Source organism: Chitinophaga sp. LS1, from assembly GCF_034274695.1.
GTDB lineage: Bacteria > Bacteroidota > Bacteroidia > Chitinophagales > Chitinophagaceae > Chitinophaga.
Map to the genome: position 1 here is coordinate 7,117,502 of NZ_CP128362.1, position 461,373 is coordinate 7,578,874.

At 42.4% G+C, this 461,373-nt stretch carries 373 protein-coding genes, 4 tRNA genes and 7 pseudogenes (2 of these 384 only partly in view); 178 read left to right on the plus strand and 206 right to left on the minus strand.

The genetic code is table 11. The features are described 5' to 3' along the window. The 6 genes and pseudogenes from QQL36_RS29070 to QQL36_RS29090 all read right to left on the minus strand — a co-directional run. Positions 1–274, minus strand: partial view of a type IX secretion system membrane protein PorP/SprF gene (locus QQL36_RS29070; RefSeq protein WP_083730639.1) — the 5' portion only. Its footprint begins 695 nt before the window's first position; the window shows 274 of its 969 coding nt (coding positions 1–274); it begins with the start codon at positions 272–274; its stop codon lies off the left edge, out of view. A gap of 20 nt (positions 275–294) precedes the next feature. Then, positions 295–3,618 (minus strand): tandem-95 repeat protein, encoded by a 3,324-nt coding sequence (locus QQL36_RS29075; protein ID WP_415751083.1) that lies wholly within the window; start codon positions 3,616–3,618, stop codon positions 295–297. Next, positions 3,603–3,785 (minus strand): annotated as a pseudogene (locus QQL36_RS35785) (Ig-like domain-containing protein); the annotation flags it as partial. The pseudogene QQL36_RS35785 and the gene QQL36_RS29075, both read right to left, overlap by 16 nt. Before the next feature lie 5 nt (positions 3,786–3,790). Further along, the gene (locus QQL36_RS35790) at positions 3,791–3,904 is read right to left on the minus strand and encodes a hypothetical protein (RefSeq protein ID WP_415751084.1); all 114 of its coding nucleotides are present in this window, start codon (positions 3,902–3,904) and stop codon (positions 3,791–3,793) included. Further along, positions 3,874–8,679: a tandem-95 repeat protein gene (locus QQL36_RS29085; RefSeq protein ID WP_321567683.1), complete on the minus strand. Its 4,806-nt coding sequence runs from the start codon at positions 8,677–8,679 to the stop codon at positions 3,874–3,876. Before QQL36_RS29085 ends, QQL36_RS35790 begins: the two co-directional genes overlap by 31 nt. A gap of 338 nt (positions 8,680–9,017) precedes the next feature. Then, positions 9,018–9,386: an STAS/SEC14 domain-containing protein gene (locus QQL36_RS29090; protein ID WP_083724226.1), complete on the minus strand. Its 369-nt coding sequence runs from the start codon at positions 9,384–9,386 to the stop codon at positions 9,018–9,020. 309 nt (positions 9,387–9,695) lie between these two features. Between QQL36_RS29090 and QQL36_RS29095 the strand changes: the two genes are divergently transcribed. Continuing rightward, complete coding sequence (locus QQL36_RS29095; protein WP_321567684.1) at positions 9,696–10,712, plus strand: endo alpha-1,4 polygalactosaminidase; 1,017 nt, start codon at positions 9,696–9,698, stop codon at positions 10,710–10,712. 110 nt (positions 10,713–10,822) lie between these two features. Here the strand turns inward: QQL36_RS29095 and QQL36_RS29100 are convergent, their stop codons facing one another. The 9 genes from QQL36_RS29100 to QQL36_RS29140 form a co-directional block, all read right to left on the minus strand. Continuing rightward, entirely contained in the window at positions 10,823–11,161 is a 339-nt protein-coding gene (locus QQL36_RS29100; protein ID WP_083724230.1) for a TfoX/Sxy family protein, read from the minus strand. 13 nt (positions 11,162–11,174) lie between these two features. Beyond that, on the minus strand, positions 11,175–12,107 hold the full coding sequence (locus QQL36_RS29105) for a nitrilase family protein (RefSeq protein ID WP_083724232.1): 933 nt from the start codon (positions 12,105–12,107) through the stop codon (positions 11,175–11,177). Between the two features lie 28 nt (positions 12,108–12,135). Further along, positions 12,136–12,858, minus strand: coding sequence for a helix-turn-helix domain-containing protein (locus tag QQL36_RS29110; protein ID WP_083724234.1), 723 nt, complete (start codon positions 12,856–12,858; stop codon positions 12,136–12,138). Positions 12,859–12,913: 55 nt separating this feature from the next. Further along, positions 12,914–13,459: a cysteine hydrolase family protein gene (locus tag QQL36_RS29115; protein ID WP_083724236.1), complete on the minus strand. Its 546-nt coding sequence runs from the start codon at positions 13,457–13,459 to the stop codon at positions 12,914–12,916. Continuing rightward, positions 13,456–14,673: an MFS transporter gene (locus QQL36_RS29120; RefSeq protein ID WP_321567685.1), complete on the minus strand. Its 1,218-nt coding sequence runs from the start codon at positions 14,671–14,673 to the stop codon at positions 13,456–13,458. The genes QQL36_RS29115 and QQL36_RS29120 overlap by 4 nt, the downstream gene beginning before the upstream one ends. 64 nt (positions 14,674–14,737) lie before the next feature. Next, positions 14,738–15,310 carry a TetR/AcrR family transcriptional regulator gene (locus QQL36_RS29125; RefSeq protein ID WP_321567686.1) on the minus strand — a complete coding sequence of 191 codons (573 nt, stop codon included), beginning with the start codon at positions 15,308–15,310 and terminating at the stop codon, positions 14,738–14,740. A 54-nt stretch (positions 15,311–15,364) separates the two neighbouring features. Continuing rightward, positions 15,365–18,439: an AsmA-like C-terminal region-containing protein gene (locus QQL36_RS29130; RefSeq protein ID WP_083724242.1), complete on the minus strand. Its 3,075-nt coding sequence runs from the start codon at positions 18,437–18,439 to the stop codon at positions 15,365–15,367. 96 nt (positions 18,440–18,535) lie between these two features. Continuing rightward, positions 18,536–19,375 carry a TIGR02452 family protein gene (locus QQL36_RS29135; protein WP_179091169.1) on the minus strand — a complete coding sequence of 280 codons (840 nt, stop codon included), beginning with the start codon at positions 19,373–19,375 and terminating at the stop codon, positions 18,536–18,538. Then, positions 19,375–20,493, minus strand: coding sequence for an acyltransferase family protein (locus QQL36_RS29140; protein ID WP_083724246.1), 1,119 nt, complete (start codon positions 20,491–20,493; stop codon positions 19,375–19,377). Before QQL36_RS29140 ends, QQL36_RS29135 begins: the two co-directional genes overlap by 1 nt. A gap of 94 nt (positions 20,494–20,587) precedes the next feature. Between QQL36_RS29140 and QQL36_RS29145 the strand changes: the two genes are divergently transcribed. Next, entirely contained in the window at positions 20,588–21,655 is a 1,068-nt protein-coding gene (locus tag QQL36_RS29145; RefSeq protein WP_083724248.1) for an acyltransferase family protein, read from the plus strand. Between the two features lie 142 nt (positions 21,656–21,797). Here the strand turns inward: QQL36_RS29145 and QQL36_RS29150 are convergent, their stop codons facing one another. Next, positions 21,798–22,250, minus strand: a complete 453-nt coding sequence (locus tag QQL36_RS29150) for a hypothetical protein (RefSeq protein ID WP_083724250.1) — start codon at positions 22,248–22,250, stop codon at positions 21,798–21,800. A 269-nt stretch (positions 22,251–22,519) separates the two neighbouring features. Between QQL36_RS29150 and QQL36_RS29155 the strand changes: the two genes are divergently transcribed. After that, positions 22,520–23,131 carry a hypothetical protein gene (locus tag QQL36_RS29155; RefSeq protein WP_083724254.1) on the plus strand — a complete coding sequence of 204 codons (612 nt, stop codon included), beginning with the start codon at positions 22,520–22,522 and terminating at the stop codon, positions 23,129–23,131. 71 nt (positions 23,132–23,202) lie between these two features. Here QQL36_RS29155 and QQL36_RS29160 read toward each other — a convergent pair whose 3' ends face one another. The 3 genes from QQL36_RS29160 to QQL36_RS29170 all read right to left on the minus strand — a co-directional run bounded on the left by QQL36_RS29160 (position 23,203) and on the right by QQL36_RS29170 (position 31,466). Further along, positions 23,203–24,738, minus strand: coding sequence for a hypothetical protein (locus QQL36_RS29160; RefSeq protein WP_321567687.1), 1,536 nt, complete (start codon positions 24,736–24,738; stop codon positions 23,203–23,205). Positions 24,739–25,214: 476 nt separating this feature from the next. Continuing rightward, positions 25,215–27,305 (minus strand): hypothetical protein, encoded by a 2,091-nt coding sequence (locus tag QQL36_RS29165; protein WP_083724258.1) that lies wholly within the window; start codon positions 27,303–27,305, stop codon positions 25,215–25,217. 6 nt (positions 27,306–27,311) lie between these two features. Continuing rightward, the gene (locus QQL36_RS29170; protein WP_321567688.1) at positions 27,312–31,466 is read right to left on the minus strand and encodes a hypothetical protein; all 4,155 of its coding nucleotides are present in this window, start codon (positions 31,464–31,466) and stop codon (positions 27,312–27,314) included. A gap of 208 nt (positions 31,467–31,674) precedes the next feature. Between QQL36_RS29170 and QQL36_RS29175 the strand changes: the two genes are divergently transcribed. The 11 genes from QQL36_RS29175 (at position 31,675) to QQL36_RS29225 (ending at position 45,479) form a co-directional block, all read left to right on the plus strand. Beyond that, positions 31,675–32,685, plus strand: coding sequence for an NAD-dependent epimerase/dehydratase family protein (locus QQL36_RS29175; protein WP_321567689.1), 1,011 nt, complete (start codon positions 31,675–31,677; stop codon positions 32,683–32,685). Between the two features lie 8 nt (positions 32,686–32,693). Then, a complete protein-coding gene (locus QQL36_RS29180; RefSeq protein WP_321567690.1) occupies positions 32,694–33,272 on the plus strand; it encodes a Crp/Fnr family transcriptional regulator in 579 nt (192 codons plus the stop codon). Positions 33,273–33,434: 162 nt separating this feature from the next. After that, the gene (locus QQL36_RS29185) at positions 33,435–35,129 is read left to right on the plus strand and encodes an RICIN domain-containing protein (protein ID WP_321567691.1); all 1,695 of its coding nucleotides are present in this window, start codon (positions 33,435–33,437) and stop codon (positions 35,127–35,129) included. A gap of 94 nt (positions 35,130–35,223) precedes the next feature. Beyond that, positions 35,224–36,714: an RICIN domain-containing protein gene (locus QQL36_RS29190; protein WP_083724264.1), complete on the plus strand. Its 1,491-nt coding sequence runs from the start codon at positions 35,224–35,226 to the stop codon at positions 36,712–36,714. 134 nt (positions 36,715–36,848) lie between these two features. Next, positions 36,849–37,847, plus strand: coding sequence for an SDR family NAD(P)-dependent oxidoreductase (locus QQL36_RS29195; RefSeq protein WP_083724266.1), 999 nt, complete (start codon positions 36,849–36,851; stop codon positions 37,845–37,847). A gap of 10 nt (positions 37,848–37,857) precedes the next feature. Next, positions 37,858–38,640 (plus strand): AraC family transcriptional regulator, encoded by a 783-nt coding sequence (locus QQL36_RS29200; protein ID WP_321567692.1) that lies wholly within the window; start codon positions 37,858–37,860, stop codon positions 38,638–38,640. 285 nt (positions 38,641–38,925) lie between these two features. After that, positions 38,926–41,940, plus strand: coding sequence for a TonB-dependent receptor (locus QQL36_RS29205; RefSeq protein ID WP_321567693.1), 3,015 nt, complete (start codon positions 38,926–38,928; stop codon positions 41,938–41,940). Between the two features lie 5 nt (positions 41,941–41,945). Next, positions 41,946–43,709 carry a RagB/SusD family nutrient uptake outer membrane protein gene (locus tag QQL36_RS29210; protein WP_321567694.1) on the plus strand — a complete coding sequence of 588 codons (1,764 nt, stop codon included), beginning with the start codon at positions 41,946–41,948 and terminating at the stop codon, positions 43,707–43,709. Positions 43,710–43,831: 122 nt separating this feature from the next. After that, complete coding sequence (locus tag QQL36_RS29215) at positions 43,832–44,152, plus strand: metalloregulator ArsR/SmtB family transcription factor (RefSeq protein WP_320575424.1); 321 nt, start codon at positions 43,832–43,834, stop codon at positions 44,150–44,152. After that, entirely contained in the window at positions 44,149–45,105 is a 957-nt protein-coding gene (locus QQL36_RS29220; RefSeq protein ID WP_321567695.1) for an SRPBCC domain-containing protein, read from the plus strand. The genes QQL36_RS29215 and QQL36_RS29220 overlap by 4 nt, the downstream gene beginning before the upstream one ends. Then, positions 45,102–45,479 (plus strand): DoxX family protein, encoded by a 378-nt coding sequence (locus QQL36_RS29225; RefSeq protein ID WP_083724276.1) that lies wholly within the window; start codon positions 45,102–45,104, stop codon positions 45,477–45,479. Before QQL36_RS29220 ends, QQL36_RS29225 begins: the two co-directional genes overlap by 4 nt. Before the next feature lie 106 nt (positions 45,480–45,585). On the opposite strand, the gene QQL36_RS29230 is transcribed toward QQL36_RS29225, so the two are convergent. Next, positions 45,586–48,036, minus strand: a complete 2,451-nt coding sequence (locus QQL36_RS29230; RefSeq protein WP_321567696.1) for a hypothetical protein — start codon at positions 48,034–48,036, stop codon at positions 45,586–45,588. A 60-nt stretch (positions 48,037–48,096) separates the two neighbouring features. Between QQL36_RS29230 and QQL36_RS29235 the strand changes: the two genes are divergently transcribed. The 3 genes from QQL36_RS29235 (at position 48,097) to QQL36_RS29245 (ending at position 51,177) form a co-directional block, all read left to right on the plus strand. Then, a complete protein-coding gene (locus QQL36_RS29235; protein WP_321567697.1) occupies positions 48,097–49,374 on the plus strand; it encodes a hypothetical protein in 1,278 nt (425 codons plus the stop codon). 212 nt (positions 49,375–49,586) lie between these two features. After that, positions 49,587–50,597 carry an RNA ligase (ATP) gene (locus QQL36_RS29240; RefSeq protein ID WP_321567698.1) on the plus strand — a complete coding sequence of 337 codons (1,011 nt, stop codon included), beginning with the start codon at positions 49,587–49,589 and terminating at the stop codon, positions 50,595–50,597. A gap of 268 nt (positions 50,598–50,865) precedes the next feature. Continuing rightward, on the plus strand, positions 50,866–51,177 hold the full coding sequence (locus tag QQL36_RS29245) for a hypothetical protein (RefSeq protein WP_321567699.1): 312 nt from the start codon (positions 50,866–50,868) through the stop codon (positions 51,175–51,177). Here QQL36_RS29245 and QQL36_RS29250 read toward each other — a convergent pair. Beyond that, positions 51,134–52,036: an exopolyphosphatase gene (locus QQL36_RS29250; protein WP_321567700.1), complete on the minus strand. Its 903-nt coding sequence runs from the start codon at positions 52,034–52,036 to the stop codon at positions 51,134–51,136. The genes QQL36_RS29245 and QQL36_RS29250 overlap by 44 nt on opposite strands. Before the next feature lie 70 nt (positions 52,037–52,106). On the opposite strand from QQL36_RS29250, the gene QQL36_RS29255 reads away from it, so the two are divergent. After that, positions 52,107–53,564, plus strand: a complete 1,458-nt coding sequence (locus QQL36_RS29255) for an alpha/beta hydrolase-fold protein (RefSeq protein ID WP_321567701.1) — start codon at positions 52,107–52,109, stop codon at positions 53,562–53,564. 142 nt (positions 53,565–53,706) lie between these two features. On the opposite strand, the gene QQL36_RS29260 is transcribed toward QQL36_RS29255, so the two are convergent. After that, on the minus strand, positions 53,707–54,183 hold the full coding sequence (locus QQL36_RS29260) for a zinc-binding dehydrogenase (RefSeq protein ID WP_415751037.1): 477 nt from the start codon (positions 54,181–54,183) through the stop codon (positions 53,707–53,709). A gap of 200 nt (positions 54,184–54,383) precedes the next feature. Here QQL36_RS29260 and QQL36_RS29265 point away from each other — a divergent pair, with 200 nt between their 5' ends. The 6 genes from QQL36_RS29265 to katG all read left to right on the plus strand — a co-directional run bounded on the left by QQL36_RS29265 (position 54,384) and on the right by katG (position 61,282). Further along, the gene (locus QQL36_RS29265; protein ID WP_321567702.1) at positions 54,384–54,797 is read left to right on the plus strand and encodes a DUF1761 domain-containing protein; all 414 of its coding nucleotides are present in this window, start codon (positions 54,384–54,386) and stop codon (positions 54,795–54,797) included. Beyond that, positions 54,797–55,336, plus strand: coding sequence for a YdeI/OmpD-associated family protein (locus QQL36_RS29270; protein WP_083724292.1), 540 nt, complete (start codon positions 54,797–54,799; stop codon positions 55,334–55,336). Before QQL36_RS29265 ends, QQL36_RS29270 begins: the two co-directional genes overlap by 1 nt. A 94-nt stretch (positions 55,337–55,430) precedes the next feature. After that, positions 55,431–56,327, plus strand: coding sequence for a lysophospholipid acyltransferase family protein (locus tag QQL36_RS29275; RefSeq protein ID WP_321567703.1), 897 nt, complete (start codon positions 55,431–55,433; stop codon positions 56,325–56,327). 37 nt (positions 56,328–56,364) lie between these two features. Further along, positions 56,365–57,396, plus strand: coding sequence for a fatty acid desaturase family protein (locus tag QQL36_RS29280; RefSeq protein WP_321567704.1), 1,032 nt, complete (start codon positions 56,365–56,367; stop codon positions 57,394–57,396). Positions 57,397–57,453: 57 nt separating this feature from the next. Beyond that, the gene (locus QQL36_RS29285) at positions 57,454–58,650 is read left to right on the plus strand and encodes a vWA domain-containing protein (RefSeq protein ID WP_321567705.1); all 1,197 of its coding nucleotides are present in this window, start codon (positions 57,454–57,456) and stop codon (positions 58,648–58,650) included. Positions 58,651–59,023: 373 nt separating this feature from the next. Beyond that, complete coding sequence (gene katG, locus QQL36_RS29290) at positions 59,024–61,282, plus strand: catalase/peroxidase HPI (protein WP_321567706.1); 2,259 nt, start codon at positions 59,024–59,026, stop codon at positions 61,280–61,282. Positions 61,283–61,587: 305 nt separating this feature from the next. On the opposite strand, the gene QQL36_RS29295 is transcribed toward katG, so the two are convergent. Next, entirely contained in the window at positions 61,588–64,092 is a 2,505-nt protein-coding gene (locus QQL36_RS29295) for a family 43 glycosylhydrolase (protein WP_083724302.1), read from the minus strand. A gap of 243 nt (positions 64,093–64,335) precedes the next feature. Here QQL36_RS29295 and QQL36_RS29300 point away from each other — a divergent pair, with 243 nt between their 5' ends. Continuing rightward, the gene (locus tag QQL36_RS29300; RefSeq protein WP_321567707.1) at positions 64,336–64,932 is read left to right on the plus strand and encodes a hypothetical protein; all 597 of its coding nucleotides are present in this window, start codon (positions 64,336–64,338) and stop codon (positions 64,930–64,932) included. Between the two features lie 61 nt (positions 64,933–64,993). On the opposite strand, the gene QQL36_RS29305 is transcribed toward QQL36_RS29300, so the two are convergent. Next, on the minus strand, positions 64,994–65,404 hold the full coding sequence (locus QQL36_RS29305) for a cupin domain-containing protein (RefSeq protein ID WP_321567708.1): 411 nt from the start codon (positions 65,402–65,404) through the stop codon (positions 64,994–64,996). A gap of 105 nt (positions 65,405–65,509) precedes the next feature. Between QQL36_RS29305 and QQL36_RS29310 the strand changes: the two genes are divergently transcribed. Both QQL36_RS29310 and QQL36_RS29315 read left to right on the plus strand, forming a co-directional pair. Next, a complete protein-coding gene (locus QQL36_RS29310) occupies positions 65,510–65,977 on the plus strand; it encodes an AraC family ligand binding domain-containing protein (protein WP_083724306.1) in 468 nt (155 codons plus the stop codon). A gap of 30 nt (positions 65,978–66,007) precedes the next feature. After that, positions 66,008–66,766 (plus strand): annotated as a pseudogene (locus tag QQL36_RS29315) (FAD-dependent oxidoreductase); the annotation flags it as partial. 13 nt (positions 66,767–66,779) lie between these two features. Here QQL36_RS29315 and QQL36_RS29320 read toward each other — a convergent pair. Beyond that, positions 66,780–67,253 (minus strand): TlpA disulfide reductase family protein, encoded by a 474-nt coding sequence (locus QQL36_RS29320; protein ID WP_321567709.1) that lies wholly within the window; start codon positions 67,251–67,253, stop codon positions 66,780–66,782. A gap of 46 nt (positions 67,254–67,299) precedes the next feature. Here QQL36_RS29320 and QQL36_RS29325 point away from each other — a divergent pair, with 46 nt between their 5' ends. Continuing rightward, positions 67,300–67,449 (plus strand): hypothetical protein, encoded by a 150-nt coding sequence (locus QQL36_RS29325; protein WP_321567710.1) that lies wholly within the window; start codon positions 67,300–67,302, stop codon positions 67,447–67,449. Between the two features lie 343 nt (positions 67,450–67,792). Here the strand turns inward: QQL36_RS29325 and QQL36_RS29330 are convergent, their stop codons facing one another. Then, positions 67,793–68,143 carry an EthD domain-containing protein gene (locus tag QQL36_RS29330; RefSeq protein ID WP_321567711.1) on the minus strand — a complete coding sequence of 117 codons (351 nt, stop codon included), beginning with the start codon at positions 68,141–68,143 and terminating at the stop codon, positions 67,793–67,795. A 79-nt stretch (positions 68,144–68,222) separates the two neighbouring features. On the opposite strand from QQL36_RS29330, the gene QQL36_RS29335 reads away from it, so the two are divergent. Next, complete coding sequence (locus QQL36_RS29335; RefSeq protein WP_083724314.1) at positions 68,223–68,603, plus strand: winged helix-turn-helix transcriptional regulator; 381 nt, start codon at positions 68,223–68,225, stop codon at positions 68,601–68,603. A gap of 267 nt (positions 68,604–68,870) precedes the next feature. Here the strand turns inward: QQL36_RS29335 and QQL36_RS29340 are convergent, their stop codons facing one another. Continuing rightward, the gene (locus QQL36_RS29340) at positions 68,871–69,578 is read right to left on the minus strand and encodes a Crp/Fnr family transcriptional regulator (RefSeq protein ID WP_083724316.1); all 708 of its coding nucleotides are present in this window, start codon (positions 69,576–69,578) and stop codon (positions 68,871–68,873) included. A 115-nt stretch (positions 69,579–69,693) separates the two neighbouring features. Here QQL36_RS29340 and QQL36_RS29345 point away from each other — a divergent pair, with 115 nt between their 5' ends. From QQL36_RS29345 to QQL36_RS29360, 4 genes are all read left to right on the plus strand, one after another. Next, positions 69,694–70,296: a class I SAM-dependent methyltransferase gene (locus QQL36_RS29345; protein ID WP_083724318.1), complete on the plus strand. Its 603-nt coding sequence runs from the start codon at positions 69,694–69,696 to the stop codon at positions 70,294–70,296. 1 nt (position 70,297) lies between these two features. Beyond that, a complete protein-coding gene (locus tag QQL36_RS29350; protein ID WP_321567712.1) occupies positions 70,298–71,026 on the plus strand; it encodes a YoaK family protein in 729 nt (242 codons plus the stop codon). A gap of 163 nt (positions 71,027–71,189) precedes the next feature. Further along, on the plus strand, positions 71,190–71,966 hold the full coding sequence (locus tag QQL36_RS29355) for a phage integrase SAM-like domain-containing protein (RefSeq protein ID WP_321567713.1): 777 nt from the start codon (positions 71,190–71,192) through the stop codon (positions 71,964–71,966). 12 nt (positions 71,967–71,978) lie between these two features. Next, entirely contained in the window at positions 71,979–72,590 is a 612-nt protein-coding gene (locus QQL36_RS29360) for a site-specific integrase (protein ID WP_321567714.1), read from the plus strand. Between the two features lie 348 nt (positions 72,591–72,938). Here QQL36_RS29360 and QQL36_RS29365 read toward each other — a convergent pair whose 3' ends face one another. From QQL36_RS29365 to QQL36_RS29375, 3 genes are all read right to left on the minus strand, one after another. After that, the gene (locus tag QQL36_RS29365; RefSeq protein WP_186452496.1) at positions 72,939–73,112 is read right to left on the minus strand and encodes a hypothetical protein; all 174 of its coding nucleotides are present in this window, start codon (positions 73,110–73,112) and stop codon (positions 72,939–72,941) included. Positions 73,113–73,677: 565 nt separating this feature from the next. Beyond that, complete coding sequence (locus tag QQL36_RS29370; RefSeq protein WP_321567715.1) at positions 73,678–74,079, minus strand: hypothetical protein; 402 nt, start codon at positions 74,077–74,079, stop codon at positions 73,678–73,680. Between the two features lie 26 nt (positions 74,080–74,105). Then, complete coding sequence (locus QQL36_RS29375) at positions 74,106–75,182, minus strand: helix-turn-helix domain-containing protein (RefSeq protein ID WP_145670789.1); 1,077 nt, start codon at positions 75,180–75,182, stop codon at positions 74,106–74,108. Positions 75,183–75,407: 225 nt separating this feature from the next. Here QQL36_RS29375 and QQL36_RS29380 point away from each other — a divergent pair, with 225 nt between their 5' ends. Continuing rightward, positions 75,408–76,190, plus strand: coding sequence for a transposase (locus QQL36_RS29380; RefSeq protein ID WP_255373922.1), 783 nt, complete (start codon positions 75,408–75,410; stop codon positions 76,188–76,190). A gap of 121 nt (positions 76,191–76,311) precedes the next feature. On the opposite strand, the gene QQL36_RS29385 is transcribed toward QQL36_RS29380, so the two are convergent. Genes QQL36_RS29385 through QQL36_RS29410 form a run of 6 tightly spaced genes read right to left on the minus strand, consistent with a single transcriptional unit; the run spans position 76,312 to position 80,066 of the window. Continuing rightward, the gene (locus tag QQL36_RS29385) at positions 76,312–76,599 is read right to left on the minus strand and encodes a hypothetical protein (RefSeq protein WP_321567716.1); all 288 of its coding nucleotides are present in this window, start codon (positions 76,597–76,599) and stop codon (positions 76,312–76,314) included. Between the two features lie 58 nt (positions 76,600–76,657). After that, entirely contained in the window at positions 76,658–78,421 is a 1,764-nt protein-coding gene (gene tnpC / locus QQL36_RS29390) for an IS66 family transposase (RefSeq protein WP_083730637.1), read from the minus strand. A 46-nt stretch (positions 78,422–78,467) separates the two neighbouring features. Next, the gene (gene tnpB, locus QQL36_RS29395; protein ID WP_083730638.1) at positions 78,468–78,836 is read right to left on the minus strand and encodes an IS66 family insertion sequence element accessory protein TnpB; all 369 of its coding nucleotides are present in this window, start codon (positions 78,834–78,836) and stop codon (positions 78,468–78,470) included. A 3-nt stretch (positions 78,837–78,839) separates the two neighbouring features. After that, positions 78,840–79,166: an IS66 family insertion sequence element accessory protein TnpA gene (gene tnpA, locus QQL36_RS29400; protein WP_072362417.1), complete on the minus strand. Its 327-nt coding sequence runs from the start codon at positions 79,164–79,166 to the stop codon at positions 78,840–78,842. Positions 79,167–79,197: 31 nt separating this feature from the next. After that, positions 79,198–79,704, minus strand: coding sequence for a hypothetical protein (locus QQL36_RS29405; protein WP_321567717.1), 507 nt, complete (start codon positions 79,702–79,704; stop codon positions 79,198–79,200). An 11-nt stretch (positions 79,705–79,715) separates the two neighbouring features. Then, positions 79,716–80,066 carry a hypothetical protein gene (locus QQL36_RS29410; protein WP_321567718.1) on the minus strand — a complete coding sequence of 117 codons (351 nt, stop codon included), beginning with the start codon at positions 80,064–80,066 and terminating at the stop codon, positions 79,716–79,718. 298 nt (positions 80,067–80,364) lie between these two features. Between QQL36_RS29410 and QQL36_RS29415 the strand changes: the two genes are divergently transcribed. Both QQL36_RS29415 and QQL36_RS29420 read left to right on the plus strand, forming a co-directional pair. Then, positions 80,365–80,772, plus strand: a complete 408-nt coding sequence (locus QQL36_RS29415; protein WP_321567719.1) for a helix-turn-helix transcriptional regulator — start codon at positions 80,365–80,367, stop codon at positions 80,770–80,772. A gap of 115 nt (positions 80,773–80,887) precedes the next feature. Continuing rightward, positions 80,888–82,858, plus strand: a complete 1,971-nt coding sequence (locus QQL36_RS29420) for an ATP-binding protein (protein WP_321567720.1) — start codon at positions 80,888–80,890, stop codon at positions 82,856–82,858. Positions 82,859–83,287: 429 nt separating this feature from the next. Here the strand turns inward: QQL36_RS29420 and QQL36_RS29425 are convergent, their stop codons facing one another. The 5 genes from QQL36_RS29425 to QQL36_RS29445 all read right to left on the minus strand — a co-directional run bounded on the left by QQL36_RS29425 (position 83,288) and on the right by QQL36_RS29445 (position 86,346). After that, entirely contained in the window at positions 83,288–83,614 is a 327-nt protein-coding gene (locus QQL36_RS29425) for a hypothetical protein (protein WP_321567721.1), read from the minus strand. 37 nt (positions 83,615–83,651) lie between these two features. Further along, a complete protein-coding gene (locus tag QQL36_RS29430) occupies positions 83,652–84,425 on the minus strand; it encodes a relaxase/mobilization nuclease domain-containing protein (protein WP_321567722.1) in 774 nt (257 codons plus the stop codon). Continuing rightward, a complete protein-coding gene (gene mobC, locus QQL36_RS29435; RefSeq protein ID WP_321567723.1) occupies positions 84,415–84,633 on the minus strand; it encodes a plasmid mobilization relaxosome protein MobC in 219 nt (72 codons plus the stop codon). The genes QQL36_RS29430 and mobC overlap by 11 nt, the downstream gene beginning before the upstream one ends. A gap of 644 nt (positions 84,634–85,277) precedes the next feature. Then, a complete protein-coding gene (locus tag QQL36_RS29440; protein ID WP_321567724.1) occupies positions 85,278–85,613 on the minus strand; it encodes a helix-turn-helix domain-containing protein in 336 nt (111 codons plus the stop codon). Positions 85,614–85,809: 196 nt separating this feature from the next. Then, a complete protein-coding gene (locus tag QQL36_RS29445; RefSeq protein ID WP_321567725.1) occupies positions 85,810–86,346 on the minus strand; it encodes a hypothetical protein in 537 nt (178 codons plus the stop codon). 228 nt (positions 86,347–86,574) lie between these two features. Between QQL36_RS29445 and QQL36_RS29450 the strand changes: the two genes are divergently transcribed. Continuing rightward, positions 86,575–86,766, plus strand: coding sequence for a hypothetical protein (locus QQL36_RS29450; RefSeq protein ID WP_321567726.1), 192 nt, complete (start codon positions 86,575–86,577; stop codon positions 86,764–86,766). A gap of 38 nt (positions 86,767–86,804) precedes the next feature. Beyond that, complete coding sequence (locus QQL36_RS29455; RefSeq protein WP_321567727.1) at positions 86,805–87,356, plus strand: hypothetical protein; 552 nt, start codon at positions 86,805–86,807, stop codon at positions 87,354–87,356. A gap of 212 nt (positions 87,357–87,568) precedes the next feature. On the opposite strand, the gene QQL36_RS29460 is transcribed toward QQL36_RS29455, so the two are convergent. The 4 genes from QQL36_RS29460 to QQL36_RS29475 all read right to left on the minus strand — a co-directional run bounded on the left by QQL36_RS29460 (position 87,569) and on the right by QQL36_RS29475 (position 92,835). After that, the gene (locus QQL36_RS29460; RefSeq protein WP_321567728.1) at positions 87,569–90,025 is read right to left on the minus strand and encodes a TonB-dependent receptor; all 2,457 of its coding nucleotides are present in this window, start codon (positions 90,023–90,025) and stop codon (positions 87,569–87,571) included. A 117-nt stretch (positions 90,026–90,142) separates the two neighbouring features. Then, a complete protein-coding gene (locus tag QQL36_RS29465; RefSeq protein WP_321567729.1) occupies positions 90,143–91,405 on the minus strand; it encodes a M56 family metallopeptidase in 1,263 nt (420 codons plus the stop codon). Positions 91,406–91,426: 21 nt separating this feature from the next. Then, the gene (locus QQL36_RS29470; protein WP_321567730.1) at positions 91,427–91,804 is read right to left on the minus strand and encodes a BlaI/MecI/CopY family transcriptional regulator; all 378 of its coding nucleotides are present in this window, start codon (positions 91,802–91,804) and stop codon (positions 91,427–91,429) included. A gap of 365 nt (positions 91,805–92,169) precedes the next feature. Further along, the gene (locus tag QQL36_RS29475) at positions 92,170–92,835 is read right to left on the minus strand and encodes an outer membrane beta-barrel protein (protein ID WP_321570566.1); all 666 of its coding nucleotides are present in this window, start codon (positions 92,833–92,835) and stop codon (positions 92,170–92,172) included. 333 nt (positions 92,836–93,168) lie between these two features. Here QQL36_RS29475 and QQL36_RS29480 point away from each other — a divergent pair, with 333 nt between their 5' ends. Next, a complete protein-coding gene (locus tag QQL36_RS29480) occupies positions 93,169–94,536 on the plus strand; it encodes a site-specific integrase (RefSeq protein WP_321567731.1) in 1,368 nt (455 codons plus the stop codon). Positions 94,537–94,746: 210 nt separating this feature from the next. Here QQL36_RS29480 and QQL36_RS29485 read toward each other — a convergent pair whose 3' ends face one another. From QQL36_RS29485 to QQL36_RS29510, 6 genes are all read right to left on the minus strand, one after another. Continuing rightward, positions 94,747–95,373, minus strand: a complete 627-nt coding sequence (locus tag QQL36_RS29485) for a hypothetical protein (RefSeq protein ID WP_321567732.1) — start codon at positions 95,371–95,373, stop codon at positions 94,747–94,749. Between the two features lie 110 nt (positions 95,374–95,483). Next, positions 95,484–96,320: a hypothetical protein gene (locus tag QQL36_RS29490; RefSeq protein ID WP_321567733.1), complete on the minus strand. Its 837-nt coding sequence runs from the start codon at positions 96,318–96,320 to the stop codon at positions 95,484–95,486. Between the two features lie 935 nt (positions 96,321–97,255). After that, on the minus strand, positions 97,256–97,552 hold the full coding sequence (locus tag QQL36_RS29495; RefSeq protein WP_321567734.1) for a hypothetical protein: 297 nt from the start codon (positions 97,550–97,552) through the stop codon (positions 97,256–97,258). Between the two features lie 234 nt (positions 97,553–97,786). Continuing rightward, complete coding sequence (locus QQL36_RS29500) at positions 97,787–97,975, minus strand: hypothetical protein (RefSeq protein WP_321567735.1); 189 nt, start codon at positions 97,973–97,975, stop codon at positions 97,787–97,789. Between the two features lie 1,109 nt (positions 97,976–99,084). Further along, on the minus strand, positions 99,085–99,486 hold the full coding sequence (locus tag QQL36_RS29505) for a reverse transcriptase domain-containing protein (protein WP_321567736.1): 402 nt from the start codon (positions 99,484–99,486) through the stop codon (positions 99,085–99,087). Between the two features lie 117 nt (positions 99,487–99,603). Continuing rightward, positions 99,604–100,977 carry an IS110 family transposase gene (locus tag QQL36_RS29510; RefSeq protein WP_321567737.1) on the minus strand — a complete coding sequence of 458 codons (1,374 nt, stop codon included), beginning with the start codon at positions 100,975–100,977 and terminating at the stop codon, positions 99,604–99,606. Between the two features lie 1,240 nt (positions 100,978–102,217). On the opposite strand from QQL36_RS29510, the gene QQL36_RS29515 reads away from it, so the two are divergent. The 5 genes from QQL36_RS29515 to QQL36_RS29535 all read left to right on the plus strand — a co-directional run bounded on the left by QQL36_RS29515 (position 102,218) and on the right by QQL36_RS29535 (position 106,365). Continuing rightward, on the plus strand, positions 102,218–102,952 hold the full coding sequence (locus QQL36_RS29515; RefSeq protein ID WP_321567738.1) for a reverse transcriptase N-terminal domain-containing protein: 735 nt from the start codon (positions 102,218–102,220) through the stop codon (positions 102,950–102,952). Positions 102,953–103,402: 450 nt separating this feature from the next. Continuing rightward, positions 103,403–103,528 (plus strand): hypothetical protein, encoded by a 126-nt coding sequence (locus QQL36_RS29520; RefSeq protein WP_321567739.1) that lies wholly within the window; start codon positions 103,403–103,405, stop codon positions 103,526–103,528. A 21-nt stretch (positions 103,529–103,549) separates the two neighbouring features. Further along, complete coding sequence (locus tag QQL36_RS29525) at positions 103,550–103,888, plus strand: hypothetical protein (RefSeq protein ID WP_321567740.1); 339 nt, start codon at positions 103,550–103,552, stop codon at positions 103,886–103,888. Between the two features lie 5 nt (positions 103,889–103,893). Next, the gene (locus QQL36_RS29530) at positions 103,894–105,225 is read left to right on the plus strand and encodes a group II intron reverse transcriptase (RefSeq protein ID WP_321567741.1); all 1,332 of its coding nucleotides are present in this window, start codon (positions 103,894–103,896) and stop codon (positions 105,223–105,225) included. Positions 105,226–105,315: 90 nt separating this feature from the next. Further along, a complete protein-coding gene (locus QQL36_RS29535) occupies positions 105,316–106,365 on the plus strand; it encodes a group II intron reverse transcriptase (RefSeq protein ID WP_321567742.1) in 1,050 nt (349 codons plus the stop codon). 313 nt (positions 106,366–106,678) lie between these two features. Here the strand turns inward: QQL36_RS29535 and QQL36_RS29540 are convergent, their stop codons facing one another. The 12 genes from QQL36_RS29540 to QQL36_RS29595 form a co-directional block, all read right to left on the minus strand. After that, complete coding sequence (locus QQL36_RS29540) at positions 106,679–108,850, minus strand: hypothetical protein (RefSeq protein ID WP_321567743.1); 2,172 nt, start codon at positions 108,848–108,850, stop codon at positions 106,679–106,681. 107 nt (positions 108,851–108,957) lie between these two features. Further along, positions 108,958–110,670, minus strand: coding sequence for a DUF4403 family protein (locus tag QQL36_RS29545; RefSeq protein WP_321567744.1), 1,713 nt, complete (start codon positions 110,668–110,670; stop codon positions 108,958–108,960). A gap of 284 nt (positions 110,671–110,954) precedes the next feature. Further along, a complete protein-coding gene (tnpC, locus tag QQL36_RS29550; protein WP_083730637.1) occupies positions 110,955–112,718 on the minus strand; it encodes an IS66 family transposase in 1,764 nt (587 codons plus the stop codon). A gap of 46 nt (positions 112,719–112,764) precedes the next feature. Then, the gene (gene tnpB / locus QQL36_RS29555) at positions 112,765–113,133 is read right to left on the minus strand and encodes an IS66 family insertion sequence element accessory protein TnpB (protein ID WP_083730638.1); all 369 of its coding nucleotides are present in this window, start codon (positions 113,131–113,133) and stop codon (positions 112,765–112,767) included. A 3-nt stretch (positions 113,134–113,136) separates the two neighbouring features. Further along, positions 113,137–113,463 carry an IS66 family insertion sequence element accessory protein TnpA gene (tnpA, locus tag QQL36_RS29560; protein ID WP_072362417.1) on the minus strand — a complete coding sequence of 109 codons (327 nt, stop codon included), beginning with the start codon at positions 113,461–113,463 and terminating at the stop codon, positions 113,137–113,139. Positions 113,464–113,782: 319 nt separating this feature from the next. Further along, entirely contained in the window at positions 113,783–114,490 is a 708-nt protein-coding gene (locus tag QQL36_RS29565) for a hypothetical protein (RefSeq protein WP_321567745.1), read from the minus strand. An 8-nt stretch (positions 114,491–114,498) separates the two neighbouring features. Further along, complete coding sequence (locus tag QQL36_RS29570; RefSeq protein WP_321567746.1) at positions 114,499–114,861, minus strand: hypothetical protein; 363 nt, start codon at positions 114,859–114,861, stop codon at positions 114,499–114,501. Between the two features lie 11 nt (positions 114,862–114,872). Then, positions 114,873–116,579 (minus strand): hypothetical protein, encoded by a 1,707-nt coding sequence (locus QQL36_RS29575; protein ID WP_321567747.1) that lies wholly within the window; start codon positions 116,577–116,579, stop codon positions 114,873–114,875. 1,049 nt (positions 116,580–117,628) lie between these two features. Beyond that, positions 117,629–118,054, minus strand: coding sequence for a hypothetical protein (locus QQL36_RS29580; RefSeq protein ID WP_321567748.1), 426 nt, complete (start codon positions 118,052–118,054; stop codon positions 117,629–117,631). Between the two features lie 92 nt (positions 118,055–118,146). Then, positions 118,147–118,413 carry a DNA-deoxyinosine glycosylase gene (locus QQL36_RS29585; RefSeq protein WP_321567749.1) on the minus strand — a complete coding sequence of 89 codons (267 nt, stop codon included), beginning with the start codon at positions 118,411–118,413 and terminating at the stop codon, positions 118,147–118,149. Between the two features lie 10 nt (positions 118,414–118,423). Next, positions 118,424–118,996 (minus strand): GIY-YIG nuclease family protein, encoded by a 573-nt coding sequence (locus QQL36_RS29590; protein WP_321567750.1) that lies wholly within the window; start codon positions 118,994–118,996, stop codon positions 118,424–118,426. Between the two features lie 126 nt (positions 118,997–119,122). Continuing rightward, positions 119,123–119,962, minus strand: coding sequence for a hypothetical protein (locus QQL36_RS29595; RefSeq protein ID WP_321567751.1), 840 nt, complete (start codon positions 119,960–119,962; stop codon positions 119,123–119,125). 205 nt (positions 119,963–120,167) lie between these two features. Here QQL36_RS29595 and QQL36_RS29600 point away from each other — a divergent pair, with 205 nt between their 5' ends. Next, positions 120,168–120,764 (plus strand): DUF4468 domain-containing protein, encoded by a 597-nt coding sequence (locus tag QQL36_RS29600; RefSeq protein WP_321567752.1) that lies wholly within the window; start codon positions 120,168–120,170, stop codon positions 120,762–120,764. Positions 120,765–121,159: 395 nt separating this feature from the next. Here QQL36_RS29600 and QQL36_RS29605 read toward each other — a convergent pair whose 3' ends face one another. Genes QQL36_RS29605 through QQL36_RS29615 form a run of 3 tightly spaced genes read right to left on the minus strand, consistent with a single transcriptional unit; the run spans position 121,160 to position 122,113 of the window. After that, a complete protein-coding gene (locus QQL36_RS29605) occupies positions 121,160–121,480 on the minus strand; it encodes a PIN domain-containing protein (RefSeq protein ID WP_321567753.1) in 321 nt (106 codons plus the stop codon). After that, on the minus strand, positions 121,470–121,679 hold the full coding sequence (locus tag QQL36_RS29610) for a hypothetical protein (RefSeq protein WP_321567754.1): 210 nt from the start codon (positions 121,677–121,679) through the stop codon (positions 121,470–121,472). The genes QQL36_RS29605 and QQL36_RS29610 overlap by 11 nt, the downstream gene beginning before the upstream one ends. Positions 121,680–121,705: 26 nt before the next feature. Next, entirely contained in the window at positions 121,706–122,113 is a 408-nt protein-coding gene (locus tag QQL36_RS29615; protein ID WP_321567755.1) for a helix-turn-helix transcriptional regulator, read from the minus strand. Between the two features lie 152 nt (positions 122,114–122,265). On the opposite strand from QQL36_RS29615, the gene QQL36_RS29620 reads away from it, so the two are divergent. The 9 genes from QQL36_RS29620 (at position 122,266) to QQL36_RS29660 (ending at position 128,254) form a co-directional block, all read left to right on the plus strand. After that, a complete protein-coding gene (locus QQL36_RS29620; RefSeq protein WP_321567756.1) occupies positions 122,266–123,534 on the plus strand; it encodes a hypothetical protein in 1,269 nt (422 codons plus the stop codon). A gap of 42 nt (positions 123,535–123,576) precedes the next feature. Then, complete coding sequence (locus QQL36_RS29625; RefSeq protein WP_321567757.1) at positions 123,577–124,479, plus strand: HEPN domain-containing protein; 903 nt, start codon at positions 123,577–123,579, stop codon at positions 124,477–124,479. A 130-nt stretch (positions 124,480–124,609) separates the two neighbouring features. After that, positions 124,610–125,437 carry a hypothetical protein gene (locus QQL36_RS29630; protein ID WP_321567758.1) on the plus strand — a complete coding sequence of 276 codons (828 nt, stop codon included), beginning with the start codon at positions 124,610–124,612 and terminating at the stop codon, positions 125,435–125,437. A gap of 257 nt (positions 125,438–125,694) precedes the next feature. Then, entirely contained in the window at positions 125,695–126,051 is a 357-nt protein-coding gene (locus QQL36_RS29635) for a hypothetical protein (protein ID WP_321567759.1), read from the plus strand. A 39-nt stretch (positions 126,052–126,090) separates the two neighbouring features. Next, entirely contained in the window at positions 126,091–126,363 is a 273-nt protein-coding gene (locus QQL36_RS29640) for a hypothetical protein (RefSeq protein WP_321567760.1), read from the plus strand. Between the two features lie 107 nt (positions 126,364–126,470). Next, on the plus strand, positions 126,471–126,851 hold the full coding sequence (locus tag QQL36_RS29645) for a hypothetical protein (RefSeq protein WP_321567761.1): 381 nt from the start codon (positions 126,471–126,473) through the stop codon (positions 126,849–126,851). After that, positions 126,787–127,203, plus strand: a complete 417-nt coding sequence (locus QQL36_RS29650; protein ID WP_321567762.1) for a hypothetical protein — start codon at positions 126,787–126,789, stop codon at positions 127,201–127,203. Before QQL36_RS29645 ends, QQL36_RS29650 begins: the two co-directional genes overlap by 65 nt. 53 nt (positions 127,204–127,256) lie before the next feature. Next, complete coding sequence (locus QQL36_RS29655; RefSeq protein ID WP_321567763.1) at positions 127,257–127,493, plus strand: hypothetical protein; 237 nt, start codon at positions 127,257–127,259, stop codon at positions 127,491–127,493. A 428-nt stretch (positions 127,494–127,921) separates the two neighbouring features. Beyond that, positions 127,922–128,254, plus strand: a complete 333-nt coding sequence (locus tag QQL36_RS29660; protein WP_321567764.1) for a helix-turn-helix domain-containing protein — start codon at positions 127,922–127,924, stop codon at positions 128,252–128,254. A 190-nt stretch (positions 128,255–128,444) separates the two neighbouring features. Here the strand turns inward: QQL36_RS29660 and QQL36_RS29665 are convergent, their stop codons facing one another. Next, on the minus strand, positions 128,445–128,885 hold the full coding sequence (locus tag QQL36_RS29665) for a hypothetical protein (RefSeq protein ID WP_321567765.1): 441 nt from the start codon (positions 128,883–128,885) through the stop codon (positions 128,445–128,447). Beyond that, complete coding sequence (locus QQL36_RS29670) at positions 128,869–129,366, minus strand: helix-turn-helix transcriptional regulator (protein WP_321567766.1); 498 nt, start codon at positions 129,364–129,366, stop codon at positions 128,869–128,871. The genes QQL36_RS29665 and QQL36_RS29670 overlap by 17 nt, the downstream gene beginning before the upstream one ends. Positions 129,367–129,684: 318 nt before the next feature. Between QQL36_RS29670 and QQL36_RS29675 the strand changes: the two genes are divergently transcribed. The 3 genes from QQL36_RS29675 to QQL36_RS29685 are packed head-to-tail and all read left to right on the plus strand — an operon-like array spanning position 129,685 to position 133,814. Then, positions 129,685–130,875: a hypothetical protein gene (locus tag QQL36_RS29675; protein WP_321567767.1), complete on the plus strand. Its 1,191-nt coding sequence runs from the start codon at positions 129,685–129,687 to the stop codon at positions 130,873–130,875. A 9-nt stretch (positions 130,876–130,884) separates the two neighbouring features. Beyond that, on the plus strand, positions 130,885–133,143 hold the full coding sequence (locus tag QQL36_RS29680) for a ThiF family adenylyltransferase (protein WP_321567768.1): 2,259 nt from the start codon (positions 130,885–130,887) through the stop codon (positions 133,141–133,143). Next, positions 133,140–133,814 (plus strand): hypothetical protein, encoded by a 675-nt coding sequence (locus QQL36_RS29685; RefSeq protein WP_321567769.1) that lies wholly within the window; start codon positions 133,140–133,142, stop codon positions 133,812–133,814. The genes QQL36_RS29680 and QQL36_RS29685 overlap by 4 nt, the downstream gene beginning before the upstream one ends. Positions 133,815–134,330: 516 nt before the next feature. On the opposite strand, the gene QQL36_RS29690 is transcribed toward QQL36_RS29685, so the two are convergent. Next, a tRNA-Lys gene (locus tag QQL36_RS29690) sits at positions 134,331–134,403 on the minus strand. Between the two features lie 95 nt (positions 134,404–134,498). Between QQL36_RS29690 and QQL36_RS35795 the strand changes: the two are divergent. Further along, a pseudogene (locus QQL36_RS35795) lies at positions 134,499–134,738 on the plus strand (alpha/beta fold hydrolase); the annotation flags it as partial. A 35-nt stretch (positions 134,739–134,773) separates the two neighbouring features. Here QQL36_RS35795 and QQL36_RS29695 read toward each other — a convergent pair. Beyond that, entirely contained in the window at positions 134,774–135,970 is a 1,197-nt protein-coding gene (locus tag QQL36_RS29695) for a M20 family metallopeptidase (protein ID WP_321567770.1), read from the minus strand. A 73-nt stretch (positions 135,971–136,043) separates the two neighbouring features. Further along, positions 136,044–136,421 (minus strand): hypothetical protein, encoded by a 378-nt coding sequence (locus QQL36_RS29700; protein ID WP_321567771.1) that lies wholly within the window; start codon positions 136,419–136,421, stop codon positions 136,044–136,046. 233 nt (positions 136,422–136,654) lie between these two features. Between QQL36_RS29700 and QQL36_RS29705 the strand changes: the two genes are divergently transcribed. The 5 genes and pseudogenes from QQL36_RS29705 (at position 136,655) to QQL36_RS29725 (ending at position 141,531) form a co-directional block, all read left to right on the plus strand. Then, positions 136,655–138,964, plus strand: a complete 2,310-nt coding sequence (locus QQL36_RS29705) for a glycoside hydrolase family 3 protein (RefSeq protein WP_321567772.1) — start codon at positions 136,655–136,657, stop codon at positions 138,962–138,964. A 12-nt stretch (positions 138,965–138,976) separates the two neighbouring features. Continuing rightward, complete coding sequence (locus QQL36_RS29710; protein ID WP_321567773.1) at positions 138,977–139,141, plus strand: hypothetical protein; 165 nt, start codon at positions 138,977–138,979, stop codon at positions 139,139–139,141. Between the two features lie 91 nt (positions 139,142–139,232). Next, on the plus strand, positions 139,233–139,601 hold the full coding sequence (locus QQL36_RS29715; RefSeq protein ID WP_321567774.1) for a hypothetical protein: 369 nt from the start codon (positions 139,233–139,235) through the stop codon (positions 139,599–139,601). Between the two features lie 161 nt (positions 139,602–139,762). Continuing rightward, positions 139,763–139,969, plus strand: a pseudogene (locus QQL36_RS29720) (GMC oxidoreductase); the annotation flags it as partial. A gap of 155 nt (positions 139,970–140,124) precedes the next feature. Beyond that, positions 140,125–141,531 (plus strand): hypothetical protein, encoded by a 1,407-nt coding sequence (locus QQL36_RS29725; RefSeq protein WP_321567775.1) that lies wholly within the window; start codon positions 140,125–140,127, stop codon positions 141,529–141,531. 157 nt (positions 141,532–141,688) lie between these two features. Here the strand turns inward: QQL36_RS29725 and QQL36_RS29730 are convergent, their stop codons facing one another. The 5 genes from QQL36_RS29730 to QQL36_RS29750 form a co-directional block, all read right to left on the minus strand. Then, positions 141,689–141,901: a hypothetical protein gene (locus QQL36_RS29730; protein WP_321567776.1), complete on the minus strand. Its 213-nt coding sequence runs from the start codon at positions 141,899–141,901 to the stop codon at positions 141,689–141,691. 124 nt (positions 141,902–142,025) lie between these two features. Continuing rightward, on the minus strand, positions 142,026–142,499 hold the full coding sequence (locus tag QQL36_RS29735; RefSeq protein WP_321567777.1) for a hypothetical protein: 474 nt from the start codon (positions 142,497–142,499) through the stop codon (positions 142,026–142,028). Positions 142,500–142,504: 5 nt separating this feature from the next. Next, entirely contained in the window at positions 142,505–146,917 is a 4,413-nt protein-coding gene (locus QQL36_RS29740; protein ID WP_321567778.1) for a DUF6443 domain-containing protein, read from the minus strand. An 11-nt stretch (positions 146,918–146,928) separates the two neighbouring features. Next, positions 146,929–150,183, minus strand: a complete 3,255-nt coding sequence (locus QQL36_RS29745) for a SpvB/TcaC N-terminal domain-containing protein (RefSeq protein WP_321567779.1) — start codon at positions 150,181–150,183, stop codon at positions 146,929–146,931. A gap of 524 nt (positions 150,184–150,707) precedes the next feature. Then, on the minus strand, positions 150,708–150,986 hold the full coding sequence (locus tag QQL36_RS29750; RefSeq protein WP_321567780.1) for a helix-turn-helix domain-containing protein: 279 nt from the start codon (positions 150,984–150,986) through the stop codon (positions 150,708–150,710). A 79-nt stretch (positions 150,987–151,065) separates the two neighbouring features. On the opposite strand from QQL36_RS29750, the gene QQL36_RS29755 reads away from it, so the two are divergent. Beyond that, positions 151,066–151,566, plus strand: a complete 501-nt coding sequence (locus QQL36_RS29755; RefSeq protein WP_321567781.1) for a VOC family protein — start codon at positions 151,066–151,068, stop codon at positions 151,564–151,566. Between the two features lie 121 nt (positions 151,567–151,687). On the opposite strand, the gene QQL36_RS29760 is transcribed toward QQL36_RS29755, so the two are convergent. Continuing rightward, a complete protein-coding gene (locus QQL36_RS29760) occupies positions 151,688–152,236 on the minus strand; it encodes a hypothetical protein (protein ID WP_321567782.1) in 549 nt (182 codons plus the stop codon). A gap of 333 nt (positions 152,237–152,569) precedes the next feature. On the opposite strand from QQL36_RS29760, the gene QQL36_RS29765 reads away from it, so the two are divergent. Further along, positions 152,570–153,352, plus strand: coding sequence for an ABC transporter ATP-binding protein (locus QQL36_RS29765; protein ID WP_321567783.1), 783 nt, complete (start codon positions 152,570–152,572; stop codon positions 153,350–153,352). Then, complete coding sequence (locus QQL36_RS29770) at positions 153,349–154,098, plus strand: ABC transporter permease (protein WP_321567784.1); 750 nt, start codon at positions 153,349–153,351, stop codon at positions 154,096–154,098. The genes QQL36_RS29765 and QQL36_RS29770 overlap by 4 nt, the downstream gene beginning before the upstream one ends. A gap of 310 nt (positions 154,099–154,408) precedes the next feature. Here the strand turns inward: QQL36_RS29770 and QQL36_RS29775 are convergent. The 16 genes from QQL36_RS29775 to QQL36_RS29850 all read right to left on the minus strand — a co-directional run bounded on the left by QQL36_RS29775 (position 154,409) and on the right by QQL36_RS29850 (position 180,465). Further along, a tRNA-Lys gene (locus QQL36_RS29775) sits at positions 154,409–154,481 on the minus strand. 42 nt (positions 154,482–154,523) lie between these two features. Beyond that, entirely contained in the window at positions 154,524–155,567 is a 1,044-nt protein-coding gene (locus QQL36_RS29780; RefSeq protein WP_321567785.1) for a LacI family DNA-binding transcriptional regulator, read from the minus strand. 27 nt (positions 155,568–155,594) lie between these two features. Continuing rightward, positions 155,595–156,785, minus strand: a complete 1,191-nt coding sequence (locus QQL36_RS29785) for a sugar MFS transporter (RefSeq protein WP_321567786.1) — start codon at positions 156,783–156,785, stop codon at positions 155,595–155,597. A 2-nt stretch (positions 156,786–156,787) separates the two neighbouring features. After that, positions 156,788–160,060, minus strand: a complete 3,273-nt coding sequence (locus QQL36_RS29790) for a GH92 family glycosyl hydrolase (RefSeq protein ID WP_321567787.1) — start codon at positions 160,058–160,060, stop codon at positions 156,788–156,790. Further along, the gene (locus tag QQL36_RS29795; protein ID WP_321567788.1) at positions 160,060–161,187 is read right to left on the minus strand and encodes a DUF4185 domain-containing protein; all 1,128 of its coding nucleotides are present in this window, start codon (positions 161,185–161,187) and stop codon (positions 160,060–160,062) included. The genes QQL36_RS29790 and QQL36_RS29795 overlap by 1 nt, the downstream gene beginning before the upstream one ends. 2 nt (positions 161,188–161,189) lie before the next feature. Then, on the minus strand, positions 161,190–162,293 hold the full coding sequence (locus QQL36_RS29800; RefSeq protein WP_321567789.1) for a prolipoprotein diacylglyceryl transferase: 1,104 nt from the start codon (positions 162,291–162,293) through the stop codon (positions 161,190–161,192). Positions 162,294–162,297: 4 nt separating this feature from the next. Next, positions 162,298–165,435, minus strand: a complete 3,138-nt coding sequence (locus tag QQL36_RS29805; RefSeq protein ID WP_083722326.1) for a SusC/RagA family TonB-linked outer membrane protein — start codon at positions 165,433–165,435, stop codon at positions 162,298–162,300. A gap of 35 nt (positions 165,436–165,470) precedes the next feature. After that, positions 165,471–167,225: a RagB/SusD family nutrient uptake outer membrane protein gene (locus QQL36_RS29810; protein WP_321567790.1), complete on the minus strand. Its 1,755-nt coding sequence runs from the start codon at positions 167,223–167,225 to the stop codon at positions 165,471–165,473. 13 nt (positions 167,226–167,238) lie between these two features. Next, positions 167,239–170,328, minus strand: coding sequence for a SusC/RagA family TonB-linked outer membrane protein (locus tag QQL36_RS29815; RefSeq protein ID WP_415751038.1), 3,090 nt, complete (start codon positions 170,326–170,328; stop codon positions 167,239–167,241). Continuing rightward, positions 170,319–171,335 (minus strand): DUF4961 domain-containing protein, encoded by a 1,017-nt coding sequence (locus tag QQL36_RS29820; protein ID WP_083722329.1) that lies wholly within the window; start codon positions 171,333–171,335, stop codon positions 170,319–170,321. The genes QQL36_RS29815 and QQL36_RS29820 overlap by 10 nt, the downstream gene beginning before the upstream one ends. Positions 171,336–171,342: 7 nt before the next feature. Beyond that, entirely contained in the window at positions 171,343–171,765 is a 423-nt protein-coding gene (locus QQL36_RS29825) for a DUF5004 domain-containing protein (RefSeq protein WP_321567792.1), read from the minus strand. A 19-nt stretch (positions 171,766–171,784) separates the two neighbouring features. Then, positions 171,785–173,566 carry a RagB/SusD family nutrient uptake outer membrane protein gene (locus QQL36_RS29830; RefSeq protein WP_321567793.1) on the minus strand — a complete coding sequence of 594 codons (1,782 nt, stop codon included), beginning with the start codon at positions 173,564–173,566 and terminating at the stop codon, positions 171,785–171,787. A 197-nt stretch (positions 173,567–173,763) separates the two neighbouring features. Beyond that, positions 173,764–174,576, minus strand: a complete 813-nt coding sequence (locus QQL36_RS29835; protein ID WP_321567794.1) for an alpha/beta hydrolase family protein — start codon at positions 174,574–174,576, stop codon at positions 173,764–173,766. Between the two features lie 8 nt (positions 174,577–174,584). After that, positions 174,585–175,973: an SGNH/GDSL hydrolase family protein gene (locus tag QQL36_RS29840; protein WP_220388735.1), complete on the minus strand. Its 1,389-nt coding sequence runs from the start codon at positions 175,971–175,973 to the stop codon at positions 174,585–174,587. Between the two features lie 11 nt (positions 175,974–175,984). Further along, positions 175,985–178,228 carry a GH92 family glycosyl hydrolase gene (locus QQL36_RS29845; RefSeq protein WP_321567795.1) on the minus strand — a complete coding sequence of 748 codons (2,244 nt, stop codon included), beginning with the start codon at positions 178,226–178,228 and terminating at the stop codon, positions 175,985–175,987. Then, positions 178,225–180,465: a glycoside hydrolase family 38 C-terminal domain-containing protein gene (locus QQL36_RS29850; RefSeq protein ID WP_321567796.1), complete on the minus strand. Its 2,241-nt coding sequence runs from the start codon at positions 180,463–180,465 to the stop codon at positions 178,225–178,227. Before QQL36_RS29850 ends, QQL36_RS29845 begins: the two co-directional genes overlap by 4 nt. 198 nt (positions 180,466–180,663) lie before the next feature. On the opposite strand from QQL36_RS29850, the gene QQL36_RS29855 reads away from it, so the two are divergent. After that, the gene (locus tag QQL36_RS29855; protein WP_321567797.1) at positions 180,664–183,159 is read left to right on the plus strand and encodes a glycoside hydrolase family 2 protein; all 2,496 of its coding nucleotides are present in this window, start codon (positions 180,664–180,666) and stop codon (positions 183,157–183,159) included. 452 nt (positions 183,160–183,611) lie between these two features. On the opposite strand, the gene QQL36_RS29860 is transcribed toward QQL36_RS29855, so the two are convergent. Further along, a complete protein-coding gene (locus QQL36_RS29860; RefSeq protein ID WP_321567798.1) occupies positions 183,612–184,694 on the minus strand; it encodes a DUF695 domain-containing protein in 1,083 nt (360 codons plus the stop codon). 169 nt (positions 184,695–184,863) lie between these two features. Here QQL36_RS29860 and QQL36_RS29865 point away from each other — a divergent pair, with 169 nt between their 5' ends. Together QQL36_RS29865 and QQL36_RS29870 are read left to right on the plus strand one after the other, a co-directional pair. Continuing rightward, a complete protein-coding gene (locus tag QQL36_RS29865; RefSeq protein ID WP_321567799.1) occupies positions 184,864–185,736 on the plus strand; it encodes a hypothetical protein in 873 nt (290 codons plus the stop codon). A gap of 155 nt (positions 185,737–185,891) precedes the next feature. Continuing rightward, positions 185,892–187,394: a CotH kinase family protein gene (locus QQL36_RS29870; protein WP_321567800.1), complete on the plus strand. Its 1,503-nt coding sequence runs from the start codon at positions 185,892–185,894 to the stop codon at positions 187,392–187,394. Positions 187,395–187,463: 69 nt separating this feature from the next. Here QQL36_RS29870 and QQL36_RS29875 read toward each other — a convergent pair whose 3' ends face one another. Further along, positions 187,464–188,168 carry a DUF4198 domain-containing protein gene (locus QQL36_RS29875; RefSeq protein ID WP_083722339.1) on the minus strand — a complete coding sequence of 235 codons (705 nt, stop codon included), beginning with the start codon at positions 188,166–188,168 and terminating at the stop codon, positions 187,464–187,466. Between the two features lie 148 nt (positions 188,169–188,316). Between QQL36_RS29875 and QQL36_RS29880 the strand changes: the two genes are divergently transcribed. From QQL36_RS29880 to QQL36_RS29935, 12 genes are all read left to right on the plus strand, one after another. Further along, positions 188,317–189,372, plus strand: coding sequence for a FecR family protein (locus tag QQL36_RS29880; protein WP_083722340.1), 1,056 nt, complete (start codon positions 188,317–188,319; stop codon positions 189,370–189,372). A gap of 194 nt (positions 189,373–189,566) precedes the next feature. Continuing rightward, complete coding sequence (locus tag QQL36_RS29885; protein WP_321567801.1) at positions 189,567–192,914, plus strand: SusC/RagA family TonB-linked outer membrane protein; 3,348 nt, start codon at positions 189,567–189,569, stop codon at positions 192,912–192,914. Positions 192,915–192,919: 5 nt separating this feature from the next. Continuing rightward, positions 192,920–194,368, plus strand: a complete 1,449-nt coding sequence (locus QQL36_RS29890) for a RagB/SusD family nutrient uptake outer membrane protein (protein WP_321567802.1) — start codon at positions 192,920–192,922, stop codon at positions 194,366–194,368. Continuing rightward, positions 194,355–195,194, plus strand: a complete 840-nt coding sequence (locus tag QQL36_RS29895) for a DUF4843 domain-containing protein (protein WP_179091065.1) — start codon at positions 194,355–194,357, stop codon at positions 195,192–195,194. The genes QQL36_RS29890 and QQL36_RS29895 overlap by 14 nt, the downstream gene beginning before the upstream one ends. 1 nt (position 195,195) lies before the next feature. Then, positions 195,196–196,614: a PKD-like family lipoprotein gene (locus tag QQL36_RS29900; protein ID WP_179091066.1), complete on the plus strand. Its 1,419-nt coding sequence runs from the start codon at positions 195,196–195,198 to the stop codon at positions 196,612–196,614. 18 nt (positions 196,615–196,632) lie between these two features. Beyond that, a complete protein-coding gene (locus tag QQL36_RS29905) occupies positions 196,633–197,742 on the plus strand; it encodes a TlpA disulfide reductase family protein (RefSeq protein ID WP_321567803.1) in 1,110 nt (369 codons plus the stop codon). A gap of 118 nt (positions 197,743–197,860) precedes the next feature. After that, the gene (locus tag QQL36_RS29910; RefSeq protein WP_321567804.1) at positions 197,861–198,448 is read left to right on the plus strand and encodes an RNA polymerase sigma-70 factor; all 588 of its coding nucleotides are present in this window, start codon (positions 197,861–197,863) and stop codon (positions 198,446–198,448) included. A 153-nt stretch (positions 198,449–198,601) separates the two neighbouring features. Next, positions 198,602–199,054 (plus strand): hypothetical protein, encoded by a 453-nt coding sequence (locus tag QQL36_RS29915; RefSeq protein WP_321567805.1) that lies wholly within the window; start codon positions 198,602–198,604, stop codon positions 199,052–199,054. Positions 199,055–199,058: 4 nt separating this feature from the next. Further along, positions 199,059–199,235: a hypothetical protein gene (locus QQL36_RS29920; RefSeq protein WP_179091067.1), complete on the plus strand. Its 177-nt coding sequence runs from the start codon at positions 199,059–199,061 to the stop codon at positions 199,233–199,235. A 294-nt stretch (positions 199,236–199,529) separates the two neighbouring features. Continuing rightward, the gene (locus QQL36_RS29925; RefSeq protein WP_083722347.1) at positions 199,530–201,596 is read left to right on the plus strand and encodes a cellulase family glycosylhydrolase; all 2,067 of its coding nucleotides are present in this window, start codon (positions 199,530–199,532) and stop codon (positions 201,594–201,596) included. 293 nt (positions 201,597–201,889) lie between these two features. Beyond that, positions 201,890–204,247, plus strand: coding sequence for an ABC transporter permease (locus QQL36_RS29930; RefSeq protein ID WP_321567806.1), 2,358 nt, complete (start codon positions 201,890–201,892; stop codon positions 204,245–204,247). A gap of 10 nt (positions 204,248–204,257) precedes the next feature. After that, entirely contained in the window at positions 204,258–206,618 is a 2,361-nt protein-coding gene (locus QQL36_RS29935; RefSeq protein ID WP_321567807.1) for an ABC transporter permease, read from the plus strand. Here QQL36_RS29935 and QQL36_RS29940 read toward each other — a convergent pair. Together QQL36_RS29940 and QQL36_RS29945 are read right to left on the minus strand one after the other, a co-directional pair. Then, complete coding sequence (locus QQL36_RS29940; RefSeq protein WP_321567808.1) at positions 206,615–207,082, minus strand: hypothetical protein; 468 nt, start codon at positions 207,080–207,082, stop codon at positions 206,615–206,617. The two genes, QQL36_RS29935 and QQL36_RS29940, sit on opposite strands and share 4 nt — an antisense overlap. Positions 207,083–207,808: 726 nt before the next feature. Next, a complete protein-coding gene (locus QQL36_RS29945; protein WP_083722351.1) occupies positions 207,809–208,192 on the minus strand; it encodes a DUF2750 domain-containing protein in 384 nt (127 codons plus the stop codon). 80 nt (positions 208,193–208,272) lie between these two features. Between QQL36_RS29945 and QQL36_RS29950 the strand changes: the two genes are divergently transcribed. Together QQL36_RS29950 and QQL36_RS29955 are read left to right on the plus strand one after the other, a co-directional pair. Beyond that, positions 208,273–208,599, plus strand: coding sequence for a transposase (locus QQL36_RS29950; RefSeq protein WP_083730076.1), 327 nt, complete (start codon positions 208,273–208,275; stop codon positions 208,597–208,599). Then, positions 208,583–209,518 (plus strand): IS3 family transposase, encoded by a 936-nt coding sequence (locus QQL36_RS29955; protein ID WP_321567809.1) that lies wholly within the window; start codon positions 208,583–208,585, stop codon positions 209,516–209,518. The genes QQL36_RS29950 and QQL36_RS29955 overlap by 17 nt, the downstream gene beginning before the upstream one ends. Here the strand turns inward: QQL36_RS29955 and QQL36_RS29960 are convergent. Beyond that, entirely contained in the window at positions 209,505–209,828 is a 324-nt protein-coding gene (locus QQL36_RS29960) for a hypothetical protein (RefSeq protein ID WP_321567810.1), read from the minus strand. The two genes, QQL36_RS29955 and QQL36_RS29960, sit on opposite strands and share 14 nt — an antisense overlap. Before the next feature lie 536 nt (positions 209,829–210,364). Between QQL36_RS29960 and QQL36_RS35800 the strand changes: the two genes are divergently transcribed. Beyond that, a complete protein-coding gene (locus QQL36_RS35800; RefSeq protein WP_415751085.1) occupies positions 210,365–210,532 on the plus strand; it encodes a transposase in 168 nt (55 codons plus the stop codon). Positions 210,533–211,216: 684 nt separating this feature from the next. On the opposite strand, the gene QQL36_RS29965 is transcribed toward QQL36_RS35800, so the two are convergent. From QQL36_RS29965 to QQL36_RS29980, 4 genes are all read right to left on the minus strand, one after another. Beyond that, entirely contained in the window at positions 211,217–211,618 is a 402-nt protein-coding gene (locus QQL36_RS29965) for a hypothetical protein (RefSeq protein ID WP_143708809.1), read from the minus strand. Between the two features lie 242 nt (positions 211,619–211,860). Further along, a complete protein-coding gene (locus QQL36_RS29970) occupies positions 211,861–212,187 on the minus strand; it encodes a DUF3592 domain-containing protein (protein ID WP_143708810.1) in 327 nt (108 codons plus the stop codon). 191 nt (positions 212,188–212,378) lie between these two features. Beyond that, the gene (locus QQL36_RS29975) at positions 212,379–212,741 is read right to left on the minus strand and encodes a hypothetical protein (protein ID WP_083722356.1); all 363 of its coding nucleotides are present in this window, start codon (positions 212,739–212,741) and stop codon (positions 212,379–212,381) included. Positions 212,742–212,749: 8 nt separating this feature from the next. Then, positions 212,750–213,433, minus strand: coding sequence for an RHS repeat-associated core domain-containing protein (locus QQL36_RS29980; RefSeq protein WP_321567811.1), 684 nt, complete (start codon positions 213,431–213,433; stop codon positions 212,750–212,752). Positions 213,434–213,662: 229 nt separating this feature from the next. On the opposite strand from QQL36_RS29980, the gene QQL36_RS29985 reads away from it, so the two are divergent. Together QQL36_RS29985 and QQL36_RS29990 are read left to right on the plus strand one after the other, a co-directional pair. After that, complete coding sequence (locus QQL36_RS29985; RefSeq protein ID WP_179091068.1) at positions 213,663–213,806, plus strand: hypothetical protein; 144 nt, start codon at positions 213,663–213,665, stop codon at positions 213,804–213,806. Continuing rightward, positions 213,807–214,343, plus strand: a complete 537-nt coding sequence (locus QQL36_RS29990) for a hypothetical protein (RefSeq protein ID WP_321567812.1) — start codon at positions 213,807–213,809, stop codon at positions 214,341–214,343. 192 nt (positions 214,344–214,535) lie between these two features. Here QQL36_RS29990 and QQL36_RS29995 read toward each other — a convergent pair whose 3' ends face one another. The 10 genes from QQL36_RS29995 to QQL36_RS30040 form a co-directional block, all read right to left on the minus strand. Then, positions 214,536–215,732: a TlpA disulfide reductase family protein gene (locus QQL36_RS29995; protein ID WP_083722359.1), complete on the minus strand. Its 1,197-nt coding sequence runs from the start codon at positions 215,730–215,732 to the stop codon at positions 214,536–214,538. A gap of 9 nt (positions 215,733–215,741) precedes the next feature. Continuing rightward, positions 215,742–216,893: a TlpA disulfide reductase family protein gene (locus tag QQL36_RS30000; protein ID WP_321567813.1), complete on the minus strand. Its 1,152-nt coding sequence runs from the start codon at positions 216,891–216,893 to the stop codon at positions 215,742–215,744. A 5-nt stretch (positions 216,894–216,898) separates the two neighbouring features. Next, positions 216,899–217,783 (minus strand): serine protease, encoded by an 885-nt coding sequence (locus tag QQL36_RS30005; RefSeq protein WP_321567814.1) that lies wholly within the window; start codon positions 217,781–217,783, stop codon positions 216,899–216,901. 6 nt (positions 217,784–217,789) lie between these two features. Next, complete coding sequence (locus QQL36_RS30010; protein ID WP_321567815.1) at positions 217,790–218,902, minus strand: TlpA disulfide reductase family protein; 1,113 nt, start codon at positions 218,900–218,902, stop codon at positions 217,790–217,792. Between the two features lie 5 nt (positions 218,903–218,907). After that, positions 218,908–219,405 carry a TlpA family protein disulfide reductase gene (locus QQL36_RS30015; RefSeq protein WP_083722363.1) on the minus strand — a complete coding sequence of 166 codons (498 nt, stop codon included), beginning with the start codon at positions 219,403–219,405 and terminating at the stop codon, positions 218,908–218,910. A 2-nt stretch (positions 219,406–219,407) separates the two neighbouring features. Further along, positions 219,408–220,397, minus strand: coding sequence for a DUF1735 domain-containing protein (locus QQL36_RS30020; RefSeq protein WP_179091069.1), 990 nt, complete (start codon positions 220,395–220,397; stop codon positions 219,408–219,410). Positions 220,398–220,425: 28 nt separating this feature from the next. After that, positions 220,426–221,796: a RagB/SusD family nutrient uptake outer membrane protein gene (locus QQL36_RS30025; RefSeq protein ID WP_179091070.1), complete on the minus strand. Its 1,371-nt coding sequence runs from the start codon at positions 221,794–221,796 to the stop codon at positions 220,426–220,428. 24 nt (positions 221,797–221,820) lie between these two features. Beyond that, positions 221,821–225,918 carry a SusC/RagA family TonB-linked outer membrane protein gene (locus tag QQL36_RS30030; protein WP_321567816.1) on the minus strand — a complete coding sequence of 1,366 codons (4,098 nt, stop codon included), beginning with the start codon at positions 225,916–225,918 and terminating at the stop codon, positions 221,821–221,823. A gap of 74 nt (positions 225,919–225,992) precedes the next feature. Beyond that, the gene (locus QQL36_RS30035; RefSeq protein ID WP_321567817.1) at positions 225,993–227,168 is read right to left on the minus strand and encodes a FecR family protein; all 1,176 of its coding nucleotides are present in this window, start codon (positions 227,166–227,168) and stop codon (positions 225,993–225,995) included. Positions 227,169–227,222: 54 nt separating this feature from the next. After that, positions 227,223–227,756, minus strand: coding sequence for an RNA polymerase sigma-70 factor (locus QQL36_RS30040; RefSeq protein ID WP_321567818.1), 534 nt, complete (start codon positions 227,754–227,756; stop codon positions 227,223–227,225). Between the two features lie 530 nt (positions 227,757–228,286). Here QQL36_RS30040 and QQL36_RS30045 point away from each other — a divergent pair. Next, positions 228,287–229,120, plus strand: coding sequence for a hypothetical protein (locus tag QQL36_RS30045; protein ID WP_321567819.1), 834 nt, complete (start codon positions 228,287–228,289; stop codon positions 229,118–229,120). Between the two features lie 575 nt (positions 229,121–229,695). Here the strand turns inward: QQL36_RS30045 and QQL36_RS30050 are convergent. From QQL36_RS30050 to QQL36_RS30060, 3 genes are all read right to left on the minus strand, one after another. Continuing rightward, positions 229,696–229,768: transfer RNA gene (locus QQL36_RS30050), tRNA-Lys, on the minus strand. A gap of 80 nt (positions 229,769–229,848) precedes the next feature. Next, on the minus strand, positions 229,849–232,272 hold the full coding sequence (locus tag QQL36_RS30055) for a penicillin acylase family protein (protein ID WP_321567820.1): 2,424 nt from the start codon (positions 232,270–232,272) through the stop codon (positions 229,849–229,851). 418 nt (positions 232,273–232,690) lie between these two features. Further along, entirely contained in the window at positions 232,691–233,803 is a 1,113-nt protein-coding gene (locus QQL36_RS30060; protein ID WP_083722371.1) for an aminotransferase class I/II-fold pyridoxal phosphate-dependent enzyme, read from the minus strand. Between the two features lie 56 nt (positions 233,804–233,859). On the opposite strand from QQL36_RS30060, the gene QQL36_RS30065 reads away from it, so the two are divergent. Continuing rightward, positions 233,860–234,456, plus strand: coding sequence for a tRNA-(ms[2]io[6]A)-hydroxylase (locus QQL36_RS30065; RefSeq protein WP_083722372.1), 597 nt, complete (start codon positions 233,860–233,862; stop codon positions 234,454–234,456). Positions 234,457–234,581: 125 nt separating this feature from the next. Here QQL36_RS30065 and QQL36_RS30070 read toward each other — a convergent pair whose 3' ends face one another. After that, entirely contained in the window at positions 234,582–236,765 is a 2,184-nt protein-coding gene (locus tag QQL36_RS30070; protein WP_179091071.1) for a patatin-like phospholipase family protein, read from the minus strand. A gap of 283 nt (positions 236,766–237,048) precedes the next feature. Here QQL36_RS30070 and QQL36_RS30075 point away from each other — a divergent pair, with 283 nt between their 5' ends. Beyond that, positions 237,049–238,533, plus strand: a complete 1,485-nt coding sequence (locus tag QQL36_RS30075) for an MFS transporter (RefSeq protein ID WP_083722374.1) — start codon at positions 237,049–237,051, stop codon at positions 238,531–238,533. A gap of 154 nt (positions 238,534–238,687) precedes the next feature. On the opposite strand, the gene QQL36_RS30080 is transcribed toward QQL36_RS30075, so the two are convergent. The 10 genes from QQL36_RS30080 to QQL36_RS30125 all read right to left on the minus strand — a co-directional run bounded on the left by QQL36_RS30080 (position 238,688) and on the right by QQL36_RS30125 (position 248,133). Next, on the minus strand, positions 238,688–239,665 hold the full coding sequence (locus tag QQL36_RS30080) for a GSCFA domain-containing protein (RefSeq protein ID WP_321567821.1): 978 nt from the start codon (positions 239,663–239,665) through the stop codon (positions 238,688–238,690). A 2-nt stretch (positions 239,666–239,667) separates the two neighbouring features. Continuing rightward, a complete protein-coding gene (locus QQL36_RS30085) occupies positions 239,668–240,513 on the minus strand; it encodes a hydroxymethylglutaryl-CoA lyase (RefSeq protein ID WP_321567822.1) in 846 nt (281 codons plus the stop codon). Between the two features lie 24 nt (positions 240,514–240,537). Next, positions 240,538–241,341, minus strand: coding sequence for a 23S rRNA (guanosine(2251)-2'-O)-methyltransferase RlmB (rlmB, locus tag QQL36_RS30090; RefSeq protein ID WP_083722377.1), 804 nt, complete (start codon positions 241,339–241,341; stop codon positions 240,538–240,540). Between the two features lie 79 nt (positions 241,342–241,420). After that, positions 241,421–241,978 (minus strand): NUDIX domain-containing protein, encoded by a 558-nt coding sequence (locus tag QQL36_RS30095; RefSeq protein ID WP_083722378.1) that lies wholly within the window; start codon positions 241,976–241,978, stop codon positions 241,421–241,423. 161 nt (positions 241,979–242,139) lie between these two features. Beyond that, positions 242,140–243,093, minus strand: coding sequence for a GNAT family N-acetyltransferase (locus QQL36_RS30100; RefSeq protein ID WP_321567823.1), 954 nt, complete (start codon positions 243,091–243,093; stop codon positions 242,140–242,142). A gap of 90 nt (positions 243,094–243,183) precedes the next feature. Next, on the minus strand, positions 243,184–244,098 hold the full coding sequence (locus tag QQL36_RS30105; RefSeq protein WP_321567824.1) for an EamA family transporter: 915 nt from the start codon (positions 244,096–244,098) through the stop codon (positions 243,184–243,186). Between the two features lie 197 nt (positions 244,099–244,295). Continuing rightward, positions 244,296–245,693 carry a pyridoxal phosphate-dependent decarboxylase family protein gene (locus tag QQL36_RS30110; RefSeq protein WP_321567825.1) on the minus strand — a complete coding sequence of 466 codons (1,398 nt, stop codon included), beginning with the start codon at positions 245,691–245,693 and terminating at the stop codon, positions 244,296–244,298. Between the two features lie 403 nt (positions 245,694–246,096). Continuing rightward, complete coding sequence (locus tag QQL36_RS30115) at positions 246,097–246,627, minus strand: methylated-DNA--[protein]-cysteine S-methyltransferase (protein ID WP_321567826.1); 531 nt, start codon at positions 246,625–246,627, stop codon at positions 246,097–246,099. Then, positions 246,606–247,499, minus strand: coding sequence for a DNA-3-methyladenine glycosylase (locus tag QQL36_RS30120; RefSeq protein WP_321567827.1), 894 nt, complete (start codon positions 247,497–247,499; stop codon positions 246,606–246,608). The genes QQL36_RS30115 and QQL36_RS30120 overlap by 22 nt, the downstream gene beginning before the upstream one ends. A gap of 103 nt (positions 247,500–247,602) precedes the next feature. After that, on the minus strand, positions 247,603–248,133 hold the full coding sequence (locus QQL36_RS30125; protein ID WP_320575683.1) for an ArsR/SmtB family transcription factor: 531 nt from the start codon (positions 248,131–248,133) through the stop codon (positions 247,603–247,605). A 117-nt stretch (positions 248,134–248,250) separates the two neighbouring features. On the opposite strand from QQL36_RS30125, the gene QQL36_RS30130 reads away from it, so the two are divergent. Continuing rightward, positions 248,251–249,681, plus strand: a complete 1,431-nt coding sequence (locus QQL36_RS30130; RefSeq protein ID WP_321567828.1) for a PLP-dependent aminotransferase family protein — start codon at positions 248,251–248,253, stop codon at positions 249,679–249,681. A gap of 79 nt (positions 249,682–249,760) precedes the next feature. Here the strand turns inward: QQL36_RS30130 and QQL36_RS30135 are convergent, their stop codons facing one another. Beyond that, a complete protein-coding gene (locus tag QQL36_RS30135) occupies positions 249,761–250,030 on the minus strand; it encodes an ArsR/SmtB family transcription factor (RefSeq protein WP_083722385.1) in 270 nt (89 codons plus the stop codon). 158 nt (positions 250,031–250,188) lie between these two features. On the opposite strand from QQL36_RS30135, the gene QQL36_RS30140 reads away from it, so the two are divergent. Then, on the plus strand, positions 250,189–251,634 hold the full coding sequence (locus tag QQL36_RS30140; RefSeq protein ID WP_321567829.1) for a PLP-dependent aminotransferase family protein: 1,446 nt from the start codon (positions 250,189–250,191) through the stop codon (positions 251,632–251,634). 226 nt (positions 251,635–251,860) lie between these two features. Here QQL36_RS30140 and QQL36_RS30145 read toward each other — a convergent pair whose 3' ends face one another. Next, positions 251,861–252,478: a helix-turn-helix domain-containing protein gene (locus tag QQL36_RS30145; RefSeq protein WP_321567830.1), complete on the minus strand. Its 618-nt coding sequence runs from the start codon at positions 252,476–252,478 to the stop codon at positions 251,861–251,863. A gap of 318 nt (positions 252,479–252,796) precedes the next feature. Here QQL36_RS30145 and QQL36_RS30150 point away from each other — a divergent pair, with 318 nt between their 5' ends. The 7 genes from QQL36_RS30150 to QQL36_RS30180 all read left to right on the plus strand — a co-directional run bounded on the left by QQL36_RS30150 (position 252,797) and on the right by QQL36_RS30180 (position 257,775). Next, the gene (locus tag QQL36_RS30150; RefSeq protein ID WP_083722388.1) at positions 252,797–253,315 is read left to right on the plus strand and encodes a hypothetical protein; all 519 of its coding nucleotides are present in this window, start codon (positions 252,797–252,799) and stop codon (positions 253,313–253,315) included. After that, entirely contained in the window at positions 253,316–253,978 is a 663-nt protein-coding gene (locus tag QQL36_RS30155) for a hypothetical protein (RefSeq protein ID WP_083722389.1), read from the plus strand. Between the two features lie 15 nt (positions 253,979–253,993). After that, complete coding sequence (locus QQL36_RS30160; protein WP_083722390.1) at positions 253,994–254,734, plus strand: sensor histidine kinase; 741 nt, start codon at positions 253,994–253,996, stop codon at positions 254,732–254,734. 51 nt (positions 254,735–254,785) lie between these two features. Then, entirely contained in the window at positions 254,786–255,451 is a 666-nt protein-coding gene (locus tag QQL36_RS30165; RefSeq protein ID WP_083722391.1) for a response regulator transcription factor, read from the plus strand. Between the two features lie 49 nt (positions 255,452–255,500). After that, positions 255,501–256,079 (plus strand): histidine phosphatase family protein, encoded by a 579-nt coding sequence (locus QQL36_RS30170; RefSeq protein ID WP_321567831.1) that lies wholly within the window; start codon positions 255,501–255,503, stop codon positions 256,077–256,079. Between the two features lie 22 nt (positions 256,080–256,101). Further along, positions 256,102–256,878 (plus strand): alpha/beta fold hydrolase, encoded by a 777-nt coding sequence (locus tag QQL36_RS30175; RefSeq protein WP_143708811.1) that lies wholly within the window; start codon positions 256,102–256,104, stop codon positions 256,876–256,878. Positions 256,879–256,944: 66 nt separating this feature from the next. Next, complete coding sequence (locus QQL36_RS30180) at positions 256,945–257,775, plus strand: AraC family transcriptional regulator (RefSeq protein WP_083722394.1); 831 nt, start codon at positions 256,945–256,947, stop codon at positions 257,773–257,775. A gap of 6 nt (positions 257,776–257,781) precedes the next feature. Here the strand turns inward: QQL36_RS30180 and QQL36_RS30185 are convergent, their stop codons facing one another. Beyond that, the gene (locus QQL36_RS30185) at positions 257,782–258,585 is read right to left on the minus strand and encodes a siderophore-interacting protein (RefSeq protein WP_321567832.1); all 804 of its coding nucleotides are present in this window, start codon (positions 258,583–258,585) and stop codon (positions 257,782–257,784) included. Positions 258,586–258,677: 92 nt separating this feature from the next. Between QQL36_RS30185 and QQL36_RS30190 the strand changes: the two genes are divergently transcribed. Continuing rightward, positions 258,678–259,499: a hypothetical protein gene (locus QQL36_RS30190; protein ID WP_083722396.1), complete on the plus strand. Its 822-nt coding sequence runs from the start codon at positions 258,678–258,680 to the stop codon at positions 259,497–259,499. 246 nt (positions 259,500–259,745) lie between these two features. On the opposite strand, the gene QQL36_RS30195 is transcribed toward QQL36_RS30190, so the two are convergent. Continuing rightward, positions 259,746–260,342, minus strand: coding sequence for an NAD(P)H-dependent oxidoreductase (locus QQL36_RS30195; RefSeq protein WP_083722397.1), 597 nt, complete (start codon positions 260,340–260,342; stop codon positions 259,746–259,748). A gap of 89 nt (positions 260,343–260,431) precedes the next feature. On the opposite strand from QQL36_RS30195, the gene QQL36_RS30200 reads away from it, so the two are divergent. The 7 genes from QQL36_RS30200 to QQL36_RS30230 all read left to right on the plus strand — a co-directional run bounded on the left by QQL36_RS30200 (position 260,432) and on the right by QQL36_RS30230 (position 266,017). Further along, complete coding sequence (locus QQL36_RS30200; RefSeq protein WP_321567833.1) at positions 260,432–261,352, plus strand: LysR family transcriptional regulator; 921 nt, start codon at positions 260,432–260,434, stop codon at positions 261,350–261,352. A 63-nt stretch (positions 261,353–261,415) separates the two neighbouring features. Then, positions 261,416–261,943, plus strand: coding sequence for a DinB family protein (locus QQL36_RS30205; RefSeq protein WP_321567834.1), 528 nt, complete (start codon positions 261,416–261,418; stop codon positions 261,941–261,943). Positions 261,944–262,373: 430 nt separating this feature from the next. After that, entirely contained in the window at positions 262,374–263,243 is an 870-nt protein-coding gene (locus tag QQL36_RS30210) for a helix-turn-helix domain-containing protein (RefSeq protein ID WP_321567835.1), read from the plus strand. Between the two features lie 165 nt (positions 263,244–263,408). Beyond that, complete coding sequence (locus tag QQL36_RS30215) at positions 263,409–263,957, plus strand: phage tail protein (protein ID WP_083722402.1); 549 nt, start codon at positions 263,409–263,411, stop codon at positions 263,955–263,957. Positions 263,958–263,992: 35 nt separating this feature from the next. Further along, complete coding sequence (locus QQL36_RS30220; RefSeq protein WP_083722403.1) at positions 263,993–264,538, plus strand: phage tail protein; 546 nt, start codon at positions 263,993–263,995, stop codon at positions 264,536–264,538. A 28-nt stretch (positions 264,539–264,566) separates the two neighbouring features. Next, positions 264,567–265,142 (plus strand): phage tail protein, encoded by a 576-nt coding sequence (locus QQL36_RS30225; protein ID WP_083722404.1) that lies wholly within the window; start codon positions 264,567–264,569, stop codon positions 265,140–265,142. 5 nt (positions 265,143–265,147) lie between these two features. Beyond that, on the plus strand, positions 265,148–266,017 hold the full coding sequence (locus tag QQL36_RS30230) for a formyltransferase family protein (protein ID WP_083722405.1): 870 nt from the start codon (positions 265,148–265,150) through the stop codon (positions 266,015–266,017). A gap of 12 nt (positions 266,018–266,029) precedes the next feature. Here QQL36_RS30230 and QQL36_RS30235 read toward each other — a convergent pair whose 3' ends face one another. From QQL36_RS30235 to QQL36_RS30255, 5 genes are read right to left on the minus strand one after another with little or no spacing between them, the layout of a single operon-like run. Then, positions 266,030–266,158, minus strand: a complete 129-nt coding sequence (locus QQL36_RS30235; protein ID WP_255373864.1) for a hypothetical protein — start codon at positions 266,156–266,158, stop codon at positions 266,030–266,032. Positions 266,159–266,216: 58 nt separating this feature from the next. Next, entirely contained in the window at positions 266,217–266,342 is a 126-nt protein-coding gene (locus QQL36_RS30240) for a hypothetical protein (RefSeq protein ID WP_321567836.1), read from the minus strand. Between the two features lie 18 nt (positions 266,343–266,360). Further along, positions 266,361–268,175 carry an asparagine synthetase B family protein gene (locus QQL36_RS30245; protein WP_321567837.1) on the minus strand — a complete coding sequence of 605 codons (1,815 nt, stop codon included), beginning with the start codon at positions 268,173–268,175 and terminating at the stop codon, positions 266,361–266,363. Between the two features lie 3 nt (positions 268,176–268,178). Next, positions 268,179–268,598: a lasso peptide biosynthesis B2 protein gene (locus tag QQL36_RS30250; protein ID WP_083722407.1), complete on the minus strand. Its 420-nt coding sequence runs from the start codon at positions 268,596–268,598 to the stop codon at positions 268,179–268,181. After that, positions 268,595–269,539, minus strand: coding sequence for a hypothetical protein (locus QQL36_RS30255; protein WP_143708812.1), 945 nt, complete (start codon positions 269,537–269,539; stop codon positions 268,595–268,597). The genes QQL36_RS30250 and QQL36_RS30255 overlap by 4 nt, the downstream gene beginning before the upstream one ends. Before the next feature lie 50 nt (positions 269,540–269,589). Between QQL36_RS30255 and QQL36_RS30260 the strand changes: the two genes are divergently transcribed. From QQL36_RS30260 to QQL36_RS30270, 3 genes are all read left to right on the plus strand, one after another. Further along, positions 269,590–269,865, plus strand: a complete 276-nt coding sequence (locus tag QQL36_RS30260) for a PqqD family protein (RefSeq protein ID WP_083722409.1) — start codon at positions 269,590–269,592, stop codon at positions 269,863–269,865. Further along, positions 269,865–271,001 (plus strand): nucleotidyltransferase family protein, encoded by a 1,137-nt coding sequence (locus tag QQL36_RS30265; RefSeq protein WP_321567838.1) that lies wholly within the window; start codon positions 269,865–269,867, stop codon positions 270,999–271,001. The genes QQL36_RS30260 and QQL36_RS30265 overlap by 1 nt, the downstream gene beginning before the upstream one ends. Positions 271,002–271,094: 93 nt before the next feature. Continuing rightward, positions 271,095–271,820 carry an SDR family oxidoreductase gene (locus QQL36_RS30270; RefSeq protein WP_083722411.1) on the plus strand — a complete coding sequence of 242 codons (726 nt, stop codon included), beginning with the start codon at positions 271,095–271,097 and terminating at the stop codon, positions 271,818–271,820. A gap of 147 nt (positions 271,821–271,967) precedes the next feature. On the opposite strand, the gene QQL36_RS30275 is transcribed toward QQL36_RS30270, so the two are convergent. Beyond that, entirely contained in the window at positions 271,968–272,918 is a 951-nt protein-coding gene (locus QQL36_RS30275) for an AraC family transcriptional regulator (RefSeq protein ID WP_321567839.1), read from the minus strand. Positions 272,919–272,981: 63 nt separating this feature from the next. Here QQL36_RS30275 and QQL36_RS30280 point away from each other — a divergent pair, with 63 nt between their 5' ends. Continuing rightward, positions 272,982–274,511 carry an FAD-dependent oxidoreductase gene (locus QQL36_RS30280; protein ID WP_321567840.1) on the plus strand — a complete coding sequence of 510 codons (1,530 nt, stop codon included), beginning with the start codon at positions 272,982–272,984 and terminating at the stop codon, positions 274,509–274,511. 11 nt (positions 274,512–274,522) lie between these two features. On the opposite strand, the gene QQL36_RS30285 is transcribed toward QQL36_RS30280, so the two are convergent. The 6 genes and pseudogenes from QQL36_RS30285 to QQL36_RS30310 form a co-directional block, all read right to left on the minus strand. Then, positions 274,523–274,765, minus strand: coding sequence for an Atu4866 domain-containing protein (locus QQL36_RS30285; RefSeq protein WP_083722414.1), 243 nt, complete (start codon positions 274,763–274,765; stop codon positions 274,523–274,525). A 64-nt stretch (positions 274,766–274,829) separates the two neighbouring features. After that, positions 274,830–275,318 carry an SRPBCC family protein gene (locus QQL36_RS30290; RefSeq protein ID WP_235643589.1) on the minus strand — a complete coding sequence of 163 codons (489 nt, stop codon included), beginning with the start codon at positions 275,316–275,318 and terminating at the stop codon, positions 274,830–274,832. Between the two features lie 595 nt (positions 275,319–275,913). After that, positions 275,914–276,160, minus strand: a pseudogene (locus QQL36_RS30295) (helix-turn-helix domain-containing protein); the annotation flags it as partial. Positions 276,161–276,300: 140 nt separating this feature from the next. Then, a complete protein-coding gene (locus tag QQL36_RS30300) occupies positions 276,301–277,158 on the minus strand; it encodes a helix-turn-helix transcriptional regulator (protein WP_321567841.1) in 858 nt (285 codons plus the stop codon). Positions 277,159–277,172: 14 nt separating this feature from the next. Then, positions 277,173–278,114 carry an amidohydrolase family protein gene (locus tag QQL36_RS30305; protein ID WP_321567842.1) on the minus strand — a complete coding sequence of 314 codons (942 nt, stop codon included), beginning with the start codon at positions 278,112–278,114 and terminating at the stop codon, positions 277,173–277,175. A 171-nt stretch (positions 278,115–278,285) separates the two neighbouring features. Then, positions 278,286–279,038 (minus strand): glucose 1-dehydrogenase, encoded by a 753-nt coding sequence (locus QQL36_RS30310; RefSeq protein ID WP_321567843.1) that lies wholly within the window; start codon positions 279,036–279,038, stop codon positions 278,286–278,288. A 107-nt stretch (positions 279,039–279,145) separates the two neighbouring features. On the opposite strand from QQL36_RS30310, the gene QQL36_RS30315 reads away from it, so the two are divergent. Then, entirely contained in the window at positions 279,146–279,496 is a 351-nt protein-coding gene (locus tag QQL36_RS30315) for a helix-turn-helix domain-containing protein (protein WP_321567844.1), read from the plus strand. A 182-nt stretch (positions 279,497–279,678) separates the two neighbouring features. Continuing rightward, positions 279,679–280,437: an SDR family NAD(P)-dependent oxidoreductase gene (locus tag QQL36_RS30320; protein WP_321567845.1), complete on the plus strand. Its 759-nt coding sequence runs from the start codon at positions 279,679–279,681 to the stop codon at positions 280,435–280,437. A 92-nt stretch (positions 280,438–280,529) separates the two neighbouring features. Here the strand turns inward: QQL36_RS30320 and QQL36_RS30325 are convergent. The 4 genes and pseudogenes from QQL36_RS30325 to QQL36_RS30340 form a co-directional block, all read right to left on the minus strand. Next, a pseudogene (locus QQL36_RS30325) lies at positions 280,530–281,318 on the minus strand (dioxygenase). 123 nt (positions 281,319–281,441) lie between these two features. Beyond that, complete coding sequence (locus QQL36_RS30330) at positions 281,442–282,341, minus strand: hypothetical protein (RefSeq protein ID WP_321567846.1); 900 nt, start codon at positions 282,339–282,341, stop codon at positions 281,442–281,444. 33 nt (positions 282,342–282,374) lie between these two features. Beyond that, positions 282,375–282,791: a nucleoside deaminase gene (locus QQL36_RS30335; protein WP_321567847.1), complete on the minus strand. Its 417-nt coding sequence runs from the start codon at positions 282,789–282,791 to the stop codon at positions 282,375–282,377. A gap of 19 nt (positions 282,792–282,810) precedes the next feature. Next, positions 282,811–283,350 carry a hypothetical protein gene (locus tag QQL36_RS30340; RefSeq protein ID WP_321567848.1) on the minus strand — a complete coding sequence of 180 codons (540 nt, stop codon included), beginning with the start codon at positions 283,348–283,350 and terminating at the stop codon, positions 282,811–282,813. A gap of 718 nt (positions 283,351–284,068) precedes the next feature. Between QQL36_RS30340 and QQL36_RS30345 the strand changes: the two genes are divergently transcribed. Continuing rightward, a complete protein-coding gene (locus QQL36_RS30345; protein WP_321567849.1) occupies positions 284,069–284,578 on the plus strand; it encodes a hypothetical protein in 510 nt (169 codons plus the stop codon). Positions 284,579–284,591: 13 nt separating this feature from the next. On the opposite strand, the gene QQL36_RS30350 is transcribed toward QQL36_RS30345, so the two are convergent. Continuing rightward, positions 284,592–284,855 carry a hypothetical protein gene (locus tag QQL36_RS30350; RefSeq protein WP_321567850.1) on the minus strand — a complete coding sequence of 88 codons (264 nt, stop codon included), beginning with the start codon at positions 284,853–284,855 and terminating at the stop codon, positions 284,592–284,594. Positions 284,856–284,898: 43 nt separating this feature from the next. After that, the gene (locus QQL36_RS30355) at positions 284,899–285,798 is read right to left on the minus strand and encodes an AraC family transcriptional regulator (RefSeq protein ID WP_321567851.1); all 900 of its coding nucleotides are present in this window, start codon (positions 285,796–285,798) and stop codon (positions 284,899–284,901) included. A 142-nt stretch (positions 285,799–285,940) separates the two neighbouring features. On the opposite strand from QQL36_RS30355, the gene QQL36_RS30360 reads away from it, so the two are divergent. The 13 genes from QQL36_RS30360 (at position 285,941) to QQL36_RS30420 (ending at position 306,271) form a co-directional block, all read left to right on the plus strand. Further along, entirely contained in the window at positions 285,941–289,165 is a 3,225-nt protein-coding gene (locus tag QQL36_RS30360) for a TonB-dependent receptor (RefSeq protein WP_321567852.1), read from the plus strand. Between the two features lie 10 nt (positions 289,166–289,175). Continuing rightward, positions 289,176–291,074 (plus strand): RagB/SusD family nutrient uptake outer membrane protein, encoded by a 1,899-nt coding sequence (locus tag QQL36_RS30365; protein ID WP_321567853.1) that lies wholly within the window; start codon positions 289,176–289,178, stop codon positions 291,072–291,074. A gap of 11 nt (positions 291,075–291,085) precedes the next feature. Beyond that, positions 291,086–292,309 carry a DUF4959 domain-containing protein gene (locus QQL36_RS30370; protein ID WP_321567854.1) on the plus strand — a complete coding sequence of 408 codons (1,224 nt, stop codon included), beginning with the start codon at positions 291,086–291,088 and terminating at the stop codon, positions 292,307–292,309. A gap of 18 nt (positions 292,310–292,327) precedes the next feature. Then, on the plus strand, positions 292,328–293,524 hold the full coding sequence (locus tag QQL36_RS30375; RefSeq protein ID WP_321567855.1) for a DUF4998 domain-containing protein: 1,197 nt from the start codon (positions 292,328–292,330) through the stop codon (positions 293,522–293,524). A 205-nt stretch (positions 293,525–293,729) separates the two neighbouring features. Next, positions 293,730–296,186 carry a glycoside hydrolase family 95 protein gene (locus QQL36_RS30380; protein ID WP_321567856.1) on the plus strand — a complete coding sequence of 819 codons (2,457 nt, stop codon included), beginning with the start codon at positions 293,730–293,732 and terminating at the stop codon, positions 296,184–296,186. Between the two features lie 3 nt (positions 296,187–296,189). Continuing rightward, positions 296,190–297,419 carry an enolase C-terminal domain-like protein gene (locus tag QQL36_RS30385; protein ID WP_321567857.1) on the plus strand — a complete coding sequence of 410 codons (1,230 nt, stop codon included), beginning with the start codon at positions 296,190–296,192 and terminating at the stop codon, positions 297,417–297,419. Between the two features lie 46 nt (positions 297,420–297,465). After that, the gene (locus QQL36_RS30390) at positions 297,466–297,651 is read left to right on the plus strand and encodes a hypothetical protein (protein WP_321567858.1); all 186 of its coding nucleotides are present in this window, start codon (positions 297,466–297,468) and stop codon (positions 297,649–297,651) included. A 149-nt stretch (positions 297,652–297,800) separates the two neighbouring features. Next, positions 297,801–299,363, plus strand: coding sequence for a sodium:solute symporter (locus QQL36_RS30395; RefSeq protein ID WP_083729207.1), 1,563 nt, complete (start codon positions 297,801–297,803; stop codon positions 299,361–299,363). Positions 299,364–299,369: 6 nt separating this feature from the next. Continuing rightward, the gene (locus tag QQL36_RS30400) at positions 299,370–300,149 is read left to right on the plus strand and encodes an SDR family NAD(P)-dependent oxidoreductase (RefSeq protein WP_083729209.1); all 780 of its coding nucleotides are present in this window, start codon (positions 299,370–299,372) and stop codon (positions 300,147–300,149) included. Positions 300,150–300,335: 186 nt separating this feature from the next. Next, entirely contained in the window at positions 300,336–302,186 is a 1,851-nt protein-coding gene (locus QQL36_RS30405; protein ID WP_321567859.1) for a hypothetical protein, read from the plus strand. 59 nt (positions 302,187–302,245) lie between these two features. After that, positions 302,246–304,120 (plus strand): amidohydrolase, encoded by a 1,875-nt coding sequence (locus QQL36_RS30410; RefSeq protein WP_321567860.1) that lies wholly within the window; start codon positions 302,246–302,248, stop codon positions 304,118–304,120. 177 nt (positions 304,121–304,297) lie between these two features. Continuing rightward, positions 304,298–305,011: a 2OG-Fe(II) oxygenase gene (locus QQL36_RS30415; RefSeq protein WP_321567861.1), complete on the plus strand. Its 714-nt coding sequence runs from the start codon at positions 304,298–304,300 to the stop codon at positions 305,009–305,011. Between the two features lie 294 nt (positions 305,012–305,305). Beyond that, positions 305,306–306,271 (plus strand): hypothetical protein, encoded by a 966-nt coding sequence (locus QQL36_RS30420; RefSeq protein ID WP_321567862.1) that lies wholly within the window; start codon positions 305,306–305,308, stop codon positions 306,269–306,271. An 81-nt stretch (positions 306,272–306,352) separates the two neighbouring features. Here the strand turns inward: QQL36_RS30420 and bla are convergent, their stop codons facing one another. Then, positions 306,353–307,219 carry a subclass B3 metallo-beta-lactamase gene (gene bla, locus QQL36_RS30425; protein ID WP_321567863.1) on the minus strand — a complete coding sequence of 289 codons (867 nt, stop codon included), beginning with the start codon at positions 307,217–307,219 and terminating at the stop codon, positions 306,353–306,355. A 295-nt stretch (positions 307,220–307,514) separates the two neighbouring features. Between bla and QQL36_RS30430 the strand changes: the two genes are divergently transcribed. The 4 genes from QQL36_RS30430 to QQL36_RS30445 all read left to right on the plus strand — a co-directional run bounded on the left by QQL36_RS30430 (position 307,515) and on the right by QQL36_RS30445 (position 324,172). Then, positions 307,515–317,279, plus strand: a complete 9,765-nt coding sequence (locus QQL36_RS30430) for a T9SS type A sorting domain-containing protein (RefSeq protein WP_321567864.1) — start codon at positions 307,515–307,517, stop codon at positions 317,277–317,279. Between the two features lie 466 nt (positions 317,280–317,745). Continuing rightward, the gene (locus QQL36_RS30435; RefSeq protein ID WP_321567865.1) at positions 317,746–321,336 is read left to right on the plus strand and encodes a gliding motility-associated C-terminal domain-containing protein; all 3,591 of its coding nucleotides are present in this window, start codon (positions 317,746–317,748) and stop codon (positions 321,334–321,336) included. 2 nt (positions 321,337–321,338) lie between these two features. Further along, complete coding sequence (locus tag QQL36_RS30440; RefSeq protein WP_321567866.1) at positions 321,339–322,328, plus strand: type IX secretion system membrane protein PorP/SprF; 990 nt, start codon at positions 321,339–321,341, stop codon at positions 322,326–322,328. Between the two features lie 11 nt (positions 322,329–322,339). Further along, on the plus strand, positions 322,340–324,172 hold the full coding sequence (locus tag QQL36_RS30445; protein ID WP_321567867.1) for an OmpA family protein: 1,833 nt from the start codon (positions 322,340–322,342) through the stop codon (positions 324,170–324,172). A 151-nt stretch (positions 324,173–324,323) separates the two neighbouring features. On the opposite strand, the gene QQL36_RS30450 is transcribed toward QQL36_RS30445, so the two are convergent. Together QQL36_RS30450 and QQL36_RS30455 are read right to left on the minus strand one after the other, a co-directional pair. After that, positions 324,324–324,734 (minus strand): DUF4267 domain-containing protein, encoded by a 411-nt coding sequence (locus QQL36_RS30450; protein ID WP_321567868.1) that lies wholly within the window; start codon positions 324,732–324,734, stop codon positions 324,324–324,326. Positions 324,735–324,794: 60 nt separating this feature from the next. Further along, the gene (locus QQL36_RS30455; RefSeq protein ID WP_083729231.1) at positions 324,795–325,364 is read right to left on the minus strand and encodes a Crp/Fnr family transcriptional regulator; all 570 of its coding nucleotides are present in this window, start codon (positions 325,362–325,364) and stop codon (positions 324,795–324,797) included. A 79-nt stretch (positions 325,365–325,443) separates the two neighbouring features. Between QQL36_RS30455 and QQL36_RS30460 the strand changes: the two genes are divergently transcribed. The 4 genes from QQL36_RS30460 (at position 325,444) to QQL36_RS30475 (ending at position 332,437) form a co-directional block, all read left to right on the plus strand. After that, positions 325,444–325,932, plus strand: coding sequence for a CPCC family cysteine-rich protein (locus tag QQL36_RS30460; protein WP_321567869.1), 489 nt, complete (start codon positions 325,444–325,446; stop codon positions 325,930–325,932). A 567-nt stretch (positions 325,933–326,499) separates the two neighbouring features. After that, positions 326,500–329,673, plus strand: coding sequence for a SusC/RagA family TonB-linked outer membrane protein (locus QQL36_RS30465; RefSeq protein WP_083729235.1), 3,174 nt, complete (start codon positions 326,500–326,502; stop codon positions 329,671–329,673). A gap of 20 nt (positions 329,674–329,693) precedes the next feature. Beyond that, complete coding sequence (locus tag QQL36_RS30470) at positions 329,694–331,334, plus strand: RagB/SusD family nutrient uptake outer membrane protein (RefSeq protein WP_083729237.1); 1,641 nt, start codon at positions 329,694–329,696, stop codon at positions 331,332–331,334. 11 nt (positions 331,335–331,345) lie between these two features. Then, complete coding sequence (locus tag QQL36_RS30475; RefSeq protein ID WP_083729239.1) at positions 331,346–332,437, plus strand: IPT/TIG domain-containing protein; 1,092 nt, start codon at positions 331,346–331,348, stop codon at positions 332,435–332,437. A gap of 87 nt (positions 332,438–332,524) precedes the next feature. Here the strand turns inward: QQL36_RS30475 and QQL36_RS30480 are convergent, their stop codons facing one another. Then, positions 332,525–333,412 (minus strand): helix-turn-helix domain-containing protein, encoded by an 888-nt coding sequence (locus QQL36_RS30480; protein WP_083729241.1) that lies wholly within the window; start codon positions 333,410–333,412, stop codon positions 332,525–332,527. Positions 333,413–333,630: 218 nt separating this feature from the next. On the opposite strand from QQL36_RS30480, the gene QQL36_RS30485 reads away from it, so the two are divergent. The 3 genes from QQL36_RS30485 to QQL36_RS30495 are packed head-to-tail and all read left to right on the plus strand — an operon-like array spanning position 333,631 to position 337,782. Next, the gene (locus QQL36_RS30485; RefSeq protein WP_321567870.1) at positions 333,631–334,758 is read left to right on the plus strand and encodes a glycoside hydrolase family 26 protein; all 1,128 of its coding nucleotides are present in this window, start codon (positions 333,631–333,633) and stop codon (positions 334,756–334,758) included. 3 nt (positions 334,759–334,761) lie between these two features. Beyond that, on the plus strand, positions 334,762–336,591 hold the full coding sequence (locus QQL36_RS30490) for a sodium:solute symporter family protein (RefSeq protein WP_083729245.1): 1,830 nt from the start codon (positions 334,762–334,764) through the stop codon (positions 336,589–336,591). Positions 336,592–336,615: 24 nt separating this feature from the next. Continuing rightward, the gene (locus QQL36_RS30495; protein ID WP_083729247.1) at positions 336,616–337,782 is read left to right on the plus strand and encodes a glycosidase; all 1,167 of its coding nucleotides are present in this window, start codon (positions 336,616–336,618) and stop codon (positions 337,780–337,782) included. 64 nt (positions 337,783–337,846) lie between these two features. Here the strand turns inward: QQL36_RS30495 and QQL36_RS30500 are convergent, their stop codons facing one another. Then, complete coding sequence (locus QQL36_RS30500; RefSeq protein WP_321567871.1) at positions 337,847–339,229, minus strand: T9SS type A sorting domain-containing protein; 1,383 nt, start codon at positions 339,227–339,229, stop codon at positions 337,847–337,849. A 411-nt stretch (positions 339,230–339,640) separates the two neighbouring features. Between QQL36_RS30500 and QQL36_RS30505 the strand changes: the two genes are divergently transcribed. The 8 genes from QQL36_RS30505 (at position 339,641) to QQL36_RS30540 (ending at position 353,797) form a co-directional block, all read left to right on the plus strand. Continuing rightward, positions 339,641–339,985, plus strand: a complete 345-nt coding sequence (locus QQL36_RS30505; RefSeq protein ID WP_321567872.1) for a glutaminase domain-containing protein — start codon at positions 339,641–339,643, stop codon at positions 339,983–339,985. Between the two features lie 639 nt (positions 339,986–340,624). Further along, positions 340,625–343,798 carry a chemotaxis protein CheB gene (locus QQL36_RS30510; RefSeq protein ID WP_321567873.1) on the plus strand — a complete coding sequence of 1,058 codons (3,174 nt, stop codon included), beginning with the start codon at positions 340,625–340,627 and terminating at the stop codon, positions 343,796–343,798. A gap of 46 nt (positions 343,799–343,844) precedes the next feature. Next, positions 343,845–345,494 (plus strand): Na+/H+ antiporter, encoded by a 1,650-nt coding sequence (locus QQL36_RS30515; RefSeq protein WP_321567874.1) that lies wholly within the window; start codon positions 343,845–343,847, stop codon positions 345,492–345,494. A gap of 235 nt (positions 345,495–345,729) precedes the next feature. Continuing rightward, positions 345,730–350,436 carry an MBG domain-containing protein gene (locus tag QQL36_RS30520; protein WP_321567875.1) on the plus strand — a complete coding sequence of 1,569 codons (4,707 nt, stop codon included), beginning with the start codon at positions 345,730–345,732 and terminating at the stop codon, positions 350,434–350,436. 155 nt (positions 350,437–350,591) lie between these two features. Beyond that, positions 350,592–351,653 (plus strand): hypothetical protein, encoded by a 1,062-nt coding sequence (locus QQL36_RS30525; protein ID WP_321567876.1) that lies wholly within the window; start codon positions 350,592–350,594, stop codon positions 351,651–351,653. A 532-nt stretch (positions 351,654–352,185) separates the two neighbouring features. Beyond that, positions 352,186–352,773: an AidA/PixA family protein gene (locus QQL36_RS30530; RefSeq protein WP_321567877.1), complete on the plus strand. Its 588-nt coding sequence runs from the start codon at positions 352,186–352,188 to the stop codon at positions 352,771–352,773. Positions 352,774–353,063: 290 nt separating this feature from the next. Further along, complete coding sequence (locus QQL36_RS30535) at positions 353,064–353,474, plus strand: fasciclin domain-containing protein (protein ID WP_083729124.1); 411 nt, start codon at positions 353,064–353,066, stop codon at positions 353,472–353,474. Between the two features lie 74 nt (positions 353,475–353,548). Further along, the gene (locus QQL36_RS30540) at positions 353,549–353,797 is read left to right on the plus strand and encodes a DUF1003 domain-containing protein (protein ID WP_083729126.1); all 249 of its coding nucleotides are present in this window, start codon (positions 353,549–353,551) and stop codon (positions 353,795–353,797) included. Between the two features lie 214 nt (positions 353,798–354,011). Here QQL36_RS30540 and QQL36_RS30545 read toward each other — a convergent pair whose 3' ends face one another. The 11 genes from QQL36_RS30545 to QQL36_RS30595 all read right to left on the minus strand — a co-directional run bounded on the left by QQL36_RS30545 (position 354,012) and on the right by QQL36_RS30595 (position 374,258). Continuing rightward, positions 354,012–356,027, minus strand: coding sequence for a M13 family metallopeptidase (locus tag QQL36_RS30545; protein WP_321567878.1), 2,016 nt, complete (start codon positions 356,025–356,027; stop codon positions 354,012–354,014). 333 nt (positions 356,028–356,360) lie between these two features. Further along, positions 356,361–359,507 (minus strand): efflux RND transporter permease subunit, encoded by a 3,147-nt coding sequence (locus QQL36_RS30550; RefSeq protein ID WP_321567879.1) that lies wholly within the window; start codon positions 359,505–359,507, stop codon positions 356,361–356,363. A 10-nt stretch (positions 359,508–359,517) separates the two neighbouring features. Then, a complete protein-coding gene (locus QQL36_RS30555) occupies positions 359,518–360,579 on the minus strand; it encodes an efflux RND transporter periplasmic adaptor subunit (protein WP_083729132.1) in 1,062 nt (353 codons plus the stop codon). 13 nt (positions 360,580–360,592) lie between these two features. Further along, positions 360,593–361,942 carry a TolC family protein gene (locus tag QQL36_RS30560; protein ID WP_083729134.1) on the minus strand — a complete coding sequence of 450 codons (1,350 nt, stop codon included), beginning with the start codon at positions 361,940–361,942 and terminating at the stop codon, positions 360,593–360,595. 119 nt (positions 361,943–362,061) lie between these two features. Next, positions 362,062–362,664: a TetR/AcrR family transcriptional regulator gene (locus QQL36_RS30565; protein WP_083729136.1), complete on the minus strand. Its 603-nt coding sequence runs from the start codon at positions 362,662–362,664 to the stop codon at positions 362,062–362,064. Between the two features lie 222 nt (positions 362,665–362,886). Beyond that, the gene (locus tag QQL36_RS30570; RefSeq protein WP_321567880.1) at positions 362,887–366,450 is read right to left on the minus strand and encodes an RICIN domain-containing protein; all 3,564 of its coding nucleotides are present in this window, start codon (positions 366,448–366,450) and stop codon (positions 362,887–362,889) included. Positions 366,451–366,788: 338 nt separating this feature from the next. Next, the gene (locus QQL36_RS30575) at positions 366,789–367,904 is read right to left on the minus strand and encodes a PepSY-associated TM helix domain-containing protein (RefSeq protein WP_143709070.1); all 1,116 of its coding nucleotides are present in this window, start codon (positions 367,902–367,904) and stop codon (positions 366,789–366,791) included. A gap of 17 nt (positions 367,905–367,921) precedes the next feature. Next, on the minus strand, positions 367,922–370,072 hold the full coding sequence (locus tag QQL36_RS30580) for a TonB-dependent receptor (protein WP_321567881.1): 2,151 nt from the start codon (positions 370,070–370,072) through the stop codon (positions 367,922–367,924). Positions 370,073–370,270: 198 nt separating this feature from the next. Continuing rightward, positions 370,271–371,236 carry a DJ-1/PfpI family protein gene (locus QQL36_RS30585; protein WP_321567882.1) on the minus strand — a complete coding sequence of 322 codons (966 nt, stop codon included), beginning with the start codon at positions 371,234–371,236 and terminating at the stop codon, positions 370,271–370,273. A gap of 27 nt (positions 371,237–371,263) precedes the next feature. Continuing rightward, positions 371,264–373,672 (minus strand): TonB-dependent receptor, encoded by a 2,409-nt coding sequence (locus QQL36_RS30590; protein ID WP_321567883.1) that lies wholly within the window; start codon positions 373,670–373,672, stop codon positions 371,264–371,266. A 154-nt stretch (positions 373,673–373,826) separates the two neighbouring features. Beyond that, positions 373,827–374,258 (minus strand): hypothetical protein, encoded by a 432-nt coding sequence (locus QQL36_RS30595; RefSeq protein ID WP_083729150.1) that lies wholly within the window; start codon positions 374,256–374,258, stop codon positions 373,827–373,829. A 145-nt stretch (positions 374,259–374,403) separates the two neighbouring features. Here QQL36_RS30595 and QQL36_RS30600 point away from each other — a divergent pair, with 145 nt between their 5' ends. The 9 genes from QQL36_RS30600 (at position 374,404) to QQL36_RS30640 (ending at position 380,633) form a co-directional block, all read left to right on the plus strand. Beyond that, entirely contained in the window at positions 374,404–374,733 is a 330-nt protein-coding gene (locus tag QQL36_RS30600; RefSeq protein WP_143709072.1) for a hypothetical protein, read from the plus strand. 76 nt (positions 374,734–374,809) lie between these two features. Then, positions 374,810–375,094, plus strand: a complete 285-nt coding sequence (locus QQL36_RS30605; RefSeq protein WP_143709073.1) for a hypothetical protein — start codon at positions 374,810–374,812, stop codon at positions 375,092–375,094. Positions 375,095–375,129: 35 nt separating this feature from the next. Continuing rightward, positions 375,130–375,381, plus strand: a complete 252-nt coding sequence (locus tag QQL36_RS30610; RefSeq protein WP_083729156.1) for a TonB-dependent receptor — start codon at positions 375,130–375,132, stop codon at positions 375,379–375,381. 52 nt (positions 375,382–375,433) lie between these two features. After that, positions 375,434–376,069, plus strand: a complete 636-nt coding sequence (locus tag QQL36_RS30615) for an SCO family protein (protein WP_083729158.1) — start codon at positions 375,434–375,436, stop codon at positions 376,067–376,069. Between the two features lie 9 nt (positions 376,070–376,078). Beyond that, positions 376,079–376,444 (plus strand): hypothetical protein, encoded by a 366-nt coding sequence (locus QQL36_RS30620; RefSeq protein ID WP_083729161.1) that lies wholly within the window; start codon positions 376,079–376,081, stop codon positions 376,442–376,444. A 48-nt stretch (positions 376,445–376,492) separates the two neighbouring features. Next, positions 376,493–377,362: a helix-turn-helix domain-containing protein gene (locus QQL36_RS30625; protein ID WP_179091295.1), complete on the plus strand. Its 870-nt coding sequence runs from the start codon at positions 376,493–376,495 to the stop codon at positions 377,360–377,362. Positions 377,363–377,609: 247 nt separating this feature from the next. After that, positions 377,610–379,076, plus strand: a complete 1,467-nt coding sequence (locus QQL36_RS30630; protein ID WP_083729167.1) for a c-type cytochrome — start codon at positions 377,610–377,612, stop codon at positions 379,074–379,076. A 42-nt stretch (positions 379,077–379,118) separates the two neighbouring features. Next, complete coding sequence (locus tag QQL36_RS30635) at positions 379,119–380,459, plus strand: c-type cytochrome (protein ID WP_083729169.1); 1,341 nt, start codon at positions 379,119–379,121, stop codon at positions 380,457–380,459. Between the two features lie 6 nt (positions 380,460–380,465). Further along, positions 380,466–380,633 (plus strand): hypothetical protein, encoded by a 168-nt coding sequence (locus tag QQL36_RS30640; protein WP_179091296.1) that lies wholly within the window; start codon positions 380,466–380,468, stop codon positions 380,631–380,633. A 318-nt stretch (positions 380,634–380,951) separates the two neighbouring features. Here QQL36_RS30640 and QQL36_RS30645 read toward each other — a convergent pair whose 3' ends face one another. The 5 genes from QQL36_RS30645 to QQL36_RS30665 all read right to left on the minus strand — a co-directional run bounded on the left by QQL36_RS30645 (position 380,952) and on the right by QQL36_RS30665 (position 388,661). After that, positions 380,952–382,238: a TolC family protein gene (locus QQL36_RS30645; RefSeq protein WP_083729171.1), complete on the minus strand. Its 1,287-nt coding sequence runs from the start codon at positions 382,236–382,238 to the stop codon at positions 380,952–380,954. An 8-nt stretch (positions 382,239–382,246) separates the two neighbouring features. Beyond that, a complete protein-coding gene (locus QQL36_RS30650; protein WP_321567884.1) occupies positions 382,247–385,351 on the minus strand; it encodes a CusA/CzcA family heavy metal efflux RND transporter in 3,105 nt (1,034 codons plus the stop codon). Positions 385,352–385,374: 23 nt separating this feature from the next. Continuing rightward, a complete protein-coding gene (locus QQL36_RS30655) occupies positions 385,375–386,493 on the minus strand; it encodes an efflux RND transporter periplasmic adaptor subunit (protein WP_083729173.1) in 1,119 nt (372 codons plus the stop codon). Between the two features lie 117 nt (positions 386,494–386,610). Next, positions 386,611–387,978, minus strand: coding sequence for a sensor histidine kinase (locus tag QQL36_RS30660; RefSeq protein WP_083729175.1), 1,368 nt, complete (start codon positions 387,976–387,978; stop codon positions 386,611–386,613). 2 nt (positions 387,979–387,980) lie between these two features. Next, positions 387,981–388,661 carry a response regulator transcription factor gene (locus QQL36_RS30665; RefSeq protein WP_083729177.1) on the minus strand — a complete coding sequence of 227 codons (681 nt, stop codon included), beginning with the start codon at positions 388,659–388,661 and terminating at the stop codon, positions 387,981–387,983. A 107-nt stretch (positions 388,662–388,768) separates the two neighbouring features. Between QQL36_RS30665 and QQL36_RS30670 the strand changes: the two genes are divergently transcribed. After that, complete coding sequence (locus QQL36_RS30670; RefSeq protein ID WP_321567885.1) at positions 388,769–390,730, plus strand: KUP/HAK/KT family potassium transporter; 1,962 nt, start codon at positions 388,769–388,771, stop codon at positions 390,728–390,730. Here the strand turns inward: QQL36_RS30670 and QQL36_RS30675 are convergent. The 4 genes from QQL36_RS30675 to QQL36_RS30685 all read right to left on the minus strand — a co-directional run bounded on the left by QQL36_RS30675 (position 390,698) and on the right by QQL36_RS30685 (position 395,783). Continuing rightward, complete coding sequence (locus tag QQL36_RS30675; protein ID WP_321567886.1) at positions 390,698–391,867, minus strand: IS4 family transposase; 1,170 nt, start codon at positions 391,865–391,867, stop codon at positions 390,698–390,700. The two genes, QQL36_RS30670 and QQL36_RS30675, sit on opposite strands and share 33 nt — an antisense overlap. A gap of 211 nt (positions 391,868–392,078) precedes the next feature. After that, positions 392,079–392,261: a hypothetical protein gene (locus tag QQL36_RS35805; protein WP_415751039.1), complete on the minus strand. Its 183-nt coding sequence runs from the start codon at positions 392,259–392,261 to the stop codon at positions 392,079–392,081. A gap of 1,123 nt (positions 392,262–393,384) precedes the next feature. Beyond that, on the minus strand, positions 393,385–394,644 hold the full coding sequence (locus tag QQL36_RS30680) for an SGNH/GDSL hydrolase family protein (RefSeq protein WP_321567887.1): 1,260 nt from the start codon (positions 394,642–394,644) through the stop codon (positions 393,385–393,387). Between the two features lie 521 nt (positions 394,645–395,165). Beyond that, positions 395,166–395,783, minus strand: coding sequence for a MarR family winged helix-turn-helix transcriptional regulator (locus QQL36_RS30685; RefSeq protein ID WP_179091297.1), 618 nt, complete (start codon positions 395,781–395,783; stop codon positions 395,166–395,168). 211 nt (positions 395,784–395,994) lie between these two features. Here QQL36_RS30685 and QQL36_RS30690 point away from each other — a divergent pair, with 211 nt between their 5' ends. The 5 genes from QQL36_RS30690 to QQL36_RS30710 all read left to right on the plus strand — a co-directional run bounded on the left by QQL36_RS30690 (position 395,995) and on the right by QQL36_RS30710 (position 398,685). Then, complete coding sequence (locus QQL36_RS30690; RefSeq protein WP_321567888.1) at positions 395,995–396,453, plus strand: DUF6640 family protein; 459 nt, start codon at positions 395,995–395,997, stop codon at positions 396,451–396,453. 2 nt (positions 396,454–396,455) lie between these two features. After that, positions 396,456–397,346, plus strand: coding sequence for an NmrA family NAD(P)-binding protein (locus tag QQL36_RS30695; RefSeq protein WP_321567889.1), 891 nt, complete (start codon positions 396,456–396,458; stop codon positions 397,344–397,346). Positions 397,347–397,384: 38 nt separating this feature from the next. Continuing rightward, positions 397,385–397,642, plus strand: a complete 258-nt coding sequence (locus QQL36_RS30700; RefSeq protein WP_321567890.1) for a hypothetical protein — start codon at positions 397,385–397,387, stop codon at positions 397,640–397,642. 44 nt (positions 397,643–397,686) lie between these two features. Continuing rightward, positions 397,687–398,025 (plus strand): alpha/beta hydrolase, encoded by a 339-nt coding sequence (locus QQL36_RS30705; RefSeq protein WP_321570567.1) that lies wholly within the window; start codon positions 397,687–397,689, stop codon positions 398,023–398,025. A 96-nt stretch (positions 398,026–398,121) separates the two neighbouring features. Next, on the plus strand, positions 398,122–398,685 hold the full coding sequence (locus tag QQL36_RS30710) for an ABC transporter permease (RefSeq protein WP_083729191.1): 564 nt from the start codon (positions 398,122–398,124) through the stop codon (positions 398,683–398,685). A gap of 1,045 nt (positions 398,686–399,730) precedes the next feature. Here the strand turns inward: QQL36_RS30710 and QQL36_RS30715 are convergent. Both QQL36_RS30715 and QQL36_RS30720 read right to left on the minus strand, forming a co-directional pair. Next, complete coding sequence (locus QQL36_RS30715; protein ID WP_083729193.1) at positions 399,731–400,144, minus strand: hypothetical protein; 414 nt, start codon at positions 400,142–400,144, stop codon at positions 399,731–399,733. A 28-nt stretch (positions 400,145–400,172) separates the two neighbouring features. Next, the gene (locus tag QQL36_RS30720; protein WP_321567891.1) at positions 400,173–401,744 is read right to left on the minus strand and encodes a hypothetical protein; all 1,572 of its coding nucleotides are present in this window, start codon (positions 401,742–401,744) and stop codon (positions 400,173–400,175) included. 552 nt (positions 401,745–402,296) lie between these two features. Here QQL36_RS30720 and QQL36_RS30725 point away from each other — a divergent pair. The 3 genes and pseudogenes from QQL36_RS30725 to QQL36_RS30735 all read left to right on the plus strand — a co-directional run bounded on the left by QQL36_RS30725 (position 402,297) and on the right by QQL36_RS30735 (position 405,456). Next, positions 402,297–402,842 (plus strand): hypothetical protein, encoded by a 546-nt coding sequence (locus tag QQL36_RS30725; protein WP_321567892.1) that lies wholly within the window; start codon positions 402,297–402,299, stop codon positions 402,840–402,842. 84 nt (positions 402,843–402,926) lie between these two features. After that, on the plus strand, positions 402,927–403,652 hold the full coding sequence (locus QQL36_RS30730) for a DUF6794 domain-containing protein (protein WP_321567893.1): 726 nt from the start codon (positions 402,927–402,929) through the stop codon (positions 403,650–403,652). A gap of 878 nt (positions 403,653–404,530) precedes the next feature. Further along, positions 404,531–405,456 (plus strand): annotated as a pseudogene (locus QQL36_RS30735) (virulence RhuM family protein). Between the two features lie 278 nt (positions 405,457–405,734). Here the strand turns inward: QQL36_RS30735 and QQL36_RS30740 are convergent. Further along, a tRNA-Ser gene (locus QQL36_RS30740) sits at positions 405,735–405,819 on the minus strand. A gap of 148 nt (positions 405,820–405,967) precedes the next feature. On the opposite strand from QQL36_RS30740, the gene QQL36_RS30745 reads away from it, so the two are divergent. The 3 genes from QQL36_RS30745 to QQL36_RS30755 are packed head-to-tail and all read left to right on the plus strand — an operon-like array spanning position 405,968 to position 409,913. Further along, the gene (locus QQL36_RS30745; RefSeq protein WP_321567894.1) at positions 405,968–407,998 is read left to right on the plus strand and encodes a gliding motility-associated C-terminal domain-containing protein; all 2,031 of its coding nucleotides are present in this window, start codon (positions 405,968–405,970) and stop codon (positions 407,996–407,998) included. Between the two features lie 22 nt (positions 407,999–408,020). Beyond that, positions 408,021–409,727, plus strand: coding sequence for an amidohydrolase family protein (locus QQL36_RS30750; RefSeq protein WP_321567895.1), 1,707 nt, complete (start codon positions 408,021–408,023; stop codon positions 409,725–409,727). A gap of 57 nt (positions 409,728–409,784) precedes the next feature. Then, complete coding sequence (locus tag QQL36_RS30755) at positions 409,785–409,913, plus strand: hypothetical protein (RefSeq protein WP_320575942.1); 129 nt, start codon at positions 409,785–409,787, stop codon at positions 409,911–409,913. Between the two features lie 498 nt (positions 409,914–410,411). Here the strand turns inward: QQL36_RS30755 and QQL36_RS30760 are convergent, their stop codons facing one another. After that, a complete protein-coding gene (locus QQL36_RS30760; protein WP_083727081.1) occupies positions 410,412–410,651 on the minus strand; it encodes a hypothetical protein in 240 nt (79 codons plus the stop codon). 169 nt (positions 410,652–410,820) lie between these two features. On the opposite strand from QQL36_RS30760, the gene QQL36_RS30765 reads away from it, so the two are divergent. Then, entirely contained in the window at positions 410,821–411,234 is a 414-nt protein-coding gene (locus QQL36_RS30765; protein WP_083727082.1) for a hypothetical protein, read from the plus strand. Between the two features lie 3 nt (positions 411,235–411,237). On the opposite strand, the gene QQL36_RS30770 is transcribed toward QQL36_RS30765, so the two are convergent. Next, positions 411,238–411,648 (minus strand): hypothetical protein, encoded by a 411-nt coding sequence (locus QQL36_RS30770; RefSeq protein WP_083727084.1) that lies wholly within the window; start codon positions 411,646–411,648, stop codon positions 411,238–411,240. A gap of 68 nt (positions 411,649–411,716) precedes the next feature. On the opposite strand from QQL36_RS30770, the gene QQL36_RS30775 reads away from it, so the two are divergent. Then, positions 411,717–412,199: a GNAT family N-acetyltransferase gene (locus QQL36_RS30775; protein WP_321567896.1), complete on the plus strand. Its 483-nt coding sequence runs from the start codon at positions 411,717–411,719 to the stop codon at positions 412,197–412,199. A 34-nt stretch (positions 412,200–412,233) separates the two neighbouring features. Here the strand turns inward: QQL36_RS30775 and QQL36_RS30780 are convergent, their stop codons facing one another. The 3 genes from QQL36_RS30780 to QQL36_RS30790 form a co-directional block, all read right to left on the minus strand. Next, positions 412,234–412,473, minus strand: coding sequence for a hypothetical protein (locus tag QQL36_RS30780; protein ID WP_083727088.1), 240 nt, complete (start codon positions 412,471–412,473; stop codon positions 412,234–412,236). Between the two features lie 9 nt (positions 412,474–412,482). Continuing rightward, positions 412,483–413,979, minus strand: coding sequence for a S8 family serine peptidase (locus QQL36_RS30785; protein WP_083727090.1), 1,497 nt, complete (start codon positions 413,977–413,979; stop codon positions 412,483–412,485). A 76-nt stretch (positions 413,980–414,055) separates the two neighbouring features. Further along, entirely contained in the window at positions 414,056–414,220 is a 165-nt protein-coding gene (locus tag QQL36_RS30790; protein ID WP_321567897.1) for a helix-turn-helix domain-containing protein, read from the minus strand. 223 nt (positions 414,221–414,443) lie between these two features. Here QQL36_RS30790 and QQL36_RS30795 point away from each other — a divergent pair, with 223 nt between their 5' ends. Continuing rightward, positions 414,444–415,343, plus strand: coding sequence for a helix-turn-helix domain-containing protein (locus tag QQL36_RS30795; protein ID WP_321567898.1), 900 nt, complete (start codon positions 414,444–414,446; stop codon positions 415,341–415,343). A 95-nt stretch (positions 415,344–415,438) separates the two neighbouring features. On the opposite strand, the gene QQL36_RS30800 is transcribed toward QQL36_RS30795, so the two are convergent. Continuing rightward, positions 415,439–416,500 carry an alpha/beta hydrolase gene (locus tag QQL36_RS30800; RefSeq protein WP_321567899.1) on the minus strand — a complete coding sequence of 354 codons (1,062 nt, stop codon included), beginning with the start codon at positions 416,498–416,500 and terminating at the stop codon, positions 415,439–415,441. A 287-nt stretch (positions 416,501–416,787) separates the two neighbouring features. Here QQL36_RS30800 and QQL36_RS30805 point away from each other — a divergent pair, with 287 nt between their 5' ends. Beyond that, on the plus strand, positions 416,788–417,249 hold the full coding sequence (locus QQL36_RS30805; protein WP_083727096.1) for a GNAT family N-acetyltransferase: 462 nt from the start codon (positions 416,788–416,790) through the stop codon (positions 417,247–417,249). Between the two features lie 190 nt (positions 417,250–417,439). On the opposite strand, the gene QQL36_RS30810 is transcribed toward QQL36_RS30805, so the two are convergent. From QQL36_RS30810 to QQL36_RS30840, 7 genes are all read right to left on the minus strand, one after another. After that, complete coding sequence (locus QQL36_RS30810; RefSeq protein ID WP_321567900.1) at positions 417,440–417,898, minus strand: RICIN domain-containing protein; 459 nt, start codon at positions 417,896–417,898, stop codon at positions 417,440–417,442. 307 nt (positions 417,899–418,205) lie between these two features. Then, positions 418,206–419,687: an efflux transporter outer membrane subunit gene (locus tag QQL36_RS30815; protein WP_321567901.1), complete on the minus strand. Its 1,482-nt coding sequence runs from the start codon at positions 419,685–419,687 to the stop codon at positions 418,206–418,208. 20 nt (positions 419,688–419,707) lie between these two features. Further along, complete coding sequence (locus QQL36_RS30820) at positions 419,708–422,875, minus strand: efflux RND transporter permease subunit (protein WP_083727102.1); 3,168 nt, start codon at positions 422,873–422,875, stop codon at positions 419,708–419,710. Positions 422,876–423,061: 186 nt separating this feature from the next. Next, a complete protein-coding gene (locus QQL36_RS30825; protein ID WP_083727104.1) occupies positions 423,062–424,258 on the minus strand; it encodes an efflux RND transporter periplasmic adaptor subunit in 1,197 nt (398 codons plus the stop codon). A gap of 404 nt (positions 424,259–424,662) precedes the next feature. After that, positions 424,663–425,544 (minus strand): helix-turn-helix domain-containing protein, encoded by an 882-nt coding sequence (locus QQL36_RS30830; protein WP_083727106.1) that lies wholly within the window; start codon positions 425,542–425,544, stop codon positions 424,663–424,665. A 258-nt stretch (positions 425,545–425,802) separates the two neighbouring features. Then, on the minus strand, positions 425,803–426,237 hold the full coding sequence (locus QQL36_RS30835) for a MarR family transcriptional regulator (protein WP_321567902.1): 435 nt from the start codon (positions 426,235–426,237) through the stop codon (positions 425,803–425,805). Between the two features lie 162 nt (positions 426,238–426,399). Further along, positions 426,400–428,523: an endonuclease MutS2 gene (locus tag QQL36_RS30840; protein WP_321567903.1), complete on the minus strand. Its 2,124-nt coding sequence runs from the start codon at positions 428,521–428,523 to the stop codon at positions 426,400–426,402. 185 nt (positions 428,524–428,708) lie between these two features. Between QQL36_RS30840 and msrA the strand changes: the two genes are divergently transcribed. The 3 genes from msrA to QQL36_RS30855 all read left to right on the plus strand — a co-directional run bounded on the left by msrA (position 428,709) and on the right by QQL36_RS30855 (position 431,268). Continuing rightward, the gene (gene msrA / locus QQL36_RS30845) at positions 428,709–429,365 is read left to right on the plus strand and encodes a peptide-methionine (S)-S-oxide reductase MsrA (protein ID WP_083727166.1); all 657 of its coding nucleotides are present in this window, start codon (positions 428,709–428,711) and stop codon (positions 429,363–429,365) included. Between the two features lie 140 nt (positions 429,366–429,505). Continuing rightward, positions 429,506–430,186 (plus strand): hypothetical protein, encoded by a 681-nt coding sequence (locus QQL36_RS30850; RefSeq protein ID WP_321567904.1) that lies wholly within the window; start codon positions 429,506–429,508, stop codon positions 430,184–430,186. Between the two features lie 29 nt (positions 430,187–430,215). After that, positions 430,216–431,268, plus strand: a complete 1,053-nt coding sequence (locus QQL36_RS30855; protein ID WP_179091256.1) for an SGNH/GDSL hydrolase family protein — start codon at positions 430,216–430,218, stop codon at positions 431,266–431,268. 75 nt (positions 431,269–431,343) lie between these two features. On the opposite strand, the gene QQL36_RS30860 is transcribed toward QQL36_RS30855, so the two are convergent. Further along, entirely contained in the window at positions 431,344–432,516 is a 1,173-nt protein-coding gene (locus QQL36_RS30860; RefSeq protein WP_321567905.1) for an AGE family epimerase/isomerase, read from the minus strand. Between the two features lie 225 nt (positions 432,517–432,741). Next, a complete protein-coding gene (locus QQL36_RS30865) occupies positions 432,742–432,945 on the minus strand; it encodes a hypothetical protein (RefSeq protein ID WP_083727116.1) in 204 nt (67 codons plus the stop codon). Between the two features lie 91 nt (positions 432,946–433,036). Between QQL36_RS30865 and QQL36_RS30870 the strand changes: the two genes are divergently transcribed. Continuing rightward, entirely contained in the window at positions 433,037–433,456 is a 420-nt protein-coding gene (locus QQL36_RS30870) for a hypothetical protein (protein WP_235643940.1), read from the plus strand. Between the two features lie 66 nt (positions 433,457–433,522). On the opposite strand, the gene QQL36_RS30875 is transcribed toward QQL36_RS30870, so the two are convergent. The 11 genes from QQL36_RS30875 to QQL36_RS30925 all read right to left on the minus strand — a co-directional run bounded on the left by QQL36_RS30875 (position 433,523) and on the right by QQL36_RS30925 (position 449,733). Further along, a complete protein-coding gene (locus QQL36_RS30875; protein WP_321567906.1) occupies positions 433,523–434,548 on the minus strand; it encodes a family 43 glycosylhydrolase in 1,026 nt (341 codons plus the stop codon). Positions 434,549–434,604: 56 nt separating this feature from the next. Next, positions 434,605–436,104, minus strand: coding sequence for a SusD/RagB family nutrient-binding outer membrane lipoprotein (locus QQL36_RS30880; RefSeq protein ID WP_321567907.1), 1,500 nt, complete (start codon positions 436,102–436,104; stop codon positions 434,605–434,607). Between the two features lie 3 nt (positions 436,105–436,107). Next, positions 436,108–439,263 (minus strand): SusC/RagA family TonB-linked outer membrane protein, encoded by a 3,156-nt coding sequence (locus QQL36_RS30885; RefSeq protein ID WP_321567908.1) that lies wholly within the window; start codon positions 439,261–439,263, stop codon positions 436,108–436,110. 33 nt (positions 439,264–439,296) lie between these two features. Then, positions 439,297–440,217: a FecR family protein gene (locus QQL36_RS30890; RefSeq protein WP_321567909.1), complete on the minus strand. Its 921-nt coding sequence runs from the start codon at positions 440,215–440,217 to the stop codon at positions 439,297–439,299. A gap of 46 nt (positions 440,218–440,263) precedes the next feature. Beyond that, positions 440,264–440,821 carry a sigma-70 family RNA polymerase sigma factor gene (locus tag QQL36_RS30895; RefSeq protein ID WP_321567910.1) on the minus strand — a complete coding sequence of 186 codons (558 nt, stop codon included), beginning with the start codon at positions 440,819–440,821 and terminating at the stop codon, positions 440,264–440,266. Positions 440,822–440,982: 161 nt separating this feature from the next. Then, positions 440,983–441,756, minus strand: coding sequence for an ethanolamine ammonia-lyase subunit EutC (gene eutC / locus QQL36_RS30900; RefSeq protein ID WP_321567911.1), 774 nt, complete (start codon positions 441,754–441,756; stop codon positions 440,983–440,985). Beyond that, entirely contained in the window at positions 441,753–443,123 is a 1,371-nt protein-coding gene (locus QQL36_RS30905; RefSeq protein ID WP_321567912.1) for an ethanolamine ammonia-lyase subunit EutB, read from the minus strand. The genes eutC and QQL36_RS30905 overlap by 4 nt, the downstream gene beginning before the upstream one ends. Continuing rightward, positions 443,120–444,436, minus strand: a complete 1,317-nt coding sequence (gene eat / locus QQL36_RS30910) for an ethanolamine permease (protein ID WP_321567913.1) — start codon at positions 444,434–444,436, stop codon at positions 443,120–443,122. Before eat ends, QQL36_RS30905 begins: the two co-directional genes overlap by 4 nt. A gap of 124 nt (positions 444,437–444,560) precedes the next feature. Then, entirely contained in the window at positions 444,561–447,758 is a 3,198-nt protein-coding gene (locus tag QQL36_RS30915; protein WP_321567914.1) for an LpqB family beta-propeller domain-containing protein, read from the minus strand. Positions 447,759–447,848: 90 nt separating this feature from the next. After that, positions 447,849–448,301: a GNAT family N-acetyltransferase gene (locus QQL36_RS30920; protein WP_083727136.1), complete on the minus strand. Its 453-nt coding sequence runs from the start codon at positions 448,299–448,301 to the stop codon at positions 447,849–447,851. After that, positions 448,273–449,733 (minus strand): amino acid permease, encoded by a 1,461-nt coding sequence (locus tag QQL36_RS30925; RefSeq protein ID WP_083727138.1) that lies wholly within the window; start codon positions 449,731–449,733, stop codon positions 448,273–448,275. Before QQL36_RS30925 ends, QQL36_RS30920 begins: the two co-directional genes overlap by 29 nt. Before the next feature lie 415 nt (positions 449,734–450,148). Between QQL36_RS30925 and QQL36_RS30930 the strand changes: the two genes are divergently transcribed. Both QQL36_RS30930 and QQL36_RS30935 read left to right on the plus strand, forming a co-directional pair. Then, positions 450,149–451,195, plus strand: coding sequence for an AI-2E family transporter (locus QQL36_RS30930; RefSeq protein WP_321567915.1), 1,047 nt, complete (start codon positions 450,149–450,151; stop codon positions 451,193–451,195). A gap of 68 nt (positions 451,196–451,263) precedes the next feature. After that, positions 451,264–451,758 (plus strand): DinB family protein, encoded by a 495-nt coding sequence (locus QQL36_RS30935; RefSeq protein ID WP_235643941.1) that lies wholly within the window; start codon positions 451,264–451,266, stop codon positions 451,756–451,758. Here the strand turns inward: QQL36_RS30935 and QQL36_RS30940 are convergent. From QQL36_RS30940 to QQL36_RS30955, 4 genes are all read right to left on the minus strand, one after another. Next, on the minus strand, positions 451,717–452,145 hold the full coding sequence (locus QQL36_RS30940; RefSeq protein ID WP_321567916.1) for an AraC family ligand binding domain-containing protein: 429 nt from the start codon (positions 452,143–452,145) through the stop codon (positions 451,717–451,719). The two genes, QQL36_RS30935 and QQL36_RS30940, sit on opposite strands and share 42 nt — an antisense overlap. A 10-nt stretch (positions 452,146–452,155) precedes the next feature. Further along, positions 452,156–452,692, minus strand: a complete 537-nt coding sequence (locus tag QQL36_RS30945) for a DUF1877 family protein (protein ID WP_179091257.1) — start codon at positions 452,690–452,692, stop codon at positions 452,156–452,158. A 207-nt stretch (positions 452,693–452,899) separates the two neighbouring features. Beyond that, a complete protein-coding gene (locus QQL36_RS30950) occupies positions 452,900–454,825 on the minus strand; it encodes an alpha-L-fucosidase (protein WP_083727146.1) in 1,926 nt (641 codons plus the stop codon). A 159-nt stretch (positions 454,826–454,984) separates the two neighbouring features. Then, positions 454,985–458,179 (minus strand): carboxypeptidase regulatory-like domain-containing protein, encoded by a 3,195-nt coding sequence (locus tag QQL36_RS30955; protein WP_235643942.1) that lies wholly within the window; start codon positions 458,177–458,179, stop codon positions 454,985–454,987. Between the two features lie 323 nt (positions 458,180–458,502). On the opposite strand from QQL36_RS30955, the gene QQL36_RS30960 reads away from it, so the two are divergent. Together QQL36_RS30960 and QQL36_RS30965 are read left to right on the plus strand one after the other, a co-directional pair. Next, positions 458,503–460,677: a catalase gene (locus tag QQL36_RS30960; RefSeq protein WP_083727150.1), complete on the plus strand. Its 2,175-nt coding sequence runs from the start codon at positions 458,503–458,505 to the stop codon at positions 460,675–460,677. Between the two features lie 579 nt (positions 460,678–461,256). Next, a protein-coding gene (locus QQL36_RS30965) for an STAS domain-containing protein (RefSeq protein ID WP_083727152.1) crosses the window boundary here: on the plus strand, positions 461,257–461,373 show its 5' end (the start). The gene runs 753 nt beyond the window's last position; the window shows 117 of its 870 coding nt (coding positions 1–117); it begins with the start codon at positions 461,257–461,259; its stop codon lies beyond the right edge, outside the window.

The following is a 461,373-nucleotide window of genomic DNA, read 5'->3' on the forward strand; positions in this document are numbered from 1 at the left end:
CCAGTTTGTCGCTGGTGACCTGGAAGGCCAGACCAACGTTATCACTTGCTACAGCAGCATCTACAGCTACGGAGAATGTACGGGGAGCACCGCGGATACCGGCCCACTGACTGCGATAAAAGCTATGCGCGTTCAGTTGCTCTTTGTAGCCAGCATATGCGGGATTGATATAGATCCCGTTAAACATATACTGGCTGTACTGTGCATCCTGCTGGGCTTTCAGTGTCAGTGACCCTGCGAATAATAAGCCTGCAATTAAAAATATTTTTTTCATGGTTTTCAGCGCTAATCACATTAATTGTTAAAGTTCCTTACCAGTGTAGTGTATCCTTTGATCACTTCCCATCCTGAACTAGCTGTGCGTTTGATTCGCAGCAGATAGAAATAAGTCCCTTCGTTCAAGCCATCTCCTTTCCATGTATTCTGGTAGTTCTTTTGTCTGAATACTTCGTTACCCCAACGGTTTACGATGATCAGTTCAGTTTCAGCATACTGGCTGAGGCCTCTGATTTCGAATACATCGTTCTGCCCATCGCCGTTCGGTGTGAACAGGGTTGGTACGGTGATCTCTGCGAATGAGGTAGAGATCCTGACAGTAGCGGTGTTGGTGGTTTTACCATCAGCGGTTGTCACTGTGTAAGTGAAGGAATCTTCACCGGTGTAACCTGTAGCAGGTGTGTAGGTGATGATACCGTTGCTGTTTACGACTACTGAACCGTGGGTAGGTTGATCTATGATTGTTACAGTACCAGGATCGAAGGTCGAAGTACCTGCGCTATCGTTGGCGAGGACGTCGATGTCGAGTGGTGTGTTGGCGACTACTGTTACACTGTCGTTTACGGCAATTGGGTTGTTGGAGGTATCAGGTGTTACGGTAACGGTTACGGTAACGGTTGTGCTACCGCCTTTGCCATCGCTGATCACAACAGTGAAGGTGTCATCGCCAGTGTAGCCTGGTTCCGGTGTGTAAGTGTATGTACCGTCATCATTTACTACTACGGAGCCGTGAGCTGGATCGTCGCCTTTGGTGAAGGTGAGTGGATCGCCATCAGGATCATTAGCTGTGATGGTGCCAGTAGCAGGGGTGTCCTGCCCGGTGGTGATGGTTTCGCCACCGGTTACTACTGGCGGGTTGTTGGTACTTGTTGTTGGTGGCGTTACAGTTACTGTTACTGTCACCGTGGTAGTACCACCTTTGCCATCGTCTATGATAACAGTGAAGGTGTCATCGCCGGTGTAGCCAGATGTTGGTGTGTAAGTGTATGTACCATCAACATTTACTACTACGGAACCGTGAGCTGGATCGTCGCCTTTGGTGAAGGTGAGTGGATCGCCATCAGGATCATTAGCTGTGATGGTGCCAGTAGCAGGGGTGTCCTGCCCGGTGGTGATGGTTTCGCCACCGGTTACTACTGGATCGTGATTGACTGAATTTACAGTAACTGTCACGGTGATTTCGGTAGAGCCACTATTGCCATCGCTAACGATAACAGTGAAGGTATCATTGCCGGTGAAACCGGTAGATGGTGTGTAAGTGTAAGTACCGTCAGGATTTACGACTACGGAGCCATTTGATGGTTCAACCCCTTTGCTGTAAGTCAGCGGGTCACCATCTACATCAGTAGCGGTTACACTGCTGGTCAGTGGGGTGTCTTCACTAGTTTGTTCAGTCGTGTTTGAGCCAGATGGATCATCGTTTACAGGGTGAACTGTGATATTGACTGTGATTGTTGCAGTCGATGTTCCATCGCTTACTGTTACTGTAAAGCTATCAGCACCATTATAATTAGTAGCTGGAGTGTAAGTATATGTACCATCACTATTTACAACTACAGAACCATGTGCAGGATCAGTAGCCTTGGTATAAGTAAGTACATCACCATCTACATCGGTACCTGTTACCTGGCTGGTCAGCGCTACATCTTCATTCGTTTCTTCTGTAAACGTACCTCCTACAGGGGCATCATTTACTGAATGTACTGTGATATTGACTGTGATTGTTGCAGTCGATGTTCCATCGCTTACTGTTACTGTGAAGCTATCCGCACCATTATAATTAGTAGCAGGAGTGTAAGTATATGTACCATCACTATTTACAACTACAGAACCATGTGCAGGATCAGTAGCCTTGGTATAAGTAAGTACATCACCATCTACATCTGTGCCTGTTACCTGGCTGGTCAGCGCAACATCTTCATTCGTTTCTTCTGTAAACGTACCTCCTACTGGGGCATTATTTACAGCGTGTACTGTAATATTTACAGTGATTATTGCAGTCGATGTTCCATCGCTTACTGTTACTGTGAAGCTATCCGCACCATTATAATTAGTGGCAGGAGTGTAAGTATATGTACCATCACTATTCACCACTACCGTACCATGTGCAGGATCAGTAGCCTTGGTATAAGTCAGTACATCACCATCTACATCTGTACCTGTTACTTGACTGGTCAGTGCTACATCTTCATTCGTTTCCTCTGTGAATGTGCCTCCTACAGGGGCATTATTTACTGGATGTACTGTGATATTGACTGTGATTGTTGCAGTCGATGTTCCATCGCTTACTGTTACGGTGAAGCTATCCGCACCATTATAATTAGTAGCTGGAGTGTAAGTATATGTACCATCACTATTCACCACTACCGTACCATGTGCAGGATCAGTAGCCTTGGTATAAGTCAGCACATCGCCATCTACATCTGTGCCTGTTACCTGACTGGTCAGTGCAACATCTTCATTGGTTTCCTCTGTAAACGTGCCTCCTACTGGGGCATTATTTACTGGATGTACTGTGATATTGACTGTGATTGTTGCAGTCGATGTTCCATCGCTTACTGTTACTGTGAAGCTATCAGGACCATTATAATTAGTAGCTGGAGTATAAGTATATGTACCATCACTATTAACCACTACCGTACCATGTGCAGGATCAGTAGCCTTGGTATAAGTAAGTACATCACCATCTACATCTGTGCCTGTTACCTGGCTGGTCAGCGCTACATCCTCATTCGTTTCCTCTGTGAATGTGCCTCCTACAGGGGCATCATTTACTGAATGTACTGTGATATTGACTGTGATTGTTGCAGTCGATGTTCCATCGCTTACTGTTACTGTAAAGCTATCAGCACCATTATAATTAGTAGCTGGAGTGTAAGTATATGTACCATCACTATTTACAACTACAGAACCATGTGCAGGATCAGTAGCCTTGGTATAAGTCAGTACATCACCATCTACATCTGTGCCTGTTACCTGGCTGGTCAGCGCTACATCCTCATTCGTTTCCTCTGTGAATGTGCCTCCTACAGGGGCATCATTTACTGAATGTACTGTGATATTGACTGTGATTGTTGCAGTCGATGTTCCATCGCTTACTGTTACTGTAAAGCTATCAGCACCATTATAATTAGTAGCTGGAGTGTAAGTATATGTACCATCACTATTTACAACTACAGAACCATGTGCAGGATCAGTAGCCTTGGTATAAGTAAGTACATCACCATCTACATCTGTGCCTGTTACTTGACTGGTCAGTGCTACATCTTCATTCGTTTCCTCTGTGAATGTGCCTCCTACAGGGGCATTATTTACTGGATGAACTGTTATATTGACTGTGATTGTTGCAGTCGATGTTCCATCGCAGTTACTGTTACTGTAAAGCTATCAGCACCATTATAATTAGTGGCAGGAGTGTAAGTATATGTACCATCACTATTTACAACTACAGAACCATGTGCAGGATCAGTAGCCTTGGTATAAGTAAGTACATCACCATCTACATCTGTGCCTGTTACTTGCTGGTCAGTGCTACATCTTCATTCGTTTCCTCTGTGAACGTGCCTCCTACAGGGGCATCATTTACTGGATGTACTGTTATATTGACTGTGATTGTTGCAGTCTCGATGTTCCATCGCTTACTGTTACTGTGAAGCTATCCGCACCATTATAATTAGTAGCTGGTGTATAAGTATATGTACCATCACTATTCACCACTACCGTACCATGTGCAAGATCGGTTGCCTTGGTATAAGTCAGCACATCACCATCTACATCTGTACCTGTTACCTGGCTGGTCAGCGCTACATCTTCATCAGTTTCCTCTGTAAACGTACCTCCTACAGGTGCATCATTTACAGCGTGTACTGTAATATTGACTGTGATTGTTGCAGTCGATGTTCCATCACTTACAGTTACTGTGAAGCTATCCGCACCATTATAATTAGTAGCAGGAGTGTAAGTATATGTACCATCACTATTCACCACTACCGTACCATGTGCAGGATCGGTAGCCTTGGTATAAGTCAGTACATCGCCATCTACATCTGTACCTGTTACATGACTAGCCAGCGCTACATCTTCATCAGTTTCCTCTGTAAACGTGCCTCCTACCGGCGCATCATTTACTGGATGTACCGTAATATTTACAGTAATTGTACCTGTCCCACCATTACCATCACTTAAAGCAATTGTGAAACTATCCGGACCATTATAATTAGTAGCCGGTGTATAAGTATAAGTACCATCACTATTAACCACTACCGTACCATGTGCAGGATCAGCTCCTTTTGAATATATCACCGCATCACCATCCACATCCGTAGCAGTTACATAGCCATTCAATGCCACATCCTCATTCGTATCTTCATTCGTATCCGGACCAGATGGATTATCATTCACCGGATTAATAGTGATATTCACCGTAATCGTTGCTGTGCCACCATTACCATCACTTACCAGTACCGTGAAACCATCCGTTCCATTATAATCAGCAGTCGGAACATATGTATAAGTACCATCTGTATTCACCGTCACCGTACCATGCGCAGGATCTGTGCCTTTGGTATATGTCAGGACATCGCCATCTGCATCTGTCGTACTTACACTGCTGTCCAACGTAACATCTTCATTAATCGTATTATTTACAGTGGCATCTACAGGATTATGATTCACCTTCTTCACCGTAATATTTACTGTAATGATGGAACTACCACCATTACCATCACTCACCGTCACTGTAAACACATCTGTACCGATATAACCTGTAGTCGGTATATATTGATATGTACCATCACTATTCACTGTCACCGTGCCATGAGAAGTATTAGTCAATAAAGTAAATGTAACCGCATCTCCATCCAGATCTGTAGCCGTTACGTTACTATCCAGCTCAGTATCCTGATTTGTTTCTTCATTCGTATCAGGCCCCGTCGGCGCATCATTCACAGCTGTAATACCCAGGGGAATCGTACCCGTAGCCGTCATTGTACCACCACTTCCGGTATTCCCATTATCAGAAATAGTCACCGTAATCACCTCTGAAGCCGGAGGCGTATGTGAAGCAGAATACGTTAGGTTACCTCCTGAAATATAACTATTGATAGCAGACAATGTACCTGACAACGTAATGCTTCCACCAGTTCCCGTCACCGTCACACCCGCTACTGTAGCAGTATTGAACCAACCTGTCGGCACAGTAAAAGTTACTGTTATTGTACCCGTACCCGCATCCACATCTGCAAATGACACATCCTTCAATGAAGCAGGAGTATCTTCTGTCACCGCCAGACCCGTAGGCAGGGAAATAGTCGGTGCATCATTGACAGGTGTAATATTAATCGTCATGGTCGCTGCCGTGGTCGCATAAGATGTACCATCAGAACCATTCCACTGGAAGGATGTCGTACCATTCCAATTCGCTGTCGGCGTAAATACAATCTTAGCCAGATCTGCCGCTGCTATTTCCTGCCCTGCAGTAATAATGACTCCATTCAGCTTGAAGCTACCATTCTGTGGCAAACTTACTATCTTAATCTTTGACAATGCCGTTCCATCAGGATCAGTATATACACTGGTAAAGTTCGCTGCTGTAAAAGTTAATGGATTATCTTCTGCCGCTGATACACTATTATCCGATACAGTCGGTAGGTTGTTCACTACCGCCGATACCGTGAATGTATATGTTGCACGATCCGTATTACTATCATCATTCGTGATACTAATTACGGCTGTGTAAGTACCAATCGCATGTGATGCCGGATCGAAGGTCACTGTAAAACCAAGACCGGAACCACTTGTGATCGATGTACCAGTAGGCTGTGAAGTCACACTAAAACCAGCATCTCCACTGATTGCTACAATAGGAGTACCCGTCAGTGTGATCGTACCTGTACCTATGTTCTGTACAATAAAGGTATTACTCACCAACCCACCTGCTGTCGTCAACACGCCGTAGTAAGTACCATCGGTTGCGGAAGTCGTCGTCTTGTTGTCTGCAATGGAAGAACCATTACCTGTTACATTGACTCTCGGAGAGGTTAATATATATATACTAGTGGTTGACGAAGGCCCCGTTTCTTTACCATCATTCAATGCGATCGTGATGGTACGGGTCGTAGTCGTCGGCGAAGCCTTTGTATTCATGTACTGAATCAGCTTCAACGCCTCTGCATAAGCTGCAGCAGATGCCACACCAGATAAAGTAATCGTTGTTGTATTTGCACCAGAAATGGTAATGCCTGAAGGCAGCGTACCATTCAGTATCAGGTATTCTGATGTACCATCCAGGTCATTCGTCAACGTAATTGTCGCACTGGAAATATTATCACCATCCGGATCTGTCACCGTTACATCATTGTCAGTCACATTGGCTCCAGTCGCGCTGCCCGCTGCAAAGTAATTGATATAATTCTTTGTGGTGGCGCCAGAACTGCTATCTGCATCCAGGTTTACCACCGGACAGTTATTCACCGCAATCTGAGCAGTGATCAGGTTATTGTCGTAATAACATTCTTTATAAGTACTGTTCTGATTCGCCAGACTTGATAATGTGAAAGGCGTACCTACTGCAGTCCCTACTCCACCACTTACATATGAACCATTATCATTCAGGATCATCGTCAGCGGAATATTCACATTGCTGAAACTGCTGAGGTCAAGGTCAAAATCAAAGGTCCGGCACTCCCCCTGTGGTATATCCTCACTGAATGTACCTGTATATATTAAGATCGCAGCAGGATCTGTGGTCGGATCACCAGAGTAAAAAGACACCGGCATGCCACCATTGCTATTACCAGCACCCGGGTTACATACGTTCACAGATGCCTTTACAATATTACAGGAACTCCCTTTTGAGAAAGTAATTCCTGTTGTACTAAACGCCACATCCGGACGTGAACCATAATAATCACACGAAAGCAGGAACTGGTAACTCGGGTTAGCCAGACCTGTTTTATTGATGACGGTCAGTTTACTCTTGTCGGAAGACAAAAAGAAACTGATATCATATACTCCACCTGAGGAGTTCTTGAACCCAACTGTTCCCGAAGCAGTACGTGTACTGGTACTATCCAGCGGCACATCTTTAAAGGCATAGTTGTCATCCCTTCTGATTGTACCACTTAGACCCACCTGCTGGTAAAAGTAACCGGTTACTGTCCCTGCTGTCAGGTCTATATAGCCGTAGGCCGCCAGTGAGTTTTCATTGCTCTCCCTGTCAGTATTTACAGCATTACCAGTTTCATTAAAATATATAAAGTTAGTACCTGAAGGAATGGTAAATGTACGCTTCGCACCCCAGGTATAACTACCATCCAGAATGGCTGAGATGTCAGAATCAATAAACTCTGTACTCATTCCCAATCCCACACGGGAGTAAAATTCTATTACATACGCATCATCAAAGTCTCTGGCATAGTTCGCATCTCTCTTTATAATCAGGTTCCCCCCGGATACATAAATCGTAGGATCATATACACCCACACCGCCTGCCAATACTCTCTTACTGGAATAATCACCAGCAATGACGCCGGATGATAACATGCTGGCGGTAGCAGTAGCCGACTTATTATTGATAACATAGGTAGATCTTCTGTCTACAGAACCTCCATTTGCCAATGTCACAAAACCATCCAATGTACCGGCTGTAAGGTCAATACCAAAACGCATATTAGCATACCCTTCTTCTGTACCGGATGTTGAATTCAGGTCGCTATAACTGGAGTTTGTACCCTTGGCAGAAATAATAACAATTTCAGCACCGGAAGGAATGGGAATACTCAAATCGGTATTCGTCGTCGATGTTCCGTGCAGCAATGCCCTGATCTGGGGTTCCAGCGGACTAAGCGAGTTGTTATAAGGCGACAGGTATTCTACATAATAAGAGGAGTGAGTAGCTGTTGCATTTTCTGTAATAGTCAGCGTAGATCCTGAAATGGAAAACTTCACATTGTTCAGGTAAGGCGTCGCATCCCCGATTTTACTGGACTGCTTAATGGTATCGCCCAGGGCCACATTCTTCCATCCATATACGTTGGTACCAGAACCATCGGTATTGGTATTCTTCGCATAGTTTACGTAACCGGAAGATGTAGCATTGCCCACATCAATGATTGCATTAATGGTGATGAAGTCCTCATCTCCCTGATCATAATCAGAAGCCCCGGTGGTAATACCTGTTTCGGAAGAAACATACACCGCGATGGATTTAGTCCCGGTCGGAATGGTAAAGGTGGGGGCTGCGCCTCCGGGAGCTCTGTATTTGGCTTCTATGCCTAATACGTCGGCTCTTTTACCACCGCTTGGACTGCATGGACTGTAAGGTAACTGGGCCTTTGCCAGAAACGGGAACGCTATTAAGCAGATGCAAATGCTTAACGCTACTTTAATGAAATTTTCTTTCATAGGTATGCGAAAAAGTGCGCGGACGTGAAGCCAGTGATTTCATAGATTTCAGGTGAGTATTGTACCATGGAAGTGGTCAAGACATACCTTGGCCCAAAGAAAATACAGGTGACGAATTAGACCTCACGAACAATGCGAATTTTTACTGAACAATGCGTTTTTGATAAATGCAACCCATAATTTTCGTACGGATTACGGGCTTTACATTTACCTAAGGGGCAAATATATAAATATTTGTCGTATATATTTAAAAAATAATTTCAGATAATGTTTGATTTATAGCAAGTAAGAGGATTTACTACCACGGGAAAAAGATCTGCCTGTAAATGCTCATAGAATTACTTACCTGTTGATACCCAATGCACTGCTTCGGAAAACTGCTCCGCCCCAAATCCCTTGAATGTACCAGGTACGAATATGCTGAACACGTCGGTAAATTTATTCAGGAAATCAGAACCTGATACAATCGCAACCCTGTTCCATTTTGAAATCTCCATGATGCCGAGTAATGCATCTTGTAACCAGGCTCCCATGGTCCAGTTTTTTAACGGGGTTTCTATGATCATCAGATAATTGAGTTCGCCGGTACGACTGACCAACTCCCTCACTACCGGATCTACGATGTTGAGAAAATTGTCCTGCGTAACTTCGCCGGTGGCTTTAAAGCCGACCATATTGTTGGGCATGGATGGAAGGATCTCTATCATTGCTTTCTTTTACTACCTGTGCTACAAAAGTCTTGCCTACATTTGTTGTATGACAAAGACACACACCATACAGGAATAGATATGCAGGACCTGGACCGTGAAATCAACATAATTTAACTGGACCCATCTGAATCATTTAAACAGTTTTACCACATTTAATAACAATGAAACATACGGGAGTAGCCACTGCTATGAAAAATCATGCGCAGACTGGCGACTAATTATTTGTTAAAACACCTACTCACCCACTTGTATGTGGCTAAAGGGTAAAAAAAATTTAATATAATTTTGATCTATAACCATATTTTCATGAGACCTATACTTTTGATTCCATTTGCGCTATTTGCCTTAAGCGCCTGTAGCAAGAACAATGATACTGATACCACTTCAGGATCCAACAATGACAGCGCCGCTGTCGACACCGCCACCAGCGATTACAAACAATCTATGCGTGACTTTGTGATTGGCATCAGCAAGTATGCCAAAGCAGCACATGCCGGGTTTATTGTAGTACCACAGAATGGTATTGAACTGGTAACTAAGAACGGAGAAAGTACCGGTACTCCGGATACCGCCTATCTCAATGCCATCGATGCTAACGGTCAGGAAGATCTGTACTATGGGTATAATGACGATGATGTAGCCACCCCTGCTGCTACTATCAATTACCTGAACCCCCTGCTGAAAATTTCGAAAAATGCAGGGAATACCATCCTCGTTACCGATTATTGCGCTACCCATTCCAAAATGACGGATTCTTATACTAAGAACAACGCACAGGGCTACATTTCCTTTGCAGCTGACTCCCGCGGACTGGAAGATATTCCTACTTTTCCGTCTCCCATTTATGCAGAGAATACCACAGCTGTGACAAGCATTGGTCAGGCAAAGAACTTCCTCTACCTGATTGATCCGGCAAGTGGGTATAATTCTAAAACCGCCTTTATCAATGCAGTAAAAGCAACGAATTATGACTTATTGATTACTGATCTGTACTTTGATGGCAGCACATTTACAGCTGCTGAACTCGCAGAACTGAAAAAGAAAGCGAATGGTGGTTCAAGACTGGTGATTTCTTATATGTCTATTGGAGAAGCTGAAGATTACAGGTATTACTGGCAGACCAGCTGGACAAAGACAAAACCAGGCTGGTTAGATGCTGAAAATCCTGACTGGCCGGGGAATTACAAAGTGAAGTACTGGTATAGCGACTGGCAAAAAATCATTTATGGAAATGATAGCTCTTATACCAAAAAGATACTGAATGCAGGATTTGACGGGGTGTACCTGGATATTATAGATGCATTTGAGTATTACGAAAAATAACCTGCTTAACAGGATATATCAAAAATAAATGAAACTCCTGAGAACCGCATAAATGGAAACCGGGCTCCACATTCAAAAAATAGGAGGGTGTATCTTACTTTTACACCCTCCTATTTTTTCTTCTTCTTAGCCGATTTCGCATTAGGATTGTGTTCCAGCGCCAGTTCAATCCAGTAATCAAACTCCGCCTTTGTTCTCATCCCCGTTTCATCTACCAGCACATATCCTTTCATAGGGCGATTGAACTCCATTTGCCTGCAACCATTTCGCTCCAGCGCTTCATGCTCCTTTGCCGGATCGATCCGCACCATCATATCTCCCTTGTAAACCCCTACCAGGATCTTATCATTATACATGAAGGTTAATCCTCCCATCATACGGATTTCTTTTAAATTGGAGAGGTCTTCAAGCCGTTCGCGAATACGGTTTGCGAGTATATCATTATCCATGTAGGAAAGATAATTATTTTTCCGGGGTCAGCCATACGACCTGTTGGGAAGAAACATGTTCCCCACCAATTATATCCCTGTACAATTCCGGTCTTCTTGCCTGCAAATAACGATGCCCTCCTGCCTGTGTCAGTTTTTCTTTTGTAAGTAGTGCTGTCGCCATATCATTATCAAGTGCACGACATGCTGCAATGATATCGCCGAAAGGATCGAGAATCATGGAACATCCATTTTTAAGCTGGTCATCGTCCATGCCAATGGCATTGGCAAAAATGCAATATACCCCGTTGTCATACGCCCGGGCTGGCAACCATTTCATGAGCCATTTGCGGCCTTTTAAGCCGTCGAATTCTATGCGGAGACTCGTTGGGTCGCTTAACCTGTTCTCCCACAATTCCGGGTCTACAAAGCCCGCTCCCGGACGAGTGGAAGGCGTGCACATGGTAACGTGTGGCATCAGGATGATTTCTGCACCCAGCAATCTCGTGGCCCGCACATTTTCAATTATATTATTATCATAGCAAATCAGCATACCGATCTTCCAGCCATGGAGGTCGAATACACAGTATTCATTCCCCGGTGTGAGGTGAGGGTTAATGAAAGGATGTAATTTTCTAAACTTAGCCAACAGGCCGGTTTTGTCTACACACACGTAGGCTTTGTAAATATGATCTCCTTCTTTTTCAAATAAACCTGCGGCGATGGCAATGTTGTATTTACGGGCTATTTCAATTAAGGCATTGATAGAAGGCCCGTTCGGTATCGGCTCCGCCAGTTCCCATAATTGTTCCCGCGATAAATGACGGGCAAAGGTATACCCGGTAATGGAGCACTCATGGAATACAATGAGATCAGATCCGGCCGTAGCTGCATATTTTTCTATGACGGAAAGGTTGTACCCCTTATCCCCACTGCGATGTTCAAATTGTACGGTAGTGACTTTCATGCCACTAAGGTACCGTCTCGCCCAAAACTTAAATTGTACAATTCCGACTTAGGAAGTTACTCGCCAAAGGGTAGTTATTATGCAGGTAATGGCGGGGCGTTAAGCCTGTGAGCTTTTTAAAATCCTTAATGGCATGTGACTGATCACAGTACCCATTTTCAAAGACCAGTGGGGTTATTCTTTTATTCTTATGAAGGGACTTCAAAAAAGTATGCGTCCTCACGATATTACAATACTTAGCAGGACTAATTCCCACACTTTCTTTAAACCGTCTTTCCAGCTGCCTTTCCTGATAACCCGTAAAGACCTGTAACTGTGGAATAGAAAGCTGCCCCTTTTGCTGATCAATATAATCTATAGTAGCCTGTGTTAGCGAGCAGGTATGGGGCTGCAATGAGCTGAAGAATTCATTGACATCTTCTCTGGCAGGCGGCTTTTTGAAAATCAATGAGAGATCAATAAACTGGTCTTTCAGTGCTGTAGCAGGAATACCCGTCAGGGCGTGCAACCCATAAGGCCGGAATACCACTATTAATAACGATCCTGAGTAATATAGATCTTTGTAATGCGTGACCTGCCCGTATGCAAAAGCAGGAGGTAAATAATTGCCTTCCAGGATGATCTCGCCATCGCAGAATACTATACCCGGGTTGCCATCAGTGAAAAAACGAATAGGTGTCCGGACAGGATTCTCTATGAATAGATAATGCCGGATAAATGGGCGAAGCGATATGGAAGGCAGCACCTGCATACTGTAAATATAAAAAAAAAGAGGCCACTTCAAAAAAGTAGCCTCTCTAAAATCGTTATTTCCACGCTGCCACTGTGATCACTTCTCCCTGTTTCGGGAAGATCTTCGTCAGCAGGAACTCATGCACCTCCTCTTCCCTGTCAGCGCATCCGTCAGACAATACAGTAATTCGGAAATCTCTATCTGCCGCCTCTCTCAATGTAGACAGCACGACACCACTGGTTGCAATACCTGTCAATACGATATGGTCGATCCGGGATGCTCTCAGTACAACTTCAAGGTCACTGCCGGCGAAAGCACTTACACGGCGTTTTACCGTCACCACCTCATTTTCCTGTGGTGCCAGATCCGGATGTATTTGCATAAAATCTTCCGGCTTTACATGGCTCACCATTTGCTTTGCTGCCATAAAACCCATGTTGTTTTCACTGATCTCGGGAGCGCCGGGTCTGAAACCTACGACTACATAAATCACCGGGATACCTTTGTTCCGTGCACTGGCTATAGCACTGGCCACGCTGCTTGTTACCGCAGCGCCATTGGGGATCATGCCCAGCATCGCTGTCTGCATGTCCATTACTAATAAAGCGGTGTTACTCATTGCTTTGTTTTGAGATAGTTTGAAAATATAAATGCTGTGACCAGGGCAATACCACCCTGTATCAACATGGTCGTCGGGGCTGATATTTTTTGTGACGCAGTACCTGCTAATAAGCTACCTAATGGCAGCATGCCAAAGTATGCCATGGCGATATAACTCATCACTCTTCCACGCATATGTGCCGCTGCTTCTACCTGTATAATGGTGATACTGGCCGTCATGGGTACCAGCGATGCCACACCAATAATTACAGCAAAAGGAATGGCGGCGTAAAAAGAGGTACAGCGGGAAAATCCAATTAACCCAATCCCCAGTATTACAATACTCACAAGGAGAATACGCATCAGATGGCCACTCTTTTTCAAAGAAGCTAAAAATAAACTGCCTGTAATGGAACCTAATCCTATCGAACTGGCGATATATCCAAAGGTGCGGGCATTGCCATGGAAGATAGCTTTTGCAAAGACAGGCATCAATGTATCATATGGCAGTACTAAAAATCCCATGCACATAATTAAGACAATGATGATCCCTATGCGTGGCGTTTCCCGCAGGTATACAAAACCCTCTGATAATTCAGTCAGTGCCTTCTTTTTATGTAATGGCGTTACAAATGGCGGTAGTTTCATTAATAATAAAGACCCAATTACCGCCAGAAAACTCACTGCATTCAATGCAAAACAGGTATGTGCGCCATACGCCTGTAATACAATACCTGACAGTGCCGGACCTATTAACCGTGCTAAATTTACCATAGCAGAATTCAGGGCCAGCGCATTCGTGATATCTTCCTTATCCCTGACCAATTCATGCACCATAGGTTGCCGGGCTGGCGTGTCAAATGCATTGACAATACCCAACACCACACTCAGGGATAAGATCTGCCAGATCTGGTAATGGTTGGTCAGGGTAAGGATCGTCAACATTAAAGACTGAGCCAGTGAGGCCGTTTGCGTGATCAGCAGGATCTTTCTACGACTATACCTGTCAGAAGCAATCCCCCCTAACAATGAAAATAAAAACGAAGGGAACTGCTGCATAAACACCGCCAATCCCAGCATGTAAGCGGAATGACTAATGGAATATACCACCCAGCTCACTGCTGTTCTCTGCATCCAGGTTCCGATCTGCGAAATGGACTGTCCACAAAAGAACAAGGCGTAGTTCCTGTTACGAAATGCCCTGAAAGCGTTGCTTTTTACAGCTTGTATCATATACATGTTCTATTGACCTTTCGACACTATTTGATAAAGTGTCGAATTAAAGACAAAAAAAAAGCTAGCCCTGAATGGCCAGCATTGTCATACGTACCAGGGCATCGATCGCTGGTTCCATACGCGCATAACTATTTTCTAAATCCATCTCGCGTTTTAACCCGCGCAGACTACTTGTAAATACAAATATAACAGCCGCTTTATCTGCTGTATTGTACCCCTCCAACACACGATTCAGTAGTGTCAATTCGTCTACTCTGATCTTCTTTTGAATGACCCTTTTTCGCTGTGTATATTGTGAGAGTTCATCAGCATTCATCCCGGTTTCCAGCATATCGAAGAATATTCTTCTCTTGCGGCCGATCTTGGTTTTGGTAATAGCAAAGGCACGTAGTTTGTCGGCTACTGTATCCGCTTTATCTACCACACGCGCGATCTCGGCTACGATTTCATCGATCTCAGCACCCACTACAGCATCAAAGACTTCGTCTTTGTTCTTATAATAGTAATACAAGGAGCTTCTCCCCTTGCCGATCGCCTTCGCAACATCATCCATGGTTACCTTCTGATAACCATGTTTTTGAAATAGCTGCTGAGCGGCCTGCAGAATCTGCTGTTGTATTATATCCTCTGGCATACCATACAAAGATAAAACTATTTTCGACACTTTGACAAATAGTGTCGAAAATAGTTATTCTTCCTTCCCCTCCTGCAAGTCCATATCCTTGTTCCTACCCAGTTTTACATTTGGATTATGCTGGGTACCCGTCACACTAAACGGAATTCCCCAGATACCTAATGGTGGTAATCCTACACGGCCTTTCAGGTTCAGTCGGCCATCAAAGCTCACCTGGCCCTCAAAGCGGGGACGCATACCTGCTATACGAAGTTTGGTCCTTTCTATGGTAATGATATTATTTGCTATGGAAGTACGGATGTTTACTTCTGACAGACTCGGATCTTTAATATCCTCCTTACCCGTTTTGCTACTTACCGTATTTAATAACTTAAACCCTTTCAGTTTGATCCGCTTCAATGTCAATACCCCCTCTCCTTTCAGGGATGGATAAGACACCTTCATATTCTCGTCCAGACGGCCATTGATATGATAATCCAATCCCACGATACCACTTGCTGTAGATGCAGAGGTAGCCATGTCATGGAATAACCTGATCTCTTTATAGGCACGTTTGATGTCAAACTCCTTTGCACTGATATGAAAATCGAATTGTGCTCTTTGTGCACTCAGACTCGTATACTGTGCATCCATCACCACTGGTGCATCAATGATATTAAAACCTGTATTACTCATATTCAGCGTACCATTGTCTATAGCCAGCTGTCCATGAAAACGATGCAGGTCGATACTGTTATAATTTACTCTATCAGCAGCTGCATGAATGGTGAGCGATACATTAGCCGGAATGATCACCACACCCGGTACACCGGCAGCAGCATCCGCAGGGTCACTGTTGCTGGTATAAGCTGCCAGTTCATCCACCTGTATATAATGGCTCTTTAGTTCCAGGGCACCTTGTAAATGCTGATCCTTCTGTGTCATGTATCCGATCAGGTTATTGAGGTAACCATCCAGGTGCAGGTCTGATTTTCCATAGTGCACATCGAATTTATCGAACCACATTTTATCATCTGCAAAGCGGAACACACCATCATTAATATGGAAAGGTAATGGGAAGATATCTGCTTTGACAGTCACTCCTTTTACAGTCAGTGATCCTTTGTTATTCAGTTTTGCAAACTGACCCGACATTGCATCGCTTTGTGTACCATGCAGAGACAGGTCTGCTTTGATCATACCATCTACATCATATCCATCCTTGCCCAGTACCTTGTAAATCTTACCCAGGTCGATTGCACCATTTGCTACGATATCATAATGCGGATCATTGAAATTGTCTACAGATGCTTTTAAATGAAAGGCTTGGCCTTCGAATTCAAAAGCCACTGGTTTGATATCAAATCTCAATGCCTGGAAGTTGCCCGTTGTATCAACCAACATTGCATCTACATTGATCTTTTCGATCGGATGCGGGTAATACTTTGTCTTTACCGCGCCATTACTCATTTTCAGGGAAGCCGTGGTGACGGGGAACAAATGCTGTGCTGGTACCCATGGCCCTTTACTGAGAATGTTTACATTCACATCACCCTGCAGGTCAATACCATCGATGGGATAGAATTTCTTCATTTCCTCCATGTGCAGTAAGCCTGTCAGGTTCGCATCGATCTGTGGTGCGAGGGCATTGTTTATTTGCACATGTCCTTTAATGTAATTGCTCAATGCTTCTGCGTTGATCTTGTTTACATTTAAATGGACATTAGAATAATTGTTATCCTTGCTATAGGCTTCTACTTCAAATCCAATATTTTTGATAGGCTCCTTCACATCTTCAAAGTGCAACGAACCATCGCTGAAAGTAGAATGGAAATCAAAGGCAGGTACACTTACATTCGGCACATATCGGCCATCGGCTGTGAACTTTGCCAGCAGGTGTCCTTTCAGCTTAAATTTATCATAACCAATGGCTTTGGTCCATTGCTCCATATCAATGTCGGCATCCATCTTTGCTTTTACCAGCGGTTTGTTCAGACCGGTGACCTCGATATCCGCATTCAGGTGGCCTTTACCCAGTTGGAATGATAAGGAATCTAAGCTGATATTCAGACGGTCCGGATTCATCTGCGGCATGCGGGTGATGAAATCCAGTCTTAATTTCTCAATCTTGCTGGAAGCGCCTGAACTGGAAATTTCCCCCTCTCTTACTTTTATCTTAAAAGTAAAATCAGGCATCCTGTTCGCATTGGCAAGGTACTTCCCTTTCAGAGAGGCAGAAAGCTCGGCATCCCCCTCAATATCTGTATGTTCCATCCAGGAGAGGTACTTGGCAGGCAGGGCACTGAACAGCGCTTCCAGTGTAGATGCACCGGAGCCTAACTGGAAGTCCATCTCATAACCATTCCGGAGAAAACTGAATTCGCCTTTGAACTGAACGGGTAACTGGTTAATCTTCAGGTCGTTCTTTTCAAATACCAGGTCGAGTGACTTCGTATTGATCCTTGTGATCAGATCACCCTTTAGTTTTTTGGATTGTATATATGGTACGCCTCCATAAGACAGGTCGAATGAATTGATACCAATATGCGAAAAGAGATCAAACTTGTTGGACTTCAGGTTGCCCTTGCCTACATAATTTACATCGTTCGCTTTGATATTCAATGCGAGTGAACGATCGTTGTAGACAATACGACAATGTTCCAGCTGTATCCGATCTATGTGCAGCGATGCACCGCTGGTATCTTCCTTCGTTGCCTTCGCAGGCGCAGTGGATTGATAAATATTGTAGTTAGGCCGTCCATCAGTATCTACCTGCACGTGTACATTTCCTTTTGTGAGGTAGATCTCATTGATCTTTATGGTTTTAGAAAATACGGTAGATAAGTCTACCCCTAATGAAACTTCGGAAGCCACGATGAGCGTATCCGATTCAAAAGGTGCAGACCCTTTCAGACTAAAATCATAGAGGGTGAGTGTTAAAGATGGAAAGTGGTTAAAGAAGGATAATCTGGCCTTCGAGAAATTCAGCTCACTGGTTATGCTATTATTGGCCCAGGTCTTAATTTTGTTTGAAACAGCCTTTGGAAAAAGCAAAGGCAGGATAAATAGCAATAGTAATACTCCTCCGAAAGACAAAGAAATAACTTTCAATGCTTTCCAAGAGGACTTCTTGAATCTGGCACTTAGCATAAAAAGGTATAGGAGCGTTAATTAGGTTTCCGCTTGCGGGCGCAAAGATAGAGATTCTCCAACCTGTTTTTCAAATAATTTTAACACTCCCAGTTTTCAGGTAAAAATTTCCTGGAATGCTTTCATATTCGGCGTCGTAGCACTCTTATCCAAAACTGCAAAAACGACTGATTTAAAGCATTTACTGTACTTTCCTCCGTTTAATAAATAGCTACCGAAATAACGCGCGATATCTTTGGGATCATTTCTAAACACGCCACATCCCCAGGCGCCTAATAAGAGATGTTCGATATTATGATGTGCAAATACGCCCAGTACCCTGTCCATTCTGCGGAGCATGACATCTTCAGTCTGTGCTTTTTCGTGGGGGCGATTATTCAATATTGCACCAACGTTCACAGCAGGACTGTTGATGAACGAGACAGGATAAGGATCCGGCAGCAGTTCGCCGTTATCGTTGCGGAACACGGCTACATCCGGACTCCAGATCATATGATCCGAGTACAGTAGCGTAGGCCTGGCCCTGTTATACTCGTACATCTCAAAATGTTTTGAGAGCGTTGCGTACAATGCAGATGACATGGCGAGACTTTCTTCCTGCGCAACGGCACCTCCCAGAAAACCGCCTCCGGGGTTCTTGGCGGAGGCGAAATTGAGGCAACCGATCTTCTTGTTCTGACGTATCATAGCCGCAGCAGCATCGAGTACCGTGGTGTTAATCACTTCGAATGTGGTTACTTCGTTGGCTGCGGCAGCTTTTTCGGCTACCTCCGGCATGAGGGTGTTGAAGTCATCAGGGGTGTACAATTTGCAATCTTCGAGCATAGTAGCAATGGATGCTTTGATGTTGACAACCTCTTCTTTCACACGATAATAGCCCTGGTCAATGATCTGCAGGGTCTCCTGGGCCTTCTCGGCCCGTGTTGTTTTTTTCATTATGTAATGGATTTCTTTTTCAGCCATGCCCGTACGGGTTCATCATACAGTTTGAGGCTGGCATAACCTACAAAAACGGCTACAGCAAAAGTGAGCAGTGCATAGCCAATGGCTAGTGACGGAGCTACCTGCCTGTTGTCGTAGGCCCATGCGGTGTAAATGTAAATAAATGGGTAATGGGTGATGTAAATTGGGTATGAGATGTCCCCCAGGAATTTGCATACTTTATATTCTTTGGTGCTGTGGGTCTGACCACCTGCACCGAGGTAAACTATCAGGGGAAATACAAATATAATGGCCAGTGCTTCGTACAGGCCATTGGCCCACAAGCGTTCAGCACCACCTATTCTTGGCATGAACAGTACTACTGCCAGCAGGAGACTTGACCACAGGAACGCATTTTTAATACGTTTCGGTTTGGTTACCCTGGCCAGTAATAAACCGCCAAAGAAAGGGAACATCATCCTGATAAATCCAATCTTGATCTGCTCTGGCGTGAGAGACCATCCACCAACAATATCGCCGGCCTGACTGGTAACTGTATAATACATTAATACAGCACCAGAAAGAACGACCAATGCAGTTAATAGTCCTTTGGAAAAACGTCGGATACCTAATCCGTATAAAATATTTGCGATGTACTCGTAAAATAAAGACCAGCCTGGGCCATTCAGCGGATGTAATTCCTGCCAGCCACGGATGTCCATAGAAACGGGTATAGGCAGCAGGGTGAAACCTACGAGCATGGTCAACAATACCTGCCATACAGGCACCGTATGGATCAGGGGAAATACTACAGGGGAATCACTAAAATAAAAGCAGATAGCACCGATGATCATCCCCATGATCACCATAGGCTGCAATCGTTCGAGACGGCGGCGGAAGAAGTTGCCGACAGACATTTTGTGCCAGCGGTCATCGTAAGCATAAGAGATCACGTACCCCGAAAGCAGGAAGAAGAAGTCAACAGCCAGGTATCCATGATTAATGATCTGAGTAAGATGACTAGTAGCATGGGCTTCAAAAATGTGAAAGGCGACAACAATCAAAGCAGCGACGCCTCTTAATCCATCCAGAATCTGGTAATGAGGTTTGGATGGGAGTGGATTTGCATTCATAACGGTATTAGATAAAAGTCGGGGGAAGGTAATAAAAACAGTTTAAAAATTTACAATTTGTAATTCTAAATACGGATGTTTATTTTGGGTAGATATGAAAGGGGACTTACAATCAAAGCAGCATTACGAAATCCTGGATGGCCTGAGAGGCGTTGCGGCTATTGCCGTGGTCACATTTCATTTTATGGAAATCGTCTTTTCGGATTATAGCAAAAACTTTATCGGGCATGGGTTCCTGGCAGTAGATTTTTTCTTTTGCCTGAGTGGGTTTGTGATTGCGTATGCGTATGATAGTCGTATAGGTCGTATGGGATTGAAAGCGTTTTTTACGGCGAGGATCATACGCTTACATCCTCTGGTGGTATTGGGTTCCATATTGGGACTGATTGGTTTTCTCTGGGATCCGTTTGTAGCTCCGCCCGCTGGTTATGGGTTTGGAAAGCTGGCGCTGCTTTTTGTCACATCTATACTAATGATCCCTTATCCGGTGGTGGCAGAGCGGTGGTTTAACCTGTTCAATCTGAATGCCCCATCATGGTCATTGTTTTGGGAGTATGTAGCGAATATAGTGTATGGGGTGGTGTTGTGGAGATTGAATAGGCGGGTGTTGTTAGGCTTGCTGGTCATAGCTGCCGTGGGAATATTGTATGTGAGTCATAGTGCCGGTAACCTGATGGGGGGATGGAGTGGCGGTACTTTCTGGCAGGGTGGTGCGAGGATTGCGTATAGCTTTTTGGCGGGGATGCTGGTATTCAGGTATAAACTGATACTTCGGAATAAATTAGGTTTTTTAGGGTTGTCAGTGATGTTGCTGGCGGCTTTGATGATGCCTTATACAAGTTTTAACTGGCTGGCAGAGGCGTTGGTGGTGATGGTGTATTTTCCGTTATTAATTGCGCTGGGGGCAGGTGCGGGTAAGCATATCGCAACACAGGCGATTTGTAACTTTTCAGGGAAGATCTCTTACCCTTTGTATATGACCCATTATATGGTGATGTTTGCATTTGCGAATTATTTGAACCAGTATAAGCCGGGTACTACGCAGTTGACGTGGATCATTGTGATTGGATTGGTGGTGTTGATAGGGTTTGGGTGGTTAGCAATGGTATTGTATGATATGCCAGTGAGAAAATATTTAACTAACAGGATGAATCAAAAATAAATAAACCTCTTCAGAATTGCATAAAGGACTACTTATCTCCATTAGGTACTCTAATATAAAGAGGCCGTATCAGAAGTAAGATACGGTCTCTTATCTTTTATCAATAGTCCGGTAAGTTTTCCACAGCTTCGCTGTGGAAAACTTACCGGATTATTGATAAAATAAATAAACGATAATCATAGGATTTCCCAGAAAACCGAGATAGCATAGAACCAATTCTCGCAATATCATTTGATGATTGTATCGTTGCAGGAAGTTTTGAATATAAGCTAGCCGAATTCCAATTCATTTTAGATAAACTTAAAATTTCAGTTGCAATTGTTTCAAGTGAAGATGGACCATAATGCTTTTTTATGACAAGTGGGGCCGGTATTCCTCGCCCTCCCATAAAATCCCTACCACCTTGTTGCTTAATAGAAGGAGTAGTGCCATGGGTAAAAAGTAATCCTGTGTAAGAATTAACTTCGATGCAGGTTCCTCTGGCTACAGGATACTTATCTATTTCAAATTTTTCATGCACTTGTAAAGAATTAATAAATCGAAGGCTTTCTTCTATATTAATTTCTATCAAGTCTATTACTGGAAAGTTTTTCAACCCATCTAATATACCTTCTTTCTTCTCTTCTGTAAATAAGGTTCTCTTATGAATAACAACTCTTTTAGGTGGTTCATTAGTAGCTTCGACAAATAATTGAGCAGTAGATGTTCCAAACTGGTAGGCATCATTATAAGAAAGGTGTGGTCTTTTATTTCTAACGATTTTAAATTCATTAAAAATATTATATTTTCGTTACCAATTCCAAAAACAACGTCATGAAATAACACAATATTCTACAGAAATATTCTAATCAAATTCTTTTAATTATGGATTTTAGTAAAATATGGGAATTCTTCATACCTGAAAAAAAGACAACCTCTAATAAACTGTTCGTATTATTTATTTTTATCGCAGGTATTATTTTTGTCAATGACATCTTTAGTTTCACTTTTTTTTATCGGATTGATAAAAAGATTGCTATTATTCGTGAGATGAATGCAATTATAAATGATACGCAAGGAGATAGTTCAACTCACAAATCTTTGCTTGAAATGAGAAATGACGTAATAACGCAATCACCTGCAATCATAGGATTTCCTGAATCTGTTTTCAAAAATAACCAGGGGTTAATTCCTTGGCTCTTTTATCTAACAGCCATTCTTTTAAATGCTTTTATTATTATATTCGGCTTCGCATTGGTATTTATGAAGCAGGATAAGAATGAGAGAATGAGTCTCAAAGATTATTTTTCAGTTTTTCCATATTATATAGGGACTACTTTAATAACATTATTTATTTGCTTGATAATTCCTAAATTTCCATTATGGGGATACCTCTTTACTTATATTCTGAATTTTATTATTCATGTGTTACTCTTGCTAGTTATGTTAGCTTATACAACAGGCTCCAATACATCACAAAAGGAGACTGAATCGTAATAAGAGGTGGCACGGTTAAAATAAATGAGAGTCCGCGGCATGGTTAAAATGAATAACCGTAAGCGACACCATTAAAATGAATAAGAATAATTCATAGTGCCGGTATATTCCCTTACAGCGTCTTTTTGCATATAAAGTAACGAGCTGCTTATAGTATGTTTCTTCCCTTTGGGCGTGTAACCGAGTGTCAATCCGGTATTAAAAAGATCGGATTGTGTACTTGCCACCTTGGTGCTATTGTACGTTGTTAATACTGCGACTTTACATGTTTTATTTAAGAATTGCTTGCTGACATTCAAATTGGGACCGAAGAATTCGGTATTGAATCCTGCGGAGGTATTGTAGTAATAGTTGAAAGCTGTTGTGAGTGACATGTCGTGTTTTTTGAGGAGGTAGGTATAACTCAGGTTACTTGTGAAGAAACTACTCAGGTTATCATTAGCATCGCTTTTGTCGCTGGCATGCTGAAATGAAGTATTGAGAGTAATGGCACTGTTGCCTATTCTGTACATAAGCATGCTGTTGTAGGTAGTATTTACCTGGTAATAGTCAAGTGTATCTAATGGGTTGGTAAAGTAAGGATCGGATAGCGGGCGCACGCGGGTGAAGGTGTTAAAGTTGGAGTAGTTTGCGGACATGGTCCAATGATCATTGGGGGTAATGGAGGTGTTGATATTGGCTACCCAGCGGCGGGTATCACTCATTTTTTGATGGTTGAGGTTATTGACTTGCAGACCGGCGTTGCCGGACAGGGTTATTTTTCCTTTCCAAAACTGTAAGGTGGGTGCGATGGTAACATTACGCATGTCGTTCACCACAGTGTAAGCACCTAAGGTGGTGTAATCAGGTGCCACCCGTTCATAGCGGAGTTGAATGGAATAGCTATTAGCAGTATATCCTAAGCCTGCCTGAATGGCATCATAATACAGGTTATTAAGTTGGGAGATGGAATATTCTGCATCAGCAAAAATGCGTTTGGTGATATGTTGTTTTATGGCGAATGCGGCGGTCTGATTTTTTGTGGTGGCATCTATGGCTGTAGCATCATGAGCTGAATCATCATGGGCTGTAGCATCTTTGGGGATACCATCCTTTGCTGTAAACAACGCTATACTATAACTATTCCCATTGTTTTCATAGCCTATTTTCGTTCCATATCCTTTTCTGTTTAATGCTTTATCCAATGTACCATACATGGCAGCTATACGCCATTTGCCGGGAGTCAGCTCCACTCCTGCTCCATTGAATATGTGGCCAGCCAATGTGTAATTGGAGAATTGCATACTGGTGGTGCCGAGGTACAATTTTACCCATTTGTAGGACGGGGCAAAACGATATTGGTTAAAAGGTTGGGAATATTGGGTGCCCTGGTTGCTATAGCTGAATGAAAAAGGCATGGCATAACCAAATAGGTTCATATTGATATTGCCATTCAGGTACCAGGCGAATGGGTCACGGCGTTGCGCCATACCAAAAGCTTTGTAAGCGGTGGTGCTGGTATTGATACTACCATTCATGGTAATGCCTTTTTTAACGCCTAGCTGGTCGATGGCCTGTGCGGATGCTTGTTGAACAAACAGGATGGGGATGTAGATTAAGTACCTCATAGGTTAATAGATCACTTTGATAATTTTGCTTATAGTAGATTATAGATCACTTCGATCACTCTCCTCATGGCGGATTAATAAACCACTTCGATCACTCTCCTCATAGCGGATTAATAAATCCACTTCGATCACTCTCCTCATAGAGGATTAATAAACCACTTCGATCACTCTCCTCATAGAGGATTAATAAACCACTTCGATCACTCTCCTCATAGCGGATTAATAAACCACTTCGATCACTTTACTCATAGCGGATTAATAAATCCACTTCGATCACTCTCCTCATTGCGGATTAATAAATCCACTTCGATCACTCTCCTCATAGCGGATTAATAAATCCACTTCGATCACTCTCCTCATAGCGGATTAATAAACCACTTCGATCACTCTCCTCATAGCGGATTAATAAATCCACTTCGATCACTCTCCTCATTGCGGATTAATAAATCCACTTCGATCACTCTCCTCATAGCGGATTAATAAACCACTTCGATCACTTTACTCATAGCGGATTTTATATCGCCACGAAGCACAGCAGTAATTTTATATTTGAATACATTTCCAAGAAAGATAGCATTGTCTGTAAATTCAGTTTTAGTGCCATCTTGTGTAGTATACAGGGTAAACAAATCATTATTCTTAGCGCGGTAAATGCGGTATTGCTTTACATTTTCAGCATTGTATTGCCAGTGTAAGACAATTGTCTTGTTTTGTTTACTGGCACTCCATGTTGTGATCGCTGGACGAATACCAGTTTCAACCCAGATATCACCGCTGGTTTCGATAGTTTTATTTCCTGAATCATCATAGACTGATATTTGGTAGAAGTAGGTATTGCCTTGTTGTAAGCCAGTATCTTTTAAAGATGTTTTTAGTTGTACAGTATCCCAGATAGCGAGTGGCTGACGAATGCTATCTTTTGTATCGATCCTGTAAAGGGTATATCGCACTGCATCTTCGCTGGTACTGTTATTCCATTCTAATATAATAGCGGTATCGGTATTGAAGACTTTTGTAAATAAAGGAGGCGATGGGGCGATTGTATCTGGTCGTTTTAATTGTATTGGGATGGAATAAGGAGAAGTATTATAATTTTTATCTACAGCAATGACTTTATAGTAGATACTCTTGCTGAGGGTATATAGGGTAATGGTATCAGTGAATGAGGGAGATAAAGATATCATTTCAGATGGAATTGAAGATGGACCAGGAGATGGAACTAGAGATAGATTTGAGGATAACTTAGGAGATGGATTTGTAATCACCTTACTCGTAACTTCCACAAATTCTTCTTTAGCGCTATTCGCACGAAATACCCTGTAACCCAGTAAATCAGGTTCTGTATTCCCATTCCATTGGAGACACACAATACCTAAGGAATCTACAACTCCTTTTACCCCTGTAGGTGTGGCTGGTGGAATAGTGTCTATTAACTGTGCGAAGTAAGGGAAAGAATAAATAGCCTTTCCTTGTTTGGTAATCCCTTTAATTCGGTAATAGTTTGTTGCAGCAGGTTTTAAATCCGTATAAGAATAGGCTATACCTTTCAGGGTAGCAATAGAATTAAACGGTCCTTTACTATTGTTAGCTCTTGTAATAATGATCTTTGATAACTGATCTGGTAGATGACCAGGCAGGAGCCAGCGTATTTGAATTCGCTGATTATTCTGAATGATGATCGTATCGAGTTGAGGTCTGTCATCTACTGTGGGCATGCCCATGCCAACTACAGTTTCTGAGTAAGGGCCGTACTCACCGAATGGCGTGATACCTTTTACCCTATAGGAATATTTATGCTCATTTTCGGGCAGGGTATCTTTGAAATGAGGTGAGACCACTGGGAGGGCTGAAATCTCATGGAAGTTTTTCCCATCGGCGGCACGCTCTACGATGTAGGCAGAATAGGCGTCTTTCCGCCATGCTAAGGCGGCAATTGTATCAGTACAAATGATAGTCAGTTCACGGGGTCGGGCTAGTAAGGTAGGCACAGCCACTACCACAGCAGTGTCAATGAGAATGTTTTTGGGTTGCTGTGCTAATGATATACGGTATATATAGCGGTTGCCTGCTTTGATGTCAGTATCTTCAAAATACAATCCGGCACTTTGAGCTGCCAGTGGAGATAAGTCACAGGATAATAAAGCCATGGACATGCGCCATTCATTTCTATTATGGGCTTCATAAAATGCGCCAAAGCCGCCTTGTTCAGGGATTGGCTGATCTCCGTAAATGACTTCGGCTACAATGGCGACACGCTCATCAATGGTATCCATTTTGGAAAGTGGATAGGGTTTGATGGGTTGTGGTGTCAATAGCGTGAGTTGGAGTGCACCATTTTTGCCGACTTTGCTTTCACCGGGACTGCTTTCCCCCCGTCCGTTTTCACCAATAGCAAAGCGCTCTATATTATACCCATATTTGATCCCCATTTCCCAACCAATAATACTGCATGGTGCCCACCGCAATCTGATCAGACCGGGTTTTACATCTGCCATGGCGGCGATATGGTGGTCCTGCCCTATTGCCCACTGGCTATAGAACAGCAAAAAAAACAAGATACGGTACATGGAATATTATAGTTTGTAATAAATAGATTTGGTGATAAATGAGGTGATATGGTTTGTGCCTGGTAGCCGGTAGGCGATATCTACAGGATAATAAATATTCTGCTGTAAATCAGGATACAAGCTGGTAAGCAATGGAGATGATGGATTTATTCTTGCGGTTTTATTTAGTAGTTCATGGTAGTCAAGATTTGCTTCGCAGGATACATAATAGATCATACGGGCACGTCCGGCAGTGTAAGTATCATTGGCAAGATAGACGGCATCCAATGGCGGTGTCGAATGAGGTATCATCTGGGATGTTCCTTGAGCTACACCCTGAGACGTTCCTTGAGTTACACCCTGAGACATTCCTTGAGCTACCCCCTGTGACATTCCTTGAGTTCCCCCGTGAGACGTACCTTGAGCTACCCCCTGATCTGTCGCATTGTTATAAATCAATGGTATAATCTGATTTTGCAACCAGCTATTATTTGCATTCGCTTCCAGAAAGACAAGCCCATTTAACTCATACTGATCGAAGGTCTCCTCCATATCCCAACGCTGGCCAATTACACTGATATAACCTGTCCCTACATCAAAGAAATCCCGTGAATTTGTAGCCCCACTCATTTTTTCAATGAATGTGTTGTACATACTGGTACGGAACCCATAACTAATCAGTTCCTTACTGATAGCAGCGGTAGCATTCCCCTTTAAACTATTTTGTGTAATGGTAGTCGTATCTCCATCCGAAGAAGTAATTGAATGATTGCCACTAACCACATTATCTGTGCTGGCTTTACTCTCCCGTACTACACTCAAAGAATACGAAGTTTCTTTGATCATACCCGATGGTATTGCAAAGTCCAATTGGGCCATACCTGAATCATAAGCAAAAGCCGTTTTTATTGACTGCCCACTTTCTGACACCATATTAACTGCCACATCACCTGAAAACAAATACGGCTGCCCGCGCTTTAATTTGATATAACCAGCAGGCGATTCTTTTGGCAGAAAATGATACTGATCTTTTATCGGGTATTCATAAGCTACATTCTCCCATGGAATATAATCAGGTGCTACCCCCGTTGTAAAGCTTGTAGATTTCGTTTCGTTATCATCCAGCGCCATCCAGCCAGCACCATTTTGTCTTTCTATATGCACTTTTGCTGTTGCATTCAGGCTACTCGTCGGCGGTAATATGTCTGTTAGATGTAACAATGCTGTCGTACCGTCTGATGAAATTTCAGTTGTACCTGTAATAGCAGTTTTATCATTCAATAATGTAATCCCATCCAGCTGCACCCGATACGTTTCTACTTCATCATAATTATTCAGCATCGAAAATGGCTTTGTAATAGGAATATTGAATGCCACCTGTGGCGTAGCAAATACACTGACTTCTGTAGATTGGTGATCTGGTTTGATATCATTGATTATAGGAAGATCAAGCTCCTTTCCTCCTACTATCTCACATTGCGATCCCAGTTCGACCCTCACACTGGCAGTACCATGTACCATCCCTCCCAATACGGAATATTTCACACCCACCATTCCTTTCATCCAACTCGGATTCGGCATTTTTGCCTGTAACAATACCGCTGCTGCCAGTTTTGCGATAGGAAAACCTCTTTTCTTACCAAATACTTTTACCCGCATCCCCACTTCCCCATTCAGGTAAGCATATGCCTGTCCGGAAGCATACCAGCCATTGATCCCAATCACCTCATTACTCCCTTTACACCGCGCCTCTCCATAATCACGCAGGCAGATATCCGCACCTGCACCAATCGAAAAGTCTCCATACACACCATAATCAAAACTAAAATTCGTAGAAAAATGCGCGCCAAAAGCTAGTCCGCCGCCGGATTTCAACGGATATTCCATTGTATTGGAATATGCTCCCAATACATCACTGACTTCTTTGGGCAAAGGTGGCATATCTTCCAGCTGTGACCCGGTCATGAAATAAGTTTTTACTGTAGCCAGTCCTGCAACATCCAGGTTAAACATCTGTGAAGGCCGGCCTATATAAAAGTACCAGTCATCCGGACCTATATGCAATGCACTTTCTCCATTCCCTTTTATAAAACAATTGATATAAGTCTTCGCAATGGCATCGAATGTACTGTTTACATTATCATAGCGCATCTTTAAGGTGATACGAAGAGGCGCACTTTCATCGCCATTGGCATCTTTATTATTCAGTGCCTTTACTGGTAAATGCAACACATACCCCGCACCATCAAACTGTGCATAACGGAAACCGCCATCTGTACCAAACTGCACTTCCAGCGAAGCATTGACATTTACGATCATTTCTTTGACAAGTGCCAGCGATACCCCTCCCATAAATCCCAATCCGGCCTCCTTAGAGGGAATATATTGAAAGATCTCATCCACCTCTTTCAATCCACCTTTCTGGTCTACCACATTCCGCGAGGCATAAGGATCAAAATCTCCCGGTCTTTCCATATGATAGGATAAGCCACCCATTAACCCTGTGAGATTAAGCATAGGTGGTATCGGCATATTCGTTCCTACATACGCATCAACATGATAATACCGGTAATCATCTTTTGAACCAAAATAAGCAGTAGCCTTTGCTTCCGGAATAGGTCCCGGCAATCCGAATTTCAGATACCCCCTGAAACCATTGCCATATACTGGATGCTTGTCAAAAAGCGTCAATATCCCCTCCATTTTAAAAGCCATGACCGCTACCATGAGATGAATATCGCTGATACTCACTTTCCCATCTGTCACTACGAAGGAAGTAGATCCGCTAAACCCTTTATCAGAAGCATTCATGAAGTTCAATTTCACCCCTGCACCAATGGCGATCCTGCCTTCATCAATCCCCAATCTGATACTATCAAATGAAACAGGAAAGGCAGCCATCTTACTACTATTACTATTCAAGGAAAATGTACCGCTGTGTACATAAGGTTGTTGCGTAGACAATACCAGATCCTCAAATGCGACGCCCTGTATATTCAATACCCCTTTATTAATATTGACCTTTCCATGCAGGGTGGCCACCGGTACAAAATCCCTGACCTCAATCCGGGAGTTCTTATTTAATATGATTTCACCTGCAAAACATTCGTATTTCCGATCCTCCGCTATTGACAAAGCAAATGAATAATACGGATCACCCCCCCGCATATTCACCGAAGCTTCATAATCAATGGGCGTTTTACCCAGGAAACCTATTTGCAACTGGCCGCCCAGCGTACCTCCATTCAGTTTATTTTTACTAAAACTGATTCCCAGCTTATCTATCGAAATAGGCCATCCGCTCAAATTAGCATCTCCTGATTTTACTATATCTGTAGCTGTTAAAGCACCACTCACTCCCTGATCATCAATAATAAAATCATTCACCTTTATTGATGGCCGGCCTAATTGGGAAGGCAACCCGATCTCCAGTTCCTGTAAGTAAAATCCTCTCCATAATGCATCCGTTTCTTTGAAACCATCAGGGTTCACCAGGTCACTGAGATCCACCACCGCATTCCGCACTTTGAAAGAGAAATCTTTCAATCCTGCTATATGAAAAGAGGGCAAATCTATCCCGGCGATAATATCATTCAAATCGGCAACATGTACCTGTAAAACCGCTTTTAATTTTTCTTCCAATGGATCCTCCGGCGTCAGCCACCCTTTATCAAATTCAAATACAGCGCTTAAATTAGCCCCATTAAAGCCATTGCAATCCCATTCTATATAATTACGCCCATCACCAGGAAAAACGAGATCTACATGCTCATTGACAGCAACCTGCTGATCCTTCAGTAATACCAGTCTGGTAGCACCAGATACGCCTATCCCTCCGGGTGTAAAAGCAATATCTCTCCCGCCGAAAATCAGCTCTTGTTCTGTACCGGGAAAAGGAAATCTGAAATAGGCATTCAGGTAAGCACCTGTAGGCGTGAACCGTGCACTGTCAATCGCAATGACATAGATCCTGCCATTGATTTCGCGGACAAGACCCACCGGCAAGCGACCCATTTCCTGCGTGCCAAGTGCGCTGACATAGCGCCCGCTATCCTGTATTTCTTTGAATATACCTGCTACGTAGTTTGTATCCGACGCCAGGGATATGGCGGGGGAAAACAGACATAGGATCACCAACCACAATTGCTGTAGTACAGGTATAGGGTTATCATTAAATCTCATTATTATCAGGTTTCAAACAACATTCTGAATATATGATTATTTCAGCATAACAAAATATTTAATTATTTCTAAAAAAGTCTTATGATCAAGTTTGCGTAGCCGCTGCTGATATTTTATATGAAGTACAACGTTGAATTGATTAACTAACAAAAGTCAAGTAGATTCCCTCCTCCAGTGCTGACATTTGTGCTATCAAAACAAAACAACAATGGCACAAAAGAATTTAGCACTCGTATCCGGCGCAAACGGTCACTTAGGCAACAACCTCGTAAGACTCCTTATTAAAAAAGGCATCCCTGTCAGGGCAACCGTCAGAAATATCAATAACAAACCCCCTTTCCACGGCCTCGACTGTGAAGTCGTTCAAGCCGACATTACCAACAAAGCCTCTTTTGTTAAAGCCTTACAAGGCGTTGAAACGTTCTACGCCGTAGGCGCCTCCTTTAAACTCTGGGCAAAAGATCCCAAAAAAGAAATCTACGATGTAAATATGAATGGCACCCGCAACACGATCGAAGCCGCTGCTGCCGCAGGTGTAAAGCGAATCATATACGTCAGCTCCATCGCCGCGCTCAATTATAATAACCTCCCCACCAAAGAAAGCAATGGCTACAATCCCGACCGCCGCGACATGTATTACAACTCTAAAAACGACGGCGAAATACTGGCTTTTCAATTGGCAAAAGAACTTGGTGTAGAACTCGTTTCTGTTATGCCATCTGCTATGATCGGCAGCGATGCCTTCCTGCCACTGAACGTATCTTATGGTGTTTTGAAACTCATTCTGAATAAACAGATCCCCATGGATACCCGCATCACCTTGAACTGGGTTGATGTGAAAGACGTTGCCGAAGGCTGTATCCTCGCTGCTCAAAATGGCAGACCAGGTGAACGTTACATACTGGCGAATGAACAATGCATGACCATTACCGATACGACCAGACTGGCACAGGAATTATATCCTGCACTAAATCTTAAAATCCCCGGCTCGGTCCCCAAATTCATGCTCTTCGCCATCGCAGGTATCATGGAGTTCTCCGCCCGTATGAGCAATAAAGCACCTGTACTGACAAGAAAAGATATCGCCATGTTCTCTGGTTTACAACAGAACTTCGACATCTCCAAAGCCAGAAAGGAACTGGGTTTTAATCCCAAATCACCTAATCAGGCAGTAACGGAAGCTTTAGCTTATCTCATGGAACACAAGGAATTATTGTAACTTTGGATATGCATAAAAAATTGCTGGAATACATCGCTTCTAATATAACCTTCCAGAAAAAGGATATAGCACTGATAGAAAAATATTTCGAACCAGTGCTATATCCTAAAAACCGGATATTGGAAGAAGAAGGAAAGATACCCCTGTATCTTTACTACATCGTATCCGGCTATCTACGGCTCTTTCATTACAATGAAAACGGAGATGAGGTGACCTCACATATTAATTGTCCCCCGGGATTTTTCACCTCTTATTTCAATTTTATTAATCAGACAAGATCGGACGAAAATGTGGAGTGCGTAACTGATTGCGAACTACTGAGAATTACCAGGGAAGACCTGGATCTATTGACGGCCGAAAGCGAAATAATGAAGGACTTTAGTATCCGGGTATTCCAACAGTCCATCACCTATAATGAGAACCGGTCTAAGGAACTGGCTACCCTTACCGCAGAACAACGGTATGTAAAACTGATCAACAACTACCCGGATATTCTGCATAATGTTCCGGTTCAATACATTGCATCCTTTCTTGGTATGAAGGCCGAAAGCCTGAGCCGCATCAGGAGAAAACTGAGTAAATCATAACTGCCCATCACAATTTATGATATTTCATAAATGCGTATATCAAATTCACGAAATACCGTAACGTTTATCCCTACCCATTTTCCACAACTTACTCATTGGCAAACCATTGTTAATATGGCATAGTATTCGCCAACCCCGTTGCCAGAAATAACCAATATTCTTATGATGAAAACCTTTCTCACCACTGGGCTACTGCTTGCCCTTTTATCTGGCTGTACAAAAAAAGAATTGAGTGAAAAAGCCCCCACTGTTGCAGCAGCTGACGCTGCCAGCTCTCCTGTCGGAGATGTGGTCGGCAAAGTGACCGTTGGCTACCAGGGATGGTTCAATGCTCCCGGCGATGGCTCTGCCGTAAACAGATGGACCCACCAAAACCTGGATATGTGGCCGGATATGCGTGAATATGAAATCACCTATGCCAGCACTTTTCCCAACCTTGCAAATGGAGATACTGCAAAGATGTTCTCTTCTTATGACCAGGCAACTGTAAACACACACTTCAGATGGATGCAGGAAAACGGTATTGATGCCGCGGCACTCCAGCGTTTCTCCGGCGAACTGGCTGATCCGGCTTTTAAATCCATGCGTGATAACATGGCGCAAAAAGTAAGAACGGCAGCAGAACTCACCGGCCGTAAGTTTTATATCATGTACGATGTTTCGGGCGACGCCAACATGCAGGAACGTTTAAAATCTGACTTTACCAATACCATTCTCGGTACATTAAATTTGCTCTCCTCTCCTGCTTATGCCAAACAAAATGGTAAACCTGTGATCTGCATTTTTGGGATGGGCTACCAGGGTGCACCTGCCCCAGGTCCCGGCGATTCTGCACAATGCCTGGATGTGATCAGCTGGTTCAAAGATCAGGGCTGCTATGTAATTGGTAGTGTGCCGATGGACTGGCGTACACCAAATGTGTTTTCACGGAGCAACTTTACCAGCGTATACAATTCATTCAATATGCTGGCGCCATGGGCTGTCGCTGCACAAGTGGGATCTACTTATCAACCCTGGATCCAGGGAGATTTTGATTACTGCGAAGCACATGGCATGGATTATCAACCTATCGCCTATCCAGGATTTTCTTTCCATAATTCGAATGCTGGCAATCCATTAAATGAAGTGCCAAGAAATCATGGTGACTTCATGTGGGCACAGGTTGCCGTGATGAAACAGGTTGGCGTACATAGCCTGTACATTGCCATGTTCGATGAGGTGAATGAAGGTACTGCCATTTTCAAAGTAGCAGAGAATGCCTCTCAGACACCTGTAAATACCAGCTTTGTGAACCTGGATCAGGATGGTGTAGCGGTGTCTTCTGACTTCTATCTTAGATTGGTGAATGATGCAGGTAAAATGATCAAAGGTGAAACTCCTTACCAGGCCACGCATCCTACACAACATATCATTGGTGGCAGTGGTCCGCTGGTTGATGGTACCTATAAGATCATTAACCGTAACAGTAACCTTTCGCTGGATGCAACAGGTCAGGGTACGGCCAATGAAACGGCGATACAGCAGTATACTTATAGCGGTGGTACCAATCAGCAATGGACGATCACAAGTGTAGGTGGTGATCATTATAAAATAATTGGTGTGCAGAGTGGCAGAGCACTGGATATTAAAGGGCAATCTTTATTGGATGGTGCCGGTCTGCAATTGTATGATTACAATGGTGGCGCGAACCAGCAGTTTATTCTTTCTCCTGCTACAGGTGGGTATTTTACCATTCAGGGTGTGCAGAGTGGGAAGTTACTGGAAGTACCGGCGTTCTCTACTACAGCAGGTACAAAAATAGAGCAGTACCAGGCGAATAATGGCGCGAACCAACAGTGGATCATTACTAAATTATAAAGAGCATACCTCTTCTTTTTCTGCAACACCCTGTAAGGACGATTACAATTTATAAAGACCAATTTTAAAAGGTCATTTCAAATTAACCTAACTCATGCTACGGAATTATATCCTAATATTGCTCACCCTTCTCCTCGGTGCCTGCACCCCGAAGGGCGCAAATGACAACAATATGCTCAGAGCAGATCAATTAGCTTACGCGGCTCCCGCTACAGGTTATGGTAGTCTGAAAGATTCCAATATCCTTTACTTTGGCAGATGGGATTTCAGTGATAGCACGAAATTCAATGCCTACTGGGGAGGTGCTTATATCAAGGTGAACTTTACAGGAACTACGGTAAAACTACAGACCGCCAATACCAGCAATTTCTATGCGAGTATAGATGGTGGTCCGTGGGTATCCTACAAAAACGTAGGTGGTATCATAGACCTTACTGCGACACCTTTGTCTGCAGGCAACCACAGCCTGAGCATTGCACAGGGTAGAGATTATGACTACCTGTTTAGTTTTCAGGGCATGGTATTGGATGCGGGTGCAACCACCAGCAAGCCATCGGCGTCTGATTACCTGATTGAATACATCGGCGATTCTATTACTGCTGGTTACCTCGATGATCAGGCAAATGTATCGGACTATGCATGGATCTGTTCCGAAGCACTAGGTACCGAACATACACAAATCGCCTATCCCGGTATTGCACTGGTAAGCAGTTCAAGACATGGCGTGGCAATGGATAGCCAGTATTTCAAATTACAGCCGCCAAATTATTCACCACGTGTAGCATGGGATTTTACGAAGTATACCCCAAAGGCGGTTGTATTAAACCTGGGTACGAATGATGGTGATTATGAGGATTCGGACAGTACCTTTCAGGCGGTATATGAATACCTGTTAACCGGTATCAGAACTAAATTTCCGCAGGCAGAGATCTTTGTATTGAGAACATTCCTGGGAATCCGGTCACAGCCTACTGCTGCTGCTGTAGCGGCACGTATTGCAGCGGGTGATAAGAAGGTACATTATGTAAATACAGACGGCTGGATCACCCAATCTACTGCTGATTACCTGGCAGATAACCTGCACCCCAGTGAGTCAGGACATATAAAAATAGCAGGGTTATTGCAGGCCGTACTGGCTCCTTATGTAAAAGGCACTTCCGTTATTCCTGACGGCACCTACGCCATCGTCAATAAAAACAGTGGTCTGGTAATGGATGCTGCCGGTCAGGGTACTGCTGCCGGCACGGCTATACAGCAATGGACGGATAATGCTGGTGCGAATCAACGCTGGCAGGTAATTTCTTTAGGAAATAACCGGTATAAGATCATCGGTGTACAGAGTGGAAAGTCACTGGATATAAAAGGACAATCCCTGTCCAATGGCGCTGCATTGCAATTGTATGATTACAGCGGTGGTGACAACCAGCAATGGATGATCACGAAAAACGCGGATGGCTATTATACCATTACAGGCGTACAAAGCGGTAAGGTATTAGAGATCCCGGCGCTCTCTGTCACACCCGGTACTGCGGTGGAACAATATGAGAACAATGGCGGAAGTAATCAGTTATGGTCGTTTCAATAAGTTTAACAGGCTGCATCTGTAACAGATGCAGCCTTCCATTTCATCAGCTACGGCTGACATGGAAAACAAAGTAAATCTGACACGCTCAACAAAGCCCTCTTTCTGTTCCATCCCTAATTTTGTTAAAAAAAAAGATGGAACAACAACACCCGCTCAACAGTAAATATTACGCCACCACCAGTACCACTGAAGTAATCAAAGGCATCAACTTAACAGGCAAAACCGCCATCGTAACCGGGGGCTATGCAGGCATTGGCCTCGAAACCGTCAAAACACTAGTTAATGCCGGCGCAAAGGTATACGTCCCCGCCAGAGATATAGAAAAAGCCACCCGCAATTTAAAGGGCATAGCAGGCGTCATAATCGAGAAAATGGACTTAATGGACATCACTTCCATCGATGCATTTGCAGCCCGGTTTCTGTCCCTGGAAACCGCTTTACACCTCCTTATTAATAACGCTGGCATCATGTGGGTACCTTTACGCCGTGACAACCGGGGGAATGAATCCCAGCTAAGTACCAATCACCTGGGTCATTTCCGCCTGACTGCCCGTCTCTGGCCGGCACTCAAAAATGCCGGCGGGGCCAGGGTCATCAGCGTATCCTCTTTCGGTCACCAGATGGCGCCTTTCAATTTTGAAGATCCTAATTTCTTACACAGGGATTATGAAACCTTGCAGGGATATGGCCAGTCTAAAACTGCCAATAACCTCTTTGCTGTAGCTTTAGATGCCCGCGCCAAAGCCTTTGGCGTACGTGCCTACGCTTTGCACCCAGGATCTGTCAATGACACTGATCTGGGCAGGGAGGCACCTATCTCCATGTTCCAGGAAATGGGTACTTTTGGTGAGGATGGTAAGATCAAACCCGAAGTAGCCGCCAGTCTTAAAACCATTCCTCAAGGCGCCGCCACCACCATATGGTGCGCTACCAGCCCTTTATTAAATAATATAGGTGGCGTATATTGCGAAGACTGCGATGTGGCAGAAACAGACAATGGCCAGATTATCCATGACTATGCGGACCCTGCTTCGCTGACTGGTGTTCAACCATATTCTATCGATGCAGACAATGCCGAAAAATTATGGCTACTCACCGAATCCCTCGCAGATATCCGTTTTAATTTAGCATAAATCAAGCGATATGAAATATATCACCCCCGACATTAAGCTCTCCTCCCAAACAGAAAAGCATTTCTCGACCGAAGTCTCCTTCGATCATCACATGCTTGTCTGGCTGATCTCCGGCGATACGAAAGTGACGCAGGCGGATGCGACTTACCTGTTCAAAGCGGGTGATATATTTCTTATTCCAAGAAATTTACTCATCACCGTCTCCAACCACTCGTATCAATCAGTGGTCATGCACCTGACGGTAGACCGACTCAAAAAATATTACGAAAACCAACCTATAACCATATCACCCGACTACCCCTCCATCCGTCAATTCACCTCCCACCCCCTGTTGCAAAGTTGCCTTTCTTCGTTACTACCCTACTTTGATATGACGGATCCTTTTCCATTAAACATCGCCGATTTAAAACTCACTGAAGCCATCTCCATACTCAGAACCGTCGACCCCTCCATCGATCATACCCTCGCTAATTTCGAAGACCCTTATAAACTGGACCTCATCGATTTCATGGAAAAACATTACATGTTTAACATGCCACTTGAGAAATTCGGACACCTCACAGGCAGAAGCCTCTCTACCTTTCACCGGGATTTTAAAAAGAAATTTAATACCTCCCCTCAGAAATGGCTTACCAGAAAACGACTGGAATTAGCGCACTACCAGCTCAGTGAAAAGAATATGAAACCCGCTGAAGTGTACCTTGAATCAGGGTTTGAAGACCTCTCCCACTTCTCATTTGCCTTCAAAAAGCAGTATGGGTACTCACCAAATAAAGTTGGCCATCTATCCTGAATAATTTAAATTAAAGTAAGCTTAACTTTGAATTAACAACAAATTCCCGAAAGCGCACTATCATTACACCCTGTTTTATAAAGGTAGTCGCCTATATGATCAATTGAATTTTGCGCCCGCGCACCATGCGTTCTGATTGTGGTATTTCAAATCGGTTTTATTTAGCGTGTATCGTCAAGTAGCATACCCACTTTACGCATCATTTCAACCTGATAAAAATTAATCACTGCCCACCGGGCAAGGACTTACTATGTCTTTTAACATCAAGCATAATAGCAGATTGCAATGAACAATCAATTACTTTTAATGCTAGCCGTATGGCTCTCGGCCGCAAGCCCTGCCATGGCAGCTACGGGTACCCACAGTATCTATGAACAGGCCATTCGCCAAACGCCTGTAAAGGGGATCGTAGTCGGAGCTGACGGCACACCACTTCCCGGTGTATCTATCAAATCCGTTACTTCCAACAAAGGAACTACAACCAATGATCGCGGAGAATTCTCTATCGACGCCGCTCCTGGTGACCAACTCGTGTTCACCTTTATCGGCTACACACAACAAATTATTGCCGCTACCAGCACACCCATGAAAATAACCCTCTCCTCCAGCAACAGTCAGCTGGGTGAGGTAGTTGTGGTAGGTTATGGTAGCCAGACCAAAGCTGACGTAACTGGTGCCCTGACCCAGTTGAAAGCTGATAATATTAAACAGGGTGCTCCTATCTCTGTAGACAATATGCTGCAGGGTAAAGTATCCGGTGTGCGTATCGCACAATCCAGCGGGGAACCCGGTGCAGGTGTGGATGTTTTCATCCGCGGTGTGGGTTCTATCCGTAGTGGTAGTACACCGCTCTTCGTTGTTGACGGCGTTCCGCTGAGTAATGATAACGTGAGTGCAGGCGGGCCTGACTTCGGTCTTGGTTCTTCTGAACCCAAGAACCCGCTGAACTTCCTCAACACCAGCGATATCGAAACCATGACGATCCTGAAAGACGCTTCTGCCGCAGCTATCTACGGTGCAAGAGGGTCTAACGGTGTTGTACTGATCACGACCAAACACGGTAGTAAAGGCGCACCTACCCTCACCTACGACATGTATGTAGGTAACTCTAAAGTGATCAAAAAACTGGACGTTCTCAATGCCGCGGAGTACCGCAAAGCACTGGTAGATCCTGCTTACGATCACGGTGGTAACACTGACTGGCAGGATGTAATTTACCGTAACGGTTCCCTTCAGAACCACAACGTATCTTTTGGTAAGACTACCAACACCGGTAGCTACCTCGCTTCCCTGTCACGCATGTCACAGGATGGTATCGTTGAAAAAAGCAGCTTCAAAAGAACCACTGCAAGACTGAATGCAGAAGAATCTTTCCTCGATGACAAACGTCTGACTGTAAAGATGAACCTGACAGCAAGTGATATCAATGAAACCGGTATTCCAAACGGTAACACCGCAGGTTCCGATGGTCAGCTCATCATTCACGCACTGATGGCGAACCCAACCCGCTCCCTGCGCGACTCCACCGGGGCTTACACCAACTTCAACATGAACGCGCATTACAACCCCGCCTACCTGCTGAGCATCTGGGATGATCATACCAATACCTTCCGTGTACTGGGTAACATCGAAGCTGCTTTCAGGATACTGCCCGGTTTGAACTACCGCTTCAACTATGGTGTAGACAAGTCTACTTCTGAGCGTAATACGACTATTTACCCTAACTATACCGATAGACAACCAAGTGGTGCTTACCAGCAGAATAACCTGAAGTCCCTGACTACACTGGTTGAGCACTACCTGACTTACAACAAGTCATTCAACAAACACAACCTGGAATTACTGGGTGGTTTCTCTTACCAGAAATTCTCTTTCTCCGGTACGACTTATGGTCTGCAGGGCATCGCAGCACAGGGTGTAGGTGTGGCACCTGAATACAATCCTGGTTATTCCGGTACCACTACCAGCCCTAGCGGTTATGCGCAGGAGAATGAACTGCAATCAGGGTTTGGTCGTATCAATTACAACTACGACAGCCGTTATATGTTCACCGCCTCTTTACGTGCGGATGGTTCTACCCGTTTTGGTAACAACAACAAATACGGTTACTTCCCGTCCTTCGCATTGGGCTGGACCATTTCGCAGGAAGATTTTATGAAAGACCTGAAAATGGTACAGGATCTGAAACTCCGCGCCAGCTGGGGTCAGACAGGTAACCAGGAAGTAACGAACAAGATCACCCAGGCGAGTTACTCCCTGTCAAGTGCATCTGGTTACTACCTGTACAACGACCAGACTTTGATAAATGGTGTTACTGTAAACCGCACTGCAAACCCTGACCTGAAATGGGAAATGGTTGAACAGCTGAACATCGGTCTGGACTTCACCCTCCTCAAAGGTAAACTGTATGGTTCATTAGAATATTACAACAAGACGACGAAAGATCCTATCCTGAACATCCCTTCAGGGCCACTCAGTCCAACCACAACTGTATGGAAAAACGTAGATGCAAGTATCGTGAACAAAGGTTTTGAATTCACACTGGGTACCCAGCTGGTTCGTACTAAAGACTTCAGCTGGACACTGGATGTAAACGGTTCTACCCTGAGCAACACGATCAAAGACCTGCCTGTATCTGAGCTCTACTCCGGTAGCATCTCCGGTCCAGGTCTGTCTGGTGTAAATGCCAACATCTACAAGAACGGTTATGAGGCAGGTTCATTCTATATGCTGAAACACCTGGGCTATGACAAGGATGGTAAAGACATCTTTGAAGATAAAAATAAAGATGGTGTGATCAACTCTGACGATAGAGAGATCTTCCAAGGTGCGCTGCCTAACTTCAACTTCGGTATCAACAGTAACCTGCGTTACAAAGCATTTGACCTGGGCTTCAACTTCATTGGTCAGACCGGTGGTTTGCTGGTAAACAATACCGCACTGGATCTGAACATCAACAGCCTTGCATCTGACCGCAACGTACTGAGAAAATTCTACGAAGCAGGTGCCAGCACGACCAACGCGGTGCAGCTGTCTTCTCTGTACCTGGAAAAATCAGACTTTATCCGTCTGGCGAACCTCCGCCTGGGTTACACGCTGACCATCCCTCACCAGGACTGGCTGAAATCAATCAACCTGTATGTGAGTGCACAAAACCTGTGGACCATCAGTGGTTACTCCGGTTACGATCCGTTAGTAAATACAACCAAAACAGTAGGTGGTAACCAGTCACTGGGTATCGATTACACGACTTACCCTGCTGCTAAGACATTCCTGTTAGGTGCAACTGTTAAATTCTAAGAAACATGAGAAAGAAATCGTTATATACATATATCGGTATTGCGCTTACTGTAGCAATGGTAAGCTGTACTGACCTGAAAGAGAAAGTGATTGATGAGGTGCTGGGGTCTAACAACTCTAATCCTGAGAATGCCATTGCTGCTGCTTATGGCCAGCTGGGTAGCGCTACCTTTGTAGACCATGCAAACGTATTTGGTTTGCAGGAGTATTCCACTGACGAAGCCATGCTACCTACCCGTGGTAGTGACTGGGGTGATGGTGGTGTATACCGCGCTATCCATGAGTTCACATGGGGTGCTGATAACTCACTCGTAGCAAATGGCTGGAATAACCTGAACAGTGGTATTACCAAATCACTGACTGCTGTGACCAGTGCTTATCAGGCAAACGGTAATGCCAATCAGGCATTGTTCCTTGCGGAAGCAAGAGGATTACTCGCTTTCTACACCTTCCATACCCTGGACCTGTATGGTCAGGCGCCTTACAGAAATCCATATGTGACGAATGCACCATTGGAGATCAGGAGAGCAGATACTGCGATCGATGGCCTGATCAGGGAAGTAGAAGCGATCATTCCTACCCTCGCTAACCTGAAAGAACAGAGTACACACAATGGTCGTTTTACCAAACAGGCTGCTTATGGCTTGCTGGCGGATATGTACATGAACCGTGCTGTATTCAAAAACCGCTATGGTGCCAGCTTTGACTTTACCGAAGCAGCTGTAGATGGTAACGGTACAGATATGGACAAAGTGATCCTGTATACGACGAAGTTGATAGACGACCCTCAGTTCTATCTCGAAACAAACTATTTCAGAAACTTTGATATCGACAACGCCGGCAGACCGGAGCTGATCTTCGTGGTTTCGCAGGACATCAATACCCTGCGCAGCAGTGATAACGACTTCGCTTATATGCCGATGGAAAGAAACCAGAAGCCTTCTTCGGCAAACAGAGGTACCAATGCGGTATGTACTACGCCTCAGTTCTATGCTACCTGGGATGGTAATCATGATGACCCGCGTTTCTCCCGCAAGTACCAGTATGCTGATGGTACATGGTTTAAGAACGATGGTACTGATGTGAGCGTACCTGCTACCAGCCTCGTGCCAAACAGTGCTTCTCTGCCATGGTTCCACTTTAACCGTGGTTTCCTGGAGGGTCAGCAATATGGTCCGATCCTGTTGTCCACCGGTAGTCTGAAGATGACCAGCGACGGCAGAATCGCAGTTGAAAAACTGTATTGCGAAAAGAACACGGCTCTGGCAATGGACTTTACACCTGCACTGAATTTCGATAATGCAGCACAGTCTGTATTTACACAGGCACAGATCAACCGTGGTGTACGTATCTTCAAGTTTGAGTTCGATCCTGAGAAAGATAACAGCTCAAGCAATGTAGATATCCCATTATATCGTCTGGGTGGTATGTATTGTATGCGTGCAGAAGCTTATTTCCGTAGCAATCAAACTGCCCTTGCAATGGCTGATATCAATAAGCTGCGTACCACCAGAACTCGTGAAGCATATTATAACAATGCACCGGGTGTAGCAATCACTTCTCTGGATGCAAATATCCTGTACAACGAGATTGCATATGAAATGTACTGGGAGCAGTGGAGAAGAAAAGAAATGATCCGCTTTGGTAAGTTTGAAGCTGCAGATGCAGGTTCTGCAAAACCAGCGTCTGAGACTTACAGAAGAATTTATCCTATTCCACAGTCTGCTATGGATGCAAGCGATGCATTTACACAGAATCAGGGATACTAATATTTACTTTTTTTAAGAAAGCCCTCCATTGCTGGAGGGCTTTTTTTGTAAAATATATTTTGCGAAACCGAATGGTTTCATATATATTTGCAACCATATGGTTTCATAAATAACCTACACCCATGAGAAGAGACATATTCCAGGCCATTGCGGACCCGACCAGAAGAGCAATTATAGGATTATTGGCCATGCAGGCAATGACGCCGAACGGCATCGCGGAGCACTTTCAGACTACACGTCAGGCTGTGTCAAAGCACCTGCGGGTATTGACAGAATGCGAGGTTGTGAAACAGGAGTATCAGGGCAGGGAAATTTTTTATCACCTTGAAATCCAGCGTATGAAAGAAATTGACAAATGGCTTGAACAGTTCCGCCAATTGTGGGAGACGCGTTTCGACCAGTTAGATAACGTATTAGCAAACCTCAAAAAAAATAAGCGATGAACAAAGCGATCCTCTTTAACTTTGATGTAGACAAGGCAAACAAAAAGATTAAGGTAGAGCGGTCTTTCAATGCGCCCCTGGACCTCGTATGGGCAGCATGGACAGAGGCTGACATTCTTGACCAGTGGTGGGCCCCAAAACCTTATAAAGTAGAAACAAAGTCTATGGATTTCAGGGAAGGCGGCAGATGGTTTTATGCCATGGTGAGTCCTGAAAATGAAAAGCATTGGTGTATCTTCGACTATGAGACCATTCAACCAGAGAAAATGTATGCAGGCAAGGATGCTTTTTGTGATGAAAACGGGGTGATAAATACTTCCTTCCCCAGTACTAACTGGACTAACAATTTCGCTGAGACAGACGCTGACTCCACTACCGTAACCTGTGAGCTTCAGTTTAAAGCATTGGAAGATCTGGAAACACTGGTCAAGATGGGCTTCAAGGAAGGATTTACAGCGGGACTGGAAAACCTGGATCAGTACATCAGCACACAGTTTTACCTGCGTAAACAGAAGAAACCAGACAATCGGAACAGGGTATCTTATTATGTGAACTTCCCGGGAAATACCGAAGAAGCGTTTAACTTTTACAGATCCGTTTTTAAGACTGAATTCGTAAATGGTATACAACGGTTTAGTGAGGCACCTGGCCATGAGCAAATGGATGAAGCACTGAAAAATATGATCATCCATGTAGAATTGCCACTCATAGGCGGACATATTCTGATGGGTACAGATGCACCAAAAGAAATGGGATTCACCGTGACATCCGGCAATAATATGCATATCAATGTAGAGCCAGCTACGAGGGAAGAAGCGACGAGATTATTCAATGAATTGTCTGTAGGTGGGAATGTGACCATGCCCTTGCAGGATATGTTCTGGGGTGCATACTTTGGAAGCTTTACAGATCAATTCGGAATCAACTGGATGATAAATCACCAAAATATATGAAGAAAATAATCTTTAACATTCTGTCTGTATTGTTCGGGCTATTGCTCCTTAATGGCGGTTTTGCCAAATTCTTTCACTACATGCCTGAACAAAAAGATTTGCCGCCGGCCATGATGGCAGACAATGCTGCCTTCATGGAGATCTCCTGGCTGATGCCGCTTGTGGCAGTAGCGGAAATACTCGGAGGTATATTAATTATTATTCCTAAAACAAGGGCGTTTGGTGCTGTGGTTATTTTCCCTGTAATGGTGGGAGTTGCGTTGACACATATTACGGTGGCACCAGGTGGATTGCCGATGGTTGCTGTGATATGGGCGATATTGTTGTGGATTATTTTTGAGAATTGGAAGAAGTATCTGCCAATGATCAGGTAAGTTTAAAAAGGATGTATCATATTTTTGGAGTGCCTCAAAAGTCTAATTTTTGGGGCACTCCGTTTTTTGATTCATGCGCTTTGGCGCCAGATTGGCTCCTATTTTATTATTCTAAAATGATATTACATTCTTCGCTGATCGCTCCATACTTTTCACACCATGTAAGCCAATGATCCAACTCCGGCTCCATTGGCGGCGCATCTTCCTCCCCTCTGAAAAGCACGGCAGTTCCCGCTTTCAATTCTATCTGGTATTTCAAATTATCTATCCACTCCTGCCAGTATTTCACATCGCCCCGCTCATTGTATACATAATCCCATAACTTAGGCTGGTGCACCCGGGCTTCATTTAACAGGGCAACATCACCCGTCTTTATTTCTTCCGCGATCTTTTTCAATGCCGCTTCTTCTTCCTCATCTGCATATGTAAAGTATTTAGGAAATACACCAAACGGATGCATCAGCTCATTCAGTATATCCAGATCTTTCACATGCATGCCCGCTATAATAAACGAACCTACACCAACATCCAGTCTTAACAAGGCACCTTGCTCCTCAGTTAGCATGCCATTCAATCCACACATAAAACTCTTGTCTATCGGATCTTTTACAAACCGCTCGTGCAACTGAATATTCACGCCCCAATAATAATCTAAAATACTATTCAGTTCATCTACCCGCTCAGACAGTGGCACCGACCTTGTAATTTCACCTGCCAGTCCCGCTGCTATCAATCCATCTAACAATGCAGCGCCTACCAGCCAGTAAGGACTGTCAGCTAACCCACGATGCTGGCTATCCTCCTGATACTTAGTAAAGATATATGCATAAGGAAACTGCGCCGCATACAATACCCTGTTGAATACAGACCCCGCCAATCCCTGAAAGATCGTTTCATCAGGTGTATTTCTAAACATCCAGATCAGTTTCCAAAGCTGCTCTTTATCGACGTTTTTGATCAGCTTATTATTCCAATTGACCTTTCGGTTCACATACGTTTCGGCAATGTTGAATATCTTCAGCACTTCTGCCTGCATTTCTACCGGCGCCGATACCCATCTTTCATCTTCATTCTCTATTAATGTACCAATGGTATCCTCATCTGTAATGTACCAGAAAAAATTCTTCTCATCATCCGTATGAATAGCTGTAATTGAACTGGGTACAGTGTCTCCTTCTTCATCTATCTCCCCACCTTTATTCAATGCAATATGCCAGCCATCTTCATTAATCGCTACCCGCGTATGATCCGGCCCAAACAAAGGGACATTCAGCAGGTTGAGAAAATCTCCCTTTGAAATAACATTGCGCTGGATCAAAGGTTTTAACAAAGGAATACCCTCCTTCACCGTGGTATAATATAAGAACCAGTCTTCCTGGTCAAACAATTCATCAATCAACTTCTCTTTAATAATATCCTTATCATCGTCATCATTAAAATCCAATACTTTCACACGGGCGAAATCTGAGAAATGGAAACGGTAATCATCTGCAACCACTATCGGTGCCCATACATATGATTGACTATTAAATTCCCCATGGTTATAAATCCCCATCAGCAATTCTTTTACCGCTACATATCCGGTTACGTAAATAAGCTGACCTCCAACGATGACGTTCTTTGCTTTTAGATTTCCTAATACTATCAGTGAGCAGGCACCATCAGTTTCTTCGTTCATGATATTGCCATTCACAATCAGATCACCGATAACAATAATGCCAAAATAATCCGGCACATCGAGATCAAGTGATTCCAGTACCGTGGTACCATTGTAGAGCAAAAATTTCAGCTCATTGCGTTCCGGCATTTTTTCCACCATCGCCAATGGATAGCCTTCGTACTTAGCCGGTAAATGCTGTACCAATGGTTTAATAACATCAAAGCCTACAATTTGTGGAACCGGATTATTATCGGCAGAAATATGCTTCAATGAAGATTTGAACACAGGCACACCTTCCTTTAATAATTGAAGGAAACCTGCATCACCTGCAAAAAGATAATTGTCATCATCCAGCAATTGAGCAGCGATTTCCGGTAAGAGGATCTTTTTCCAGTCGGTATAATCTGCAGCCGGAATCTGCCATCCACGACAATAAGTGGCCGCATGGATGGTACCTTTTATCTTCCCACTATGATCATCAATGATCAATAACTCTCCATTCAGGTCGCCGGATATTTCCACATTGCCATGGTTGTAATAGGCGACCATGACATCGGCGACCGTTACATCTCCATTCACAATGATTTCTACACAGCCTGCTACGAGGCGGGTACAGGTCAGGGAACCGTTTACCAACAAAAAGCAACTGTAGGTATCCAGTTCAAAATCCATAATAGGGGCATTGACGGTGAGGTTCCCGTTTACAATAATGCCAGCAACATTCTGTTCATAATACAGGTCATATAGGTCTAAAAATTCGTTTAGTACAGTATCCCCTTCGTATATCCTGATTTGTAGGGTATCCAGGTTTTCTTCGAACAGATCATAGTCAGTCGTAAGGGAGTCTAACAAATCGTTTTCCAGGGCTGCTCTTAGTGGCAAGGTTTTGAAGCTCAAAATAATGGTTTTTATAGACTGTGAAGATAATGACTTTAATAAATGATTTACATTTATGCCATGAGATGTTTTTTGCTCCTTTTTATATTACAGGCTACAGCCTGTAGTCATACAGAAAGCTTCCCTACCGGGAAAGTCATTGATACCGTGGTCTGTAAGGCCAATCCATCGCAGACCTATGCCCTGTATATCCCGCCGGATCACAAAGGAGCTGTTATGTATTGCTTTGATGCCCATGGTGCGGGAGTATTGCCTTTGAATAATTATAAAGCACTGGCAGACAAGTATGGGTATATCCTGGTGGGGAGTAATAATTCTAAAAACGGGAACGACTGGAGCACGACGGAAAACATCTGGCAGGCACTGGAAAAGGATACAAGAGCACGGTTAGAGATTGATACCAACCATGTATACACCCTTGGATTTTCAGGTGGAGCAAAAGTTGCAGGATATGTAGCATTGAATCATCCGGGTATTAAATCGGTGATTGTCAATGGTGCAGGATTACCGGATGGTACGCCGCCAGGAGATTTTCCTTTTACCTATACCACAGTAGCGGGCGAAGGAGACCTGAACCTGACAGACCTGCTGGGGTATCATATGGCTTTGAACAAAACCAACACGAAGCATCACCTGATCACTTACAATGGCAAACATGAATGGGCACCGGCTACGTCCATGGATGTAGCATTTGCAGGTATCAAAGCAGATGAAGGCGCTGCGCCACCAGATTTTATGGCGAAGACCCGCACAAGGATGGAAATGGCTGTACAGTCGAATCAGTTCCTGAAAGCGGAAACAGAGTGCAGGTTATTGCTCAGTTATATGCCAAATGATAATTTCTTTAAAAATCAATTAGATATCATCCTGAGTAATCCTGCATATAAAACACAGTCGCAAGAGCAGATGGCGGTATTGATAAAAGAGCAAAATACCAAGGAGTCTTATAATGCGAACCTCGGTACCCAGGATACCGCTTACTGGCCCAAAACCATTAGCAGCCTGAATGCGGGGGCACAACTCCCCTCTTTTGAAGGCGCTATGAACCAACGGCTATTGGCTTATCTGTCTCTGATGTTCTATTCTGTAAGCAACCATTATATGGCGAGTCATACCGATGGGGTGGCGAGACATTTTGTAGACCTTTATGAACTGGCGGATCCTACCAACAGCGAAGCGTATTATTTCTCTGCGATATTGTATGCTCGTGCAGGAGATGCGGATCATGCAGCGACAGCATTGAAAAATGCAGTGAAGAATGGTTTTAAAGATAAAGGACGGTTTGAACAACAACCAGAATTTGCCACAATGAAAAATTTATCTGGAATAGTGAAATGAAATTAAAAAATTCCTATACCTTTGCTCCCGCAAAACTTTAAAATGAAACAAGTACAACAAATAGCACCAATGATCAGCGGAGACGAATATCTCCGTTATCCGCTGTGTGGGGCTTATTGTACTGATAAATAAAGGATTACCTTATTCCGTATAATACAAGCCCCGCAAGCAATTGCGGGGCTTTTTCTTTTTAATCCCAACCTACATTTAACATGAGAAAACTAGCAAGTATCCAAAGGATCAAAAAACTGGAACCTATCGAAGGTGCTGATGCCATAGAGAAAGCCTATGTGCTTGGCTGGCAGTTAGTCGTAAAGAAAGATGAATTTAACCCCGGTGATCTCTGCATCTATTGCGAGATCGATAGTTTGATGCCCCCTAAACCCGAATTTGAATTCTTACGAGCCAGAGGCATGCGCATCAAGACTGCAAGACTGAGAGGCCAGATCTCCCAGGGCATTGCTTTCCCTCTCTCCTACCTGCCTGCAGGTTTTGAAGTGGAGGAAGGCGCTGATTGCACCGATGCACTGGGCATTACCAAATACGACCCTCCTATGCCTGCGTGTCTGAATGGCGTGGCGAAAGGCCCCTTCCCCGGTTTTATACCCAAAACGGATGAGACCCGGGTACAGGTATTGCAGGATATACTCGACAAATACGTTGGCGAGACCTGCTACATCACTGAAAAGCTGGATGGTAGCTCTACCACTTACTTCATCAACAATGGTGAATTCGGCGTATGTAGCCGTAACCTGGAATTACTGGAAGATAGTGAGAACAGTCTATGGAAAGTAGCCAGAGAGCAGGATATTGAAAACAAACTTCGATCACTGAATGGCAACTATGCCTTCCAGGGAGAAATGATTGGCGAAGGTATACAGGGTAATAAACTGAAGTTACGCGGGCAGCACATCCGGTTCTTCAATGTATTTGACATAGACAATGCTGCATACCTGGATTTTGATAGATTCACTTCGCTGATGTCTTCACTGGAACTGAGCACTGTACCAGTATTGAGTACGGATTACGTGTTGGAAAATGACATTGAGGTACTGGTAAAGAAGGCCACTATCAGGAGTAGCATCTGTACAGAGGCATGGGCGGAGGGCATCGTTATCCGTCCTGTAAAAGAACGGATAGAGTTGTACAACAATCACTTTGTACATAGCAGGGTGACCTTCAAAGCTATCAATCCTGAATTCCTTTTAAAATATGGTGAATAGTTTTTTTAGGGGGTATCTAAATATGATACTCCCTTTTTGGGGTTCCCGGATTGAGCCAACCAGTCCTTTTAACCAATCTCAGGACCTTTGTTTATTTTTAATCCATCCTTTCTTTATCTTTATACGATCCTATTATTACGAGCGCGCATATTTTACGTTTAAACTCAAAACATTCAAAATGAAGAGACCCGTCTTAATAGTATCAATATCTACGGCTTTGAAACGGCTATCGAAAAGAATATCAATAACCCACAAATAATATACATCTATGAATGACATAGAATTTATCGTTTACTTTAATGATTGTTTTTTTACCCATCTGTATGGAGAATCATTTTACAATGATCGACCTGAGCCCAACAGAATGCACGCACAATCATTATGGAACATCTACCAGACCATGAAAGCCGGTGGTAATAGTATTGCCATCACAGATAAAGATAAGAACATTGTCTTTGAAACATCCCACCTGCTGGAACTGCGAGACTGGATCGGGCGGAAATACCCACAGTTTGTATACATACTGGACGCGCAGACTACAAGCAATCATCCAGGAGACCGGCTAAAACGCCCATCTTAAGGTCATAAGTAGAAAGGCTTAATTGCTGTAAGTTCAACTGCTCCAATACATAATCCGTAATGATAGCAGCAATGACGATCATATCTACACGCAGGGAAATTAAGCCTTTCATATTTGCACGTTCACTGTGTGTAGCATGAATTAACCTTTTAGAAATTGCTTTGTATCTATCTATATCCAAACCCGCTGAAGCCACCTCCCCTATTTCATTTCCATCATTCAATAACGCAGCAAATGATTCAAAAGCACCCGCAGAACCGACTAACAAAGAAGGCTTGTGTTGTGCACACGCCTCTTTTAAATCAGGTAATGTATTGTGTAAATGATCTATAATAGACTGATGCTCCGTATCACTCAACGGATCTGAATGAAAATAAGCCTGCATCAACCTGGCTGCGCCTATGTTATAGCTTTTCTTCCAGAGCGCCTTTTCCGGATTACAGATAATAAACTCCGTACTTCCCCCACCAATATCCATCACAAGGGTCGTTTGTTTTATCAGGCCAGTTGCCATCACCCCGCTGAATATATATCCTGCTTCCGCTTCGCCGGTAATCACTTCTATATGAATCCCAATCTCTGCTGCTTTAGCTACAAATTCCTGCCCGTTTTCTGCACTACGTACGGCAGATGTAGCCACTGCTTTGATCGTATCTACTTTATAATTGTCAATGGTAGCTTTGAATTGCCTGAGCGTACGAATGCCCCTTTCCATTGCCTCCGGTATGATCATATTTTGGTTGATCCTTCCCTCCCCTAACAATACCGGTACAGTCGTTTTATATAAAATCTGATCTACACCTTCTGCTATCAGCAAATGAAACGTATTTGTACCCAGGTCTATTACTGCGAATCTCATATCCTACCCTTTAAATATTGCAAAAGATATAAAAATTCTCTTTAATTTAGGTTGTAGACACATATTCTATATGAAATCAACTTCCGTTTTTGTTTGCTCACTGCTCTTTTGTATTCATTCTTTCGCCCAGCAGTTCAGCGTCAGTTTTCCCGACAGCCTGCTTTCCACACCATTCACCGGCAGCATTCTCGTTTATCTTTCCAAAACTTCGAAGGAACCCCGCCAGGCCTCCTCACTTCTGGATAACGCCCCCTGTGTTAGGATAAATGTAGAAAATATCAATCCCGGGGAATCGGTCCTGATCCAGGCAAGTGCACTCACCTTTCCTGTTCCATTGCCTGACCTGGAACGGGGAGAATACTATGTGCAGGTAGTATGGGATCGCAACCTGGGCGGACAATTCATTGGGCAGTCCCCCGGTAATTTATATAGCACTTCGCGAAAAATACGGTTGCGCTATCAAAGTCAGGAGACCTTCAGCATCCAGGCGGATCACATCATCCCTGCATATACCTTTACGGAGACTGATTACATCAAAGAACTAAAGGTACCTTCTAAATTGCTGAGTGATTTCCATCAAACACCTTATTCTTTGAATGCAGCGATCCGGTTACCAAAGGAATATTATACTTCGCCTAAGCGAAAGTTTCCCGTCAAGTTTGTAGTATTTGGATTTACTGGTAACTATCATTATTTCTCCGGGTATCCGAATCCGATGGAACCCATAGATACCATACCGTGTATAGGCGTATACCTGGATGGAAATTGTCCATTAGGGCATAGTGTATATGCGAACAGTGATAACAATGGACCATGGGCGGATGCATTGATTAAAGAATTCATTCCTCAGCTGGAAAAAACGTATCGTTGTAATGGAGCGCGCTTCCTGCATGGCCATAGTAGCGGTGGTTGGAGTGTATTGTGGTTACAGACACAGTATCCCGATCAGTTTACAGCCTGCTGGTCCAGCTCTCCTGATCCGGTAGATTTTCATAGTTTTCAGAAGATAGATTTATATGCGCATGAGAACATGTATTTTGACAAGGATAGTACGTTACGTCCTTTAGGAACTATTGCAGGACAGGTACCATGGATCTATATGCGGAATGCATACCAGATGGAAACGGTGATCTATAGAGGAGAACAGATGCATTCATTTGATGCGGTGTTTGGGCCCAAAGGACCGGATGGAAGTCCGCTGCGATTGGTAGAGCCGTATAAAGGGGAGATAGATACAGCCGTGTTCAATCATTGGAAGAAATATGATATATCTGCTTATCTGGTGAAAAACTGGGAGCAGGTAAAAAATAAATTGGATGGTAAGATACGAATTACGGTAGGGAACCAGGATAATTTTCTACTGAACTACCCGATTAGAATGATGGAAAAGAAAATGAAGGAACTGAAGGCGGGTATTGAGTTTGTATATTATCCGGGAGATCATTTCACCGTGCAGACGCCACAATGGGTCAAGGAGGGGAATTTATTTTTTGAGGGGAAATACCTGGAATGGTTGAAGAAGAAATAACCCGAAGTTGAAAAAGAAATAACCCGGGGTTGAAGAAGAAATAATTCGGGGCTGAAAAAGAAATAACCCGGGGTTGAAGAAGAAATAATTCGAAGAGAAGAGGCTACTTTTTAAAACTTTTAAAAGGTAGCCTCCTCTTTTTTTACAAACTACTCATATCAATCACAAACCTGTACAACACATCCCCTTTCTCCAACCGTTCAAAAGCGGTCTGTATATCCTGTATCTTAATCACCTCTACATCAGAGACAATATTATGCTCCGCACAGAAGTCCAGCATCTCCTGCGTTTGTGCCAGTCCGCCAGCGCCTGATCCAGCTACAACTTTATTGCCGGCAGCCAGACTGAAGGAAGGAATAGACCAGGGTTTTGAAGGCATACCCACATTGATATAAACCCCATTTGTTTTTAATGCAGCGATGTAAGGATTGATATCATGATCAGCAGCGACCGTGTCGATGATAAAATGAAATGAGCGCTGTACTGATTTGAATTGTTCTTCATCGGTAGTGACTACAAAATGATGTGCACCTAGTTTTAAAGCGGCTTCTTTTTTACGGACAGAAGTACTAAGTACAGTTACTTCTGCACCAAAAGCTACGGCAAATTTCACTGCCATATGTCCCAGGCCACCTAAGCCAACTACAGCTACCTTATGCCCCTTGCCTACCTGCCAGTTGCGCAGCGGAGAGTAAGTGGTAATACCCGCACATAATAAAGGGACAACCTCTTAGAAACTTTCTAAAAATAATTTTACCCCCTCCTGACATAGGGCTGTCATACCCGGTTTATAGCTTTGTTGTATAAATGTTAAAATCAATGATCAGTCAATTCGCACAATTAAACTGGATAAGCGTTGCCATCGCTTTTGTAGCCTACTCAATCCATGGCGCTCTATGGTTCACCGTATGGTTCCCAAAGCCTTACCGGCGCTCACTGGGCAAGGAAAATGAAACCCTGCCCAACAAGCCTATCTTCATCGTCGGACCCGCCATTTGCTCACTGGTCATTACCATTACCACCGCCTTGTTGCTGTACGCGCTACAGATTTCCTCCATAAAAGCAGGCATCGAATTTGGCTTACTGATCGGCATAGGTTTTCTGGTAGCGAATACCGTGAACATCGCCATCAATCCCAATATTCCCAGACCCATTCTGTACGGCATCATTAGCGGCAGCTATCATTTAGTGGGTATTTTGATTGTAAATGTGATCCTAATTGCGATGAAATAATGGAAACATTTTGCCCGGCCAACAGGCAGGAATGGCGCCAATGGCTACAGGAGAACCATAGTAGTGCGCCATTCATCTGGCTCGTATATTACAAAAAGCAGGCAAACCGGTCTACCCTCACCTGGAGCGAAGCCGTAGACGAAGCCCTCTGTTTTGGATGGATCGACAGTACGGCAAGAACTATCGATGAAGAAAAATTCATGCAGTTCTTCACAAAAAGAAAGCCCACCAGTGTCTGGTCCAAAATCAACAAAGAAAAAGTAAAACGACTCATAGCCACCGGACTCATGATGCCTGCCGGCCATCAATGTATCCACCTGGCCAGGCAAAATGGGTCATGGTCTATACTAGACGAAGTAGAAGAGCTAAAGATACCCAAAGACCTGGAGAAAGCTTTTAAATCCAGAAGGGGTTCAAAGGCTCATTTCACGGGTTTAAGCAGGTCAGTGCAAAAAAATTATCTACAAAAACTAGTACTGGCAAAACGACCGGAAACCCGGTTAAAAAGGATTCAGGAAATAGTCAACTTAGGTGGGTGAACAAAATCGTTCGCTCACCTTTTTATATTTATTCTCAGAAATTATTAAATACTATTAAATTGCCATACATTTACTCCATAAACTTTAGAAGAAATTGTCCTTTACCTATTACCTTTTACAATTTGCTACTTACGGTCTGGCGCTATTACCGTTTAGAGTATTGTACCTGCTTTCAGACGTAGTGTACGTCCTGTTATATCATGTTCTTTCTTACAGGAAAAAAGTTGTCATGAATAATCTTCGTGCGTCGTTCCCTGATAAGTCGGAAAAAGAGCTGACAGCAATCTGCAAGGAATTTTATCATTACCTCTGCGACATGTTCCTCGAAACATTCAAGACACTTGTCATCAGCAAAGAGACCATGTTAAAACGCTGTGTTTTTACACCGGACACCATCGCCCTCTTTAACAAGCTGGCCGAAGAAGAGAAAAGTGTAATACTAGTAATGGGGCACAAAGGTAACTGGGAATGGGCCGGCAATTCATTCAGCATTCTGCTCAAACAGCAATTGTATGTGATTTATCATCCGCTGTCCAACAAAAACCTGGATGCCCTGATGTATAAAATGCGTACCCGTTTTGGCACAAAGCTGATTGCCATGCAGGATACATTCCGCGAAATGGTAAAGAACAGGAAGGAAATAAACGCCACCGCATTCATCGCCGATCAGTCACCACAACCCGCTACGGCTCACTGGATGACCTTCTTAAACCAGGATACCCCGGTTTTTAAGGGAACAGAAAAGATCGCGCAGAAAATGAACTACCCGGTAGTGTATGTAACAGTGAACAAAGTAAAAAGGGGCTACTACTCCGTAGAAGCTTCCATGCTGGTAGAAGCACCAACGAACGAGCCAGAAGGCGCTATCACAGAGATCCATACCCATAAACTGGAACAGGATATCATTGCCCAGCCAGCCACCTGGCTCTGGTCTCACAGAAGATGGAAACACAAACGCCAACCACAACCTATAGCGGTACCGACCATATAATTTCTAATTATACCACAACGTTAAAATTATTCATTCTATGCGCGAAGGGAAAGACCTTATCCTGGCAACAAAACCATATGCCAATGAAATCAGGTCCAGGAGCTGGTTCCACCTCACTACAACTTTGGGGTTGCTGATACTGGCATTGACGGGCACGCTGGTATTGCCATATTTTATTTTAAGGCTGGCGGCCAGCATTTTTGCGGGTTTCCTGATTGTGCGGACATTCGTCATTTACCACGATCATCAGCACCATACAATATTACATAATTCAAAACCGGCAGAAGCCATCATGGTCCTTTTCGGGATCTATGTACTGGCGCCTACCAGCATTTGGAAAAGATCTCACGATTATCATCATAAACATAATTCAAAACTGTTCAGTGCCAGCATTGGCTCTTATCCCATTGCTACCAGACAAAAGTTTGAGCAAATGAGTCGTGGAGAAAGAAGGGGGTACCTCTTCACCAGGCATCCGCTCACGATCCTGTGTGGCTACATCTTTATGTTCATGATTGGTATGTGCCTGCAGTCATTTGCAAGTAGTCCCAAAAAGCACCTGGATAGTCTGTTAGCGCTGGTATTGCATTTCTGCGGTAGCGCGGCGGTGATCTATTTCCTGGGTTGGGAGGCATGGGCGCTGTTCATCCTGATACCTTTTTCCATCGCCTGCTGTATGGGGGCATACCTGTTTTATGCCCAGCATAATTTTCCGGGTGTTACATTCAATGATAGTGAGGACTGGTGTTATCATGAGGCCGCGTTATTATCTTCCAGCTTTATGGTAATGTCACCGTTTATGAACTGGGTAACTGCGAATATCGGGTACCATCATATTCACCATCTGAATGCGCGTATTCCATTTTACCGTTTGCCACAGGCCATGGCGGAGATTCCGGAGTTGCAACAGGCAAAGACCACCAGTCTGCGGATCAGGGAGGTGATTGCATGTTTAAAGCTCAAAGTATGGGATCCGGAACTGAAGCGGATGATCACCCTGCGGGAAGCTGCGGCGCTGAAAACACCGGCTTATAAAGTGAATACTCCCCAACCTTTAGGTTTTTCTTAACATTTATATTTATGGAAAATGGATTTTCCGGGAATCATGAAAGAAAATCCATTTTCCATGAGTCCAAAGTACATTATCCCGATTGGCACCTTTTTCTGTGCGTTATTCCTGATGGGCACTGTGCGTAAGCACCCTGTTATGGAATCCTCTCCTTCCCCCGTTATAATTGATTCTCCCCACGCTCAATCTAAAATTCAGGTAGTATTTGCATTGGATGCAACAGGTAGTATGACCGGTTTGATCGGCGCTGCCAAAGAAAAAATATGGTCTATTGCGGGAAGTCTCGCACAGGCGGAGCCTGCGCCTGTCATTGAGATAGGGTTAATATTTTACAGGGACAGGGGAGACCAGTTTATTACGAGAAGAGTGGCTTTGTCTGGTGATATGGATGATGTGTATGAGCAGTTGATGCAGATGAGTGCAGATGGTGGAGGGGACAGTCCGGAGAGTGTGAACCAGGCCTTGAATGAGGCGGTAACAAAGTTTAAATGGGATACTGCGCAAAGCACCTACAAGACGGTGTTTTTGGTGGGAGATTGCCCCCCGCATATGGATTACAGGGATGATGTGAAGTACCCGGTAAGTTGTAAGCTGGCTACGCAGAAAGATATTGTATTAAACACGATCCTGATGGGGGATAATTATAAAGCGATGCAGGTGTGGAAAGATATAGCACAGTGTAATCAGGGAAGCTTTACGCAGGTAAATATGGATGCGAATGATATACAGGTGAATACCCCTTATGATAATCAGATTGCACAGTTATCAGATCAGTTGGATGATAGCAGGCTGTATTATGGTAGTGAAGATGAGAAAGTGGCCTATTCTGCAAAAGTATCAAAGAGCAAATATATCAGTACGAATGTGGCGGCAAATGTGAAAGCGCAGCGGGCGGAGTATAATGCTACAAAAGCGGGGAAGAGTGGGTATTATGGAAAGAAGGAATTGCTGGAGAACTATAAAGATAAATCCGTGAGTGTTGAATCTATAAAAACGGAGGAATTACCGGAGGAAATGAAGAAGATGACAGTAGTGCAGCGGGAGGAATATTTAAAGAAAAAAGTGGCGGTAAGGGATAGTTTGAACAAGGAGTTAGATAAGTATGTGAAGATGCGGCAGGCGTATATAGAAAAGGACCTGAAGAGCAGGAAGGCGGAAGATGTAGATAGTTCATTTACGAATAAGATATATAAGAGTATACAGCAACAGACGGAGAAGAAGAAAATATATCTGAAGAAGGATGCAAAGTATTAGAGTAGTGTATCATCTTGAATTTAGTCAAGCCGGCCGCAGGCAAATGCATGGGAGATTCGGGTGATTTTTTAAAGAAAACTGCAACTGACACACTATCAATATTAGTAAGATTTATATTTTAATTTTAGGTTTTGAAGCGCCCTGAAGTTTATACTTCGGGGCTATTTTTTTGATAAGCTCTTTATATGAATTTTATATTAAATCCGAACAAACCCCTCCCCTCAATAGTTATTTATAAATGGCATTATATAGATTTAAACTATTAAAATATAGAATATATTAATCTTGTTTATATCCTTAAAGTCCTACTTTTACCATCCTGCTTGTAAAAACAACACCGTAAGCTTTCATTTAATACCATAAAATAAAAACAATGGGAAAAGAATCAAACGACATCAGTAAATGCCCATTCCACAATGGCAGTATGAAAAACCCAGTCGCTGGTGGTGGCACCAGGAATCGTGACTGGTGGCCTGACCAACTTAAACTCAACATCCTTCGTCAACAATCACCTTTATCCAACCCTCTCGGCGACGAATTCAACTATGCCGAAGCCTTCAAAAGCCTGGATCTCGAAGCCGTTAAGCAAGACCTCCATGCACTCATGACCGACTCTCAGGACTGGTGGCCTGCTGACTTCGGCCATTACGGTCCCCTCTTTATCCGCATGGCATGGCACAGCGCAGGTACCTACCGCGTTACCGATGGTCGTGGCGGCGCCGGTTCCGGCCAACAACGTTTCGCGCCACTCAACAGCTGGCCTGACAACGTTAGCCTGGACAAAGCCCGCAGACTACTCTGGCCTATCAAACAAAAATATGGCAACAAGATCTCCTGGGCTGATCTCATGATCTTAACCGGCAATATTGCCCTCGAATCTATGGGCTTCAAAACCTTTGGCTTCGCAGGTGGACGTGTTGATAAATGGGAACCGGACGAAGATGTATATTGGGGTTCTGAAACCACCTGGCTGGGTGGCGATGTGCGCTACGCACACGGCTCTGAAGGTGTAGTTGAAAACCGTGGCGTACTGGTATCAGATGATAATGCAGATGGCGATATTCACTCCCGTTACCTCGACAAACCACTCGCTGCTGTACAGATGGGTTTGATCTATGTAAACCCTGAAGGTCCTGATGGTAATCCTGACCCCATTGCAGCTGCCAAAGATATCCGTGATACCTTTGGTCGTATGGCTATGAATGATGAAGAAACTGTTGCCCTCATCGCAGGCGGTCACAGCTTCGGTAAAACCCACGGCGCAGCTACTGCTGATCATGTAGGCAAAGAACCGGAAGCCGCAGGCATAGAAGCACAGGGTCTGGGATGGAGTAATAGCTATGGCTCCGGCAAAGGCGCCGATACTATTACCAGTGGCCTGGAAGTAATATGGACAAAAACACCTACCCAATGGAGCAACAACTTCTTTGAGAACCTCTTCGGTTTTGAATGGGAACTCACCAAGAGCCCTGCCGGCGCTCACCAATGGGTAGCAAAAGATGCTGATAATATTATTCCGGATGCATATGACAGTGGCAAAAAACACCGTCCTACTATGCTGACTACGGACCTCGCTTTACGGTTCGATCCGGCATATGAAAAGATATCAAGGAACTTCTTTGAAAACCCGGATGCATTTGCAGACGCGTTTGCAAGAGCATGGTTCAAACTCACACACCGTGATATGGGGCCAAAGGTATTATACCTTGGCGCCGACGCTCCACAGGAAGAACTGCTCTGGCAGGATCCGATTCCTGCTGTTGATCATGAACTGGTGAATGATGCTGATATTGCTGCACTGAAAGAGAAAATACTGGCTTCCGGCCTGAGCATCTCTGAACTGGCGTCTACCGCATGGGCTTCTGCTTCTACCTTCCGTGGCTCTGATAAACGCGGTGGTGCAAATGGTGCACGTATCCGCCTGGCGCCACAGAAATACTGGAAAGTGAATAACCCCGCACAGTTACAAAAGGTGTTGGATAAACTAACAGCAATACAGAACGAGTTTGCTAAAAAAGTATCCATCGCTGACCTGATTGTACTGGCAGGTGGTGTAGCTATTGAAAAAGCCGCGAAAGATGCAGGACAGGATATTACTGTTCCATTTACACCCGGCCGTATGGATGCTACACAGGAACAAACGGATGTGGAATCTGTAGGTTTCCTGGAACCACAGGCTGATGGTTTCCGTAACTATCGTAAATTCAAATCATCTGTATCTACTGAGTCATTGTTGATTGATAAAGCTCACCTGCTTACACTCACAGCGCCTGAACTGACAGCATTGATCGGTGGTCTGCGTGTATTGAATATAAACTACGACGGATCAGCTGATGGCGTGTTGACAACTACGCCGGGCAAACTGACAAATGACTTCTTTGTGAATTTGCTGGATATGAATACCGCATGGAAAGCAGTGACTACTGAGCAGGAATTGTTTGAAGGAACAGATCGCGCCACTGGCAATGTTAAATGGACGGCAACACGTGCAGACCTGGTATTTGGATCTAATGCAGAATTGAGAGCGATTGCGGAAGTGTATGGTAGTTCAGATGGAAAGGAAAGATTCATTCAGGACTTTGTGAAAGCGTGGACGAAGGTGATGAACCTCGATAGGTTTGATGTGAAATAGGTTTGAAGTGAAATAGGTTTAATCTAAATAGGTTTGATGTAAATAAGTTTGATCCAAATAAGTTTGATCTAAATACATTAGATTTAAAATAGGTTCGATTTAAAATAAAATTAAAAGCCTCCGGGGGAATAAAATCCCGGAGGCTTTTTTTATGAAAATTGATCTCATCTCTGTTGGTGCATTCCTATACCTATCACCTGACGGAGTATAGTCAGACATTGTATGATGTAGTAATGGCACTGGGCAAGAGGGGGAAACTACATGCCCAGACCATCAGAACAAAATAATAATTTAACAAATAACATTTACTCCTCCATCCTACAATTCAACAACCCCGTTCCCGTATCAGTAGAAATCAGGAAATTATCAAACGTCATATTCGCCGCATGTACCCGCATCCCTGCCTTGCCACTGATGAACGGGTTCGTATCCGTATATTCTATCACCGGCGTCAACATATCATTCAGGTAGATCTTTATCACATCCCCACTTATCACTGCCCTCAGCTTATAAGACTGCCCCGCCGTCAAAGCCTGACTCTTGTAAGCCAACGTCGTCCAGTTATAGTTTTCCTTCCCAAACACGATCCCCCCGGCCTCTATACCTGCATAATACCCCTGCTGGTAATCAGAACTGATATCCGTAGAATTCCCAAACTGCTCTGCCGCCGGATTACGGGAACGGAATATCAAACCACCATTACCACCTGAAGGACAGGTGACATCCGCCTCCACCGTATAATCCGTCCAACCTACATTGCCCATCGTCCTTTTCCCATAGCCATTAATACCCGCCTTCCCGGCAGATACTGCCCATGGACCATTGTCATAGTTCCATGATGCATTAAAACTACCCGCATCAAAATTGTCAGCGCCACTGGGGGTAATGGTACTACCTGATTCAAATTTTAAAAACGCAAAATCAAACTCCCCTTCTACCGTTTCCAAACGAATCGTATGATTACCGGCAGTTAGATTCAGGTTCCGGAGCACAGCCGTACGCCAGGTTGTCCAGGCACCCGTAGCCGGAATGGCAATGATCCCGGATACATCCGCACCATCACAATACACCCGTAGTTTGCAGGCGGTGTAAGTCGTTGCATATCGCAACCCCAAATGATATGGCCCCGTTTCCTGCACATTCACATTGTACTGATACCATTCACCTGTCTGGTTCCAGCCAATATTCTCACCACCTTCCTCACTATCACGAATATCTACATTGTCTGTCCGGTATTTACCTCCTGTATTACCACCAGACAAATCATGATAACCAACTCCTTCCCCACCCTCATTGTAATGCACGGCAGGAATAGTACCCGGTACAGGTTTATAAAAACTAAATACGCCACTGCCATTTACCTTGTTGCTAAAAGCTGTGTACCCAAAATCAGCGTGATCGCTATAGGTCGTTACCCCTATCTTACCACCAGCCGTAATATTGGCTGTACGGGTAGATTTCAGCATGCCATCTACATATATCCGGAAGGTAGTCCCCTCTTTTTCTACCCTGATCACATGCCATTTCTGGTAGTCATAACCGGGAGGCAGGGCAATGGCATTGACACCAATTGAAGTACCGTTTACCTTGATATCGGTTTCTAATGTGTTATCATAACTACTTAACAACGCCGTACCATACGTATTTTCATCAATGTAAGAAAACACAGCGCCAAAGCGGGCAGCATTCGTACCCCTCTCCATTTCTTTCATATTGAATTCGGCTGTGTAATTTGCGGCACTGGTAGCTGTGGTAATTTGTTTGTACCAGGTAGTGGTCGTTTTTGTATCCTGCCACATCAGTTCCTGGTTGTAAATACCCCAGGTCCCGCCATTCACATTCGTCCAGGTACTACCAATAGCTGTCCGGTCAAAACGATCGTAGAAAACAGGCAAAGCAGGAGAAGGTTGTGTCCAGTTAGTCGGACCATATACCTGTATCCGGTCACCATTAAAACCCATCGGGTCAATGTTCAGTTTTCGGTTAGGCCCTACGATACTACTTTGACCAAGCAGGTTATGATAAGTGATGAACCAGGTATCGAGATCAGGACCAATAAAAGAACTACTATGCCCCAGGCCAAAGAAAGTCCCTTCCGTATTGAGCAGAATAGGATTGTTGGCACCAGCGGTGTAACTACCCAATGGCGCCGTGGAGGTAGCATAGTTCACCCTGTAACCTTTACTGAATACGTGATTACCTGTATAGGTCAGGTAATATACCCCATTACGTTTAAAGAGCGTGGAGCCTTCTGTCCAGCCATTGAGGTTAGCACCACTCAAAGTAGTGGCAGATCCGATCACTAAGGGACTACTCATTGCTGATCCCTGTATACCACTGCCACTGGCATTCGTGAAGTACATAGACGCATTGTCGTCGATGAAAACGGAGCCATCGATAGAATGCCCCAGGTTGCCCGTCTGCAAAGAGAAAGGCCCTGTTGGACTATCGGCGGACAATACATAATGTCCGTTACCTGCCGGTGAGGTGTACATGTAAAAAGTGCCGTTCCAGTAAATGACTTCGGGGGCATAAGCGCCTTTGGAAGTCGTTACGGATGCAGGCACAGCCAGACCTTCGTAGGTCCAGGTCACCAGGTCCCAGCTGCTCCAGCACTTTACACCATTCTGATCATCGCGGGTACTACAGTACAGGTAAAACTTACCTCTGAATTTAAAAATGTAAGGATCTCCGATACCATATTCTCCCCATTCGTCAGAAAGGGTGCGTGGATTAGTAATCTGGCAAAATGTTTGAAGGGAACAGCACAGAAAAAAAATCAATAACGGGATTTTGAGGGAATTCATCATAAAATATAGGATTTGTACTATAAGATATGGAATTTCAACAATTCTACGTCTTATTACTTAAACATATACTCATGAGAAAAACCTTGCTTATCAGTATCTTCTTTGAGGGCAGTAATGAAAAAGGACAACTCGATTTTATCAGAACGGATGAGGGCTATCAGCTGATCGGCGTGGGGTTTGGGAGATAATTATTTTGATTATTTTTCAGTTACCTTTACCCCTGCAAATTATTGAAATAGAAGAATGAAAACAGAATTTTCGGAAGTCTTGCAGGAGAACCTGCTATTCTGGAACATGTGGAATATCGCGTATGCGTATGACCTGCTGGCCCAAAACCACGAAGGTTACGAAGCCCATTTTGAGCAGCTCCGTGAAATGTGGGATTTCTGCTGGAAGGCAATAGCAGCAAAGCACATCAACCCCGATGAGTTTGAGCAGGTCTTCGGAAAGACCTACCCGGCTGAGTTTGATGATGAGGGCGCATTTCTCAATCCAGGAGATATTCTTCATCAAACTTATGATGATCTAAGAGATACCATATTGAGTGAGTTTTGTATCACGCTGCTGGTTGGCGCATTTAGTACTATCTATGATGGCATCACTTCAGGCAGAAGATATGGTACACGAGCAGGGGAATTGCCGATTGAAGTGCTCTATGGAATAGCAGCTTCCAATGGATTAGAAAATGAATTCCGATCTCTCCCAATTGTACAGGATGAATTAGCAGCACAGGCAAAACTACTGCAGGATCTAAGTCTGCCGAATCAGTATACCATACAGGACAGACATCTATACAGGAATCTGGAACTCATGCAATCAATGCAGTTTATCGAACAATAAGAACTTCAAACCTTCCCCGCTCTCAATAACTTATAAAGGTTCCACCTCATCCGGCAAAGTTTTATTTCTTAACCGCCAGCGGTTGTCCATCACCGCCCAGGTACACCACAAACAGCACTACATCGGTCGTCCCTTTGTTTGTTCCTTTGTGGTAGGTATCATAAGATTCTACAAAGCTGGCACCTTCCTTATATTCAGCAGGCTGATGCCCTTCTATTTCGACAGTCAAAGTACCTTGCAGCACATAAGAGAATACAGGGATCAGGTGCTTATGCCAACCCGTTGTTTCACCCGGCGGAAAGGTAATTTTGGCCATAGTCACCTTTGCATCTTTAAATTGTGGGTACACGATCTTCTGCCCGATAGAGTTGACGGTGGTGTCTACTAACTTTTCAATTTTCAGTTTTCCGGCGTACTGTTGTGCATGTACGGTAGTACTAATGAAAATTAATAATGTCAGAATGGTTCTCATTGTTTTTTGAAATTTGATGCAATGTAATAAATTTACAAAGGAGGTAGGAGAATAATGAGTACTACCTCTCAACGATTCAAATTATAGCGCTAAAATAAAAAGTTCATGCCGAAGCATAATAAACCAATTCCTGTTATTGGCTTACCTCCCGATATAGGCATCATGCTTTTTAAGACCACGGCCTCATCCCTACGCGGTCTCGAAGATGTACAACAATCTCACCGGGACAGCTGGCATTTATTAACGCTGCAACTGAAGGGGGCCACTACCATGGAAGTGGATTTTCAAAAGGTCGTTATAAAGCCATCCTCCGTATTCTACATGCATCCAAACCAGGTGCATCGTGTTATCTCCTTTAAAGACGCTGTTTTTTATAGCCTGATCATCGACAACAAAAGCCTAAAACCTGAATACTTAAAATTACTGGAAGATCTCACACCGGTGCAACCACTTCCGTTAAACAAAGAGACCTTTACGATCCTTTCTGAAATAGCCGCTGTCTGCATCAAATTGTATGAAAGAAAAGATGTAAAATTATACGCATCATTATTAAAAGACAGTTGCCATACGTAAGATGCCCTACACCCCAATACAGTTGTATGGGATAGCCAGTTTGTGTCCATGACGCAGGACGGTGAAGGTTGGATACTGACTTTCAATAATGGTACAACAGCCAAAGCAGATATTGTAATTGGCTCAGATGGCGCCCGCTCAAAGATCCGTCCTTATGTTTCAGATACCCAAACCCTGTATTGTGGTGTTACCTTTATACAAGGAGAAATTGACAATCCAGCGGCAACCTGTCCGGAAATATATGAACTGGTGGCCAATGGAAACCTGGTTGTATTGGGTGATGAAAAATCTATTACCGTACAACCGCGTGGAGATGGGGGATTGACCTTCTACGCTGCTGCAAAGTATCCGGAAGACTGGACAATAGATGCTTCCGACAAGGACGAAATATATTCCTTCCTGCTCGAATTCTATGAAGGATGGAATGAGCTCTTTTTTACCTTATTTAAAGCTTGTGATAAATTTACCGTCCGGCAGTTAAACTATTTTCCACTGGATCAAACCTGGGAACCGCATTCCAATATCACTATCATTGGTGATGCAGCACACCTGATGCCACCATCTGGAGAGGGCGTGAATACAGCTATGCTGGATGCGTTGGATTTAAGCGAGCATCTTACAAACGGAAATTATAACGACATACAAACTGCTATTGGGGCATTTGAAAATAAAATGCGTGCACGTAGTACAGTGCTGGCGCAAGAGGCATTGGAAAGCAATGAGGTGATGTATGGTGAAAATGCATTAGCAGCATTGGTAGGCATGTTAGATCAAAGGGAGTCTCTTTAAAAAGTGAACCTTCTTATTTACCTGCAATCAGGTCAGCTAATATCTTGCTTATTTCCGGTGCAGAATAATCGAAACCACCGTCAGTGCGCCAGACAATCTCTCCATTTTTATTAAGGATGTCAGTAGCGGGAATTGTATGGTAGTAATACTCCCGTGGTACAGCGGTGGGTGCCGCATACACAGGTAATGTGTAATTCTTCTTTTCCATGTAGGCATTTGACTTTGGTAAATCGCCGTCAATATCTACTGTAAGAAATACCACGTCTTTAAAGGATTCTTTTAATGCCTGGATGGTAGGCATTTCCTTTACACAGGGCTGGCACCAGGTAGCCCAGAAGTTGATAAATACCACCTTTCCTTTCAGAGAACTGATCGTAATGGATTTGCCATTGGCATCTATGAGCGCCAGTTCAGGTGCACTGCTTTGCGCATAGGTAGTAAAAGCAAAGCAAGTGATTATAATAAAGGTTTGAATAATTTTCAGCATAGGGACACAAAGTTATGCATTATTTGATTTAATTAAATTTTGCGACATGAATCGGCCATTCCCCATTGAAAACATTGAAAATCAGTTCCTGTATCGTTTTCCGCAGAATTTTGCCAGTCAACTGAGTGTACCTGTGAACCGCTATAGTCACTCCTTCCAAAAGATCTCCGGTACCTCTACCACCGCTTACCGTTGAAATCGCCATTCGGCCGGTTCTTTTGCGCGGGTGGTAGCCTTTGCTATTAACCAGCCGGAAGATGTGGAATATCAACGAGGTATTGTTTTGTCCCACCAAACAACCAAACAATTGTGAATCAATCACTTAAGTTTCAGGGTATGTCTAAACCAGGTATATGAATGTTCGCTTCGCCTCTACCATAGCTCATTCCCGAGGATAACCCGCCTATAAGCCGCCTATAACCCGCCCATAAGCCGCACATATCCCGCATCTATATAGAGGCGGGATATCTACGGCTTATGGACGGGATACTTACGGGTCAGGTATATGTTTGTGTCCTTTTAAACTTCCATCCTTATCGTCAGGAACCAATATTATCGACCACTACTTTCTCATCCGTCACCAGCATCATTATCTCACCCGATTTGAAAAACTTCGGCTCGTCTGGTTGAATGTTCTTTTTGTAATACTCATTGGCAAAAAATGTATTAAAGTCTTCCAGCGAAGAAAAATATATATCTGTAATTCCATCGTACTCCGGCGCTGGAAAACCTGCTATCGCGACAGGATGAGAAACAACGTATTTTTTGACGTATTTACCCGCCTCAGGATGAGACATAAACAAAGGCGCATGGTGGTTTCTATGATAACTAACGAACTCTTCGTTCGTCATCCCCTCTACCTTCCTGATTAAAAATGTAAATTTCAACATAGAGATTATTTTGACTGCAAAACTATTTTCAGGGAGAAATAATTACAATAGCGGACAATTTTATGCGGATATTTGAAATATGTATCAAAAGAAAACGACCACTCAGACATATTGTGGATTACATTTATTTAAAGAGCTGCTGAATGGTAAATGGAAGCTGATGCTGATCTCTTATGTCTATAAAGGATATAAACGGCCGGTCCAGTTACAGAAGGTGATACCTAATGGCGATCGCCGGGTATTGGATAAGCAACTCAACGAATTGGTGTTACATGGTTTTATGAAAAAACACGTATTTGATACAAAAGTGCCTAAGGTAGAATATGAATTGACTGAATTGGGTGAGAGTTTAATACCTGTGATATTTACGATTGAAGGTTGGGGAGAAGATCACAGAACAGACCTGGAAAATGTTTTAAAAGCGGATCCAAAATTCAGGGATACCCTGGACCATGCTTAATTATCTAAGGGAAAATTAAATACGACTTTACTCTTATTGGCTAAAGAATACCTCAATGCTGATAATGAATACAAAAAAATGTGAGAGGAGGAACAAATCTTTTTTAAGGCTGGTCGCTTCTTTTCGGGTGAGTAAACCTAGGTTGGAACCATTATTCTTCACCTTCTTGGGGGATTGCGTTTACGACATTTCTCATCCCATTACGACACTTTTTGATGCTTTTTTGTCGTAATGGCCTTATTTACGCCAGAAAATATAATAAATAGCTTACTGATAATTCGTCATCTGCACCAACGCCTTCACATTATAAATAATAATCGTCCTTCCCAGCGACCCTACTATACCCTCTTTTTTCAACTCTTTTAACAACCGCACCACATTCTCCTCCGTAGTCGCCGTCATACTCGCCAGATCCTTCCTGGAAATGTTAATCGCCACCCCGCTCGTATCATTTTCCGACAACTTGTACTTCTCTCTCAACACAATCAGCGAAATCGCCAACCGCTCCCGCACAGAATGCTTTGCCACAATCGACAAGCTATTTGCCAGCACACTATATTCATGACTGAGCGCACTCAGTAAATGCTTAGACAAATTAGGCGCCCATTCTATCGCCGACAGGAAAGCATCCCTGGGTATAAAAGCAATCCTGCTATCTTCCAGCGCAGCAGCAGAGTCCGGGTAATTATTCCCGGATAATAAAGGATGATACCCGATCAACTCCCCCTCATTAGCCACATATACAATATGCTCATTCTCATTTCTATCCTGCTTATATTTCTTCACCTTCCCCTGCTGGATATAATAAATTCCAAAAGCAGGGTTATTTTCCCTGAAAATAATCTGCCCCTTTTTGTAAGTTTGCTCCACCATATCTGCAAACAACCTTTCCATCTCTTCCGCAGAAAGGCTCTCCATAATTGACCTGGACCGGAAAATCCACTTATCTATCGGGAATATGCCTTTTAAACTCATAATATTAAAAGTTGATTTTTATCAACTCATCAATTGACAACTTGCAAAGTTCTACCCACCTTAAGTTGATAATTTTGTTAGATTAATAAAGGTACAACTTATTATAGGACAGCGAATGACAAGTAATACGACAAAAGAAGACTTCTTTTCGACCAATAAGAATTTTGATCAGTTATATCCTCTCCCCATAAGCCGATTATCCAATTTGCACTGGACACCTATAGAAATTGCCCGAAAAGCGGCAGATTTTCTATCAGCTACCCCCGGTGCGAATATTCTGGATATCGGTGCAGGTGTAGGGAAATTCTGCCTGAATGCAGGGTATTATGCGGGTGATTGTAATTTCTTTGGTGTGGAACAGCGAAGTAATCTTGTGGCAATAGCGAACCAGGTACAACGTCAACTCGGCATCAGGAACGCCTCTTTCATACATGGAAATTTCACTCAGCTGGACTTCTCAGCTTTTGATCATTTCTATTTTTATAATCCTTTTTATGAAAACCTGGTGGATGAGAGTTTGCATATAGATGATAGTATTGCCCACTCAGAAAGTCTATATGAGTATTATGCAGGTTATCTGTATACATTGCTTGACACCCGACCACCAGGCACGCGGCTGGCTACTTACCAGAGTTCGCATACGCGCATTCCTGCATCCTATCAACTGGTTTCAAGTGACATTGACACGCTATTTAGTTGCTGGATAAAAAATACATGAGATGTTCAGACATCTGGGACAGAAAAGGAGCTTCAGGCATAATATCAGGCTGGCTATCCTACTCTGCTTAACGGCAGGTTTTGTCAACGCTTCAGGTTTTTTAGGATTCTTTATATTGACGACCAACATTACAGGACATGCGGCATTGCTGGCTGTAAAACTGACGGAAGGGGATCTGCGGGCTGTACGAATGGTTACGCTATGGCTCATTTTATTCCTGGCAGGGGCATTTTGTTCCAGCCTCTATATATCAAAGGCTGGTAGAGATAAACCACATTCGTATACGGTGCCGATGATGTTGGAGATAATTATACTTTGCGGGGTGGGGTACTTTGGACATACCTACGACAAGAGTGTGGTGAAGACAGAATATTTTGCAGGGAGTCTGCTGTTTGCCATGGGTATGCAGAATGCATTGGTATCGGTAGTATCAGGTTCGGTGGTAAGGACTACGCACCTGACTGGAATGTTTACAGACCTGGGTATAGATCTGGCGGCGGCGTTTTTGAAACATCCTGCAGCGTTGCAGAAAAGGATTGTGCTGAGGTGTACAATTATTATATCTTTTTTACTGGGAGGTGTGATTGGTGGATTTGCGTATGTGAAATTCCGGTATCATAGTTTTTATATCGCGGCAATTGTTTTGATAATCGCGATGTTTTATGATTTTTTCAGAGTGAATGTCAGGTTGTTTGTTTCGAGGGTACGCAAAAGCAGAAAAGCCGCTTAGTCTTTCGATTTAAGCGGCTTTTATATTGTGATCCCAGCGGGATTTCGTTTAGCCTTTTTAAGTTTATAGGTCTTTACCTAACTTAATTCTAAAGTTATGATTTTCAATATTCTATAACAACGATTCAAATTTTTCCGCCTTACCTTTACATCGGTTAACAGCATTGAACTCAACTAAAAACTCGACTAAATTTTTTTTGAGTATGCTGTTACCAATCAAACTAATCTGCCCAAAGGGCAAAATGCGCAAAGATGGCACCTGTATCGTTTTTATCCAGTATTGCGGGGATAAAACCATTCTCCTGAATACAGAAATAGCCATTCCCCCCAAATGCTGGAACCGGAAGTTTCACCGTATTACCGCCGATCTCCCCGCAACATACGGGGCCACTGACGATCTAAACGGCCAACTGGCAGCCCTTCTACGAAAGGCAAGCGATATTATTACTCATGCGGTGAAAAAGAAAGTACAGGATATATCTGCCTTTGCAAAGAAGACCTTTCACCCGGCTTTTGATACAGCCACGTTGGAAGAAAAGGCCAAACAGGCCGCGGCCCTCAACCCTAAAACAAATTTAGAGCTGATTTTTCAGATTGAAGATTATATCAAATGTAAGCGGGATAAGGTTTCTAAGGGCATGCTAAACGTCTACAAAAACATGAAAGATCATATGGCAGCCTTTCAGGAACATAGGAAAGCTCCTATTACATTTGATTCCTTTGATTTTAACCTCTATGAAAGCCTAGTTAACTACCTCACTTATGACTATGTGCAGCGTCGTAAATCGGAAATAATTAACGGCAAAAGGGAGCAAATTAGAGGCCTTAAAACCTCTACAGTAGGCAAAACCATCAAACAGCTACGTATATTCCTGCGGGATAGGATGCGCCGTAAAATCATCTCCCCGATTGATTTATCGGATTTTAAAATACTGGATTAAGAAGCGGACGCCGTGTATCTGACATGGGGGGAAATCGCTCGAATATATCAAACCGACCTTTCCGAACAACCGCACCTGGCTAAATACCGGGATTTGTTTGTCCTCGGCTGTCTGACTGGTTTGAGATTTTCCGATTTTTCCTCTATACAACCGGAGGACGTGCGGAAGGGGTCATTATACAAGCAACAGGAAAAGTCTGATCATTGGGTTGTTATACCTTTGAGGGATGCAGCGGAGGAAATACTAATCAAGCGCTTTAACCGGCAGATTCCCATTGTAAGCAATCCCGAATTTAACCGCCATATCAAAGGGGTAGCCCAACTGGCGGGCATTTGTGGGTTAATAAAGTTCTCCCACAAAAAAGGTAATAAGGATATAGTACAGGTAAAGCCCAAATATGCGTGGATTACCTCTCACACCTGCCGCCGCTCATTCTGCACCAATGAATTTCTTGCGGGAGCTCCTGTCGAGCTTATAATGAAGATCAGCGGCCATAAAAGCCTGCGTGATTTTTATAAGTACATCAGGATTACCCCGGAAGAAGCAAGCCGGAAGATCCGGGAAATATGGGAAAAAAGAGGTGAAATCGGCATATCTGCCGCGGCTTTGCAAAATGTAGGGTAACTAATAAGGGGAAGGCTTTACCCCTCCCCGCATTACCTATCCTAATAATACTATTGAAGGTTGAAAAAATTACCGTCCAACCCTTCTTAGCACTTTTTCAAGATCATTAAAGGATTTGTTCGTATCAGAAATGCTTCGTTTTACGGACCCATTAACATCTTCCAATTGTATATTGGCTCCACAAGAACATCGTACGGTCCTCCTAGTAGCCACGTCCTTTAATGTAACCTGATGGTTTCTACCGCATCCACATTTGACACTGACTTTTTGTTTCGATATATCAAACATCATTTTGCTTTTTAAGAGGTAAACAAGGATGAACAGTTAGAGCTGTTCATCCTTGCATGCTTATTTTTCCTTTGTTACTCCTTTGAAAGGTTTTCCATCTGATTTCCCATCTATAAACCTACCTGTGTTTGTATCTCTTTTTATCCAAACCTCTGTTTTAGGATTATAAGTCTGGGTTCTTTCCTTTACTGCTCCATTGCGGTGACCGTCACCGACTTTGCCGTTCTTAGCCATAGTTAAACATTTTTAAGACTAAATAATTGTTAATTGAAAGAGTATCTCTTCCAGGGAATACGAGAAGGATCAATTCTTGATAAAAAGTTGACAATGTCCTTTCTACCCTGGTAAGTAGGTCTCCCTCGTCCATCTTGGGCCATCAAAATCAATGGAACACCCGGAAAAAGCCTTCCAATATTTTGCCGAGCATTCTCGCATTCATTTATACTACTTAGCACATAGGCTCTTACTACCACTATGGCAAAAGTCACTCCTTGCTCCCTTATTAGAGCTCCATCGATCTGCATTTCAATAAAATTAGTTATTAGTAATTCATTGCTCTCGTACATCACGGAGTTAGAGCAGTAAGCCGGTAGATTTGTGGCTAATTGTTGAAAAAGTAATTTGTTTTTTCAAATAAACTACTACCTTTGTGGTCTGAAAATTCATCAACAATAGCTGGAATGCGAGGGGGTACCAACCCCTGCTAAGCTTTCTACTACTTTAAAAACATTCCTACGAAAATGCCTTATAAGTTCCCGCTTTAAGGCATTATTTGTTTTTGGTAGTTTATATTTTTCCTCTATTTAAATACATTCATTAAAAACTCACGACGCTGCGTGTCTTCTATGTTCTGACGAAAAAAATCAGCAGGTGAAACAGAGTTAACACCAAAGTTAGCGGCGATTTCTCTATAAAATTGAAACTCACTTTCAATTACCATTACACATGCATTAGTCACGCACATGTGAATCACTAAAAGGCCTCCCTTTCCGATGTGAGACATATAACTAGAATGCGTCTCTGCAAAATCAAGTGCATCTGCTCCGTCATCAACAAGATCAACTATACCAGCCCCGATCATACGGTTGATCAATGTTTGTTTCTCCAAAGAGTAATAAGAAATTCTGAACTCTGAAATGATTATTTTACAGCCATTATCAATAATTGGTTTGACTAAGCCACACCTGTCAAGCGTTATCAATAAGTCTATATTGTAAAAAAAATACATCATTTGATCTCTAGCATTCCATTTCTATACATTTGTTCCAATTTATCTATTGGCGTATTAGTCAATTCTGCTGCTTTTTCCCATGTTATTCTTTTTTCAGCAATAGCCTTAGTAATCAAGTTCTCAATTCGAGCAGGCTTTTCAAGACTCTTAGTATATCTTCCAAGGCTCATTTGGCTATCTCTCCAAATATTATAAGTCTGTAGCCAATTATCTTTTGTTATGTTATTTATAATTCCAACATTATTTGCGCGTATGATGATTGCAGGAATGGAAATTCCGTAGGCTTCCTTTAATGAAATAAGCTCTATAAGAGAAATCGATGTCCGATCCTTTCCGATCGCTGATATCAACACCTCATCGGGTAGAAGCATGGCTGCTGCAAAGTAATGACACATATTTTCTTGATCCCTCTTTGTAAGAGTAGAGCTAAACCTTAATAGCAGGTGAGCTAATTCATGAAGAATTGTAAATCGTTTCCTAGTTATTTCTGGGTCATCGAATGTGTTCACTATAATTACAGGTATATTTCCACTAGTATCTTCAATGTAACCACAAACCCCAGAAGAACCTGTAGGTCTTTCAATTGTCAAAATGATAAACCCTTTCAATTCAAGAAATTCTGTCACATCGTCAATTGGAGAATCGGCTATTTTCCATTTTTTTCTCAGCTTTTTAGCCGCTTTTTCAACATCACTATTAGTGCTTATTTCAGTATCAGCAACCGGATTATCAAATAAAATTCTTTCATTCATTATTGTGACAAGGTCCAAATATTTCTGGGCAACTGTCACTATCAATTCTCTTATTGTATTTTTTTCTTTTTCCTCATCTTGGAGTGTATGACCATCCCTAAACTCAATCAATTTTATTGACTGTGGCGGAGCGGAAAAGAAATGCCAAACCCTAACACCTAAAGCCTCTGATATTTTCTTTAATACCTTATTACTAGGAGTGATTGTTCCATCCTCATATTGTTGAATAGCAGGTTTGGAAACACCGACTAAGTCGGCAAGTCCTTGGATGGAAAAGCCTTTTTTAAGTCTTAGTTCTTTTATTTTGTCTCCGAATTGCATAAAAATCTACTTCGTATAGTCAAAGTTATGTTTTTTATTTTACACTATACGATTTTTTTTCAAAAAATTTTAACTCTCGGACATTTCACACAATAATTATTCATAGAAGTTGTTTACACTTTTTGAAGGATAAAAAAGGAAGTCCCAGGAATTAAGGATTTTTGTTTTGGCAAATAAAAACGAATAATTCTGGGACTCATAGACGAAGATAAGGTACGAGATTGGATTTTACCACATTTAAGCAAAGGCAAAAGAGGCTTTAAGGCCAGGATAGATTTAGTAAAAGTGGTTCTGTTGATTTTAAAGCGAATGAAAACAGGCTGCCAGTGGCGAGAGTTGTGTATTTGCGAATATTTTGATAAAGGGGCGACCTCGTGGCAAAATATTCACAGGTATTTTTTAAAATGGAGTAAAGACGGTTCATTCAAGAGGGCTTGGATCAATCTTTTATCTTGTAATAAGAAACTGCTGGATCTGTCAAGCGCTCAGTTAGATGGTAGCCATACACCTGTCAAACGTGGTGGCCAGGCGGTAGGTTATCAAGGCAGAAAAGCTTCAAAAACCAGTAATAGTTTGTTCTTATGTGACAACAGAGGTCAGATGCTGACGGTATCAACGGCGCAAAGTGGAGAGCATAATGACTTATACGATATAGTGAAGCTGTTTAAAGAAATGATCGGGGTTCTGGAACAATCCGATATCAATTGCAATGGAATATTTGTAAATGCCGATCCTGGATTTGACAGCGAAGATTTAAAACAAGTATGCATTGACTACGAGATTGAATTAAATGTAAAACCCAACTTGCGAAATCAAAAGAAGCAAAGTGATGAATACCGATATTTTGATGATCAACTTTACAAAAGACGAACAAAAATTGAACATGCCAATGCCTGGATGGATGCTTTTAAAGCATTGCTTGTCAGATATGAAAAACTTGTTGAAACATGGATGGCATTGCAATGGCTGGCTCTTATAACCCTTTTTTGTAGAAAATTAAAAGTATAAACAACTTCATAATATATATCCATAACAAGAAAGATCCTAGCTGAGTTTCAAACAATGTAAGCTCAAAAAAAGAGCGTTTGAATCCCAAACGCTCCTTTTCTTCTGTAACCTACTATAGTCCTCATGCTTCATCCTTTTTCTGGTTGGTTTCATTAATTACTTTATCGTAAAAAGATTGACGATATTCCCTAACATCAATCAGGTGGCCCGCTTCGATGAGTTTTTCAAGATGCTTTTTTATTCCCAACATATCAAAATCCAGCGTTTCATCTAAGAAGGTTCTACGTGATATGCCCATAGAAAACAACTCACGGAGCAACTCCCGCCATTCACCCAATGTGAGTAAGTATTCGGACCTCGGCATTCCAGAATAATGTTTTACAGCCCTTATCTTTGCTGCTGTAATCATGGTATTGGCTATAAATGAAGTTCTTTGTAATTCGGGGCTAATCTGCTAATTGATGTAATCATGTATTTTTCTTCTTCCAATATGGAGGCAACAGATTAATAAGTTCATGAGCTGGGCAATCATGAAGGCGGTCATAGATATCTTTAAGATAAATATAAGGATCGATGTCGTTAAGTTTACAAGACTCGATCAGGGAGTAAAAAAGTGCTACTCTCTCTGCTCCATGTTCATTTCCGGCAAACAGGCTATTATTGCGGAAGGTAGTAACGGGTCTGATGGCCCTCTCGACGCCATTGTTGTCGGCATCGACGTATCCAAGGGTCGTAAATGCTTTTAGTTTGTGCCATTGCCCCAGGGCATAATTAACTGCTTTAATTATTGGTGTACCTGGCAGATGATCTATCTGCTGTTGTTCCAGCAACCAGATATGTATTTTATCGAGAAAAGGAACGCTATATTTCTGACGCAATGCCAATCGCTGGTCATCGGTCATCTTTTTTCTTTCGGCAAAGGCTTCTATCCTGTAAATGATGTTGAACAATGTCAATGCTTCTGCCGCTAGCTTTTTATCATATTTCTCTGCTTTCTTAAAACCGCGGCGGATATGGGACAGGCATGTCATTAGGTCCACCTCCTCATTATCTTTAAAAGCTGCTACATAGCTACCCAGGCCATCCGCCTGAAGCGTGCCCTTAAAATCTTTTAATATCTGCTGTGGAACCTTATGTCCGCGGGATGGGTTAAATTCAAACAATACTAATTTTTGTTCTTCAGATAAAAATACCCATAGCCAACCCCTGGATGGTTTGCCTTCTCCAATATCATTGAGGTAATCTAATCTTGTCTCATCGACCTTCAGATACCGGGCCTGCACAATTACTTTTTTCATACATCTCAACAGCCTTAGCAGTTTCTTAAAGGCCACCTCTTCCCAACCATTTACCGTTGATGCTGCGAAGCTGATGCCAGTAGTGCTTTTTATATACCGTAACTGACGTGTATATGGATCCCCATATCCAAACCGGCGGCTGTGTAAGTGTGCCAGCAGGCTGTTTCCTACTGTTCCTTTTTCTACCAGACGAGGGGCTACTGGTTGGCAGACAAACTTTTTATCTTCTGTACGATATTGAAGCCGCTCCTGTTGTACTTTAATAATTTTACCCGGCTTGTATTCGTAATAGGTCGTCACTTTTTTGCCCATAGGGATCAGGCCTGTCTTGTCTCCTTCGACGTCAATTGTTTCTGTCACTACTTCTATACAAGATGGTTGTACTCTTCTACCTTTATGAGCGAGATGTTTTTTCTTTTTGCGGTTGCCTTTCCGGATCTGGTCATCCACTTGTTGAATATCGCCTTTTGTGGAGGCTACTCTTATAATCTCTTCCAGTTCGGTCAGATCAAAATCAGGTCCTAAGGTTTGTTGTATGGCCGCATCTACTTTTTCACGTTCAGGTATAAATTTCTCACTCTTTTTACCCTGTAGCATTTCACATAACTCCTGTAACTGCCAGCTCTTCTTTTCTCCCTGAGCAACCTGCTCTTTTAAGAGCGCATTTTCACTTTCCAATGCTTCGATCCTGCTTTGCAATTCAATGACCTGATGTTCTCTATCAAGCATAATCTCATGTGCCTGATTCAGATAACGGTTTAATTTATCACATGCTCCATTCTTTGCTTCCAGCTGGTTATTCAGGTCATATATAATCTTACCAAACGTTATTCTCTCTCTGGTCAGAGATTCCAACAACTCCCCATTGGTCTCCGTTAGCGTGGAGATTTGTTTTAATGCATCTGTTATAGAAGTGAGTAATTCAGGGCGCACTGCTTTGTGTCATGGTATTGGCTATATTAACGCAAAAACAGCATTATTAGTTTGGCTGATCTGTTGATTTTCCTGACTTTCTTTCGTAACGCTTTCTGTACTTAATCTCGATTCCTTCCAGGATGAGCATCACATCTTTGCGTTCAATCATCATCGCCTGGCAACCAGGATCATAAACAGGTTTGCCAAAGGTGCCTCTGGCTAGTCTTTTGTAATAAAGCGCCTGACCATCTCCATCAAATTGCAACATTTTCACCTGGGTGAGACGCCCGTTAAAAAACAAATAGATGATGCCCTTAGCTAATGGATCAAGTGCCATTTGATTACGTACGATGCCTGACAAACCATTTATTCCCATCCGCATATCCGCTGCAGATGTATAGATATAAAAATTATAACCAGCTAATGACAACATTGACTAATGATTTAGCAAGGTGAGTAAATATTCTGCCGGCACAGGTTGATAAATTGCAATACCGCGCACTTCAGCAAATAAGTTTGAATTAACAGGCTCATTTGATGATGCTACAATTTTTACGGGAAGTATTGCTGGTGGTGAGGATGGAACCGGTGAAGTATTGTTTGTTTTCTTTAACCAGTAATAAAAACTGCCTTCACTTATTTGATGAGCCCTGCAGTATTCGCTAATAATCATGCCGGAATCAGGCTGCTGACGAACATGGAATGCCATGTCTACTTTTAAGGGAGAACCAGGGAGAGATCTCTGAATTTGCTTCTTTCGCATCGTTTAAATTTTGATGCAATGATCGCAATATTTAATTTCTATTCGGGAACGCCGAGAACCGAATACTTACCAATGTGAGAAAGGAAAAGAATTTTCCTAACACCTGATAGGGGTCTAAAAACTCCTTATAGGCGAGGCTTCTAGGGAAATTGTCCCATACTTCACGGTAGGCAATAGCTTCCCCTTTGCTTTGCCTAATCCATGCACAAAATAAGCGGGGGTTCATCAAGTCAATTTCTTCTTCATCATCGCTTTGCATGATGATTGCTTTTCTGTCCCTATTGTCCAATTGTCCAATCAAATAGGCGGCTTCAATCAATGATTCCGTTCTTTCATAAAAGAATTGCAGCCCGGATGCCGATAGCTTGCTCGGCTTCTCCTTACTGGTTGAACATAACCACTTGTCTAAAATTTGCCTCGCCCGTGGCATATCATGTGCGGAGTAATATTCGTGTATTACTTCGTGAGGGTCGCGTATTTCCTCGGTTGTCAGGCGCAAAGGAAGGTTATCCCATGCGCGGGGAGTAGTAAAATACATAACTGGCGGATTTATAAATTTGAAATACTGGTTTGTGACTTCATGCAACCGGGAAAGGCTGTAAGGATGCGCCCTCCGCTATCTGTCAAGACGGTTAAAAGGCTGGTTGGGAGCTGGTTAAAGTCGTGGCCTATTGTTTTTCCGGTATCAATAACCCTTTTAAGGTAAGTAGCCCCCGTAACCTGTTCAACCGGCTCTGTATTGGCATCCCGGAGCAAGGCCAAGATTTCAACTACGGGGATAGTAAATTTACTGACATTTGGGTGTCTGGGAATTTTAAAATGATGCCTTTCCATAATATGAACCAGCGACCCTACTGTGATATAATAAGACTTGCGGAATAATTTTTTTCTGTCCTTCATGGGTACGCTGAACATAGCAGCGTTCACCAGTTCATTCAGCCAGTTTTGCGTGTCGCTAAGTAGAAAAACGAGCCTTATTCACTCGTCTTCATTAAACGGCGGGCTTAGGTGAATCTTTTCTATTTCTTTCATACCTTAAATTTTGGAGGTTATTTGAACATGGATGCAAGATTAGATGTAATAGAGTCATAATCAATTCGTTATTAGCGTATTTTATGGGGATAATTAAGTACTTTAGCGGGTAAATTATCCAGAATAAAGGCATATTTTAGCAGTAAAAAAATCTTATATTCGTTACATGAGCGTTACTACTATGAACAAAAGCATCCATGAGGGCCGGAATATCAAGCGATTCCGGGAAATGTTGAACATAACCCAAGAAGCTATGGCGGCTGATCTAGGCGATGATTGGACGCAAAAAAAGATCTCCTTGCTTGAGGGAAAAGAAAAGATTGAACCTGAAATTTTAGATCAGGTTGCAAGAGTTTTAAAGATTTCACCAGAAGCAATTAAGAACTTTAGTGAAGAAGCAGCCTTTAATGTCATAGCAAATACATTTAATAGCAATGACACTTCAACGTTAAATGCCATTAATTATAATTGCAGCTTTAACCCTTTAGACAAGGTTATAGAATTATATGAACGTTTGCTTACGAGCGAAAGAGAAAAGACCGATCTGTTACAGGGTAATCAACAAAAGAAATAAAAATCTTCAAATCGAAAAACCACCTAATTAGGTGGTTTTTGTCTGGCTATTATGACTCCAATTAGCTAGATACCTCCATCAACTGATCCAGCATTAATTCAAAAATCCCTGTTAAATGAAACCTTTTGGAATTGACTCCATCAATGAATCGGAGAGAAAAGAAGTCGCGAGAAGAGCATTAAACAATTTACTAACCTCATATGCAGATGAAGCGGATATATTTACTGAAATTGTTCAGAATGCCGTTGATGCAATAAAAATGGCTGCAGACCAAAAATTGTTCTCATCCCATCCTCCAGAACTTACCATTGTTATAGGACGCCGAGCCACCGGCCATCATTATTTTTTTGTAAAGGATAACGGGACTGGAATGTCGAAGGATGTTGCACATAATTTGACAGTTCCAGGTTACTCCTTTGGAAAGAAAAGAGGTAAAACAATAGGATACAAGGGAGTCGGAGCATCATATTTTTTTGCAGCCAGTCAAATGGCGAGCATTCAAACTGTAGATATCAAGGATAATAAAACAGCTTATACAATCAAAAATTCGTATAACTGGATAAAGAATGATGAAGAGAACGAACCAACAATCGAGGATCACGCACAAGTTCCCAACTTCTTAAAGGATTTGCTCCCGGATTCAAGAGGAACAGCTATTTACTTCCAATTCCATGATGGAATGAAGCCCAAAAACTTGAACAACCTAGTAATAATTGGAGATGGACCGGATAGGGAATTGCAAAACTGGGCTTCCTTTCTGACGATTAAGACAGCATTAGGCATTTCCGAACCAAACGATTTACTCAAGGATTTAAAGATTAATCTGCACTTAGATCATGGTGATTCCCAGTATTTTCAAACTTGGAAATATGGAAACTTTGATCTTGACGAAAGAAGTTTAGGATATCCATACCCTCACAAAGTATTCAAAGTGGGTGTCGATAAATCCACTTTAGATAACCTAGAGCCACAACATAGATATAGACACATACGGAAAAATCAAGCTGTTTATTACAGATGGGGCGCAGAAGAAATTATAGATCTGACCCAAACATTGGAAGAAAATGAGAAAGAGGTATTACGACAGTATCTAAAATGGGCGGAAGGTTATCTTTGTTATTCAGTTGATGTTTTCAAGGAAATTAATAAACGCCTTGGCGGAAGATCAAACTTATTACGTTATGGAATGAGGATTGTCTGTGACAATACACCACAAGGGAGAATTATCGATTTAAGCCTTACCAGCAGCCAAGGACTAGATCGCCAATCTCATGTTATATTGTCATTTGAGAATTTGGAGCTTGACACCGGAAGGAAGATATCAGCCGATGAATCAATTGCAAATGCAATTAATAAACTTGGCCAGAGAATCATAGCAATACTTAAAGAATATAGATGGGCCATGAAGAAAAAGGAACGACCGGATCCCAGTTCTGACCTTGAAGCCTGGAGAAATTCTGTTGACTCAAGATCGCAAACATCTCTTGTTAGTGATTTTTATGAAAAATTTTCGTTATACCCGGTATTCAAAGTGGACCCTGACACCGAACAAGAGGTAATAGCCCTATTTACATCCATTCTTTCCAATAGCCTGTTAAAAGGTTATCAATTACTTGCAATCTCCGGATTTAACAGATATGATGCCCTTATTGACATAACTTCTGATTTTACAGGCTCAAGGGAACTTACTGATATAATATCTAAACGTTCAGATGATTATAAGATTGATGGCAAAGGTAAAGTCCTAGAATTCAAACATAATTTTGATGACTTATTATTCGATTTCGAAGAAAAGACTAAAAATCCAAGTGAAATTGATTTAGTTGTGTGTTGGAATGTGCCTAACCTTAATGTAAGTAGAGGTAGAATTGATCCTATGTATGGAAAATGGAAAGATCATAGAATTGGCTATGGGATATCCTATATGTGGTATGATGAAAATGACACCTCGACAATTCCTATTATTTCGTTGAAAAATTTACTTTCAGAAATTCTCTCTAAAAAAGAAAGCGAATGTGGTGAAACTGGGCTAGGATATAGTCTATTACGGCAAATGGAAACGCAGGATGCGGCCCATTTAATATAAATAAAAAATAGTCGTAAAAAATGTTGCTACCCCCTCATTTGAACAATGATTTTTCTACAAACGTTGAGGAAGGCGGCATTGCCGCAAAAATCATTGTTCAAATGTGGGGTTGCCCGCCGCAGGCGAAAAGTTGACCTGTCCTGCACTAATTTTTACCCTACCGAATTTCTCCAGCCTTATTCCTTAGCCTGATTACTTCTTCTTCCTTTCCCCGCGCTTCTAATAACATAGATGCAATCCGCTGCCTTTGTTCCTCCCATTGTACAACGCTATCCCGGAAGGCTTGGGGGCGTGCATGATAGAGGCTATCAATTTCAGAAAGGAACGGGCGTAGCTGTTTCCTCGCCTGTAGCTGTATATAACGGTATTTTATATCTCCTGCCCTATAAACCTGTAATATAGAGCACGTATTGAATAACCACACACCCCCTAAGACAAGTAATAGGAACAGCAAGCGAAAACAATCATCCCTGCATTTACATGATGATGATGCTTGATTTCCTGTATAGGCGGACGTTTTAGCAGATCGTTATTTATCTCAAGATTTTGCGATAGCGTATAAACCGCCGTTGTAGGGAATTTCAGACGACCCGGCATTTCCGCCATATAAGCTTTTATTTGCTCTAAAGAAGTACCGATATTCTTTAACTGTTCTGTGTAGTCCGGAATTTCCGACCCTGCACTATTTATTTGCCGGACACCTTCATCAACTTTATTTAACTTGTCTACAATTGTCTGCAATAACAACTCATTCATAATACATAATTTAATTCATTCTTAAATAGGTTTACTGTTACAAGCGCATACCGCGCCTATTTGACGGCTTTTGATCCTGTGTAATCTGCTGCTGCATTGCCTTTTGCAAGCCAGCTATAGAATACTTCCGGTCAATGCTGCTACCTTTAAAGGCATACAAACCTTTTTTAAAACTAATCCCCTGCAATTGTTGTGTATCCCCCTTATGCTTGTACTGTACGTCTATTCCTTTCTTCATTAGCTCCCTTTCCAATGCTGGCAAGGTTTTACAACGGAGCAATACTACTTCGATAGCTTGAAAGATTTCATAACGGGCCGCCTCTTCTTGGTTTAGGGCTTGCAGATTGGTAAGGCCTATTTTCTTGTCGATAGCGGGAATAAGCTGATACTTTTGTGTAAGCTGCTGCGCGGTCTTCTTCCCACGTAGTCCTATCCAGTTATCACGGATTGCCTTTCCCGGGTTGTTAACCAAATTTGCAATGATATGTAGGTGTAAATGATCGGTGTCTGTATGCTTTGTTATCACATATTGGGTATTAGTTACGCCTAGCTTTTCGAGGTACTCCCGTCCTATCTGCGCCAATGCTTCATTGGTTAACTGCTCTCCAGGATAAAAGCTAAGGATGCCATGAAAAACGGCCTTTCGCTTATCCGGTAACTGTTGCCTGTTCATTTCAAAATCATTCCCCATATGCCTATAGCTGTAATCTCTTACCCCTTCTGCTTCCAGTATTTCCGCCTGCTGTTCATCTGGGCAAACGTAACGGCAGCGGCCATAAAAGGATTTACCGATAATTACTTTACTTATCACGTTTTAACCAGTTTAGTAGGTTGTCAATCTGTCCACGGTAACTTTCAAAAAGTAGCATAGCATTCAACATGCCTTCCTTGTGGGCTTGTTTCGATACCTGATTGATATTATTTGCCATCCCTATTAACTGTTTGATGTATGCCCGTTCTTCGTCGTTTAAACGGGTTGTAACGCCGCCAAACAATGCCATCTGACGGATAAATTGCATATTCCGGAGTAAAGCAGAATGCTGGTAAACTTTGCGCGGAATAAGCAGATATATCCAGTATAACGCAAACCCACTTTAATGGCCTTTTCTTTCACAATAAAATACTCGGCTTTGGTAAATCTTACGCCTGTACGTATCTCTTTCCTTACGGCTTTAGGCGGCCTGCCGCCTTTACCTTTCCTCTTTTCCTGCGTCTGTTGCATATCTGCTACGTTTAAATCTTTGAGGGCTGGCAGCTTTGCTGCCCTGCCCGATCTTCCCGTACAGGTGGCAACGCCACCTGTACTTTCTGCGCAGACGGGTAGCGTAGCTGCCCGTCACCAATCCGCTACAATCTCCGCTGCATTATCCCCCTTGCGACCAACGGGAGCGAGGGGGCGAGCGGTTTTTGCGCAGCAAAAACACCGCTCGCTAACGGAGCGAAGCCCGTTCCGAATCCGCGAATGGGATGCCGAAGGCGGCCCGTTCAATCTTCGCGGGTGGGGCCTGTGTGGAGCAGCCTCGCCCGATCTCAGCGTACAGGTGGCAAGGCCGCCTGTACGATCTCCCCGGACGGGATGCCAAAGGCAGCCCGTTCGATCTTCAAGGGGCGGGGCCTGCGTGGCAGCCCGTCCCATCTCCGCGACAGGTAGCACCGCTGCCTGTCATTCGTTCGGCTGTTCTCCGAGCTGTAATAATTGCTGAATGTCGTTCCAAAGAAAATAAACCCTCGACCGGATTTTGTACGGCTTTAATTTGCCGTGTTTTATCCAATCGTAAATGGTAGGCTTAGTAACCTGAAATAGCTGACAAACCTCACCGATTTTGTAGAGGGGCTTATAGGTGAGGCCGGGGGTATCATATGCCGGGGTATGTACCGGCTGCCTTTCCAGTTGGCTGCCTTCTTCCCGCACCAACACACGCAGCATTTGCCAAAACTGTTCCGGCTCAATCGGGAATAGCATTGGCGCTGTCTGCACATTTCTTTCTCTCTTTTCCATATTATACCGATTTATACGGCAAATATGGTTGCTCAGGGAAAAGAAAACAGGCTAAGTATACTTGTTTGGCGGAAAAAGGGAGGTTTTGACCGTATGATCTGAGTGATATTAGGGTCGTGGGAATTTTTGCTCTAGGTGCTTTAGCCATCGGATGCCTTCGTCAAACTGCATTTCTTCCAAGATGGCATAGGCTTCGTCAAAACTTTTGCTCACTTCTACACGATGGCGATTCTAATTTGGCCCGCTTATCACTCTTATAGACCAACTCAAGTGCTTTTTTGATTCCATCAGGGCTTGATCCGAAAATTTTGTGTAACAGATCTGCGCATTTATCGGTAGCGGCTAGGTAGTTAGCATTGCTGGCGTTATCAAATGCGTATAAAAAAAACACCAAAGCGCGGTTGGTTAACTGGTCTCGTTTACACTTTTCCAGCCATGCACGTTCCCGGCCTTCATATGCTGCTATTACCGTTTCCAACTTTGGCAGGAAATCGCCAGTAAAGATGGGTCGATAAAGAATGAAATACAACGGCAGATATACAGTTATTCCCAGCGTCACGCTGACAAGCATATAAATACTGTTCAATTGACCATTGTAAAACCAGACAGCAACAGTGGCGACAACAACCAAAAACAAATAATGTCCAAGCGCATTACTCCAATACTCATTAATCAACTGTCGGCGCGTCGCCTCGGCTGGCCAACTCGCATAAATATCACGCTGCCCCTTCATGAGTTTTACGGAAACGGGAATAAATGTAGCTGTATTTTACAGGTAGGTCAAAGGTGAAAAAGGATTTCAACTGCTTCATGTTCAAACTTCTCATATCCATAGTTTATATACTATAAATTTACGAAACAACCAACATGCTTTCAACTTTTTCTTTACTCCCCACGTAACGTAGCGGTTGTGCTACAAAGTGAAATTTTAAATACTATATCTTTGGAAAAAATAATAGACATGACTATTGAAATTAAAGACATTACGGATGAAGAATATGAGCTAGTTAAACAACATTTTTTTGTAAAAGCCCACGCTCTGGCGGGAATGAAGTATGTTTCAAAGCCAGAAACTGGTGAGGTTTACCGTGTAATGGCCTATAAACAGTATAGTAAAATGGGTTTTCAAAGAGCCACTATCTTAAAGCTGTGATCGATGGTAAAGAATACGTTGTTGTGACTGGAAGGGTAATGAAAGCTGTTATCACGGAAGTTCTCTTGGAGGCCGCCCAAAAGTATCCTACCAGCTTTGGAACATATGATGCACATGCGGTTTTGCAAGCAATTGATAATATTGAACCCTCTGGCTGCAAAGAAAAAGATTGCATAAAACAGTTTTACTGCACTGAACAGTTTGCATACGTATTTGAGTTAGCATCAGATGGCTCTGTCAACGAACAGGTTCTAAGACTTGATCTATTCCGCTTAATTCAGCCAAACAAAACTCATCGTGGCGGCTTTGATTTTACAGGGGGACTATTGCACCTTTTCAAACATTTCAGATGTGATGGATATCATTTAGGTACCTATCCATCATCACATAATCTTAGCCACCCAACTGATATTATAGGAATCGTTATTAAGTGCTTTTTTCAATCTCCTCATAGGCAGATCGAGGGCGAAAAATACTTTACCACGCTTACAAAACTAGACGATCAAAACGAACTACTCTGCTCCTTTTTCCCAACAGGTGAAATTAACGTATACTTTTTAAATACGGGCTATTTCCCCAACGAAAACTGATAATAGAGCTTCAAAGGAGCGGAAAATAATTTGTATCTTAGTAAAAGCTGATTAACCTGTATAAAGTACGGGAAAGAAATCGGGGTTATACAAAAGGAACTCAACTAAACGCTCGACTAAAAAAGCAAAACCTGCGACCAGCGCAGGTTTTATAAGTTGTCTGTGATCCCAGCGGGACTTGCACCCAGGCCCCATACATTAAAAAAGAAAGACTAATTGTTTGTTTTTACTCTTTGTTGTTCTGATTCAGCACTACTATTATGGTTTCGTTTGGATCCACTAATTTCCTTGCCAAATCTATAATTGAAAGTCAGGCCAATGACACGGCTGTCAGAAAGATTGCGATCAGTCGCCGTGGCCTGTTGGAGATTCGTAATTTTCCCTTTAATGATCATGGAGTAGAAAATATCCTGCACACTCAGTTTAAGTGACCCCTTGTCCTTCAGGATGTTTTTCATTACACCGGCATCCACCCGGTTCACCGGGTCCCTGACAAACTGGCCTACCCTGGTGGAAGACCGGTACATCGCATACACTTCTGCCGCCCATCCCTTATTGAACCGAAACTGGTTCATTAACCCAATACCCCACGAAAACCTGTTCTCATCTATATATTCGGAATTGATAGGTCCTTTATATCCAAAATTCAGGAATTCAAGATGCGCATTACACATGTACCATTTGGTAGGATTCAGGGAAGAGTTGAGCAGCAAACCATATACCGTATTCTCCCCAATATTTGCATTACGGGCAATAAACACGTTACCTGACTGTTCTATGGTCTGTGTAATCATATCCTTTGACTTATCATACACAAGCATCGCATTTATATACTGCCGGAAATGATAGGAGAATTCATAATGATTGAGGTATTGAGGCTTTAGATAAGGATTACCGGCTGAATAAGAATACTGGTCCATAAAATAGAGAAAAGGATTCAGATCCTGATAGGCCGGTCTGTTAATCCTGCGGCCATAACTTAATCCCAGCGTGTGGTTACCCGCGCTATCCAGCTTGTATGACAGGTAAGCAGTTGGGAACAGGCTGGTATAATCCCTTCTGAACGAAGAATCACTCTTTTCAACATTTCCAAGCTGATGCCCATTGGCAATAGTATTCTCCAGCCGAAGTCCGGCCTGAAAAGACCACCTTTTAAATTCTTTATTAAAGTTGAGATATCCTGCATTAATATTTTCATCGTACAAAAAACGGTTGGTATAATCATAATCTGGTGTAGTCACATTATTGACCCGGTTATAATATTCAGCTGCGTTATCAGTTTTCACATAACTGGACTTTACACCAGCATCGAACCGCCCTCCTGTTCCCACAGGACTCGAATAGTCTACCTTCCCGGAGTATACAGTAATATCAACCGGGAGCACGCCGATACGATCATAATTTCTTGCCAGCGTCTGGTCAGCTGCATACACATAATTATTGGTCACCTGATTACCATCAGAATTATACCGGATATAGTCCAGGTCCGCAGTGATCTCTTTTCCGGTGCTGTCAATCCTGTGCTGCAGGTTGAGGTTTACCCCACCATTCTTCCATTTATATTTTCCATTCAATGTACCCTGTGCAATAGAATCTAATGTATGATTGCCATCGTACACCCTGCTCGTTGTGTTTACTTCTTCTGATTTAGGCCGGTACAATCCTGTAAATATAACGCCCATAGTAGTTTTGGGAGAAAGGAAATAGTCCATACCCAATTTAAGATTGACCGCATCAGCAACGTTTTTATTACGCACAGCCATCTGTATCTCTGAACTGGGGGTGCCATCCGAATTTACATAGTAGCGGGCAACATCTGTATTTACAAAATTCCTGTCACCAGCATATCCAATGTTTGCAAACAGATTCACCTTATTATTGCGATAATTCAAATCCAGCGCATCATTGCTTCGCCAATAGTTTGCCTGGCTATAATTAGCTGAAATACTTCCAAAAAAACCTTTTATCCTGTTCTTTTTAGTGCTGATATTGATCACACCCGTACCAGCAGCATCGTATTTGGCTGGCGGATTTGTCATGAGTTCAATTTTATCCAGAGATGCACTGGGCATCGCTTTCAGGTAATTCGCCAGGTCCTGGCTGGATAAATAAGTAGGTCTGCCATCCAGTAATACCAGTATACCTGATTTACCGTTCAATGAAATACTCCCATCACTACTTACACTCACGCCGGGCGATTTTGATAACACATCCAGCGCAGTAGTACCGGCATTAGTTATCAATGCATCTACATTGAGAACCAGCCGGTCTATCTGCTGCTCCATATATGGTTTTCTGGCGGTCACAGATATGCCTTTTAATACATTCGCATCACTTTGCAGCAGCTGAATGGTCTGCAAAGAAATACTGCTGTGCAGGGAATCAATAGAGATAGGATCACTTGTAAATTTGTTGTAACCTACGGCTGTTATAATTAAAAGATATTGTCCGGCTTTCAGATTTTTCAACTCAAACTGACCATCCGCATCACTAATACCAGTTTTCTGTAAGGCTGAATCTTTTGCACCTATCACCATCAGCGACGCCCCGGGTATGGGACTGTTTTTATCATCATGGACAAGGCCACTGATCTTGTTGTCAATGGGATTCTGTGCCAGAACTTTGTTACAAAACAAGCTTATCGTTATGAGCAGATACAGTGCTTTCATGTATATCCATTTATAGTTTGACAGACACAAAACAATCCCTCATTTGAGCTAAGCTCAAAAGTCAGTTTGCGTAGTATATTTTTAAAATGATGGTTTGTTGGAAGGTAGCCTGGGTTACTATTTTGCGTTCTCTCCAGACGTATGATGTGGTTCCTGCATACGTCGCTGCAAATCAGCGGCTCTCATTTCCTGGTCCTGCAGAATTCTGTTCCGGTCCTCTTCCGATATCGGTTGGCTCAACAGTTTTTCATCTCTGTCTGCTAAATCTTTATCGCGAATTTTGAGGGCTTCATCTCTTAACAACAGCTCATGGTTCCGTTTTTCAGGATTTAATTGATCATCATCCATGGTTTGGGAAAGATTTGTATTTGTTGTCGATTGCGCGTGAATTTTCCGGATTGGGGCAAAACCAATTAATACCAGTATAAAAAGGGATAATACCAGCACAATTCTATCCATTGGCCGCATGCCCGTATTCTCTTTATGTACTATTCGTTTGACCCTGTTCAGTAAATGATTCTTTTCACCGGTGAATGCCACTACAGGACTCCCTTTGGTAATGTCAAGGTTGTATTCCTGAAAAGCCACCAATGCCTGCACATATTTCTTTTTACTTTTTATACCCACTACTGCCAGGTCATCACAACAGTGTTCTCTTTCCTGTTTTATCAGCGATGATAACCATAACACAGCCGGATTAAAAAAGAACAGGATCTCTACGAAACTTTGCAACAGGTTTACCAGGTAATCTTTCCGCCTGATATGGGCCAGTTCGTGCAGTAAAATAGCAGCTGCCTGATCGGCGGGTAAATTAGCCAGCAGCCCCACCGGCATAATAATTACCGGCTTTAAAGCACCTATTACCATGGGCACTTTCACCAATGCTGACTCCAATAGTAATATCGTTTTATGAATATGTAATTTCCTTGCCAGCCCTGCTACCTGCTCCTGCCACTCTTTTGCCGGAGATTGGGTATTATAATTTCTGATACGCTGAATACGCACTAAACCACCCAATATATTTACACATTTGGCACTAAAAATGATAAACCATATGCCTACAATTACAGGTGCGTGCAGATTGCAATACGTCACAAACTGCCTGATAAAAGTTTGCTCTGATATAGGCGCCTGTAAAGTAGCTACAATCGTATTATTTAATTGTTCACCGAAGGTAAAAAGGGTCACCAACAGGAATAAAAACAAGATACCCACCATTAAATTATAGCGCAGCCTGGCATCCGCCTTTCTTGTAATAGCCAGCAATACACCAGCGATGATTGCAAAGATCAACCCCTGCCACAAAGAATGGATGAACGTCCAGCAAAGCGCTTGTATTACATCATCTGCAAATAAACGTTGTATAAAGAGGTAGTGCATACAATAATAGTTATGAGGTAATTATTCTTCTTCCTCCAGCTTGTCAATCAGATTCCGGATTTCTTCCAGTTCCTTTCTGGATGTTTTTTTGTTGGCCAGCAATTGCATCATTAATGTGCTGGCAGAGCCATTGAAAACATTCTCCACAAACCTACCTAACAGATCCTTTTTGGTGGTATCTTCTGCTATCGCAGCTGAGTAAATATGCTTCATATTGGTCTCATCTCTGTCTACCATCTTTTTCTCTGCCATAATCTGCATCAGCTTTAAGGTAGCAGAATACTGCACAGTTCTCTTTTCCTCATTCAGCTTATCGTTTACAAAGCGAACAGTGGATGGACCGTACTTCCACAAAACCTGCAATATTTCCATTTCAGCATTCGTAGGATGAATATTCATAGTTTTTATTTTCTCCAACTAAAGGTAGGAAAAGTTTCGTACGAACAATACTCTAGATATTGTTTTTATGAAAAAAAACAATATCCAGCTCATTTTTAACAACTTACTTTATTTCAGTCCAAATTTAGGGGATGATTATATATCTAATACCTCCATTTCTTTTTTGCCTGATTTGCGCTACGTAATCTTCTGCAGCCATGGCCCTGTTCGGCAGAAATTCTTCCTGGAACCGTTTGGCCCCTGCCAGGTAGTTCCAATGCATGTGATACTGCATTCCTGATACTCTTCCCGAAAAAATCATACGAATGCGCGTGTCCTCCTGCATAATGCAGTAAAAATATCTGTGGTTGCTTCATGTCCATTTGCTATTTTGTTCTGTCTTTTTCTTCCTCGTTACCAAATGCTCTTTTGCTAACCCTGATTTTGTCATTACCAAAGTTATAAGACAGGGAAATCCTGAAGAACCGGCTGCTTACATTCTCATTATACACTTGTTTTACACCATTTACTATGGATGTATAATCCCTGAGAAATGCCGAGTTAAAGATATCATTCATCAACAGCGTCAGATTCAGCTTTTTATCCATGAATGACTGTCCGATAGATAAATCCAGTTTTGAACGGTAGCCGATCTCATAAAGTCCCTTCTTAAAGGGCGAACTATAGGAATAATCCAGTTGCAGTTTCGTATTATCTCCTATAGAAAAGGTATTGTTGGTGGCAGTGTATATCTGCCATCCGTTTTGAGGTGTCGCGTCGATCCTGCCATCAAACCGGCTATTGGACCCCAGGGCAAACACGGTATTCCTGCTTTGCCACCACGACGTGATATCTTCTGTATAGATCTCTCCTATCCCGTAAAAATGTTCTTTGTAATAATTTTCCCGGGTGATGATCTGAGCATGGGTCGCTTCGTCGCTTTTAAACACCACACCAAAACCGTTCGTGATGATATTCAGGAAAATATTCGTCCTGAACTTGTCTTTCAAACTGTAGGTAAAATCCAGTTTATCTGTGAAAGATGGCTGCAGGAATGGAAATGCTTAAAACAAGATCTCCCTGGTTTTCGACTTGATCGATTGTTTCAATGTAACCATGTATTTTACCATTCAGATTAGAATGGATTGGAGCAACATCGTTTGGTATAAACAGAAAAGCCGCTTAAATCAAAAGATTTTAAGCGGCTTTAACTTTCTTGCTGTGATCCCGTTGGGATTTAGTTTAGCAAAATCAAGTTTATCGATCTTTACTTAACTTAATTCTAAAGACTTGATTTTAAACATTCTATAACACCGATTAGATTTTTTCTGTAGTACCTTTATTGAGGTTAACATCATTGAACTCGACTAAAAACTCGACTAAATATGTTGTTACCAATCAAACTAATCTGCCCAAAAAACAAGGTGCGCAAAGATGGCACTTGTATTATTTTTATCCAATACTGTGGAACAGGGGATAAAAAGACACTCCTAAATACAGAAATAGCTATTCCACCCAAATACTGGAACCGCAAATATCTGCGTATTGCTCCCGATCTCCCCGAAGTTTTCGGCCTTACCGCCGAAATAAACCAACGACTGGCTGACATGTTGCGAAAGGCAAACGATATTATCTCCCATGCGGTGAAAAAGAAAATACAGGATGTCCCTGCATTCGTAAAGAAAACCTTTCACCCGGATTTTGATGTGGTAACACTAGAACTGAAGGCCCAACAAGCCGCAGCTCTTAACCCGAAAACCAACCTTGATCTGCTTTTCCAGATTGATGACCACATCAAAAGCAAGAAAGACAAGGTTTCCCATGGAATGCTGAATGTTTACAAGAACATGAAAGACCACCTTACAGCCTTTCAGGAATACAGGAAAACGCCTATCACATTTGATTGTTTTGATTACAATTTATATGAAAGTCTTGTTAATTACCTTACCTACGAATATATACAGCGCCGTAGGTCGGAAGAAATAAACGGGGTAAGAGTAAAGATAAAAGGGATAAAAACCTCTACGATAGGAAAAACAATCAAACAGTTGCGTATATTCCTGCGAGATAGGATGCGGCGCAAAATCATTGCTCCTATTGACTTGACCGATTTTAAAATATTAGACGAAGAAGCAGACGCAGTATATCTGACATGGGCAGAAATTGCCCGGATATATCAAATGGATTTAACCGACTTTCCGCACCTGGTTAAATACCGTGATCTCTTCGTACTAGGCTGCCTTACCGGGCTGCGCTTCTCCGACTTTTCCTCCATTCGTCCAGAAGATATACGAAAACAATGCCTTTACAAGAAACAGGTAAAATCAGATCATTGGGTAGTTATCCCACTAAGGGATGCAGCCGAAGAAATATTAATCAGGCGCTTTAACCGGGAAATCCCTATTGTAAGCAATCCCAAATTTAACCTGTACATCAAGGATGTCGTAAAGTTGGCGGGTATCAGCGAAGTTGTTAAATTCTCCCATAAAAAGGGCAATAAGGATATCATAGAAATAAAACCCAAATATGCGTGGGTTACTTCCCATACATGCCGCCGCTCCTTCTGCACCAATGAGTTTTTAGCGGGAACACCCGTAGAGTTGATTATGAAGATTAGCGGCCATAAAAGCCTCCGCGACTTCTACAAGTACATCAGGATTACCCCGGAAGAAGCAAGCCGGAAAATCCGTGAAATATGGGAGAAAAGAGGGGATATTGGCATATCTGCTCCTGGCCTGCAAGGTGCGGATTAGCCCTCAATAAGGGGGAGGCACTGCCGCGGTGCTACTTAATGCGACGGTTTCAAATAATGGCCGGAAGGCAGCGTTAATAACAACAGGAAGGGAGCGATTGAAATTCAATCGCTCCCTTCCTGTTGAATCACATACAATGCTTGCTCTATTCCTTCTCTGATTAGGTGATCCAAAATAACTAACAATAATTACTAACCAAAAACAGCAATTTCATTTCATATTATCCATTCTCATTAAATTCAATTGCTCAGGAGTAAATTCTGTTAATAAATGATCATGAAGTTTTTGCGCAGCCTTTTCTATTTTGGCATGCACCTCTTGCAATAGATAATTTAACAACTCTTCAATTTTACTTATTTCCTCCTTCGAGAAGTTAATCATTTTAAGCCGACTGAAACGCAACTCTGTTTTGTCTGACAACTCTTTGTTTTTAGGTATCAACATAAATGAAATACCAATTTCCGCCTCAGTCTCACCTCTATGGGCAATAAATTGGTGGCGTAAATCCATCAGATACTCATGGACATCTTTTAATTTATTATTCTCGAACAAATCATTCGGTTCTAATTTGGGGTAGCTATGTTTCGATGCGTCTGTAAAGCATTTTCCATATAAAGCAATCAAAGAATAAGTTAAGGCGGATGCAACTGTACCCTCTGGTTTGGTTTTTAATAGAGTCGTGTATTCTATTAGCAATTGCAGATCCTCTTGTATAGAACAATATGCAATAAATTTCTTTGCCGCATATCCCGGTAAGGCGATGACCAAGTTTTCAGCCCCATATGTTTGCTGGGCTTCTTTTATCAAGTGAAGTAGCCGTTGTGTTTTTTTGTCCATTTGTTATAAATTATGTTTAAAATTCATGTTATGCAATCTGTAAATTAAACATAATTCATCATACTACAGGACAGAGTACATACAAGATAAAGCCCCCCTAGTTACCTAACCTAAAGAAGCTTAGCGAAAGCGTCTAAATCGCGTTCGTAGATACTCAGATCCTTACCCTTCCACTCACTCAGAAGGTAGGAGTCGTGAAATAGTTGAGCAGTCTTATTAAATTGCCTGATTACTGCTTGGGGAAAAGTTGGCTTAATCTTAGTTAAAATATCTATGCATGCATATGCCTGGTCATTTACCCTATTATAAGGCCAAAGCATTTCATATAAATTACATTCCTCGCTCTTTTCATTGGTATCAATGTGCCGAAAGTAATAGCGCATATCCACTCCGTATGTTGACAAATCTTTAAAATAACATTGGAAATCTGGAATAGTCAAATGAAGAACCTCCAGATCCTTGATAACCTCGGGCGAAATAATAATCCGCATACCTGACAGTTTTGACAATTCAGACGTTTCATACGCTCTTGCGACTGCTTTGCCAACCGGATTAATCTCGTCTTGGCCAGTGGCAATGGCCCCGATATCCTTGAACTTTACAATCCAGTCCTTTACAATCCCGCATCTCATTAGCGGTGTTTTCTCCTCCTCTTCGGTAAAGTTCGCGTAAAAACCGAAGGCATTTGAAAAAATGTCCTCTATTGCAATTATCAATGGCTCAACTGAAGCGCAATCTAAATAGAAGCAATCACTGAATGACCTGAGATAGATCTTGCTGTCTGTAGTACTATTCACTTGATTGACGACATTGACAAACTGGACTGCCAAATTTGAGTATATACTATGAAGGATTTTAACTTTTTGCTCGTTTGTGGTGCTAGTGTCCATTACTATCGCCTTATATCCTAGGACATCAATAAATGCGCAATATTTTGTTTCAATCATGGTGTTCGAGAAAATATGTTTTTTCCGGTCTGATTTTTTATCCTTATAAAGATAGTTATAAAAGCTCTAAGCAACATCTGACTTCACTCTATTATTATGTCGATCACCTTCGGAAGATCACCTGGATCAAGTTATCATTGTCGCCCCACCTCTACAATTATCCCATTGAGTTCCATTAGCTCATAGCTAAGACGGATTAAGAAATACTTCGAGGACGTATGTAGGCAAGATCAATAGGAGCACTCATGCAAAACTTGACGAAGCATTACAGAGAAAAAAGATTACTGTAAACTTAAGATTTTCGCTGTACCCATTTAGATTGGTTTGAATTGGATTAACATTATAGCCAAAAAAAGAAAGCCGCGTAAATCGTGCGATTTATGCGGCTTGTTGCTGTTTGATGTTCTTCCTGTGACCCTAGGTATCGAAACGTCGGACCAAATAATGCAGGATTTAACTAAATTATTGGAATTAGAGTCAAAATGAGCTGATTTAGTACAGTAAAAGTTCGAGGTTGAATATTAGGTTCTAATAAACTTAAAGCGGAAAAACAGTTGAAGTTTCGTTATATTATCTATTTCAATTACGATACTCCTCATTGGTTACCTGCTGTTTCCATTCAACTATTCTCTTTTCAGTATTTCGAACGATGTATATTTGTTAGAGTCTAGTATCAGCACTTAGACCGCCTCTCCTACTACGCGGAAGTGGGTACTATGCAGCTGAGAGAAGACTAAGACGTTTTTACTAGAAAAACGCACTTTCAGGTCTAGTTATCCCCCCTTCCAACTTATTGGCCTGCTTTTGCCCGCTGACCAGTATAGGACTTTAGCCTGGCAGCTGTTATTAAGGATTAGTGCAGTTTGGGCAGGAACAGACAGCCAGTCAAAGCGCCCTCCTAGGCCGTATGTAGCGACTTTTGCGACCAGGACACACTAAACATTCCTTTTTTTCCCGGAATAAATAATCTTCTCTTTTGAAAGATGGATAAACTTGACTTCCTCCAGATTCAGCTTGGCCTCAATTAACTCGCCTGTGGCCGTATTATAAGTTGTTAATGGAATACCGGCACCATAAAAGAACTCAATGGTTTCTTTCTCACCTTTCAGCGGCTCGCGTAACCAAAGCGAAACGATACGCGCAAATGATTTCACATTTTCACCTTTAAAGAACAAAAACGGCGGCACCTGTAGTTGGCTGATCGGCTTATGGCCAAAACTTGCGATATCCATACTGTGATAAGGAATGCCATATTGAAAAAAATAGTTCTGTCAGAATAGTAAGGTAACATGTGTCGGATACGCCAGGCTCGGATCTTGTTTTTTATACAATAATAAAAATGGAGAAGAAGTACCCACGCCAAAAGTATAAGTAATCTTGTTGATAATCGCCGTGTGCGCAAGCGCATCGTCTAACAAGGAACTGTTCAGGAATTGCCTGGTGATCTCATAAAACGGCAACTCTACTTACGGAAAAATTGTATACACCATTTTTACCGGTGCCTTAAAAACTTGCAATGGCCGATAGGTCCCCTTGACGAAGGTAATGGCAGTTTCACCTATTTCCACATCGATGCGAATAGCATCCTTATCCAGTGCTGTTCTTTCAATTTTTATATGTTCAGGCTGCCCTTCACAGGTATCATCACCCACCATCTCGACTTGTTTGTCCGCGGACTTGGATTGGGAATACCGTTTTTTCCCCGCACCTGATTTAAGGTGCGCGAAGAACCCAGAAACGCAGCCAGATCAGTTTCCCATTTAGCAAAGCGTTCGTTACAACTTTCACATTCATCAAATGAAAATAGCGTATTGTTTCCCTAAGCATGTGAAAAGGTATGGGCTTCTTTCCAACGCTTCGATGATGTGACGCCACAATATTTGAAAGTTCGCTCACCTGTTGTTGGTAGCCGTTTTGGTCGCACAGGTGGGCATATCACTTCACATTGTGCATGATAAATGTTCATAAAGCTGATAAGCTGTTGTCTGTCCACTTCGGTTTTTAGAAAAAACTATAAAGGCATACATCATCCATTTAAGTATATACAAAGGTCGCTATTTTCGCTTATACCCAATTATTTCCCCATTTTCCTCGTGACATCTGGTTAAGATGGACAGGCCACACATTGGTAAGGAATACCATCGGTCGTATGAAGAATGTGGGACTGGTTTAGAATCCGTTTATACCCAGTAGCGTAATAAACTAATCCGCTTTAACTTCTCATTAACTCTAGGCAATAGTTTTTTGTTTATTATCGCATTATTTATAACTGTGAAAAATATATATAAAATAGCAGGACCTGCTCTTAGAACGAGTCTTGCTATTTTAGTGTCCAGTAGTGGTGAGTTTTCGAACCAATAACTGCAAATTATCTGGATTTAGGAATGATTAAATTCTATGGTCTTCTGCTTGATAATATAACTGATACCCCGATCTCCATATTCATCTGTTGATTCAAACAAACTTGTTATTGTGTGAAACAACCTAATGATCCTAATTGATGCATTGCCGTGTAATATAGCCCTAATCAACTCTGACCAGAATGTAATTGCTGGGAGAATAAAAATAACTACTAATAGAGGAATTACTTTCTTTAGTATAAATTCTTTATATTTAACCACTGATTATTGATATTCACAGATACTATTTAATTATCGTTAAATGGTAATGATAGTAAGCCTAATTTATGATCGCCATTGTTTAGTTGCATTGAGCACTCTTTTGTAACCTTAGCGAAAGAATAATTAATATATTGGTGATTGATTCACCCAAAGTAGTTTTGCATGTCTGCGTCTATAATGTAGCGCATCCTGTTCACACTAAATTCTCCTGACAGTTTTTCCAATGCCTGGTGTTGTGATTTACCCGTTCTAAACCCATACGAATGCTGATAGAATAAGTCCTCATATATTGGAGTTAGAACTTTCGATACCGCTGTCTGCAGCAGCTTATCTTCCACTGTAGGAAGACTGTAATCGGTAACAACAACTACAAAGACCCAGTGGCCGTAGTTTATCATCTCCTTTCGGTATAAATTCCCGACGGATATTGGGCGCGCGGTATGTGCCGCTCCTAAAAGCCTTAAGTAGTTGATGTATTCTCTCATTTCTTTTTTTATTATAGTCAATCCATTTCTCTGCTTCTCTACTGTTAAAACTTCTTTCATGTCTCTGGTACATTTAGTGTTGCTAAGATGCTAGTTCCGTAAACAGACATCCCCCTTCCTTAATAAGTGGCTTTCATAGAGCTGATTTCCCACCCTTCAAACAGTACTTCCATATAACTAAGCGACATGTTTTTTTAGTGATTCCAGCTTTCTTTCCAAGTAAGCGATTTTGGCATTTTTCCGCTGTTCCTGATATTGTTGCAAATCTAAAGGATTGAACTCTACCTTATTTGTAACCATTTTATAGTAAATAGTTGCTATTTTATTGGCGGTTGCTACAATAGCATACTTGTTTCCTCCTTTCGCCTTCATCCGTCTAAAATAGTCTCCCAGCCAGTGATCACTTCGCTGAACCCCGTTAGCTGCCATCCGGAATGCCTGGCTGGCGGAATTAGGCTTCTTTTTCATCAACTTACTGCTGATTATTTTTCCGCCCGATTTTTTAGTATTGGGGCATAAATTCAACCAGGACACAAAATGTTTTTCGTTTTTCCATTTACCCAAGTCAGTTCCTGTTTCTGACAGTATTTCCAACGCACAGATGTCACTCATTCCATAAATAGCAAGAACATCGACCCCAAGAATATTTTTCAAAAATGATCTGGTATTAAATACAGGAGCGTTTTTACTCCTCTTTTTTGCTTTGGACAGAATATCTTCTTTCTTTGTTTCTATCAAAGGGATCTCTCCTTCATTTTGTATAGCTGCATACCTCTGTAATTGTGCTTCTATTGCTTTCTCGCATGTTATAATTCGTTGCTGAAAGAATTTGTAACTGATATAATTCTCTTCCAATGTGAACAACTGCTCCGCGCGCCAGTTGCCTTCTAATGATTTTATTATAACTTCATGACTAGCTTTTATGCGATAATCAAGAAATGGCAAAAAATTCGCAGCATTTCTTTCTCCGGCAATGATAGCTTCGATGATGGCTGTACCAGATTTACCCACTATATCGCTGATCACTGTATGCAATTTAATATTCATCAACTCCAGTGCCTTTTGCATCCGCAATACAAACCGGCTACTTTCCTCGGTAAGGGTTCTCCTGTGACGAACCAATGTTCGCAATGTTTCCTGCTCATTTTCCGGCAAATAGCTACTTTTTACTAATCCGCAACTATGCAGTTGTTGTAGCCATTCCGCGTCACTCTGATCCGTTTTTCTACCCGTGACATTGCGTACATGCTGTGCATTGACCAAATAAACATCAAACCCATACAGAATCAAATAGTTGAATAAAGGTTTCCAGTAAACCCCTGTGCTTTCCATCGCTATGGTATCTATGCCACATTTTTCCAACCAATCAACTATTTCCTTTAGATCACAACTCATCGTTCCAAAGACTCGAACAGACTGTTGATCTCGATCTTGGGGAACTGCCACTGCATGGATGGTATCCCCAATGTCAATTCCTGCGGCATTCGGATTAACTACAGGCATTGGTACAAAGCCTGGATTTGCTACTTTTTTAGATGTTTTTTTGGGCATAGACTTTTTACTTTAAGAAGCAAAAGAGCTTTGCCTTCAAGCATAAATAAGTATAATCTTCCATACGGGGTCGAGCCCCAATTTGAAACCTAAAAAGCAAGAAGAACCAAACTATGAGATGAATTTTATATTCATTGGACTGCCAGGTCTTACTGCAAAGTCTTTTGCTTTTTAAATTTATATTATTCTTGAACATTAGTCGGGGGGCTGCCCCAGTTATTTTGCGCGAAACATAAGCTGGTTATTCGTATACTATGAGGATGCTAAGACTGCCTTCGTCCTTCTCCCTACCTTCGATCTCTCTCGGTTCGGATACCGCCCGATACCGCCTTGTCTTTGTGCTTTACAAGGTGGCGATATGTACCTCGCAAGCCTGGATACTTATTGTTCGGTCAATCCATTGTAAACCGACTTTCGTTTGGAGACGTTAGGTTCTCCTGTGTTCCCCTATTACCCTTGTCCGCCTCTGATATGTTCTAAGTCCACGGTCGAATCGCCCCCACTCGTCAATAACGCAGGTTAGATGTTGCCTTAGCGTTTCGAACAACTAAACCTTCAACATTCAGGAGAGTTTCGAGGCTCAATAGCATACCTTCAGCTGTCGCTGTCTACGCTTCGGTGTGACTTGTAAAGCTGATGTTGTAATTGTTTCAATTTCCTGGTTAACAGGGAATAGAGAAACCTACCATTCTGTTGGTAGTAGCCTGCCCCGACACGCGTAAAGAGTAATCTTTGGGTGTGAAGCTCGGGAGATAATGTACCGAATAGCTACGAGGCTATCAGAAAAGGCTGTGAGGCCAAAACTGACCTGGAAGTTTCATCCGGGATAGGGCTAGGCTGACTGGCATGGTTAAGGTAACTGAACTATCGATAAACGTCGTGAAGACAAATGAGCTAAAGAAACTGAAAAGCTCCAGCCAAAAGGCAAACGTGGGACAATCTACTCGAAGCTTAGATTGCACAGACAAATAACACGTCCGGCGGAAAGATAGAACCTAAACCAGTCTTGTTACAACATCGGAACAAGGTAAGCCCTATTCTTCGCCTGCAAAGGCAAGTTAACCGTAAGGAAAACCCATGAAGGAGAGGGTATAGGAACCGACAAAAAGCGAAGGATGCTTTGTAATGAAGCGTATAGGGGATGAAACGATCGCCCTGCGGTGAAAGCCGGCTAACTTGTTGTAGTGGTCAATCATGGCGAGAAAACATGTAGAACCTAAAACTAAGGGGAAACAAGCAAATGACTGTATTACCAAATATGGATGCGGTTCCCACACACGCAGCAAACTGGGATTCCATTGACTGGAACCTGGCTCATCGTGTGGTAATGAGGCTACAAGTCCGTATCGCTAAGGCAACACGCGAAGGTCGCTGGCGCAAGGTAAAAGCCCTGCAATGGTTACTAACGCATTCTTACGCTGCCAAAATACTGGCAATTAAGAAAGTTACTACAAACCGTGGTAAAAGAACACCCGGAGTGGATGGGGTACTCCTAAAAACTCCAGAAGACAAAGCCGCCATAGTTAACTCGCTAAAACGCGCGGGATATCAACCGTCTCCTTTAAGGCGGATTTATATTTCCAAGGCTAACGGAAAACTTCGACCGCTTGGTATACCAGTAATGAGTGATCGATGTATGCAAGCACTGCATACTATTGCACTTTTACCAATGGCGGAAACAAAAGCAGATTGGAACAGCTACGGGTTCAGACCCGAACGTTGTACTGCAGATGCTATTGAATCTTTATTCAATTACCTCTCCAGAAAGAATGCCCCACAATGGGTATTGGAAGGCGATATTAAAGGTTGTTTTGACAACATTAGCCACGAATGGATGTTGAAAAATATCTGTTGTGATACGAAAGTATTACAGAAATGGTTGCAAGCGGGTTACATGGAACAGGCTACGTTATTCCCCACAGAAAGAGGTACTCCCCAAGGAGGAATCGGTGCGCTGCGAAGCGTGTACAAGTAATGCTTGGCAGGATTAATCCTCCTGTACAAGATAGTGCTTTCCCCAAAGCACTAAGGCTGATCCGGCAGGCAATGGATAATGAGCATTAGATTGTCTGGAGCCCGGAGAACAAGGGATAAAATGACGGCACTCCGTTACGTTATGAGATCCCGAGCCTGATGCAAACTATGGTTACGAAAGAAACTCTTGTTAGAAGCGTTCCTCACCTTGAACGTACTGTCAAACAACGGAGATGGTACGAGACATTGGGTAATAGAATATCTGTTCGATTCTATGAAAAGGCATTTTTGCTGCGATGTCAAACTGCTCTGGTTATAGGGGTATAAACCATCAGCCATGTCGGGGATATTAGTGTATATCTCATGGGCGTAAAGAGAGAACCTAAGGTTTGCGCAGATGTACTTGTACATGAACGTAGGAAGGTTAGATACTGGTCTTATGTATTTAAAGATGCGTAAGAATGGATCAGCTGCGATTGACGTGGTATCTACCTGGCAGAGTGGTCGTAGTAGTCCGAGCAGGAAAAGAGTCCTGCACATGGCGAAGGACCGCAGGATTGTAAAGATTTATGTTTGAAAATAGAGAGGAATAAAATGTATGTCCGATATTATCAAAGTTCAACATAGTCTCGCCAGAAAGGCGCATAGTGATACGAACCATCAGTTCGGTCATCTCTATCGTATTATTTGCAACAGAGAATGGATTACAGAGGCTCTTGAAGCTGTATTACAGAACAAAGGAGCCAAAACAGCCGGTATTGACGGCGTAACCAAAAAGACACTTCAATCGGATGACGCAAAAAGAGCGCTGGTAACAGAATTGGAAATGGAACTTCGGGAGAAGAAGTTTAATCCCAAACCAGTAAGAAGAGTATACATACCTAAAGGAGAGATCAGAAACGGCCGATTGGGATACTTATTGTCAAGGATCGTGTAGTACAAATGCTTATCAAAATGTTGCTAGAGCCTATATGGGAGAGTTTATTTATGAACTGTTCCAACGGGTTCCGCCCAAAACGCAGGACAATGGATTGTATTGCGTTACTGGATAGCTATATCAATAAGCGAAATAAATACTATTGGATCATTGAAGGAGATATTAGGGGAGCATTTGATAATATTCATCATGAAACACTGATGAGTATTTTATCCAAAAGGATTGGTGATCAGAGAATCTTAAATCTGATTAATCAATTTCTGAAGGCAGGCGTCATGGAAAATGGATTATTCCATAAGAGCGAATCTGGCTCACCTCAGGGTGGTATTTGCTCGCCTTTACTGGCCAATATTTATCTGCATGAAATGGATAAATATTGGTGGGAACATTATGGCGGATTACATCGAAAGGCAAAAGAGAAAAGAAGAACAGAGAAGAAAGGGAATTGTTCATTGATAAAATATGCTGACGATTGGCTGTTATTAACCAATGGCACCAAACAGGAAGCATATAGATTGAGAAATGAATTTGAGAAGTTCCTGAAGGAGAAATTACATCTGGAATTATCAGTGGAAAAGACGCACATAACTCATGTGAATAAAGGATTTGATTTTCTGGGGTTTAATATTCGTCGGCATGTTAGAAATAATGACAAGCCCAAAATGTTTATTACGCCCACTAAAAGGTCAATAGAGAAGTTAAAGATGAAGGTTAAGGAAATGACAGCAAGGAAAAGATTTAAAGATGTTCCCCTTTTAAAGTTCTCTGCCCTGAATGCACTGCTCAGAGGTTGGATTGCTTATTATCGACATAGTAACGTCAAGACTATAGCCAAGCAACTTGACCTATGGGTAAATCGCCGTTTAGTGTCCTGGTTGAAAAAGCGTCATCGTTTACCTGTAAGAAGAATACTGAAAATGTATAAGAAACGGCAGAATGGTACCAGAAATAATTTAGGTATTCAAGACGGGAATAGGATAAAATATCTGTTCAAGATGTTTGACCAACCCCTTACGAAGTACAAATCACGTAAGCCGGCAAACCTTTATTTGAATAAGGATGCCATAATAAGAACGGAAGCAGTGACAGTACGAGAAGTATCAATACCAGATAAAGTATGGTTCGGAAATGCAGATAATGAATCATGGAGAGTGATCAAAGCTGAATTAAAAGCAGCAAGAGGTGCGCGTTGTGAAATATGTGGCAGCCTGAGTAATCTTGATTTGCATCATATAAAGGCGAAGAAAACAGGAGGCAAGGATACAAAAGAAAACGCGCAACTACTCTGTGAATCGTGTCATATTAAAACGCCCACGTACGGTAGACAAAAGAAATAATGTTGCAATCTGGAAAGCCTATTGACGCAAAAGTGTCACGATGGGTTTGGAGAGAGGAATGGGGAAACACAGGTGGTGTGAACTACAAAGGTGCGTCCTGTTCCTACTCTATCCTCACCCATCCTCGCGAACCTGGTGCTGGATGGAATAGAAGACCTACTGGGAAGAAAATTCAACTCGTTAAATAGATATGGGCAAAGTAGACAACGATCATCTTGGGGAATTCACTTTGTGAGATATGCAGATGACTTTGTGGTAATAGGTAAATCAAAGGACGTTCTCGTAGAAGAAGTATATCCTTTGATTGAGGAATTCCTGAAAGAAAGAGGTCTTGAACTCTCCAAAGAAAAAACGAAAATTACTCACATCTCAGAAGGATTTGACTTCCTCGGGCAAAACGTACGCAAGTACAGGTTCGGCAGAACCAATGCAAAGTTACTCATCAAACCTAGCAACAAGAACATAAAAACGTTCCTAAATGGTATAAGGAAGACCATTAAATCGATGGCAACTGCGTCGCAAGAAAATCTTATACGCAAACTCAATCCCAAAATACAAGGTTGGGCTAATTATCATCGATCGATAGTATCCAAGGAAGTCTACAAAAAGGTGGACTACGAAATATGGCAAGCCATAAGGCGATGGACCAAACGCAGACACCCGAATAAAAGCAAGGCTTGGATACAAACCAAATACTTCCAGAAAATCAAAGAACGAAATCATTGTTTTAGTTGTACAATCAAAGATGAGAACATGAAAACAACAGTTGTCATTACGCTGAAAAATGCCTCGGATACGCCTATCAGGCGACACATAAAAATCCGAAGCGAAGCGACTCCCTTTGACCCCAAGTACGAAGCTTACTTCGAAAATCGGATGTCATCAAAGATGGCAAACAATAAAGAAGGACGCAAAAAAGTCGGGGCATTGTGGAAAAGACAAAAAGGTTCCTGCTCTATATGTGGGGAAAGAATTACAAGTGTTACCAATTGGAGGCTTCATCACTTGGAAAGTCAGTTGGAGGGTGGCTCTGGAAATATATCCAATCTCACACTCTTACATCCGGACTGCCAGGAGCGAGGCTTTAATAACGGTTTTAAGTATCTGTTTCCGGTTGGGGTCAGCAAAACTCCGGCTTAGTATTGGCTTGAGCTGTGTGAGCGGGAAACTCTCATGCACAGTTCTGAGGGGAGGGTGTCACAGCAATGTGATATCCTTACCCGACTGCCATCATCTCTAATGACTACGCAAGACTCGCTTCCGGTGGTTGACTAGACCTTGTCGGACAGGATTTGTTACCTGTCGGGTAATTTCGAGGTGTTTCATTGATAAATCCCCACCCCACGGACTTTGCACCGCGCAATCGAGAATTGTCCTAACGGGGTCACAGAAACACGGCTTCTTATAGAAGTCGGGTTTTTGTTTTGTTAGAGCTTGTTTATAAAGCATCACCTCATCTTAATCTTAATTCACAACCGCAAACAGGAAACTTACGAGGAAGGCCACAACAGCTGCACAAATCCGGGAAAAAATGCATAAACTGGCTACTATTAATATTATCTCGTCTTCCTACCCCTGTAACAATTGATGCGATTGAACTGTTATTACTCACCAGCTGATAATTTTTTATAAGCAACTCACCGTATTGAACAATGCTGGAGCTGCCCACTTCAGGCACCAAATAAGCATTTAAATCTTCCTTAATCTTTTTTATATCACCGGAACTAATACTATTTATGGCCCTATTGACATTATCCCTTAAGGTAACATTGGAATTATACTGTCCCAATGCCAACATTTGGCGCATTGCTTCTTTCGATACGAGCGTATTAGGATTCTCCCTTAAATATTCTGTGATTCTTTCTCCGTATCCATTTGGTATTCCTAAAGCCTTTGATTGAACCGCATCTTTTATAACCCCTTCTAATTGGGCATATTGTTCATGACATTTCCTAATCCTTTCTTGCTCAAGCCTAGTTTCGCGTTCAATACGTACCTGCTCGTCATGTTCATTTTTCCTCTGGGTAATTAAATCAGTCTTACGCCTCTCCAGTGCTACCTTTTCATCAATAACCCAATCACTATTACTCTTACCTTCCAGAATATTTTCCACTATGGGAGAGCCTATATTACAGTTAGCCGAAGCCTTAGTTACCGACAATTTGGCTTTAGTTCTTGCCATTAGCCCAACGGTAGCCTTCACAAAACAATCTTTGAATTTCACATCCAAAAGGGCTGAGGTAATTTTCTTCAAAAGCTTTTGCTGTTTAAGGTAATACGGCTCAAATAATTTATCCAATCCCATTTCAAGACCACAGGAAAAAATCAAATCAAGAATCTGATTTGCTTTGGGTGTAAGTTTCTTTGATTTGGTAATCGCCGCATTCCTGACTAACGTTATATCGGCAAGGATATCCCTGCTTTCCTGTAAATTCCAGTTGTTCTTTTCAGAAAAATAAGCATCGTAACCAGCGTCGGGGTTAACTGGCTCAATATACTTGTCATAATGATCATCAATTATTGTTGCCGGCGTTTTAGTACCTTTCGGAAAATCCGGCTTTTCGATGGAAGGATCTATTTCCAGGCCAGATGCTTCATCAAATAGCTTTAAGCTAGCCAAGTGCTGCTCAGCGGGGACTGGAATCAAAGGATCTGTGAAAAAAACTTTATCAGGCGGAGGAAATAGATCAAAGGAAGATACATTCAGAACGTCCTCTAAATTATAAGTATCTAAACGTTGTGCAATACTTCGTAAATAAGGATTTAGTATAACAGTATCATAAGAATCTGAATTTTGTAAAGTCGCTTCCTTTTGAATTCTGATGGCTTCTTTATTATTAGCATCCTGAATATCCCCAATGTATTTATCAATCGCTTCAACAGTTACCGCCTCCGCAGCATAAGTATAGATTTTATTATGCACTTTAATGATTTCCACCGTCAATGTAGTCAACTTCAAATGAGCGTTTGAAACTGAAGCGGCAAAACCAACTGTAAAAAACGATACGTTCATAAGGATAGCCAGACAAGCAAAAGAATATGTATAATATTTTTTTACCTTTTTCTGCACGTCATCACTTTTTGATAAGGAAACTAACATAATAATACCTATTCCTATGAACAAATAAATCAGTGCCTTATAAGCAATTACAATGTCCAACTTCGGCATTGCCCGAAGCAAGTATAGCTTTTCCTGAATACTACCAAGCGAAATTGTTAGTGGATCGTATATCATTTGTGAATCTATCCAAACTCTCAATATCCAAAAAATGAACGCGAATACTATAAAAGGCTTTAGAAAAGTAGTTATTGCCGTTAATACCTTTAAAATTTTTTTAACCGGTTTATTATCAATCTCCGGCCATTGCTTTTTACGGTACTTCAGTAGGAATTTAAAGGTCAGTAAGTGTAATTTTTTCTCACTGAAAAACGAATAAAAAAACTTCTTAAAGAATTCTTTGAAAGGCTCTTGTTTCTCAATACCATTATTTAATATATCAGCCTGTACCCTTGCCAATATATATACTTTCATTACACTCAGCACGTAAAAAAATAACAAGCCCACTAATAACCAGTAACCATTCTTCAGCATCAGGTTAGAAAGATCAGGAATGTCAATATACATATAAAGCAGTTTATGGTTATTAAATTAAGCTTTTTCCAAACCTACAATCATGTATTAATACCCTGTTTTAAAAGTATAGCTTTAGTTTATACTATTTTTTGATAATTTCAATTCTTCATAGATACATTAAACGTGGAGTTTAATTCTACAACAATGGCTATTCCCTCTTTGGTTAATGCAATGTCATAAACTCCGATGTCGAAATTATATATAGAGAGCCCAATTCTTTCTTGCTGATATGTGCCGATTTTTTCAAACAACATTTTCTTAATGCTCTCTATGCTATTGGTTAAATCTCTAGTAGTTTGTTTTTTAATTTCGTTAATAATTAAAGGTTTGAAAATTGTGGATATTACAGAATAGAATTTGTTGTCAACGTTCATGCTAAAATCAAGATCTTCAAGTTCAAATTTCCTACCTCCTGTCATCACTGGTTTTCCTGTTAAATATACCCAACCTGACACTGGCAAAACGTTACCGGGTAGATAAGCCTTGATATTTACACCAACGACGACCTCGTCACCATTTGGATAAATATCCATTTTACGCAGTTTTATCTTTGCCTTTTTATTTAGAATTAAATTAGGACTCAGTACAATATTGTTTTCCTTAAAATACTTATTTGCAGAGCTCTTAATGTCGTCATATTTAATAACTAATGGGACGAATACTTTAATCTCACTTGGTGCTTCTATTTGTTCTTCTAATATTGGGATTATCTTTGTAGTATTGACAATTTCATCATTCAAACTAATATTAGCTTTTATGCCAACATATAAAGCTAATGTGTCTTTATAAACCTTTAGTGTAGACAGTGCTGCTGATGTAGGGTTTATATTTAAATGGTAATGTTTTCCGTTAGCCAGTGCAGGTAATTTAAAGCCATAGTATTTCCATCTTTCTTTAATGACATCACGGACACTTTCGCATTTAATTTCCTTACTGATAGTTTCGTTTACATTTTCCTCGACCTTTTTGAGAATTTTATTTGTAACACTAGTAATTGAGATATAAATATTGTCCATTATTTCAACCTGAGGATTGCTTAGCCAATTATGAGTAACTACCGCTTCAATTTTGGGGCACCAATCTGGAGTCATAGAGATATGTGTGTCAACAAGAAACTCTATCACTCCATCAAAATTCTTTTTATTTAGAGTTAAATTGGCTGGGAGTGCTCCTTGAAATCCTACTGTACCCTTAAATGAAATGGGAGCAACTACTCTTAAAGTATTATCATCTACATAAGAAAGTTTTATCCTTTCCTTTAAATCTAATACGTAGTCATATCGATATCCCACAGCAACTGAAGGTCCTTTAGTTTCAATCCATTCGTTCGGATGATATAAAGGGTTGTTTGTCGATATCCACTCATTAGGATGATACAATGGATCTTTAGTTTCAAGCCATTTGTTTGGATGGTACAAAGGATTTTTAGTTTTGAATCCCCATTTTTTGATCCATTTTTTAGAATTATATAAAGGGTCTTTTGTCTTCAACCATTTATTTGGATTATATAAAAGATCTTTTGTTACTATGGCCTCATTTGGGTTGTAAAGAGGGTCCTTAGTTTTTATCCAGGATTTATACTCGTAGGTGCCTTCATCAGTATTACTATAACTATTTTTGAAAGCATCATTGATATGGTTTTCTAAAGTTGACAAATCAATTTTTAAAGCAAGGACAAAACGACTTTCAAAAGTGGGAATTTCAACCTCCTGATGTAAGCGATCAGGCTTTTTTGTTATTTCTTTGTAACTTTTACAACCTGTTGATACTGTAAAAATTAATGGCAGAAAGAGCCATATAGTTAAGTTCATTCTCATGGCTTTTTTGGGCTGGTTATAAATTTATTAAGTATTGTTACATTTAATAATACAATTATTCTAATATAGGGGAATATTCAATAAACATTTTAGGTTGATATTTAAAAAGCTTACATGCAACGTTGACCTTGAGGGTAAACTAGTATTTGAATCGTAAGTATTCGGACCTCGGCATTCCAGAATAATGTTTTACAGCCCTTATCTTTGCTGCTGTAATCATGGTATTGGCTATAAATGAAGTTCTTTGTAATTCGGGGCTAATCTGCTAATTGATGTAATCATGTATTTTTCTTCTTCCAATATGGAGGCAACAGATTAATAAGTTCATGAGCTGGGCAATCATGAAGGCGGTCATAGATATCTTTAAGATAAATATAAGGATCGATGTCGTTAAGTTTACAAGACTCGATCAGGGAGTAAAAAAGTGCTACTCTCTCTGCTCCATGTTCATTTCCGGCAAACAGGCTATTATTGCGGAAGGTAGTAACGGGTCTGATGGCCCTCTCGACGCCATTGTTGTCGGCATCGACGTATCCAAGGGTCGTAAATGCTTTTAGTTTGTGCCATTGCCCCAGGGCATAATTAACTGCTTTAATTATTGGTGTACCTGGCAGATGATCTATCTGCTGTTGTTCCAGCAACCAGATATGTATTTTATCGAGAAAAGGAACGCTATATTTCTGACGCAATGCCAATCGCTGGTCATCGGTCATCTTTTTTCTTTCGGCAAAGGCTTCTATCCTGTAAATGATGTTGAACAATGTCAATGCTTCTGCCGCTAGCTTTTTATCATATTTCTCTGCTTTCTTAAAACCGCGGCGGATATGGGACAGGCATGTCATTAGGTCCACCTCCTCATTATCTTTAAAAGCTGCTACATAGCTACCCAGGCCATCCGCCTGAAGCGTGCCCTTAAAATCTTTTAATATCTGCTGTGGAACCTTATGTCCGCGGGATGGGTTAAATTCAAACAATACTAATTTTTGTTCTTCAGATAAAAATACCCATAGCCAACCCCTGGATGGTTTGCCTTCTCCAATATCATTGAGGTAATCTAATCTTGTCTCATCGACCTTCAGATACCGGGCCTGCACAATTACTTTTTTCATACATCTCAACAGCCTTAGCAGTTTCTTAAAGGCCACCTCTTCCCAACCATTTACCGTTGATGCTGCGAAGCTGATGCCAGTAGTGCTTTTTATATACCGTAACTGACGTGTATATGGATCCCCATATCCAAACCGGCGGCTGTGTAAGTGTGCCAGCAGGCTGTTTCCTACTGTTCCTTTTTCTACCAGACGAGGGGCTACTGGTTGGCAGACAAACTTTTTATCTTCTGTACGATATTGAAGCCGCTCCTGTTGTACTTTAATAATTTTACCCGGCTTGTATTCGTAATAGGTCGTCACTTTTTTGCCCATAGGGATCAGGCCTGTCTTGTCTCCTTCGACGTCAATTGTTTCTGTCACTACTTCTATACAAGATGGTTGTACTCTTCTACCTTTATGAGCGAGATGTTTTTTCTTTTTGCGGTTGCCTTTCCGGATCTGGTCATCCACTTGTTGAATATCGCCTTTTGTGGAGGCTACTCTTATAATCTCTTCCAGTTCGGTCAGATCAAAATCAGGTCCTAAGGTTTGTTGTATGGCCGCATCTACTTTTTCACGTTCAGGTATAAATTTCTCACTCTTTTTACCCTGTAGCATTTCACATAACTCCTGTAACTGCCAGCTCTTCTTTTCTCCCTGAGCAACCTGCTCTTTTAAGAGCGCATTTTCACTTTCCAATGCTTCGATCCTGCTTTGCAATTCAATGACCTGATGTTCTCTATCAAGCATAATCTCATGTGCCTGATTCAGATAACGGTTTAATTTATCACATGCTCCATTCTTTGCTTCCAGCTGGTTATTCAGGTCATATATAATCTTACCAAACGTTATTCTCTCTCTGGTCAGAGATTCCAACAACTCCCCATTGGTCTCCGTTAGCGTGGAGATTTGTTTTAATGCATCTGTTATAGAAGTGAGTAATTCAGGGCGCACTGCTTTGTGTCATGGTATTGGCTATATTAACGCAAAAACAGCATTATTAGTTTGGCTGATCTGTTGATTTTCCTGACTTTCTTTCGTAACGCTTTCTGTACTTAATCTCGATTCCTTCCAGGATGAGCATCACATCTTTGCGTTCAATCATCATCGCCTGGCAACCAGGATCATAAACAGGTTTGCCAAAGGTGCCTCTGGCTAGTCTTTTGTAATAAAGCGCCTGACCATCTCCATCAAATTGCAACATTTTCACCTGGGTGAGACGCCCGTTAAAAAACAAATAGATGATGCCCTTAGCTAATGGATCAAGTGCCATTTGATTACGTACGATGCCTGACAAACCATTTATTCCCATCCGCATATCCGCTGCAGATGTATAGATATAAAAATTATAACCAGCTAATGACAACATTGACTAATGATTTAGCAAGGTGAGTAAATATTCTGCCGGCACAGGTTGATAAATTGCAATACCGCGCACTTCAGCAAATAAGTTTGAATTAACAGGCTCATTTGATGATGCTACAATTTTTACGGGAAGTATTGCTGGTGGTGAGGATGGAACCGGTGAAGTATTGTTTGTTTTCTTTAACCAGTAATAAAAACTGCCTTCACTTATTTGATGAGCCCTGCAGTATTCGCTAATAATCATGCCGGAATCAGGCTGCTGACGAACATGGAATGCCATGTCTACTTTTAAGGGAGAACCAGGGAGAGATCTCTGAATTTGCTTCTTTCGCATCGTTTAAATTTTGATGCAATGATCGCAATATTTAATTTCTATTCGGGAACGCCGAGAACCGAATACTTACTTTGAATCCGTCAGCCTTGAACAGTTGCTGATTTCTATTAAAAGGCCACCGTTTATTCTGTTGAGTGTCAAGAACTGAATCGGGAATCAGTCATATAGAAGCTAATAATGTATTCATACTCAACTCACAAAAGTTCGATTCCTTAATTGGTCTTCTAAAATTGTTTGCCAATAAAGAATTTTGTGATGCAGCGGAGGGGACGCACTCTTAAATATCTAAGGTCTTAGTTCAATAAAAATACTCCGGTGTTTATTTAATCCTGAATACAAGGCTTTTTCTTAGTGTATCGCCACTTGCTTTCAACGTAGCAACTCTCAATTCAAAACGCCCGGATATTCTGAAAGGATTCGCTACAAGAATAGTTGCTTTATCCTGCTCTGTATAAACAATTTCAGGAGCGATGAGAGAAAGGGATGTATCCCTTGAAATAACTTCACTCAACACCATGGTATGGTCAGTAACAACACCCTGATCTCTTAACAAGCTGGCGGTTATAGTAAAGCTTTCGGTTGTATCTCCTTCATACTTGTCACTTTCCAGCAGAAGATATTCAGCATATGCTCTGGAGAATGTAACACTTGTATCAATGCTATAGTATTTAGCCACTGTTGCTTTTACTCTTACTTTTCCAACAGCAGTGCTTCTGATCCTGGCGGATGCTAATCCATCGCTATTGGCCGACACAACAATGATACTGTCATCATTTTCCCAATTTGCATCCTTAGAGCTAAATGTCACCTCCCTTCCTATTGTATCTGCCAATCGGGCAATTCTGACAGTAACCTCCGCATAGGATACATTATCCGCTGGGACAATTTGAGTATCAACTGCTTCGAATGAAAGTATATCATTAAGTGCAATTCCTTCTTTGTCGTTTAATTGATACTCATCGTCCTGTTTCTTACAGGAATAAAGGAATCCTGACAATAATAAGATAATATATAATTCAATGCGCATTTGGGGTGCTATTTGAAGATCAATGTAAACTTGTCTTTATCAAAAAAACCAAGGCTATCCTCCACATCTAACCTGAGCATACAACTATCCATGTCATCGGGTTCAGGAGTAACAATGATGGTTACTTCCTTTACCCGCTCCTTTGTTCCTACAGTCAGAACCTCTTCCCAAGTTATTCTTCTCTCATGGTTACCATCTTCATTTACGAAAAAGAATTTCCTGTCCGGATGTAGGTTCAGCATATATTTAACAGGATTCCCATCTACATTTTTAAATGTCTGTAGCCAGGAGATTTTCACTGCTGTTTCTCCATTACCACGAGGTATTATACGGGGATTTGTATGAAGGTTTACTACTGTAATGTTATCCATTTCAATATATTTTAAGGAGTAAATATTTTTGCTACCTGGCCGTTGCCGAAACTTCCTAAGAATTTACTCAGGTTAAAGTCGATGGAAAGTGAAACAAACGGGGAACCTGTGAACGTCATCTTATTCTTATTCTCGAGGGGATTGGATGGGTATTTATAATATAAATAAGCACCGGTATTTACCTTAAACCAAGGCAACAACCTAACACCCATGCCGGTTACCAGCGCCTTGCTATTATCTATCAGTCCCCTTCTAACACCGGCCTGATCGATATTTTGTAAGCTGATACCTAACAATAGAGACAGTCTTGATCCTACTATATCTTTAAAAGTACGTCTGTAGTTTTTTAAAGGTAAAGAGGTGTCTATTGCTCTGAAGTAAATATTCATACCAGCGTACAAATTTCCTCTGTCTATCTGGCCAACATAAGCATAACCAAGATCAAGAGTTACATGCAATTTAAGATGATCTTCTGTAGACATAGGGTAGGTAGACCCAGTTTGTCCATGAGCAAAGATTGCCGCTTCTATCTGTACACCAACCTTCTCTATGGTCTCATTCTTTTTCTTCTCAAATTCGAATAACTCACTATTGATTCTTTCAATAGCTTCCTGTTCTATTGCTTTAACTCCTGCAAAATCTATACGAACGGGTGATTTTTCATTTTTAAACGTGCTTTCTAATTCTGAATTAATCAGATTCTCTACCTTCTTTCCCTCATCGCCTTCTTTTTCGAAAGTAGCCCAGTTGACATCTTGAAGTTTTTTGAAGAAGGTTTCATTGTCGGTGAATATATTGTTCTCTTCGTTTTTAAACTTCTTACTTAATTCCTTGTATGTGTCAACGAGCTTATTTCCATCAACAATAACCTTACTCGCGATAGCATTCTCACTAGTCAATTCTTTGATAGCTTTAGGATTCTTCTCCTTTTTTAACTTTGCCTTAGATTGCTTTAAGGACTTTCTAAGGACGTCTATTTCTTTGTTAAGATCTATCGCTAATCTGTTATAAATATTCCCTTTAGCGGTATTAATGTCATCTGATATATTACTAAAAGTTGTCGAGATATCAGCTAAACCTATAAACTGCTCCTGATAGGAAGTATCAGCCACTTCATAATTTGGATTAATAACCTTTGCTTCTTTATTAGCAATATCAGTAATCATTTTTGAGTGCTTCAAAATATCATTACTCATGCCATCAGGATCCTTAATCCTGCTATCTGCTTCGGCATCAATGATTTTCTGAAAATCCTTATTCGCCATAACTGCTTGTACTACCTTTTCTTTTTCCTCTCTGGGAATATCAATTCGACCGGTCTCTCCTTCTACTTTTATAAAATACTTTGAATTAGGTTCCAAAAATGCACCTATTACCACAACTGCGGTATTGCCCATAAAGTCTTTTCCTCTCACGAGCTTCCCACTACTAAAGCGAGGTTGGTTAGATGCAGATAACAGATCATTGAGTTGTAATTCTGACTTACCTATTCTCTTATAATCAACTTTCTTCAATTCCTGAATTGTCACTTCAAAGGAAGCAACTTCCGCATCCAGGTTTTTAACTTTAATATCAAAAGGTTGATCAAATGGAAGAATACCATTAAATTCCTGTGTCTTGAAATCGTATTCTATTACTTTCCTGTTTTGCCCAACTGCATGGGGATTCAATAAAAAAGAGAAAATATATAGGTGGATTAAAGTATATAAAAATCTCATTGTCATTGGGGTATTTATAAGAGGATAATAGTTGTCGCCAAAGCTATCAATTATAATCCACCTTTAAAATACCAACTAGTTTGTATTTTAAAGGGAGTATGAACATTCTTCTGTGTTGGATAATGGCGGTATATGCGCCTGCTTCTCTTTAAAGAGAAGCAAGTAACTATTATGTAATTACGAACTATAGCTCTTAGGATAGAAGCGAATATATTTTCCCTATTACGATTAGAGAGAGATGCCACCCCAATCCAGTATAGATTAGTGCTGTGAAACTGCGTAAAACAAGTGTATTTGAAGTGTTAGAAAGAATGTCATACTGGAAGCGACATCCTTTCTAATGCTCAGTAGCAGTAGCCCTTCGGATCAAATGGATCTGATCTCGAACCAAGACGAGTTGAAAGAACAAAGAGGAACACAAACTTAAATCAATAAGTTAGACACCAAGGATGTTAAATACTCGGCCGTTCATATTAGACAAACATTTAAAACAAATAAGTTTAGATAAATGGAGATAGATCTCCAGCATACAGTTATTAGCAGTCTCAATAATGCGCAATGATGATAATGAGAAAATAGCCACCCCTTAGCTTAGATAATGTTGAGTTAGATTTTTATTACAAGACGAAATATCAGTTTATCAACAAACTCCTTATATTTTTTACTATTTGGTGAGTTAACGGCAATGCGACATAATCTATCGGCTTTTTCCAGGATGAGAACTTTGCAATAACAATATTATTACTCCGGTCAATAAAAAGATTTTGTCCATAGATGCCTATAGCGAACATTATTTTGGTCTGATCATTAATCATATACCAACCATTGCGATAGCACATATTTTTGCTGATAGATGCGAACGCTTTGCCCGCATTCCATTCTTCCAGGCATCAGGGTCACCATTGTTTAAAATATCTCTGATCAAAGACATTGGGACAATCTCCGGCTTTTTTGCTTTATTTCTCTCCGAATCTGCTATGGGATTTCAGATCAGGTTGAATTTTTAGGGGGAAATTGGTTCGAAACGTTCCGTTATTGGGTACTAAAGATCAGACCACCTCTTGCTGGGCATTCTGCGACAATTGCTCTACCAGCATGCTTTTATAAGATTTGAATCTCATTTCCTGAAGCTGCTCCAGAACAGAAAGTCTGAGTGCCGCGAATGCATTCAACTCATCGTCAAGAAAGGCTTTGTCTTTAAAATAATCATAATTAGTGTTAAGAAATTCCTCTGATCTTTTCACAAGATCATCATCACCATTTTTTGAAATGATGCCATCACTGATAAGGGAGCTGAGATACTTTTTGAAATCAGGTTCCACTCTCCGTTTCAGTACATCGACAGCGGCTACGATTTCATCCACTGATAATGTGCCTGTATAAAAAGGTTGGACGATAACGTTGATTCTCTTCAACAGTTCAATATATGTTTCCGTACGTTCATGAAGATTTCGAAAGGAAAGATATTTTTCCATAATATCAGTATTGCAATTCCAGGTATAATTCTTTATGGTTTATATATGTTTGTTAATTTCTTTCGTAAGAATGAATATTACCTGTACCATCATTACATAGCACTATCTGCGCTACTTGTTCGTTCACAATACTCAAGTACATCCCATAATGCAATCCCTTTATTCAGAAGTAACCGCTTTTTATCCTCATAGTTATCACTAAGAGGTTTATCAACTAATGTAAAAATCAATTTCCAAAATTGATTCCCCTTATGTCCATAATACTGTTGTTGTTGCAAAGATCTTTCGCCAGGCATAGTGCCAAGTATAAGAATTTTGCTATTTTCATCAACAATTGGAGAAAACGCTTTTTTTATCATAGACTGCTTCTTATTGCTTTCCGGTAATTGGATTTATTCGTTCCCTTAACATACTTTCAATTGCCGGTGCTATCATATCATAATTTACAATATCAAGTGGAATCCAACTTACTCTCAATACTTCTCCATGTAAATTTGCTCTTGCTTTTAACTTCATGGAAAATGTCCTACGATCCTTTACCTGATGAATATGTTCTGTAATTCTGCCACCTACATTTTTTGACTTTCCTATATATAAGGGGATCCATTCATCAAAGCTCCTATGCGCATTAACACGTGCTTTTTTTATGCCTGGAACCCAAATTACATCGGCATCTTTCCACAACTGCGTAAATGTTGTCACCCAGCTCAATACATCAAGGGAAAGGTCTTTATTCTTTATCTGAAAGAAATAAACACCCTTCCGGTGCATTAGATATTCTGCAATAGGCGGAATGTTGTTATTGAGTTCAAACTCAATAACATTTTCAAAAACAAGTTCACCTGACAATTGCCTTAGTCTGGCGGCTTCATTAGAAATTGCCTGATCAATTTCGTTGAATTGATCTTTTATGGTTATTCGTGATCCCGAAACTGTATTCATTAATTTTAATTTCTTCTGGTTATTTTATATGCAAGGGAATGATGGGTATTGGAAAGAGCATTACTTATCCTTTACATAGTCAAATGGAATCTATATCCGGATGATTTACATCGTAACAGGTTCGCATTATTTAGTTGATATAACTAATTCCCAAGTTTCTATTTTGCTTTCTTTAAGTGTAAGTTGTGTTACGAATAGATCATTTTCATTTCTAAATTGTTCTGTTTTCAAAATAGCTTCTCGAAGGCCGGAAGGTGAATGAACATCCAAGGTAAGAAATGTCTTTTCCGCTAACCAAATAAGTCTTTCAAGTGCCTGTTTTTTCTCCGTAATATTATTTATATTAAGAACTAGACTCAAGTTTTTTATATACATATCATTATCACTTTCTAAATAATAGGCAAGATTATTTTCAATTCCACTACGAACAGATGCTTTGCCAAATCTGTAATAATCAGTTATACTCATATAGCCGTTCAGTCCATCACTCACCCAATCATGAAGCCGTCCGATTCCATTTTCAGATAGCTTTGAACGAAGAAGGTTAATATTGTTAAAAATCTTAAGCTTTCCTGCTACGACTTTAGGTTTAGGCAAAGAGCTTGGTTCTACAAGATATTTTGTCTGTACCCAGCCTACATGAGATTCTGTTAACCAGTCAGGCTGAATGACTTTTATTCTTGACCATTGTTGGTTTACTTCTTCAACTATCACTGTTACACTCTTATCTACCTCCGCATATTCTGTTTCATGCATTGCCTCGCTAGCTTTTTCGTTTATCACTTTTTCAAACTGTTCTCCCGGGCCTGACCACAGGATAACTTCATCTTCAGTCAGTGTATATAGTTTGGCTTGCGTTGATTTTGTATTATGAGAATTTGATGAATAGTTGGGTCCACATGTTACATTTATGACGGTAAAGACGAGAGTAACAATATAGATACGGGAAATATAGAAGTGGCGCATTATATAATACAATTATGGGGTTATATCTTTCTTTTAATAGATCGAAATCATTCTAATATAAACCATTTTTCAACCCCATCGGTTAATGTACTGTTAATGGAATTAATTAAAGCAAATACTATTTAGCCTTCATATTATATCGATCATTTTTAGGATCTTCACACATATTTAATAGAGATCAAACACAAATAATTTACTCTGCATAATGAAAGGATTCTTATTTTTAATCTTGTTTACTCCAATTCTCGTCCATGCACAGGATTCTTTACTATATAATATCTTTCCAATCCACAACGGTAAGATCCGTTATGAAAAGATAATTCACGTTGACTCTGTTAGTAAAAATGATATATATACTAGAATTAAGGAATGGGCATTAGAAAATTATAATTCACAAAAAGCCACAAAACAGGAAGACGATAAGGATGCCGGATTTCTGGTTTATACAGGATATTTTGAAAAACCCTTTGAGGGGAAAATGAAAAGAACTTCAATAATTGATGATAGGCAAGTATGGAATACTATTAAATTTTATGTCAAAGAAGGTAGAGTAAAGATTATTATTGATGATATTAGAATAAGGTCTAAAGTATATGCTGCTAACGTTTTTACTTCACTAAGTTCTAATATTGGAGATGCCTGGTATATTGAAAAATATGAATCCTATTATAAGGATAAAAATACTTCTTGGGTAGAACAGAATAAAGTATATTTCAATTCATTAAATAAGGATTTCTATAATACTCTCTCCAATATTGCCAGCTGGTTGACTACTAAAAAGATAAGTGAATCTACTTTTTGAAGTCGTGAGCAAATTTTGTAAGGCCAAAGATGTTTTAAAGAATAGTTCGAGAGTGCAAAATAAACTGTAGTAGCAGGTAGATTTTGGCTACTATAGCAAAAGCCTTGGCCTTTGCCAATCCACAGAGAAAATACAGAACTGAATTAGAACGCTGGCCCCTAATCATTGATATGGTGATACGGATCATTGCCTCCTACTGCATTTACAATATCATTCGAGCCACCAGGCGCTTTGTAAAGTAATTAGTACCATGTCATGCTGAATTCGTCTTAAGCATGTTTTGCAATGGTACATTGGTAATGGCTTATCTACTTAAAGGGATTTTTTACCGTTAGTTTTCCATCAATAACCTGCCCATCATGCAAATCTTCAGAATAAAGCATGATACAGTTACTTTACAAGGCTGCAGAGACGATCATACTATCATAAAAAGAAAAGCCATAGCGGTCTGCAATTTGACACGCCTGTATAACGGTGTCCTCTGTATTGGTGTGAAGGTTATTATTCTGACAGCATTCCTTTATCGCTGTAGCTGCCTGTTTGTAACTGAACTTGAATTTTCGGGTAACAATATTACACAGTTCCTGTAAAACCTGCGTACTAATAAAAGAATTGCTATCAGTAATCAGTTTACGGGCAATTTCCTGCTTATTTAATTCGGAATTAGAATAGGAATACACCATGATATTACTATCCAAGAAAACGCTATCGTTCATTTGCTTCGTCTCGATTAAATTTATAGCCCCTTGTATCAATAGATAAAGCGGAAAACGTTACTTTCTTCTTAGCCTGTTTCTCATTGACAATACCTTCATCTTTAGCAAAGGCAATCACTTCTATTTGCTTGCCTACATAATCTTTAGGAATATCAAAAGAAATAGTCTGTTTATTCGGAATTACTATGGTATGTATCATAATTAAAAATCTATAAAATTAAACCATTACTTCTTCTGCTTACCCTGCAACAATTCATTTTTCTCCTTCTCGATAGCAAGTAAGCGTTCATATAATTCGATTACTTTATCAATAGGGTTAAAAGTAAGATCGCAATTATAGTTTATACCCGAAGCGTTATCCTTGAAATCAGTAAACGTATTTGAAATAATATTGACAGCAGCTTCCTCACTAAAGCTTTTAATAGCTTCAGGAGTTACTTTCAATATTTTTGCCACCTGTTCTAATATATCTGGCTCAATCGTTTCTTTCTGCTCTAAAAGCGAAATCTTCTTTTGTGTCCAGTCTTCGCCCAGTTCAAATGCTAATGTATCCTGCTTAATACCTAGCATTTCCCTAAAACGCTTAATGTTCCGTCCTTCGTGTACTTTGTTTGGCATATCCGTGTTTATCATGATGCAAATTTAACCTTTTTATCTAAAAGGTAATATACTCAAATTTTGACTAAAATACCGCTAAAAAATGCCATATTCCTTCTAAAGAATACCATTAATAAATTGAATATGATGTAGTTATGCTCTTTTTTCGAGTAACTAAACTATGTCACATGAGAACTACTAAAAATACCAGTAAACAGAGCCTCGGAATGTTGCGTAATGCATCCGAACCTTATATAATCCATTTAGAGGATGAACCCTATATATTGAGTGAAGATGCTTTTAAAAAACAGGTAGACGCAAAGCTGGCCCGTAAAAGAGATTGGTTTTATCCTAAGCTGAAGTTTATTACTATTGAAGATGGCACATTAAAGCTGCTCAATACTCATAAGGAAATACACTATGAGATGACTGTCCGCATTGAGCCGGACAAGCTGCATGTTTCCTGTAGCTGTGGCGCGCAGGTTGAAACACTTTGCTTGCATACCTATAAAGCCCTTGAGAGGCTAATATGGTATCGAAATACGGATTATTTTGCAGAATACCAGCCTAACGGAATCATTGAAATAGGAACAGCCCATAAAAAATACTTTGATAAGAAGGTTACAGATACACGAATTAAAATTACGCCTAAAGCCAATTTAGGGAGTGTTTACCGGTTAGCAGACAAGCTGGAAGGATTGAACTTTGAGGACGTATTGAATTTGCCACAAACAACCGCTCCGGAGAGAAACAAAGCCAGGGAAACTGCACTTACATACATAGTGATGGATTCTTTTCATAATAAATATCTACCGTTCTTATTGCCATGTTTAGGAGTGCTGAACAAAGCCGGTACAGAAGTTAAAGGCTTTCATCATTTCATTAGTGGCACACAAAAGGAATATGATGCTTATTTAACGGACGAACAAAGAGCATTGAACATTATTTGCTATGAAATGTGGCAACAGGCGGAGACCCGATCCGGTTCATTGATTGAAGGAGAACCTGAGCTTCCTGCTACTGGTATTTTCAGCCTATGGGAAAGGGCGATGCTTCTACTGCACCATCAGGAATTTATTTATCGATATGGCTTTTACGGTAAACGGGAATTGAAAGGGAAACCGCAAAGAGCAAGAATACAGCGTATAAGCCTAATAAAAGATACCCCCCGCCTGTATTTTCAACTAATAGACAAGGGAGCATTTTATCAGTTACAAATGAAAGTATCCATAAAGGATAGGAATATCAATTATGATGTAGAAACGCCTTTTTTCATTTGGGAGGATAAAAGACTATACCTATTAGGTTCATTGAGGGATGCAGGCATAGCCCAATGGATGCAGCAATCCGGCGGCTATATAACCTTTTTTAAAGAGCATTTCCCGGCCTTTGAACAGGAATATTTAAACCCGCTTCGTGAATACTATCAGGTGAATATTATCAAAGCCCATAAGTAGTTATTTCTGTATTATAATATTATAACCTCCAAAAAGAAAGCTATGCAAACCAATAACCCTCATTATAAAATAGAATATACCACCAATATATTTATCAATGGAGATACAGATACGAGCGGAATTAGCCATTGGAAGGAAAAGCTAATTTCAATACTGGAAAAGGTACCTTCCCAGGCAGATACTTTAAAACCCCTCATTCAATTTATCGTTGTTGCTATTGCTCCCACAAAAATCTACATGCTCCAGCATACAGACATAACAACTACCGCAACGGATCGATATATTGATTTATTGATCATCATATCCGGGAAAAGTGTGAGTTCTTTTACGGAAATGGAACCCGTATTGGAAATAGCATATCTGAAAGATCAGCGTGTTTCCTGCTCTCTGCATCATGAAAGTAATTTATTGGGAGGTTTACGAAACGGACATGCTTTCTATTCACTCAATTGTATTCCTGAGAATCTGGTTTATGATGACAAAACAGTAACCTATCCCATCACTACACCCGAAGCATTGCTGGATATGAAAAACCGCGTACAGGATCAGTTTATGAAAGCATTTGAAAAAGCCCTGCATTTCTATGAAAGCGCTGTAGCCTTGTATCAGAAGCACCCTTCTGCCATCGTATCATTTATGCTACACCAAGCCGTAGAACTCACTTACAGAGGCATTTTACTAAGCCTGAATGGATATGATAAAAAGACGCATGAAATTCGAGCTTTAAAAAAGCATGCCCGGCGTTGTAGCCCTTTATTGAACAATGTTTTCCCTGATAATACGGAAGATGAAAAGCATCTGTTGAACGTGCTGGAAAATGCTTACCTGAATGCCCGTTACGGAGAGCAATATGACATACCGGACAATGAGCTACCCTTACTTTTTCAAAAGGTGGAGTTGTTACAGACTACGGCTAAAGAAATTGTAGCGAAAAAGATTGCCTGAATGGTCTGTTTCCACTCTCTTATATGAGTTGATATGCAATAAATTAGTAATGACATTTTCTGAAATACCCGGATGATGCCGTATTTAGATTGGGGTAGGAACGGATAACTATTCTTATTAGATTTGCAACATGCCAAAGAAAGACACAAATACAACCACACCCCGTTTCCAGGTTGTGCCCCTGCTGGCTCAACAATTTATCCGGGATTATGATGGTTGCATTCAACAGTATGAATTGCCTCAGCAACTTGAATTAACGGAACACCTATTGCATGTATTGGAATTATTCCGGCATTACGGTCAGAATGAGCAGGACAATCCATATGAGCAATACAAGGAACAGGAGGAGTTACTTTTAAAAAGATATGGTAAAACGCTAAAGCCCTATCGGGATAAACAGTTTTACAAATACTTTGATTTTGAAACGGTATTATCTGAAAAGGATATATACTCCGAAGTTGAATTTAACCGTTTAACGTCAGACGAGCAGCGTTTAACGATAAACGAAATCGACCAATTTATACAGGTCTGTTATAATAGCCTGTATAATGCAAAGGTTTTTCTTTACCTGAAAATGGACCCGGCAACAACAACACCAGCCTCGAAAGAAACCTTAGTAGCATCTATAGAATCAGATAAAGACATCACTAAAGCACGTCAGCTACTCGCTATTTACTACCTGTTAAAAGCAGGATTTGCAATAGAACATCGGGATAATCATTCAGTAAGTGCTGTAGCACGATTCGCCCATTTACTTACAGGAACCAGGTATACTAACCTGCAAAATTCTGACATTTATAAAAAGTACTCCCTGATGCCCCATTATAAAACAGGAGAACAATTGATAGCTGACCTGCAATTTATCCGGCCTTTTTTTGCCGATTTGAAAATACAGGACGCTATCAAATTAATTGATGAAGAAATCCACCACAACGAAAAGAAGCAATCAAAGAAGTAAGAACAACGATATCAGGAGTTAACTACATATCATTTACCGTTAAACGTTAGCCGCCGTTAATGTTGAACGTTTAGCCATACTGCCGGAAAGGTAGTATGGCTTTTTTATAAATATCACCACTGCCCGGTAGAACTTCTTTAAAAGATAGGTACTCCTATAGGGGTATCCCTATCCATACATCAACTTTATATTTGTTTTAGAAGCGGTAAACGTAAAAACAGACAGGTTTAACGCCAAACTATAAACTCTTTAGCATAATGCAAACAACTCATGAAAAGCAAAACACAGCCAACGGAGGGCAGACCGGGGAAGAAAAGACCACCGGCAGTAATAAAGCATGGTGGGAACAGCTTGCAGGAGCCATGCCGGAGGATAAGGAAAGCGTAAAGAATTGGTATAAGCTATTGTCGAACCCTTTAATTGTTATCATCGGATTATTAGTATTAGGCTACTGGCTGCTTACACAAAAACCAAAAACGAGTATTAATACGGAAACAGAACAACTGAAAAAGGAAATAAAACTACTAAAGAAGAAGCAAAAAAAACTAAAAAAGCGTATTCGTACTCCAATGGGCAATATTAGAACCCATCAACGTTCCGCTGTCCTGGATTAACGTTAAATACTATTCTCCTAAAACAATAAATCAAATACAATGGAAACCGTTCCCGTAAAACCGATAACTACCAGTTCACACACAATCCCGCTGGATGTCATGATGGATATTGTACGCATCCTGCTAAATAATGCATTAGTATGGGTGGTAGAAGGCATCAATGAAAAAGAAAACAGCCTGCTCATACAAATAAGCATACAGCCTCAATTGTTACGTCACCGGAAAGCTTTAGAGAACATACAAGGCATTTTATCTGATTATGGTTATTATCTCAAAGCTTCTCCCAACAGTGAAGCGGATGAGTATCGTTGAACAATGCTTATCGCAACCGTGTCCTTGAACGAAATTTTACCGTTTAACGTTATCAATAATATTTTATGATACCAACATGCTTTTTCTGCGGAAAGCCCATGCAATCTATGCGCAGTACTAAAAAATATTGTAGTGATAACTGCAAACAACTGGCATTTTATAAGCGAAGCGGGTTACAATTATCAGGGGTAATCGTAAAAGAAGAATTGTTTAACGATAAGTCAACTTCGGTAAACGATAACAGTATGACCGGTAACGATGAGAGGATTACTCATGCAAGCCCATTGATAACAGGTGAGCGACACGCCATAACTGTAAACGATAAATCATCTGTTACCGTCAATACTTTTACAATAAAACAGCAACAGGAAGAGCCACCTTATCAATGGGAATATTCTAGTATGATAGATAATATTGTGAAATATGCGGAGAACGATCAGGAATTATCTATGTTTTCAGTATCCGGAAAAATACTGGGGAACATATAAATTACCTACTGTAAAATGGGTGAGCCTGCGACTTCGTTGTTTACTGGAAAGCGTTATCGGGCTGAGTAATATGCCGTCTATTACATACACTGATATCACTGCAGTAAAAGTAGCATTTAACGCGCTTGTAGCATCCCAGCATTTTAACAACCTTCCAACCAACTATCCTTATACCGCACTGGTAAAAGAACTGCAATCCAAAGTATCATTACTTGCTAAAAAGTTTAAACGCAAGTCGTCCATTCCGTTTCGCTTACTGCGAAACCGTAAAGCAGAACTAATAGGTAAACGTTATATCTTGGCCGATTTTGTGCCAAGTATAGATTTAAGAGAACTGGATTTTAACGAATAGACATTTATTATCTGTAATGAATTATCAATTATTCTCTAATAAATAAACGAACAATGCCAACAACAACAATTACAAAAAAGGAATTGAATGTACCTACTAGCATTATCATTGAAGTAGCTGATGTGCTGCTGGAAAATGAGATTACCAATGACATCATCGGAACAAATGCAGAAAATGACGAGTTGGTTCTCGAAGTGGAATATGAAAAGGAACAACGGGAAGTCATTCATCAAATTGAGGACATGATTGCTGATCATGAGGAAAGTGATGATGATGAAGAGGAAGAATAGTCCCTTCTATACAGGCAGTACATGGTTGAAAACTATGTGCTGCTTTTTACCCTAAAACAGTAAACATTTGTAAGGTTTATTTTCCTGAGAATGAGTAGAAAAATTATTCCAGTAATCTTACACTGTATAATAGTAAATGATTTTGATGGGTAACCTACATTTTGTATATCTAAAATTAAGCCCCTATGAAAAGAACAATTATGCACAAAGGTGGAAATCATGCTTTACAGAGGTATTCTATTTACAAAGAAAACTGAACAAATGAAACCCAGCATTTACCTGAAATTATAATCTGTATAAATAACAAACTATGCAAACGCTTTACAAAGAGATTATATAGGGTTTATTGTCCATCACCTTCCAGTATTCCTACTTAACTTCTTAGTCTTATTCAGAAATTTTATTCTGCAATCCTAAAACAATAAGAAATGAAAGAAATGATAAAAAAAGAAAATGAATTTAATGCTACTCCTATGTTATTTCCGTACGAGCCAGACGTGTTTTGGCAACGTGTTCGACTTATCATCCGGGAAGAAATCAGGCAGGCTGAAAAAGATACACCTGTAATACCTATGTATGAAACGCCAGGTATGCAGTACAAGCCCTTGTACAAGATTACCGAGGTATGCCAGTTGTTTCAGGTCACGAAACCTACTATATACGAGTGGATAAAATATGGGAAGTTGAAGCCGTTAAAAATCAGATCAAGAGTATTTTTCTTATGGCAGGATATACAAAACCTGCTGACAGAAGCAGCCTAACGCACCACCAGCACCCATGTGTCTTATTTGATTTCCACGATTCATTTATCAATATTTTGTAGAAGTATTGATAAATGAATCGTGATATTACCAGATTGCCGAGCGCATGTAACTACGCGTTCAAAATGACAACAGCACAGTATCAAAAAATCAACAAGAATATTACTTAGATATTTATTCCGATTTAAAATTACTTTTCGCGTTTCTGAAAGGCGCGTGGGTCTAATACAGGAAGTAATGCGTCATCTAAAATCGTTCCTCTAAATTCACTGTACATTACTCCTCGTATTGTTCCAATAACCACCGTATTTAATAAATAAACCAAATTTCTAGGTAAGCCAGTTTCATCAGGTTCATTTATAATTAAGCTTTCTAAGTTGTCAATATCGAAAATACAAACAATGCTCAAAGCACCGATTTTCTTCTTATCATCTTTGTCAGATATTACAACATTCATGAAGTGAAAGCTTTGCTTTTTTTCACTATCTGTTTTAATATTTAAAGATATATCAAAATCAAACTCCAGCTTTTCCTCCTTTTGAGAACGGAAGACTAATTGTTTTTCTATTATTTGAATTTTTCTTAACGAAAATGAATATTCCTGAGAAGATTCATTACTTACTGCATTCATCCTTGTTAAAAGTTGATTTATTCATAAAATCCAAAAATTCTTCTGATGAAGAATGATCATTAAAAGCTTGATTTACTGGACTAAAATATCTAATGTGTTGAACTGGTAAAAAATTGGTAAAATCATTCAAATTAGAAAAGTGGGCACGAGAGGAAGACTCTACTACTAAGTGAAGATTCATTATCCTTTGTGTAGGAGGGTCTATCGCAATCAATTTAATATCTAGTTTATCTTCAATATCAAACAATGTTTCCACTGTAAAATTATGTTTTCCACTGAGCCATCTAGTAATAATTGAAGGCTGGACATTCAAAAGACGGGCGAAAGACTGCCTTGTCAATCCCTTAAAATTCATCCCATCTTCAATTTTCTTCGCAAGTAAATAACTTTTTTGTGCAGAATCGGTTTCAAAAATTCCGACTCTATTCACCATTTCTTTTTGAAGTTCGACATTGTCTTTAAAAAATTCGGGTTTCATCATTAGGCGTTTTAAGTGAGTAAGGAATAAGTACGCAATCGAAGGATCATATCCGTGCAGTCATTTTCAGCATAAACACTAAACATTAATGGTTAATATATAATCTATATCGTTGTGATGCAAAACTATGTCAAATAAACTATTAATGATGCAATTAAGCCTTCTTCTAACAATTTACAAAATTTAAAGGTGAAAAATAAATTTATTTTACTTTTAAGTGAAGTTTATATACTTTTACATGAAATTGTATTTCACTTATGAGCGAACATGATTTACTTTTTCAACAATTCATTTACAAATAAAATATAATAAAAATTAAATATGTCGAATCAAATCAAGCACTACCCTGTCGATAACGGTGATCAGGGATTGATCTCTATAGAAGAAAACGGTTATACAACTAATATAATGGTAGACTGTAATATTCGTGATAGCTCTAAGGAAGGCAATACGCCTGAACAGTACGACGTCAAAGGGGATTTAACGAAGACGCTCAAGAAAAGAAAAGTCAACGATGTCGAAGGTGTCCTCTATACAGACATCTTTATCCTTACCCACGGCGATGACGATCACTTGCATGGTTTTGAAAAGAACTTCTACCAAGGCGATCCCAAGAATTACAAGAAAAAGAACATGGACGATGGAGAGATTTTGATCGATGTATTGTGGTTTTCGCCAATGGTGATGGGTACTGCCACTAACGAAGATGAGAAGTGCTTCAATAAAGAAGCTAAGCGCCGCATTAAACTTCACAGAGATAAAGATTCAGCCAAAAACCTTCCCGGCAACCGGATTGTCATCATTGGATACGATGGTAATGAAGACCTAAACGGCTTGGATCTAGTGCGTAGGATACCTGGGGAGGTCGTTACCCGTTTTAATGAACGCGATCTGAAAACCTTCTCCATATTCATTCATTCTCCGTATCAGCAGCATTTAACAGATGAAGAAGTGGACAAAAACCGTGTTAGCGTAGTTTTCCAGGCTAGGTTTAAGTCAAGCGAAACATCCACTGATTATTGCACTCTTGCCATGTTCGGTGGAGATGCAGACCATAAGGCGTGGGAAACCATCTTGAAAAAGACCAAAAAATATAAAAATGATATAAAACAGAAGGCATTAAATTGGGACATCTTGATCGCCCCACATCATTGTTCATGGACATTCTTTAACGATTGCCCCCAGAAGGAAAATCCAGATCCCGTTGCCTCCTCGTTGGAATTTCTTAGTTACCGTCGTAAAAGCGGAAAAATTGTTGCCTCTTCTAAATTAATTAAAGACAACGATGATAATCCACCTCATTATAAAGCTAAACAGGAGTACGTTAAAACCCTGGAAAAGGAAAGTGATTTTCTCAACACAGCAAACACTCCCAATTCTAGCAGTCCAGAACCGATTGTTTTCATAATTACGCCCAACGGTCCTTCAAAGGCGCCAAAGTCTGCTGCAGGTAGCGCTATCACATCTGCTGGTGGCACAGGCGCAGTAGGTAAGGCTATTACTCAAGGTTAAATATCATCCATGCTATATAGTGAAGACCTGCAAGAATATACGGGGCAAATTACAATAGAAGTACAAGAGGCAATCGAGGAGCTGCGTCGGTATTTTTGTTTAGAAACAGTGAAGGTACTTTCCATAGATGACTACTGGATAGCCATCCCTGTTAATTTACATGTGTCTATCCCGCCTAATGGTTCCGTTGGCGGGATAGACATAAGAGAGATAGAGCCGATTTTAATTTGGTTTAAACTGGGAAACTATCCCAGCGTAGCACCTAGAGTTTCTAGTGACAGAAAAGACTTCCCCAGACACAAGCTTTCTCATTTGTATGTTTTACAGTCGAAGGATCCAGGGGTCAAACTCTGTTTGGTCAGGGGAAATCTTGATGAATGGTTCGCTAACAAACCGTTAGTAACCATGTTGGGATTATCAGAAGAATGGTATTTTAAAGCCGCTAATGGATTGTTAAATGAAGACGGTAATGAATTTGATCCGATGCGGTTAGACTCATATTCAGACTATCATGCTTATAGATATTCCCGAATGATTGAAGTCGTAGAAGAGCAGAAAAGTTTTTTACCTAGAGAGCCATTTGCCTGTTTCATTACAATTGGAAGTGAGGTACTAAAGGACGCCCACGTAAGAGTAATCTTTAAAACGGATGCCTATTTCCCATTAATTGCTTCAGAAAAAGTTATATCGATTGCCAAAGCGCTGGAAAGCAAGAAGAATGCAAATATGTTTCCTTTTGTTTCGGTATTAATCTGGAACCCTAGTGATGTTACGTATTCAGAATATGATACAAATATTCCTACTAATTATCAGGAACTGGTGAAATACTTTCATCGTTACGACATTGATATTAATCCAATTTTAGAGAACTTAATTAAGACGAAGATTATTTGGAAAGAAACTATTCCCTTGATCCATGCGATAAAACGGCCGAAAAAGATGATCGGTTTTGCGGGTAACTATGAATTTGTCAACTTCCGGTTGTATGCAGAGCCTGGTCAGAAAAAGGTAATAGGGCCGCAATGCGAAGTAAAAATCATGAGCCACATCGAACCGTTCGCACAAAGTATCGCATCAACACTATCAGGAGAAACACGAAATGCTAAAACATTATTTGTGGGTGCCGGATCGTTAGGTTCAAAAATCATTATGCATAACGCAAGGAGTGGAAACGCCTCAATGGGTATTTGCGATAATGACGATTTTTTGGAACACAACCTAGCTAGACACACACTACTGCCAATACATGTGGGCAGAAACAAAGCTAATGCTCTCGTAGATGAACTAAATAAAATGTTTGAGTTCACACCAGATAGATCCATTGAAGCTTTTACAGCTAAAGTTGGTCTTTTATCAGACAGTATATTTACGAACTACAAATGGCTAGTAGACTCGACCGCCTCACTTAGTGTTAGAAACTGGCTGGCCTTAAAAAAATTTAATAGCCCGATTAATATTGCGAAATGCGAATTAGCGAATGAAGGTGGAATTGGGCTACTTTATGTAGAGGGAGAAAATCGTAACCCCCGAATTGACGACCTAGTCAACCTAGCGTACTTTCGAGCATTAAAATATCTGGCCATAGAAAAATGGAGGAGAAACGATGCTGATAGAGAGGAAAAAACATTGGAGATTGGCTTAGGCTGTAGTTCTGCAACAGCAGTTGTGGCGGATGACTCTATATCGAGTCATGCTGCGATTTTTTCAAAGGTTTTGCACCATCAGAAAGATAGGGATATTATCAAAGAAAAAGGGCTATTCTACCTCCAAGTAATTGATAAGAAAGGGATACCAGAATCCTATAGTAGGCATGAAATTATTGATCCTTTTAGCGTTCATCAGTGCGGAGTTGGAAGCGGCTGGGAGGTCCGGCTAATGGGCGGACTAAAAGAGCACCTATTACTTGAGTGCAAGCGGTTTAAACCCAAGGAAACAGGTGGCATTCTAATTGGCATATGCAACTATAAAACAAAAACAATTCACGTTTATGATATTATGAATGCCCCTCCCAATAGTAAAAGAACGTCGGTTTCCTTTATCCGAAGCAATACCGGACTGAAAGAAAGGGTTGATCAGATCAAAGCAATAACTGGCGGAATGATTGGTTACGTGGGAGAATGGCATACACACCCTATGCAGTTGGAGCAGCTAAGTGAAAGGGATAAGAAAACAGTTGATGAACTTTTGCCAATCAACAGAAAGGTTCCCATACCTACACTATCATTAATTGTCACTAACACCGATTTATTACCATACATTTTTTTATGATACTAAATAAATATTTAAGGATTGCCAGATTGTATCCTGCCCTGATTAATGCTATTCCCGCTATTGTGTTAGTTTATTTTTTAAATGATACCCCAATGGCAGATATAGTAAAATATCTAATGACGCTGACAGTGAGTGCTGCAATAGTATGGACCTATACTGTCGCTAATCAATTGGTCGGCCGTGATATCTTTGAACGACGATATTTCAAAGATAAACTACACATGCCAACTACAAATTTCCTATTAAGCAATGATCGTAACCTTAGTACAAACATGAAGCAGAAAATCAAAAAAAAGGTGAAGACAGATTTTGGTATTAATCTGCCAACGTCTGCAGATGAAGCTAGAGATATGGATGACTCCAGAAAACAAATTGATTTTGCAGTATCTCAGATCCGAAATAAGATGCGAGGAAACTCAATGTTACTGCAACATAATTATGAATACGGCTTTGTCAGAAATTTTATTGGAGGATCGGTCTTTGCGTTCTGTATTTGCTTGGCTGGATTGTTCGTATTTCACTCTATAAAGCCAAACAAATGGGTCTTTTATATTTACTTGATATTGGGGGCATTACATATCTCCGTTATCTGTCTCAGCAAGTGGTTAATTAACCGGTACGGCAGCACATACGCTAGGGTGCTTTTTGAACAGTACCTGCAAGCATAAGTAACAATAATTGGCATATGACTTGACCAACGATTACTCGATGAATTAGACACTACTGCGTACACTACGGGACCAGTTTTACCAAAGGCCTGTTTGGCAAAGCTGGTATTGATGACTAAAATAATATTTTAAATTACACCTCTAAATGTGGATTATAAAAAATGAAGGCACGTTTGCTAGTGAATAAAATCTTAACTTAGTTTAGAGACGTTAACCCTCATAAAACTAAGTAAGTAGAAACAGCGCAATCGCACTTTGATAGACTAACAAATGGACCAAAACAATAAAGCCCACGACTAGCGCAGGCTTTAAAACTCTCCAGTGATCCGCTTGGGATTCACAAATACCCATAGTGAAACCCTATCAACAATATTGCCTAAAAATCGTTATTTTTATAAAAGCACGTTAACCTAAATAAGGTACTATCAAAAAAAGAGAAAGTTCAAGAGGAACTCGACTAAACACTCGACTAAAAAAGAAAAACCCGCGATTATCGCAGGTTTTATCTATTTAGTGTGATCCCGTTGGGACTCGAACCCAAGACCCATACATTAAAAGTGTATTGCTCTACCAACTGAGCTACGGAATCTGATCCCATTTTCTCTCAAACGGAGCGCGAAGATAGGGAAATATTTATTTATGCCAAATATTTTTTATTCTTTTATTAACTTTTTAAGTTAGGGAATGAATAACTGGAAAGCTGCAACCTGTAATGCCAACAATATCAATATTCACTACACAAGAACCGGGGGAAATAAACCACCGGTTATACTCCTGCATGGGTTAATGACGAATGGTTTGTGTTGGACGGATCTTGCACGTACCTTAGAAAAGGACTATGATGTGATCATGCCGGATGCCAGGGGCCATGGACAATCCGATGTACCAGGTGAGGGTTATCAGTATGAGGATCTGGCAAATGATGTAACTCTTTCTATTATAAAACAGTATGTCTCCTTTTATAAAGCCAGCCTTTCAATTATTAAGGAAGAAAAGCTTCTCACCCCTACCCTTATACTTTCTTCATCTACCTTAAAACCAGGTGCGTGGTTTAGGACATTCGTACCACCAAGAAAAAAATAAACGCCCGGTACTTTTTGTTGAAAATAAGCAAAGTCATCGTTAAAGTAAGGGACCTGCCCATAGTCAGGTGCGGTTACATCTTTTCCATAGATACGCTGTAGTGTATTCACTGCGGAATTAGTCAATTTGTTATCATTCATGACAGTGGGATTTTCCTGTATGAAAGAAACGTCTCCGCCCACTAGTTGTTTAATGCGGGGAATGATTCCTGGGAGGTTTGTTTGGTTCGTTTCATATAAATACGTTTCCAACACAAGCGAGTCATGTTGGGAATAAGTATTAAAATGGGGATCCATGAACAGGTAGTCTTTAAATTGGGTGTTGGGGTTCATTAATCCTTTGGAGGGATCACTGACCTGTTGTATCTCCCACGGTTGGCTATTCGCCTGTGAACGTGATAATGAATTATATATTTTCGTTTCCACTTCTTTTGCATCACCTTTCTGTAATTGAATCCTTACCCGTTTCTGGTAGGCAAACATCTCATTAGGTTTTACCATGATCTTTCCTACAGGCAGTGCAGTTACATGCAAAGCATACATTTCATCCGGATGTATTTTGGAAAATAATCCATGGTCAATCATGCCCTTTGCCCCCTGAAAGGTCTCTTCTTCTGATTGAAAAATGAAATAGATGGTTCCGGCGAATGATGCCCTATGTTTTGAAAGGATTTCTGCAATGCCCAGTGCGATGGCCATATGTACATCATGCCCACAGCCCTGTTGCACGCCTTTTATAATGGATTTGAACGGCACATCATCCCGAAAGTTATTTGGTAAAGCATCCATCTCTGCCCGCCAGGCGATCTGCTTACCGGGTTTGCTTCCTTTTAAAATACCGACAAGGCTATGGCCGTAAATATTTGTTTCTACTTCAAGGCCTAAGTTGATTAAATATTGTTTGATGAATTTCGCTGTGTGAATTTCATTTCCTGCTAATTCGGGATTTGCATGAAGATCTCTTCTGATCCTGACCAGCTTATCATAGATGCTATCAGTTTCTGATCTGATCAGGTTGTGCATTCCCGTTTGGCGCCAGCTAACAAGGGCTATTAATAAGATCCATACTTTCATGAAAGTAAAGTAGAGATTTAAAAAACGGGGTAGCTATAAATGTGATAAAATGTATTTCTGCCGGGATAGAATCTTACCTGATATCAGTAATTCTACATGGTATTTCAAGATCTTCGGAGAGATAGTAAATGGAGCATACCCGATGGTACCCATCTGCGACAATCAGTTTGGGAGAACGTACTAACAATACTGGTGAGAGTTTTTTCCCGGACTTAACCTTTTGGATATTCTCCTGCACATGGATATTATCAGCAGGCAATAAGGGTAATCCGCTGGCGCGTAAAATGTCTTTTGCTTTCTTTTTTACGGTTCTTTCTTTTTTGAGTGCGGCTACAATCTTCTGGACCTTGTTGCGGGGGAGCAGGAGATCGAGATAGTCAGCAGCTGCCGGGTAGTTGCTTTCTCTTGGGTTTTTAAGCCAGACATTTGTATCAATGTTCATTTGTTCCATGGGGAGTTATTTTAAGATTTGCATTCCTGGTATAATGAATGTAAGGCATATTTATTATTTACAAGAGTACCGTGGGCGATTCACTTTTTCATATCCTATAATTATTGACAATGGCAGGGAATATTCAGAAAATAGCCTTATCATTGCTTCAGCTTGAGGCATTAATACCCAATGCGCTCTGATTCAACGTTTCATGAAATAATATACCTATTCCACAAACATAAATTCTACTTATGATAAAGGGAATCATCACATTATCACTATTGATAGGCGTACTACCCGTACAGGGACAAGACCACAGCAACTACCAGACGATTGGCAATACCAAAGGCCCTACTCTGGGTTATGCGACCAATTCAGGTGTGAAAATCCTGACCATTGGCAAACTCCATTTTAAAGACTTAAATAAGAATGGGAAACTGGATAAATACGAGGATTGGAGATTGCCAATAGAAGAAAGGGCCAAAGATCTGGTATCAAAAATGACGGTTGAACAGATGGCAGGTTTGATGTTGTATAGTCTTCACCAGGCACTCCCCTCCCATGAAAATGGCTTTGCCAGCGGTACGTATAATGGCCAGCCATTTAGTAAGAGCGGTGCCGCTCCTTCAGACATCAGCGATCAGCAAAAACAGTTTCTGAAAGAGGATAACCTCCGCCATATACTCATCACCACCGTAGCCAATCCCGGTGTGGCAGCAGCATGGAATAACAATGTACAGGCTTTTGCAGAAGGATTAAGTTTAGGAATTCCGGTCAATAACAGCTCAGATCCCCGGCATGTAACGCAATCAAACGCAGAGTTCAATGCCGGTGCGGGTGGCGCCATTTCTCAATGGCCGGATGGATTGGGGCTGGCAGCTACATTTGATCCGAATATCGTACAACAATTTGGCAGCATTGCAGCCAAAGAATATAGAGCTTTGGGAATTACTACGGCCCTCTCACCGCAAGTAGACCTGGCCACAGAGCCAAGATGGTACCGGCTCATTTCTACATTTGGAGAAAGCCCTGCTTTGTCAACTGACATGGCCAGGGTATATATAGATGGTTTCCAGACTTCCACAGGTGTGGATGAGATAAAAGACGGATGGGGATGGACGAGTGTCAATGCCATGGTAAAACACTGGCCGGGTGGTGGTCCGGAAGAAGGTGGCAGAGATGCACACTTTGCATATGGGAAGTTTGCAGTATACCCCGGTAAAAACTTCTCTGCGCACACTGCTCCATTTGTAAACGGGGCCTTAAAACTGAGTGGAAAAACAAAAGAGGTGGCTGCTGTGATGCCTTATTATACGATCTCTTATGGTATAGACCCCAGTGGTAACAATGTTGGTAATGGATATAGTAAATACCTGCTAACAGATCTGCTCAGACAGCAATATCATTATGATGGTGTGATTTGTACTGACTGGCTCATTACTGCCAATGAAGGTGCAGCTCCTGATGTATTTGAAGGAAAGCCGTGGGGGCTGGAAGCCAGCACTGTGGATGAAAGGCATTATCAGGCAATAATAGCAGGCGTCGATCAGTTTGGTGGTAACAATGATGCGAAACCTGTAATTGCTGCTTATCAAATGGGGGTAAAAGAGCATGGCGAAGCATTTATGAAAGAACGGTTTCAGCGGTCAGCAGTACGGTTACTGAAAAATATATTTCGTGTAGGATTGTTTGAAAATCCTTACCTGGAAATAGAAAAAAGTAAAGCGATTGTGGGCAATCCTGAATTTATGAAAGCGGGTTTTGAGGCACAACTGAAATCTGTGGTATTATTGAAAAACCATGCGAATACGCTTCCTGTTACTGGCAGGAAAACGGTATATATTCCAAAGATCTATTACCCCATGTTAAAGAATTGGTGGGGCATGCCAACGATGCCACATTTTGATTACCCTGTGGATACGAACACAGTCAAAAAATATTATAACATTACAGCTATTCCGGCAAAAGCAGATTTTGCGCTGGTATTTGTGAGCAGTCCGGTGAGTGCCGACAATGGTTATAGTGCGGAAGACAGGAAAGCGGGTGGAAACGGATATGTGCCCATCAGTCTGCAATATGGTCAATACAAGGCGGTGGCTGCGCGGGAACAGAGTATTGCGGCGGGTGATCCGGTAGTTGCTCCTACAGTAAAGAACAGATCTTACAAAGACAAAACTGTTACAGCGAATAACTTCATGGATTTACAGACCATACTGGATACAAGATCAGTGATGAATGGCAAGCCTGTAGTGGTGGTTGTAAATGCAGGAAAGCCCATGGTGTTTAGTGAGTTTGAGAAAAGTGCAGATGGGTTGTTGATACATTTTGGTGTTTCTACTTCTGCAATGATGGAGATCATTTCAGGAAAGACGGAGCCCTCCGGTTTATTGCCTTTGCAGATGCCGAAAGATATGGCGACGGTGGAGAAACAAAGTGAAGATGTGCCTTATGATATGGATTGTTATCAGGATAGTGATGGCCACAGTTATGATTTTGGGTATGGGTTGGATTGGAAAGGGGTGATTCATGATAGCAGGAATGCGAAATATCACAAGGAGTAAATTATTTAATACATGCAGAAAAGCCGCTTCAATTGCAAGGTTGAAGCGGCTTTATTTTTAACGATAATTACAAAATATAGAGATAATTTTACTACCAAAATCAATCTTAATGAAAAGCAGGAAGATCGCGGCAAAAAAGAAATTCCAACAGTCGCCAGCGGCAACATCCAGGTCTAAGCCAATAAAGGCCGGGACTGGTGTCGCGACACCACGACCAAAGACAGCCTCCGGAATATCCAGTCTATCAGCAAATGTCGATAACGTTATTTTGACAGCGACAAAAAAATTAGTTCTCTTAAGTAATGGCCAATATAGATTAGGGAACAGAGTTTTTACTCCCGGACAGGGGTATTCTGTAAAACGTGCTGATGGGAATAGAGAATCAAAAGTGCCTGGTGATAATACTCATGTAGAAGTATATTTTATAGTCTGGGATCATGACAAGGAACGTACGCGCATTTCCAAAGCAACAGCTGAGCAGTTAATAAATTTAGCAAAGTCGGCCAGTAGAAATTATCCTGTGTACCAGGCAAGACAGACGGCACCTAAAAAAGCTGCTGCAAAGAAAGCGGCTTTCGGAGGGTCGGCACATCCTCAGGGTCGAATTAATCCGAAACGATCCGGCAATAAAAAATAAAGGGGGATTGAGGAGATTTTAAAGGCTGATAACAAGGGCTTACTATTGTATGGAAAAGCGTTCAGCTACTTCACTAACAGTTATCTCATGTTCATGTTTGATCACTGCCAATGGGATATTGTGTTTAAAGCGTATCCATTTAATCATCTCCACTGTAAAGGAAAATGGGAACTGCCCGTATGGGGCATGATCCAAAGACTTCTGTCTTAAATGGGTATAACCAGGTGCGTGCGGCAAAAAATGTGTTTATTACAGATGAGGCCTGCATGGCTTCGTCGGCTTGCCAGAATCCTTCTATTACATATATGGCGCTGGCAGCGAGAGCCACCGATTATGCAGTGAAGGAGCTGAAGAAGGGAAATATATAATTAATTTTATTTGTAAATGCCCGCTTTACTATCTTTGGCAGTAAGGAGGATTTTTTTGTACAATCATTGGAATATAGTACTAAGGTGTTATTTATCCCTTGCGTATAAAGCAATAATTTTAGTGTACAAGTTTGTAAACCGTTCTCTATACAATTATGAATCTATTTTTACTCGCTACATTCACTATATTGTTCAATAATCCGCCTAGCGATTCTACAGTTAGAAAAGATAGTATTATCACCCTGCCTGACAGGTATCTGAGTCAGGTAAAACGCAAATCAGAACATGTCGAATCCCAGGTAGACAAGCGTACGGCGCAGGCCCTGGATCGCTTTGCACGCCAGGAAAAAAGAATGCAGGCGAAGCTGATGAAGATGGATTCGACAGCCGCAAAAAGAATATTTTCCCAGTCGATAGATAGTCTCAATCATATGAAGGCCGGTTTAGGCAGAAAGGTGAGTGGCATCACATCTAATGCCGGGGGCGCTTATTTGGATACTTTGCAGAATTCATTGAAATTCCTGCAAGGGTCGAATAATATATCAGGGTCGAATACCAGTAAACTGGCGAGTGCTACGCAGAGCGTAGATAATCTGCAAAATAGCCTGCAACAAGCGGAGCAGGTAAAGGCATACCTGAGAGAGCAAAGGCAATTGTTAAAGCAGCAACTGGCAAATTATACTGGTTTTGGCAAGGATTTGACAAACCTGAATAAGGAGGCATATTATTACGGCCAGCAATTGAATGAATACAAGGCTACTTTATCGGATAGGAAAAAAGCAGAAGAGAAGGCGGTCAAATTGCTCAAAACTTTACCAGCGTATAATAATTTTATAACACAGCATTCACAGTATGCGAGTTTGTTCAACCTGATTGGAGCCAGCAGTAATAGTACAGCCAGTCTGGCGGGGTTGCAGACCCGTAGCCAGGTAGAGTCAATTATTTCCCAGCGGTTGGGGAATGATCCCAGTGCACAGCAGGCGGTGAGTCAGCAGATGGCGCAGGCAAAGTCACAGTTGAATGAGTTGAAGGATAAATATTCCAATTTAGATAATGCGGGAGATATGCCTGATTTCAAACCAAACCCGATGAAGACAAAGAGTTTTCTGCAGCGGTTGGAGTTTGGGGGGAACCTGCAATTCCAGAAGAATACGTCTTATTATCCTACTACCACGGACATTGCCGGACAGGTGGGGTATAAGTTTCATAAAAATGGTTCTGCTGGTGTAGGTGTGTCTTATAAGTTAGGGATGGGCACAGGTTGGAATCATATTGCTTTTACGCACCAGGGGGTGGGGTTGAGGTCTTATATGGATTGGAAGTTGAAGGGGACTTTTTATTTGAATGGTGGGTTTGAGGAGAATTATGTGACCACTTTTACGAATGTGTCTGAGTTGATGAATGTAAATAGCTGGCAGCGGAGTGCGCTCTTGGGGATATCTAAGAAATATAAGATTAATGCAAAGTTGAAAGGGAACCTGATGTTGTTGTATGATTTTCTGGCCAGCAGAAATTTCCCCGCTACCAGTTCAATAAAGGTGAGATTTGGGTATACCATGTAATGGGAAAAGCGCATAAAAGCCTATGCTAAATAGCAAAGCCCACGCAGACTTGCGCGGGCTTTTGGGAAAATAATATATTGTTCCTGTCTACCAGTTATAAATTCCGTGCGCCTCCAAAATATAATAATAATTGATAAAATCAGGTTTTATTTCCCCCTCAACAACAAACACTTTCAAGCTGGCTTTCACTCAAAATATAACCATCATAAAAAAACGGATCACCTTCCTGAATAGTAAAGGTTTTAATTAACTCTTCAACTGTTACAACAATGCTAATTTCTTCGCATAAATCTTGTGATGCCTTATTGTAAATATTAATCGTACGATCAACTCGTTCAAGTTTATCTGATAAGTTTCGCGAGGATGTCATATAGGTTATTCATTTTTAAGTGCTGTGTATTATAATGCTAATATAGGAGTTGCAGCACCGCCTGTTCCAATCACGAACCCTACTTCCACTAGTTTAATGATAACGATACATGTCACAAAAACAACTACTTATATTTCAATCCCCAATTATTTAATATACTGTCTGCGCTATGCTTTGTAACATTATTCTCTTCAGTGCCAATCAGCGGGTTATAATATTTATACTCCCAACCGACTGTATCATTATATCTATACCCAATAGTCAATTTCTCATATTTATCTCCTACTATTCTAAGGTAAGTATCACCATCATACACTATACTGCCATCTTTCACCACCACAATCTTGGAACTCCTAAAACTTCCGCTATCGGGCCTATTAGCTGGATACCACATCTTTGTTTCGCTCAACTTATCATTTGTCAACCAATGATCTGGTAGCACTGCTATACCAATCCTCTCTCGTTCTGCATTAAAGGCAACGCCATATTTATCCCCAGGCGGGAATATCAAATAATATAACTTATCCTTAGTCAGGAGAAAAATAACTGAAACTATTATAAGCAATGGATACCAAAATTTAATTCTAGTCTTTCTCATGCTAATTACCATTTAAATAATCCGTAAATAAAATCTATAACCTTTTTGGAGGTACCCGTAGGCTCATTTCTATATGCCCTTCCATCCAATGCGGTCGATGCTCGTGGCGTAACGTCTATTGGAGAATTTTCTGTTAAAATCATTTTACCTGCGGCTCCCATTACCTGATCGGCACTAGCAGGCGCACCAACTGCTCCTAGCAGATCTCCAAAATTACCCGGTACCTTAACAGCACTACCTAATGGCAAAGCTCCTAAAGCTAATGCTTTATCCATAAAGTCAATCGTATTATTAATCTTATAGTCATTATACTGAATTTTATTAGTATTCCTGAAGTTCTCCAAATCCTTTGTTACACTTTGCAGTGAACTAACATCAAAATCTGACTCTCCTCTTGCTACAGATGTTTGTTGAGGAGTAGATGTTATATTACCAACAACCTTATTATCACTATTTGTCATTACTACATTAGAGGTTGTAGTTGTTATCACTTTTCCCTCTTCTGTTTTTATTCTGGGGTCAGAGAATACAAGATTGGTAACACTAGTAATTGATGTTTTAGTTGTTGTATAAGTAATGCCATTTTTTGTAGTAACTACTTTACTGGATGATAAACTTGAGGCTGTAACATGTAGTGTATTATACTCATCCATTGTACTAGTTATTCTTGTAGGTGGATCGTTAGGTGCCATGCCATCCGGATCGATAAACCTAATTGGATTATCAAAAGCATAATTATATGGAGAATGCCTCCTCATTTTGTCAGATAGTGGATCCACCACCTGCCACCTTCCAATCTGTGCATCATACATCCTGGCGCCATAATCATACCATTCCAAACCACTCCCATCACTAAACTCCTCACTTTGCAACTCCTTACCATTATACTTAAATCTATTCTCTATTTTCCCCACAGCCTTAGACGATATCCCCGCCATCGTCAACCCAAACGGATAATAATGCGTCTCCTCCAAAAGCGCTCCTTTATTATGCACTACAATCAAATTATCAAAATATACGGGCTCATTACTCTCATTCAATGTATAAATATAAATAAATCCTGTCTTTTCTATCCGCATTGATTGCACCTCCAGCACATTAATTACGTTCGGACCGCCCTGAGGTTGCCGGATACCACTATTCCCACTCACCATATTAAACTGGTCATCAAACATCACATAACTCAAATATGACTTCGGCTTATCTGAAGCATTATTATTTGCATCACTATTCTTCAATGCATTGTAAGTATCCTTTGTAAATTGCGACTGAATAGGGGAATTCGCACCTATACCAGCATGTACACCATCACTCACACCTGTACCGGTAAAAGCCTGTAATATCGCGGCAGCTAATTGTTCTGCAGTTGAATTACTTGTATTAGCTGCGGTACTATTATATGCAACCGTAGTACCAATCCGGATTGTATCACCTGCCATTACCCGCAATACAATTGACGGACCTATCTTTTGACCAGTAGCACTTAATTTCGCTACATAATCATTCGGACTGGTAGTATTATCAGTTGGATAACCATTTGAAATACTTGTAATTGCTGTACGAGTGTTATCGATATTGCTGAATAAAGCATTTTCTTTACCACTGACCGCTGTCTCCATCGTTGCAGCGTAAATAGCCGTATCACGCTGAGTGCCCAGTACTACCCGTATATTTCCCAGGTGATCTTTCTCAAAATAATCATAAGTGTATTGAATCGCCTTACCTGAATCATATACCGGACGGATCCGTCCTTCTTCATGAGCTATATGCTGCAAAGTATCCTGTTGGTATAAAAATCCTCCAACGTAATCACTTACAGTTGTTTTAACTGGTGAAACAGTACTATCAACGACTGTTTTCTTTAACTTAGTCCCAACCGCATCATATAGATATGTAATCATTCCTTTTCCAGGAATTAAGATCTTTTCAGGATGTGATAAATAGTTATAACTAATCGCGGTGATTCCCTTATTCAAGTCACTGATCTGGTTACCATTGCCATCATAAGCATAATCATTAACTGTAGCTGAATTAGAACCATCATTGAAATCTCCTAATTTAGCTGAAATCGTATTACTGGTATCTGTAACTGACAGCAGCTTATTACTTCCTGACTGGTAAGTATATTTCAATCTGTCTATAGCACTTATTGTGGTCCCTATCAAACCCTGCTGCTTCATAGATCCAATATTCCCGTTCGCATCATATGTAAGATTGCTAACAGAAAAATCTATTGTCGTATTAGCCCACGCACCTGAAGTATTCTGCTTGAAATCGGCAACTGTTAAACGGTTATTCAGATCATAAGAATACCCGAATGCCCTGGCTACACCATCATTTGCTCCCTTCCACTTTACACCGGCTATATTACCATTGTACTGGTTACGGGTAAACCCATAATCATAACTCAATTCCTCTCCAAAATAATTAGTCGTACTGGTCGTATTTACATATGCTTTATTGATGCCCTGCAACCAACCGCGAATATTATAGGTATAAGTAATTGTATCCAGCTGGGTAGAGGTACCTGTCACATTGAGCCTTTTACGCTGTAATCGTCCAAGTTCATCATAGGTGTTAGCTGCAATAGTCTGATCCAGGGTCGTAACGTCGTTTACACGCGTTATCACGCTTAGCAACCTTCCTCCTGCATCATATGAATTCATCGTTAACAGTGTAATTTGCGGGGTCAATGAACTCCTCGAATTCGAATGACGAAGATAAGTGCTGAGAACTTTCCCATTAAAATCATACAGGCTTGTACTAATATCTTTTCCCCCTGTTTGATTTTCTCCTATTGTTTGTATAGTTCTCCCTTTATCATCATAATATATCGTTGCTGTCAGCCATTGATCAGTACCCAGCACCCTCACTTTAGCTCCTGTTTTCAATCCTTGCGTCAATGAACTGGGACTGGAAGGTAAAGCTTCTGAATAGGGATTTGAACCTCCCTGAGGCTTGGAAACATCTGCTGATACATAGCCCAATGAACCGGTATAACTATAATTATCATAATAATTATATGTTAATGGAGTCAGACTACTGGCACTAATTGATGGCAACGCATTGGTGGCTGCAACGGTGGTCGTACCAGCATTACCAGTGGTGATTTCTGCCGTAATTTCAACTCCACTCGTGGATTCAAAACCAGGAATGATTGTTATGCTATTGCTTGCTGTATAAGATGTTGTTATTCCGTCATAACTATTTAATACCAGATCTGACTGAATAGGGAAACTATAAGATATGCCCTGACTACCAGATACCGAAGTATTCAAACTGGCCTGCAATGCTTCCCTTGTGGTAGTTGCTTTATAGATGGCAGTCATGGAAACACGGTTCAGATTATCATAAAAATTACCAAGCCACTGCTGGGGCGATGTAGCCCGTTGCACTGAATCCTGGGTAAAGGCTACTCTGTCACGCACATCATATACTGAATAGACAGCACCTGCTCCCGGTATTCTTTTAACCACTATCCGGTCACGGTCGTCAAACTGATATTGAAAACATAACTCATTCGCTATACTGGCAGTAACAGCCCAGCCATTGGCTATAACCGCATTGGTAGCAAGCGGAGGCATTACAAATACAAGGCGGCCCAGATCATCATAAATGTAATAGGTACAAAGCCACCCTTCATGAGAGCCATATACCGATGAGATCAATTTTTTGACAAGTATTACACGATTGCTTTTATCAGTAAATACAACTGTCTGCTGACCATTTTCATCAATATCAACATTTTTATGCAATGCTCCATGCGTATAAATTCCGCCACTGACAGGCAAACCTGTAGTAAAATTCCAAATTCTAACCTCATCACTGGCACTGTTGAGCAGATATTGTTTCTGAACCGGGTTGGCGGCCCAGCTATTTCCCGGAGCTGCTACCTTCAATATCCTGCTTAATGGAGACGCTTCATAAGTATTTTGACTGTAATAAATACTTTCTCCAACGATTCCGGGGTTCAGTGTGCTACTTTGATAAAAAGTCTTTTGACTATTGAATGGATCTGTTTTAAAGCTACCATCACTTGTATTACCACTTTGCTGTGCGTAAGGAAGATACTGATATTGTTCTCTGCCATATGGGTCATATAGTTGTGGCTGTACGATATCCTTTCCTGCAGGACTGGTTCCCTTTGATACAGTTTGTATAGTCCGGCCCAATCCATCAAGATATTCCGTACTCATCTTTACTTCCGTCACTGTGCGCGAAGAAGCACTAACAACCGCCGTATCTGAAGTCGGCATGGAAGGAGCCCAGGTACGTACATAATTAATTACACCTGATGAATACGCAGCCGGTACAGCGACCGGGGTTGCAGTTGGTCTTGTGGAAGTGGCCACTGGTATATTTTGGGCATACAATGCATGACCTATCAGCAAAGCCACCCCAATGAATATTTTTTTCATACGTAATCGGGTTATTGGGTGATAGGTTGTGCGAATTGATAATTCATCTGCTTGAGGATTTTACCATTCTGGTCTTTAATTACGATCAACCTTCCAAACAGATCATATTCATAATATGACGTTCTGCCAGCAGGGTCGGTTTCACTGGTGACACCTATCAGGGGTTTAAATGTGTAACTGCTCACAAGCACATTGGTCAGGCCGGTCCTCAACTTCTTTAATTCTGTCCTTAGCACATCATCACCCGAAGGATTTCTGATTACACTGGTACTTAACTGTGCAATCGCACTTGCATATGTAGTACCCGTAATCTTCGCTACAGGATAACAATTATTATATCCCCATATATATGCCTCTGTAACATCATTCACCTTATTTTGCTCAATTATATTTCCAACACTATCATACCTGCTAAAACTAATTTTCGCATCGTAATTCACATCCTTAATAATATTTCCGTTGCTGATATAAGCCGGAGTAAAAGATGCCTGTGCTGTTGCCCGCTTCAATGTAAATGCCGTGTCTATCTGCACCTGTATCCCTGCCATCGCCGGCACTGTCTTATACTTTATAAACTTCCCACCTAAAATCGTCGTCACGCCACTTTTTATCTGCTGCATATACTGCTCAATCACTAAATTATGGATACTACTATCCTGCATTGTCTTAATTGCCGCCAACCCAGCACTCAATGTACCAGCAGGAATAGTATAATCAGTCGGATACTTCGTATACGTCCACACATCATCCCCCTTTGAATTCGTCGTATGTACACGCGTAGGTTGTATATGATCCATGTTATCATAGTAAGTATCTACTACGCTCACCAGGGAATCCGTCCCAGCATATTCCGTCGTTGTCGATTTGCTAAGCAGTGCTCCATCACTACGATAACTATAATAATTAGAACTAAAATGCTCCCAGGGATATCCTACATAATAAGTCCATTTCTCCCTATAAGCGGCCTTCCACGCCTGAACTTTCCCCTTCAGGAAAGTAGTATATACATTCTCCTGCTTTGTCAACAATTTCCCTGTGTTATCATAAGTATACTGTGCCTTTAGCATGCCCTTTTCAGGGTATACATTCGTAGATGGACCAAAGGGATAGCTATTTAAACCTGAAGAATTGTCACCTAAGGCATACACATATCTGATACTCCCATTCTGATTATCTGTTTCCAATACCTCTTTGTAAACCACACCACCACCGCTGGTTTCTATTTCATTATTAGCGGCAGAAGTCCTGTAAGTCATATCACAAGCCAACTCCTCATATGCACCGTTATTAGTGTTAGCACCAGGGGCTGGTTTCCATACAGTCATTTTATATTTATAAACCGGTTTATTGGTCAGATAACCTGATGACATAGATGTATTTCCAGACAGGTTGTAAGTATAGCTCTTAATGATATCATTAGCATGATTGATACCATCATAAGTTGTCATAGCCTTCAATCGAAGCCCGCCTCCCGTTGCAATCGCGGTCGTACCTGTAATTGCCTTGTATGTCAGATCAACAGCTACTTTTTCATAAGAAACCGTTGGCTCGGAATGCTCTGTCATCATCACAATATGATACTCCCCTGAATCAACAGGTATATACTGGGTACCACTTCCTATATTCGAAGTTGCACCAGTCTGCATATTCCGGAGGATAAGAGAATTAATATTACCTAAGGATGAGGTACGGGTTACAATAGCTTTTATATACTGGAAGTAAGGTATATTCACAATAATACTATCTATCTTATAATCAGGATAAGTCGTATTCCCATTCACACCCGTCGTCACTGACTTTGATGCTGTCAGTATCTGATAAACGGCATCATTCACCTCTATCGAATTGCTGTAATGACTATAAGTATTACTCTCATAAGTAAAGGTAGTACTGCCGCCTGTCGGATAAGTTATACTCTCTAATATATCTGCCTTTGTGTAGGTAAAATTAGGTTCCCTGTCGCCGCCAGAGGTAACACTATCAGAAGGTAACAGGGAGTAATTTTTTGCTCCATTATAATACCCCCAGTGGTCCTGTGAAAAGGAATTGATAGCCGGCAAATGCGTACTATTATAACTAAGTGTATAAGACCCAATCACATTATTATTAACATCTGCCTGACTCACCTTTGTCAACATCAGCCTTACAGGTGTGGTATAAGTAAACAGATATTTATTCAGATCTGTATATACATTATTAAATCCTGAAGAATAGGTGATATCACTCAATGCATAAAAAGGATCACTACTGGAATTAGTTACATCCGTCCTTACTGTATTATAATTGAAAGTGACTTTGCCTCCAGGAAAAGTAATAGTTTTCAAAGTCTGCTGTTGGCAGACACGGTTGTTGTAGCAGGTAGAAAGCGTAGGCGTAGCACCGGGACAACCCTGAATAGAAACACCAGAGACTAGCACGGAGGGAGAACTGGTTTCGGTTTGTGTAACTGATGGTGCCGGTAATCCCTTATCTAATTCATAGGTAAAGTCAATCGTCCGTTTACTTTTAGGCAGAATGATCTGTGTGAGGTACCAGGAAGATGGATAGATTTCATCAGAACCTCCGCAGGAGGAAACTGATATTGTCCAATCAGTGCTGCCAAAAATATACTGCGTACCATCAGGGGTCACCATTGTAAAGTACATATTGCCATCAATGAGCGGCATCCAGGTAATCTTTATATCCCTGTAAGGTAATAACACAATCTGTTGATTAGTATCTACTACAAATTTACCACTGATCCCTCCTACATTATAATTAAACTCATCGGGCTGCGTATCCAGCTGATTAGTCGCGGAGAAATTGAACGTCTGATAATTATCAGCACCCTCCATATCTCCGGAGGCTGTGATTATAATTCTCCTTCCTCCACTACCATTCACATATCCCACTCCTGTCTCATCAGGCAGTCCCCTCACCGTACGCGAAATAACACCACCCGCATTCAATGCCCATCCCAAACCCACATTCGATGCAATATCATTTACCCTATTTCCACCTGCATGGTAAGAAAGGCTCAATTCAGTATTAAATTCATTTCCAACACTAATCTTCCCCAAAGGAATTGATATCGAAGGCAATCCATTGAACAAATTCACAGGGACATCTCCGAATTTTCCCAGAGAGGCGGCATTCGGCGCCGGAGGGGCAACATTAAAAACGGTTGGGTTAAGGTCGCTCTGTTCCTGCGCCCAAAGCTTACCTGCAAGCAGTAGCAGCAGAACAGTACATAGATACCGACCTTGCTTAAAAGGAATGTATTTCATCGTTGAAGTTATAAGTATAGAGAAAGTTTCTCATTAGGTTTTGCTACCAAAAAATAGATTTGTTCTTAGAGACTATTGCGATTCCCGATTTTATGTATTGTTACAAACAATATGCTAAATAAAGAAGATATAAATCCATAGTTATTGGGTTAAAAATAATAAACAAGTACCTATTTACACCCCCCGGTGTATAATTTACGGCAAAATAATAAAATAGAACTGTATTTCAAATAAAAATTCTAATCATTTTTCAATCGGTAAATGATAGAGATTAGCGAAAATCCATTAAAGGGTATATCCAACCATCAACAGCAAATGAACTACTTATAGCAGATTGAGTTTTAGGAGACATTACTTTTAGATGATCCGATTTCAAGTTATCCCTCCCATCGTCAAGCCAAATTGTCCCTCATCTCCTAGGTTATCAAGCGCATCAAACATATGCTAAATTACAAAGCACTACTTCCCTGTAATCTTTTTACGGTGGTTATTTCCCCAGTAAACCATCACGTCAACAACAGGTTTTAAGCTTTCACTATAAGCGCCGCCAGCGTATATTCAACAAGAACCGGCGAATCATCATAGACAGTCCTTATAATGAGCTGATTTGATTCAAGGTCTTTAAGTTCCTTAGACAATACACGTGTAGTAATCGCAGGAATGGCACGCTGTATGTCCCGAAACCTGGTTTTGCCATCGTACATCGTCATAAGGATGGGCAATTTCCATTTGCCACTAATAACATACAGCGTATCCTGAACATACTTTATTTTATCCGTCATAGTCAGTGCTTTCGCCTTCATGTCTGGTATCCTTTAGGTTACTGGTATCATTTGTATACCAATTCAAAGGTAATTTTGTTGCACAATAAAATATCAGGAAATGAATAAAAAAATCAAGTTAATGATCGCGGCGGCAATATTTACAATAACAAGTATGGCGCAACAAAAACAAACAGGCATGGATACTATTGTGAATCTTGATCACGTTGCACTTTCTGTGGGCAACCTCGACAAAATGGAAGCCTGGTATAAAACCTGCTTCAACATGCGGGAAATTCAGCATTTGGAAATTGAAAGCATGCAAGTCAGAACTGTTTTGTTGCAAGCGCCTAACGGCTTTAAAGTTGAGCTGATTGAACTGAAAAACTCCACGCGGGAGCAACGCTTTACTGACCCATTAAATGCGGCCTCCGTTCAGGGTTATGGTCACATGGCGCTTATTGTAAAAGACCTGCATACTGTTTTTAATGAGCTGATAAACAATGGGGCATTACAGGTCATTCCGCCATCACCCGCCGTTAAAAAGGGCGATACGTATGCTTATGTCAAAGATTTAGAAGGCAACCTGATAGAACTGATTCAGGGTGGTCAACGGCTTTGATGCAACAGCTGCCCGTGATGGGCAGCTACCCATCCAATCAGGTTATCTATAACAGGAGCAAGCTTCGTTGAATGGTTATAAGTTTCAGCGTGTATTTTTCCAGGGGATGAAGAAAGTCAACTTAAAAATAATACCCCACCTTCACAGAAGCTTCCGGATTTATTATTGGCAATGTAAAACTTTTATTGTCTACCGCTACGTTTTTATCCCCTGCTATCCGAAGACTTAAACTTCCCCATGGAGACAGGTACAAATGCTTATACAATGTAAAATTATACCCTAAGCTTCCATTCAGGAGAAAGTTATTAAATTTCGCCGTTTGCACCTTTGCATCTGTTTGAATAGTACTATTCCAGAAAACGGGTCCGGCTCCGATCCACCAGCCTTTCCAGTCCTTTTTCAGGAAACGGTCTACCAGTAGTGCATAAGCATGCACCTGGTGATTGGAAAAATCTTTTTCAGTTGACCAGTCAGGCTTTTTTACAAAAGCGGTCAACGCTCTTAGTCTCCAGACATCTTTCCCAATCCATGCTCCTCCAAAATAGCCACCTGTAACATAGGGTAGGAAATCCAATTCCAGTCCAAACTTTATATGATCAGGTTTATTTTCTTGCGCCTGCGAATTCAGGCAAAGACAAAGTAACAGCCCCAGAAAGAAAAACTTCAGCATTTTGTTATTGATTGTTCCGATCCAAATGTAAAGCATTCCCAAACCAGAATTCCTGTCGACGGTCAGTGCTCAAGCTATTGCATCCCAGTTTGCGACCATTTAAATTAAAAATACTTATTATACAGACTACTACTAAGGTCTTCCTCCGACTATATTTAAAAGCATTTATGTTAAATTCACTTTCCCAAAACGTCTTAATTGTAAGTCAATTGCGTATATTCCCCGAATTCACTTCGGTAAAATATCCAATTGTTATTTGTAAATTGACAGAAGTAAATGTATGTACGAATAGTCTCATTTGATTTGCTCCACTTTCCAAAGTAAAAACAATATATGAAAAAGATGATAGAGGTTGTTGACCTTACCAAAAAATTCGGGGATTTTACCGCTGTAGACCACATCAGCTTTTCAGTGGACGAAAATGATATTTTCGCTTTCTTGGGCCCCAATGGAGCAGGAAAATCCACATGCATTAAAATAATGACAACAGTAGCAAGTCCGTCCAGCGGCGAAGTGAAGATTAATGGTTTTGATGTGACAAAAGAGAAAAATCAGGTACGAGAATCGATTGGGGTCATTTTTCAGGACTCAACCTTAGATGAGGATCTTACTGCTTACGAAAACCTCTACTATCACGCTGTATTATATAAAGTTCCGCCTGCCGAACGGAAGCCGAAGATTGAAAAATTGTTAGATTCTATGGAACTTCTTAGCCGAAAAGATGAATTTGTCCGGAACTTTTCAGGGGGAATGCGCAGAAGAATTGAAATAGCACGTGGTCTTCTGCATGATCCGAAGGTTTTGTTTTTGGATGAGCCTACCCTCGGCCTTGATGTACAGACTCGTAGCTTTCTTTGGAACCATGTGAAAGAAGTGAACAAAACAATGGGGCTTACCATATTTTTAACAACACACAATATGGACGAAGCGGAAAAGATAGCGACCAAGGTCGCAATTATCGATCATGGGAAAATATTGGCAATCGGGACACTGGAAGAAATCTATAAATCTACAGGTACCAATTCGTTGGAACAAGCCTTCCTCAAATTGACCGGCAATGAAATAAGGGAGCAAAAAGCAGATGATTTACTTAAAATGAAAAATTTCAAGCTATGATAAATTCGGCATTATCCGTTATGTGGCACCGCCAGGTAATAGATTTTTTTAGGAACAAACAGCGATTGTTCGTTTCACTTGTTCAGCCCTTTCTTTATCTGATTGCTTTTGGATATGGTTTTGGGAGCAGTTTCAAAACCCTTGAAGGTGTCAGTTATATTCAGTACCTGATCCCTGGGATTGTAGGTATGACGGTTCTTATGAATGCCACACTGTCAGGGACTTCGCTAATCTGGGACAAGAAGTTCGGCTTTCTGAGAGAAACACTCGTGGCACCTGTATCAAGGACGCAGTTACTTTTTGGCCGATGCCTCGGTGGAGCGACTACCAGTTTGCTCCAAGGAATAGCTGTCTTGTTCCTGGGCTACTTTTTGGGATTTAGGATCGATAACTGGGCACTCTTCCCTTTTGTTATCATTACCATATTTGTAGTTGCCCTGCTTTTTAGTTTACTGGGCACGGTGCTTGCTACAAAATTTGACGATATGAACTCATTCCCATCTATCATGAACCTGCTTATGATGCCAATGATGTTCCTGTCAAGTGGCTTCTTTTCAGTAAATAATTACCCCAAGGCACTGCAATACATTGTCAAGTTGAATCCATATGAGTATTGCGTACGCTTGCTAAGGCGCCTGATCAGCGGAGTCGAGACCAATTTAATGGTTGACATCGGAGTTATCGCTGCGGTTATCATCATACTCGGCTTCCTCGGCACCTGGGCTTTTAACAAAATTGAGGGATAATTCTTACCCGAAAATACGTCCTTATAAGCAATACAGTCATTTTGAGGCAGTGAACAATATTTTGTGAATGAATCAGCTTCTACTAGGGTTTAATTACGTAAGAGTATCTATTCTTACTCTGATGGTGATCCCCTTGGGATTCACAAATACCCATAGTGAAACCCTATCAACAATATCGCCTAAAAATCCCTATTTTTATAAAAGCACGTTAATCTAAATAAAGTACTATCAGAAAAAGAGGTTATACAAAAGGAAGGAACTCGACTAAAAAGAAAAACCCACGATTATCGCAGGTTTTATCTATTTATTGTGATCCCGTTGGGACTCGAACCCAAGACCCATACATTAAAAGTGTATTGCTCTACCAACTGAGCTACGGAATCTGTTCCCATTTTCTCTCAAACGGGACGCGAAGATAATAGTTTCTATTTACTCTCCAAATATTTTTTTGGATTTTTTACTACCGAAGATCCTCTCACCTTCATCTTCGTTTTCAAAACCACCTCTCTCGGTTCCGCTGAAATCTTCTCTGGATCTAACCTGTCGAGCAATAATCCAATCACCTTATGCGCTATTTTTTCTATCGGTTGTGCTATAGCCGTTACCGGTGTTGCAAACAATTCAAAAATGTCGTGATCATCAAAAGAGATCACCGCCAGATCTTCGGGTACCTTCAATTTCAACTGTGTCATGGCTTTCAAGCCACAGGAACCTGCCTGTATTGCACCGAATAAAATCGCATCCAGCTTAGGGTTGGCCACCAGAAAATTGCGTACGGTCTGCACCATAACTTTCTCTTCAGGTGTGAAATCTATTTCAAGTACATAGGATTTTAAGCCTTCATTTTTCAATGCATTCTTATAGCCCTTCAATCGTCCCTTCATCTGCGTGAGCGAAGAAGAAAAGGTAATAAAGCCAATATTGCTATACCCCTGTTTAATCAGGTAGCTTGTAGCATTCTCTGCACTCGGCTCATTGTCGATGACTACATAATCCGTCTTTACTTTGGGTAAGTAACGATCGAACATCACCACCGGCATTCCTGCTTTGATCAGTTCATTCACCTCCTTCTCTACCCCCGGAGGCGGAGAAATAATATAACCATCTACACTTCTATCTTTCAATACATTGATCAACTCCTTCGTCTTCTCCGTATCATTATCCGTACTGCAATAGATAATCCTATACCCTTCCTTATAGGCCTCATTCTCGATCAAACGGGCAATAGTAGCAAAGAATGGGTCAGAGATGCTCTCTACCATCAAACCAATAATATGAGATTTTCCCGTTCTCAACCCACGGGCAATAGGACTTGGCCGATACCCTACCTCCTGTATATATTTCTCTACCCGCTCCACCAGTTCCTCGCTGATCCGCTTCTCCTCCGCCTTTCCATTCAGGATAAAAGAGACCGCTGTCTTGGAAATATTCAGGCCATCAGCAATATCCTTGATTCTTAATTTCTTCACAAGTGGTTATTTAAGATCAAAAATAGATTATTTTTTAGCCAGCCTTGGATAATTATAACCGAATAATAAAATCACGATATAACAAATGATAGGCAGATAATACGCCGTAGCCACGTTGTGATTGGCGATCAACCCCATCAGAGGAGGAAAAATTCCACCTCCTACCACGCCCATCACGATGAAAGAAGAGGCCTGCTGTGTGTGCTTACCCAGATTTTTCAACCCCAGACTAAAGATAGTCGGGAACATAATGCTGAAAAAGAAATTGATCATTAACAACGCTACAAACGACACCCATCCCCACTGCTGCGCGACTATCACACACATCACGATATTCATACCTGCAAACATAGCCAACAGCTTATAAGGGGCAATGATACGCATCAAACCCGTACCCACAAAGCGACCTATCATCAGCAGGATCATACTCAATGAGAAAAAATACCCTGCCTTTTCATCACTCAACCCCATCACATCATGCCCATAATTGATAAAATATGCCCAGGTACCTCCCTGTGCCGCTGTATTGAAAAACTGTGCTATAGCCGCAAATACGAAGTGTTTCTGTCGGATCAGGGGCTTTGCTTCACCCAGGTCTTCATGCGTTGCATATTGCAATTTTGGAATGCGAATAAATAAAAAAACCACTGCCAGCGTAGCGATCACCCCTCCTATCACCATGTATAAATCCCGCACAGCCAGTAGATCATTTGATTCTTTCAGGATGATATAACTACCCAGCGCAGGGCCTATCACCCCTCCCAGGCCATTGAAAGACTGGGCAAAATTGATACGCTGATCACTGGTACGCTGATCTCCCAAAGATGCGATCAACGGATGGGCGACTGTTTCCAAAGTAGCCAGTCCACATGCCAGCACAAACAACGCCAACCGGAAATAATTAAAAGAAACTGCTTCTGCTGCGGGAATAAACAAAAACGCACCCGAGGCATATAATAACAGACCTAATAAAATGCCACGTTTATAACCAAACCGCTTCATGAATATACCTGCCGGTATCCCCATCACTGCATACGCTCCAAAAAGGGATAACTGTACCAACCCGGATCTAGACTTTGAAATATGTAAGACATGCTGAAAATGCCGGTTCAATACATCTCCCAGTGTGAGTGCTACTCCCCAGCATAAAAACAGGGAGGTCACAAATAAAAAGATAGTCAGGTATTTTCTTTCCGTGAAATTTGGTCGAACGCTCATTATTATTCCTTTTTACCGGCGACCGCGACAGCGACTCTCGAATCCGCACAGCCGTAATAAAGGAACCATTTATTATTGAATAACACAAGTCCTTCTATAAAAACAGTACCCGCAGGATATTGGCCGCTTTTTTCAAAAGCTTCCTGTGGGATAAGGAAAGGTTGATCCAGCCGGTCTAAAAGCTGGTCAGGATGTTCGCCATCAAATAATGCCTGTCCGGCAGCATAGGTATTGGCAGTATAGCGCTTATCACCATTAGCAGCGTTGTTCTTGCCGTTATATAACAAGACGATCCCCTGATCGGTTTTGACTGCCGGAGGGCCACATTCTGTGAGGTCACTATCAAAATACCCCTTTCTTGGTGACATCAATTCTTTCAGCTTACCATCTGGTGTTGTGAGCGGTGTCCATTCATAGAGATTATCGGATGTAGCTGCATAGACATGGTGCTCTCCCCAATACATCCAGTATTTGCCATTTACTTTGGAAATGACCAGCTGACCATTATTTACCGCTGTGAGGATGGAAGCAGATTTGGAAGCGATATCCCGGAAGGCGCCATTGAATACCGGACCTTTTTTCTCCCAGTGAATCAGGTCCTTGGATAGTGCAGCACCTAAACGCGGCACTTTATTGTTCCATTCTGTATACAATACAAGGTAGGTACCCTCTTTTGTCACTGCTACGCGGGGATCTTCACAACCACCTTTCCATTCAAATTCTTTTGCGTTGTCATTGTCAGGGAATAAAACAGGTTCTTTAGAGCGGGTTTTAATCAAAAGTCCGTCTTCACTGGTGGCGAGACCAACACGTGAGGTGCGCATACCAATGCCTTTGCCAGAGCAGTCTTCTGCTCTGTACAAAATACAAACCTTGCCATCTTTTAATACGGCGGCAGGATTGAATGTATCATTGGATTCCCAACCTACCAGTTCCCCCGTCATAGGGTCGCGGAAACTTGTTGTAGAATCAGGGCTTATTAAAGGATTTACGCCCGCAGGACGCACGAATGGGCCAAGTGCCCAGGAACCCGCAGAAGTAAGCGAAAACGGCTTGTCTGCTGGCTTTATTCCCCTTTGTTTATTCGGTTCGGGCCCCATTACAAGGTGCAACACCCCACCATTCATAATTGCATTATGCGTGATATAATTATGTTCATAAGGCACTCCATTCAAAGTCGCTGACTGGATATATACATTCCGGGGACTATTATTTTCCGCTTCCACTATGAACTGTTTGTTATTCTCAAGGGTGATCGTCATCTTTGGAAACAAAGGACTCCCAATCACATACTGATCTGTTCCGGGACATACACTATAAAACCCTGCAGCACTCAGCACATACCAGCTTGACATCTGCCCCTGATCTTCATCGCCGGGGTAGCCATTCTCAGTAGCATTGTACATATTCTGCATGATCTGTCTTACATGCCACTGGGTTTTCCAGGGCTGCCCGGCGTAGTTATATAAATAAACCAGGTGGTGAATCGGCTCATTCCCCTGCGCATATTGCCCCATGTTGAATTCGGCCATCTCCGTCATCTCATGGATCACCTGACCATACCCTCCGACTTTGATAGTACCCGGTATGCTGAATACGGAATCGATCTTATTGGTAAACTGTTGCTCCCCGTGCATCAGGTTGATCAATCCCTGCACATCATGGAATACTGACCATGTCCAATGCCATGCATTCCCTTCTGTATATGGACCACCCCAGTCCAAAGGATCGAACGGCGTTACCCAATTCCCTTCTGCATCTTTTGCACGCATGAAACCAGTGGCAGGATCATACAGATTTTTGTAATTATACATCTGGCGACTAAATACCTGCTCATAGAATGGCTGGTTCGTCATCTTTGCCAGCTGGTAACCACAAAAGTCATCATAAGCGAATTCCAATGTCCAGGAAGAGGCGCCTAATGTCTTTTCTGAATAAGGGCAATAGCCCATTTCATAATATTCCTTGTAACCGGGTCTGCCATTCGCACTACCCCATGGACCTTTGTTGGTTGCCTCATGGAAGTATGCTTTCAGGGCTTTTTGTGGATCAAAGGTGCGGATACCTTTTGCCCAGGCATCTGTCAATAGAGATATGGCATGATTGCCCAGCATCCCTCCTGTTTCGCCCGGAAATGACCAGGCAGGGAACCAGCCACATTGCTCCTGTGCATCCAGCAATGCCTGCGCATAACGACCTTCCATGGTTGGATGCATAATTGTGTTCAAAGGGAATTGTCCTCTGAAGGTATCCCAGAAACCATTATCTGTATACATATACCCGGGATGGATCTTTCCATCGTAAGGACTGAAGTAGTATGGATTGCCATCTTTGTCATATTCGAAGAACTGATGTGAGAAGAGATTGGCGTGGTAGAGACAGGAATAGAAAGTTGCCTTTTGTTCTTCTGTACCTCCTTCTACTTTCATTCTGGATAAAAGGGCATTCCAAACCTTATCGGCAGCAGTATGGGTGTCTTCTAATTTTTTGTAAGTCCCCAACTCACGCTGTAATGTCAGTGTTGCCTGCTCCGGACTGATATAAGAAGAAGCTACCTTTGCTTCTACTTGTTTTGCATTGCCAAAGTCGATGTATGCACCCATACCTTCGCCTTCTCCTTCAGAATTATTTGCATTTATTTTATTATTCTGCCATGTACCATACGCCTTAAAAGGCTTGTCAAATGTGATCTCAAAATAATTGCGAAAGTTCTGTGGCGCCCATCTGGCATTATTTACATAACCAGTAATTTTCCGAGCCGAAGGATCTATCTTCACCTGGCTCATTTTGGTATACCCATCCAATACAATAATAGCTCTCTTAGAAGGAAATGAAAAACGAAAATGCGCCCCTCTTTCTGTAGGAGAGAATTCTGTTTTTATACCATTATCAAAAGTGACTTTATAATAACCGGGTTGTGCGATTTCATTTTCATGTTTAAAAGTGGCGGCACGTTCATCCTCATTCACTAACAATTCTGACTCAGGGAACAGCGAAAACACTGCGTAATCATTCACCCATGAACTACACTGGTGTGACTGCTGAAAGCCCCTGATCGTATGTACAAAATACTGGTACTTCCAGCCATCTCCATTCTTACCCGTTTGCGGGGTCCAGGTATGCATACCAAAAGGTAATGCTGTAGCCGGATAGGTATTACCATAAGAAAATTCATACTTGCTATTGGTTCCCTGCCTTGTATTTACATAGTTCACCTGGCTCATGCCACGTATAGCTACAATACACAGTAACAAGGCTAATAATAATTGCTTCATCAATGAGTTAGTTTAAGTCTGAGAAACCGTGGACGATATAAATGTGGATGTTTTTGCAGGTCGTTAAAGAATTCTACTGAATTCACATTATAACTGATCAATAGTTCGCCCGGTGCAGAGATGCCAGGATGCGCCTTGGCATTGTACATGACATAGGTTTTTTCTTCCGCATCCTTACTGCAATCCCATAATTTGATTACTGGGCCAAAAGGCCCTATAGGCGTAGTACCTACCCGCATACCGATGGTAGTACTTAAGCCCCCATCCTGGAAGATAAGTGCGTATTTACCATCTGGCAATGGCGATACACTGAGTTCATTGGATACTTTATTTGTTACATCAACGGCCTTATTCATTTCCTTCACCCATGTCTTGCCATTATAAAAACGCCATTGATCAAAATGATCGAATTCAGCAGGCTTTACTCTCGCTACGACCATGCCCTTTTCCATACCATGCACACCGTAGATGTATACATAACCATCAGGGGCAGGCGCTCCGGCCTTCTTTGTATTGACATAGATACCTGCGCCATAAGAGCCGATCTGCCCGGATTTATCTGTAAAAAAGAAAGGCGTATCCATCTGCCCGTACTTTGTAAACGGAGGCGTTGTGCCTTTGGAGATCTTAATCAGGGTATTACCGACTTCCCTGAAACCAAAGGCTTCCTGTGATACATTGCGGATGCGATAACCAAATATATAAAGGGTATTATCCTGTTCCTGGTTTACAAAGCCATCGCCCAGCCAATAGTAATCATTTTTCTCTGTAAGCGGGGTGCCTGGTTCAAATACGGAGATGGCTTCGTGTTGCTCATTTTCCGGCCAGGAGAATTGCATCTCGTGCCCGTTCCAGATGGCCACACTATTGTGAATCATGCGGGAGCCGGGTTGTAATGAATCATTTTCTATCGTACCAATCATGGAATCACTGAAGATAAAAAGCAGGCTGTCTGACCGACGGTTTTCCACCCCGTTAAACGGAATGGAATATATACCATCTCCGCCAAACCAGCCGTTATTCCTGATGAAAAGGGCAGACCACTCCGGCGCCTCTTCTACCTTATATTGCGCCTGTAAGTTTACAAGCATTACCAGACCTGAGAGTGTAAAAAGCAATCTCTTCATAACTATGGAATTTGTTTTGTAGGTGAAAAATAATATCTACCCGTTAACCAAACAAATCCTGCGACCCCTCCTGCCATAAAAAGTAGTGCAATTATTTGCGCCTGACTCAGCTGGAATAAGGTATATTTCGGGGTAATACGTATTACTTCAATATAATAGCGCTCGATTCCGTTCAATAATAAATATATAAAAAACATTGCCCCCGGTACCCGCAATCTTTTCCTGACCATCCACATACCCATGAATAACAGGATGCATAATACCGCTTCATACAAAGGTGTTGGGTATACACCGAGAGGCAATTCATAATAGCCATTTTTAAATACCCCTGCATCAATTGCATTGTGTGGGTAAGTATAGGCCCATGCCCATTGTGGTATCCAGTCTGGTTTTACATGTCTGTTCACAATTCCCCAATCTCCGTCACCTGACAACTGACAACCTATTCGCCCGATCCCATATGCCAGCATCATTCCCGGAGAGCCGATATCTGCCATATAAATCAGTTTGATCTTATGCCGGTAGCCAATGTAGAGATAGGTCAATGCGCCAAATATGAGGCCACCATAGTAAGTAAAGCCACTTCGTGAAAACAACACAGTAACCGGATTATACAAAAGCTCCTGAAAATGCTCTACGGCATCAAAGAGCTTGGCGCCTATAAACCCAAATACCGCCACCATGAATACGATGTATGGCATGAGCTGGTAAGGGTGTATGAATTGGGAGGCTGCTATTTTATAACTATAATAGGCCCATATGCCCCATACGAGCGCCAGCAAACAGCCTGCTATCCAGTTGCCCCTCAAAGAGAAAAGTAATGATACAGGATCCTGCCGCTGAAGTAATGCCAATACAATCGCCACCACCTTATACCCAATCAGAAACCCTATGCCCGCATTCACTATCACCTCCACCGGCTTACTGGCGGGCCTGACCAGTATACCTCTTATTGTGCCGTCATTTTCTTTCCGCTTAAACTCCGCTACAAACACCACATAGGCCCCGGCAAATGCCAGGGCCATACATGTACCAAATGTCTGAAGGTTGACCTTCACCGTAATGTGGAATAGATAGCTGATCAAATCTCCAATAGTAGGAAACATATGCTTAAAGACTTAATTGTACTCCTAAGTTAACCACCCGCTGGTTAATATACGCATCACCCGCAGTATTCGTACTGATCTCAGGATCCTGCTGATATTTACGGTAGTTATCCCAGGTAAACAGGTTGTAAGCACTCATATACACCCTTGCACTGTTCAGGTGAAAAGGCAGCATCTTCGTTGGAAACTGATACCCCAGATCCACTGTCTTCAGACGGATATAATGTGCATTCACTAACCAGTAATCAGATGGATAATAGGTAGGACTATTTACAGATGATTTGTTCGTAGTCAGTCTTGGATACTTTGCACTGCCAGCAGTCTCAGGTGTCCATGCTTCCATATGTACCGGCTGGAACTGACCAATGAAAGGTTCTATACCTGTGCCTGTAATGATAAAGCTGTAGTTGAAAGACCCCTGCAGCAATACACTCAGACTAAAACCTTTGTAACTCGCCTGCAGGTTCATACCCAGATTCGTATTAGGCAGGTTTGGATGCCCGATGGCACGCTGGTCAAATACATTGATAAAACCATCTCCGTTCAGATCCTGGTATTTCAAATCACCTGCATGCAATGGCAAACCATTGTCTGGTACCGCTACTGTCTTGTTTCCCGCATTGCTGCCACCATTGGATGCCATGTAGGTATTTACATTATCAATATCATCCTGTGTATAGTACCCCAATGAGTGATAACCGAATGGCTGATTCAATGGTTTTCCTGTATGTGATAACCATGGATAAGCAGGTGATGCTTCACTCTGATACAGGATCTTATTCTTTGCATAAGAGAAGACGAAATTCGCCCCCCACTGTACATTGCCAATACTGCTATGATACCCAATCTGACCGTCAAAGCCCTGATTCTGTGTACGACCGATGTTCACTGCAGGCAATCCCACACCAATGATATCAGGTACATTGTTCGGCACGATCAGCTGATCATAACGGATATTCCTGAACACCTCGATGGTAGCAGACAATTTGTTATTCTTCAGCATATTGATATCAATCGCCAGATTGGTTTCTTTTTGCTTCTCCCAAACTACATTGCTGTTTGCGAGATTCCCTTCGTAGAACATGGTATAGTTGGAAGGAGATTCACCGAACGGATATGTATTGCCATTCTGGATATAGTTCTGTGCATAGATATAACGGTTATTGGGCGCTACATCAGAGCCTACGATACCATAGGAACCACGGATCTTGAAGAGACCAAATACAGGGAATGCTTCTTTGAAGAACTTTTCGCCTGACAGGTTATAGCCCAGACCAATCGCCGGGAATAAACCAAAGCGATGACTTGCGGCAAACCTATCGGTACCATTGTAAGCTGCTTTCAGATCCACCAGGTACTTGCCATCATATTCATAGTTGGCAGAACCGGAAACTCCCTGAAACTTTGCAGGCACACCTACTGACGCTGCATCCAGGTTATCATAGGCATCATAGGTTTGTGATTGCTGGTTTAATAATAACAAACCTGTCACGTGATGCTTTTGATTGAAAGTGCGGTCATAGTTGGAAAAGAATTGCAGGTTCACATTATTTGTATAGATATTGGTATTCCCTGAATAATAGATATTGGAGAATACATACGTACCTGCAGGATTCAGGGTATAAGACTTATCAGTAGGATCGTAATGATAAGAAGGAATAGAACCAAAGTTACCCGTCCCTCTTGTATACTGCTCCTGGCTGGAATAGGCGATACGTGCACTGATGGATAGACCATCGGTAATTTTATTCAGTTGCTGGGTAGCATTGAATACGATATTGTAATCCGTTCTCTTTGCATTCTGATAACCACCTGTGGCCAGTCGTGCATTTAAGGTTGGTAAATGTCCTGTATTAAAACGGGAATACGCATATGCATAAGAGCCATCAGGATTCAGGAAGGGTGCTGTAAACGGCGTTAATTTACTAAAGTCAAATACTTCAGACAATGCACTGTTTGCTGACAGGTTCGGTGAATTCGTTGTTGAAAAACGGGTCGTCACATCCAGTCGCATCGTCAATGTCTTATTTGCTCTCAGATCCAGGTTAGACCTGAAATTGTATCTTTTGAAATTGTAATTGGTATTTACTGTACCACGTGGATCAGGGAAGGTACGTACCAGTCCATTCTGGTTCATCGCGCCACCTGAGATAAAGTACTTCACTGTTTCATTACCACCTGAGATATCCAGATTCGTATTCTGCTGAAAACTGAATTGTTTGAAGATCGCATCATACCAGTTTACATCCGGATGTCCATAAGGATCGGTATGGTTTTTATATGCATCCAGGTCTGCCTGTGTGAACTCTGCCGTCAGCCCATCATTCGCATCTGCCTGATTGATGAGGCGTGCGGACTCATATGCATCCAGGAACTTAGGGATCTTTGTCGGTGTTTGTGTACCACCTTCCACACGTACATTGATCTGTGGTTTACCCAGTTTACCACGACGGGTAGTGACAACCAGTACTCCATTTGCGCCTTTGATACCATAGATGGCGGTGGTACTTGCATCTTTCAATACGGAGATAGATGCAATTTCATTTACGTTGATCTGTTGCAACTGATCATAGGTATATTCCACATCATCCACGATGATCAAAGGTTTATTACCAGCAGGATTCAGTGAGCTCACACCACGGATATAAAAGTCAGACGCATCTTTACCCGGCTGACCGGATGATTGTTGAGAGAAGAAACCCGGTAATCTGCCAGACAGTGCATTCTGCACATTAGCAGTAGGCACGTTCCTGATTTCAGCAGCATTGATGGTGTTGACAGAGCCTGTATTGGTGATACGGGTGGTCTTACCATAACCAACTACCACTACCTCATCCAATGCCTGGTTATCTGAAGCCAATGTGACATCTATCCCATCATTCCTGCCTACCACATTCAGTTCTCTTGTCACATAACCGAGATAACGGAACACGAGAATATTGGAAGATCCTTTTAAAGTCAGTTTGAATTTACCCGCCGCATCAGTGATCATCCCATTTGTTGGTACCCCTTTTTCAGCAACCGTTACACCAGGCAGTGGCCCCTGAATATCTCGCACAGCGCCGGTAATCACCCGGTGCTGCGCCAGTAGCACGCCGGGGAGTAAATATATTATACAAATCAGCAGTATTATTTTCCGCATATCTGATTGTTTGTAATTTTTAGGAATTGAGTAGCTTACCATCCCGGATTTTGTTTCATAGCCGGGTTCTTCGCCACTTCATTGTAAGGGATGGGATACAGGTATTGGTTGTCTTTGAACACCGTAGTCAGTATATTCACTGTACTATAGGTATTGGAAGCCCCGTTCTTTACAATAAATATGCCCGTGCGTGGTTGGTTCATCACAGTACCTGCTATCTTCCAGCGACGGATATCAAAATAACGGTGCTCCTCAAAAGCGAACTCAATTCTCCATTCATTCTGTATCACGGCCCTCATCTCTGCCTGTGTCATATTTGGTGTAAGACCATAGTTACCATCATCACCTGCTGCAATACCGGCTCTTGCCCTGATGGCGTACAATTGCTCATATACATCTGGCTGTGGTGCGGACTCTGCTTCGTTACGTGCTTCTGCATACCCCAGCAGAATTTCTGCATAGCGCATCACAATCCAGTCGGACGAATGATTGCTATAAGTGGTGGCTGCTTCAAAGTCACCCATAAACTTGCGCATATAGTAACCACTCTCAGTTTGTTGCTGAGAAGAATTCGGTTTACTCTTACCACCTTCATAAGTATCTACTGTGCTGCTCAACCAGGTAGCACCATTGTAAAAAATGGTTGCATTAAATCGTGGATCACGTTTTACATCATTTAGTAAACTATAAGGATCAGCAGCGAGATAAGCGGAAGCAGGGTTTGTAATAGGTAAACCATTCTGCATAGGGAAAGCATTGACCAACTCCTGGGTAGGACTGGTATTGCCTGTACCACCTGCCTGAAAACCTACAGGGCCATTGCGGGTTTCGATACCGGTAGAGTTATTCCCCGGACGTATAAAGATCCTTTCACTGTTATTCTGATCGAGGAAAATATGTGTGAATGAAGGTAACAGGGAATATACACCCAGGTTCATTACATCTTTTGCCGCCTGTGCTGCCAGTGTCCAGCGGTTTACGTCATAATCAGTATAACCTGTCAGGGCATTCCCACTCTCTATATTACCCCCATTAAACAGCGGACTCGCAGCGAGCAACAAGGTTTTTGCCTTCAGTGCCAGTGCAGCACCTTTTGTAGCTCTGTAGTTATCACCATCTGATGCAGGTGCAGAGATCAGGCTATCTTTGATCGCATCACATTCATTGACGATATAGGTGATACAATCTGCAAATGTGCTACGTGGTATCTCAAGATTATCTTCGATGTTGTAGACTTTATCACCCAGCAACGGTACACCACCATAGCGCCTTACCAGTTCGAAGTAAAAATAGGCACGGAGGAAACGCGCTTCACTTCTCCATACCTGCGCTGTAGTTGTACCGTTAGACAAACCACCTTTTACAGGCACCACACCGATACCATTGATAAAGATATTTGCATTGCGCACTCCTGCCCAGAAAGCATCCGGCACACCGGAGCTGGAAGGCGCCTGTGAGAGGTTGGTACCTTCCCAGTAATTTTCTGACCCCGGGAAGTTGAACGATGAGACTGCATTTGTAGTCAATAGCGTTACAGGAATACTGCTGCCTGTCTGTGAAGAAACTGCATCATCACTCGCTGCATCCAGGTAATCACCGCCTACGCGACTATGTCCACTCTTTACGATGGCATAAATACCATATAGGTAAGATTGTGCATTCACACCCGCAGAATCCAGCGGATCGAAGACATAATTGCCTGTCACTTTATCTACCGGAAACTGCTCGTACTTTTTGCAACCACTGATGAGAGCAGCGAGCAGTATTATTTTATGAATATAATTTTTCATAGCTCAATCTCTTTTATAACTTAATACTAACACCTGTGCTTACTACCCTTTGAATGGGATAGCTATATGGTTGTACCTCCGGGTCCATGCCCTTAAAGCCAGCGATGGTAAAGAGGTTCTCGCCATCCACAAATATTTTCAGACCGGAGATGCGGATTCTCTTTAGCAGACTGTATGGCAGTGAATACCCGATCTCCGCGTTTTTTAGTCTTACATAGTTGCCATTCTTCAGGTAGAAAGTAGAGAACATCGTATTGTTGTTCGTAGCGGATACTGCCAGTCTTGACAAGGTCGCTTCGCCTGCAGTTTCCGGTGTCCATCGACCAGTCGCATTTTCATATACCTGACCGTTCGTGGTGTTATAGTCCATACCAAAGTGATCTACGGCATTATTCAATGCACTGATCTGCCTGTTGCCTACACCCTGAATGACGAAACTAAAGTTGAATCCTTTGTAGTTACCACCCAGTGTGACACCGAAGAATGCCAGTGGTTTGGTACCTCCGATGGTAGACTGGTCAAAGGCATCGATCACACCATCTCCATTCAGGTCTTTGTATTTAATATCGCCGGGTTGTGGGGTATAACCAGCTATGTGTGCACTACTGGCGGCATCTTCGGCATTCTGGTAAAGCCCCAGGGATGTATAGCCATAATAGGTGCCTGATACTGGTAATCCGGTTCTTTTGTTCCAGGCATAAGGAGTAGCCAGTTCATCGTTGTAGATGATTTTGGAATAAGCTAGATTTCCGTTTGTAGTGACGAAGTAGTTAAAGTTGCCCAGGTGGTTGTTGTAAGTCAGAGACAACTCAATACCATGATACTGGTTCTTACCAATGTTCTCCAAAGGATAACCGGTACCCAGCAAGGCAATAGAATTACCACGATACCCCAGTATATCTGAATATACATCATGGTAGTAATCGGCCGTGAGTTGTAAATGATTCTGGAAGAAAGAGATGTCAGTACCTACATCGAACTTGTTTGCTTTTTCCCAGGTGATATAAGGATTGGCCAGTGAACCTTCGTACTGATAATAGACGGTGGTGTAGCCGGTACCTACCTGGTAATTCTTACCATTGTTATTGGAATTGTAGGTTTGAGAATAAGCGTAATATAAAGAGGCGTTCAGATCAATATTCGCATTGCCTGTTCTGGCATAAGTAGCTCTCCATTTCCAACCACTGATCCAGGGAAGGTTTTCTTTGATGAAATCCTCACTGCCCATTTCCCATCCCAAACCGGCACCGTAGAAGAGGCCCCAGCGTTTGCCATCAGGATAACGGTTATTGCCACTACCTATCAGGGTTGCATTTACAAAGTATTTCTTATTGTAGTCATACCCTACTCTACCTCCTGCATTGGTGGTGGTAGATGCCAGGTCATAGTTCGCTACGACGGACTTGCGGTCGTACATCAGCTGTGCATCTACATTGCTCTTTTCGAAGCTCCTGTTATAGTTCAGGCTTCCCTGTGCATATGACTGACGGGAAGTAAATACCGTGCGGAATGCATTGCTTTGGGAGGTAGTGGTACCATAAATCACATAGGCGCTATCTATGTAACCATAAGATGGATTCTGTAAACTCCTGTCCAGTGCGGTGATAGACTGGTATGCCAGGTTACCTTTAATTTTGAATGTCAACCCTTTCAGCACACTATTCAGGTTGTAGTTCAGGTCTAAATTCGCGAGAATGTCATTGGTATTGTTTTGAGTATAGCCTGAATACTGTGCTCTTGACAACAGGTTATTGCTGTAAGGGCCACCATTACCACCGATGTTGTTACCACCAAAGGTGCCATTACGGTTGTAAATAGGATACGCATTATTAGGCGTTGAAAACAGTGCATTCAACAGACCGTTGTAATCATTACCCGGTTCGCGGGTGTTCTGTACACGACCGAATAACTGAAGGTCCACATTCAGGTTCTGATTCACCTGCACACCTATGTCGGAGTTGATGACATAGCGTTTGAGACTATTGTTCGTACTATAAGATACATCCGGACTTGTTTTGAAAATTCCCTCCTGGTCAAAGTAACTGAGTGATACGGAATAGCGGGCCACATTTGTACCACCATTCACATTCAGTTTGTAGTTGGAGATAGGTGTATAATCTTTCAGGAGAGTTTTGAACCAGTTGATATCAGGATGGCCATAAGGATCCGTATGATTCTTGTATGCAGCGAAATCTTCTGCACTGTACAGGGCAGGCTTTCCATCATTCATCAGTGTTTCATTCATCAGGTAAGCATATTGGTAAGCGGGCAGTGGTTTTGGTAAACCTAATGACTGCTGCATGCCGGTCTGCGCCGTGAATGTGATATGCGGGCGACCCATCTCCCCTCTCCTCGTCGTCACCAGCATTACCGGTCGGGAACTGTTATTACCTAATAATAAGGTAGACAACCCATCTTTCAGCATAGAGATCGATTCAATGGATTCCGGATCGATAGAAGAGATTTCTCTTTGCACGCCATCAATCACGGTAACGGGTGTTTGTCCTCTTACACTCAGACTAATTTCAGAGTTATCAGTAGAGCGGTTGTTATTGGAAGAGGCGTTCACCAGTGTTTGCCCGATGATGGCAGAAGAAGAAATTTCACTCACATTGAAAGAAGTGAAACCACTGTTTTGTTTGGTATACACGCCTGACAGTTGGCCGGGAATGGCGTATACATATAAAGAAGCAGGTGTAGTGGTCAATTGCTTTGTATAGATGGTAGACACGGCACCCAATACTTTGGAGCGGTCTACTCTTTCATACAGCATATCTACCTGGTTAGGAGATTTCAGGAATGCATCAGTGAGCTGTACCGTCATTTCAGCGGTGGCTTTCAGTTCATGGGTATAATAGTCCTTCCACAAAAACACTAACATGGTACCGGGAGGTGTATCCAGATGAAACTCTCCGTTTGCATCTGTAAATATTTCCTTCTTTGAATCTTTTACCATGACCTTTACGCCGGCCAGTGGTTCGCTGAATTCATTGACAACAGTGCCATTGATGCCGGACTTTTTTGCGTCCTGGGCAAAGATCTTTTGTTGCGTGAATGCAAACAGACAGATCAGGCAAAATATGTAGCGCATAATCATCCACATTTAAATTTGTAAGTGAAAGGAGCAGTGGTGTTACCATATCCCACCTGTTTGGTGCCGGTCTTATCTGTGATGTAGTAAGTCATGTTGGTAACGGTCTGGCTATCGCTCACACCGAAGAATGACCGGGGCCAGAGGGTAATCTCATAGCGGCCGCTGCCTACCCCTTTCATCAGTGTTCTGGAAGTCTGTTCACAGATAGTGATTGTCTGTCCATCACTGGTCGTACCTGTTGCACAGAGGTATACTTCATCACTACCGGAAAGTTCCGTCTCAATTACATTGGAGTCGAATGTAATAGTAACGAGATCGTTGTCCAGCGACTTTGGTGGAGAAACGGTAGTGAGTTGTGGATTACAGAAGTCAACCAGGTCGCCGCTGCCGCCAGTCACCGTAAAGCAATCGCCTATGTACTGGTTGTAATATTCTGCGGTAGGACCATAGCCTTCATCGAAGTAGGTATCGGAGGTAAAACCGTTGGTCGTATTAGCGACTACATAGGCCAGTTTTACAACAGTAGGATTATCATCCGCACCTACTTTCAGGTTGATATAAATAGAGCCGGTGATCTTATCGCCATTTGCATAGGTGAATGGATTATCACTTTGCATAACGACCCATTCCATATCATCAATGAGGTTACCGGCAATGCCGAAGGTAGCTCTCATATAATCAGGCCAGTTCTTGCCATCTCCGTGAGCAGCAAGGGTGGTGAGTGGCACCATGGTAAAGGAGCCATCGCCTTTGCTGCTCTTGTAGGTCGCCGTCATGTTCTGCGTACCTTTCCAGCCTTTGGGCATCAGTACACCAAGTATGAGGCGATCACTACCACCGGAGTTGCAGGATTCATCTATGTCCAGTTGGATGGGTACAACATCACCTACCTTGGCGGACGCAGGGATGGTAACTTTAGAGATCTTTATATGACAGAAGCTGAACACTATGCCGATAAGGAGTAATGCGGACAGCATCCAGATCTTACGTCCTTTAATATTTAAACGTGGAAGCATAAAATTATCAGTTATCTTTTTCCAGTGTATAGATATATGCGTTCAGTTCACAACCCGGTACGAAGGTGAGGTTCAGTTGCCGCACGCCCACCGTGGTGATGTAATTGAAGGGAGTGGCAACAGCAGATCCCCCCTGAGGGGTGAACGTGATTCTGAATGGATATGCAGGATCATCCAGGACGTAGGTGCCATTTGCATTCACGAGAAAAGGCACCCTGTTTACGATGGTATAGTTGCCTGTGGAATCAAATTTCACCCTGAATTGTGTGAAGTCAAACGCGTTGGTGATGTCAGTTCCATTCCTTGTAGCCTTCAGGATCTTCCAGCTACCGGAAATATTTTTGGGAGCTTCGCCTACCGGAGAGATCTCTTCTGTCTTGCAGGAAAAGAGCAGCAGGCAAAGGAGTGATGGAATTATATAGCGGTTCATAACATGCAGTGATTAAGGATTAGTAGCCGGGATTTTGGACCAGTTCAGAAGATTTACCTGTTTCAGATAAAGGGAAAGGCCACAGGTACATTGCTGCGCGGAAGTTGTGTTTAGTTACATTGAATGGTTTGTAACTCACAGTTCCGTTATTCCTGTCTACTTCCATACCTGCTGATTGAATATTTTCTGTTTGCGGGGCAATCTTCCATCTTCTTACATCCCAGAAGCGATGCCCTTCATATGCCAGTTCTATACGTCTTTCATTTTGAATATAGGTTCTCATTTCAGACTGAGAAAGACCGGTAGGAAGCTGATAAGGATCTAAGCCTGCACGTTCACGGATCGCTTCTACAGCAGCGTATACATTGCCGGTTGGTCCTTCGTATTCATTGGCAGCTTCTGCATAGTTGAGCAGCATTTCAGCATAGCGCATCAATGGTTGTACCCTGTCGGAACCATGGTTGATGGTCGCAGCAATGGCTTCGGGATCCAGCATCTTATTATTATAATAACCGGTGAGTGTACCCTGGTGAACGGCATCCTGACCAGTAGAAACACCATTATAGTTGCCTACATAAATATTCACAGGTGCGGAACCGTTTGTCTGACCATTGCTGGTACGTACGAGCAACACTGTCTGATCGTGGATGATGCTGTAATCCAGCCTGGGATCACGGTTCTTGTACGGATCATTCGGATCATAGCCGGAAGATGGGTCGGTAATGAGTTTGCCATTCTTCATAGGGAAGGCATCTACCAAACCCTGGTAAGGGAAAGAGCCGGTACCATTGCTACCCCTGGATGGTGGCAGGAACATATTTTCAAAGTCACTGTTACCAGTGGGGCGCATGAGTTGAAAAATGTATTCTGTGTTTACACGTTGAGGGAACAGGCCCTGGAAGCCATATCCGGGAGAGCTGGTCTGGTAATCGTTCTTAGTATTCAGGGTATAGGTGCCTAAAGTAATGACTGCCTGTGCAGCTTCTTCTGCCAGTTTCCAGCGGTTGTTATCAGCAGTTGGATAACCTACCAATGATGGATCAACACTCACACCACCACCGGGACCTGCATCGGCAGGTAAGGTGGTGCCATTAAATAAAGGGCTGGCAGCGTACAGCAGCACCCTTGCTTTGAGGGCCAGGCAAGCACCTTTGGAGGCACGTCCATAGTTAAGGCCGGTTTGTGTGACAGGTAAAATATTGCCGGCAGCATCTAATTCAGAGAGGATGTAATTGACACACTCTTCGTAGGTGCTCCTTTTTGCCACAATAGGCTTATCATAAGATAGCAAAGTATCGCCTACCAAAGGTACACCCGCATAGTGCTGTACGAGAATGGCGTAAAACCAGGCTCGCAGGAAGTGGGCTTCCGCAATCATCTGTGTTTTATAGGCCTGCCTTAAGGGGGCATTGTCTATATTCTTTAACAGCACATTGACAGCACGGATTTGAGAATAGCAGGTTTTGTAAGGCTCTTCGCCAATGATACCTGAGTTGACAGTGCCGGTGGCAAACTGGGTAGCAGGTGTGGAGAATGCGTGTGAAGGCTCAGCTTCATCACAGGCAGCTTCTAAACCACCGCATACGATGTAGTTGTAGGAAAAGCGGCTAAGGCTCGCACTCAGTCCTACGTTGGAGTAAATGTTGGCAAGAAATCCCACGGTTCTGGAACTATCGCCAAATACACTTTTTTCATCCAGGTTCGTGGTAGTGGTTGCTGTCAGGAATCCTTCCTTTCGGCAGGAAGAATAGATGAGAGCTGCTGCCATTAGTATAAAAACGGGAATACAGCGTTTTATCATAAATGGGCGTGATTTATTTGTATCAGAATATTAACGTGGTATAGTTTGTAAGGTTCAACATCTTAAATAGTTAAACCGATTTAGCACAATAAAAACGTGAAATCTTTCTTCCCCCCTTGTTCCTAATCCTGTTCTGGTTGATTGTTTGTCAGAGCACTAAAATACGATTGTTAAACCGGTTTAGCAAATTAAAAATGCTATTTTTTCCTTTGAAAATAATTATGAAAGAACAATGCCTGGTACTGGATGGAATTTGACCAATACTCCCATGTATGCCCACCCGGCCTCACGGTATAATCATGTGGAATATTCCGTTCCAGCAGTTTCTCATGGAGCTTTTCATTACAATTATGGAAAAAGTCTTCCGCGCCACAATCGATGGTCAGGTCCAATAAGTTGGGAATAAGCAGGTGCACCATATTAATCACGCTGTTTTTCTCCCAACGCTCCGGGTACTCGCTATACTTACCTAACAATTTTTCCAGGTCCCAGTTGAGTGGAAATGGACGCAGGTCCACTCCCCCACTCATGCTTCCTGCCGCACCAAAAGTATTGGGGTGGCGAAAAGCCAGGAACAGTGCGCCATGTCCTCCCATACTCAGACCGGTAATAGCCCGGCCTGAACGATTGGGAATAGTAGAATAGTGCTGGTCCATCCAGTTGACCAGCTCTGTTCCTACATAGGTTTCGTATTTGGAATCCTTCTTTATTTCACTGTCAAAGTACCAGCTGCCAAAGTCACCATCCGGACACACAATGATCATATGATATAGGTCTGTGAGCACGGCCAGCTCCGGATCCTTTTTAATCCAGTCGCCAAAGTTACCGCTATACCCATGCAACAGATACAATACAGGAAAATGGCGGCTGCTGTTATAATCAGCAGGTGTGATCACCACCGCCTTTATTTCCTTTTGCATAGACGAACTATAGGTTGTAATAGTATCTACTTTGGCCGCCAGCAGGCGCACCGAACTCAGTACAAAAAGTAATGATAAGATGTATCTCATAAGTCGGCTTATCTGGCTGCAACAATGGCTACTTTGTGCAACTGAGGTTTATTGATTTCATAAATTTTATTGATCAGCACATCCTGCTCCTGCTGCCATACATCGCGTAATGCTTTGTAACGGGAGCGGGTGTAGTTGTCACGGTTACCGGCTACAAAGATGTTGCCCGCAGCAAATACATTCACTGAATCCATCGCGGCATTGCTATCTTTGAAGAGCATGCCTTTTCCTTTCAGGAAGTCGTAGTTCATCCACGCATACATTCTTGTTCTTCTTTCGATGTCCCAGCGTTCTTCGTTCATTTCACGGATCTGAATAGCCTGCTGGTATTCAGGCGTACGGGTGTTTTCTGCGAGATTGATACCGGCATTGAGTTCGCTGGCATCGTAGGTACCTACATTTTCACCATCCATGAGCAGGTTGTATTTACCGGCTTTCAGACCGCTCACCTGTAGTATTTCCTGATTGAATTCTTTGTCGAAAGGCACTACTTTCAATGCATCAGATTGTTTGTGCAGCTGGCCCCAGCCACGAGGAATGGTATCCAATGGATAAGGCAGTGACTGCGCCAGGTAACCAAAGCTCACACCATTGGCAGTTGTAGCTACACCACTTATCTGGCAATTGGTTTGTTGTTTTACCTGTTTTGTGCCGGCATCTACATGGATTACAGCTACAGGTTTGTTGTCCAGGCCCTGCGCTTTCAGGAACAGGTAAGCCATGACCATATGCCCGTCATTGTCAGGATGAATACGGTCACTGGGTGTCAGGCTAAAGGTAGAATCCTTTTGTTGTCCGCGTTGATTGATCGCCATCATCGGATGGTAAAAGTCAACGAACGGCCAGTTGTTCTTTTTGGCTGCCTGTTCCTGGAAAGCTACAATTTCAGTAAGGGCTTCGGTTTTATTAGGAAATCGATTTTTATCATTGAACTTAGCGGTGTAGTCATAAGGAGAACCACCGATGAGGATCTTTTTGATATCAGATCTTTGTTTCAATTTCTCTTCAATCTTTCCATAGTAATTGTAAGAATTAGCTATACGCTTTTGCATAGTATCCTTTCCATCAGCACGGTACCATTCGAAATAGCCTGAATCGTTCATGCCCCAGGTCAGGGTGAGCACGGTGGGTTTCTTCGATAATACATCATCGTCAAAACGTTCGTATATCTGCTGTGCCACATCGCCACCAATTCCGGCATTGACACAGGTAATGCGTCGCTCCGGGAAATGCGTCATGTAATACAACCAAATGTAGGAATGGTAATGTCCGCCATCTGTGATACTATTGCCAACGAAGACAACGCGGTCTCCTTTCTGGAAAGGTGCAGCTTGTTGTTGTGCTTTTGCCGTTACTGCGCCGGCAGCCATGAACAGAATCAGTAATTTCTTTCGCATGTGAAATTTAGTTATTTAGTGATACCCCATTGCTCATTGGGAGATGGGCCCATTACAAGTTCCAGTACGCCCCCTTTTACAATATCCTTGTAGTCGATGTGACATTGATTGAAAGGCTTACCATTCAGACGGGCGCTCTGTATATAAATATTCTCTGGTGAATTGTGAGTGGCTTTGATGGTGAAGTTGCCGATGACAGCTTTGTCAAATACAGGACTGGTGATCTCCTGACGGGTATCGCCGGGGCATACAGGGTGAATACCGATAGCGGCCAGTACATACCAGGCGGACATCTGTCCTACATCTTCATTACCTACCAGCCCTTCTACCCCATCGTGGTAAGCACGGCGGCAGATAGCGCGGGTCCATTTCTGGGTGAGCCATGGTTTATTCAATCTGTTGAAGAGGAAAGGTACATGATGCACAGGTTCGTTGGCGTGGTTGTAATAGTCATTCCACATCATATTCTCAGGTGTTTTCTCAAAGAATGATTCGAGGTCTTTTACGACTTTGACTCTGCCCCCCATGAGTGCGACCATGCCATCTACATCCTGTGGTACAAACCATCCCTGTTGATAAGGGTTGGCTTCGATGGCACCATACCATTGTTTTAATCTGCCTTCTTCAGGCCAGGGTAACCAGTTACCCTCCTTATCTTTGGGTCTGAACCATCCTTTTTCTTTGTCAAAGATGTTTTTGTAAGCACCACCATCGGCTGAATATTTTTCACCTAACCAATTCGCCAGCTGGCCTACACACCAATCAGTATAGGCATATTCCAATGTATAGGAAATGCTGAGATCACCGGGGGTATAACCCAGTTGACTATTACCAAAACGTTGCTGAGAGTTTACAGATAACTGGTAAGCATCTTTGACATTGTAATTGCGAATACCTTTTGCATAGGCATCAGTGATGACAGATATGGCAGGATTACCCAGCATACAACCGGAGTAAGCATTCAGTAGTTCCCAGCGTTCGAGATAGTCTTTGTTTTTCTCTTTTGCCAGGGTAACGAGAGAATTGATCAGGTCATTGATGAGAGATGGATTGATGATCGTCTGCAAAGGCATCTGACTTCGGAATACATCCCATCCGCTGAAAACAGAGCGTTTGTGAAAGGTGTTGCCAGTGTGCACCTTGCCATCACCGCCTGTATATTTACCATCTACATCTTCTACAATACGGGGATCGATCATGGTATGATAGAGGGAGGTGTAGAATACTTTCTTTTCTTCGGTAGTACCACCGGATACTTTAATTTTAGAAAGGGCTTTGTCCCAACTGGCATGTGCACGATTTTTTACGCCATCAAAATTCCAGTTGGTGATTTCATGACGGAGGTTATTTTCAGCGCCTGCCATACTTACAAAAGAGATACCTGCTTTCATGAGGACCTGTTCCCCTGCTTTGGTATCGAATTCGGTATAGAAGCCGAGGTGTTTACCTTCTTTTTCTTTTATTTTTGGAAAGACCTGGGATTTGGCTACCTGTTGCAGATAACGATCGCTGGTTACATCTTCCAGTTTCCGGGTCCAGCTATCGGGGATATCGGCGCTCCAAACACCATAATTGCGGAGTGGCTTGCTGAAGACAGCGTAGAAATACACAGTATAATCAGCATGGCCTTCGCCATCGCCCCAGCCACCACCTTCAGGAGTGCATTGCATCCAGCCGGTGATTGTGCTGTCGTTTACAACTTTAATATATTGTTTGGTAGCCGTACCTCCTACCCTACGGGCCAGATCGATCTGAATACGGGATTGGTTACCGGCGGGGAAAGTAAAGCGGAGCATACCACTATGTGGGGCTGCGGTCATCTCTGCCTGGATCTGGTTGTTGAGTTTTACTGAATAAAACCCCGCAGCAGCATTTTCAGTTGATTTGATATAATCATTACGGTAACCGTCTTTGCTGGTCTTTAAAGGTCCCAGAGTGGGCATTACGAGGAAATTACCGAGGTCTCCGTTCCAACCGATCCCACTCATCTGGGTAAAAGCAAACCCTTCGATGCTGGTATGCTCATAACTATAACCGGAACCGTTATCTCCACCTGTTATGGTATTGGGGCTAACCTGTACCATGCCATAAGGAGTGGTAGCGCCGGGGAAGGTCTTTCCCAGGCCATGATAAATACCTGCCGCACCCACGCTGGTACTGGCCCCGATAAATGGATTGACATAGTCAGCAGGCGTTTGAGCCATGGTCCTGCCGGCGATTAAAGAAAATATAAGTACGTGCCTGAGTTGCATCATTGTGGATTTATTGAAAGTGTACGAATAGCAAAACGAGGTAAATCTACTATTACCTGCTTATTGTTCATAATTGCTTTCGTTTTTCCGTTTGCTTTTGTTTTCCCATTTATTTTTACCAATGTGGCTCCTCCTATTTTCCTCTTTTCACCATTTAGTTCCAGCAGCGTAGCCCCTCCTATTTCCCTACTGAAACTCAGCCGTGCCTGACTCGCTTTAGTAGATGGATTATATAGCCTTACGATCAGGCGCCCATCTTTCCAGGTCATGGAGGTTACCTGTACAGGGGAGCCTTCCAGTGTGAAGATTGAGTTTTGATTGATCATTGGCTCATTCCATTGCATATTTTCAGCAGGAATATTGCCCTGTTCCCAATTACCTTTGTGTGGTACTATGGCGTAATGCACGGTGGTGGGACCATCTATGGTATAGTTCCGGCCCCATAACCCCATACCTGAATATTGAATATCAAGACCCAGAGGGAAATTACGGCCATGCGTATAGCTGGTAGTATGGTCTGTGAATAATGCCATACCATATTTACCATCAGTAATGTCTACCCAGTTCAGGATGATATTATTTTTAATGCTATCCCAGCTATTGAAGAAGGTATTTTCCAGCTGGCTTTCGGTTACATCGTATGGTGCATCTTTGGCTACATGCACGTTTTTTAAAGTAGATGGGAAAACGACCAGTAGTTTATTGCTGTCATTGTAGAAAGGCTTTTCCCGCATCTCCCATTTGTATTCTCCTTTTACGGGTTGGCCGATTCCGGTGTTTTCCTTCCAGTCCATATTTAAGACGAAATCAATCTTTGGATCACCGGATGTTAGTGTGATGGTTTGAGTAAAAGGGGTACCTGCAATCAGGCCTTTCATTTGCAAACCGTCTGGTAATTGGGTGACCCTAACAGGAGATTCCATGGAAGAATGACGGCCTCCTTTTTCATAGAAGTTGCCACGTAATTCATTGAAGCCATTTACAGCAAAAGACTTATTTATTTTTTTAGCTAACAATTCGGTAATCACTCCACCATGTACAGTATCTATGTTGATACGGTACATGTCATTCTCCAGCTGGTAACCGTTTTTGATAAGGGTGATGTGTGCATAGTCTTGTCTGGCAAAGGCCACGTCTACCAGACTATCACATATATGGTGTGTTTGTGTCGTCCAGTTACGTACCTTATCCGCCCAGGTATCGCCGGGTTGTCCATTATAAGGAACGATCCAGCAGTCATGATGTTCTGCCAGTAATAAGGTACGCCATGCCGTATCAAATGCCGCTTGTGGCCATTGCATTTTTCCTTCCCACACAGCCACGGCTAAAAGTTTTTCTGTTTGCAGGATCTTATTTTCAGCTGCACGCACCTGTTGTGCAATCCTTTGTGTTACCTGTGATCCCCATACGAGATTGACTAAGATATCTTCCTGCGATACTTTCCATTTGGTAGCGCTGTCTTTATTGACTACATGCTCAAAGTAATTACGCCAGGTGGTATAGTTCGCATTATTCCCGATAAAAGGACCACCCTTCCAACCTGCATCCTGCAAGGTCATACCAATAGGATGTAGTATACCATCATTATATGCACTATGCAGATAACCCGGACCATTATTCCAGGCAATGGTCTGCCAGGTAGATTGATTAGAAAGAGCTTCTATTGCATACCGGGGAGAAGTGAGGATCGTACTACCATCCGGCCCTGTCCAGTATACCTTTTCTCCGCCATGTGCACGGGTATAGCCGCCGAAACAGGTATTCGGATTCTTTAAAGAAGCATATTTAAACCCAAAGGAGGTGAGGATCTGTGGTAATGCACTGGTAAAGCAAGGTTCTTCGGATGAATAGGTAGTAAATTCAGCATTTGGGAAATACCTTTTGAGTGTTTGTATCCCATACTGAAACTGCCTGATAATGCTTTCTCCGGAAACATTGTATAAATATCCCTGCGCATAAGTTGGATTGACATATTCAATCCGTCCTGCGTCGAAGAACTTTCTGAAGTCATTAAATGCCGGAGAATCAACCTGAATAGCGCGTGGCCACGTTTCCGGTTCAATTTCAATATTAATATTCCAGTCAGGATGGGCGGCCAGCTGATCGGCCATAAACCGGGTATTCCAGTCAGGATAATGCCCCCATACGCCACCATGGTACCCATCGATATACCAGGCCTTCTGTGCAGAAGCAGATCCACATATAACCCATGCTAGTAATAGGAATAAGGTACTTTTCATAAACGTGAAATTCGCTAAACTGATTTAGCAAATAAAGAATAAAAGAAATTATCCAGCAATAGCATTAACATATTATTTTTATTATAATACCTATTAAACTATTTATTATATATTTGTAAAATTCACCTAAACCGGTTTAGCAAATATTTTTTATTCTCAATCACAATCCATAATCTTTGCGGAAACATTTTACCACTTATGAAATCAATTGCATTGTTGCTATTATTCCATGTTACTGGTACAATACTCTATGGTCAGCAACTTACCTGGAAAATTAGTCCGCAAGCCGACACAAAGGCGCATGCAGCGGACATTGCCACAGCAGGATTCAACGACAACGACTGGGTGCCCGGCATCGTTCCCGGCACCGTATTCTATGCCTATGTGAAAGCCGGAAAAGAGTCGGATCCCGATTATGCAGAAAACATTTACAAGGTGGACAAGGCAAAATATAACCGTCCTTTCTGGTACAGGACTGAGTTTGCCGCGCCCAGCCTGAAAAACAATCAGCGCTTATGGCTGAAATTCAATGGTATTAATAAGTACGCGACCATTTACCTGAATGGTAAATTGCTTGGCTCTTTACATGGCCACATGCAAAGGGGTATTTATGATGTCACAGATCTATTAAAAAGCAAAAATGCCATCGGGGTATTGATCGCGCCTCCCAAATGGGATCCTGATCACGATCATCCTTTGGCCAACTGGGAAAGCCCTACCTATATTTGTAGTGGCAGCTGGGACTGGATGCCGGCGGTGCCAGGGCTGAACAGCGGTATTACTGATACGGTGGCACTCACCGTCAGCGGACCAGTTACTATCTCTGATCCCTGGGTACGCGCGGTAATGCCGGATACCAATTCGGCTACCCTGCACATTGCCGCTCAGCTGACAAACTCCTCCCCTGTTGCAATCAGCGGTAAACTGAAGGCTGTGATCACACCAGGCAATATCACCATCAGTTCTACGCCTGTTACTTTAGCACCCGGCACCCATCAGGAAATTTCGTTGCCACAACAGCTGCTACAACATCCTCATCTCTGGTGGCCCAATGGTTATGGTGATCAGTTTCTCTATTCCTGCAAACTCTCTTTTGAAACAGCTACCACGGTTACACAAAACTTTGGTGTGCGGAAAGTGAGCAGCGATACTACGGCTTTGAATGGCCCCATGCGTCTATACATCAATAATGTACCTATTCTTGTAAAAGGTGGCAACTGGGGGATGTCTGACTATATGCTGAAGGTAAGAGACAAGGACTACGAACCACGCATCCGTATGCACCAGGACATGCACTTCAACATGATCCGTAACTGGACAGGCGAAGTTACCGACAATGCCTTCTATGAATACTGCGACAAATACGGTATTATGGTATGGGATGACTTCTGGCTGAATAATATCGGGGGGATTGATAGTCTGCAGATGTTTTCAGACAACGTAGTTGAAAAACTCAAAAAACTCCGGAACCATCCTTCCATCGTCATCTGGTGTGGTGCAAACGAAGGTACACCCGGTAGCAATGCGCATGGTGATATCAGCAATGCCATCACCACTGCCATCAAACAATATGATGCAGATGATAAACTCTACCTGCCCCGTTCTAATGCAAGTGTAGACAATCCAAACTTCTCCATTCATGGTAGCAGCAAAGTGCTCTCTGGTAGCGGCATCTGGGCGAATGTAGCTCCTAAGGTTTATTTCACTGATCCACACAATGGTTATCTTTTCTCCAACAACAGCTGGGGGATGCGGAGTGAATTAGGTACAGCCACTTTTGTCAACGTGGAGAGCTTTAAAAAGTTTATGCCGAAAGAGTTCTGGGTAGCACCTACACCAGAAGCGGTAAATAGCAAGGATAATATGTGGGCCAGGCATTTCTTCTGCACAGACTTTGGCCTTGGTGGTGGGGCTGATCCGGTAAAATATATCAACGATATCAATCAGCAGTATGGACCTTCTCAATCTTTGGAAGACTTTTGTAAGAAAGCTCAATTGCTGAATCTTGAAACCATGAAGGCGATGTTCGAAGGCTGGAATGACCATATGTGGAAGGATGCATCTGGTATGCTCATCTGGATGAGTCAGTCTGCATATCCAACTATGATATGGCAAACATACGATTATTACTATGATCTGACAGGTGCATACTTTGGTGCTAAGTCTGCTTGTGAGCCAATACATGTACAATGGAACCCGGCAAGTAAAATCGTGAAGGTGATCAATAATAAGAACTATCCTTTGCAGGAGGTAACCGTAGAAGCCAGTATTTATAATACGGATGGCAAACAAATCGCTACTAAAAAAGCGACTGTAAAGGTAGCGCCAACGAATATCAGTGATGTATTCACCACTATGGAAGATACTACCGGCTTATCTTTCCTGCGGCTGAAATTATATGACCATGGAAAGTTATTGTCTGCGAATGAGTATATGGTAGGTGATTATACCTTATTAAATAAACTACCTTCTTCAAGTGTTATAATAACTAAAAAAGGTAATCACACTTATACCATTAAGAATAACTCAACCCATACACCTGCTGTAGGTATCCGTCTCCAGCTAAAAGATAGTAAAGGTAACCAGATACTGCCAGCGATTATCAGTGATTCTTACTTCTCCTTAATGCAGGGTGAAGAAAAAGAGATAAAGACAGATGTAGATGGGCAATTAGTAGCTACGGCTTATAACTAAAAAAAGCAGGATGTATCAAAAATAAATGAACCTCCTTAGAACTGCATAAATGGATACCTGGATTCATCAGGTGCCCGAATTAAAAGAGCGTGTATCTTACTTTTGATACACGCTCCTTTTTTTCCCGAATTGGTATTTAAAAAACTTCAAACTTAGTCCCGTTCCATTTATACAGGTGATCTGATACCGTATAATTGCCGGTAGCATAACTCTCTGTTGCATACTTCCTCAATGTATCGATCCCTGCTTTGTTATTACTCCCGGTGATAAAGATCAGGTCCCGGTTCGGAATCGCCACCACATAATCCCCACGGCTGGGTGCTTGGTTTTCAACGCCTCCAGATACGCATGCGCAAACTCGTCCTGACTCATCACATGACTTTTGGAGTTACAGGAAATAATCACTGATGCCAGCAGCATTATTACATTTAAACGCATATGGTGTATTCTATTTATTCTAAATTCCAGTTTTCCAATCTGAAGACATCCAGGGATTGCCAATATTTATCCTTATAAACGTCCCATTCTATTTCCATTTTATTCTCATATTTATTGCTGATGGCATCGGCAGCCCTTGCCATTGCACGGAATTCACGGCTAACAAAGTAAATACTCCGGCTGTTACCTGCCGTTTCGCGACCAATATCCAGGAAATCATTGTCAGGTATCAGGGCTCTCACTTCCTCTTCTATTTCATCCATGAAAGTCAGGGTCTCATTGTCTGGCAGCCCATCACTCCCATTATATTTCATAATAAATTCCAGTATCCACGGATAAGAGGAAGGATGGGCGTATTGCATGGCACCTGTATTGATCACCAGCAACATGGGCATACCGTTATTATCCTCTCCTGATAACAGGGTATAATTGTCTTTGGCTTTATCATAAATGACCCCATCGTATTTTTCTACAAACTCCTTTTCCCGCCAGTCGATATATGCTTTCAATTTATGAATGGGGATGAGTTCCTTCTCCGTGTCATCTTTTCCGGCTACTTCCACCGAGTCAATGACTGTGACGGACTTCAGCTCTCCCAGATAATTGTCCAAAAAGATGTATATGCCCATGAATATCTGCTCTCTATCCTCCGGAGTATACTGATCATGCACTACTGTTATACTAATCTTATCAGGATAAGCAGGATCTTCATTGGCATAAAAAAACAGGGAATTAAAGTCAAAGCTGAAACCGCCCATACCAATAGACTGGGTTTCAGTAAGGGATGCCGGTTTGGATGCGATGAACGTCCACCCCGGGATAGCGGGTGCCGATGCTACCAGGTCTTCTACAAACGGAATGTTTTTAATCTTACCATCTGCTGTAAAAATCAGTTCAGCAGTCCCTTTATTCATGCCCGCCAGGAAGAAATAACCGTCCCTGACTTTCGCCAGCCTGTTGGCCAGCGGGTTAATAAACTGTCCCTGAATATCTTCTTTTTCTTGTAGTACCTTAAAAAATTCCCGTTCGTGCTTTTTGAACCAACTCCAGAAATAGGCATTCGGACTGGGTTGCTTTAGAAAATCAAATAGTCCCATGGGGTCACGAATCTTTTAATTCAGGCGAAAGTTACTGTTTTGTCTTCAAAGTAACTACAGCGACAGTGAGCCAGCGTGAAACAGATAAAATTCTTAGCTTTGCAACGCATTAAAACATCGTGCCGAAAGGAGAACATACTGCATCGTTTTAATTATAACTGATACAAAGATGAAGATTGCATACATTACCTATGCGGGGGACATTAAATATTCCGGTGCCAATGGGTTTAATGAAAACAGTGACTTATTACCCTACTTACAAAATAAAGGCCTTGATATTGAAGCCACTATATGGGATGACCCTACGGTAGACTGGACAAAATATGATGTAGCTTTATTAAAAACGCCCTGGGATTACCACCAGAAAATAGATGCATTCAAGGCATGGCTGGATAAGATCGAATCATTGAATATCCGCCTCCTGAATGACTATAAGGTGGTTCGCTGGAACCTGGATAAGCATTACCTGAAAGAGATCATTGCGGATGGTTTTGATGTGATTCCTTCCGCATTTTTAGCGCAGGGCTGGCAGGGAGATCTATACCCTTTATTCGAAGCGTTAAAAACTGACGCCATCATCATCAAACCCTGCGTAAGCGGTGGTTCTAAAAATACTATTGTGGTGCACAAAGATGAAGCGGCGGACTGCTATGACAAGGTGGTAGCTTTACTGACGGATGGTGATTACATTGTACAACCATTGATGAATGAAGTTCAGAATGGAGAATGGTCCTATACCTTCTTCAATGTTCAGTACAGCCATACTATTCTGAAAAAACCAAAAGCAGGCGACTTCAGGGTACAACAGATCTATGGCGGATCAATCGATCCCCTCTACCCTTCCGAAGAGGAAATCGCCCATGCAGCGACTTATGTAGCGCAATATGCCAGGGATTGTCTGTATGCCCGTGTAGATGGATTGATGGTCAACGGTCATTTTGTGTTGATGGAACTGGAACTGATAGAGCCTTACCTGTATCTCTCCTATGGAGAAAATGCTGTTGAAAAGTACTACCAGGCTATTTTAGCACAGATAAACTAAGTCCAGCATGATTAGCAGACTTTCATAAATATTGGATTTTCAAATAATTACAGTAAATTCGCCCCCTAAGAATCCCAAATTACCATTTCCGAACTATTTACGCCATAACCTCCATCCACATGAAAAGACCACAGCTTTTACAAAAAAGGCATGTTATGCTATTCCTTATTCTGACTGCCAGTTATTCCTGTAAAAAAGAAATCATTGTCCAGACATTCTCGCAGGTCGCAGCAGCAAACAACTTCTACCGGTTCTGGTTTGACACCGCCCAAAACCAACTCTACCTGAATGACACGATCAATATGACCATCAGTGGAAATACGATCACAGGCAGAATCCCTTATTATTCCAATCTAAGTAATTTAATTCCATCATTCGAGAGCGAGGGGGCCACCGTCACAGTCAATGACAGCCTGCAAACCAGCGGCGTTACTCCACAGAACTTTAAAAAGCCCCTCACCTACACAATCACCAGTACTGACGGTGCTAAATCAAACTACACCGTCAACCTGGTTAACTTTACAGGATTACCTGTCATCAAAATTCAAACCGAAGCAGCTATCACCTCTAAAGATACTTATGTCAAAGGTTCGGTCACTATCGACGGTGCTGGCCAATACGCCGATCTTGGAGAAGCAAAAATGCAGATAAAGGGCCATGGCGGCACCACCTGGGGCAATCCAAAAAATCCCTACAAGATCAAATTCGACAGCAAGACTTCTGTACTCGGTGAACCTAAAGCAAAAGACTGGCTCCTGATCGCTAACTATTTTGACAAGACCATGCTACGCAATGCAACTGCCTATTACATGGGTCAATTGAGTAACCAGGACTGGACACCCCACGGCCACTTTGCAGAAGTATTCCTGAACGAAGTGTACATCGGCACCTATCAGGTCATGGAAAAGATCGAAGCAGGTACCAACCGGGTTAACGTAGGTGACAATGGTTATGTATTGGAAATAGACCAGCTGAACAGACTGGCGGCAGATGATATCTACTTCCAGACAATGGGCATGACCTGCACTATCAAAGATCCGGTTGTCACACCAGGCGATGCGAAATATAATTACATCCATCAGTTTGTGTACATGGCCGAAGTAGCACTCTACAGCCCTAACTTCACGGATTCTGTAGAAGGATACAACAAATACCTGGATGTAAACAGCTTTGTTGACTGGTACCTGGTAAATGAAATTACAAAGAACAATGATGCCATTTTTTATTCCAGTTGTTACATGAACCTGAAACCTGGTGGTAAATTAAAGATGGGACCTATCTGGGATTTCGACATTTCTCTTGGGAATGTATATTATAATAATAACCAGGACTACACTGGTTTCTGGATAAAGAATGCCATCTGGATCTCCCGGCTCTTTGAAGACCCCGCATTCGTAGACAAAGTAAAAGAGCGGTGGCTCTATTTTAAAGCAAAGGAAAATGATATTCTGGCCTTTATTAATAAGAATGCTACCGATCTGAAATGGTCCGTGATTGAGAACAACAACAAGTATAATACACTATACAATTACACCTTTCCGAACTATGCTATCTGGGGCTCGTACGATAATGAGGTGATTTACATGAAGACATGGCTACATAACAGAATGGCATGGCTGGATCAGGCTATTGCAGGCTTAGGTGCTTCGCCAAATTAAAATTTCCACAATTAAAAATGGTCTGGAAAAACTCCAGACCATTTCATTTATCAAACTGCTATGTATGATTTATTTCTTCACATTCACATTGTGGGTTACAATGTGCACGACTGATTTATAAGGTTTATCGTGGTGCGTACCTTCAGACTTCTCATTATAAGAAGCTTCCACCAGGTACTGTCCTGCCTGTAAAGGTGTAAAGTTAGCCACTCCATTTTGTCCGCTCTTTAACTCCTTCACCCAACCATCAGGAGAAATCACTTCTACCTTTGCATCTGCCAGAGGTGCTTTACCTTTATATATTGTCAATGGCACATTCCCAAAGCCTTTAGGCTCTTCGGCACCAGGTACGACAGACAGCAATGTACTGGCCGACAACTGAGAAGGACTCTCTTTACCAACAACTACAGTAGCAGTTGCATAGTATTCAATCTTCGTTTCTCCGTATATTGTTTCGACAGTATGACTGATAGCTAAGGTATAAGTACCTTCTGTAGCAGGGGTAAACTGACCGGCCAGACTTCTGCCGTCTGCTTTGAGGGAGATTTCCTCACGGGCGCCAGCAGGTGTGGTCACAAACAGTTTAACATCCTTCATATTGCTAAACCAGTTGCTGACTGAATCCCTTTCATTAGCGGCATATTCTCCCAGGAACACCCGTACGTCCTGCGCCTTATTCTTTGTGCCTTTCAAAGCGGTTTCAATCCATACAGCATGGGCGGATGCAAAAAATGCGCACAATAGCAGCGCAATACTGAGGGTAAGTTTCTTCATCTAGGTTGAAATTTTGCCGCAAAAATGAGGAAATCTACATAGACGAGATGCGCCAATCGGAAATTTTATTTACGCAAAACGAAATTTTTTTTCAAAAACGGATATGACCTTTTCAATCCTTTCTTGTCTTTAACATATACCACCACAAATGAAGGAAAACAAACAACTGATCGAATTACTTGAAAAATATCAGGCGGGCACTATATCTGATGAAGAAAAAGCGATGCTGGAATCCTGGTATAATATGGAGGCGGCTAAACCATCTGCCCCTGTTGACGATGTGCAGGAGAGCCTGCAACGTATTGGGAACAGGCTTCCTTTACCAAAGAAGGTTAACATCTGGCCCCGGCTCGTTGCTGCTGCTGTTGCCATATTGTTTGCAGTCAGGATCTTATTCTTCCATACAGTCAACCCGGTAGAAAAGCCTTTGGTCAACCATATTGACACTATTCGTCCCGGTGGCAATCATGCCGTTCTGCAACTGGCCAGCGGGCGGCAAATAACGCTGAACAGCCAGCAACAGGGCATTGTGGTCAAAGGGAAACAGGTGATTTATAAGGATGGAAATGAGGTCACCAACACAAATATTGGCGTACAATACATGCAACTGATCACCCCCAAAGGTGGTCAATACCAGATCACCCTGCCGGATGGCACCCAGGTATGGCTTAATTCCGCCACTAAACTAAAGTATCCCGACCATTTTGAAGGGGAATACAGACAGGTGGAACTGGATGGTGAAGCCTACTTCGCAGTTGAAAAAGGCACACAACCTTTCATTGTAAAGAGCCGGCAACAGACAGTACAAGTACTGGGTACTGAATTTAATATTATGGCCTATGCAGATGAAAGCGCTATCCAGACTGCCCTGGTATCTGGTGCAGTCAAAGTAAACGAGACGCTGTTAAAACCAGGTTTTGAGGCTCATTTTTCACCTGAAGGCATACAGGTAGCACGATCTGATCTAAAAGTAGTGACAGCCTGGAAAAACGGCCTGTTTTACTTCAAAGATGCCAGTTTACAAACCGTCATGAACCAGCTGCAACGCTGGTACGATATAGAAGTGACTTACCAATCAGAACGAAAAGGAGATGAATTTAATGGACAAATACCGAGGGATAAACCACTGGGGAGGGTTTTGGAGATCTTAAAACTATCAGGAATCAACTTTAAAATGAATGGCCGGCAATTAATCGTATACTAATTAATTAACTACATGAAAATCGTATTTCGTCCACCGTGATAAATATTTTATTTATCTGATTTCTCGCGTACCACAACGAAGGAAAAGCTGGTAAGTGAAGCAACACTTACCAGCAGAAAACAATGCCTTGCTATCCCGCATGTCGATGGGCCGGATAGCAACTGGCTATGCTTTTATTAAAATCAACCAAAAGTATGCATTTTAATCTTGGGGCTAAAATCTTTATTAGCCGGAAATCGCTGTGTACCAGCATTTCAGTAATCCTGGTACTCATTTTTGTAAGTATTCAGTCCTATGCACAGGTCACTATCTCAGCCAAAAACATTCCTCTCGATCAGGCGTTTGATCAACTCAGCAATCAGACAGGCTATACTTTTTTTTACAATAACAAGGACATCCGCAAACTTGGAAAAGTAGATGTAGCATTCAAAAATGTAAGCCTGGAAACAGCTTTGGGACAACTTTTAAAAGGCATGCCGCTCAACTGGCATATTGTAGACAAAACAGTCGTGATCAGGGCCACTACCCCATCCAATGTACAGGATACTGTGCGGGAAATAACCGGTACGGTACGAAACCGGCTCAGTGAACCCCTGCCCCGTGTAAGCATCAGGGTACAGAATGAAGTATACCAGACTAGCAATGATGGAGAATTTAAAATTAAGATCACTAATGAAGATGCCCCCATCTCCTTTAGTTTTATTGGTTACCAACCTGCTGTATATAAAGCGGGACAGGCTAAAAACGGCAAACTCAATGTCGTACTCGAAGATGCCAAAATCGGTCTGAATGAAGTAGTGGTGAACGGTTATCAGGAAATACATCGCGACAACTACACAGGTACTGCTGTGGTGGTAAGTGGTGAAAAGCTGAAAGAACTGAGTCCGCAAAATCTGTTGCAGGGTATGCAGATGGTAGATCCTTCCTTTAAAATACTCAACAACAATTTCAATGGTTCTAATCCGAATAGTCTGCCAGTGATCAATGTAAGAGGATCTTCTGCCCTGCCCACCGGTAGCGATGGCATACTCAGAAGGGATAACATCACCAGCTCTGTGAACCTGCCGGCCTTCATCCTGGATGGTTACGAAGTGAGTCTCGAAAAAGTATTTGATCTTGATATGAACCGCATTGCCTCCGTTACGTTGCTGAAAGATGCGGCAGCTACCGCCATCTATGGTTCCCGCGCGGCAAACGGGGTATTGGTCATTACGACCAAAGTACCTGCCAATGGGAAATTGCAGGTTACTTATAATCATGAAACCAATATCAATAGTCCGGACCTTACAGATTATCATGTATTGAATGCGACACAAAAACTACAGTACGAACAGCTGGCAGGCGTGTACGATGCCGGTCAGCAAAAAGTGCCACAGGATAACCTGGATGTTTTGTATTACGAGAAATTGAAAAATGTAGTCGGCGGTGTGAATACCTATTGGCTCTCACAACCACTGCGCACGGCCGTTGGCCAGAAGCATGGGGTATACCTGCAGGGTGGTGCCGAGAATTTCAGGTATGGCATCGACCTTCGCTATCAAACCAGACCCGGTGTGATGAAAGGCTCTTCCCGTGATCAGTATTCCGGCGGCATGAATTTTAGCTATAACCTCAGCAATAGAATTAAATTCCAGAATGAGCTGACCATTACACAGGTAAAGGCAAAAGAATCTCCCTATGGCAGTTTCTCAGATTATGTAAAAACCAACCCTTACTACCGCATTACAGATGATAACGGGAATATGCTCCGTGAACTGGAAACATGGAGTGACCGCAATGGTACAGGAGGCGCTTACCAATATGATTATGTGCTGAATCCATTGTACAACTCCACCCTTAGCAGTTTTAATAATAACAACTATAACGAGATCATTGACAACTTTGCTGCGGAGTTTGAAATTGCCAAAGGACTTCGTGTACGTGGTCAGATGAGTTTTACGAACAGACAAACCAATGGCGATAATTTTCTCTCCCCGCTGGCAAATGAATTTTATTTCTATGCGGCCTCTGAGACGGATCAGAAAGGTTCTTATACCAGTAGTAAAACAAAAGAAACTTATTGGGATGGAAACATTCGCCTGAACTATGTAAAGCAAATCCGCGAACATAGCATCAACCTTGTAGCAGGTGCGAATATCAGAACTGAATTTTCCGACTATTCTTCTTTTACGGCGATAGGCTTTCCCAATGATCGTTTTACCAGCGTAGGTTTTGCCAAAGGGTATGCAGAAGGTGCCCACCCCAGTAGCAATATAGAAAGGTCAAGATTGTTTGGCGACTTTATCAGTACGAACTACTCTTATAAAGACAGGTACCTGATGGATGCCACTGTGCGTACAGACGGTTCTTCTAAATTTGGTACGGACAACAGACTGGCACCTTTCTGGTCTTTGGGTGTAGGCTGGAACCTGCATAAGGAAGCCTGGTTCAGCAATCCTGCTATCAGCCAGTTAAGGCTTCGTTTTACAACAGGTCTTACCGGCTCTGTGCAATTCAGTCCTTATCTCTCCCGCACAACCTATACATATGATCAGGATAACTGGTACTCCTCCGGCATAGGCGCTACCGTTGATAATTACGGCAATAAAAACCTGGGATGGCAAAAAACACGCAGCACAGATTTCGGCTTTGATCTCGGTCTCTTCAATGACAGAATCTTCCTTTCTCCCCGTGTGTACTATAAACTTACAAAGGACCTATTGGCGGATATCAGTATCGCTCCTTCAACAGGTTTTAGTTCCTACAAGGAAAACCTGGGAGACATGGAGAATAAAGGGATTGAACTCAGTATGCGGGCTGTGGTGGTACAAAACAGGAATTGGGGTATAAATGTCTATGCTAACCTTGTACACAATACCAACAAGATCGTCCGCATTTCCAATTCACTGGAAGCCTATAACAACAAAGTTAACCAGGAACAGGAGAATAACAGCAATTATAAAGGGGTACCATTGCTCCGTTACAAAGAGGGGCAATCATATGATGCGATCTATGCTGTACGCTCACTGGGTATTGACCCGGAAAATGGGAAAGAGATATTTGTAAAACAGGATGGTACACTTACCTACCAATGGGATGCCCGTGATGTAAGGGTAGTTGGCGATGCCACCCCATTTGCACAAGGCTCATTTGGTGGGTCATTTCATTATAAGAAATTCATGATGAGTATCAACTTCCAGACAGAGTTCGGTGGAGACATGTACAACCAGACACTGGTAGACAGGGTAGAAAATGCCAATCCCCGGTACAATGTAGACAGTCGTGTATTTGCAGAGAAATGGAAGCAACCGGGAGATAAAACATTTTACAAAAGTATTTCAGACTGGGGACAGACACAGGTATCCTCCCGTTTTATTCAGCCAAACAACGTACTGTCTCTGCAATCTATCTATTGCTCTTATGACCTGCGTGTAATAAAAAAGATGGTACGACTGGGAATGACGGCCAATGACATTTTGCGCTGGTCATCAGTAGAGCAGGAAAGAGGGATTGACTATCCCTTTGCGCGTAGCATCACCTTTTCATTACAAGCCCAATTCTGATTATCATGCGACTACTAATAACAACATTAATACTGGCCCTTACATTTACCTCCTGTAAAAAATGGCTGGATATACAACCGGAAAGTGAGATCTCTGACGAGGTTTTATATTCAACAGAAGAAGGTTTTCAGGAGGCACTGATCGGGGTGTATACCAAATGCTCACAGGAATCTCTTTATGGCAAAGAACTCACTGTAGGCACGCCGGAAGTACTGGCGCAAAACTATACCCTTACAGACAATGATGCGTATTATTATCTGAAGACCAGCAACTACATTTACACAGATGCTGACTTCATCAGCAGGAAAGACAATATCTGGCAGGGGTTGTACAATGCCATTGCCAACTGCAATCTGCTGCTGGCCAATATCGATAGTAAACAAAAGATATTTACTGGTAATAACTATGCATTGATTAAAGGGGAAGCACTCGCACTCAGAGCTTATATTCACTTTGATCTGTTGCGCCTGTTTGCGCCTGTCACGACTTCAGCTACAGGTATTCCTTACGTCACCAAATATTCAAAGGATATCACGCCTATGTCTACAGTAGGTGCTGTGCTGGACTCTGCCATCGACGACCTGAAGCGTGCAAAGGATTTGCTGGCTGTAGATCCCATTATCAGCAAGGCATATATAGTAGGCTATCCTACTGAAAGTGATACGACCCTGAATACGGAAGAAAGCAATCCGGAACTATTCCTGCAGGACCGCCGTCACCGGTTGAACTACTATGCGGTATGCGGTACACTGGCCAGGGTATACCTTTATAAGAATGATAAAACCAATGCACTTACGAATGCACTGGAAGTGATCAACTCTAATAAATTTCCCTGGACAAACAACACTGATTTTCTGGCCGTAGATGATGATAAAAAAGATCGTATCCTTTATAAGGAACTGGTGTTCGGCTGGTACATTCCTTCAATGGCCACGACCTACAAGAATTCCTTTTTCCTGAGTAGCACCAGCGGTATACATCTCTCTGAAAATGCAGGTCAAACCATCTACGAAACCGGTGGCGCAGGTGCGGATGATCTTCGTTATAAAGAGTGGTTTGTGTCCAGCAGTGGTGCAACTTCCAATACACTGAACATTACCAAGTATCTCCATAATACAGACAATACAGCCACTGATGCGAACCTGCATTACATGATGGCACCGGCCATACGGCTGAGTGAGATGTACTACATCGCAGCAGAGTGTACTTCTAATGCTGATTATCTCAATACAGTACGCACCCACAGGGGCATTGGCAGCCCTGTCACAGGCGATCTGATTACAGCGTTATTGAAAGATGGCCGCAAAGAATGGTATGCGGAAGGACAGATCTTTTACATGTACAAAAGATTGAACCACGACATTGCGAGCCAGAACGGTAGCAGCATTCCTGCATCAGACAAAATATTTGTATTACCACTTCCAAACGATGAGATTCTTTATGGCGGAAGATAAAAAAGACGACACCATGAAAGCGATATATATCATCCTGCTGATGTGTCTATTTGCAGCATGTAAGAAAGCAGAAGAACTACACTATGATCATGCAGCCAATATCCATTTCGATCTGAGCAGCGGGGATAAGGATAGCATTGTATATACTTTTGCCTATACACCTACCCTTTCGCAGGATACGATCTGGTTGCCCGTTCAGTTGGCAGGTATTCAGGTCAATCAGGACAGAACATACAGTGCCTATGTAGAAACAGATTCCTCTACAGCACAGGCAGGTGTACATTATGAACCTTTAAAATCCACTTACACACTTCGTGCAGATACAGGCAGGGCATCCATTCCAGTAATCATCTACAATGTGTCTGATCTGGAAAGTGAATCGGTCTCTTTAATGATCAAGCTAAAAGCTACCAATGATCTCGGCATTGAGATCCCGACTGCCGATGATGGCAGTAATCTTCTGAAAGCGAAGATCGTCTTCTCCGCTATGCTCGAAAAGCCAAACTGGTGGGATATGTGGCTGGGTAGTTACTATTCCCGTACCAAACATCAGCTCTTCCTGATCGTATCAGGTGTGACCACTCTTACCACCAACGGTCTTGATGCACCCCGCAATCTCTACCTGGTCAATCTGCTCACGGCTATGCTGAATGATCCTTTCAAATGGGTAGCTAATAATCCGACTAAAGGATATGTATTGGAAGCCAGTGGAGATGACTACTATTTCTATAGCATAGAGAATCCTGCGAGGAAGATATTGCTGCGCTGGAATGCAGCGGCTGGTAAATATTATTTCATTGACGAAAACGGCAAGGAGGTCAATTAATATGAAAAATCATCTGACAGCAATAATATGTTTTTTGCTCCTGACAGCGTGTTATAAGGACAAAGGCAATTATGATATAAATATGCCGCTTACACCTACGGTCAGTGGGTTGGATTCTATCTACAATGCAGTAGTGGGCGATAGTCTTATCATCACACCAAAGGTAACCATTGGCAATAGTGATTCGCTGGTGCTGGAATGGCGGATCAGTGCCCCGGAGAGTGAAACAGGTTTCCTGTATTTCACAGGTTCTTCCATGCGTATGCTCTTTGGTTTACAGGCCAATTTATATTCGGCCCGGCTTTCTGTGTACGACAAGAACAATGGTATCAGGTATTTTTATGCATTCCAGATACAGGGGGTGACGGATTTCACTGCTGGTACGACAGTGCTGAGTGTAGATAATGGTGTATCGAAACTCTCATTCATTACAACTGGTGGAGAAGTAAAACCAAATATCTATGAAACCGTGAATGGGCATAGTCTGCCACCGGATCCATTGCAGTTGTATTATATGAAAGACCAGGTGCAGGGAGATATGGCGCTGGGTTACTGGATCATATGTAAAAATGGTGGTGTCCGACTGAATGTAAGTAGTCTGCAGGATGATCCGACTTATCCGAATACATTGGCAGGTAATTTCTTTTCTGCACCGGATAGTATTGTAGTGGGATCTTTCCAGCAGGGTAACAGGGGTAGTCTGGTGGGTGTTGTGAATGACAAGTTCTATTCAGGTTATACCACTACGTGGAATCAGGCAACCTCCTTCGGGATGTTCGGTGATTATGCTGCCGGCACTTATAATCTGGCACCTTCCTTTATTTCTACCCTGATCAATGGGTCTTATTCTTATATAGGCTTTGACAAGGATAAGCAACAGTTTGTACGCATCAGCGGCACGCCTTATTATTATGGCACGCAGTATACGACTACCAGTACGACGGCTTTTGATCCTACGAATGTAGGCCTGTCACTGATACATATGGAGCAGATAAATAGCGGGGATTGCTATGCCTATCTTAAAGGTGCTGATGGCATAGTATACGAATTAAAGTTCACCGTAAGTTTCACGAATAGTCCTTACACCTTTACGCCGGTTCAAAAGCGCGCTTTCATCCAGCAAAGCCTGATCAATGAAGATACCAAATGGCAGGCCGCAATCAATGGGGTACTTTATATCGCATCAGGAGAAAAGGTGTATCGATATAATCCTTTAAATCAGGAAGTACGTGCATTGGAAACTTCATTCGGTGAAAACACAGTAAGTATGATCAAGCTCTCCGACGACCAGGATACGCTCATTGCAGGAGCTGGCAACTCACTCTATTATATGGATATCAGCACTGGTAAATATGGGGTGCTGACAAAAACAATTACAGGAATTCCCGGAAAGCCAGTCGATATCGCATGGCGTCCATAACTTTTAAAATCATTCACTATGCATAAATTCATATTATTCTTGTTGCTACCAGTAATAGGCGTAGCACAACAAAAGACCTTCAATATTCAGGGAACAGCGCCTGTCGCTAAAAATGGGTGTAAGGTATATCTGAATTACCAATCCGAAGGCAAATTATTGATGGATTCCACTGCCGTAAAAGATGGGCAGTTTGCATTTAAGGGTAGTGTGAAGGAATTGTCTTATGCCCGCATGGTATTTGACCATGAAAACAAGGGGAGCTATTGGGTATTAAATATAGGAGACCGGTTCTATTTTTACCTGACGAATGAAACATACAAAGTGGCGGTAAAGGATTCTCTTAAAAAAGCAACGGTAACCGGGTCACCCACCCAAAAGGCATATGCCGCATTTCTGTCACAAATAGGTGGAGGGTTTATGAATATTATCGATTCTGCCAATCAGGAGATGAGTACAGCAGATACAGGAGCGATTCCCGCCATTCGCAAAAAATACGACAGCAAATTTGCTGCCATGCGTGAGAAAGAGAGAAAATTCATAAGCGCTCATCCTGATTCTTACTTTTCCATCGTTGCGCTGACAGATGTAGCGAACAGAGCCCCTATGAGTGAAGTAGAGACTTTATATAACGGCCTGAGTGAAAAAGTACGTACCACTACTCCAGGCAAGGAGATGAAATCCCGCATAGTAGCCACTCACACAATTCAGGTTGGGCTTGCTGCCCCTGAATTTGAGCAGCCTGATGTAAACGGTAAGCTCATCAAACTCTCCGACTACAGGGGAAAGTATGTACTGGTAGACTTCTGGGCCAGCTGGTGCCACCCGTGCAGGGAGGAAAATCCCAATCTGAAAAAGGCTTATGGGGTATTCAAAGAAAAAGGCATGGAAGTGCTGGCAGTTTCACTGGATGATAAGCAAACCCGGAATGCCTGGATCAAAGCCATTGAGACGGATGGCCTGCCATGGGTGCATGTTTCCGATCTGAAAGGCTGGCAGAACGAGGTGGCTGTATTGTATGGCATTCGTGCTGTACCGCAGAATTACCTCATTGATCCTGAAGGCAAAATCATAGCCCAGAACCTGAGAGGTCCGGAACTGACCACCAAACTTGCAGAATATATACATTAGTTTATCCTCCTATTTTTCCCTATTTCACAGGTGTATCATATTAATCTATGATACACCTTTTTTTATTTAGTTATTTTTTATACTTTTCTTTCGACCTTGTTCATTTAACACTACCAGCTTGGCAAAACCTGATATTGAACTAGAATTATTACCAGACCATCAATTGCTGCAGCTACTTTCGGCGGGGAGCCAGGCGAGCTATACCGTCATTTATGAGAGATATAGTGAAATACTGTTCAGGCATGCCTATAATATGCTGGAAGACCGGGCTGAGGCGGAGGATGTGATACAGGAGGTGTTTCTCATGCTTTGGACAAAGAGAGCCGGGGCTGCAGGGGCAAAATCACTTTCTGGTTATTTATATACCAGCGTTCGTAACCGGATATTAAATCATCTTACACATCAGAAGGTCGTAGACAAATACCTGGATAGTATTCGAACTTATATGGAAGCAGGCGGTTATACCGCCGATGAGCTGCTGCGCGAAAAAGAACTGGCGGCGGTGATAGAAAGAGAGATTGAGGCGATGCCGCCTAAGATGAGAGAGATATTTTTGATGAGTCGTGAACAGGAGTTGTCGCATAAGTCTATTGGAGAGTTGTTGAATATTTCTGATAAAACGGTTAAGCAGCAGGTGTATAAGGCGGTGAAGCAATTAAAGGGGAGGGTAGAAAATTTTTTGAAGGTGATACCTATATTTTTTTAAATCATTTTTTCGTAAATTAATAGTAGATCTATCATTAAAGGACATACGTTTACAATATTGAGTTTGTTACCCACAAATTTGTGAATATCATGCTCATTCCCTTCTCCACGGGGAATTTGATGGTTTGTTGCCCAGAAAAAAAAACATAATTTTATGAATACAGTTTATGTAGACACCTCTGTGTTTGGGGGGTGTTTTGAGAATGAATTTTCAGATTCAAGTCTGGGGTTATTTAATGAGTTTAAGAGGGGGAAGAAGATGATGATGATTTCAGAATTGGTAAGGGAGGAATTGAATGACGCCAGAGAAGAGGTAAAAAAACAGGTCACCAAAGTGCCAAAACTATTTAAGGTAGAAGTTAAACAAACTGTTAAAGCAGAACAATTAGGTATGATGTACGTTGAAGCAGGCGCATTAGGGTACAAGAGTTTAAGTGATGCTTATCATGTGGCAATGGCTACGTTGCATGGTGCAGATATACTGGCTAGCTGGAATTTTAAGCACATTGTAAATAAAGAGAAGATTGAACTTTTTAATTATATCAATCAAAAAATGGGGTATAGAAATATTAAAATTCGAACTCCTCAGGAAATTTTAAATCCATAACATTATGAAACCAAAAATTATACCCGGCTACGACTGCGTAGGCGAAGTAAGAAAAATCCGGGAGCAGATGCATGACCGGTTTAATGGGGATATGAGACAGTTATGTGCGTATCTCGATTCCCGCAGAGATTATAATGAAAAGAAATGGGGTGTAAAATTCATCGGCGATGATGAAGAATAATATAAAAGGTGAGCATGCTGCTCACCTTTTATATTATTTATGAATCTTTTCTATTGCACACCCTCATCCCCTTCTATCCTTAATAGAATCAAACACTTACATACTTTATCCTCCCAACCCTTCTCCCCTATCAAAATTTTTCTATATTTGACCCGATAAACCAATGCGGCTTTTTCTTTCCCTATCACTTAAAAGCCTCATAAACACTGTACCAAGGCATATCCTATATAGGTTTTTTCTTCCCATATCATTAAAAACCATAATAGATATCCCTTATCCATCAAAATAACCTAAATGAAAAGAACAATCATCTTATTGGTTAACCTGCTCCTCGCAGCTTTCACCTACGCACAAACACCCGTATCACTCAATGGCCAGTTGAAAGTAACCGGCACCAAACTCTGTAACCAGAACGGTTACCCTATTCAACTCAGAGGCATGAGCACCCACGGTATCCAATGGTACGCAGGCTGTATTACCGACGCCTCCCTGGATACCCTCAAAAGCGACTGGGGAGCAGACATCGTACGCATCGCCATGTACGTACAGGAAGGTGGTTACGAAACCAATCCCTCCTACTACACCTCCCTCGTTAAAAGCTATGTAGACAAAGTCACTGCCCGTGGCCTTTACGCCCTCATCGACTTCCACATCCTGACTCCCGGTGATCCAAATTACAACACCGACAGAGCCAAAACCTTCTTCACCGATATTGCCAACACCTACAAAAACTACAACAACGTTTTGTATGAAATATGCAATGAACCAAACGGCGTGACCTGGGCCACCATCAAGAACTACGCTGATCAGATCATTCCACTCATCAGAGGCATCGACAATGACGCTGTCATTTGCGTAGGAACCAGAGGATGGTCTTCATTAGGTCTCTCAGAAGGCAGTACAGCCCAGGAGATCCTCGACAATCCACTCAGCTATGCAAATGTGATGTATAGCTTTCACTTCTATGCAAAAAGCCACCAGGATTATTACATCAATCACCTGGACTGGGCATCTGACCGCCTACCGGTTTTCGTGACCGAATTCGGTACACAGGAAGCCTCCGGCGATGGCGCCAATGACCTCACCATGAGTCAACGTTATATGGATCTGTGCAAAAGCAAAAAAATCAGCTGGACGAACTGGAACTTCAGCGACAACCCTTATAGTGGCGCTGTATGGAACAGTGGCACCTGTTCTGGTAACACCTGGACCACCAGCCAACTCAAAGAGGCCGGTGTTTTTATCCGTAATAACATGCGTACTGCGGATGATTTCGGATCCACCAACAATGGTACGAATATCGCACTCGGCAAAACTGTGACCGTATCCTCTACTGAAAGTTCTACTACCTCCCTCGTTGGTTCCAACGCTGTGGATGGTAGTTACACCACCCGCTGGTCTTCTACCCTCTATGCTGATCCGCAGTGGATCACTGTAGACCTGGGTAGCTCCTACATTGTTTCTGAAGTAAAATTGACCTGGGAAGCGGCTTATGCAAAAGATTACCTTGTACAGGTATCTGCTGATAATACCAATTGGACCACGGTAAAAACAGTTGCAGGAAATACCAGTTTAACCAACGATCACACCGGTTTATCCGCCACCGGCAGATATGTACGTATCTATGGTACTGCCCGTGGTTCTGCCTATGGCTATTCATTATATGAGCTGGAAGTATATGGAACAAATGCTAACAATCCTAACCTGGCATTGAACAAAACAACCTCTACCTCTTCTGTAGAAGCCACTGGCCTGGAAGGCAATTATGCAGTAGATGGCAATACGGCTACCCGCTGGTCTTCTACCCTCTATGCTGATCCACAATGGATCAAGGTAGACCTGGGCAGCAGCTATTCCATTGGTGAAGTAAAACTGATCTGGGAAGCCGCTTATGCAAAAGACTACCTTGTACAGGTATCTGCTGATAATACCAACTGGACCACGGTAAAAACAGTTGCAGGAAATACCAGTTTAACCAACGATCACACCGGCTTATCTGCTACCGGCAGATATGTACGCATTTACGGTACTGCCCGTGGCTCTGCCTATGGCTATTCATTATATGAACTGGAAGTGTATAGTGGCAGCAGCAGCGCACTAAAAACAGTGGCGACCAACAGTAAGTTGCAGGATATTATTTTATACCCTGTTCCTGCTCACGATCACTTAACTATCACATTGCCTGCAAGTGAACAAAAAACCTATATCAGTATGGGCGACATGAGTGGTACGAAGTATCGCACCGTGACCACTACTGACAGGGTCTATAATATGAATATCGCCAAACTACCTGCCGGCGTATATTTCATCATGATCCAACAGGGTGATCAAAGAACTATTAAAAAGATAGTAAAGCAATAAACAAAAAGGCCACGCAAATTGCGTGGCCTTTTTGTTACTTCAATTCTGCAATTTTCGATTTTGCATAATCAATATCTTCCTGCCCCCCAACCTTCACCAATAGGCATATCAATAGCGTTCTCAAACGTGGGTACAACATGACTCTAAAATATAAAAATATGTATCATTATTGTACAGTATTTGTCCGCAACCGGACAAATCCCCTGCAAACTATGGAAATAATTATCTGATTTTTAGCAATTTATGATCCGGCATTGCCTTTGAAGCGAACCGTACAGACTGAATAATTTAGCATGTTCAAAAATTACTTCAAAATTGCATTTAGAAATCTGGTAAGAACAAAGACGTTCTCCTTTATTAATATCACCGGCCTTGTAATGGGGATGTCCTGTTGCATGCTCATCTGCCTGTGGATCTACAATGAAGTAACATTTGACAAGTTTCATCAGAACCGCGCTACCATCTACCAGGCCTATAACCGCACTACCCTTGACGGTAAACTATTCTGCTGGAATGCGACTCCCAAACCACTGGCTGCTGCACTCAAACAGGATTATCCGGGTATTGCAAATACCTGCCGTACTTCTTATACTACATTTGTAACAGTAGCAGGTGAAAAAAAGATTTCTTCAAAGGGCATGTTTGTAGATACGACCTTCCTGAATATGTTCACCTTTCCTTTGCTGAAAGGGAACATCAACACCTTGCTGAGTGATCCGTATGTGATGGTGGTAACAGAAAAGATGGCGAAGAAAATGTTTGGTACCACCGACGTCATCGACAAAATGATTGGTATTGACGGTCAAAATTTCAAAATAACCGGGGTACTAAAAGACCTGCCTATCAACAGCACATTTGATTTTGAATACCTCCTGTCCTGGTTCTACCTGAAAGCCAAAGGATACGATGGCCAGTACTGGGGTGATAACAGCATATATACTTTTGTTCAGCTGGCACCCAACGTAGCTGAAGCTACCATGGATGCCCGTATTAAGGATGTAACCAGAAAACACTCCAATGGAGAAATGCCCATTGATGTGTTCCTCCATCCCATGAGTGAGTGGCACTTATATTCCAAATTTGAAGATGGGAAAATCGCTGGCGGTCGTATTGAAATTGTAAGAATGTTCGGCTTCATTGCCATTTTCATACTCCTGATCGCCTGCATCAATTTCATGAACCTTAGTACTGCACGTAGTGAAAAACGTGCGAAAGAAGTCGGTATCCGGAAAGTAGTTGGCGCTATGAAAAAATCACTGATCAGTCAGTTCCTCATAGAATCTATTCTGCTCACCACCATCGCCGGCATACTATCCATCATACTTGTCTTCATCATATTACCAGCCTTCAATCACCTGATCAACCAGGAACTTACACTACCTTATAATAGTATTCTTTTCTGGACGGTACTGGTTGCCTTCATTCTATTTACAGGTATGCTGGCAGGCAGTTACCCTGCATTCTTCCTCTCCTCTTTCAATCCTGCCGGTATATTCAGGGGCTCGTTCAAAAAGCTGAAAGGTGCTGTCAGTCCACGTAAAGTATTAGTGGTATTGCAATTCTGTATATCTATTATATTGATTATATCTACGGTGATTGTAATCCGCCAGTTAGACTATGCGCGTAACCGGAATGCCGGTTTCACAGGTGATCTGGTCATGTACCATTCATTGAATGCAGAATTATGGAAGAACCGCGATGTAGTAAGAAACGAGTTGATAGCAGCCGGGTTAGCATCTTCTGTCACCGCTACCAATGCCAAACTCACACAACAATATAGTTCTACGTGGGGAATATTCTGGAGAGGTAAGCCGGAGAAAGATAATACCATATTCGAGCGAAAAGCAGAAGATGGCGGATTAGTGAAAACAGCAGGACTGAAATTGATACAGGGACGCGACATTGATTTAGTTAACTTTCCGTCTGACTCATCAGCTGTACTCCTGAATGAAACTGCGTTAAAAATAATGGGCTTCAAAAACCCGATTGGCGAAATCGTGAAAGATAATGACAGAGAATACCATGTGATTGGCGTATTTGGCGACATCATATTTGACTCTCCCTACGAAAATGCGGCACCTGTTCTCTTAACCGGCCCTAAATTTACAGAACTGGGTATACTCAACATCAAACTGGCGCCTGCTGCTGATGTTGTAAAACAGGTGCAGCAAATAGAAAAGATCTATGCTAAATATTGCCCCAGCTATCCTTTCGAATATCATTTTGTAAATGAAGATCATGCAAAGAAATTCGAGGATATGCAGCGCACAGCGAGACTGACTACTTTGTTTGCCATCCTGACTATCTTCATCTCCTGCCTGGGGTTATTTGGACTGGCAAGCTATATCGCTGAAGGAAGAATAAAGGAAATCGGCATCCGCAAAATACTAGGTGCATCTACAGCGAAGATCATCAAATTGCTGACAAAAGACTTTATTGTTTTAGTAGTTATTGCATTTATAATAGCAGGCCCTATCGCCTGGTATGCCATGCACCAATGGCTGCAGGGTTATGCCTACAGGATCGGGATAGATTGGTGGATCTTTGCAGGCGCAGGTGTACTGGTCATTATGATTTCTATGATCACCACCGGCTATCATGCATATAAAGCGACATTGACAAATCCCGTAAAGAGTCTGAAAGCAGAATAAATCATTTATTATGTTTAAAAGTTACTTCATTATAGCATACAGGAACCTGCTACGGAGCAAATCCTTTTCCCTGATCAATATTACAGGGTTAGTATTGGGTATTGGATGCTGTATGCTGATATGTTTATGGATCTATAATGAAGTCAGCTATGACAAGTTTCATAAGAATAAAGATTATCTATACCAGGCGTGGAACAGAGGCACTTTTGATAATAAACTGCAATGCTGGAATGTGGTACCTGATCCATTGGCTGCAGCACTGAAGGATGAATATGCCGGTATAAAAAACACCTGCCGTACAGATATCCGCTGGTTTGTAACGGCTGTAGGCGAAAAGAAACTTTCTACAAAGGCACTTGTGGTGGATCCGTCCTTTTTATCGATGTTCAGTTTTCCGCTGGTAAAGGGGAATCGGGAGACAGTGTTGAATGATGTTTTATCGATTGTGATCACAGAGAAGATGGCGAAGAAAATGTTTGGTACAGCAGATCCGATGGACCAGATAATAACAATCAATAAGGATCAGTTCAAAGTGACGGGTGTTTTAAAAGATCTTCCTTTAAACAGTACATTCAATTTTGAATACCTGCTCCCATGGAAGTATTATGCTTACTTATCAGGCAATGAAGATGCTTCCTGGAAAAACAACTCAGTGAATGTATTTGTTCAACTTACACCCAATACCACAGCGGCTGCTATCAATCAACAGATCAGGGATGTTACGAAAAAACATACTGGAGACAAAGAGGATACGGAAGTTTTCCTCCATCCCATGAGTAAATGGCATTTGTATTCCAACTTTGAAAATGGGGTGATATCAGGTGGCCGTATTGAGATAGTCAGATTGTTTGGCATCATTGCCAGTTTTATATTGTTGATTGCATGTATCAATTTTATGAACCTGAGTACGGCACGAAGTGAAAAGCGGGCGAAGGAAGTAGGTATTCGTAAAGCAGTCGGTGCACAGAAAAAATCTCTCATCCTGCAGTTCCTGCTGGAATCACTTATGGTGGTGACCATTGCTGGTATATTGGCGCTCATAGGAGTATTCCTCTTGTTGCCGGTCTTCAATTTACTCATCAATCAGGAACTTGTATTACCGTATGGCAATTGGATATTCTGGGCTACACTGGTAGGTTTTATTCTACTGACCGGCTTACTGGCGGGCAGTTATCCGGCATTTTTCCTTTCTTCTTTTCATCCTGCCGGCATCTTCAGACGTACTTTCAAAAAAGGTCATGGCACGATCAATCACCGTAAGGTACTGGTGGTATTGCAATTCTGTATTGCCATCACGCTCATTATATCTACAGTGATTGTGGTCCGTCAATTAGAACACGCACGTAACAGGAATGCGGGTTTTTCTGGAGACCTGTTGATGTATCACTGGAATAATCCAACACTCAATAATAATTTTGGCGCGCTTAAGAATGAGCTGTTATCTACGGGTATTGCGACCTCCGTGACCCGTACGGCGTCACAACTGACAGAGCCGTTCAGCTCATCGACCTCCGTAAAATGGAGGGGAAAAGAGCCTAATGACAATACCGATTTTGAACGCGGCGCACAGGATGAAGGATTGATCACCACAGCAGGTCTACAACTGCTACATGGGCGGGACCTGGACCTGGCAAGGTATCCGGCTGATTCAACGGCTGTGATCATCAATGAATCGGCGATGAAGGCCATGGGCTTTACCCATCCTATTGGCGAAGTAGTGCATGAATTCGAAACAGATTATCATGTAGTAGGTGTATTTGGTGATTATATATTTGGCTCTCCTTATGAGCATACACATCCGATGATTATTGTGGGTGCAAAGAATATGTTTTTCAATATTATTCATATGAAGCTGGCAGCGGGTGGAGATGTAGTAAAACAAGTGCAGGCAGCAGAAAAACTCTTTAATAAATATAATCCGGATTATCCGTTTGAATACCATTTTGTGAACAAGGATTATGAATTGAAATTCGTGGATATGTCTATTGTGGCGCGTTTAACTACCTTATTTGCTGTGCTGACGGTGCTGATATCCTGTCTTGGTTTGTTTGGGCTGGCAAGTTATATGGCGGAAGAGCGGATTAAGGAAATTGGTATTCGCAAGGTACTGGGCGCTTCGGTCGTGAGGATTATTAGTTTGCTGACGAAGGATTTTCTGGTACTGGTAGGCATTGCGCTCTTAATAGCGGCCCCTATAGCATGGTATGCCATGCACCAGTGGTTGCAGCGATATGCTTACAGAACAATGATCGACTGGTGGGTGTTTGTAGCAACAGGGTTATTGGTGATATTGATTTCCCTGCTCACCACTGGCTATCATGCCTGCAAAGCGGCGCTGATGAATCCTGTCAAAAGTCTGAAGTCGGATTAATATAATATTAGAATGATTCTTTCTTCTTTGTTGAAAAAGAAAGTATCTCCTTCCTTTTTACCGTGTAGCAGTTTTGCCAAAGGTGATAAAGGAGATAGGAAAAATACGGTCTCTTCATTGATGGTTTGTTTACCTAAGCCTGCGGCGATGAAAAAGGATTGACCTTTACAATTAATAAAGGAGCCCGGTTGTGCGGTGGTGTAGATTTTTTCTGTGTTTACTTTTTGTAGTCTGTCCAGTTCCAGCTTATTTTCTTCCTGCTGGCGACTGTGCATGTCTTTTTCAAGGTGCCCCATGGCACGGCCGGTTTCATATTTATCACCTGCGGAGCTTTTTTCTTCATTATTGGCAGCTTCCTGCGCATTGGCAATCATTTGTTTTGCCAATTCGATACGCTTATTGATTAATGCCAGCCCTGTGTTTTTTAGATTGGTTTTAAAGGCAATCATCTCCTGAATCGTCATAAGTGTTATATTTATGCTGCTATGAAGGGTATTTTCTTTTTTATAGATTTATTATCAATGTCGTTTAGTTAAGCAAATTTCATCGAAAAGTAGTTAAAAATGGCTACAAGATCAGTAAATTTGTTTTACTGAAAAAACGAACAAGGATTATAGGACAAAAGTAGTTAAACATATAGTAAAACTGATTGATAATGATCAATACAAGACCCGTAACAAAGACGGTGAAAAAGGATTTACCCGGAATCGTAAACTTACATTCAAAGAACTAATAGTACTTATAAGCCGTGGTATGATGCGATCAATTCAGCGTGAGCTTAACGATTTTTTTGGAAATATTCTTGATCAGGACTATAGTATACAGCAAATAACAAAGGGAGCCTTGAGTCAATCCCGAGCAAAATTAATCCCTGAAGCATTTAAAGATCTGAACACAGAGGCCGGCAGAACTTTCTATGAGGATGCGCCCTATCTTAGGTGGAAAGGGCATCGTTTATTAGCGGCAGACGGCAGTACTTGTGTAATGCCGAATCACAAAACAACCAGGGAAGAATTTGGGGTACATAATATGGGTAGGCATGCAGATGCCGAACGCTGCATAGCTACTACTTCGCTGATGTATGATGTGTTAAAAGCTAAAGCATCCCAATTTGATAGCTCTGCCGCTCTATTTCCTAAACTGTCAACCTTGTCAAATAAATGCAAATTACTATCGGTAGTAATTATAAATCAATATTTATCCATTTCTTCATTTACCAGATTTAAAAACAAATCAATTTCTATTACACTTCCCTTACCTGTGTTAAGAGGGAACAGAGAAATTTTAAAATTCTCTCTTTGAAAAATTGGAATATCAAATTTTAAAAAATCGTCCATACTTACTGAATTAACTTTACAATCAGCATACTCAACCTCAGCGAAAAGATCTGCAAATTCCTTAAATGGCCAGATTGGCACTATTATATTACTAAATTCGTCATTTAATAAAACAAGCTTTTTATCTCTTTCAATGAACCAAACAACACCCAAATCTACAATTCGCTTAATTGTGTATTCAAGACGAGTATTGGCATCTTGGTTAATCATTGAGTTAATTTCCTTTTCATTTATCATGGTAAATATATTTATTGACTATAATACTCCCCTAAAAACGGACAGTAAGTTTAAGTGGAAAAACATCTTAAATTTACAATATGAACAAGGGAAGAAGAAAGTTCAATGCAGCCTTTAAAGCGAAAGTAGCTATCGAAGCCTTAAAAGAACAGATGACATTGGCCGAGCTGGCAGAAAAGTATGATATACATCCTACTCAGATAACGGAGTGGAAGAAGCAACTACTATCAGGGTCAGAGGATGTGTTTGACCAGGGTAAGAAGGCAGGTGCAGATGCATCAGATCACCAGGAAGAAAAAGACGAACTATATAAGCAAATCGGTCAACTCAAGGTAGAGGTCGACTGGTTGAAAAAAAAATCTGAACAGGCATTTGGGAAGAACTGGAAGGATGGCTTTAGTAAGTAAGGATGACAATAAGCTCAGTATTGTTCGTCAGTGTCAGTTGCTGGAAGTATCGCGAAGCAGCCATTACCATGAGCCCAAAGGAGAAAGCAAACAGAACCTGGCCTTGATGGAGCAGATAGACCGTATGCATTTGGAACATCCCTATTTTGGGGCAGAGCGCATGGCAAAACATCTAAGTACACCAGAAGTACAGGTTAATGTGAAGCGAATAAGGCGATTGATGCGGGAAATGGATATTTCGGCCATATATCCGGTCCCTAATACAAGTGAGGCATGCAAGTGGCACAAAACATATCCTTACCTGCTTCGGAACCTGAAAATTGATCGGAATAATATGGTTTGGAGTATGGATATCACTTATATTCCAATGCCGAAGGGTTTTATGTACCTGTGTGCGATTATAGACTGGAATAGCCGCTATCTGTTATCCTGGACACTCAGCAATACCATGACAGTGGAATTTTGTCTGGAAGCGCTTGAAAAAGCTATTTCTATTTATGGGGCACCAGAGATCTTAAATACGGATCAGGGCAGCCAGTTTACAAGCGAAGGATTTACAACAACAGTATTAGGTGCTGAGATTCGCCTAAGCATGGATGGAATAGGACGAGCCACTGACAATATCGCAATCGAGAGATTTTGGCGTAGTATCAAGTATGAGAATATCTATCTCAATGCTTATGATAGTACACTGGATTTATACAAGGGAATTCACAGATATGTGGAATTCTACAACTGGGAACGAAAGCATCAGGGCCTGGAATATAAGACTCCTGCTGAGGTTTATGGAGCAGCTGATAAGTTATCCACATATTCACAGCTATCCACAAAAAGAAAAAAAGAACCAAAAAAAGAAAAAGTTTATAGTAGTAGTAATAGATTTGATTCTTTAATTAATAACCCACCTATTGCTGTCTAATAAATGGGGAGTATCTAAGACTTCTTCTATAGTCTCTTTCTACTTGGTGCTGAGTTTTATGTAAATCAATATCTTGAACCTTAGAATGATCTATTGCATCTTTAATTTTGTCCCCAAAAACCGCTAATGTTCCAACTACACCCAGCGAAGTTAAACCTGCGCCTATAGATTCTATTACACCTTCAACAACCGGAATAGGAACGGGGCCAATCTGGCCTATTACACCCGGACCAACAGGTTCATCACCTAGAAAATCGCTAAATCTAACAGGATTATCATAGTTCGAAGCATAGGGGCTCCATGCTTCCATATCGTCTACCTTAGGATCTATTTGTCCCCATCTACCTGTCTGCGGATCTAATGTAAGATAAAAAGCTTCAAATTGGTCGAGGTCAAAATCATCGTCAAATTCAATTCCATTATACTTCTTTTATTTTCCGGGTACAATTGCCCTTTTAAGGCTTTGCTGCTAATCCCCGCCATCGTCAGCCCAAATGGGTAATAGTGAGTTTCTTCTAACAATGGTCCACTATTATGAGATATAACTAAACAGAATCCATGTTAGTAGTCGAAACATGAATATCTTTCTAGCCGTAAGTAATGGTAGATCAACTACTGTTTGAAGTTTCATTTCTTTGTTTTTTCTAAGAGTATGTTTAAATTTCAGTGGGTCCAAAATTAGGAAAGTACGAATCGATCAATTAGTTTGGATTTACCACAAAACAAACTATGAGAAGCAAGTTCACATTATTGACCGATTCGCACTGGGAAAGTATTAAAAATATATTAACGGACAAAAGAAAGCGTAAATATTGCCTTCGGACTATTTTCAATGCTATATTATAGATTTGCAGAACCGGCAGTCAGTGGCGTAATCTAAGCAGTGAATATCTATACTGGCAGATAGTTTACTACTATTTTGACAAATGGAAGAAATCAGGAGTGCTGGAACAGGTGATGTTAAAATTGGTAAGGAAGGAAAGAATTTATCAGGGACACAATTACGCTCCATAAGTAGGTGCTATTGATAGTCAAAGCGTAAAGAAAAGTGCATTTGTAAGTATAGAAACCGGTATTGATGGAGGCAAACATATCAATGGGCGAAAGAGACACCTGGCAGTTGATAGTTTAGGATTACCGATTGCGATATATATTGTAATGTATCTTTTTTGTAGAGGAACATTCCATCATAATCAGAAACTGTAGTAGCAGCAGGTGTAACGGAGATATCAATCACAGTTTCTTCATTTTGACTCCGGTAGCGTTGTATTGATATGTGATTATTCCTTTGTTTGTAAAAGTGATCTGCTCGGCAAGTTCAAATAATTGTAGGTAATGGCACTTATCCCTTTATTCAGGTCCTGAATCAGATTACCATTCCAACTTGTGCGATGCCAATGTCTATAATTGTCTTTGTCGCTTTCGTAGTAGCTGGCGGAAAGATTTTTTTATCATACCCGCATACTACTTTTTTTATGTTTACACCCGGTATAGAGGTATAAATTAAGTAAACCAATTAAAAGTCCAATTGCCCTACGGTACGAACGTCGGAGATTTAGCATTATAGATAGGTTAATAATGTTGTTTGTGTATTGACTATGGTATTTTTTTGAAACCGAATAAAAGGCAAACGGCTTGAGTCCAATACAAGATCGAACTCAAGCCGTCTAATCAAAAACAGGCTTCAATATTTCCTTTTTAATATGGAATATTGAGCGCATCTATTTTCATAAATCTAATATTGTTATCAGAAAGAAATATCCTACCGGCGGCATTCACCGGATAAAACCAATCGCAACTATTAGGGACAGATGAGCTGGCGATATGATTAGCCTTAGCAACATATTGCCTATTCTTTAATACAAGAACGAGTATCGGCTTTTTACTGTCAGTAAGTATTCTGAGTTTTTCAGGGCTGATAATTTTTATCTCAATTTCATATTTATCTTCTGAGACTAATTCCAACTCATTTTGGCGAATTTTTATTGTATCATAAATCATATGGCTAATCTCAATATTCTGATACTGAGAATGAAAATTAATTTCCCTTTCGCTTAGATTTTGAGGACTATTTGCGATCATAATAGCCAGTTTCGCCATCTTTATCACCTTTAACTTGACCATAAACTGAAAGTTCAAATCTTAAATCGGATAATTTCATAACTTCTGGTTTGATAATCTATCCATTCTTTGAATAAACAGGTATAAATGCGTAGCACTTTCTGAAATAGCTGGCAGAATAGACTGTTTGCCTACCTGCACATATTTTCTCCTACTATTAAACACCTAAAAGCACAAATATCCGCAGACAACACCTGCGGATATTTGTGCTTCAATAAAAATTATTTAGATGTACGAATTCGTCTATTCAGAAAAGGCCAGGATTTTACGTACTCAACATCTACAGAGTCACCTATCTGAAATTTGGAATCTTGTGAATCATTCGTATAGGCTTCTCCATTGATATAAAAAACATACGAATAAGAGCCATCATGACTCACTGGGCTATTACCAGTGGGATTTTTCTCATCAATAATTACGGCCCTGGTCCGCTGCGCATCGTGCTTTAATAAATATCCAGTTAGTATCCTTCTACCAACCTTACAGATAAAAAAACCAAACAAAATTAAAAAGAAAATAATTGTTCCTATTTTTTTTAGTTTATTCATAGCGTTTTTATTTCTGTTTTTTCTTTTACCTTATCTTTTGCACCACCAGTTATAACCTTAGATGCACTTTCAAGGGTCTTCTCAGTACCTTCCACTATCGCCTCTGCTCCTTTCTTAATGGCTTGATTAGTACTTCTCGTAACCCTTCCTCCTGCAGCCCTAACCGCACTTTTAGCAGTTTTGGCAAGTGCTCATTTATTAACACCAACTGTAGATAAAATCTTCCCTGCATTTTTAGCCGCACCGGCTGCAACAGCATCAACAGCTAAATCCATCACTGTATTCTTAACAAGATTAACTGCGTTTGTTTCTACTTTAACCTGTAATCCATTTTCAGATGTCTTTACTTCTACTGCATTATTAATTGCTGCTGTACCTACCTTTAGCGCCACTTTTGCCGCAACCCTTGATACTACACTCCCCCCACTCGTAACAGCCCCTGTCACAGCTGCTGTACCTATTGACACTAAATTGATATTATTAGTCCAGGGATGCTCTTTTCCTTGATAATAATTTGTAGCAACCTGCTCACCATAATCAACCTCTGTGCCCACTATAGCACCTAAAATATTACCCCATATTTTCCCGTCAGGGTCATTATTCTAATCGGGTCATTGATCGCATAATGGTATGGAGTCCAGCTTTCTTGTTCTCCATCATCAGGTAAGGGATCGATTTGTAAAAATCTGCCTATTTGCTGATTGTATGTCCGTGCATTAAAATCATACAATTCTAAGCCTGATCCATCTCCAAATTCTTTCGACTGCAACTCATTACCATTGTATTTCTTCCTATTCTCCGGATAATTCACACCTTTGAGCGCAGATGAACTAATATCCGCCATCTTCAGCCCATATGGGTAATAGTGAGTTTCTTCTAACAGTGGTCCACTATTGTGAGATATAACAAGATTGTCGAAGTAGACATTCTCCCCACTCTCATTACTCGTATAAATATAAACAAATCCTGTTTTTTTAATAACAAACTTCTCTACCGTCAATGTTTGTAATTCATCTGGATTTCCCTGTACCTGTTTCACACCACTATTATCATCTACCATGTTGAACAGGTCGTCAAAAAGTACATAGGTAAGATACGCCTTTGGTTTAGTAGCAAGGTTCTCATCAGCATCCTTGCTGATCAACTCTTCGTACTCACTGGATGTATATGCTGACGAAATAGCGGAATTTAAATCCTCCCCTAATAAGTATCCTAAACAAATTAATAGAACGAATGCAATTGCCATATGTAAAGAAGTTTGGGAAGGCCTATGGATTAAGACAATGGTCTCCAAACCTATAATGGCAATTGATCATATCCTTCATAAAACATGTGAAAGCATTAGGATTGGGAGAAAGTTCCCTCGCAATCACAAAGCTAAAAAACCACCAGCGATGGGATATAAACAGCTTTAGTCTTAACTAAACGACATTGAAATAAACATTGTATTTTCCCCCCAAACCTATGCCTCAGAAATGAATTACGAAATCATCAGGGACGAAGCTGTATTGCGCGCATTTATCGACTGGCTGCCAGTACTCGAAGAAAGCGAAGTATATTATGTCTCATTACTTGCCAGAAGCAAATATTCTGATACGATCAAGTCAGATAAGCAATAATTGAAAAGGTTCACCAGCCGGAAAGAAGATCACTTTAACAAGATCTGGCAACTGGAATGCCCCATTGGTGCTTACACACAAAAAGGTGAACCCATTCCACAGGAAGCCCTTGCCATCTACATTACCCCGAATCCAAGGAGTATGCACGATGCCATTTTCAGTTCTCTTGTTACACTGGCAAAGACGATTCAACATAAAAACATGTTGGCAAATCCTCATCAGGAAGTGATGAATGAAATTCAGAAATCCAAAGGCAGGAGCTGTTTTGTGGATTTTGATTTTGACTATAAAGATGAAAAATTCGGAGAGGAGTTAAAACGAAATATTTATGAGCGGGTAGATCAATCGGCCAAAGTACAGTTCGTAGAAACGAGAGGAGGATTTCATGTATTGGTGGATCCGACTTCTGTTGAAGAGCCATTCAAAAAAAGATGGTACCAAAGCATCACTGAATTGCCCCATGTAGATCAGGCAGGTGATCAGTTGATTCCTATTCCGGGGTGTACGCAGGGAGGATTTATGCCGATCTTATTTTAAATCATTCAATGAATATATAATCAGTTTCAGAAGTGGGCGTCTCAAAAATTCGAGACGCCCACTTTTTATTCGGGTACCAGATGGAGAGAATTTTCGTACATGCCATTCTCATGGCCTTCCTGTTACTTATGATACATCCCCTATTAGGGAACCTAAGGAGATAAGTAGTCTTTTAAGCAATTCTGAGGAGGTTTATTTATTTTTGATACTTCCACCTCTACTTAAAGTAATCATTTCCTCCAATTCATTTACCGCCTCCTCTTCTGTCCCATTAGACCCCTTCATACTAAATCGTATATATCCCTCTTTATCAATAATAAATTTAGCGGGTATACCATCCACCCCATACTGCTTCACCACGGCATCTTTTTCATCACGCAATACCCTGAATGTATACTGTTTCTTTCCCAAAAAGTCGTTAATTGCAGGCGCTACATCATTGCTATACTCCCACGTATCTATAAAAAGGAAAACAACGGATGTATCTGCACCATATTTATTAACCGCCTTCTGCATGGCCGGAAACGAGGCTTTACACGGCACACACCAGGTAGCCCAGAAGTCGAGCACCACTACCTTGCCTACATAATCTTCCAGTCGGACCACCTTTCCTTCCAGATCTTTTAGTTCAAACACAGGAGCTTTCAGCTTTACGGTCGATCGCCTGATGCTATCACTGAACTCATGGGTTATCCGGGCCTTAACGCCCGATAAATAGGTATCAAACCCCAATGTATCTGAACCATGCAATGCAATATACGCCTGCTTCATTTTCTGCTCCACAGCCGGCCCTCCTGCCCTCGCTTTCAACATCGCTGTATAAGTATCCAATGCTTCCTTATATCTTGCGGCGCGTACCAGCATATCCCCTTTCAATCGCATCAAACCAGGTCTGTTCTTCTCTGAACTATACCCCATTTTGTCAGTTAACCACTGAATCGCCTCTTCATACTTCTCCTGCTTCTCCAATACACCCGTCAATAACACTAATGACGACGCGAGAATGGAAGCTGGCGTGACACCGTTTCCCTGTTTATCCAGGTACTTCACCGCCGTATCCACCGCCAATTTCGCAAACCGCTCCGTATTCGACAGGTCACTGGCATTTTCAAATGACCTTGCTATTCTGAAATACTGGTTACACTTTTCTGGCCCGTATTGCAACTGACCTACATACTCATCGACCTTCGCAGTATTTCGTTCATATGCAAATTCAGCCGCTATATAAGACCTGATATCATCCAGCTTACTGATGCTGAAACTATCATGCAACGTACTTTTATAGACAGAATCCATCATCCTGCCCTTCGACAGCTGATAGATATTAGAAAGCTGTGCTTTAAGACCTGCAGGTATTCCAACCAGGATTAATAAAAGAAAATATCGCATCTTTATTGGTTAGCTTTTCCCAAATAGTTCTTCCAGCTTTTGTTCCAGTTCCTCTCCCCGCAGGTTCTTCGCCACTATCTTCCCGGAAGGATCCAGCAGGAAATTTGCAGGTATCGCCTTCAGGTTATACATCATAGCAACAGGACTCGTCCAACCAGCCAGGTCTGACAACTGCATCCATGGCAAACCATCTTTCTCTATTGCCTTCAGCCATTTCTCTCTGCCATCATTCCCTTCATCCAGCGAGAACCCTACTATCGTAAAATTCTTCTCCCTGAATCTATTATAAGCCTTTACTACATTAGGATTTTCATGACGGCAAGGCACACACCAGCTGGCCCAGAAATCGACCAACACATACTTTCCCCTAAAGCTTTTCAGGGAAACATTTTCTCCTGAGGTATTCTGCGCTGTAAATTCAGGCGCCTCTCCACCTATATCCAATACCGTCGCTTTCTTAATCATTCTTGCAAATAACTGCCCCTGCGCAGACGATTTCAGTGAAGGATCCAGTATATCAAAACCTGCTACCGCTTTATCCATCTTTGTAGCAGGATCAAAATATGACCGCAATGAAAGCAATGACACCAGGGACTTTGGATGTCGGGTCACAAAACCCAATACTGCGCTATCCCTTTGCGCAGTCACCGCTTCATAACGCATTCTTACCACACCGGCTTCCAGCGAATCTTCTGTACCATTAGCTGCTGCATACTGTTGCTCCAATAACGCTACCTTCTTTTGAATCGGTGCCAGCAGATCTACTAATGCCTGTTGATCATCATTCAGCGCTGTACCACCTATTCTGGCATGCTTTAACGAATCAACAGCTGTCACCTTCACGGTTCCACTTTCCAGGTATACCGGTACATTATCTCCCATCCCTATACTTTCCGGCATAATACCTCCATGTGTTACATACAGAAATGCTTTCTGCTTCATGGGGCTCGTTCCTGTTATTGTAAATGTTCCGTTCACTACATCCACCGTATCAAATACCATCTTACCCGGCAGCATATGCATCAACACCGCCTTATTATTTTTCTCTGCTGCGAGTTTTTTGATAGCACCTTCCAGCCTGAACGCTTGTGGATCCTGTGCTTTCAGCACTCCCGGCACCATTGCACAAGAAACCAGCATATATATTAAAAGCCTGTTCATTTGAATTATTTTGTCATGATTGAATAAATAGATCTTACGGGAATAGTCTGCTTCACTACCATCTGCAAATCCTGCCGCTGGCTGCTAAAAATAGAATGCGTACTTGATACAACCCCCACCAATCCGCCAAATTCATTGACGATTGGACCTCCACTGGAACCAATGGCATAGTCAGCAGTGATATCCATTCTTTCCGTATTGGCACCGAACTCTTCATACCTTGCATTCCGGGCCACCAGTCCTGCTGAAAAGTAATACGGAAATCCTTCAGGATTAGATAGCAAATAAACAGGGGCGCCTACAGGCGCTTCGTTTCCCAATGTGATGGGATGTATTTTAACCCCATGGTTATTTTTGATCGTAAACAATGCCAGATCCGCGTTTTCATCATAACTCAACACTTTGTCTATGCTAAATACATTGCCATTCACATCAGACAAAAACAGGGTGCTATCCATTTCATAAAACCCGGGAGTCTTTTTAAATAACACTTCAAATACATGATGATTGGTTACCATGGTTCCCTCTTCATTAACCGGAAATGCGGTCGCTGAAATAGAAATCCCTTCTATATTTTTATCTGTTTTTCTGAAAAACTTCCAGATCACAAATACCTGGTCATTTAATTGTTTCGCTACTTCTACAGCAGTCATTGGTTTGCGCGCTTTGGCCCGTTCATATTTCACGGTCACCTTTTGTGACGGAACGACATTGACAGCTTGTGCCCATAGTTCCCTGAACCCTTTCATACCTCCCTGCTCCATTTCGGCTCTCGCATTATTATATACTAAATTCCTGAACTTTTCGTCATCGCGGAATCGCATTGTATCCTGTGCAAACAATGAACCTGCTCTCAACAACAGTCCTAATAATACTAACTTTCTAAACATGAATGATTAATTTAAAATTGCAGCCAATTGTTTTTCTAAATCCTCTCCTCTGAGATTCAGTGCAATGATTTTCCCTGTAGGATCTAATAGAAAATTTGTAGGTAACGCCGTTACACCATACAGTTTAGCAACTGATGTGTTAGGGTCTATAAAATCAACCAGGTTTGTCCAGGTATACTGGTCTTTTTCTACCGCTTTCTTCCAGTCATCGGCTTCCTTATCTACTGAGAAACTGATGATTTCAAATTTCTTATTCCTGAACTTTTCATAGCTGCTCACAAGGTTTGGACTTTCCCTGCGACAAGGTCCGCACCAGCTGGCCCAGAAATCGAGCAATACATATTTCCCTCTGAAGTCTGATAAATGTTTTTCAGTTCCCAACAGATCTTTTGCAGCAAAATCAGGCGCGGTTTTACCAATACCCAGTTTAAATACATTTTCGATAGCCTCTTTATATATCTCCCCGGATGAGGAAGCCTTTACGGAGTCTGACATTGCATTAAACAGGCTGGATGCCAGTTCTACATTATCAGTGGGATTAAAATTATTCTTCAATGCATGCATCGCCACCAGTGAGTTAGGATGTGACTGGATAAATCCAACCAGGTTGGTTTGCAATAATACATCCAGTTGCTTATAATCATCCATCAATTGCATCCGCTTTACAGAATCTGGTTCGTTCTTAAATTTCTCAACAATACCCGCCTGTAATTCTTTCAGGTTACCAACACTGTTTACCATTTCCTGCTGGTCCTTATTCAGCTGTGAACCACCTACCTTTGCATGCGTCAATGAATCAGGAGATGTAACTTCTATCACGCCATCTTCGAGATAAATAGCGACCTGGTCGGAGATTCTTCCTGAATTCACCCTCTCACCACCCTGCCGCATAAAGATGTTTACACGTTGTTTCAGGTCCACTGACCCTGACAAAGTGAATTCATTGTTCTTCACTTCGGCAGAATCTGTCTGTATGTATCTATTCCTATACATAATAAATACCTTCGCCGGCTCTTTTACATGCCCCAGCTTTCCTTTGATTACAAAATGCTGCTGTGCCTTTGCCATGCCAAAGGAACCCGCCAGCAATACTAACAGCATACTTACTTTACACCTCATACCTTTTATTTAAGTTTTTTTAAGAACGTAATGGTTTGTTCATTCGATGGGCGTGTCATTGAAAACTGCATGACTTTCCCCTTTTTATCCAGCAGTATAAATCGTGGAATCCGGTCTATCCGGAAGGCCTGTACAAACATTGTATCACTGGCCCACCATTGTACCCCTCCATTGATCCCATATCCATTCATCCCTCCTTTCCACCGGTATTCCTGCTGGTCTATTGAAATACTGACCACTTCTATTTTCCGTGGATCAACAGCGTGTTCCAGCTCTTTTAGGAAGGGATATTCCTTACGACATGGATAACACCAGGAAGCCCAGATGTCCAGGTATACATATTTCCCTTCGAACTCCTGCAATGAATGTTGCACGCCTGCGGTATCTGCAAACCTGTACTGATAAGCACCCAGTGTTGCAGCATAAGCCACTGTATCTTTCAACTCCTGCCCTTTCACGCCATTACACCACAACAGGCCTAGTACGATAAATATTCTTTTCATAATTATTGAAAAACGTAAAAACTAAACAAAGCATAAGATGTCACACCTTTTCTGGCTGGTGCGCTTAAAGGATCATTCGAATCTGTCACCAGCTTTACCCCCATAAGGTAAAAGGTACCTGGCTTAAATGCTGAATAATTACTGAATGAAACCGTAAGACTATCTTTGCTGTACAATGTATTGGGGGCTACAGTCGCACTGGATTTCGTAATTGCATAAGTACCCTCGGGGAACCGTTCGTAGGTCGTATATGCAGCTGCTGAAAAAGCAGTGATGAGTGAATCGCTGACGTCTGTAACTGCATAGGCATGCAATTCATCAACAGGATAACGTACCCCTGCCGCCACACTTATGTTCAGGGAGGCCGGACCAATTGGCTGACCGGAATCATCTGTCGAAAGGTATAATCCCCAGTACTGGCTACCATTTCGTGCGTACGGATAACTATACCCAAAACTGGCACCTCCATTAATATAAAGATCCACCGCCGTAATGGTGACCATCATTTTGAAAAACACGATAGACGTAGCCACTTGTCCTCCATTATTGGCAGTCAGTCTGACCGGTACCAGGTAGAGGGTACTGTCTTTCAGTTTTGATGCGTCATTTAATGTGATGTACAGCGAATCTGTAGCCGTATTTTCACCGGCAGCAATCCGGTAGCTACCGTTAAATGATGGTAGAAAAGCTGTTGCACTAATGGAAGGATTCGTTTCATTGTACAATATATTATAAGAAGCAACGAGCGAAGTATCAATAGTAGCCGTCACCACAGTCTCTCCCGAAGCATTGCCTGTCAGGGATACCGGAAATCCGCGGTAAGTCAGCGTTTTTTCTCCTGACGTAACTCCATTTAAAATTATAGCGTTACCTGTTTCTATATAGGAATATTTGTAGGATCCTAATTCCCTGGCCAGCTCAGTCAACGCATCGTCTTTCTTCGTGCAGGACACGAGTATTAATAATAATATTGCGACACCATATCTTTTCATAAATACATGCTGAATTTGATGATAAAATTTATTGTCTGACATTCTGCACCATATTAGGATTGTTCGCCAGTACTGTTTGGGTAAATGGCATCACGTACCTGCCAGACAAAGGTGGTAAGGTGGCGATCACCGTACTGTCATCCTGTTTTCTGGTAAGCGTAACCTGCGTATTGGTATTCACATTAAACCGCTTCAGATCGAACGTACGTAATCCGCCACGTACAAACAATTCACGGCGACGTTCTCTCAATACATAACTCAACGCAGTATCCGCATTACTCGTTGTTACTTGTACATAAGACCTGATCCTTTTAGCAGCCAGTGTATTGACAAGGGTTACAGCTCCGGCAGCATCTCCTTTACGGGCCAGGCATTCCGCTTTTGTCAGCATGACTTCAGGAACGCTTACGCTGAAGTCAGAAAACAAGGTGGTCGCACCATTGTAAGTAGACGTTCTGTAATAATATCCGCTGAGCCGGGTATTATATCTGCCATCATAGTAAGACAATAAGGAATAGAGGGAGGAACTTAGCTGGAAAGAATAACTAGACAGTGAATAGAAATTTTGCTCATATGCCACCTTGGCCATGAGGATTTCAGGGTTTGTGCGCAGGTCTATCAACTGTGTGGCACCTGAATAACTGGATGAAATATCCATGAGTGAACTAGCCAGTGCCAATGAAGAATCTGCATACAATAATGCGGAATCATAAGTAGCCTTATAGAGATAAGCACGGGACAAAAGCGCATATCCTGCGGCCTTTCCGGGATGGATAATATTACGGCCCATGCCGGCCAGATAGGGGTTATTCACCGCCTGTCGCAAATCAGTGATCACTTTGTCGTACACCTCTTTTACAGTTGCCCTGGATGGCTTGGCAGATGCATCTGGCGATAGTACTAAAGGCACTGCCAGATCAGTAGCTGCGGTCGCACTGTTATATCCTGCCCCGTAAATATTCGCCAGTTGTAAATAATAGTAGCTTCGCTGAATGAGCGCCTGTGAGATCACATTACTCCGGTTCTCCACTGTATTGACAGAATCCTGTGGTGCGGAACCAACCCTGTTCATGATAATATTCATTTGTAGAATACGGCTATAAGAGCTGCTATACATGTAATCTTCATCTGCAGGATTCCATATCACATTGCTCCAGAGGTATGTGCGGGTATAAAAATTATCCTGCCCGCTCAATTCTACATTTGTCAAACGTACATCATCACTCATTAAATCAGACAGCATATAATTGCCAACAGCCAGTGAGTCTGAATTCAACATCTCCTGGAAGTCAGCTATGGTAGTAGGATTAACAGACTGTGTCGATGGATTCACATCAAGGAATTTTTCACAACCAGTGAACACAATTACCATCAGTAAAAAACAAATCATCTTATTCATTGCCATGTGTTTAAAGATTCAACATTAGAGACCGATCATGAAACTGCATGAATACTGTTTAGGAATAGGCATTCCCATCACACCGTTAGAACCGACCACGGAGGGATCCATATGGTATTTATTTTGTGTCCACATGGCCAGGTTCTGTCCCTGAAGGGTAACCAACGCACTGTTCAGTTTCATTCTTTTCACCAGTTGCTGTGGGAACCGCCAGCCAATCATTACTTCCTGCAAGCGGATGAAGTTGGCGGACATTACACTATTCGTTGAATTGTTCGTAACAAAACCACGGAAACTATTGGAGCCATCTTTTGTCATCGCAGGAACATCTGTATGTAATTCATCTCCTTCTTTTTTCCATCTGTACCGTATCAAACTGCTATTGGCCACATCAGTAGACGGTGTAGGAATAAATCTTTTCATCACAGCGCCCCAGCTAAAGGTTAGTGCGGCTCTTCCAAAAAAGGATCCCCAGGTCACTTCATGTATCAATCCACCGTTCCATGGGGCTCTCAGTACACCAGCGTAGGTCAATGAAGTAGCGAGGGTAGTACTATCCAATACAGCCGTTTTTTTGCCTTCGTTATCATAGATCTGAGGATTGCCCTTGTTATCCAGACCTGCCCATTTAAAGGCCCAGAGATTGCTTGTATTATAACCGTCACGGTAAGCTGTGGCATAAGCATCGGTTGCGGTAAAACCCGGGGTAGGTACAGACTTTGCGACATTGACATTGTAGGCGCCGTTTAATGTAACCGTATAGGAGAATTTCGTTGTCTTTACAAAATCTGACTTCAGGAAAAACTCTACACCTTTATTCACGATATTGCTATAGGCTATCTGGCTGCTAAGGCCACTGGATGCATCTGCAGCGACGGAGATACTACTATTCACACCTGATGAGGTGCGGTTATAATACCTTACATCCAGCATATACTGGTCATGGAGAATACCGATCCGGGCCCTTGCTTCATAATTGAGGTTGCGGGGTGGCAACGTAGTGAACGTACTGTTGGTCGCCATTGTATAAGATCCGCCGCCGGCCACATTGGTACCCATCATTAAATCGAGTCCCTGGTAAGAGCTGATATTCTGTATCAAACCGTCAATATCCAAAGTACTTATGAGGTTAGAATGAAAGTATTTTTCTTTTGCCAGGTTATATTTCAGCACGCCATTGACCTGCGATTGTCCTTCAGGAGATTTATTGTAAGTGACCATGGTGCTGAATAACCCCTTGCGCAGGTTAGCTTTCAGGGATGCACTTACATAATGGATCACCGCGCTGCTGTCACCCGCCGTTGTTAAGTCAGTACTACCTGTACTGCTCAACCCTGTCATCTTTTGGGTGTTATATCCAACAGACAATTCATATCTTCCTCTGCCCAAACCCACTTTCACACGCTGATAAATATTCCGGGAAGACTGGCCACTCTGTTGAGTAGGAGAATAACCATTTACCCATATTCCATAGTCATCCCAATATACCTGCTGGTATCTGCTGGTAGCAAAATTGACAGGCAGATCGGGCATCAGCATCGTCGTAATACCTGTAGCAACCGCCACATCATCGATCCATTTGTTGACAGGTTCTTTGAACAATTCAGCACTACCCTCTACGTTATAATTCGTCAACGTGGAGTATTTTGAAGTCTGGCCATAGGTTGGGTTCAGCACACTGTTATAACGGCCGGACAAGGTGAATCGCTTATTGTATGTATATCTTGCTGCCCCGTTCCAGTTGATATTCCTTGAATTTGTATTCAGTAAGTTGACAGGCACGACCAGGCTGGAAGGATAGACTGTTGCACCCTGGCCGGCAAACAATGCATAATAGTTTGCGATCGAAGCATTCGGATCAGGAGTAGGCAGATATATAGGCGCACCGGTACCGGTAGTTGAATTATAACCATACAATACATAATTGCCAGGGCGTCTGTAACCTACGCTGGCTGCGCCACCGCCTACAGATAGTTCAATCTCATTCCTGCCGAATGCTTTATTGTACGCTAAACCGGATCGCACGTTCCATTCTTTGTTAGTGCTTTTACTCCTGTTCAGGATATCACCATAGGGTATATAAAATTTCACCCCGTTTTGATAATACTGACCGTATTGATTGACCAGCTGCCTGGCGTAACTGGATGATTTATCATAAAATAAATCGGTGGTATTATCCTGTAAAGTATTTAACACCGAAGCACTCCATTGTAATCCGGGTAGTAATTTCCAATTGAGGTTTAACCTGGATTGGGCCTGCAGACTTTTATCCGTCGAATTATTCACCCGTGCATCTTCCAGCAGGTTCACCCCGTTGTTATAGTAGCCTTTGCTCATAATAATATCATTCGCATCAGGGTTGAACGATGAATAATCGTATACATATTTTCCATTATTATCGAGCAACATCTGGTAAGGCTGTATCGTTAAGTTGCTGGGATTTACACTATAGCCTGCGCGACTTGTCACACTGGCTATATATAAAGTCCAGCCGATACTCAGGTTGTCATGCAGCAGGTTAAACCCGTTATTGGCATTCAGGCTGACGGTCCTGTTTGACCCGTTCAGCGCATTATCACTACTGGTGGCGTACCCGCCGATTAAGGAGAATTTATATTTATTAGTGCCTCCGATTACAGACAGGGAATGATTCTGGTTAAATGAATTTTGCTGCAGCATGTTCAGCTGAGCGGAGTTGTCCAGTCGTCCCAGCGAATCCCAGCTTGCATTAAACCCTTCCTGCGTAATCATATTATTATGCAGCTTGCTGAGCAACCGGGCAGCAGGTGTGATCTGGAAGGTGTTGTTGGGGTTATAGGTGTTTTGGTTAAATAAAGTATCTGATTGTCTTACATAGTCCAGCACATCTCCGGTTGAGGGCAGATAGAGTTTTTCCCTGTTAAATTTAGGTGCAGGGGTATAGTATAAATTTACAGAGTAGTTGACATGGATCTCCCCGGTTTTACCTTGCCTGGTTCTCACCATGATGATCCCATTAATGGCTTTAGGTCCCCATTTCACGAGTTCCTTTGGGTCTTTGACCACTTCTACCGATTCTACATTGCTCATAGGAAAATCGGCGGGGAAACCCTCTCTTGGAAAGCCATCAATTACGATCAGCATTCCATCTGTATTGCCGGCAAATGAGTTGGATCCACGTAATTCAGGCACCAGTGTAGTAGAAACCCGGGTAGCAAAGCGAACCTGGTAGATGTTTTTATTCATCCATGTGGGAAAATTGCCGGAGAGAAATGCATCCAATACTAACTGACCATAAGTAGGATAGGCTTTCACAAACTGTTCGGGCGTCATAAATGTCCAGAGCAGCCTTGGGTTATACACCCCAATACTGGTGATTGATCTGACGGTCGTACTTCTCGTTTGCAAACTCAATCCCGGCACAGTACCCTGTAAGATCTGTCCCAGGTTCATATAGCTACGGTTGGTCAGGTCTATCTGCAAAGTAGGATCTTTTACCTTTGCGGTGTTGGAAATATTAACAGCACCTAAAGTGGTTTCTAATTGTTCCAGGTTGATAGATAAACGCCCCATGTTTGTCTGGACCTTTACCTTGTAAGGTTTAAAGCCAACATAGGAGATAGAAAGTATACTCCCTCTGGGAACAGCGATCACAAAACGACCATCCCTATTGGTGGTCACACCTGCAGAACCATTCAGTGCTTTTACAGAAGCACCGATCAGCACAGATCCGTCTGCACCACTCACCTGCCCTGTTACTACCACCGTGGTATCTTCTGCCATTTGCTGAGACAGATTTTCCTTCGGCCTTTCAGTAATAATGATATTACGGTCTACAATTTTGTAGGTAACAGGCTGACCGTCGAAACAGCGGGCCAGTACAGCAGACAATGGTTGATTGGAAAAAGACGCCGTAATAGGCCGTGTATTTTTCATTAGCTCCTTTGTATACACGATTCCATAACCACTTTGTGCCTTGATAGTAGTTAATACCGATTGTAAGCTGGCATTGTTTACACTGAATGAAATAGAAGACTGCGCAATGACGTCGGGCATGAAGAGCATCAATTGCAGCACCAGATATCCCCGGGTAAAGACAATACATAGCCGTCTCCACATCCGTGAAGTAATTTTTAGATTCATAGTCGGAGGATTAAGTACCGTAACGCTGGCCACACGTCTACGGCTTTTTTTTGGTTGATTATTAAATGTTGGTTTTATCTGAACGGCAAAACTGTTACTACATCACCATCTATTCTAAATTTGGCTGATTTTGTCAGCATGATCATCTCTAATATCTTCTTTAACGGCACCTCTCTGCTGATTTCAATAGTTACACCTGTGGCTGTATTGAAATCGCCTGCATATACTACATCTACATTATACCAGCGCGACAGTTCCTCCATAATGTCCCTGAGATCTGCATCTCTTAATATAATCTGTTTGTTTTTCCAGGCGGTTACCTGCTCGATATCGGCATTGGTAATACTCAGCCCACCGTTACCAGATCTGGCCATTTGTCCGGGTTGCAGGACCTGTCCTTTACTACCTTTGGATGCTACTCTGACAGCGCCATTTACCAGTGTGGTATAAGTAATAGCAGGTTGATAGGCTCTTATATCAAAGGCAGTGCCCAATACCTGTACTTCCGTACCATTTACAGCTACAATGAATGGTCGCTTCGGGTCGTGTGTCACTTCGAAATAAGCTTCACCGGTCAGTTGTACTTCACGTTGATTTCCTGAAAACCGGTTCGGAAACCGGATGGAAGAAGCTGCATTTAACCATACGACAGTACCATCACCAAGGACTAATTTATACTCTCCACCTTTGGGAGTGATCAGCGTATTATAGGTCGGCATTTCTTTGGTGTTGTTTTTTGCCAGGTATGACAATACACCTTGTTGTTGTTGTACCTGTACACCATTGCCCTCCGTAAAACTGGAATCGCGCGCTTTGTCTAACCCGATTGTATGGCCATTGGCCATTACGAGGCGGGCTTTTGTGGTGCCGGGAGGAACTTCGTTGCCAATGACAACGTACTCCATGGCTGGTTCTTTTGGCGCCTTCAGGTATTGCAGACCTACAGCGATCATAATTAAAATAGCGGCTGCTGCAGACAGGTAAATGAAGGTGCGTCGCTGTTTGTTCTTTTTTATTTTATGATGAATTGAGCCGATCACATTTTCCATATTATAATTATGGAGTGGTGTGGAAGTCCATTCATTAGTTGCGCCTTGTGAAATTTCGGCCCATAGTTCCCTGTTCTTTTCAGATAGGTTGATCCATGCATCCAACTCCGCCTGTTCATCCGGCGTGATATTGCCTGCTATGTAATTTTTTACTAACGCAGCAATCCGAAATGGCAATTCTAATGGTAGTTGGCTCATCATAATATAATAACACCAAATGGGTGGTATTTGTCTAAAGGGTTTGAAAAAATATTTTTAAATTAATAACAGCAGGAAAGTAAATGCTTTGTCAGACAGTGATTTTTTGAGCAGAGAAAGGCCTCTGGCTTTTTGATTGCGAACAGTACTTTCGGTGATATTCAGTTGGTTGGCGATTTCATCGGTGCTTTTACCTTCCTGGAAGGTCATTTTTATCACTTTTTTACATTGTTCCGGCAGGGTGTTGATGGCGAGTTCGATTTCTCTCCATACTTCTGCGAGGATGATGTTGTTGGTGATGTCATCTTCAGGGATGGGTGCGAGCGGGATGGATTCTTCTCGTTGTTGTTTTCTTCTATTGTCCCGGATGTAGTTCAGGCAGCGGTTTCTGGCAGATAAGTATAGGAAGTTTCTGATGCTGGTGTCATTGTCAAAGCTTTGTTCTTTTTCCCATAGTTTGACGAATACATCCTGGGCGATTTCCTGTGCTACAGCATGGTTGTCGATTATTTTTTCTGCAAAAAAGACGATAGCCGGGTAATAGTGTTTTACCACGGTATTAAATTCAGATGTTCTAGCTGTCCCAAACATATTAACGGCCTTGCGGTTAAAATACAAAAAGTATGGGGTTTTTGAATGTTTTTTATTGTATTTGGGGGATAGCCATCCCAAAGGCAGTATGGAATTGGGTTAATTTGATACGGACCTGATCTGTTGTTTGGGCCTGATATTCAATATCTGTTAAATATGGCAACTATGTCGTAATAATATTTAAAGCTGGAAGATGTGTATCCATATAATAAAGCATCATCGGCGAAGTTTTTTACTGGTTTGCGGACAAAATTTTCAATTGAACGTGCATTTTGAGGAAGATATCAAAGAACAAAATATCACTCTCGTGGTGCTGATATAACAGGAAAAGCAGTTAATCTTTACGCCATACAACAGGGAAAAGACAAAAGTGGCGGTTGAAGTAAAAAATGCTTAGTATAGGCTGGGCTTGTGTAAGGGAGGAAAAGAGGCGCTTAAACAGGAAGATAAAGTGTCGACAAAGTGTCGACAGGCTATAATGGATTGTTCAATGGACTAATTTGCGGGGAATAATAAATGAATTAAATCCTATGAAGTTATCAAAATTTATCCCTGTGGCGTTTGTCTTAGCCCTTATCTTTAGTTGTAAAAAGGATAATAATAATGGGTCGGCGCCCACAGAACAGGCATATCTGCCTGCAACCTTCAAACTAACTGCTTCTGACGGATCCTTCGCGAATTATGAGCTGACCTATAATGATGACAATAGCGTAGCCACACTAACGAGTTCCATGTCAACAAGTGAGGGGGAAATAGATACTGTCCATTTTTCACACAACGCAAATGGAGATTGTGTGAAAGTAACTTTTACTAATAATATGGGCCGCGTAGGGGGGAGCAGTGACTCACTCGTATACCGGGATGGAAAGATGATCATATTACTGTTGGATAATGTAGGCATGGTGCAGGACAGCACCGTATTCACATTCAATAGCCAGGGAGATGTTATTATGATGGGTAATAAGGATACAGTTAGAAATGGCGACAGTAAATCGCTGTACTATATAGAATTTTCGATTATTAACGGGAATCCTCAAACTTTCACAACGTACAGCTATTATGCAGCTTCTGCAACGACTCAGCCGCAAATAACAAACTTCACCTCCAACTATGCATACGATAATAAGTCAAACGCATTTCAGGCTGTATTTCGTGCTGATCCTATTCTTGTATATCTCCTGAGCAATTCTGCATTAGCATATATTTCTATGGGCAAAAATAATATAACAGGTATTACGCAATCCGATTCACAGTACGTTTTCGCCCTTACTTACGATACAGTTACAGGTTACCTGTCTTCTCAACAGACTACATTTATGGGAACAACGCTCACTATTGACTATACCTATGTTAAATCGAAATAATTATACAAAAAGTCAGTATTGCTGCTGATCTTTTTTATGGTTCTACCCTGGACAGGTAAGTAATCGAACCTGGATATGGAGGATGTGTTGCTTTACTAAATCGGCTAATAACTGCCTGCAGCCTTCTTTCCATTTCACCTGTGTACGACAGCCTGATCAAAATAAAATAGTCGCGGGTAATCGCGACTATTTTGTTTTGATTATGAAGTGTAGTCGGAATCTCATAGATGGATTCGAGATACTTTGAATGACTGTGCTAGCCGAGGAAATAAGTCTTTAGAAATAGAAAAGCGCGATGGAATTGTAGTAATCCCAGACTGTATATCAAAAGAAGCATAATTGTATTTGGCTTTATCTTAAAAGAGGGCAGCGAGTTGCATAGATCAACCACTCTAGCCAATTTGAAATATAGGGTGTGGAACTTTACAATAATCAAAGACAATATTTATAGGGTAATACTTTACAAACAGGTATATTAAATCGTTATAAAACCTGATATAGTGTTATTGGGTCGAAACGGATATAATCATTATAAAATACAGAAAGTCGCGATTAATCGCGACTTTCTGTATCTGTGATCCCGTTGGGACTCGAACCCAAGACCCATACATTAAAAGTGTATTGCTCTACCAACTGAGCTACGGAATCATTCCCTTTCTTCGTGATTGGGAGTGCAAAGATAGGAATTAAATTATTTCTTCCAAATCCAAACGCAATTATTTTTTAAATTAATTTAAAATTATTCTATACTTCACAGCCGGATCCTCGCGCTGGTCGGGCTTAAACAAATGCAACAAATAATATTTCCCATTCACCCAATCCTGCACCGCATTATCATAATACTGACTTCCAGGATTACCACTTTCCCCGCCAGGATAGATCCCGTAAGCTTCTACAGGGTCTCCCATCTGCACGATCATACGCCATGAAGGACCATGATTTTCCTTTATACAATTCACTATATGTCTGCCACCACCCGTATATAAGTGATATGCGCCAAACGGAACAATACTACGGGTGATGTGTCTGATATCTGTACCACGGTAACGCCCCCACTCTAATTTATTTTTCACCTCCAACGCTTTTGCGGTATCCGCTGCTTTGGCCAGGGCAGCGTACATCAGGCCGGAGAAGGTTTCTTTCTCTGGTGTGTTGATGTTGTCAATAAAGTGAAATGCAGTATCTTTTATCAGCAGATTCAACGTTGTTTTTTCCCATGGCATCTGGTATACATCTTCTCCGAACTGTGCCATATCATCATCCCATATTTCGCTTTGCAGATTATTCCATACTAACTGGAACACAGTCGCAGCCTTGCTATCAGCAGTGTTTTGCTGATTCCAGGATGTGAGGAGTTGCCAGTATTTTTTCTGATCGGCTGTGAGTAATGATTGGGAAAGATGTGCACCAAATACAGGAATGGCAGCCCTTGCCAGCAAATTGGTGTAGTCATTTTGCAAAGCCATCATATCCTGGATAGTGATCTGGCTATCTGCCGCCAACACTTCATTGATACGCTTACCACGGAACAAATCATAGCCACCGACAAAGTTGTATGGATACGTATCGTCTGTCGGATTTTGATTGGCAGAACTAACAAAACCGCGGGCAGGATTATGCAGATGTGGTAATTCGTTTCGTGGTATATACCCTTGCCAGGCAAAGGTGCTGTCATCACCAGGCATCACGAATTTACCCTGATCCTTCCAGCGCAATGGATATTCTCCATTGTGCCAGATAGCGATGTCACCATCTTTAGAAGCGAAGGCAAAGTTCTGTGCCGGACATTGATAGTCTTTGATAGCTGCGAGGTAGTCGTCGTAATTTTTTGCTTTGTTGAGGAGCAGGAAAGTACGCAGTTCGTTCGATGGGTCATGGGCTTTCCAGCGCATGGCGAGGAACTGAAATTCTTCTTTTTGATGTACAGGGAAGGTGTTATCGTAGGCGACAGGTCCCCATATGGTGTAGGCGACGGTATCGTAGAAAGGTTGTTGTCCCCTGATATTGATTTGTTCTATACGAAGGTATGCATCGCGCCAGGTGCAATTAAATAAATACTGTTTGCGGCCATTGCGAAATTGCAGTTTGTAGAAATCTTTTACGTCTTCTTCCCCATTTGTTACCCCCCAGGCAATATCGTTATTGAAGCCAATGATCACGCCGGGCGCACCGGGCAACGAAGCACCATAAGTGTTTTGTTGCGGTGTGTGCAGCTGCACTTCGTACCAGAGGGAAGGCAGACTCAGGCCAAGGTGAGGATCATTACACAAGATCGGCGCACCGGAGCGGGTTTTAGAACCAGCTACCGCCCAGTTGTTGCTACCATTGTCCGGATCCGGTTTTTCTTCTTTAAAATGCTGTAAGGCACCCGCCAGTTTGATAATGCTGTCTGGTGGCGCTACTGCTTTCACGGTAGCCGGATCGAAGTGGGTGTTTTTAGGCACGATCGGGTCCAGGCTATCATTGAAATCAGGGTATAATAAGTTGAAATCTTCCTTGCTGAAAATACGGCGGGCGTTGGTGTATTCGAGGTCTTCGGATTCACCGGCCAGATCGTTTGCCATCAGTTTGAGGAGGACAGCGGAGTTCAGTGTGGTCCAGGGCTCCGGTTTGTAGTCAAGGAGCTTGTATTCTATGGGCAGACTTGCCTTGCTCAATGTTTGAATGTAGGCATTTACACCTGCAGCGTAAGATTCGATAGCGGTTTTGGTAAAAGGATCCTTTACCATTTCCTTCAGTGCGACCTCAGCACTGTAAACCATGCCACGGCGGCGTTGCATTCTGTCGTAATCGACCATTTTAGGGCCGAGTATTTCAGAGAGACGACCAGAGGCGGCGAAGATCTGCAATTCCATTTGCCAGAGGCGATCACGGGCGTGGAGGAAACCTTCTATATAGTAGGCGTCTGCGTCGTTTTCAGCGAAGATATGAGGGACCATGCGGTCATCCAGCCAGACTTCGGACTTGCCGGTGAGGCCGGGGAGGTGGATGGTTTCATTATAATCTTTGCTGATGGGGGTGGCGTTTTGCCAAAAACCTTCCTGAGGACTGAGTAATGGGCCAACAGGGGGCAGTGCACCCCATTTGTGGGACAAAGCAAAAATAAGTAAAGCGGTTATTCCGGTCGTAATGGCAAATGGTATGATTCTCATAGCAAGGAAGTGAATAGCTAATATACAATTTTTTCAGCCGCGGTGATTTTGGTGGATGGCAATAATGAAATCATATGGATGAATCGTAGGTGAGCCGGTTATAAGCCGCCAATAACCCGCCTCTTTATAGATGCGGGTTATTGGCGGCTTATAGCCGGGATATAGGCGGCTTATAGGCGGGTTATCTCCCTGAGAATGCAAAAGAAGTGCTATGGCTACGGTTGTAACCAGCAGGGGGGAGTAGCTACTTTTTAGTACGAAAAGCGACATCCCGCGAGGGGGTATCGACTACCTTTTAGCAAGAATGCGATAACCAGCGAGGACGCATTAGCTACTCTTTAGCAAGAAAAATGATATCCCGTGGGGGGTATCGACTACCTTTTAGCAAGAAATGCGATAACCAGCGAGTTCCCATTATTTACCCCTTAGTCAAAACCCCAATCACCTTATCCACTTCCTCTTCTGTATTAAAACTATGCAATACAATACGCAGCCTTTCCTTCCCTTTGGGCACAGTAGGATGTAAAATGGCCCGGATATCCAATCCTTCTCCCTGAAGTCGCGCCGCCAATTCCCTAGTAGCCGTATTTCCAGGGGTCAAAACAACCTGAATAGGCGTTTCACTGGGCAATGTATCCAGCGCCGCCACTCCCTTCCGGAATCGGGTAATTAAAGCCGCCAGGTGAGTTCTGGCTTCCTGCATATAAGGAAACAAATCGTAACTGGCCATGATCGCTGCCATCGCAGTAGGTGGCAGGGCCGTGGTATATATAAATGAGCGGGAAAAATTGATAAGATAATCACGTAAATGACTGGAACCCAGCACGACGGCACCATGACATCCTACAGCCTTGCCAAATGTATGTACCCTGGCAAAACATTGAGCCTGCAATTCCAGGTGCTGTACCAGGCCCTCGCCTTTTGCACCGACTACACCCGTGGCGTGGGCTTCGTCTACAATGAGGTGGGCGCCTGCCCTTTCACAAATGGCCGCGATGGCGGTTAAAGGGGCAAAGTCTCCATCCATGGAATACACAGACTCTACTGCCACGAAGATATTGCCCGTGGCGTTGGAGAGTTTCTTTTCAAGATCAATCGTATCATTGTGCAGGAAAGAAAATGCCTGCGCTTTGGAAAGCCGGATGCCATCACGGATACTGGCATGGATAAGGGAATCGTAAATGATCGTATCTCCTTTTTGGGGTACAGCGCTGAATAATCCAAGATTCGCATCGTAGCCGGAGTTATAAATTAACCCGGCGGCACTTTGATGAAATCCTGCCAACATAATTTCCGTTTCTTCTACCCAGAGGTAATTGCCTGCCAGTAAACGTGAGCCGGTACTGCCGTGGGCGAAAGGCCGCGCGGCAAGGAGATTATGTACGGCTTCCTGCATGGCCATGCTCTTTGCCAGGCCAAGGTAATCGTTGGAACAAAAGTCTACCATACCGGGTGCCGGCAGGCGTAATTGACGGAGGGCGTGCTGTTCTTTGCGTGCTGCCAGTTGCGCTAAAAGAAAATCTTCTTTCATCTTTCAAAGCTAAGTAACTTTGTGGACGATAATTAATGAAAAGCAACTTAACGCGCATGAGTAAAGTATCTATCCTTGGACTTCATCTTCCTTCTGACCCACGTTGGGTAAACCTGGCCGCTATTTCCCTGGAAGAAGTATTGACAGACCATGCTTTTTGTGAGCAAAAAGCTGCAACTTCCTGTATCTCTTTGATTCAGCGTTATCCGCACAGAGATAGACTGGTACAGGAACTGGCGCCGATCGTGACTGAAGAGTGGGGACATTTCCGGCAGGTACTGGCAGAGATGAAAAAGAGAGGGTTTCAGTTGGGAAAACAACGAAAAGATCTATACGTAAATGCGTTGATGCAGCATCAGAATAAAGGGGGGGATCCGGATACGGTGTTCCTGGATCGGTTGCTGACTTTTGCGCTGATTGAAGCAAGAAGTTGTGAGCGGTTTAGATTATTGAGTGAAGATCTGGAAGATGAATATCTCCGTGAGTTTTACCGGAAATTTATGATTTCTGAAGCAGGGCATTACCGGTTATTTATCGACCTGGCAAATGAGTATTTACCGGAAGAGAAGGTAAAAGCGCGCTGGCAGGAATGGCTGACGATTGAGGCGGATATAATGGATAAAATGGAAGTGAGGGGAGATAGGATTCATTAGAAGCAGACTTTCATTATCCTACATGGTTCATCATTGAAACCGATCCTGAAACCAGCGGGACAGCATCTATACAAGTAATTATTCACAGGCTTCAATGGTGGTTCCCTTGAAGCCTTCTTTATAGCTTAAAAATTAAACCCAATATTTACATAAAAACGTAACCGGCCATCCTGATCGCAATACATCATTGTGCCTTCTATCGGCCCCATGAATGTAGAATAGCCAGCTGATATGCCATACCCACTCAGGTATTTAAATTTCGTTTCCACATCCCCCATAAAATCATACACTGCAGCACCTACCCTTGGCGTGGTGAAGATATTCCGTGCCACTTCATACTGATACGCCAGTTGTAATGTAGCGGCAGAAGATGTACTCACCTCTCCTTCCAATATCCCTACAAACGGCAACTGGTTGCGCAGGACATTGTTCAATCCCCCAATCTGAAAAGCATTGATCGGACCTTGTTTGTGATTGAAGTTCACACCGCCACCGGCCTGAATTTGCAAAGCGCCTTTATATCCAAATGGAATATGGTATTTTGCCTGCAACAAAGCCCGCTGGTAATCGGCAAAGTTGATATTGGTAGAATCCAGTGATTGCTGCACCCCATCACGAAACACCCTGAAACCCGGGTTTTCATTATAGATCCAGCCTGCTTCGAACTGCAGATCGATCCCTTTGCGTGAGTAGATCTTTCTATCGAGCGAGTTCATACCGATATAAAAATAGCTGTTTAGTTGTGTGCTGTTTCCACGTATTTCCTGCTCATCTGCATAGCGGGGGTTCAGGTTTAAGAACTCCCAACGGGTACCGATACCCATGGCCATCATACTATTTAATGTCCATTGGAAATGTATATCGGTGTTTAAGTATTTACTATGATAATCCTGTTTTGCTTTCAGGTTTTCATATTGTGTCATCGAGTTATCCTCGAAGTAAAAACCAAGGCCTACACCGAAGTTCCTGTCATGACCGGTATATTTAAAGTACTCTGCCTGCACACGCGGATTTTCGCTGATAGCGACGGTCACAAATGCACGGGAGTTAGGTATGATAAAGTTGCGTTGTGTAACATTGACGATCGCGCTGGCATTTGTAAAACTATTATAACTAAGTGCGAATTTTACATACGTGAGCGGATTCTCTTCCACATTTACGTTCATGATGGTCTGGCGCTTGTCATCCGGTATGAGGTCGTATGTGATCATTTTATAGAATCGGGTACCAAATACATTCAGCACTGCTTCTTTGATATGCTGGGAAGTGTAGCAGCCACCGGTTTTGAGCCCAAGGCGCCCCAGGAAAAATTTCTCATCTGAGTGCTTGAGACCATTTACTCGAATTTCAGTCAGTTCAATATCAGCGGTAAAAGGTAAACGGTTCTTTTCGAAAGGTGGCAATGGATTGATGGCCTGTAGTGAATCGGCCAGGTGCTTAAACACGGGATACATCTCTCTGCCCTTGCGCTTACCTATTTCTATGATAGAATCAACGCTGCCAAAGCTGGCGGCACTGTAGTTTTCCAGTTTATGCTGAATGAAGATATCGCAGAGTTGTCGTTCATCCTTGAAGTCGTCGGCGTCTTTGTAGAAACCGAGTTGCTGGATCACATCCAGTGGTGTTTGCAACTGATCTGATTTGCGAAGACCTCCTGATACGTTGGACCCGATCACGATGTCGGCCCCCATTTCCTTAGCGGTGATAACCGGGAAGTTGCGGACTACACCGCCATCGACCAACTTACGGTCACCTATATTGATCGCTGTAAAAATAGAAGGAATGGCCATACTGGCACGGATAGCAGTGACAATATCGCCGGTATCGAGTGTGACGATGGCTCCATTGGACACATCGGTGGCGATACATTTAAAAGGAATATTGAATTTGGAAAAATCCCGCACCCCATTGGCAGGCCAGCACATACGTGCAAGCTCCAGCCATAGCTGTTCACCGGAAATTACGCCGGAGGCCAGTTTGGGTTTGCCAAATTCAAAGGGGATTTCGATGATATATTTATTATACTCTTTCTTTTCTTCGTAAGAGATGTCGGTGAGAACGGGTTGGTTGGTAAAAAGGTTGTTCCAGTCGAGTTCCCTGGCCATTCTTTCGATGTCGGAACCGGAGTAGCCCATGGAATAGAGGGCACCAACGATGCTCCCCATACTGGTGCCGGTGAGGTAATCTATATGTAGTCCGGCGCTGTCAAGGGCTTCGAGGATACCGATATGGGCCAGGCCTTTGGCGCCTCCACCGCTGAGGGTCACTCCTATTTTGGGACGACCGGTCCCCGGCTGCTGTGCAAACATGACAGCAGGAAATAAAATGATCCCTAACCAACAAACAAATACCCTTCTGAAACGCATATATCTTGACTGTAAGTTCCCTGATTTGACCCGAAGGTAGCAGAATAAGTTTAAAAAATGAGTTTTCCCGCGATGATCTGTAGCAGGCATAGGGAGACTCAATTTTATCCAAAATCTACGGTTTAACTGCCTCTTCAAAAAATATAATATTTGCGTTTTTATTATTATTTTATACAACTATTTGTAGCATTTCAAACTATTAGGACTACCTTATATTTCCACAAGTATGATAAAAAACACGACTGCGCACAACATCTGGCAGGTGATCCTGGCTTCTTCGGCCGGCACGCTGATAGAATGGTATGATTTCTACATCTTTGGCAGTTTGTCTGCTATAATTGCTGAAAAGTTTTTCCCGCCCAGCAATCCTGATCTTGCTTACATAATGACACTGGCCACTTTTGCAGTGGGGTTTGTGGTCAGGCCTTTTGGCGCGATTGTGTTCGGGAGATTGGGGGATATTGTCGGGAGGAAGTATACTTTTTTACTTACCCTGCTCATCATGGGTGGGTCTACTTTTGCTATTGGCCTGGTACCGGGTTATGGAACGATTGGCGTACTGGCACCGATTATTGTATTGATATTACGGCTATTACAGGGATTGGCGCTGGGTGGAGAATATGGAGGTGCTGCAACATATGTGGCAGAGCATTCGGCACATAACAAGCGTGGGTATTATACAAGTTTTATACAGACGACGGCTACGTTGGGGTTGTTTGTATCGCTGGCGGTGATCCTGATTACGAGGAGTAGCATGACGACGGATCAGTTCAATGATTGGGGATGGCGGGTGCCGTTCTGGTTGTCGGTGTTGCTGGTGTTGATGTCTTATTATATCAGGATCCGGTTGCAGGAGTCGCCGGAGTTTGCGCAGTTGAAAGCGGAGGGGAAGACGGCGAAGAACCCGATAAAAGAGAGTTTTGGCAAGAAAGAGAATTTGAAAGTGGTGTTGCTGGCGTTGTTTGGAGCCGCGATGGGCCAAGGGGTGATCTGGTATACGGGGCAGTTTTATGCTTTGTCGTTTTTGCAAAAGACGATGAACATTGAATTTGTGCAGTCTAATATAATAATAGCGGTGGCGCTGGTGTTGGGAACGCCGTTCTTTATTTATTTTGGGTGGTTGTCGGATAAGATCGGGCGAAAGAAGATTATGATGGCGGGGATGTTGGTAGCGGCGCTGGCGTATTATCCCATATATGCAAGGATGGATCAGATTGGGAATATTGGTTTGAAGACGGAGGAGAAGGCGAAGTATACGATAGAGAATACGATGACGAGGAATGAGAAGATGCAGAATGTGGAGAAGACCGTGAAGACGAGGGTGTATGATGATGAGACGAAGGTGAAGGAGACGGTGGTGAATACAGATGGGAAAGAGGAGAAGAAGACGGAGGTGGTAGTGGGCAAGAGTGGTGTGATACAATTGGTATTGCTGGTATGGGTGCAGGTGTTATTTGTGACGATGGTGTATGGGCCGATAGCGGCGTTTTTGGTGGAGTTGTTTCCGGCGAGGATCAGGTATACTTCGATGAGTTTGCCTTATCATTTGGGGAATGGGGTGTTTGGAGGGTTGTTGCCTACAGTGGCGACGATATTGGTGACGCAGACGCATCATCATTTGGCGGGGTTGGTGTACCCGATTGGGGTGGCGGGGATTTGTTTTGTGATTGGGATGGTGTTTATTAAGGAGAATATGATATCTAAAGAATAGGGTAGAATCCGGAAGAATTGCTGCTCAATTCTTCCGGATTCTAGTAGGGGCGGTTGCGGACCTGGTGGTTCGCAACCGCTTTTTATTGAAGGAATTTAGTTGCGAAGGTGTTGGATCTGGCGAACAGAAACTGATTTTTTATTTCCGCAACCGCTTATAATAGTTGTGAGGTGAAGCGGTCTGATAAACTTTGCAGCGGTAAAGAAGGATGCTCTTTTATCAGTTGTTCTACCTTATTAAAATAAGTTTTTACAAACTGCTGATGCTGTTTCCCTTCCGGGTTAAATGGCCGGTGCGCAGCTGCACGATTTAGGTCAGATATCTGATTGAATAAGGTCTTATCAGCAAGTCCGGCATTGATGAAGTGCTGCCATACATAATCTATCGCCATTTCGTTGGGGTGTACCAGGTCTTCTTTATAAAACCGGTAATCCCGCAAATCATCTACGACCAGCTCATACGCAGGAAAATAAAACAACCGGTCGAACTTATTGACCATATGATGTACTGCCTGTAAGAGGATGGCCTTGCTCAGGTTATTCTCCACTACCCCATCTCTTACATATCTTACCGGACTTATTGTAAACAGGATCTTTACTTTTCTATTTCTGAAAAACAACCGGTGCATTGCATTGTCCAGGGCAGAGATGATATCCTGTGCATTCAGCATTTTCTTATAAAAAGCTGATGCAGGTACTTTATGACAATTGCCTACTACCTTTCCGGTTTCCTGTAAGGTGTAAGTATGGGCAGAACCTAAGGTGATCATTAACCAATCTGCTTCTTCCAGTCTTTTGGCTGCAGCTTCCTGTTGGGCATTGATCCCTGCCAGTACGGTCTGAGGGTCCAATCCCGAAAAACGGCTGTGGTGATCCCAGCTATGCCAAAGGTCACCCTGCTGGAAAAGATCTTCCTGCGAATAAACTTTGTTATCCAGGTAGCTGTGAATCGACTGGGTAATGCTGATCGGATTGTACAAAATACCATGCGGATTGACCAGCGCATCAAAGTAATGCCCCTGCAACCGCTCTCCTATCTCTTCTGCGAAGCAGGACCCCATCAGCAATAAGCGATCTGCATATTGCAATGGTGAGGAAAAAGGCGTAACCGGAAATGTAAGGCGAAAGTTCATGACTAATAAAAAATACTGTCTGCTATCTGCTGGGCGGTGCGCAAAGCTTCCATATCCAGGTGTAAGGGCTCGTGCTGCTGCAGGCAGAATTCCAGCAGGCGTTCTGTAGCGAGGTTGCCTACCAGTTCATCTTTTGCCATCGGACAGCCGCCGATCCCTTTGATAGCACTATCAAATCTGCGACACCCTTCTGCGTAGGCGGCGGCCACCTTCTCCTCCCAGTTGTGGGGAGCAGAATGGAAATGCACGCCGAATTCCACGACAGGGTATGCTTTTATTAATGTAGAAAAGAGCTTTTTAATGATATCGGGTGTGGCTACCCCTACCGTATCTGCCAGTGAAATGGTAACGATGTCCATTTCTACCAGTTTCTCCACCCATTCCAGGGCTATGGCTGCATCGTACGGGTCACCATAGGGATTGCCAAAACCCATGGAAATGTAGATGACCAGTTGCTTGCTGTTTTTGATACAGAGCTCCTGCATAGTATCTACGAGTTCCAGTGAATCGGCAATCGTATTGTTAGTATTGCGTAGCTGAAAGGTTTCTGAGATGGAAAACGGGTATCCAAGGTAAGCGATTTCATCATGCACCACGGCTTCTTCTGCCCCCCGCTGGTTTGCTACAATAGCCAGGAGCCGGCTTTTGGTACCGGACAGGTCTAGTTTTGACAGGACTTGTTTTGTATCGGCCATTTGTGGGATGGCTTTGGGAGATACAAAGCTGCCAAAGTCTATTGTATTAAAACCAACGCGTAGCAAGGCGTTCAGGTACTTAACCTTATCGGAGGTGTCGATGGCCCGGTGCCAGCCTTGCATTGCGTCGCGGGGACATTCAATGAGTTTCATGGTGGATGATTTTAGAAAGTAAGTTTAGATCCCTCGCTGCTTCATCGCTTCGTATAGGATAATCCCTGCTGCCACTGATACGTTAAAAGATTCAAAATTACCACTCATCGGAATACGGAACTGTACATCCGTCGCCTTCAGCAGAGCTGGATAAACGCCCTGATCTTCCGATCCCATGATCACCGCCACCGGTTCATTCAAAGGCAGGTCAAACAATTTGGCTTCGGCTTCCATTTCGCTGGCGACTACCTTAATACCATTCAGGTGTAGGGTATCTATTGCTTTCAGGAGACTATTTACACGGCAGACGGAGATTTTCTCCAATGCACCGGCAGATGATTTGATCGCTTCTTCGTTGAGTGCAGCAATACCTTTATCAGGGATAATGATGGCCTGTGCCCCGCAACATACCGCGCTACGGGCAATGGCCCCGATATTTCTGACATCAGTGATGCCGTCCAGGATAAGGAACAGTGGAGTCTCGCCTGCTTCAGTGACGTGAGAGATTACATCCTGCAGGTCAAGGTAACTGATGTGGCCTGTAATGGCAATACACCCCTGGTGATTAGCCTGGGTAAGGCCATTCAGCTTTTCCATCGGTACCATGTTGATGGGAATGTTATACTGAGTAGCCAGACTTCTGATCTGGGGGATAATATCTCCCGTGGCTGTGCGTAACAGGTAAATGCGCTCGATGGCTTTTCCGGCCTGAATGGCCTCTACTACCGGCTGACGCCCTATTACCATGGACGAGGCCTTTGGCCTGGGCGCATGTTGTCTGGGCGAATGCTGCCGAAAACCGGCAGACTTATGTCTTCTATGTTCCATTGCCGCAAAGATAAAGATTTAGAGCTGTCCTTCCAGCAGCAGGGGGGTATCTTCTGAAAGACTACCATCCAAAGGGAATTTACAGCTCCCCTTCCAGCAGCATCAGCTTTATCTTCTGAATAGCAACTATCGACAACGAATCCGTGATCTCATGCCTCTTCACCATCTGATAAGCCTCCTCAAAAGGAACTTTTCTGATATGCAACTGCTCCGTCTCCTCCGGCTCAGCTTCCCGCTGCTCCAGCTGACGAGCCAGGTAAACCACACCAGCTTCATCTGACACTGAATTAGATAAATGGATTTTTACGATCGGCATCCAGCTATGCGCAATCAGACCGGTTTCTTCCAATAACTCCCTTTTGGCAGAATCGAGGGGAGCTGTACCCAGGGGGCCTCCACCTTCTGGAATCTCCCAAGAGAACTCTTCCAATGGAAAACGGAACTGCCCTACCAGGTAAATATTACCTTCTTCATCATAGGGAATAACACCAATGGCGGCATTTTTGAAATGAACTACGCCATAAATGCCCTTCCCTCCTGCCGGATTCAGTACCTGGTGTTCCGTTACACTGATCCAGGGATTGTCATATTCTACTTTGCTGGACAAGATCGTCCATGGGTTATGATTCAGATCCATAATTTACAAATGTAGGAATTGTGACAAGGATTGTGCCGGGCCTGTCATTAAATACAGGTTATAAAAATCAAAAATGGGGTATAAAAAAACGTCCCGCGCAGAGGCGGGACGATGTCAACCAGATGAACGGCGGTAAATACCTTTGATCATCATACCTAAATCTAAATCGTATCTTTCTTCAAATTGAATAATTCGTTTATCTGTGACAAGTGGTGCTTCATATGTATTACATAATCAACGATCAGGTAATTTAGCGTTACCGGGTCGTTCTCGTTTACTTTAACTGTATGTTGCAAGACTTCTGTTGGTATAGTCCGTATCGTTAGTACCAGGTGCTCATTGAAAATGGTCCACAATTTAATTAAATTCTGCCAGTTCATAAACTGCCAGGCCTGTCCCTTTACCCAAAATTCCTGATCATATCCCGGAATTTGCAGCAAAGATATCTGTTGTGCGCGTATTATCCGAACGTTATTATTAATTGCTGAATCTACGAGGTGTCCCAATATTTCTTTTATACTCCATTTTCCGGCTTTGGGCCGCGCTGCTGCCTGCATATCGCTGATATTGGCCAGAAGTTGTCCCCACTCATTAATCAGCGTTTTCAGTTCCCCCGCTACCGTGTACTGCGGATGCTCAGCTCCAAAGGTATATTCCATTTTAACGTTACTGCGTTGGTACCTCCCCGGTTCTACAGGTATTTCCCTGAAGCCGATTTTTTCATACATATTCAACGCAGGCACCAGGATTGTATTGGAGTAAAGTACTACTTTTTTGTATCCCAGTTCTTCCGCAATGCGCATGATTTCTTTTACGAGGCGCCAACCTATCTTGTACCCCTGAAACTTTTCATCTACTGCTAGTTTCGTCATTTCTGCACTTTCTACATCTATGTGTTTCAGGGCGACGGTGCCTACTATTTCATCTTCGGCTGCTGCAAAGATAATCTTCCCTCCTTTACTAAGGATATCTTTATCGGCATGTTGTAATGCCGCGATGTCTGTCGGTTCAATGGTGAAATACTTTTCGATCCAATGTCTGTTTAATCTTTCAAAGTGTGGCAACAGGTCTGGTGCACAGCCTATCAGCCGGATAGGGTCAGTTGCTGTGTTCATATTTCCTTTTGTTTTTGATGAGATAAGTACTTGTTAAATTGTTCAAAGTGAAGCCAGTCCTCCCGTTCCAGGTCCACCCTCCGGATATGATCAGTTGCTGTGTTCAAGCTTACTCTTGCTTTTATTGACGGATACATTTACTATGTAGACACCGACCAATGTAACCAGGCAGGATAAAGCCGTTGTCCAGTTAAGCTGTTCCTTCAGGATCAGCCACCCAAGAATGACAGCTACAATGGGATTGATATAAGCGTATACCGATGCCAGTGAGGTCGGCAGGTTATTGAGCGCAAAGACATAGGAGGAATACCCTACGATCGATCCGACAAAAATCAGGTACAGCAAACTCTCCCACAATTGTAAGTTCATAGCAGATAAATGAAAACTATACCCCATCAGGGATACCGTGACAAGCATGACAATGCCACTAAAAAGCATCTGAAACCCTGCACCATAAAGGAAATTCACTTTTAACGCCCAGCGGGCAGTGAGTACAGAACCAATGGCCCAACTTATACAGGCGATGAAGGTAAGGAAAATACCTAGCCTGAATGCAGGGTTCATTAAACTGGACAGGTAATTGTAAAAAATGCCCGCTACTCCCAGCAACCCTACCAGCATGCCTACTATTAATAAAGGTGATAAGCGGGTACGCTGTACCATGAAATAACTGAATATAGTAATCCAGATTGGGACTGTGGCTACGATGATAGCACATAATCCACTGGGAATGTATTGCATGGCCCAGGTAATTAGGCCATTGCTCAGACAAAGCATCATTAAGCCTATTATAAATAAGCGGGAAAGAACGATTTTGTCAGGTAGACGGTAGCCTTTCAGCAGGAAAAAGCTGATCAGGATAATACCTGCGGCGGTTTGCCGCAGGCCTGCGAGCATGAGGCCATGCATGTGTCGTACTCCTACGCTGGAAGCGAGGTAGGTGGTACCCCAGAAGAAACTGACCATTACCAATGCTATATAGGAATGCGTGTTAGACTTTTTCATTGTGCGCGATGTTATAATCCGATAAGGGTGAATTCGTCATTGATTGCAGGAAGGATGTATTTGATGACTGCAATGGGAAAATATCACTCATTGCTTGCAGAAATAGTGTGTATGATGGCTGCAATGGGAGGTTTCTTTATGTAAAAGGTTGACATCGTCTTTTATTGTATGTCGATAACTTTATCCGTCTCATTGCCTCAAATGACTGCAATCAACTGCGACATCTCCTCCCACACAATATCTACATCCTCCTCCGTCGTACGCCAATTCACCAGGGCCGCCCTGATGCCGGGTATACCCTGATACACAGTTGGGGTCACCACCACTTTCCCGCTTTCATTCATTGACTGCAGAAATTGTTTGATAGCCGCAGGCAACTCTTCGGCCACAGCATTGAGTGTAAAACAAGCCACACACAAATTCACTGGCGCTAATAACCGGAACGTATCACTATCCTCAATCAATGCACCCAGTTTTTTAGTAAGCCGTACATTATTCTCTACTATATCAGCATATCCATTTGCTCCATATGCCATGAGCGTATGCCATGCCGGCAAAGCCCTAAGGCGGCGGGAATTTTCAGGAGTATAATTACTATATACAAAAAACTCATCCGGGTCAGGTAAATAGCTGGCACCTACATTTCTGAAAGCAGCCATTTGCAGTGTAGGATGTCTGGTAAAGATCATGGCGGAATCGTATGGTACATTCAGCCATTTATGTGCATCAATAGTGATGCTGTCTGCCGCTTCCCATCCCTGTAATAAATGGCGGTAGTCAGAATGACAAGCTGCGAAGCCACCGAAAGCCGCATCTACATGGAGATAGAACCCATATTGCTGTTTGAGGACAGCGAGTGACTGCAGATCGTCGAAGTCCACCGTATTCACCGTACCTGCAGCAGCAACGAAGATCAAAGATTCGTTCTTATGTGCTTCAAGGTAAGCTGTAAGTGCAGTGATATCTACTGATTCCCTGTCTGGCAGAGAAGGAATTTTAACAAGGGCATTTCTGCCTATTCCCAGCATGGCCATAGATTTTACTGTGCTTGAGTGCGGGGTACAGGAGAGTATTTTTATGGCAGGTAATGCAGCTACACCCTCCTGGGCTACATCTATGCCATGCCTGTTACCGAGCCACTGACGGGCGATGGCAAGACCTGAGAAGTTCGACATTGTAGCGCCGGAAGTGAATACACCGGTGTATGCATCTGGCAAACCGAATAACTGTCTGAGTAAAGCGATGGTTTCTCCTTCTATATAAAAAGAGGCGCCGTCTTTGTTGGCGGCGTTCATATCATATACTGATGTCAGCCAATCACCAGCAATGGCTGCGGGAGTAGCACCACCAGTAACAAATCCCCAGTAACGGCTGCCAGCATTACCGGCGAGGAGGGGTTCGTACCGTTTTTTGAAGGTACTGAGCGCTTGTGAGGCGCCGATGCCTTGTTTAGGAAGGGATAATGGGGTGAGGTTGCCTTTCGCCACATCGACGGGTAAGCTGTCTATTCCGGATAGGAACGCAGCACTGTAATCTTTGGTTTGTTGTAGCAACTGATCCATCTGCTGTAAATCATGGAAGAGTGTTTCATTCATGGCGGTAGGTTTGAGACTACAAAAATGAAATAAAAAGCCAATAAAAAACAGATTCAGTTTTTTGAATTTCGACCAGATCAGATTAGAGAGCTAGAATAGTTTATTTAAGGGCGCAGATGGGTTGGTTTATCTTGTCAGGAGGTTATCCAGTCTAGAAGGATATTCAGTTAAAGGTTATACGGCAAGGAGGTTATCCTGTCAGCAAGGATATCCAGTTAACAGGTTATCCGGCAAGGAGGTTATCCCGTAAGGAAAAAATGAACTTCCCTGACAGCGCAATATTCCAATTCAGGAAGGAAAGTTATCCTAAGCACAGAAAAATGTTCTGTACTGCAGGAATAGGTCTTCCTTATTACGTAAGGCTGTTCTGCCAGTAGGTTTCGACATAACACCAAAGGCTCTCCTAAAACAGCTGCCCCTGCGAACCAAACCTATGCTTCGTCTCATGCTCCAACAACCACTTCTTCCGCCATATTCCCCCTGCATACCCCGTCAATGTCCCATTACTCCCAATCACCCTATGACACGGCACCGCCACCCACAGCTGATTTCGACCATTAGTACTCCCTACCGCACGAATCGCCTTAGGATTATTCAAATCCTTTGCCAGCTGCAAATAAGTAGTTGTCTGCCCATACGGAATGGTCAACAGCCTATCCCATACAGACTGCTGAAAAGGCGTACCTTCCTGCGCAATAGGAAACGTAAATCCCTTCTGACTACCCGCAAAATAAGCATCCATCTCTGCAACACATTGCACGAATACATCAGGCAACTCTGTCTTACTCAAGACAGGCAGATCTGTCTTATCATTATCACGGATACTGAGTGCATTGATCGCCTTATTAGTGCCTATGATCAACAGACTGCCTACGGGTGTGGGGGTAAAGTAATAGTACTGTTCCATATCATTTATTGTTGTAATGATCTCCATAAATAGAATGTTGCATAAGCAGCATGTTGCTGCCAGTGCTGTGTATATCCTTTAATTTCGGCCAGTGAAGGCTTTGTTGGTAATTGCAATTGTTGTTTCAACGCATTGTGTAAACCTGCATCTTCCAGTGGCAATGCCTGCCAGTAACGGCTGAATTTCATCAGCACGTAATTGGCGGACCAGTTGCCAATGCCTTTGAATGAAATCAGATATTCACGGGCAGCGGTGTAGTCGAGTGATTGTAAATGTGCGAGGGTAAGGCGTTCTTCTGCCATCGCCCTAGCAAGAGAAATGATGTAATCAGCTTTGCTGCGGGAGAACTGCATCGCGATGAGGGCAGCAGGCTCCAGCTTTGCGATGGTAGCCGGTTGAGGATAGACATGATATGTCTTATTGCCGGAGGAAATTGCAGCACCATAAGTATGGATCAATCGCTGTTTCAGTGTGTATGCAAATGAAAGATTGATCTGCTGGCCGGTGATGGTCCAGGTAAGGGCTTCGAACAGTTCGGGAATTCCGATCAGTCGGAGACCTTTGTATTGCTGGATGAGTGGCGATAACACGCCGTCCTTTTTTGCGAACTTGTAGAATGGATGGAGGTCTGCATCTAGGTGTAACCAGTGAGTGATATAGTTTTTGATGTAATTGGTATCTATATTATCAGCATCAGCGGATATTTCTACCTGTAGTCCATCCTTTTTGGGTGCATCTGTAATGGCAGTAAGAACAGGGTTACCATTCACCACAATTACTTTGCGGAGGATATTGCCATCTACTTCATGCAGACATTCCTTGTCGGAACGACTGAGGAATACCAGGCATTCTGAGAAGGAAAAATTAGCATGGTCGGTGACTGGTATGTGAATTTTCATGTGCGCGATCATTTTAATTTGAACCTGAAGCTTACATTGTAACTTAAAAAGGGCTAGACCGTAATTGAACTTAGGTATACACCGTAACTTGAACCTAAAGTACCTAAGGCTTACACCGCTTGCAAGCCCTATACCCGTTCTTCACAGCATCCTCCCTGTTTTCATAAAATATCACATTATCCGGCCTCGGATTGGCAGCGCAGGAAGGCTTACAAAAGATGCCCGTAGTTTTGACAGCAGTATAAAATACCCCATCGAAATTTTTATCCTTACTCAGCAAGGCCTGTAGCATGACAGGTTGCGTCAGCGGCGTACCTTTTTTATAATCCGTGTTATCAAGAAAAACACCATGATCATTGTCTATTGAATGCGCCCCCCATTGAATGTACTCCTCTACCCATTCTTTAAAAGCAAAGAAGGCAGATCTGTTCAAATACCCGAAGCGCTCACGACCTGCCTGATAAATACGGATCCAACCAGTATCTTCCAACAACTGCAAGTGCTTTGAGACCGCCTGACGGCTGATATGGCCGAAGTGATCATTGATCTGATTTATATTGAGAGGGGCCTTCCGAAGAAGGTCAAGGACTTCCCTTCGAAGCGGGTCCGCAATGCCTTTGAACAACTCGTCCATTTAAGCAACTTTTTTGTTGCACAAACTTATGCAATTTTTTAGTTGCACAAAATTATTTTTCTTAAAAACAAACAGATTTATTTTTCTTACATTTGACCATATCAGAAATTCAATCACATGTTAAAAACTGCTGACCATCTATACCTGCAGATTGCAGAGAATGTAGAGCAACTCATCATCAAACAGGTATTAAAAACAGGAGACAAACTCCCGTCTGTACGCAACATGAGTGAAGAGCAAGGCGTGAGCATGAGCACTGCCTTCCAGGCCTATTATCACCTGGAAAGCAAAGGCATAATTGAATCCAGACCCAAATCAGGTTACTACGTCACCTACAGTCCACGGCGCATGCCGGAACTGCCGAAACAAACAGAGGCCGTCAAAAAGCCGTCTGAAGTAACGGTGCATGAAATGATCTCGCGCATGTATTTACATGGTTCCAATCCTGAGATTCTGAAATTTTCTTCTGCCGTGTTTCCCGTAGCACAACTCCCTGCTGCCAAGATGACCAAGGCCATGATACAGGCTATTCATAGATTACCGAATGGAGGGCTGGGCTATGATAGTCCACAGGGCAATGAAGACCTGCGCAGACAAATAGCACGTATGTCTATCGGATGGGGTGGCGCGGTGACGGAAGATGATAGTGTGATTGCGGCAGGTTGCTCTGATGCCATATCATTATGTCTTTCTGCGACGACGAACCCCGGAGATACGATTGCCGTGGAAAGCCCCACCTACTATGGCTTCCTGCAGCTGGCAGAGAACCTGGGGTTAAAGGTGTTGGAGATACCTACACATCCTTTGACAGGGGTAGATTTAGATTACCTGGATAAAGCGATTCCTAAGTTTAAGGTAAAGGTCTGCCTCTTTGTGACCAATTTCACTAACCCACTGGGAGCTTGTATGCCGGATAGTCATAAGCAGGAGCTGGTAAGAATATTAGAAAAATATGATATACCGCTGATAGAAGATGATATATATGGTGATATGTACTTTGGTAAAGAAAGACCCGGGTTATGTAAAACCTTTGATAAAAACGGGTTAGTGCTGCTGTGTAATTCGTTTTCCAAATCACTGGCGCCGGGGTATCGGGTAGGATGGGCATTGCCGGGGCGTTATAAAGAAAAAGTATTACGGATTAAACGTAACCGTGCTATCTCCTCTCCTTCTTTGCCCAGTGCTGCTATTGCGTGTTTTCTGGAAAATGGGCGGTATGAGCATCACCTGAGAGGAATGCGAAAAATTTTGCATACCCTGTTTATGCGGCATTTACAGGCTATTTCCGATTATTTTCCGGAGGACACCTGTGTAACCCGGCCCGGAGGCGGATTTGTGTGTTGGATAGAATTGAATCCAAAGATCAATACTTTTGAATTGTATGAGCAATCCCTGAAGCATAAAGTTATTTTTGCACCGGGCAGGATCTTCTCCCTACAGGACAGATATACAAATTGTTTGAGAATAAGTTATAGTAACCCTTGGAGTAAAACGGTGGAAGATGGGTTAAAGACAGTTGGCCGGCTGGCAAGAAAGCTAATGAGTTAATTATTAATGAAAATCAAAAAGATAGCAAGCGGGTATAAACTCCTTTTATTGAAAGACCTTAAATGTCAACAGCTACCTCTTAACTCAATTGAGAAAAAAACGAACTCAGGTACTTCATCATCTCCTTATTAATTGTCAATTGTACGTTTCTTCCCGTCTTATCATATATTAATATACCGCTGTCTACTAATATCTTTATATGATGTGAAACCGTGGGTTGGGACAAACCAGTCAGCTCTGTGATATCACAACACTGTATAGCAGACTGCCTGGAAGCAGCCAGCAATATGGACAAACGGTGTTTATCTGCAATTGCATTTGCTGCTTTCTCTATCATTACTGCATCCATTACGTAAAAGTATGATAAATCTCCCAAAAGAGGGGATACCCCATTCATCCCCAAAAAAAGAAAAGAAAAAAACTTTCAAAAACTCTCCCAAAATTACAAATCGTTAACAACCGTAACTTTTTCTACTGCGTATATGGTAGGAACACCTTAAGCCAACCATGAAGCATCATAGTCAGGTACATCTACAATTGTCAGTGAATAGTGAAGTTCCGATTTATCAGCAGATCAAATCGTACATCATTAACGAAATCAAGCGGGGGCGACTGTTGCCCGGCGCTCAGTTACCAGGTAGCCGCGTGCTTGCACAGCAACTACGCGTGAACCGTAACACCGTCATTCTTGCATATGAACATTTAGCCGCTGAAGGCTGGATTGCCACTCAATATAAGAGTGGGACGAGGATTAGTGATCCCATACCCCAGGAACTCGTTTCGCCAGATGCTCCTGAGGCAGAGGCGAAACCCTCGCTGGACATCACTTTCCGTCAGTTTGCTCCACCACAGCCGCTACCTTATAATAATGGTACATTTGATACCGTGTTCGACGAAGGTCAACCAGATGGACGTCTGTCTCCAATACCGGAGATCACCCGCGAAGTGAGGAAGATCCTGCACCAGCAAACCACCAAATTGCACCTGAAGAATTACAACGAAAGGGGTAATGAGCAACTGCTACAGGAGATCAACCTCGTATTGAACAACGACAGGGGCCTCGCTGCTGTGACTGAGAATATTTGTGTCACCCACGGGCACCAGGACTCCCTGTTCCTCGTAGCGCAGACATTGATATTCCCAGGTGATCAGGTAGCGGTAGAGCATCCCGGCTATCAGCCAGCATGGGAAGCTTTCAGGCTCACCGGCGCTCATCTCCACTATATTCCGGTTGATGAACAGGGCATTGATGTGGAAGCACTGGCAGTAGTTTGTCAGCATACATCCCTCAAAGCAGTATACATCACACCGCATCACCAGTACCCTACCACGTCTACGTTGCCAGTAGCACGACGTAAGCTGTTGCTGGAACTGAGTGAGCAATATCATTTTATGATCATTGAGGATGATTATGATCATAGTTATCACTTCGATGCACAACCGGTATTGCCGGTAGCGGGTATGCCGCATGCAGACAATGTTGTGTATATCGGTAGTGTGGCACCTTCTATACCCTTAAGTTTTGTATATGGTCCTGTTGAATTTATCCATTCACTGGCATCCTGCCAGATGGTGGTGAGTCAGCAACGTGATCGACTGCTTGAACAGGGAATGGCCAACCTGATGGCAGAAGGCGAGATCAGAAGATACCTGCAACAGACACATGCCACGTATAAAAAGCGATTGACACTGACTTCAGGTATACTGGAAGTGAACTTTACGGGGATTGCAGATTTTACTATTCCGAAAGGGGGGCTGGCTATCTGGATGCGTTTGCACCAGCCGCTTCAGATTGCACAATTGCACGCAGCTGGAATTTATATCGTAAACCCCGCTAGTTTTTATGCACCACAGTATATTGGGAAAACAGGATTGAGGTTAGGATTTGCTTCTCTGGAAGAAAATGCTATTGTGAAGGGATTGGATAAACTGGCCAAAATTTTACGACGATAAATTTATAGAAGATTTTATATTGAAAAAAACCTCTCATACTTTGGAGTAACAAAGTACATGGACAAGCCCTCTTATACTTGGATATGGTAATTTAACCGGGGGCTGACTAAAAAGTAAAATGAAGGCGCTGAGAATTGCGTAAAAGCCATTCATCACCCTCACCTACCCGAGAGGGTGTACCTTTTTAGTCAGCCCCTTTTTTTATGGGAATGTGAGAATAAATTTTTTACGACAAGGTAGAATGATACATACAATCAATCTGCAGTTCTGCCGAAGCTAAAGATTTGTTCAAAAAAAGACAGTTGTGCTGTCTTTTTTTATTGCCCTGATAATGTGCACAGGTATAACACATTCTTTGTAATTCACCGCTTTCCTGGTTCATAAGACCTGCTATCATCGCAAAGATGGTTTGATAGAGGTTGTTCTTTTCAAAAGCAGGACGTTTTTCTAATACTTCAGTTAAGGGCAATACATATTCTTCTGCTTTGAGCAGGATGTCCCGCCCCACTTCAGTAGGCAACATAGAGAAGCTACGCCTGTCACGTTTGTCAGGTTGCATTTCCAGTAAGCCTTTCGAAACAAGAGAGGCGGCAGCATCGCTGATGGTAGGTCGGCTAAGTTGTAATTCGGTGGCAATGTGCGCCACTTTGTTCAGTTCCGCCGGATGATAGCCAATGAAGAGGAGGATTTGTAACTGCAGGGGGGTAAGCCCCAGGGTACGCGCCTGCTCCCATTGCAAGGCTTTCAGCATGTCGCTGAGGCGTTGTAGTGACAGAACGAGTCTGGCATCCAGGCTGTGAAGCTGCTGTTGCGGACTAAAGTTGGATGGTTTTCTCTGTGGCATGTAAGGGTGCAAAAGTAAAGTGGTTACAGTTGAGGAATAAGAGCCAGATGAAAGTATTTTTCAGGCAAAGTGGCCTGGTAGGCCAAGGTTTATGTATGAAAGAAAACATCAAATTGTGTGAATTGCGACCTCCGGCTGTCATTCACACAATTTAAGCGGCATTGATTGGTGGCAGCAATAGCTGCCGCCAATCAATGCCAAAAGCGAAATGCAGATAATAAGTTATATTTACCCTTACAACACAGGTATTTATACGCTTTTCTTTATCGCCCCATTCTTCTAGTTTGCATTATCAATCATTACAAAACACGCTTATTTATGAAGCACCACGATTCCATCCGTATCTTTGCGCCGGTTTTACTACTGCTATGCTTTAGCAGATGTACTCCTGGAAACCCCGACAATTTTCAGATCCCGCTGGACAAAGCACGCGCCAGCCGTCATGTGATCTCTCAGCAGGAAGCTGACAACCTCATTACCGGGTTCCAGCGTGGTAAAAAAGAATTGCAGGCCCGCCTGCCAGGCAACTATCTCGACAGCGCTTTCAACCTTCCCAATGCTGAAATGTTCAACCGTGATGCTATTGCCGCTCTGCTGAATGCCAAAGGCGCAGATGGTGTCCGCATTTACCTCGGTAAGGATGAAAAAGGCCAGGTAAGACTGGTATTACTGCCGGTAGACCGCAAAGGCAATGATATCCATACCACCCTCGTAAGCCGTGAAACCGCCCTCAATGTACCAGGTATCGAATCCGCAAAAGCACAGGGTAACCTGCAGGCAATGGAAAGCGGACAACGTTGTCCTCCACTTTGTAAAGATGTCGTACAACCCAAATAAATGAATAATCTAGGCGCATTCTTTGTCAGCCAGATTGTAATTATCCCATTAGTGATAGGGCTGATACGCTTTAACAAAACAGTGACCAGCTATCAGCCCTTCCTCCTTTTGCTTGCCCTGGCTTTCATTTCGGAATCTATCAGCTTTATTTGCATTGAAGTACTCAACACCAGCAATGCGATACCTTTCAACCTATATGGGCTGGCAGAATGTATGGTTGTACTGTATCAGTTTTATATATGGGGGTTTCTAAAACGGAAGTACCGTCTCTATATCGTACTTGCCGCAAGCCTCACTGCCGGATGGATCACTGAGAATCTATTCTTTTCACAGATCGAAAATTTCAGCCCTGTTTTCAGGGTCACGTATGCATTCATTGCCGTGTTGCTCAGTATCAATGAAATTAATTACCTTATTGTTCAGGACAACAAGAACCTGTTGCGTAACTCCCGTTTTCTCATCTGCATGGGATTTATCATCATTTTTATTTACCAGATCATCTATGAAGCCTCCTTCTTCGTGGGGTCAGATACTATATTGACCCTCAAGATTGTTTTTATGTTCAACTATATCAATGCTTTTGTAAATTTGATCTATGTGCTCGCGGTGTTGTTTATCCCCGTCAAGACTGCTTATTACTTTAAAAAACACTTTGAAGCGTAGCATCGTCAATGCCCCATGGATGATAAGATCTTTTATACGACCGTCTTTATTTCACTGCTGATAGCGGTCATTATCATATTCTTTGTCGTCTCCATTATTCTCTACCACCGCAGGTATATACAGCTGCAAAGGGAGCGGATTGTAGCGGAAATTACCATCCTGGAAAATGAACGTAAACGTATTGCTGCAGATCTGCATGACAGCATGGGGCCACTACTTTCTACCATCAAGCTGAACATCAATAGTATCCAGGTGCATGATGAACATGATAAAATGGTCATTGCCCGTTCGGGTACCTATATCGACGAGGTTATCAGGGGATTGCGGCAGATCTCCCACAACCTGCTGCCCGCTACCCTGGAAAGGAAAGGACTGACGGATGCTATTCATGAATTTATCAGACAGGTTTCTGCCAAAGCCCAGCTGGATATACGGTTTCATACCTCCGGTCAGATCAGTATTCCGGCAGAGAAAGAGATCCATCTGTTCCGTATTATCCAGGAGATCACTCATAATACCCTTAAGCATGCCAAAGCCACCCAGTTACAGATCGTACTGAGCCGTGAAAACGGGTTCTTCCTGGTATTGGTCAAAGAAGACGGGATAGGATTTGACGTGAGGAAAGTAAAAGCAGAATCTACCGGATTGGGGATGAAAAGCCTGGCAATCAGAACGGATATTTTGCATGGGCATTTGTCGATTGAATCTGCCCCGGGGCAGGGAACGAACTATTTCATTAAAATTCCCGCAGGATGATGTAATTTTACCATCATACCGATACCATTACCCCCAAAAGATTCAACTAACATGTACGACATCCGATTAGTGATAGCTGATGATCATGAGATATTCCGTGATGGCCTGGCACTGATGCTTTCCAGACAACCAAATATTAATCTGGTAGGTCAGGCAGGTGATGGGAGGGAATTGCTGGAACTATTGGAAACGACAGCAGTAGATGTGGTCATGACCGATCTGAAAATGCCATTGATGGATGGCATTACCGCTACCCGCACTTTATTACAACGGTTTCCCCATATCAGGATCATTGCGCTTTCTATGTTTGATGAAGAGGAATTGATTGTGGAGATGCTGGAGGCAGGGGCGAAAGGGTATTTGCTTAAAAATGCAGATAAACAGGAAATTGTGGAAGCGATCACCAGTGTGTTTGACGATAAGATCTTTTATTGCAGACAGACGAGTTCCAAGCTGGCTTCGATGATTGTGAGGAGCCGGTTCAACCCTTACCGTGATGCACACCCGATTATATTTACGGATCGGGAAAAGGAGATTATCCGGTTGATTTGTTTACAGTATACTGCCCAGCAGATCGGGGAGAAGATATTTTTGAGCAAACGGACAGTGGAAGGTCACCGGACAAGGATTTTGGAAAAAATGAATGTAAAGAATACGGCTGGAGTGGTCGTGTTTGCGTTAAAGAATAATTTGATAAGTGAGGCGGAGTTATTGTAAAAGCCCCCCTCCTTGATTACATTTGTCCTATCAACATTCATTAGGACCTATGACACGTATCACAATCATCCGACACGGAAGTACTTCATGGAACAAGCAAGGCAGAATGCAAGGCAGCACAGATATACCGCTGGATGAAGAGGGTATTGAACAGGCACAAAAACTGGGGGCCAGACTGGCAGCTGAACAACCCTGGGATATTATTTACACCAGTCATCTTTCCAGGGCGAAAAAAACCGGAGAAATCATTGCTGAAGCCATCGGCCTCTCACCGGTACTGACAGATGAAAGACTGCGCGAAGTTTCCGGTGGTCAGACAGAAGGTACGGTGGAAGAAGACAGAATTGCCAAATGGGGACCCGACTGGCGCCAGCTGGATCTGGGAATGGAACGTGCCGATGCTGTATACGAAAGAGGCGTAGCATTTATGAAAGACCTTTTGGAAGAACATGCCGGCAAACGGATCCTCATCGTGAGTCATGGAAGCTTTATCCGCCATATGCTCCGTCACCTGACACCTGAATTTGAACTGACCGAACACCTGAAGAATACAGGCGTATCAAGACTTGTGGTAGATGATACTAAATGGTTCTGCGACCTGTATAATTGTACGACTCATCTGGATTAATTATTTTAAATAAATTCCTGTTATGAAACCCACGACTTCCGGATATGCACCCGCAAATGGATTAGACCTCTATTATGAAATTTATGGCAGTGGAGATCCACTGGTATTGATTCATGGTGGCGGCTCTACTATTGAGAGCAATTTTGGCTATTTCATTCCCCTGCTGACTGGCGATCGCCAGATCATTGCCATGGAGCTACAGGCACATGGGCATACGAAAGACCGGGGCACTCCCACCAGTTTTGAACAGGATGCAGATGATGTAGCTGCATTACTGGCTTTTTTGAATATTCCACAGGCAGAAATACTGGGGTTTAGCAATGGCGGGAATACTGCTATGCAACTGGCCGCACGACATCCGCAGGTGGTGAAAAAGCTGGTGATCGCATCTTCGTTTTATAAGAGAGATGGGCTGTTTAAAGGTTTCTTTGATTTTATGAATACTGCCAGCCTGGATAATATGCCGATGGGATTGCAGGAGGCATACCTGGCTATCAATAATGATCGTGCAGCATTGGAGATCATGCATAACCGTGATCGTGACAGGATGTTGGGCTTTCAGGACTGGCCGGATGAGATGCTTAGGAATATTACCTCCCCTACCCTCATTATTGGAGGGGATCAGGATGTGATGGTACCTGAGCATTTTGTGGAGATGTTTAGATTATTTCCGAAGGCACAGCTGGCGATATTGCCCGGTGGTCATGGCGGATATCTGGGAGAGGTGACGCAAAGACATTTATCAGGGGAGCAGCCGGAAATAGCGGCGAAACTGATATTGGCGTTTCTGAATAGTTAGGTAGGTCACCGGTACCCAGATACAGATATTAGCGTTTCTGAATAGTTAAGTATGTAACTTGCAAATATGATCAAGTACAGGCAATTCGAACCGGTAATTATTGAGACAAGGGAAATCCTGACAGAAGCATATACTACCCATAGCCATACCTATCATGAATTCTTCCTCATCCGTTCCGGAACAGGCAAGCATATATTTCGTAACCAGGAGGTGTCTTTTCAAAAAGGAGATCTCTTTTTTATTGCACCCGGCGAACCACATTCATTCCTGATTCCCCGCGTGGCAAAGGCTACGCTGATCAAGTTTAGTGACGACCTGCGCTCATTACTAAAAACATATGTCAACAAGTGGGATATTGATGGCGTAGTAATGGCCAGTGCCAAATCGCCGTTGAATGCCTACATTCCGCTGAGCACTGAAGATAAGGTCATTGTGACACATATCTTCAATGCAGTGGAAGCCATGAAAGATCAGACGATGCTGAATGAACAACTGATCTTACATCAGCTGGTTTCGCTCATCGTGATTATGGAACGTAACCTGACAGACAGGCGGTATCCCAATCCTGACAGGCTCATTGTTGACCAGATGGTCAAGCATATACATAAGCATATGAAGCTGCCGTTGCTGCTCACTTCACAGCATATGTCGGAGGTGTTCAATATTCCTGCTACCTATATCGGCGCGTATTTTAAGCGGCATATGGGGCAGTCATTGAAGGCATATATCAATGAGTGTAGGATGGTGATGATAGGCCGTATGATCAGGAAGAACAATGTTCCCGTTTCGGTGATCAGTCATGACTTTGGGTTTACGGATGAAAGTCATTTTCTGAAAACGTTTAAGAAGTTTTACCAGATGAGTCCTACGGCGTATAAGAAAGCGGTGTTGTCGTGACAACCCTTACCTTGACATCGTAGCCGCACGTTCCATCATAGAACGATCTTCCGATTCGCCATGTTTCCAGTAACCGTACGCCTGCCAGCTATCACGCTTCACGATTGTATGTTTCCGGAGTTTATCCTGTATTTCGTTCACAGCTCCATGTTCTGCGAATGCATAGATATATGAACTACCTTGCAGCGTATTTTCAATTGCATTAAATGCTGCAGGTAAACCGGAAGTATCACCGGGATGTTCATTATACAACCAGGTAATGTCAATACCCGCCGGCTTGTTGATCGGTAACACATCTTCAGCACCATGCACTTCAATATACGCATGGCCCTTAGCAGCAGGGCCCAGCTTTTCCAGCAATGCACTGATAACTGGTAAAGCACTATGATCACCAAAGAAATAATAATCTTCTGCAGACCGCATAAGCTTTTTCCTATTAGCTTTCATGAGCACACCAAGTTCATCACCGGGTTCAGCATTCATAGCCCAGGCAGATGCAGGACCGGGATTTTTATGCACGACGAAGTCGATAGCCATCTCCCCTTTCTCCGCATCAAATGATCGTAAGGTATATGTTCTCACTATCTGGTTGGGATAATCAAACAGACTACGCGTAGCCATATCAGGCAATTCGACAGGAACAGATTTATCCTTTGGGATAATAATCTTATTATTGTCTCCTGCTTCGGCTCTCTGGTAAATCTGGATATCATCGCCGGTAAGGATAATCCGGATGTAATGAGGGGTCAGTTGTTCTCTGCGCTTTACTTTTAGGATTGCCCGCATGAGGCTATTGGGATCGATTTGCATTGTTGAATAATTTTAGACAAAATTCCGGATAGCAGCACGGGTTTATTGGTAAATATTAAATAATCATTGGTATTTTTTTATAACTTTAGCCTATGCTGACTACAGACAATCTCAGAACAATCGAAAAAGGAAGGAGAGCACACATTTATTGCAAAGTCACGGAGATTGCGCTGTTTGTGGCTACTGGCGGCTTTCTTGAAGAAGGCAACCGGCTATTGCAGGAACTATGGAAGTTCAAAAGGCGGCATGAACGCGATACCTGGCTGGCAGATACTGCATTTACGGTGTTATGGTCTGCGGCAGGTGCTGTACCTGCGGATGTACCTTTTGAGTTAGGGAATATAGATGAGATTGAAAGATCTATGCGAAATTATATTGCCATAGATAAGTGGGCGTATGAAATGCCAGCAATGCCCTGGACTTCACTATCAGGCGTAAACCTGGTGAGAAAGGCTTTTATTACAGCTGGTATGTTTAAAAACAGGGCACTGCCTGTACAGGAGAATTACGAAGATGTCACTGATTTTATGAACGACACGCTGCATGCAGTAAATCTTCAGCCAGAAGATGAGTTTCCGGTAGCTTACAAAGAATTGCTGGCACTTGAAATGATTGAAAGACTGGCAGAAGAGGAATATGATTCTGATGAAGCATATGCATTGGGTGCAGAACTGGCAGCAAAGAATGATCAGCCTGATTCAGCAATAAAGCTGGCAAAGCATTGGGCAAAAGCACCAGTAAGACCGGCTTTGATGGCAGGTGGCAGACATATAGCACCGTTGTTATTGCAGGGGGTGATTGCAGAGGATCTGGGTTTGAATAAAGATAACGTCAACGAATATCTCGAAGAGGCGATCATAGCATTGAATAAAAGCACAATGAAACGCGGCTGGTTAAGTTGGGCCGGGTTTTAAATGAAGATACACTCAATGAAACGAGGATAGTTCTATCAGGTGGATATTAAATAACGTTCTTTAAAGAAATAAGCCCAATGGAACCACACCGGTTTCATTGGGCTTATTTCTTTAAATGTCCGTGTACTTTACTGGTATTTTCAGTTCTTGCATGGTGTATTTTTTCAATACACCGTGGAGGAGATTACGAATTAAAATAGGCTACTAACTCTTAAACCTCTAAAAGTTAGTAGCCACAATAAAACTTTAATTATTCGTAAATACTTTTTGCAGATGGTCATTATACCTGCTTAAATCTCTATTAATATCTGAATTCTTTTCTACGTCATGAAAATGCAGACTTTCCAGCGGAGTCATACCAGTAAAGGCATTCATGCGATGAAACCCAAAGAGTACCCCCTCATCTACTGACTTTTCCAGAAAGAACTCTCCGGGTAATGTAAAGGCCGTAGCAGGTGCATTCCACGAAGTTGTGACCAGGTATTTGCGGCCATGCAGCATACCGCCGGTACCATAGTTGATAGCAGGATTTTCTGCTTTACGTCCATCGCTGCGATAGATGCCTTTGCCCTGACCAGCGGTGAAAACTACATCCAGGTATTTCTTAAATTCATGCGGCAGACCAAACCACCATACAGGTGTATGATAAATCACAGCATCTGCCCATACAAAATTCTCTACTTCTTTTTCCGGAACGTATGTATCGTTGATGTCGGTATAGCGTACTTCATATCCTTCCTCCTTATCGAAGAAGGCCCTGGTGGCCTCAGAAATCGTTTTATTAAACCGGCCGCCGGAGTGACCGAATACCTGTCCACCATTTATCACGAAGATCTTTTTCATTGTCGTTTTTATTTACGATGCAAAACTACTACCCCTACATCTACTATTAAAATAATATAAATTATACCTTTGTATCATAATTCTGATAGATGGTAAATCTCGAATGGTTTAGAACCTTTAAAACTATATATGAGACTGGTAGTCTTACAGGTGCTGCAGAAGCGCTGTACGTGTCACAACCGGGCATCAGTCTGCATCTCAGTTCGCTGGAAGCCTATGTAGGCTATAAGTTGTTTGACAGAACTTCCCGTAAGTTGATTGCCACCGAACGTGGAAAGCTGCTGTACAACTATATTTTAGATGCCCTGAATAAGCTGGAAGAGGCGGAGCAACACTTTCACAGAAGTACTGAAGCGGAAAGGCCCACGGTGAGTGTAGGGATGTGTTTTGAAACCTTTCAGTTTACACTGGAGCCATATCTACCGACCCTGCCGTTTAATGTGATCATTAAATTCGGGGAGTATCCGGAAATGCTGAGCGATCTGGATGCAGGCATTCTCGACCTGATCATTACGCCACAAAAAGGGGATTATCCTCAATTAAAGTATGAGGCATTCTTTAAAGAAAGAATTGTCGTGGTAGGTGGTGCGAAGACGAATACAACTAAGTTCGGAAAACTGCTGAAAGCGGACGACAGATCAGGCATACTGGACTGGCTCAAACAACAGACCTGGTATGGAACAACCGGGGATATGGAACACCTGCGGCGGTTTTGGTTTAATAATTTCGATAAACGACCGGATTTTAAACCGAATTATATCGTGCCGAATATCTGCTCAATCTTACGATGCCTGAGTGTAGGAGATGGGATCGCTGTAGTACCCGATTTTCTGGCTAAAAAGGAGCTGGAAGAGGGCAAGGTGAAATTGATATGGGAAGGGAGCAAAATACACGAAAACACGCTCTATTTTGGCACAAGGAAGAAAAGTATGTATGAGGGTGAGATCGCGAAGGTAAAAGAGATCTTTTTACGTGAGATGGTAAAGGATGAAGTAAAGGGGATCAGCTGAAACAAACCTTTTTGCTGGAAATGACAAAACCTACCTAAATTCGGCTTCTAAAACCTGTAATTCATGAAGTTAGCAACGATCTACCTCCTTGCGGTATTGCTGGGCGCCACCAGCATTGCCAAAGCACAGTCGCAAACCGAAGTCCTGGTAAAAGAATGGGAAAGAGCAAAGGCCTACACCAAAGAATACCTGGATGCGATGCCGGATAAAGACTACAGCCTGAAACCAACCCCTGAAATGCGTTCATTCGCAGACCAGTTCCTCCACCTGACGGATGCAAACTATGGATTTATCTCCGCCGTCAGCGGACAAAAGAGTCCTGTTGGTTTTGGGGAATCAGAAAAATCTGCTGACAAATCCAAAGCAGCTGTAACCAAAGCCGTTATGGACGGGTATGATTTTGTAATTGCAAGTATCCAAAAGATACCGGCTGCTCAGCTGAATGACAAAATTAACCTGTTTGGAAAATTTGAGATCACCAAAGAACAGGCTATTTACAAAGCTTTTGAGCACCAAACACATCACAGAGGCCAGGCCACTGTTTACCTCCGCCTGGCAGGTGTAACACCTCCGCAGGAAAAACTGTTTTAAAATTATCCTAAAGCCGTCTCTATTGAGGGGACGGCTTTTGTTTTTTATGCTTCGCCCCCATCCTCATTCCTCTATTTATTATATTATTCAGGAGGAAATACCCCTGGCGACTATATTCGTAATTGGATTGTGGGTATTTCCCTATTCTCCGTTTTTTTTGAATGAGAGCACTTATATGATTTCTTCCCCACTGAATGCGAAGGAGTTTGCAAATAGCCGGGCAACATCCACAGGTAACCTGGGTGTTACTTTGGATAAGACTTTGGGCGGATGGATGATTGCGACCCATCGCGTCGTATTTATACCGTGGCTCACGCCGGGATTTGGATTCTTAGCATATATAATGATGCTATGTAGGGGATTTAGGTAAATTTGGGTATTGATAAAGTAACGATCGTATTTCAAAGATCGTGCATATGCCGAAGAAAATATGACAGTACCTATTTATAAGCTGGAGCAGGACGAGTTCATGAAGGATGGCCAATTTAAAGTCTACAATTTTGAAGGCAATTATCCGGACCGCTCAGAATTACTGATCCCTCATCGCAAAGATCATTATTTAGTTGTCCTGATCCGAACCGGGGGCCGCCGTCAGTGGATAGATATGAACGCTATCGAACTGAAGAAGAATACGGTTTATTTTACTAACCCACAGCAGGTGATTGTAAAAGAGGAGCTAACGCAATTATGGAGTACGGGGATTGCTTTTACAAAGGAATTTTTATCCCTGTATGGAAATGAAGCTTTATTAAAACTGCCCTTGATTGTAAATCCTTATAACGGGTATGAGCTGGAAATGACCACAGAGGATATAATCGTTGTAGAAGAATTATTGCAGAAGATCAATGTCGAGTACAGGCAACGGGGAGAATGGCAGCAACGTATGCTATGTGCCTACCTCACCGTATTGCTCACATACCTGAGCAGACGCTATACGGAACAATATAAAGGCAATGACCTTAGCAGTGAGCAAATATTATTAAAACGCTTTCAGGCAAAGATTGATGAATTTTATCAGCAATATCATGAAGTGAATGATTACGCATCCATGCTTAATATTTCTGCCGGGCATTTAAGTGACGTCGTTAAGGGGCAAAGTGGCAAGCCTGCCATCAAGCATATTCATGATCGCCTGATCATGGAATCCAGACGTTTATTATTTCACACAGATCAGCCACTGAAGGATATTTCCTTCCAGCTTGGTTTCTCGGACACTTCTTATTTTAACCGGTTTTTTAAACGCGAAACCGGCCTCACTCCTGCTACTTATCGTGACCAGGCAAGGGCCATGTATCAATAATGGATTTACGTTCAAAATCTCAAAATTATTTTTTGAGATTTTGAACTTTTCATACCTACGTAATGTTAAGTATTGTTTGTAAACTGTTGTACTCATTTTTAAATCCCAAACACCACAACTTTTTAATAGCCCTTTTTTATTACCTCACTTTTAATCAATAACATTATGGATGGTTACATTGGCGAAATCAGAGCATTTGGCTTTAATTTTGTACCTACTGGCTGGCTTCCTTGTGATGGAAGCACGCTCCAGATTCAACAACAATCTATCCTCTTCTCCGTTATCGGTAATCGATTTGGAGGGAACGGAACAACAAATTACATGCTTCCGGATCTAAGAGGTGTAACGCTCGTTGGTGTAAATACTGCACAAAGCGGATATAACACCCCAGGCATTACCGGAGGATCTGAAAATGTAACACTCACGGTGAGCACTATTCCGGCGCACAATCACCAGATAGGTGCAGTTACACGTTCAAGTGCAGCTCAATTAACACAGGCAACGAATGTGCCGGCACCCACTGCTTATCTTACCAATGCTTACTCCACAGGCCTTAGTCTGGGTATTATTGCTTATGCAGATACTGCCAACGGTACGCTGAACCCTCAGAGTATTTCGACTGCAGGCGGCAGTCAGGCACATAACAATATGTCGCCCTACCTGGCCATGACTTATTGTATCTGTGTGGAAGGCGAATATCCACAACACCCCTGATTCACAATTTTCATTCACACATTTGAATTTCACTTATGGAAAATTATCTCGGAGAGATTCGTGCATTTAGTTATGGCCGGGCACCAAGAGGTTGGGTTCCCTGCAACGGCCAACTTTTACCGCTTGCACAAAACCAGGCTTTATTTGCCTTACTGGGCATATATTATGGGGGCAACGGCACCACCAACTTCCAATTACCTAACTTAAACGGCAGAAGTATTGTTGGTACCGGTACCAGCAAAAGTGGTAGTAATTATCCTATAGGTCAGGCTGCTGGCACTGAATCGGTAACACTTAATTCCAACGAGCTCCCCTTACACAATCACCTCGTTCGTACCAAAAGTGCTTATGATGTAGGTTCGCCGTCAACCAACTTCCTGGGAAATCCTGACATAAAAGGTACATCGCCTGTGGCCAATAAAGCGACGGTCAACTTATATGCTGCGAGTGCAGGCACTTTGACACAGATGGGTCCCTGTATTACACAGGCAGGTAATAACCAACCTCACGAAAACAGGCAGCCATACCTGGTGATCAATTATTGCATTGCCACACAAGGCATATACCCATCCAGGCAATAACATTCCCAATAACCTTCAAAAATATTTTATGGATAATTACCTCGGAGAAATCAGAGTTTTTGCCGGCAATTATGCACCTATTGGCTGGTCAATTTGCAATGGGAGTCTGCTCTCAATCAGTGAAAATGAGGCATTGTTCACCCTTATCGGCACCACTTACGGTGGTAATGGCAGCACCAATTTTGCATTGCCGAACCTGCAGCAGAGAATAGCTTATGGCCAGGGCACACTGCAGGGAGGGGCTACCTATACAATGGGTGAAAATGCCGGTTTAGCCAATGTAACATTGCTCACTACCCAGATACCTTCGCATACACACAATCTGATGGCAAGTACCAGCAATGCTACTACCGGTGAACCTAACAATGGGTTCCTCGCCAATACGAATGGTACTACCAGCACGCCACCACCGCCTACTCCCTACCCGGATGTAAAACTGTATACGGCGCTGCCATTGCCATCAGGAGCATCAGCACCAAATGTAACGCTGGATCCTACTGCGATGACGGTCACTGGTAGTTCGTTACCGCACGATAACCAGATGCCTTATGTCACCATTAATTTTATCATCGCATTGGTGGGTATATATCCTAGCTTCTCTTAACTGATATGACAATAGGAATTATTTCGTCCAGTGATCAGTTTCTGCCACTGGCATACACACTTGCAAATAACAATTTGCAGGTGTGTATCTTTTTTGCACCCGGGCAGGATGCATATGTCAACCAAAAAGTGAATACGCTTGCTGCACATTTTGCAATGGCAACCGGTGATGTATATAACTGGCTGGAACAATGTAAACCAACAGTGGTGTTTGTATATGGATATCCGCACCTGTTGGATGTGAGCAAATTCACTATGCCTGTCTTTAATATTCATGCAGGTTCACTCCCGGCTTTCCGGGGACCAGCGCCTGTATTCTGGCAATTGAAAAAGGGGATGCCACAACTCTGCCTTAGCATACATGTACTAACTAACAGGTTTGATGCAGGGCCTGTGGTCTGGGTAAAAAATATTCCCGATCAGCCACATTATAATTATGCATTGGTGCACCAGATATTTAGCCAGGTGGTGATTGAAGGCGTCTTCTTTATATTACAGGCACTAGCTGCGGGAATGCCACTACCAGATCTGCCTGCTGCCGGACCTGCTGCTTACCAAAAACGGCCCGTGGCAAAGGATGTGCTGATTGATTGGAATACCATGTCTGCCACTGAAATTTGTAACCTGATCCGGGCATGCAATCCATGGAATAAAGGTGCGGCTACCAGGTTGAACGGGCAGGAAATAAAACTGATGGATGGTATGCAAAGTGTTATGACAACTACATTACCACCGGGGAGTATAGTCAGCGAAGGATTGATTGCTGTAAAGGATGGTCATTGTATACAGGTCAATATGCTGGCGCTGGAAGATATCTTTGTGCCGGCATATCATGCGGAATATTATGGAATTAAACAAGGACTCATTTTGCAATGAGTCCTTGTTAATTTAGGCGCTCACTTCAGAGCCGAAGTCGAAACCTCCGCCTCCATTTCCGAGAGTGAGGTCATTTACTTCATACACTTTGATGTCCGGAGTCGTCCAGATGGGCTTTGATGATGTTTGTTCGCTTTTCATTTGTTGGATTTATTAGTAAATAGAGGGACTCATTTTGCAATGAGCCCCCTTTAATAATTTAGTTGCTTGACTCTGAAGCGAAGTCAAATCCTACTCCGCCACCTCCTAGGGTGATGTCATTTATTTCGTAGACTTTAATATCAGGTGTAGTCCACACCAGTTTTTGGGATGCTTGTTCGTTCATGCTGTTTTGTTTTAAATATTAAGGTATTTTGTATCCTTTTTGTGCTAATGCAGTCAGAATTTCACTGGCTATTACAGACTGGCTTGTCCTCAGAATAGCTGTGTCTTTTCTGTTTGCATGATTGAAAGTCAATCCATCTCCGGACAGGTAACGCTGGAATGCAATGCTTTGTTTATCAACTGCTTTGATATAGTCTTCATGCCTGTGAACACGTGATATATAGTCAGGCGAATACATGCCCTTATCCTTTCTCCACAATACTTCCCCTGGCACTATTCCCTGCATGGCATGGCGAATGAAGCTTCTTTTATATCCTCCTTTTACAAACAAATGCATGGGAACATCTATCATAAATTCCATGACTTTTTTGTCCAGTAGCGGTACTGCACTCTGCATACCAAACCGTTCATTACGTTTTGCAAGCATGGCAGGAAATAAGCCGGTTCTGCCATTCCGGAGGTTGTCGCACATATGCGCACGGATGTCATCTACTGATGAGAAGGACAGGTCCCTGCTATACTTTTGAAAAAACATTTCCTGCAGAAATGGTGCCTGTACCTCATCCCCCTTTTTCCCTTTTGCAACCTTCGCTATCAATTCCCGTTTGATGATATGGGAAACCTTCTTCCCTTCTTTGTTGGCGAACTCCTTCATCAGTTTCAAAGCACCCAAAAAGCGACCGCTCTTAACCATGTTGTAGATAACGGGATTACCTTTCCAGGAGACCCAGTGATCGCCACCAAAACCAGTATATAATAAGCCAATTTGTTTTTCTTTTGCGCTTTCCAGGATCGCATGATCCATATAATAGAATACGTTAGGAAATGTTTCGTCCCGTTCAAAAGCGGCTTCAATACCATCAAATGGGCCATAGGAAGAGGCTGTTACATATGTTTGGATAAGGTTGTGACAGTGACTGCCGATCACATCTATATATGTACGCTCATCTTCTTCTTCCGAATGATGCTTTTCGGGCAATATTGCAGAAAAAGCATAAAGCGGTTTATTCTTTTTCTGCAATACTTCGGATAGTATGCAGGCAAGGACAGATGAGTCGAGGCCACCACTCAAGGTAATGCCAACAGGTTTATCTGTATTCAGCCTATTGCTCACCGCTTCATATATCAGTTCTTTCAGGCATTCATGCCAGTCTTTGTCTTTCTTAAACCGATAGCGACCACCTACAGGCTCCCAGTATTTGCGGATAGTCATTATGCCATTAGCCAGTACCAGTATATTTCCACCACACAGGGTCCATACATCGGCATCATAGGTGGCTGTTGGGCACGATTGCCTGAAGTAGTATTCAATCAGGCTCACCTCGTTGAATCTTGGAGGAGAAGGTTTGAAGGCTTCCACTCCTTTTTGTTCGCTACAGAATATAAATACCTCTGGGGAATCGTAATAATATAACGCGCGAAAACCAATATGGTCTGTGGCAAGAAAGCATTGTTGCCTGATCTTATCCCATATACAAATAGCAAATTCACCTTCCAGGTGCTGCACAAATGCTTTCTCCCATTTGTTCCAGGCATGTAGAAGCAATACAACATCCGAACAGTCTGCCGGAGCAGCTGTTTCCTGTAGGAGTATCCCCCGGTTATCAATCCGTAAATCAGCAATCATCACCAGTTCTTCTGTTACAAAGGGCATAGTTTGCTGTCGTTCTGTCTCATTCATGGCCAATTTGCAATAGGCCAGGGCGATATATTGATCGGTCCAGACATCCATTCCATCTATAGCCCGGTGTTGCAAAACTTTACTGATACGTTGAACTACTGCCGGCTCCAGTGGGTTGCACTTTTTGTTAATAATACCGAATATGGCACTCATGGTTCAACTTTTGAAACAAGCAATAACAGTAAATTGTTCTAAATGTTTATAACCTGTTACAATATAATTGCCGCATTGTAACCAGGCATGTGCGTTGAACTTACCTTTCTGTTTGTTTTTGCTCACGCCAAAAAAAACGGTACTCGTCATACGACGGAATTTGAGCATCAATTTTCCGGCCAGCGCCTGTTCAAAGCATTCAGTACGCCAGGGAGACCGTTTTCCGGCACGCAGAATAGCTTTGCCTATGCGAAGCAGCTTATCATTCTTGTCATGATACAGGTATTCATTTTCAGGAGCAGGGAGGGATTTCTTACCAAGAATGGGGGCTAGTTTTCTGAAGGGCAAAAACAAGAGCATTGTTCTGGCCAATGCCAGCAACAACCAGGCTTCAGTAAACATTCTCATGTCTTTTTTATTCATATGATGGAAGTTACATGCGAAAGCAATTCATCCGGGGCACAGTTTGCCGGTCTGGCAATCTGGTATACTGCTGTGTTTTGTAATAACTGTGTGATGGTCTTAAATTTAAGTACCCGCATGTCGGGGGTATTGAAAAAAGAGGGCTTGTAAATATGTTCAACAACGGCTTCAAAGGCATTGCCGCCTGAGAGCCGTTCTGTTGTAAACTGGCCATCATCGCTTAGTTTCAGGAGGATCACCCTGTTTATCGGGTATGGCCGGGTATCAAATTCCTCATGGAAGAAGAGTCCGTATTTTTCCATTCCAGGCATGATAGGGAAAGAGCGATCTTCGTATTCAAATGCCTGCATGCTCTGTTCCCATAGTTTGATCATGGGGTAAGATGCAATTCCGTGCATATGGTTATCCGCACCATTGGCGAGCACGACTATATCATCACTGAATATCCGATACTGTTTATTCATAAGTCCGGCCAGTGTGGTAGACTTCCCTGCACCTGAACGCCCTGCTATCAGGGTGAGTTTGCCATCGATTAACAATGACGCGGTGTGCATGGGGATGATACGTCTTTGCTGTAAGATACCCGCCATAGCGGCTGCCAGTATAAACAGGCGCAACAGGCGCTTTTCAATACCGGCATGATCCGGATGTATAATGATGGTGTTTCCTTCTTTTACATAATATTTTCCTATATCCTGTACCATAAATAACAATTCCTGATCATTCATGGTATATGAAATTCTGCCTGTGCTAAATGAAATGCCATCAGGGGTTTCCGGCATTTCACCCATTCTGATATTTACATGAGCCTGTTCGAATGATGATACAGGGGATAACTCGGGGAACGGTATTTCGGATATAATATTTAAACCAAACCCCCAATATTTATAACTGGACATGGTGGAAGATGGGCGATTGTAAATAATAAGTTTATAATGCAATATTACTTATTTTTACAAAGAAATAATTCCACATCCCAAAAATAACAGCTATGAACCAGGAAGATATAATCCGCAGAAATGATGAAAACTTTATGATCAGTCACCTGGGAGATGAAGTTGTATTAATGGACATTCAACAGGGACATTATATTAATATAAATCCGGTGGGCAGCGTGATATGGGAAAAACTGGCGGCACCTGTAACTATAAAGGATCTGATCAAATCGCTGGTAGAAGAGTTTGATATTTCTACCGCACAATGTGAAGGGGATACCCTGAAGTTTTTGCAAAAATTACGTCAGCACCATATGCTAAATATACAATAATGGAGATTGATGCAATCAGCCAAACCTATTCTCCTGAAATAGCCTGTGTCATTCTATGTTGCAGAGTATTTATTAAAACAGCTGCCGTAACAGATCTGGAGCATTTTGTAGCGCATGGTGATATTGACTGGGAAGAAGTGTACCGGGTAGCAACTTTGCACCGGGTACGTCCTATCGTTTACAGAGTGTTGAATAATACCCATCTTCCCGAATCAACCTTAATCAGGTTTCGAAATTATTGTCATGCACTATCTGTATTTGCTTTTGAACGGCAGATAGAGTCCGCACGTATTCAGCAGGTATTGGGCCAGCAGGAAATTCCGGTAAGGATGTATAAAGGACTGGATTTTACAAAGGTAGTATATGGTGGAGATATCAGTTTGCGTGAATTCACGGATATGGATATGATGATTGCCCCCGGGCAACTATCCGCCATGGTAAACGTAATGAAGGCAGAAGGATATGTATGTAGCCAGGTTGAATATTTACGACGCTTCCCTACAGATTTTGTAACAAACAAAAAAGACATTTGTTTTTATAAGCGGAGCCCGTTGGGGCGGTTATTTGGATTTGAGTTCCACTATCGACCCACTAATTTCATGATGGATCAATCTCTTGGATTCGATGAGTTGCTTGGGAAAGACTCCTCTCCTTTTACCCACGAGCAATATTACAGACTGATGGTGTTAAATCATGGTGCCAGTGATTATTATCCGAATCTAAGATCCCTGGTTGATATAGTCATGTTGTCTCAGGACCGGGTGATGGATGTGCCACCAAAGTTACGACGTTATGAACGCCTTGGGCAGGAATTAACTTCGCAGTTGTTGAATTGTCCGGCACCGGCGGGTCCGGCGGACAGAACGCTGCTTAAATGTGCCACTCTGATTACTGAATGGCAACTGACCGCCACACCCCGTACTAATTGGGAGAGAATCTATATGCATATACGGTTTAGTCCATCTATTCTCCACAAACTCCGGTCAATGGCAAGGGCGGTGTGTTACTTCGCTTTACCCAATGAGAGGGATATTAACAACGTTCAACTACCTTCATTTAAGCTATATTATCTAGCCAAAATAATTCGATTGCTGAACATCTCCGGGAGATTTAAGAAAGTTTTTAGCTGGAGTTGATGCGAATCCGGAAAATGTACCATTAAAACCGTTGGATGTGTTCCGGCGGTAGTGTAGAGTGCGTGTAATTTTGCTACTGTTAAATCACATATTATGAAAACAGTATTGATAACAGGAGCAAATAAGAGTATTGGTTTTGAAACGGCCAGGCAGTTATTGAAATTAGGGTATTATGTATACCTGGGGTGTCGGGATATGGAGAAGGGAGAGCAGGCAGTACACAAACTTCGCGATGAAGGATTGGATCAGGTGGAAACCTTGCTGATTGATGTAGATAATCTATCATCTATACAGGCGGCGCGAGCTAAGGTGACTAAGCTGGATGTATTAATTAATAATGCCGGTATAAGTGGAGGAATGCCCCAGAGTAGTACAAAGACGGATATCAATGTCTTCAGACAGGTATTTGAAACGAACTTCTTTGGAGTGATAGAAGTAACACAGGCGTTTATAGATCTGCTGAAACAGTCGGCTGCGCCACGTATTGTGAATGTGACATCGGGGTTAGGTTCTTTGAACTGTCAGAGTGATCCGAATTATGTACATTACCAGGTGAAGCCGGTGACGTATGTATCTTCTAAGGCTGCGATGAATGCTTATACAATTGTGTTGGCGTATGAACTAAGGGATACAGCGTTTAAGGTAAACGCGGTGGATCCTTGTTATACGGCTACGGATTTTAATAATCATAGTGGTCCGGGAACAGTGAAGGATGCAGCAGCGAGAGTGGTAAAAGCAGCGGAGTTAGGGCAGGATGGATTGACAGGGCAGTTTTTTAGTGATGATAATGCGCCGGAAACAGGGGTAAGTCCATGGTAAGATATTGTAAAGCCGTCTCAATTTTGAGGCGGCTTTTTTAATAAGTTACTTTATAATTTTTAATACGTTTATCATAACGGGTAACTTATCAGATATAGTGTTGGGTTTACAATAACCAGGTTTCCCAAACCGGAAGATGATACGCTGTCAGGTATTAAATAATTTCCTGAAGCTATTCGGTGTGATCCCAAACTTCTTTTTAAACGCCCGCTGAAAATGTTGTGAATGCGCATACCCCAATTCATAAGCAATTTCAGAAATAGTCTTATCTGTATCCTTTATCATTTGCTGCGCCTGTTCCAACCTTAAATTCAACGCATAGTTCAATACAGACGTACCATACAATTGTTTGAACCCCGCTTTAAGTTTATACTCATTCAACTGAGCCTTATTCGCTAACTCCTCCAGCGATGGCGGCTCCTGATACGATCGGGCAAGAATACCAGCAGCATAATGCAGTTTTTCAATATCAGAAGCCCGTAACTTTATTCCGGTATGTACCCTCGGCTCATGCAGCATCGACTCCCATTGCAAACAAAACAACTCATTCACCATACTTTCAAAATAGAGCTTTTGTAGCTGGGGCTGTTTCGGAGACTCCCATAGATGGTTGAGAATATTCGCTATCCGATCAGAAAACCGGAGATCAGGTGATTCAAGAAAAAGCGCCTTGCCGGATATTAATTGCTGCGCTACATGCGGGAATTCAGGTAAGTATTCATTGAATAAGGCTATCGCCTTCTCAGCAGGCATCAGGATACTGATAATCCTAAAATCCCCCTTCCCCATCAACTGGTTCACTTCCAGCGTATCAGGATTAAACAGAAAGCTATGGCTCCCCTGAGGAAGTACCCGGTTTTCATATAACCCCACCTGCGTTTGCAGGATACTCCCTTTTACCACGAATGTAAACTCTGCCCATCCCGGACTATTGTAATGCTCCCATGATGGGGTATCCGCCACAGTTATCATCTCTGAATCAGAAATGATGAAATCCGCTCCTCTATAAATTTGCAATACCCCTGTTCTGGCGTCGAATTGCCCTTCCACCCTTTTATATTCAAATGTTTTTAGCTGTTCAAGCAGATCATGGTACATTTTAATCCGTTTTGTGCACAATCACAAGAGGCGCTCCCCTGAAATTTGCATAAAAATAGAGAAATGAAACAAGATAGCACACAGGTTCTTATTGTAGGTGGTGGTATTACGGGTTTGACAGCAGCATTATTTCTGGCACAACAGGGAGTCAATTTCATTTTGATTGAAAAGCAAAAAGGTACTTCCATTCATCCCCGCGCCAGAACGATCGATATCCGTACCATGGAGTTGTTCAGAGGCCTTGGATTAAGTGAGGAACTGCGTGAAGGCGGAAAAGCATTGGCACCGGCCTGGGGAATATTACGCGGTATCAACCTGGTAGAAACTCTGAACACGACAAAATCAGACATCATCGGGAATGCAAACTTTCCAAAGCAATTTGCAGCCATGAAAGCGCTGGGCGAAAAATCACCTGAAAGTGTTTGTCGCTGTACACAGGATATCAGCGAAGCCATTATCTATCAAAAGGCAAAGCACCATGATCTGCGATTTAACCATCAGCTATTGACATTCCAGCAGGATGAAAACTCAGTAGCAGCCGTAGTAAAGAACAAGGAAACGGAGGAAATATATACCATTCAGGCAAATTATATGATTGCCGCCGATGGTGCGAATAGTATGATACGTAAACAACTGGAGATCCCCCTTGCCGGTCATGGTGCCTGGATGGATCTCCTTAATATCTATTTTGAGGCTGATCTAAGCACGTTAGTACGCGGCAGGGAGTTCAGCCAGTTCTTAATAGAAACGTCTGAAATTACAGGCTTTTTGCTCGCTATAAACAATGCTGACAGGTGGACGTTCCATTTACGTTATGATCCTGAAAAAGGAGAAGTACCCGTGGATGAAATTCTCAGGAAAGTGATTGGTATTCCAGATCTGAAAATGTCTATTCTCAGCATCCTCCCCTGGCAACTTACGGTCCGGATTGCCACCCAATTGCGGGTGAATAAGATCTTCATTGCCGGAGATGCTGCTCATACCATGACACCCTATGCCGGCAAAGGTGCGAATGCAGGTATACAGGATGTACAGAATCTGGCCTGGAAACTGGCCGCTGTTTTAAAACACCAGGCAGGAGATGCATTGTTGGATACCTATCACACTGAACGCCAACCTGTAGGTGCATTCTATGCAAATCTATCAGGAGAAATGGCAGATAAAAACGGGTTGATCGATGAATCAAAGATGATGCAATATGGAGAAAAGCTATTGGGACTGCCAGATTATGCATATGACTCTACTGCTGTTGTGAGACCATCACAACTTTTCAGAGGTGAACCCGGTACCTGTATTCCCCATATGTGGCTGGAAGATGGAAGTTCCTCTCTCGACTGGGTGAAAGGACAATTTGTCTTAATAGCGAACGGACATTTTGAATACTGGCGGGCAGCATGTAAACTATCACATATCCAGGTAAAACTGGTAGAATTATCTGCGAACGAACCATGGATGACATTAACACAGGCTACACCTACCGATGCAATATTAATAAGACCAGATGATTTTGTGGCAGCGAGATTAAACGCCTTACATCCATGTGAGCAGTTAGCGAAAACTATCAAAAAGATCTGTAGTTTGCGGAACATATAGTTCCGCAAACCTCATTTTTCCCTGTAGAAAATATACCCTCCATGATGTAAGGTATCATCATCTACAAATTTTCCGTCTGCCGTAAAACCAGTATCATCCCAATAGTCAATATGATCACCTTTGATTTCATAGCGGCCCGTATAGGCGCTTTGCCGGGTGCCGCGTGCTTCGTCATATCTGCCATTGGGTAATAATTCCTGCCTGATATATTTATCAGCAGTCATCCACATACCCAGGTATTTTTGATTTTCCATGCAACAAAATTAGCCTGAGCAACGGAGTGCATTATTGCAGGACGGAAACAAATACTTACGAAATTCAAACAAGCAAATTATCCAGTGTGGCATAAGTAGACTTCATACCATCTTCCATACCCATTTCAAGGATCTGTTCCAGGTCTGCAAGTGATTTGAAAGTAAGGACACTTTGTACCAACGTCTTCTCCCCTTCTTCCGTAAATGTGATGGTCCAGTCTGCACTGGGAATGTCTGTATTGATCTTACCTTCTTCGTCACAGAAAGCATCTGAAAATGAAAGCTCCTCTTTAGGACGAATGGTTTTATACTGCGTCAATCCCCAATACACAGGGCCATTTGGCTCTGACATAGCATAATGCCAGCGTCCGCCTTCGCGGAAGTTCATTAATTTAGTCCGCATGTGCATAGGCGGGGAGGCAAACCACTGTTCCAGTAATTCACTTTTGGTATAATGGTCCCAGACCTTTGCACGATCAGCTAAGAACTCACGTTTGATGGTCAGGGTATTATTACCCTTATTGGGGATGAAGTCGAACAATAAGTTATTCATGATGGGTGGATTTAATAATGGAGCCATTCGGCGCTATCTGATAGGTTCCCTGTGGCATATATTCCTTTAAATAAAGATGGACAATATATGCTTTGTCCACTACAAGATAGCGCATTCCCAAAAATTGTCCAAACTAATCAGGAACCCCATGCCTGCAATAAAGGAGGATAAAAATCTCCTTTCAGCGCACCTTCTTTGAATGCTTCGTTCAGTATATTTAGTAAGAGCGATTTTGACGAACTGGTAAAAACGATCCCTAATTTACAGGTGTTTAAGGATAGACCGGATAGCAGGAGTTTTGATGCGAGTCAAAGTCGCATCTTAAGTAATATTAGTGATACGGCGGAAAAGCGGTACGGGAATTTTGTTCAAACGTATCCGGAATTAGCTCAAAGAGTACCCTTACATATGATTGCTTCTTATTTAGGATTAACGCGGGAGACGCTGAGTAGGGTCCGGAGAAATTTTCCGAAGTAGGTATTCGGTTTTCCAGTAGCGGATAAAAAAACAGGTAATTCCGCGGTTCTCCCTCCTTATGTAAAAATGTATCAAAACTTCCTACATCTGTATAAATCCATCCGCCCTACCCTACCTAAGCGATCTCGCTGACTGACAAGTTTGTAGTAGATAGTTTCTCCTTCGCCTTTTCAATTAATTTTTTCATGGATGTGCTGCTGGGTATTTTGTCCTGTCAATACTTTCAGTAAGCTACTTAAATATTTCGGAGACAAATTCAGCGTCTGCGCCACATATGCCACTGTTGGTAACTCTTTGGAGCTATTGAAATAATCATTTAATAACTGCTCTAATCGTTCCATTACCTGGTGATTTTCTTTCTCCCTCCCGAAACCTTTTCCTGAAATATCTACGCCGTCATACCCGTTTCCTTCAAAACAACTACACTTAGTTACGTCCGATCCCGAAACCTTTTCCGAAATGTCATTGCCATCATACCCGTTTCCTTCAATACAACAACACTTAATTACGTCCGATCCCGATACCTTTTCCGAAATGTCAATGCCGTCATACCCGTTTCCTTCAAAAAGATATGCGAAAAATAAGAATGATTATCAAACCCCAGCTCTCCGGCTATTTGCTTTACATTCAAATCCGTAAAGTATAACAGACGCTTAGCCTCCGTAACTACCTTGTATTTTATCCAGAATGAAACAGTGGAACCGGTTATCTTTTTCAACGCCTCATTCAGGTACGGCTCCGAAATATGAAGCATCTCAGCATAATCAGCAGGGCTTTTATATTTTATAACATTTTCGCTCAACAGTTTTTTAAACGCCATAGACAACAGCGCAGGTCTTGAATTGTCCGCTATAATTGTTGAAGACTGCTGAATAGCACTGGCCGCCATTTCAAAGAAAGTGCGCAGCAATGCATGCAACACGTTTTGTTGTAAAGCCCGTGTTTTACGATGTAAAATACCCAGCAATAAATCAAAATCCATTATCTCCTCCGGCGTTAAAGTGATCGGTTCATGTTGCCCTGCCCAGCTTTCGATCATATTCCTGCATGCAGGATCTACCAAAGCAGGATCTGCGGCCAGGTACCAACCTTTTGCCTTTTTCGATTTGATGCGATAATGTATTTGTTCCGGCAGGATATAATAAAGTGAATTAGGGCCCACCTTCTTTTCCTCAAAATCTACCACTGTAGTACCGGAACCTTCTACAATGACAAAAAATATATAGTGATCATCCCGGTGTGCACCTAAATCCGTAGATTGCCGGCGATCAGCTTCATCCTCATCCTTATCAGGGGAAAAGGGTTTCAGCACAAATCCCAGGTTGCTTCTATCCTGTAATTTACTTATTGGAACACTGTTCATACCCCAAAAATAGCCTATTTAAGTCTTAGTAATCTATCTGCGTTTCCATGTGCAATTTTGGCAATCTGTTCCGCAGGGAGCTGAATGTTGTGCAGGAAATCGATCCCCATCTGGTTCGTGCTAAAAGGGTAATCTATGGAAAACAGGATATTGTCTATACCAATAGTATCTATGGCAAGTTGGAGTTGAGGTTGTGTAAAGATACCGCTGGTGGTGATAAAGAGTTGTGCTTTGAAGGTCTCGATCAGCGAGCGTTTACCTTGTTTAAAAATACCATTCATCCTTGTCCACATCATAGGCAGCATTTCACCCATATGACCTATGATGATCTTCAGATCAGGGTATTTGTCAAAAATGCCGGCAGCAAATAGGCGGAGTATATGAATCGCTGTTTCTGAGTGCCATCCCCAGCCGTAGCAGGCAATTGCTTCATTGGGCCCGGTAGTGTCGCCAACATTGCTGTAATAGGCATCGATCACTGCCTGTGGGGGTACACCGGGGTGAATATAGAGAGGTACGTTCAGTTGCTGCGCTCTTTCGAATACAGGGGCAAATTTAGGCGCATCCAGGAACTCACCCAGAATGGTGCCCTTAATCATGGCACCCTGAAAACCATGCGTTTTTACAGTACGTTCCAGCTCATCAGCTGCTGCTGCCGGTGTGGTCATGGGGAGGAGGGCAAATGCGGTGAATGATTCCCGGTGGTCTTTCATTTTTTCAGCCAGCAGATCATTGTATTTTGTGGCAAAGGCGGGTGCTTCGCTATCAGGCAGCGCGTATACATCTGTATTTTCTACGGAGAGCACCTGCATGGCTATACCGGTTGCCCGCATGGAGCTGAGGCGTTCACCTGTAATGTCTGCCAGTTTTGCCTGCATATGCTGTGCGGCAGCGGTTGGTTTCGATATTGATAATTCCTGGAAGGAGACGTGCTCTTCTAAAGTAACTATTCTCATGTCATTGGTTTTAAATCAATGCAAAGAGAACAAAGTCTGTGCTGGATATCAATAAAGAGATTGGGGTAATGATAGCAGAATTTGGGGGAACAACCTTCGGGCCATAAGTAATGACCTTTATGTCATGAGCAATAGCCTTCAGGCCATACAAATACCTGAAGGCTATCTATCTTAAAATCCATAAATCCCGCCAGAAACGGCCAACTTCTCTCCCGTTACCCACGCTGCCTCATCTGAAGCCAGAAACACTGCCGCCTTTGCAATATCCTCCGGCTGTCCCATACGACCCAGTGGGGTATTCGCCACTAATTTCTTTTCAAAATCACTACCAATCACTCCTGAGGTATGTGTTCCTTCTGTTTCTACAGTACCAGGTAGCAGCGAGTTGACACGAACATTCTTCCCTCCCAGTTCTTTTGACAATGCCACTGTAATAGCATCTAACGCCGCTTTTGATGCAGAATACACAGATCCTGTAGCCATAGGTGTTCTGGCCGCACCAGAGCTAACATTGATGATGTTGCCACCTTTCTCTCCAAATAGTTTCAATGCACCCTGAATGGTGAGAATAGATCCCCAAACATTAATATTGAATTGCTGATGAAAGGCCGTTGCCGTTACCTGCTCAATCGGTTCCCACTGATAAATGCCTGCATTGTTTACCAATATATCCAGTGTACCGAAAGCCTGCTTTGTTTCTTCAAACAACCTGTTTACATCCGCTTCATTTGCTACGTCGCCCTGTACAGCAATAGCAGTACCGCCGTTATCTGTGATGGTTTTTACTACCTTTTCCGCTCCTTCTTTGCTGGATGCATAATTGACAACCACCTTTGCTCCTTCTGCTGCAAAATGTTTAGCAATTGCTGCGCCTATTCCCTTTGATGCGCCTGTTACGATCGCTACTTTGTTCTTTAGTTTCATTTTGTTGATCATTTAATGCTGAGATACAAAACTAGTTGATACCGGTTTATTTTGGTAATTTTGTAACTAAAAGTTACAGTAACCTGGAGGTAACAAAGTGACAAATCATGGATTGTACAAACGTAAAACGCGACCATAAAAAAGAGATGAGAGCCGTGCAGGATTCAATGGATGTGCTCAGTGGCAAATGGAAAATTTCCATCCTCTCCTCTATCTGCTTTTATTCCAAAAGAAGGTTCTCGGATATATTAGCCGATATAGATGGGATTTCTAATAAAATGCTGAGCAAGGAGCTGAAAGAACTGGAATTAAATAGGCTGATCAAACGAACGGTGTTAGCGACACAACCGATCACTGTTCAATATGAATTGACTGAACATGGGCTATCGTTAAAGACGATTATCGTAAACCTGAAGGATTGGGGGATCAAACACCGGATGGAGATTATCGGGAAGTAGTGTAGGTTGGGAAACATAAAAAAATACCCGGCAAAGTAAGTGTTATCCGCATAGTCACATATGCCTATATTCCGGCAATCTTCCGGACCGATCTTTATATTTTTAAATTACTACATAAATCCCCGATTGAGCTACAATTGCCAATTCTCTTCTTTTGACCTTTGGAATATCAATTTCAAATTATGGACAACACGAAAAGAATTGCCTTAATAACAGGCGCAAATCAGGGAGTTGGTTTCCAGCTCGCAAAAGAACTGGCGGCTCATGGTCATATTGTACTTGTCGGATCCCGTAATTACCAAAACGGTGAAACAGCCGCTCAATCAATCGGAGCAGGTGCGATTCCTATCCAATTGGATGTGACGGATGCCACTTCTATTCAGGCAGCAGCCAAACGTATTGAAAGTGAGTTTGGTCGTCTTGACCTGTTGGTGAATAATGCCGCTATTTCCCGTTCAGGAAGAAATGAGATTACGCTGGAGAATTATGCAGCTACATATGGTGTAAGCACTGTTTCTTTGGATGAGGTACGTGCCATCTGGGAGACAAATGTATTTGGTGCACTGGCGGTGTACCAGGCTATGTTGCCGCTGTTAAGGCTTTCAAAGGATGCGCGTATTGTGAATGTATCGAGTAGCGCAGGCTCTCTCACATTAAATGCGGATCCTTCTTTTCCATACCGGAAAATGTTTAGCCCGGCGTATGCAGGGTCGAAGAGCGCATTTAACATCATGGCATTGTCAATGATGATCGAGCACGAAAACGACGGTATCAAGGTGAATCTTGTATCACCTGAATTCACAAGTACAGCACTGAATAATTTTCAGGGAACAGAGACGCTCGAAGATGGATCACGTGAAGTAGTTAGAGTGGCTTTATTTGGTCCTGATGAACCAGGTGGTACATTTACCCGGTGGGAAAATACCAACATTCCGTGGTAAACTATTTATACCGGGTGCGGACTTAGCAAAGTGCGGCACCCGGTAATCGTTCAAATCCAGGTTTGGGTTGACGCCTGCTGAACCTGCAGCGATCAGCCGATTATAAAATTACGTTCACTAAAAGCAGGTAGCAAAGGTGGTTCTTCATAAAAATATCGGATCTCATCAGTTGCATCCGATAATCCTAAGCTATACAAAACAGGTACAAAATGATCTGGAGTAGGTGATGCCAGCGCACCTAACTGATGACTGGATTGGTAGTGAATAATATTCTCAAACTTTCTTTCGTCTATCTGTTTTTTCAGCCAGGCATCGTATTCTTCCTCCCAGCCAAAAGGTGTCATATCATTTCGCTGCATTTTTGTTCTGACCAGCGAGAGATTATGGATCAGGGATCCGCTACCAATAATCAACACGCCTTTGTTGCGCAATGATTTCAGCTGTTGCCCAAGAGCATAGTGATATTCAGGTTTTGCATAATAGTCCAGGCTTAGTTCAAAGACAGGTACATCCTCATCTGGAAACAAATGCATCAGGATAGGCCATGCACCGTGATCCAATCCTCATTCAGCAGTTTCTTCTGCCTGTGGAATGGCCTTCTTCACTTCGTGGGCAATCTCTGGTGAACCTTTGGCTTTGTAATAGACTTTATAGTATTCTTCGGGGAAACCATAGTAGTCAAAAATTTGTGCTTGTTCTTCAGAATGATTGATATAGGTACCATTCGTACACCAGTGTGCAGAGATGACCAGCGCTGCTTTTACATCGTAATTACTTTTCAAATCCTTTCCAAGATTGTACAATGCTTTCCAAAAGGGGGGGTCATCCCGGCTCATGACAATGTTCATGGGGTTGCCATGAGAGGTAAATAATACCGGCATCTTTTTGCTTTGTACTAATAGTTGGTCTGTGTAATTTTTAAGTGCGCTGATATTTTCCTTAGTAGATCCAAAAGTAGTATCATCTATTGTATATTCAGCCCTACTTTCCAAAAGGAAAGCGGCTCATTTTAGTATTTTCGTGTATGCTATTTTCACTACTGTGGAATAACCATTTCCGACGTCTGCGACTGACAAACCAGTCACCCCACCATCAGCATTTTTTGTGGCACTGAAATGATAAACCACTGAATTAAACGAACCGCCTTTTACTATTGAGACATCGGGATTGATGTACTGGTACCAGAAAAGATCAAAAATACTTAAAGGGCCAAATGGCTGGCTCCTGATAGACAGCCAGAAAAGTAATGTTTTATCGAGAGTACTGATATCGGTACCGGTTCCTGTATTAAAGCGAACACTATAAGGAACTGTGATAAAATCTTCAGTAGGTGGATCGGTAGTAAAATCATGCGAATAACTGAAGGTTTTAAAGTGCAGCGAATCCAGATCCGTATTGCTGAAATAGGTGGCTGTGGCCAGTGAGTCGCTGGTATAAAAGCCTGTGGATGAGCCACCTCCATCTACAACGTAGCTGTAAGCACTTTTTATGTGGCTGTTTGCATCATATGTGAACACGGTACTGGAGAGCATACTATCGCTACCAAAAGCAGCATTGATCAACAAACTATCCAGTCGGCCGGCAGTATTGTAATTAAAATAGTATTCCAGGTAATAGTCCAGATAATAGCGGCCACCTTTTACGGTTGCAATTGCTCCTTTTGTATTGTAGGTAAATGTCCAGAGAGATTTATCGGTCTGGATTATTTTATCAATCTGATAGTTGCCATTATAATGAATGGAGAATGTATCTGGAATGAGGGTTGTATCACCACCCTGATAATATAATACTTTGGATATGAAGGTAAGAGAGTCCTGCGGGTATTCTCCGGAGGAGCTGGGTGTATCTTTTTTACAGCCGACCACAAGGATTAACAGAATAATAAGGCTCAGAATGAATTTCATATTATTAGGATATGGGATCAAATATAGACAAATTTATTTCCCGTATGATAAGACCTCCACGAACGGTGCAGGGCCCCATTTTTTAATCACATCGGTAGTCAGCATGTTAAAAGGCTGCGCCGTACCACCCAATTCCCCGCAGTAATTGCTAAATACAACATGTGCGATTTTATAATGCCTGATCACATAAGCACAAAGAATACAAGGCTCCACATTAGAGTATAAAGAGGCTCCTTCGCATGAGCCTGAACCATGCGTATGTACAGCATCCAAAACCACTACCACTTCGGCATGGCGGGTTACATCTTTCAGACGGCGGCTTTGTTCACTGCCTTCTCCGATTATTATTCCATCCTTTACTATGACACAACCTACCGCGCTCTCTCCTACCCCGGCGGCTATTTGCGCGAGTTCCAGACAGCGATTCAAATAAAAGGCATGATCTTCCATACCCAAATATACATATTCACTATTCTAATCTCACTTCCCTCACGGTTTCATTTCCGGGCAGATCTACCGCCACTACGACGACCTTGCCACCGGGTGGCAGGTTCGCTATCTTATAATGCCAATCCACGCCATTTCGGCCTAAAACTGCCTTTCCTCTTTCGAGTATGCTGCCGGCAGCATCAACTACACGAATATCTATAGATGCTACCCTAAATTCATTTTTCGCAGTCACTACCACAGTCTCTTCTTCGAACCGGATATTTTGAATCTCCGGAGCCTTATATGCATCCTTCACCGCCATATTATAAGCATTCTGCCCCGGGCCTGCCAGCGACTTATAATAAGCCTTCAGTTCAGGATCCTGCAGGATCGCTATAGCATAAGCTGCCGCTATTTTCATCTTATACCGGGCTTCCAGCTGCTTTTTAGTCGGCTTTTTCTTTGACGGACCACGTTTCTTGGCAATGATAATCTGGTCATTCCTTTCGTAAATCGTGAATTGATCGCCGAGGCTGCCCCGGACGGCATAAAGGAGTAAATTGTCTTTTACTAGAGCCATAACAAACACTTTTGGGGTTATAAGATCAAATTTAAAGATAAGTCTGGTTATATAGTGCAACTATAGCACTAAATGAGTACTAATACATCATTAAAAGGGCACCTCAATATCAATTTGATATTAAGATGCCCTTTTAATGTACTTATGGTGCCCTTATAGCAGTATAGTTGGACTATAGCTCTAAAGGCGATTCCGCCTTTAGAGGCAAACAATGCGCTAATTTGTAAATTGGAAATAGAAATGTATAGACCTCTAAATATTATTCCTCAAAAAATATATCCACATAATCCACCACATTATTCCCTTCACAATTATCCATTTCCTGCAATCACCAATACTTCCTCTCCCCTTTCACCAAAAAATGATACGTTCCCGTCTTCTCACATACCTCTCCATTATTCACCCCCGAATACTTCGTTTGTATAGTTCCTTTAAACGTCATGGGTACCTCAAGTGGAGATATTTTAGAAAAAAGGACTGTAGGGATTACCAATAAGGGAAATGTGATCATCAAAGCTGGTATAAACTCCCCCTGTAGCTAGTGTAGGAGCAGAAGTATCTGTTCATGAGGAAATTGTAAGATCAGTAAATAATGTTACCGATTTCATTTATAATGCTAAATTTATTTCAATTTCCATGATAATATACATTTACTTTTGCCTGTTGTTACCTATGAGTATAAGGCATATTCAACTGTACAACAACTAAAGTAATTTAAATGCAAAAAGTTTTATTATTCTGTTTTGTCACATTTTCTCTTCTAAGTTGCAAAGGCCAAAACCACCCAGCCTTAAACGCGTCAGCAGGATATATATCAATTTATTTATCCGTCGATGGGAATAAAGACAGTTTGAATTTTGAAAAAATACGGGCTACACCATCCGGTAACTTTACCTGCCAGGAAAAGACTAATGGAGATCTCTGGGTAAAATTCAGCCCTCATGATACAACAGTGGTGTGGGTAAGTGCTGACCAACCAGAAAATAAAAAGGGTATTGAGAAATTAAAGAAGAATATAGGTGGATATTCACTGAAGGGTGCCTACCTGAATCCATCCGAGCCATTTGATATTTTCCATGTGATATATACATCGGACAGTAATCCAAACAGCTTGTTCATTATAACCTATTCTAACATAGGAGAGGATATATTAAGTGTGGCTCTATTTAATGACAAACCACTAAATCCTTTACTAGAACAGAATATAAGATTTAATTTAATGAAATGATTAGCTGGTATAATTACTGATAGCCAATAGGAAACCAAACACCTCTTCTATTGGGTGGTAGCATATTAGGTAATACATGCCCATTGTCAAGCTCGTTGATATCAATATTCTCTTTAACTAAGATAATCTTAGGAAGATCTTTTCCTGAGAAAACTTTTTCCTTTAGAATCTGAATCACATCATCATAATTTATTCCGGTCACTCCACACCCCATTCTAGTACCATATGGTGCATTACTATAACCTTCAAACCCGAACTCAAACCAATATCTTATCATAATACTTTATTGTTTCCTAATGTATGGTGGAATTTCTAAAACGTTAAATATTCCCCTTCCTCCTCAACCCCCGATACCGCTCCGGACTCACCTCCATACTCTTCTTAAACAACCTCGAAAAATGAAAAGGATCATCATACCCTATCGCCACCGCTACATCCTTTATCTTCATATCCGTTGTATACAACAACAAACAAGCCTTCTGTAATTTCAGATGTATAAAATAATTCAATGGCGACATACCCGTGGCCTTTTTAAATAAACTTGAAAAATGTGACGGAGACAAATCTATCTTCCTTGCCAGATCCTCCACTGTCAACGTTGATGCTACCTGCTGCTGCATATACCGGATCGTTTCATTGATCCTGTCATTGATGGCGTCCTGTTCACCAGATACCTTGTCAGGATACACGAATGTGGCGATAAAATGATACAGGTACAAACTCGCCTTACCCAGGTTATCCTTCCCAAACCCCATCTTCAAACTCTGAAACATATCATTCCACAACTCAATCCCATTCTCATTCGCATGTATATGCCGGGGGCCGTCGAACGGACCTATATTAAAATTCCGGTTAAAGGTGTCCATGTCTTTTCCGCTGAAATGTACCCAGTAAATTGTCCATGGATGATGATCGTCTGATCCGTAACGCAGGTGAGAACTGGTAGCAGGAATTATCACGAATTCATTGACACCAACCTCAAAACGCCGGTTACCAATCTCATACCAGCCCTTTCCACCAGTACAATAAATAAGAATGTTATCTGTACAACCGTTCTTTCTGTCGCGGAAGTGAAATGCCGCCTTTGGAAAATAGCCTATATGCGTAATATATAGCTGGCTGAGTACAGTATTCGCTTTGATGGCATTCTTCCAGACTGCATCAGGAAGGCTGATGAGCTGCTGTCCCGCAAAACCATCTCTTCGTTTTACAGTTTTCATAACGCGCCACTGGATTTATCTACAAAATACAAAATCGTAGTATAATTCATGAAAATAAATGAATCCTCCATTTATTACAGGGTTGCGATTAGATACTTTTGTTTCACACAATTCCAGTTATGAAATAATTAAAAATTGGTTTATGCCAAAATTCCCGTTTGTATCTCTATCAGGGATACTGATCACTATTTTCCTGTACATCAGCATCAGCACATCTGCACAACAACCTACAAAGATCACTATTACAGGGACAATCACCGACTCTTCAGGATCAAAGCTCGAGGGGGTGAACGTTGTGGCGGAAAACAAAAAGAACATCGCCACTTCTACCAATTCTACAGGTAAATTCATCCTGGATGCTGAACCAGGTACCCTACTGCGATTTTCGTATGTAGGTTTTGAACAACAGTACATTACCGTATCACCCAATTCAAAGGTGATCAACCTTGTCATGAAACATGCTTCTGCCACTGTGGAAGAGGTGGTGGTAGTCGCCTATGGCCGAAAACAACGCAAGGAGGCCGTGGTTGGTTCTGTTACCACCATAGACCCCGGTGCACTGAGGATCCCATCCAGCAACCTTACAAATGCCCTGGCTGGTCAGATTGCCGGCATGATCTCCTTTCAGAGAGGTGGACAACCGGGGTTGGATAATTCCTCTTTCTTCATCCGTGGGGTCACTACCTTCGGATATAGTGCCAGTCCGCTGATTCTGGTAGACAATGTGGAACTCAGTGCCAATGAACTGGCCCGCCTACAGGTAGATGATATCGCAAGTTTCTCTATCCTGAAAGATGCCAGTGCCTCCGCACTGTATGGTGCAAGAGGTGCCAATGGCGTAATACTGGTTACTACTAAAGAAGGGAAAGCAGGCAAAGCCAGTATGAACGTGCGTTATGAACGCTCCGTTTCCCGGCCTACGCAGACCGTGAAACTTGGTGATCCGGTCACTTACATGAAATTGTACAACGAGGCACTGACTACGCGCAATCCGCTGGCCACACCCCTGTATACCCCCAACCAGATCATCAATACACAGGCCACTATGGACAAGGCGCCGGGGTATAACCCTTACGTATACCCTGCTGTGGACTGGATGAAGACATTGTTCAAAGATCAGGCGACTACTCAGCGCGCCAATTTCAGTGTACAGGGTGGTAGTGATGTAGCCAAATACTATATCGCTGGTTCTTATGATAAGGACAATGGTATTCTGCAGGTAAACCCTGTCAACAACTTCAATTCTGCCATGAAGTTTGAGAACTACCAGTTACGCTCCAATGTGAATGTGAAACTCACAAAAACCACTGAAGCCGTAGTACGCCTATGGGGTAATTTCAATGAATATACCGGCCCTATTACCGGCGATCAGTCAGGACTGGCGAGTGATCTGTACGACAGGGCACTGCATACAAGCCCCGTGTCTTTCCCTGCTTATTTTCCTGCCGATAGCGCCAACCTCCTTACCAAACATATTTTGTTCGGTAACTCACTGACCTCATCCGGTAATTTACAGGCCAATCCTTACGCAGATCTGATGTATGGATACAAAAGTTTTTCGGAGTCAAGGTTATCAGCGCAGTTTGAACTGAACCAGGACTTCAATTTCATCACAAAAGGATTGTCATTCCACGGATTATTCAGCACGAACAGGTATGCCTACTTTGACCTGACCAGGTCATACAAGCCATTCTACTATGATGTAATGAACTATGACCAGACCAGTAATACTTATTCCCTGAACTGGCTGAATAGTCAGCCGGGGGGCGCACAGGAATTCCTCAGTTATTACCCGGGCACGAAGGATGTGAATACTTTCCTTTATTTACAGGGATCACTGGATTACGCACGGGCATTTGGCAAACATAATGTGAGTGCTGCACTGATCGGTACCAGACAACAAAAGCTAAATGCGGATGCCAACGATCCAAACACACATCAGCCATCCCTTCAGTATTCACTTCCTTACCGCAACCTGGGATTAGCAGGAAGAGCAACTTATTCTTTCGCCAGTAAATATTTCCTTGAATTCAACTTTGGTTATAACGGATCTGAACGTTTCTCTACCCAATATCGCTGGGGTTTCTTCCCTACTGTCGGTGCAGGATGGGTCGTGTCTAATGAAAAGTTCTGGAAAGGCGATGTCTCTCATATCATTACCAGACTGAAATTAAGAGGGAGTTATGGCTTAGTGGGTAATGACAATATCGATAATACCAGGTTCTATTATTTGTCGAATGTAACACCTGATGATGTGAATGGGCCTTCGGCCGTATTTGGTACAACCAATGGTGTGAAGATGTATGGTACGACCATCCAGAACTACCCGAACCCCGGCGTAACCTGGGAGACCGCCCGTAAATCCAATCTGGCTGCAGAAGTCACTTTCTTTGACAAGTTAAATATCACTGCAGAAATTTATCACGAATTCCGATACAATATCCTGCAACAAAGAGGATATATACCCGTCACCACCGGTCTGGAAGCTGCCGTAAAATCCAATGTAGGCGAAGCGACTGCCAAAGGATTGGATCTGAATATTAACTATAAACAAACGTTTTCCAAAAACTTTTGGGCATCTGTACTGGGTAACCTGACAGTTACGTCCAACAAGTACCAGCGTTTTGAAGAACCGGAATATAAATACGGGTATCGTTTTCAGAATGGAAAACCTATCAACCAGCCATTCGGATACATTGCAGAGAGATTATTTGTAGATGATAAAGAAGCGGCAAATTCACCTACCCAGTTATTTGGTGCTTCGCCTGTTCCTGCTGGTGGTGATATCAAATACAGAGATGTCAATAAGGATGGTATCATTAATCAGGATGACCAGGTACCTATCGGTTTACCCACCACACCGCAGATCATTTATGGCTTTGGATTTTCTTTAGGCTACAAAAACTTTGACCTCAATGCCTTCTTCCAGGGACTTGCCAGAGAATCCTTTTTTATCAATGCCACATCGCAGGATGACAGGTATTATGCAAAATACGGTACTGCACCATTTGTAAACAACGCACAGATCTTACAGGCGTATGCAGACAATCACTGGTCAGAAGAGAACCAGAACTTATATGCATTGTGGCCAAGACTTTCCACCACCGACATCCTGAACAATCAGCAGCAAAGTACCTGGTGGCTGAGAGACGGTAGCTTTATGCGCCTCAAATCAGTAGAGCTGGGGTATAGTTTGCCGAAGTCACTGACGAAAAGGATGTACATCAGAACGATGCGCATTTATTTCAGCGGATTAAATCTGCTCACGTTCAGCCATTTTAAACTGTGGGATCCGGAACAGGCTGGGCAGGGCTTTGGGTACCCGATACAGAAGGTTTTCAACTGTGGTATTAACGTAAACCTTTAAATGAATTCAGATGAAAACGATCTTAACAATATTAATAGTCCTTATTCTTTTTTCATCCTGCAGGAAATATCTTGATGTCATACCTGATGATGTCGCTACATTGGAAAGTGCATTTGCCAATGCCAATGAAACACAGGCTTACCTGTTTGGGTGCTATGCCACCTTGCAGAACATGGCCGATGTACGTCGTAATCCGGGTTTCACCACTTCGGGCGAAGTGATATTCCCCTATCCGTTACAGGACCAGACTACACTGGGTGGTGCAGGTGGTGATGCAGGATTCAGCATTATCCGTGGTTTACAGAACAGCGCTAACCCATTGCTGAACTATTGGGATGGTTATAACATGGGGTTGAATATGTGGCAGGCCATCAGGAAATGCAATATCTTTTTGGAGAATGTACATATTCCTCCTGATTTGCCTGACTACCAGCGTAAAAGATGGACAGCAGAAGCGAAGTTTTTAAAAGCATATTTTCATTACTGGCTGATCAGGATGTATGGTCCTATTCCTATTGTGGATGTGAACCTGCCTGTGAATGCATCTATTGATGAGGTAAGGATCAAACAACAACCTCTTGACTCCTGCTTTAACTATGTGGTGAGATTATTAGACGAAGCTATTCCTGACCTGCCACCGGTGATACAGAACCTGGCAGCAGAACAGGGACGCATCAGCGCCACCATTGCACAGGCTGTGAAGGCGGAAGTGTTGGTTACACAGGCGAGTCCTTTATTCAATGGTAATCCTGATTATGCGGGCATGAAAAACCATGATGGGGTATTATTGTTTCCGGCCGCCTACGATGACAGCAAATGGCAACGCGCCTTGCAGGCATGTAAAGATGCGCTTGATAATGTAGGCAGTGCTGCGCTATACCAGTTGAGATTAAGTGGTGGTATTGTACATATGTCTGATACAACCCGTCGCCTGCTCACCATACAAGGAGCCTTTGTAGATAGCTGGAATTCAGAACAGATATGGACGTTGAATCCGCAATTTGGCTGGCAGTATATGGCTTCTCCACGTGTGACTACCGATGCGGCTTCTAATGTATTTGCAGTTTATTCTAATTTCTCTGTACCTATTGCAGAATCAGAAATTTTTTATTCTAATCATGGGGTGCCTATTAATGAAGATAGGACCTTCGACTATAACAACCGTTATAAATTACAGGCAGGAGATGATGCACATGCGTACTACATCAAAAAGGGTTACACCAGTGCCAAAGGCAACTTTAACAGGGAGCCCCGGTATTATGCAGATGTAGCTTTTGATGGCAGTGTATGGTTTGGCTCTGGTAACCTGGATGATAATAATCCCAATTATATCAATGCGGTAAATGGTCCGGCTGCACCACCTGATCAACTGCGTTATAATGCTACCGGGTATTGGGCAAAGAAGCTTGTACCTTATCAGACCACCTTCGGACAGTCCAGCATACAGCAGGGTTATTCATGGCCTTTTATACAATTGACCGGACTCTGGTTACTATATGCAGAATGTCTGAATGAAGTGAACGGCCCTGGTGCAGAAGTGTATGCATGGATTGATAAAGTGAGAGCAAAGTCAGGTTTGGACGGCGTTGTAGCCAGCTGGTCACAGTATTCAATCAATCCAGATAAGTATAGTTCAAAAGATGGGTTACGTGATATTATTCATCAGGAAAGAAGAATTGAAACCGCGTTCGAAGGACAGGCAGGATGGGATCTGAGAAGGTGGAAGGAGTTGCAAAATGTACTGAGTACCCCCGTACAGGGATGGAATGTATTTAACAGAACGACAGATGGTTATTACCAGTTAAAGCTGGTGCAGCAGACTTCTTTTAGTATCAGGAATTACCTGTATCCTATACAGGATTATGATTTGCTCACCAATCCGAATCTTGTACAAACCCTTTACTGGTAAAAATTACACGTATGAAAAAACTCATTTTATTATTGTTGATAGTATCCTGCAAAAAGATGGATGGATACAACGATGTTGTATCTAACGATATGACCAAGCCGGGTGTGGTGACGAATGTGAATGTGGTCAACTTCAATGGTGGTGCTTATATCACCTATACATTGCCTAATTCATCGAATATCCTGTATGTACAGGCAGAATATAAAATCAATGATAAAACAACCAGGCAGACTAAGTCTTCTTACTATTCTGATAGTATTACAGTAAGTGGTTTTGCGGCCAGTAAAGAGTATGAAGTCGTGTTGCATACAGTAAGCCGTGCACAGGTGGTGTCTGATCCGGTAACGGTAAAAGTCCATCCGGATACGCCTCCTTATTTACTGGCAAGGCCTACAGTGGTGATGCAGCCAGACTTTGGCGGGGTGAGTATTACTTGTGAAAATAAGGCGAAAGCAAATTTGGGAATTATCACTATTGCACCAGATCAAACGAAGAAATACCAGATCATTTCGCAGAACTATACAGACGAAGATTCCATCTCTTATAGTCTGCATGGATTTGATACGATTCCACAGCAATTTGGCGTATACGTTACCGACCAGTGGGGAAATATTTCAGACACATTATTCACTACTATCACACCTGTATTTGAAGCGCAGATGGATAAGTCACTCTTCCGCAGTTATTCATTGGGAACAGATGCAAAGACTGGTTTTGGCTGGGTGATAGAGAATCTTTGGAATAATTCAACCGGGTCTCCCGGTTATCATACAGAGCAACCGATACAACCATTGGTATGGCCGGCCGTGATCACATTTGACATGGGTCAGGCGGCGAGGTTGAGCAGATATACTATCTGGAACAGAGGTATTGATGGCAGTGGTACCTGGTTGTGGCAGGCAGGTGCACCACAGACATGGGTGCTTTGGGGAAGAGCAGATACGCCTGTAGACGAAACAATGCCTGATGCAGACCACCTCCCTCCTGTTGGCGGTACGACACCTAATGGATGGATTAACCTGGGATTCTATAATGCGCCAGCCAAGCCATCTGGGTTACCGAACCCGCAATACACGAATGCGGATCTTGCTTTTTGGAATAATGGCTTCAGTTACAATTTTTCACTGAGCTTGCCGAAAGTAAGGTACATCCGTTTTGAATGTGTATCCAATATGGCACAGACTAATACATTTTTTAACATGACTGAACTCACATTCTGGGGTGATCCCAGATAACCTATAAAACGGCATACAATGAGATATCTACTGGTATGCGTGCTACTGTTGGTGGCATGCAGCAAAAAACCGACAGACTACCGTGAGTTTTTGAATGGTACAGAACTGGTGTATCCGGGTAAAGTGTCCAATGCACAGGCGTTACCGGGTGATGGACGGTTGCAGTTAATATGGCAGCCTAGTCCGGATCAGAGCATTGTTAAGTATAATGTATACTGGAATAACGGCACTGACTCCATGACTATCAATTCCACCACACATAATACTTCGGATACGGTTCGTTGTACGATAGCAGGGCTCGCGGAATATGTGTATACATTTATTGTGTATTCTTATGATGCGCAGGGGAACAGGTCTGTGGCTACTGAGATTAACAATGCGAGGGTATATGGTACGGTTTATAAAGCGACATTACATAATAGATTGCCGGAGGCAGATCCTTATTTGATTAATGATGATAACACGGTGACACTGCGGTTTGTGACACCTGATACGATCAATATTACGACGGCGTTAAAGTATACAAATCAGCGTGGAGAAGTGGCAACAGTATGGGTTTCTCCTTTGGAAGATTCATTGAAACTGACCGATTATAAATTTGGTACGCCGATCGTGTATCAATCTTCTTATATTCCGGTTAGAGGTGCGTTGGATACATTTTATACTTCCCGTTATGACACCTTTCCCAGTATACTGCGATTGGTGCAGTGTGATAAGAGTTTGTTCCAGGAGCATGATCTGTGGGGAGATATGGGGATCTATCAATCAGATACGCGGGTGAGTAAATTGTGGGATGGATCTGTAGGTCCGCAGGATTATCCGAATATATATCATAGTGATGGAAATGGGTCGCTGCCGAGGGCGTTGAGTTTTGATATGGGAAAGGTGTATAATCAGCTGAGTGTAATAGAGGAAACTGGTAGAGGGTGTTGTAATAATCCGGATCAGTTTGAGGTATGGGGGATTGATGATCTGACGGATGCAGTGCCTGAGTTGAATTCGGATGATGCGGGGTGGAAGGCGGTGATGCAAAGTAAGGGATGGACGTTGTTGAAGGAAGTGGCGAGATCGGATAATGGGAATGCAGCGGTTAAGGCCAATTTGATGGATAATCCGCCGCCGGTAAGGTATATCAGGATCAGGGTAACACATTGTGCGAATGGATCGAATAATTATGTGAACCTTTCAGAGATTACTTTTTGGAATAAGGAATAAATGGTGAACGGTTGTTATAGGATTGATTCCTTTGGTTATTGGCGGGTAAACTAAAATAAATTGATGAAATATATTTTAACGGCCATTATAGGATTGATCCTTTTGGTTATTGGCGGGTAAACTAAAATAAATTGATGAAGTATATATTAACGGCCATTATAGGATTGATCCCTTTGGTTATTGGCGGGTAAACTAAAATAAATTGATGAAGTATATATTAACAATAATATTTGGAATGATTCCCTCAGTGATCTGTGGGCAAACTTTGCGATATGACAGACCAGCTCAGGTATGGGAGGAGACGTTGCCGCTTGGCAATGGCCGATTGGGGATGATGCCTGATGGGGATGTGAGGATGGAGAAGATTGTGTTGAACGATATAACACTGTGGTCGGGTGCACCGCAGGATGCGAATAATTATGAAGCTTATAAGCAGCTACCGGTTATCAGGCAATTGCTTCGGGAAGGGAAGAATGATGAGGCACAGGCATTGATGGATAAGAACTTCATTTGTACAGGGAAAGGCTCGGGTAGTGTGCCTTTTGGGTGTTATCAGACGATGGGGGAATTGCAGATAGCATTTGAGCATGGGCCGGTGGGATCATATGTTTTTGAGGCGCCGGGAGGATATGAGCGAAAGCTTTCTTTAAATGATGCGATCGCCAGCTGTCAGTATAAAGCAGGGGGTGTAACTTATCATAGAGAGTACTTTACCAGCTTTGATGATGATGTTAGCATTATTCGTTTGACGGCAGATATGCCGGGGAGGCTTACGTGTCGTGTTACAATGAGTCGGGCAGAGAGAGGGGCTACGCGTATTCAGGATAGTACTTTGGTGCTATCAGGCCAATTGGATAATGGCATAGATGGAAAAGGGATGCGGTATCAGGCTGTAGTAAAAGCAAAATTAAAGGGAGGTGTGCTGACGACTGAGGATCATGCGATGGTGATTAAGAATGCGACAGAGATTATTCTGTATATTTCTGCTGGTACTGATTATAAGGATGCGGGATATGTCGAAAGGATGAATAAGGTCTTGAAAACAGCCATGGCAAAACCGTTTAGTATAGAAAGACAACAGCATATCAGGAAGTATGGAAGATTGTTTAATAGAGTACAGATTGATCTTGGGAATGGATTAGATGAAACAACTGATAAGAGACTGGCTGCTACAACAGATAAAGGTTTGCCCGCAGCAACTGATAAAGGTTTGACAACAACCGACAAAAGACTGGCTGCTACAACAGATAAAAGTTTACCCACAGCAACTGATAAAGGTTTGACAACAACAACCGACAAAAGACTGGCTTCATTTTATAATCATCCCACAGAAGATAACGAACTACCGGTAATGTTTTATCAGTTTGGACGTTACTTATCCATTTGTAGTACAAGGCCCGGTTTATTACCTCCCAATTTACAAGGCTTATGGGCCAATCAAATACAAACACCATGGAATGGCGATTATCACCTGGATATAAATGTGCAGATGAATCACTGGCCGCTGGAAGTATCCAATCTATCAGAACTGAACTTACCGCTGGCAGAGCTGGTGCGCGGACTTGTCGCCCCGGGTGCCCGCACAGCAAAGGCTTATTACAATGCACCAGGTTGGGTAGCTCATGTAATCACTAATATATGGGGTTTTACAGAACCGGGTGAAAGTGCATCCTGGGGCGCTACCAAATCAGGTTCCGGTTGGTTGTGTAATAACCTGTGGGAGCATTATGCTTTTACTAATGACACACATTATCTGAAAGACATTTATCCAATACTAAAAGGCGCTGCAGCGTTTTATAATAGTCTGTTGATAAAAGATGATAAAACAGGATGGCTCGTCATGTCTCCTTCCTCCTCTCCTGAAAATGCGTTTTTTCTTCCGAATGGCAATCATGCCAGTATTTGTATAGGAGCGACAATCGATAACCAGATTGTACGGGATCTGTTTAATAATGTGATCACGGCTTCAAAAGTATTGGGTTTGGATGCCGCATTCAGAAATGAATTAGCGAGTAAAATAAAACAACTCCCTCCTGCGGGGGTTATCGCCAAAGATGGCCGGATCATGGAATGGTTAGAAGATTATAAAGAAACCGATCCGCAACACAGGCATATCTCGCACTTGTGGGGATTGTATCCTGCCTCGCTGATCACAACAGAAACAACACCTGATCTGGCAGCTGCGGCAAAGAAAACACTGGAAGTAAGAGGTGATGATGGGCCAAGCTGGACGATTGCTTATAAACTATTATTCTGGGCGAGGTTACAGGATGGAAACAGGGCATTTAAACTATTGAAAGAAGTACTGAAGCCTACTGTAAGAACAGATATTAATTATGGCGCAGGTGGAGGTGTTTATCAGAATATGTTATCTGCAGGTCCACCATTCCAGATTGATGGCAACTTTGGCGCTACGGCAGGCATTGCTGAAATGTTGTTGCAAAGTCATGCAGGGATGATTAATTTTTTACCGGCTATCCCGGATCATTGGAAAGCAGCAGGATCTGTGAAAGGGTTGAAGGCAAGAGGAAATTTCACGGTAGACTTTGCATGGAAAAACGGGGAGGTGATTAGTTATCGTGTTACAGCGCCTCGTGCGGGCCAAAAGGTTAAACTTAAAATAAACGGAGAGATCAGGGAGATCATAGCCAGCAAAAAATAATTCATGATACAACAGACATTGACAAAAGACATACGCTACCCACTCGGACATGGAGCTGGCAGTGACGCTATACATCGCGACCCTGTTTATTCCTACGCCGTTACTTTGTTAAAAGATGATAGCGGCCATACAGGTACAGGGCTGGCATTTACATTGGGAGAAGGCAATGACCTGGTTTGTAAGGCAGCAGATTTTTATGCGTCCCAATTAAAAGGCAGAGATATTGAAGACGTGATGGCAAACTTCGGAGAAATATTTCGCCAGTTATCTAATGAACAACAGTTTCGCTGGCTAGGTCCGCATAAGGGTGTCGTCCATTTGGGCCTTGCCTCTGTGACCAATGCCTGTTATGATCTGTGGGCCAAAAAGAGAGGCGTACCTCTATGGAAATTATTGATCGATCTTTCTCCCGAAGAAATTGTAAATACACTGGACCTCTCCTATCTTGAAGATGAACTAACCTCAAAGCAGGCGATTGCATTGATCACAGCCAACAGAGATCTGACACGAGAAAAGATCACTGTTACTGGATATCCAGGTTATGACACCTCTATCGGCTGGTTCAACTATCCGGATGCACAAATAAAGGAGAATGCGAAAAAAGCCTTAGCAGAAGGATTCAGCGCCATGAAACTCAAAGTCGGTTCTGCGGATGCAGAGCGGGATATCCGAAGGGCAAATCTTATCAGAGAAGTGACGGGTGATGATGTCAAGATTATGCTGGATGCAAACCAGCAATGGACATTGCCACAGGCACTGGATATATGCGGAAGATTACAACAAATGCGCCCTTACTGGATAGAAGAGCCTACACATCCTGATGATGTGATCGCACATCAACAGCTGGCGAAGGCCATTGCTCCTACAAAGCTGGCAGGAGGAGAACATGTACCGAATCGGGTAATTTTTAAAAACTATTTACAGGCTAAATGCATAGGGTTTTTACAGGTGGATGCGGTGAGAGTAGGTGGTGTTAGTGAGTTTATAACAGTGAGTCTGTTAAGCCGGAAGTATGGTATTCCAGTAGTACCACATGTGGGTGATATGGGGCAACTACATCAGCATTTGGTGCTATTCAATCATATTTCACTGGGGCATGAGGCGCTGTTTTTAGAACATATCCCGCATCTGCAGGAGCATTTTACACACCCGGTACGAATCAGGGAAGGATACTACCTTACGCCACAGGAACCGGGTAGCAGCTGTGATCTTAAACAGATATCATCATTCTGATCACCGCAGAAATTGTAGCCACCTGCTGTGACCTTAAACAAATTGCATGCGTATCATTATCATTCTGATCACCACAGGAATTGTAGCCACCAGCTGTGACCTAAACAAATTGTATGAGTATCGTTACCATTCTGACCACCGCAGGATTGTAGCCACCTGCTGTGACCCAAACAAATTGTATGCGTATCATTACCATTCTAACCACCGCAGAAATTGTAGCCACCTGCTGTGACCTTAAACAAATTGTATGCATATCATTACCATTCTGACCACCGCAGGAATTGTAGCCACCAGCTGTGACCTAAACAAATTGTATGCGTATCGTTACCATTCTGACCACCGCAGGATTGTAGCCACCAGCTGTGACCTTAAACAAATTATATGATCATCGTCGTTATTCTATACATCATCATCATCGTAGCAATAGGCCTATGGGCTGGTCTAAAAAAAGACAAAGACCCAAAGGACTACTTCCTGGCAGGCAAAACCCTGCGCTGGCCCATGATCGGCCTCGCATTATTTGCCACAAACATATCCTGTCTTCATTTAGTAAGTCTGGCGCAAAGTGGTTATGACGATGGCTTACTAAGTGGCAACTTTGAATGGATGGCGGCGTTTACCTTAATACTGCTGGCACTATTTTTTGCACCATTTTATATCCGTAGCGGGATCAGTACACTACCCGATTTTTTGGAAAAACGTTATAACCGTGCATGCAGGGACTGGCTTACATTGATCTCCATTATATCTGCCATCACTATCCATATTGCGTTTTCCCTGCTCACAGGTGGTATCGTACTGGAAACATTGTTTGGTGTCAATATGTACACCAGCGTAACGGTAATTGCCTGCATTACCGCCGTCTATACCATTATCGGCGGACTCAGAGCTGTTGTAGTCACAGAAAGTATTCAAACAGTCGTACTGGTATCAGGTGCCGTGATCATCACCATCGCCTGTTTTCAAAAAATGGGCGGATGGCATGCCATGACGGATGTATTACAGGAACATGGACAGATGGATAAGTTGTCTATGCTGAGGAGTGGTGGTAACCTACCCTGGTATGGGGTGTTCCTTGGCTACCCGGTGATTGGTATCTGGTATTGGTGTGCGGATCAAACAATCGTGCAGCGCATATTGGGAGCAAAAAATGAAAATCATGCAAGACTCGGCCCATTGTTTTGTGGCTTTATCAAAATACTGCCTGTTTTTATTTTTATTCTGCCCGGGTTATTTGCCAGCACATTGGCAAAGAAAGGTTTGCTGATTGCACCTGCAGATAGCAAAGGTATTTACACAGTAATGATCACACAGCTGGTACCATCAGGGTTAGCGGGTATTATTGTCGCTGCATTATTATCAGGTTTGATGAGCCAGGTATCAGGGGCACTGAATTCTATATCTACGCTGGTGAGTTTTGATCTGTACAAAAGATTTAAACCATCCGCAAGCGATCAGCAATTGGTGAGAATGGGCCGTATATCGGCAGGCATTGCTTTATTATTATCGATTTGCTTGCTTCCTTTACTCAATAGCTATAATAGTATTTTCAATGGGGTAAATGATATTATTTCGCATATCGCCCCTCCTATTACCTGCGTATTTTTGTTGGGCATTTTCTGGTCACGGGCTTCTGCCAGAGCTGCACAGCTTACTCTATTGATCGGGTCTTTGCTGGGAGCGTTTGTTTATACAATTAATAAATTGTACCCGGCTACCTCATTTGCACAAATTCCATTTATGATGATGGCGTTTTATCTGTTCATCATCTGTTGTATTATACAGGTTTCATTTTCTTTTGTATATCCTATGCAGCATACCGCTGTAAGTGCCACATTATACTGGAAATCGCCATTAGAGCCTTTGAAAAACAAAGGCAGTTACAAGGTCTTATCTATACTGTTATTACTGGTAATGGCGATCCTATATTCAATCTTTAAATAACGAGACATGCAACTTTTGACCGGTAAAATAATTTTGCTAACAGGAGGATCCACAGGTATCGGATTTGAATGTGCATTAAAATATGCAGAAGCAGGTGCGGTAGTCGTAGTGGTATCGAACGATGCTACTACCCTGACCACCGCTATCAATACCCTTGGAGATAACCATTACAGTATCTATGCAGATATCTCACAGACGACAGATGTACAACAGATGATTGCTCTGATATTGGAGAAATACGGTAGGATCGATGTGATCCATAACAATGCCGCGATTGCTCACCCCTCCAAACCATTGCATGAAACGGCGGAGACAGAATGGGATGACCTGATGAACATTAACCTGAAGAGTATTTTCTTAACTACACGATACGGTATTGAGGCATTAAAAAGCAGTAAGGGATGCATTATCAATACGAGTAGCCTGGTTGGTGAAATCGGACAGGAAAATCACGCTGCCTATACAGCGACAAAAGGAGCGGTGAATGCACTTACAAAGTCTATGGCACTGGATTATGCACCTTATCAAATTCGTGTAAATGCGGTGGCACCTGCTGGGGTATGGACACCCATGTTACGCGAATGGGGTAAGTACCAGAACAATGGACAGGGTATTGACGCATATATGAATGCGATTCATCCACTGGGATATTGTCCTGAGGGCGATGTGATTGCGGATGCATGTGTATTTCTTGCATCAGACAAAGCAAGGTTTATTACTGGTCATATTATGCATGTAAGCGGTGGTGCAGAATTAGGTTACAGGGCGCTTAAATATCAGGATTAGTCAGGAAGTATATTATTACAGGTTTGCGCTTCCTACAGGTCTGTATTTATCAAATCAGAAAAGCCGCTTTCCCCAGGAATCAATTTTAATCATGAAGCATATTATCACAATACCTTGCTTCCGCTTCCTACAGGTCTACATTTTTCAAATCAGGAAAGCCGCTTTTCCCAGGAATCAATTTTAATCATGAAGTACATTATTACATTTTTTCTCCTTTTGCAGTTTCCCGCCCATGCGCAGGTCAATATACCCTTTGGAAAGAATAATAAAATCGTCTATGACCTGGCAGCCGGCACATATACAGTGGTCCTGAATGGTCAGTCCACTTTTGAAAATGTGTATGCGATAGCGCAAAATATTGATTCGCGCACAACTGTAAAACGTGGGTATGTGATAAAAAAATCCGGCACAGCTACTGTATATACAGTCAACAGCGGTCCGCTGCTGCAATTGTTTTATACTTTCCCGGGCAAAGATTACTGTATTATTTCTATACAGGTGGCAGGCATGGCATGTAACTACCTATCACCATTAAACACCGCCCAAATAAATGCTTCCGGTCGCATGCTGAATGTTCCTTTTGACAATGATATGTGGTTCAGATATGATGCGCCCTCCATTGAGCATGCCGACTTTACAGGTAGTGAAGTCACCGCGATTTATAATGAGCATAGTGGAATAGTGATTGGATCGTTGGAACAGGATGTATGGAAAACGGGGATTCAGATACATCACAATGCATTGAAAGTATTTTGCGGGTATACTGATTCTCTTCGTACACATGACCAGAAAGCCCATGGCACCGTACGCCCCGTAGATGGTTATTGCCATTCAGCACCGATCTTTATCGGGTATAATAAAGACTGGCGGAATGCCATGGAAACCTATGCTGCCGCGAACAAAACACCTCGTTACGTAGCTGCATGGAAAGCCGCCACACCTATATGCTGGAATAGCTGGGGAGTAATACAGACTAAATTAGATTTTGCAAAAGCAAAAGATGTGGTCAATTTCTTCCATGATTCCTGCACAGGGTATCCTACTGCTGACAATACCTTATACATTGACCTTGACTCCTACTGGGATAATATGACGCCAGAGCAGTTAAAAACCTTCGCAGCATATTGCAGGGAGAAAGGCTTTAAACCGGGCATTTACTGGGCACCATTTGTTGACTGGGGTAAATATGACCGGCAGGTAGAAGGTAGTACTTATCGTTATAAAGACACCTGGACTACGCAGGATGGAAAGTATGCAGATACAGATGGCGGTCGCGCCATGGATCCCACGCATCCTGCAACCCGCCAGCGGATCATTCACTTTATGCAGCGATTTAAAGATATGGGATATGAGATGGTGAAGATAGATTTTCTATCACATGGTGCGATTGAAGGGGACCATTTTTATGATACTGGTGTAACAACAGGTATGCAGGCTTTTCGTAAAGGGATGGAACTGATTGATAGTATGGCAGGGAAAAATATGCTGCTGTATGCTGCTATTTCTCCTAACATTGCTACCGCCCCCTATGTACACATGCGTCGTATAGCATGTGATGCTTTCAACTCAATAGCGCATACAGAATATACATTGAACAGTACAGCCTATGGCTGGTGGCAGTCAAAGATGTATCCATATTTGGATGCGGATCATGTAGTGTTTAAAGATGCATCTTTCAATGCGAATAAAGCCCGTTTAGCATCGGCACTAGTGACCGGCTCCCTTGTAACCGGTGATGATTATGCCGCTGAGGGGCCATGGAAAAAAGTTGCGTTACAATTATTACAGGACAAAGAATTGCTGGCTATTACAAAAAACGGGAAGAGTTTCCGCCCGGTAGATGGGAACAATGTGTTCATGAAGGATGATAAATATATTGCCATATTTAACTACGGCCCCCAGGAACAGGTGTATCGCGTGCCGGTGTTGAAAGGAGGAAATTTTAAGGAGTTATTTAGTAAGAAAACGGTTCCCGTAAGTGATACGCTTACTGCAAAAGTGCAAGGTGGCAGTGCCGTAATATACTTTAAACAATAATAAAGGTTTGTTGTTGTACTCTATATGCTTTTGCAGAAAATAACCAAACCTCTGATCATATGGAACACCACCACCATGGATGCACACATTGTGCATGCAACAATCCTGTTTTGAAACTCCTAAAGGATGAGCTCTTTACCCCTGAAAATTTCGAACAACTCCCCCTCCAAAGGGTTACTGAAAGAAAAAAGCAAACCAAGCCTTTCATGGTCACTGGCGGAACTATACGTCCCATGGTCAACGGAGCTGTTGACACAGTAGAAGCCATTGGCTTCGCAAATGGCGTTGTAGTAGCTACAGGTTCCGAGGCAGAGGTAGCGGCCTTCATGCAGGCAAACTTTCCCGGTTATACCACCAGAAAGTTGGAAGAAGGCAACACCTTACTGCCCGGTCTGATAGAACCCCATATCCACCTTGTACCCACGGCGATGTTAATGGGCTGGACAGATCTGGGTGCATTTGATGGACAGGTGTTGAAACCGGATTATAACATAAAGTCAGTAGGCGCTATTATCGCGAAGGAAGCTAAGCGATTAAGTAACATAGACAAGACCCTTTGGTTCCTGGGTGCAAACCTTGATCCGGCATTGATGCCATTGTTAAATAACAATACAGAGTTATTAACAATAGACATCGACCTGTTAGACAGTATTACCACAGATGCCCCTGTATGTATCATCAGTGCATCTATGCACACCTTGTATGTAAATACACCAGCGCTGTCTTTAATCTGGAATTTCCCGGGTAACCTGGAATTATTACAGGAGTATCATTCATTCAACGAATACAAGAGTAAAACAAAGGGGCAGTTGCAGGAAGCAGCACAAATGGATCCTGCATTAAAAGCAATTCCGCCGATTCAGAAAGCTGACTTCTTCCTGAAATCATTTATTTACTTAAAACAAATCTTTGAGACCGCCAATTCCAGGGGTGTCACCTTTATGCATGATGCAGGGATGACAGGTGGTCAAAAATCCATACTGGATGCTTATTTAAAAGTATTTGCACCGACTGTTCGCATCGGCGCGGCTACGGTTTGTGATACATTAGAAGATGCGCAAAATTTAGGAACATTCAATATACCCGGGGAGTACACAGACATTTACTATAGTCATGTTAAGGTGATCTCTGACGGTTCCAATCAGGGATTGACAGGCTATCAGTCTGACCCATATTTATGTAAGCCGGCCAACAACCATGGCGTATATAATTTCGCCGACAAATATGATGAAAAGCCGACAAATCCGCCACTGTATTTCAGAGATCTGATGGGACATATTATCAAGGATAAAAAGTGGCCTGTTATGATCCATGCAAATGGTGACCTTGCTGTTAATTTCGCTATTGAGGCCTTTAAGGAATTTGTTCATGACCCATTCGCAGGTGTACGGCATAGAATAGAACATTGCTCATTGACCACGCAGGAGAATCTTGAAGACATGAAAAATCTGCAGGTGTCTCCGAGTTTCCTGATTGGCCACGTAGGCTATTGGGGATATGCTTTTAAGAATGCGATATTCGGGGAAAAATCAAATATGCTGGATCTTTGCAAGAGTGCACTGCAGCAAGGCATGCGGATCACACTGCATAGTGACAACTCGGTAAGTCCGCTGGGACCATTGAGAATGATGGAACAGTCTGTCACGCGTATAATGGAGGCTGATCCTGCAGCTGGTGTGCTAAACCCGGCGGAAAACATTTCTCGTGAACAGGCATTGAAAGCGATCACCTACGATGCAGCATGGCAATGTTATGCAGAGCAGTGGACAGGGTCGCTGAAGGTGGGGAATTTTGCAGACTTTGTAGTGCTGCAACAGGATCCGCTGACGATAAAAAATCCATTTATGAATATGCGGAATATTGAAGTGGTTGAGACATGGGTAGCGGGTTTGAAGGTGTTTAGTACCGTGGTTGAAGAGGTGAGTATGGCCTAATATTTAAAAGAGGGTGGATCATAAATAAATGACACTCCTGAGAATCGCATAAAATAGAATCTGGCTCCACCAGGTATCCGAATTAAAGGAGGGTGTATCAAAAGTTAGATACACCCTCCTTTTCAATTATAGCATGTTCCGGATTTTTAGGGTTCCTGTGTTTTGCACATTTGCAATATGCAGGACATTATTCAAAAAATAGAAAATACAGACTGGCAACACATATGCGAAAAAATGCATCAGCAGGGATATGCCATCATTCCGGGTTTATTGTCAACTGAACAATGCGAATTACTGAAAGCAAATTATGACGATGCAAAGTTGTATCGTAAAACGGTCGTAATGGCTCGTTATCATTTTGGGTTGGGAGAATACAAATATTTCAACTACCCCCTTCCTGATACCATTCAAACTATCAGAACGACTATCTATACTAAACTTGCTCCTATTGCAAATGCGTGGTTCAAGGCATTGAATATTAATTTCCAATTTCCATCGGAACATACAGATCTATTGCAACAATGCCATCAAAACGGGCAGGATAAAGCAACTGTTTTGATATTAAAATACGGACAGGGTGGGTTTAATACTTTACACCAGGATCTGTATGGAGATATTTATTTTCCTATCCAGGTAGTGTTGATGCTGAATAAACCTGATAAAGATTTTACAGGAGGTGAATTCGTGCTTACGCAGCAGGTGCCAAGAGCACAATCAAAAGCCATGGTTCTAAAACCCAATAAAGGAGATGTATTAATTTTCACAACGAACTTTAAACCGGAGAAGGGGGCAAAAGGATATTATCGGGTACACATGAAGCATGGTGTAAGTGAGGTTACATCAGGGGAACGCCATACGTTGGGGATTATTTTTCATGATGCAGTTAGTTAGGTGAATGGGTAGAAGAGCAATCTTTAAGAGAGTTTATCAAAAATAAATAAACCTCTTCAGAAATGCATAAAGGACTACTTATCTCCATTAGGTACCCGAATAAAACGAGGCCACTTCTGATACGGCCTCCTTGCATTGAAACATTATTGAATACTATGTAATGCTTTATTTTAACAGCAAAAAAGATTTTGCTTCAGTCAATAATTTTACTTAACTTTTTCTTACATAAGCGTTAACCTTATTCCCTATCAACCGATCACTCTACACTATTTATTTACCCTCAAACCCGTAATAATGAAACACTACTTATCAGTACTGTTATTAGTATGTTGTGCCCTCTTCTCGTGTAAAAAAGACAACCCGGCCACCCAACCCCCTACCCCTGAAAACAAGGCCCGTTATCCTGTTTCATTTAATGTATCTGATTTCACCCAAACCGTTTCTGACCTGAAAAAAAGTGGTGATATAAATGCCAAAGACGACTCCCTCGTCTACAAATTAAATTACCTCTATATCATCGTGTATGACTCTGCCGGCAACTGGTTAAAGGAAATAATCCAGCAGGCCTGGGTCACGCCGAATTTCGGGGTATATGGGGATACGCTGGCGGCAGGGAATTATAAGATTATGGTAGCAGGATCTAAGTCTTACCTGCAGGTAAATGGATTGGATATTAACCCCGCTGATCCTCCGGGGCAATATTCATTTTCCCAGACCTTTGTTAGTTTCTTAAAGAACGCTGCTGTAGCTGATATTAGTGTCGATGACTTCTTTTGTAAAACTGCTACATTCAGTGTCACATCGTCCACTAATCATTTTGATATTAACCTGGAACGAAAAGTCGGCATGCTGGAAGTGAATGTACTGGATGCACCTGATGATCCATATTTCGACATCGCCACCAGTATAGAAGGATACAAATATTTTCCGGCAGTAGACACCTCTCTTTATCTTCGCCGTTCGTCAGTGATCCCTCCTGTCTTCACCAAACTGGCATATTCTCAAAAACTAAGTACGACCAAATGGTTGATGTATGTATTGAATACCACGGAGCCTTTTGATGTGGTGATCAATTCAAATTATGGTGACAATGAGTCGGTTACCACGAATTCGCAGTATAAGGTGATACATAATGTAAGGTGTTATCGAAATAAGAAGACAATCCTTACTGGGTATTTGTATGGAAGGAAGGATAGTGTGGATGTGGATATTACGATTTCTGATCAGTGGGATTCAACAAATGTAGAAATACCGTTTTAAGAACGCGGACGATCTATCAGGTACCTGAGCGAAAAGAGTGTGTATCTTACCATGATACACGCTCTTTTTTATCTCTGCGCCTCATTTCAATTTTTTCAGGTACTGCTCCTCGCAATATTTAAGTTCCGCGTCGTATCCTTTTCTATCTATGAAAGCGGAAGGATTATAAGCGCTGCCGGGCTTATGCTTACTTTGCAGGTCAAACTGACCGGCATGTGAGGCCAACCAGATGTCGAAATGTAAGTTCTTCATCGCATGTAAAGTATACGCGTAATCTTTGGCCATATCCGGGTAACGGGAGATGTCTGAAAAGTGGTTGTCGATAATAACAGTGGGGATGTTAGCAATAAGTACCTTATAAGAACGTGCAGTATCTTTTACATCGAACAGGAAACTACAGGATCCTTTTGTATGACCGGGGTGGTGCAACATAACAAGTTTCATACCTCCCAGCTTGATCGTATCTCCATTATGTAAGATACGATCCACCTTTACAGGTGCGAAAAGGCTGACACTACCACCTTGTAAATAATCAGAATACCCGCCGTCAGCCACCACCGGGGCATCTGCGGCATCTATCATCAATCTGGCACCGGTAGATTTCTTTATGGCGGCCATAGCGCCCATATGGTCATAATGAGCCTGTGTATTTAAAAGGATCTTTGTGTCGGACAGTTTGAATCCCAGAGATTCAATATTGGCTTTAATCATTGGTGCAGAGGCAGCCAGACCGGTGTTAATCAATATATTACCCCTGGGGGTTACAATCAGGTAACAGGCCAGGTCGTAGGTGCCTACATAATAAAGGTTCCCGGCAATCTGAAAGGGTTCGTAAGGTTTACTCCACTCAGGATTGTTAGTGGTTGGAGGTTCGGCTACTTTCTGAGCAGTGGCAAAGAAAGTGATCAATAATAAGCCGATCAAAATCAGGTTTCGCTTTATAAACATATAATTCAATATAGGATTTTATATCTGCGCGAATATACTCAGTAATATCTGTCATTTACTCATTGTCTGTTACTCATCGCATCAATCATATCATATTCTTACATTTACAGCTGGCATACTCAGCATAATTTCCCACCCGCACTACTAATTAAAGTAGCATTTGCTTTTTTATTGACAATCATTGAAAAGATATTATCTAATATTACAAAATGTAGCTATAGAAGTACTGTGCTCTTAGATTCAATTTCCTATATCCCTTAAAATACACACACCTGTGAAATCTCATCAATCCTTAATGCAAAAGCATTTCATGCTTTTCCTTTCCGTCATTTTTCTATTGGCGGGCACTCCACTTTTTGCGACGCCTGAATGTCCTATTATAAGCGGGACCTTTTCGGGGGCAAATGGAACGACCGTAGACAACTCAGCCACCGGATGGTATCTGGATGCTTCAAAAGTACTCAGCACTGGTTATTTTGCCGTAAAATCGAATCGTTTGCATGCAGAGGAACTTGGAGGGGAAGGCGTATGGTATTCGAAGGTATTTTCTACGGCAGGGTATACAGACTGGCAGGTAGCCGTGAAGGTCACTGCCGAGGGCGATTTAAATAGCACCGAATATGTAAAGGTCTATTACAAAATAAATGGAGGTGCAGAGACATTGCTGGACCAGCGAACGGGTAATTTCGGAACATTAGATTTTACCTCCGCGACACTCAATGGGAGTACTGTACAATTAGTTGTGAGAATTTATAATTACAACAATGGAGGCTCGCAGACTTCTAAATATTATATTGAACAGTATAGGGTATTTAAAGAGAAAGGCCCCTGTGCTGGTACGGGTATCACAGTGACAGCTACCGCCGGGAATAGTGGTGTGCTCACCTGCTCCGCTCCTTCTCTCACGCTTGCAGCAACATCTTCAGCAAGCAGCACCACCTATAGCTGGACAGGCCCTAATAGTTTTACATCTACTTCACAGAATCCTACCGTGAGTACAGCAGGTACTTATACTGTAACAGGTACCAGTAGTGCCGGTACAGGAACAGCTACTGTAGTGGTGACAGAAAATAAGGTGGCACCGGATCTTAGTGCTGCGGGAGGTTCGCTGGCATGTGCAACCAGTGTAACATTATCAGCTTCATCAGCAGTAGCCAATGCGACTTATGCATGGACAGGGCCGAATGGGTTTACCTCTTCTTCGCAAAAACCTACAGTAAGTGTAGCGGGTAGTTATACGGTGACAGTCACCAATCCTGCAAATGGGTGTACGACTTCTCAGACGGTACAGGTCACAGCGGGCAATGGAGCAACTACTACCTGGGAGGAGAACTTTACATTATCAAACGGAACGAATTCAGATAATGGAACGACGGCATGGACAGTGACTTCGCCTTCGGGGAGTGTGTTTTCTGTGAATAATAATGAATTTAAAATTAGTGGTATAGGTACGACAGGAGAAGGTGTGTGGACTTCGGGGAGTATAGCGATGGCGGGGAAAACCAGTGTGACTGTTTCAGGGGCGGTGCGAAGTTCAGTATCGACAGGAGCGGTGATGAATGATACGGGTGAGTATGCAGATTATTTAAGATTCTATTACAAATTGAATGGCGGTAGTGAGGTGTTGTTTTATGAGAAGACATCGGCTATCAATAATCATAGTACAACGAATACTACTTTTTCAGTGTCAATACCTACGGGCAATACATTGCAGATTGTAGTAAGGGCAAGGGCCACGGGGACAGATGAATTTTATTATTTCGACAATGTGAAGATCGCAGCTGTAGATCCTGCGGTGACGTTGGCTACAGCCGTAAGTGGGCCGGTTACCTGTAGTAGTAATGCACAGATCACGGTAACGGCAAGTGGTACGGTTTCATCATATTCATGGACGGGGCCAAACGGATTTACATCTACTCTTCAGAATCCCACTGTATCTGCGGCAGGGGTGTATACTGTGACAGGGACATTGCCGTCTGGTTGTACAGTGTCAGCAACGGCTACAGTTACTGAGAATAAAGTAGCGCCTGACCTGGATGCGATGGGTGCAGTGATAGGTTGTATGTCGAGTGTGGTGATATCTGCTTCATCAACGGTGGCGAATGTCGCTTATGCATGGACAGGGCCGGGAGGGTTTACTTCTTCATTGCAGCAGCCTACGGTGAGTGTGGCAGGGACATATACGGTGAGTGTTACAAATCCGGCAAATGGTTGTAGTACATCAAAGTCTGTGGTAGTAGCATCTTCTTCTACAACGCCGACGGTGTTCTGGCTGGAGGATTTTACATTGGCGAATGGGACGACTTCGGATAATGGGAGTACGGCATGGACAATAGTTAGTACAGGAACGGGGACGACATCGGTGCAGAATAATGAATACAAGGTGTCTTATACGGGAGCGGGAGAAACGACATGGTCATCAGGGGTGGTGGATATTTCGGGGAAGTCGAATGTGGTTATTTCAGCATTGCTCAGGAGTGAGACGGCGAGTGTGAATGATGCGTTTGAGACGGATGATTATATGAGGGTGTATTATAAACTGAATGGTGGTGCAGAGGTGTTGGTGTATGAGGATTATGCGGGGATAGGGAATACGACGACAGGGACGGCTTCGGTAACGGTGACTTCTGCGGGGGTAAATGGGAGTACTTTGCAGGTGATAATAAGGGCGAGGAATTCGGATCCTACAGAGCGGTATTTCTTTGATAATGTGAGTCTGACGGGGGCGAGTACGTTTAGTTATCCTACGGCAGTGGCGACGGTGGCAGATTCGCTGACTTGTATTAAGACTTCGGTAGTGTTGACAGGTAGTTCTTCTACAGCGGGGGTGACGTATAAATGGGATGGGCCGAATGGGTATACTTCTTCTTCGCAGAATCCTACGGTAAGTGCAGCGGGAGATTATATTTTAACGGTGACGAATGCATCGACGGGATGTGTGGGGAAGGATACGGTGACGGTGAGGCAGAATGTTAGTAAGCCGGGGTTGGTGGTGAGTGCGCCAGCAACATTAAATTGCGCTACCACTTCTGTAAATCTTACGGCTTCTTCTAACGGCACGATTACATGGAATGGGTATAATGCAGGAGTTAATCCAATTGCAGTAACTGCTGCGGGTAAATATTATGTAACTGCTAAAGGCACGAATGGATGTACAACCACAGATAGTGTGACGGTGACTCAGGATGTTACCAAGCCGACATTAGCAATTACAACTCCGGCTACTTTAACTTGCGCTACTACTTCTGTAAATCTTACCGCATCTTCTAACGGTACGATTACATGGAATGGCTATAGCGCTGGCACAAATCCAATAGCAGTAAATACTCCGGGTAAGTACTATGTAACCACTAAGGCTACGAATGGATGTACAACCACAGATAGTGTGACGGTGACTCAGGATGTCACCAAGCCGACATTAGCAATTACAACTCCGGCTACCTTTACTTGCGCTACTACTTCTATTAATCTTACCGCTACTTCTAACGGCACGATTACTTGGAATGGCTATAATGCAGGAGTTAATCCAATTGCAGTAACTGCTCCGGGCAAGTACTATGTAACAGCAAAAGGCACGAATGGATGTACAAGGACAGATAGTGTGACGGTGACTCAGGACATCAGCAAGCCGACTTTGACGGTAACGGCGCCAGCAACTTTAACTTGCGCTACCACTTCTGTAAATATTACTGCTACTTCTAACGGCACGATTACATGGAATGGATATAACGCGGGAGTTAATCCGATTGCAGTAACTAGTCCGGGTAAATACTATGTAACCTCTAAGGCTACGAATGGATGTACTACCACTGATAGTGTGACGGTGACTCAGGATGTTACCAAGCCGACTTTGACGGTAACAGCACCTGCAACTTTAACCTGCACTACTACTTCTGTAAATATTACTGCTTCTTCTAATGGTACAATTACATGGAATGGGTATAGCGCTGGCACAAACCCGATTGCAATAACTGCTCCGGGTAAATATTATGTAACGGCAAAGGGTGCAAATGGATGTACAACCACAGATAGTGTGACGGTGACTCAGGATGTCACCAAGCCGACTTTAGCAATTACAACTCCGGCTACTTTAACTTGCGCTACTACTTCTATTAATCTTACCGCTACTTCTAACGGCACGATTACTTGGAATGGCTATAGCGCCGGCACAAACCCAATTGCAGTAACTACTCCGGGTAAATACTATGTAACCGCTAAGGCTACGAATGGATGTACTACCACTGATAGTGTGACGGTGACTCAGGATATCACCAAGCCGACTATGACGGTAACGGCACCTGCTACTTTGACTTGTGCTACCACTTCTGTAAATCTTACCGCTTCTTCTAACAGCACGATTACATGGAATGGATATAACGCGGGAGTTAATCCGATTGCAGTAACTAGTCCGGGTAAATACTATGTAACCGCTAAGGCTACGAATGGATGTACTACCACTGATAGTGTGACAGTGACTCAGGATGTTACCAAGCCGACTTTGACGGTAACAGCACCTGCAACTTTAACCTGCACTACTACTTCTGTAAATATTACTGCTTCTTCTAATGGTACAATTACATGGAATGGGTATAGCGCTGGCACAAACCCGATTGCAATAACTGCTCCGGGTAAATATTATGTAACGGCAAAGGGTGCAAATGGATGTACAAGGACAGATAGTGTGACGGTGACTCAGGATGTCACCAAGCCGACTTTGACAGTAACGGCGCCTGCTACTTTAAATTGCGCTACGACTTCTGTAAATCTTACTGCTACTTCTAATGGTACGATTACATGGAATGGCTATAGCGCCGGCACAAACCCAATTGCAATGACTACTCCGGGTAAATATTATGTAACTGCTAAAGGCACGAATGGATGTACAACCACAGATAGTATAACGGTGACTCAGGATATCACCAAGCCAACTTTGACGGTAACTGCGCCTGCTACTTTAAATTGCGCTACCACATCCATCAATCTCACGGCATCTTCTAATGCTACAATTACATGGAATGGGTATAATGCGGGAGTTAATCCAATTGCAGTAACTAGCCCGGGTAAATATTATGTAACGGCAAAAGGCTCCAATGGATGTACTACCACAGATAGTGTAACGGTGACTCAGGATGTCACCAAGCCGACATTAGCAATTACGACTCCTGCTACTTTAAATTGCGCTACTACTTCTGTAAATCTTACCGCTTCTTCTAACGGTACGATTACATGGAATGGCTATAGCGCTGGCACAAATCCAATAGCAGTAAATACTCCGGGTAAGTACTATGTAACCACTAAGGCTACAAATGGATGTACTACCACTGATAGTGTAACGGTAACTCAGGATATCACCAAGCCGAATTTGACGGTAACGGCACCTGCTACCTTAACCTGCGCTACCACTTCTGTAAATCTTACCGCTACTTCTAACGGTACGATTACATGGAATGGATATAGCGCGGGAGTTAATCCAATTGCAGTAACTGCTCCGGGTAAATACTATGTAACCGCTAAGGCTACGAATGGATGTACTACCACTGATAGTGTAACGGTAACTCAGGATGTCACCAAGCCGACTTTGACAGTAACGGCGCCAGCAACTTTAAATTGCGCTACCACATCCATCAATCTCACGGCATCTTCTAATGCTACAATTACATGGAATGGGTATAATGCGGGAGTTAATCCAATTGCAGTAACTAGCCCGGGGAAATATTATGTAACGGCAAAAGGCTCCAATGGATGTACAACCTCCGATAGTGTGACGGTGACTCAGGATGTCACCAAGCCGACTTTGACAGTAACGGCGCCAGCAACTTTAACTTGCGCTACGACTTCTGTAAATCTTACTGCTACTTCTAATGGTACGATTACATGGAATGGCTATAGCGCCGGCACAAACCCAATTGCAGTGACTACTCAGGGTAAATATTATGTAACTGCTAAAGGCACGAATGGATGTACAACCACAGATAGTATAACGGTGACTCAGGATATCACCAAGCCAACTTTGACGGTAACTGCGCCTGCTACTTTAAATTGCGCTACCACTTCTGTAAATATTACTGCTACTTCTAATGGTACGATTACGTGGAATGGGTATAATGCAGGAGTTAATCCAATTGCAGTAACTGCTCCGGGTAAATATTATGTAACTGCTAAAGGCACGAATGGATGTACTACCACAGATAGTGTAACGGTAACTCAGGATGTTACCAAACCGACTTTGACGGTAACGGCACCTTCAACTTTAACTTGCGCTACCACTTCTGTAAATATTACTGCTTCTTCTAATGGTACAATTACATGGAATGGGTATAGCGCTGGCACAAACCCGATTGCAATAACTGCTCCGGGTAAATATTATGTAACGGCAAAAGGTACGAATGGATGTACAACCTCCGATAGTGTAACGGTGACTCAGGATATCACCAAGCCAACATTAGCAATTACAATTCCGGCTACTTTAACTTGCGCTACTACTTCTATTAATCTTACCGCTACTTCTAACGGCACGATTACATGGAATGGATATAATGCAGGAGTTAATCCAATTGCAGTAACTGCTCCGGGGAAATATTATGTAACTGCTAAAGGCACGAATGGGTGTACAACCACCGATAGCGTAACGGTGACTCAGGATATCAGCAAGCCGACTTTGGCTGTAGCTGCACCTGCTACTTTAACTTGCGCTACTACATCCATCAATCTCACGGCATCTTCTAATGCTACAATTACATGGAATGGGTATAGCGCTGGCACAAACCCAATTGCAATAACTGCTCCGGGTAAATACTATGTAACAGCTAAGGCTACGAATGGATGCACTACCACTGATAGTGTGACGGTAACCCAGGATATCACCAAGCCGACATTAGCAATTACAACTCCGGCTACCTTAACCTGCGCTACTACTTCTGTAAATCTTACCGCTACTTCTAACGGTACGATTACATGGAATGGATATAGCGCCAGCACAAACCCAATTGTAGTAACGACTCCGGGTAAGTACTATGTAACAGCAAAAGGCACAAACGGATGTACTACCACTGATAGTGTGACGGTAACCCAGGATATCACCAAGCCGACATTAGCAATTACAACTCCGGCTACCTTAACCTGCGCTACTACTTCTGTAAATCTTACTGCTTCTTCTAACGGCACGATTACATGGAATGGATATAATGCAGGAGTTAATCCGATTGCAGTAACTGCTCCGGGTAAATACTATGTAACCGCTAAGGCTACGAATGGATGTACTACCACTGATAGTGTAACGGTAACCCAGGATATCAACAAGCCGACTTTGACAGTAACGGCACCTGCTACCTTAACCTGCGCTACTACTTCTGTAAATCTTACTGCTTCTTCTAACGGTACGATTACATGGAATGGATATAGCGCGGGAGTTAATCCAATTGCAGTAACTACTCCGGGTAAATACTATGTAACCGCTAAGGCTACGAATGGATGTACTACCACTGATAGTGTGACGGTAACCCAGGATATCAACAAGCCGACATTAGCAATTACAACTCCGGCTACCTTAACCTGCGCTACTACTTCTGTAAATCTTACCGCTTCTTCTAACGGCACGATTACATGGAATGGGTATAATGCAGGAGTTAATCCAATTGCAGTAACTGCTCCGGGTAAATACTATGTAACAGCTAAGGCTACGAATGGATGTACTACCACTGATAGTGTGACGGTAATTCAGGACATCACCAAGCCAACATTAGCAATTACAACTCCGGCTACCTTAACCTGCGCTACTACTTCTGTAAATCTTACTGCTTCTTCTAACGGCACGATTACATGGAATGGGTATAATGCAGGAGTTAATCCGATTGCAGTAACTACTCCGGGTAAATACTATGTAACCGCTAAGGCTACGAATGGATGTACTTCCACTGATAGTGTGACGGTAACCCAGGATATCACCAAGCCGATTTTGACGGTAACGGCACCAGCAACTTTGACCTGCGCTACTACTTCTGTAAATCTTACCGCTTCTTCTAACGGCACGATTACATGGAATGGGTATAATGTGGGAGTTAATCCAATTGCAGTAACTACTCCGGGGAAATATTATGTAACTGCTAAAGGCACGAATGGGTGTACTACCACAGATAGTGTAACAGTGACTCAGGATGTCACCAAGCCGACTTTGGCTGTAACTGCGCCAGCAACTCTAACTTGCGCTACTACATCTGTAAATCTTACCGCTTCTTCTAACGGCACGATTACATGGAATGGATATAGCGCCAGCACAAACCCAATTGCAGTAACTACTCCGGGTAAATACTATGTAACCGCTAAGGCTACGAATGGATGTACTTCCACTGATAGTGTGACGGTAACCCAAGATATCACCAAGCCGACATTAGCAATTACAACTCCGGCTACCTTAACCTGCGCTACCACTTCTGTAAATCTTACTGCTTCTTCTAACGGCACGATTACATGGAATGGATATAGCGCTGGCACAAACCCAATTGCAGTAACTACTCCGGGTAAATACTATGTAACCGCTAAGGCTACGAATGGATGTACTTCCACTGATAGTGTGACGGTAACCCAAGATATCAACAAGCCGACTTTGACGGTAACAGCACCTGCAACTTTGACTTGCGCTACTACTTCTGTAAATCTTACTGCTTCATCTAACGGTACGATTACATGGAATGGATATAGCGCGGGAGTTAATCCAATTGCAGTAACTGCTCCGGGTAAATATTATGTAACGGCAAAGGGCACGAATGGATGTACTACCACAGATAGTGTAACGGTAACTCAAGATATCACCAAGCCGACTTTGACTTTAACTGCACCAGCAATTTTAACTTGCGCTACCACCTCTGTAAATCTTACCGCCTCTTCAAACGGTACGATCACATGGACGGGATATAACACAGGTTCAAACCCAATTGCAGTAACTACTCCGGGTAAGTACTATGTTACTGCACGCGGCACGAACGGTTGTACTACCTCAGATAGTCTAACTGTACAACAAAACATCTCCCCTGCTGCCAACGTACAAGCTTCAAACAATGGCCCGCTGACCTGTACAAAAACAACTGTACAAATCACTGGCTCCTCTACATCATCCGATGTAACCTATAAATGGAGCGGCCCATCCAATTATACAGCTACTACAGCACAGGCAAATGTAACAACTGCAGGGACCTATACCCTGGTGGTCACTAACACCCAAAACGGATGTACCGCCACCACCAATACCCCTGTCACTCAAAACATCACGCCACCAGCAAATATCCAGGCATCAAACGACGGCCCTCTCACCTGTCTAAAAACAAACGTGATCATCACCGGGACCTCCTCCACAAACGGAACTACCTTCAGATGGACAGGGCCTAACAACTTTGTCGCCACCACCGCATCCGCCATTGTAACTGCATCAGGCACTTATACCCTGTCAGTTACCAATCCGGACAACGGCTGCGTAGCCACCACCAATACACCTGTTATAAGTAACACCACTCTACCGACTGCCGTTATCCTGCCACCAGCGACAAATCCTGATCCACTATCAGTAGACCTCCTGAGTGCACAAAGCGTTTCCAATGCCAACTACCAATGGTCATTAGTCTCCTCCGATAACAGCTGGTTGATACTCGACGGCGCTCAAACAGCCACCGTCCTCTATCAATCAGGCAATCCAGATATCAGTGGCATATTTACTTTACTGGTTACCGACAAATCCAATGGATGCCAGAATACCGCCACATACACATTGAACACTGTTTCCGCTGCTTTGCAACAAACAGCCGCTTCGCTTGAATACAACGCATATCCAAATCCATTTACTGATCAATTATCCATTACTTTCAAATCACCTGTAAATGGAAAAATATCAGTTGAGATCTACAGTAATATGCAGGGTAACAGAGAAAGCCTCCTGTTCAACGAATATGTAAAAGCAGGTGAAGTGCATAAAATAACATACAGATCAATTAGCCTCCCCGCCGGCCTGCACTATTGTGTTATCCGCGCGAATGGTAAAGTTTACACTAAAAAACTAATCCTTATCAGATAAAACCTATGAGCCTGTATCTAAAATTGAAGTCAATCCAAAAGGTTAAAATTTTTGGGGGTATTTCAAAAAGATACAGGCTCTTTCTATTACGGATCATTATAGGAAAAGGTATCGCGTGAACAACTTCTACCGACATCATTCTATGCTGGTCCACTATAGAAACAACTGTCGCACTAACAAATGCTAAGGACAGAATTCTATACCAGATAATTTTAGAATAAGTGCCAGACCAATAACAACTACCGACATCATTCTATACTGGTCCACGATAGAAACAAATGTCGCACTAACAGATGCTAAGGACAGAATTCTATACCAGATCATTTTAGAATAGGTGCCAGGCTAATAACAACTACCGACATCATTCTATACTGGTCCACGATAGAAACAACTGTCGCACTAACAAATTCTAAGGACGTCTTTTTATGTATGACACATCCCCTTTACTCAACTAAATCCCTGGAAAATGAAACGTACCCTTCTATTATTATTCCTATGCCTCCTCTCTGTCAGCTGGATGTACAAACCCACCCAACGTGCAGATGTAATCGCCATGGATGAATTAGTAAGAGCAGAAGAAGGTGGCCCCAACGGCATCATCTCCTTCCACCTGCTAAACGGAACAACAGCACCCAGCGATATCACCATCACCTACTCCGTCAATGCCACCGTATCAGATCCGGCCACCAACGGCGTAGACTACACCACCCTCTCTGGTACCATTATCCTCAAAGCCGGTTATTCAGAAGCACAACTGATCATTGACGTCAATGACGACCTCCTGATCGAAGGAGACGAAAGCATTGAAATCGGTCTGCTCTCCGCAACTGATGCCGACGGCATCAGTTATCTCGGTACACAAAGAACCTTAACCGCTAAACTGATCGATAACGACAACCGCCTGGCCATTACCAAAACTACCGATGGTAAAGAACTCGGCAACGGAAACGCCAGCAATGGTGAATTTAAAATCAGCCTTCCGGGAACACTTACTTTTAATGAAGACATCCTGGTGAAATATACCATTGACGGCGCCAGCTCTGCCACCGGAGGCGCCGGGACTAGCTTCGACTACAATAACACCAGTATGACAGGCGAAATCAAGCTACCTGCTAATACTAACAGCATAGCACTCCCTGTCCATGTAAATGACGATAACATCGTTGAACCCACCGAAACCGTCCAGGTGACCCTGCAATCCACAAGCCTCTCCTCTTCAGGAGCAATGACTTTCTCTGCCAGCTCCTCCGCTGTTGTAAATATTGAAGATGACGATGTTAACATCCCTATCGGTATTCAGTCTACCACAAACGGTAAAGAACCCGGTGGCACCGGCAATGATGGTAGCTTCTCCATCGGATGGCCCAATGGCACTTATACTACAGGCTTTGTGCTCGTGAGATTCACCATTACCGGCACCGCCACTAACGGAACAGATTATACAACTATCACCCTTACTAAAAATATTCCCGCAGGTACCAGCAATGTTCCAATTGCTGTAACTGTTAAAGACGATAACCTGATCGAAGGTCCGGAAACCGTTATCCTCACTATCACTGCATTCTCTGTAGGCACAGGCGTACCAGCTCTCACCACAGGTACCAGCGTAGGCACTGTTACCATCGCTGATGATGATTTCATGGCTTCGCAACAATGGAAGTCAGCCAGCTATACAGGAACAGCAGTAAAGGCTGGTGACGTGATTACTTATTCCCTTCACGTGCGCAATACCGGGAATGTGGTGTTGAATAATGTAAAGATCACAGATACGGTTCCGGCTCATACTGTTTTTAAAAATGCAGATGAAAGTATATCTCCTGATGCGGTTGGCAAACTGACATGGACTATTCCTGCTATCGCCGTCGGCTCTACCATCACACGAAACTTTGCTGTAACTGTGGCAAATGATCTGACCGGCGTCACCAATATTACCAATACCGGCAATGTTGATAACGGCGATGGTACAGGCAATCATCCTACTACCCCACCAGATCCATTAAATCCTAATGAGCCGCAATCCAATCCGGATCCTAACGATCCTTCTACCGATGTTCCCGTTGATAATGGTGGTAAACAATCTGTGAGCTGGAAAAGTACTGACTTCACAGGCATCGCCAAACCCGGCGACGAAATCGTTTATCATATTCATGTACGTAATACAGGACATGTGGCATTGACTAATGTGATCGTTACCGATGCCATTCCTGCCTATACCGAATTCGTAAGTGCAGATGAAAGCATTACTCCCGTGAGTGGTAAACTGACCTGGACCATTACTGATATTCCTGTCGGCGCCGCAGATGTGATCAGAAGTTTTACAGTGCGTGTAGTAAATGACCTGACAGGTGCTACCAGCATTACAAATACCGCTGGTGTAGATGATGGCGATGGCAGTGGCGAACATCCGACTGTACCTCCGGATCCTTCCAATAATGATCATCCAAAATCCAATCCTGATCCTAACGATCCCTCTGTCGATATTCCGATAGACAATGCAAAAAAATCTCTCAACTGGAAAAGCGCTGCTTATACCGGAACTGGCTCAGGAGGCATGGTGAAGACGAATGATGAAATCACTTATACTATACACGTCAGGAATACTGGAAATGTCGCATTGAACAATGTGATCATCACCGATACAATACCGGCATATACTGTATTTGTAAGTGCCGATGAAGGCATTACTCCCGTGAATGGTAAACTAACATGGACCATCACTGATATTCCCGTTGGCACTGCGGATGTGACCAGAAGTTTTAAAGTGAAAGTGGCACAGGACCTCACGAATGCCGGGTACATCACCAACACTGGATATGTAGATAACGGCGATGGCTCAGGCGATCATCCGACTACGCCATCCACCACAGGTAATCCGAATGAACCTATGACGAACCCGGATCCAAATGATCCATCCACTGAAATTCCTGTAGATAATGGCAAACAATCCCTGAACTGGAAAAGCGCCACCTACACACCTACCGGACCTAAAGGCGGTGTGACTACCGGTGATGAAGTTACTTACACCATTCACATCCGCAACAATGGAAGTATTAAACTCGTCAATGTAAAAATTACGGACACGATTCCTGCCTACACCGATTTTGTCAGCGCAGATGAAAATATTCAACCCGTTAATGATGTACTGATCTGGACCATTCCGGAAATAGCCGTGGGTGCACCCGATGTGACGAGAAGCTTTAAGGTAAAAGTAACTACCGATCTTACAGGTGCCACCTTTATCACCAATACTGCTGCCGTGGACAATGGCAATGGCAAAGGAGATCAGCCAACGATTCCTGCTGATCCCGGAGACAATGATAATCCGGCTACTAATCCGCCACCGGGACCGTCTACGAACATCTCTGTAGACACGGTGGTAAACTGGGTCACCTGGAAAGTAGCCACTCCTGCCAGTAAAAAAGATAAAGTAATGCCTGCTGAAGAACTCACCTATCAGATCTACATCAGAAACACGGGTAATACCGCCATTGAAAATATCAAAATAACGGATGCCGTTCCTCAGTATACTACCTACATCAGCGCTACTGCTAATGGTACCTATAGTGAAAGCGATAATGCTGTAGCCTGGAATATTCCTGCTATCCCTGTAGGCAGCACAGCAGAAGTATCTATGATTGTTAAAACGATTGATAATCTCGACAGCATTCCCGTCATTACCAATACCGCTACCGTTACGGATAGTACCAACTCAAAACCAACGGCAGGCTGCGATCCGGCAGTAGATGGCTGCAGCGGGGATCCCGGCACTAATATCGAAACAACCCCGGGAAAAACAATATTGTCTTTTGCCAATGCCATGAGTCCGAACGGAGATGGTAAGAATGATTTCTTTGTGATCAAAGGACTGGAAAAATACCCACCCGCTCCCCTATTCGTGTTCAACCGCTGGGGCGATATGGTTTTCCAGTCAAAAGCATATCACAATGAATGGGATGGTGCCGGATTAAGCGAAGGCGTATACTACTATAAACTGGATGTAGACGAAGGCGATGGAATAAAACAATATACAGGATGGGTCATCTTAAAAAGAAAATGATCATGCGTACACTGATAGTTTTTTTATTGTTAACAGGGGCGTTGCAATCAACTGCACAGCAGAATGTGCAGTTCAGTCAATACATTTTCAATGGCCTCAGTGTGAATCCTGCATATGCAGGATATAAAAATGCGTGGTACCTGAACACGATCTACAGACAACAATGGACGGGGTTACCCGGTGCGCCGCGAACGGCAGGCGTGTCATTTGATGGCCCGTTACGTCATGATAAAGACAAGGCAGGAATGGGTCTGGGTGTACAGTTAATGGCTGATATGTCAGGGCCACAACAGGCATATTCTCTTTATGCCTCCTACTCTTACCAGATTCCGCTGAATGCGAATCGCACACAACACCTGAGTTTCGGTCTGGGTGTTGGCGTGGCTCAATATCATCTGGATGGTGAAAGTCTTCAGTACTTTGATGCGGAAGACCCCACCTTCCCGGGTGGAGGTGTCAATGCCCTTACTCCTGATGCCCGCTTTGGTATTTATTATCATTCTCCTTCCTTTTTTATCAGTGTGTCTGCATTGGATCTCTTTAGCCAATACCTCACTGCTGACTATAAATGGAAAGGATATAATTATGAAAATATCCGGAAGACAACGCACCTCTACCTGTCAACCGGTTGTATGCTTTCTTTGTCAGAACAGTTGCAGCTAAAGCCGTCAGTCATGGTCAAAGATGATCTGAAAGGTCCGACAAATATAGATTTCAATGCTATGCTGCTAATCGATCGTGTATTTTGGATAGGCGGTTCTTATCGTACTGCATTGCCGGTATGGCGTAAAGATCTGCCGACGGGTCTGGAGGCGAAAAATGCTGCCAGTGCACTTGTTGAATTTTATATTTCTGACAACTACAGGATCGGGTATGCATATGATCTGAATCTGAATGAGCTGGCCGATGCACAGGGAGGCTCGCATGAAATCTCGATAGGTATTTTATTCCGTCCTAAAAGGTACAGTGTATCAAGTCCACGGTATTTTTAAAATCAGAAAAGATGTTGCGTAAACTTATAGTATTGCTGTTTATCCCTTTATTCAGTTATGGGCAGGAAGATAAAAGCCTGATAGAACTGGGGGACGAAGCATTTGCAAGACAGGAATATGCAGATGCGGCCAAATTGTATGGTCAGTTAGCTGACAGGAAAGGGAAAAAGGCACCATTGGTCTTACTGGACAAAACAGCAAATTGTTATGTAGCAATGGCGAGGTTTGAAGAAGCGGGTTATTGGTATTTCAGGATGTTGCAGCATCCCGGTTGTTCTTCGGCAGTAAATATGTTGTATGGGGAAACACTGATGAATATGGAACATTACGACTCTGCTAAAAAATACATTGCATTGTATACTACATCGAATACAGATAGTATGCAATGGAAGAACAGACTATTGGCAGGTTGTGATAGTGGGGTGCTCTGGAAGAAAAGTTCGCACTTCATGGCATTAGAGAATATTAAGGAACTGAGCACGCCTGGTGCTGATTGGATCAGTGGTGTGGTAAAAGATGGATTGCTGCTGGTTTCTAACGGATACCGGAAAATGTTGCTGACTACAGGGTCAGAGCGTCATCCTGAGATTGATCCACGGGTAGATCAGCCATATTTCAAACCATATGTATTTAAACAATATCAGAAAGGAAGTAATGCCAATACTTACCTGGAAGAAGTGCTGCCGAAACTACTGGGGAAATTACCATATCATGTAGGTCCGGTATGTTTTAATAACAGGGAGGATACTGTCTATGTGACCTTAAATGCAGATGTGTTTCACAAAACGAAAAAGGGGCCGATAAACGGGCAGCGTTTAATGTCGCTGTTCTGGGCTTTTAAGAAAGGTGATACATGGTCTGCACTTGCACCTGTTACTGAATTAAATGCACCGGGCAGTTATACGGGTAATGTCGTAATTAGTGGTCAGATACTTTACCTTGTATCAGACAGACCGGGGGGAGTGGGGAAGACAGATATATGGTATAGTGAGCGGAAGGCAAATGGAACGTGGGGGATGCCAAGGAACTGTGGGAATGTTATCAATACATCATCAGAAGAGACCTTTCCTACTGTCAATGAACCGGGGGTGCTTTATTTTTCAAGTAAAGGACATATTGGAATTGGTGGTTTTGATATTTTCCGTGCAGTGGGCAGTGGTGATGAATGGAGTGAACCCGTGAACCTGAAAATGCCTTTTAATTCAGGTGGTGATGATCTGGGGTTTATTATGAAGGACAATTACTATGAAGGTTATTTTGCGTCGAACAGGAATGGAGGGAATGGAGGGGATGATGTTTATCATTTTATGGATACGCATGTGACAGAGAAATTGGAGAATAAGCCGGAGGTGGCGGTGCCGAAGATGGTTGTGCCAGAGCAGGGTGTACCAGAGGTGATTGTTCCAGAGATGACTGTTCCGGAGCTGGCAAAGGTGGAGCCCCCTTCATCTACGCGTAAAACACTTAGTGGGGAAGATAGTGCTGTTATTGATAAACTTGAGCACATGTGCTTTTATTATGATTATAACAGTGCGATCCTGCTGACTAGTTCAAGAGAACTGCTGGACAGGGTAGCGAATGTGCTCAGGAATTATCCGCAATGGAAATTGATGGTACGGTCTTATACGGATAGTAGGGGGAGCAATGATTATAATATGGATCTGTCGGCTTTGAGATGTTATGCTGTGATAGATTACCTGATTAAAAGTGGGGTATCGCCAAAGAATCTTTATTATGAAAATCTTGGGGAACAGGAGCTGGTAAATCCGTGTGCGGATGGGGTGCCTTGTGGGGAGGAAGAGCATAGGAAAAACAGGCGGTCGACGTTGAAGGTGTATTATTGAAGTTTAACACAAAAGAGGAAGCAAGCTTCCTCTTTTGTGTTAAATAGCGACATAGTTACAGGAAACCGTTATAATCAATTAGCCCGGTGGCGATTACTTTTATTGTGTCTTTTTTACAACCGGCCAAAATGATAATGAGTGGTGATGTTTATTATTCAGGATGTGTGTTTTTTCTAAATAATAAAATACTGGTCACGATCATGTAAACGAATGTCAGACCGTGGATAAGCAGGTGTTGGATGTCTTTTGCACCATTGGTCATCAAGACAATACAAAAGTCATTAGCCGGTATGATGATGGCAGTTGTTAAAGCCAATGCAGCAGATCGGCGCATTTTCAGGAATAGAAATGGGAATAGCATTAGTCCGGAAAAGATGTCGCGTATGCCCTTTATTCTTCCGTATGGCAGGTCTTCAACACCCGATATAGGAATTCCAAAACCATTGGCACCTACGGAAGGTGCTATTATAAATCTGCCGCCGATGAAGATGATTCCTGCTGCCAGTAAGAATGTCATCCAATAAGATGCTGAATTAAATCCCCAGTTTTTGTTTGTTTTCATTGTGTTATGAATTAATAACACAAAATTGAGGCATTAGCGGATCCTTTTCATGCACCTGGGTTAATAAATAAGTCGCTTGCGGATCCGGCTTAAAGATTGGGGTTTGACACCTACATAAGAAGCGATATAATATTGGGGGATACGCTGCGCAATGTCAAAATAAGTCTGAACAAACTTTTGATAGCGTGCCTGGGGTTTATCGTTGTATAATGAGGATAATTGTGCTACCGCATTGATATAAACCTGTTCTATGGCTAAACGTCCGAACCTTTCACCCTGAGGAACCTGCTGATAGAACTTTTGCAGATCATCATAGCTGATCACCCAGGCGGTTGTTGTTTCTAAAGCCTGTATATTCGTAATTGCAGGTATTTTTGGTAAGAAGCTGGGATAGTCGCACACCCACTCCCCTTCTTTATTAAAATAGAAGGTTTGCTCTTCGCCGTTATTCCTCAGGTAATATCTTACTATTCCTTTTTCGATGAATACTACACGGCGGCAAATTTGGCCTTCCTGTAAGATATGCTCATCTTTATCTATCACTATTTTTTGAAATAGGCTATTGATGATTTTTTCATCTGCGGGAGATAGTGGCACAATAGATTTGATATTTTCGATAAGCAGGTTCATCCGAATTATTTACGTGGTTATAAATTTACACATTTTTCCTGTAGGCGCTAATAGATAGAAAATTGTTAACTTCCCACTGATGAACGAATCCGAAATATTAGTTGGTTTTCATTTCAGAAGGGCGCATTACGATACTTACCTTCAGGCAAATGATATTCATTTATACACTTGCCCTGGGTGTGGGTTTCCTACGCGTACAGCGAGGGGTGAATTTGATATATGCAGCATCTGTAATTGGGAAGATGATGGACAGGATGACCATGCGAAGAGTATTTTAGAAGGATTGCAAACTGAAGGGGTTTTCATTTCAGGGCCGAATGGCAATTTGTCTTTGACGGCGAATAGGATTAATATTGGTCGTATGCTGGAAAGCAATATTGAACTGATTGATGGGGAGGTTGATTTCGATACGGCAAGGGTGTTGCGGACAATTGAATTTTATGAGCGGCGCAGGCAGGATATAGAAGATAGAATGACGGGAGACGAACTACCGCAGGACCATATCTGGATAGAATGGAAAGAGGTAAGTAAAGATCTGCTGGCGGCGCTGGTGGTGCCGAAGTTGTGATGGAGGTGTGGGGAGGCAACTTACCGAATTTTTTGATGAAATAACACAAGGCCCCCACATAACCTTATTCTTACCAATACGGGAAAAGTGGCTCCCCCCTTCCATACCAAATAACACCGGGTATTATTATAAGCTAAAAAAGTACTACTATTAAATGTCATAATAAATATTCACTACACCCCAAAATATATCCAGATAAAATCATAGTAGCTAAGGAGAAAGGTGGTTAAAACGCAAAAATGAAGTGGAATACCCATCTCGCATGCTGGCTAAAAAAGTATTTTTTTTAGATAAACAAGTATTATCATGAATTGATTAAGAAGTTATAGATTTGTTAACATAAATATTCCACTATATGAAACTAAACTTTAAAATCACCCTATCACAACATTTTCCACAAAACATCAAAAAGAAAGCGAGTTAATCAAACTGGCATTTCATTATTACTACTAATTGACTGTATCACCAGATACAGCGATGGGGGCATTTTATCTGTCAGTCAAAAAAAGATTAGACACATTTTTCTACATCAAACATGTACACAATACATGTTAATATAATCAAACTATGCAAAAAGTCTTACTATTTGTAGTGTTGATTGCATTAATGATTTCAAATCCAGGCACTCTCCGGGCTCAAAACAATCCACGGGTCATTAAGGGGACTATTTCAGACAATAAAGGATTAAAGTTGCCTGGAGCGACGATCGTTGTGAAAAACAACACCAAAATTTCCACGATGACTGACGGTAACGGTCAGTTCACCATCTCTGTACCAGAGCAGGAAAAAACCTTGCTGGTTTCATTCATCGGAATGAAACCTCAGGAAATTAATATCGGTAACAAGACTACTCTGAATGTAGTATTGGAATACACCAGTACTACTCTGAGCGATGTCGTTGTGATCGGTTATGGTACACAGAAAAAATCTGATGTGAATGGTGCTATCAGCTCTATTAAAAGCGACCAGATCGCGAACATTCCACAGGTAAGTATGGACCAGATCTTACAAGGTAAAATTTCTGGTGTCACCATCACACAAAACAGTGGTGCTCCCGGAAGCGAAACTTCTGTGAACATCAGGGGTATCACTTCTTTAAGTTTATCCAATGAGCCGCTGTATGTGATCGATGGTGTACCTATCTCTGGCGATGCTACCAACTCAAGTACAAGTGGTCGCACAGTACAGTTAAGCAGTGCGGGCAATGATGCTGCCAGTGGCAGAGCGGTAAGCCCGCTGGCCATGATCAACCCCAGCGATATCGAGTCTATCGATGTGCTGAAAGACGCTTCTGCAACCGCCATTTATGGTGCAAGAGCTTCTAATGGTGTGATCATCGTTACGACCAAGAGAGGTAAAGCTGGTACCGCAAGAGTAGCCTATGATGGATTCTATGGTGTGCAGGAACAGGGAAAGTTCCTGGATATGATGAACCTGAGACAATATGCCAAATTCCAGAATGTACTGGCGGATCTGGCAGGTACTACACGGAGAGGAGAATTTGCCAACCCTGACTTACTGGGTGAAGGGACCAACTGGCAGGATGCGATCTTCAGATCTGCTCCTATGCAAAGTCACCAGTTATCTGTATCAGGGGCGAAGGATGGTACCGATTATTATATCTCCGGTGGCTATCTGAACCAGGAAGGGACTATTATCGGTAATGACTTTAACCGCTATACTTTCAGAACAAATGTGAACAGCCAGGTAAAACCGTGGTTTAAAGCCGGTACTGCTATGAATGCCAGCCGTAGTGAACAACACGCTACGCTGGGCGATAATACCGGTATTATTTATAACGCATTGCTCAATGCTCCAGATCAGCCTGTATATAATGCGGATGGTTCCTATGCCGGACCTTCCAGTACGACAGAAGGTACGATCAACCCTGTAGCGCAGGCCATGAGTATCACCAACAACCTTGTCCGCTATAATATCAATGCTACCCTTTACGCCGATATGAAACTCTACAAAGATCTGACCCTGAGATCAGAATTAAATGGAGACTTCAACTGGTCAAATGCGAAAGTATACTTACCTACCTATAAATGGGGTGCCTATACAAATGAAACCGCACAGCTGACTGAATACATGGCTAATTCTCAATATTGGGGCTGGAAGGAATACCTCACCTATGCACATCAATTCGGCACAAAACATAGCGTGACGGCTATGTTAGGGCATGAAGTGACGAAGTCTACCTGGGGTGGTGTGACTGCCAGCATCAAAGGTTTTGTAGCCGGGGATGACGACAACAACCAGACCCTGGGGAATGGTACTGCCTCTACCGCTACTGTAGGTGAATATAAGGGGCAGCAAACCATGGAGTCTTTCTTTGCGCGTGGTATCTATACTTATGATAACAAATATAGCCTGACTGCCACAGTCCGTTCTGACAGATCCTCCAAATTTGCAGATGGTCACCAGACAGGGTATTTCCCTTCTTTCGCTGCATCATGGAGAATTTCTGAAGAACCTTTCATGACTAAAGTAAAAGAGGTGGCTGACAACATCAAAATCCGTGTAGGATATGGTGAAGTCGGTAACCAGAATGTGGCCAACTATAAATACGGCGCTGCACTTGCCACCGTGAGCACTGGTCTGGGTACCGGGTTCCTGGTAGATAAAGTGGAAAACGTAAAACTGACATGGGAAGCTGCACAACAAACTGATGCAGGTATTGACTTTAGCCTGCTTAGAGGCCGGGTAGATGTAATCTTTGACTACTTCTACAAGACATCCAAGAACTTCATCTTCCAACAGGCGTTGCCCGGTTATGTGTTAGGCGGTACTGCTGAATATTCCAGTGGTGCTGTGGTAGGTGCTCCATACATCAATGGAGGTAAAATCAGCAACAGAGGTTTTGACTTTACAATCACTACCCATAATATCAATAAGAAAGACTTTACCTGGAATACCACTGTGACCTTCTCTCACTTCAAAAACAAGGTCGAATCTCTGGCCGCCGGTACACCTTATATCGACAAGAGTATTACAGTCAGTTACCTGAGCTTACCCGCTACCCGTACCATCGAAGGTGGAGAAGTAGGTGCATTTTATGGATATAAAACAAAAGGTATCTTCAAAACTGCCGAGCAGTTGAAAAATGCACCGTTACAGTTTGGCAGAAGTGTTGAAAATGCAAGCGGTGGTACCTGGTTAGGTGATATTCAATACGTAGATGTAAATGGTGATGGTGTGATTAACTCAAGTGATCAAACTATATTGGGAAGCCCTAATCCTACGTTCACTTATGGTATTACCAACACCTTCTCTTATAAAGGATTTGACCTGTCTATCTTCCTGAATGGTTCTTATGGTGGTAAAATTCTGAATGCGCTGAAATATTCAACAGCGGGATTATCTTCTCTGTATCAGAACCAAATGGCTTATACGGCTAACTTCTGGTCCGAAGAAAATCCAAATTCAGACATCCCTGCCCCAAGGATCGGGGATAATCCAAACTTATACAACTCTGATCGCTTCATTGAAAGCGCTTCTTATCTGAAGATACAGAACGTAATGCTGGGATATACATTGCCTTCTGAGTGGGTGAAAAGGGCGAGATTTAGCAAGGCTAAATTCTATGTAAGCGGACAAAACCTATACACTTTCACGAACTACTCAGGTCTGGATCCGGAAGTAGGTCAGAACAACCAAAGTGTATTCCTTCGCAACGTAGACCTTGGCCGGTATCCAGCTGCCCGCACGATCACTTTTGGTGTCAATGCAGAGTTTTAATCTAATTAAACTAAGTTAAAATGAAAACAATCATATCACTGCTAACTGTATTTTTATTGACGAGTTGCAGTAAAGATTTTTTCAATGGTACACCTCAGGATGGTGTAACCGTAGATGCCTACTATAAAACAGACGCCCAGGTAACCGCCAGTACAAATGCTTTATATAGTGTGCCCTGGTTTGGATGGGTGGGAAAAGCAGGATTGGGCATCTCTGAATTGTCTTCTGGTAATGCACGTTCTTATTCCTCCGATGTGATCAACTTTCAGGACTGGACGGCGACTAATGTGAATGCAGAAGTGGTAAACGCCTGGAACTCCCTTTTTACAGTAGTGGCACAGTGTAATGCTGTGATCAAAAACCTGAATGAAAAGGCGTCTTCTTCTGTAAGTACAGATGTGCTGAACAATGCGCTGGGCGAAGCTCACCTGATGAGGGCACTGGCTTACTTTCACCTGGTGCGCATCTTCGGTGCAGTACCTATTATAGAAGATTATACAGAATATATCAGTAACTACAAGGTGCATCGCAACCTGGTAACAGATGTCTACAAATTCATACTGATAGATCTTGAATTTGCAGAAAAGAACTGTTATACTATGACAAGAAGCTCTTCCTATTCTTCACAGGGAAGGGTATCCAGCGGCTCCGCCAGTGCCCTGATGGCCAAGGTATACCTGTACATGCAGGATTATACCAACGCCCGTGCCAAGGCAGAAAAAGTGATCAGTAGCGGTGAATTCCGGTTGTATGGTGCGGATGTAACCGGCGTTACCTTCAACGACCTGTTCAAAACTGCGAATAACAACAACGAAGAATCTGTGATTCAACTGCAATGGGCTACGAATGCTACCTATGGACAAGCGAACCCCGCACAGTCCCTGTTGGCCTACACGACTACTATCTCCGGTTTTGGCGATGGATGGGGCGTGCTCTCACCCACCTTCGATCTGCTCGATATGTATGATGACGGAGATGCACGTAAACATGCTACTGTGATGGTGCCTGGTGATACTTACAGTGAAATACATTCTTCCGATGGTGGATTTACCGTAGGTTCAGATTGTAATCCTGGTGGCACACACACCGGTACGAAAAAATATGTAGTAGGGAATGCAAGTGATAATGGTGGTGTAGGTGGTTCACAGGCCATGCCCAACAATACTTACATGATGCGTTACTCCGATGTATTGCTGATCTACGCTGAGGCTATTATGGCCGGTGCATCCTCTTCTTCAGACGCTACTGCGCTGGCAGCATTGAATAAGGTACGTAACAGGTCCGGATTGACAAGTCTGACCCAGATCAAAAGAGGATATTACACGGCTAATGCCGCTTACAATGCAACTACTAATCCCAATGCGCCCACCACATTATACAGAGATGATATCCTGGATGAGCGCAGAAGAGAGTTTGCTTTTGAAGATGATTTCTGGTATGACCTGGGGCGTATAGATGGTTACAATGCCACGGCTCACCCACTTGCTATCCTGCTGATCAAACAGCAGGACAGAGGCACTTCAGATAACAGTACGGTTCCTGTTCGTTATGGTAATGGTTATTTAACACCAACGAATGACGACTTCCTGTTCCCGATCCCTGCTGTGGAAATCACGGCTAATCCATTACTGTCAGAAGCGCCAGTAGCTTATGACTTTTAAAGAATAAAAACATGAAAAATACTATTGTTTTTACCTTATTAATGCTTTTCGTGTTCGCATCCTGTAAAAAGGAAGAGGATTCATCTGCACCCGTGATCACCCGCATCAGAACACTTAGCAAGACAGATACGGTCACTGTTACCAAACAGGTGACATTAGATTCGTCTGTTACGACCACTTCATCTATGGTGGTAGCTGCTGATTCTACTATTACTTCCGGTTCTATCAGTAATCAATATGGGATCGTAGGTCAGCACCTGAAAACGACAATGAAGATCTACATCAATGGGGTGAGTATCTATTTCAATCCAACATTGGTTACAGATGAGCTGATCATATTTACCATTCCTACTACAGTATCTTATAGTACAAGTACGACTACCAACAAGATCACTGTTGTAACCATGCATGGTAGTGTGGATTATGATTTCACTGTCGCTCAACCGGCTGCCGTGATCAGTAGCTTTACACCTGCTGCGGGAGATGCCGGCACAGAGGTAACCATCACAGGTACTTATTTTGACAATTTAACCGGGGTGAAATTTGGCGATGTAACGGCAGAAATTGTTTCTTCCACTTCTACCCAGATCGTTGTCAAAGTACCGGATGGTATCGTGCAGGAATATATTTATGTCACTACACCGGGAGGTACTTCATCCTCTGCCACCAAATTCGGTTTCCAACATATCATTTATGATGATGCTTTGGCTGCGAACTGGGCTGACTGGAGCTGGAGTGTAAACAATGATTTTGCCAATACATCTCCTGTAAAACGTGGTACCTATTCTATAAAGGCGGCCTTTACTTCCGGCTGGGGAGGGGTATCTCTCGCTAACACCGGTTCTGCCAAAGACCTGAGTTCCTGTACCGCGTTGAAGATATCCATTTATGGTGGTGCTGATACGGATGGGAATACCGTAAATATCGTGGTGAACAGTGATTATAGCAATGTTAAAACATTGACGCTGACAGCCGGTAAATGGACAGACTATACCGTATTATTAACAGAGGTTGGGTCTCCTACTACGCTGACATCACTGGTGATACAGGAATCCAGTGGTACAGCAGAGACCATCTATCTCGATGATATTGGCTTCCTGTAATTGTAGCATAACAGAAAGGGTGTATTCTGGTAAGAATACATCCTTTTTTGTACCGGCCAGGATGCGGTAGTATTATCAAAGAATTAATCATACAAAGGTCCTCACACCCATAGAAGAAGTGTATTCCTGTCTGAACTCTTTGGGTGTACAACCTTTTTTCTTTTTAAATATCCTGTTGAAGTTAGAGATGTTGTTGAAACCACTTTTATAGGCGATCTCACTAATAGTATGCGTTGTGTCGATCAGCATGCGGGAAGCATGTCCTAAACGAATCTCCAACAGGGTATCTACAAAGGTCTGACCGATCTTCATCTTAAAGAAACGGCTGAAGGCAACATTGGTCATAGCTGCAATCTTCGCAGCTTCCCTGAGTGTGACGTTCTTGTCGAAATTCTCATTCAGGTATTTCATGATCTTTTCGATACGACGGCTATTGTAGGCAAGGGTCTCAACAGGCACGAAACCTGAATCAGACAGGATCCGCATATTCCGGGAAGTAGACAGGTCATGCAGGATAGACATCAGTTCAAGTACAGAGTCAAATCCATGTTTTTTGGGTAACTGAACAAGCCGGGGCATAATCATCCTGGTAGTCTCTTTAGAGAAAAGGATACCCCGCAAAGAACGTTCAAACATGTTGCGGATAAAGTTCATCTGATTACGCTGAAGGAACTTTGCATCGAACAGGTCGCGGTGGAATTGTATGGTGATCTCTGTAAGCTGACCTCCCATAAAATGATGATTGAACCATCCATGATGAAGATTAGGTCCAACCAGTACTAATTCAAGCTCACCTATTTCTTCTATATGATCACCAATGATCCTTTTGGCACCGGCAGCATTTTGAATAAAGTTCAATTCAAATTCTTCGTGGTAATGTAGGGGGAAATCGAATTCTTTTTTCTCTCTTGAAAAGAGGGTAAAACAGTCGCTTTGTGTGAGTGGTGTAATTTCTCTTAATAAATGCTCTTTCATGAATAATAAAGTATTACTTCAACATAAACAGTAAACATTTGAAATTTAGATACTTGTGGGTTAAATAAAATAATTCGACTGTTTAAGTATAATAAATAGATAAAAGAGTATTAAAGAAGAGTTAAAAATAACAGCAATTTTGTATAATATTATTAAACGTTATGAGCATTTAATCCGCAATTAAGAATTCCACTTGCTTAATTTAAAATCACTTTAAGATGCTAAAAAATATTTGTAGTATGATGATTGGTCTGGCATTTTCAGCGCATGCATTTGCGCAGGATTTTCCGGCCGATAAACAGGCTACACAGGAAACAGTTAATCTATACAGGAACCTGAAAAAACTGCCGGAAAAAGGATATCTTTTCGGCCACCAGGATGACCTGGCCTATGGGGTGAACTGGCGATATAAATCAGGTGCCAGTGATGTAAAAGAAGTGACCGGAGATTATCCGGCACTGTATGGCTGGGACCTGGGTGGGATAGAATCGGGAAAAGACGCTAACCTCGATCAGGTACCCTTCAAAAAGATCCGTAAATATATCCAGGAAGCATATGAAAGAGGAGGTGTTTCCACCATCAGCTGGCATGTTACAAGTCCCATTGGAGCAGAAAAAGGTGCGTGGGATACAACGCATGGTACGGTGCGGGCTATACTTCCCGGTGGCGCCGAACATGCGAAATACAAAGAATGGCTGGATAATGTAGCTGCCTTTTTAGCTTCCCTGAAAGGTAAAAAAGGAGAAGCGATCCCTATCTTATTCCGCCCCTATCATGAGCTGACCGGCACCTGGTTCTGGTGGGGACAAAATGCCTGTTCTGCAGACGAATTCATTACGCTATGGCGTTTCACCATCTACTATCTGCAGCAGGTAAAACAATTACACAACTTATTGTACGTATACAATACCGGCGGTGAATTTACCAGAGAACAATTCCTTTCCAGGTATCCGGGTGATGATATGGTGGACGTTGTCAGCTTTGATACCTATCAATGGGATGATCCTGCTACCAGCAACAATTTTATGAAACAGACCAATGCGCAGCTGGCGATATTGGAAACCATCGCGAAAGAAAAGAACAAAATCTCAGCATTGGCAGAGACGGGATATGAAGCGGTTCCTTATGCACAATGGTGGACCAAAACACTGACGGATGCGATTGGGGATCATCACATTGCCTATACCCTACTCTGGCGTAACCATGGTTACAACGAATGGATGAAAAAGATGCATTACTATGTACCTTTCAAAGGACAGGTATCTGCTGACGACTTTATAATTTATTATAACCAGGATAGAACGCTGTTCCAGAAAGATGCGGCTGCACTGTCCCTATACAAGTAATGCATGAGATTAACATTTATTGATCTTGCAATCATCATTCTCTATCTGATCACAATGGTGATGATCGGATGGTTTTTACGAAAGAAGGCAAGAGAAAACAAAGAAAGTTATTTAATGGGAGGCAAGAAATTGCCGTGGTATATGTTAGGTTTAAGCGATGCTTCTGATATGTTCGATATTAGTGGCACGATGTGGATGGTCTCCCTCTGTTTTGTTTATGGGATGAAGAGTATCTGGATACCCTGGTTATGGCCGGTTTTCAACCAGGTATTTAATATGATGTTCCTGGCTAAATGGTTACGACGTTCCAATGCAAACACCGGTGCTGAATGGCTGGCCACCCGCTTTGGTCTGAAGGGCAAAGGTGTAAAAGGTTCTCACAGCGTGGTGGTGGCGTTTGCGCTGATTGGCTGTCTGGGCTTCCTTGCCTATGGCTTTGTAGGATTAGGAAAATTCATCGAGATATTTTTACCCTGGCATCTTGTACAGCCCTATCTTCCATTTACCATACCGCCCGCTTATGTCGCTCATTTTTATGGGATTATTTTCACGCTCTTTGCGATGTTCTACTCCGTGTTGGGAGGCATGCATAGCATCGTGTTGAGTGATGTGATTAAATATGTGATCATGACGGTGGGCTGTATCGCTATCGCGGTGATTGCAATGTTGCACCTGCATCGTCCTGGGGTCGTGCTGAACGTACCGGGTGGCTGGGAAAATCCACTCTTTGGCTGGAAACTGGACCTTGACTGGTCTAATATCATCGCCGAGGCTAATAAAAAGATATCAGATGATGGGTATAGTCTGTTTGGTCTCTTCTTCATGATGATGATATTCAAAGGGATTTTCGCCAGTCTGGCAGGCCCTGCGCCTAACTATGATATGCAGAAAGTCTTATCATCCCGATCACCTAAAGACGCTTCTAAAATGACAGGTTTTGTATCTATCATTTTATTGCCGGTACGCTATTCTCTCATCATCGGGCTCACTGTACTGTCATTGTTGTACTATCATCAACTGGATATTACTTCATCAACAGGCGTAGATTTTGAGCGGATCTTACCTTCTGCCATCAATACTTTTCTGCCGGCGGGTATATTGGGGATAGTACTGACAGGGCTGTTAGGCGCCTTTATGGGTACGTTTTCCGGAACTCTGAATGCTGCACAGGCGTATATCGTGAATGATATATACCTGAAGTATGTAAATCCACATGCCTCTACCAAAAAGATCATCTCCATGAATTACATCGTAGGGATCCTGACTGTAGCGGTGAGTATAGTGCTGGGATTTTTTGCAAAGGATGTGAATAGCATTCTGCAATGGATAGTAGGCGCATTATACGGTGGATATATCGCTGCTAATATGCTTAAATGGTATTGGTGGCGCTTTAATGCGGGTGGGTTTTTCTGGGGAATGATCTGTGGTATCGTTGCAGCTTTGATATTCCCTTTAATTTTCAAAGGGCTGCCTTTGTACAACTGGCCACTTTTATTCGTCATTTCGCTAACTGGCTGCATCATTGGTACTTATGCAACTCCTCCTACAGATACGGAAACATTAAAATCATTCTATCGTACTGTAAAGCCGTGGGGGTTCTGGAAACCGATACATGAAATGGTAATCAAAGATGACCCGACATTCGTAGCTAACCGGCGCTTTAAGCTGGATATGTTCAATGTAGTGTTGGGTATCATCGCTCAATCCTGCCTGACCATACTTCCAATGTATGTCGTATTGTGGTTAAAACTGCCACTGCTGTTAACTGTTTGTGTACTGATAGTGGTGAGCTTTATACTCAAACGTACCTGGTGGGATAAACTGGAAAATTAACTAGTAACCGGAAAAAATATATTTATGAACTTTGAAAAGAGATTGGAAGCCTTACAAACGGCCTATGACCAATTGATTAGCCGGCCTAATGAAAAACAACCTTTAGGCAATGGGGTATATGATAGGTACCGTTATCCTGTATTGACTGCTGCGCATGCACCACTTGCCTGGAAATACGACCTTAATAAAGGGACCAATCCATACCTGATGGAACGGTTTGGTATTAACGGCGTATTCAATGCCGGTGCTATAAAACTGAATGGTAAATACCTGCTGATGGCCAGAGTAGAAGGTGCTGATCGTAAATCATTTTTTGCGGTAGCTGAAAGTGACAATGGTATAGATAACTTCCGGTTCTGGGACCGGCCCTCACTCATACCGGAATTAGCAGTTCCTGATACTAACATATATGATATCCGGTTGGTACAACATGAAGATGGCTGGATATATGGGCTGTTCTGTACTGAACGTCGTGATCCATCTGCAGATGCAGGTGATCAATCTGCTGCCATCGCACAATGCGGCATTGTGCGAACTAAAGATATGCTTACATGGGAACGGCTGCCTGATCTGGTGACACCTTCTCCCCAACAGCGGAATGTGGTGTTACATCCTGAATTTGTAGAAGGGAAATATGGTTTTTATACGCGCCCTCAGGATGGGTTTATTAATACCGGATCTGGTGGAGGTATTGGTTTTGGTCTTTCCGATAGTATGACACCGGCGGTGATTGATCAGGAAATTGTGATCGACGCTAAAGTATATCATACTGTTTATGAAGCAAAGAATGGGCAGGGTCCTGCTCCGATCAAAACGCCTAAAGGATGGTTACATCTTGCACATGGTGTGCGTAATACAGCGGCGGGCTTGCGTTATGTATTGTATATGTTCATGACAGATCTGAACGACCTTACTAAGGTGATTTATAAACCCGGGGGGTACTTTATGGCTCCTGAAGGAGAAGAAAGAGTAGGCGATGTATCCAATGTGCTTTTTAGCAATGGATGGGTAGCTGATGATGATGGTACTGTTTTTATTTATTATGCTTCTTCAGATACGCGGATGCATGTGGCGGTTTCTTCTATAGATCGGTTGTTGGATTATGTAGTGCATACACCGGCGGATGGGCTGCGGTCAGCAGCGAGTGTGGAGAAGATCCTGCAGATTATTGAGGGGAATGAAAGGATTTAAGGATAAAAGGAACCGTCTCAATAATAATTGAGGCGGCTCCTTACCTTGTCTGCTCTGTTAGTTACTAATCAATCAATAATTTATAGGTTGAAATTGCGCCTTTATTAGTCATAAAGCTCACAAAGTATAGGCCCGGAGTCTGCCCACTGAAATTATAAGTAAGTTGTTGTGTACCCTCTGTCTCCGATCTTACTACACCCAGATCTTTTACGAGCTTACCCTGCGCATCAAATAGCCGGATGATCGTCTGCTCATCTTTAGCAAGGGTTACATTGATGGTTGTATTTCCATGCGTAGGATTAGGATAAACACGGCTCACTTCGACAGTACTCAGCGCTGCTATTCTGGCTGAAGACGTGATCGTTCCTCCGGCAACAGGAGTTGCAGTTGTCGTAAGTGCAATTTGCGTAGTGCCTGTGCTGCCGCAATCAGGAGTGGTCAGGGTGGCACCTGCGCCAGCAGTGACCAGCGCTTTCACAGAGCTGGCAGGATCGGCCGTCAATGTATATGGAGGCGTGAAAGCCGTACCACTGCCGGATGTATTGCCGGAAGTATTGGTGAAGAGATTATTCTTTTGAGTGATGGCTGTAAATGTATTGTCCATCAGATCAATCGGATTTTTCACATTCTCAAATACGTTCCCTTCTATGAGCAGGTCGGCTTCATAGCCTGCCATGATGCATTTGTTGGAAACAGTGGAGTTGAAATAATTATTCACCAGGTGTACTTTACCAAATCTTACTCTTGGCATACGCTCTTTACAACCCTGTGCCCACCAGCAGTTGGCCAGTGTGATGCGCAGTTTCCCTCTGTCGCCGGTAGCGCCGTCACTGGAACCAAACAGGTTAGAGAAACGGTGATCGTCAGATCCTCCTGAGCCACCTGCAACAGGCGTTTTGTTATACGAGAATTTACACCAGGTCACTGAAATGTAATCGGCAGCAGCTTTGATATCCAGATTTCCATCCATACCGTCCTGAAAATCGCAATGGTCTACCCACACATTCGTACTATTATCGATCGTCATGTTATCCCATCCGTCAGTATCATAAGCAGCAGGGCCTACAAAAGTGACGTTCCTGAAGATCACATTTGATACACGTTTTACATAGATGATACCGGAACCATCTTTTGTGAGATCGTTTGATACCAGCTTAGAACCGGGCAATCCATAAATTGTCTTTGCTGACTGGTCCTGAAAACTAATTCTACCACCAGAAGGAATGGTGATCGTGCCTGATATGTGCACGACTTTTACAGTTGAAGAGGTAATCGCAGTTTTAAGTGCATCATAGGTGCTTACAATTACAGGAGTGGCAGTTCCACCACCTGTTACACCGCCGTTTTGGCTGGCCCAGCCAACCAGACTGCATTGAGCGTGGGCAAATAATTTGAAAAAGCAACAGATGGCAATCAATACCCATCTTAAATACCGGTTTTTCATCATAGGATGTTGTTTACTAGTAATGGTTATAAATAGAGCAGACTACAGGTATTATTAAAATAACAGACCTGAGGGGTACCAGATATGGTTAGGTGGGAACTTTAGCGCTGCTAATATATATATTTCTAGTAATATTGAAGACAGCTTTCTTTATTTAATATTCATCAGTGGTCGTTCCTGAAGATGTAGGAAGGCTACAAAAGCAATATATATTAATAAGGAAGCCACAGAAAGATATCTCCCTAATATCACTAAAATAAAATCAAAAAGTGATGCTTCTTCGTGAAAATTGCAAAAACATTGCAAAATTTATCTGAATATTTTTAATCCTGGGGCAAAAATCATAAACTCAGAAATTCCGGTTATCTAATTTTAACCTGCTAAAATTCCAAACAAAATTCACAAAAATCTAAGATGATTAAATTCAACAGATTAAAAGGTCTCAGCGTACTTGCATGTTTTTTTTCCACTTGCCAGCTACAGGCGCAGAATAGAATAGCGCCTGCGTATCCACTGGATAGCCGTAAATCCTATACTAAAAATGACTGGATTGCGTGGACAGCCACTTTTGCTCCGGAAAAGGAGCAGTTTGAAGCATTGATCCAACCACTGTATATACACGCATTAGAGACACCCTCCCGTGTTCCGCTCAATGATTTTTACGATTCAGAGACTGGCATTCGTGAGAACTTCAAAGCGAGAAGTTTTGTAGGCGGGTTCTACATGAAAGTATTAGCGGACAAATTGCACACTAACTAAATCATGTCAATAGGGCCGTCTCCACTTCGGGACGGCCCCTTTTTATTCGGGTACCAGATGGAGAGCATTCTCGTACATGCAATTCTCATGGCCTTCTTGTTACTTATAATACATCCCCATTTCATTCCACAAGCGAATTTAATGAAGGAATCTTCCAGTTAAGACTATAACCCAAATAACTTCTAAGATATGTCATGGAAAAGTCTTACCTTTCTTTTTAGAAGAATATGAAGTAACATATCGTTACTTTACATCCCAGTAATTATTCACTCGTAAGAGTCTTTCTTCACATACTACCACTGTTAAATGAGGTAGTAACTGTGGTCTGAAAATAATCCTGAACGTTGGCGTTGGCCTTATCAATTAAACTACTATTTCCTTTTGAAGCAAACCGGACTATAATTAACTATGTGACGCTCCTATAATAGTTTGAATAAGGATTGAGTGGAGGTTTTACACTCATGAGTTAGCAATCTATTATAAGATCTTTTTTTGCAGCAACAGTATTTATACACCTGGAAGAACATTAAGGGCCTATGACCTTAGAAATGGCTATTGAGAATATTAGCCTATCTTAGACTACAACGACTTACCTTCTGCACCCGCTTTCAAAAAGTTACAAGTTAAACAATTATTACAATGATCATGATAGAGCCCCATCACATTATAGCCATTGGTGCTTCCGCTGGTGGTATGGATGAGATTAATACTTTTTTTGATAATACACCATTGGATGGAGTTGCATATGTGATTGTTCAGCATCTATCGGAACATTTTAAAAGCAGGATGGTGGATTTACTGTCCAGGCATAGCAAGTTACGGATACAGGAAGCAGAAAATGAAATTCTCATCCAATCCAATCATGTTTACCTGATTCCCAATGATAAGTTAATGACCGTCCGGAATGGCCGGTTATACTTAACCGGCAAGGAAATGCAAAAGGCACCTTATCTCACCATCAATATGTTTTTTAATTCCCTCGCCATTAGTTATGGTAAGAGAGCGATAGCGATTGTGCTATCAGGATTAGGGTCTGATGGTTCAGATGGTGTAACAGCCATCAAGAGAGCAGGAGGCCTGGTGATTGTCAGGGAACCTCTTACATCAAAGTTCTCCAGTATGCCATCAAGTGCAATAGCCACCGGAATGGTTGACTTTGTATTAGAACCTTCCGCAATGCCAGCAGTAATCGAAGATTACGTAGAACAACAGTTGGAAACTGCAGCCGGTGAACAGGAAAATGAAAATACAATTGTTTCTATCATTGATTATATAAAAGAGCAATTGCCACTTGATTTTTCAGATTACAAACTAACTACCCTTCTCCGGCGAACTAAACGCAGAGCAACCTCTGCTAATTTTACCACGCTTGAAGATTATCTGGAATTTTTGCGCGTAAATCCTGCTGAGGTGGAAACACTGGCCAAAGACTTTCTTATCAGCGTCACTTCTTTTTTTAGAGATGCAGAAGCCTTTGACATCATAGAAAAAAGTATTCTGCCCGATCTGCTATCTAATCTTAATCCCGGGGATGAACTTAAAATGTGGGTTGCAGGTTGTGCTACAGGTGAGGAAGTATATTCAATGGCTATACTGATCAAAGAACAGTTGGTCGGCCCTTATAAAAATACGACGGTGAAACTCTTTGCTACCGATCTGGACAGCTCTGCATTGCTATACGCCAGCAAAGGTTTATACCATTGGAGTAGTGTAAAAGATATGTCCACTGATAGGTTGCAGAAGTATTTTACAAAGGAGGGTGAGAGCTACAGGGTATCTCCCGGTATACGCCAAATGGTAATATTTTCGCAGCATGACCTGGTAAAGAATCCCCCTTATTGCAATATGCATTTTATCAGTTGCCGCAATCTGCTGATCTATATGACTCCCTATTTGCAGAAGAAAATATTTTCAATGCTGCTCTTTGGACTTAAATATAATGGCTACCTGTTTTTAGGTTCCAGTGAAACCCCCACTTCTATTATTAACAACCTGGAAGTGATCAGCAAAAAGTGGAGATTATATAAAAATATCAGTGAAAAAAGAACGATTACTTTCGATGCATTTTCAATACCTGAATCAATTCAGTCATCTAAAATTACCCCGATGAGGGAGTATGACGGTAGAAACAAAGGAAATGATGTAGCAGAAATGGTGAATGATATACTTGCTAATGAACTGGATTACCTGGCTCTAATTATTAATGACAACTATCAGGTAGTCAAGTCATATGGTAATACGGCCAAATACCTGCTTCAACAAAACTTTAATTCAAACCTGTTGGAATTGTTGCCCGAACAGCTGAAACTGGCATATAATACCTTAATAAGTCAGGTGTCAGTAACAAATAAAAAAATTGGTGTCCTGGGTATTCCTGTCGAATTAAAAGGTAAAAAAATTGCAGTAAGCCTCACCATTTCCCCACTGGAGGCCAAAAATGGAAGTCCGGCCTCATTTTTAATCATCTTTAGAGAAGATCCGGCCTTTTCGGATATTCATACAGAATACCAGGTTTTTGACGAACGCGCATATAATGTTCAATACTTATCAAACCTGGAGAGTGAATTGAAAGAAGTCAAAGAAAAGCTTTCCGCGGCCTATGAAAGAATTGATGCTTACAATGAAAATATGCAGTCTTTCAACGAAGAGCTTATTTCATCCAATGAAGAAATGCAAAGTACCAACGAAGAAATGCAATCCGTGAATGAAGAACTACATACCATCAATGCTGAGTATCAGTTAAAGAATAAACAGTTACTTGAAATAAATGACGATTTGAACAACTATTTCAGAAGTAATATTAATGGCCAGATATTTTTGAATGAACAACTTGAGTTAATGAAATATTCCCCTGCTGCTGTAAAACTGATCAATCTGCAGGAGGCTGATATCGGAAGACCGATCAGCCACATTTCCACTAATATCAGGATGAGTTCTATTGTAGATGATGTCATGCAAGTACTTGATGATGGGGTTGATATTATCAAAGAAATCGAAACCAATGAAGGGCATTGGTTCCAAATGATGATTATGCCTTACATAAAACAGGAAGAAAATATACGTAAAGGAGCGGTTATTTCCTTTAATGATATTACTGCACTGAAAAAGGCAAAGATAGAATTAGATGAAAAGAATGAAAGCCTCCTGCGTATTAATGCAGATCTTGACCATTTTATTCATATGGCTTCACATGATTTATTGGATCCATTGAGTAGTATAGAGTCAAGTATTGCATTGATGAACCTGCTGGAGAATAACAATTCGGAATTGATGGAGTTTACCAAAGTTATCAATTCCTCTGTTAAGAAATTCAGTTTACTTGTCAGGAGTATTGGCACAGTGGCCAGACTGGAAAACAACATGAATGATACCGAGCAGGTAAATATCAGTGAGGTGATCAGTAATATTGAATGGAGCCTTGAAAAAAAAATCAAAAATACACACGCTGTAATCACTACAGAACTTGAAGTAAAAGAAATATCTTTTTCCCAAAAGAACCTGAGAAGTATATTGTATAACCTGATTTCCAATGCAATGAAATTTTCCGGTCCTGAGCAACCGAAGATCCACATTCAAAGCAGGAAAGAGGGCAAATATGTTATGCTGAGTGTAGAGGATAATGGAATAGGTATGACCCAGGAAGGAATTAAAAAGATATTTACCATTTATGGAAGGCTCAACCTTCATGTAGAAGGACATGGTATAGGGTTATACCTTGCCAGAAAGATTATACATGCTGCACAAGGAGATCTGAAAGTTGAAAGTGCACCTGGTAAGGGAAGTAAATTCATCATTTATATCAGGCCTTCTTAGCATTGAATTAAATGTATGCCAGTGAAATATATTACCTTCCATTAAGATGCAACAATTTGATGCGATAGTTCTTATATTAACTGTTCTTGTTGCTTTATCGGCTTTTGCTGAAAAAGTAAAATTTCCGTTTCCAATACTTCTGGTAATTACTGGTGCAATTTTAGGTGTAGTTCCACATTTTCCTATGATCATTTTAGATCCGGAAGTGGTTTTTCTATTGTTTTTACCACCTTTGCTTTATGATGCAGCTTCCCATACCTCCTGGCATGACTTTAGAGAAGAGATAATCTCTATCTCAGCGTTAGCCATAGCATTAGTTTTTTTTACAACTATTACCGTAGCGCTTGCAGCTCATTATTGTATACCAGGATTTAGCTGGCCACTTGCCTTTGCACTCGGGGCCATTGTATCTCCTCCTGATGCTGTAGCGGCAACTGGAATTACTAAAGGGTTAAGTATTAACAAACGGGTAATGACCATTATTGAAGGCGAAAGCCTGGTCAACGATGCCAGTGCGCTCATCGCTTACCGGTTTTCAATGATTGCAATTAACACCGGCGCTTTTGTATTCTGGCAAGCTGGATTGCAATTTACCTTATTGGTTTGTGGTGGTATATTATGTGGGTTTATAACCGGATATATTTTTGTATGGTTGCATAAAATGATCACCCACAATTCCATTGCCAGTACAAGTCTGACGTTATTAAGCCCTTTCATTTCCTATATTCTGGCAGAACAACTACATTTATCTGGCGTACTTGCAGTGGTTAGTACCAGTCTTTTTATTTCCTGGCGTTCGCCAGAGATATTTTCCTATCAGACAAGAATGCGGTCAAAATCAGTATGGGACACATTGGTATATATCCTAAACGGATTTATTTTTTTACTGATCGGACAACAATTGCCGAATGCTTTAAAAGAACTGGAAAAGTATTCATTACCCATATTAATTGCTTATGGATTTTTAATAAGTATCGTTGTTATCGTAGTGCGGGTAATGTGGGTCTTTGCAACAGCATATTCACATAATTTACTCTCTAATAAAATTAAAGCGACCGCTTCAAAGGATATTCAGGATGAAAAAATAAATACCTGGAAAAATGTATTGATTGTTGCCTGGACAGGCACCAGAGGTATTGTATCAATGGCTACCGCCCTGGCATTGCCAATAACGCTGATAGGTGGAGCGCCTTTTCCGCAACGTTCATTGATCCTGTTCCTGACCTTTGTAGTTATTTTTGTCACATTGGTCATTCAGGGTTTATCACTTCCACTATTGATAAAGATCCTTGGCGTAAAGCCAACTTTACAGGCCCATAAAGAGGAACAGGAACTAAAATTGTTTATTGTTCAAAATATTCTTCACTTTATTGAGCATGAATTTCCTATACACCTTGACGACAAAATAAAACGACAGGTAAAAGCAGAATATGAAGCCACACTTTTACAGCTGCAAAATAAAATTGAAAATGATAGTCGCCGGCAACACAGAAATATTGTTAAGCAGTCGTGGCTGTCAATCCCTATTGCCCCCATATTGACAGCGCAAATAGAAATTAGCAGGTTTCGTCGTGAATTGTTGATCAGACTTTATAAAGAAGGTAGCTATAGTAATCTATCTATCCGGAAGCTGGAGCAGGAACTGGATCGGGATGATCTCAGTCTGAATGAGGTGCTCATGAGAGGAGAAGAATAATACCCGATTAATATTGACTTTCCCAACTACAATTGAATTATTATTAAAATAACTTTATTTATATCTTTGTTACCGTTTTCTATAGAGATATGCCACAACTAATTACCATTAATTTGATTTACAAAGAATTATGCAGTTAAATCATTTTAAGTATATGCTGCTTTGATTGAAAGATATGTTTTCTGAATATGGAAATATAAAATTGTTCTAAACAAAAATGCCTAATCCCCGCCTAATGAATAGATTTTTAAGACTTCTCTTTTTATCCTTGACGTTTGTCATTAACGCTTATGCTCAAACGCCTGATGCCAACGGTATTGTATACGTTAAAACCGGTGGCACCGGTACCGGTGCCAGTTGGGCCAATGCTTCAGGAAATCTCTCTGACGCATTAAAAGCCGCTACGACCAACACGGCCATCAAGCAAATATGGGTATCCGGTGGGACCTGGTTACCTAATTATCCAGCCGATTTTTCCAGTGCTGACAACAGAGATAAAACCTTTTTATTAGTAAAAGACGTCAAATTATATGGCGGATTTGCCGGCACAGAAACCACTTTGGCCGAACGCAATTTATCTCTCACTGCAAATAAGACCATTCTAAGTGGCGACTTAGGCACAGTTGATGACCTAAATGACAATGCTTATCATGTAATGATTGCTTCAGGTGATGTAGGCACAGCCGAAATTAATGGTATTACCATCATGAAAGGTACATCAACCACCGGTAGCTCAACAAATACATTAACCGTAAACGGCAATGGCATAATGCGAATAGCAGGCGGAGGTATCATATTATACGGAGCAGCACCTGCTATTAATAATGTAATAATTTGCGGGAACCAGGCGATAGCCGGTGCCGGTGTTTACATAGGATATAATTCTTCCCCTAAAATCACTAATTGTATCATAAATGGTAATTATGCGAATATTAGTGGTAGTGGTAATGGCGGAGGATTATTTGCATATCAGTCAACACCCCTATTCACTAACGTTGTAATCGCCGGAAATAATGCCGCTGGTTGGGGAGGTGCCCTGGCCATTTCATCCAGCACCCTGACCTTCAATAATAGTATTATTTATGGCAACGGTACATCTAATCCAATTTATAATCTTAGCGGGTCATATACAGCACAATACACTATGGTGCAGAATGTAGCTGCCAATGCTACTAACCATAACCCTGCCAGTACTGATCCCTATTTTGTAAATGCACCTTCCAGTTCTAACGCCCCATTTACCGAAGGAGATTATTCTTTGACTTCATCCAGTCCATTAATAGATCTGGGTAGCAATAGTCTATACACCGGTTTAAGTGCCACTTCCACCGATCTGGTTGGAAAACCACGTGTCGCCAATTACAGCTCTGGTGGTATCATTGATCTGGGCGCAATAGAATATCAGCCCCTCACCAGCCAGACAATTACGGTGGCAGATGCAGTAAAAACCTATGGTGATGCCGACTTTGAACCTGTAGCATCTTCCTCATCAGGTCTTGCCGTTACATTGCAGTCATCTGACGCAAGTATCGCACAACCATATATAGATGCCGCCGATGGGAACAAATGGAAGATAAAAATATTAAAAGCCGGGGTAGCAACCATAACTGTCAGTCAGTCGGGCAATTCCGTGTATGCTGCTGCCACCAATGAGACATTTACCGTAACTATTAATAAAGCTCCACTAACCATTACTGCAAGCGATCTTACCAAAACATATGATGGTATATCATTCAGCGGTGGGAACGACGTAACTTACAGTGGCTTCGTAAATGGTGATAACGCGTCAACAGCATTAACCGGCACGCTCGTATACAACGGTACATCTCAGGGAGCAACAGCGGTAAACAGCTACACCATCATACCTTCTGGGCTTACTGCCACAAACTATGATATAACGTATGCTTCCGGTACATTAACAATCAACAAGGCCGCACTTACCATTACAGCCAGTGATCTTACCAAAACATATGATGGTATATCATTCAGCGGTGGGAACGGTGTAACTTACAGTGGCTTTGTAAATGGGGAAGATGCATCAACCGCAATAACCGGCACGATCGCTTACGCAGGTACCTCTCAGGGAGCAACAACTGTAAATAGCTACACCATCATACCTTCAGGTCTTACTGCCTCAAACTATGATATAACATATGCTTCTGGTACATTAACCATCAACAAAGCGGCACTTACTATTACTGCCAGTGACCTTACCAAAATCTATGATGGTATTTCATTCAGCGGTGGCAATGGCGTAACTTACAGTGGTTTCGTAAATGGTGAAAATGCATCAACCACAATAACCGGCACGATCGCTTACACAGGTACATCTCAGGGAGCAATAGCGGTAAACAGCTACACCATCATACCTTCCGGCCTTACTGCCTCAAACTATGATATAACATATGCTTCCGGTACATTAACGATCAACAAGGCCGCACTTACTATTACAGCCAGTGACCTCACCAAAACCTATGATGGTATATCATTCAGCGGTGGGAACGGCGTAACTTACAGTGGCTTCGTAAATGGTGAAGATGCATCAACCGCAATAACCGGTACGATCGCTTACACAGGTACCTCTCAGGGAGCAATAGCGGTAAACAGCTACACCATCATACCTTCCGGCCTTATCGCCACAAACTATGATATAACATATGCTTCCGGTACATTAACCATCAACAAGGCCGCACTTACTATTACAGCCAGTGACCTCACCAAAACCTATGATGGTATATCATTCAGCGGTGGGAACGGCGTAACTTACAGTGGCTTCGTAAATGGTGAAGATGCATCAACCGCAATAACCGGTACGATCGCTTACACAGGTACCTCTCAGGGAGCAATAGCGGTAAACAGCTACACCATCATACCTTCAGGCCTTATCGCCACAAACTATGATATAACATATGCTTCCGGTACATTAACCATCAACAAGGCCGCACTTACTATTACAGCCAGTGACCTCACCAAAACCTATGATGGTATATCATTCAGCGGTGGGAATGGCGTAACTTACAGTGGCTTCGTAAATGGTGAAGACGCTTCAGCAGCATTAACCGGTACGATCACTTACGCAGGTACCTCTCAGGGAGCAACAGTGGTAAATAGCTACACGATCATACCTTCAGGGCTTTCAGCCACAAACTATGATATAACGTATGCTTCCGGTACATTAACCATCAACAAGGCCGCACTTACCATCACTGCCAGTGATCTTACCAAAACATATGATGGTATATCATTCAGCGGTGGGAACGGTGTAACTTACAGTGGCTTCGTAAATGGTGAGGATGCATCAACAACATTAACAGGCACGCTCACTTACACAGGTACATCTCAGGGAGCAACAACTGTAAATAGCTACACGATCATACCTTCCGGCCTTATCGCCACAAACTATGATATAACATATACTGCCGGCACTCTAACCATCAACAAGGCGGCACTTACTATTACTGCCAGTGATCTTACCAAAACCTATGATGGTATACCATTCAGCGGTGGGAACGGCGTAACTTACAATGGCTTCGTAAATGGTGAGGATGCATCAGCAGCTTTAACCGGCACGCTCACTTACACAGGTACTTCTCAGGGTGCAACAACTGTAAACAGCTATACGATCATACCTTCCGGGCTTACCGCCACAAACTATGATATAACATATGCTACCGGTACATTAACCATCAATAAAGCCGCACTTACTATTACAGCCGACAACAAAGCACGTTGTTTTGGCGCCAATGATCCATCATTTACATTTACCTATAATGGTTGGGTAAATGGAGAAAGCATTACTGAATTAGCCGCTCAGCCGGTAGCCACCACTATTGCTACAGCAGCTACAACAGCAGGTAATTATGACATCATACCTTCTGGTGCTGCAGCATCCAACTATACTATCACTTATGTAAATGGTACTTTAACCATTTATGCACTCCCCGCAGCTACCCTGAGCGCAACAGAAGGCGCAGTGCTTTGCGGTAACAATGCTACCATAACACTTACCGCTTCCGGAAATTATACCTACCAGTGGTTGCTGGACAATGGTCAAATCAATGGTGGAGAAACCGGTACCCTTTCATTAACAACAACCGGTGTATACACTGCTGTCGCAACTGATGGAAATGGATGTACTGCTAATGCAACCAATAGTATTACCGTTAGCAGAATTCTGCCTCCAACAGCATCATTTACCTTTAATACATATTGTGAAAATACAGCAGTTACATTCACCAATACATCTGACATTCATACAAGTGGTGTGGTAGATTATACCTGGAGCAACGGTGACGGACAAACCGACAATAACACTGACGCCCATTTTACCTATACCACTCCCGGTGATTTCACAGTGTCTCTAACAGCTACACCACAGGAATGCCCATTACTGGCAGCCACTTCAACGCAAATTATAAACATTGCATCACAACTTGCGGCTACGAGACTAACTACCATAAATACCACATCCGGATTACCTACTCAACTATCAGCGCGTAATCTTTCAGATGCAGTATACACCTGGACGCCTTCAACCGGTTTATCTGATGTAACTATATACAATCCTATAGCAACAATTCAAAGTAGTCAGGAATATCAAATACAGATGGTGTTCCCATCAGGCTGCATAACAACTGATACTTTGCTGGTAAATCCGACTATAAGGTATGATATCATTGCGGCAAATGCTTTCACACCAAATGGCGATGGAACAAACGATGTATTCAGAGTAAATCTGAGAGGAGTAAAAGAATTTAAATTCCTGAGGATATATGATCGTTGGGGCAATAAAATATATCAAACCAATGATCCTGCAAAGGGGTGGGATGGTCGATATGGTGGAGTACTACAGCAGGTAGGCACATATATATGGAACGCAGAAGCAATAGATACTAATGGACAAATTATTCAACGGCAGGGGGTCGTGACATTATTACATTAAAATAACAACGGGCTTCGAAGTATACAACTTTGAAGCCCGTTATTAATTTTGCCATCGAATGCCGATGGGAAAGCCCACCACCCCATCATGTTATAAATACAGGTTTTCAGAAAAGTTGGCTGTGTATTACCTTTGCGCTGACATAAACACCAGACATGAGCCAATTTCCGCATGTAAAGCTGCCGTTAAAAAACAAACAGACATTCGCTGCTAACCCCGTTAGCGTAGTGCCATTGCCGAATGGAGAGATCCTCATGAACTTTGCGGGTCAACCACTGATTACAAAGCTCAATGCGAACCTTGCAATAGTTTGGGAAAAAATCATACAGGGGCAGCAAGCGAATTATGTAAGCAGCAAGTTGTCTGCTTCTCCTGATGGTAGCCTGATTGCTATTGCGGACACGACCAATATGCGTATTCTGGATGGAGAAGCTACAACCGAATTATATACTATAGAACATCTTTCCTGGGGCCGTTTCCTGGGTGCATCCTGTTATTTCGGCAGGGATAATAAAACGATCTGGTATGTATTGCCAGGTGATGAAAATGAAAGTGACGCGCTACATGTAATAAATACTTCAGATTTTGAAGTGGTCGCTACTCACCCACTACTGGAAAGCCAGCAATATGTCTACACATTTCATACTACCCCGGACAATAGCATTATTCTGCTGGAAGCCTCAGCTGGACAGGAAGAAGCCATCCTGTTAAAGTTACAGCTAAAAAATGGTATCATTTCCCTGACTGCACTTACCCAATGTGATGATATGATCATGGGCAACTTTGCTCCATCCGGGGAAGAGTTTGTCATGGCGCCTCATTATGACGGGCCACTGGAAATCTACTCCTTCCCTGAGATCAGCAAAGTAGCGGAGCAGGATCAGCAGGCAATTTTTGACGGCAGTAAAGATTTTCCTGCTGCAGAACCCGATAATATCAACTATAGTGTATTCTTTATAGATGATACTACCATTTTGGTCGTTTCCCAGTTTGGCAGATTGTTATTGCTGGACAGAAAAGATTTAATTTGTAAGGCAGAGCTAATGCCGGAGGGAATAGCATTTACAGCATATAACCTGGATGGTCATCCCACTACCAATCCGGATTATATTTTCGATTACAGTAGTAATATTATCAACGTAATGATTTTGCATGACCAGCTGTTTCTAACGACCGGTGAGGGAGACTTTCTCAGCTATGAACTGCCTGTATGCTAATAGTGTTTTTCTGGTTTCGGATACACCTTCTTTGAGGATGGCCGCTGGTATAGCCTGGTAATTTTATTAGAAGATTTTAATATAACGAAGCATCCGCCAATTCAGGTAAAGGTATAATTTTTATAGCTAACCGCTGGTAGTCATAAATGTAAATTGAATTATTTAAGTTCAGGAAATTATTTCTATTCACGAACAAAATTCAAAGAAGACTGTTATCTAACAGTGAAAAATTACTAACTCAAATAACCAATTAGTTCATCGCTTTCTAACCTCAATAACCAAAATTAATAAATACACCACATAAAAGAAGGGTATAACTGCTCCAGTAAATAATGATACCCCGGCATATAATATTAATTCCTGCTCCAGGCTGGTATCTATTCGCATGTTTACTCCTTATCTGGGTTCTCTCTCCGGAGAAGATCAATATTTCTTTGTCTGATTCTGATATGTATCGCTTATACATATACGTATTTCTATGGCGGATACCGAAAAGCCCAAACAGAGTAGGTAAAACTTTAATCCACATTTTATGTCAAACACAGCACAAGCCCCCATTCGTTCACGGACAACTCAAAGATCAGTAGCTAACACCGTCAATTTAATCATGGTTGTTGACACTGACGTTATTAAAGCAACATATGGTCGAAATGCAGGCCAGAACGAAGCCCGTGGTCTTGACCATCATGAAGGTATCAATCTGATATGCCCTAAAGCGAACTATAAAGGGCAGGCCAATGGACAGAATGACCCGGCTAATATTATCTTCTCTGCAAATGTGCAGGACTATGTAGCATTCTGGGCTACTACTATTTCCAATAATTCAGATGATGCTGTTATCATCTATAATATATCACCAAACAGTGGTAACCCCAATGTGTTTAATCCTTTCCGGTCGGATGAGGAAGTGAGAAGCGGTGCAGTGGTACCTTCACAACCAGATGCCTTGCCGGGGACACAGACCTCAGTAACGTTTTATTCATTCGAGTCCAAGGTTAAAACTAAAGGGACGGAAGCCTTTACCATATATTTTGCGCTATATGAAGTGGATCCGGCTAATCCTGAAAATCAGATCCTTTATGGTTGCTACTACTGGGATCCAACTATCCAGGTACAATAATCGGGATAGCTTTACACTACATATTGAAAGTTTTATGTGCAGCAGTTCTGTTTATGCAGAACTGCTGTTTTAGGTGGGATGAAGACTAGCAAATTCAATACGAAAAAGCCTTCTGAAGGCTTACTGATCAATGAAAGTTTTTTAGCGGACCGAACATGGGATCGCATTGAGATACTGCTTTTTATAGCACCAGCCTGATACATACCCCAATAATAAATAGTTGTTAATCAAACAATAAGACTAACTTACATAAGCTGCAGGTTATTCTACCAGCAGATAAATCAAACATTATGTCAAATGTTGTGGAAGTAATTGTGGTTGATAGAAATTTGACCACTATGTCAAAAAGCATACAAGCGGCGGGATTAGATGAAAAGTTGTCTCAAAAAGGACCTTTTACAATTTTTGCGCCTACTAATATTGCGTTTGGCAAACTACAAGCAATTAAGATGAATGACTTGTTAAAGACAGAAAACAAAGAAAGTTTAATTACCTTTTTGAATCACCATGTGATAGATGGGATCACCAACTATAAGGATCTGAAAGATAATCAGAAACTAGTCACTACAAATGGCAGGGAATTAACAGTGAAGTTTGTTTCCGGAAAGGTTACAATTAATAATGCTGTCTTGCAGGGTAGGGATAGTATTGGATCTAACGGCATAGTACATTCATTGGATACAGTTATTCAATTTGACTAGAGAGCATATTGTGACAAAAGCCATTGGTAAAATACCAGTGGCTTTTTCCATTTAAGGATGACCATAGTAGATAAATGAATGAAGAATGTTTAGTTGAGCAATTGGCACCTGTCATAATGATGAGCCAAAACCGCCAGGAAGAAAAGGACCGGATGAGAAATGAAAATGATTACCTGATCAATATGAAATCTGAAATCGTAATTCGAAGCCTGGATCAGAAGATGGACTTATTATTGAGGGAACAAATTAAAACCCTTTACGACATGCAGGTAGAACAAATTGCGCTGCTTCAGAAATTAACTGCAAATGTAGAAAAGGAATGATACTGCGCTGAGTACTTCATCAACGCAGAAATAGCAAAGGGGGCATCTCAAAACTTCGAGACGCCCCCTTTTTATTCGGGTACCAGATGGAGAGAATTCCCGTACCTGCAATTCTCATGACCTTCCTGTTACTTAAGATACTTCGCCTTTATTTTTTGCTAAACGTTAACTTAATTAGCAGACCATGAGGGACAATTTTCGCACCTTCCGCAATTTACCAAATCCTGATCCGCTTATTCTCCTCCAGGTACATCTGCTGTCCTGGTTGCACATTAAACGCTGAGTAAAAAGCCGGAATATTCATCAGTGGGCCATTTACACGCCAAATGGGTGGAGAATGGGGATCGTTATTGACCCAGTAGCGCAGGTATTCGTCTTTCATTTTCACCCGCCAGATCCTGGCTATTGAAAAGAAAAATCGCTGATCTGGTGTAAAGCCGCCGATCCTTGTTGTATCCTGGCCTTGTTTGGTCATTTTAAACGCATCATATGCTACGGCAATCCCACTTAGGTCTGCTGTATTTTCGCCTACTGTAAGCGCACCTTTTACATGAATGCTGTCTAATACGGTGAATTGGCTGTACAGGTCAATCACCTGTTGTGTCCTGGCTTTAAACTTCTCATAGTCCTGAGGTGTCCACCAGCTTTTTACATTACCGTCTTTATCAAACTGGGCACCCTGGTCGTCGAACGTATGCGTCATTTCATGGCCGATCACCATGCCAATACCACCATAGTTAAGTGCGTCATCCGCGTTGTTATCAAAGTAAGGCGGTTGCAGAATGCCGGCGGGGAACACAATTTCGTTGGCGTAAGGATTGTTATAAGCAGTAACAGTGGAAGGTGTAGTGAACCACTCGGTCTTGTCAACTGGCTTACCCAGTTTGGCCAGGTTATATTGGAAGTTGTTCGCGGCTGCCGATACCACATTTTCAAAATATTTATTCCTCACCACGGTTACATTTTTATATTCGCGCCACTTATCGGGGTATCCGATCTTTTTGGTGATGGCAAATAATTTCTCCTTGGCTTTTTGTTTGGTGCTGTCACTCATCCAGTCCAGCGAGTCTACCCTATTGGAGAATGCTTTCTGCAGGTTATTCACAAGCTCCAGCATCCGTGTTTTGGCAGACTCCGGGAAATATAGCTTCGTATATAATTGTCCCAATGCCTGGCCCAGGTAGGCGTCTACAACGCTGGACATGGTCTCGCCGCGTGTTTTTTGCATAGCCTGCCCCGTAAGGGCTTTATTATATTCAAAGGATGAATTTACAAAGGGTTTGCTGAGGTAGTCAGCATAATTACTAATATAATTCGCTCTCAGGTATATTTTCCAATCCTCGAGCGGGATCGATTTGAGGAGGGTGTTTAATTTATCATAATAACCTGGCTGGGCTACATCCAGCGAATCCATGGAAGCACCCAGATGTTGGAAGTAACTCTTCCATCCTATATTAGGTTGTTGCTTATTTAAATCGGCCAGCGCTACCTTATGGAAATTGTCTTTTATATTCCGCAGTTCAATATTGGTTTTATGTGATGTTGCCAGTTGCTTTTGGATATTGAAAACAAGTGCTGCATTTTTTTGCGCTAACGCAATATCGCTTCCCGTCAAATTAAAAAGATCTGAGAGATATTTTTTATATGCTTGTTGTATAGCAACGGTGGCAGTGTCAGTCTTGAAGTAATAATCCCTGTCAGGCATGCCGATACCAGTTTGATAAATATGCCCCATATTCATGCTACTGTTTTCCTGATCGGGTGAAACCTGAAAATCAATAAGAGATGGGTTTGACAATTTGGTTTCTTCCACTATGAATGAAAGCATATCAGCAATACTGGTGATGGCATTGATCCGGGATAACCCGGTTTTGAGAGGTTCAAAGCCACGCTGATCGACGGTATTGGTATCCATTCCGGCAGCAAAGAAATCACCGAGCTTTTGTTCAAGGCTGCCAGCGGGGGCATTACTTTTTGATACGCTATCAAGGATACCCTGTAACCTGAGACGTTGCTGATAGTTCATAAACCGGTATGCTCCCACGCCCGACTGGCTAGGTGGTATTTGTGCGGTATCATACCATTTTAGGTTTACATAATTATAAAAATTATCGCCAGGCCGGATGGTAGAGTCGATACCTTCAATAGCAATAAAGGGTTTTTCGTTAGTTCGTGGTTGACAGGCAACAAAAGAAACTAAGAAAACGGATAGAAAGAACCAGTTTTGCATATGGATTAAATTGGTTGCGAAATGATGATGGATCTTTTATAAAGATATCGTTTCTATCTTATACATCATACATTCAGATGCCGGGGCTAGATAAAATTGGGGATGATTCCGGCAATTAAATGTCGTTGGATTTTGTATTTCAGAATCAACAGCTACAACTTTAGAACAGTTGCCCACGATAAAAACAATCATAGACCAAATTAAACGCTGGGCTGCTTAAGCACCTCACCCACCATTTACTACATAAAAAAGAACACCCGTGTAAGAATACACAGGTGTTTACTTAAACCTACAACTGTAATTCAGATCATTTCGGACCTAAAAAAGATTTTATTACGATAATACCTGGTGTGAAGCTAATAAACCTTCACTTTTAAAAGTTTTAGTTTTACGTTTTTGCAATTTATCTTTTATCATATCCACAACATAATAAGCCATTGGAACTACAAACACTGTCAGTACAAGACTGGAACTCAACCCACCTATCAATACCCAGCCAAGACCATTTTTCCATTCAGAACCTGCACCATGTGCTATAGCAATAGGAAACATACCGGCTACCATGGCTACAGTTGTCATCAGGATCGGGCGGAGCCTTGTTTTCCCGGCATCGATCAGTGCATCAAATGTCGACTCTCCTTCCTGTTTCCTGTGATTGGCAAAATCTACAATCAGAATAGCATTCTTTGCTACCAAGCCGAATAACATGATGATTCCAAGCATGGTAAACATACTCATAGATGATTTTGCCAGGTTCAGCGCTAAAAAGGCACCAATAAATGACACGGGTATGGAAAACAGCACCACAAATGGATATACAAAGCTATCATACAATGCTACCATTACCAGGTACATCAATACCAGCGCAGCCATCATGGCTATCCCCAACGCACCCATTGATTCCTCTTGCCTTTCTGCATCCCCGCTCCATTTCAGATCAACACCCGGAGGCAGCGGATGCTCCTTTAAGGATTGCTTTATTATATCGGTCACAATACCAGATGTCACTCCTAATACATTACTTTTCACAGTCACTGCCGTTCTGCGATCTTTCCTTTCCAATACACTCGGCCCACTTCCCTGCACTACATCTGCAAACTGAGACAACCGGATCTGCTGATTGGCTGTGTTTACAAATACAAGGTTTTTCACATCAGATACATTCTGTCTGTCAAAATCATCAAACTTGATATTGATATCATACTCATTTGTACCTACCCGGAACTTCGCATCTGTATTTCCGGCATATGCATTTTTCAAGGTACTTCCTACTGTATTTATATCCAATCCCAGCTGGGACATTTTATCCCTGTCAATATTTACTTCTACCTGAGGATTACCGTCTTCCACGCTTAACGAAATATCGTTGGTCCCAGGCATTGCTTCTATCCTGCGTTTCAGCTCACCTGCCGTATTCATCAACAGATCATAGTTTTCCGAACTCAATACGATCTGGATAGGATCTCCCATATTTACCATCCCCACCACGCTGGAGCGAATTTTAACACCCGGAAATTTCCTTTCAATTTCATGGCTTTTCTGAATCATATATTGCTCAGTTGTCAACGAGCGAACAGCTTTATCCACCAGTTTAACTGTCAATTCAGACTTATATTCACTGCCTACTGCTGCCACAGATTGAAGTCCTGAAGTACTGGGCCCTGCTACATTTGAAAAAACGGATACTACTTCAGGTAATGATAACAGATAATTCTCTATACGCTTTGTAGTCAGATTATTTTGAATGACCGTTGTATTTTTATCATATTCGAGTTTTAACTGAATTTTCCCCTGGTCCCCACTCGCTACTAACTCACTTCCCAGTATACCCATATTCATAACAACAGCAGTGGCTACAAACAAAAAAATTACTATAGCTGTCATTATCAACTTATGATGCAACACCCATTTTAAAGCATTGGTATACCAGTTTGTCAATTGGTGAATAAGCTCCTCAAACCCGATCAGGATCTTATGCAACCAGTTTTTTTCATTCAGTGTAGTTATTTTTCCAAACCTGGATGCCAACCAGGGAGTGAGCGTATAACAAACGAAGAGGCTGAATAATGTGGCAATAACAATGGTAAGGGAATACTGCCTTAGCATAGGTGCGATTGTTGTATTGACTAAAGCGATAGGACCAAATACAACCACATCTACCATTGTAATAGCTAAGGCAGAAAATCCAATTTCCATCCTTCCATCCAGTGCAGCCTGCCTTTTAGGCTTCCCCATATGCAGGTGACGGTGTATATTCTCCAGCACAACGATGGAATCATCTACCAGTATACCTATTACCAATGAAAGGGCCAGTAATGTCATCAGGTTCAGCGAATATCCCAACAGATACATCAATGTGAATGTTGAAATAAGAGATGAAGGAATAGCCACCAATACAATTAGTGAATCGCGCAGACTATGCAGGAAAAGAAGCATAATTGTGGCCACCAGTATAATTGCAATCAAAAGGTCATGTTCTACCGCTTCAGCAGACTCCATAGTAAAATCTGCAGTATCATCAGCAATGGTAAATTTTACATTTTGTGAAGCATATTTTTTCTGTAACAGGTTTAATTTGGCTTTCACCTGCTTACTAATTTCAACGGCATTGGCTCCATTCTGCTTTTTGATCAATATACCAATCCCATTGACACCATTATAACGACTCACAGCCACAGCGTCCTTTACTACATCGCTGACAGTAGCAATATCCTTCAGTTTGATTACACTGCCTGTCACAGGCTGTGCAACCACTAATTCTGAAATTTCAGCAACAGATGTAAACTTGCCGGTTACCCGAACCGTCATTTGTTGCTGCCGTGTCTTGACTTTTCCCGTAGGAAATTCTGCATTGCCACGATTCACAGCATCTACTACCTGCGCAATAGATAATCCATAATAGTCCAGTTTTTCCTTATTAACATTAATCTGAATTTCCCGCTCCTGTCCACCTAAAAGTGTAATTTCTCCGACCCCGCCGATCTGTTGAAACTGTGGTTTTATTTCATTTTTTACAATGTCGTAAAATCGGGCATTATCCATCGCAGAGGTGGCCGTTAGCTGCATGATCGGTTGATCACTGGGAGTGATCTTAGAGATGGAAGGGGTTTTTACATCATCGGGCAGGTCAGACATAATATTATTGATTTTACGCTGCAATTCCTGTTGCTTATTATCAATATCAGTGCCCATCGTAAATTCAGCCTGGATAACCGAATTACCCTCCATAGATTGAGATGTCATATTTTTCAATCTGTCTACCCCACTTAATACATCTTCGATTTTCTTCGTTACTGTCTGCTCTACGTTTGTTGGTGTCGCACCCGGATATGACGTAGATACTACCAGTGTAGGCTGGGATATATCCGGCATTAGCTCGTAATTCAACATGGTATAACAAAACAATCCACTTCCTATCAGAATGGTAAAGATCACAATGATCATGGAAGGTCTGTCTATCGCTATTTTTGTTAATGACATAATTACTTGTTTAATGATTATTAGGGATCGTCACTTTTGCCCCTTCAAAAAGGTTTACCAGTCCGCCTGTCGCAATGATCTCTCCTTCTTTCAGTCCACTTTTTGCCTGTACTTCCGTCTCATTGCCCGCCCCATTTTCAATAACCCGGATATGGGCCACACCATTTTCAATTACAAATACTTCCGGTTCTTTAGATGATCCGATGAGTGCAGATCGCGGAACAGCAATAACAGGAGCATGCCCCGTTTCAGAAAGTTGAATACGACCATACATACCTGCTTTCAGTAAATGATCACTATTATTAACAAGGATCTTTAAAGTATAATTATGAGATGCATCCGCCTTTGCACCTACCATATCAACAACACCAATAAACTTTTTATCAGGATACACATCTGTACCAACAGTAATATCCTGGCCTTTTTTGAAAGAAGTAATGTTACCCTCCGGTACATTTATTTCCAGTTTAAGCTGATCGATATTCGTCAACTCCGCTATCTGGCTACCCGCAGCTACTACAGCTCCCAATTCAAAATTTTTAGCGGTAATGATACCGCTGAATGGGGCTTTGATCGTACACATACTGATTTGTTTTTCCAGTTGTGCTACCTCCGCTTTACTGGTCATGATCTGTGTGCGTGCATTATCCATTTGCAATTTAGTAACCCCACTGGCAGCACCTTCATACCGTTGTAGTGTAGATACCGCGTTATCATAACTTGCTTTTGCAGAGGCCAGCTGGGCTTTTAAAAGATCAGTATCTAACTGTGCCAATAAATACCCGGCCGAAACAGCATCGCCTTCTTTAATATTGATAGTAACAACTTTCCCGGCAGTTTCAGAGGAAATACTTACCTCCCTTACAGGTGTAAATGCTCCCAGAAAAGTAGTATTCTGAACCATCGATGCCATTCTGATGGTGTCTGCCTGGATGGCGACTCTTTGTTCCGGATCTTTCCTGTATATTTTTTCTTTGACTTCTTCCTGATTACCTTTCAATTTGACGATGACAATGACTACAAGGGTTACTATGATCCCCCCGGTAATAGCATATCGGATAATAGCTTTCATGTTTTAATAGTATTTATTGATTCAGTAAGGTGCCTTGTGCTTTTTTAAGCTCCAGTTCTGCCTGTTTGATGTTGATGATGGCTTTTATATAATTGTTTTGCGCAGTATATAATTCACTTTGGGAATTGATGACATCAGTAATTTTTGCAATCCCATTCTGATATTGCAGTTTAATATCATCCAGTACTTTTTGTGCAAGGTTCAGGTTTCTTTTCTTGGCCTGTAAAGTGAGGATATTCGTTTTTAAATCAGCATTCGCGTTAGCCACATTTTTCAGGCTTTGCTGTTTAATTTGTTCGGCTTGTATATCATATTGTTTAATGGCGATAGACTTATTCTTTATCTGGTACTTTTTACTAAAACCATCAAAGATGGGTATACTCAAGGCAACCTTGAAAGAAGAAGATGAGTACCATTTATCATTCAGGTTGTTAAAAGGATTGGCATTTGAGTAAAAGGCGGATATGCCATAGTTTCCACTTAGCGTGAGAGATGGCAGGTATCCTGCTTTAATATTCTTACGTTGAATTTCAGCCAGATGTCTATTTTCAAGCACCTGCAGATAGTCTGTTTTTTTCATAATATCCAGTCCGGGCGGCTCCGGTGAAATAAGAGGCTGATTGTCCTCATACTCACTCACGGTTAACTTTGTATCCAGCGGAACATTCATGAATAGTTTCAGCACGTTGTATTCCTTATCAAGGTTATTGGAAGCAGTTTCAAGGTCAGCCTTTGTATTGTCTCTTGATACAAACAGGCGGTCGACATCAGTTTCAGTCGCCAATCCTGATTTATATTGATCGCTGGTCGATTGTAAGAGTTCTTCAGTATTAGAGAGGTTTTTGGTTGTCAGTTCAATTTGCTTCAGGATGGTTTGGATATTATAATAAGTAGCTGAAACGTTATATACCAGGTCTTCTTTGGAGCTTTGAATTTGTAGTTGGTTGATGTTCAGGGAAACTTTTGCAGCCTTAAGGGCGATCAGGGAGGAAGCGTTAAAAATAGTCTGGCTAATATCCAGGGACCCTGATTTTGTTTGCGGTACGCTAAACTGTGCTGCCTGGTAGGTACCTGGGGTGCCACCGAAAAGATCGGCAGGAATCATTTGCACCGGTACTTTAAACTGGTATTGATAATATCCACTGGCACTTATGTTTGGCAACAGGCTGCTATAGGCTTGTCCTACATCAGCTTTTGTTTTTTCCAGTCCATATTGGTCGGATTGTATTTGCAAGCTATTTTTTAATGCAGTATCCAGGCATTGGTTCAATGTAAAAATTTGCTGCGCAGGGGATACTGAAGATACTATTAAACCGGCCGACAATAACAACAACCGAAGCGTTCTCCTGTTTTTATTTATCATTTTTGCTAAATTAAATACCTAAAAAAAGCGTCTATGTAGACGCATCGATACGACGTTTTTATTTAGCATTTTTGCTAAATAAAAGGTAAAAAAATAAGTGCCCGGGCACCTATATTTAACTAATTTCTAAAAAGCACCTTTAGCACCAGCTGCTTTCGTTCTTTAATGAAGATTTGATATTTATGTTCGTCCATTATCATCATTTCCTTAAGCAACGGCTTAGAAATGATTGGATATGCGCATAGTGAAATAACATTGGCCATGAACTGCTGAGCTGACATATCCGGTATATTTCCCATTTTTATTTCTTCTTTCAGCTCCTTTTCAATATTTACTAATAGGAATTTAACTTCTTCTGATGCGGGCTTTAGTACATTATGTGCGCCACTATTCACCTCTGTAATGAGAAACATTTCGAGATAAGGATACTTTAAGTTGTTGTCTATAAAGAATTCAACAAACTGCCCTATCTTCTCTCTAAATGACATATTGCTTCTAAAAAACAGCTCCCGCATGCGCATATCTATAACAGACAGTGCTTCTTTGAAGACCACCTGAAGTAATTGCTCCCTTTTTTTAAAATAATAATAAAGAAGGCCCCTATTTACGCCAGCAGCATCAGCAATAGTCTGTGTTTTAGCATGAATATTGCCCTCCACGAAAAAAATCCGCATAGCGGTTTCTATAATCAGTCTCTCTGTTTGTGCATCTTTTACCGGCATCAATATTTTTTAATACATGACAAAGATAAGATAGATTTTTAATGCTCCAACTTTTTTTTAGCAAAAATGATAAACATAATCTATCAGGCCACTTACTGTCAAATCGTTCTTGATAAGACCATTTGAAAGATTTCAAGTTTTCTGCAGGCTCCCCGGGACAAGTTTCTAGCCAGCGCTCGGAAACAAGGAAGGTCCATCATTCCTGATGAACCTTCCTTACAATTAGTACTTCACAACCTTTTTACTCAAAACTTTGTCACCAATCGTAACATTGACAATATAAAGCCCGGCAGGCAATGCAGACAGATTAAACTGCTGACCGCTGTAAATCTTCCGGGCCGGACTCACCAATGTTCCGGATGCATTGTAAATACGCATATAAAGCTTTTCTTCTTTTGTAGCAGCCAATTTTATCGTTATCATGCTTGTAGCAGGGTTTGGATCTACAGAAAGTGAGGACGTAGTTTCTGCGGCAACAGCAGCCGCACCGGCGGTGAATGCCCACTGACCATTTATCTGTCCGATATTTGACCATTGATGTACCAGTCCTCCGCCTGAAACACCATTTACCTGCAACACCTTTCCGCTGTGTTTAGCAATAATCTTATAGTAACCGTCTCCGGTAGCAACGATGATAAAATTCTGATGACTTTCAACCGGATCATGATATGGGTGCTGAATTACATTGGCACCATTTAAAAGAGAAGCGGCATTTACATCCAGCGATTTGCTGCTGTGTTTAGCGAGGATCTTATAATTACCATCGCCCAGATGTGTAAAGATAAACTGCTGGTTGGCGTTACCATTATACTCAGAGTGAATGACACTGGCACCATCGGCAGTAGATGCTCCGTTTACATCCATCTGTAAACCACTGGCCCTGTTCTGTATAAAATACGTACCTGAGAGATTGGTAAAGCCATTCGTCAACACACGTATAGAGGTCGTTTTATCATGGAGTGCAGACCAGGTAATACAGTTATTATTTGCAGTCAGCGTTTCTGTCTGACCAGTAAAGTTATCATCTGCATACAGAATTACTTTATATCCTTCGGCTACTACCAATGATGAAATCGCATCATCAGGTATACCTTTTGCATTCATCTGCGCCAGGGTATAGTTGCCTACAGGGAGACTGACAGCAGTTCCGCTGTAATTACAATCTACATAAGTGATCACCGGATCTGTACTACTAAATGGCAAAGCGGTGAACTCCCAGCTTCCCGGACTCACTTTAAACTGTACAGATACATCATTCTGCTGAAAGAACGTAACACCACTCACGCCACCTAAGAAAGTACCATTTTTCCATACGGTTACACCTCCTACCTTAATCTCAGAAATAAGGGTGGACAATACATCTTTTGGAACACTTACAATGGCAGTGGTGCCTGAAGGAGATGTGAGGCTTTGTGTAAAACCAGTGCTGCCAAGAGAGAAGCTGGCGATGATATTTCCTTTCACACTGGGTACTACGCCAGCAAATTGCGTAACGCCTCCCGGCTGTGGAGCAAATGTAAACTCAACATAAGCAGGCTGTGTAGGACGGATACCCAGGAGGTAAGCACTCATCACATACAAGGGACCGGCAGACCATGCATGGTTATTACTGGAATATCCTGCATTACTGTTACTTTCTGTAAAATCTTCCCACAGGGTAGATGACCAGCTATTGATCATCGGTGTAAAACGATTCTTCATGCGTGTAATAGCAGCAGTTGGGTCCAGCTTAAACAGGTTTTCTTCAACGTACATTTCCTGGTATGGACCTGCATCATTTCTGTTTTTCAAAACACTCAGCGCACCGGCTTTCTGCTGATCATTGGCCAGTCCGGTAGATAAAGCCCAGGCATTACTTCTGTCATCAACCAAACGGGATGACACATTGCTGGACATATAGGCACGTGATGCGCTGTTCCAGAAATAATTATTGAAGTTGTTCTTCACCTTTGTCTGCAGTCCCTGGTAATAAGTCGCATCGGCAGTCTGGCCTAAAAGGTTTGCCGTATTAATAGCGGTTTCCAGAACAGAGATATAAAGTGCGTTGAACACCGTATTGGCACTGCCTACAGGTACGGGATCAATGTTAGTACCCCAGTCAATCCAGTTCCATGCATCATTTTGCAACAGGAGCATACCGTCAGCATTAGAGCTGGCTACACAAAACTGGATGTATTTTTTCAATTGCGGATAGATTTCCTGTAACAAAGCTCTGTCTCCGCTATACATGTAGTACTTCCAGATCATGGCAACTGCGGCCAGGTTCTGATCAGGCAGATGAAAGGAGGTACCTGGTGCTGTAGTATAGAGGGAACCATTTCCTTTCTGTGTATTCATCAATTCGCGGAAAGCTTTGCGTGTCAGTTTATTTACACTGGTATCGTATAAATAGAATGAGTAGAGGATTTGTTCAGATACATCTCCCCACCATTGGCCACGTTCACGGTCAGGACAATCATAGTACTGATCACGCATACATACTTTGGACGTGTTTTTAGCCTTTGTCCACAAAGTATTTAACGATGCATCAGAAGAATTAAACTGGCCGGTGATATCTACATTATAGCTGGACTCTCTGTATTTCAGACCCAATATCTGTACTGTCCCTGTTACGTTTGAAAACTCGTAGGTAACGGTATGATTACTTGAGTTCTGCCATGCAAAACATTCAAATTCCTGATCACCGGCTTTGGTAATATATTCCTGCCAGTAATGCCTGTTTACAGTAATTTCTATTTTCACGCCTGCAGGGGCATTTACGTGCAAATAGGGACGCAACTGTATATTGGTACCAACAGTTCCGGTAATGGTCGTATTAGCTGTAACAGAGGCTGGTATTGAATTCTGATAATTGCTTAATTCAGCCTCTCTCCAGAATGGGATACCGCGGGGTACGAGTGAATTCCAGGGTGCAACTGGGGGGAGACCTTTCTTTACGGCTGTGGCCCATGAGGCATCGTTAAAACCTGCGCTTGTCCAGCCGGCGGGTTCATTTGCGGCATCATAGGAAACAGGGAATGCAATCCATTTGTAATCCTGTCCGTTCAGAATTAATTGAGTGGTAGCTCCAAAAGAAGGATGCACGCTGTACTTCCAGGTATCATCTGACACAACTACGGAACCGGCATCAAATAATAAACCGCCATTGCCGACAGCCCGTTCTGAATAACCATTCTGTCCTCCTTTATACCATACCAATACGGCAATGGTATTCTCACCAGCCTGCAGATAGGGTGCAATATCTACTTCATCATAATAGGTATTCACCAGATCAGGACGAATAGAGAGCCCACCATCTTTTACCACCAGCTGATTATTTACATACAGCCAGTACTTATTTTCTGCGGCAATTTTAGTGAGTGCAGAAGCGGGTTTGGATGCAAGGCTTAGCTTTTTCCTGAAAGCGATCCAGGTGTTTGCCGGACCAGCATTGGGGGACCAGATCCAGTTGGCCGTTCCCTGTGAAGGGGGAATCATGCTGACAATAAAAGAGGTTACCTGGTCATTCCATTCAGTACCAATCCATGTAGAAGATGCAGTGGAACTAAAGGATTTTCCGGTAAAATTATCATCCGCAAAAAAGGTAATCTGATACCCTGAAGGGATGGAAAAAGAGGAGAGGCCATCATCCGGGAAACCGGCCGCATTCATATCTGCAAGCCTGTAATTTCCAACGGGGAATGAGATAGCGGTGCCTCCATAATTAATATCACTGTATAGTACCACTTGGGCATGGGTGGCTAACGTACAGACCAGCAATAACAGCATTATTGTTTTTTGCTTCATAGGTTATTGATTTTGAGGGTTTATTGGTAAAAACGTGAACTACAGATTATAGGATTTCATAAGGGAAATTGACTTAAGCCTTGAAAAGTAAAAATAAAATTCCGATTAACTGTCCTTAGCTGTCTATGATCTTATATGGTATATGATCGATTCAATGATAGCTGATGCTATCCTTGCATTAATTTAAAAGCCTGAAAAGTGAGGTAACAAATGAAATTCAAGGAGTTAAGGGAGTATCCCCCTGACCTGAGATCGTCAATATTATGTAAGCCATGAAAAAACCATTTGGTTTCAAACGCAAAAAAGCCTCGGGATTTATCATCTGAAGGCCTTCAATATCACCGGCTGTACCTTTTGCTATTCCCTTTTCGCTTCCAGTACAAATAAAAACCTGTAAGCGAAAGGATCCCGGGGGTCAAACCTATAATCACATACATCCACCGTAAAAGAAGACTGTCAAATTCGCCAACATGCAACCTTTTAAGCATCCAGTAAAAACGGTCAGAAAATGGCTTTTCTTCAATCCGATTAATCAGCTTGAGCTGGTTTGTATTAGCATCAAAATAAAGGTCACTCCCTTTTCCTTTATAAAGGGGATTTACGGTGGATGAAAAAGCTCCACTTACAATAACATCTTTTTCTTTGTCAGCCGAAACCATCATCGCAACAGGCGTAAACCCAACCACTTTCCCGGTATTCTCCAAAATGCTGTCAAGGTTTCCTTTGATCATGACGGTTTTATTTTGATAAGGAACGATTGCCCATTCAGCTGGCAGGAAAAGCGACTTATTCATCCAGAAACCAGTAAAGAACAGGATAAAATTAAACACCAGGCTCCATACACCCACTATCCTATGTAGCGATGAAAAAGTCGATGTGCTTTTCCCAAACTTAAACTTCACCTGGAATGTGACCACCTTAATTATTTGTTTCCTGTAAATGATGAAACCTGTTATGATGCTAATGATAAATAAAATGGAAATAATTGCTGTCATCAACCGTCCGGGTTTATCAATCTGGAAACAATAATGAGCGGAGTATAGCCACCTGAAAAAAGAAGTCTGAAATGAACGGAAATTTCCCTCCCTGATAATTTCACCAGTATAAGGATTGACAAATACACTATACAAATAGTTATCAGTAGTTTTCTGCTGATATAGATACAGCATAAATTCATAGCAGTCTGATGCCCTTTCAGGAAATTGTCTGACCATCATTCTGCGTATATGGGGGTGTTGTAGCAGTACCTTTCTATATAATGAATCTAAAGAAATTCGTTTGCCAGCTGCAGGTACACTAATCTGATGCAGATCCTTGCACCACGATTGCTCAATTTCTTTCTGGAAAACCAACATACTGCCGGACAATCCAAAAAAAAGGTAAAGCAGTCCCAGCATAAGACCGAGCCAGCTATGCACTTTAAATGATAGTTTGGTGAACTGCTTTACCTTCATATTAAATTTTGAACTGATTAAAAATGCATTTTTACAGATAGTATACACTGACGTAAAGCTCCGGGGCTGATAAAGCCACGCCCGCCATAATAATACTTTTTGTTGAATAAGTTATCTGCCGTAAATGCCCAGGTAAAACGGCTATGCTCATAGCTGATCATACTGTTGCATACGGTATACTCATTCGTATAAAATTGTCCGGCAGACTTGCTATTAATAATCAGATCTCGACCTACATAGTAGCCTCCAAATCCAACGGACAAACCACTGACAGGTCCATTTGAAAATCGATAATTTGCAAACCAGTTAGCTGACCATTCCGGACCGGAATTAACAGGTCTTAAGCCCTGCGTATTTGCATCTGCCAGGGTAAGTTTACTATCGTTATATGCGGAACCGGCATGAAGGTACAATCCGCTGAGAGGTTGCACAGTAAGATCGGCTTCCAGCCCCCTACTATATTGTTTACCATCCTGTATGTAAAGGGTATTGTCATTGGGATTAGTACGGACAACATTCGTCACATTGATATCATAATAACTGAAGGTTGCATTTATTTTTCTGTTCCTGGTAGAAATTTTTATGCCCCCTTCCAGCTGATTACCATATTGTGGCTTAAAATTCATAACAGTACCATTTGTTTGTGATGTTGGTGCTACGTTTTGAAAGCCATTCATGTAATTAATGAATACAGTAAAGGTTTGTGGAATCAACTGATAAGTAATCCCCAATTTAGGCGAAAATGCTGTCTGGTCATATTTCCCGGACACAGTGCCTGCATTCTGATCTAATGTACCTGGATTGTTTAGATGATCAACTCTTGCACTTAGTGTAATGGATAGTGCTTCTATTGGGTTTATAACATCCGATAAATAAGCGGAATAAATATTTTGTTCTGATTTAGTCCGGTAAGGGGTAGAACCACTTAGTAAGTTTAATAAATATGGTTCAGACAACTTCGCAGCACTGCTACCGGGGTTAGTGATGGCCACAGTATCAAAATTCTTTCCCAGACTACTATAATCAGAAAGATAGATATAGTGGTAATAGTCCAACCCTGCAACTAAACGGTTCCGCCAGTTGGCTATCCTAAAATCCCCAATAAAATTCTGCTGGATTTGCTGGCTAATTATATTTTCCGGATTATAGTATAGCATTTTCCGAGCTACGGCTGTATTGTTTTGAACTAACGTATTGGTCTGGTAGGTGCCATCAGAGGAACCATATACACTTACAAAATTTGTTTCAGACCTCCATTGATTTGAGATGGTGTAAATTGCCTTGCCATAGAGATTCAACCCTGTAGTTCTCCAAAGCAGGCTATTATCCGTATATGATCTTTTGTAGTCCAGGTGCAAAGCTCCGGAACTTTGAGCGTTCGTCAATACACCATTCACTAAAGGATTAGAAGGAGTAAGCAATGTACTATTGGTAGATGTTCGTCTCTCAAATTCAGCCTCCAGCTCAAGTTGTAATCTCGGGGTTACTTTATAAGATAAGCTGGGGGTCAGAAAGATATTCCTGTATAATCCGGCATCCTGAAAGCTTTCTTTATAGGTATAGGCACCCATCATACGAAATAGTACATCATGGCTGGAATCCAAGGGTGTGTTTATATCCATTGTCACTCTCTGGAAATTGTTATTACCGCCTGCAATTTCAATATTGGTAAAGGTAGCATCTTCCGGTTTATAGGTAATGCTGTTAACAATCCCACCAAATACAACATTCGCACTACCAAACAAAGTACCAGCTGGTCCTTTTATAACATCTAACTGTTTTATATTGATCGTTTCACTGTTATAGGCCAAAAATGCATTTAACCCATTCCTGAAATTGGACCTTGTTCTAAAGCCTCTGATAGTGATATTAGGAGCGATACCAGCCCAGCTTGGCGTTACGCCAGCCACATTATTAAGTAGCGCGGATTGCGTATAATTATTCCGGTTTGAGATCAATTTTCCGTTTACTGAATTGACCACCTGTGGGTTTTCACAGTCCTTTATAGGAAGTCTTGCAGCCTGAAAGCTCGAAGAATCAATGGCTTTGATGTTTTTCGTACTGATCGTAATTGTGTCTAAATCTTTTTTACCATATTCCTGAGCGATTACGCTGGTAGGAAACAAGGCAATAGAAATCAATATAATTAGCGTAATTTCTTTCTTCATGTTGTTCAATTAATCATTGTTTTCATGTCCACGTAATAATGCACTTATGCACTATTAGAAATTATCAAAAGATATGATCTAATAAAGCATTCCTTAAATAGATGAATGATAATAATATTATGCGCAATAAATCTATACTATATGCGCTGCGTGTTATGATTATTACATTGTAGCATATTTCATCCAATACTGCTCTCCTTAATATCTTCCAACGTATGAAGCAGGATCTTGCATAAACCCATCTTTACATCCCTTACTACAAAATCCATATATCTTGCCATTATAATGTACCGTATCCGTAACTCCCATATTTAATGGCATTCCACAGAATAAGTCTTTCGCATTATCAAATTTGATGTCTTTGTAGGAAGTTACCGGATGCAATACTTTTTCCATTCCCATATCATACATGGAGCGCATTGCATTTACAATAGAAGTATCAGTGTTATAATCACTACCACCTTTAAATATCGGTTGTGGATCATATTCCAGATCAAGCATAATCGCTTTGGTATAATTCTCACCTCTGATCTCATTGATCAACGCAAGACCCATATCCATTCCGGCAGTAATACCTGCACTTGTCCAGTATTTACCGCTTCTGACATATCTTTTTTGTTGCACTTTAGCCCCAAATTCATCAGCCAAGATCTTCTTTCCCCACCAATGTGTTGTAGCATCTTTACCATTTAACAGACCTGTTGCACCCAGAATCCAGGCGCCTGTACATACACTTGTAGTAAATACAGAGGATGAGTCTATCGACTTTATCCAGTTGAGCAATGTTGTGTCTTTGGTTAATTCATAAGTCTCTTTAAAGCCACCTGGAATTACAAGGATATCTAAGTGCTTTACGTCAGCAATCGTAGTATCTATTTGTACCTTCATACCTCTTGCATCTGCTATCAAACCTCTATGCAAACCAACAAAAAAGACATTTGTTCCCATCAGCTCTCCCAATACATTATAAGGTCCCATCGCATCTAAAGTAGAATAGCCATCATATAATAAGATACCTACTGTCCTGACATCTATTTTGGGTTTTGGAAACATTTCCGCCAATTGCTCGTCGTGACTTTTTGTGGACCGGGCAGTTTCTTCTATTTTGTTTTTGCAGGATGCAATAGTCATCACTATTGCAAAAGCTATCATAATTTTTTTCATTGACTATTTTTAAAATGAATGACTGGTTTAAAACCGTGCACTTAATGTAACACCATATGTACTGGGAGATGACATAATAACATTTCTACCAAAACTACTATCAGCGCTACCGTATAAGAGATACCTTTCACTGGTTAAGTTCTGGCCCCAAAAGAACAACCCATAACTATTATAATTTAATCCGATTCTGGTATTTACCAGGGTATAAGTAGGTTGTTTGATAGAATTTTGCATATCAGCATAATATTTACCTATATTTCTGATATCTCCATGAACCACCGTTTTTAATTTTTTCGTTATTCCAAACTCGTATTGTGCACCCAGATAGATGGTATGGCCTGGCGTGTTAGACAAACTATTGCCGGCTACCTGTGTTTTTGTTTCTACCCCAGTGGTATAATCTACTCTGGTCAATTCAAAGTCTTCATATTTAGTTTTATTCAAACCAACACTACCATCTACCTGCAAACCTTTTACAGGTATAGCAGAAACTTCTAATTCCAGACCCATGGACTGTGAATTACCAACATTCTCCAACGCATAAGTAAATGGGGAAACGATGTTACTCATCTGCATATCTTTCCATTTAATGAGGAATGCTGATGCAGCTATACTGACCTTATTTTGTGCAAGGCTAGTCTTATACCCTATTTCAAAATTATCAGAGTATTCAGGATCGAATGTTTGCTTTGCGTTAGTACTTGTTGTAAATCGCTGTGCATTGATGCCTCCTGCACGGAAACCGCGATTATAAGTAGCATATACATTCGCATGATCATTTACGGCATAGCTAAGAGCAAGTTTGGGCGAAAAAGCAGAATAAGTACCTTTGGCTGTGGTATCAGCAACATAGTTTGTTACTTCTCCATTTACCAGTACAGCATCACCAAAACCGTTGAATGTTGACTGCCTGTTTTCATAGTCATAACGCAAACCAACAGTGGCTTTAAATTTATCTGCCAATTGATAGCTCAGCTCTCCAAAACCAGCCAGTCCATAGTTTTTAGCATCGTTCCTGGAAATGATGTATGAACCTGTGGCCAAACCATACGCTGCAGCATCAGACTCTGATAATTCATAGACATTATCCCCACCATGGCTTTTCTGTGAAAAACCGTAAATGCCTGCTGTATATTGGAACCTTTTATCATTATTGGAGTTAATGCGTACCTCCTGACTATAAACTACCTGTGGTGGTAATAATTCTCCCGGTTTCTTATCATAAAAGGAACTATAATACCCCGGGAAATAAATGTCCTTATATCCCATACGGATATTCTGGTAGGCAGAAATTGAAGTGAGCGTAAAGTTGTTACCTGAATATTTAGCCACCAGGGAGTTATTGAATATATTTCTTTGATCTTGTCCAATTCTTCCAAGATTCAATTTATTTGGATCAGCAAATCCGACGGAGTCATTAAATTGCGATACCATATAAGTAGAATTATTACTCCAGTCCCTTTGCCCTTTAATGTTCAGTGTAAGCATCAGGCGACTTGAGGGCAACCATTTTAAAAATAAATTACCATACAGATTTTTCGTACCACCCAATTTTTTCCCGTTTATACTACCATCTGTTGCGCCGGTCCCGGTAGTATCATTTATATAAAATCCATCCTTTGTTTGAAACAATCCGGTAAATCCAAAAAATAATTTGTCTTTCACAATTGGCGTCTTAAAGCCAGCACTATAGCGTTGCAGACCCTGATTTCCTACTCCTGCTTCGACAAAGCCCGATGTTTTATTGGTAGGTTTTTTAGTGATGATATTCACCACGCCTCCCATTGCATTCCGTCCAAATAAGGTTCCCTGAGGGCCTCTCAATACTTCAATTCGTTCTATATCTGTTAAAGCTGAACCATTGGCCAGAATATCAAGGTTATTGACATCATCTATATAGGTAGAAACAGCAGGGTTTTCACTGAAAGCCTGGATACCTCTGATCGATTGAATTTGTTCGTAGGCAACACCCAATTCCTGATAAGCATAATTAGGTACTAAAGCGGCCAGATCACCCAGGCCCCATATACGGTTATCTTCTATCTTTTTTGCAGAAAGGGAAGTAATTGAAGTGGCGACCTTCATAATATCTTCTTCTCTTTTGTTAGCCGTTACGACAGCCTCACTTAATTGACGGTTTTGCTCAGTTAATGTGATATTCAGTTCTATTGCTTTGTTAGCAACCACCTTTGTCCCGATAAGTTTTGTTGCAAAACCCATAGCGCTAATACTTAATTGATATGTTCCAGGTAAGATGTTGGCAATTTTAAAATCCCCTTGCTTATCGGTAATAGTTGATTTGTTTGTATTTAAAATGGTAATAGTGGCTCCTTCAATGATATTACTATTGGCGGATTTCACTGTACCACTGATGGATTGTCCCTGTAGATCCGTGAATAGAAACAATCCAAGTAATATGCATACGATTTCTTTCATTTTTATTTATTGAATGCACAGTTTTTTAGTGTTGATATATTACTATCAACACTATTTATTTTATAGTGCATAGAAAAAATAATTCCCGTATTACAAGTAAAACATATTTACCGGAATAAGCGAATTGATTCAGTAAGTTTTAATAGCGGAGTGTCTAAATAAAAATGGGAGGTTTCAGTAATCTTTTATCGATTAAAGGCTGATATAGGGAAGTCTTATTGGGAACAAAGGGATCTGCTAAAAATTTGTTTTCGTGAGAAATTTCTACAGGTATCATTGGAAAACCAGGCTGAAAAACAAATAGCTCATTCTTGCCAAAAGCATCAGCAAGTGCCTGCTCCTGTTGCTGTTCATTTTGTATCTGCTTCTTTAAATAACAATGCCCATTGCAATGCATCATTGGCTTGTCTTTGTTGATACAAAATTGCGCTGTAATTGCCTTTTGATTAATATAGAAGTTTAAAAGGATAATACTTTTGCTAAAGGTTGTAATAAAAATCGCAACCATTGTTAGAAAAAGGACTATATGTTTAAAGCAATGGTTCATGAACAGTTTTGCTGGCAATTGACGAGCAAAAGTAAACATATTTTATATACTCTGCCGCAAAAAGGTGAAATAGAAAATATTTACAACAAATAAAAAATATCCATGATAAAGGTTATTTTTGCCCCAAAATCAGGAATTGGCAATTTTTAAGCAAATATCAGTATTCTTATTAATGACTGCCCTTATGGCCCAGTCATTAAACAAGGTGCTTATTGTGTTTGATTATTACGCCAACACAGCCACATTTGCCGAAAAATGTGAAAATAAGGCCCGCCCTTCTATGCATTGTAATGGTAAGTGCCAGATGATGAAAAAGCTAAAACAGGAAGAAAACCGGGAAAATAAAGCCCCGGAAAAAAGAAGTGAGAACCGTGATGAGCTTGTTGTCTCGAATTACCCCCTGTTTACGCTGAATATCAATTTACCCGTAATTGTTGCACAGGAATACATTATCAATAATGATAGTACAATTGTTAAAATGCCCCGTTCCTGTTTCCATCCTCCTTCCTGCTAATTGATTTATGCTTCGCTGTTATGCCATGTAAGTAATTTACATGTGCTATGTATTTCCGATCACCCAAAAAATATGTATGAAACATTTGTTAAGTTCTGTATACAACAGGATCAGGGCTAGCTATTTCTACCCGGAAATGAAACAACTGTTCCGGTTGGCTATGGCAGTCGCATTTTTATTCTGCATCTACAATTACGGAAAAATATTGTTTACTGAACAAGGCAGTGTGTGGTCAGCCGTGTTTATGCTGGCCGTAGTGCTCGCATTGGTGATCAGAATTTACTTCCGGATTATGATCATAAAGTATCATGAAAAAGATATTCATATCAGGCTGTTTGAAAACATACAGGACCGTGTCTAACCTTTAATAACTTCTATGCCAGTTATCAATTACCAGTGGGATTAGGAATAGGCGCCGGAGGAAATTATGCCTCCCGTAATCTGATCATTAATAATACAACGAACGGCCAGTTTTACCTGGATAGTTATACGCTTATCAATGCATCGCTATTCTACAATCATGCACGATACAGGTTTGCTATTACAGCTGATAATATTGGTAACAAGGCTTATTATACAGGTGGTTCCGGCACCTTTACTCCCGGAATGCTACGTAGATTTGCAGGTAGCATAGCAGTGCGATTCTAATGGATGAAAGGTATGCTGCTCCTGGTAGCAGCATACCTTTAAATTAATTCTTATGAAGACAGGAGTACCAATAGTATTATTTATCGTTATTATCAACGGGTTGATTTCCTGCCACCTTCAACCAAAGCGATTACCTATCCTTGGCGATGCTGATTATAGGCAGCATCCAATCACTGGTAAAACAGATACCATCTATCCGGTTATTGCAGACTTTAGACTTACGGATCAGGATAGTAATCTGATCACAAACAGTACGTTTGACGACCGGATATATGTTGCCGATTTTATTTTCCTCTCCTGTCCAACCATTTGCCCTAAAATGACAAAGGAAATGCTGAAGGTATACCATGCCTTTGATGATAATAAACATGTGAACTTTATCTCACACACAATAGACCCGGAATATGATACAATTCCACGCCTGAGATCTTATAGCACATCCCTCGGCGTACAGACCGAAAGATGGCATTTTGTTACAGCCCCTGCAGATACTATTTACAAGCTGGCAGCTTCCTATTATGCAACCGTATATCCTGATAGCACTGTGCCTGGAGGCTTTACACACAGTGGAGGCTTTTTATTGATAGACAAGCAAAGGCATATCAGGGGAGTTTATGATGGCACCGATACCACCGAAACCGGAAGATTGATCAGGGACATTCATGTACTGTTAAAAGAACGTATATAAGTATACATATTGAAGAAGCTCGCAGCCATATTACTTATCTTTTCACTATTCATTCAGACAACTGCCAATGTCTGGCTGGTAGGGCTGTTTTATTTGAAACGGGACTATATTGCGACCAACTATTGTATAAACCGGTTTGACAAAATTCCTGTATGTAAAGGTTCCTGCTTTCTTGAAAAGCAATTGGAGAAAGAACAGGAAAGAGAGAAAAGAAATCTGGAACTTAAACAAACCCCAGTTACTCTTTGGGTGCATGTCATTCAGACAACAGGACAGACATGCCCTATTGCTATTATTAAAAATAATTTCCCCGATATCAGCATCGATCTATTAACCGGTATTAAATATCCTATCCTGCGCCCCCCTATCGCCTGATCCTTTCTACATATTTTTTTTGATCACCAATTAGTACCCATGATAGTTATGAGGGAGTCAATCCCGGTTTACTCATTAGGTACTTTTGGCCCGGACTCAAATGATTTCCGTATAGACAGACTTTCTTTTCTGTTACAGCAATATCCTTTCCTGGAGCATCTGTACAGGCCATCTTATTATATGCTAATATGTATATGGGAGGCCGTGGGATGGGTGACTATTGATAATGAAAAAATCAATGCGGAAGGGCCAAAAGTAATATTTGTAAAACCAAACAACATCTGTTGCCTGGATTTAAGTAACCTGGCAACTGGCTTTATTGTGTGCTTTACAGATAATTTTTTTTCATTGAGGTATAATAATAATGTGCTGCACAGATTTGCGTTCATGACACAGCATGCGTCAATAACAACAAGAATCAGTCATGAACAGACAAATAAATGGGATAACCTTTTACAGCAGATTCTGGATGAGTTTGAAAATATGCTCGAAGGAAAAAACGACCTGCTAAGATCTTATCTCAATATCCTGTTACACGAACTCGACCGCACTATATTTAAATTACCTGTTAAGGAAGAAAAGAATATAAAGCATGCAAAAATCATCCGGTTTGAGCAACTGGTAGAAGATAACTATGCACATCACCGGCATCCTTCTTTTTATGCAGATCAGCTACATATTACAACCAATTACCTGAATAAGCTCTGCCATGAGTTTTATCATATCACCAGTGGCAGCCTGATAAGGGCACGGATTGTGAAAGAAGCCAGCAGACTGCTGCACCATACCTCTCAGTCTGTAGCTGAGATTGCATATGAACTGGGATTCGAGAGTGCATCTTACTTCAATACATTTTATAAAAAGGAAACCGGCATGACACCGGAAAATTTTAGAAAATCAAAAACATTCAAATCATGAACAACAATAACCAAAAAACTATAGGATATATCTATTTCATCAATCGCGTAGCACTATTACTTTTTATATGTGTGTTAGTATTCTTTTTTATCAGAGTAATGATTGTAAAAAAGGACAGTCACGAATTTGAAAACGTCAGGATTGAAAATGAAAATATCGAGTCTTCATTATCTATACATTCTTCCCTTTAATCGGAGCTGGACCAGCGATGTTATCACGAACTTTGTAAGATAAATGTAAGCTTAGTATGGACTTTCCATTATTTCACCTCGATTGGCTGAACGATAGGTTTTTGATAGCTATGATTGCTATCATTCATGTGCTCATTAATCATGGACTCGCTGTAGGGTTTATCCCATTGGTTACCTGGCTGGAACAAAAAGGGGTAAAAAATAGTAGTAGCGCAGAAATCACAGATTTTACCTGGGATAATATGGTGTATAAGATGATGAAAGTCGGTTTCATCATTACCACTACACTGGGCGCTATGACAGGAGTTGGTATCTGGTTTTCTGTAGCCCTCGTAAGCCCTGCATCTATAGGTAGTCTTATAAGAGTCTTCTATTGGGCATGGTTTACGGAATGGCTCGTGTTTGTAACTGAAGTTGTATTGATTGTTATTTACTTCCTGACTTGGAAGAATGCGAACAAATCATTGACTTCCAAACTCAGGCACATCAGGTTTGGCTGGTTTCTATCTATTTTTTCCTGGATTACAATGGCCATTATTGTATCCATTCTTAGCTTCATGATGGACCCGGGCAACTGGAAAACACATCATAGCCTGCTGAATGGCTTTACAAATCCGATTTACCTGCCACAGTTAATGTTCCGTACCCCTACTGCAATGCTGGTTGGTGGCGTATTTGGCCTTATGTTGATTACGCTCTTTACAGATACAGGTACTGCCATGCGGCAAAAGGCTGTGCGGGCAGCTTCTGCCTGGATACTTTGCTGGGCTCCATTTTCACTGGCAGGAGCAATCAATTATTACAGGGTGATGCCCGCTGCCATGAAAGCAAACATGAGTACGGCTATAGGCACTATTGATTTTTCACAATTTTACACCCTGTTGCAGTATGTCATAATGGTTGCAATAACCATCGTTTTACTACTGGCAATACTAGGCCTTTTAAAATCCGGGTGGATGAGGTTCCCTTTAGCACTGGTGGCCTGCATCATGGCTTTTGGTTTCCTTGGAATTTTTGAGCGTGTCAGGGAGTTTATCAGAAAGCCTTATGTAATTGGTGGTTACATGTATAGCAACCTGTTGAGAGAAGAAGATTATCCACTTTATAAAAAAGACGGTATTCTCAAATATGCGACCTATACAAGTACGCCGGAAGTAACTCCGGATAATAAAATTGAAGCAGGTCGTAATGTATTCATGCTGGCATGCAGCCGTTGCCATACCACACAGGGAGTCAATTCTATCACTTATGTATTTGAACGTATGTATGGATTTGGCAAACCACTGGATGAAAACTCAATGGCCGCCTATATACCTACAATGCACAATGCACGAACTTATATGCCGCCATTTCCTGGTAATAAACAGGAGCTAAAAGCACTGGTAGCTTATATCAAATATGTTCAGGAAACAAAAGAAGTGATCGAAGGTGCACAGACAGAGGGCGTAACAGTCAATAAACTAAATGATATGGAAGCTGCCAAAGTCGTCATGGAAAAACAACAGGAAGAAAAAACGCGCTGACCAACAGTAAAACAATTTAATTCATTTAAACAGAACTTAGACATGCTTTATTTTTTGCAGGCAACCACACCTGTACCAAGAGATATACCATTGGATTTACCATTGCCGGAATGGTTATTAGTAGTACTCCTCGTCATTTCATTTCTGGCTCATATCGTATTTGTAAATCTCATGCTGGGAGGCTCAATTATCACATTATGGGCTGAAATAAAGGGGTTAAAGGATAAGGATTATGATACCCTGGCAAATGAAATTGCGAAAACAATAACGGTCAATAAGAGTCTCGCAGTAGTGCTGGGAGTAGCACCGTTGTTAAGTATTAATACGCTTTACAGCATTTATTTTTATTCTGCCAATGCACTGACTGGCCTAATGTGGATATCCATCATTCCACTTGTTACCATTGCCTTTTTGCTGACTTACATGCATAAATATACCTGGAAAATTCTGGCACAGAACAAAGCATTACATCTTTCAATTATTGCGGCGGCCGTTGCTGTTTTCCTATTTATCCCATTAATATTCCTGGTAAATATCAACCTGATGTTGTTTCCTGAAAAGTGGGGTACAATCAAAGGTTTTATGAGTGCACTGGTATTGCCCAATGTATTTCCACGCTATCTGCATTTCATTTGTGCATCATTGGGTATCACCGGGCTATTCCTGTTCTGGTATACCGGGAGGAAAAATTATCCTTTCGAGAGTTTTTACTCCCATCTGAACAGATACGAAATAAAGAAAAAGGCTTATTCACTTACACTGGCTGCTTCTGCTGCCCAGTTTCTGATAGGCCCATTGGTATTGATGACATTACCCTCAAAAGGTATCGGCTGGAATCTTATTGGAGTGATCCTGACAGGTGCCGCTATTGCTATTCCTGCAATGATCTGGATATGGAAAGCAATTACCGGACCAGCAGAAAAAATAGACCGGCATTTTGGCAAAGTTGTATTGGCGTTAGGAACCACTGTTTTATTCATGGGTAGTGGCAGACATATATATCGTGCCAATGCGCTTGCACCTCACCGACAACTGATGGCTGCCAAAACTGCGGAGTTCGAAAAATTATCTGCTGAAGCAAGAGCTAATCCACAGGAAGAAGAAGAGGAAATGGAAATAGATCCATCACTGGGTGATGTTGCCAAAGGGGCCGCTCTTTTTAAAGCAAATTGTAGTGCCTGCCATCAGAAAGATACTAAACTGGTAGGGCCACCCATGCTGGAAATGGTAAGCATTTACCATGATCAGCCGGACAAGCTGAAAGCATGGATCAAAAAACCTGGTAAAAAACGGCCTGATTTTCCACAGATGCCAGCATTCGGCGACAAATTTTCCGGAGACGATCTGAGCGAATTAGCTAAATATATTTTATCAATAAAATAATTATTTATGAGTACCCCAGTTTTTGTGATTGCTACGTTGCTGCTCATAGGAGCAATTGTACGGCAGCTGATCATCATGTATACAAACCTACTTTCTTTACAAAAGGATGCAGAAATATCAAGAGTGAAAGTGAAAGAAGAAAAAGAGTATCTTTTTATAAAAGGATTGTATTGATCAATTATTTTTACTTGACTCTAAGGTTAGAATATGTCGAATCAAAGATGTCATCTGGACTTGGATACTACTGGCTGAAGGTTAATAATCAATCTTATCGTATAAGAATTTTAATCAATAAGGATAATATTACAGGTTGATTAAATGCAGGCAAAGATCATAAGGTCTTTGCCTGTTTCTTTTAATTGAGAATTACAGTAATCCTCCTGCAACAATAATTCGTTCACCGGTCACCAAACCATAAGTTCGGGGTTAGTACGAACCTAATGATTCTATAGTGTATGCGGGGGGCCTTTTAAGATTCATAAATACGTTGTCTTATTGTATATCCCAAATACCAGCTGAACGTTCCAGATTTACCAATGCCTCGGCATAACTGAATAATGACTGATAATAGTTTTGCTGCACGTCGTTGTAAGTACGTTGTGCATTTAATACTTCCAATAAAGAAGTTTCGCCACGTTTGTAACTATATATTTTGCCTGTTAATACTTTTTGTGCTTCAGTGAGCAAACCGCTTTTAAATTGTGACACCTGTTTTTCTGCTGCTTTATAATTAAAGTAGGATTGTATTACTTCTGCCTGGATTTGCAATAATATCTGATCGTATTGGACTGCAGCCTGCATGATGGAATATTGTGCGGCTTTCATATCACCTTTATATCTGTTAGAGAACTTTAATGGAATGGAAATGCCTGCATTGATACTTCTGTAAGCCGGTGTGGGGGCTATGGTATTTGTTGATTCACCGTTATATTGCATACCAGCTGAAATGCCCAGATCAATTTTCCTGTTGGCCCTGATCAACTGTAAGTTTTTATCGGCAACAGTTTTACTATTAATTGCTGCTAGAATATCAGCCCTGTTATCCTGTGCGTTAGTGATTAAAGTACCCAATGCGAAATCCCTTTCCAGGTTATCTGAATTCGATATCGGAGTAAGTAATGTATCGGACTGCGCTTTGCCTGTATTAATACTTAATTGTACTAAAGCAGTTTTCCAATCGGCTTCATTTTGATAAAGACTGTTAAGTAAGCTACCTGCTTCTAATTTCGACTGTCTTGCATCCACTTCTGTTATAGCACCTAATTTAAAACGGATAGCATCTGCATCAGCCAGTTGCTCCATGGTAACATAGGAGCTTTGTTGAACCTGTAACAGATTATATTGTTGCAAGGCATTGAAATATGCAATTGTGGCATCTGCCTGAAGATTGCGAAAGTAATCCTGTAACATGGCTTTGCTTAATTGCAACTGGCTTTGTGCGAGGTCAATTCTTGACTTTCGTTTACCTCCCAATTCTAACGTGCTACCAATACCAGCATTATAACCCTGTCCTAAATGTTTACTGGCTTGCTGATTATCATAAAAACCAATAGATAATTGAGGATCAGGGAAAACTTTGGCAGATTCGACACCCGCTTCAGCAATACTGACATTGTATTGCTGTGCTACATAACTGAAGTTTTGCTTACCTACCAAACTCAAATATTGGGTAAGTGATACCCTTGTTTTCGCAAAACCAGTATCTAGTTGTGCATGTACTCTGGTACAGATGCACAGGATTATCCATGTTAATAAAATATATTTCTTATAGAATTGCATGCACTTTTTTATTCGTTGGATGATGAAAACTGTTTATAATCTTTCTTTCCCCATTTACTTTCCATCATATAGTATAAGGGAGGTAAAACAAATAGCGTGATGGCGGTTGCTACGAAAAGACCATATACAATTACGGTTGCCAGTGGCCTTTGTACATCAGAACCTATACCTGTTGCCAGAGATGCGGGTAATAAACCCAATGCCGCAACTGTGGCAGTCATTAATACAGGACGGAAACGGTCTTCAGCACCTTCCACAACGGCGGTAAGTAAATCATAGCCTTTCTTTCGCAGGTCATTTATGTGTGAAATCAAAATCACCCCATTCTGTATGGCTACACCAAACAATGCAATGAAACCCACTGCTGAAGAAACATTCAATGTCATACCTCTGATGTTCAACGCCAGCATACCCCCGAATAATGCCAGCGGCACAATGGATAAGATCAGTCCCGCCTGCCGGAACTTGCCGAATGCACCATAGAGTAATAAAAACATGATGGCCAATGCCAGTGGAACAATTATCATCAACTTGGCATAAGCCCTGTTTTGGTTTTCAAATTGTCCACCCCATATAATATTGTATTTTTCATGATCGTACTTTACCGTTCGTTCAATATTGCTTTGCGCTTCCTTTAAAAAAGCTGTCAGATCATTGCCCCGCAAATTGAGTTTTACAGTCAAATGTCTCTTATTTAATTCTCTTGTAATAGTGCTTTCTCCGGTGGCGGTTTTTACAGTTGCTATTTGCGACAAAGGAATTTTTGCCCCCGTCTGAGAAGTGAGCATCAGGTTCGATATTTTCTCAGGCGTATTTCGGCTTTCTTCATTATAGCGGCAGATAACATCATACACTTTATTGCCAACAAACACCTGGGATATAGCTTTTCCGCCAATAGCGACTTCAATCAGCTCTCCTACGTCAGTTACATTCAAGCCATAACGTGCCACAGCATCCCTGTCAACAGAGATCTGTAATTGCGGCAATGGGGGCTCCTGGTCAATGGCTACATCGACAGCACCTTTAATGCTTTTAATGGAGGTCATAACGTTTTCTGCGATATGGCGAGTTTCTTTAAAATCATCCCCATATATTTTTACCACCAGTTCGCTGTGTGCCCCTGCAATCTTATCCATTACACCATCGATCATGGGTTGACTGAACCCGACAGTATAACCCGGCATGGTGGCATATTCTCTTGCCAGATCATCAATCAGGTCGGCTTTGGTCCTGCCGTTCTTCCATTCACAATATGGTTTAATACCAATGCTGCATTCAAAGTGAGAGGCGGTCCATGGGTCGGTACCATCATCGTTACGTCCTGCCTGCACCATCATATAGGTTACTTCATCATACTTCATGGTATGCTGCCGTAAGGTATCACTCATTTCTTTCGATTTCTGTAACGATACACCCGGAGGTAGCTGCACCTGTAACCAGATAGAACCTTCATCCAAAGGAGGTAAGAAATCTTTACCTACGGTGATGGAAAGAATAACTGCACTGATTAAAACAAGTACCAGGGGAATAAATACCCGTTGAGGAGTTTTCATCATTTTTTTACCACCTTCAAAATAGGCATTGGTCAATTTTTCCAGCCATTTATTGTGGAATAATTTCCGTGGCTTCCGATAGACTGCATAAGCCAGTCCCGGTATCAGCAACAGTGCAACTGCCAATGCACCTAACAATGCAAAACCAACGGTAAAAGCCATGGGTGTAAACAGTTTCTTTTCAACCCTTTCAAAAGAGAACAGGGGCAGGTAAGCTGTAATGATGATAACGGTGGAGAACAAAATAGGTTTGGCAACAGCCAATGCCCTTTCCCCTATGGTAGATTCCTGCAGCTCTTCGTTGGGGCTATCTTCTCTCTTTTTCAAAATGGTTTCCATCATTACAATGGCCCCATCCACAATAATCCCAAAGTCAATGGCGCCAAGTGAAAGCAGGTTTGCCGGAATATTTGTAAAGTGCATCAGGATAAATGCAATCAATAACGCCAGTGGAATGGTGATGGCTACAATTAATGCCCCACGCCAGTTGCCGAGAAAAACAATCAGCACAATAATTACCAGACTCATACCTTCCAATAAGGTATGCGATACAGTGTGCAGAGTTGTGTCTACCAGATTAATTCTGTCTATATACGGTCGGATACTTACCCCTTCGGGCAATATATTTTTATTAAGGTCCTCCACAGCAGCATGGATACCTTCCAGTACTTTGGATGGGTTCTGGCCTTTTAATAACAATACGATGCCTTCATCGCCTTCGCTATAATTTACTTTCCTGTCGGTATACCCTAAGATGCCCTTGCGTTCCAGGTTCCCGTATTTTAATGTTCCTACATCATTTAGAAATACGGGAACTCCATTTACTGATTTCACCACTACCTTACCCAGGCCTTCCAACGTTTTTACAAGGCCTATACCCCGCACCACATAACCCAGATCACCTCTATTTAATACACTGCCTCCTGAATTGGCATTGTTGTTATTGATAGCAGTCTGTACATCAGTCAGGGACAATTGATATTGTTCTAATTTTCTGGGGTCCAGTTCTATCTGGTATTGCGTTGTGATACCACCAAAATTGGTAACATCGGCAACACCTGGTACCTGCTTAATACGGGGGATAATCTTCCAGTTCTGCAGGTCGGTGATTTCTCTGAGATCGTGGCCTTTGCTCTCTATAATATAACGGTAAATTTCACCTATGGGAGATGTAAGCGGGTCTAATCCGGGCTTCGCGTTATAAGGCAGGTCCACATCGTTCAGCCTTTCTGAGATACGTTGCCTTGCCCAATAATCCTCAATACCGTCTTCAAACACGATAGTAATAATGGACAATCCAAATGTGCTTTTACTACGCATTACGTGCATACCGGGCATGCCATTTAAAGCCCTTTCTACAGGAATGGTTATTTGTTGTTCTACCTCTTCAGCAGCAAGTCCCGGAACCTGTGTTACAACTTGTGAAGTAACATCTGCGATGTCGGGATAGGCTTCAACAGATAGTTGTGTCCATGAATAATAACCAAAACAGACCAGGAGTATAAATAATGCAACAAAAAGCCAGCGTTTTTCTATTGCTGTGAATATTAATTTCTTCATGAAGATTTGCGTTATTGTGGTTGTTATTTTGCATCCAGGAGATAAAAACCACCTTCTGAAACAATCTTATCTCCATTGTTTAATCCAGATTGAATGACTATTCTTTCTCCTTGTGTACCCGCAGTTTCCACTTTACGTTTTATATATTTCCCTGCGGCAGTTTCTATGAAAACAAAACTGGCATCATTCATCTGCAATAAGGCTTTTGATGGAATAAGAATGGCATTAACGGGTGCAACAATGAAATTTACGGTTACATACATACCCGGTTTCAGTGTATGATCGGCATTATTAGCTTCTATAAGCACTTCTACGCTGCGTGTATCTTCATTGACAATCTCTTTTACATGATATACCTTGCCCCGGATATGTTTTTCCGGAAGAGCTGCAATTTCAATATTACAATCATCTAACTCATGGATAAAGCGAATATCTTTTTCTTTTACCTGCCCAACAATCCAGATCTTAGATAATTCTGCCACTGTGGCTACACTTGCTGCATCGTCTTTTATGAACTGTCCGAGTATTACTTTATTTTCAATTACTTCTCCGGCGATAGGAGAATGAACTACTAATGCTTGCCCTAATGAAAGATTATCAGGGTTTGCTTTGAAAATTTTAATACCTATTACTGCATTTTCATACTCCTTTTTTTCTACTTCGTAAGCTGTTTGGGCTTCTTCCAGATCCTTTTGTGTTCCTACACCATTGGCAATTAAATCCTGTTGGCGTTTCAACGTTTTTTCAGCCTGTTGCATCTGTGATTTTTCCTGGAAGAAAATTTTTTGTGCCGCAATAAAATCAGGGGAGCTTATTTCGAACAGTGGTGTTTCAGGTGTGGTCTTTAAACCCAACCGTAAATATGATTTTGTTACTCGTCCCTGAAAGGGTGGAGCTATTTCTGCATATTGAGTTGGGATGGCTTTTACCGTACCGGTGGTCAGCATTTGCAAACGATAAGGCTCACTTTGAGCAGTTGTTGTTGCAAGTTTGTTTTGCAAGTTTGAATTTTCCGGAATAATGATGGTGTCGCCCAGCAGGGTATAATTAATGTTTTCTGTTTCAGCCTGGGGGCTATGGCAGGAGTAGTTAATCAGGAACATTCCATTGAATAACAGTATTGATAATATTTTTCTTTTCATTTTCTAATTGAGCAGCTGTTTAATGAGATTTTGCTCCGCGAAACTAAAACAGCCCCTTCGAAGGGGCTGTTAGAATTGCTTTAGAATGTTATTAGAAAATCATTAGAGATATTAATATCAGATATGAGGCAATGTGATGGTGAAGGTTGTACCTTCGTTTTCTTTGGATAGAACTGAAAGGTTGCCATTATGCAATGCAATGATTTTTTGGGTGAGAAATAATCCAATACCATTACCATCTGCAATTTTTTTATTTTTCCCCCTGTAAAAAGGAGTGAAAACATGTTGCAATTCTTCATTACTGATTCCAATACCGTTATCTGAAAAGCTCAGGAAAATTTGTTTTTCATTGTAAGAAATAGAAGTTATGCTCTGCTTATTGTTTGAAAATTTGCAGCCGTTTTCTATTAAGTTTGCAAAGGCCACCTTTAACAGATATTCATTGCCATTTACTGAAATAAAATCATCATTGTCAGTTTCTTTTTCAAAAACGATATTCACCTTATAGTCTGGTTGATTGTGAAGTACGTCATTTCGTGCATCTAATAAGATTTCATCCAACCTGACTTCTTTAAAGGAAATTTCTGTTTGATCGTAACTGGCTTTTGCTAAGTCCAGCAGACTATTGGAAAGACGCATTAATTTCTGAATATCAGAAATAATATGTTCTATTGACTGTTGGTATTCTTTATTGCTTCTTTCTTTTTGCATTGTAAGCTGCATTTCTGCCAGCATTGCAGTAAGCGGCGTTCTTAATTCATGAGAAATATTTGAAACAAAATGTTTTTGTGCATCAAAAGAATTTTCAAGCCTGTTAAGCATTTCGTTAAAAGTGATGGCAAGAGCTGCAATTTCGTCTTTCCGGTTCCCTTCCTCCACTCTTAGATCAAGGTTGGTAACGGTGATCTTTTTTACCTTTTGTACCAGCGATGAAACGGGTTGCAATGCCTTTTTAGACAGGAATTGTCCGACATAGAATATAATAATTATAGAGAAAAGAAAGGCTATAATAATTGTATTTCGAAGATTGGCAAGTTTGGTAAGTCCGTATTCATCTTTTGCGGCAGCTGTTATTACATAATGTTGCCCGTTATGTTCATATAAGAAACCTACTACCTGTACATCTTCAAGGTAAAATTGAATTTCTTTCTGAACAATAATACGGTCTATCATGTTCTGTGTTTCTTTCACCTTGTCTATTTCAACTGCATCATGGTATAATAGATGAAAAGCAGTATCGTAAATGGCTACTTCTTCCTGGAATAAAGCATTAGGTGCATTTTTATAGATGAGTTGTAAAACTACAGGGGCAACCTTTGTATCAAATAAAAGGTTAGCTTTAGTAGCTGCCTGTTGTTTCAATCTTTTAAAATACTCATCTTCCCTGGTTGCAGAGGAAGTGAAATAAACAGTTAATGCAAATGCCAATAATAATGCGGCGACCAACGAAGTAAACAATAGAGTAAGCCTTGTTTTAATTTGCATTGTTAGTCCTGTTTAAAGATGAAGCCAAGGCCTGGCTTGGTATGAATGAGTTTAACATCAAAATCCTTATCTATTTTCTTACGCAGGTAATTAATGTAAACATCAATAAAGTTGGTTCCTGTGTCGAATGTTGTTTCCCAAACCTTTTCTGCAATTTCTGTTCTTGACAAAACCCTTTCCGGGTTTTGCATCATATATTCTAAAAGTTTTAGTTCTTTTGGGGTTAAGGAAATTTCTTTGTTGCTACGTTTTACAATTTTGGTATGCATGTTTAATTCAAGGTCTGCATATTTTAAAATAAAACCCTGTGAATTACTTTTGCCGTTATTACGCTTCAATAAAGCACGGATCCGTACATGTAACTCTCTTAAGTCAAATGGTTTTAATAAATAATCATCTGCACCTGCATCAAAACCCTCTACTTTATCATCGGTGGTTCCTAATGCGGTAAGCATAATAATGGGGGTATCCGGTAGTACGGTTCTGATCTCTTTGCAGAGATCGAGTCCATTCACTTTGGGCAGTATAATGTCAGTTATAATCAGGTCAAAGCTGTTTTTTAATGCCAGTTTTTTACCTAATTCACCATCGTAAGCAACAGTTACCTCATAAAGGTGCTCTTCCAATCCCCGTTTGATGAGTTGTGCTACGCGTTCTTCGTCCTCGATAACGAGTATTTTCATAAAGTTATATTATTTTACCAGTAGAAATGGAAGCTAATAAATATATTATTGATAATCAAAAAGTAAAATTCCAGGTATATATTTGAGTACTTTAAACAAGGGAAATAATGGAGCTGTCGGTACAAAACACACAGGAATTTCACAAGCAGATCAAAGCAGCAGGTATGCTAATTGCCATTGGAATAGTCTTTGGCGATATAGGCACTTCTCCACTATATACCTATACAGCATTATTCAAGCCTGATGAAATTATCAATCCTGCTAAGGCATTAGGTGTATTAAGTTGTGTAATATGGACACTTACTTTACAAACCACGTTTAAGTATATTTTCATCACTTTGCAGGCTGATAATAAGGGTGAAGGTGGTATCTTCTCCCTGTTTGCACTTATAAAAAGATACTACAGGAGGTGGCTGATTGTTGTTGCCATTATAGGTGGGTCTTTTTTAGTGGCTGATGGTATTATTACTCCTCCCATTTCTGTAGCGTCTGCTATTGAAGGAATGAAAGCCATCTATCCGAATATTGATACAGTGCCTATTGTAATTGCTATTATTATTCTGCTTTTTGTAATTCAGCAATTCGGTACGCAACAAATAGGAAAGTTCTTTGGGCCGGTGATGATGATATGGTTCACATTTATCGGAGTGATTGGAGTGATGGCATTGAGCCACAATTTTAGTGTACTGAAAGCATTGAACCCTGTTTATGCTTATGAACTATTGACATATTATCCAAAAGGTTTTTGGTTATTAGGCGGAATATTCCTTTGTACTACAGGTGCAGAAGCTATGTATAGTGATATGGGCCATGTAGGAAGGAATAATATCCGGGTTAGCTGGATCTACATAAAAATAGCATTGATTCTTTGTTATGCTGGCCAGACTGCCTGGCTGCTAGAGGCGGGGAAAGCCAATACGCTCAGTCCTTTTTATAATATTGTTCCCCAGGCGATCTATGTTCCCTCAGTAATTCTTTCTACGCTCGCCACTATTATTGCCAGCCAGGCATTAATCAGTGGTTGCTTTACCCTGGCCAATGAAGCTATTCACCTGGGTTTCTGGCCACGCCACAAAATCGTCTTTCCCAGCAACATAAGAGGACAGTTATATATTCCTTTCTTTAACTGGGCATTAATGATAGCCTGTATTGGAATGGTACTCCACTTCAGGGAGTCTGGTAAAATGGAAGCTGCTTTTGGGCTTTCTGTAACACTGACAATGCTTACTACCACAATATTAATCGCACTTTGGTTACGAGCCCGTAGGAAGCCATTAATAGTAGTAGGCATTATCACAGCATTATTCCTTACAGTGGAAATCTCTTTTTTGATTGCAAATCTTCAAAAGGTCAAAGAGGGCGGTTGGATCATGCTGTTTGTTGGGGCTTTCCTTACTTTCATAATGTTGGTTTGGCGCACTGGTCGTTTACAACAGAAAAAACTTATTACTTTTAGTAAATTACAGCCTGAAAACCTGCAACGGTTGATAGAACTAAGTCACCATAATGAGATAAGCAATTTTGCTACGAATCTTATATACCTCACCACATCAGCAGATCCCAACGAGATTGAAAACAAAACGCTCCGGTCAATTTTCAGTAATCCTATTAAAAAAGCAGATGTTTATTGGTTTTTCCATGTGGAAATTGATGATGAACCTTATACATTACAATATTCAGTTACAACATTATCCGTAAATGATGTTTATCACGTAACGCTCAGATTAGGATTCCGTGTTCAACCCCGTGTAGATCTCTTCTTCCGGCATATAGCAAATGAACTTGTCAGTAAAGGAGAACTTAAACTTGAACGCAGCCCTATGATGGAATTTGCGATGAATGATATCGGCGATTATAAATTTATCATCATCAATTCTTATCTCTCTTTTGATAATGATCTGCCTTTCTGGAGATCCATCCTCATTAAATGCTATTATAATCTTAAAGGAATAGGGGTAACAGAAGACGTAAATTATGGACTGGATACAAGCAACGTGATAATTGAAAAATATCCGTTGGTCACTAGCGTTTTGATATTAATCGAAGATATTCAACTGATTACGATTTAGTTCTTTGAAATTTGACTGTATTGGTTTGTCGAAAAGCTCCTTGATAGGTGTCTTTTCAAAGACGGATATGCTGATTACCTGAAGCATTTCATACAGTGTATGCTGTATGTTAAATTTCTTCTTCGCGATCGCTACAAGTACATACACGGAGATAGCAATCCATATCTGAACGCGAACAGCATTTTCACTTGTTCCCCAGAATGTTTTGATCTTTAGATGTTGTTTTATCCATTTAAAGAAGAGCTCTATTTTCCATCGATGTTTGTATAGCATTGCGATCTTAGAAGCATCCAGATCAAAATTATTTGTTAGAAAAACCAGCGTTCGATCCTGTTCAGCATCATAGAACTTGATCCGCCGTATTTTTTCCGGATAATCCTGGATTGCATAGAATCCTTGAAGCTTAATTATCTGGTCCGCCATTATACCTTCCTGTTTGTTTTTAGGGTTGGATTTGACACTTTTAAAATTAAGATTATCCTTAGCTCTGATTACATAAAATGCTTTAGAAAGATGAATACGGTTAAGTCGCTTATAATCGATGTAACCCCTGTCCATTATGTAAAAGCTGTCAATCTGGAAGGAAATCGTATCCAGAATATTAACTTCATGAATGGCTGCAGTTGTTACTTCTATAAATTCAGGAATCGCTGTTTTCAGATCAAGTTGTACATGGAGTTTTATTCCTGCTTTTGTTGATCTGAAATTAGCCCAATCGAATAATGATAAGCAAAGGTCAATAGTTGATGCATCAATAGCAAAAACAGGGTTGTCGATATCAATTTCGCATTTTGATTTGCCTGCATATAATTGTTGTGCTTCACGTATTAATATCCAGGTAAAGTCAGCATATATGTGCCAATCTCTATTTTCGTTTGCAGTTGATAATGTACTTTTTGCTATTGCTTCACCAATTCCGATGTGATAGAGTTTTTTAGAATTAGCTCGCAGACAAAGTATTGTATCAGACAAACTTTCCCGATGTGTTAATTGTCCAAATACCATACAAAGATATTGACGCCAACAGGTAAAATGCTTAGTCTTATAGTCTCCATTATATCTCTTTACACAAGTTTTAAAACTTGTAGGAGAAATAAGGGAAATCAACTGGGAGAACAAATAACAGCCTTGATTCATATAAATTGAATATCAATCTGTTATAATAACACGAAAATCCCAGAAATTCAAATCGTGGTAGGCTCAGAATCAGCTGAAACCCAATACAGACAATAATTTCAAAGAACTGATATCAATAACATCAAAACGCTAGTGTCCGTTGGTATATACCAATAAACAAAACCTGAAAATACAAAGGATAGATAATTGTTCCTAATGCTTTATTAATTCATTAGTGAATGGTTTGGGGTGCGTAAAAGATAATACAAACACCTATCAGGGCAACGAGTGCACATATTAAATCATAGAAGTATGGTTTAAAGTTGTCAGCTAACCATGCCCATAATAAAACAACACTATGCCCCCCTCCATAAGTTGCATATACCGTCCAAAGCCGGCAACCTGCAATGTGCAATAACTCCGTATGAAAGGAGAACGATTCCGCCTAATATTCTCATCCAGATATGGTACCCCTCTTTGAGCTATTGCCATATCAGATACCCGCATCCGATTTCACAGATACCAGCTAATACAAAAGGCACAACGATTTAATTACTTCCATAAAGAGCCTTTTATGCGCCCTTTATGATTCTATAAATAATGCCTGATATAATTATCAGGGAGTAAAATCCCAATAATATATTCCAGGGAGTAACGTGCTTTTTTAAGTTCACTTTAAAGGTTCGCATATAATTAGTTTGCTACCTTAAAATCAATTCACGTTCCTAAAAGACATAAAAGCGTAAAAACAGCTACTATAGCTATTTTATTCTTCCAGATGGGGTGTTGTGGGAAAATAAACTCTTTCACTTTGAGAGCATTTTATCATTTTGAGAGGATGTAATTACATTAGAAAAGCTTTAAAGCTTGCAGAGAAAGAAGGATTCGCCCCCCGGACCTGTTACAGTCAAAATCATTCGCGACATGAGCGCCAATTTCGATCTCAAACCTCCTAAATACAAAAAGGCCTTCAGATTTCTCATCCGAAAGCCTTCAATAGTGGGATAGCCATTGAAGAAGTGGCTAAACTTAATCTTTCCAATAACAGCTATTATCACGGGCTAATGGGCTATCTGTATAGCGGCATCAATCACGAACAAGCACTATTCCATTATGGGCAGGCATTACAGTTTACAAAGTCTGCTGTTGAAAAGAAAGTGCTGACAGGCAAAATAGACCAACTTAAAAAATAAACAAAAACCAATAAAAATTATTGCTAAGACTGTAGCTGCTGTTTTTATGATGATTTGGTTTATTCCTATGCTGAATCACAATCACTAAATAACATTTTTGGTAGAACTATTATTTGAATAGCCTTATTGTAGGATCGATTAAGTAATTGAGAGGTTAGGTGTATCAAAAGTTACCGCCTCTAAATATCTGAAAGGATTGCAGAGACAGGTAAATTAGTTACCCCCTTACTGCTTTAATAATTTTCGAGACTGTAAAATTCGCCCCGCCGAGTATTTGACAGCCAAAACCATCCAAGGCATGACCATGCACTAATTCTGCGGAAAAAGAGGAATTCTACACTAACATTACTTGAACAAAGACAGGTTTATTCCATCGCCTATTAAACGGTAACCCATTTCGTTAGGATGGAGAAAATCATTCGCTCCGGCTTGTAGCTCATATTGTAAAACATCCTTGTCATTGGGATCTCTCATCAACTGATCAAAGTCGATGACTGCATCGAAATGGTTCGAGCTCCGGATCCATTCGTTGACCTTGTTGCGAGCGGAATTTTTGTAGCCCTCATAATAGAAGCTTTTTTTGAAAGGCATGATGGTGGCACCGTACACCTTTATTCCTTTGGCGTGCGCCAGATCTATGAATTGTTGATAAGCGGCAATGAGATTTTGTGCTATGTCATCAGCGGCCAAACTGTCCCGTGCACCGCCAAGGTCGTTAATTCCTTCTGCCAGAATAAGCCATCTGACCCCTTTCTGATCAAGGACATCATGTTCGAAACGTAGCAATCCGGTAGGACCTAATCCCCCTTTAAGAATGGCATTACCACCGATCCCCATATTGATTACACCTACCTTGCTGGTAGCTGGATTTTTTAGCAAATTCTCTGATAATATATCGGGCCAGCGATTCTGTTTATTGGTCCCTGAACCGCGTCCATCAGCGATTGAATCACCGAAAACGACAACCGATCCCGAATTATTTTTGGCTTCTACTTCAATTCCTGCAATAACGTACCAATGATCAATCCTGATCATATCCTTATATTTCTCACCAGGTTTGGCAGCGTTGTTGTCAAACAGATAAGAGGTAGTTCGGGAGCCTGCATGCCCTGTGAGAATTGAAGGGACTTCGCCAAAAGAAATAGTGATAGCGATTCTGGCCCTCGGCTTTAGCTCAAACGATTTGGGGTCGGAATAAATTTCTGTACCTGGTTGCAAAATAACTTCCTGTTTCCCATTGAAGGTTAACAATGCAATGGTTGACATATCAATCGCGCTGCTGTCTTTCGCAGCCGCAATCTGTACCGATCTGATCACGAGCGGACTATTCCCAAATTTATTGGAGAACTTCAGCCTTAGTTTATCAGCACCGATTGAGACGCAGACGATCTGTCTTAAGACATGGTTAGCAATTCCTGGTTTGGGAGGCATGTCCTTAGGATCTGTTGCCAAAAGTGCTGTTCCCCAGGTACCTACCCATTTCGTTTTGTCTTCTGTGTGATATTGGCTAACAGGAGGATTAGCTGATACAGAAATACAATACAGCAACAATAGTGTCGGCCATCCAATTTGCAGAATTCCGAGGGTATGATATCGTTTTTTCATGATAAATAATTAATATTTGATCGTTAACGTGGTCAGGAGGCAGAATTGTTTTGATTAATATGTATTCGCCAATTTTGATTTGAAAGATAGAAAGTGGTTAATTTAATCAACAAACAAGGGTTAATGCTACCAGCAGCCGGTCATTGCTTGTGCGATAGTTAACTTTTACGTACGAAATAAGTTTCGTTTTGATGAAATTAATAAAATTAACTATACCCTCACTCCTCTTACAACTTAATCCAAAATCATTCGCGATATGACCGGCAATCCGGTCTCAAACCTCCCAAATACAAAAAAGGTCTTCAGATTTTTCATCCGAAAGCCTTCAATATTTACTAAACCCGGTCAGTTTATTTAGCGGAGAATTGGATGCAATTGTTGACCCTTTTTGCCAAAGATTTGGGGAAGATTACTGATTTCATTGAAAGGTATTGCCGAAATAGGCCGGAATGGAAATGTTAAGGCTTATCAGGGACTTGGGATAACACTTCTCCGTAATATACAAGCAACCTTCCGTTTGATCAGACGTCTTTAAAGGCCGGCTCGAATTTTTTTAGCTTATTCCATTTTTGCGTGATCCTGTCCAACAGGGGTTTCAGGTTATCCAGGCATTCCATCATGGCGCTTTCGGGCATATCGCCGTATAACTCGTAATAAACGGTGTCCAGCGCCTCATGCCCATCCTTAACGACCTTTCTGCCTTTTGCTGTGATCGTAACCATTTTTGATCTTTTATCATGATCGTCCGTCTTTTCATCAAGTAACCCCTTTTTGATCAAACGATCAATTACTAAGATACCCGACGATATTTCGATAAAATGCATATAGATGAGATCTTTTTTTCGGATGGGCTCTGACCGCTGTAAGGTGAGCAGGAAAATGAACTCGTCGAAACTTGTCAGGCCCAACGGTTTCATCTCGGTCATGGTAAAGAACATCCATAGCCTGGACAGGCGATTGATCACCTTAGTAAGTGCATACCGGCAGGAAAGGTCTGGCGCATGGTCGGGCATATCTCGCTCATTTTCCTGTACCAGCTGTCTTTTTAAATAATCCCTGCAAAAATCCTCTATTGATCCTGCCGGATTCTGCTCCTCGAACCCTGCCCATTCCTGTACTATTGCCAACGTCTTGTTCATATTATCAATTAATGGTTTAAAATTAAATAAATAAAACATAAATGCTTCACTTAAGACATAAATATTTTATATTTGCTTTTATAGTACATTAATGATTTAAAAAATGGTAGCTAATAAACCGTATTCGGATGAAGCTTTAATAAGGTCATCGGACCGGAAGATATAAGTAATGATTAATTGATCGAAGTGTTCAACTCAAATAAAAACCTTTATGACTTCAGAAAACAATAATATACCCCTGACCGGGAAACTCATCCTTTCATTTATGGGATTATTCACATCGGTTTCGCCGTACCTGGCAGATTGGAATATTACCCATATCTATAACCCGACCTGGCCCCCTCATGCTAAATTCCACAATGCACAAACTATGGTACTCGGGGCCCTGCTCGGCTTACTTACGCTGTATGTCCTTTGGATCAGAAAAGAGGTGAATGCTTTACAGCGGCTGCATGAGGCTGTGATAATCGTATCACTCTATTGGGTCGCACAGTTACCAGCTATTCTTTTCCCGGGAACCAAACTGGTAGATCCAGGAATCAACCATGTTCAAATGCCGGTCATACTTGGTGTTCAGTTCAACCAATTAATAATGGACATCGTTATTGTTCTTCCATTGATCTTTTTAGGCTGGTATATCAGCTACAGAAAATTAAAACAAACAACATAACTATGAAGAATTTCATTTTAGTCGCAGGCGCTACGGGTGACCTGGGCGCAAGAATTATTAAATCACTGATCGGAAAAGGGGCAGAAGTGCATGCCCTGGTTCGTTCAGGCAGTGATGAAAAAAAAATCGATAAGATCGCCGCATTGGGTGCTCAAATTATTGAGGCTGACCTTACCAACGCGACAGCACTTACTAATGCCTGTATGGGCGCAACCTGCGTTGTTTCTGCACTGGCGGGCTTAAGGGATGTGATCGTTGATACCCAGGTTTTATTACTTAAAGCTGCGGTGAAAGCCGGCGTGCCGCGATTCATCCCTTCGGACTTTTCTTCTGACTTTACTAAATTGCAAGAAGGCGAAAACCGCAATTTCGACCTGAGACGCGAGTTTCACACTCACCTGGACAAGGCGGACATCAAAGGAACATCCATACTGATCGGCGCTTTCGCTGATATCCTCAGTTACAATACGCCCTTTTATAATCTAAAAGAACAATCGGTAGCTTATTGGGGTGAGGACCCGAACTGGAAGGTGGATTTTACGACCAAAGACAATGCCGCAGAATTTACCGCATCTGCCGCCCTCGACCCAGATACCCCACGGATACTACGGATACACAGTTTCAGTGTAAGCCCCGTGGAACTCACCGCTTTTGCCAAAGCATTCAATAAAGGAGAATTCCGGTTAAAGCCGATGGGCAGCCTTGCCGACTTCGCCGCTTATAACAAACGGGAAAGGGCCGCACATCCTGAAGGAGAGCACGAACTGTATGCCAAATGGCAACAAAGCCAGTACATGCACAGCATGTTCAGCGTGCAGAACACACCACTTGATAACGACCGCTACCCAAATATCACCTGGACAACAGCCACTGAGGTCGTTTCTCAGATCTAAGTCCGGGAAAATTAATTTTAACATCATACACCATTACCATGAAAGCAAAAATCTGGAAATCAATCTTTACTGCAATGCTTATCGTGCTCAATTTTGCGCTTGCAGAAGGGCAAAACAAGACAGTACCTACGCCTATACTGGCAGCCTATACAGACGAAGCATTGATCAAAAAACTTCCAGGTTTCATTAACCGGACTGAAACTGTTAACGGGATCAGCCTGCATTATGTAGAGGGGGGCAAAGGAAAACCTCTGTTCTTAATGCCAGGCTGGCCCGAAACCTGGCCTATCATTTAGTAGCACCCGCACTTGCGGCGCATTACCATGTTTACATTGTTGACATCCGGGGCATGGGTTCTTCTGCCAAGCCGCAAACCGGCTATGATAAAAAAAACATGGCGGGTGATCTTTATGCATTGATCAAAAAGCTCGGTGTCGCCAAAGCCTACATTTGTGGTCATGACATCGGTGCCATGGTCGCTTACAGCTTTGCGGCCAATTATCCGAGCGCGACCGAAAAATTGATCATCATGGAAGGTTCACATCCTAATCCGATGATCGAGAAAATGCCGATGCTACCCGCAAAAGGCACCTTTACCTCCAAGATGAGCGGACAAGCCCCCTATGCCTGGTGGTTCGCTTTCAACCAAACAAAAGGGCTACCGGAAAAAATGACATGATGCTTAAATAAAGAAGTGGATATAGAAGTGGATATAATTAAGCAAGTTTCTGCTCAAATATATCCACTTTTACTTAGTTGCAGGGTGTGAGGGACAATGTTCGAACTTTTTTTCATTGCAGAAATAATGGGTAGGCCTTCAGGAATTGACCCGCTCCGGCAGCAGGTAGCACTGGCAGCGGTTCAAAACCTATACCACCAATATCATCCGGGATTGGACTTTGCCTACACATATGTGGACGACAGCTACAACAGGCTCTATGCCTCGGAGCAGCGGGTAGAGGTACTTACCCGTTATTTCGCGGGTATGGCGATCCTGATTTCTTGCCTGGGATTATTTGGGCTGGCTGCTTTCACCGCGCAAAAACGGCAGAAGGAGATCGGCATCCGCAAAGTGATCGGCGCATCATCCGCCCAGTTGGTCGCCATGCTATCCAAAGATTTTCTTAGGTTAGTATGCCTGGCGCTGGTGATTGCCATGCCTCTTGGTTGGTGGACATGTCATCATTGGCTGCAAAGTTTTGCCTATCGTATTGAGCTGAGTCCGATGATCTTCGTATTGACAGCGCTGCTGGTAGTGATAATCACCCTGCTGACCATCAGTTATCAGTCGCTTAAGGCTGCGATGGTTAACCCGATAAAAAGCCTGAGAACAGAGTAATGCAGAAAGAAGAAAAATTTGTCGTCGTCGATCAGTAAGGCCAGCCATCGATTTCGAACATATATACAGTCGATAACAAATGCCTTAGGAAAGCATCAAAATATATTAAAAAGCAAGACCTGCTCTATGAGCGGGTCTTGCTTTTCTGTGGGCTACGGGGACAACAATCGAACCTATTTCAAGATGATTTGTTTATCATCATGGAGTATATTGAAATGAAACAAATGAAATTCTTAAAATAGTGAAGTTCTTATCTACATTTGAGGCAATTCCAAGTAACCGTTAATTTCGAACTCTATTTTGTATAATAAATTGCATACAGGAATAGCAATGCCCCATTGCCAATGGTCCTGCAATGCATGTCCAGAGAGTAAAAAAGTACCCACATCAGTCCAATATGAAAACGTTCATACATGTAGGTTTCTTTAACCCTTCTACGGATCGTCGATTTGTCATACAGGATTCGATAGTTGGGATAACGGCATCGGATTTTACGATTGATAAGACCTTCCTATGCATCCCAATAAAAGTGAACAATACTACCCGCAGCAATATCTAATAAAAAACAAAACAAACGAAAATGAACCTACGTTTCAGCAACTGGTAACATGCACAATTTAACAAGCATATTCTTAGTTTCATGCCAAGGGAATTCGAACGTATTGTAGTTTGATAATCAATAAAGTATAGAATTAGTAAAAACTAAAAGCGCTTCAAGTCATTGACCTTGAAGCGCTTTTATATTCTGCGGAGAAAGAGGGATTCGCCCCCCGGACCTGTTACAGTCAAAATCATTCGCGACATGGCCGCCAATTTCGATCTCAAACCTCCTAAATACAAAAAATGCCTTGAGATCGTTCATCCGGATCAGATCTGGCTGCACCTTCGCCTTCCTCCATCAGGTAAATAAAATACCTTTGATAATACTGATACCTTTCGGAACGCGACTATCCACATATACTTTTGTACGAGTGGTTCCTGGTGCGAGATAAGGCATTCATTGATGATTCTAAAAGGGCCGGTCATCAGACCAGCCCTTTCTTAATTATACTGTCCCATTCGGGCATTTATCATCTATCCATTGAATAAGTGCAGTGATTACATCATTCTGTTGGGGAGGAGTTTTATTAGAATTATAAGGCGGGCTGGGTGGTGGCATTTGTTGCCCGATATTTCCGCCTGGCGCAAATGGTCCTTTGCCTTGCAGGGCCAATACAATATTTGATGAAGCGCCATTGCCTACTTCCAGTATTAACAAGCCATCCGGTGGGTAAGAGTTCGGATCAAAGCCTGGCACATAGCCGGTCGTAAATTCTTTGTAGGTCATGGGATTATTATTGGCATCGAAATGCCAGAATATACCGTGGGGGGCAGGGCCAGGAGTGACACCGCTGGATTGTACAAAACTGTCTAACAAATTTTGTACATCCTTGAAGCTTGTAAGTTTAGTTACAGACATTTGAATGAAGGGTTTTGAGGGTGAAAAATTATTTGTGTCTTTTACCAGGTATGGCATGTGGATCGGAAAATGCCTGCAGCGCCGGGGACAGATGTGGTAAAGGGAATCCGGTAGGATTTTGTTTGAATACAGGTGCATTGACCGGATAAGGATGTGGAATGTCTGGCTCGAAGAAGTTGCCGGTAGCCGCAATAACACTGAAGTCACCTCCCTGAAATTGGCCTTGCGATCCGTGACAACCCAGGCAACCACCTGCGGTAAAAGGCGTGTATTTTTTAGTGGTTTTGTCCAGGACGAAGACGTGTGCAGCATCGGGATTAGGTACATTGGAGTATACGCCAGCTAGTCCGCCCTGGAAAAACTGGAGCGAATTGTTTGTTTCAGTTGCAAAATTTGACAGGAAGAATTGTTGGGGTGGAACGACTTTCGTAGGATCGTTCGTAACGACCGCCTGTACACCTATTAGCTGATAATTGGCCCATACATTTGAGCTTCCGAATTGCTTACGTATCTGTGCCTGTGCTGCACTGTTGTACGTGTTCAGGTAGGCAGGGATCGGGAATTGTCTTTGTGCTTCGATGACACCAGAGTCGGGCAGGGGGCGGGGTAACCCCTTTGATGAATCCGTGCGGGGATTGGTATTAATAAATCTGAAACCTGTTTTTTCAAGGGTGACGTGTTCAAAAGTGGCAAAAGTAAAGGTAGGTACATTGGGCGTTTTTTGAATAATATGCAATGACATGAGCAGGAAGGTATCATTGTTGGCCACCAGGCTTCCATTCTTGTCCTTTGTGTAATAAATGCCCTCCGTCCAGTGAAAATCTTTCAGGTTGTCTGCAGTATGGTCGAAATGCCGCCAGGTCGCTTTTATTTCAGTGGAGGCATTAGGTAGGCTAAAAATGGTGCTATCGGGAGGGGTAGAGAGATTTTTAATGAGTGAAATAGCACTGTCAAGCGCGGGTTGACGTGTATTGGAATTGTTGTAACCTGTTTTTTTGAGATAGTCATAAATTACGTTATTCCCCTTTGCTTCGTATAATATGCCTGCATTGGCAGCATTGTCTTTTGCTATCAATGGGGTATAGTACATATAGGCGAGGGAGATTTCGCTGGTCTCATCGAGGTTGTTGAACAGGTGTTGATTTACAGTTTTGCTGGCAGGGGTGACGACTGCGTGATAGATATAAACTGGTAATGTGTCAGGATTGGGCAGCGTGTGAGTACCGTAGTAGCCGGGATACAATTCTGTTCTGTGGTAAAATGTTTCCCATACGACAGTGCCTCCGGAGCCGGTACCTCCATTGATGGTGGTGTTATCTGGCTGGCCACGGTAGAAGCCCGACATATTAGGAGTGGGATTGGGTTTCGCAGGCCATGTGAGGGCTACGAATTCTTTCCAGGCGAATGCGGCGGCTTCGATTGAATCGGATGGGTCCTGGATGTCTTTGGGCATGATGGAGGTAAACGAATCGATCGAAGCATTTAAGGCCGATAATTGGTTATCCTGTGTGGTGTTGTGAGGGGCTGTATTGCAGTAGGTGAAATAGGTAGCAATAGCAGCGGACAATAGAAGGGCCACTCCCTTTGGGGTTTTAATCATAATAGGTATTTTAAGGTTTATATTTTGCTGTTTTTAAAGGGATGAGGGGGGGTGGTATTTTTGGTATTTATTGGACTTTATGAATTTAGAAAATATAATGAATAGAAAAAAGTATTTGAGGGGATTTTATTTATTGTTTGAGAGATGTGATTTTTGGGCGTGAGTGTTATAATGAGGTATGCATGTACAAGTCAAAATGGTAGCTTACTTGTTATTATAATCATTCTGCTGCGTCATTACTGCATTGAATAATTATAATGATTTAAATAATATTTCCAGTTCCTCAGTTGTGAATGGAATGTAGTCATCCTCTTCTGAATTAAATATATGTGTGGGTGAAGAGGTTTTTGTTCGAACATAAGGGCTGTTTCGAGCAAAGATTTATTAAAAATTATAAATCCACTGGATGATCTAAACCTGACTTGAGTCGTATTTGAGTTACCTTTTAATACCCCATTTTTGCTAAGAAGCTAAAAAACGCTTGCAAAAAATTGTTTTTTTGGCTTAATATAGCATATAATAGAGGTATGATATGCCATCAAAATCATCAACATGGTAGACAAGGAACGTAGAAAAAAACTCGCACTTCATTTGCGCCACTTATCCGTTGGGCTGATTTCAAACGACGACTTTGAGGAAGCCGTTATGGAAAATGTATCTGCTGGATGGCTCCCAGAGCAATATCACCGTTCAAAATTAGCAAGGAGTGACGGTGACGATCCTATTATTAAACCAATGCTTGAATTGTGTTGGGGGTTATATGACGACACAAGAAATCATAAACTAGTGAAATCTGATGCATTAACAAAGGATGCATTGAAAATCATTGCACGGTGTATTTTATTTCTATATTCCGACAAAAAATATGAGTGGCCTTATTTTAACACGAACAATACACTTTTTCGATTTTCATTAAAGGAAATAATCTTATCAGTCATAACACTCGGACACCATTATAGGAATAAAAGAGAAGAGCATATTATTTCATTTTACGAGTGGCAAAAGTTAGGCGACTATGATGTATGGCCATTCTTTAGGAAAACTGACTACCATGATCAATTGACGAAACGGCCATTTTTAATTGGACAACAAACGTAAACAACTAAGCTTGGCTGGTTACACAGTACCAACGATGAAGCCTGGTTGTTTGCTGTAATGTTTGACAGATCCTATCATTCAATAATGACTTTACCCAAATTGACACTTTTCTTTACATGCTTGTTTGTTCTAACAAGTTGCAAGACACAAATCAAATTGCCCCAAAATTTAGATGAAGCAGTTTTGTATTTTCAACAGCAATGGACACCGGCAGAACTTGACAATTTTAAAAACAAGCCTGAAAGGGATGCTTTAGTAGAGTTACACCAAAGCACTGGAATGTGGATACGAAACAATTGGGTCTACGGTGGCAGAGACACTGCACTGAGAAACTACTTTAAAGCATTAGGCATTCATGCCCCTGACGATATCTCGTCAATCATTTTGACCTCTCTGCATCGGACGTTAAATAAAAAGGAAATTGAACTTGACAAACAAGTTGAAACTTACAAAGCATATTGGCAGCTTATAATAGACTGCAATGAGAAACAGAAAACTCAAGCGGTCTCTAACTACAACAAGTTTAAAGTAGGCGACAATATAACGATATACATGCCCGTTGACACATCAGAAAGAAATCGTAACGCAGTTCTTTATGACTGTCAAACAACTGAATGGGCATTTAACGCAGGGAAAGACTTGATCATCAAAGGAACAGTTACAAAAAAGTATTTCATCAATGACACAGCCAATGTGTTTTTTACTGTCCGGGTAACTTATTTGAACCGCAATGACACGCCCATTTTGATGGATCGGGTTAAGACGGGTAACGAGAGAAATTTCTCTTTGATAGGACTTAAAATTGAATAACACTTACTCTCAATAGTTGTTAGCTTCAATCAAAATGTACAAATGAACCGCCTAAAACGTCAAAGATATAAGCATTAGAAGTGTTTAGTCACTACGTTTAATTTTCATCTATCTTTCATACACTTCGAATCTGCTAATTATTTGATAATCAAATATTAATCAGAAGAGGGGTTAACATTTGTGGAATTAATTAAAATAGAAACGTTTTCAAATTCAACGATTTAAAGGCGTTTCTATTTATCTGAGCGGAGAAAGAGGTATTCGACCCCCCGGACCTGTTACAGTCAAAATCATTCGCGGCATGACCGCCAATTTCGATCTCAAACCTACCAAATATTGAAGGCCTTCAGATGGAAAATCTGAAGGCCTTCAATATTTGCTAAACCCGATTAGTTTATTTAGTGGGCTGCCGGGGTACAACTTTCGAACCAGTTTATAGAAGATTTATCTAAAATTCACGCTTTCATTAGAGATATTATTCATTCTGAAACTAGTTATTGGTAATTGTGGAATACTCCACCGCCTTGTTACCTCTTAGTTTTGAGTTGAGCTTTATTAAACTTAAGTGTGCAAATACGAACCTGCCGGATTTCACTCAAGGAGCCCTGAGAAGGATGCTTCAACATTTGATTTGCTAATCAGCTACCAATAAAATAACTTCATAAAGTGAAGTAAAAGAAGATGATTTTGGGAGTTGTAAATCACTTTCTTACATTATCATATTGGCCAAAACATAACCTAATTATACGATATCATTCTAAATGGAAAACGAAAATTCATTTCAATATAACGACATTATTTTCTACAGTACACCTTCAGGAGATATAAGAATTGAAGTAATATTTAATGATGAAACATTTTGGCTTACTCAAAAACGGATGGCCGAATTGTTTGCAGTGGAAGTACCTGCCATTAGTAAGCATCTGAATAATATATATGAGTCGGGAGAGCTGGATAAAGGTTCAACTATTTCCATTTTGGAAACGGTTCAACAAGAAGGGGAAAGGCAGGTAAAACGTAAATTGGAATTTTACAATCTGGATGCAATAATAGCTGTCGGCTATAGGGTAAATTCAATGCAGGCTACTCAATTTAGAATTTGGGCTACCAGGAACCTGAGAGAATTTATCGTTAAGGGTTTTTTGTTAGATGATGAACGTTTGAAACAAGGGAAGTCATTTGGCAAAGATTATTTTGACGAACTATTGGAACGTATTCGCGAGATACGGGCAAGTGAACGTAGATTTTATCTCAAAATAACCGATATATATGAACAGTGCAGTATCGACTATAGCAAGGATTCTGAAATAACACAAACCTTTTTCAAGACAGTACAGAATAAATTACATTGGGCTATTACTGGTAAAACAGCTGCTCAAATTATTGCGGAGCGGGCTAATCTGACAAGTCCAATATGGGGTTGCAAACATGGAAAAATTCGCCGTCCGGTAAAATACTTAAAACAGATATCAGTGTTGCGAAGAATTATCTAATTGAAAAGGAAATTAAGGAACTGGAACGTATTGTAACTATGTATCTTGACTTTGCTGAGTTACAAGCATCGAGGCAGATTTCTATGAAAATGGCAGATTGGATAAGTCGTTTGGATGCCTTCCTGCAATTTAACGAATATGAGATACTAAAGGATGCTGGCACAGTAAGCCATGCAGTCGCTATTAAGTTAGCCGGTGATGAGTACCAGAAGTTTAGGATAACACAGGACGAAAATTTTGAGAGCGATTTTGATAAAGAGATTTTAAAGATTACGACATCTTCCGCTAAAGGACGAAAAAAGAACGTCTGATTAATATCTGCCTATTGAATTATATCAACGGTAATAAGAATCAACTTTATCCGCTAATAATTCTTAGTGTCGGTTTCGAGTTTTCTAAAAAAAGCCTTCAAATCTCACGACTTGAAGGCTTTTTATTTAGCGAAGAAAGAGGGATTCGAACCCCCAAACCTGTTACAGTCAGAATAATTTTTGATAAGATCTGCCATTAGATCTCAAATACGAAAGAAGCCTTCAGATTTTTACATCTGAAGGCTTTAATATTTCCGAAACTGGTCAAGTTTCTTCGGCGGAGAAAGAGGGATTCGAACCCCCGGACCTGTTACAGTCAACGGTTTTCAAGACCGCCGCATTCGACCGCTCTGCCATTTCTCCGGTGCAAAAGTAGGAAACTGGAACAATTTTCAAAAAAAAATTTTCAAGTCCCCCCTCATCACGCACGAAAATCCAACCGTAGTCTGCATTTGCAAAGAAAAAAAACCTATTTTTAAGAACTAAAATGTTTACCCGGACGACTTAAAACATGCTAATTAAGAAATTTTTCCTGTACCACCTGTTGGTGCTGGCTCTTATGAAAACTGCTACAGCGCAAACCTGTACCTCCATCGGCCAGACTCCCTCCACCGCCTTCCCGGTCTGTGGTACAAAATCTTTTATTCAGCAATCCGTCCCCGTCTGTGTCACCCACGAAATTCCCGGACCAAATTGTAACGTGCCCGGCGATGGCACCCACACAGACGTCAATCCTTACTGGTATAAATTCACCTGCTATACTTCCGGCACCCTGGGCTTTACCATCACCCCCAATACATTATCCGACGACTACGACTGGCAGATCTTCGACATCACCAACAAAACAGCTGATGCTGTTTTTACTGATAAGTCATTGTATGTCTGTATGAACTGGTCAGGCGAAGGCGGTAAAACCGGCGCCTCTTCTGCCGGCACCTCCCTGGATGTATGTGGTGGCTATGGACAGCCACTCTTCAGTAAGATGCCCACCATCACCAAAGGACATAACTACCTGTTACTAATCAGTCACTTCGATGGCGATTCGCAAAGCGGGTACAGCCTTTCCTTCGATGGCGGTACCGCAGATATTACAGATCCGACTGTTCCGGAATTACAGTCAGCAACTTACCGCTGTCTCAATAATACCATCAAGGTGGCCCTCACCAAAAAGGTCAATTGTACGACCCTCGCTGCAGATGGCAGTGACTTTACTTTCGTAACCACAGGCGGTTACCAGGTAACCGGCGCTTCCAGCACACAGTGTAGTAATGGGTTCGACCTGGATACCATCACGCTCACCCTCAATACCACACTGCCTTCCGGAGATTATATCATTGCCGCTCAGGCAGGTACAGATGGCAATACATTGGCGAATACCTGTGGCAACCCGGTACCTGTGGGTGATACGTTGCATTTCCATATTGGCACGCCATCAGTGGTCACCACCGTTTCGGATGTAACTACCGGCTGTGCTCCGGACCAGTTAAAAGTAGGACTATCCTCCCCGGTACGATGTGGATCTATCGCGGCCGATGGTAGCGACTTTACCATAAGCGGACCCACAACAGTGAGTATTACAGCCGCTTATGGCCTTTGTGACAGCGATAACCTGACGGATACAATCGTGCTGCAACTCTCCCGCCCTATCTATACAAAGGGCAATTATAGCGTCACAATCAAAAACGGCAGTGACGGCAACACCTTGCTAGGTGAATGTGGCCAGTCGGTACTATATCCTCAAACCACTGTTTTTCATACGGCCGATACCGTAAATGCGGCTTTCTCTTACACCAGGAATATCGATTGTAAGATCAGTACCATTGATTTTTCGCATGATGGCGCCCACGATGTAAACAGCTGGCTATGGACATTTGAAGATAGTTCCACCGCTACCACACAGGAAGTGGTGAAGGTGTATAATTCCTTTGGCGTCAAAACCTCACAACTGATAGTGTCCAATGGTGTATGTACAGATACCGCATTTACCAGCATCACCTTTGAAAAAACACTGGGCGCCTACTTCACAGTAGATCCTGGACCATACTGTCCACTGGATGTAGTGATGGCGAAAGACAGTAGTTATGGCAATATCATCCGTTACTACTGGGATTATGGCAATGGGGTAACCAGCGTCAGCCCATCTGCAGAGCCACAACAATACTTCCCGACCAGCAGGGAGCAGCAATACCTGATCCGGTTAATTGTGGAAGACGAACTCCATTGCAAGGACACTGCCGATCATTACATTACAGCTGTAACGAGTTGTTATATAGATGTTCCGAATGCATTTTCTCCCAATAATGATGGAGTGAATGATTATCTTTATCCACTGAACGCATACAAAGCGATAGACCTGTATTTTGCTGTATATAACCGCGTAGGACAACTGGTATTTGAAACCACCGACTGGACCAAACGGTGGGACGGAAATGTAAAGGGACAACCTGCCGATATTGGCACTTATGTGTGGATGCTCAGGTACACAGTGAAAGATTCCGGAAAGAAGATTTTTAGAAAAGGGACAGCCACCCTGATAAGATAAGATAACCTAAATTAAATTTACGATGAAGAGCCCTTGTTTGCTGCTGGCAGCACTATGCCTGACTGTGTCAGCAGCAGCCCAGACGATTTGCATTGCCCATGTGAACATGATAGATGTGAAAAAGAATGTGACCCTGCCAGACCAAACCATTATAATTACAAAGGATCGCATTGTCGCCACCGGCCCTGCAAATAAAGTAAAAGCCCCCGCTGATGCCACCGTCATTGATGGCACAGGCAAGTATATCATGCCGGGGATGACAGATGCACATATTCACTTCTTTCAGAGTGGAGGTTTGTATACACGCCCTGATGCGATCAACCTGACCAATTATCATCCTTATCAAAAAGACCAGGATTATGTAAAAGCAAACCTGAGCGACCTCATGGCGAGATACCTGGCTTGTGGGATTACGTCTGTCATAGATGTAGGTGGTCCCATGGCTAATTTTGAAATCAGGGACAGAGCGAATAGCGATTCCGCAGCGCCGACAACATGGGTGACGGGCCCCCTGGTTTCTACCTACCTGCCGCAGAGACTGGATGAAAAAGATCCGCCGATTGTGAAAGTGACCTCTCCGGAAGAAGCGAAGAGACAGGTGCAAAAAGAGCTGCCTTATAAACCGGATTTTATCAAGATATGGTATATCGTCTATTCCAGACATAAAGCAGATAGTACTTTGCCCATTGTGAAGGCCGCTATTGCAGAAAGCCATGCCAATGGACTGAAAGTAGCGGTGCATGCTACACAGTACGAAACAGCCAAACTCGCGGTAGCGGCGGGTGCCGATATTCTCGTACATAGTGTGGATGATGCTGTTATGGATGGTGGCATGCTGAAGATGCTGAAGGATAAACATATCCTGTATATTCCAACACTGAGGGTGATGGATGGATATTACAGGGCAATGATACAACGACAGCCATTTACCACGCATGAACTGGCCTATAGTGATCCTTTTATGCTGGGTACGCTGACTGATTTGCTGCATATGCCTGAAGCATATGATTATAAAGCGGCGCGTGGTTTTATTCATGTACCGAACAAAGCAGATACGATTATGGCCACTAATTTAAAACTGGCTCAGGATGCAGGTGTATTGGTAGCGGCAGGTACGGATGCGGGAAATATTGGTACTATGCATGCCAGTTCTTTTCTGGAAGATTTGTTGGCCATGCAAAAAGTGGGTTTGAGTAATGCTGAGATTATTAAGGATGCGACATTGAATGCAGCGATCGGTTTTGGAAAAGAGAAAGATTATGGGAGTATAGAGAAAGGGAAAATCGCTGACCTGATCTTGTTGGAAAAGGATCCTTTACTCGATCTGAATGTGTTGGGGAACGTATCGATGACTATTCATAATGGAAAGATCTTTACTAAAGAAAAATTATTGCCGGTGACACCGGAGATACTCGCACAGCAACAACTGAATGCGTATAATGCGGGGAACCTGGAAGCTTTTCTGGCGCCTTATAGTGATAGTGTGAAGATCTATGATCAGGCAAGTGGTAAATTGTTACTGGAAGGTAAAGAGGCGATGAGGAAAAGTTATGGACCGCTTTTTAAAGCAGCACCGGAATTACATTGTCAGATGGTGAAGAGGATTGTGGCAGGGAATACAGTAGTGGATGAGGAACGGGTAACGGGGATAAAAGATAAGGCGCTGACAGCGGTAGTGATTTATACTATTGATCACGATAAAATAGTGAAAGTTGCAATGGCGATGTAGGATTGTTGCAGTGGGATAGTGTAAATTGATTGCTTTATTACCTTCAAAATAACATGTATGAAAAAGCAACAAGCGAAAAAGCTGAACCTGCAGAAGATTAAAATTGCAAATCTGAATGTGAGTAAAGGTGAGAAGAATGTAGCGCCGACTACTACGGTTTGGTTGAGTTTGAGGAATCTTTGCTGAGTGATCAAATCATTGTCAAAATGAGAATGGGATTGGCTTAAAAGTCAATCCCATTCTCATTTTTTGTGCAATATCATTCATTATTATGGACTTTAAAAAAAACATACGACATTTGAAAGAAATGAAAAAGCCCGCCATCCGACCAAAGATAAAACGGGCTTTTATTTTGTAACCTGCAGGGCCGTAACCCTGCAAAAAATTTGAGATAATGAAAAAGAAACGAAAACCTCCGCGATGTTTTTGGGAGGTATTCCCTATTATTTTAAAATTGTTACCGGTCATTATTGATTTATTACACAATCATCGATGGTAACAGAAAAATTTAATTACATTCATCATAAACGGCCTGGGAATTCCTTCCTGGGCCTTTTCTATTTCATTGATACCAAAGATAAGAATATATTCATAATTACACTCCGATTATCAACTCAGAAAATATTTATACAAAAATGATAATTTCAATATCATATCCAATTTAATTTCGCCAACATCAGCAAGCTATTTTGCAGCTTTTTTTTCTTCAATCATTCTCTCAGCAAGATGAATAAGGTCTTCATTATAATATTTATTCTCTTTATCAAACGCAGCCCAAACGGTATTTCTATGGAATGGTCTGCCATCTTCTCTCAATTCACCACTACGCTCTTCAATAGCTTTAAGAGTGATCCGATAGTTTTTCAATTTAGCTCGAACAATCCCCTTCTTTACTTTTTGCTGGCGGGTGGTTAATACGGACATGAGTAATTTTTATATTTATATTTGCTAAAATCTCACTGTGAAAATCACTATGGAAAATACTGTGATAAATACCGTGAAATTCACTTTGGACGTGATAAAATAAGATTTAAATTCATCAAATTATTCAACGTGAAATTACAGTTTTTCTGTATAAAAATAAAAAATCACTATGGCAGCAAACCAGCTAACTGAACGGTTTATAGACCTTTTTAATATCCTGAAAAAAATTAAAGGACTTCCTGCTAACAAAATTTTAGCTTCAGAACTGGGATATAAAACTGGAAATTCAATCACTGAAATCTCAAAAGGAAGGCAGAATATTACATTAAAAGCAGTTCAGGCTTTCTGTGATATTTACGGAAAAAAATATGGTTTTTCTATTGACTATTTTATTAGAAGTGAAGGAAGCCAATCAGAAATAAAAACCTTGATCGAAGAAGAAAGAATTACACGCGAATTTTATATGGATCAATTTGCTGAACTAAAAATGGAGCTTGCCGAGTTAAAAGGCCAATCATTCTCCCGGGAAGATTATAGAAAAAAACTATCAGCAAAATTAAAGGCCAAACTTCAGGGGGATTAAATATTACATCAACTCCAACTCCTCCCCTGTCAAACCATAAAACAAATTCTGCAACTGATGCACATACACCATTGACCTCCCATACGGCACCAACCCTGCCGGTGACTCTGCCAGCATTTGAAAAGAATACCCCTCATCCCGGATATAAACACTATCCTTGTGCGTATACCGATAAGAATATACGTTGATATCCTCCCCATACTCCCGCTCCCCCCTCACAAAACCCAACGCATTCAACTGATCCACCTCCAACTTTAACGGATTCACTTTTGCCAATGGCAACTTGCTTTTCGGCAGACAGGAATTATAGACATACCCTTCCAATATACCTTCTATTTTGAAAGTAGTTTCATTCATATACAAATCATAGTAATAAACTAAATTCCCCACACGGATGTCTGTATCTGCTATCATTTACAAAACTTTGTTATGCAATTATAGGTATTTTGTCTATTTTGACGACCTACTAATTTTAATTATTGATGCCCACTATCAGAACAATGGAACAGCGAGACAATAGCGCACTCGCAAAAATAATCAGGGACATCTTCATTGAATTCGACGCACCTTTGATCGGAACAGTTTATGACGATCCGAATACAGATAGATTGTATGAAGTTTTCCAACACCCCGGATGTGTTTATTATTTAGCAGAAGAAAATGGAGAAGTATTAGGAGGATGTGGATTGTACCCTACAGATGGATTGCCGGATAAATGTGCAGAACTCGTGAAGTTTTATCTTTCTCCTGCAGCACGTGGAAAAGGATTAGGGAAAATATTAATGGAGCAGGCTATTGCCGCGGCACCCGGATTGGGATATAAGCAGATCTATTTAGAAACATTTGATCAACTGGCGACTGCGGTGGGAATGTATGAGAAAGCAGGATTTAGAACACTGGAAAAACCGATGGGAAATTCAGGACATTATAATACCACCCTGTGGATGATAATGGACGTGAAATAAACAAACCAGTTTTGCCATAAATGGCAAAACCGGTTTACTTTAAAGGACGTTTCTTTGTATCCGGCACCCTATATTTCTTTTCAGGAGTCAGCGACCACTCCGCTTCAAACCGCCCCCGCACATTCTCCACCTCACCATCACTCATATCCAACAGTACCGTCTGCGGCAGCAGACTACCATCAATAATATTCACGCCACAAATATGTAAAGTCTCCTTTACCTGCTGTGAATCAGGAATACCTTTACCCCTGTATTGTAATATATAGTTTGCCATAACAATGAATTATTTTTCTTCTGTCAACATACCTTTTCCCTCATAATTCGCACCAAATCCCATAAATTGAATCTTTGTTGAAAGATATTTCATCATCTCATCTGCCCTTGCTGAAGCTCTTGGCAAAGCCAAAATATCAGGCGCATCCGCCAATACCCGCGCCGCCATACCTACCGCCGCCGGACAAGCCATACTCGTACCATCCATGATCGCATACAAATCATCCGGAAAGGTAGATATAATTCCCACCCCAGGAGCTGTCAAATCCGTTTCCACACCTATATTGGAAAAGTCTGCTATAAAGTTAGCCTTATCTGTACCATATGGTGACTTTACAATCCCTGTTTGTACCGTATTTTTTGGAAACGTATTTTTACGCCCCATAGCAGACACGGCTACCGACAGACTGTAATTGGCAGGAAAACTCACCGGTCCCCTATCATCATTGCCATTGGCACAAAAACACAATATCCCCGCATTATAAGCCTGCTTGATATAACTACTAATCCCTTCATCCGTTCCTGATTCACCCAGACTCATGTTGATGATATCACATTCATCCTGTATCGCCTGCGCCAATCCTTTCATGATGTAAAAGTTAGACGCATCGGAATTTTTAGGGAACACCCTGTAACTATAAATTTCCACGCCGGCAGCCAGTCCATATACCCCCCCATAGGCACTTACAATACCTGCTACGTGGGTCCCATGCCCTTCGCCATTATCTTTATAATCACCAGGATCTTCATTCGCCACACAATTCAGACCGCCACTTACCACCAGGTCTTTGTGCGGCCCTACACCCGTATCTATAATACCAATGCGGAGCTTCTGCGTAATTTTTGGCCACTGTGGTGTGTCGTAAAAATGACGTAAGGAATCGGTGTAACCGGTATCTATTTTCTGCAGTTTGATGGTGAGACTGGTGGCAGAAAAACCCGTTTTGTAATATCCCCAGTACGTATGTTCCGGATACACATAAATCCGCTCTATATTCTTGCTGGCTAAGGTCAGTGAGAGCCTGCCCTTTGCATTGGTATTCCCGGAATCTCCCGTTCTGTTCTCAAAATCAGTAAATGCAACAATGAAAATACCAGCTATGGGCGTACCGTCTGTATCCGTTACTGTCAGATCCAGTTTTTTAGTGGTCTTCGTTTTCTTTGCCTTCTGTTGAATAGATTCCCTGAATACCAGCGCTTTCTTGTAAAATTTCTCTTTAATAATACGCAGACCGGGATAGGAGAAACGAAAATCTGCCAGTTCTTCCTGACTAAGTTGTACGAGCTTGGCACCGTTTTCCTGAATAGAGTCGATGACTTTCACAGGAATTCTCTTTGCAGATTTTTCAGGTCCGCGGGTTTTCAGGCTAACGGCCTCCCTGCTTACTGCGGGTTCTAACACAGCTGTCAGGAAGTTTTCAACTTTAGGATTCGTGTCGGCAGTGGTTTGAGTGTCTGTGACGGGCAGCAGGATGTAGTTACCGGTCTTTGATTTGCTCTTTGCCATAACAGGTAGTTTTTTGAGTAAATGGAATTCTTCTAATGGTATAAAAGTTAACTATATGAATGTACTAAAGAAATAGCTAATCGTATCTGAACTTACTAAAATGAGCCAAATCATCAAAACCAAGCTGACGCGCAATCTCCTTCATACTCGCCCCTGAATAGGGAGCCTGTCGCCTGACCTCGGGCACGACCCGTTGCCTGATATGATGACTCGCAGGAAAACCGGAGACCTTCTTCACCATTTCATTCAGATATCCCTCCTACTACACTGGAGTCAAAAATGAGAAAACCGGGGATCCGGAAACAACATTTCCCGATCGACTAAATAACGATATTTCGCACCAATTTTAATAATATAACGATATATCGTTAATTTCAAAATCGGCACCTATTCATAAACAATTGATTTACAATTATATTTAGTTAGGCACAGGATATGACACTTTCAGGCAAAACACAGCTATCATGAAATATCCTGAATATTTTCCTTTGGTGGAATTTAAACAGAAGGAAGCTGATCTTCCTTTTGAAATCCATCCCTTCCGGTGGGATGATGAATCTGTCAGAGCGCATAACGCCCTTCCTCACCGTCAGAACTTTATTGAGATCATCTGGGTAACAAAAGGTCACAGCACGCTGATAGTAGATTTGCAAAAGTATGAGATGCCCGCCAATAGTGTATACTGTGTTACTTCCGGACAAATCCATCAGCTGGTTGGGAATGAACATACTGAGGGGTACATTTATCAGTTCACGGAAGACTTCCTGTATATGGGAGAGCATGAGTTTGATCTGATGTATCATTCGGGTTTGTTTCAGGCGTTTTCGCGATCGGCAGGCATAACCGTTGATAGCGAGATAGCGGTGGAAATGAAAGAGATTACATTGAAGATGATGCGGGAGGCGGATAATTTGTATTTATTGCGGACGGAGTTGATGCGGAGGTATCTGAAGATCTTTTTGATTTATTTGACAAGACAGCTGAGAGGGACTTTGCAGACGACGATTCAGACGAGGAATATTGAATTGGTGGAGAAGTTCAAGAATATGGTGGAGGCGATGTTTAAGAGTAAGAAAAAGGTGGCGGATTTTGCGAGGGGGTTGTCAGTCACGCCAAATTATCTGAATGAGATTGTGAAGAAGATTACGGGATATCCGGCGAGTCATCATATCAGGCAAAGGATTGTATTGGAGGCCAAGCGGCAGGCAGCGTATTCAGATGTGTGTATGAAGGAGGTGGCGTGGAATCTGGGGTTTTCTGATATTGCGCATTTTAGTAAGTTTTTTAAGAATTCGACTGGGACAAATTTTTCTGATTTTAAGAAGGAGTGCCTGGTATTTGCTTCTACACCCCCTGAAAATTAGTCCCCAAAAAATCGCTTTTACCTTCGGCAAAAGCGATTTTTTGGGGCGTAGTGGCCTGCAGCCGGCTTTTAATGTTTATAATTTTATGAAAGCCCTTATTTTATGAATGCTTTGATGAATGCACCAGCATGTAACATCGCATCTTGTGTACTAGGTACTGTCGCCAGTGGATTCAACAGCCCCCAATCGTGGATGGTAGTGCTATAATCTACAAGTGTAGTGGTTACCCCTGCAGCATCCAGTTTGTGTGCATAAGCAGTGCCTTCATCATGCAGTACATCATTACCTGCTACCATTACCAATGCTGGTGGTAAACCTTTCAGTTGTTCGGTGGTAGCCTGTAATGGAGATGCGTAGATATCTTTACGCTTTGCAGCATCAGGCAGGTAGTTATCCCAGAACCATACCATCATGCTCTTTGTGAGGAAACGGCCGGTGGCATATTTATTATAAGATTCAGTTTCGAAGTTAGCATCTGTCACTGGCCAGAACATCAGCTGGAACCTGATTTCAGGACCTTTCTTATCTTTGGCCATGAGCGCTACTACAGCGGTCATGTTACCACCTACGCTATTACCTGCTATACCCAGTTTTTTGCTGTCTACATTGATTTCTTTACCATGTGCAGCTACCCATTTTGTTGCAGCATATGCCTGGTTAATTGCTACAGGATATTTTGCTTCAGGAGAAGGTGTATAATTTACGAAAACCGCTACAGCGCCGGAACCTACTACCAGGTCACGTACCAGACGCTGGTGTGTTGGAAAATCGCCCAGTACCCATCCACCACCATGGAAAAACATAAATACAGGCAACTGCCCTTTTACACCTGCAGGACGAACGATGTTTAATTTAATAGACTCACCATCTTCAGTGATTGTCTTTTCAGACACTTCGATGCCAGACAGATCAACTTTTACAGATTCCTGTGCACCTGTCAGTACTGCGCGTGCATCTTTTGGAGAGAGGGTCTCGATTGGAGCACCACCACTTGTATTGAGGGCATGTAGAAAACCTTTTACACGGGTTTCAATGGCGGGGTCTTTGTCCGGATCTAACGGTGTAATGGTTTGTGCGCTCATGTTCATTGCATTGAATGTGAAAGCTGTCATTAACAGGAATGCAGTGGCTTTGTTCACTCGTTTGATTTGTTTCACTTGTAGTTATTTATATTGTGAAAATTCCTGCAAATCTATGCCTGTATTGGGCGGGAGTCAATTGATAAATACTGTTTACCCTTGTACATTTCACTGTGTTGAAAATAACTATTATACGTACAGCGCTTTCGATAATTTGTACAACAGTTGCGATAATCCGGCAATTGGTTATGGAGTTGGTTGCACCTAGCTTTGACCCCATATTGTCTCCATAAAAATCAGGTATCCACGTCACTGTTTAACCGCTTCAGCATTTAGTTAAAGCATTATTTTAAAAAATATTAAGAATGAATACTTCATATAGATTAGCGCGGCTGATGGATGCTGAAGAACTCACCATAATGTCGATGGAACTATACACCGAAATTAGCAGTCGCAAAGACTTTACGGAGAATAAGATTGTGGCTACGCTACGGTTCTATGAGCAGCATAGTAATATGGGGGAAGTATTGATGATTGAATGTAATGGTGGACTGGCAGGGTACTCGGTGATATTTCGGTTTTGGAGTCAGGAATATGGAGGGCTGATGGTGGGGGTAGATGAATTATATATCAAAAAGAAATACCGCAGATTAGGGACGGCGAAGCAATTCATCGATCTGTTAATAGATAGTGAACGTATGCATCCCCAATTTGCGGGTATTGAGCTGGAAGCGCATTATAGTAATACACTTGCACTTAAACTATTCTCCTCTCTTGGTATTCCTAAGAATAATAACGCTTTTTATATAAAGCTGCTCAAGGAGTAAATACCCATAATACGTACAAGTTATTCCGCTTAAATGCCATTGCAGGTGTGTGATGGGATGAGCATCTTTGTGTTACAATTTACCAGGTTGGCATTGGTTATGATCCGGCTGTTTCTATAGAGGAACAGCCTATTTTTTGAGAGGATGTTGAATGACAGTGTCAAACAATCTATTCAGAATTTACCTTCCTCTACATGGTCGGATGCTGTTCAACCAAGGTCCATGATTGTGAACGAACATCTTTTTTCTTTGCAGCTAATACAATGTTCTCCTCCGCCTGTGTAATGTATAACTCCGTTCCCTTCACCCGAATCAGGTAACTATTCTTTTCAGCAGGCAGAAATTCATACTGCTGGTCCGCAATAGGTTGCTCTTCCAGAGATGCTCCTTTTGGTTGTAATGTTTTACCAGAAAAAAGATTCTTTAGCTGGTAGGTCTGGCCTTCTACAATTTTGAAATCCCAGGTCACACATTTCCAGTTGACTGGAGAGTATGGAACAATGGGGGTACCATTGGCTGTATTCGCATCTTTGATACGGAGTACCATGCCGGAGGCTACGTTCTTAATGGCATATGTGCCATGGATGGTCTGAGCATACGTGGTGACAGTGGCTATGATGAGCGCCAATGTAGAAAATAAGCTTTTCATGTTGGATGGATTTTTCTATATCAAATATATAAAAAAGGCAGCGCCATACGGGGAATATGGCGCTGCGGGTTAACAACAACTTATCTACCTATTACAACTGTTATTTTTTTTGATTTTATATAAATCTGATTCGATCTGGTTCTGATCCCTTCTACTTTTGATCAAATCTAATTCCGACCCTTTTTAATTCTGATCCTATCCAATTCGAATCATTTCTACTGCCGATCCCATCTAATTCTGATCCTATCCCAACCCGATCATTTCTACTCCCAATCCATCCAATCAGATCTAAATCTTTCTTCGCTTCTTAATTCCATCCTCCCCCCAGGCTTCTGTACAATTCCACACCAGCACTCAGTTGCTGACGGGTAATATCTGCCTGTGTCAGCTCAGCCTGCAAATATTTTCCCTGTGCAGTGATCACTTCCAGGTAGTTAGCCATACCGCTGCGGAATAGTAATTGTGCTTGACGGGTAGCCAATTGCGTAGTTTCTACCTGTTGGGAAGCGATGGTTTGCTGCGATTTCAACTTATCCAGTTTCACGAGTGAATTGCTCACCTCTCCTACTGCATCCAATGCCAGTTGGCGAAAACGGATCACAGCTTCTTCACGCTGAATCTTTGCTACTTCCAATTGTGTTTTCAATTGTCTGTGCTGAAACAATGGCTGAGTGATACCTGCAGCAGCTACTCCAAACAGGGAAGCCGGCACGGTGAACCAGTCACTCGCTTTGAAAGCATTCAATCCGCCGGTGGCAGTGAGGGTCAGAGTGGGATACATACTCCCCTGCGCCACACCTACTTTTGCATTGGCAGCTACCAGCGCCATCTCTCCTGCTCTCACATCCGGACGCTTGCTGATCAGATTGGCAGGAATACCTACCGGCAATGATTCGCGCATCAGGTTAGTACTCAGTTGCTGACTACGTACGATGGTACCTGGTAATTCACCTGTGAGGATACGCAGGGAATTTTCCTGGATAGCCAGTGCCTGTTCAAGCTGAGGTATGAGCAGGGCGGCTGTTTGCTGTTGGGAAATGGCCTGCTGTACACCTAGTTCTGTTACTTCGCCCGCTGTTTTTTGCAGGCGGATCATCTGCACAATGGTATCGCTAAGCGACAGGCTGTTTTTAGCTACCTTTAACTGTGCATCCAGCATAAGCATGTTATAATATGCATTGGCGATATCTGATACGAGGGTGGTTTGCACAGCATGTGCTCCTTCGTAGGTTTCCAGATAACTGGCCAGTGCTGCTTCTTTTTGTCTTCTGATCTTGCCCCACACATCTATCTCCCAGGATACTGCTGCATTCAATGAATAGTCTTCGATATGATCGGTACCCAGGAATGAACTAAGGCTAAGTCCATTCAAACTGTTATCAGACGGATTGGTGGTATTCGCGGATACATTCAGCGTGGCAGTTGGCAACCAGGCTGACTTTGCCTCCTTTAAGTAGGCAGATGATTCTTCGATTCGTTTTACAGCCAGCTGCAGGTCGTAGTTGCCACTCAGGCCTGCGGCGATCAGCCTTTGTAGTGTCGTATCGGCAAAGAAGTTCTTCCATGGTATCTCCGCTATACTGGTATCTGAAGGAGCTTTACCACCGCCAGCAGTGCTGGTACCTGAAGCAGCCTTATCGCCAGCAGCACTCGTACCTGAAGAAGCATTGTCGCCAAACCGCTCCGGCAGTACCAGGGCAGGCTGTTTGTAGTCACGGCCCACCCGGCAAGCTGCCAGTATAATTATAGCAATGAAGACGGTTAGGACACTGATATATTTTTTAGTCATCACTTTTTTCTTTAATTTTTTTAATACTCTGCTGCTGTCTGCATGTCTTCCTGTCTTGCAGGTTTACCGCTGATGCGCTCCTGTATATACTGGAAGATGATGAACAACACCGGTATCACAAAGATGCCCAGCAATACGCCTGTCAACATCCCTCCTGCTGCACCGAAACTGATTGAACGGTTACCCTGTGCAGATGAACCTGTCGCTCTCATGAGTGGTGTCAGACCTGCAATGAATGCAAACGATGTCATGAGGATCGGACGCAAACGTAACCTGGCCGCTTCCAATGCGGAGGCCAGCAGCCCCATTCCACCCTTGCGCCGTTGTACGGCATATTCTACGATCAGAATGGCGTTTTTAGCCAGCAAACCTATCAGCATGATCAGACCTACCTGCACATATATATTGTTGTCTATACCAAACAGATTGATGAAGGCAAATACACCAAAGATACCCAGTGGAATAGAGAGGATCACTGAGAATGGCAGAATGTAACTTTCATACTGTGCTGACAGCAGGAAGTATACAAAGATCAGACACAACAGGAAGATAATACCTGCCTGACCACCAGCTGCAATTTCTTCTTTTGTCATACCTACCCACTCGTAAGAATAACCTCTTGGCAGGTAACTAGCCGCCACTTCTTCTACTGCCCTGATCGCATCACCAGAACTATAACCCGGTTTTGGCTGACCATTGATGCTCACCGCATTAAAGAGGTTATTGCGGGTAACGGTTTCAGGGCCATATACTCTTTCCAGTTTTACCACGGCATTGATCGGTACCATTTCACCTGATTCATTCTTTACAAACACTTCATCCAGTGAAGAAGGTTCTGCACGTGCAGGTACATCCGCCTGTACGATAACACGGTAGTATTTACCAAAACGGTTAAAGTCAGATGCAAAGGTGCTACCATAAAACACCTGCAATGTTTGCAGGATCTCTGATACTTTCACTCCCAGCTGTTTCGCTTTGCTGTCGTCGATCTGCACACTGTACTGAGGGTTACCGGCATTAAAGGTGGTAAAGGCAAATGCAATTTCTTTGCGCTTCATCAATTCTCCGATAAAACCGTAAGTGGTATTTGCCAGTTTATCCATTGGGCCACCGTTACGGTCCTGCAATATCACTTCGAAACCATCTACGTTACTGAAACCAGGTACGGTAGGCATGTTGAACATGAAGATATTTGCTTCAGGAATACCTGCCAGTGCGCCTTGCATCATACCCATCACGGTTTTCAGGTCTTTCACCTTCCCACGCTGTTCGAATGGTTTGAGTTTTACAAACCCTACACCAGATGAAGAACTGCTGGAGTTGGTGATGATGTTAAAACCGGAAACGCTCAGATAAGAATTGACAGACTCGAAGTCGTGCATGATTTTTTCCACCTTGCCCACAACTTCCCGGGTACGTTGCAATGAAGCACCTGGAGGCATGCTCACAGAGTATACTACGAAACCATTGTCCTCTGTAGGAATAAACCCGGTAGGGGTACGTTTTACTAAGAATACCGTTACTGCAGTGATCAGTGCCAGACCACCTATTGCAATCCATTTACGTCTTACGAGGAAACGGAGACTATTGATATATTTATTTGTTACCGCATTAAAACCTGTATTGAATGCTTTGAAGAAACGACTACCGAAGCCCATTGTTACATGCTTTGGTTGATGGTCATCTCCATGGTGTATGTTCTTCAACAACAGGGCACAGAGAGCAGGACTCAGGGTCAATGCATTCAATGCAGAGATCAGGATCGCGATAGCCAGTGTGAAGGCGAACTGACGGTAGAATACACCCGCAGGGCCCTGCATGAAACCAACAGGTACGAATACCGCTGCCATGACGAGGGTGATGGAGATGATCGCACCGGATATTTCCTGCATACTGGTAATGGTCGCATTTCTTGGAGACATATTGATCTTCTCCATCTTGGCGTGCACCGCCTCGACGACGACGATAGCGTCATCCACTACGATACCAATAGCCAGCACCAGTGCAAAGAGGGTAAGCAGGTTGATGGTAAAACCAAACAGCTGCATGAAGAAGAATGTACCTATGATCGCTACTGGTACTGCGATAGCAGGAATCAGTGTAGAACGGAAATCCTGTAAGAATATAAATACAACGATAAATACCAGTATAAATGCTTCCAGCAGGGTATGTTTCACCTGGTCAATAGATTCATCCAGATATTCCTTGGTGCTATAGATATTGAAATATTCTACGCCTTTAGGGAATTGCAGGGATGCTTTCTTCATCAGGGCATTGGCAGCTACCTGGATATCATTTGCGTTTGAACCCGCTGTCTGATAGATAGCTATACCAATACCGTATTTCCCATTCACCTTGGTGTCACTGCTATATGTAAAGGAACCGAACTCCACTCTTGCCACGTCTTTCAAACGCAGTAAGGAGCCATCTGCATTTGCCTTCAGCACCATGTTTTCATAGTCTTCGTGCTGATTCAGTTTTCCTTTATATTTTAATACATATTCAAATGCCCTGTCACTGCTTTCACCGAAACGACCGGGTGCGGCTTCTACATTCTGCTCCTGGATGGAACTCAGTACATCCTGTGGTGACAGGTGATTGGCTGCGAGACGATCAGGGTGCAGCCAGATACGCATAGAGTAATCTTTGGAACCAAATACCATGGCCTGACCTACGCCTGTGATACGCTGTAATTCAGGGATGATGTTGATCTTTGCATAGTTCTGCAAAAACTTTTCATCGTATTCTGAAGTATTACTCATCAGGTTCACCACCATAATCATACTGTTCTGTTTCTTCTCTGTGGTGATACCTGCGCTCACTACTTCGGATGGTAAGAGGCTGGTGGCTTTGGATACGCGGTTTTGCACGTTTACTGCTGCCAGATCAGGATTGGTACCCAGTTTGAAGTACACACTCAGGGTCATGGAACCGTCGTTGTTGGAAGTAGAGGTCATGTAGGTCATGTTCTCTACACCGTTTACCGCCTCTTCTATAGGGGTGGCTACGGAACGGGCTACCACTTCGGCGTTAGCGCCGGGGTAGGATGCTGTAACGGCCACGCAGGGAGGGGCAATGTCCGGAAACTGAGTAACCGGCAATGTGAATAGCGATAAGATCCCCAACAGTACCAGCAGGATGGAGACCACCGTAGCCAGTACCGGCCTTTCTATAAATCTTCTTAACATAAATCTTTAGTTGAATTTTTTACAAATGGACTTGCCTTTAGCTGGCAATCCATTTAACTGGTTTGGCCATCTACAGGTAATTCATGATAATGGAACTGCTTTCGACACGTCATCCATTTACATATTTTTCACCTTTAGACAGGCAATCCATTTATGATGGAATCACCTTCAGACAGCCGCCCCATTTTACAATGGCTTTACCTTCAGCAGGCTATCCATAGATATTGGCTGTGGAGCAATCACAGCACCATCCTGTAGTCTTCCCAATCCTGCATATACAATAGTCTCACCTGCCTGCAGTCCTTTCTCTACGAAGTAGTACGCGCCAGATTTACCAGAGATTATAATTGGCTTGCTCGCCACTTTATTGCTATCTCCTACTGTGAATACAAATACTTTGTCCTGCACCTCAAATGTCGCTTCCTGTGGCACCAACAGTGCTGCAGAGAGTTGTTCAGGAATACGGACTTTACCTGTATTACCGGAACGAAGCAGCCCTGCACCATTCGGGAAAATAGCCCGGAAACTTACAGAACCCATTGTTTTGTCGAACTGACCTTCCATTGTTTCTACATGCCCTTTTTCGGTGTAGATGGTATTGTCTGGAAGTACCAGGTCTACAGCCGGCAATTTTTTCACTTTATCAGCGACGGTATTACCAGCTATTTTATTTTTAAATTGGAGAAAGTCGATCTCACTCATGGAAAAGTAAGCATACACCTCATTTATATCCGATAATAAGGTAAGTGGCTGTGTTTCTCCACGGCCTACCAGGCTACCGCTTTTGAATGGAATACGACCGATGTAACCACTAACAGGTGCAGTGATCAGGGTGTATCCTACACTGATACGTGCATTGCTTACATTGGCACGTGCCTGTGATACGTTGGCTTTCGCAGCCGCATAGGCAGCATTGGCAGTTTTCAGTTGTACGTCAGATACCACGTTGTTTTGTACGAGTGGCGTAAGACGGTTTACCTCTACCAGTGCCTTTTCTTCATTGGCCTGTGCAGCGAGTAAGAGTGCAGATGCATTACTCAGTTGTTCCTGGTAAGGACGGTCATTGATGCGGAATAAAGGTTGGCCTGCTTTTACGTAAGCACCTTCATCTACAAAGATCTTGTCGAGGTATCCATCTACCTGTGGGCGGATTTCAACGTTTACCTTTCCTTCTAATGTCGCGTTGTATTCACGATAGGTAGTAGCTGGAACGGAAGTTACTTTCAGCACAGGAAGTACTGCTGCTGGTGCTCCTCCTGCATTTTCTGTTTTTGCAGAAGAGGAGGCGCATGATGAAAGGAACGCGACAATAATGATACTATAAAGAAGACTCGCTGGTCCGTGTTTTTTGTGCGCTTGTTGTAAAAAGAATAAGTGATTCATACAATTGTTCATTTTAAGAAAAGTATGGCAATAGATAGCCACGCCGCCAATGGCGGAAATTTTAGGCAAAAGCCTCCCCATGGCCATAGTTAGCCATTCCACCATTGTCAGAGATGTAATGCATACCCCTCCCACACACGGTGGTCACCGGTTAATAAATAACGACAGTTATTGGAGATAGAAAAGCCACCCCACCCGCCTGAACCGGGAAGCCAGATGACAAAGTTTTTTGATTGGTTACTGCTAAGAGAAACTTATGAACAGGTTAGCAGGAGAAATTTAGATACTTCATGTGCTAGTGGTTTTTTTAGGACGACATTATTTCAACATCATCATGTTATGATTATTATAACCTTACAAAAGTACAATGATCAGCAAGGAAGTTCATTTAACTAATTACGGTATTAATTGTACTTTTCCCGGATACTCTTCTGGAACGTTGCTGGTGTGTATCCAGTATGCTTTTTAAAGAACCGATTGAAGTACCCATCGTCTTCAAACTTAAGCTCCCACGCGATTTCCTTGATGGTATGTTCGCCATAAAACAAGAGTCGCTTGGCTTCCATCACCCGTTTTTCATCGATAATCTGTTTTGCGGTTTTTCCCAACACAGCCTTGATCGTATCGTTGAGATGACCAGGTGTTACATACATCATATCTGCATAGTGCGCTACCTGCGTTTTGTCTTTGTAATGCACATCAGACAATTCATCGAACTGACGTACGATGCGGTTAGGCAGCGTATCTGATTGCATAGCGGCAATGTCCCGTTGTGGTAAACGGGAGATAGCAGCAATGAGAGAATGTAGCATGTTGCGGATAATCAGTTCCCGCAATGGTTGCCTGGTTTCCATTTCTCTCAGCATGAGACGCGCGAATCCCATGAGATCTTTCAGTTGTGCATCCGTGAGTTCAATTACAGGCGTGCCGCATACGCAACCCCAGCAGATAGGACTACCTAAGCCTGTTTCATTCACTAGAAATTCCTGTGAAAAGATAATATTAACGACCTCGCATAAACTATCGCCTGTATGTTGATGTACCTGGTCAGGATATAACATCACTACAGCAGGACCTGTGACAGTATATTTTTCGAAGTCGATATATTGAGTTGTTTCGCCTGATAGCACAAGTGTGATACTGAAATGCTTACGGCGATGCGGTTCTTTCAGATCTTCTGGTTGTACCAGGTAGGTAGTGCGGTTGATTAAAAAGCCTTTTAAAGGATTTTGTATATCAACACAGTCGTCAACATTGTAAACTGGTATGACTACATTAGTCTTCATATCACATACAGTTTAGTCGTTAAAAAGAAGAGGGCTCAGTCGTAAAAGTTCAGAGGCAGTGCCATTCTAGCTACAGAATCGGCATGGATTAATTAGTCGGCAGGATTGTAATCAGTAGATGATTAGCAGATTATATCTATTACATAGTGCGACAAAAATATAATTTACATTTCATTTTTCATCGAACTATTTTTACATGATAAATATACTTATTATCTTCAATTATTATTAGCCGGCTAATTAAATAAGTAAAAAATATTATTTCTTCAGATTTTCCAGTACCTGCATGAGCAGACGTTTTAAGATTATCCTTTCTTCTGTACTTAGCCCTTCCACCATTTGCTGCTCCAATTGGTTCCAGGTTTGTTCTGTGATATGCATAGCGGCTTCTTTACCTTTTTCAGTAAGGGAGACGCGGACGGCGCGCTGATCGGTACAGCATTTTTCTTTGACAAGGAAGCCGTTTTTTTCGAGACGGTCAGCCATGCGGGTGACAGTTACGGGTGTGACTTCCATGTTAGTCGTCAGGTCACTGAGCATGATGCCGTTGTGACATAGTACTTGTTGCAGGAAGATCTCCTGACCGGCGTGCAGGTTGTATGCCGCGAGCATTTGATTTCCTTTGTTTCTGTGCGCTTTGCCGATTTGTACCAATAGGTGACCAATGGTACTGCACATAAGCGGTTTGTTCATGAAGCAAATATAATAATTAGCCGGCTAAATAAAATAAAAATTAAAAAAAACGCTTTTACCACAGGTAAAAGCGTTCCTTTTCGAACGAAAGCTGTCTTTCTGATGCCGTCGCATTAGAAAGACTGCAGAAACACAGAAATGCAGGAAACCTGCAAAAATCTATTATTTAGTGGCCGGCTCCTTTTCTTTAGGACGTTCTTTCACTAATATCAGATCAGCCAACAATACGTTCATCGGGATATTACCCAATTTCACGATGCCTCGCTTATCACGTATTTCGATCAGTTTGCCCACCTGGCCGTTTGTTTTAATTTTTACAAGGTTGCCAATCTCGAGGTTGCTACCCACTACTTCCTGGAATTTGTCCTGTACCTTCTTCTCCAGCTTGTCATTGATAGCTTTTTCACGTTTTCTGAACAGGAGTGCTTCGGCCTGCTTCAAAACTTTTTGTTTGTCGTCGGTACGCTTCCATTCAATCACGATCTGCTTCATCTTGCGCTCCATATCTTTCAGGTAGGCCAGTTCGTCTTCCTTGATCTTGTTCTGCAACTTCATCATGCCGAACTGCTGGTTCTTTCGTTCCTTGTCAGAAAGTACCTCGTACTCACGTTTCAACTTTTCGTTTTCACGCAGCAACTGCTGTAATTCCTTCTCTTTTGCCTCTATCTTTTGCAGATCCTGTTCTGCTTTGTTCAGGAGCTTATCCAGCTGAAAATGGCCTTCATCTACCAGGTTTCTGGCCCTGTTGATCAGGGAAGGATGCAGACCTATCCGCTGTGCAATAGAGAATGTATAGGAGCTACCCGGTTTACCTACTATCAGTTTGTACATCGGTGACAGGTTCTCCTCGTCAAAGCCCATCGCCCCGTTAATGATACCCTTTACCTTGTTGGCCATTACCTTCAGGTTCAGGTAGTGGGTGGTCACAATACCAAATGCGTGTTTCTTAGCCAGCTCCTCCATGATCACCTCCGCAAAAGCACCACCAAGGTTCGGATCGGAACCGCTTCCCAGCTCATCGATGAAAAAGAGGGTCTTACCATTCGCATTTTCCATAAAATACTTCATATTTTTCAGGTGCGAACTGTAAGTACTCAATTCAAATTCGAGGGATTGTGTATCACCAATATGGATCATCAGTTGCCTGAAAATACCGATCTGGGAACTGGGATGTACCGGTACCAGCAGTCCTGCCTGCAGCATGAGCTGGATCAAACCGACTGTTTTCATAGTCACCGTCTTACCACCGGCATTCGGTCCACTGATCACGAGGATATGATTGTTCTGCTCCAGCGTGAGGTTGATGGGAATGGTCGGCTTGGTATTACGACGGTTGTACAAAAGTAACAGTGGGTGATATGCATCTACCAAATGCAGTTGTGCTGTGGGTGTGAGCATTGGGTAATTACCATCCATATCAAGTGCCAGCTTAGCTTTGGCACGGATAAAGTCGTAAGTACCGAGAATAATGTGGTAGTTGTTCAGCAGCAATGAATGCTTGCTCAGGTCTGCTGTCAGGGTACGCAATATCTTGTACACCTCACGGCTCTCATCTCTTTCCAGGGCGGCTACATCATTATTCAGCTCAATGGTTTCTTCCGGCTCCACGAATGCGGTACGACGGGTATCAGATTCTCCATGGAGAATTCCTTTTACCATACGTTTGTTTTCGGCATAAATGGCCACTACCCTTCTGCCATTCAGAAAAGCTTCGCCAGTATCGGCGAGGTAGCCCAGTTTGCTGAGTTTGGACAAACTACGGTCAAATACCCGGCGCAGTTCATTCCGCTTGCGAAACAGGGACATACGGATCCTGGATAACTCCGGAGTGGCGTTATCCCTTATCAGTCCTGCCTCATCCAATATCTCGTCGATGATCAGGATGATCTTCTTTTCGTAGTGGGTATGAGTGATCACTTCGAACAGACCCGCATAAGTGACGCGCCTGTCGTGATCAAAAAAACGTACAATGCTGCCCATGCTTTCGGCCAGCTTGCGCAATTGCATTACCTGCTCTCCGCTCAATACGGCTCCCTGGATGCCCAGCAAGCGCAATTCACTTTTCAGGTTCAGTACATAATCGTTGGGAAAATGTTCCTGCAGCAGCGTGAGCTGCTTATATTCGTGCGCCTGCTGTAATGCTGTTTTGACGTAGTCAATGTGGGTATGTAAACGCAGTTCCTGCGCCATTTCTTTACCCAGCTCCGTTTTACAATGTTCCTCCAACAAAGCCTGAACTTTGTCGAATTCCAGCTGTACTAAGGCTGAATCGGGAAAATACTTCATCTTAAATTAATTCCATACAAAGCCTGCGGTTACAATTACACAGGCGGTTAAAATTGGCTTTTGGCCCTTCAAAAGAATGTTAAAGTTAATTAATTGGGCGATCCGTTACATCAAACTTATCGTAATTTAACTTGTCTGGGGTGGAAGTGGTTACGCATACAAAACTACTCCAAACGAAAAAAATCATGCGAAGATACTCATTATTAAGCTTTTTGCTCGCACTTACCTTTGTAGCCTGTGCGCAAAGCAAATCATCGAACGACAAAGTTCCAGGTGATATAAAAGTTCCTAAAGACCTGAAAACAGAGACCGCGACCTTTGGCGGAGGGTGTTTCTGGTGTACCGAAGCCCAGTTTCAATACCTGGATGGGGTGATAAAGGTAGAATCAGGTTTTTCCGGAGGTACGGTAAAAAATCCTTCTTATGAGGAAGTGTGCACCGGCACAACGGGGCATGCGGAAGTGATCCAGGTGACTTATGACCCTGCTAAGATCTCCTATGAGGAATTACTAAAGGCTTTCTGGACCGCCCATGACCCCACCCAGCTGAACAGGCAGGGGAATGATGTGGGTACCCAGTATAGATCTGTGATCTTCTATCATAATGAAGAACAGCATAAACTGGCGGAATTATATAAGGACAAACTGGATAAGTCCGGAGCCTATGATAAGCCGGTGGTAACGGAGATTGCGCCTTTTACGAAGTTTTATAAGGCAGAAGATTATCACCAGGATTATTATAAGCAAAATGGAGAACAACCTTATTGTCACTTTGTGATAGCCCCCAAATTGGAGAAGTTTAAGAAAGTGTTTAAGGATAAACTCAAAGCTGACGCAAACTAATTTATAACAAAAACGCTTTGTCCTAAGGGCAAAGCGTTTTTGTTATAGGCTGATACCAGTTAAAAACCGGGAACTTAAAATTTAAATATTATATATTAAAAAATTTATTATATTGCTGTAGTACAATCCCAACCTATGCTATGAATCACGTTACTACTCAATCCCTAATTACCCTGATCCGCCGGGATGCTGTTTTAATTTCGTTTCTGGAAACAGGTACTATTCCCAAAGGAGGTCGGTTCCTGAACGATCCCAGATACAATGAACCTGCATTACTACAAATCATCGCTCCTCATTTTGAACCTGTCTTTACCGCAGCAGTCATTAGTTGCCTGCAAATGAAAGATACTGAATTGATGCGCGATCTGATGGCGAATCCACATCTGCTCGATGATAGTCATGAGGAAAAGAGCTACACCGCAATCCTGCAATTCCTGAATGAAAAAGAGCGATTCTTATTGTCACTCAGACATCAGCTGCAACTGGCGCAGGCCGTAGATGCTGTGGCGCTGGAAGAAACGGCTGACATCACGTACATCTGTCTCCTCAATTTACTGCCGGATGAATTTCATTCCTTCCGCTCAGAATATTGTAAGGAGGTGATAAAAACCGCCCGTATACTCGCGAAGAAACATCACAAGATGGCGATAATAATGCTCTCTAATATCCTCGAACTGCAATGCGATTCGCCTTCTCACCTGCGGGCAGAAATGCTCTACAATGAATTACAGGCGGAAATCCCTGACCTGAGCATACAAATTCCGACTTCACGCACATCTATCTGGGTGACGATCGGCAGTTTATATTCTAAGTTATTTTAGTATTTTTCGCAGAGATTTATTTCCCTGCTATGATACAACGTATTTTATTTTCGCTGCTCATACTATGCAGCCTGCAGACCTTTGCACAGGACCTGGTCGACTACAGGGCCAATCATCCTTATATCCAATACACCGGCCGTATTTTTAAGAGCAATTTTGTGACATATCGCTTCTGGCAGCCAGGGGTATATATCCGCGCGAAATTTAAAGGCACTTACTGCAATATCGTGATGGATGATGAAGAACTGTATAACCAACACAATTACCTGGCTATTCAGATTGACAACCAACCTCCTCAAAGGGTGCAGACCACTGCGAAGCACAATGTGATCAAAGCCGCTTCCAATCTGCGTGACGGAGAGCACATCATCACTATCTGTAAAAATACAGAAGCAGGTATCGGCTACCTGGAGTTTATCGGATTCCAGTGTAATAAGCTCATGCCTATTACGGCTACTCCATCGAGAAGACTTGAATTTATAGGGAATTCAATTACCTGTGGTACGGGAAGTGATCAATCTACCTTTCCCTGTGGACAGGGACAATGGTATGATCAGCACAATGCCTTCATGAGTTATGGCCCCTTGACCGCCCGTGCGCTGGATGCACATTGGATGCTGTCTTCCGTGTCCGGCATTGGATTGATCCATAGCTGCTGTGATATGAAGATCACTATGCCTCAGGTGTTTGACAAGATCAACATGCGGGATAATAGCCTGCAATGGGATTTTAATAAATATCAGCCACATGTAGTGACGGTTTGTCTTGGGCAGAATGATGGTAAGCAGGATTCTACTACTTTTTGTAATGCCTACCTGCGGTTCATTCGTACATTGAGAGGGTATTATCCAAATGCCAGTATTGTTTTGTTGAGCAGTCCAATGGCAGATGCAGACCTGAGTGCTGTATTGAAGTCTTATATTAAGACGATCGTGGTGGCAAGTGGCGATAAGAATGTATCTTATTATTTCTTTTCGAAAAGATATCATGGCGGATGCGGAGATCATCCTACACTGGAAGAGCATCAGCTGATTGCCAAAGAACTGACGGCTTATATCAGTAAATTGAAAGGATGGAATTAAAATAGAAAAGGCCGGCTAATCAGTGGCAGTTGTGCAACGGCCACTGATTAGCCAGCCTTTATGTTCATGTACGTGTTAAACAATTCGGTGAATGAGTTCCAGGCACGCCCTGCTATTGTGATAAGGACATTTCCAGAACCCGGCTTTATCTTGTCCGGGCATGATTGTCAATGTTTCTGTAACCCCCCAGTACCACTCCCCTTTTTCCGGGTCAATGATGTATTTTTTTACAAATGCCCAGGTATCTAAAGAATAGTGTAAATATTTTTCCTCCCCACTTAGTTGCCAGGCGTTGAAAAATCCCACCATTGCTTCTGCCTGTACCCACCAGTGTTTTTCTTTGTTGTCATCTTCGTATTGCAAACCTCCGTTCTCTTCTACACCGGCAATGGTAGCTTTCGCCATCAGGATGGCGTTTTCTTTCACTTTGTTTAAAAGGGACTCATCTGCCAGGACCTCTGCGGCATCGTACAACAGCCAGGATGTTTCTATGTCATGACCATAAGAAACGACGGCTGATTCCGGCTCCCAGGCTGTATTGAAGAACAGGATCTGCTGGTGGGTGACAGGATGAATGATCTTATTTAAAAAGAGTTCAATGAGTTGTTTTATTTTTTTATTCAATTCCGCATCCGGCCAGATACGATACAGGTTAGTATAAGCCTCCAATACATGTAGATGCGTATTCATGGTCTTGGCGGCATTGTCATCTTTTGCACTCAGGCGCAAGTCTGATATAGGCCCCCATTCCCTGGAAAATGCTTCGTAGTACCCCCCGTCTACAGGATCATAACTATGCGCTTCCAGCAATCGATATACATCAATGGCCCAATCTAATACTTCTTTTGAAGGTTGAATGGCATGGTACTCACTTAAGGCATAGATCAGAAAAGCTTGTCCATATACCTGTTTCCGTGTTTCCAGTGGTTCGCCGGTGGCGGTTACCGACCAATATATGCCACCGTATGCAGGATCATTGAAGTGAGTACGTAAGTACTGGAACGCTCTATCGGCCAGCGCTAAAAATTGTGGTTGTGGATCGAATTTATATGCGGCGGCAAAGGTCCACAATATGCGGCTATTCAGCACCCCACCTTTGGGACTTCCCTCCAACACGACATTGTCGTTGTTTAATGCCCCATAAAATCCCCCATCTTGTATATCAACTGTAAATTGTTGCCAGTAGTGCAGGATATCGTATAACGCTGTTGTTACCTCCTGCCTGTAAGCCGCTAGTCGCTTGTCCATAGTCTTTCGAAAACGTGGTGCTGTTTCTTCAAAGCTAGGGTTATTCCGGATGCAGGAATAATACTTTTTTATCTAAATATTGACCTTAAAGGCATAGCGCGATGCCGTCATGATCAGTATACCAAAAGGTCACTAAAAGGTCACTTCAATATCCCTGGGATAATGAGGTGCCCTTTTAGTGACCTTTTAATGTACTAGTTGTACTATAGCTTGCCTATAGTCTGACTAAGGCTCCATATGCTCATGAATCATATTATTAACTTTTTTGCGGGTTTTGCGCAAATGTTTCTTTGCCAGACGACGACCTTCGTCTGCGGTATCATTCAATTCGTCCAGGATCTGTTCTGCACGACTTCTGTTGGTCAGATAATAAATTACACCGGCTGCTGCTGCACCCACGATAGTGGCTGCTATTAATGCCTTTTTCATATCTCTGCTTTTTTGGTTCCCTATAGATATTACAAGAGTTATACCAATTGATGCCAGATTTTTTATTTTTGCCCCTCAATCAAAATCAACAATGGCTGAAACCACCATTACGCAGGAAAAAAGTCCTGTTTACAGCATTCCCCTTAAATACCGGAAGATGGAGAACCTCCACATCGTTTTCTGGTTGCTCAAAGATATCAGCTGGTGCATGGCATGGCCTGTATTAGGGATTATTATGATCTTCCCAACGCTGATCATTTCTATTGTGATTGCATGGCGTACACGGCAGTTCATGTCTGAACTCTGCCATAACCTGGCGATTACTGTGTGGATTACGGCGAATTCTTACTGGATGATCAGTGAGTTTATGCATTTCGACACGGAGATCCTCTTTGGAAGTATTACTTACAAGCATCTGGCACTGATTCCATTTTTTATGGGGGTGGTGATCCTGGCTTATTATTATTTCTGGCACAAGCCCAGGTACCCTGAGGAGCAGGAAACGATGTAATTTCTTTTTAACAGGAAAATAACTTCGAAACGGAAATGGATTTGTCCCCAGGGGGCTCCGGCACAATCATTTCGAAGGCAGAAAGAACTCAAACGGCGCATCTCTGTCGCACGTCAACGTACCATTTTCAAACTTCAGTTCAGCTACCTCAATGCTGGATCGGCGGATGGAGTAAGGTTGTATGCCATCTTCATTCACCGGACTTTCGCTATGTACTTTTCTGCCTGGGTGGGTGAAGTAGATCACGTATGCCTGATCGCCGGTGACTACCACATCGCCATGTGCACCGGTAGGCGTATCGTCTTTTCGCTTGCCCGGAACGTCAAGTATTAATCCCTGTCTGGTCCAGGTATTCAGGTCGTCAGAACGGTATACGCGCATGCCATGCCATTCATCGGTGACCATCCAGTAGTAATCTTTGAAGCGGAATACCTTGGGACCTTCGTGGCCGGTGCCGCCAATGACTGGTTTGGTACTGGTGTAGGTCCATTTATTGAGGTCCTTGCTACCGGCCATCATGGTGTTTGAGCCATGATCTTCATCTTTGTACCAGATGCGCCAGGTCTTGTCCGGGAGTTGGTATAGCGTAGGGTCGATCACTTTTTCGGAGGTGAGTTGGGGGAAGCCTTCGAACTTCCAGTCCCACATATCTTTGCTGGTGTAGTGTGCAATGCGGGCATGACCTCCCCAGTTGCTGCGAACGCCCTGGATATAGGCGACGAACATATGGTAGGTACCGTTGTTGTAAACGACGTCGGGAGCCCAGAAGGTGTTTTCGCCTTTTTCGAATTCAAGGTTTAGTGCGCCTCTGTATACCCAGCTGTGGCCGTTGTCTTTTGATTCGGCAATACCGATTTTGCTGCCATAACAGTAAGCCACGTTTTCAGCGTCGACGCTGGCACGGCGTTGGGTGTAGAGCATCCACCAGGCTTTTTCATTGTCGTTCCAGATGAGGGTTGGGTCAGCGGCGCCATCGAAGATAGGGTCGCGGTAGAGAGGTGCAGGTGCTGTGTGGATGGGCTTTGTTTGCGCACAGCTGTTGAGTACAGGCAGGGCTGTAGCCAGTGTTAAAGCCAGATAAAGTTTATACATAGTGGAACGCATGATTATAAGCGTGCGAATTACAAATAATTCGGGAGATATTATAATCATTTATTCCACCATACTGGTATCATCCAGTCATTGCTCCCTCCCAGCCTGTCTATCGCTTCCTGGTAATGTACAGGATTAGATGTGGCCTCTGTAGCTGGATAGAATAACCGCTTTGGCTGATGGCCCCCAGTTTCAGACTCCCCATCTATGTCCACTATCGGGTTCAATTCAGGATAACCTGTTCTACGTTGATTCGCAAAAGCCTCATATCCATTTGGAAATAACGCTACCCATTTCTGCATACTGATAGCTGCTATTGCATTGGATGGTAAAGTATGTGTACCCACAAAACTATCGATCGCAGCACCAGATAACGGCGTCATACCCGGATACATTTCCAGTTGATGCATAGCCGCTCTCAATCCTGACTGATAATGGATATTGGCATCTTCGCCAATCCAGCCACGTACGGCGGCTTCTGCCAACAATAATTCTACTTCTGCATAGCCGAGATGTAACCATGATCCTCCCTGTTGATAGAAAGGTGCATTGATGTGGCAATATTTATTCGCCTGTCCTACTATCTCTCCGTTTTCACCTACAAAGTCTGACCAATACTCCCACCAGTAAAGGCCCGGTTGAATAGGGAGATAATTGGTAATGCTATCTGTATTTACGAAAAACAATCCTAAGCGGGGATCATTTTCTGCTTTGAGGTAATTGACAAAGGTAGTTGTACCAATGGTATATTTATATGCTGCTTCCTCCTGTAATGCCTGCGCATAGCCATTGCCGCGAAGATCAGGGTAACTATAGTCTTCATGTATCATCACAAAATTATCATTATTGCTTTGCATCACGCCACCGGCAAATGCCGCCGCTGCCTGTATTTGTGCCAATGAGGGATCCGCGGCAGACAGGCGTATGGCAAGGCGTAGTTGTAGCGAACGGGCCATGCGCTTCCATTTGGTGAGATTACCATTGTAGACAATATCATTGAGGATGACAGGCTTACGATCATCAAATTGCTGAATAGCGGCTTCCAGTTCTACAAAGAAATCTTTGTAAATATCTTCCTGCTTATCGTAGACAGGGGTGTAAATTTTATCATAATAAGCAAGACCTGCCTGAGAATAAGGAATATCACCATATGCATCTGTCAATAAGGAAAAGATATATACTTTCAAAATGCGCGCAGCAGCTACATAGTTCACTTGTGTGCTATCATCCTGATGTTGCTTCAACAGGTCTGCCAGTTGTTTGATGCATTTACCATAATAGTTAGACCACATCAATCCATTGTAAAATTCATCTCTTACATACTTGCCACCTGCACGCATACCATAAGTACCACTTACATATTGCACCATTGGCTGGAATAGATATAAGTTTGGATATCCCATTTCCCGGCCACCATCCAGCAGGTAAGCAGCGGCTGTGAGTTGCTCTCCGGCTGCAATGGTAGTGTCATTGACAGGATCCGTATTTATGACGCCAAAGTTTGTTGTACAGCTGCTACTCAAAATTATGATCAGGCAATAATGATAAAACTTCATCTTTTAAAATTTTGCATGAAGGGTGATACCATAGGCACGGCGGGTAGGCAATGATCCATATTCAAAGCCCTGCCCATCGCCACTATTATAACTGGATTCAGGATCTATATTGGGTACATGTTTACTTAATGTAAGCAGATTACGGGCAATCACTGATACAGATACTTCTTTCAAAATCCTGTACCCCAGCGTGAGTTCGCGGATCTTTACCATACCTGCATCGTATACAAAAGGTTCGGGAATATTCTCTGTCACTCTTGTCCAGTAGGTTTCAGGATTTACGTACCGGTCTACCTGCTCATATTGTGGTCTGTTCAAACCGACTATTTTTACCCCCTTCACACGCAGTCCCCCGGTAGGTGTCCAATCTGCTGACGATACACCGGCGGCGATCCTTTCTTTTTCTGATCTGGCCCACCCCTCTCTGCCTTCCAGCGTGCCTTTCTGTTGGCCATTCTGATAGGCAAGTAAGTTGGTCATGGAGAATATCTTACCTCCTTGTTTGATATCTAATAAGACGGCGCAGGACCAGCGACGATACGTAAATGTATTTGTGATACCTCCGATCCAATTGTATTGCGTACTTCCAAGGTTGTAATCAGTAGATGTATATTGAGGTAAATAATTTGCATCCAGTACCATCTGCCCATTCTCATCACGAAGAAATTTCTTACCGGTGATCATACCATAGGTGGATCCGGCTTTTGCAATGATACTGGCATTTCCCCAGCGTGCGGAAGCAAGGGTGTAGTAGTCGGAGACCAATGAGCTTAGAGAGATAATCTTATTCCTGTTGCGTGCAAAGTTGGCGTTCACCTGCCATTTAAAATCTTTGTTGCATATAGGCCGCCCTCCCAATGAGATTTCTACACCTTCGTTGGATACATCTCCTGAATTGATAACTGCACTGGTGTAACCACTGGTTGGTGAAATAGGTGCATTCAATATCTGGTTCCTTGTATTGGAATGATACCATGTCAGATCCAGGTTAATACGGTTATCAAAAAACACCATGTTCAATCCTGTTTCATAAGAACGGCTGATACTTGGTTTCAGGTTTTCATAAGGTACTTTATCTGTCGCTACGCCACCAATGAGATAGCCACCCACACTGGGGATATCAGGATTCGTGGCATAAGTGAGTGCTGTCTGATAAGGTGCGATGGCATCTGTGCCTGTCTGCGCAATGCTTGCTCTCAGTTTTCCAAAGGATAATATAGCATTTGACGGTAATAATGAAGAAAATACAAAGCTGGCAGATGCAGAAGGATAAAAATAAGCATTGTGTCCGGCGGACAATGTAGAAGACCAGTCATTACGACCAGTCAGATCCAGGTAAAGAAAGGCATCATAACCAATGGTGACCCCTCCGTAAACAGAGTTGATCCGCTTTCTGTACAATTGATGACTGCTCAGTTGTGTCTCAAAATTATTGAGTTTTTTAACACCTCTTGTTTTCATATCTCTCCCAGTTATATTGCGCACATCTTCTGTATAGTCCATTCTATTGGTACCCACATTTATTTCGAGAGAGAACCTGTCCCATTTTTTATGATAATTCACTAAAAGATCGGAGTTGGTTTCCTGCAGATTCCGGTGCAGGAGTACGATACCCCCGGTTGTATAGTAAGGCGTGGAATATTGCATAAACTCAGTAAATGAAAAACGGGAATAATCCGTACCTGTACGTCCCTGAATATATAATCCCGGCCACAACTGGTATTTCAATAGGAGGAATCCATTAAAGCGGCGCTGAGTACTGTTGTTAGGTTGTTCATTAATAGCCCAGTAAGGGTTTACCTGGTAGGCATTGTTATTCCAGTTGATATAATCGCCAGCGGAATCTTTGTATTTTTTGAGCCAGTTGATATCGATATTGGGTGCAATGCCACTCAGTACATAACCGATATTATTCGGGTTGTCAGAGAGTGCAGGGCGATTAAATACATCTTCGGAAAGATAAGTTCCTTTGGCATCAAGTATCAGTTTTGAAGACAGCTTTGCAGTACCTCTCAGGGAAATATGATGACGATCGAGTTTACTACGGGGAATAATATCATTGTTTCTCACATTAGTATAGGTAGCGCGCAATTGCGCTTTGTCTGTACCCGTAGATAAAGAAACTGAATTGGTAAGTGTCAGCCCTTTGCGAAAAAACTTACTAATGGCATTACTTGCATTCACGTAAGGAACTTTTCTGCCATCCCAGATCACGACGGTGCTGTCTTTACTCATTTTTGGTCCCCAGCTTTTCTGTGCATCCACCCGGGCAGTAGAAACATCTTTTGGTAAAAAGCCATCCTGCCCACTACCATATTCATGCTGAAAGTCGTAACTATTATTCAGTTTTTCAACGAGCATATTGGCGGTGTATTCTACCGAAACACCTTTGTTTCCTTTCTTTGTGGTGATAATAATCACACCATTTGCAGCGCGACTACCATACAATGCGGAAGCAGAGCCGCCTTTTAAAATAGAGATGCTGGCTATTTCATCAGGATTGATAATGGAAGTCCCATCTCCTAAATCATATCCTCCATATTTATCTGCCTGACCGGGGGAGGAATTATTCACAGGAATACCATCTATTACAAACATAGGGGTATTATCACCACCTATAATTTTCAATCCTCTCAGGGTCACTTTGGCCGATCCTCCTACTCCGCTATTCACAGGCGTGATATTCAATCCGCTTACCTTTCCGGATAGTGCACTGACCGGATTTATCGTAAAAGTTTGCGGTCCCAGGTCGGCGTAGGCATAGCCTAAAGATCTTTGTTGCCTGCTGATACCCAATGCGGTGATCACGACAGGGGTGATATCAATAATATGGGGTGGCGGAGTTACAGGCACAGGCGCCTGTTTTTTCAGGATCACAATCTGTTTGCCTATGAATCGTAATTCATACAGAGAAGATGGAAAAATAACGTCTAAAATGGTCTTTAATGGCACATTGTCCCAATGTATGGTAATGCGGTCATGCACATCGATGACTTCATTGCGATAAGCAAATAAAACACCTGCCTGTTTTTCTATGAGATGGAGTACGGAAATGAGGGGTTCATTCACTACATGAATGGTTAGTTTTTCCTGCGCTTTTACGCAGTGGCACATAACGAGGAACAGGGTGAGTAAACAGCAAATGGCTTTGGTTTTCATAATAGGCGATACAGTGGTCAGATTAGCTGACGGCTATTGCTCCAATATCGCATTGAGTACCTGCTGTACTTCACTGGCTGACATGTTTTGGAAGTTGGCTGTTATTTTTTTCTTCCTGAATGTGCTGTCTGGCAATGTAATGTTCACCAGGTAAAACTCAGACAATGCAGTAGCCACTGTACCGGCTTCTTCGTTGGTAAAGGACAGTTTGGGTTGAAGTAGTTTTCCGCCTTTTGTGACCTGGCCGGCCAGACCTTTGGTCAGAATCAGGGTATCTGTCAGGGTAGTCAGGCGAACCTTTCCTTCCTGCACGACTACTTTTTCCGTTGTGCCACTGACATTTACATTGAATTGGGTACCGAGTACTGTGACCGTGGAGCGTGGCAGCTGTACAATAAATGTACGCTTTTCATCTGGTGAAATAGAAAAATCTGCTGCTCCCTGCGTAAGAGAAACGCGGCGGTTGGCAAATGCGGGGTCGTATTTTATTACAGTGCCGGGCTGTAGCTGGATGGACGAACCATCTGGCAGGGAAAGGGTATTTTTTATAGCAGCATGAATAGTAACAGGTTGTTCCACCTTTTGCCAGATCAGGTAACTGGCCACGAGGAATAAAGGGAAACATGCAGCTGCCAGCCATCTGTATCGCCTTAAAAATGGAGCAGTAACGCCGGGTGCTTCTTCCCGGGTACTGCTCGCAATTTCCCTCTTTAATTCAACAACGTGAGCTGATGTACCAGAAATTTGCTGAGACAGGGCCTGCCATCCCTGTTCCTTGTCAAAAGGTATAACAGGCATGTTTTCCGTGGCATCCCATAACTGCTTCAGTTCAGCATAAAGCGTACGGTTTGCTTCGGATTGGTGTAGCCATTGCCCCAGTGCTGCCTGTTTATCTGCGTTTGCAGGGTGTGCCAGACAGTCGATTAAAAATTCCCTTATATCATCAACACTCATGATTGTATATTAATTAAGACAATTCAGGATGGAGGTACTTTGATAGTTATTTTTCTTTTTTTTCACCCAGCAGGTGGATGCGGAGGTGTTTTAGTGCGACAGATAGCTGAAAGTAAACGGTATTTAGTGTAATATTCAGTTTTTCAGCGATTTCTGATGGTTCGAGGCCGTTGACCCTGCTTAATAAGAAGATTTCCCGACAGCGGGGCGCGAGTCCCTGTACGAGTTGAATCATTTCTTTTTGTAGCAGGATGTAGTCAGCGGTCTCGTATAGGGAGGCCGGATCCGCCTGCCATTGGAGAATGTCTTCGCTTACGTGACGCGATTGACGTTTTAGCTCATTGATAGAACGGTTGGTGACGGCACGGTACAGGTAGTGCCGGACATTGCCGGTGATAGTGAGGGTGGCGCCTTTTTCCCAGAGGTGCACGAATAAGTTGTGGACGAGGTCTTTTGCAAGGTTTTCGTCTTTTACCCAGCGGAAGGCGAGTAGGAACAGGTCTTCGCTGTAGGTGAGGTATAGTTGTTGAAAGACTTCCATATTCCGGTCACGGAGGCCTTCGGTAACGATTGCGGCAGAAATGTCAGTTCCGTACCAGGTCATTTTGATTGTGTCTGGTCAGTAAAATATTAATAATTTTTGATAAACTGCCTGTTTTTTGAGGGGGCCTCCGGCACCATAGAAGAGGAGCTTAGTTCGGCTGACGCCGTCGGGGCGGGTTCGCGCTAAGACGGTAGGGAAGAGTCGTTTTTTTAAAAAAGATTTTATTCCAATAGGCCGGCATTATCTAAACTGGTATTATCTTTTAATGCAACACCAGTCAACTTTAACCGAATCGCTTCCATTATCAGGTATAAAATTTTCTGCGCGGCTGCCTCATACTGTAACCCCTCCTCCCTGATATTTGAAATACAATTCCTTGCCTCATCTGTTATACCAGGTTTGGGTGCAAATGTAATATACGCCCCCATGCTATCTGCCGCGCTGAGACCAGGCCGCTCTCCTATCAGCATCAGGGTCACTTTAGCCTGTAATATCTGGCCCGCTTCGTCACCACTGGCCACTCTTCCCTGTTGCACCATACAAATAGGTGCTAATGACAGACCTGCTTTTTTAAATACCGGAATTAATACTTCCAAAAGAGGTTGTGTATGCACATTCATAGCTGTTGCAGACAAGCCATCGGCAAGAATGATAGCGACATCTTTATGAAGGTACCTGGAGTCCGTTTTATCTAATAATGCAATACTATCTTCATCTAATTGTCTGCCTTTATCCGGCCGTTGCAAATATTCATGGCGATCCCCAGCTTTGCTGTGTAGCAATAAAACAGGGAGGTGAAAAGGTTGTAGCTGCTCCTGCAAAGTATTGACTGATAGTGCAGAATACACCGCATCGCGGGCATGTGCATGCGCCAGTCTGAAATTCAGCACTTCCCGTAAAGGTATAGCAGTGCCTGTTCTACCCAATGCAATCCGGGCAGTTGTAAAAGCTTTCAGCGAAGCCCATGGATCCTGTTCTATTATTTCCTCACTCATACGTATTTCAGTAATTTATGTGCACTCCCTACCGGTAATAACCCACCACTTTGATTCATAATTCCCTGTTGCTGCAACCACTGATCAAACTCCGGCGCAGGTTTCAGCCCCAGCACCTTCCTCGCATACAATGCATCATGAAAGGAGGTAGACTGATAGTTCAACATGATATCATCCGCCCCAGGCACCCCCATGATGAAGTTACAACCTGCTACCCCTAATAATGTAAGCAGGTTATCCATATCATCCTGATCCGCCTCTGCATGATTTGTATAGCAAATATCTACACCCATCGGCAATCCCAACAACTTGCCGCAAAAATGATCTTCCAATGCCGCACGGATGATCTGTTTTCCATCAAATAAATATTCAGGTCCGATAAAGCCGACCACTGTATTTACTAACAACGGCGAAAATTTACGCGCCACCGCATATGCTCTTACTTCGCAGGTTTGCTGGTCCACCCCTCCATGCGCATTTGCAGATAAGGCGCTCCCCTGCCCTGTTTCAAAGTACATCAGGTTATTGCCTGCTGTTCCTCTCTGCAATGATAATCCTGCTTCATATGCTTCCTGCAATAGTGAAAGATGGATACCAAAACTACTATTCGTCTGCTCAGTACCACCGATTGACTGAAACACCAGATCCACAGGTGCACTTTGCATGATCTGCAATGCCGTCGTTACATGACAAAGTACACAGGATTGTGTAGGAATTTCAAATTGCTGCCGCAACTGATCCAGCATTTTCAATAAGGTGATTACGGCCTGCGGACTATCCGTAGCCGGGTTGATACCTATCACCGCATCCCCACTTCCATACAATAATCCATCTATGATACTGGCCGCTATTCCTTTAGGATCATCTGTATTATGGTTGGGTTGTAAACGCACAGAGAGATGGCCTTTCAACCCGATCGTATTTCTGAATTTAGTCACCACCTCACACTTCTTTGCCACACTGATCAGATCCTGGTTCCGCATCAACTTCGACACAGCCGCCACCATTTCTGGCGTAATCCCAGGGGCTAATTGCTGCAAGGTGAATGTATCCGCATGATCACTCAATAACCAATCCCGAAACTGCCCTACTGTAAAATGACTGACCAAAGCAAATGCATCCGCATCATGCGAATCAATGATCAAACGGGTGATTTCATCTTTCTCATAAGGAATCACAACCTCTTGCAGGAACGTCTTCAATGGTACATCTGCCAATGCCATCTGTGCCGCTACCCGCTCCTCTGCACTATCTGCACACAGCCCTGCCAGCGCATCGCCGGAACGGAAAGGCGTCGCCCTCGCCAATAAGGTGCGCAAATCACTGAACGCGTAATTTGTATGCTGAATCGTATGCCGGTAACTCATGAAATCAGGTTTATGACGGCTTGATGTTTATGTCTGCCCATCCCTATAAATATAAGTAATGCCACCACCAAACCGGCGAAAAAGATCAAACTTAACATTGGATAAGTGTAAATGATGGCAACCAAAGAAACGATCGAAAGGAACAATGCAATACCCGGAAACCAGGGATATAATGGTGCCTTGTAAGGGCGTTCTAAAGCTGGTTCTTTATCTCTTAATATAAACAGGCTGATCATACTCAGGATGTACATCACCAGGGCACCCATTACGGACAATATAACCAACTGATCCGTTTTCCCCATATACAATGCGAACACACCTAACAGCCCACCTATTACCAGGGATATATAAGGAGCTTTCCGACGCGGACTTAAGGTCGACATAAAAGCCGGCAAATACCCCGCACGCCCCAATGCAAACAATTGCCTGGAATAACTGATGATGATGCCATTGAATGAAGCAATCAGGCCAAATAAACCGATGCCTGCAAAGAGTTTCGTGATTCCATTTTGTTTGCCTAACACGACCCCAATCGCCTCCGGCAATGGATAATCTATGGCAGACAACGATTTCCAGTCTGTTATGCCCCCGGTAAACACCATCACTGCTATCGCCAGCAGCATCAGGGTCAGGATAGCAGAAATGTACCCTTTCGGGATGTTCCGGTGCGGGTCCTTTACTTCCTCCGCTACCATCGCAATCCCTTCTATACACACATACAGCCAGATGGCAAATGGCAGGGCATTGAACACCCCCCTCCAACCAAAAGGCATGGCATCATGGAGAAAATTGGATGTCTTGAAATGGGGGCCTACAATCCCAAGGTAGATCAGTAATTCCACCACCGCCAATAAGGTGATTATCAAAGAAAATAAGGCTGACTCCTTGATACCTAATAAATTGACTACCGTCAAAAGTATATAAAAAGCCACCCCACTCCCCAACACCGGCAATGCCGGATGTAAGAAATGCAGGTAGTTTCCCAGCGCCAATGCAATCGCCGGCGTGGCCAGCAAAAACTCCACTGCTGTCGCATAGCCCGCTATCAGGCCGCCAATTGGCCCCATGGCCCTATGCGTATAGGTAAAAGGCCCGCCTGCCTGCGGGATAGAGGTTGTCAATTCCGTAAAACTGAATATAAACGTAATATAGAGCAGGGTAATGACCAGCGTTGCAATGAGAAAGCCAATAGTACCGGCTACCCCCCAGCCATAATTCCACCCGAAGTACTCTCCGGATATCACTAATCCAACACCAATAGCCCACAAATGAATGGGCCTGATCACTTTTTTTAACGAATGCGAAGACGACATAACAGAACACTACCTTTTGATGAAAAAAGAATGTTCCCAAATCCCTGAAGTGCGCTTAAGATACAAATAAAAATGGGACCAGGTATACCCTGGCCCCATTATACTTAAATAAAAAAACGACGACTTATTTTATTTCCTGCAGCATTTCTTTCACTGCCGCTTCCAGTTGAGCATCCTTGCCACTCATTTCTTCTTCATATTTCAATGGTACCCTGATATCAGGCTCTACCTGTAAGTTCTCGGTAGGACGGCCTTCTTTACCAATTGTGGCAATCATTGGTATACCAAAGATGATGGTCGGGTCTATCTGTCTTTCCCACCATACAGCAGTACCTGTACCAGCTACAGGCATACCTACCAGTTTACCCAAACCATTCTGCTTGTACACGTATGGGAAGATAAAGGCATCGCTATAGTTGCCTTCACTCATGATCACACAGCTAGGGCGTGTCCATCTATCCAGCGGTTCAGCACCTTCTACCTTTTCCATCTGCGGAGCAAAGGTCAGGTATTGCTTACCACTCAGGAAGGTATTCAGGTCATTGTGCAACCATCCACCCCCATTGAAACGGGTGTCTACGATCAAGGCTTTTTTGCCTCTGTTACGGCCCATTACTTCATCGTATACAGAACGGTAGCTGGCATCATTCATAGACTGTACATGTACATAGCCTACTTTGCCATCACTCAGTTTGTCTACCATATCCTGCATCCTGGCCACCCAGCGTTTGTACATCAGCTCAGTTTCTTCACCTGCTGCAAATGGGATGACTGTTTCTTCCCAACGCTCCTGCGAACCAGGGTTGTACAAGCTTAACAACACATTATCCCCTGTTTTGCGGTTCAGGAAAGTTGCCCAGTCTACATCAGGCGTAACCGTTTCGCCATCGATCTTTTCGATCACCACGCCTTTTTTGATCTTGCTCTTAGCTTTATCAGAAGGACCACCAGGTATTACCTCATCTATCTTCAGACCGCTGCCTGTAAAGGTTTCGTCGTACAGCAATCCAAGAGATGCTGTTGCATCGCCCTCTGGTGCAGATGGATAATAACGACCGCCTGTGTGTGACGCATTCAGTTCTCCCAGCAGTTCGCTCAGGATCTCCTGGAAGTCGTAGTTATCGCTGATGTGTGGCAGGAAACGCGCATAGTTCTTTGCATACATTTCCCAGTCTACGTTATGCAGTTTTGGATCGTAGAATTTATCTTTCACTTCCTTCCATGCGTGTTCATAGATATATGCTCTTTCGCTGGCGGGGTTCCAGTTGAACTCTGTACTGATGCTTACGGGTGTGATCTTACCGGAGGTGGCATCTACTTTTACTACGCTACCTCTGTTGCTTACGAACAGGGTATTACCATCTTTGCTCAATACGATATCACCGGATGTACCACCGAGTTTAGCGAGGATCTTTGTTTCGCCGGTGCGTGGTTCTGTTACCCACAGGTCGTATCCCTTTTCAAATGAAGCCATGTAATACAGTTTGCTGGCATCTTTGTTCAGCACATAATCACTGATACTTGCACTGTTGATAGTGAGACGAACTTTCCTGTTTTCAAGGTTGTCGAAGTCCGGTTTGAAAGGAGTTTTGGAAACAGTATCCTTTTTTGTAGCAGCTGTATCATCCTTCAGCAGGTTGAACTGATCTTTGGATAATTTGAAACGATCGTATGCTGCCTGATCTAAGAACACAGCATAAATATCTTTCTCCTTGCTACCTTGTCTGGCAAGAGAACGACGACCATTAGCGTTACTCAGGTAGAGCAACATTTTGCCGTCTTGTGAGAACTTATTACCTTCTTCACCGAAACCGCTCATTACAGGGTAAATGGCTTTACCATTGCCATCGGCAGGGATCATCGCTGCATTGCTTACATCAAAATAACCCTGCTGATCTTCGGTCACAATATACTTACCATCGGGGCTCCAGGCAAAATCCCAGTCTTCGTCAGAGTAAGAATGATTGCGGCCTTTCGGTAAGATGGTACGACTCTTTTTAGCAGCAAGGTTGTATACCTTCAGGATATTTCTATCTTCTACATAAGCCACTTCTTTTCCATCAGGAGAAAATACCGGCTGGAACTCTGTAGCTGCAGTAGCTACCAGCGGTTCTTCGTTCACCAGTGTTGCACTGAAGAAATAATTTTCTGCTGGTCTTGTCAGGGTTGCTTTGTACAGATCCCAGTTGCCATTACGCTCTGCGGCATACACCAGTGTTTTGCCATCAGGTGACCAGCTAAGGCCACGCTCCTGTGTAGGCGTATTCGTAATACGGCGGGTCATGTTATTTTCCACGCTGCTTACAAATACTTCACCCCTTGCTATGAAGGCCATCTGTTTGCCATCAGGACTCATTCTGAACTGTGTGACATTGCCATTGACAGGCAGGTGTTTTACAACTGCTGCACGGCCATCATTCAGTACCTGGATGGATAGTTTCTTAGGCTCCTGCCCTTCTTTCAGGGTGTAGATTTCACCATTGTAAGAAAAGCAAAGGATGCTATTATCAGCGATGGATAAATGACGTACAGGATGTTTGTCAAAATGCGTCAGTTGTTTCATTTCACCTTTGGTGGTCAAAGAAGCTTTGAACAGGTTTTGTGAAATGCCGCCTTTCTCACTCAGGTAGTACAGCTGGTCGTTTGCACCCAGTACAGGTTCCCTGTCTTCGCCTTCGTAAGTAGAGAGCTGGTTGTATGACTTATTCTTTATATCGTATACCCATATATCGCGGGTTACGCTGCTGGTGTGGTGTTTGCGCAAAGGATCTTCGTATCCTTTCCTGTCCTGGAAAACGATCTGGTCACCTTTGGCAGAATAATGTGCATTGTCCGCACCCGCAGACGTCACCAATATTGAGCGGCCACCGGTTACGGGTACAGTATAGAGGTTATTGAACAACCTGACACTAAAGCGGATATCTGAAGCCGGCGCATTGCGGGGGCTACCAAATAATACCTGTTTATTATCAGGTGTAAAGTCGTAAGGATAATCAGCAGTGCTGTTGTAAGTAAGGCGTACCGGATTGCCGCCCATGGCTGGCATTACGTATACGTCGAAGTTCCCATTCCGGTCGCTGGCAAAAGCGATTTGCTTACCATCATGACTCCATACCGGCATCATGTCGTGTGCTTCGTGAATGGTGAGCGGTACAGCAATGCCCCCATTGACATCCACCCTGTAAATATCTCCTTTGTACCCAAATGCAATGGTCTTACCATCGGGAGAGATGGCGGGATAACGTAGCCATAGTGCATTGTCCTGGGCATAGGTTGCCAGGGTCATACAGCAGGCTGAAAAAGCAAGCAGTAATTTTTTCATATAAAATGGCGATTCAGATTGTTGTTTATCCTTTAAAGGTAACAATTGATGAGCTGGCGCCACTAAATAACTGGATAAAAGGCAACAAGCCTACAGCAAGGGTTTCTGCAGACATACACTGTTCTCCATCTGCTCGTAAGGCGGGTATTTATCCATGAATGTATAACCGGATTTTTGATAGAGGGCGATGGCTTCCGGCTGACGAATGCCGGTTTCCAGTACGGCACGGGAAAAACCCTCAGAGATGGCCCAGGTTTCCAGCTCTTTTAAGATGGCGTACGCAATGCCCTGACCACGATGGGTATTATGTACGAACATGCGCTTGATTTCGATCGTATTTGTGTCAAACTGGCGAAAACAGGCACAACCTACCGGCAGCGCATCTACATATGCGACTACAACGGTAGGTATGTTTTTAACTTTATCGAGGACTTCGTAATCCTGTTGTACTTCAGGATACCTGATCCATAAATCTTTGTCAAGGGCAATTATCAGCTCCTGAAAATGAGGATCATCACTGTGCGTTCTTTTGAGTCTTAGCATAGCCCCCTAATTTACTATTCTTTTTACCATATCCAAAGTATACGATAAAACCTAACAGCAACCATACGATGAGGCGGATCCACGTATCCAGTGGCAGGGAAAACATCATTACCAGACAGGTCAAAATTCCTAACACCGGCACTACCGGCACCCATGGTGTTTTGAATGCACGGGGAATATCCGGTTGCTTTTTGCGGAGAATAAGGATACCTAAGCAGACCATTACAAACGCCAGCAATGTACCGATGCTACACATCTCTCCTACTACTGAAATAGGTACCAGACCTGCAAAGAGACTGATGAAGATACAGAGTACGATATTAGATTTGAATGGTGTGGCAAAACGCTGATGCAGCTGCGCAAATACGGGTGGCAATAACCCGTCTTTACTCATGGAATAAAATACCCTGGATTGTCCCAGCAGGTCTACCAGTATCACGGAAGTATATCCTATGAGGATGGCGCCGATCACTGCCAGGAACAAACCTTTATAAGGTGTATGTGCGATGGCCACTGCAACGGGTGCAGGGTTGTCTTTAAACTCTGTGTAATGCGCCATACCTGTCATCACGTAACCAAACAATACAAAGAGTATGGTACATATGATGAGGGAACCTAAGATCCCTATCGGCATATTCTTTTTTGGATTGCGGGTTTCCTGCGCCATGGTGGCGACAATGTCGAAACCAATGAATACAAAGAATACTACGCCCGCACCTCTCAGAATACCGCTCCAGCCAAAGGAACCAAATTCGCCGGTGTTCGCAGGGATGAATGGGTGATAGTTTTCAGGATGAATATATTTCCATCCCAATGCAATGAATACCAGTACCACTCCTACTTTCAGTGCTACTACGATCGCATTGAACAATGCCGAACTTTTAGTACCTCGTATGATAATAGAAGTAATGGCTACAATGATCAATACAGCTGGCAGATTGATAAACCCATGTACGAATGTATGATCTGCCAGTTCTATTTTTTCAAATGGAGACGCGACCAGCTGAGGAGGTATATGAATATTGTAAGTGCCGAGAAACTTGACAAGATAACGCGACCAGCTGATGGCTACAGTAGAGGCGCCTACTGAATATTCCAGGACCAGGTCCCAGCCTATGATCCATGCCCAAAGTTCACCGAGTGTAGCATAAGCGTATGTATACGCACTGCCTGCTACGGGTACCATGCTGGCCATTTCTGCGTAGCAGAGTGCGCTGAAAGCACAGCCTACGGCCGCCAGTATAAATGATAAAATAACAGCAGGACCAGCGTTATTCGCAGCTGCAATACCAGTGAGGGAAAAGAGCCCTGCACCGATGATCACGCCAATACCGATGGCAATGAGATTGAAACCTCCGAGACTACGTTTTAATGTATTACTGCCACTTTGAGCAGCTTCCTGTTGCAGGCTTGCAATTGATTTTCTTATCACAGGTATGATTTGGATTGGGTGCAAAGGTAAGGGATTGAGATTACTCTACAAAACAACTAGACTTAATACCATCCCACGATCGTATTTGCCGTCTATAAAGTTTCCGCATTCTTTAACATCGCATTAACCGATGTAACTTGGCTGAGTTGTAACTTAGCCGGACTATAAAATTATTATTTCATAGGTATAGGGATATCAGACAGCTGCTCTTTTAAGGGTGGCTTTTATTTTTTTAAACCATTGTTGATTTTAAATGTTACATCATTATGGCTACACTCAATCCTTATCTCAATCTCAACGACTCCTGCGAAGTATAGCATTCACTGGATGGTGAACTATGATTAAATAACAAAGGTAATGCGGTGCGGCATAGTTTGGCATTCATTATGTTCATTATATCCCAAAAGGTAATATTATGAAAAGCGTTAAACTGGCCTTCTATGCCCGCCTGGCCCTGATCTTACATGCGCTTATCCTGTCCATGCTAATTATGCATCTTGGCAAGACGGTGATTATTCCACTGTTCTTTGCCTTGCTGATCTCATTTGCTCTACTGCCTGTATGCCGGCAATTGGAAAAATGGGGATTGCATCGTGGTATTGCGGCCGCTATTTCAGTACTGCTCTTTGTGGTACTGATCGGTTCTTTTATAGATGTGCTGAGTCACCAGGTGGTGAACTTCACCCATAATCTGCCTGAACTGCAAAAGCGGTTTACGGAAAGTCTGACAGACGTCAGAGCCTGGCTTTTTAATACCTATCATATCGATTATCAACAACAAACAGACTATCTGAAGCGCTCTACCAGCGGTCTGCAGTCTACGGCTATGAGTTCACTGGGAGCCACCTTTATTGGGGTAGCAGAGGTCTTTATCCTCTTTATCTTCTTCCTCATCTTTACTTTCTTCATGCTATACCACCGCCGGTTGTTCAAGCGCTTTGTGGTAGCCCTCTTTCCAAAAGAAGAACTGCCCAAGGTAGAGGAAGTACTGGTAAGTGCCCGCAGCATGATCAACAGATATATTATCGGGCTGCTGACTGAAATGTTTATCCTGATCATCTTATTGCTTTCTACCCTGGCCATATTAGGGATCAAATATGCCCTGCTGATCAGTGTAATGGCAGCACTGTTGAACGTAATACCCTATCTGGGTATTTATACAGCGATGGCCATCAGCATGTTCATCACTTTTGCCAATGGGGAACCTTCACAGGCGTTAACTGTTGGTATTGTTTTTATCGTGGCGCATTTCCTGGATGCAAATGTTATTCTGCCCCGTGTGGTAGGTGGTAATGTAAAGCTCAATCCCCTCATCACTATTATCGCCGTACTCACCGGCAAGCTGATTTGGGGCATACCGGGTATGTTCCTGTTTATACCCCTGGCGGCCATTATCCGGATTATCAGTGAAAAGGTGGAATCATTGCAACCATGGGCAATTTTGATGGGAGAGGAAAAATAATTTGGGGGCTACTGACATACTGTTGTCACCTGCCCTTTTTTACTTTGTGATAACAAAACAAACCTCACATGAAAGAAATGACCACCACTGTAGCTACGGAAACATTTATGACCCCGGCTCAACTGCTGAAACACTGGCAGTTGCACCGTAACCTGACCCGTAAAACGATCAATGCATTCCCGGAAGATAAACTCTTTAGTTATTCTGTAGGTGGCATGCGTCCTTTTGCTGAACTGGCAATGGAATTCATAGGTATGGCCGTACCTACCCTGACAGGGATTATCACTGAAAAATGGGAAAAATTCAAGCATGATGAAGCTCCTGATACCAAACAGGCATTGCTGGAATTGTGGGATGAGCAGACGGAAATTATTGACACCTTATGGCCAAAAATTTCTGCTGAAAGATTCAATGATGTTGTATTAGCCTTCGGTCAATGGGAAATGCCGGTATACCTGTTGGTAATGTATGTGGTTGATAATGAAATACATCATCGCGCTCAAGGCTATGTGTACCTGCGTTCACTGGGTATTGAACCACCTTTCTTCTGGGACAGAGAGTAGTAGTATACACCCCATTCTAAAATCTGATAAGAAGCGCCTGCTGTATGGCAGGGGCTTTTTTATTGAAAATAGTTTGAGATACACCTCATCCAGCTCCTGCCATTCGAAGGACTTAAAATGCCCCGGATTGGTGAAGTAAATGGTACCCGGCTGGGTAGTGTATATCTGCTCATCTGTTGTATAACGGCCCGTTCCACTCTTTACAAATACAAAAGAGAAGAAATTGACACGGTATACAATAGAAGTATAGGGCAATACCGGATGTATGTCCCTGATATTATGAATCGTAAAGTCGGTTTGATCATCAATAAGATCGGTGGGCAAATCCTGAAAAAGGTATTGTTCTTTTAAGGAGTTAAAAACATGCCTTTCTATATCCTTTTTCATGGGTTGCGATTTAGTCCACGTAGCTCACGATATAAGCATCCTGCTCCTTTGCCTTTTCATAGATAGCTTTCAGCGCCATCAATTCTGTAGCCATATGCTGGGCATTGAATGTTACGCCTTCTTTTTCATCGTCTGTCCATACCTGGCCAGGTTCTATGTCATGTTCATTCAGCTCTGCATGGTCAAACAGCGCAATAATGTTGCCTGGTTCGATAGCTGACAGCAGGTCTGCAATCTCTACCACGGTAGCCGGATCATTGAAATATAACGGTTGCCTGTCGAAGTCAAAATCGTCAGGGAGTTCGTCGATATCGATATTTTCAAAGTCGATCTCCTCTCCTACATATGCTTCAGGGTAAAAGATCTGCCTTACGATAGAGATGTCCTCAGGTCTGCTACCTTTGGAAATCAAAAATAATAATCCTTCGAAGGATTTCTCAAAAGTTGTTTTTTCCCTGGCTATGTTGGCCACTGGGTATTCAGGATCGTCTCCTATTTTGGAAAATTCGTTCCTGTCTACGAGAAATAGTGTAGCACTTTGTCCCATAAGAGCGTTTAAAGATTCCGCAAATTTATTTGAAGATATTAACATCTGCCAAAAAAAGCAAAAAAGGATATTTGAGTGGTGGGTTTTATGCTTTTTGTGGGCTTAACCAAAGACAATCGCTTCTGCCTTGGGCAGAAGCGATTGTCGTTAGAAGGTGGGCCTGCGGCCGGTTAAGAAGATCCGGCATCATTCGAAAGCAAGCCAGCACTATTTTATTATGCCTATTTCGGCGATTCCTACATATTGTTTGCCATCTTTAGCTGGCAGTACATGTAATGGCTCAAACCGGAAGTATCTTGCGGTGACTGGTTTTTCCAGGTCAATCCTTTGTTCGATCGGGTTAGCTTTAATATTAGAGAACTCCCCTTCTTTCTGCAATTCCCAGGTCTTACCATCCTCACTGGTGTAGATCTTATACTTGTCTACCAGGCCTTTATCTTTTAACGGCAGGTAGTTAAAGCCGATCATCTTCAGTGGAAACTGCATATCTACGATCACGCCTTTAGGAGCAATCTTCTTAAAGGTAGACATTTCCATCTGTACAGCACTCGTTGCATCCCCGTCAATAGCGGCAGAGAACTTCGTATTCGGTGATTTCCATTGTGTTTTATCGACAATGGTATTTTTGTTTGTAGTGGCTACCTTTACCTCAGGGGCTTTGAACAGGGCTACATCACTGAGACAGATACTCGCAGCACCCTTTGTGATACGGATCCTTACCTTATCGGTCGTTACCGTACGCTCACTACGGATCAGGCGGCAATAACCAATTGCTGTACCTTTCTTCAGTTCTGTCCACTGGTTATTTTCCCAAACATCTACTGCCCAGTCGTCTATACGCTGACCTAATTTAATGTTCTCACGGAGACGGATGACGTTGAATGTTTTTGTACCTGCCAGGTTCAGTACCAGCTCACCGGTGTTCACACCATCTTTGGTACCCCAGTAGGTGTATGGATCATTATCCAGTACATTCTCAGCAGCATATGCCTTATCCTCGCTTCTTACATCACTGGCCTGCACTGTTGCGCCTGCCGCGAAGTTAACCTTGTACATTTCTTTGATGATATCGCCAAAGCCTTTCAGCGAAGCAACGTCAATTTCATTTACCAGACCTCGTTGATCAGGAGGTACGTTCAGCAACATGGTAGTACCATGACCTACTGAAGCGAAGTAATGGTTCAGCAGATCCTCCGGTGTTTTCACTTTGCCATCCTCAGTAGCATGGTAAAACCATCCTGGCCGGATGGAGAAGTTTGTTTCTGCCGGCATCCATTGTTTACCATTCCGGGTACCATTCAGCCCCAGTTCATACAATACCTGTCCCGGTGATGCCACCGCTGAATCCTTATCACCGATGGGGGTGTAAGTAGCCCAGCAAGGGTCGCCGGAGAAACCGGTTTCGGTACCTACCCAGCGTACATCCGGTCCTACATCGCTCATGATCACTGCATTTGGCTGCTGCTCTTTTTCCTGTCTCCAGGTTTCAGGCCAGTTATAATACGTGTAACGATCGATCTTTACTTCTTTACGTGCACCACCATAATAACCATCGCCACCATTTGCGCCATCATGCCAGATCTCGAATACCGGACCATAGTTGGTCAGCAATTCTTTCATCTGTGCGCGATAGATGCGTACATACTCCTGAGTGCCGTAAGCAGCATTGTTCCTGTCCCATGGAGAGAGGTATACGCCAAATTTGATCCCCTGTTTTTTACAGGCATCTGCAAATTCTTTTACCATATCGCCCTGGCCATTCTTCCATGGGCTTTTAGTAATGTTGTGAAAAGTGGTTTTGGTTGGCCAGAGGCAAAAACCATCGTGGTGCTTACAGGTCAGGATCAAACCTGTCAGTCCTGCGGCCTTAATGCTCGATACGATCTGATCGGCATCGAAGTTGGTAGGATTAAATATTTTCTCATCTTCGTCGCCATACCCCCATTCCTTGTTAGTGAAAGTATTAACAGTGAAATGTACAAACGCGTACATATCCATAGCCTGCCATTCCACCTGTGGTGCGGAAGGCAATACGCCGTAAGGTGCAGGTGCACTTACCTGTGCGTTGCTACAGCTGGGCCCGAGCATCAGCATGGCAAATGCCAGACTTGTGCCGCCTATAAATTTCTTCATGTAGTATTGTGTTTTTTGTTAGACCTGTGTTCACATGAGCTATAAAAATAGGTCGTTTTATCAAGGAATGGAACTATACGGAAAATAGTATTACCTATACTCAAAATAATATGAGGGCCCGCATATGCAGGCCCTCATTACAATTCAAATCCTTATCAGTTAAAAGATATATCTCAGCCCCAGCTGCATCTGCCATCTGGATGGCAGGTCAGGACTGGTGGTAAAGGTCTGTGTTTGTCCGGGGTCAAACTGGTAAATTGCCTTGCCATCGGTATCCTTGCCGGTATAGGCCAATGGCTGGTAGTAACCTGTAGTACTGGCGTATTTACGCAATCCCCATTTACTGCTGATCAGGTTTCCGAGGTTCACGATGTCCAGACTCACCTGAATGGTGCTGGTATGATCTTTCCCTTTAAAGTTGAAATCCTGTAACAAACGCAGGTCCAGCTGACTAAACCAGGGCGTGGTACCATCATATTTTCCGGTATACTGACCTCTGTGTGAACTAAGGTATTTATCCTGCTGGATAAATCTTTCCAATGCTGCTCCCTGCGCTGCCGCATCCTGCACCGTACCATTTGCATCTGTCAATGTTGCAAAATTCATTTTGCTGATCTCTGACTGCGTAGGCACATACAGGAGGTCGTTTGCTGCAGAACCATCATTGTTTACATCGCCACCATATACATAGGAGTAGCGGTTGCCGCTTGTCCAGTTGCTAAAGAAGGAAATGGTGGTTGCATATTTTCCTTTGCTGTATTCAAACTTCTTGATTCCTGCCAATGTGATACGGTGGGTGTTACCATATAGGGAGTTCGATTCTCTCGCCTTGTTTGCATTGCCCAATACCGGGTTACGGTCAAATGCATCGCCGGAAATCTCTGCGGAGATTGAGCTTGCATCTTTTGCAATCAGATAGTTATATCCTAACATGAGGAAATAACCTTCGCCAAATGTTTGCTGCGCCTGGAAAGAAGCATTGAATGAATAACCGATCTTTGTATTGGTAAACACATAGGTAGCTGTATTGCCTTTATCACTTGCCTGGTATACTTCGCGTGTATCGCCTGTGCCTGAGTTCAACACACCAGTTGGGGTACCCAGACCATAATCTCTTACCATCATAGAGTTCAGGTCTTTTGAATAAGCCAGGTCACCTGTCAGGATCGTACCGATTGGTAATTTATAATCCAACCCGATATTAGAACGCCAGATCTGTGGCCACTTAAAGTTGCGCGCTGTCACATCATAATAACCGGTGAAAGGATTACCAATCTGGTTACCCACCCATACAAAGGGGAAACGGCCGGTAAACAAACCGGTACCACCACGTAACTGTACGGTTTTATCACCATTGATGTCCCAGTTGAAACCTACTCTTGGAGAGACTAAGACCTTACCGCTGGGCATGCGGGTATTATCAATTGTCTGACCTGGACCATTCTTTACGGGGTTCCCGTTTTCATCAAATAATGTGAGATCATCTGTATTCGCCACTGTGGGAGAACCTTCTACAAATGTACCTGCGAAGGTGCCATCTGCATTGACGTTAGGGCTCTTATAGCTTGCTTTGGACGGATAATACAATGCCTTGTCAAAGCGTACACCATAGGTTAATTTGAAGTTGGATACCGGGTTCCATTCATCCTGTGCATAAGCAGAAGCCTGCCCTACAGTGAGGTAATACCAGGTCCACTGATCAGCAGCTGCGCGGTTCTTTGCATAAGATACATTTGCATCGTACCCGCCAGCAGCAGCAGAGGTGAGGAAGTCATTGATGTCTACCCCTGAGAAGAGGGTATATCCAAACCCTGTCAGGTTGAAAGAGTTCCCAAATTTGAACTGCTCGTACGAACCACCAATGGTGATGGTATGCTTAGGCAGAATGATGTTGAAGTTATCTGTCAGCTGTAGTGCATCCTGGTTCAGTACATTATTAATTGAGAATGGCTCATACCCTGCTACGATATAAGGCACGCCATACTTCGTAATATTCAAAGCAGGGAAAGGGGTTGAGAATGGATTACGGTTATCCCTGAAGATGGTATAAACTGCCCTGAATTTATTGGCGTAGGTATCATTGAAGTTCGACTTCAATTCCAGTCCGAATGAGTGCAGTTTATTGACCATTTCATATCCTGAATTTCTAAATTGCAGGGTAATGGCATCTGGTCCGCGACGGTTGATGGCATTGGGGTGAGCCGTTTTTTCCTGGGAACCATCCAGGCCATTATAAGTAAAGGCCAGTGAATGTTTATTATTGATCACCCAGTCAATTTTTGCCAGCCATTTATAGTTGCTTCGTTTCAGGTTATAATGTTCGTAAGGTCCTGTGTTATAACCATACTTTGAACTCAGCAGGTCACTCACCGCCTGCAGGTCAGATGCCAGTACGCGGGAAGTGGTGATGTCGCCGGCATTATCCGCAGTTTGTGCTACATATGCACTGGCTTCATCCTTGCGCTGTTCGGATTCGAAGTTGACGAAATAAAACAGTTTGTTCTTTTTGATAGCTCCACCTAATGAAAACCCTGCCTGAAAGGATTCCAGTGTAGGCACAGAAAATTTCTGTCCGTCTATTTTGTTGCCGGACAATGCATCATTACGATAGAAAGCGTAGACGGTACCACTAAATTTGTTGCTACCGCTTTTGGTCACTGTGTTTACACCAGCGCCGGTAAACCCTGACTGGGTTACATCATAAGGTGCGATGTTGATCTGGATCTGATCGATCGCATCGATAGAAATGGGCGTGGCATTGGTTTGCCCGCCGGGAGTAGGTGCATCCAGACCGAAAGGGTTATTGAACACCGCTCCATCCAGGGAGAAGTTGTTGTACTGCCCGTTCCTGCCTGCAAAGGAAATTCCGTTGTAAGTAGGAGAAGCAGATGGTGTAAGGCGCAGGTAGTCGTCTGCCGAACGGGAAATGGTAGGCAGCTGACGGATCTGGATGCTGGAAATATTTGTAGATGCACCCGTGCGCTGGTCATTAAAAATGGTAGAGCGACCACTCACTACAACTTCGCTGAGGGTACCTGCGGCTTCAGAAAGACGCAGATCCAGTGAGGTCGTTTGACCCAGGTTCAGGAAAACCCCGGAAGCAGTTTTAGTCGCGTAACCGGTAAAAGACACTACTACGGTGTAAGGACCTCCCACACGGAGGTTGGGCACAAGAAAACTTCCATCTGATTTGGTAATCAATCCTTTGTTGATACCTGCGTCTGACCATGTTACCTGTACTGTAGCACCGGGTAAAGCCTCCCCGGCCTCGGTTTTTACTACACCACTCAGGCTGGCGGTCGTTACCTGGGCAAACACACTACTTAACGAAATACAGGCAATTAATAAGCTCAAAAGGAGCTTGTGGCGATTTGGTTGATACATCTTTAAGATATTGGTGAGTAAGTAATGGCTAACATTCAAAGAACAACTACAGCACCATTCGGATAAACATACTGTACAATTTACCATAAAAAGTGCACAATTCCACCGGGGTTTCTGCAAAAAATTCAGGAAAGAGCTTCAAAATAAATACATAAAATTATTTAACATGTATATGTTCCTACCCCATTATGCAGAGTTATGTAAACACTGCATAAAAGTGCGAAACCTTCTCCCTATTCGGTTATGTGCTCAGGCACCATCCTTGTTACGCAGAGTAATTAAAATCTGATAAAATGACGAAGAAAAAACCACTTGCGAAAAACTCCCCAAAAGACAATACGGGTCAGCCAGCATCTTCCGAAACGGCCAAGACCATCGACCTACAGCCACAGACCATCGATGCAACAGATCAAACCATGAATACGAACCAGGGCACACTGATCAATGATGATATGAATACCCTCAAAGCAGGCGACCGGGGACCTTCTTTACTGGAAGACTTCATTTTCAGAGAGAAAATGACACACTTCGATCATGAGCGCATTCCGGAACGTGTGGTACATGCACGCGGCGTTGGTGCCCATGGGGTATTCCGGGTATACGAATCACAGGCAGATATTACTAAGGCAGGGTTCTTAAACGACCCCTCCAGAGAAACACCCGTATTCGTCCGCTTCTCTACGGTTGCAGGCAGCAGAGGTTCTTCTGACCTGGCCCGCGATGTAAGAGGCTTTGCCGTAAAGTTCTATACACAGGAGGGAAATTTTGATTTAGTAGGCAATAACATACCTGTGTTCTTTATACAGGATGCCATGAAATTTCCAGACCTGATCCATGCGGCCAAACCAGAGGCAGACAATGAAATACCACAGGCGGCTACGGCACATGATACTTTCTGGGATTTCATTTCCCTGATGCCGGAGAGTACACATATGGTGATGTGGGTGATGAGCGATCGTGCTATTCCACGTAGCCTTCGTATGATGGAAGGATTTGGTGTACATACCTTCCGCCTGATCAACGAAGCAGGTCAGTCACACTTTGTAAAGTTCCACTGGAAACCTATACTGGGTGTACATGCTGTAGCATGGAATGAAGCGCTGAAGATCTCTGGTATGGACCCTGATTTTCATCGCCGGGATCTCTGGAATGCTATTGAAAGCGGGAACTACCCTGAGTGGGAACTGGGCATACAGGTGATTGCAGAAGAAGATGAACACAAATTTGACTTTGATATATTGGATCCTACCAAGATCATCCCGGAAGAATCTGTGCCGGTACAAAAGATAGGGCGACTAACATTGAACCGCAACCCGGACAATTATTTTGCAGAAACAGAACAGGTAGCATTTCATGTGGGGAACATTGTACCAGGTATTGATTTCTCTGATGATCCATTGATGCAGGGAAGACTTTTTTCTTACACGGATACACAGCTGATCCGGTTAGGAGGGCCTAACTTTCATGAAATTCCGATTAACAGACCTATAGTCCCTGTATATAACAATCAGCGGGATGGGCATATGCGCCAGACCATTAATAAAGGGAAAGCGAATTATAGTCCGAACACTGTTGGAGGTGGTTGTCCTTATCAGGCAATGATGAAAAATGGTGGTTTCAGTTCTTTTCCTGAAAGAGTAGATGCGAATAAGATCAGACAACGCAGCAAAAGTTTTATGGATCACTTTAGTCAGGCAAAGTTATTCTGGTATAGTCAGAGTGACTATGAAAAGAATCACATCATTGATGCATTGAGTTTTGAACTGGGTAAAGTACAGACGAAGGCGATACGTGAAAGGATGTTGCGAACATTGGTGCAGGTGAATGATAAACTGGCGGCGGCAGTAGCTTTTGCGTTGGGTATGCCGGTGCCCGATGAACCCGTAGTGAATGAAGGAAAGCCTGCTGATGGAAATCCCAAACACTACGCCAGCATCATACGTGAGCCTGATGTAAAATTCTCTGCAGCATTAAGTATGGCGCATACAATTAAAGATAGTATTCTAACCAGGCAGATTGCAGTACTGGTAGCCGATGGGGTGAGTGCAACTTCGCTAAATACCGTAAAGAACAAGCTGATGGCAGCAGGTGCGGTAGTAGAAATTATTGCGCCCAGGCAAGGGTACATTCAAACAGCAGAAGGAGATGCGATCGAAGTGGATAAGAGTTTTCTGACGAGTGCATCTGTGTTATATGATGCAGTGTATGTGCCGGGGGGAGTAGATAATGTGATTGCTTTGCAGGATGAACCGGATGCGATTCATTTTCTGAATGAAGCATGGAGGCATTGTAAAGCGATTGCGTTTGATGCGGATGCGGAGCCTGTTTTAAAGGTGACTTATATTAAAGAGAAGGCGGCAGGGTTAATTATTGGTGACGATGCGGCAACACTGGCAGACGAGTTTATAAAAGCGGTGCAGCAGCATCGCTTCTGGGAAAGAGAGACAGCGAGAAAGGTACCCGCTTAAACTACTCCCGGGTGCTAGCCCCCCTTCCCAAGGCAAAAGTGTTAGCACCCGGGTTCGCTTATTTAGCTTATTTTGGATGGTTTCTACCCTATAACCATTGCTGTGACCAAGTCGCATTTTGCCCATAAAAGTCTGGCGATTGTACCAATAACGTATAAAACTGTGCAGTCCGGTCCACACATGAATTCCCCAATACTGGTGAAACACAGTACTACCACTCTGCAAATATTGCATTTGCCGGAATATTTTTTTTCACCACATCGGGTTTGTAATGTAATACCAAATAGCATATGCTACAGCCAGCCAGTATTCCTTCAATTGCCGTATGGTGGCTGGATTCAAATATCCTCAAAATGATTAAAAGGAGAAACAGGCGATCCGCTCTGTAATATTTATTGCTGAGATTTTTTCTTTATTTGTGTGGAATCCAAAATTCCCTTATCAATTAGCATGCCTATTGCTATGTACATGAATTACGCTAACAAAATAAAAATGACACCGCAACGAACTTATAACTGTTAACTATTAGGATTGGCAGTGCTATAAATAATATCTACATTAAATTTCTAAACATCAACAATGGCAACAGACATAGCGAAGCTGCTTCAAAAGAAGCAGAAAAAGATTATGGAAAACTGGATGAACGCCCAGCTTTCCAACGTCAGCCTTAGGGAAGACCTAATGAGTAACGAAGAC

Excerpts from the sequence above, each read along its gene's own strand:
- QQL36_RS29085 (WP_321567683.1), bottom strand. The coding sequence starts at position 8,679 with ATGAAAGAAAATTTCATTAAAGTAGCGTTAAGCATTTGCATCTGCTTA.
- QQL36_RS29090 (WP_083724226.1), bottom strand. The coding sequence starts at position 9,386 with ATGATAGAGATCCTTCCATCCATGCCCAACAATATGGTCGGCTTTAAA.
- QQL36_RS29095 (WP_321567684.1), top strand. The coding sequence starts at position 9,696 with ATGAGACCTATACTTTTGATTCCATTTGCGCTATTTGCCTTAAGCGCC.
- QQL36_RS29100 (WP_083724230.1), bottom strand. The coding sequence starts at position 11,161 with ATGGATAATGATATACTCGCAAACCGTATTCGCGAACGGCTTGAAGAC.
- QQL36_RS29105 (WP_083724232.1), bottom strand. The coding sequence starts at position 12,107 with ATGAAAGTCACTACCGTACAATTTGAACATCGCAGTGGGGATAAGGGG.
- QQL36_RS29110 (WP_083724234.1), bottom strand. The coding sequence starts at position 12,858 with ATGCAGGTGCTGCCTTCCATATCGCTTCGCCCATTTATCCGGCATTAT.
- QQL36_RS29115 (WP_083724236.1), bottom strand. The coding sequence starts at position 13,459 with ATGAGTAACACCGCTTTATTAGTAATGGACATGCAGACAGCGATGCTG.
- QQL36_RS29120 (WP_321567685.1), bottom strand. The coding sequence starts at position 14,673 with ATGATACAAGCTGTAAAAAGCAACGCTTTCAGGGCATTTCGTAACAGG.
- QQL36_RS29125 (WP_321567686.1), bottom strand. The coding sequence starts at position 15,310 with ATGCCAGAGGATATAATACAACAGCAGATTCTGCAGGCCGCTCAGCAG.
- QQL36_RS29130 (WP_083724242.1), bottom strand. The coding sequence starts at position 18,439 with ATGCTAAGTGCCAGATTCAAGAAGTCCTCTTGGAAAGCATTGAAAGTT.
- QQL36_RS29135 (WP_179091169.1), bottom strand. The coding sequence starts at position 19,375 with ATGAAAAAAACAACACGGGCCGAGAAGGCCCAGGAGACCCTGCAGATC.
- QQL36_RS29140 (WP_083724246.1), bottom strand. The coding sequence starts at position 20,493 with ATGAATGCAAATCCACTCCCATCCAAACCTCATTACCAGATTCTGGAT.
- QQL36_RS29145 (WP_083724248.1), top strand. The coding sequence starts at position 20,588 with ATGAAAGGGGACTTACAATCAAAGCAGCATTACGAAATCCTGGATGGC.
- QQL36_RS29155 (WP_083724254.1), top strand. The coding sequence starts at position 22,520 with ATGGATTTTAGTAAAATATGGGAATTCTTCATACCTGAAAAAAAGACA.
- QQL36_RS29160 (WP_321567687.1), bottom strand. The coding sequence starts at position 24,738 with ATGAGGTACTTAATCTACATCCCCATCCTGTTTGTTCAACAAGCATCC.
- QQL36_RS29165 (WP_083724258.1), bottom strand. The coding sequence starts at position 27,305 with ATGTACCGTATCTTGTTTTTTTTGCTGTTCTATAGCCAGTGGGCAATA.
- QQL36_RS29170 (WP_321567688.1), bottom strand. The coding sequence starts at position 31,466 with ATGAGATTTAATGATAACCCTATACCTGTACTACAGCAATTGTGGTTG.
- QQL36_RS29175 (WP_321567689.1), top strand. The coding sequence starts at position 31,675 with ATGGCACAAAAGAATTTAGCACTCGTATCCGGCGCAAACGGTCACTTA.
- QQL36_RS29180 (WP_321567690.1), top strand. The coding sequence starts at position 32,694 with ATGCATAAAAAATTGCTGGAATACATCGCTTCTAATATAACCTTCCAG.
- QQL36_RS29185 (WP_321567691.1), top strand. The coding sequence starts at position 33,435 with ATGATGAAAACCTTTCTCACCACTGGGCTACTGCTTGCCCTTTTATCT.
- QQL36_RS29190 (WP_083724264.1), top strand. The coding sequence starts at position 35,224 with ATGCTACGGAATTATATCCTAATATTGCTCACCCTTCTCCTCGGTGCC.
- QQL36_RS29195 (WP_083724266.1), top strand. The coding sequence starts at position 36,849 with ATGGAACAACAACACCCGCTCAACAGTAAATATTACGCCACCACCAGT.
- QQL36_RS29200 (WP_321567692.1), top strand. The coding sequence starts at position 37,858 with ATGAAATATATCACCCCCGACATTAAGCTCTCCTCCCAAACAGAAAAG.
- QQL36_RS29205 (WP_321567693.1), top strand. The coding sequence starts at position 38,926 with ATGAACAATCAATTACTTTTAATGCTAGCCGTATGGCTCTCGGCCGCA.
- QQL36_RS29210 (WP_321567694.1), top strand. The coding sequence starts at position 41,946 with ATGAGAAAGAAATCGTTATATACATATATCGGTATTGCGCTTACTGTA.
- QQL36_RS29215 (WP_320575424.1), top strand. The coding sequence starts at position 43,832 with ATGAGAAGAGACATATTCCAGGCCATTGCGGACCCGACCAGAAGAGCA.
- QQL36_RS29220 (WP_321567695.1), top strand. The coding sequence starts at position 44,149 with ATGAACAAAGCGATCCTCTTTAACTTTGATGTAGACAAGGCAAACAAA.
- QQL36_RS29225 (WP_083724276.1), top strand. The coding sequence starts at position 45,102 with ATGAAGAAAATAATCTTTAACATTCTGTCTGTATTGTTCGGGCTATTG.
- QQL36_RS29235 (WP_321567697.1), top strand. The coding sequence starts at position 48,097 with ATGAGATGTTTTTTGCTCCTTTTTATATTACAGGCTACAGCCTGTAGT.
- QQL36_RS29240 (WP_321567698.1), top strand. The coding sequence starts at position 49,587 with ATGAGAAAACTAGCAAGTATCCAAAGGATCAAAAAACTGGAACCTATC.
- QQL36_RS29245 (WP_321567699.1), top strand. The coding sequence starts at position 50,866 with ATGAATGACATAGAATTTATCGTTTACTTTAATGATTGTTTTTTTACC.
- QQL36_RS29250 (WP_321567700.1), bottom strand. The coding sequence starts at position 52,036 with ATGAGATTCGCAGTAATAGACCTGGGTACAAATACGTTTCATTTGCTG.
- QQL36_RS29255 (WP_321567701.1), top strand. The coding sequence starts at position 52,107 with ATGAAATCAACTTCCGTTTTTGTTTGCTCACTGCTCTTTTGTATTCAT.
- QQL36_RS29260 (WP_415751037.1), bottom strand. The coding sequence starts at position 54,183 with ATGGCAGTGAAATTTGCCGTAGCTTTTGGTGCAGAAGTAACTGTACTT.
- QQL36_RS29265 (WP_321567702.1), top strand. The coding sequence starts at position 54,384 with ATGATCAGTCAATTCGCACAATTAAACTGGATAAGCGTTGCCATCGCT.
- QQL36_RS29270 (WP_083724292.1), top strand. The coding sequence starts at position 54,797 with ATGGAAACATTTTGCCCGGCCAACAGGCAGGAATGGCGCCAATGGCTA.
- QQL36_RS29280 (WP_321567704.1), top strand. The coding sequence starts at position 56,365 with ATGCGCGAAGGGAAAGACCTTATCCTGGCAACAAAACCATATGCCAAT.
- QQL36_RS29285 (WP_321567705.1), top strand. The coding sequence starts at position 57,454 with ATGAGTCCAAAGTACATTATCCCGATTGGCACCTTTTTCTGTGCGTTA.
- katG (WP_321567706.1), top strand. The coding sequence starts at position 59,024 with ATGGGAAAAGAATCAAACGACATCAGTAAATGCCCATTCCACAATGGC.
- QQL36_RS29295 (WP_083724302.1), bottom strand. The coding sequence starts at position 64,092 with ATGATGAATTCCCTCAAAATCCCGTTATTGATTTTTTTTCTGTGCTGT.
- QQL36_RS29300 (WP_321567707.1), top strand. The coding sequence starts at position 64,336 with ATGAAAACAGAATTTTCGGAAGTCTTGCAGGAGAACCTGCTATTCTGG.
- QQL36_RS29305 (WP_321567708.1), bottom strand. The coding sequence starts at position 65,404 with ATGAGAACCATTCTGACATTATTAATTTTCATTAGTACTACCGTACAT.
- QQL36_RS29310 (WP_083724306.1), top strand. The coding sequence starts at position 65,510 with ATGCCGAAGCATAATAAACCAATTCCTGTTATTGGCTTACCTCCCGAT.
- QQL36_RS29320 (WP_321567709.1), bottom strand. The coding sequence starts at position 67,253 with ATGCTGAAAATTATTCAAACCTTTATTATAATCACTTGCTTTGCTTTT.
- QQL36_RS29325 (WP_321567710.1), top strand. The coding sequence starts at position 67,300 with ATGAATCGGCCATTCCCCATTGAAAACATTGAAAATCAGTTCCTGTAT.
- QQL36_RS29330 (WP_321567711.1), bottom strand. The coding sequence starts at position 68,143 with ATGTTGAAATTTACATTTTTAATCAGGAAGGTAGAGGGGATGACGAAC.
- QQL36_RS29335 (WP_083724314.1), top strand. The coding sequence starts at position 68,223 with ATGTATCAAAAGAAAACGACCACTCAGACATATTGTGGATTACATTTA.
- QQL36_RS29340 (WP_083724316.1), bottom strand. The coding sequence starts at position 69,578 with ATGAGTTTAAAAGGCATATTCCCGATAGATAAGTGGATTTTCCGGTCC.
- QQL36_RS29345 (WP_083724318.1), top strand. The coding sequence starts at position 69,694 with ATGACAAGTAATACGACAAAAGAAGACTTCTTTTCGACCAATAAGAAT.
- QQL36_RS29350 (WP_321567712.1), top strand. The coding sequence starts at position 70,298 with ATGTTCAGACATCTGGGACAGAAAAGGAGCTTCAGGCATAATATCAGG.
- QQL36_RS29365 (WP_186452496.1), bottom strand. The coding sequence starts at position 73,112 with ATGGCTAAGAACGGCAAAGTCGGTGACGGTCACCGCAATGGAGCAGTA.
- QQL36_RS29375 (WP_145670789.1), bottom strand. The coding sequence starts at position 75,182 with ATGCAATTCGGAGACAAAATAAAAGAACTAAGACTTAAAAAAGGCTTT.
- QQL36_RS29385 (WP_321567716.1), bottom strand. The coding sequence starts at position 76,599 with ATGATTACAGCAGCAAAGATAAGGGCTGTAAAACATTATTCTGGAATG.
- tnpB (WP_083730638.1), bottom strand. The coding sequence starts at position 78,836 with ATGTTGTCATTAGCTGGTTATAATTTTTATATCTATACATCTGCAGCG.
- tnpA (WP_072362417.1), bottom strand. The coding sequence starts at position 79,166 with ATGCGAAAGAAGCAAATTCAGAGATCTCTCCCTGGTTCTCCCTTAAAA.
- QQL36_RS29405 (WP_321567717.1), bottom strand. The coding sequence starts at position 79,704 with ATGTATTTTACTACTCCCCGCGCATGGGATAACCTTCCTTTGCGCCTG.
- QQL36_RS29410 (WP_321567718.1), bottom strand. The coding sequence starts at position 80,066 with ATGAAGGACAGAAAAAAATTATTCCGCAAGTCTTATTATATCACAGTA.
- QQL36_RS29415 (WP_321567719.1), top strand. The coding sequence starts at position 80,365 with ATGAGCGTTACTACTATGAACAAAAGCATCCATGAGGGCCGGAATATC.
- QQL36_RS29420 (WP_321567720.1), top strand. The coding sequence starts at position 80,888 with ATGAAACCTTTTGGAATTGACTCCATCAATGAATCGGAGAGAAAAGAA.
- QQL36_RS29425 (WP_321567721.1), bottom strand. The coding sequence starts at position 83,614 with ATGAATGAGTTGTTATTGCAGACAATTGTAGACAAGTTAAATAAAGTT.
- mobC (WP_321567723.1), bottom strand. The coding sequence starts at position 84,633 with ATGCAATTTATCCGTCAGATGGCATTGTTTGGCGGCGTTACAACCCGT.
- QQL36_RS29440 (WP_321567724.1), bottom strand. The coding sequence starts at position 85,613 with ATGGAAAAGAGAGAAAGAAATGTGCAGACAGCGCCAATGCTATTCCCG.
- QQL36_RS29445 (WP_321567725.1), bottom strand. The coding sequence starts at position 86,346 with ATGAAGGGGCAGCGTGATATTTATGCGAGTTGGCCAGCCGAGGCGACG.
- QQL36_RS29450 (WP_321567726.1), top strand. The coding sequence starts at position 86,575 with ATGACTATTGAAATTAAAGACATTACGGATGAAGAATATGAGCTAGTT.
- QQL36_RS29455 (WP_321567727.1), top strand. The coding sequence starts at position 86,805 with ATGAAAGCTGTTATCACGGAAGTTCTCTTGGAGGCCGCCCAAAAGTAT.
- QQL36_RS29460 (WP_321567728.1), bottom strand. The coding sequence starts at position 90,025 with ATGAAAGCACTGTATCTGCTCATAACGATAAGCTTGTTTTGTAACAAA.
- QQL36_RS29465 (WP_321567729.1), bottom strand. The coding sequence starts at position 91,405 with ATGCACTACCTCTTTATACAACGTTTATTTGCAGATGATGTAATACAA.
- QQL36_RS29470 (WP_321567730.1), bottom strand. The coding sequence starts at position 91,804 with ATGAATATTCATCCTACGAATGCTGAAATGGAAATATTGCAGGTTTTG.
- QQL36_RS29480 (WP_321567731.1), top strand. The coding sequence starts at position 93,169 with ATGTTGTTACCAATCAAACTAATCTGCCCAAAAAACAAGGTGCGCAAA.
- QQL36_RS29485 (WP_321567732.1), bottom strand. The coding sequence starts at position 95,373 with ATGGACAAAAAAACACAACGGCTACTTCACTTGATAAAAGAAGCCCAG.
- QQL36_RS29490 (WP_321567733.1), bottom strand. The coding sequence starts at position 96,320 with ATGATTGAAACAAAATATTGCGCATTTATTGATGTCCTAGGATATAAG.
- QQL36_RS29495 (WP_321567734.1), bottom strand. The coding sequence starts at position 97,552 with ATGGATATCGCAAGTTTTGGCCATAAGCCGATCAGCCAACTACAGGTG.
- QQL36_RS29500 (WP_321567735.1), bottom strand. The coding sequence starts at position 97,975 with ATGGTGGGTGATGATACCTGTGAAGGGCAGCCTGAACATATAAAAATT.
- QQL36_RS29505 (WP_321567736.1), bottom strand. The coding sequence starts at position 99,486 with ATGAAAGAAGTTTTAACAGTAGAGAAGCAGAGAAATGGATTGACTATA.
- QQL36_RS29510 (WP_321567737.1), bottom strand. The coding sequence starts at position 100,977 with ATGCCCAAAAAAACATCTAAAAAAGTAGCAAATCCAGGCTTTGTACCA.
- QQL36_RS29515 (WP_321567738.1), top strand. The coding sequence starts at position 102,218 with ATGACTGTATTACCAAATATGGATGCGGTTCCCACACACGCAGCAAAC.
- QQL36_RS29520 (WP_321567739.1), top strand. The coding sequence starts at position 103,403 with ATGCGTAAGAATGGATCAGCTGCGATTGACGTGGTATCTACCTGGCAG.
- QQL36_RS29525 (WP_321567740.1), top strand. The coding sequence starts at position 103,550 with ATGTCCGATATTATCAAAGTTCAACATAGTCTCGCCAGAAAGGCGCAT.
- QQL36_RS29530 (WP_321567741.1), top strand. The coding sequence starts at position 103,894 with ATGCTTATCAAAATGTTGCTAGAGCCTATATGGGAGAGTTTATTTATG.
- QQL36_RS29540 (WP_321567743.1), bottom strand. The coding sequence starts at position 108,850 with ATGTATATTGACATTCCTGATCTTTCTAACCTGATGCTGAAGAATGGT.
- QQL36_RS29545 (WP_321567744.1), bottom strand. The coding sequence starts at position 110,670 with ATGAACTTAACTATATGGCTCTTTCTGCCATTAATTTTTACAGTATCA.
- tnpB (WP_083730638.1), bottom strand. The coding sequence starts at position 113,133 with ATGTTGTCATTAGCTGGTTATAATTTTTATATCTATACATCTGCAGCG.
- tnpA (WP_072362417.1), bottom strand. The coding sequence starts at position 113,463 with ATGCGAAAGAAGCAAATTCAGAGATCTCTCCCTGGTTCTCCCTTAAAA.
- QQL36_RS29565 (WP_321567745.1), bottom strand. The coding sequence starts at position 114,490 with ATGCGCATTGAATTATATATTATCTTATTATTGTCAGGATTCCTTTAT.
- QQL36_RS29570 (WP_321567746.1), bottom strand. The coding sequence starts at position 114,861 with ATGGATAACATTACAGTAGTAAACCTTCATACAAATCCCCGTATAATA.
- QQL36_RS29575 (WP_321567747.1), bottom strand. The coding sequence starts at position 116,579 with ATGAGATTTTTATATACTTTAATCCACCTATATATTTTCTCTTTTTTA.
- QQL36_RS29580 (WP_321567748.1), bottom strand. The coding sequence starts at position 118,054 with ATGGAAAAATATCTTTCCTTTCGAAATCTTCATGAACGTACGGAAACA.
- QQL36_RS29585 (WP_321567749.1), bottom strand. The coding sequence starts at position 118,413 with ATGATAAAAAAAGCGTTTTCTCCAATTGTTGATGAAAATAGCAAAATT.
- QQL36_RS29590 (WP_321567750.1), bottom strand. The coding sequence starts at position 118,996 with ATGAATACAGTTTCGGGATCACGAATAACCATAAAAGATCAATTCAAC.
- QQL36_RS29595 (WP_321567751.1), bottom strand. The coding sequence starts at position 119,962 with ATGCGCCACTTCTATATTTCCCGTATCTATATTGTTACTCTCGTCTTT.
- QQL36_RS29600 (WP_321567752.1), top strand. The coding sequence starts at position 120,168 with ATGAAAGGATTCTTATTTTTAATCTTGTTTACTCCAATTCTCGTCCAT.
- QQL36_RS29605 (WP_321567753.1), bottom strand. The coding sequence starts at position 121,480 with ATGAACGATAGCGTTTTCTTGGATAGTAATATCATGGTGTATTCCTAT.
- QQL36_RS29610 (WP_321567754.1), bottom strand. The coding sequence starts at position 121,679 with ATGATACATACCATAGTAATTCCGAATAAACAGACTATTTCTTTTGAT.
- QQL36_RS29615 (WP_321567755.1), bottom strand. The coding sequence starts at position 122,113 with ATGATAAACACGGATATGCCAAACAAAGTACACGAAGGACGGAACATT.
- QQL36_RS29620 (WP_321567756.1), top strand. The coding sequence starts at position 122,266 with ATGAGAACTACTAAAAATACCAGTAAACAGAGCCTCGGAATGTTGCGT.
- QQL36_RS29625 (WP_321567757.1), top strand. The coding sequence starts at position 123,577 with ATGCAAACCAATAACCCTCATTATAAAATAGAATATACCACCAATATA.
- QQL36_RS29630 (WP_321567758.1), top strand. The coding sequence starts at position 124,610 with ATGCCAAAGAAAGACACAAATACAACCACACCCCGTTTCCAGGTTGTG.
- QQL36_RS29635 (WP_321567759.1), top strand. The coding sequence starts at position 125,695 with ATGCAAACAACTCATGAAAAGCAAAACACAGCCAACGGAGGGCAGACC.
- QQL36_RS29640 (WP_321567760.1), top strand. The coding sequence starts at position 126,091 with ATGGAAACCGTTCCCGTAAAACCGATAACTACCAGTTCACACACAATC.
- QQL36_RS29645 (WP_321567761.1), top strand. The coding sequence starts at position 126,471 with ATGCGCAGTACTAAAAAATATTGTAGTGATAACTGCAAACAACTGGCA.
- QQL36_RS29650 (WP_321567762.1), top strand. The coding sequence starts at position 126,787 with ATGCGGAGAACGATCAGGAATTATCTATGTTTTCAGTATCCGGAAAAA.
- QQL36_RS29655 (WP_321567763.1), top strand. The coding sequence starts at position 127,257 with ATGCCAACAACAACAATTACAAAAAAGGAATTGAATGTACCTACTAGC.
- QQL36_RS29660 (WP_321567764.1), top strand. The coding sequence starts at position 127,922 with ATGAAAGAAATGATAAAAAAAGAAAATGAATTTAATGCTACTCCTATG.
- QQL36_RS29665 (WP_321567765.1), bottom strand. The coding sequence starts at position 128,885 with ATGAATGCAGTAAGTAATGAATCTTCTCAGGAATATTCATTTTCGTTA.
- QQL36_RS29670 (WP_321567766.1), bottom strand. The coding sequence starts at position 129,366 with ATGATGAAACCCGAATTTTTTAAAGACAATGTCGAACTTCAAAAAGAA.
- QQL36_RS29675 (WP_321567767.1), top strand. The coding sequence starts at position 129,685 with ATGTCGAATCAAATCAAGCACTACCCTGTCGATAACGGTGATCAGGGA.
- QQL36_RS29680 (WP_321567768.1), top strand. The coding sequence starts at position 130,885 with ATGCTATATAGTGAAGACCTGCAAGAATATACGGGGCAAATTACAATA.
- QQL36_RS29685 (WP_321567769.1), top strand. The coding sequence starts at position 133,140 with ATGATACTAAATAAATATTTAAGGATTGCCAGATTGTATCCTGCCCTG.
- QQL36_RS29695 (WP_321567770.1), bottom strand. The coding sequence starts at position 135,970 with ATGAAAGTATGGATCTTATTAATAGCCCTTGTTAGCTGGCGCCAAACG.
- QQL36_RS29700 (WP_321567771.1), bottom strand. The coding sequence starts at position 136,421 with ATGGAACAAATGAACATTGATACAAATGTCTGGCTTAAAAACCCAAGA.
- QQL36_RS29705 (WP_321567772.1), top strand. The coding sequence starts at position 136,655 with ATGATAAAGGGAATCATCACATTATCACTATTGATAGGCGTACTACCC.
- QQL36_RS29710 (WP_321567773.1), top strand. The coding sequence starts at position 138,977 with ATGCAGAAAAGCCGCTTCAATTGCAAGGTTGAAGCGGCTTTATTTTTA.
- QQL36_RS29725 (WP_321567775.1), top strand. The coding sequence starts at position 140,125 with ATGAATCTATTTTTACTCGCTACATTCACTATATTGTTCAATAATCCG.
- QQL36_RS29730 (WP_321567776.1), bottom strand. The coding sequence starts at position 141,901 with ATGACATCCTCGCGAAACTTATCAGATAAACTTGAACGAGTTGATCGT.
- QQL36_RS29735 (WP_321567777.1), bottom strand. The coding sequence starts at position 142,499 with ATGAGAAAGACTAGAATTAAATTTTGGTATCCATTGCTTATAATAGTT.
- QQL36_RS29740 (WP_321567778.1), bottom strand. The coding sequence starts at position 146,917 with ATGAAAAAAATATTCATTGGGGTGGCTTTGCTGATAGGTCATGCATTG.
- QQL36_RS29745 (WP_321567779.1), bottom strand. The coding sequence starts at position 150,183 with ATGAAATACATTCCTTTTAAGCAAGGTCGGTATCTATGTACTGTTCTG.
- QQL36_RS29750 (WP_321567780.1), bottom strand. The coding sequence starts at position 150,986 with ATGAAGGCGAAAGCACTGACTATGACGGATAAAATAAAGTATGTTCAG.
- QQL36_RS29755 (WP_321567781.1), top strand. The coding sequence starts at position 151,066 with ATGAATAAAAAAATCAAGTTAATGATCGCGGCGGCAATATTTACAATA.
- QQL36_RS29760 (WP_321567782.1), bottom strand. The coding sequence starts at position 152,236 with ATGCTGAAGTTTTTCTTTCTGGGGCTGTTACTTTGTCTTTGCCTGAAT.
- QQL36_RS29765 (WP_321567783.1), top strand. The coding sequence starts at position 152,570 with ATGAAAAAGATGATAGAGGTTGTTGACCTTACCAAAAAATTCGGGGAT.
- QQL36_RS29770 (WP_321567784.1), top strand. The coding sequence starts at position 153,349 with ATGATAAATTCGGCATTATCCGTTATGTGGCACCGCCAGGTAATAGAT.
- QQL36_RS29785 (WP_321567786.1), bottom strand. The coding sequence starts at position 156,785 with ATGAGCGTTCGACCAAATTTCACGGAAAGAAAATACCTGACTATCTTT.
- QQL36_RS29790 (WP_321567787.1), bottom strand. The coding sequence starts at position 160,060 with ATGAAGCAATTATTATTAGCCTTGTTACTGTGTATTGTAGCTATACGT.
- QQL36_RS29795 (WP_321567788.1), bottom strand. The coding sequence starts at position 161,187 with ATGAAGAGATTGCTTTTTACACTCTCAGGTCTGGTAATGCTTGTAAAC.
- QQL36_RS29800 (WP_321567789.1), bottom strand. The coding sequence starts at position 162,293 with ATGTTTCCTACTATTGGAGATTTGATCAGCTATCTATTCCACATTACG.
- QQL36_RS29805 (WP_083722326.1), bottom strand. The coding sequence starts at position 165,435 with ATGCGGAAAATAATACTGCTGATTTGTATAATATATTTACTCCCCGGC.
- QQL36_RS29810 (WP_321567790.1), bottom strand. The coding sequence starts at position 167,225 with ATGAAAAATTATATTCATAAAATAATACTGCTCGCTGCTCTCATCAGT.
- QQL36_RS29815 (WP_415751038.1), bottom strand. The coding sequence starts at position 170,328 with ATGTGGATGATTATGCGCTACATATTTTGCCTGATCTGTCTGTTTGCA.
- QQL36_RS29820 (WP_083722329.1), bottom strand. The coding sequence starts at position 171,335 with ATGCTTCCACGTTTAAATATTAAAGGACGTAAGATCTGGATGCTGTCC.
- QQL36_RS29825 (WP_321567792.1), bottom strand. The coding sequence starts at position 171,765 with ATGAACCGCTATATAATTCCATCACTCCTTTGCCTGCTGCTCTTTTCC.
- QQL36_RS29830 (WP_321567793.1), bottom strand. The coding sequence starts at position 173,566 with ATGATAAAACGCTGTATTCCCGTTTTTATACTAATGGCAGCAGCTCTC.
- QQL36_RS29835 (WP_321567794.1), bottom strand. The coding sequence starts at position 174,576 with ATGAGATACATCTTATCATTACTTTTTGTACTGAGTTCGGTGCGCCTG.
- QQL36_RS29840 (WP_220388735.1), bottom strand. The coding sequence starts at position 175,973 with ATGCGAAAGAAATTACTGATTCTGTTCATGGCTGCCGGCGCAGTAACG.
- QQL36_RS29845 (WP_321567795.1), bottom strand. The coding sequence starts at position 178,228 with ATGATGCAACTCAGGCACGTACTTATATTTTCTTTAATCGCCGGCAGG.
- QQL36_RS29850 (WP_321567796.1), bottom strand. The coding sequence starts at position 180,465 with ATGAAAAGTACCTTATTCCTATTACTAGCATGGGTTATATGTGGATCT.
- QQL36_RS29855 (WP_321567797.1), top strand. The coding sequence starts at position 180,664 with ATGAAATCAATTGCATTGTTGCTATTATTCCATGTTACTGGTACAATA.
- QQL36_RS29860 (WP_321567798.1), bottom strand. The coding sequence starts at position 184,694 with ATGGGACTATTTGATTTTCTAAAGCAACCCAGTCCGAATGCCTATTTC.
- QQL36_RS29865 (WP_321567799.1), top strand. The coding sequence starts at position 184,864 with ATGAAGATTGCATACATTACCTATGCGGGGGACATTAAATATTCCGGT.
- QQL36_RS29870 (WP_321567800.1), top strand. The coding sequence starts at position 185,892 with ATGCTATTCCTTATTCTGACTGCCAGTTATTCCTGTAAAAAAGAAATC.
- QQL36_RS29875 (WP_083722339.1), bottom strand. The coding sequence starts at position 188,168 with ATGAAGAAACTTACCCTCAGTATTGCGCTGCTATTGTGCGCATTTTTT.
- QQL36_RS29880 (WP_083722340.1), top strand. The coding sequence starts at position 188,317 with ATGAAGGAAAACAAACAACTGATCGAATTACTTGAAAAATATCAGGCG.
- QQL36_RS29885 (WP_321567801.1), top strand. The coding sequence starts at position 189,567 with ATGCATTTTAATCTTGGGGCTAAAATCTTTATTAGCCGGAAATCGCTG.
- QQL36_RS29890 (WP_321567802.1), top strand. The coding sequence starts at position 192,920 with ATGCGACTACTAATAACAACATTAATACTGGCCCTTACATTTACCTCC.
- QQL36_RS29895 (WP_179091065.1), top strand. The coding sequence starts at position 194,355 with ATGGCGGAAGATAAAAAAGACGACACCATGAAAGCGATATATATCATC.
- QQL36_RS29900 (WP_179091066.1), top strand. The coding sequence starts at position 195,196 with ATGAAAAATCATCTGACAGCAATAATATGTTTTTTGCTCCTGACAGCG.
- QQL36_RS29905 (WP_321567803.1), top strand. The coding sequence starts at position 196,633 with ATGCATAAATTCATATTATTCTTGTTGCTACCAGTAATAGGCGTAGCA.
- QQL36_RS29915 (WP_321567805.1), top strand. The coding sequence starts at position 198,602 with ATGAATACAGTTTATGTAGACACCTCTGTGTTTGGGGGGTGTTTTGAG.
- QQL36_RS29920 (WP_179091067.1), top strand. The coding sequence starts at position 199,059 with ATGAAACCAAAAATTATACCCGGCTACGACTGCGTAGGCGAAGTAAGA.
- QQL36_RS29925 (WP_083722347.1), top strand. The coding sequence starts at position 199,530 with ATGAAAAGAACAATCATCTTATTGGTTAACCTGCTCCTCGCAGCTTTC.
- QQL36_RS29930 (WP_321567806.1), top strand. The coding sequence starts at position 201,890 with ATGTTCAAAAATTACTTCAAAATTGCATTTAGAAATCTGGTAAGAACA.
- QQL36_RS29935 (WP_321567807.1), top strand. The coding sequence starts at position 204,258 with ATGTTTAAAAGTTACTTCATTATAGCATACAGGAACCTGCTACGGAGC.
- QQL36_RS29940 (WP_321567808.1), bottom strand. The coding sequence starts at position 207,082 with ATGACGATTCAGGAGATGATTGCCTTTAAAACCAATCTAAAAAACACA.
- QQL36_RS29945 (WP_083722351.1), bottom strand. The coding sequence starts at position 208,192 with ATGATAAATGAAAAGGAAATTAACTCAATGATTAACCAAGATGCCAAT.
- QQL36_RS29950 (WP_083730076.1), top strand. The coding sequence starts at position 208,273 with ATGAACAAGGGAAGAAGAAAGTTCAATGCAGCCTTTAAAGCGAAAGTA.
- QQL36_RS29955 (WP_321567809.1), top strand. The coding sequence starts at position 208,583 with ATGGCTTTAGTAAGTAAGGATGACAATAAGCTCAGTATTGTTCGTCAG.
- QQL36_RS29960 (WP_321567810.1), bottom strand. The coding sequence starts at position 209,828 with ATGGAAGCATGGAGCCCCTATGCTTCGAACTATGATAATCCTGTTAGA.
- QQL36_RS29965 (WP_143708809.1), bottom strand. The coding sequence starts at position 211,618 with ATGGCGAAACTGGCTATTATGATCGCAAATAGTCCTCAAAATCTAAGC.
- QQL36_RS29970 (WP_143708810.1), bottom strand. The coding sequence starts at position 212,187 with ATGAATAAACTAAAAAAAATAGGAACAATTATTTTCTTTTTAATTTTG.
- QQL36_RS29980 (WP_321567811.1), bottom strand. The coding sequence starts at position 213,433 with ATGGCAATTGCATTCGTTCTATTAATTTGTTTAGGATACTTATTAGGG.
- QQL36_RS29985 (WP_179091068.1), top strand. The coding sequence starts at position 213,663 with ATGAATTACGAAATCATCAGGGACGAAGCTGTATTGCGCGCATTTATC.
- QQL36_RS29995 (WP_083722359.1), bottom strand. The coding sequence starts at position 215,732 with ATGCGATATTTTCTTTTATTAATCCTGGTTGGAATACCTGCAGGTCTT.
- QQL36_RS30000 (WP_321567813.1), bottom strand. The coding sequence starts at position 216,893 with ATGAACAGGCTTTTAATATATATGCTGGTTTCTTGTGCAATGGTGCCG.
- QQL36_RS30005 (WP_321567814.1), bottom strand. The coding sequence starts at position 217,783 with ATGTTTAGAAAGTTAGTATTATTAGGACTGTTGTTGAGAGCAGGTTCA.
- QQL36_RS30010 (WP_321567815.1), bottom strand. The coding sequence starts at position 218,902 with ATGAGGTGTAAAGTAAGTATGCTGTTAGTATTGCTGGCGGGTTCCTTT.
- QQL36_RS30015 (WP_083722363.1), bottom strand. The coding sequence starts at position 219,405 with ATGAAAAGAATATTTATCGTACTAGGCCTGTTGTGGTGTAATGGCGTG.
- QQL36_RS30020 (WP_179091069.1), bottom strand. The coding sequence starts at position 220,397 with ATGAAAAGATATGGTGTCGCAATATTATTATTAATACTCGTGTCCTGC.
- QQL36_RS30025 (WP_179091070.1), bottom strand. The coding sequence starts at position 221,796 with ATGAATAAGATGATTTGTTTTTTACTGATGGTAATTGTGTTCACTGGT.
- QQL36_RS30030 (WP_321567816.1), bottom strand. The coding sequence starts at position 225,918 with ATGAATCTAAAAATTACTTCACGGATGTGGAGACGGCTATGTATTGTC.
- QQL36_RS30035 (WP_321567817.1), bottom strand. The coding sequence starts at position 227,168 with ATGATGAGCCAACTACCATTAGAATTGCCATTTCGGATTGCTGCGTTA.
- QQL36_RS30040 (WP_321567818.1), bottom strand. The coding sequence starts at position 227,756 with ATGTTTGGGACAGCTAGAACATCTGAATTTAATACCGTGGTAAAACAC.
- QQL36_RS30045 (WP_321567819.1), top strand. The coding sequence starts at position 228,287 with ATGAAGTTATCAAAATTTATCCCTGTGGCGTTTGTCTTAGCCCTTATC.
- QQL36_RS30055 (WP_321567820.1), bottom strand. The coding sequence starts at position 232,272 with ATGAGAATCATACCATTTGCCATTACGACCGGAATAACCGCTTTACTT.
- QQL36_RS30060 (WP_083722371.1), bottom strand. The coding sequence starts at position 233,803 with ATGAAAGAAGATTTTCTTTTAGCGCAACTGGCAGCACGCAAAGAACAG.
- QQL36_RS30065 (WP_083722372.1), top strand. The coding sequence starts at position 233,860 with ATGAGTAAAGTATCTATCCTTGGACTTCATCTTCCTTCTGACCCACGT.
- QQL36_RS30070 (WP_179091071.1), bottom strand. The coding sequence starts at position 236,765 with ATGTTTGCACAGCAGCCGGGGACCGGTCGTCCCAAAATAGGAGTGACC.
- QQL36_RS30075 (WP_083722374.1), top strand. The coding sequence starts at position 237,049 with ATGATAAAAAACACGACTGCGCACAACATCTGGCAGGTGATCCTGGCT.
- QQL36_RS30080 (WP_321567821.1), bottom strand. The coding sequence starts at position 239,665 with ATGAACTTTCGCCTTACATTTCCGGTTACGCCTTTTTCCTCACCATTG.
- QQL36_RS30085 (WP_321567822.1), bottom strand. The coding sequence starts at position 240,513 with ATGAAACTCATTGAATGTCCCCGCGACGCAATGCAAGGCTGGCACCGG.
- rlmB (WP_083722377.1), bottom strand. The coding sequence starts at position 241,341 with ATGGAACATAGAAGACATAAGTCTGCCGGTTTTCGGCAGCATTCGCCC.
- QQL36_RS30095 (WP_083722378.1), bottom strand. The coding sequence starts at position 241,978 with ATGGATCTGAATCATAACCCATGGACGATCTTGTCCAGCAAAGTAGAA.
- QQL36_RS30100 (WP_321567823.1), bottom strand. The coding sequence starts at position 243,093 with ATGAACACAGCAACTGACCCTATCCGGCTGATAGGCTGTGCACCAGAC.
- QQL36_RS30105 (WP_321567824.1), bottom strand. The coding sequence starts at position 244,098 with ATGAAAAAGTCTAACACGCATTCCTATATAGCATTGGTAATGGTCAGT.
- QQL36_RS30110 (WP_321567825.1), bottom strand. The coding sequence starts at position 245,693 with ATGAATGAAACACTCTTCCATGATTTACAGCAGATGGATCAGTTGCTA.
- QQL36_RS30115 (WP_321567826.1), bottom strand. The coding sequence starts at position 246,627 with ATGGAGATCATTACAACAATAAATGATATGGAACAGTACTATTACTTT.
- QQL36_RS30120 (WP_321567827.1), bottom strand. The coding sequence starts at position 247,499 with ATGAAAATTCACATACCAGTCACCGACCATGCTAATTTTTCCTTCTCA.
- QQL36_RS30125 (WP_320575683.1), bottom strand. The coding sequence starts at position 248,133 with ATGGACGAGTTGTTCAAAGGCATTGCGGACCCGCTTCGAAGGGAAGTC.
- QQL36_RS30130 (WP_321567828.1), top strand. The coding sequence starts at position 248,251 with ATGTTAAAAACTGCTGACCATCTATACCTGCAGATTGCAGAGAATGTA.
- QQL36_RS30135 (WP_083722385.1), bottom strand. The coding sequence starts at position 250,030 with ATGGATGCAGTAATGATAGAGAAAGCAGCAAATGCAATTGCAGATAAA.
- QQL36_RS30140 (WP_321567829.1), top strand. The coding sequence starts at position 250,189 with ATGAAGCATCATAGTCAGGTACATCTACAATTGTCAGTGAATAGTGAA.
- QQL36_RS30145 (WP_321567830.1), bottom strand. The coding sequence starts at position 252,478 with ATGCCACAGAGAAAACCATCCAACTTTAGTCCGCAACAGCAGCTTCAC.
- QQL36_RS30150 (WP_083722388.1), top strand. The coding sequence starts at position 252,797 with ATGAAGCACCACGATTCCATCCGTATCTTTGCGCCGGTTTTACTACTG.
- QQL36_RS30155 (WP_083722389.1), top strand. The coding sequence starts at position 253,316 with ATGAATAATCTAGGCGCATTCTTTGTCAGCCAGATTGTAATTATCCCA.
- QQL36_RS30160 (WP_083722390.1), top strand. The coding sequence starts at position 253,994 with ATGGATGATAAGATCTTTTATACGACCGTCTTTATTTCACTGCTGATA.
- QQL36_RS30165 (WP_083722391.1), top strand. The coding sequence starts at position 254,786 with ATGTACGACATCCGATTAGTGATAGCTGATGATCATGAGATATTCCGT.
- QQL36_RS30170 (WP_321567831.1), top strand. The coding sequence starts at position 255,501 with ATGACACGTATCACAATCATCCGACACGGAAGTACTTCATGGAACAAG.
- QQL36_RS30175 (WP_143708811.1), top strand. The coding sequence starts at position 256,102 with ATGAAACCCACGACTTCCGGATATGCACCCGCAAATGGATTAGACCTC.
- QQL36_RS30180 (WP_083722394.1), top strand. The coding sequence starts at position 256,945 with ATGATCAAGTACAGGCAATTCGAACCGGTAATTATTGAGACAAGGGAA.
- QQL36_RS30185 (WP_321567832.1), bottom strand. The coding sequence starts at position 258,585 with ATGCAAATCGATCCCAATAGCCTCATGCGGGCAATCCTAAAAGTAAAG.
- QQL36_RS30190 (WP_083722396.1), top strand. The coding sequence starts at position 258,678 with ATGCTGACTACAGACAATCTCAGAACAATCGAAAAAGGAAGGAGAGCA.
- QQL36_RS30195 (WP_083722397.1), bottom strand. The coding sequence starts at position 260,342 with ATGAAAAAGATCTTCGTGATAAATGGTGGACAGGTATTCGGTCACTCC.
- QQL36_RS30200 (WP_321567833.1), top strand. The coding sequence starts at position 260,432 with ATGGTAAATCTCGAATGGTTTAGAACCTTTAAAACTATATATGAGACT.
- QQL36_RS30205 (WP_321567834.1), top strand. The coding sequence starts at position 261,416 with ATGAAGTTAGCAACGATCTACCTCCTTGCGGTATTGCTGGGCGCCACC.
- QQL36_RS30210 (WP_321567835.1), top strand. The coding sequence starts at position 262,374 with ATGACAGTACCTATTTATAAGCTGGAGCAGGACGAGTTCATGAAGGAT.
- QQL36_RS30215 (WP_083722402.1), top strand. The coding sequence starts at position 263,409 with ATGGATGGTTACATTGGCGAAATCAGAGCATTTGGCTTTAATTTTGTA.
- QQL36_RS30220 (WP_083722403.1), top strand. The coding sequence starts at position 263,993 with ATGGAAAATTATCTCGGAGAGATTCGTGCATTTAGTTATGGCCGGGCA.
- QQL36_RS30225 (WP_083722404.1), top strand. The coding sequence starts at position 264,567 with ATGGATAATTACCTCGGAGAAATCAGAGTTTTTGCCGGCAATTATGCA.
- QQL36_RS30230 (WP_083722405.1), top strand. The coding sequence starts at position 265,148 with ATGACAATAGGAATTATTTCGTCCAGTGATCAGTTTCTGCCACTGGCA.
- QQL36_RS30235 (WP_255373864.1), bottom strand. The coding sequence starts at position 266,158 with ATGAAAAGCGAACAAACATCATCAAAGCCCATCTGGACGACTCCGGAC.
- QQL36_RS30240 (WP_321567836.1), bottom strand. The coding sequence starts at position 266,342 with ATGAACGAACAAGCATCCCAAAAACTGGTGTGGACTACACCTGATATT.
- QQL36_RS30245 (WP_321567837.1), bottom strand. The coding sequence starts at position 268,175 with ATGAGTGCCATATTCGGTATTATTAACAAAAAGTGCAACCCACTGGAG.
- QQL36_RS30250 (WP_083722407.1), bottom strand. The coding sequence starts at position 268,598 with ATGAATAAAAAAGACATGAGAATGTTTACTGAAGCCTGGTTGTTGCTG.
- QQL36_RS30260 (WP_083722409.1), top strand. The coding sequence starts at position 269,590 with ATGAACCAGGAAGATATAATCCGCAGAAATGATGAAAACTTTATGATC.
- QQL36_RS30265 (WP_321567838.1), top strand. The coding sequence starts at position 269,865 with ATGGAGATTGATGCAATCAGCCAAACCTATTCTCCTGAAATAGCCTGT.
- QQL36_RS30270 (WP_083722411.1), top strand. The coding sequence starts at position 271,095 with ATGAAAACAGTATTGATAACAGGAGCAAATAAGAGTATTGGTTTTGAA.
- QQL36_RS30275 (WP_321567839.1), bottom strand. The coding sequence starts at position 272,918 with ATGTACCATGATCTGCTTGAACAGCTAAAAACATTTGAATATAAAAGG.
- QQL36_RS30280 (WP_321567840.1), top strand. The coding sequence starts at position 272,982 with ATGAAACAAGATAGCACACAGGTTCTTATTGTAGGTGGTGGTATTACG.
- QQL36_RS30285 (WP_083722414.1), bottom strand. The coding sequence starts at position 274,765 with ATGGAAAATCAAAAATACCTGGGTATGTGGATGACTGCTGATAAATAT.
- QQL36_RS30290 (WP_235643589.1), bottom strand. The coding sequence starts at position 275,318 with ATGAATAACTTATTGTTCGACTTCATCCCCAATAAGGGTAATAATACC.
- QQL36_RS30300 (WP_321567841.1), bottom strand. The coding sequence starts at position 277,158 with ATGAACAGTGTTCCAATAAGTAAATTACAGGATAGAAGCAACCTGGGA.
- QQL36_RS30305 (WP_321567842.1), bottom strand. The coding sequence starts at position 278,114 with ATGAGAATAGTTACTTTAGAAGAGCACGTCTCCTTCCAGGAATTATCA.
- QQL36_RS30310 (WP_321567843.1), bottom strand. The coding sequence starts at position 279,038 with ATGAAACTAAAGAACAAAGTAGCGATCGTAACAGGCGCATCAAAGGGA.
- QQL36_RS30315 (WP_321567844.1), top strand. The coding sequence starts at position 279,146 with ATGGATTGTACAAACGTAAAACGCGACCATAAAAAAGAGATGAGAGCC.
- QQL36_RS30320 (WP_321567845.1), top strand. The coding sequence starts at position 279,679 with ATGGACAACACGAAAAGAATTGCCTTAATAACAGGCGCAAATCAGGGA.
- QQL36_RS30330 (WP_321567846.1), bottom strand. The coding sequence starts at position 282,341 with ATGAAATTCATTCTGAGCCTTATTATTCTGTTAATCCTTGTGGTCGGC.
- QQL36_RS30335 (WP_321567847.1), bottom strand. The coding sequence starts at position 282,791 with ATGGAAGATCATGCCTTTTATTTGAATCGCTGTCTGGAACTCGCGCAA.
- QQL36_RS30340 (WP_321567848.1), bottom strand. The coding sequence starts at position 283,350 with ATGGCTCTAGTAAAAGACAATTTACTCCTTTATGCCGTCCGGGGCAGC.
- QQL36_RS30345 (WP_321567849.1), top strand. The coding sequence starts at position 284,069 with ATGCAAAAAGTTTTATTATTCTGTTTTGTCACATTTTCTCTTCTAAGT.
- QQL36_RS30350 (WP_321567850.1), bottom strand. The coding sequence starts at position 284,855 with ATGATAAGATATTGGTTTGAGTTCGGGTTTGAAGGTTATAGTAATGCA.
- QQL36_RS30355 (WP_321567851.1), bottom strand. The coding sequence starts at position 285,798 with ATGAAAACTGTAAAACGAAGAGATGGTTTTGCGGGACAGCAGCTCATC.
- QQL36_RS30360 (WP_321567852.1), top strand. The coding sequence starts at position 285,941 with ATGCCAAAATTCCCGTTTGTATCTCTATCAGGGATACTGATCACTATT.
- QQL36_RS30365 (WP_321567853.1), top strand. The coding sequence starts at position 289,176 with ATGAAAACGATCTTAACAATATTAATAGTCCTTATTCTTTTTTCATCC.
- QQL36_RS30370 (WP_321567854.1), top strand. The coding sequence starts at position 291,086 with ATGAAAAAACTCATTTTATTATTGTTGATAGTATCCTGCAAAAAGATG.
- QQL36_RS30375 (WP_321567855.1), top strand. The coding sequence starts at position 292,328 with ATGAGATATCTACTGGTATGCGTGCTACTGTTGGTGGCATGCAGCAAA.
- QQL36_RS30380 (WP_321567856.1), top strand. The coding sequence starts at position 293,730 with ATGAAGTATATATTAACAATAATATTTGGAATGATTCCCTCAGTGATC.
- QQL36_RS30385 (WP_321567857.1), top strand. The coding sequence starts at position 296,190 with ATGATACAACAGACATTGACAAAAGACATACGCTACCCACTCGGACAT.
- QQL36_RS30390 (WP_321567858.1), top strand. The coding sequence starts at position 297,466 with ATGCGTATCATTATCATTCTGATCACCACAGGAATTGTAGCCACCAGC.
- QQL36_RS30395 (WP_083729207.1), top strand. The coding sequence starts at position 297,801 with ATGATCATCGTCGTTATTCTATACATCATCATCATCGTAGCAATAGGC.
- QQL36_RS30400 (WP_083729209.1), top strand. The coding sequence starts at position 299,370 with ATGCAACTTTTGACCGGTAAAATAATTTTGCTAACAGGAGGATCCACA.
- QQL36_RS30405 (WP_321567859.1), top strand. The coding sequence starts at position 300,336 with ATGAAGTACATTATTACATTTTTTCTCCTTTTGCAGTTTCCCGCCCAT.
- QQL36_RS30410 (WP_321567860.1), top strand. The coding sequence starts at position 302,246 with ATGGAACACCACCACCATGGATGCACACATTGTGCATGCAACAATCCT.
- QQL36_RS30415 (WP_321567861.1), top strand. The coding sequence starts at position 304,298 with ATGCAGGACATTATTCAAAAAATAGAAAATACAGACTGGCAACACATA.
- QQL36_RS30420 (WP_321567862.1), top strand. The coding sequence starts at position 305,306 with ATGAAACACTACTTATCAGTACTGTTATTAGTATGTTGTGCCCTCTTC.
- bla (WP_321567863.1), bottom strand. The coding sequence starts at position 307,219 with ATGTTTATAAAGCGAAACCTGATTTTGATCGGCTTATTATTGATCACT.
- QQL36_RS30430 (WP_321567864.1), top strand. The coding sequence starts at position 307,515 with ATGCAAAAGCATTTCATGCTTTTCCTTTCCGTCATTTTTCTATTGGCG.
- QQL36_RS30435 (WP_321567865.1), top strand. The coding sequence starts at position 317,746 with ATGAAACGTACCCTTCTATTATTATTCCTATGCCTCCTCTCTGTCAGC.
- QQL36_RS30440 (WP_321567866.1), top strand. The coding sequence starts at position 321,339 with ATGCGTACACTGATAGTTTTTTTATTGTTAACAGGGGCGTTGCAATCA.
- QQL36_RS30445 (WP_321567867.1), top strand. The coding sequence starts at position 322,340 with ATGTTGCGTAAACTTATAGTATTGCTGTTTATCCCTTTATTCAGTTAT.
- QQL36_RS30450 (WP_321567868.1), bottom strand. The coding sequence starts at position 324,734 with ATGAAAACAAACAAAAACTGGGGATTTAATTCAGCATCTTATTGGATG.
- QQL36_RS30455 (WP_083729231.1), bottom strand. The coding sequence starts at position 325,364 with ATGAACCTGCTTATCGAAAATATCAAATCTATTGTGCCACTATCTCCC.
- QQL36_RS30460 (WP_321567869.1), top strand. The coding sequence starts at position 325,444 with ATGAACGAATCCGAAATATTAGTTGGTTTTCATTTCAGAAGGGCGCAT.
- QQL36_RS30465 (WP_083729235.1), top strand. The coding sequence starts at position 326,500 with ATGCAAAAAGTCTTACTATTTGTAGTGTTGATTGCATTAATGATTTCA.
- QQL36_RS30470 (WP_083729237.1), top strand. The coding sequence starts at position 329,694 with ATGAAAACAATCATATCACTGCTAACTGTATTTTTATTGACGAGTTGC.
- QQL36_RS30475 (WP_083729239.1), top strand. The coding sequence starts at position 331,346 with ATGAAAAATACTATTGTTTTTACCTTATTAATGCTTTTCGTGTTCGCA.
- QQL36_RS30480 (WP_083729241.1), bottom strand. The coding sequence starts at position 333,412 with ATGAAAGAGCATTTATTAAGAGAAATTACACCACTCACACAAAGCGAC.
- QQL36_RS30485 (WP_321567870.1), top strand. The coding sequence starts at position 333,631 with ATGCTAAAAAATATTTGTAGTATGATGATTGGTCTGGCATTTTCAGCG.
- QQL36_RS30490 (WP_083729245.1), top strand. The coding sequence starts at position 334,762 with ATGAGATTAACATTTATTGATCTTGCAATCATCATTCTCTATCTGATC.
- QQL36_RS30495 (WP_083729247.1), top strand. The coding sequence starts at position 336,616 with ATGAACTTTGAAAAGAGATTGGAAGCCTTACAAACGGCCTATGACCAA.
- QQL36_RS30500 (WP_321567871.1), bottom strand. The coding sequence starts at position 339,229 with ATGATGAAAAACCGGTATTTAAGATGGGTATTGATTGCCATCTGTTGC.
- QQL36_RS30505 (WP_321567872.1), top strand. The coding sequence starts at position 339,641 with ATGATTAAATTCAACAGATTAAAAGGTCTCAGCGTACTTGCATGTTTT.
- QQL36_RS30510 (WP_321567873.1), top strand. The coding sequence starts at position 340,625 with ATGATCATGATAGAGCCCCATCACATTATAGCCATTGGTGCTTCCGCT.
- QQL36_RS30515 (WP_321567874.1), top strand. The coding sequence starts at position 343,845 with ATGCAACAATTTGATGCGATAGTTCTTATATTAACTGTTCTTGTTGCT.
- QQL36_RS30520 (WP_321567875.1), top strand. The coding sequence starts at position 345,730 with ATGAATAGATTTTTAAGACTTCTCTTTTTATCCTTGACGTTTGTCATT.
- QQL36_RS30525 (WP_321567876.1), top strand. The coding sequence starts at position 350,592 with ATGAGCCAATTTCCGCATGTAAAGCTGCCGTTAAAAAACAAACAGACA.
- QQL36_RS30530 (WP_321567877.1), top strand. The coding sequence starts at position 352,186 with ATGTCAAACACAGCACAAGCCCCCATTCGTTCACGGACAACTCAAAGA.
- QQL36_RS30535 (WP_083729124.1), top strand. The coding sequence starts at position 353,064 with ATGTCAAATGTTGTGGAAGTAATTGTGGTTGATAGAAATTTGACCACT.
- QQL36_RS30540 (WP_083729126.1), top strand. The coding sequence starts at position 353,549 with ATGAATGAAGAATGTTTAGTTGAGCAATTGGCACCTGTCATAATGATG.
- QQL36_RS30545 (WP_321567878.1), bottom strand. The coding sequence starts at position 356,027 with ATGCAAAACTGGTTCTTTCTATCCGTTTTCTTAGTTTCTTTTGTTGCC.
- QQL36_RS30550 (WP_321567879.1), bottom strand. The coding sequence starts at position 359,507 with ATGTCATTAACAAAAATAGCGATAGACAGACCTTCCATGATCATTGTG.
- QQL36_RS30555 (WP_083729132.1), bottom strand. The coding sequence starts at position 360,579 with ATGAAAGCTATTATCCGATATGCTATTACCGGGGGGATCATAGTAACC.
- QQL36_RS30560 (WP_083729134.1), bottom strand. The coding sequence starts at position 361,942 with ATGATAAATAAAAACAGGAGAACGCTTCGGTTGTTGTTATTGTCGGCC.
- QQL36_RS30565 (WP_083729136.1), bottom strand. The coding sequence starts at position 362,664 with ATGCCGGTAAAAGATGCACAAACAGAGAGACTGATTATAGAAACCGCT.
- QQL36_RS30570 (WP_321567880.1), bottom strand. The coding sequence starts at position 366,450 with ATGAAGCAAAAAACAATAATGCTGTTATTGCTGGTCTGTACGTTAGCC.
- QQL36_RS30575 (WP_143709070.1), bottom strand. The coding sequence starts at position 367,904 with ATGAAGGTAAAGCAGTTCACCAAACTATCATTTAAAGTGCATAGCTGG.
- QQL36_RS30580 (WP_321567881.1), bottom strand. The coding sequence starts at position 370,072 with ATGAAGAAAGAAATTACGCTAATTATATTGATTTCTATTGCCTTGTTT.
- QQL36_RS30585 (WP_321567882.1), bottom strand. The coding sequence starts at position 371,236 with ATGAAAAAAATTATGATAGCTTTTGCAATAGTGATGACTATTGCATCC.
- QQL36_RS30590 (WP_321567883.1), bottom strand. The coding sequence starts at position 373,672 with ATGAAAGAAATCGTATGCATATTACTTGGATTGTTTCTATTCACGGAT.
- QQL36_RS30595 (WP_083729150.1), bottom strand. The coding sequence starts at position 374,258 with ATGTTTACTTTTGCTCGTCAATTGCCAGCAAAACTGTTCATGAACCAT.
- QQL36_RS30600 (WP_143709072.1), top strand. The coding sequence starts at position 374,404 with ATGGCCCAGTCATTAAACAAGGTGCTTATTGTGTTTGATTATTACGCC.
- QQL36_RS30605 (WP_143709073.1), top strand. The coding sequence starts at position 374,810 with ATGAAACATTTGTTAAGTTCTGTATACAACAGGATCAGGGCTAGCTAT.
- QQL36_RS30615 (WP_083729158.1), top strand. The coding sequence starts at position 375,434 with ATGAAGACAGGAGTACCAATAGTATTATTTATCGTTATTATCAACGGG.
- QQL36_RS30625 (WP_179091295.1), top strand. The coding sequence starts at position 376,493 with ATGAGGGAGTCAATCCCGGTTTACTCATTAGGTACTTTTGGCCCGGAC.
- QQL36_RS30630 (WP_083729167.1), top strand. The coding sequence starts at position 377,610 with ATGGACTTTCCATTATTTCACCTCGATTGGCTGAACGATAGGTTTTTG.
- QQL36_RS30635 (WP_083729169.1), top strand. The coding sequence starts at position 379,119 with ATGCTTTATTTTTTGCAGGCAACCACACCTGTACCAAGAGATATACCA.
- QQL36_RS30640 (WP_179091296.1), top strand. The coding sequence starts at position 380,466 with ATGAGTACCCCAGTTTTTGTGATTGCTACGTTGCTGCTCATAGGAGCA.
- QQL36_RS30645 (WP_083729171.1), bottom strand. The coding sequence starts at position 382,238 with ATGCAATTCTATAAGAAATATATTTTATTAACATGGATAATCCTGTGC.
- QQL36_RS30650 (WP_321567884.1), bottom strand. The coding sequence starts at position 385,351 with ATGAAGAAATTAATATTCACAGCAATAGAAAAACGCTGGCTTTTTGTT.
- QQL36_RS30655 (WP_083729173.1), bottom strand. The coding sequence starts at position 386,493 with ATGAAAAGAAAAATATTATCAATACTGTTATTCAATGGAATGTTCCTG.
- QQL36_RS30660 (WP_083729175.1), bottom strand. The coding sequence starts at position 387,978 with ATGCAAATTAAAACAAGGCTTACTCTATTGTTTACTTCGTTGGTCGCC.
- QQL36_RS30665 (WP_083729177.1), bottom strand. The coding sequence starts at position 388,661 with ATGAAAATACTCGTTATCGAGGACGAAGAACGCGTAGCACAACTCATC.
- QQL36_RS30670 (WP_321567885.1), top strand. The coding sequence starts at position 388,769 with ATGGAGCTGTCGGTACAAAACACACAGGAATTTCACAAGCAGATCAAA.
- QQL36_RS30675 (WP_321567886.1), bottom strand. The coding sequence starts at position 391,867 with ATGAATCAAGGCTGTTATTTGTTCTCCCAGTTGATTTCCCTTATTTCT.
- QQL36_RS30680 (WP_321567887.1), bottom strand. The coding sequence starts at position 394,644 with ATGAAAAAACGATATCATACCCTCGGAATTCTGCAAATTGGATGGCCG.
- QQL36_RS30685 (WP_179091297.1), bottom strand. The coding sequence starts at position 395,783 with ATGAACAAGACGTTGGCAATAGTACAGGAATGGGCAGGGTTCGAGGAG.
- QQL36_RS30690 (WP_321567888.1), top strand. The coding sequence starts at position 395,995 with ATGACTTCAGAAAACAATAATATACCCCTGACCGGGAAACTCATCCTT.
- QQL36_RS30695 (WP_321567889.1), top strand. The coding sequence starts at position 396,456 with ATGAAGAATTTCATTTTAGTCGCAGGCGCTACGGGTGACCTGGGCGCA.
- QQL36_RS30700 (WP_321567890.1), top strand. The coding sequence starts at position 397,385 with ATGAAAGCAAAAATCTGGAAATCAATCTTTACTGCAATGCTTATCGTG.
- QQL36_RS30710 (WP_083729191.1), top strand. The coding sequence starts at position 398,122 with ATGTTCGAACTTTTTTTCATTGCAGAAATAATGGGTAGGCCTTCAGGA.
- QQL36_RS30715 (WP_083729193.1), bottom strand. The coding sequence starts at position 400,144 with ATGTCTGTAACTAAACTTACAAGCTTCAAGGATGTACAAAATTTGTTA.
- QQL36_RS30720 (WP_321567891.1), bottom strand. The coding sequence starts at position 401,744 with ATGATTAAAACCCCAAAGGGAGTGGCCCTTCTATTGTCCGCTGCTATT.
- QQL36_RS30725 (WP_321567892.1), top strand. The coding sequence starts at position 402,297 with ATGGTAGACAAGGAACGTAGAAAAAAACTCGCACTTCATTTGCGCCAC.
- QQL36_RS30730 (WP_321567893.1), top strand. The coding sequence starts at position 402,927 with ATGACTTTACCCAAATTGACACTTTTCTTTACATGCTTGTTTGTTCTA.
- QQL36_RS30745 (WP_321567894.1), top strand. The coding sequence starts at position 405,968 with ATGCTAATTAAGAAATTTTTCCTGTACCACCTGTTGGTGCTGGCTCTT.
- QQL36_RS30750 (WP_321567895.1), top strand. The coding sequence starts at position 408,021 with ATGAAGAGCCCTTGTTTGCTGCTGGCAGCACTATGCCTGACTGTGTCA.
- QQL36_RS30755 (WP_320575942.1), top strand. The coding sequence starts at position 409,785 with ATGAAAAAGCAACAAGCGAAAAAGCTGAACCTGCAGAAGATTAAAATT.
- QQL36_RS30760 (WP_083727081.1), bottom strand. The coding sequence starts at position 410,651 with ATGTCCGTATTAACCACCCGCCAGCAAAAAGTAAAGAAGGGGATTGTT.
- QQL36_RS30765 (WP_083727082.1), top strand. The coding sequence starts at position 410,821 with ATGGCAGCAAACCAGCTAACTGAACGGTTTATAGACCTTTTTAATATC.
- QQL36_RS30770 (WP_083727084.1), bottom strand. The coding sequence starts at position 411,648 with ATGATAGCAGATACAGACATCCGTGTGGGGAATTTAGTTTATTACTAT.
- QQL36_RS30775 (WP_321567896.1), top strand. The coding sequence starts at position 411,717 with ATGCCCACTATCAGAACAATGGAACAGCGAGACAATAGCGCACTCGCA.
- QQL36_RS30780 (WP_083727088.1), bottom strand. The coding sequence starts at position 412,473 with ATGGCAAACTATATATTACAATACAGGGGTAAAGGTATTCCTGATTCA.
- QQL36_RS30785 (WP_083727090.1), bottom strand. The coding sequence starts at position 413,979 with ATGGCAAAGAGCAAATCAAAGACCGGTAACTACATCCTGCTGCCCGTC.
- QQL36_RS30790 (WP_321567897.1), bottom strand. The coding sequence starts at position 414,220 with ATGGTGAAGAAGGTCTCCGGTTTTCCTGCGAGTCATCATATCAGGCAA.
- QQL36_RS30795 (WP_321567898.1), top strand. The coding sequence starts at position 414,444 with ATGAAATATCCTGAATATTTTCCTTTGGTGGAATTTAAACAGAAGGAA.
- QQL36_RS30805 (WP_083727096.1), top strand. The coding sequence starts at position 416,788 with ATGAATACTTCATATAGATTAGCGCGGCTGATGGATGCTGAAGAACTC.
- QQL36_RS30810 (WP_321567900.1), bottom strand. The coding sequence starts at position 417,898 with ATGAAAAGCTTATTTTCTACATTGGCGCTCATCATAGCCACTGTCACC.
- QQL36_RS30815 (WP_321567901.1), bottom strand. The coding sequence starts at position 419,687 with ATGACTAAAAAATATATCAGTGTCCTAACCGTCTTCATTGCTATAATT.
- QQL36_RS30820 (WP_083727102.1), bottom strand. The coding sequence starts at position 422,875 with ATGTTAAGAAGATTTATAGAAAGGCCGGTACTGGCTACGGTGGTCTCC.
- QQL36_RS30825 (WP_083727104.1), bottom strand. The coding sequence starts at position 424,258 with ATGAATCACTTATTCTTTTTACAACAAGCGCACAAAAAACACGGACCA.
- QQL36_RS30830 (WP_083727106.1), bottom strand. The coding sequence starts at position 425,544 with ATGAAGACTAATGTAGTCATACCAGTTTACAATGTTGACGACTGTGTT.
- QQL36_RS30835 (WP_321567902.1), bottom strand. The coding sequence starts at position 426,237 with ATGAACAAACCGCTTATGTGCAGTACCATTGGTCACCTATTGGTACAA.
- QQL36_RS30840 (WP_321567903.1), bottom strand. The coding sequence starts at position 428,523 with ATGAAGTATTTTCCCGATTCAGCCTTAGTACAGCTGGAATTCGACAAA.
- msrA (WP_083727166.1), top strand. The coding sequence starts at position 428,709 with ATGCGAAGATACTCATTATTAAGCTTTTTGCTCGCACTTACCTTTGTA.
- QQL36_RS30850 (WP_321567904.1), top strand. The coding sequence starts at position 429,506 with ATGAATCACGTTACTACTCAATCCCTAATTACCCTGATCCGCCGGGAT.
- QQL36_RS30855 (WP_179091256.1), top strand. The coding sequence starts at position 430,216 with ATGATACAACGTATTTTATTTTCGCTGCTCATACTATGCAGCCTGCAG.
- QQL36_RS30860 (WP_321567905.1), bottom strand. The coding sequence starts at position 432,516 with ATGGACAAGCGACTAGCGGCTTACAGGCAGGAGGTAACAACAGCGTTA.
- QQL36_RS30865 (WP_083727116.1), bottom strand. The coding sequence starts at position 432,945 with ATGAAAAAGGCATTAATAGCAGCCACTATCGTGGGTGCAGCAGCAGCC.
- QQL36_RS30870 (WP_235643940.1), top strand. The coding sequence starts at position 433,037 with ATGGCTGAAACCACCATTACGCAGGAAAAAAGTCCTGTTTACAGCATT.
- QQL36_RS30875 (WP_321567906.1), bottom strand. The coding sequence starts at position 434,548 with ATGTATAAACTTTATCTGGCTTTAACACTGGCTACAGCCCTGCCTGTA.
- QQL36_RS30880 (WP_321567907.1), bottom strand. The coding sequence starts at position 436,104 with ATGAAGTTTTATCATTATTGCCTGATCATAATTTTGAGTAGCAGCTGT.
- QQL36_RS30885 (WP_321567908.1), bottom strand. The coding sequence starts at position 439,263 with ATGAAAACCAAAGCCATTTGCTGTTTACTCACCCTGTTCCTCGTTATG.
- QQL36_RS30890 (WP_321567909.1), bottom strand. The coding sequence starts at position 440,217 with ATGAGTGTTGATGATATAAGGGAATTTTTAATCGACTGTCTGGCACAC.
- QQL36_RS30895 (WP_321567910.1), bottom strand. The coding sequence starts at position 440,821 with ATGACCTGGTACGGAACTGACATTTCTGCCGCAATCGTTACCGAAGGC.
- eutC (WP_321567911.1), bottom strand. The coding sequence starts at position 441,756 with ATGAGTGAGGAAATAATAGAACAGGATCCATGGGCTTCGCTGAAAGCT.
- QQL36_RS30905 (WP_321567912.1), bottom strand. The coding sequence starts at position 443,123 with ATGAGTTACCGGCATACGATTCAGCATACAAATTACGCGTTCAGTGAT.
- eat (WP_321567913.1), bottom strand. The coding sequence starts at position 444,436 with ATGTCGTCTTCGCATTCGTTAAAAAAAGTGATCAGGCCCATTCATTTG.
- QQL36_RS30915 (WP_321567914.1), bottom strand. The coding sequence starts at position 447,758 with ATGAAAAAATTACTGCTTGCTTTTTCAGCCTGCTGTATGACCCTGGCA.
- QQL36_RS30920 (WP_083727136.1), bottom strand. The coding sequence starts at position 448,301 with ATGCTAAGACTCAAAAGAACGCACAGTGATGATCCTCATTTTCAGGAG.
- QQL36_RS30930 (WP_321567915.1), top strand. The coding sequence starts at position 450,149 with ATGAAAAGCGTTAAACTGGCCTTCTATGCCCGCCTGGCCCTGATCTTA.
- QQL36_RS30935 (WP_235643941.1), top strand. The coding sequence starts at position 451,264 with ATGAAAGAAATGACCACCACTGTAGCTACGGAAACATTTATGACCCCG.
- QQL36_RS30940 (WP_321567916.1), bottom strand. The coding sequence starts at position 452,145 with ATGAAAAAGGATATAGAAAGGCATGTTTTTAACTCCTTAAAAGAACAA.
- QQL36_RS30945 (WP_179091257.1), bottom strand. The coding sequence starts at position 452,692 with ATGGGACAAAGTGCTACACTATTTCTCGTAGACAGGAACGAATTTTCC.
- QQL36_RS30950 (WP_083727146.1), bottom strand. The coding sequence starts at position 454,825 with ATGAAGAAATTTATAGGCGGCACAAGTCTGGCATTTGCCATGCTGATG.
- QQL36_RS30960 (WP_083727150.1), top strand. The coding sequence starts at position 458,503 with ATGACGAAGAAAAAACCACTTGCGAAAAACTCCCCAAAAGACAATACG.